Source organism: Moritella sp. 28, assembly GCF_018219435.1.
Classification (GTDB): Bacteria; Pseudomonadota; Gammaproteobacteria; order Enterobacterales; family Moritellaceae; genus Moritella.
This window is the reverse complement of record NZ_CP056121.1, coordinates 1,844,486-2,305,858: the sequence shown is the minus strand read 5'-3', so window position 1 is coordinate 2,305,858 and position 461,373 is coordinate 1,844,486. Positions and strand designations below refer to the sequence as shown.

The 461,373-nt window shown below is 39.3% G+C and carries 407 protein-coding genes, 5 pseudogenes and 1 riboswitch (1 of these 413 running past the window's edge); of the genes and pseudogenes, 150 read left to right on the top strand and 262 right to left on the bottom strand.

Going from position 1 to position 461,373, the window contains the following annotated elements; genetic code table 11:
- From metG to cdd, 3 genes are all read left to right on the top strand, one after another.
- Window positions 1-1,450: the 3' portion of a methionine--tRNA ligase gene (gene metG / locus HWV02_RS10285; RefSeq protein WP_211690409.1), read on the top strand. 614 nt of this gene lie to the left of the window's left edge; only the last 1,450 of its 2,064 coding nucleotides appear in the window; its start codon lies beyond the left edge, outside the window; the stop codon is at window positions 1,448-1,450.
- 111 nt (window positions 1,451-1,561) lie between these two features.
- The gene (locus tag HWV02_RS10280; RefSeq protein ID WP_211679557.1) at window positions 1,562-2,752 is read left to right on the top strand and encodes a class I SAM-dependent methyltransferase; all 1,191 of its coding nucleotides are present in this window, start codon (window positions 1,562-1,564) and stop codon (window positions 2,750-2,752) included.
- Between the two features lie 103 nt (window positions 2,753-2,855).
- The gene (cdd, locus tag HWV02_RS10275) at window positions 2,856-3,770 is read left to right on the top strand and encodes a cytidine deaminase (protein ID WP_211690408.1); all 915 of its coding nucleotides are present in this window, start codon (window positions 2,856-2,858) and stop codon (window positions 3,768-3,770) included.
- Between the two features lie 73 nt (window positions 3,771-3,843).
- On the opposite strand, the gene HWV02_RS10270 is transcribed toward cdd, so the two are convergent.
- Together HWV02_RS10270 and HWV02_RS10265 are read right to left on the bottom strand one after the other, a co-directional pair.
- A complete protein-coding gene (locus HWV02_RS10270) occupies window positions 3,844-4,683 on the bottom strand; it encodes an isopenicillin N synthase family oxygenase (protein WP_211679555.1) in 840 nt (279 codons plus the stop codon).
- Window positions 4,684-4,960: 277 nt separating this feature from the next.
- Window positions 4,961-5,638 (bottom strand): thiol:disulfide interchange protein DsbA/DsbL, encoded by a 678-nt coding sequence (locus HWV02_RS10265; protein WP_255550651.1) that lies wholly within the window; start codon window positions 5,636-5,638, stop codon window positions 4,961-4,963.
- A gap of 358 nt (window positions 5,639-5,996) precedes the next feature.
- Here HWV02_RS10265 and HWV02_RS10260 point away from each other — a divergent pair, with 358 nt between their 5' ends.
- The 4 genes from HWV02_RS10260 to HWV02_RS10245 all read left to right on the top strand — a co-directional run bounded on the left by HWV02_RS10260 (window position 5,997) and on the right by HWV02_RS10245 (window position 14,451).
- Window positions 5,997-7,910, top strand: coding sequence for a methyl-accepting chemotaxis protein (locus tag HWV02_RS10260; protein WP_211690407.1), 1,914 nt, complete (start codon window positions 5,997-5,999; stop codon window positions 7,908-7,910).
- A 312-nt stretch (window positions 7,911-8,222) separates the two neighbouring features.
- Window positions 8,223-10,136: a methyl-accepting chemotaxis protein gene (locus HWV02_RS10255; RefSeq protein WP_211690406.1), complete on the top strand. Its 1,914-nt coding sequence runs from the start codon at window positions 8,223-8,225 to the stop codon at window positions 10,134-10,136.
- Between the two features lie 263 nt (window positions 10,137-10,399).
- Window positions 10,400-12,313 carry a methyl-accepting chemotaxis protein gene (locus HWV02_RS10250; protein ID WP_211690405.1) on the top strand — a complete coding sequence of 638 codons (1,914 nt, stop codon included), beginning with the start codon at window positions 10,400-10,402 and terminating at the stop codon, window positions 12,311-12,313.
- A gap of 224 nt (window positions 12,314-12,537) precedes the next feature.
- Entirely contained in the window at window positions 12,538-14,451 is a 1,914-nt protein-coding gene (locus HWV02_RS10245; RefSeq protein ID WP_211690404.1) for a methyl-accepting chemotaxis protein, read from the top strand.
- Window positions 14,452-14,578: 127 nt separating this feature from the next.
- On the opposite strand, the gene HWV02_RS10240 is transcribed toward HWV02_RS10245, so the two are convergent.
- The 4 genes from HWV02_RS10240 to HWV02_RS10225 all read right to left on the bottom strand — a co-directional run bounded on the left by HWV02_RS10240 (window position 14,579) and on the right by HWV02_RS10225 (window position 20,143).
- Window positions 14,579-16,042 carry a diaminobutyrate--2-oxoglutarate transaminase family protein gene (locus tag HWV02_RS10240; protein ID WP_211690403.1) on the bottom strand — a complete coding sequence of 488 codons (1,464 nt, stop codon included), beginning with the start codon at window positions 16,040-16,042 and terminating at the stop codon, window positions 14,579-14,581.
- Window positions 16,043-16,095: 53 nt separating this feature from the next.
- A complete protein-coding gene (nspC, locus tag HWV02_RS10235) occupies window positions 16,096-17,259 on the bottom strand; it encodes a carboxynorspermidine decarboxylase (protein ID WP_211679549.1) in 1,164 nt (387 codons plus the stop codon).
- On the bottom strand, window positions 17,259-18,479 hold the full coding sequence (locus HWV02_RS10230; protein ID WP_211690402.1) for a carboxynorspermidine synthase: 1,221 nt from the start codon (window positions 18,477-18,479) through the stop codon (window positions 17,259-17,261). Before HWV02_RS10230 ends, nspC begins: the two co-directional genes overlap by 1 nt.
- Before the next feature lie 119 nt (window positions 18,480-18,598).
- A complete protein-coding gene (locus HWV02_RS10225) occupies window positions 18,599-20,143 on the bottom strand; it encodes an aspartate aminotransferase family protein (protein ID WP_211690401.1) in 1,545 nt (514 codons plus the stop codon).
- A 529-nt stretch (window positions 20,144-20,672) separates the two neighbouring features.
- Here HWV02_RS10225 and HWV02_RS10220 point away from each other — a divergent pair.
- Window positions 20,673-21,311, top strand: coding sequence for a M15 family metallopeptidase (locus HWV02_RS10220; protein ID WP_211675229.1), 639 nt, complete (start codon window positions 20,673-20,675; stop codon window positions 21,309-21,311).
- Window positions 21,312-21,392: 81 nt separating this feature from the next.
- On the opposite strand, the gene HWV02_RS10215 is transcribed toward HWV02_RS10220, so the two are convergent.
- Both HWV02_RS10215 and HWV02_RS10210 read right to left on the bottom strand, forming a co-directional pair.
- Window positions 21,393-21,851, bottom strand: coding sequence for a nuclear transport factor 2 family protein (locus HWV02_RS10215; RefSeq protein WP_211690400.1), 459 nt, complete (start codon window positions 21,849-21,851; stop codon window positions 21,393-21,395).
- Window positions 21,852-22,111: 260 nt separating this feature from the next.
- Window positions 22,112-23,209, bottom strand: coding sequence for an RNA-guided endonuclease TnpB family protein (locus HWV02_RS10210; protein WP_211677026.1), 1,098 nt, complete (start codon window positions 23,207-23,209; stop codon window positions 22,112-22,114).
- Window positions 23,210-23,645: 436 nt separating this feature from the next.
- Here HWV02_RS10210 and sph point away from each other — a divergent pair, with 436 nt between their 5' ends.
- Entirely contained in the window at window positions 23,646-25,109 is a 1,464-nt protein-coding gene (gene sph, locus HWV02_RS10205; protein ID WP_211690399.1) for a sphingomyelin phosphodiesterase, read from the top strand.
- A 97-nt stretch (window positions 25,110-25,206) separates the two neighbouring features.
- Here the strand turns inward: sph and HWV02_RS10200 are convergent, their stop codons facing one another.
- The 3 genes from HWV02_RS10200 to HWV02_RS10190 form a co-directional block, all read right to left on the bottom strand.
- Entirely contained in the window at window positions 25,207-25,653 is a 447-nt protein-coding gene (locus tag HWV02_RS10200; RefSeq protein ID WP_211679543.1) for a hypothetical protein, read from the bottom strand.
- 13 nt (window positions 25,654-25,666) lie between these two features.
- Window positions 25,667-26,992 (bottom strand): excinuclease ABC subunit B, encoded by a 1,326-nt coding sequence (locus HWV02_RS10195; RefSeq protein ID WP_211675225.1) that lies wholly within the window; start codon window positions 26,990-26,992, stop codon window positions 25,667-25,669.
- A 346-nt stretch (window positions 26,993-27,338) separates the two neighbouring features.
- The gene (locus HWV02_RS10190; RefSeq protein ID WP_211690398.1) at window positions 27,339-28,097 is read right to left on the bottom strand and encodes a helix-turn-helix transcriptional regulator; all 759 of its coding nucleotides are present in this window, start codon (window positions 28,095-28,097) and stop codon (window positions 27,339-27,341) included.
- Between the two features lie 125 nt (window positions 28,098-28,222).
- On the opposite strand from HWV02_RS10190, the gene HWV02_RS10185 reads away from it, so the two are divergent.
- Window positions 28,223-29,104 (top strand): hypothetical protein, encoded by an 882-nt coding sequence (locus HWV02_RS10185; RefSeq protein ID WP_211690397.1) that lies wholly within the window; start codon window positions 28,223-28,225, stop codon window positions 29,102-29,104.
- Between the two features lie 30 nt (window positions 29,105-29,134).
- Here HWV02_RS10185 and HWV02_RS10180 read toward each other — a convergent pair whose 3' ends face one another.
- Both HWV02_RS10180 and HWV02_RS10175 read right to left on the bottom strand, forming a co-directional pair.
- Entirely contained in the window at window positions 29,135-30,259 is a 1,125-nt protein-coding gene (locus tag HWV02_RS10180; protein ID WP_211690396.1) for a DNA alkylation repair protein, read from the bottom strand.
- Between the two features lie 128 nt (window positions 30,260-30,387).
- A complete protein-coding gene (locus HWV02_RS10175; protein ID WP_211690395.1) occupies window positions 30,388-30,801 on the bottom strand; it encodes a RidA family protein in 414 nt (137 codons plus the stop codon).
- Window positions 30,802-31,086: 285 nt separating this feature from the next.
- Here HWV02_RS10175 and HWV02_RS10170 point away from each other — a divergent pair, with 285 nt between their 5' ends.
- Together HWV02_RS10170 and HWV02_RS10165 are read left to right on the top strand one after the other, a co-directional pair.
- Window positions 31,087-31,407, top strand: a complete 321-nt coding sequence (locus HWV02_RS10170; RefSeq protein ID WP_211690394.1) for a hypothetical protein — start codon at window positions 31,087-31,089, stop codon at window positions 31,405-31,407.
- A gap of 155 nt (window positions 31,408-31,562) precedes the next feature.
- Entirely contained in the window at window positions 31,563-32,012 is a 450-nt protein-coding gene (locus HWV02_RS10165; protein WP_211675221.1) for an SMI1/KNR4 family protein, read from the top strand.
- 66 nt (window positions 32,013-32,078) lie between these two features.
- Here the strand turns inward: HWV02_RS10165 and HWV02_RS10160 are convergent, their stop codons facing one another.
- Window positions 32,079-33,278: a hypothetical protein gene (locus HWV02_RS10160; RefSeq protein WP_255550650.1), complete on the bottom strand. Its 1,200-nt coding sequence runs from the start codon at window positions 33,276-33,278 to the stop codon at window positions 32,079-32,081.
- A gap of 427 nt (window positions 33,279-33,705) precedes the next feature.
- Here HWV02_RS10160 and HWV02_RS10155 point away from each other — a divergent pair, with 427 nt between their 5' ends.
- The gene (locus HWV02_RS10155; protein ID WP_211690393.1) at window positions 33,706-34,566 is read left to right on the top strand and encodes a winged helix-turn-helix domain-containing protein; all 861 of its coding nucleotides are present in this window, start codon (window positions 33,706-33,708) and stop codon (window positions 34,564-34,566) included.
- A gap of 31 nt (window positions 34,567-34,597) precedes the next feature.
- Window positions 34,598-35,038: a hypothetical protein gene (locus tag HWV02_RS10150; RefSeq protein WP_255550649.1), complete on the top strand. Its 441-nt coding sequence runs from the start codon at window positions 34,598-34,600 to the stop codon at window positions 35,036-35,038.
- Window positions 35,039-35,124: 86 nt separating this feature from the next.
- Here the strand turns inward: HWV02_RS10150 and HWV02_RS10145 are convergent, their stop codons facing one another.
- Together HWV02_RS10145 and HWV02_RS10140 are read right to left on the bottom strand one after the other, a co-directional pair.
- Complete coding sequence (locus tag HWV02_RS10145; RefSeq protein ID WP_211679534.1) at window positions 35,125-35,754, bottom strand: LysE family translocator; 630 nt, start codon at window positions 35,752-35,754, stop codon at window positions 35,125-35,127.
- Between the two features lie 288 nt (window positions 35,755-36,042).
- On the bottom strand, window positions 36,043-36,633 hold the full coding sequence (locus HWV02_RS10140; RefSeq protein WP_211690391.1) for a helix-turn-helix domain-containing protein: 591 nt from the start codon (window positions 36,631-36,633) through the stop codon (window positions 36,043-36,045).
- A 144-nt stretch (window positions 36,634-36,777) separates the two neighbouring features.
- On the opposite strand from HWV02_RS10140, the gene HWV02_RS10135 reads away from it, so the two are divergent.
- Complete coding sequence (locus HWV02_RS10135; protein WP_211690390.1) at window positions 36,778-37,386, top strand: LysE family translocator; 609 nt, start codon at window positions 36,778-36,780, stop codon at window positions 37,384-37,386.
- Between the two features lie 208 nt (window positions 37,387-37,594).
- On the opposite strand, the gene HWV02_RS10130 is transcribed toward HWV02_RS10135, so the two are convergent.
- From HWV02_RS10130 to HWV02_RS10120, 3 genes are all read right to left on the bottom strand, one after another.
- On the bottom strand, window positions 37,595-39,352 hold the full coding sequence (locus tag HWV02_RS10130; protein WP_211690389.1) for a hemopexin repeat-containing protein: 1,758 nt from the start codon (window positions 39,350-39,352) through the stop codon (window positions 37,595-37,597).
- 129 nt (window positions 39,353-39,481) lie between these two features.
- Window positions 39,482-40,450, bottom strand: a complete 969-nt coding sequence (locus tag HWV02_RS10125) for a chromosome segregation ATPase (RefSeq protein ID WP_211690388.1) — start codon at window positions 40,448-40,450, stop codon at window positions 39,482-39,484.
- Complete coding sequence (locus HWV02_RS10120; RefSeq protein WP_255550648.1) at window positions 40,450-41,787, bottom strand: sphingomyelin phosphodiesterase; 1,338 nt, start codon at window positions 41,785-41,787, stop codon at window positions 40,450-40,452. The genes HWV02_RS10125 and HWV02_RS10120 overlap by 1 nt, the downstream gene beginning before the upstream one ends.
- Before the next feature lie 361 nt (window positions 41,788-42,148).
- On the opposite strand from HWV02_RS10120, the gene HWV02_RS10115 reads away from it, so the two are divergent.
- The 3 genes from HWV02_RS10115 to HWV02_RS10105 all read left to right on the top strand — a co-directional run bounded on the left by HWV02_RS10115 (window position 42,149) and on the right by HWV02_RS10105 (window position 46,802).
- Window positions 42,149-43,066, top strand: coding sequence for a DUF368 domain-containing protein (locus HWV02_RS10115; protein WP_211690387.1), 918 nt, complete (start codon window positions 42,149-42,151; stop codon window positions 43,064-43,066).
- Between the two features lie 371 nt (window positions 43,067-43,437).
- Complete coding sequence (locus HWV02_RS10110) at window positions 43,438-46,359, top strand: proprotein convertase P-domain-containing protein (protein WP_211690386.1); 2,922 nt, start codon at window positions 43,438-43,440, stop codon at window positions 46,357-46,359.
- Window positions 46,360-46,421: 62 nt separating this feature from the next.
- Window positions 46,422-46,802: a hypothetical protein gene (locus HWV02_RS10105; protein ID WP_211690385.1), complete on the top strand. Its 381-nt coding sequence runs from the start codon at window positions 46,422-46,424 to the stop codon at window positions 46,800-46,802.
- A 57-nt stretch (window positions 46,803-46,859) separates the two neighbouring features.
- On the opposite strand, the gene HWV02_RS10100 is transcribed toward HWV02_RS10105, so the two are convergent.
- Window positions 46,860-47,798, bottom strand: a complete 939-nt coding sequence (locus tag HWV02_RS10100) for a DMT family transporter (protein WP_211690384.1) — start codon at window positions 47,796-47,798, stop codon at window positions 46,860-46,862.
- An 89-nt stretch (window positions 47,799-47,887) separates the two neighbouring features.
- Between HWV02_RS10100 and HWV02_RS23000 the strand changes: the two are divergent.
- Both HWV02_RS23000 and HWV02_RS10095 read left to right on the top strand, forming a co-directional pair.
- Window positions 47,888-48,019: pseudogene (locus HWV02_RS23000) on the top strand (LysR family transcriptional regulator); the annotation flags it as partial.
- A gap of 108 nt (window positions 48,020-48,127) precedes the next feature.
- Entirely contained in the window at window positions 48,128-48,802 is a 675-nt protein-coding gene (locus HWV02_RS10095) for a substrate binding domain-containing protein (RefSeq protein WP_255550647.1), read from the top strand.
- Window positions 48,803-48,898: 96 nt separating this feature from the next.
- Here HWV02_RS10095 and HWV02_RS10090 read toward each other — a convergent pair whose 3' ends face one another.
- The 7 genes from HWV02_RS10090 to nrfB all read right to left on the bottom strand — a co-directional run bounded on the left by HWV02_RS10090 (window position 48,899) and on the right by nrfB (window position 55,723).
- The gene (locus tag HWV02_RS10090; protein WP_211690382.1) at window positions 48,899-49,771 is read right to left on the bottom strand and encodes a lipase secretion chaperone; all 873 of its coding nucleotides are present in this window, start codon (window positions 49,769-49,771) and stop codon (window positions 48,899-48,901) included.
- 2 nt (window positions 49,772-49,773) lie between these two features.
- Entirely contained in the window at window positions 49,774-50,715 is a 942-nt protein-coding gene (locus HWV02_RS10085; protein ID WP_211690381.1) for a triacylglycerol lipase, read from the bottom strand.
- A gap of 310 nt (window positions 50,716-51,025) precedes the next feature.
- Window positions 51,026-51,472 (bottom strand): cytochrome c-type biogenesis protein, encoded by a 447-nt coding sequence (locus HWV02_RS10080; RefSeq protein WP_211690380.1) that lies wholly within the window; start codon window positions 51,470-51,472, stop codon window positions 51,026-51,028.
- A gap of 39 nt (window positions 51,473-51,511) precedes the next feature.
- The gene (locus tag HWV02_RS10075) at window positions 51,512-53,386 is read right to left on the bottom strand and encodes a heme lyase CcmF/NrfE family subunit (RefSeq protein ID WP_211690379.1); all 1,875 of its coding nucleotides are present in this window, start codon (window positions 53,384-53,386) and stop codon (window positions 51,512-51,514) included.
- An 81-nt stretch (window positions 53,387-53,467) separates the two neighbouring features.
- Window positions 53,468-54,436, bottom strand: coding sequence for a cytochrome c nitrite reductase subunit NrfD (gene nrfD / locus HWV02_RS10070; RefSeq protein WP_211690378.1), 969 nt, complete (start codon window positions 54,434-54,436; stop codon window positions 53,468-53,470).
- Complete coding sequence (gene nrfC, locus HWV02_RS10065) at window positions 54,433-55,119, bottom strand: cytochrome c nitrite reductase Fe-S protein (protein WP_211690377.1); 687 nt, start codon at window positions 55,117-55,119, stop codon at window positions 54,433-54,435. Before nrfC ends, nrfD begins: the two co-directional genes overlap by 4 nt.
- Before the next feature lies 1 nt (window position 55,120).
- A complete protein-coding gene (gene nrfB / locus HWV02_RS10060) occupies window positions 55,121-55,723 on the bottom strand; it encodes a cytochrome c nitrite reductase pentaheme subunit (RefSeq protein WP_211690376.1) in 603 nt (200 codons plus the stop codon).
- A 643-nt stretch (window positions 55,724-56,366) separates the two neighbouring features.
- On the opposite strand from nrfB, the gene nrfA reads away from it, so the two are divergent.
- On the top strand, window positions 56,367-57,806 hold the full coding sequence (gene nrfA, locus HWV02_RS10055) for an ammonia-forming nitrite reductase cytochrome c552 subunit (protein WP_211690375.1): 1,440 nt from the start codon (window positions 56,367-56,369) through the stop codon (window positions 57,804-57,806).
- A 75-nt stretch (window positions 57,807-57,881) separates the two neighbouring features.
- Here the strand turns inward: nrfA and HWV02_RS10050 are convergent, their stop codons facing one another.
- Entirely contained in the window at window positions 57,882-58,517 is a 636-nt protein-coding gene (locus tag HWV02_RS10050; RefSeq protein ID WP_255550646.1) for a tetratricopeptide repeat protein, read from the bottom strand.
- Between the two features lie 124 nt (window positions 58,518-58,641).
- Between HWV02_RS10050 and HWV02_RS10045 the strand changes: the two genes are divergently transcribed.
- Window positions 58,642-59,667: an NAD-binding protein gene (locus tag HWV02_RS10045; protein ID WP_255550645.1), complete on the top strand. Its 1,026-nt coding sequence runs from the start codon at window positions 58,642-58,644 to the stop codon at window positions 59,665-59,667.
- A gap of 32 nt (window positions 59,668-59,699) precedes the next feature.
- Here the strand turns inward: HWV02_RS10045 and HWV02_RS10040 are convergent, their stop codons facing one another.
- The gene (locus tag HWV02_RS10040) at window positions 59,700-61,139 is read right to left on the bottom strand and encodes a PLP-dependent aminotransferase family protein (RefSeq protein ID WP_211690374.1); all 1,440 of its coding nucleotides are present in this window, start codon (window positions 61,137-61,139) and stop codon (window positions 59,700-59,702) included.
- 114 nt (window positions 61,140-61,253) lie between these two features.
- On the opposite strand from HWV02_RS10040, the gene HWV02_RS10035 reads away from it, so the two are divergent.
- Entirely contained in the window at window positions 61,254-62,168 is a 915-nt protein-coding gene (locus HWV02_RS10035; RefSeq protein WP_211690373.1) for an EamA family transporter, read from the top strand.
- Window positions 62,169-62,176: 8 nt separating this feature from the next.
- Here HWV02_RS10035 and HWV02_RS10030 read toward each other — a convergent pair whose 3' ends face one another.
- The 3 genes from HWV02_RS10030 to HWV02_RS10020 all read right to left on the bottom strand — a co-directional run bounded on the left by HWV02_RS10030 (window position 62,177) and on the right by HWV02_RS10020 (window position 63,701).
- Entirely contained in the window at window positions 62,177-62,440 is a 264-nt protein-coding gene (locus HWV02_RS10030) for a hypothetical protein (RefSeq protein ID WP_211675196.1), read from the bottom strand.
- 211 nt (window positions 62,441-62,651) lie between these two features.
- Window positions 62,652-63,194, bottom strand: coding sequence for an inosine/xanthosine triphosphatase (yjjX, locus tag HWV02_RS10025; RefSeq protein WP_211680146.1), 543 nt, complete (start codon window positions 63,192-63,194; stop codon window positions 62,652-62,654).
- A 3-nt stretch (window positions 63,195-63,197) separates the two neighbouring features.
- Entirely contained in the window at window positions 63,198-63,701 is a 504-nt protein-coding gene (locus HWV02_RS10020) for an NlpC/P60 family protein (protein WP_211690372.1), read from the bottom strand.
- A 479-nt stretch (window positions 63,702-64,180) separates the two neighbouring features.
- Here HWV02_RS10020 and HWV02_RS10015 point away from each other — a divergent pair, with 479 nt between their 5' ends.
- The 3 genes from HWV02_RS10015 (at window position 64,181) to HWV02_RS10005 (ending at window position 68,013) form a co-directional block, all read left to right on the top strand.
- Window positions 64,181-65,785 (top strand): wax ester/triacylglycerol synthase family O-acyltransferase, encoded by a 1,605-nt coding sequence (locus HWV02_RS10015; protein ID WP_211679519.1) that lies wholly within the window; start codon window positions 64,181-64,183, stop codon window positions 65,783-65,785.
- Between the two features lie 9 nt (window positions 65,786-65,794).
- Entirely contained in the window at window positions 65,795-66,436 is a 642-nt protein-coding gene (locus tag HWV02_RS10010) for a TetR/AcrR family transcriptional regulator (RefSeq protein WP_211679518.1), read from the top strand.
- Between the two features lie 368 nt (window positions 66,437-66,804).
- Window positions 66,805-68,013, top strand: coding sequence for a hypothetical protein (locus HWV02_RS10005; protein ID WP_211690371.1), 1,209 nt, complete (start codon window positions 66,805-66,807; stop codon window positions 68,011-68,013).
- Between the two features lie 73 nt (window positions 68,014-68,086).
- On the opposite strand, the gene HWV02_RS10000 is transcribed toward HWV02_RS10005, so the two are convergent.
- The gene (locus HWV02_RS10000) at window positions 68,087-68,254 is read right to left on the bottom strand and encodes a hypothetical protein (RefSeq protein WP_211690370.1); all 168 of its coding nucleotides are present in this window, start codon (window positions 68,252-68,254) and stop codon (window positions 68,087-68,089) included.
- 348 nt (window positions 68,255-68,602) lie between these two features.
- Between HWV02_RS10000 and HWV02_RS09995 the strand changes: the two genes are divergently transcribed.
- From HWV02_RS09995 to HWV02_RS09980, 4 genes are all read left to right on the top strand, one after another.
- Complete coding sequence (locus HWV02_RS09995; protein WP_211679515.1) at window positions 68,603-69,151, top strand: ECF-type riboflavin transporter substrate-binding protein; 549 nt, start codon at window positions 68,603-68,605, stop codon at window positions 69,149-69,151.
- Window positions 69,152-69,157: 6 nt separating this feature from the next.
- Complete coding sequence (locus tag HWV02_RS09990; protein WP_211690369.1) at window positions 69,158-70,852, top strand: ABC transporter ATP-binding protein; 1,695 nt, start codon at window positions 69,158-69,160, stop codon at window positions 70,850-70,852.
- A 29-nt stretch (window positions 70,853-70,881) separates the two neighbouring features.
- Window positions 70,882-71,772, top strand: a complete 891-nt coding sequence (locus HWV02_RS09985; RefSeq protein ID WP_255550644.1) for an energy-coupling factor transporter transmembrane protein EcfT — start codon at window positions 70,882-70,884, stop codon at window positions 71,770-71,772.
- Between the two features lie 231 nt (window positions 71,773-72,003).
- Entirely contained in the window at window positions 72,004-72,831 is an 828-nt protein-coding gene (locus HWV02_RS09980; RefSeq protein ID WP_255550643.1) for a 4'-phosphopantetheinyl transferase superfamily protein, read from the top strand.
- On the opposite strand, the gene HWV02_RS09975 is transcribed toward HWV02_RS09980, so the two are convergent.
- The gene (locus HWV02_RS09975; protein WP_211690367.1) at window positions 72,828-73,568 is read right to left on the bottom strand and encodes a carbon-nitrogen hydrolase family protein; all 741 of its coding nucleotides are present in this window, start codon (window positions 73,566-73,568) and stop codon (window positions 72,828-72,830) included. The two genes, HWV02_RS09980 and HWV02_RS09975, sit on opposite strands and share 4 nt — an antisense overlap.
- A 23-nt stretch (window positions 73,569-73,591) precedes the next feature.
- On the bottom strand, window positions 73,592-73,828 hold the full coding sequence (locus tag HWV02_RS09970) for a DUF6500 family protein (RefSeq protein ID WP_211690366.1): 237 nt from the start codon (window positions 73,826-73,828) through the stop codon (window positions 73,592-73,594).
- Between the two features lie 579 nt (window positions 73,829-74,407).
- Here HWV02_RS09970 and HWV02_RS09965 point away from each other — a divergent pair.
- Window positions 74,408-75,949, top strand: coding sequence for a wax ester/triacylglycerol synthase family O-acyltransferase (locus HWV02_RS09965; RefSeq protein ID WP_211690559.1), 1,542 nt, complete (start codon window positions 74,408-74,410; stop codon window positions 75,947-75,949).
- 79 nt (window positions 75,950-76,028) lie between these two features.
- Here HWV02_RS09965 and HWV02_RS09960 read toward each other — a convergent pair whose 3' ends face one another.
- Both HWV02_RS09960 and HWV02_RS09955 read right to left on the bottom strand, forming a co-directional pair.
- Window positions 76,029-76,265: a TIGR02647 family protein gene (locus HWV02_RS09960; protein WP_211690365.1), complete on the bottom strand. Its 237-nt coding sequence runs from the start codon at window positions 76,263-76,265 to the stop codon at window positions 76,029-76,031.
- Window positions 76,266-76,449: 184 nt separating this feature from the next.
- Entirely contained in the window at window positions 76,450-77,079 is a 630-nt protein-coding gene (locus tag HWV02_RS09955) for a GDSL-type esterase/lipase family protein (protein WP_211679509.1), read from the bottom strand.
- Window positions 77,080-77,275: 196 nt separating this feature from the next.
- Between HWV02_RS09955 and HWV02_RS09950 the strand changes: the two genes are divergently transcribed.
- Window positions 77,276-78,559, top strand: coding sequence for a lipopolysaccharide biosynthesis protein (locus tag HWV02_RS09950; protein ID WP_211690364.1), 1,284 nt, complete (start codon window positions 77,276-77,278; stop codon window positions 78,557-78,559).
- Between the two features lie 41 nt (window positions 78,560-78,600).
- Here HWV02_RS09950 and HWV02_RS09945 read toward each other — a convergent pair whose 3' ends face one another.
- Entirely contained in the window at window positions 78,601-79,143 is a 543-nt protein-coding gene (locus tag HWV02_RS09945; RefSeq protein WP_211690363.1) for a hydrolase, read from the bottom strand.
- 420 nt (window positions 79,144-79,563) lie between these two features.
- On the opposite strand from HWV02_RS09945, the gene HWV02_RS09940 reads away from it, so the two are divergent.
- Window positions 79,564-81,144 carry a PAS domain-containing methyl-accepting chemotaxis protein gene (locus tag HWV02_RS09940; protein ID WP_211690362.1) on the top strand — a complete coding sequence of 527 codons (1,581 nt, stop codon included), beginning with the start codon at window positions 79,564-79,566 and terminating at the stop codon, window positions 81,142-81,144.
- A gap of 43 nt (window positions 81,145-81,187) precedes the next feature.
- Here the strand turns inward: HWV02_RS09940 and HWV02_RS09935 are convergent, their stop codons facing one another.
- The 21 genes from HWV02_RS09935 to HWV02_RS09835 form a co-directional block, all read right to left on the bottom strand.
- The gene (locus tag HWV02_RS09935; protein WP_211690361.1) at window positions 81,188-84,253 is read right to left on the bottom strand and encodes an efflux RND transporter permease subunit; all 3,066 of its coding nucleotides are present in this window, start codon (window positions 84,251-84,253) and stop codon (window positions 81,188-81,190) included.
- Entirely contained in the window at window positions 84,253-85,368 is a 1,116-nt protein-coding gene (locus HWV02_RS09930) for an efflux RND transporter periplasmic adaptor subunit (protein WP_211679505.1), read from the bottom strand. Before HWV02_RS09930 ends, HWV02_RS09935 begins: the two co-directional genes overlap by 1 nt.
- Window position 85,369: 1 nt before the next feature.
- A complete protein-coding gene (locus HWV02_RS09925) occupies window positions 85,370-86,404 on the bottom strand; it encodes an efflux RND transporter periplasmic adaptor subunit (RefSeq protein ID WP_211690360.1) in 1,035 nt (344 codons plus the stop codon).
- Window positions 86,405-86,800: 396 nt separating this feature from the next.
- Window positions 86,801-87,328: a type II secretion system protein gene (locus tag HWV02_RS09920; RefSeq protein WP_211690359.1), complete on the bottom strand. Its 528-nt coding sequence runs from the start codon at window positions 87,326-87,328 to the stop codon at window positions 86,801-86,803.
- Window positions 87,329-87,405: 77 nt separating this feature from the next.
- A complete protein-coding gene (locus HWV02_RS09915; RefSeq protein ID WP_211690358.1) occupies window positions 87,406-87,861 on the bottom strand; it encodes a GNAT family N-acetyltransferase in 456 nt (151 codons plus the stop codon).
- Between the two features lie 205 nt (window positions 87,862-88,066).
- Window positions 88,067-90,190 carry a TonB-dependent siderophore receptor gene (locus tag HWV02_RS09910; protein ID WP_211690357.1) on the bottom strand — a complete coding sequence of 708 codons (2,124 nt, stop codon included), beginning with the start codon at window positions 90,188-90,190 and terminating at the stop codon, window positions 88,067-88,069.
- A 114-nt stretch (window positions 90,191-90,304) separates the two neighbouring features.
- Complete coding sequence (locus HWV02_RS09905) at window positions 90,305-91,243, bottom strand: AraC family transcriptional regulator (RefSeq protein ID WP_211690356.1); 939 nt, start codon at window positions 91,241-91,243, stop codon at window positions 90,305-90,307.
- Between the two features lie 254 nt (window positions 91,244-91,497).
- A complete protein-coding gene (locus tag HWV02_RS09900) occupies window positions 91,498-94,584 on the bottom strand; it encodes a hypothetical protein (RefSeq protein ID WP_211690355.1) in 3,087 nt (1,028 codons plus the stop codon).
- Between the two features lie 225 nt (window positions 94,585-94,809).
- Entirely contained in the window at window positions 94,810-95,046 is a 237-nt protein-coding gene (locus HWV02_RS09895; RefSeq protein ID WP_211675169.1) for a hypothetical protein, read from the bottom strand.
- Between the two features lie 191 nt (window positions 95,047-95,237).
- Window positions 95,238-95,537 (bottom strand): helix-turn-helix transcriptional regulator, encoded by a 300-nt coding sequence (locus HWV02_RS09890; protein ID WP_211690354.1) that lies wholly within the window; start codon window positions 95,535-95,537, stop codon window positions 95,238-95,240.
- A gap of 179 nt (window positions 95,538-95,716) precedes the next feature.
- Complete coding sequence (locus HWV02_RS09885; protein WP_211690353.1) at window positions 95,717-97,282, bottom strand: aldehyde dehydrogenase family protein; 1,566 nt, start codon at window positions 97,280-97,282, stop codon at window positions 95,717-95,719.
- A 22-nt stretch (window positions 97,283-97,304) separates the two neighbouring features.
- Entirely contained in the window at window positions 97,305-98,402 is a 1,098-nt protein-coding gene (locus HWV02_RS09880) for a saccharopine dehydrogenase family protein (RefSeq protein WP_211690352.1), read from the bottom strand.
- Window positions 98,403-98,545: 143 nt separating this feature from the next.
- Entirely contained in the window at window positions 98,546-99,409 is an 864-nt protein-coding gene (locus HWV02_RS09875) for a DUF1338 domain-containing protein (protein WP_211679494.1), read from the bottom strand.
- 180 nt (window positions 99,410-99,589) lie between these two features.
- Window positions 99,590-100,441, bottom strand: a complete 852-nt coding sequence (locus HWV02_RS09870; RefSeq protein ID WP_211679493.1) for an RluA family pseudouridine synthase — start codon at window positions 100,439-100,441, stop codon at window positions 99,590-99,592.
- A 498-nt stretch (window positions 100,442-100,939) separates the two neighbouring features.
- A complete protein-coding gene (locus tag HWV02_RS09865; RefSeq protein WP_211690351.1) occupies window positions 100,940-101,809 on the bottom strand; it encodes an MYG1 family protein in 870 nt (289 codons plus the stop codon).
- Between the two features lie 294 nt (window positions 101,810-102,103).
- The gene (locus HWV02_RS09860) at window positions 102,104-102,433 is read right to left on the bottom strand and encodes a DUF1330 domain-containing protein (RefSeq protein WP_075478020.1); all 330 of its coding nucleotides are present in this window, start codon (window positions 102,431-102,433) and stop codon (window positions 102,104-102,106) included.
- Window positions 102,434-102,625: 192 nt separating this feature from the next.
- On the bottom strand, window positions 102,626-103,075 hold the full coding sequence (locus HWV02_RS09855) for a GNAT family N-acetyltransferase (protein ID WP_211690350.1): 450 nt from the start codon (window positions 103,073-103,075) through the stop codon (window positions 102,626-102,628).
- 140 nt (window positions 103,076-103,215) lie between these two features.
- Entirely contained in the window at window positions 103,216-103,407 is a 192-nt protein-coding gene (locus tag HWV02_RS09850) for a hypothetical protein (protein ID WP_211690349.1), read from the bottom strand.
- Between the two features lie 27 nt (window positions 103,408-103,434).
- Window positions 103,435-103,806 (bottom strand): VOC family protein, encoded by a 372-nt coding sequence (locus HWV02_RS09845; RefSeq protein WP_211690348.1) that lies wholly within the window; start codon window positions 103,804-103,806, stop codon window positions 103,435-103,437.
- A gap of 47 nt (window positions 103,807-103,853) precedes the next feature.
- Complete coding sequence (locus HWV02_RS09840; RefSeq protein ID WP_211675157.1) at window positions 103,854-104,198, bottom strand: 5-carboxymethyl-2-hydroxymuconate Delta-isomerase; 345 nt, start codon at window positions 104,196-104,198, stop codon at window positions 103,854-103,856.
- Between the two features lie 81 nt (window positions 104,199-104,279).
- Window positions 104,280-104,978, bottom strand: coding sequence for a class I SAM-dependent methyltransferase (locus HWV02_RS09835; RefSeq protein WP_211679486.1), 699 nt, complete (start codon window positions 104,976-104,978; stop codon window positions 104,280-104,282).
- Between the two features lie 597 nt (window positions 104,979-105,575).
- On the opposite strand from HWV02_RS09835, the gene HWV02_RS09830 reads away from it, so the two are divergent.
- The 3 genes from HWV02_RS09830 (at window position 105,576) to HWV02_RS09820 (ending at window position 110,079) form a co-directional block, all read left to right on the top strand.
- Window positions 105,576-106,598 (top strand): hypothetical protein, encoded by a 1,023-nt coding sequence (locus tag HWV02_RS09830; protein ID WP_211679485.1) that lies wholly within the window; start codon window positions 105,576-105,578, stop codon window positions 106,596-106,598.
- 928 nt (window positions 106,599-107,526) lie between these two features.
- Entirely contained in the window at window positions 107,527-108,555 is a 1,029-nt protein-coding gene (locus tag HWV02_RS09825) for a hypothetical protein (protein WP_211690347.1), read from the top strand.
- 495 nt (window positions 108,556-109,050) lie between these two features.
- Window positions 109,051-110,079: a hypothetical protein gene (locus HWV02_RS09820; RefSeq protein ID WP_211679484.1), complete on the top strand. Its 1,029-nt coding sequence runs from the start codon at window positions 109,051-109,053 to the stop codon at window positions 110,077-110,079.
- Window positions 110,080-110,173: 94 nt separating this feature from the next.
- Here HWV02_RS09820 and HWV02_RS09815 read toward each other — a convergent pair whose 3' ends face one another.
- The 4 genes from HWV02_RS09815 to HWV02_RS09800 form a co-directional block, all read right to left on the bottom strand.
- Window positions 110,174-110,950 carry a hypothetical protein gene (locus HWV02_RS09815; RefSeq protein ID WP_211679483.1) on the bottom strand — a complete coding sequence of 259 codons (777 nt, stop codon included), beginning with the start codon at window positions 110,948-110,950 and terminating at the stop codon, window positions 110,174-110,176.
- Window positions 110,951-111,067: 117 nt separating this feature from the next.
- Window positions 111,068-111,931: a TraB/GumN family protein gene (locus HWV02_RS09810; protein WP_255550641.1), complete on the bottom strand. Its 864-nt coding sequence runs from the start codon at window positions 111,929-111,931 to the stop codon at window positions 111,068-111,070.
- A 94-nt stretch (window positions 111,932-112,025) separates the two neighbouring features.
- Window positions 112,026-112,742, bottom strand: a complete 717-nt coding sequence (locus tag HWV02_RS09805; RefSeq protein ID WP_211690345.1) for an ABC transporter permease — start codon at window positions 112,740-112,742, stop codon at window positions 112,026-112,028.
- 3 nt (window positions 112,743-112,745) lie between these two features.
- On the bottom strand, window positions 112,746-113,459 hold the full coding sequence (locus tag HWV02_RS09800) for a Crp/Fnr family transcriptional regulator (RefSeq protein WP_211690344.1): 714 nt from the start codon (window positions 113,457-113,459) through the stop codon (window positions 112,746-112,748).
- A 234-nt stretch (window positions 113,460-113,693) separates the two neighbouring features.
- Between HWV02_RS09800 and HWV02_RS09795 the strand changes: the two genes are divergently transcribed.
- Complete coding sequence (locus tag HWV02_RS09795; RefSeq protein WP_211679479.1) at window positions 113,694-114,947, top strand: uracil-xanthine permease family protein; 1,254 nt, start codon at window positions 113,694-113,696, stop codon at window positions 114,945-114,947.
- A 74-nt stretch (window positions 114,948-115,021) separates the two neighbouring features.
- On the opposite strand, the gene HWV02_RS09790 is transcribed toward HWV02_RS09795, so the two are convergent.
- The 3 genes from HWV02_RS09790 to HWV02_RS09780 form a co-directional block, all read right to left on the bottom strand.
- Window positions 115,022-115,585 carry a GNAT family acetyltransferase gene (locus HWV02_RS09790; RefSeq protein ID WP_211690343.1) on the bottom strand — a complete coding sequence of 188 codons (564 nt, stop codon included), beginning with the start codon at window positions 115,583-115,585 and terminating at the stop codon, window positions 115,022-115,024.
- A gap of 127 nt (window positions 115,586-115,712) precedes the next feature.
- Entirely contained in the window at window positions 115,713-116,129 is a 417-nt protein-coding gene (locus HWV02_RS09785) for a GFA family protein (protein WP_211679478.1), read from the bottom strand.
- 34 nt (window positions 116,130-116,163) lie between these two features.
- Complete coding sequence (locus HWV02_RS09780) at window positions 116,164-116,379, bottom strand: dodecin (RefSeq protein WP_045110689.1); 216 nt, start codon at window positions 116,377-116,379, stop codon at window positions 116,164-116,166.
- A gap of 161 nt (window positions 116,380-116,540) precedes the next feature.
- On the opposite strand from HWV02_RS09780, the gene HWV02_RS09775 reads away from it, so the two are divergent.
- From HWV02_RS09775 to HWV02_RS09760, 4 genes are all read left to right on the top strand, one after another.
- Window positions 116,541-117,263, top strand: coding sequence for an SGNH/GDSL hydrolase family protein (locus HWV02_RS09775; protein ID WP_211679477.1), 723 nt, complete (start codon window positions 116,541-116,543; stop codon window positions 117,261-117,263).
- 290 nt (window positions 117,264-117,553) lie between these two features.
- Entirely contained in the window at window positions 117,554-119,878 is a 2,325-nt protein-coding gene (locus HWV02_RS09770) for a hybrid sensor histidine kinase/response regulator (RefSeq protein ID WP_211690342.1), read from the top strand.
- Between the two features lie 288 nt (window positions 119,879-120,166).
- On the top strand, window positions 120,167-120,532 hold the full coding sequence (locus tag HWV02_RS09765; RefSeq protein ID WP_211679475.1) for a hypothetical protein: 366 nt from the start codon (window positions 120,167-120,169) through the stop codon (window positions 120,530-120,532).
- 76 nt (window positions 120,533-120,608) lie between these two features.
- On the top strand, window positions 120,609-121,535 hold the full coding sequence (locus HWV02_RS09760; protein ID WP_211679474.1) for a diguanylate cyclase: 927 nt from the start codon (window positions 120,609-120,611) through the stop codon (window positions 121,533-121,535).
- Between the two features lie 68 nt (window positions 121,536-121,603).
- Here the strand turns inward: HWV02_RS09760 and hrpA are convergent, their stop codons facing one another.
- A complete protein-coding gene (gene hrpA, locus HWV02_RS09755; RefSeq protein ID WP_211679473.1) occupies window positions 121,604-125,512 on the bottom strand; it encodes an ATP-dependent RNA helicase HrpA in 3,909 nt (1,302 codons plus the stop codon).
- 506 nt (window positions 125,513-126,018) lie between these two features.
- Between hrpA and glpT the strand changes: the two genes are divergently transcribed.
- Window positions 126,019-127,380 (top strand): glycerol-3-phosphate transporter, encoded by a 1,362-nt coding sequence (gene glpT / locus HWV02_RS09750; protein WP_211679472.1) that lies wholly within the window; start codon window positions 126,019-126,021, stop codon window positions 127,378-127,380.
- 69 nt (window positions 127,381-127,449) lie between these two features.
- On the opposite strand, the gene HWV02_RS09745 is transcribed toward glpT, so the two are convergent.
- The gene (locus tag HWV02_RS09745; RefSeq protein WP_211679471.1) at window positions 127,450-127,875 is read right to left on the bottom strand and encodes a CBS domain-containing protein; all 426 of its coding nucleotides are present in this window, start codon (window positions 127,873-127,875) and stop codon (window positions 127,450-127,452) included.
- Window positions 127,876-128,272: 397 nt separating this feature from the next.
- Between HWV02_RS09745 and leuC the strand changes: the two genes are divergently transcribed.
- The 6 genes from leuC (at window position 128,273) to HWV02_RS09715 (ending at window position 137,124) form a co-directional block, all read left to right on the top strand.
- Window positions 128,273-129,673, top strand: coding sequence for a 3-isopropylmalate dehydratase large subunit (gene leuC, locus HWV02_RS09740; RefSeq protein ID WP_211690341.1), 1,401 nt, complete (start codon window positions 128,273-128,275; stop codon window positions 129,671-129,673).
- Window positions 129,674-129,704: 31 nt separating this feature from the next.
- The gene (gene leuD, locus HWV02_RS09735; protein ID WP_211679469.1) at window positions 129,705-130,325 is read left to right on the top strand and encodes a 3-isopropylmalate dehydratase small subunit; all 621 of its coding nucleotides are present in this window, start codon (window positions 129,705-129,707) and stop codon (window positions 130,323-130,325) included.
- A 111-nt stretch (window positions 130,326-130,436) separates the two neighbouring features.
- Window positions 130,437-131,966 carry an alpha-isopropylmalate synthase regulatory domain-containing protein gene (locus tag HWV02_RS09730; RefSeq protein WP_255550640.1) on the top strand — a complete coding sequence of 510 codons (1,530 nt, stop codon included), beginning with the start codon at window positions 130,437-130,439 and terminating at the stop codon, window positions 131,964-131,966.
- A gap of 421 nt (window positions 131,967-132,387) precedes the next feature.
- Window positions 132,388-134,310 carry a PrkA family serine protein kinase gene (locus tag HWV02_RS09725; protein ID WP_211675139.1) on the top strand — a complete coding sequence of 641 codons (1,923 nt, stop codon included), beginning with the start codon at window positions 132,388-132,390 and terminating at the stop codon, window positions 134,308-134,310.
- Window positions 134,311-134,332: 22 nt separating this feature from the next.
- Complete coding sequence (locus HWV02_RS09720) at window positions 134,333-135,601, top strand: YeaH/YhbH family protein (protein WP_211690339.1); 1,269 nt, start codon at window positions 134,333-134,335, stop codon at window positions 135,599-135,601.
- 11 nt (window positions 135,602-135,612) lie between these two features.
- On the top strand, window positions 135,613-137,124 hold the full coding sequence (locus HWV02_RS09715; protein ID WP_211679466.1) for a SpoVR family protein: 1,512 nt from the start codon (window positions 135,613-135,615) through the stop codon (window positions 137,122-137,124).
- 65 nt (window positions 137,125-137,189) lie between these two features.
- Here HWV02_RS09715 and fadR read toward each other — a convergent pair whose 3' ends face one another.
- Window positions 137,190-137,969: a fatty acid metabolism transcriptional regulator FadR gene (gene fadR, locus HWV02_RS09710; protein WP_211679465.1), complete on the bottom strand. Its 780-nt coding sequence runs from the start codon at window positions 137,967-137,969 to the stop codon at window positions 137,190-137,192.
- 254 nt (window positions 137,970-138,223) lie between these two features.
- Between fadR and nhaB the strand changes: the two genes are divergently transcribed.
- From nhaB to HWV02_RS09695, 3 genes are all read left to right on the top strand, one after another.
- Window positions 138,224-139,810, top strand: coding sequence for a sodium/proton antiporter NhaB (gene nhaB, locus HWV02_RS09705; protein ID WP_211679464.1), 1,587 nt, complete (start codon window positions 138,224-138,226; stop codon window positions 139,808-139,810).
- Between the two features lie 164 nt (window positions 139,811-139,974).
- Window positions 139,975-140,499 (top strand): disulfide bond formation protein DsbB, encoded by a 525-nt coding sequence (gene dsbB, locus HWV02_RS09700; protein WP_211679463.1) that lies wholly within the window; start codon window positions 139,975-139,977, stop codon window positions 140,497-140,499.
- 13 nt (window positions 140,500-140,512) lie between these two features.
- Entirely contained in the window at window positions 140,513-140,821 is a 309-nt protein-coding gene (locus HWV02_RS09695) for a DUF1244 domain-containing protein (RefSeq protein ID WP_211679462.1), read from the top strand.
- Window positions 140,822-140,889: 68 nt separating this feature from the next.
- Here the strand turns inward: HWV02_RS09695 and HWV02_RS09690 are convergent, their stop codons facing one another.
- Both HWV02_RS09690 and HWV02_RS09685 read right to left on the bottom strand, forming a co-directional pair.
- Window positions 140,890-141,171: a pyrimidine/purine nucleoside phosphorylase gene (locus HWV02_RS09690; RefSeq protein ID WP_211679461.1), complete on the bottom strand. Its 282-nt coding sequence runs from the start codon at window positions 141,169-141,171 to the stop codon at window positions 140,890-140,892.
- A gap of 120 nt (window positions 141,172-141,291) precedes the next feature.
- Window positions 141,292-142,506, bottom strand: coding sequence for a hypothetical protein (locus HWV02_RS09685; protein WP_255547142.1), 1,215 nt, complete (start codon window positions 142,504-142,506; stop codon window positions 141,292-141,294).
- A gap of 289 nt (window positions 142,507-142,795) precedes the next feature.
- Between HWV02_RS09685 and HWV02_RS09680 the strand changes: the two genes are divergently transcribed.
- The 15 genes from HWV02_RS09680 (at window position 142,796) to HWV02_RS09610 (ending at window position 161,660) form a co-directional block, all read left to right on the top strand.
- Window positions 142,796-143,755 (top strand): lipid A deacylase LpxR family protein, encoded by a 960-nt coding sequence (locus tag HWV02_RS09680; RefSeq protein ID WP_211679460.1) that lies wholly within the window; start codon window positions 142,796-142,798, stop codon window positions 143,753-143,755.
- Window positions 143,756-143,881: 126 nt separating this feature from the next.
- Complete coding sequence (locus HWV02_RS09675; RefSeq protein ID WP_211679459.1) at window positions 143,882-144,925, top strand: Preprotein translocase subunit SecY; 1,044 nt, start codon at window positions 143,882-143,884, stop codon at window positions 144,923-144,925.
- A gap of 243 nt (window positions 144,926-145,168) precedes the next feature.
- Window positions 145,169-145,873, top strand: a complete 705-nt coding sequence (gene pdsR, locus HWV02_RS09670) for a proteobacterial dedicated sortase system response regulator (protein ID WP_211690338.1) — start codon at window positions 145,169-145,171, stop codon at window positions 145,871-145,873.
- Complete coding sequence (locus tag HWV02_RS09665) at window positions 145,870-147,933, top strand: ATP-binding protein (protein WP_211679458.1); 2,064 nt, start codon at window positions 145,870-145,872, stop codon at window positions 147,931-147,933. The genes pdsR and HWV02_RS09665 overlap by 4 nt, the downstream gene beginning before the upstream one ends.
- Before the next feature lie 24 nt (window positions 147,934-147,957).
- A complete protein-coding gene (locus HWV02_RS09660; protein ID WP_211679457.1) occupies window positions 147,958-148,623 on the top strand; it encodes a DUF2982 domain-containing protein in 666 nt (221 codons plus the stop codon).
- 126 nt (window positions 148,624-148,749) lie between these two features.
- The gene (locus tag HWV02_RS09655; protein ID WP_211690337.1) at window positions 148,750-150,771 is read left to right on the top strand and encodes a hypothetical protein; all 2,022 of its coding nucleotides are present in this window, start codon (window positions 148,750-148,752) and stop codon (window positions 150,769-150,771) included.
- A gap of 164 nt (window positions 150,772-150,935) precedes the next feature.
- Entirely contained in the window at window positions 150,936-151,418 is a 483-nt protein-coding gene (locus HWV02_RS09650) for a hypothetical protein (protein ID WP_211675125.1), read from the top strand.
- A 1-nt stretch (window position 151,419) separates the two neighbouring features.
- Window positions 151,420-152,256 carry an FTR1 family protein gene (locus HWV02_RS09645; protein WP_211675124.1) on the top strand — a complete coding sequence of 279 codons (837 nt, stop codon included), beginning with the start codon at window positions 151,420-151,422 and terminating at the stop codon, window positions 152,254-152,256.
- 91 nt (window positions 152,257-152,347) lie between these two features.
- Window positions 152,348-153,808: an FAD-dependent oxidoreductase gene (locus HWV02_RS09640; protein ID WP_211675123.1), complete on the top strand. Its 1,461-nt coding sequence runs from the start codon at window positions 152,348-152,350 to the stop codon at window positions 153,806-153,808.
- Window positions 153,798-154,406 (top strand): hypothetical protein, encoded by a 609-nt coding sequence (locus HWV02_RS09635; RefSeq protein ID WP_211675122.1) that lies wholly within the window; start codon window positions 153,798-153,800, stop codon window positions 154,404-154,406. The genes HWV02_RS09640 and HWV02_RS09635 overlap by 11 nt, the downstream gene beginning before the upstream one ends.
- On the top strand, window positions 154,390-155,850 hold the full coding sequence (locus tag HWV02_RS09630; RefSeq protein ID WP_211690336.1) for a hypothetical protein: 1,461 nt from the start codon (window positions 154,390-154,392) through the stop codon (window positions 155,848-155,850). The genes HWV02_RS09635 and HWV02_RS09630 overlap by 17 nt, the downstream gene beginning before the upstream one ends.
- 92 nt (window positions 155,851-155,942) lie before the next feature.
- Window positions 155,943-158,873: a multiheme c-type cytochrome gene (locus tag HWV02_RS09625; RefSeq protein ID WP_211690335.1), complete on the top strand. Its 2,931-nt coding sequence runs from the start codon at window positions 155,943-155,945 to the stop codon at window positions 158,871-158,873.
- A gap of 250 nt (window positions 158,874-159,123) precedes the next feature.
- Window positions 159,124-159,861 carry an EAL domain-containing protein gene (locus tag HWV02_RS09620; RefSeq protein WP_211679450.1) on the top strand — a complete coding sequence of 246 codons (738 nt, stop codon included), beginning with the start codon at window positions 159,124-159,126 and terminating at the stop codon, window positions 159,859-159,861.
- 213 nt (window positions 159,862-160,074) lie between these two features.
- Entirely contained in the window at window positions 160,075-160,857 is a 783-nt protein-coding gene (locus tag HWV02_RS09615) for a LuxR C-terminal-related transcriptional regulator (RefSeq protein ID WP_211690334.1), read from the top strand.
- 176 nt (window positions 160,858-161,033) lie between these two features.
- Window positions 161,034-161,660 (top strand): EAL and HDOD domain-containing protein, encoded by a 627-nt coding sequence (locus tag HWV02_RS09610; protein ID WP_211690333.1) that lies wholly within the window; start codon window positions 161,034-161,036, stop codon window positions 161,658-161,660.
- Between the two features lie 5 nt (window positions 161,661-161,665).
- Here HWV02_RS09610 and HWV02_RS09605 read toward each other — a convergent pair whose 3' ends face one another.
- Window positions 161,666-162,247, bottom strand: a complete 582-nt coding sequence (locus HWV02_RS09605; protein WP_211679447.1) for a thymidine kinase — start codon at window positions 162,245-162,247, stop codon at window positions 161,666-161,668.
- A 96-nt stretch (window positions 162,248-162,343) separates the two neighbouring features.
- Window positions 162,344-163,939 carry a Na+/H+ antiporter NhaC family protein gene (locus HWV02_RS09600; protein ID WP_211690332.1) on the bottom strand — a complete coding sequence of 532 codons (1,596 nt, stop codon included), beginning with the start codon at window positions 163,937-163,939 and terminating at the stop codon, window positions 162,344-162,346.
- A gap of 110 nt (window positions 163,940-164,049) precedes the next feature.
- Window positions 164,050-164,235: riboswitch (Lysine riboswitch) on the bottom strand.
- Window positions 164,236-164,564: 329 nt separating this feature from the next.
- On the opposite strand from HWV02_RS09600, the gene HWV02_RS09595 reads away from it, so the two are divergent.
- Window positions 164,565-164,966 carry an H-NS family nucleoid-associated regulatory protein gene (locus HWV02_RS09595; protein WP_211679445.1) on the top strand — a complete coding sequence of 134 codons (402 nt, stop codon included), beginning with the start codon at window positions 164,565-164,567 and terminating at the stop codon, window positions 164,964-164,966.
- A gap of 10 nt (window positions 164,967-164,976) precedes the next feature.
- Window positions 164,977-165,408 (top strand): HIT domain-containing protein, encoded by a 432-nt coding sequence (locus tag HWV02_RS09590; RefSeq protein ID WP_211690331.1) that lies wholly within the window; start codon window positions 164,977-164,979, stop codon window positions 165,406-165,408.
- Here HWV02_RS09590 and HWV02_RS09585 read toward each other — a convergent pair.
- From HWV02_RS09585 to HWV02_RS09575, 3 genes and pseudogenes are all read right to left on the bottom strand, one after another.
- A pseudogene (locus HWV02_RS09585) lies at window positions 165,405-165,536 on the bottom strand (UDP-glucose 4-epimerase); the annotation flags it as partial. The gene HWV02_RS09590 and the pseudogene HWV02_RS09585 sit on opposite strands and share 4 nt — an antisense overlap.
- 110 nt (window positions 165,537-165,646) lie before the next feature.
- The gene (locus HWV02_RS09580) at window positions 165,647-165,889 is read right to left on the bottom strand and encodes a DUF3820 family protein (protein ID WP_211679443.1); all 243 of its coding nucleotides are present in this window, start codon (window positions 165,887-165,889) and stop codon (window positions 165,647-165,649) included.
- 119 nt (window positions 165,890-166,008) lie between these two features.
- Window positions 166,009-166,656 (bottom strand): tRNA-uridine aminocarboxypropyltransferase, encoded by a 648-nt coding sequence (locus HWV02_RS09575; protein WP_211690330.1) that lies wholly within the window; start codon window positions 166,654-166,656, stop codon window positions 166,009-166,011.
- Window positions 166,657-166,687: 31 nt separating this feature from the next.
- Between HWV02_RS09575 and rrtA the strand changes: the two genes are divergently transcribed.
- The gene (rrtA, locus tag HWV02_RS09570) at window positions 166,688-167,266 is read left to right on the top strand and encodes a rhombosortase (RefSeq protein ID WP_211679441.1); all 579 of its coding nucleotides are present in this window, start codon (window positions 166,688-166,690) and stop codon (window positions 167,264-167,266) included.
- Window positions 167,267-167,303: 37 nt separating this feature from the next.
- Here rrtA and pyrF read toward each other — a convergent pair whose 3' ends face one another.
- The 12 genes from pyrF to HWV02_RS09510 all read right to left on the bottom strand — a co-directional run bounded on the left by pyrF (window position 167,304) and on the right by HWV02_RS09510 (window position 179,143).
- Window positions 167,304-168,005: an orotidine-5'-phosphate decarboxylase gene (gene pyrF / locus HWV02_RS09565; protein ID WP_211679440.1), complete on the bottom strand. Its 702-nt coding sequence runs from the start codon at window positions 168,003-168,005 to the stop codon at window positions 167,304-167,306.
- A gap of 56 nt (window positions 168,006-168,061) precedes the next feature.
- Entirely contained in the window at window positions 168,062-169,231 is a 1,170-nt protein-coding gene (gene lapB, locus HWV02_RS09560; RefSeq protein ID WP_211679439.1) for a lipopolysaccharide assembly protein LapB, read from the bottom strand.
- Between the two features lie 8 nt (window positions 169,232-169,239).
- Complete coding sequence (locus tag HWV02_RS09555) at window positions 169,240-169,527, bottom strand: lipopolysaccharide assembly protein LapA domain-containing protein (protein ID WP_211675108.1); 288 nt, start codon at window positions 169,525-169,527, stop codon at window positions 169,240-169,242.
- 160 nt (window positions 169,528-169,687) lie between these two features.
- Window positions 169,688-169,972: an integration host factor subunit beta gene (ihfB, locus tag HWV02_RS09550; protein ID WP_211679438.1), complete on the bottom strand. Its 285-nt coding sequence runs from the start codon at window positions 169,970-169,972 to the stop codon at window positions 169,688-169,690.
- A 68-nt stretch (window positions 169,973-170,040) separates the two neighbouring features.
- Window positions 170,041-171,708, bottom strand: coding sequence for a 30S ribosomal protein S1 (gene rpsA / locus HWV02_RS09545; RefSeq protein ID WP_045110730.1), 1,668 nt, complete (start codon window positions 171,706-171,708; stop codon window positions 170,041-170,043).
- A 122-nt stretch (window positions 171,709-171,830) separates the two neighbouring features.
- On the bottom strand, window positions 171,831-172,505 hold the full coding sequence (gene cmk, locus HWV02_RS09540) for a (d)CMP kinase (RefSeq protein WP_211675107.1): 675 nt from the start codon (window positions 172,503-172,505) through the stop codon (window positions 171,831-171,833).
- A gap of 196 nt (window positions 172,506-172,701) precedes the next feature.
- Window positions 172,702-173,985: a 3-phosphoshikimate 1-carboxyvinyltransferase gene (gene aroA / locus HWV02_RS09535; protein ID WP_211690329.1), complete on the bottom strand. Its 1,284-nt coding sequence runs from the start codon at window positions 173,983-173,985 to the stop codon at window positions 172,702-172,704.
- A gap of 55 nt (window positions 173,986-174,040) precedes the next feature.
- Window positions 174,041-175,153, bottom strand: a complete 1,113-nt coding sequence (gene hisC, locus HWV02_RS09530; protein ID WP_211679436.1) for a histidinol-phosphate transaminase — start codon at window positions 175,151-175,153, stop codon at window positions 174,041-174,043.
- A gap of 139 nt (window positions 175,154-175,292) precedes the next feature.
- Window positions 175,293-176,384, bottom strand: a complete 1,092-nt coding sequence (gene serC, locus HWV02_RS09525; protein WP_211679435.1) for a 3-phosphoserine/phosphohydroxythreonine transaminase — start codon at window positions 176,382-176,384, stop codon at window positions 175,293-175,295.
- A 94-nt stretch (window positions 176,385-176,478) separates the two neighbouring features.
- Window positions 176,479-176,757 carry a hypothetical protein gene (locus HWV02_RS09520; RefSeq protein ID WP_045110735.1) on the bottom strand — a complete coding sequence of 93 codons (279 nt, stop codon included), beginning with the start codon at window positions 176,755-176,757 and terminating at the stop codon, window positions 176,479-176,481.
- A 76-nt stretch (window positions 176,758-176,833) separates the two neighbouring features.
- Window positions 176,834-178,240 (bottom strand): NAD(P)H-hydrate dehydratase, encoded by a 1,407-nt coding sequence (locus tag HWV02_RS09515; RefSeq protein WP_211690328.1) that lies wholly within the window; start codon window positions 178,238-178,240, stop codon window positions 176,834-176,836.
- A gap of 45 nt (window positions 178,241-178,285) precedes the next feature.
- A complete protein-coding gene (locus HWV02_RS09510) occupies window positions 178,286-179,143 on the bottom strand; it encodes a DMT family transporter (protein ID WP_255547141.1) in 858 nt (285 codons plus the stop codon).
- Between the two features lie 212 nt (window positions 179,144-179,355).
- On the opposite strand from HWV02_RS09510, the gene HWV02_RS09505 reads away from it, so the two are divergent.
- Complete coding sequence (locus tag HWV02_RS09505) at window positions 179,356-179,847, top strand: peptidylprolyl isomerase (protein WP_211675101.1); 492 nt, start codon at window positions 179,356-179,358, stop codon at window positions 179,845-179,847.
- A gap of 127 nt (window positions 179,848-179,974) precedes the next feature.
- Here the strand turns inward: HWV02_RS09505 and HWV02_RS09500 are convergent, their stop codons facing one another.
- The 13 genes from HWV02_RS09500 to dfrA all read right to left on the bottom strand — a co-directional run bounded on the left by HWV02_RS09500 (window position 179,975) and on the right by dfrA (window position 189,195).
- Window positions 179,975-180,376, bottom strand: coding sequence for a GFA family protein (locus HWV02_RS09500; protein WP_255550639.1), 402 nt, complete (start codon window positions 180,374-180,376; stop codon window positions 179,975-179,977).
- 12 nt (window positions 180,377-180,388) lie between these two features.
- A complete protein-coding gene (locus HWV02_RS09495) occupies window positions 180,389-180,871 on the bottom strand; it encodes an HAD family hydrolase (protein WP_255550638.1) in 483 nt (160 codons plus the stop codon).
- Window positions 180,872-180,924: 53 nt separating this feature from the next.
- Window positions 180,925-181,569: a class I SAM-dependent methyltransferase gene (locus HWV02_RS09490; RefSeq protein WP_211690327.1), complete on the bottom strand. Its 645-nt coding sequence runs from the start codon at window positions 181,567-181,569 to the stop codon at window positions 180,925-180,927.
- Between the two features lie 31 nt (window positions 181,570-181,600).
- Window positions 181,601-182,197 (bottom strand): bifunctional 2-polyprenyl-6-hydroxyphenol methylase/3-demethylubiquinol 3-O-methyltransferase UbiG, encoded by a 597-nt coding sequence (locus HWV02_RS09485; RefSeq protein ID WP_211690326.1) that lies wholly within the window; start codon window positions 182,195-182,197, stop codon window positions 181,601-181,603.
- 143 nt (window positions 182,198-182,340) lie between these two features.
- Window positions 182,341-182,967, bottom strand: coding sequence for a LysE family translocator (locus tag HWV02_RS09480; protein WP_211675097.1), 627 nt, complete (start codon window positions 182,965-182,967; stop codon window positions 182,341-182,343).
- Window positions 182,968-183,052: 85 nt separating this feature from the next.
- Window positions 183,053-183,481 (bottom strand): SRPBCC family protein, encoded by a 429-nt coding sequence (locus tag HWV02_RS09475; protein ID WP_211679429.1) that lies wholly within the window; start codon window positions 183,479-183,481, stop codon window positions 183,053-183,055.
- 14 nt (window positions 183,482-183,495) lie between these two features.
- Window positions 183,496-183,972, bottom strand: coding sequence for an OsmC family protein (locus tag HWV02_RS09470; RefSeq protein ID WP_211675095.1), 477 nt, complete (start codon window positions 183,970-183,972; stop codon window positions 183,496-183,498).
- Between the two features lie 64 nt (window positions 183,973-184,036).
- Entirely contained in the window at window positions 184,037-184,837 is an 801-nt protein-coding gene (locus HWV02_RS09465; RefSeq protein ID WP_255547140.1) for a PhzF family phenazine biosynthesis protein, read from the bottom strand.
- Window positions 184,838-184,866: 29 nt separating this feature from the next.
- Entirely contained in the window at window positions 184,867-185,280 is a 414-nt protein-coding gene (locus HWV02_RS09460) for a GFA family protein (RefSeq protein WP_211690325.1), read from the bottom strand.
- A 312-nt stretch (window positions 185,281-185,592) separates the two neighbouring features.
- Complete coding sequence (locus tag HWV02_RS09455; RefSeq protein WP_211690324.1) at window positions 185,593-187,071, bottom strand: PhoPQ-activated protein PqaA family protein; 1,479 nt, start codon at window positions 187,069-187,071, stop codon at window positions 185,593-185,595.
- Between the two features lie 253 nt (window positions 187,072-187,324).
- Window positions 187,325-187,795, bottom strand: a complete 471-nt coding sequence (locus tag HWV02_RS09450) for a GNAT family N-acetyltransferase (RefSeq protein WP_211690323.1) — start codon at window positions 187,793-187,795, stop codon at window positions 187,325-187,327.
- 9 nt (window positions 187,796-187,804) lie between these two features.
- Complete coding sequence (locus HWV02_RS09445) at window positions 187,805-188,422, bottom strand: Type 1 glutamine amidotransferase-like domain-containing protein (RefSeq protein WP_211675090.1); 618 nt, start codon at window positions 188,420-188,422, stop codon at window positions 187,805-187,807.
- A gap of 275 nt (window positions 188,423-188,697) precedes the next feature.
- Complete coding sequence (gene dfrA, locus HWV02_RS09440; RefSeq protein ID WP_211679425.1) at window positions 188,698-189,195, bottom strand: trimethoprim-resistant dihydrofolate reductase DfrA; 498 nt, start codon at window positions 189,193-189,195, stop codon at window positions 188,698-188,700.
- Between the two features lie 210 nt (window positions 189,196-189,405).
- On the opposite strand from dfrA, the gene HWV02_RS09435 reads away from it, so the two are divergent.
- Both HWV02_RS09435 and HWV02_RS09430 read left to right on the top strand, forming a co-directional pair.
- Complete coding sequence (locus HWV02_RS09435) at window positions 189,406-189,975, top strand: porin family protein (protein ID WP_211679424.1); 570 nt, start codon at window positions 189,406-189,408, stop codon at window positions 189,973-189,975.
- Between the two features lie 288 nt (window positions 189,976-190,263).
- Window positions 190,264-192,327, top strand: a complete 2,064-nt coding sequence (locus tag HWV02_RS09430; RefSeq protein ID WP_211690322.1) for a TonB-dependent receptor domain-containing protein — start codon at window positions 190,264-190,266, stop codon at window positions 192,325-192,327.
- 192 nt (window positions 192,328-192,519) lie between these two features.
- On the opposite strand, the gene HWV02_RS09425 is transcribed toward HWV02_RS09430, so the two are convergent.
- The 8 genes from HWV02_RS09425 to HWV02_RS09390 all read right to left on the bottom strand — a co-directional run bounded on the left by HWV02_RS09425 (window position 192,520) and on the right by HWV02_RS09390 (window position 197,508).
- The gene (locus HWV02_RS09425; RefSeq protein ID WP_211690321.1) at window positions 192,520-192,993 is read right to left on the bottom strand and encodes a GNAT family N-acetyltransferase; all 474 of its coding nucleotides are present in this window, start codon (window positions 192,991-192,993) and stop codon (window positions 192,520-192,522) included.
- Between the two features lie 83 nt (window positions 192,994-193,076).
- Window positions 193,077-193,277, bottom strand: coding sequence for a DUF6434 domain-containing protein (locus HWV02_RS09420; RefSeq protein WP_211690320.1), 201 nt, complete (start codon window positions 193,275-193,277; stop codon window positions 193,077-193,079).
- Window positions 193,274-193,702 (bottom strand): VOC family protein, encoded by a 429-nt coding sequence (locus tag HWV02_RS09415; RefSeq protein ID WP_211679420.1) that lies wholly within the window; start codon window positions 193,700-193,702, stop codon window positions 193,274-193,276. The genes HWV02_RS09420 and HWV02_RS09415 overlap by 4 nt, the downstream gene beginning before the upstream one ends.
- A gap of 80 nt (window positions 193,703-193,782) precedes the next feature.
- Window positions 193,783-194,244, bottom strand: coding sequence for a GNAT family N-acetyltransferase (locus HWV02_RS09410; protein WP_211679419.1), 462 nt, complete (start codon window positions 194,242-194,244; stop codon window positions 193,783-193,785).
- Window positions 194,245-194,449: 205 nt separating this feature from the next.
- The gene (locus tag HWV02_RS09405; RefSeq protein WP_211679418.1) at window positions 194,450-194,869 is read right to left on the bottom strand and encodes a gamma-glutamylcyclotransferase family protein; all 420 of its coding nucleotides are present in this window, start codon (window positions 194,867-194,869) and stop codon (window positions 194,450-194,452) included.
- A gap of 202 nt (window positions 194,870-195,071) precedes the next feature.
- A complete protein-coding gene (locus HWV02_RS09400) occupies window positions 195,072-195,527 on the bottom strand; it encodes a GNAT family N-acetyltransferase (RefSeq protein ID WP_211690319.1) in 456 nt (151 codons plus the stop codon).
- Window positions 195,528-195,898: 371 nt separating this feature from the next.
- A complete protein-coding gene (locus tag HWV02_RS09395; RefSeq protein WP_211690318.1) occupies window positions 195,899-196,696 on the bottom strand; it encodes an alpha/beta fold hydrolase in 798 nt (265 codons plus the stop codon).
- A gap of 383 nt (window positions 196,697-197,079) precedes the next feature.
- Window positions 197,080-197,508: a hypothetical protein gene (locus tag HWV02_RS09390; protein ID WP_211679415.1), complete on the bottom strand. Its 429-nt coding sequence runs from the start codon at window positions 197,506-197,508 to the stop codon at window positions 197,080-197,082.
- 191 nt (window positions 197,509-197,699) lie between these two features.
- Between HWV02_RS09390 and HWV02_RS09385 the strand changes: the two genes are divergently transcribed.
- Complete coding sequence (locus tag HWV02_RS09385) at window positions 197,700-197,999, top strand: transposase (RefSeq protein ID WP_370629425.1); 300 nt, start codon at window positions 197,700-197,702, stop codon at window positions 197,997-197,999.
- A gap of 263 nt (window positions 198,000-198,262) precedes the next feature.
- Here the strand turns inward: HWV02_RS09385 and HWV02_RS09380 are convergent, their stop codons facing one another.
- Together HWV02_RS09380 and HWV02_RS09375 are read right to left on the bottom strand one after the other, a co-directional pair.
- On the bottom strand, window positions 198,263-198,805 hold the full coding sequence (locus HWV02_RS09380) for a type II secretion system protein (protein ID WP_255550636.1): 543 nt from the start codon (window positions 198,803-198,805) through the stop codon (window positions 198,263-198,265).
- A gap of 390 nt (window positions 198,806-199,195) precedes the next feature.
- On the bottom strand, window positions 199,196-199,705 hold the full coding sequence (locus HWV02_RS09375) for a type VI secretion system amidase effector protein Tae4 (RefSeq protein WP_211679414.1): 510 nt from the start codon (window positions 199,703-199,705) through the stop codon (window positions 199,196-199,198).
- Between the two features lie 210 nt (window positions 199,706-199,915).
- Between HWV02_RS09375 and HWV02_RS09370 the strand changes: the two genes are divergently transcribed.
- The 3 genes from HWV02_RS09370 (at window position 199,916) to HWV02_RS09360 (ending at window position 200,857) form a co-directional block, all read left to right on the top strand.
- Window positions 199,916-200,119: a phage integrase N-terminal SAM-like domain-containing protein gene (locus tag HWV02_RS09370; RefSeq protein WP_211690317.1), complete on the top strand. Its 204-nt coding sequence runs from the start codon at window positions 199,916-199,918 to the stop codon at window positions 200,117-200,119.
- A gap of 65 nt (window positions 200,120-200,184) precedes the next feature.
- Complete coding sequence (locus HWV02_RS22995) at window positions 200,185-200,442, top strand: transposase (protein ID WP_370629424.1); 258 nt, start codon at window positions 200,185-200,187, stop codon at window positions 200,440-200,442.
- A gap of 76 nt (window positions 200,443-200,518) precedes the next feature.
- On the top strand, window positions 200,519-200,857 hold the full coding sequence (locus HWV02_RS09360; protein WP_211679410.1) for a cytosolic protein: 339 nt from the start codon (window positions 200,519-200,521) through the stop codon (window positions 200,855-200,857).
- A 167-nt stretch (window positions 200,858-201,024) separates the two neighbouring features.
- On the opposite strand, the gene HWV02_RS09355 is transcribed toward HWV02_RS09360, so the two are convergent.
- From HWV02_RS09355 to HWV02_RS09305, 12 genes are all read right to left on the bottom strand, one after another.
- Window positions 201,025-201,906: an NAD(P)-dependent oxidoreductase gene (locus HWV02_RS09355; RefSeq protein ID WP_211690316.1), complete on the bottom strand. Its 882-nt coding sequence runs from the start codon at window positions 201,904-201,906 to the stop codon at window positions 201,025-201,027.
- Window positions 201,907-202,573: 667 nt separating this feature from the next.
- Window positions 202,574-202,903, bottom strand: coding sequence for a hypothetical protein (locus HWV02_RS09350; protein WP_211690315.1), 330 nt, complete (start codon window positions 202,901-202,903; stop codon window positions 202,574-202,576).
- A gap of 49 nt (window positions 202,904-202,952) precedes the next feature.
- On the bottom strand, window positions 202,953-203,261 hold the full coding sequence (locus tag HWV02_RS09345) for a DUF1272 domain-containing protein (protein WP_211690314.1): 309 nt from the start codon (window positions 203,259-203,261) through the stop codon (window positions 202,953-202,955).
- Window positions 203,262-203,628: 367 nt separating this feature from the next.
- Complete coding sequence (locus HWV02_RS09340) at window positions 203,629-204,021, bottom strand: T6SS effector amidase Tae4 family protein (protein ID WP_211690313.1); 393 nt, start codon at window positions 204,019-204,021, stop codon at window positions 203,629-203,631.
- Between the two features lie 221 nt (window positions 204,022-204,242).
- On the bottom strand, window positions 204,243-204,593 hold the full coding sequence (locus HWV02_RS09335; RefSeq protein WP_211679407.1) for a Rid family hydrolase: 351 nt from the start codon (window positions 204,591-204,593) through the stop codon (window positions 204,243-204,245).
- A gap of 96 nt (window positions 204,594-204,689) precedes the next feature.
- Entirely contained in the window at window positions 204,690-205,247 is a 558-nt protein-coding gene (locus HWV02_RS09330) for a nucleotidyltransferase family protein (protein WP_211679406.1), read from the bottom strand.
- A gap of 51 nt (window positions 205,248-205,298) precedes the next feature.
- Window positions 205,299-205,490 carry a DUF6678 family protein gene (locus tag HWV02_RS09325; protein WP_211679405.1) on the bottom strand — a complete coding sequence of 64 codons (192 nt, stop codon included), beginning with the start codon at window positions 205,488-205,490 and terminating at the stop codon, window positions 205,299-205,301.
- A complete protein-coding gene (locus HWV02_RS22990; RefSeq protein WP_370629423.1) occupies window positions 205,487-205,684 on the bottom strand; it encodes a DUF6678 family protein in 198 nt (65 codons plus the stop codon). The genes HWV02_RS09325 and HWV02_RS22990 overlap by 4 nt, the downstream gene beginning before the upstream one ends.
- A gap of 124 nt (window positions 205,685-205,808) precedes the next feature.
- On the bottom strand, window positions 205,809-206,318 hold the full coding sequence (locus HWV02_RS09320) for a ClbS/DfsB family four-helix bundle protein (protein ID WP_211690312.1): 510 nt from the start codon (window positions 206,316-206,318) through the stop codon (window positions 205,809-205,811).
- Window positions 206,319-206,380: 62 nt separating this feature from the next.
- A complete protein-coding gene (locus HWV02_RS09315) occupies window positions 206,381-206,773 on the bottom strand; it encodes an SMI1/KNR4 family protein (protein ID WP_211690311.1) in 393 nt (130 codons plus the stop codon).
- Between the two features lie 127 nt (window positions 206,774-206,900).
- Complete coding sequence (locus HWV02_RS09310) at window positions 206,901-207,365, bottom strand: ASCH domain-containing protein (protein WP_211690310.1); 465 nt, start codon at window positions 207,363-207,365, stop codon at window positions 206,901-206,903.
- A 38-nt stretch (window positions 207,366-207,403) separates the two neighbouring features.
- Window positions 207,404-207,874: a GNAT family N-acetyltransferase gene (locus HWV02_RS09305; protein WP_255550635.1), complete on the bottom strand. Its 471-nt coding sequence runs from the start codon at window positions 207,872-207,874 to the stop codon at window positions 207,404-207,406.
- A gap of 204 nt (window positions 207,875-208,078) precedes the next feature.
- Between HWV02_RS09305 and HWV02_RS09300 the strand changes: the two genes are divergently transcribed.
- Both HWV02_RS09300 and HWV02_RS09295 read left to right on the top strand, forming a co-directional pair.
- Window positions 208,079-208,966 (top strand): site-specific integrase, encoded by an 888-nt coding sequence (locus HWV02_RS09300; RefSeq protein WP_211690309.1) that lies wholly within the window; start codon window positions 208,079-208,081, stop codon window positions 208,964-208,966.
- Window positions 208,963-210,024, top strand: coding sequence for an IS91 family transposase (locus tag HWV02_RS09295; protein ID WP_211690308.1), 1,062 nt, complete (start codon window positions 208,963-208,965; stop codon window positions 210,022-210,024). The genes HWV02_RS09300 and HWV02_RS09295 overlap by 4 nt, the downstream gene beginning before the upstream one ends.
- Window positions 210,025-210,273: 249 nt before the next feature.
- Here HWV02_RS09295 and HWV02_RS09290 read toward each other — a convergent pair whose 3' ends face one another.
- Complete coding sequence (locus HWV02_RS09290; protein ID WP_211675065.1) at window positions 210,274-211,044, bottom strand: alpha/beta fold hydrolase; 771 nt, start codon at window positions 211,042-211,044, stop codon at window positions 210,274-210,276.
- Window positions 211,045-211,815: 771 nt separating this feature from the next.
- On the opposite strand from HWV02_RS09290, the pseudogene HWV02_RS09285 reads away from it, so the two are divergent.
- Window positions 211,816-212,604, top strand: a pseudogene (locus HWV02_RS09285) (integron integrase).
- A gap of 76 nt (window positions 212,605-212,680) precedes the next feature.
- Here HWV02_RS09285 and gyrA read toward each other — a convergent pair.
- Window positions 212,681-215,392, bottom strand: coding sequence for a DNA topoisomerase (ATP-hydrolyzing) subunit A (gyrA, locus tag HWV02_RS09280; RefSeq protein ID WP_211690307.1), 2,712 nt, complete (start codon window positions 215,390-215,392; stop codon window positions 212,681-212,683).
- 249 nt (window positions 215,393-215,641) lie between these two features.
- Between gyrA and ubiG the strand changes: the two genes are divergently transcribed.
- The 5 genes from ubiG to HWV02_RS09255 all read left to right on the top strand — a co-directional run bounded on the left by ubiG (window position 215,642) and on the right by HWV02_RS09255 (window position 221,824).
- On the top strand, window positions 215,642-216,340 hold the full coding sequence (ubiG, locus tag HWV02_RS09275) for a bifunctional 2-polyprenyl-6-hydroxyphenol methylase/3-demethylubiquinol 3-O-methyltransferase UbiG (protein ID WP_211675059.1): 699 nt from the start codon (window positions 215,642-215,644) through the stop codon (window positions 216,338-216,340).
- A gap of 594 nt (window positions 216,341-216,934) precedes the next feature.
- Window positions 216,935-219,208, top strand: a complete 2,274-nt coding sequence (gene nrdA, locus HWV02_RS09270; RefSeq protein ID WP_211679399.1) for a class 1a ribonucleoside-diphosphate reductase subunit alpha — start codon at window positions 216,935-216,937, stop codon at window positions 219,206-219,208.
- Between the two features lie 91 nt (window positions 219,209-219,299).
- Entirely contained in the window at window positions 219,300-220,430 is a 1,131-nt protein-coding gene (nrdB, locus tag HWV02_RS09265) for a class Ia ribonucleoside-diphosphate reductase subunit beta (RefSeq protein ID WP_211679398.1), read from the top strand.
- Complete coding sequence (yfaE, locus tag HWV02_RS09260) at window positions 220,430-220,705, top strand: class I ribonucleotide reductase maintenance protein YfaE (protein WP_211679397.1); 276 nt, start codon at window positions 220,430-220,432, stop codon at window positions 220,703-220,705. Before nrdB ends, yfaE begins: the two co-directional genes overlap by 1 nt.
- A 276-nt stretch (window positions 220,706-220,981) precedes the next feature.
- The gene (locus tag HWV02_RS09255) at window positions 220,982-221,824 is read left to right on the top strand and encodes a DUF692 family multinuclear iron-containing protein (RefSeq protein ID WP_211690306.1); all 843 of its coding nucleotides are present in this window, start codon (window positions 220,982-220,984) and stop codon (window positions 221,822-221,824) included.
- 37 nt (window positions 221,825-221,861) lie between these two features.
- Here HWV02_RS09255 and HWV02_RS09250 read toward each other — a convergent pair whose 3' ends face one another.
- From HWV02_RS09250 to HWV02_RS09220, 7 genes are all read right to left on the bottom strand, one after another.
- Window positions 221,862-223,118, bottom strand: a complete 1,257-nt coding sequence (locus HWV02_RS09250) for a peptide synthetase (RefSeq protein ID WP_211690305.1) — start codon at window positions 223,116-223,118, stop codon at window positions 221,862-221,864.
- 88 nt (window positions 223,119-223,206) lie between these two features.
- Window positions 223,207-226,422, bottom strand: a complete 3,216-nt coding sequence (locus HWV02_RS09245) for an efflux RND transporter permease subunit (RefSeq protein ID WP_255550634.1) — start codon at window positions 226,420-226,422, stop codon at window positions 223,207-223,209.
- On the bottom strand, window positions 226,419-228,779 hold the full coding sequence (locus HWV02_RS09240; protein WP_211690304.1) for an efflux RND transporter periplasmic adaptor subunit: 2,361 nt from the start codon (window positions 228,777-228,779) through the stop codon (window positions 226,419-226,421). Before HWV02_RS09240 ends, HWV02_RS09245 begins: the two co-directional genes overlap by 4 nt.
- Window positions 228,780-228,902: 123 nt before the next feature.
- Window positions 228,903-230,003, bottom strand: a complete 1,101-nt coding sequence (locus tag HWV02_RS09235; RefSeq protein WP_211679393.1) for a hypothetical protein — start codon at window positions 230,001-230,003, stop codon at window positions 228,903-228,905.
- Window positions 230,004-230,065: 62 nt separating this feature from the next.
- Window positions 230,066-231,718 carry a GH3 auxin-responsive promoter family protein gene (locus HWV02_RS09230; protein ID WP_211690303.1) on the bottom strand — a complete coding sequence of 551 codons (1,653 nt, stop codon included), beginning with the start codon at window positions 231,716-231,718 and terminating at the stop codon, window positions 230,066-230,068.
- Between the two features lie 10 nt (window positions 231,719-231,728).
- A complete protein-coding gene (locus HWV02_RS09225) occupies window positions 231,729-232,520 on the bottom strand; it encodes a hypothetical protein (protein WP_211690302.1) in 792 nt (263 codons plus the stop codon).
- Window positions 232,521-233,133: 613 nt separating this feature from the next.
- Window positions 233,134-233,340 (bottom strand): DUF3565 domain-containing protein, encoded by a 207-nt coding sequence (locus HWV02_RS09220; protein WP_211679390.1) that lies wholly within the window; start codon window positions 233,338-233,340, stop codon window positions 233,134-233,136.
- A 302-nt stretch (window positions 233,341-233,642) separates the two neighbouring features.
- On the opposite strand from HWV02_RS09220, the gene HWV02_RS09215 reads away from it, so the two are divergent.
- Window positions 233,643-234,386 carry a sulfite exporter TauE/SafE family protein gene (locus tag HWV02_RS09215; protein WP_211690301.1) on the top strand — a complete coding sequence of 248 codons (744 nt, stop codon included), beginning with the start codon at window positions 233,643-233,645 and terminating at the stop codon, window positions 234,384-234,386.
- 141 nt (window positions 234,387-234,527) lie between these two features.
- Here HWV02_RS09215 and HWV02_RS09210 read toward each other — a convergent pair whose 3' ends face one another.
- Window positions 234,528-234,776 (bottom strand): hypothetical protein, encoded by a 249-nt coding sequence (locus HWV02_RS09210; protein ID WP_211690300.1) that lies wholly within the window; start codon window positions 234,774-234,776, stop codon window positions 234,528-234,530.
- Window positions 234,777-235,279: 503 nt separating this feature from the next.
- Between HWV02_RS09210 and HWV02_RS09205 the strand changes: the two genes are divergently transcribed.
- Entirely contained in the window at window positions 235,280-237,181 is a 1,902-nt protein-coding gene (locus HWV02_RS09205; RefSeq protein WP_211690299.1) for a hypothetical protein, read from the top strand.
- Window positions 237,182-237,367: 186 nt separating this feature from the next.
- Here the strand turns inward: HWV02_RS09205 and HWV02_RS09200 are convergent, their stop codons facing one another.
- The 4 genes from HWV02_RS09200 to HWV02_RS09185 all read right to left on the bottom strand — a co-directional run bounded on the left by HWV02_RS09200 (window position 237,368) and on the right by HWV02_RS09185 (window position 242,015).
- Window positions 237,368-239,281, bottom strand: coding sequence for a bifunctional diguanylate cyclase/phosphodiesterase (locus tag HWV02_RS09200; protein WP_211690298.1), 1,914 nt, complete (start codon window positions 239,279-239,281; stop codon window positions 237,368-237,370).
- Complete coding sequence (locus tag HWV02_RS09195; RefSeq protein ID WP_249185492.1) at window positions 239,281-239,790, bottom strand: hypothetical protein; 510 nt, start codon at window positions 239,788-239,790, stop codon at window positions 239,281-239,283. Before HWV02_RS09195 ends, HWV02_RS09200 begins: the two co-directional genes overlap by 1 nt.
- Before the next feature lie 279 nt (window positions 239,791-240,069).
- Complete coding sequence (locus tag HWV02_RS09190) at window positions 240,070-240,789, bottom strand: DUF4184 family protein (RefSeq protein WP_211679385.1); 720 nt, start codon at window positions 240,787-240,789, stop codon at window positions 240,070-240,072.
- A gap of 221 nt (window positions 240,790-241,010) precedes the next feature.
- Window positions 241,011-242,015 (bottom strand): rhodanese-related sulfurtransferase, encoded by a 1,005-nt coding sequence (locus HWV02_RS09185; protein WP_211675041.1) that lies wholly within the window; start codon window positions 242,013-242,015, stop codon window positions 241,011-241,013.
- Between the two features lie 242 nt (window positions 242,016-242,257).
- On the opposite strand from HWV02_RS09185, the gene HWV02_RS09180 reads away from it, so the two are divergent.
- The 5 genes from HWV02_RS09180 to HWV02_RS09160 all read left to right on the top strand — a co-directional run bounded on the left by HWV02_RS09180 (window position 242,258) and on the right by HWV02_RS09160 (window position 249,707).
- Window positions 242,258-244,096 carry an HAD-IIB family hydrolase gene (locus tag HWV02_RS09180; protein ID WP_255550633.1) on the top strand — a complete coding sequence of 613 codons (1,839 nt, stop codon included), beginning with the start codon at window positions 242,258-242,260 and terminating at the stop codon, window positions 244,094-244,096.
- 53 nt (window positions 244,097-244,149) lie between these two features.
- Complete coding sequence (locus HWV02_RS09175) at window positions 244,150-245,373, top strand: glycosyl transferase (protein ID WP_211679383.1); 1,224 nt, start codon at window positions 244,150-244,152, stop codon at window positions 245,371-245,373.
- Between the two features lie 38 nt (window positions 245,374-245,411).
- Entirely contained in the window at window positions 245,412-247,265 is a 1,854-nt protein-coding gene (locus HWV02_RS09170; RefSeq protein ID WP_255550632.1) for a sugar phosphorylase, read from the top strand.
- A gap of 400 nt (window positions 247,266-247,665) precedes the next feature.
- Window positions 247,666-248,415, top strand: coding sequence for a glycerophosphoryl diester phosphodiesterase (locus HWV02_RS09165; RefSeq protein ID WP_211679381.1), 750 nt, complete (start codon window positions 247,666-247,668; stop codon window positions 248,413-248,415).
- Window positions 248,415-249,707, top strand: a complete 1,293-nt coding sequence (locus HWV02_RS09160; RefSeq protein ID WP_211679380.1) for an MFS transporter — start codon at window positions 248,415-248,417, stop codon at window positions 249,705-249,707. Before HWV02_RS09165 ends, HWV02_RS09160 begins: the two co-directional genes overlap by 1 nt.
- 134 nt (window positions 249,708-249,841) lie before the next feature.
- Here HWV02_RS09160 and HWV02_RS09155 read toward each other — a convergent pair whose 3' ends face one another.
- From HWV02_RS09155 to HWV02_RS09110, 10 genes are all read right to left on the bottom strand, one after another.
- The gene (locus HWV02_RS09155; protein ID WP_211690294.1) at window positions 249,842-250,264 is read right to left on the bottom strand and encodes an MAPEG family protein; all 423 of its coding nucleotides are present in this window, start codon (window positions 250,262-250,264) and stop codon (window positions 249,842-249,844) included.
- A 199-nt stretch (window positions 250,265-250,463) separates the two neighbouring features.
- The gene (locus HWV02_RS09150) at window positions 250,464-255,293 is read right to left on the bottom strand and encodes a PA14 domain-containing protein (protein WP_211690292.1); all 4,830 of its coding nucleotides are present in this window, start codon (window positions 255,291-255,293) and stop codon (window positions 250,464-250,466) included.
- A gap of 274 nt (window positions 255,294-255,567) precedes the next feature.
- Window positions 255,568-255,954 (bottom strand): autonomous glycyl radical cofactor GrcA, encoded by a 387-nt coding sequence (gene grcA / locus HWV02_RS09145; protein ID WP_211679377.1) that lies wholly within the window; start codon window positions 255,952-255,954, stop codon window positions 255,568-255,570.
- 181 nt (window positions 255,955-256,135) lie between these two features.
- Complete coding sequence (locus HWV02_RS09140) at window positions 256,136-256,726, bottom strand: SCO family protein (protein ID WP_211679376.1); 591 nt, start codon at window positions 256,724-256,726, stop codon at window positions 256,136-256,138.
- A 74-nt stretch (window positions 256,727-256,800) separates the two neighbouring features.
- A complete protein-coding gene (locus HWV02_RS09135; RefSeq protein WP_211679375.1) occupies window positions 256,801-257,118 on the bottom strand; it encodes a cytochrome C oxidase subunit IV family protein in 318 nt (105 codons plus the stop codon).
- Window positions 257,119-257,127: 9 nt separating this feature from the next.
- On the bottom strand, window positions 257,128-257,805 hold the full coding sequence (locus HWV02_RS09130) for a heme-copper oxidase subunit III family protein (RefSeq protein ID WP_211679374.1): 678 nt from the start codon (window positions 257,803-257,805) through the stop codon (window positions 257,128-257,130).
- Between the two features lie 9 nt (window positions 257,806-257,814).
- Entirely contained in the window at window positions 257,815-258,516 is a 702-nt protein-coding gene (locus tag HWV02_RS09125) for a cytochrome c oxidase subunit 3 (protein ID WP_211679373.1), read from the bottom strand.
- A 2-nt stretch (window positions 258,517-258,518) separates the two neighbouring features.
- Complete coding sequence (locus tag HWV02_RS09120) at window positions 258,519-260,252, bottom strand: cbb3-type cytochrome c oxidase subunit I (RefSeq protein WP_211690555.1); 1,734 nt, start codon at window positions 260,250-260,252, stop codon at window positions 258,519-258,521.
- Between the two features lie 28 nt (window positions 260,253-260,280).
- Entirely contained in the window at window positions 260,281-261,651 is a 1,371-nt protein-coding gene (locus tag HWV02_RS09115) for a c-type cytochrome (protein ID WP_211690290.1), read from the bottom strand.
- Window positions 261,652-261,785: 134 nt separating this feature from the next.
- The gene (locus HWV02_RS09110; RefSeq protein ID WP_211675027.1) at window positions 261,786-262,334 is read right to left on the bottom strand and encodes an NAD/FAD-utilizing enzyme; all 549 of its coding nucleotides are present in this window, start codon (window positions 262,332-262,334) and stop codon (window positions 261,786-261,788) included.
- Between the two features lie 265 nt (window positions 262,335-262,599).
- Between HWV02_RS09110 and HWV02_RS09105 the strand changes: the two genes are divergently transcribed.
- Window positions 262,600-264,168 carry a cytochrome-c peroxidase gene (locus HWV02_RS09105; RefSeq protein WP_211690288.1) on the top strand — a complete coding sequence of 523 codons (1,569 nt, stop codon included), beginning with the start codon at window positions 262,600-262,602 and terminating at the stop codon, window positions 264,166-264,168.
- 4 nt (window positions 264,169-264,172) lie between these two features.
- On the opposite strand, the gene gcvA is transcribed toward HWV02_RS09105, so the two are convergent.
- Entirely contained in the window at window positions 264,173-265,093 is a 921-nt protein-coding gene (gene gcvA / locus HWV02_RS09100) for a transcriptional regulator GcvA (protein ID WP_211690286.1), read from the bottom strand.
- Between the two features lie 132 nt (window positions 265,094-265,225).
- Between gcvA and HWV02_RS09095 the strand changes: the two genes are divergently transcribed.
- Together HWV02_RS09095 and HWV02_RS09090 are read left to right on the top strand one after the other, a co-directional pair.
- Window positions 265,226-265,894, top strand: a complete 669-nt coding sequence (locus HWV02_RS09095; protein WP_211690284.1) for a cupin domain-containing protein — start codon at window positions 265,226-265,228, stop codon at window positions 265,892-265,894.
- 23 nt (window positions 265,895-265,917) lie between these two features.
- Complete coding sequence (locus HWV02_RS09090; RefSeq protein WP_211690282.1) at window positions 265,918-267,045, top strand: FAD-dependent oxidoreductase; 1,128 nt, start codon at window positions 265,918-265,920, stop codon at window positions 267,043-267,045.
- A gap of 41 nt (window positions 267,046-267,086) precedes the next feature.
- Here HWV02_RS09090 and HWV02_RS09085 read toward each other — a convergent pair whose 3' ends face one another.
- On the bottom strand, window positions 267,087-268,112 hold the full coding sequence (locus tag HWV02_RS09085) for a serine hydrolase (protein WP_211690280.1): 1,026 nt from the start codon (window positions 268,110-268,112) through the stop codon (window positions 267,087-267,089).
- 48 nt (window positions 268,113-268,160) lie between these two features.
- Complete coding sequence (locus HWV02_RS09080) at window positions 268,161-268,592, bottom strand: GNAT family N-acetyltransferase (protein ID WP_211690278.1); 432 nt, start codon at window positions 268,590-268,592, stop codon at window positions 268,161-268,163.
- Window positions 268,593-268,774: 182 nt separating this feature from the next.
- Here HWV02_RS09080 and HWV02_RS09075 point away from each other — a divergent pair, with 182 nt between their 5' ends.
- Window positions 268,775-269,671 carry a glycosyltransferase family 2 protein gene (locus HWV02_RS09075; protein ID WP_255547135.1) on the top strand — a complete coding sequence of 299 codons (897 nt, stop codon included), beginning with the start codon at window positions 268,775-268,777 and terminating at the stop codon, window positions 269,669-269,671.
- Between the two features lie 137 nt (window positions 269,672-269,808).
- Here the strand turns inward: HWV02_RS09075 and HWV02_RS09070 are convergent, their stop codons facing one another.
- The 8 genes and pseudogenes from HWV02_RS09070 to HWV02_RS09035 form a co-directional block, all read right to left on the bottom strand.
- Window positions 269,809-271,080 (bottom strand): SAF domain-containing protein, encoded by a 1,272-nt coding sequence (locus HWV02_RS09070; protein WP_211690277.1) that lies wholly within the window; start codon window positions 271,078-271,080, stop codon window positions 269,809-269,811.
- 29 nt (window positions 271,081-271,109) lie between these two features.
- Window positions 271,110-271,340 (bottom strand): annotated as a pseudogene (locus HWV02_RS22815) (hypothetical protein); the annotation flags it as partial.
- Entirely contained in the window at window positions 271,316-271,447 is a 132-nt protein-coding gene (locus tag HWV02_RS22810; protein ID WP_255550631.1) for a hypothetical protein, read from the bottom strand. The gene HWV02_RS22810 and the pseudogene HWV02_RS22815, both read right to left, overlap by 25 nt.
- Complete coding sequence (locus tag HWV02_RS09055) at window positions 271,440-272,306, bottom strand: glycosyltransferase (protein WP_211690275.1); 867 nt, start codon at window positions 272,304-272,306, stop codon at window positions 271,440-271,442. The genes HWV02_RS22810 and HWV02_RS09055 overlap by 8 nt, the downstream gene beginning before the upstream one ends.
- On the bottom strand, window positions 272,299-273,312 hold the full coding sequence (locus HWV02_RS09050; protein ID WP_211679362.1) for a glycosyltransferase: 1,014 nt from the start codon (window positions 273,310-273,312) through the stop codon (window positions 272,299-272,301). Before HWV02_RS09050 ends, HWV02_RS09055 begins: the two co-directional genes overlap by 8 nt.
- The gene (locus HWV02_RS09045) at window positions 273,302-274,471 is read right to left on the bottom strand and encodes a glycosyltransferase (RefSeq protein ID WP_211690273.1); all 1,170 of its coding nucleotides are present in this window, start codon (window positions 274,469-274,471) and stop codon (window positions 273,302-273,304) included. Before HWV02_RS09045 ends, HWV02_RS09050 begins: the two co-directional genes overlap by 11 nt.
- 550 nt (window positions 274,472-275,021) lie before the next feature.
- Window positions 275,022-277,265 (bottom strand): peptidase U32 family protein, encoded by a 2,244-nt coding sequence (locus tag HWV02_RS09040; protein ID WP_211690271.1) that lies wholly within the window; start codon window positions 277,263-277,265, stop codon window positions 275,022-275,024.
- A 299-nt stretch (window positions 277,266-277,564) separates the two neighbouring features.
- The gene (locus HWV02_RS09035; RefSeq protein ID WP_211679357.1) at window positions 277,565-278,578 is read right to left on the bottom strand and encodes a hypothetical protein; all 1,014 of its coding nucleotides are present in this window, start codon (window positions 278,576-278,578) and stop codon (window positions 277,565-277,567) included.
- A gap of 324 nt (window positions 278,579-278,902) precedes the next feature.
- On the opposite strand from HWV02_RS09035, the gene HWV02_RS09030 reads away from it, so the two are divergent.
- Window positions 278,903-280,747: a M3 family metallopeptidase gene (locus tag HWV02_RS09030; RefSeq protein WP_211690269.1), complete on the top strand. Its 1,845-nt coding sequence runs from the start codon at window positions 278,903-278,905 to the stop codon at window positions 280,745-280,747.
- Between the two features lie 77 nt (window positions 280,748-280,824).
- Here HWV02_RS09030 and HWV02_RS09025 read toward each other — a convergent pair whose 3' ends face one another.
- From HWV02_RS09025 to HWV02_RS09000, 6 genes are all read right to left on the bottom strand, one after another.
- Complete coding sequence (locus tag HWV02_RS09025) at window positions 280,825-282,234, bottom strand: alanine dehydrogenase (protein ID WP_211690267.1); 1,410 nt, start codon at window positions 282,232-282,234, stop codon at window positions 280,825-280,827.
- Between the two features lie 138 nt (window positions 282,235-282,372).
- The gene (locus HWV02_RS09020) at window positions 282,373-283,254 is read right to left on the bottom strand and encodes a LysR family transcriptional regulator (RefSeq protein ID WP_255550630.1); all 882 of its coding nucleotides are present in this window, start codon (window positions 283,252-283,254) and stop codon (window positions 282,373-282,375) included.
- 378 nt (window positions 283,255-283,632) lie between these two features.
- Entirely contained in the window at window positions 283,633-284,499 is an 867-nt protein-coding gene (locus HWV02_RS09015) for a hypothetical protein (RefSeq protein WP_211690264.1), read from the bottom strand.
- Between the two features lie 580 nt (window positions 284,500-285,079).
- Window positions 285,080-285,361, bottom strand: a complete 282-nt coding sequence (locus HWV02_RS09010) for a DUF2913 family protein (RefSeq protein WP_211690262.1) — start codon at window positions 285,359-285,361, stop codon at window positions 285,080-285,082.
- A gap of 64 nt (window positions 285,362-285,425) precedes the next feature.
- Window positions 285,426-285,614: a hypothetical protein gene (locus HWV02_RS09005; protein WP_211690260.1), complete on the bottom strand. Its 189-nt coding sequence runs from the start codon at window positions 285,612-285,614 to the stop codon at window positions 285,426-285,428.
- 313 nt (window positions 285,615-285,927) lie between these two features.
- Window positions 285,928-286,575 (bottom strand): PEP-CTERM sorting domain-containing protein, encoded by a 648-nt coding sequence (locus HWV02_RS09000; protein WP_211690258.1) that lies wholly within the window; start codon window positions 286,573-286,575, stop codon window positions 285,928-285,930.
- A 282-nt stretch (window positions 286,576-286,857) separates the two neighbouring features.
- Here HWV02_RS09000 and HWV02_RS08995 point away from each other — a divergent pair, with 282 nt between their 5' ends.
- Window positions 286,858-287,151, top strand: a complete 294-nt coding sequence (locus tag HWV02_RS08995; RefSeq protein ID WP_211690256.1) for a hypothetical protein — start codon at window positions 286,858-286,860, stop codon at window positions 287,149-287,151.
- Window positions 287,152-287,200: 49 nt separating this feature from the next.
- Here HWV02_RS08995 and HWV02_RS08990 read toward each other — a convergent pair whose 3' ends face one another.
- Window positions 287,201-287,365 carry a hypothetical protein gene (locus HWV02_RS08990; RefSeq protein ID WP_211675002.1) on the bottom strand — a complete coding sequence of 55 codons (165 nt, stop codon included), beginning with the start codon at window positions 287,363-287,365 and terminating at the stop codon, window positions 287,201-287,203.
- A gap of 132 nt (window positions 287,366-287,497) precedes the next feature.
- Between HWV02_RS08990 and HWV02_RS08985 the strand changes: the two genes are divergently transcribed.
- Entirely contained in the window at window positions 287,498-288,409 is a 912-nt protein-coding gene (locus tag HWV02_RS08985) for a LysR substrate-binding domain-containing protein (protein WP_211690254.1), read from the top strand.
- Between the two features lie 344 nt (window positions 288,410-288,753).
- On the opposite strand, the gene HWV02_RS08980 is transcribed toward HWV02_RS08985, so the two are convergent.
- A complete protein-coding gene (locus tag HWV02_RS08980; protein ID WP_211690252.1) occupies window positions 288,754-289,119 on the bottom strand; it encodes a hypothetical protein in 366 nt (121 codons plus the stop codon).
- A gap of 115 nt (window positions 289,120-289,234) precedes the next feature.
- Window positions 289,235-289,579: a hypothetical protein gene (locus HWV02_RS08975; RefSeq protein ID WP_211690251.1), complete on the bottom strand. Its 345-nt coding sequence runs from the start codon at window positions 289,577-289,579 to the stop codon at window positions 289,235-289,237.
- A gap of 608 nt (window positions 289,580-290,187) precedes the next feature.
- Between HWV02_RS08975 and HWV02_RS08970 the strand changes: the two genes are divergently transcribed.
- From HWV02_RS08970 to HWV02_RS08960, 3 genes are all read left to right on the top strand, one after another.
- Window positions 290,188-291,078, top strand: a complete 891-nt coding sequence (locus HWV02_RS08970) for a TIGR02285 family protein (RefSeq protein ID WP_211679350.1) — start codon at window positions 290,188-290,190, stop codon at window positions 291,076-291,078.
- Window positions 291,075-292,385 carry a GGDEF domain-containing protein gene (locus HWV02_RS08965; RefSeq protein WP_211690249.1) on the top strand — a complete coding sequence of 437 codons (1,311 nt, stop codon included), beginning with the start codon at window positions 291,075-291,077 and terminating at the stop codon, window positions 292,383-292,385. Before HWV02_RS08970 ends, HWV02_RS08965 begins: the two co-directional genes overlap by 4 nt.
- Window positions 292,386-292,526: 141 nt before the next feature.
- Window positions 292,527-293,450: a ketopantoate reductase family protein gene (locus HWV02_RS08960; protein WP_211690241.1), complete on the top strand. Its 924-nt coding sequence runs from the start codon at window positions 292,527-292,529 to the stop codon at window positions 293,448-293,450.
- Between the two features lie 42 nt (window positions 293,451-293,492).
- On the opposite strand, the gene HWV02_RS08955 is transcribed toward HWV02_RS08960, so the two are convergent.
- The 3 genes from HWV02_RS08955 to HWV02_RS08945 all read right to left on the bottom strand — a co-directional run bounded on the left by HWV02_RS08955 (window position 293,493) and on the right by HWV02_RS08945 (window position 297,050).
- Window positions 293,493-294,146: a hypothetical protein gene (locus HWV02_RS08955; RefSeq protein WP_211690239.1), complete on the bottom strand. Its 654-nt coding sequence runs from the start codon at window positions 294,144-294,146 to the stop codon at window positions 293,493-293,495.
- Window positions 294,147-294,594: 448 nt separating this feature from the next.
- Window positions 294,595-295,734 (bottom strand): hypothetical protein, encoded by a 1,140-nt coding sequence (locus tag HWV02_RS08950; RefSeq protein WP_211690237.1) that lies wholly within the window; start codon window positions 295,732-295,734, stop codon window positions 294,595-294,597.
- Between the two features lie 524 nt (window positions 295,735-296,258).
- Window positions 296,259-297,050 carry a hypothetical protein gene (locus tag HWV02_RS08945; RefSeq protein WP_211674993.1) on the bottom strand — a complete coding sequence of 264 codons (792 nt, stop codon included), beginning with the start codon at window positions 297,048-297,050 and terminating at the stop codon, window positions 296,259-296,261.
- Between the two features lie 697 nt (window positions 297,051-297,747).
- Here HWV02_RS08945 and HWV02_RS08940 point away from each other — a divergent pair.
- Complete coding sequence (locus tag HWV02_RS08940; RefSeq protein ID WP_211690235.1) at window positions 297,748-298,584, top strand: hypothetical protein; 837 nt, start codon at window positions 297,748-297,750, stop codon at window positions 298,582-298,584.
- Window positions 298,585-298,936: 352 nt separating this feature from the next.
- Here the strand turns inward: HWV02_RS08940 and HWV02_RS08935 are convergent, their stop codons facing one another.
- A complete protein-coding gene (locus HWV02_RS08935; protein WP_075478001.1) occupies window positions 298,937-299,494 on the bottom strand; it encodes a GNAT family N-acetyltransferase in 558 nt (185 codons plus the stop codon).
- A gap of 439 nt (window positions 299,495-299,933) precedes the next feature.
- Here HWV02_RS08935 and HWV02_RS22805 point away from each other — a divergent pair.
- Window positions 299,934-300,143 (top strand): annotated as a pseudogene (locus HWV02_RS22805) (S24 family peptidase); the annotation flags it as partial.
- A gap of 313 nt (window positions 300,144-300,456) precedes the next feature.
- On the opposite strand, the gene HWV02_RS08925 reads toward HWV02_RS22805, so the two are convergent.
- The 6 genes from HWV02_RS08925 to HWV02_RS08900 all read right to left on the bottom strand — a co-directional run bounded on the left by HWV02_RS08925 (window position 300,457) and on the right by HWV02_RS08900 (window position 306,240).
- Window positions 300,457-302,313: a BspA family leucine-rich repeat surface protein gene (locus HWV02_RS08925; RefSeq protein ID WP_211690233.1), complete on the bottom strand. Its 1,857-nt coding sequence runs from the start codon at window positions 302,311-302,313 to the stop codon at window positions 300,457-300,459.
- 875 nt (window positions 302,314-303,188) lie between these two features.
- Window positions 303,189-303,647 carry an NUDIX pyrophosphatase gene (locus HWV02_RS08920; RefSeq protein WP_255550629.1) on the bottom strand — a complete coding sequence of 153 codons (459 nt, stop codon included), beginning with the start codon at window positions 303,645-303,647 and terminating at the stop codon, window positions 303,189-303,191.
- A gap of 139 nt (window positions 303,648-303,786) precedes the next feature.
- Complete coding sequence (locus HWV02_RS08915) at window positions 303,787-304,260, bottom strand: hypothetical protein (protein ID WP_211690231.1); 474 nt, start codon at window positions 304,258-304,260, stop codon at window positions 303,787-303,789.
- Between the two features lie 62 nt (window positions 304,261-304,322).
- Window positions 304,323-304,946, bottom strand: coding sequence for an HAD family hydrolase (locus HWV02_RS08910; RefSeq protein WP_211690229.1), 624 nt, complete (start codon window positions 304,944-304,946; stop codon window positions 304,323-304,325).
- 133 nt (window positions 304,947-305,079) lie between these two features.
- Window positions 305,080-305,652, bottom strand: a complete 573-nt coding sequence (locus HWV02_RS08905) for a hypothetical protein (protein WP_211690227.1) — start codon at window positions 305,650-305,652, stop codon at window positions 305,080-305,082.
- Between the two features lie 120 nt (window positions 305,653-305,772).
- Window positions 305,773-306,240 carry a hypothetical protein gene (locus tag HWV02_RS08900; protein ID WP_211690225.1) on the bottom strand — a complete coding sequence of 156 codons (468 nt, stop codon included), beginning with the start codon at window positions 306,238-306,240 and terminating at the stop codon, window positions 305,773-305,775.
- 743 nt (window positions 306,241-306,983) lie between these two features.
- Between HWV02_RS08900 and HWV02_RS08895 the strand changes: the two genes are divergently transcribed.
- The 3 genes from HWV02_RS08895 (at window position 306,984) to HWV02_RS08885 (ending at window position 310,369) form a co-directional block, all read left to right on the top strand.
- Complete coding sequence (locus HWV02_RS08895; RefSeq protein WP_211690224.1) at window positions 306,984-307,391, top strand: LexA family transcriptional regulator; 408 nt, start codon at window positions 306,984-306,986, stop codon at window positions 307,389-307,391.
- Entirely contained in the window at window positions 307,391-308,647 is a 1,257-nt protein-coding gene (locus tag HWV02_RS08890; RefSeq protein ID WP_211690223.1) for a Y-family DNA polymerase, read from the top strand. The genes HWV02_RS08895 and HWV02_RS08890 overlap by 1 nt, the downstream gene beginning before the upstream one ends.
- A 327-nt stretch (window positions 308,648-308,974) precedes the next feature.
- Window positions 308,975-310,369, top strand: a complete 1,395-nt coding sequence (locus tag HWV02_RS08885; RefSeq protein ID WP_211690222.1) for a DUF3427 domain-containing protein — start codon at window positions 308,975-308,977, stop codon at window positions 310,367-310,369.
- A gap of 365 nt (window positions 310,370-310,734) precedes the next feature.
- Here HWV02_RS08885 and HWV02_RS08880 read toward each other — a convergent pair whose 3' ends face one another.
- Window positions 310,735-313,017, bottom strand: coding sequence for a DEAD/DEAH box helicase family protein (locus tag HWV02_RS08880; protein WP_211690221.1), 2,283 nt, complete (start codon window positions 313,015-313,017; stop codon window positions 310,735-310,737).
- A gap of 455 nt (window positions 313,018-313,472) precedes the next feature.
- Between HWV02_RS08880 and HWV02_RS08875 the strand changes: the two genes are divergently transcribed.
- Window positions 313,473-313,724, top strand: coding sequence for an ogr/Delta-like zinc finger family protein (locus tag HWV02_RS08875; RefSeq protein WP_211671963.1), 252 nt, complete (start codon window positions 313,473-313,475; stop codon window positions 313,722-313,724).
- Between the two features lie 56 nt (window positions 313,725-313,780).
- Here the strand turns inward: HWV02_RS08875 and HWV02_RS08870 are convergent, their stop codons facing one another.
- From HWV02_RS08870 to HWV02_RS08820, 11 genes are all read right to left on the bottom strand, one after another.
- The gene (locus tag HWV02_RS08870; protein ID WP_211690220.1) at window positions 313,781-314,113 is read right to left on the bottom strand and encodes a hypothetical protein; all 333 of its coding nucleotides are present in this window, start codon (window positions 314,111-314,113) and stop codon (window positions 313,781-313,783) included.
- Window positions 314,114-314,350: 237 nt separating this feature from the next.
- Window positions 314,351-314,488 (bottom strand): hypothetical protein, encoded by a 138-nt coding sequence (locus tag HWV02_RS08865; RefSeq protein WP_175545872.1) that lies wholly within the window; start codon window positions 314,486-314,488, stop codon window positions 314,351-314,353.
- Between the two features lie 124 nt (window positions 314,489-314,612).
- A complete protein-coding gene (locus tag HWV02_RS08860; RefSeq protein WP_211690219.1) occupies window positions 314,613-317,045 on the bottom strand; it encodes a replication endonuclease in 2,433 nt (810 codons plus the stop codon).
- Entirely contained in the window at window positions 317,045-318,025 is a 981-nt protein-coding gene (locus HWV02_RS08855) for a hypothetical protein (RefSeq protein ID WP_211690218.1), read from the bottom strand. Before HWV02_RS08855 ends, HWV02_RS08860 begins: the two co-directional genes overlap by 1 nt.
- A complete protein-coding gene (locus tag HWV02_RS08850) occupies window positions 318,003-318,395 on the bottom strand; it encodes a hypothetical protein (protein ID WP_211690217.1) in 393 nt (130 codons plus the stop codon). The genes HWV02_RS08855 and HWV02_RS08850 overlap by 23 nt, the downstream gene beginning before the upstream one ends.
- 27 nt (window positions 318,396-318,422) lie before the next feature.
- Window positions 318,423-318,650 carry a hypothetical protein gene (locus HWV02_RS08845; RefSeq protein ID WP_211671968.1) on the bottom strand — a complete coding sequence of 76 codons (228 nt, stop codon included), beginning with the start codon at window positions 318,648-318,650 and terminating at the stop codon, window positions 318,423-318,425.
- Window positions 318,647-319,033, bottom strand: coding sequence for a hypothetical protein (locus HWV02_RS08840; RefSeq protein WP_211690216.1), 387 nt, complete (start codon window positions 319,031-319,033; stop codon window positions 318,647-318,649). The genes HWV02_RS08845 and HWV02_RS08840 overlap by 4 nt, the downstream gene beginning before the upstream one ends.
- A complete protein-coding gene (locus HWV02_RS08835) occupies window positions 319,030-319,320 on the bottom strand; it encodes a hypothetical protein (protein ID WP_211690215.1) in 291 nt (96 codons plus the stop codon). Before HWV02_RS08835 ends, HWV02_RS08840 begins: the two co-directional genes overlap by 4 nt.
- 9 nt (window positions 319,321-319,329) lie before the next feature.
- Complete coding sequence (locus HWV02_RS08830) at window positions 319,330-319,620, bottom strand: hypothetical protein (RefSeq protein WP_211676321.1); 291 nt, start codon at window positions 319,618-319,620, stop codon at window positions 319,330-319,332.
- A gap of 12 nt (window positions 319,621-319,632) precedes the next feature.
- Window positions 319,633-320,151, bottom strand: coding sequence for a phage regulatory CII family protein (locus HWV02_RS08825; RefSeq protein ID WP_075473516.1), 519 nt, complete (start codon window positions 320,149-320,151; stop codon window positions 319,633-319,635).
- A gap of 197 nt (window positions 320,152-320,348) precedes the next feature.
- Window positions 320,349-320,552 carry a Rha family transcriptional regulator gene (locus tag HWV02_RS08820; protein ID WP_075473685.1) on the bottom strand — a complete coding sequence of 68 codons (204 nt, stop codon included), beginning with the start codon at window positions 320,550-320,552 and terminating at the stop codon, window positions 320,349-320,351.
- An 85-nt stretch (window positions 320,553-320,637) separates the two neighbouring features.
- Between HWV02_RS08820 and HWV02_RS08815 the strand changes: the two genes are divergently transcribed.
- From HWV02_RS08815 to HWV02_RS08795, 5 genes are all read left to right on the top strand, one after another.
- Window positions 320,638-321,240, top strand: coding sequence for a helix-turn-helix domain-containing protein (locus HWV02_RS08815; protein ID WP_211690214.1), 603 nt, complete (start codon window positions 320,638-320,640; stop codon window positions 321,238-321,240).
- A gap of 162 nt (window positions 321,241-321,402) precedes the next feature.
- Window positions 321,403-322,308, top strand: coding sequence for a hypothetical protein (locus tag HWV02_RS08810; RefSeq protein WP_211690213.1), 906 nt, complete (start codon window positions 321,403-321,405; stop codon window positions 322,306-322,308).
- 617 nt (window positions 322,309-322,925) lie between these two features.
- Window positions 322,926-323,807 (top strand): DUF4238 domain-containing protein, encoded by an 882-nt coding sequence (locus HWV02_RS08805; RefSeq protein ID WP_211690212.1) that lies wholly within the window; start codon window positions 322,926-322,928, stop codon window positions 323,805-323,807.
- Window positions 323,808-323,961: 154 nt separating this feature from the next.
- On the top strand, window positions 323,962-324,672 hold the full coding sequence (locus tag HWV02_RS08800) for a hypothetical protein (RefSeq protein ID WP_211690211.1): 711 nt from the start codon (window positions 323,962-323,964) through the stop codon (window positions 324,670-324,672).
- A gap of 349 nt (window positions 324,673-325,021) precedes the next feature.
- Window positions 325,022-327,022 carry an AAA family ATPase gene (locus HWV02_RS08795; protein WP_211690210.1) on the top strand — a complete coding sequence of 667 codons (2,001 nt, stop codon included), beginning with the start codon at window positions 325,022-325,024 and terminating at the stop codon, window positions 327,020-327,022.
- Between the two features lie 109 nt (window positions 327,023-327,131).
- On the opposite strand, the gene HWV02_RS08790 is transcribed toward HWV02_RS08795, so the two are convergent.
- The 5 genes from HWV02_RS08790 to HWV02_RS08770 form a co-directional block, all read right to left on the bottom strand.
- Window positions 327,132-329,636: a P-loop NTPase fold protein gene (locus HWV02_RS08790; protein WP_211690209.1), complete on the bottom strand. Its 2,505-nt coding sequence runs from the start codon at window positions 329,634-329,636 to the stop codon at window positions 327,132-327,134.
- Window positions 329,637-330,378: 742 nt separating this feature from the next.
- Window positions 330,379-331,038 carry an SPFH domain-containing protein gene (locus HWV02_RS08785; RefSeq protein WP_211690208.1) on the bottom strand — a complete coding sequence of 220 codons (660 nt, stop codon included), beginning with the start codon at window positions 331,036-331,038 and terminating at the stop codon, window positions 330,379-330,381.
- Between the two features lie 138 nt (window positions 331,039-331,176).
- Window positions 331,177-331,851 carry an AbiV family abortive infection protein gene (locus tag HWV02_RS08780; RefSeq protein WP_211690207.1) on the bottom strand — a complete coding sequence of 225 codons (675 nt, stop codon included), beginning with the start codon at window positions 331,849-331,851 and terminating at the stop codon, window positions 331,177-331,179.
- 1,193 nt (window positions 331,852-333,044) lie between these two features.
- Window positions 333,045-335,282: a restriction endonuclease gene (locus tag HWV02_RS08775; protein WP_211690206.1), complete on the bottom strand. Its 2,238-nt coding sequence runs from the start codon at window positions 335,280-335,282 to the stop codon at window positions 333,045-333,047.
- A 492-nt stretch (window positions 335,283-335,774) separates the two neighbouring features.
- Window positions 335,775-336,620 (bottom strand): hypothetical protein, encoded by an 846-nt coding sequence (locus HWV02_RS08770; RefSeq protein ID WP_211690205.1) that lies wholly within the window; start codon window positions 336,618-336,620, stop codon window positions 335,775-335,777.
- Window positions 336,621-337,144: 524 nt separating this feature from the next.
- Between HWV02_RS08770 and HWV02_RS08765 the strand changes: the two genes are divergently transcribed.
- The 3 genes from HWV02_RS08765 to HWV02_RS08755 all read left to right on the top strand — a co-directional run bounded on the left by HWV02_RS08765 (window position 337,145) and on the right by HWV02_RS08755 (window position 339,926).
- The gene (locus tag HWV02_RS08765) at window positions 337,145-338,173 is read left to right on the top strand and encodes a tyrosine-type recombinase/integrase (RefSeq protein WP_211690204.1); all 1,029 of its coding nucleotides are present in this window, start codon (window positions 337,145-337,147) and stop codon (window positions 338,171-338,173) included.
- A gap of 356 nt (window positions 338,174-338,529) precedes the next feature.
- Window positions 338,530-339,291 (top strand): SDR family oxidoreductase, encoded by a 762-nt coding sequence (locus HWV02_RS08760; RefSeq protein WP_211690203.1) that lies wholly within the window; start codon window positions 338,530-338,532, stop codon window positions 339,289-339,291.
- Window positions 339,291-339,926 (top strand): TetR family transcriptional regulator, encoded by a 636-nt coding sequence (locus HWV02_RS08755; protein ID WP_211690202.1) that lies wholly within the window; start codon window positions 339,291-339,293, stop codon window positions 339,924-339,926. Before HWV02_RS08760 ends, HWV02_RS08755 begins: the two co-directional genes overlap by 1 nt.
- 19 nt (window positions 339,927-339,945) lie before the next feature.
- On the opposite strand, the gene yqfB is transcribed toward HWV02_RS08755, so the two are convergent.
- The 3 genes from yqfB to HWV02_RS08740 all read right to left on the bottom strand — a co-directional run bounded on the left by yqfB (window position 339,946) and on the right by HWV02_RS08740 (window position 341,791).
- Complete coding sequence (yqfB, locus tag HWV02_RS08750) at window positions 339,946-340,266, bottom strand: N(4)-acetylcytidine aminohydrolase (RefSeq protein ID WP_211690201.1); 321 nt, start codon at window positions 340,264-340,266, stop codon at window positions 339,946-339,948.
- 22 nt (window positions 340,267-340,288) lie between these two features.
- A complete protein-coding gene (locus HWV02_RS08745) occupies window positions 340,289-340,933 on the bottom strand; it encodes a DUF2268 domain-containing putative Zn-dependent protease (protein ID WP_211690200.1) in 645 nt (214 codons plus the stop codon).
- Between the two features lie 120 nt (window positions 340,934-341,053).
- On the bottom strand, window positions 341,054-341,791 hold the full coding sequence (locus HWV02_RS08740; RefSeq protein ID WP_211690199.1) for a hypothetical protein: 738 nt from the start codon (window positions 341,789-341,791) through the stop codon (window positions 341,054-341,056).
- A 359-nt stretch (window positions 341,792-342,150) separates the two neighbouring features.
- Between HWV02_RS08740 and HWV02_RS08735 the strand changes: the two genes are divergently transcribed.
- Window positions 342,151-342,483, top strand: coding sequence for a sulfite exporter TauE/SafE family protein (locus HWV02_RS08735; protein ID WP_211690198.1), 333 nt, complete (start codon window positions 342,151-342,153; stop codon window positions 342,481-342,483).
- A gap of 95 nt (window positions 342,484-342,578) precedes the next feature.
- On the opposite strand, the gene HWV02_RS08730 is transcribed toward HWV02_RS08735, so the two are convergent.
- Window positions 342,579-344,066, bottom strand: coding sequence for an ABC transporter substrate-binding protein (locus HWV02_RS08730; RefSeq protein ID WP_211690197.1), 1,488 nt, complete (start codon window positions 344,064-344,066; stop codon window positions 342,579-342,581).
- The gene (locus tag HWV02_RS08725; RefSeq protein WP_211690196.1) at window positions 344,047-345,087 is read right to left on the bottom strand and encodes a Gfo/Idh/MocA family protein; all 1,041 of its coding nucleotides are present in this window, start codon (window positions 345,085-345,087) and stop codon (window positions 344,047-344,049) included. The genes HWV02_RS08730 and HWV02_RS08725 overlap by 20 nt, the downstream gene beginning before the upstream one ends.
- A 232-nt stretch (window positions 345,088-345,319) precedes the next feature.
- Here HWV02_RS08725 and HWV02_RS08720 point away from each other — a divergent pair, with 232 nt between their 5' ends.
- From HWV02_RS08720 to oleD, 5 genes are all read left to right on the top strand, one after another.
- Window positions 345,320-346,540, top strand: a complete 1,221-nt coding sequence (locus HWV02_RS08720; RefSeq protein WP_211690195.1) for a multidrug effflux MFS transporter — start codon at window positions 345,320-345,322, stop codon at window positions 346,538-346,540.
- Between the two features lie 106 nt (window positions 346,541-346,646).
- Window positions 346,647-347,696: a 3-oxoacyl-ACP synthase III gene (locus HWV02_RS08715; protein ID WP_211679310.1), complete on the top strand. Its 1,050-nt coding sequence runs from the start codon at window positions 346,647-346,649 to the stop codon at window positions 347,694-347,696.
- Window positions 347,697-347,700: 4 nt separating this feature from the next.
- Complete coding sequence (locus tag HWV02_RS08710) at window positions 347,701-348,579, top strand: alpha/beta fold hydrolase (protein WP_211679309.1); 879 nt, start codon at window positions 347,701-347,703, stop codon at window positions 348,577-348,579.
- A gap of 5 nt (window positions 348,580-348,584) precedes the next feature.
- Window positions 348,585-350,321 carry an olefin beta-lactone synthetase gene (gene oleC, locus HWV02_RS08705; RefSeq protein ID WP_211690194.1) on the top strand — a complete coding sequence of 579 codons (1,737 nt, stop codon included), beginning with the start codon at window positions 348,585-348,587 and terminating at the stop codon, window positions 350,319-350,321.
- Window positions 350,322-350,346: 25 nt separating this feature from the next.
- Window positions 350,347-351,414 carry a 2-alkyl-3-oxoalkanoate reductase gene (oleD, locus tag HWV02_RS08700; RefSeq protein ID WP_211690193.1) on the top strand — a complete coding sequence of 356 codons (1,068 nt, stop codon included), beginning with the start codon at window positions 350,347-350,349 and terminating at the stop codon, window positions 351,412-351,414.
- 71 nt (window positions 351,415-351,485) lie between these two features.
- On the opposite strand, the gene HWV02_RS08695 is transcribed toward oleD, so the two are convergent.
- The 6 genes from HWV02_RS08695 to HWV02_RS08670 all read right to left on the bottom strand — a co-directional run bounded on the left by HWV02_RS08695 (window position 351,486) and on the right by HWV02_RS08670 (window position 358,285).
- A complete protein-coding gene (locus tag HWV02_RS08695) occupies window positions 351,486-352,022 on the bottom strand; it encodes a GNAT family N-acetyltransferase (protein ID WP_255547127.1) in 537 nt (178 codons plus the stop codon).
- Between the two features lie 7 nt (window positions 352,023-352,029).
- Window positions 352,030-352,872, bottom strand: a complete 843-nt coding sequence (locus HWV02_RS08690; protein ID WP_211679306.1) for a mechanosensitive ion channel family protein — start codon at window positions 352,870-352,872, stop codon at window positions 352,030-352,032.
- Window positions 352,873-353,136: 264 nt separating this feature from the next.
- The gene (locus HWV02_RS08685) at window positions 353,137-354,699 is read right to left on the bottom strand and encodes a methyl-accepting chemotaxis protein (protein WP_211679305.1); all 1,563 of its coding nucleotides are present in this window, start codon (window positions 354,697-354,699) and stop codon (window positions 353,137-353,139) included.
- Window positions 354,700-355,668: 969 nt separating this feature from the next.
- Window positions 355,669-356,766 carry an RNA-guided endonuclease TnpB family protein gene (locus tag HWV02_RS08680; protein ID WP_211689782.1) on the bottom strand — a complete coding sequence of 366 codons (1,098 nt, stop codon included), beginning with the start codon at window positions 356,764-356,766 and terminating at the stop codon, window positions 355,669-355,671.
- 132 nt (window positions 356,767-356,898) lie between these two features.
- Window positions 356,899-357,786 carry a DMT family transporter gene (locus HWV02_RS08675; RefSeq protein ID WP_211690192.1) on the bottom strand — a complete coding sequence of 296 codons (888 nt, stop codon included), beginning with the start codon at window positions 357,784-357,786 and terminating at the stop codon, window positions 356,899-356,901.
- Between the two features lie 64 nt (window positions 357,787-357,850).
- A complete protein-coding gene (locus tag HWV02_RS08670) occupies window positions 357,851-358,285 on the bottom strand; it encodes a RidA family protein (RefSeq protein WP_211679302.1) in 435 nt (144 codons plus the stop codon).
- A 102-nt stretch (window positions 358,286-358,387) separates the two neighbouring features.
- Here HWV02_RS08670 and soxR point away from each other — a divergent pair, with 102 nt between their 5' ends.
- Window positions 358,388-358,849: a redox-sensitive transcriptional activator SoxR gene (soxR, locus tag HWV02_RS08665; RefSeq protein ID WP_342357633.1), complete on the top strand. Its 462-nt coding sequence runs from the start codon at window positions 358,388-358,390 to the stop codon at window positions 358,847-358,849.
- 218 nt (window positions 358,850-359,067) lie between these two features.
- On the opposite strand, the gene HWV02_RS08660 is transcribed toward soxR, so the two are convergent.
- Entirely contained in the window at window positions 359,068-360,162 is a 1,095-nt protein-coding gene (locus HWV02_RS08660) for a YdcF family protein (protein WP_211690191.1), read from the bottom strand.
- 230 nt (window positions 360,163-360,392) lie between these two features.
- On the opposite strand from HWV02_RS08660, the gene HWV02_RS08655 reads away from it, so the two are divergent.
- Window positions 360,393-361,559, top strand: coding sequence for a methyl-accepting chemotaxis protein (locus HWV02_RS08655; protein ID WP_255550628.1), 1,167 nt, complete (start codon window positions 360,393-360,395; stop codon window positions 361,557-361,559).
- A gap of 150 nt (window positions 361,560-361,709) precedes the next feature.
- Here HWV02_RS08655 and HWV02_RS08650 read toward each other — a convergent pair whose 3' ends face one another.
- Window positions 361,710-361,832 (bottom strand): hypothetical protein, encoded by a 123-nt coding sequence (locus HWV02_RS08650; RefSeq protein WP_255550627.1) that lies wholly within the window; start codon window positions 361,830-361,832, stop codon window positions 361,710-361,712.
- Between the two features lie 111 nt (window positions 361,833-361,943).
- On the opposite strand from HWV02_RS08650, the gene HWV02_RS08645 reads away from it, so the two are divergent.
- Window positions 361,944-363,155, top strand: a complete 1,212-nt coding sequence (locus HWV02_RS08645; protein ID WP_211679299.1) for an MFS transporter — start codon at window positions 361,944-361,946, stop codon at window positions 363,153-363,155.
- 127 nt (window positions 363,156-363,282) lie between these two features.
- On the opposite strand, the gene HWV02_RS08640 is transcribed toward HWV02_RS08645, so the two are convergent.
- The 3 genes from HWV02_RS08640 to HWV02_RS08630 form a co-directional block, all read right to left on the bottom strand.
- A complete protein-coding gene (locus tag HWV02_RS08640; RefSeq protein WP_211690190.1) occupies window positions 363,283-364,296 on the bottom strand; it encodes a hypothetical protein in 1,014 nt (337 codons plus the stop codon).
- A gap of 79 nt (window positions 364,297-364,375) precedes the next feature.
- Window positions 364,376-367,054 carry a hypothetical protein gene (locus HWV02_RS08635; protein ID WP_211679297.1) on the bottom strand — a complete coding sequence of 893 codons (2,679 nt, stop codon included), beginning with the start codon at window positions 367,052-367,054 and terminating at the stop codon, window positions 364,376-364,378.
- A gap of 499 nt (window positions 367,055-367,553) precedes the next feature.
- On the bottom strand, window positions 367,554-368,471 hold the full coding sequence (locus HWV02_RS08630) for a LysR substrate-binding domain-containing protein (protein WP_211679296.1): 918 nt from the start codon (window positions 368,469-368,471) through the stop codon (window positions 367,554-367,556).
- Window positions 368,472-368,615: 144 nt separating this feature from the next.
- Between HWV02_RS08630 and HWV02_RS08625 the strand changes: the two genes are divergently transcribed.
- Entirely contained in the window at window positions 368,616-369,314 is a 699-nt protein-coding gene (locus HWV02_RS08625) for an aspartate/glutamate racemase family protein (RefSeq protein ID WP_211690189.1), read from the top strand.
- Window positions 369,315-369,770: 456 nt separating this feature from the next.
- Here HWV02_RS08625 and HWV02_RS22985 read toward each other — a convergent pair whose 3' ends face one another.
- The 6 genes from HWV02_RS22985 to HWV02_RS08600 form a co-directional block, all read right to left on the bottom strand.
- Entirely contained in the window at window positions 369,771-369,959 is a 189-nt protein-coding gene (locus HWV02_RS22985) for a DUF6868 family protein (protein ID WP_370629430.1), read from the bottom strand.
- A gap of 1,382 nt (window positions 369,960-371,341) precedes the next feature.
- Window positions 371,342-371,668 (bottom strand): VF530 family DNA-binding protein, encoded by a 327-nt coding sequence (locus tag HWV02_RS08620; RefSeq protein WP_211679294.1) that lies wholly within the window; start codon window positions 371,666-371,668, stop codon window positions 371,342-371,344.
- A 324-nt stretch (window positions 371,669-371,992) separates the two neighbouring features.
- Window positions 371,993-372,454, bottom strand: coding sequence for a hypothetical protein (locus HWV02_RS08615; RefSeq protein WP_211690188.1), 462 nt, complete (start codon window positions 372,452-372,454; stop codon window positions 371,993-371,995).
- A gap of 4 nt (window positions 372,455-372,458) precedes the next feature.
- Entirely contained in the window at window positions 372,459-373,742 is a 1,284-nt protein-coding gene (locus HWV02_RS08610; RefSeq protein WP_211690187.1) for an aminotransferase class I/II-fold pyridoxal phosphate-dependent enzyme, read from the bottom strand.
- Between the two features lie 452 nt (window positions 373,743-374,194).
- Window positions 374,195-375,070, bottom strand: coding sequence for an SDR family oxidoreductase (locus tag HWV02_RS08605; RefSeq protein WP_255550626.1), 876 nt, complete (start codon window positions 375,068-375,070; stop codon window positions 374,195-374,197).
- 24 nt (window positions 375,071-375,094) lie between these two features.
- Window positions 375,095-375,712 carry a hypothetical protein gene (locus HWV02_RS08600; RefSeq protein ID WP_211674954.1) on the bottom strand — a complete coding sequence of 206 codons (618 nt, stop codon included), beginning with the start codon at window positions 375,710-375,712 and terminating at the stop codon, window positions 375,095-375,097.
- A 204-nt stretch (window positions 375,713-375,916) separates the two neighbouring features.
- On the opposite strand from HWV02_RS08600, the gene HWV02_RS08595 reads away from it, so the two are divergent.
- The gene (locus tag HWV02_RS08595; protein ID WP_211679290.1) at window positions 375,917-376,465 is read left to right on the top strand and encodes a TetR/AcrR family transcriptional regulator; all 549 of its coding nucleotides are present in this window, start codon (window positions 375,917-375,919) and stop codon (window positions 376,463-376,465) included.
- A 181-nt stretch (window positions 376,466-376,646) separates the two neighbouring features.
- Here the strand turns inward: HWV02_RS08595 and HWV02_RS08590 are convergent, their stop codons facing one another.
- Window positions 376,647-377,240 (bottom strand): type VI secretion system-associated protein TagO, encoded by a 594-nt coding sequence (locus tag HWV02_RS08590; protein ID WP_211690186.1) that lies wholly within the window; start codon window positions 377,238-377,240, stop codon window positions 376,647-376,649.
- A gap of 401 nt (window positions 377,241-377,641) precedes the next feature.
- On the opposite strand from HWV02_RS08590, the gene HWV02_RS08585 reads away from it, so the two are divergent.
- Window positions 377,642-378,742 carry a site-2 protease family protein gene (locus HWV02_RS08585; protein WP_211679288.1) on the top strand — a complete coding sequence of 367 codons (1,101 nt, stop codon included), beginning with the start codon at window positions 377,642-377,644 and terminating at the stop codon, window positions 378,740-378,742.
- Window positions 378,743-378,799: 57 nt separating this feature from the next.
- On the opposite strand, the gene HWV02_RS08580 is transcribed toward HWV02_RS08585, so the two are convergent.
- The 5 genes from HWV02_RS08580 to HWV02_RS08560 all read right to left on the bottom strand — a co-directional run bounded on the left by HWV02_RS08580 (window position 378,800) and on the right by HWV02_RS08560 (window position 384,957).
- Window positions 378,800-379,894, bottom strand: a complete 1,095-nt coding sequence (locus HWV02_RS08580; protein ID WP_211679287.1) for a lipocalin-like domain-containing protein — start codon at window positions 379,892-379,894, stop codon at window positions 378,800-378,802.
- Window positions 379,891-382,326: an FtsX-like permease family protein gene (locus tag HWV02_RS08575; protein WP_211690185.1), complete on the bottom strand. Its 2,436-nt coding sequence runs from the start codon at window positions 382,324-382,326 to the stop codon at window positions 379,891-379,893. The genes HWV02_RS08580 and HWV02_RS08575 overlap by 4 nt, the downstream gene beginning before the upstream one ends.
- A 28-nt stretch (window positions 382,327-382,354) precedes the next feature.
- On the bottom strand, window positions 382,355-383,032 hold the full coding sequence (locus HWV02_RS08570) for an ABC transporter ATP-binding protein (RefSeq protein ID WP_211679285.1): 678 nt from the start codon (window positions 383,030-383,032) through the stop codon (window positions 382,355-382,357).
- A gap of 92 nt (window positions 383,033-383,124) precedes the next feature.
- Complete coding sequence (locus HWV02_RS08565) at window positions 383,125-383,994, bottom strand: FHA domain-containing protein (RefSeq protein WP_255550625.1); 870 nt, start codon at window positions 383,992-383,994, stop codon at window positions 383,125-383,127.
- 39 nt (window positions 383,995-384,033) lie between these two features.
- Entirely contained in the window at window positions 384,034-384,957 is a 924-nt protein-coding gene (locus tag HWV02_RS08560) for a GGDEF domain-containing protein (RefSeq protein WP_211690183.1), read from the bottom strand.
- A gap of 432 nt (window positions 384,958-385,389) precedes the next feature.
- Between HWV02_RS08560 and HWV02_RS08555 the strand changes: the two genes are divergently transcribed.
- The 3 genes from HWV02_RS08555 (at window position 385,390) to HWV02_RS08545 (ending at window position 388,453) form a co-directional block, all read left to right on the top strand.
- The gene (locus tag HWV02_RS08555) at window positions 385,390-386,532 is read left to right on the top strand and encodes an ABC transporter substrate-binding protein (RefSeq protein ID WP_255550624.1); all 1,143 of its coding nucleotides are present in this window, start codon (window positions 385,390-385,392) and stop codon (window positions 386,530-386,532) included.
- An 80-nt stretch (window positions 386,533-386,612) separates the two neighbouring features.
- Window positions 386,613-387,683, top strand: a complete 1,071-nt coding sequence (locus tag HWV02_RS08550; protein ID WP_211690182.1) for an iron ABC transporter permease — start codon at window positions 386,613-386,615, stop codon at window positions 387,681-387,683.
- Window positions 387,680-388,453, top strand: a complete 774-nt coding sequence (locus tag HWV02_RS08545; protein ID WP_211690181.1) for an ABC transporter ATP-binding protein — start codon at window positions 387,680-387,682, stop codon at window positions 388,451-388,453. The genes HWV02_RS08550 and HWV02_RS08545 overlap by 4 nt, the downstream gene beginning before the upstream one ends.
- Before the next feature lie 72 nt (window positions 388,454-388,525).
- On the opposite strand, the gene HWV02_RS08540 is transcribed toward HWV02_RS08545, so the two are convergent.
- The gene (locus HWV02_RS08540; RefSeq protein WP_211679282.1) at window positions 388,526-389,740 is read right to left on the bottom strand and encodes a DEAD/DEAH box helicase; all 1,215 of its coding nucleotides are present in this window, start codon (window positions 389,738-389,740) and stop codon (window positions 388,526-388,528) included.
- A gap of 348 nt (window positions 389,741-390,088) precedes the next feature.
- Here HWV02_RS08540 and HWV02_RS08535 point away from each other — a divergent pair, with 348 nt between their 5' ends.
- A complete protein-coding gene (locus tag HWV02_RS08535) occupies window positions 390,089-391,186 on the top strand; it encodes a YcjF family protein (protein WP_211690180.1) in 1,098 nt (365 codons plus the stop codon).
- On the top strand, window positions 391,173-392,747 hold the full coding sequence (locus tag HWV02_RS08530) for a GTPase family protein (RefSeq protein WP_211690179.1): 1,575 nt from the start codon (window positions 391,173-391,175) through the stop codon (window positions 392,745-392,747). Before HWV02_RS08535 ends, HWV02_RS08530 begins: the two co-directional genes overlap by 14 nt.
- 59 nt (window positions 392,748-392,806) lie before the next feature.
- Here HWV02_RS08530 and dsbD read toward each other — a convergent pair whose 3' ends face one another.
- From dsbD to HWV02_RS08440, 18 genes are all read right to left on the bottom strand, one after another.
- Window positions 392,807-394,684 carry a protein-disulfide reductase DsbD gene (dsbD, locus tag HWV02_RS08525; protein WP_211690178.1) on the bottom strand — a complete coding sequence of 626 codons (1,878 nt, stop codon included), beginning with the start codon at window positions 394,682-394,684 and terminating at the stop codon, window positions 392,807-392,809.
- Window positions 394,681-395,556: an FAD:protein FMN transferase gene (locus tag HWV02_RS08520; protein WP_211690177.1), complete on the bottom strand. Its 876-nt coding sequence runs from the start codon at window positions 395,554-395,556 to the stop codon at window positions 394,681-394,683. The genes dsbD and HWV02_RS08520 overlap by 4 nt, the downstream gene beginning before the upstream one ends.
- Entirely contained in the window at window positions 395,546-396,754 is a 1,209-nt protein-coding gene (locus HWV02_RS08515) for a DUF3570 domain-containing protein (RefSeq protein ID WP_211690176.1), read from the bottom strand. The genes HWV02_RS08520 and HWV02_RS08515 overlap by 11 nt, the downstream gene beginning before the upstream one ends.
- A 105-nt stretch (window positions 396,755-396,859) precedes the next feature.
- Entirely contained in the window at window positions 396,860-397,465 is a 606-nt protein-coding gene (locus HWV02_RS08510) for a DUF4266 domain-containing protein (protein ID WP_211690175.1), read from the bottom strand.
- A complete protein-coding gene (locus HWV02_RS08505; RefSeq protein ID WP_211679275.1) occupies window positions 397,462-397,926 on the bottom strand; it encodes a TlpA disulfide reductase family protein in 465 nt (154 codons plus the stop codon). Before HWV02_RS08505 ends, HWV02_RS08510 begins: the two co-directional genes overlap by 4 nt.
- 79 nt (window positions 397,927-398,005) lie before the next feature.
- The gene (locus tag HWV02_RS08500) at window positions 398,006-399,208 is read right to left on the bottom strand and encodes a VWA domain-containing protein (RefSeq protein ID WP_211690174.1); all 1,203 of its coding nucleotides are present in this window, start codon (window positions 399,206-399,208) and stop codon (window positions 398,006-398,008) included.
- Window positions 399,205-399,816: a tight adherence pilus pseudopilin TadF gene (tadF, locus tag HWV02_RS08495; RefSeq protein WP_211679273.1), complete on the bottom strand. Its 612-nt coding sequence runs from the start codon at window positions 399,814-399,816 to the stop codon at window positions 399,205-399,207. The genes HWV02_RS08500 and tadF overlap by 4 nt, the downstream gene beginning before the upstream one ends.
- Window positions 399,806-400,312, bottom strand: coding sequence for a TadE/TadG family type IV pilus assembly protein (locus HWV02_RS08490; RefSeq protein WP_211690173.1), 507 nt, complete (start codon window positions 400,310-400,312; stop codon window positions 399,806-399,808). The genes tadF and HWV02_RS08490 overlap by 11 nt, the downstream gene beginning before the upstream one ends.
- Window positions 400,309-401,118: a lipopolysaccharide assembly protein LapB gene (locus HWV02_RS08485; protein ID WP_255547123.1), complete on the bottom strand. Its 810-nt coding sequence runs from the start codon at window positions 401,116-401,118 to the stop codon at window positions 400,309-400,311. The genes HWV02_RS08490 and HWV02_RS08485 overlap by 4 nt, the downstream gene beginning before the upstream one ends.
- Window positions 401,115-401,999: a type II secretion system F family protein gene (locus tag HWV02_RS08480; protein WP_211690172.1), complete on the bottom strand. Its 885-nt coding sequence runs from the start codon at window positions 401,997-401,999 to the stop codon at window positions 401,115-401,117. The genes HWV02_RS08485 and HWV02_RS08480 overlap by 4 nt, the downstream gene beginning before the upstream one ends.
- Window positions 401,999-402,928, bottom strand: a complete 930-nt coding sequence (locus HWV02_RS08475; protein ID WP_211679270.1) for a type II secretion system F family protein — start codon at window positions 402,926-402,928, stop codon at window positions 401,999-402,001. Before HWV02_RS08475 ends, HWV02_RS08480 begins: the two co-directional genes overlap by 1 nt.
- Window positions 402,928-404,286, bottom strand: a complete 1,359-nt coding sequence (locus HWV02_RS08470; protein WP_211679269.1) for a CpaF family protein — start codon at window positions 404,284-404,286, stop codon at window positions 402,928-402,930. Before HWV02_RS08470 ends, HWV02_RS08475 begins: the two co-directional genes overlap by 1 nt.
- Window positions 404,286-405,107, bottom strand: a complete 822-nt coding sequence (locus HWV02_RS08465; protein ID WP_255550670.1) for a hypothetical protein — start codon at window positions 405,105-405,107, stop codon at window positions 404,286-404,288. The genes HWV02_RS08470 and HWV02_RS08465 overlap by 1 nt, the downstream gene beginning before the upstream one ends.
- Window positions 405,108-405,115: 8 nt before the next feature.
- Entirely contained in the window at window positions 405,116-405,739 is a 624-nt protein-coding gene (locus HWV02_RS08460; protein WP_255550623.1) for a CpaD family pilus assembly lipoprotein, read from the bottom strand.
- A gap of 7 nt (window positions 405,740-405,746) precedes the next feature.
- Window positions 405,747-407,150: a type II and III secretion system protein family protein gene (locus HWV02_RS08455; protein WP_211690170.1), complete on the bottom strand. Its 1,404-nt coding sequence runs from the start codon at window positions 407,148-407,150 to the stop codon at window positions 405,747-405,749.
- On the bottom strand, window positions 407,143-408,009 hold the full coding sequence (gene cpaB / locus HWV02_RS08450; protein WP_211690169.1) for a Flp pilus assembly protein CpaB: 867 nt from the start codon (window positions 408,007-408,009) through the stop codon (window positions 407,143-407,145). The genes HWV02_RS08455 and cpaB overlap by 8 nt, the downstream gene beginning before the upstream one ends.
- A gap of 54 nt (window positions 408,010-408,063) precedes the next feature.
- A complete protein-coding gene (locus HWV02_RS08445; protein ID WP_211674925.1) occupies window positions 408,064-408,243 on the bottom strand; it encodes a Flp family type IVb pilin in 180 nt (59 codons plus the stop codon).
- An 88-nt stretch (window positions 408,244-408,331) separates the two neighbouring features.
- On the bottom strand, window positions 408,332-411,541 hold the full coding sequence (locus HWV02_RS08440) for a hypothetical protein (protein WP_211690168.1): 3,210 nt from the start codon (window positions 411,539-411,541) through the stop codon (window positions 408,332-408,334).
- A gap of 205 nt (window positions 411,542-411,746) precedes the next feature.
- On the opposite strand from HWV02_RS08440, the gene HWV02_RS08435 reads away from it, so the two are divergent.
- Window positions 411,747-413,768, top strand: coding sequence for a hypothetical protein (locus HWV02_RS08435; protein WP_211690167.1), 2,022 nt, complete (start codon window positions 411,747-411,749; stop codon window positions 413,766-413,768).
- 63 nt (window positions 413,769-413,831) lie between these two features.
- Here HWV02_RS08435 and HWV02_RS08430 read toward each other — a convergent pair whose 3' ends face one another.
- The 4 genes from HWV02_RS08430 to HWV02_RS08415 all read right to left on the bottom strand — a co-directional run bounded on the left by HWV02_RS08430 (window position 413,832) and on the right by HWV02_RS08415 (window position 416,185).
- Window positions 413,832-414,377 (bottom strand): hypothetical protein, encoded by a 546-nt coding sequence (locus tag HWV02_RS08430; protein WP_211690549.1) that lies wholly within the window; start codon window positions 414,375-414,377, stop codon window positions 413,832-413,834.
- A 78-nt stretch (window positions 414,378-414,455) separates the two neighbouring features.
- Window positions 414,456-414,860, bottom strand: coding sequence for a hypothetical protein (locus HWV02_RS08425; RefSeq protein WP_211690166.1), 405 nt, complete (start codon window positions 414,858-414,860; stop codon window positions 414,456-414,458).
- Between the two features lie 202 nt (window positions 414,861-415,062).
- Entirely contained in the window at window positions 415,063-415,422 is a 360-nt protein-coding gene (locus tag HWV02_RS08420; protein WP_211679262.1) for a hypothetical protein, read from the bottom strand.
- A gap of 244 nt (window positions 415,423-415,666) precedes the next feature.
- Window positions 415,667-416,185, bottom strand: a complete 519-nt coding sequence (locus tag HWV02_RS08415; RefSeq protein ID WP_211690165.1) for an NADPH-dependent FMN reductase — start codon at window positions 416,183-416,185, stop codon at window positions 415,667-415,669.
- A gap of 248 nt (window positions 416,186-416,433) precedes the next feature.
- Here HWV02_RS08415 and norR point away from each other — a divergent pair, with 248 nt between their 5' ends.
- From norR to HWV02_RS08390, 5 genes are all read left to right on the top strand, one after another.
- Window positions 416,434-418,002, top strand: coding sequence for a nitric oxide reductase transcriptional regulator NorR (gene norR / locus HWV02_RS08410; protein WP_211690164.1), 1,569 nt, complete (start codon window positions 416,434-416,436; stop codon window positions 418,000-418,002).
- Window positions 418,003-418,185: 183 nt separating this feature from the next.
- Window positions 418,186-419,850, top strand: a complete 1,665-nt coding sequence (gene hcp / locus HWV02_RS08405) for a hydroxylamine reductase (RefSeq protein WP_211690163.1) — start codon at window positions 418,186-418,188, stop codon at window positions 419,848-419,850.
- A 116-nt stretch (window positions 419,851-419,966) separates the two neighbouring features.
- A complete protein-coding gene (locus HWV02_RS08400) occupies window positions 419,967-421,241 on the top strand; it encodes a hybrid-cluster NAD(P)-dependent oxidoreductase (RefSeq protein ID WP_211690162.1) in 1,275 nt (424 codons plus the stop codon).
- Between the two features lie 239 nt (window positions 421,242-421,480).
- Window positions 421,481-423,001, top strand: a complete 1,521-nt coding sequence (locus HWV02_RS08395) for an aldehyde dehydrogenase family protein (RefSeq protein ID WP_211674918.1) — start codon at window positions 421,481-421,483, stop codon at window positions 422,999-423,001.
- A gap of 149 nt (window positions 423,002-423,150) precedes the next feature.
- Window positions 423,151-424,008, top strand: a complete 858-nt coding sequence (locus HWV02_RS08390) for an N-acetylmuramoyl-L-alanine amidase-like domain-containing protein (RefSeq protein WP_211690161.1) — start codon at window positions 423,151-423,153, stop codon at window positions 424,006-424,008.
- Between the two features lie 13 nt (window positions 424,009-424,021).
- On the opposite strand, the gene HWV02_RS08385 is transcribed toward HWV02_RS08390, so the two are convergent.
- Entirely contained in the window at window positions 424,022-424,132 is a 111-nt protein-coding gene (locus HWV02_RS08385; RefSeq protein WP_255550669.1) for a hypothetical protein, read from the bottom strand.
- A gap of 157 nt (window positions 424,133-424,289) precedes the next feature.
- Window positions 424,290-426,029, bottom strand: a complete 1,740-nt coding sequence (locus HWV02_RS08380; protein ID WP_211679256.1) for a metallophosphoesterase — start codon at window positions 426,027-426,029, stop codon at window positions 424,290-424,292.
- Between the two features lie 383 nt (window positions 426,030-426,412).
- On the opposite strand from HWV02_RS08380, the gene hutC reads away from it, so the two are divergent.
- From hutC to hutH, 5 genes are all read left to right on the top strand, one after another.
- Window positions 426,413-427,117, top strand: a complete 705-nt coding sequence (gene hutC / locus HWV02_RS08375) for a histidine utilization repressor (protein WP_211690160.1) — start codon at window positions 426,413-426,415, stop codon at window positions 427,115-427,117.
- Between the two features lie 183 nt (window positions 427,118-427,300).
- Window positions 427,301-428,512: an imidazolonepropionase gene (gene hutI, locus HWV02_RS08370; protein WP_211690159.1), complete on the top strand. Its 1,212-nt coding sequence runs from the start codon at window positions 427,301-427,303 to the stop codon at window positions 428,510-428,512.
- Entirely contained in the window at window positions 428,505-429,620 is a 1,116-nt protein-coding gene (gene hutG / locus HWV02_RS08365; RefSeq protein WP_211690548.1) for a formimidoylglutamase, read from the top strand. The genes hutI and hutG overlap by 8 nt, the downstream gene beginning before the upstream one ends.
- Window positions 429,621-429,633: 13 nt before the next feature.
- Window positions 429,634-431,304, top strand: coding sequence for a urocanate hydratase (gene hutU, locus HWV02_RS08360; RefSeq protein ID WP_211690158.1), 1,671 nt, complete (start codon window positions 429,634-429,636; stop codon window positions 431,302-431,304).
- Between the two features lie 27 nt (window positions 431,305-431,331).
- On the top strand, window positions 431,332-432,864 hold the full coding sequence (gene hutH / locus HWV02_RS08355) for a histidine ammonia-lyase (RefSeq protein WP_211674911.1): 1,533 nt from the start codon (window positions 431,332-431,334) through the stop codon (window positions 432,862-432,864).
- Window positions 432,865-432,919: 55 nt separating this feature from the next.
- Here hutH and HWV02_RS08350 read toward each other — a convergent pair whose 3' ends face one another.
- On the bottom strand, window positions 432,920-433,567 hold the full coding sequence (locus HWV02_RS08350; RefSeq protein ID WP_370629422.1) for a DUF2238 domain-containing protein: 648 nt from the start codon (window positions 433,565-433,567) through the stop codon (window positions 432,920-432,922).
- Window positions 433,568-433,800: 233 nt separating this feature from the next.
- Here HWV02_RS08350 and HWV02_RS08345 point away from each other — a divergent pair, with 233 nt between their 5' ends.
- Window positions 433,801-435,393: a BCCT family transporter gene (locus tag HWV02_RS08345; RefSeq protein WP_211679252.1), complete on the top strand. Its 1,593-nt coding sequence runs from the start codon at window positions 433,801-433,803 to the stop codon at window positions 435,391-435,393.
- 54 nt (window positions 435,394-435,447) lie between these two features.
- On the opposite strand, the gene HWV02_RS08340 is transcribed toward HWV02_RS08345, so the two are convergent.
- From HWV02_RS08340 to HWV02_RS08320, 5 genes are all read right to left on the bottom strand, one after another.
- Window positions 435,448-436,077 carry a DsbA family protein gene (locus HWV02_RS08340; RefSeq protein ID WP_211690157.1) on the bottom strand — a complete coding sequence of 210 codons (630 nt, stop codon included), beginning with the start codon at window positions 436,075-436,077 and terminating at the stop codon, window positions 435,448-435,450.
- 12 nt (window positions 436,078-436,089) lie between these two features.
- Complete coding sequence (locus HWV02_RS08335) at window positions 436,090-436,428, bottom strand: DUF1971 domain-containing protein (RefSeq protein WP_067042658.1); 339 nt, start codon at window positions 436,426-436,428, stop codon at window positions 436,090-436,092.
- A 95-nt stretch (window positions 436,429-436,523) separates the two neighbouring features.
- On the bottom strand, window positions 436,524-437,915 hold the full coding sequence (locus HWV02_RS08330) for a glycoside hydrolase family 1 protein (protein WP_211679250.1): 1,392 nt from the start codon (window positions 437,913-437,915) through the stop codon (window positions 436,524-436,526).
- A 76-nt stretch (window positions 437,916-437,991) separates the two neighbouring features.
- A complete protein-coding gene (locus HWV02_RS08325; RefSeq protein ID WP_211690156.1) occupies window positions 437,992-438,537 on the bottom strand; it encodes an FMN-binding negative transcriptional regulator in 546 nt (181 codons plus the stop codon).
- Entirely contained in the window at window positions 438,524-439,135 is a 612-nt protein-coding gene (locus HWV02_RS08320) for a GNAT family N-acetyltransferase (protein ID WP_211690155.1), read from the bottom strand. Before HWV02_RS08320 ends, HWV02_RS08325 begins: the two co-directional genes overlap by 14 nt.
- Window positions 439,136-439,260: 125 nt before the next feature.
- Here HWV02_RS08320 and HWV02_RS08315 point away from each other — a divergent pair, with 125 nt between their 5' ends.
- Window positions 439,261-440,799: a PLP-dependent aminotransferase family protein gene (locus HWV02_RS08315; RefSeq protein ID WP_255550622.1), complete on the top strand. Its 1,539-nt coding sequence runs from the start codon at window positions 439,261-439,263 to the stop codon at window positions 440,797-440,799.
- 410 nt (window positions 440,800-441,209) lie between these two features.
- Complete coding sequence (locus HWV02_RS08310; RefSeq protein ID WP_211690154.1) at window positions 441,210-443,303, top strand: methyl-accepting chemotaxis protein; 2,094 nt, start codon at window positions 441,210-441,212, stop codon at window positions 443,301-443,303.
- A gap of 85 nt (window positions 443,304-443,388) precedes the next feature.
- On the opposite strand, the gene glnD is transcribed toward HWV02_RS08310, so the two are convergent.
- Complete coding sequence (gene glnD / locus HWV02_RS08305) at window positions 443,389-445,965, bottom strand: [protein-PII] uridylyltransferase (RefSeq protein WP_255547121.1); 2,577 nt, start codon at window positions 445,963-445,965, stop codon at window positions 443,389-443,391.
- Between the two features lie 457 nt (window positions 445,966-446,422).
- Between glnD and HWV02_RS08300 the strand changes: the two genes are divergently transcribed.
- From HWV02_RS08300 to HWV02_RS08290, 3 genes are all read left to right on the top strand, one after another.
- Complete coding sequence (locus HWV02_RS08300) at window positions 446,423-446,605, top strand: hypothetical protein (protein WP_211690153.1); 183 nt, start codon at window positions 446,423-446,425, stop codon at window positions 446,603-446,605.
- 459 nt (window positions 446,606-447,064) lie between these two features.
- Complete coding sequence (locus HWV02_RS08295; RefSeq protein ID WP_211679246.1) at window positions 447,065-447,871, top strand: RecX family transcriptional regulator; 807 nt, start codon at window positions 447,065-447,067, stop codon at window positions 447,869-447,871.
- A gap of 172 nt (window positions 447,872-448,043) precedes the next feature.
- Entirely contained in the window at window positions 448,044-448,211 is a 168-nt protein-coding gene (locus HWV02_RS08290; protein WP_211674903.1) for an SEC-C metal-binding domain-containing protein, read from the top strand.
- Between the two features lie 113 nt (window positions 448,212-448,324).
- Here HWV02_RS08290 and HWV02_RS08285 read toward each other — a convergent pair whose 3' ends face one another.
- A complete protein-coding gene (locus HWV02_RS08285) occupies window positions 448,325-449,257 on the bottom strand; it encodes an exopolyphosphatase (protein ID WP_211679245.1) in 933 nt (310 codons plus the stop codon).
- Window positions 449,258-449,504: 247 nt separating this feature from the next.
- A complete protein-coding gene (locus HWV02_RS08280; RefSeq protein WP_211679244.1) occupies window positions 449,505-449,831 on the bottom strand; it encodes a hypothetical protein in 327 nt (108 codons plus the stop codon).
- A 396-nt stretch (window positions 449,832-450,227) separates the two neighbouring features.
- Here HWV02_RS08280 and HWV02_RS08275 point away from each other — a divergent pair, with 396 nt between their 5' ends.
- A complete protein-coding gene (locus HWV02_RS08275; protein WP_211690152.1) occupies window positions 450,228-452,351 on the top strand; it encodes a methyl-accepting chemotaxis protein in 2,124 nt (707 codons plus the stop codon).
- A 107-nt stretch (window positions 452,352-452,458) separates the two neighbouring features.
- Here the strand turns inward: HWV02_RS08275 and yghU are convergent, their stop codons facing one another.
- From yghU to HWV02_RS08245, 6 genes are all read right to left on the bottom strand, one after another.
- Window positions 452,459-453,316, bottom strand: a complete 858-nt coding sequence (gene yghU / locus HWV02_RS08270) for a glutathione-dependent disulfide-bond oxidoreductase (RefSeq protein ID WP_211690151.1) — start codon at window positions 453,314-453,316, stop codon at window positions 452,459-452,461.
- Window positions 453,317-453,369: 53 nt separating this feature from the next.
- The gene (locus HWV02_RS08265; protein ID WP_211690150.1) at window positions 453,370-453,909 is read right to left on the bottom strand and encodes a GNAT family N-acetyltransferase; all 540 of its coding nucleotides are present in this window, start codon (window positions 453,907-453,909) and stop codon (window positions 453,370-453,372) included.
- A 112-nt stretch (window positions 453,910-454,021) separates the two neighbouring features.
- Window positions 454,022-455,401, bottom strand: a complete 1,380-nt coding sequence (locus tag HWV02_RS08260) for a lyase family protein (RefSeq protein WP_211679240.1) — start codon at window positions 455,399-455,401, stop codon at window positions 454,022-454,024.
- 71 nt (window positions 455,402-455,472) lie between these two features.
- Window positions 455,473-455,868 carry a hypothetical protein gene (locus HWV02_RS08255; RefSeq protein WP_211679239.1) on the bottom strand — a complete coding sequence of 132 codons (396 nt, stop codon included), beginning with the start codon at window positions 455,866-455,868 and terminating at the stop codon, window positions 455,473-455,475.
- 124 nt (window positions 455,869-455,992) lie between these two features.
- Window positions 455,993-458,671, bottom strand: coding sequence for an EAL domain-containing protein (locus HWV02_RS08250; protein WP_211690149.1), 2,679 nt, complete (start codon window positions 458,669-458,671; stop codon window positions 455,993-455,995).
- A 154-nt stretch (window positions 458,672-458,825) separates the two neighbouring features.
- Window positions 458,826-460,793: a transglycosylase SLT domain-containing protein gene (locus HWV02_RS08245; RefSeq protein WP_211690148.1), complete on the bottom strand. Its 1,968-nt coding sequence runs from the start codon at window positions 460,791-460,793 to the stop codon at window positions 458,826-458,828.
- Between the last annotated feature and the right edge of the window lie 580 nt (window positions 460,794-461,373).

Genomic DNA, 461,373 nt, shown 5'->3' with positions numbered 1-461,373 from the left:
ACGCTCTGGTACATTACAAGACGAAATCGCGAATAAACTTGCTGAATGGTTTGAAGCTGGCCTTCAACAGTGGGATATCAGCCGTGATGCACCTTACTTTGGTTTCGAAATTCCTGATGCACCAGGTAAATTCTTCTACGTTTGGTTAGACGCGCCGATCGGTTACATGGGTAGTTTCAAAAACCTTTGTGATCGTAGTGATGATCTTGATTTTGACGAGTACTTCAAAAAAGATTCAACAACTGAACTTTATCACTTCATTGGTAAAGACATCGTTAATTTCCACAGCCTATTCTGGCCAGCAATGCTTGAAGGCACGGGTTTCCGTAAGCCAACAGCTGTATTTGCACACGGTTTTGTTACTGTAAACGGTAAGAAAATGTCTAAATCACGCGGTACATTCATCATGGCGCGTACTTACCTAGACAACCTAAATCCAGAATACCTACGTTATTACTACGCAGCAAAACTAAGCAACAAGATTGTGGATTTAGATTTAAATCTAGAAGATTTTGCACAACGCGTAAATTCTGACGTTGTTGGTAAAGTAGTGAATCTTGCAAGCCGTACTGCTGGTTTCATCTACAAACGTTTTGATGCAAAACTAGCAAGCGAAATTTCAGAACCTGAATTATTAGCTGAATTCGTTGCTGCTGGCGATACTATTGCTCAATATTACGAAACGCGTGATTTTAGCAAAGCAATTAAAGAAATCATGGCACTTGCTGATAAAGCAAATGCTTACATTGCAGACAAAGCACCGTGGCAACTTATCAAGCAAGAAGGTTGTGAAGCAGAAGCACACCTTGTTTGTACTATGGGTATCAACTTATTCCGTATCCTATCAGTTTACTTGAAACCTGTATTACCAGAAATGGTTGCTGAAGTTGAAAAATTCTTAAACGATGATTTTAACTGGGATAGCTACAAAACAGTATTAACAGACCACGAAATCAACAAGTTCAAGCCGTTAATGCAACGCGTTGAAATGGACAAAGTTGAAACTATGGTTGAAGCATCTAAGCAAAACTTAGTCGTTGCTGAAGAAGAGAAAGAAGAAGTTGTTGAGGAAACACCGCTTGATCTTGCTTCTGATAAGCACCTTAAAGATGAGCCAATTGGTGAAATGATCGCATTTGATGATTTTGCAAAAGTTGACTTACGTATTGCTAAAATTGTAAAAGCTGAACATGTTGAAGGCGCTAAGAAATTACTTAAGCTAACCTTAGATGTAGGCGGCGAAACGCGTCAAGTATTTGCTGGTATCAAATCAGCTTACGAACCAGAGCAACTTGAAGGTCGCTTAACGGTTATGGTTGCTAACTTAGCACCACGTAAGATGAAGTTTGGTATGTCAGAAGGTATGGTACTTGCTGCTGGCCCTGGCGGCAGCGATATTTTCGTACTAAACCCGGATGAAGGTTCTGAACCTGGCATGCGCGTAATGTAAGACGGTTTAGTCATAAAAATAGTGTTTCATCGCTATTATTATCACTAACTTTAAAGGGACTCACACTGAGTCCCTTTTTATCTATCTACTATAGAAGAATAAGAGATTTAAATGACAGCTCAAATTATCCTTGCTAAAGGCAAAGAAAAAGCACTTAAACGTAGACACCCGTGGATCTTCTCTGGCGCAGTTTCAAAAGTGAAAGGCGAAGCAACAGCTGGTGACACAGTTGATATCATGAGTGCCGGCGGTGAATGGCTAGCATCTGGTAGCTACTCTCCAGAATCTCAAATTCGTGTACGAGTGTGGCATTACGACCGTGGCGTAGAAATCGATCAAGCATTCTTTGAAAAGCGCATCAAACAAGCGCAATCATTACGTGATGAGTTAATCGAAGAAAAAGGCCTAACTGGCTACCGTTTAATCGCAGCTGAATCTGATAGCCTTCCAGGTATCACAATCGATCGTTACAACGATTTCTTAGTATGTCAGTTATTATCAGCAGGTGCCGATTTTCACCGTGACACACTTGTTGCAGCATTAAGCGTTCTTTACCCAGAGTGCAGCATCTACGAACGTTCAGATGTAGCAGTACGTAAAAAGGAAGGCCTAGAGCTAGTACAAGGTGTTCTTAAAGGTGAAGAGCCACCAGAAGTAGTGATCATTGAAGAAAATGGCGTTAAAATTGAAGTTGATATTAAAGGTGGCCACAAAACTGGTTTCTACCTTGATCAACGTGATAACCGTAAAGCAGCTGCAAAATATGCAAAAGGCAAAGACGTGCTTAACTGCTTCTCTTACACGGGTGGTTTTGGTGTTTACGCGCTACAAGCTGGTGCTAAGTCAATTACCAACGTAGATTTATCACAGCCTGCACTAGATATTGCTAAACGTAATGCAGAGCACAACAACCTTGACCTTTCAAATGCCTCTTTTGAACGTGCCGACGTATTCAAACTATTACGTAAGTTCCGTGAAGAAGGCCGTACATTTGATACGATCATTCTTGACCCCCCTAAATTTGCAGAAAACAAAGCGCAAATGAAAGGTGCTTGTCGTGGTTATAAAGACATCAACTTTGTGGCAATGCAAGTACTTAAGCCAGGCGGTACACTGTTAACATTCTCATGTTCAGGCCTTATGGAAGATGGTTTATTCCAGAAAATTGTTGCGGATGCAGCACTGGATGCTGGTCGTGATGCTTATATCGTTGAACGTTTATCACAAGCAGGTGACCACCCAACGGCTAGCTTCTATCCAGAAGGTTATTATCTAAACGGTTTAGTACTAAAAGTTTTATAATTTAGAGCTTTGATCTTGTAATAAATTGGATTTAGTTGCAAAGTGGCACTCAGATAGAATTTAATTCTCTATTCAGTGCCACTTTTTAATAAGGCCAATTTTTATGAAAAAAAATCTTCAAACAGCACTTTCCAGTTTACCGAAATCACTTCAAAGCCATGTTCTACCTATAATCTCTAAACCTGATTTTAAAGGTATAATTAGTGCTGCCGATGTCGACTTATTACAACTGCATTCAGCACTTGAAACACCTGAATTATTATTCAGTTTGTTACCCCTCGCTGCTGCCTATTCTGTTGCACCGATCTCTGAGTTTAATGTCGGCGCAATTGCACGAGCAGGATCTGGTAATCTGTATTTCGGTGCTAACTATGAATTTTCGAATCAAGCATTATTCAACAGTGTTCATGCTGAACAAGCCGCTATCAATAATGTATTTAGTCACCATGAAACAGAAATTTTAGATATTACAATTACCGCAAGCCCCTGTGGTCACTGCCGCCAGTTTATGAATGAATTAAGCTGTGCTAACGAATTAATTGTGAACCTTGAAGCCAGCGGTAGCAAACCACTGTCAGCCCTATTACCTGATTCATTTGGCCCAAGTGACTTAGGTGTAACCTCTCCCCTCCTTACTGCAGAAGCGGTATCGTTGACACTTAGTAGCGACTCAGCATCCGCAATTAGTGGTCATAACTCAACACTTACTGAGGTCGCACTTCAAGCAGCAAATACAAGCTATGCACCCTACAGCCATTGCCATGCTGGCATCGCGTTAAGAACAACATCAGGTACTGTAATTACAGGTCGTTACATTGAAAATGCGGCATTTAATCCATCGCTATCACCACTGCAATCCGTGTTAATTAATTTGAATTTAGCGGGATTTGAATTGGCCGATATTGAGGCGATGATCTTGGTTGAAAAAGCAGAGACTAAGATGAGTCATGCACAAGCAACACAAGTACTGGTATCTGAAATAGGCGTAGTGAACTATCAATACTTATTAGCAAGTTAAACAATAAACGAAAACATCAACTATCCGAGCAATACTTGATGTTTTCGTTATTAAATACTTTTAGTCTAGAATGTTAAAGAACACCTAGCTCACGCAGTCTTTCTGTTAAGTATTCACCTGCGGTATAACGCTCTGATAATACAACCTCTGAATTAGGGTGTAAAAATAGCGGTAGCGAAACACGCGCTTTAGTCATATCAGCACCTTCAGGGTTTATCACTCGGTGCGTTGTCGATGGAAAATACCCACCCGATGCTTCTTGCAACATGTCACCAATGTTAATAATGATGTTACCAAAATCACTTGGTACATCTAACCAGCTACCATCTTGTTTCTGTACTTGTAAACCTGGCTCATTAGCAGCAGGTAAAACTGTTAACATGTTAATATCTTCATGTGCCGCTGCTCGAATAGCACCCACTTCTTCATCGCCCGTCATTGGAGGGTAATGCAATACGCGTAGTAGCGTAAGCGAGCTTTCTTCAACCATTTTTGACAATGGCATGCTGTATGTGGCAGACACATCGGCAGGTGAAAATTCTTCAACCCAATCAAGTAGCTCAGCGGCAAGTGCATTTGCTTGCTCGTAATACGCTAGAATATTTTCTTTTAATGACTCAGGAATACGGCCCCAAGTATATACATGGAAATATTCTTTAATATCTTTAACACTGTGGCCTTTTGCTGTTTCAGAAACAGTTGCAGGGAAAAAACCATCTTGCGTTTCTGGTTTAAACAAGAAATCATGTTTTTCTTCTGTTTCGAAAAACGCTTGCCATTCAGTATAAATAGTTCGAACTAATTCCGGATTAATCGGGTGATTAGTTAATACACCAAAACCTGTTTCACGAAGCGATTTTACAAACGCTTCAGCGCTGTTCTCTGCGCGGTAATCAATTGCTGCTAATGTCATTGCATATACTTCTCTGTTTAATTATTACAGAGAATAATAAAATTCATTAAACATAATGTCTACTGTTATCAACCATTTTTACCATATTATTTATCAAATGAACTACAATAGTACCTGCTTGCCGTCACAAACAATACTATTAACCTTTGAATGAAAGTCGATATAAAAACACATAATATACAACCATTCGATATTTAACCCTGAAAAAATACAAAAAAAAGAGCCACATAAATGCAACTCCTCAGTATTGATATCTGTTATATGATGTAATTAAAGGCTATTGCTCTAAAGTATTTAAGTAAGAAATAGTCGCAGCCAGCTCTTTTAATGTTTTATGCGCACCAGAATTAACTAAGTACTTACCTTTTACTAAGAAAACAGGTACAGATGCAATATTAGCGTTAGTCACAACCTTTTCTGCTTTAACCATTTGCTGATATACCGCTTCATGTTCAGCTTCGTTTAAATCGATTGGGCTCTTCATGTTATATTTTTTAAATATGGCTATCATCTGTTCTTTTTTCTGTGCTGGCGTCATATGTTCAGCAGGTTCTTCATTCTTTTGACCTTCACCATGATCATGATTATCCGCACCCGTACCAGTTTGCGTATAAGTAAACAGATCAGCCATCATCTCTGAACTCGGTTTACCACCATTTTGATTTGCTGCTGCATAATAAACATAAGCCGAACGTTGCGCACTTTCATTAAACGTTACGTGGGTTTTGGCAAAATCGATTTTGGTCATATCTTCCATTACAGGAATCATTGTTTCCATGTTCTTACAATTGCCGCACGCAAGGGAAAAAATCTCTACAACATCAGGCAAATCAGACATAGGCGTCGGGATAATGGTATATTCGCTCCCTTCTTTTGGACTATTGTCCTCACTGCAGCCAGCAAGCGCAAACAAAGAAACAAAAACGAATAATAACGGCTTAAAGATAGATTTCATAATAAATAGGGGACCATAAGTTGGAAATTTTTAGAGCCTACAATGGATTATTATCAGTGTCGAATAATATTACTTAGCTTTACTTTCGGTATGATATTGATCAATTAAGTGACGCCATAACGACTATCAAGATAAATAAGTTCATAACACTATTACCACCGACTTTACAGGTCATAAAATAATGATAATTACCATAATTACAAAATTAATAGGTAGTTAACCGCAATTAAAGTGATCTAGATACAGATTATAATATAAAGAAATATACAATAAAGAACCATATGGATATGGTACCTGCGGGCTATGTCTTCTACCCTTCTACTATCAATTAATACCGTTATGTAAGGATTAAGTTAACGTGAATTTTTTATCCAGTTTTAAAGGCCGTATCATTACAGTAGTGATATTACTCGTCATTTCCTCACTCGTGATATCGAGTTTTATTTCTTACCGACAATTATCTACTTCTATCGTAGGTAATATTGATAAATATTCACAGCTACAAGTCGATAGCACAGCCAACAAAATTAACAGTTGGTTTCAAGGCATCAAAAAAGGTTTAGCTGCAACAGCGCCTGATTTTGCAATCCCTCGTGATGATGAGCAATTATTACTCATGGTGAAACAAGTATTTCTCGCTACCGACGCAAATGATATTTTGGCTGCTTATGAAGACGGTAAAGCAATTACAGCCATAGACGGCAAGCTAAGTTTAGAAAGCTATGATCCACGTACTCGCGACTGGTATAAAGATGCAAAACAAAAAGGCGCTACAATCATTACCGGTATTTACAGTGATGCTACAACGGGCGGATTGATGATAAGTATTGCTGAACCCTTCTATTATAATGGCCAATTTTCAGGGGCATTATTAGCTGATATTCGCTTAGAAACAGTCAGTAACTTTATTAAGAATTCATCATTTGCAGATACCACGCTTAATTTATATGACATGACAGGCATGACCATCGCGTCAACAGATGATAGTCAAATCGTAGGTAAGCCGATGGACTCAGCCAATGCGACATTGACACCACTTAAAGACATGATCTCAAGTAACCAAGAAGGTACTTTCGAATTTAGCCAAGATAAGGCAACAACGCTTGCGTATTTCACGACATTAAACCTTAACGATACTATTTCTTGGAAAGTGGCTATCACAGTAGACAAGTCTTCTCATTTTATCGAGATTAAAGAAGGCTTAGACAGCGCACTTATCACTGGACTCATCCTCGTTATTCTGGCGTCTATGATTAGCTTATTGTCCCTAAACCGTTTATATCGCCCTATCCTCACGCTAAAAGAAACCATTGTAGATCTTGCTAATGGTAATGCTGATTTAACCCGCCGTATCAATGTTCAAAGTAATGATGACTTAGGTCTGATTGCAGACGCGGTGAATAAATTCACGCTTAATTTACAAGGGATGATGTTAGATATATCCCAATCAACAGAGTATATCTCAGACGGTATTGAAGCACTTCGTTCTCAGACAGTACACAATAATAATGTACTACTAGAGCATGCGGCTGAAACAGAACAGATTGTTGTTGCGATTACAGAGATGAGTTCAACAGCAGATAGCGTTGCTCAAAGTGCTGCTCAATCAGCAACTTTCACACAAAAATCAACAGATGAAGCAAGACGTTCGAAAGAAGTGGTTAAAGGTGCGGTATTCGGTGTTGCAGAGCTCGTTACAGAAGTTGATAAGATGGCATTGAACATTCAAACGATGAATGAAGATACCAATAAAATTAATTCAGTATTAAGTGTCATTGGAGAAATTGCAGACCAAACGAATTTACTCGCATTAAACGCCGCAATTGAAGCTGCTCGAGCAGGTGATCAAGGTCGTGGATTCGCAGTCGTCGCAGATGAAGTGCGTACATTAGCAGCTAGAACACAACAAAGTACCTCTGAAATTAACGATATGCTAACCCGCTTATGTAACGGTGCGGACTCTGTTGTGCAAGCAATGAAAACCACAAAAACGAGCTGCGAGCAGACAGCGGAAACAACTGAAAGTGTGAATGAAAGCCTAGATTCAATGACAGAGTCAGTACTTCAAATAAACGATCTTGGCATTCAAATCGCCACAGCGGCAGAAGAACAAAGCTCAGTAACGGAAGAAATTAATCGTAACATGACCGCGATTCAACATATGGTACAGCAATTAACAAGTAACAGTGAAAAGACACTCAATAGCACCCATGACTTAGCAAGTAGTAATACACAGCTAATGAGTATTGTTAGCCAGTTCAAACTGAAATAAATAAACCTTTAAGCAATGCGTTGAACCTTATTCAGCTTTGGAACAACGCATTAATTCATTGCTAACGTCCCCTAAAGCCACACACGTATCACCACTCTAAATCCCTCAAGACTCAATCTAACCCAAGGTATGCATTAATACTTAATGATTAGAGATGCTAAAATTTAGTGACTAAGATCAACTATTGGGCATTAAAAATGCGATGTCTATTTTCCCTGCCGATAAGCTAATAACAATGTAATTACGATAGTGTTGTCGCGTTATCATGCGCATTAACACTCCCGATACTAATGATTATAAGGATGTACCCACGTGAATTTCTTATCAAGTTTTAAAGGCCGGATAATTACAGTTATTATGTTACTGCTTATTACAACGCTAGCAATTTCGAATTTACTTTCTTATCGTCAAATGTCTTTATTAATTAAAGACGATATCGATAGCTACTCAACACTAAAAATACATAGCACGTCAGACAAAATAAACGCATGGTTTCAAACTATTAAAGATGGTTTAATCGGAACAGCTCCTGACTTTGCCAAACCGCATAACGAATACCAAATTAACTTAATGGTTCAACAGATTAATGCATCAACAAAAGCAACGGATATTCTTGTTGGGTTTGAAGATGGCAGCTCGTACAGTGCTATGACAGGCACTCGTTATGTCGCTGATTACGACCCTCGTTCTCGTGCTTGGTATGAAGACGCGAAACGTACAGGTACAACAATTATAACCCCGATGTATAAAGACGCACTGACTAATAATTTATTAGTGAGTATTGCTGAACCTTTCTATAAAGATGGGCAACTGGTCGGTGTATTACTTGCTGATATCGAGCTAAACATACTTGAAGATATCGTTAAATCATCAGCATCTGACCATGCGAGCACTAGCCTATTTGACGAGGCTGGCACTATAATCGCGTCAACAGATAAAATAGAAGATCCAGGAAAATCAAAACTTGCAGACAATAGTGCTCTAACAGAACTACAACAGACAATGCTAACAGGAGACGCTGGTAAGCTAACCCATCCCGTTAATGGCAAAGAAAAAATCAGCTATTTTGATTCAATTAAACTTGATAACCAGCTAAGCTGGCATATATTGGTAACGGTAGATAAAAAGGCTCACTACGCTGTGATCGCAGACAGCTTAGAGGATTCGCTTATCACTGCTATTATAATGACGCTTATTGTGACCTTGTTAATATTCATTTGTCTGAATAAACTCTACCAACCAATCATCGCACTGAAATCGACGGTTCAAGACCTAGCGCAAGGTAATGGCGATTTAACTCAGCGACTTGAAGTAACAAGTAAAGATGATTTAGGGCAGATTGCTGAAGCGGTAAATACCTTTATTGCTAATCTCCAAACAATCATGTTAGAAATATCGCAATCAACAACACATATTTCTAGCGGTATTGAGCAACTTAGATCCCATACAGAACACAATAATACCGTATTAATTGACCACGCAAGTGAAACAGATCAGGTCGTTGTCGCAGTAACAGAAATGAGTTCGACAGCTGACAGTGTGGCTCAAAGTGCTGCGCAAAGTGCAACCTTCACACAAAAATCAACCGATGAGGCACACCAATCTAAAACGGTCGTTCAAGGTGCAGTAAACGGAGTTGCAGACTTAGTAAATGAAGTTGAAGCAATGGCGTTAAACATTCAAACTATGAATGAAGATACTCACAAAATTAGCTCGGTATTAAGTGTGATTGGTGAAATTGCAGATCAAACTAACCTACTCGCGCTAAATGCTGCGATTGAAGCGGCACGTGCAGGTGAACAAGGTCGAGGCTTCGCGGTGGTTGCAGATGAAGTTAGAACGCTAGCCGCAAGAACCCAGCAAAGTACCTCAGAGATTAATGAGATGCTAACTCGCCTACGCAGTGGTGCTGATACCGTTGTAAAAGCCATGGATGCAACGAAATTGAGTTGTCAGCAAACCGCAGATACAACAGCAAGTGTGAATGAGAGTCTTGACTCTATGACGAATTCAGTTATGCAGATTAATGACCTCGGTATTCAAATTGCAACGGCGGCAGAAGAACAAAGCTCTGTAACAGAAGAGATAAACCGTAACATGACAATGATTCAAAGCATGGTTTCTCAGCTAACCGAAAATGGTGGAAAAACCATGGATAGTACACATACCCTGGCAAGTACGAACGATCAACTGCTTACCATTGTTGGACAGTTCAAGCTGCAATAATTTGATTTGATGTAGGCCTTCATCATTTTGAAGGTCTACCGATTTAATAATGGCCATTTAAAAATGATTATTGTTTAAAGCGCTTCTTACAATTGTAAGCCATCGTAAGTTTTCACTGAATTGTCGACACTAAGTATATACAACAAGTTATCTTATATATATCATCCGCTGACTATCACATACTAATTAACATTTATACAAAGTTAATACGTACTTTTAATCATTAAAATACACAAAATTATAATTTCAAAGGGTTTTATTTAATGGGCTTTATGGCGAGTTTTAAAGGAAGAATCATCTCGGTTGTTATTTTATTATTGATAACCTCACTGACAATTGCGAGTTATATTTCCTATAAGCAATTATCAAATTCAATGGTAAATAATATTGATCAATACTCAAAATTAAAAGTCCAGAGCACTACTGATAAAATTACCGACTGGTTTGAAACCATTAAAGATGCATTAACTCAGACGGCACCAAGTTTTACTATAACGAGAGACGATGAACAGACATTACGCATGGTGAAACAAGTTGCGAATGCCACTAAAGCTACTGATATAATTGTAGGTTATGAAGATGGGCGTACATTTAGCGCATTAGAGGGATTTATTCCATTATCTGTCTTAGATGCAAGAACAAGAGCTTGGTATAAAAGTGCACGCCAAAATCAAGCGACAGTAATCACCGACATTTATAAGCATGCTATCTCTGGTGAACTGCTCATCAGTATTGCCGAACCTTTTTATGAAGATGGCCAATTTAAAGGTGTACTATTAGCTGATATTAACTTAAATATGCTTAAAGATATGATCAACAAATCAGCATTTTTTGGAGCCACTACCAGTCTATATGACATCAATACGATGACAATCGCATCGACAGATGAACGAGAAGTCATTGGTAACAAAATGCAATCTTATAGTAGTGCTTATACAAGGCTTCAAAGAGAAATCTTTCAAAAAAATACGGGCTCATTTGAACTTGAAAACAATGGTGTAAACCAAATTGTTTACTATACAAGGCTACACTTAGATGATAAATCAAGCTGGAGAATTGTTGTTACCATTGATAAATCAGTGCTTTTCTTACCTGTTCAAAACAGCCTGAATAACTCAATCATAAGTAATGTATTACTTGTCATTCTTGCCTCGATTATTATATTTATCGCCCTTTCACGTTTATACCGACCTATCCTGGCTTTAAAAGCGACTGTTTATGACTTAGCACAAGGCGATGCAGACCTGACTCGACGCTTAGCGGTGAATAGCCGTGATGACCTCGGTCAAATTGCCGAATCAGTGAATGCGTTTGTCAGTAATTTACAACGTATGATGTTAGAGATATCAGAATCAACAGACCATATATCAATGGGTGTTGAGCAATTAAAAGCACAGACAGAGCGTAACAATTCAGTACTTATCGATCATGCAAGTGAAACAGACCAAGTGGTTGTTGCGGTAACAGAAATGAGCTCAACAGCAGATAGTGTTGCTCAAAGTGCCGCGCAATCTGCCACCTTCACTCAGCGAACAACTGACGATGCTCACAGCTCAAAAGCCGTTGTCGAAGGTGCTGTACATGGGGTAGCAGACTTAGTAAATGAAGTTGAAGCGATGGCGCTTAACATTCAAACAATGAATGAAGATACCCATAAGATCAGTTCAGTATTAAGTGTGATTGGCGAAATTGCAGACCAAACTAACCTACTTGCATTAAATGCTGCAATTGAAGCTGCGCGTGCAGGTGAGCAAGGTCGTGGCTTTGCCGTGGTTGCTGACGAAGTACGTACACTTGCAGCAAGAACTCAACAAAGTACATCTGAAATTAACGAGATGCTTACACGCTTACGCAACGGGGCCGATATGGTTGTACGTGCGATGGACATCACTAAAGCAAGCTGTCAACAAACAGCCGCAACGACAGCAAGTGTCAATGATAACCTCGATTCAATGACAGACTCTGTCATGCAAATTAATGATCTTGGCATCCAAATAGCAACCGCAGCTGAAGAACAAAGTTCGGTGACCGAAGAAATTAATCGTAATATGACGATGATCCAAAGCATGGTTAATCAACTTACTGAAAATGGCGAAAAGACCATGGATAGCACACGTAATCTAGCAAGTTGCAATGAACAGCTACTAGCTATTGTTGGCCAATTTAAACTAGAATAGCCACAATATAAAATATTTAACTTTGTGGCGTTTATAGCCACAAAGTTTTATATTGAATCATAATCAAGAACTTCACGCCAAAACTAACGTTACATAAGCTTACAAAACCCTACCGAAACCTTCATATGAATGATAGGATGTTCAAAAAATTGCCATAATCTGAATATATATTGGCAAATCAGTTGAATAGCAAGATTTCTAATCATTAAAGGGTATTTATTCACGTGGATTTTCTATCAAGTTTTAAAGGACGAATAATATCTGTCATTATTCTGCTCTTAATAATCACCTTAACTATTTCTAATTTCTTTTCTTATCGCCAATTATCTTCTTCAATGTCGAGTAATATCAACGATTACTCGGCATTAAAAGTAGATACCACATCGGCAAAAATCAACACTTGGTTTCAGACTATTAAAGAAGGTCTGATTGCGACTGCACCCGATTTTTCGAAAACGCGTAATGACGAGCAATTAAACCTCATGGTTCGACAAATCACCGCGGCGACAAAAGCCAGTGATATCGTAGTCGGTTTTGCAGACGGTCGTTCTTATGGCGCAGCAAGTGGCAAGCGAGATTTGGCAAGTTACGATCCTCGTACACGAGACTGGTATACCCTAGCACAGCAAAAACGCACCACGATCGTAACTGCAATGTATAAAGATGCGCTAACTAAACAATTACTTATCAGTATTGCTTCACCGTTTTATAAAAATGGTCAACTTGAAGGTGTATTGCTTGCCGATATCGAGTTAGGAGTGTTGAATGAGATGGTTCGTGCATCAGCATTTGCCAACGCGGTAACAAGCTTACACGATAACCAAGGCACCACAATCGCATCAACAGAGCAGATCCGTAATCCAGGACAAAGCAGGCTAGCTGATGACAGGGGTTATTCGCAACTACAACAAGAAATGCTAAACAAAGATGAAGGCGTAACAAACTTCACTGTTAATGGTGCTGATAAAGTAAGCTACTTTGAAAGCATCAAGTTAGATGACTCGATAAGCTGGCATTTACTCATCACAGTAGACCAATCTGCTCACTATGCAGCAGTACAAGCGCTATTAAAAGACAGCATACTCAGTGCCCTGCTCCTTATTCTCGTTGCATCCGCTATCGTATATGCCGCACTTAATCGATTATACCGTCCAATTCTGGCGTTAAAGTCAACGATTGTAGACCTTGCTCAAGGCAACGCTGATTTAACACAACGCTTAGCAGTAAACAGCAATGATGATTTGGGTCAGATTGCCGAGGCGGTAAATCGATTCGTAAGCAACTTACAAGAGATGATGTTAGAAATATCACAATCAACAGATCATATTTCCTCAGGAATTGAGCAACTGAGAACACAGACTGAGCACAATAATACAGTACTCATCGATCATGCGAGTGAAACAGACCAGGTTGTTGTCGCGATAACAGAAATGAGTTCAACCGCTGACAGCGTTGCCCAAAATGCGGCGCAATCTGCAACCTTTACTCAGCAATCTGCAGACGAGGCACATCAATCAAAAGCGGTTGTAGAAGGTGCTGTGCACGGGGTGGCAGACTTAGTTAATGAAGTTGAAGCAATGGCCCTGAACATTCAAACAATGAATGAAGACACCGATAGGATCAGTACTGTATTGAGTGTTATTGGTGAAATTGCAGACCAGACTAACTTACTGGCATTAAATGCCGCGATTGAAGCAGCACGTGCAGGTGAGCAAGGTCGTGGTTTTGCCGTTGTCGCTGATGAAGTGCGTACGCTAGCAGCACGCACACAACAAAGTACGTCTGAGATTAACGAAATGTTAGCCCGTCTACGTAACGGCGCAGACATGGTTGTTCGTGCGATGGACATCACCAAAGCCAGTTGTCAGCAAACAGCAACGACCACCGCAAGTGTTAATGACAACCTCGATTCAATGACCAATTCTGTCATGCAGATTAATGACCTAGGTATTCAGATCGCAACCGCAGCCGAAGAACAGAGTTCAGTAACGGAGGAAATCAACCGTAACATGACCATGATCCAAGGTATGGTTAATCAACTGACCGAAAACGGGGATAAAACCATGGACAGTACACGCAATCTAGCAAGTTCAAATGAACAATTAGTCGCTATTGTGGGTCAGTTTAAGCTGAGATAAGACGTTGTAAGTAACAAGCTAAACTACACAAACAAAAAAGGCCTTAAGCATTGTTTTATACAGTACTAAAGGCCTTTTTATTAAGTTGAAATGTTTGCGATACCTATTTAACCATTACCATTAAGCATTAACCAACTGAGTTAACCGCATCCGTTAAGATAGCGACAACCACATCAATCTCCTCAGCCAGGATAATCAGTGGCGGTAACATCCGAATAGTTGAACCAAAGCGGCCGCCTAATTCGATAATCAAACCTCGGCGTAATGCCGCTTGTTGAATACCTTTCGCACGTTGACCATCTTGCGGTAGATTACCTAACGCATCTCGTTCGCCATTAGGATCAACAATTTCGATACCTAACATCAAGCCACGGCCACGAACGTCACCGATAACATCACTTTCAATCGCTTCTAAGTCATGTTTTAACTTAGCGCCCATTGCACCCGCATGTAAGTGCAGTTGGTCTTGCGCAAGGTGACGCATCACCACCAACCCCGATGCCATAGCCAATTGATTACCACGGAATGTCCCCGCGTGTGCACCTGGTTCCCATTTATCAAAATCACTGTGATAAATGACTGCAGCTAATGGTTGGCCACCACCTAGAGCTTTAGATACCACGATCACATCAGGTTCGATATCTGCATGTTCAAAGGCAAATACTTTACCCGTACGCCCCATACCCGCTTGAATTTCATCAATGATAAGGACAATACCGTGACGTTTAGTAATATCACGTAAACCTTTAAGCCATGTTGGAGCTGCAGGTAATGAACCAGCTTCGCCCTGCACTGCTTCAACAATGATTGCAGCGGGTTTAGCAACACCCGACTCAGGATCTGTTAGCATAGTCTCTAGCTGATAAAGACTGGCTTTAATCCCTGTTTCACCTAATCCATAAGGACAGCGAGGTGCATACGGGAATGGCATGATTTGGACATCAGCCCCTGTCATACTCAATGCAGATTTAGGTCCTAAATTACCCATCATAGCTAACGCGCCATGCGTCATGCCATGATAAGCACCCGAAAATGCCAGTATAGAACGACGACCAGTGGCAATTTTAGCCAATTTTAATGCAGCTTCAACTGCATCTGAACCACAAGGGCTACACATTTGAATGCGTGCATGTTCAGCCATATTACCCGGTAGCAGATCCAATAATTGCGTCATAAACTGATCTTTAACAGGTGTCATCAGATCTAACGTTTGCATTGGTACTTCTGATTGCACAGCTTGTATCAAAGCTTCTGTCACATCGGGGTGACTATGACCCAGTGCTAACGTACCAGCAGCAGCTAAACAATCAATAAAAATCTGTTGTTCAGTATCTTCAACAAAGATACCTTGCCCGCGTTTTAACGCAAATGGCAAACGACGCGGATAACTGCGTGCATTTGATTCACGCTGTTCTTGGCGTTGTAAATAGCTATTAGTCGCTAGCACACGTGCTGGCTGACTCAGAAACGAAGCAAGATTTAACACAGCGGGCGTTTGTGGACGCATCACTGACTCATCATTATTCATTTCTGTCACATAATTTAAAACTTCGCTCACGTCGTTTCCAACCTTCTCTGATCTTTTATTCATAATTGCCACCTTGTGAAAGGTATCAGTCATATTGTTACTTACATTCGGCAAGATTAATCTTGACCCAACGTGGCCTTGAAATCCTGATAATCAAATTGATTCAAGGTTTCTATTTTACCTTCAACACGCGTCCCATTAACGTCATCGCTAGCAATACGCTTGTAGTAGATACTTGGCATTTTAAGGCCATTAAACCAGTTCAGTTTCACCATGGTGTAACCCGCTGAATCCTTAATAGTTAAACGATCACCGACTTGTAATGGCTGTGGAAAATTGGCCTCACCAAATATATCCCCCGCCAGACATGAACAGCTGCCAATAATGTAAGGATGTTCGCCATCTTCTCTTGCTTCAGCAAAACTCGCAGGCTCATTATAGATTAGGGTATCTAAACGATGTGCTTCAGTTGCACTGTCTACAATCGCGGTTTTTTTATCATTTTCAACAACATCTAATACCGACACAACTAGATCTGTCGTATCAGTAATAACCGCTTCACCCGGTTCCAAATAAAGCTGTACTTGGTGCTTCTCAGCAAAGGCTTTAAGCGCTAATGCTAAGTCCGCCACAGGGTAACCCGGATAAGTAAAGAACAAACCACCGCCTAAACTAACCCAAGATACTTGATCTAAGTGCGCAGAAAACTGCTCTGAAATTGTGTTCAGGATAGCGTTATAAGCAACAAAATCCTTATTTTCACAATTCATGTGGAACATCAAACCATCAAGTTTAGACACTGTTTCAACAGTAAGACCCGCTTGTTTAACGCCTAAACGAGAATAAGCGCGTGCAGGATCAGCAAGATCTTGTCCCGCATAACTCACTTCAGGGTTAATACGCAGACCAACGCTGCTCGCTGCGTTAAGCAAAGGCAGCATGCGTTCGAGTTGTGATACCGAGTTAAAAATGATTTTATCGGCAATATCACGCACAGAAATCACGTCATCTTCGCTGTAACCTACACTATAAGCATGTGTTTCACCGGGAAATGTTTCGTGACCGAGCTTTACTTCGTACGGTCCACTGCTGGTTGTACCGTCTAAATATTTACTAATGGTGTCGAAGGTTCCCCATGTCGAGAAACACTTCAACGCCAACACCAGTTTCACGCCAGAAAAATCTTTTAACTGCTTGCAGATCTCAAGATTACGCAACAGTTTATCTTCGTGGATCATGAAATACGGTGTTTTCAGGTTCGTTACTTCAGTCGTCGACATTACTCGCAATCCAACTCTTGAACTTCCCACGTTAGACCAATGCGTGGCATCAATTCTAAGAAGTCATCTGGATTAAGCTGCTCTACATTGAACAAACCAGCATCGCTCCACTTACCTTGGAAATAAAGTAGTGCGGCAGTGATTGCAGGAACACCCGTTGTGTAAGAAATCGCTTGGTGCTCAACTTCTTTGTAGGCTTCTTCGTGATCACAGATGTTGTAAACGAATACGCTACGCGGCTTGCCAGCTTTCGTACCACGTACCCATGTACCGATACAGGTTTTACCTGTGTAACCAGCAGCAAGTGATGTTGGATCCGGTAAGATCGCTTTCAATACTTTCAGTGGTTCAACCGTAATACCATCCGTTGTCGTTACTGGTATTTGGCTTAATAAACCAATGTCACGCATTACGTTAAAATAGTTTAGGTAGTTATCAGAGAAACCCATCCAGAATTCAATGCGTTTAGCAGGAATGAATTCTGCTAATGAACGTACTTCATCGTGCGCCATTGAATACACTTTTTGTTGACCAACAACTGGGAAATCAAATTCCATTACACGGCTGTGGCAAGGCACTTGATGCCATTCTTTGTTTTCAAAGTAGAATGAATCACCTAAGATCTCTAACATGTTTGTTTCTGGATCGAAGTTAGTTGCAAAGCGTTGACCGTGATCACCCGCGTTTACATCCATAACGTCAATGCTATCGATTTCGTCAAACAAGTGCTTATAAGCATACGTTGCAAATACGCTTACTACACCTGGATCAAAACCTGCACCAAGAATACCTGTGATATCGGCTTTTTCGAAGTCGTCACGGAATGCCCATTGTGGATCATAAGCCTCAGGTACTTGCTGACCTTCACTGCATAAATCCGTTGCAACAGATGTATCAAGGTAAGCCGTTTTAGTTGCTACACACGCAGCCATAATTGCCACGTTAACCCATGGAGGACCGGCATTGATTACAAGATCCGGATTCACTTCTTCAATCAGTGCAATTAGACAATCTTTGTTATCAACGTTGATTTCACGTGATACTAAGCTGCGAGTCTTGTCTTTTAAGTTGTCGCGATGATGAACACTTGTGATGATCTTGTCACATTTAGCGATTGTACGTGAAGCGATTGTGATATCACCAAACACGTCATTGTTTTGAGCACATTTATGCGCAATAACCCAACCAACACCACCAGCACCAATTTGTAATACAGACATATCTATTCCTTAAACTTATTCTTTATTGTTATTTTATAAATGGCTGATCTATTCGAAACAGATCAACCACTGTTATATTTATTGCTATAAACGCTAAGCTAGCGTTATTTGATATAGCTCTAATTGATATAACTTTGAAGTTCAGCAAAATCAGCGATCTTACTAAGCAGTCCTTCAAAATCACTTAACTGCAAGCATGGGTTCAAAATTGTCAGCTTTAGGCAGGTATAACCATTAATTTTGGTTTCGCCTAATACAGCCTGCCCTGCAGTTAACAGGTCTAAGCGTAAACGCTGATTGATCATGCTGATTTCTTCTTCATGCTCAATGCTTACATCACTGTTTGTAGATAAATGGTTATATCTAAATAATACAGTGCTTAATTGCGGTTGCGCCAACAGTTCAAACTTATCTGTCGCTGTCACTAACCCGCCTACATCTTGCGTTAAGCTGATTAGGTGATCGTACATCGCACCAAATTTATCAGTCCCTAACGCTTGCATAGACATCAACAGTTTCAACGCATCAAAACGTTTTGTTGTCGCAATTGATTTATCCACCAAGTTTGGTAGTTCGTCAGTTTCACGATTAAGATAGTCCGCATGATGCAGCAGATATTTGAAGTTGTGGTTATCACGAATCAATAATGCGCCACAGCTAATCGGTTGGAAAAACAACTTGTGGAAGTCAGTACTGATCGAATCGGCTAGCTCAATACCAGCCAGACGCTCTTTGTGTGAGCTTAGGATCAATGCGCCGCCATAAGCACCATCAACGTGGAACCACATATTATGCTGCTCGCTGATAGCCGCAATCGCTCGCAGATCATCAATCGCACCAAGGTCTGTCGTACCCGCCGTACCAACTACACAGAATGGGATCAAGTCTTGCGACTCTAGATCTACAATCGTTGCAGTGAGTGCGTTAATATCTAAACAACCAAACTCGTCGGTCTCCACAGTAACCACTGCACGCTCGCCAAGTCCCATTAGGGATGCTGATTTTTGCACGGTAAAATGACTTGTTTGTGAGCACAGGATACGGAGCTTTTTCGCGTAACTTGGTAAACCGTCTTTTTGCACACTTTCACCTGAGATTTGTTCTACGGCACGGTCACGTGCCAATAACAGACCCATTAAGTTACTTTGCGTACCACCACTGGTAAAAACACCATCAGCGCCATTGCTTGTTGCTGACTGCTCAAGGTTATAACCGAATAACTCACACAACCAATCTGTCATTTTTTGTTCTACGTAGGTAGCAGAAGACGCTTGGTCCCATGAATCCATTGATTGATTTAATGCCGATATAATCGTTTCAGCAGCCAGTGCAGGGATTAACGGTGGCGTGTGTAAATGCGCAATACAATGCGGGTGTTGCACGATAATTGAGTTTTTACCAATGAGGTTAACATTGTTAGAAATGATTTCAGCCAAGGGGGCAATCGGCGACTTACCAATTGGCATCGCCATGATTTTTGCATTTAACTGCGCAGGTTCAAGCCCTGAATACGGTGCGTCAACAGCAGTAAACATCGCTGATAATTCGCGTGCAGAATGCTCGATAGCGTTAAGATAATGCGGTTGTGCTTTAGGATCAAGATGTACGAATACATCAGACCAATCACTGTTGTGATTTGAGTTTTGGTTTGAGTTTTTCATCATTCTTCAAATTTTAAATAAAAAAATGCATATTCGAATGTTTAATCGCCTAAAAACGTTTTAATCACGCTAAAGACAAGAGTTTAAACAAGCGAACAGATAGCTGCGTTGAGCAACAGATAGAAAATGCTAAATTTTAGGCAAAGCGGTAAAGCGCTCGCGCTAATCAGAGATCAGAAGTACGGTAGGGAAATACGAAATGTGTGATTAATGATTTGTATCACTGTATTTTAAAGTCCATATAAAAACAAAATAACAAAATAATCGAGGTGCTCGATTTAATGGCGACAATGTAATTTAAATGTAATTTAGATGCAAGTGTTTTATGTCACGGTTATTATAAATTAATCTGTAAATACAAGATCATTTGGTGATAACAACCAGTTTGATAACAAAGCATATACATATTTAGACAGCTTAACACTACTGTTTATTTAAGATAATATAGCCCGTATATTGATGTGCGTGGCATTAAATAAGATTACTCGCTACCAAATTTGGCGTTATACGCTCGTATCTAGGAATAAAATTGATGACGAATATTGTTTTTGAACAAATACCAATACAAGAAAACGGTGAACCTCTGCTCTGCCTTGCCGAACTCGGCTTCATCCTTGAACCAGCCTATTTCAATATGGGCCTTTCAGATGACCCAAATCTCTATGCTAGAGAAAGCGTTGTAAACAAATTGATACAGATTAGTAACCGCCTAGGAGAATACCGTTTCAAAATTTGGGATCCTTGGAGATCAAGAGAAGTCCAAAATAATATTTATAAAAAATATTGGTCAGAGCTCAGCACAGAGCACCCCGAATGGGATGAGGATCAACTGAAGGAGGAAGTTGGAAAGTTTGTCACTGTTCCAGATAATCCTGAACGCGTTCCACCTCATGCGACTGGTGGTTCTGTTGATCTGACATTAGTTGACTTAGATGGAAACGAACTTGATATGGGGACTTGCTTCGATCACTTCGGAGCTGAAGCTGCAACGCTTTACTACGAAGAAGATGGAAGAGATATAGCGATAAGAGATAATCGCCGACTGTTGCGCCAGGCTATGGAAAGTGCAGGCTTTCGATCTGACGAAGATGAATGGTGGCATTTCGATTACGGAAATCAGCTCTGGGCAGCTCAGTTTGGTTATAGCTTTGCTATTTATGGCGAAAAATAAGCTTTCGTTTTCCACACCCCATTCCGATTAATATGGGGTGTAGAACGAAGGTAACAACATGACGCAATATGACGCTATCGTTTACGGCGCAGCTGAACTCTGACTTTCTAAAGGTGAGATATCTATGTATATATTAACAGCTCTCACCTTGTTATCACTGTCATAGATAAACGTATCGACAAATGGGATAGACACTTGTCTATTATCTTTTGTGGTATAAGTCACAACCCCCTCTGCTGCTACATTACATTCATCTATCCAGATACGCTGCAACTTGTGACTCATCCCTTTAACAGAGCTAAAGAAATCTTTTTGTGCTTTGCGAATAGCCTCTCGCCCTTTAGAAGCGGGCCAATTAGCAAATTTAAACGTTGAATCATCAGTTATAACGGCTTGATACGTCTCAAGGTCTATACGTGCAGCATCAATCGCGGTAAAGGTGTCATACACAGTACTTTTAATAATGTTGCATTGATTCGCTGCTACGGCCGGAAAACTCAAAGCCGATACCAAGCAAATAATACCGATTTTTTTTATCATAATGTTCTCCTTAACCCTTCGCACTCTCGTGTTTAATTATTTTAATGAGTCTAGTTTAAGCGCAGGATTAGGGCAAATAGTAATGTTAGATAGCGTATTGAGCAGAGATTTTTTATCTCAAACATCTTGAAGCTCACCCAGCTAAAGCAAGGTGATTCTTGTCGTCAACGGTTTAAGCATTGTGATATTAAATCACTTTAGACTTCTAAAACCTCTTACAAGCATTTAATGTGTCGGTACTACCTACCGCCACAAATTATTTAAGCTGCTATCCTCAACCCTTCATTGTGAATATTGATAGCAGCGTTATGATCTCTGTCATGAGTTGCACCACACGAACAAGACCAGTTTCTTATCGCTAATGACCACTCACCTGAATACAGCGAGCCACATTCATTACACATCTTTGACGATGGGAACCACTGGCTAATAGCTGATACTTTACGCCCGTACCAATCCGCTTTATATTCTAATTGCCTTACTATTTCACCGAAATTAGCATCGTGGATATGTTTAGATAGCTTACGGTTCTTAACCATATTTTTGACTTTCAATGACTCGATCCCTATCACTTGGTTTTCGTTTATAAGTGTCGTCGTCATTTTATGGGTAAAGTCTTTACGGCAATTTGCTATCTTTTCGTGAATCTTAGCAAGGGTCAATTTTTGTTTATTGAAGTTGTTAGAGCCTTTTTTCATTTTGGCTAATCTGCGTGATGCCTTGGCGAGTTTTTTCGCGTATTTATTGGTTAATCGTGGATTATTGAACTTTGTTCCGTCCGAACAAATCGCTAAGTCTTTAATACCGACATCAACACCGACGGTCTTATTCACGACTGGTAGCTGCTTAACATCTTCTTTTACAAGCATTGATACAAAATATTTACCTGATGTTGTCTTTGATACCGTTAATGAGCTGGGTGTACCAGTAAACGGCCGTGACCATTTAATCTTTAATGCTTGCTTCATTTTGGCGAGTATTAGTAATTGCTTGTCCGCGCTCCATTTGAAGCCGTTACTCATATAGCTAGCAGATTGATTACCGTGTTTATGTTTAAACTTAGGATAACCAAAACCTGATTTAAAAAATGACTTAAAGCCTTTATCGAGATGCTTTAGTGATTGTTGCAATGGCACGCTAGAAACAGCTTTCAACCATGAAAAGTTGGGATTTTTTTTAAGCTGAGTGAGGTTTTTACTCCAATCGTTATAATTGGTTTTATTACCCAATTCGTATTGCGCTTTAGAGAAGCCAAGCGCTGAATTGTAAGCGAAACGAACACAACCAAATGTATGAGCAAGTATTGTTACCTGCTCATTGTTTGGGTAGAACCTGTATTTATACGCAATAAGTTTCAATTTTCAGCACCTTACATGACTGTATATATATACAACACTAAGTTCTAAACTTAGACTCTATGTGCAAATATGTCAATATTAGTAACAAAAAAAAGTGCTTATTGCTACGCAATAATGACTTACATCACCGCCCTAAAGGACAGTGTTTTTCGTCAAAGGTGATAAAAGATATAAATACATCTTTGATTAAAATTTCATACCCGGTTAATTCTCAAATATGATAATAAGATAAAATAACTAAATATGCCCTTTATGCTCAGTTATTTTCACGCATACCCATTCTCATAAAGTCTTCATAAATAGATTAAATCAGAACCACTTAACACTATAATTATTATAATAAATATTTGATGTTTTTATATGAATACCCGTATGTAAGTTATAAGTGCTGTATGACACTATTGAAATACAATAAAATAATAAACGATGGACTCAAGTGAATATTAAACATCTAATTTTAGCTGCACCTATACTAACAAGCTCGATGATTAACGCCGAGGAATACACGGCTCCACCTAAAATAATGAGTTATAACGTGTATATGCTCTCAAGCACACTATTTCATACCAGCCAAACGAAAAGAGCGGAACTTCTTACACAATCCAACATTTTTGACATCACAGATATTGTTTCTTTTAACGAAGCATTTGATAATGAAAGTAGTCAAATTATCTCTGATGGATTAAAAGAACGCTTCCCTTATTACACCCCTGTTCTAGGTCGACAAATAAATGGTTGGGACAACACAGACGGAAGTTGGAGTCCGTCAACCCCCGAAGATGGCGGTGTATTTATGATGAGCCGTTATCCGATAATGTACAAAGCACAGCATATATTTTCCAATGCTTGTGGCGCAGACGGTCTATCTCAAAAAGGTTTTGTTTACATCAAAATTAAGAAAGATAATAAGTTATTCCATATTATCGCCACACACGTACAGGCAGATGATCCCGGTTGCTCAAATCCAGCCTCTATACGAGCTCAACAATTCGAAGAAATTACCCAGTATATCGCCCAACAAAACATCCCGAATAATGAAATGGTCATCATTGCAGGCGATTTGAATGTAGTCAAAAATTCAACTGAATTTAATTCAATGTTATTAGCTTTAAACAGCTCTGAACCCGACAGTTTTGCTGGTGCTGACTATTCATGGGATCCAACTGTGAATGCGTTAGCATACGACAGTTATCCCAACCTAAAAGGTCAATTACTCGACTATATCTTGGTTGAAAAGAATCACCAACAACCTCAATTTTGGCACAACCAAATACTCGATGTGATATCACCGAAAGTAGAAATATCGGGCACACTTGACAAATATTATGCTTATGAATACTCAGATCATTTCCCTGTAACCGCTTTTGAATATGCTGATAACACGACACTAGCCCAAAGCTTTAGACCAAGCAACACACCGTACAACAATATCAAAATTGAACACGTAGATACGGGTAGTTACGTTAAAGCTGATACTGAGCAGTGGATCACAACCGCCGATATGAATAATCCGTTATCGATAGAATTTAAACTTGATACTTGGATACCTAAAAATGCATTTTGCGTACATGATGATGATTACATCCAACTATCACTCACAGGTAACTATTCGAATTACTTTTGGAATTGGAATTTGTCGGGTTATTACTACGCACGAGAAAATAATGCCGCTGATTACTTAAAAATACGACGTAAAAGCCCGCAAAGCGGCTGTATCAAAGATGGTGATGAAATCTATATGTATGATCATTCAGAATTAGGACCTGATGAGTACCTACTACCCGATGGACACGGATGGATGATTTCAGCAACAATGCCATTTAAAAACGATGGTCTATTTGTAATAGAAATGCCTGAAGCTACCTACACAGATTGGTCGCATGAACTGTATTACCGTTAGTCAATAAACAAAAGGTGACGGTGAAGTTTATAATTTGAAGGCGTTGAATAAAAAAACCACTGCTAAGCAGTGGTTAGAAGTACAGTTAAATTATAACTTAGTTAATATGTTTTGAGATCACACTAGATAACACAGTAGCAACTTTCATATCAGCTGTATCTTTACCGACATTATAAGTATTAATTTCTCTTGTTTTTAAATCATGAATATTACTAATTGCAATAACATCACGTTGAACACCAAAACCAAAAAGGTCAATCATTAATGTTTTATTGTTTGATTTATCACCAATGATAACAATAGCGTTATACGCAGATAACATCTTTTTAGTCAGTTGATCAGCTTTAGTAATATTACTATCAATAAATAAGATGTCGGCATTAACAACACCCCGGCTTCTGGGCTTACCTTGCTCAAGCTGTAATTGTTGCATAGCAAGAAAAACACCATTATTTTGAGCGCTAACAGAATCTAAACTTGATGCATTCACGCCAGATGTAAGTAGTAGCATGCCTACAGCAATAGTATTTTTAAATAAATTCATCTCGATCACCCTATTATAATAATGTTTCTTTTTTAAGACGGAATGTTTGACCTTTTTGGTCAGTTGTACATTCTGTAGCAACCACAACACCGTAATCAGCATCCGCTATTTTTGTATCTTCGTCTGCAATATCCCAATTAGAGCCATACATATTTAAATGTGTACGAGCAATTTTAAGTGAATTACCAAAAATAAGGTTTTGCGACGTACAAGAACTAGAATCCTCTGTGTAATTCTCTTGCCATGCTTCATAACTTGTTAAAGGATAGCTACGATAAAGGTCTTCACCCCAAATTTCTGCCGCATTGACAACACGATTCCAGCCATCATTACTAGCCTGATAATCTTCAGCAGCTGCCCCTAACGCAAGAGTATTGATTTTTTGCGTAACAGCAGTACCAATGTCATTACCTTGACCTACAGATTTCAGCGTCAATACATTATGTGTTTGAGATGAGGATGTCGTTTGATCGAATCCAAAACCAACGCCTAAACCAGCAGAAGGTCCATCTGATTTACTCGCCTGAAAATCACCAGTAATATTAAAGCTGAAAGAGGTACTATTAGCAATATCAACCGTATTTCCAGCCGCATTGGTTGATGATGGAAATGTTTCAGTACCAATTAACTGGTTCCCAAACCCCTTCCCTTGAGGAATACAGCTTGCATTTATAGCACCATCACCGCATGTGTCAGCTAAATATTTCCAAGTTAAACGCTCAATTTCCGAGTCGTCATTAGTCTCTTGCATAGCTTTAAATTCCGCCGAGGCATATGCAGATTCACCAGCAATATAATTAAACTGAGAATTACCATGGAAAACTTGCCCAATATATCCTTCCCGGTACCAAAAGAATGGAAGAACATTTTCGTCATACCAACTTATTTCACCACCGTAATTAACAGTCTGTTTTGATACATCGACAGAACCATCAACAATAACGACATAGTCTGTTTTATTCGATTGCGAAAACATTAATAAGTCGATGGTACGGGCAACATCAAGTTGCTCCGTAACAGGGTAACTATTGCTGCCATCTTGGTAAGCGCCATTAACAGTCGTCAAATAGTATGTATCTTCAATTTGACCATCAGTAAACCGTACGGCTTGGCATAGGTTGCTAATATGTCCAGCACCTTCAGTCTGACTAAGTACACTATTAATATACTTGACTTTCTGATTGAAAACATCGCATGCAGTTCTTGGGTCTTTATATGCTTGAAATTGATCAGCACCGTGGAAATAAGCATCATCAATACCATCAATTGGACTTGCATTAGCTAAACCAGATGCAACGAATAGAGCTGCATAGCTCATTTTAAAATATTTTTTATTCATGAAATTCCTTTCCTTGTATATCACTATAAAAAGATCGTAATTAAACACAGTTAGTTAATGTTAAGTACTTGTCTACCTAGCGTTAATAGCTGACATTTAACACTCATGAAAGTTAACATTTAAGATCTAAATAAGCATAAAAACACCATCAAACTTATGTGAATAAAAAATCAAATTAATATAAACGCATTATCAAATAGAACACACATTATCAACCGTGCTAAAAAACCAACAAAACAATGTTTTGATACTATCAACGTGACTTGGTGATACGAATGTGCTGACTCGCAATGCGAAATAGATTTAATAGATAGATTATTTCAATATAGGGGACATTCGATACGCGCTAATTTTTAAATCCTGGTACTTTAAAGTAATTCGCAAGATCAAAAGGCGTTGTTGTCGCTACCATCTTAAACGGTTGAAGCTCTTCTGCAGGATAGAACATTTGATCGAGTGTCGCTTGCTGCTGAAAACGAAAGTACAGATTATCAACTTCCTGATAGAACTGCTTACTGCTAGACGCACTCAATAATCGACTAGCAGAGTAAAAGGGATAATTACTGCCGGTATGTGCAGTGATGGCTTCCTTGATAAAACGTTGATTTACCCTAACTAAAGTACTGTGCATCGGTCCATCAGACCGCCATTTAATCGGTCTGTTTACCACAAAGTAAAAGTGATTACCCTGCCCTAATCGAATCAAAGACAGTTTTTCTAATTCACGTAAGTACAGATATATATCTGTCTGCAGTAAGTCATTCTGCTTCGCGATTACTTTTAAATCAAAGTCACTTATCAATAACATAAAAAATGACATTAATCCGTTATTTGCCACCAGCGCAGATTCTATTTCAATAGGTAATACAGTTGGTTCTGTTGGGCTGTTAGTCGACAGTTCGACTAAGTCACCAAAGTTAACCCCAATCGCTTTGCAAATATCCATTAACCGACTTAACTTACAATCCTGATCTTTAAATAACCGCTTAATCGTGGGTTCTGACGTATTCATTAGTTCAGCAAGGTCACGATAACGTAGTCCTTGTGACTTTAAAACCTGTTTAAGCGTACTGAATAGCCCAGTACGTTGTCGTTGTTCATCCATGATCTGATCCTAAAGTTAAAAATAAGTATCAATTCCTAATACTCAACTAAGCACACATTGAATTGTGCTCAACTATTGATAACCTAATTGGCGTGCTTAATCAACAAACTAAAGGGAATTGAACCATGAGCCAATGGAATAAAATAAAGAAAACAGCATTAACCCTCACCGTTATTACAACAGCAATCACGAGCTACGCCGCAAATGCTAAACAGCCTGAGTGGACAATAAACAACTTAGACCAACCGGAGTCGGTAGTCGCCAGTACTGATGGACAATTTATCTATATTAGTAATATTAATGGTCAGCCAATGGAGCTTAATGGCCAAGGTTACATCAGCATCGCCAATGTAAACGGAAGAATGGTTGACCAACATTGGCTTAAAGGATTAGACGCGCCAAAAGGATTAGCGGTATCCGGTCAGTATTTATATATCGCAGACATGCAGAAACTCGTCAAGGTAAACACCAGTACAGGTAAGATAGAGGATAGCTATACAGCACCAAACGCTAAAATGCTTAACGATGTAACAGCGACAACTGACGGTACGATTTATGTTAGCGACTTGCTCGAAGGCACTATTCATCGACTCAAAAATGGTAAGTTTGAAGCTTGGTTCAAAAGCACTGCATTACCCCATCCTAATGGCTTATATGCACAGCAAGGTGAACTGTTAGTGGGCAGTTGGGGTAAAGGCATGAACAGCGACTTTTCGACCGCCGAACTTGGTTCACTATTACAATTAAACATTGTAGAACAACAGTTATCGACAGTGCCGACTGGATATAAACTCGGAAATCTCGATGGGGTCATAGTGACAGAGGATGATTCGATCTATGTCAGTGACTGGCTTTCTGGTGAACTGTTTAAACTGCAAGGAAAAGAACGTAAATTGGTATTAAGTTTAAAACCGGGCTTGGCAGATATCGGTGCAAGCAAGCAATACTTATTCGCCCCTATGATGATGGATAATGAAGTTAGCGCATGGAAATTCAGTGACTTTTAGTCATGAGCATCCACTCGCTTATTAAAACGATCAACTTGTTAATTCAAAGCTATACAACGCCTCTTTTTCAGTACTGATCTTGCTTTCCTGGCCATTAATAATAATGGCCAGTTTATGCATGCCTAAATGAAACACACGGGTACTGATCACTTTAAAGCTTTGATGACGCGTTATCTGTTCTTCTGTATTCCCTGCAATAACGCGTTCAGTGATTTTAAATACTTTTCGAGCCAATGTTCCATTCTTTTTAAGATAATACAGCCCGTATTCCAAACGTAATTTTTGTGGAGAACCGCTCGTGTTATCAATCGTGAAGTTAAACGTCAGCTTGCCCCCTACTTTTACAACCGGTGTCGTGATCGACATTTCAGTAAGCGTGATTAGGTCTTGTTGAAAGCCAAACAGTGCCATGATCTCTGGCTGAGCTTGCTTGAGTAAAGTACGACACGCATGTTTGACAAGTTTATCTGTCAGTGCGTTATCTCCTAACCACAGCGTTGCTACATGCACTACTACATTGCTGTTATCTTTAGCAATGTCATTGAGATTATTCGCTACACTGCGCCTCACAACTTCACAGTCATCGTATTTCAATGCTGTTAAAATGGGTAACAAAGGCGTCGGATCTTTTTTAAATGCTGGCAATGCCATCGCCCAAGGTAATCTCGGTCGTGAACCTTCGCTGGCTAAGCGGCGTACATGGCGACTCTCGTGTGTAGTCCACGCCTGCAGCTGCACTAACATTTTAGCAGGATAACGTATAATGAAAGGTCTAACAGCAAATTCACAGCTGGTGTATTGGGTTACATATTCAAAGCAATCGACAGCACTGTCGTAATAGTCCAATCCATATGTCTCGATATAATCAGGCAAACACATATATTCAATACTGCGTTCTTTAATCCCCTGTCCACGCAGTTCATCAATAATGCGTTTGAGAGTTACAACAGCAGAGCTAAAATCTTCAGGCATAAAATGATCTAAGACTTCCGCCGTATGATGCATACGCTGCTTTAGTTCATAATCAGCAAAGCGTTCATTAAAGATCATTTGGTTAAATTTAATGGAATCAAAGTCAGGTAATACCTTAATTAACACACCCGAAAATTGCTCATAAAATGCAGGGCAATAAACGTCCTTAAATAACTCAGCCATAAGTAAATTCTCATCCTAATGGTAATCAATGCGGCGATTGATAAAACTGTATGGATAAAACTATATAGCAAGAGTGGATTAATTTAAATGATTTGGGCTAGTGTGATAACTAAAATCTCCAACTAGCATTACCTTGCTAGGATCATTTCATATTCAACCATCATATCGGCCATACCTAAGCGTTGAACATAACGTAATGTACCAGTGGCAGGTTTAACTTCTACATCAATCAAAAATTCTTCCCATACTGCCGCGATTTCACCAAATTGCTCTCCACTGACTTCATTAACGAATGTCCAATCAGTGCGCACGATATCATCGATGCTGAATCCTGCCTCTTCTAGAAAGTCCTTCATTTGTGCAAGAATAAGTCGTGTCTGTGCAACTGGATCACCTGGATGTTGAGTTATAAATTGCGGGTTACAATCGGCATGACCCGTGACAAAAAATATCTCCTTGAAGTCACTCAATTTCAACCCCCAACTGAAAGCATTACGCATGTCAGGTAAATTTTTGTTATGAAATCCTTGTTTATTCGCCATGGTATTTTCCCTTATGTTTTATCCGTTTAGTCCTTGCAGACCCGATAACGCTACTTTGCCAAAACTAATACATATAGTCTAATTGATGATTTATATAGTATTCATTGATAATATGAATGTGATTGAGAAATACGCCTATCATCCCATATAAAATAATCTATGTTTGGCCTACTGTTCGAGTTAATACCGCAACGGCGTTTACTGCAAAATGATGTTATTCTGTATACGAGGCATGCAATAAGTATAAATATGGCATTTTAAAATATATCTTGATGATAGAAGAACATGACGGAGCAACAATTGATCACGAGTGAATATGTAACAAAGAAACCAGATGATACCTTACTAACCTTGAAAGTTTGTATTGGCACTCCAGAACCTGATGGTGCAGATTACCGCTGTAAGGTTGAAATTACAGCGCTGTCATTTTGTGAATATGTCTATGGCATTGATGCTCTGCAGTCGCTCTGCTTGGTTGTTCAATGCTTAAAATACGTTTTTGAGCCATTAGTCCGAAAGGGATGGACGTTTTATTTACCTCAAGACTTAGAGTATGAATTAGACATATTATCAGTCTACTTTCCAACGCAATCTACAGCGAGCTAATCGCTACTTAGCAATACTTTCTGACAAATAATAAATACATCAATAATAAATTGAATCATCTGCTCATCATGTGTATCTTGTTTTCATTATAAAATTAAGACGAATTTAATCGTAATCACGGTAATAGTCCGTTAGCGATTTTGGAGTACTTTGAAATGAATAGCATTGATACATTTGTAAAAAACTGGGGCAGTAAAAACGCCATGGTACCAATCAATACTCAGGATATTACAGAGCTTGAATCAAAGTTGAAGGGAATTTTACCGGACTCATATAAATATTTAATCTCTACCTATGGCTTGGTTCACACGCCAAATGTATTAACTAAAATTTGTGATTTGAATTCCGATATTTCTGAAGTACAAGATTTTTTAAGCCTGGAAGATGTCGCTTCGCTATCACAGCTATATGAAATGAGCGGCATGCCAAAGGGGCATATTTTGTTTGCGTCAGATTGTAAGGGCAACATGTTTTGTTTCAAACTTAGCGATTGTGCAAGTCAACAAACAGATGTGCCGGTATGGTTTTTTAACTATGGTGCTTGCAGTGTTACGCAAGTATCTAATTCTTTCACCGAATGGCTCGATGAGTTCAACGAGCTTTAAGATGTCCTACAATAAAGTGAGTAATATCTATCAATATTGATAGATATTACCTCCAAAAATTTGGATTTACAATTTTTCAATCGCATCATTAAACTTCAAGCTTTCTATTTTTTGAAGCGTTACCTTTCCATCACCACTATCTCTATGATCTTCAACTAAATATGAGTTACCACTTAATTTAGTTATTGTATAATTGCCTACATCACCAGAAAATATAACGGTATTACTACCTGAATTCCCTGTAATGTTATTGTCGAGTTCATTCACAACAACATTCGTGTTTTTATTACCCGTTAAACTAACGTCTTTTAAGTATCGAGAATGGTTTGTGTACGGCTTTAACTCATTATACCTAAGACTGAATGTCCCATCGAAACTTTCATCTATTCGAGCATTGTAAGTTAAATAAGGGTGGAAAAAATCCCCTATTAAAGCAGCACCTAAAGGATCTTTTGTTTTAATATCGGCTCTTGTTTTTGCTAGATATATTCCCCACATTCCTCCACTGTTCAAGTCTTTCTGTTTCCAAGCGCCCCATAAACCATAATAAGAGTCGATAGCAGCTGCAAAATACTCCTGAGATAAACTATTTTCAGCTGTAAGTTCTACAATCCAATCTTTATTGTCATTGCCCAAACCCCATATACGACCTGTCATAGCCCCGACTTGCGCGCTTCGAATATCGCTTTGATATGCAGGTAGTGAACCTATAAACCCTTCATTTTGGTCAACACCAATACCAGTGTCATGAACCAGATGCAAAATTTCTTCAAATGTTGCATCTCGGTGTTTATAATCTTGCTTGATATACCACTCATCTCCTTCAACTTGTATCTCATTTTGATAGAGCGGTTGACCATCTAATTCAGCTGCCGGATTCTTCCCATCATCACTTCCATTTAGTAATAGTAACGTCGCACCATTCCCTGCCATTTTATTAGCAACCGAAGACTTATCACTCCCATACTTAGATGAAGTATAATTCGTTAAATAATGAGCTAGAACCGAACGAGCTCTGACTATTTGGTTATTGCTTAACTGATCTTGAGCAATAATATGTATTGCCTGTCCATTTGGTGTAATTACAGCAGTATATCGGTCAAACCTAAGCGCTTTCGTATATTTATCTGAAAGCGCTTTAGGTACTGATGAAATACCAACGACTGTCACTGTTGATGAAGTAGAAGTAGAAGTAGAACTAGAGTTACAGCCAACTAATAAAGAAGTAATAATCATTGCGGCTATATACGATTTTTTTATTGCCATAAGGTGTTCTCGTTCATGTAAATATTAGAAATGAAAGTATCAAAAATAAAATAGGAATGCTTTATTAGATCTCTCAATTTTACACACGCATACATACCTTATACACTCTCTTACATACCATAATTGAGCAAGTAAATGGATTTTTAATCCGTTAATTAAAAGCTATACAGTGCCCCTTGGTCAGGACTAACCTCGCTTTCTTGGCCATGAATAATAATGGCCAATTTATGTATGCCTAAATTAAATATCAAAACTATATTAATTAAACTTTAAATTTATCAAAAAATTCTCAAACTCATGATTTTTAGGGTTTATGCTTTCAATTTATCGCTCTCTGTAATAGTCTATGCCCACTCTATATCTACACCTTAATTCACATGAAAAATTAAGTTATACTTTTTATGATAAATAACATATCGGCGTGTCTATGTATAAAGTAAAGCAGTGGGTTCTTATTTCAGATTACTCCATGTTGAAAAACACAATCACAGATGAAGAAAAACGCATAGGGAGCCACGACTTTTTAGTCTTGCTTCTATTATGTGAAAATTCGGGAAATATTGTACATAAACACAAATTATTAGAATATGCTTGGGCTGGAAAGCATGTATCTGAAGGTTCAGTAGCACAAGCTATTAGTAATATACGCAATGTGATTGACGATAATGGTAAAGATCAAAAACATCTAAAAACTATCCCCAAAATAGGTTATAAGCTAGACAGCTGTGTCGTTGAGATCATAGATGATCCTACTTTTGATCGTACTCTAATCGAAGAAAAAGCTGAGGGTAAAATATTATCCCCTGATACAAGTGAGCAAGAAAAGAATACTCACGATGCCTCTATCCCAGCTCAAAAGGATATGGCTAACCATTCAATAGACAATAAATATAGTTGGCTACACTCATGGCAATTTATTAGTGGTGTTATTTGTCTGCTTATTGCTTTCATTTATCCATCGATAAGAAAGCATGACATCAATACTCCTGATACCACATCGATAATCGTTCCAGAAACGATAACAGATAGTGCCAGCCTCACCATGTTTTGGGATAACAAAGAGCGAGGGGAAATAGTTTCACTACGCTTACTTCCCTATATAGAGGCATTACAGAAAACGCATCCCCCTATTAGATTGGTTATTATGCACGTAGAAAACACACTTTCTCTCGTTATATTAAAAGAGTCTCTCAAACCAATCAATGTCATTTTCATGTTAAATAGTGGTGATGATGTAGAATTAATAACTCAGTTAATCAAGGACGAAATTCAATATCATGAACATTAGGACCGCATTTTTTTGTTTTGGCTTCATTATTATGGTGACGTCCATTATTGTCAGCCTAAAAACAGGCCCTAAGGCAGCAATTAATGGAGCAATGTTCATCCACTCTTCTGATGGATCTTACAATGCAACACGTCATTTTGAAATGTTTGTGAAAAAGCATAGCTTTGAGTCCAATGTCATATTTACGGAGACAGGACTGAAAAATATCATTGAGGCTAAAAGTACTGGAGAAATAAATAAAAATGCACCGGGTCAATACACAATAACTCTCTTTAATGAAACAGAGAATCGAGCATACATCAAAGATTACAACAAGATCCCTTTATATAATGAGTATATCAGTGCTAACCGTAAATTAGCTGACTATCAAAAAATCCAATTAGTTGAAGAGTTAAACAATGATTATATGATCGTCGCTACTAATGGATGGGCTCCCCACATGATAGCGATTCAAGTGGTGGTAAAGGAGTGATCGTTAAAAACATACCGAATTCTTTCAGTGAATAGCTGAAAGAATTCAACAAATTTTAAGTTAACAAAAATAAAGAAAAGAGAAAATCACACCCTAGTACTGGCTAAACTCACGCCAAAACTAACAAAGAGTCCACCGCTAACATAGTTTAACCACTTCGCTATTTTAGGTGTTGTCAGCAACGCTTTAAGCTTCGTAGCAAAAATTATGACCACAAGGAACCAGCTAGCCACAACCAACGCCTGAACAAGCCCTAGCATCATGCTTTGTTCTAAAATATGTTGTGGCGAAATAAATTGGGGGAAGATAGACAAATAGAACAACACAATCTTGGGATTGAGTAAATTGGTTAACAATCCTTTTGTAAAGCTACTAAGTAAAGACGGATTAATCGCGCGTTTATTCGGATCTAATGTTAACTCAGACAGCTTTAGGCCGTTTTTGATATTACTCACGCCTAGCCACAGTAAATAACCGACCCCTAACCATTTAAAGAGATTAAAAGCCACAGCAGACTGTGACAGTAACAGGCTTAACCCTTGCGCTGATACAAAGGCATGAATCAGAAAACCGAAACCGACACCGACTATATTAACGAACGCAAATCGCTTACCTTGAGCCAATGAGGTATACAAAATGAGTAATGCATTGGGGCCAGGGATAATAGCCAATAAAAAAACAATGCCAGCAAAGGCCATCAAGGTATGAATCGTCATATTTAAATCCCAATAAAAGTCTCGGCAACATGCCAAACAAGCTTTGTAAAAGCGTATTATAGCGAGATTAATCGTTCAATAGCCAATTCCTCTTACCTGAACCAACTCGCATTCTATAGACACCTAGGCTATGCATTGATTGAAAAACCTAACATTCCTCTGTTTCACCCTTGCTTTGTCACATCAAATCGCCTTATTTTTCGGCTAAAGTGTTGCAACTGATATGACCTTACGTATAACGTTATTGACAATAAGTGAATGAACTAACTAAGTATCCCATCCTATTGGTCATCGGTGTTCCGAAATCAACATGGCACAAGTACTTTCGTCTAATGCTTCAAACATATGCGGCAAGTCGCCGGGATAGGTAATATAGTCCCCTTCAGTCAGAACGTAAGCGTCTGATTTTAAACCTACTCTGGCACGTCCTTTCGTTATAATCACGTGTTCTATGACTCCAGGATTGTGCGGTTTTGAATAGAAAGGTTCACCTAGACTCACTTCAATCCAGTATATGTCACGACTTACATTGGCCGGACACGAGGAAAGCAAAGTAGCTTGGTAGTCTTTACACTTAGAAAATACGGATTCACCTTCACCATAGCGAATGACTTTCGTCTTTGGTGTTGGTGATTCGATCAGACGTGAAAAAGGGATATCCAGCACCACACAAATGGACCATAGGGTTTCAATACTAGGGTTACCTACTCCATTTTCTAATTGAGATAAAGTTGATTTGGCTATGCTTGCACGTCGAGCTGTTTCCGCAATGCTTAGTCCTGAGCGCTGTCTTTCTACGCTAAGTGTCGCTGCAATTTGCTCAATAGGTGGTTTATTCTTTGTCATGACGGTTGATGTATCTCCTCGGTGAATCCTCACCGTTCATTATAAAAAACGATAGACTTGTTTGACAAACGAACTTTTCATGTTCATTATAAAAAACACTCGTTCAATATATCATATAAAACGAGTGGGTTTAAATACAGTGTTGCAATTACATGGAAGTATCAGAAGGAGTTAAGTTTGGAATACTTATTGTCTGTGGCATTATTTGCCATCACATCTTCGATAACACCGGGCCCGAATAACATCATGGTGATGACATCAGGGCTAAATTTCGGTATACGAAGAAGCCTGCCCTTACTGACAGGGATATGCGTTGGTTTTGCGGTGATGCTTTTACTCGTCGGACTCGGTTTTGGTCAACTGTTTATTTTATTTCCCCATTTGGATTTGGCCATAAAAACGATAGGTACCGTATACTTACTTTATTTGGCGTGGCAAATTGCCAAAGCGACTGACGTTGGGTCAGCCGACCAGCAAGCGAAGCCGTTTGGGTTTATAAAAGGAGCCTTGTTTCAATGGGTGAATGCTAAAGCCTGGGTGGTGGCCATTGGTGCTATGTCTGCGTTTACCACAGTAGGAGACAGCTTTTTATCGCAGAATGTGACCATCGCGTCTACCTTTTTTATCGCTTCTTTCCCGTGTGTTGGTATTTGGCTAATATTCGGAACCTGGCTACATGAATGTCTTGAAAATAGGGTTTATCAGCGCTGGTTCAATATGATTATGGCCATTTTGTTGGTAGGCTCTATGCTGCCCGTTGTCACGGATATTTGGCACCAACTCTAATTTGTGAAGGTATCAATTTGATCAAATCACGGACTAATAAAGCAAGCGGAAGAGCCTAATACGTCTATATATCGACTTAGCATAGTTTCTGTAATGCGAATAATAGGCACTGAATCTTAAGCTCTAACACGGTTTTGTCCAATAACGGCTTAGCGAATATAAAAACAACCAAAACAGCATCTCGTTTTGGTTGTTAAGTTAGGCCCTATTACATCCCTAACAAACCTGGCCATGTACTATCATTGTTCGGTTTAGGGTAACCACTATCAGCACGATCACGCGTTATACTATAGCGAATATAACGTTGACCATCCAAGAAGAAATATGCTCGGGTATCATCCCAATAAATGGCAGCCGTAATCTGTTGTGCATAAGCCCCCAGACCAGGCCAAGTTGAATCATTTATCGGTTTTGGATAACCACTGTCAACGCTATCGTTAACTAAGTCATAACGTAGATAATTTCCATCATCAAGGAAGAAATAAACTTTATTACCTTTCCAGCGTAATGTGGCAACGATGTTGTCAGCATATGCTTCAAGCCCTGACCACGTGGTCGCGTCAACCGCTTTCGGATAACCGTCTCTCACTGAGTCTGTATTAAGGTCGTAAGATAAATATTGTCCATCGTGAGTAAAGAAGTAAGCCGTGTCACTGTCTTTATGGAAACTGGCGACAAGGTTTTCACGATAAGCACCAAGACCAGGCCAATTACTCTCATTCACCGCGCGCGGGTAACCATCTGCTGCTTTATCCAATACTTTGTTATAACGCACATATTGCGTATCACTGCGGAAGAAATAGCCTCGCGATAAGCTCCAACTTAGCCCAGCATTAACATCCATCACATTATTTCGAAAAGCGACTGGATTAGCGTTACTCGAAAGAACATAATCTACTGTACCCAACCGAGTATTCGCATTGTCTTGCCACGAATTATTTTGCGCAGGCAATACATCAACCAAAATATCATTACGATAAATGTGAATATCATCGTCACTCTCATTTATCCACTGTAAATAACCATCAGTACTTACCACTAATTTTCGAACACCTAACTCACCGATAAGTGATGGACCATCCAGTTTCCATTCTTGCTCAACCTTAATTCCCAAGTGGGTTAATAAAGTCGGTACAATCGACGTTTGTGCCGCGTAACCATAAAGTCCTGAAAAATCATTATTTGCACCAACCGATTTCTCGGTAAGCTCAGCATTAACGGGTTCATTACTGCCGATAAAGATGGTTTTTTGATTCAGCTTCTGCGCACCATGACCACAACCTAAGCTGTCACGACCATGATCTGTCGTTACCATTAGCAGCCAATTATCGCCACTTTGTTTTTCAGCCGATTCAATTGCGTCTAGGATTTCACCCAATTGCTGATCAGCAGTAATAATACTCTTGTTATAAGCGCTACCAAAACACGTACTGTGCCCATGATGGTCAGGATCATCTAAGTGTGCAAATACAAAATCAGTGCCTTTATTTATTTCACTAATTGTCGCGGACGTTACATCCGCATCACTAATGCCACTTTCGACCCGCTCAACATTAGTAATATCTTGAGTGAAAAACTGCGTATTAATCGGAGACCAATGCACTAATGACGCTTGAGTTAATATCGGGTTCGCATCATTAATGCGTTTAAAAATACTGGGGAAATCGGCATTAGCCAAACCTGCACTGTTAGTATCAACGTTATGTTTATTAACCCAAACACCCGTTAAAATTGTCGCCCAGCCAGGTCCACTTGATGTTAACTGCTCATTGTCATAACCTTTCATACCACCCGTATACGCTTTGTTTATATTTAAGCGATCAAAGTTTGGGGTATTTAAAACTTGTACTTTTTCCCATTGCACCCCATCAATACCCAATAACACGGCTTTATTGGCCGCTAATACAGAGGGTACTTGCATCCCTACCCCAACAGTTAATAACGCCATTATCATCGTCTTCTTCATGGTCATCTCCTTGTCGACTTCACAAAATTACATCTGGTATAGCCCAGATGTTAATCTAGTCTGCACCGTTAACATGAAGGAAACATGACTTTTTCATTAAGCTTTTTAATACAAACTAAAAACTAAAAACTAAAAACTAAAAAAGTTAAGACGATATTGATATAAACGTTCCGCTTTATAAACCTGCCAATCTTCATCATTCATGGTTTTCTTTGATGTTGCTCGTTCATTAGCAAGTGTTACCTCAAGTTCATTTAATCCTTGCTGGTAATCCGTTATTTCTTGCTCTTGCTTATCGACTTGCTGCTCTCGGTTAACAATAGATTGTCGTTCGCTAGCGGTGAGATATTGCGAAGCCAGATCAGCCTTGATTCTGGCTGTTTCATCTTCAGGCATAGACGATGGGATTAACTGCAATGCCTCTTCATATTTGGCGGTATCAGAACTTAACGCAAAGCTATCTAAGTCATTAGCCCGTTCTGCCAACATAGTGTTGTATTCATTGATAAAATCATCCGCGTTCTGGGTCTGGTTAAATCGACTATCAGGATCCGATAACGATAAAAGGTAGTCATAATAAGTATCTTGCTGCTGAAATAACAGCGCTGCATCATCACCCCACACCTGCTCTCTAATCGCTTTAACATTGGCGATTTTATCCGCCAAACTTGCATCCTGACTGATTAACGATTCCCCCATCAGACGTTGCTCTTCCTGCAGGTTCACAGGAAAGTTAATTAACAACTGATAACGATCATCGTCAAGTAGCAACCGTTGTTCGGCTAACAATTCATCACAATTATTATGTCTGCGACATTGCTGCCAAAATGACGTTATCGCCGCCATTAGCGTCTGACCTTGTGTGTCTTGCAATGAGGTATCTTGCTCGGGCATATTTTCATTAACTTGCATCTGTTCTTTAACGTGCACCTGTTCTTTAGCTTGATTCGATGCCATGTCTGTCGGTTGTATTGTTGAACTTACGATTTTAGATAATGCACTTTCTTGCTCAACTGAGTTCAGTTTATTTTCATTGGTGATGAAGAAATAAACGCTGCCCATAAAGGCAACGCTTATTAATAGTAGTGGCAATCGCATTAACGTATCACTGCTTTAACAGGGAAATGGTCGGATAGATTCCAATGTTTCCATAAACTAGCAACCGTTGTACGCGGTATTTTGACAGTATTTATGTTGTCATTTCGCTTAGCAAACTCATTACTGACAACAACATAATCAAGATATTCGATATTTTCACCACCCGATAGTGCACTCCCTGCATAATCATTAATACGCGGGTCGAACGTTGACTCTGTATAACCTGCATATTGCGGTTCATCAGCGCTAAGGTTCACAAACATCTGGTGATAGTCAGTTGGGAATTTAAGCTTGTTCACATTAAAATCACCACCGTAGACAACTGTGTCAGTGGCTGGAATATTCTGCGCTTGTGCAAAATTGCGCATCTGGCGGAATTGGCGTTGGCGATATTCACGTGCGGTATCAGTATCAAACGACGCGGTATGGGTTGCTAATACATGGTACGCCTGACCATTTTTGATCACTTCAGCATAATTTACGCCTTTATCAGCAAAGCAGTCTGTACCAGAGCAATCAGGATAGACGTACTGCCCTTCATTAACAATTGGATAGCGACTCACAATAGTCACACCACCATCGTAAACATTAATCCCAGGAGAATCTAACATCTTCGTTTGATACGGGTATTCTTTAGCAAGATCTCGCAAAAATGCATCACGACCAGAAGCAAAGACTTCCTGTAGCATGAGTACATCATAGCCTTTTAAATGCTTCGGAATTTCCTGAAAACGGTCACCGATGTGCTTTGCAATCACAGGCAGAGCCCAGACATTATATGACATGACTTTGAGTGTATCTGCGTCTGCTACAGGCTGTTCATCAATTTTTTGCGGTGTGATACTGTAATAAATATCATCATAACGGCCAGTTGCACTCGCTTTAAACGCGATTTCAGTACTCTTGCTGTTACTGTTATATTGCGATTGATAGCGGTAAGTATCACGATCATCCGCCCATTTTAGCGCAACATCATTGGCACTAGCACCATGATCAAGTGTTGATTTATACCAATATCCTTTCACTTGTTGTAGCAACGAAAGCGACTCGCCATTTTCATTAGTTACAAGTGTTTCGAACTGATAAGTATCACCTGACTTAACCCCTTTCCAGCGATTAAAACTTAATACCATTTTAGTTTCCCATGGTTTAAGTGTTTGCACATATTGTTTCCATTCAGAGCCTTCTTCAAGTAAATCTGAACCGGTATGGTTAACTTGAATAGACATAGTCTGGTTAGAATTATTAGTAAGGTAGATATCACTGTCGGCAAGTGCAGACGCACTCATAACACAAGTGAGGCAAGTTGCTGTTATTACATTTTTTAGTATATTCACATCAAATCCTTTGATTGTTGTTATAGCGGATCTGAGGTTAAATTAAGAATATGACATTTAGAATACAATAATATTAAATATTTAGTTGGGATCACAATTAAGCATGAACATAGATAAAAAGCGTGATCACTGATAATAAACACCAAAGTAACCACAAAAATAATCCGTTTTATAACTTCACATAAAACCGACGACGGATCACACTTATATCGATTTCTATATTTAAGCTTCGATCAAGAAATAACGTGTAAGACTATTTATGCGAAATGGAAAATGTATTTACGATAATGACATATTTTCACTAAAACAGTTTATAATGCTGTTAAATTTGACCTTTAATCAATAAATTATACGGAGAATCATGAGTAACGTTTCTATCTTTATAAAAGGCATGGCGATGGGCGCAGCAGACGTTGTACCAGGTGTATCAGGTGGTACAATTGCCTTCATTACCGGCATTTACGATACTCTGTTAGGCAGTATTAGTCGTATTACTCCAAGCCTAATCGGCATGATTAGAAAGGATGGTCTAAAATCGGCTTTTGATTATATCAATGGTACATTCTTGATAGTGTTACTAGCGGGTATTCTGACGAGTATTTTTACATTAGCGCGTGTTATCACTTGGATGTTACATACGCATCCTATCCCACTGTGGTCTTTCTTCTTCGGTTTAATCATCATCTCGGTAAACCACATGTTTAAGCAGGTCGAATACTGGAAAGTCAGCCGCTTTGTAGCTGTCATCATCGGTATCGGTTTTGCTTATAGCATTACCGTACTGCAACCGCTTAATCTTGAGCCAACCTCGATCAATATTTTACTTGCTGGCTCAATTGCGATTTGTGCCATGATATTACCGGGTATTTCAGGTAGTTTTATCCTGTTAATGTTAGGTATGTATGCACCGATCCTTGCTGCTGCTAAGTCTATCGATATTGTCACCCTAGGTACGTTTGCCGCAGGTTGTGTCATTGGTATTCTTACTTTCTCGCACGTGCTTAGCTGGGTACTAAAACACTACCGCGATATCGCACTGACGTTTTTAACCGGATTAATGATAGGTACGCTTGGTAAAGTGTGGCCATGGAAAGAAACGTTAACTTGGCGTACTAATTCAAGTGGCCTTGAAGTGCCACTGCTAGAACGTAACCTTTCACCCTTTAGCTTCGAACAAGTAACAGGTCAGCCAGCATTGTTAGCGTATGCTATCGTCGCGATGCTTGCTGCAGTTATACTTATCTTGGCCTTAGAAAAGACCGCAGAAAAAGCATCCTAGTTCAATATCGAGTAAAAGTGAATGCGGCTGCTCATGTTGTCGTATTCACAACAGTTACTCCTAATCCTGCCATAGCTAACAATATATTAATTACTGCTTTGATGTTTGTTCTTTACTTAAAAACTATGCATGATAAAAATAAGATATGCATAATACTCGATGATTAAATATTGTGATAAAACAAGAACTAAATACATAACAGGGTTGAAATATAATAATTTTAAGTGTAATTTTCTTATGAAATAGTTGATATCTTCGTAACTGAAAGTTCATAAAATATGAGTTGATCTCAAATAAGCACTTCTCGTAAGCTCTCTCGCGAAATATAGCTAAGAATCATAAAAACAACTCGCAGATTACTTGGAGATAAAATGGATTTATCCAAAAAAAAAACAGCCATAGCAACAGCACTCTCGTTAATATTATCAGTACCTTCCTATGCTGAACTTGCAACCAATACGACACATAATGACTTTCGTAGTTCTGTCAAATTAGACGTTAATCCAATACAGCAAACAAATAAATCAGCCTATACAAATGGTTTACCAATACGTCAGCAGGATATAGCGTTCCAATATCTCAAGGATAATAAAAAGCGATACCAGATTGAATCAATCATTAATAGCTTGAAATTAACCTCAACCAAATCAAGCCTAATATCTAAGCATTTTTACTTTAAACAGTTTGTAAACGACATCCCAGTTGAAAGCAGCACAATAATTGTATCCATTAATAAAAATAATCAAATCACTCGTGTCTACAATAATACTTATCCAGTCTTTAAAAAAAGCAACATTCATAGTAAAAAGAATATAAGTGCGGATATGGCAATAAAGACGGCGTGGGAATTTCTACAAGCATCTGGAATTTTACATATCAAGCCAACATCCCAATTAACATATTTAAATATGGGAACAACCTTTCAGCTTTCTTATAAAGTGAATATCTCGGTCTCAAACCCACAAGGAGATTGGGAATTTAACATTAACGCAAAAGACAATAGCGTTATAAATGTTACGCGTATTGATCTACCTATTAATAAAAATGCCAACTCAAATTCAAATAATGGGAAATGGTCTCCATTTCCAATAAATAAGCAGCATAAAACATTAGATGATGCGTTAGCGGAACTACATCAGGATAATAAATCAAACGCTTATAGTGCAATATCAACATCTATAAATGCCCAAGCTTTAGTATTCTCCTCTAATCCAATTATAGATTTAAAAGATAATACGATTGAAGATAATTCATCGGAAAATAGATTCTCGTCCGCTTATGTAACAAGGTCGCTTAACGAGATAAGCTTAATTGATGGGCGCTATCACCTAAGTGGGCCATGGGTTAAAATCGTAGACTGGGATGCTCCAAACACAGAACCAAGTACAACAGAAAGTGGAAACTGGACAGCCAAACGAGGTGATAATGCTTTTAATGATACGATGACTTACTATCACATAGATCAAAGCCAACGTTATATTCAAAGTTTGGGGTATTCAGGAGAGAAAGGCATACAGTTCAATGCGATTGCTGTTGATACAAACGGTGCCAAAGGAGCTGACAATTCTTATTTCTCCCCAGGAACGAATCGTTTATCATTTGGCCATGGTGGCGTTGATGATAATGAAGATAGTGATGTAATTCTTCATGAATATGGGCATGCCATTAATAAGTCTATAAATGATCAATGGTCTGGTGGTGATACTGGTGCAATGGGTGAGGGATTTGGTGATTACTGGGCAAACTCTTACCGTTATTCAACGACTAACGGGCGTACTTTTAAACCTGAAAAAGTGTTCTCATGGGATGGGATTTCATGGGGCGGACGTCGTTCAGACAGAACCACATTTCGTTACGACCCAACAAAAACTTATCCAGCTCATACCAGAGTAAATGGACAAAACGGTGATGAACTATGGTCTACACCGCTTACACAAGCTCACTTAGAACTATTAGATCTCGGGATCCCCAGATCCGAAATTGATACTATTATATTAGAATCACAATTTGGATTGGGCCAGGGTTTAACGATGCCAGATCTAGCGAACTCAATCGTAAGCACAGCTCAAAAACTCTTTCCTTCTAAGCCGCACGCGAGGGTTTTCTTTAAACACTTTAGCCAAGTAAATATACTTGAAACCATGAAGGCTAAACCCGTTATAATCCTCAGTTCAGGTAACGATGTAACTGCCGAACCAGGTGAAACCGTTAATATACAAATTCCATTGAATAATAAGTCACCTGCAACACTATCTGGTATAATTGGCTCATTATCTAGTTCATCAAATATAGATATTAATCAACCTTCAAGCCGTTATCCTGACTTAATCGCTAACTCTATAGATAATAACCTAAAAAATTATCAATTTACAATTCCACATAACCATATTTGCGGTGCAGAAATACCACTTACACTATCTGCCCAATATCAATATAACAATAGTCCAAGGACCCACAATTTTAGTTTCTTGATTCCTACAGGAAAACCTGGAAAGCTTGTCTCCCAACAATCAACACCCAATAAAGCCATACCAGATAATGATAATTCAGGTATCAATGATCAACTCACGTTAACAAATAGCGCACCAAATAGTTCCATCTCAGTGGAGGTTAATATATCTCATCCTTATTCAGGGGATATAACACTACTCTTAACTTCTCCTCATGGTACCCAAGTTAAATTGAAAGCCAGTAAGTCTGGTGATTACAGCGCAAATATACAAGGTAATTACCCATTAACACTAACGCCAGTTGAAAGTCTCTCTGTATTTCGAGGGGAAGACACGAACGGGACTTGGACATTAAATGTTGCTGATATTGACTCAATCGGCACAGGTGAATTAATTAGTTGGAAGATCATTTCCAGCGCTTTTAGCTGTAAGATGCCAGCAAACCAACCACCTGTGATAAATATTCCGGATCTCAACATTTCAATTCACGAAAAAGAAAATGTTGTATTAGATGCAAGTAATAGCACTGACCCTGAAAATAGTGTACTAACATTCAATTGGACACAAATTTCAGGTCCTGATGTTGTGCTGATAAATGCAGACAAAGCCAGAGCCAATTTTATTGCTCCTGACGTGTCAGCCTCTACTGAACTCATATTCGAGATAGTAGTGTCTGACTCAAAAAGTACTATGTCAACTGAAGAGATCACGGTTAAAGTCAATAATATCAATACGATGACACCACAACCAGTAAAGCTAGAAGAAAACACGAGTGGAGGTAGCTTTGGGATATTTAGTATACTAACTCTCGGCTTACTTACATTATTTAGACGTAACAAATAGCGGTAAAAAAGCCAAGGCACTGTCTCTTTACAGTGCCTTGATTACGATAGAAAAGGTGAATAATGAAAAAAAAATATTGGAAACTAACCCCTATTTTATGTTTTTCAATCCTAATAACAGCGTGTCAATCAACACATTCGGTTGTTAATACGTCGACTAAAACAGTGACCATATACAACCTAAAAGGAAAGGAAATAAAAGAGCTCGTTGATCCTTCAATTATACAAAAATTAGAAATTAATTTATCTAAAAAAGATCGTATCTTTACAAAGCGTAGGCCTACATTTGAAGCAAAAATAATTATTAAAAACTCAAATGCAACGATTAATGAATGGTTTTATTCAAGTAAAGGCTTTGCCACATCAGCAAACAAAAAAAATACTGATATATATAGGGTATTCCTGCCGAGTATAGATCTTTATTTAAAAGCGAATGAAGATTAGTATAAATCATGTAGCTCCACTTCTGCACAATAAGAAGGGGAGCCCTTTATATAAATGTTACTTTAAGCTACGGTGCTTAATTGTATATTGCGGTTTAAACGATATGAATATCCGTTTCAGTGACGGGTAAGCATTAGCAAAAATGACTCCGACCGTAATACAGGTAATCCCAGTTAACTGTATTAGATGAGGCTGCGTACCCATGGACATGCTAATCAGTAAAGTAAACATTGGAATAAGGTTAAACATAGATGTTACTTTTTGTGGTCCAATTGTTTGAGTTGCCTTCATCCATAAAAAGTAAGCGACTAAAGTACCTAAAATCCCCATGTAGGACAGTAATACGAGATCCTTCAGTGTCATGTTTTGGTAAGCATCAACAGGGGATTCAAGCCAGCAAGCAGTTAATAACATTTGTATTAGTCCGAGTCCCAATGTCCACCTGACAAACTGAGGTACAGGTACATGCGGTACCCATTTTTTCGCCAGAATTGTATACAAACAACCACCAGCCAAGGCTAAAACAACGAGAAGATCGCCCTTCCTCAAGTATATCTGGTGCCAGTTTCCATCGGTGATCACCAACAACACACCAAACAGACTAATACAGATACCAACGATATGGTAAAAGGTGATCCGAGTACGTAATAATAGTGCAGAAAGCAACAGACCAGCGAGTGGCATGTTCGCCATAATAACAGATCCGTTGACAGCCGAAGTATACCGCATCGCCAAAAACAAGGCGCTGTTTTGGATGAACACCCCAATAATAGAGAGTAACAGCAGATAGCCTTTGTCCTTATTTGACAGTATCGATTCAGGATGTTTCGATAATAAGCGTAGAATAAGGAGGGCCAACACCGCTATCGAAAAACGAATTGCAGCCGCTGTGATAGGGGTTAATTCTGGGCTTAACGCACTAATAGCATTAAAGTTACTCCCCCAGAAAAAAATAGCCAATACCGCGCCCAGCCAGATTTTATAATTATTTCTCATTGTGTTACCTATCTAATGACTTGTGCGAACAGAATATAGATTGCATAATTGTTTGTTAATAGACAGATTTAAGAGCTTAGTTATCAAAAATGAGAAATCACTCATTGGATGATTTGTACCTTTTCGTACAAATCTCTCAGTATCAAAACCTGACCGTTGCAGCAAAGAAACTAGACATACCATTGGCTACCCTCAGTCGTAGGCTAAAACGGTTGGAGCAGCAACTCAACTGCAGGCTAATCGAAAGGAGTGCTCATCATTTCTCCCTAACCAGTGATGGCATCCGCTACTGTCAGTTATGTCAGCCATTTATTAATGGATTACATAATGTGAAGCAACTTATTGAAATTGACCGGCAGCAACTTGAGGGGCACATTAAAATTACAGCGCCAATGAATATGACACAGGCCTGGCTCAAACACTGCATCTATGATTTTTACCTGAAACATCCGTCCATCAGTATCGATTTACAGGTACAGAACGAAAAGATTAATCTCACCACCGAGCAAGTCGATGTCGCATTCCGAGTTGGAGATGCTCAGGAGCCAGACTGGATTGCTCGTGATCTCTGGCAAAGCTCATTTGCTCTTTGTGCATCGACCCTTTATCTGGACCAACACCCCACTATTCATCACCCTTCAAATTTACTGGATCATAAATTACTGTCAGTCAGTACCTCCCCCAGTTGGATTATGCGTCATAAGCAAACTGACGAGGTTTATGAGATCAGTACTGAGTTTTCGTTTAAATCAAATGATGTGTTGTTGGTCAGAGATGCTGTTAAAGAAGGTATGGGAATCAGCTGGATGCCACCTTATTACTTTAATGGAGAACAGCATAAGGGTCATGGCTTGGTACCGATACTACCAGACTGGTCTGGCCAAGATCGCCAGGTTATTTTGATGTACCGGGATAGAGACAAACAGCCTGCTAGAGTTCAGGCATTTATTCAGCATGTGTTCGACTGGAAAGCAGAGCAACCAGCTATGTATTCGGTGAACTAGCACCAAATAGCTGGTTTATAATGGTATATGATACTCGACGAGTAAATCTACAAATAAAACAATTACTCACAAAAGACCTTTCGCATTTATTAATGACTATGATTCTGTATTAACATCATGAATCCGTTCCAACGCTTTAATCCGGCGTTGTTGTTGAGAAGAAAAGTTAGCCTCACGTAAGTCTGTTATCGCGAATTCTAGCTCTTCATCCGTTAAGTTGTCATCCGCCATTAGCACTTGGCGCTCAACAAAATAATCATCAAGCTGGGTACTGAACGTATTATTTTTTTCATCTAATTGAGCTAAACGCTGTGCCCCTTCAGCTCCGACTAGCTCTTGACGTATTAAATACTTTTCTTGCGTATCCAACCCTTTAGTATCTGCTAACGACCCCATTAAGGCCGCATTTTTATACACTACCTGCTCTTCTACAGGAAGCAACTGTAATTCTTGTTGCCATAGTACATTAAACTCCTCTTCCGACGCTGCAACTTGCTGAAGCTCTAGCTTTTTCAATGTCATCGTTCTAAGCTGGTTTTCTTCTGCGAACAGATCTTTTTGTTGTTCCGGTGTAAAAAACTGAAGCTGAGCAGCAAGTAATAGATCATTTAACGCTAACAGATCCTCTAAACCAAATTCATCAGAGCTAGCATTAGATTCTAGTGTCTGTAAATAGGTCTTATAGTTAATATATTGCTGAAATAATACCTTATCTATTTGTGAGTCAGCAGGACGCTGCGAATTAAACTGTATAAATTTCGCTTGTAAATCATCCAACTCAACCTCACCTAATCCCGATAAAAAATATTCAAATGTATCGCGATCAAATTTTGAATCAATAGCAGTATCCTGCTGCGATTTTGACTGGAACGATTTCGCTTGTATTTGCTTATTAGTGTTGTTTTTATAGATAAAGATCGCAGTAACGACTACGATTAAAACTACCAGCGTTAATACGATCTTTTTCATTTCTATAAACCTTGTAGTTTTAAACGGTTAGCATGTTGACGATATAAAGTTTTTGGATCAGTTTCAAATAAATGATGAAGACCCAAAGTTTGATTAACTTCATCCATATGATTCATTCTATAATTATCGCGAATTACTTTACCTAAGCGTGAACTGCACGAAGAAACAAGACCATCATTTGGAACATTAAAAGCCTTACCAGTCAGAGTAAGCGCTAAATCCATTGGATCTAACACATTAGTAAAGTTAGAACTACCGCTCCATGAGTAATAGTAAACCCCATTTCCAGCAACATAATCACCTTCACCACATGCGGTTGTAGGCACACCTTCTGGATACGATTCATTAAATTTTAGTGAGTTTTTAGTTGTTAACGCTTCTAATGCAGCAACTGAATCTTGTGGTAGCTGCCCTCCACGAGAAAGAAAAGTAATTAACTTACTTAAACCATTAGCCATAGAAGATATTAATTTTTCAGATACCGACCCCTCTGGCACCTCACCACGTAAAATATCTGCAACACGAGATCCTTTATTCACACCACCAATGCTCGTTACTGACGCCACGTATTGTGGCGCTACAGATGCCACATAACGTGATGTCGGCCCGCCATGGCTATGACCAATTAAGTTAACTTTATCAGCACCAGTAGCTGCTAAAATCTGTTCAACCTGTGCTAATAACTGCTCGCCACGAACTTCGGTAGTATTCGCCGCAGATACTTGAGCCACATACACCTCAGCACCACTTTTACTTAGAGCACGGGTAACACCATAAAAATAATCAATACCCAAAATGGAATCAAAACCAAACAGCCCATGGACTAAAACAATGGGATATTTCGTTTCTGTGTAGCCCTTATAGCTCGAACTATTCATGAAGCCTTTAGCCTGACTACTAAATACAATTAAACATAGAGTAAAAAATGTAAGAATCCGTCTCATTTATCTATCCTTATTATTAAATTTAAGTTAACAAATCAGTTCAGAGAGCCAGAACTGAGCTTTAGTGAATAAATACAAATAAACGATACAGGTAGTCACGTCATATAAATGTGATTAAGATCAATGTATTAAGAGAATATTTTTGTATATGAAAGTTTGATTTTTAGCGTTTGATTTTAAATGTGGAATTTTAACCTAATTAGAGATTAAATTATAAAAAAAACAATATAACCAACCTTTAAGCATCTCTTAATGGGTATTTAACTCTAAGTGATTCAAGGTTTAGAATTAATATATAAGTAAAATAAAATTAATTAGCTATTGATACAGTTACTTTTCGATAACCACACCAACCAAATAACATAATAAGAAACAAGGGTCCAAGCCACAATACATAAGTTCTCGGTTCAAATTTAGGTTTATACAAAACCACATCACCAAAACGGTGAGTAAGAAAATCTATCACTTGTCGATCGGTTTTCCCTTCATTCACCATCAAATACACTTTAAGTCGCAAATCTTTGGCTATTGGGGAATTTGACTCCATCAGGTTCTGGTTTCGGCATTGAGGGCAACGTAATTGGCGTGCTAAGTTAATGGCCCGATTTTGAGTACCAACAGAATTGAACTCAAATATTTCTACCGATTGCTGTGATTCAACACTCGATGATATGTTATTTTCTGTTTGTAACTGTGCAGATAGAGGCGATACAACTAGTATGATAAAAATAAACAAATACACCGATGATAACTTCATTTTACTTCGTCCTTATATTGATTATTAACTTACTTTTTATTATTTAGCATAACGTTGTCCTATTGCTAACAGGCCACCAAGCATCATCATTATACTTCCCGTCCATAGCCAATTAATAAACGCTCTATTTTGTATTCTAATTGCATATGAATGACGGCCTATTTTCTCACCCATGGTGATGTAGATATCACGTAGCCAACTAGAATGAATAGCAGGTTCACTCATATTCATCACTCGGACTGGATAATAGCGTTTTTGTGGTTTCAATTGTACAATATGCCCGTCCTTATCAACGACCTCAAGTACCGCCTGCTCTGCGGTATAATTAGACGCGACCAACCACTCAGTCTCTATATAGTTAACGGTTATATCGCCTAAAACTACAGAACTACCAGGACTCATTTTGGCACTTACTTCTGCCGATTCGTAACTGACAAGCAGTACTCCAACAGCTGTAATAGCGACACCAACATGCGCAACAGTCATGCCTAAATGGCGAATACTCACGCCGCCAAATAAACTCGACATAGCCACTGCAGCACACAATATCAATACCAGTGATACAAACACTGACAAGCTATCATTAAATAAGTAACTAGCCACAGAGCCGACGACAATAGAAGATCCCCAAACTAATACCAGCTTCGTGTTTATGCCATTAAAGTTGGTTTTTTTCCAATGTATAAAGGGTGAAACACCCATTAACACAAAACATAACAATGCCAAGGGGACAAATACGGCATTAAAGAAAGGCGCACCAACCGAAATACTCGCAAGATTAAATACTTGGAATACCATCGGATAAAAAGTCCCGAGCAATATCGATAATGTTGCAACCACCAGCAAACTATTTAGCATTAAAAACAATACTTCTCGACTAACCATACTGCGTAATCGCAAAGGTTTAATCTTACCGTTTTGTAACATAAACAAGGTTAATGGTACCACCACGCAAACACCTAGGATCACCAAGAGTACAAGTCCACGAGTTGGATCTACTGCAAATGCATGCACTGATGTTAAGATCCCTGATCGAACCACAAATGTACCCAGTAAACTTAGGCTAAATGTAAATATGGACAGTAGTAAACTCCAGTTAATCAAGGCCTGACGCTTTTCACTGGCTATCAATGAATGTACTAATGCAGTACCTGTTAACCAGGGCAGCAATGACGCATTTTCAACCGGGTCCCAAAACCACCAGCCTCCCCAACCCAGTTCATAGTAAGCCCACCAAGCGCCAAGTGCGATGCCTCCCGTTAGCATAACCCAAGCTGCAAGCGTCCAAGTTCGGCTCCACTCTGGCCAAGGGATATTAATATCTGGCATCGTTAACGCAGCGACCGCAAAAGCAAACGCACCCGAAAATCCGACATAACCCATATACAACAGTGGTGGATGAAAAATAAGGCCAATATCTTGTAACATCGGATGTAAATCTCGTCCTTGCATTGGTACAGGAAACAAACGTGAAAACGGGTTTGAGGCCAACAAGGTGAATAAGCCAAACGCTGCCGTTAATAGGCTTAAAACAATTAATACTCGACTGATAAAAACCTGGTTATGATTACGGTTAACGAAGGCAATAGCCGCAGACCATACAGACAGAGAAAACACCCAAAATAATAATGATCCTTCATGCCCACTCCATACCGCGGCAATCTTAAAAAAGACGGGCAGCTGTGAATTAGAGTGTTGAGCAATATAACCAACAGAAAAATCATCCACGGTGAAGCTATAAGCAAGTAGACCAATTGACGTCGCCACCGCGATAAATGCGCCATAACTCAGTGGCCATGAATAACGGCTAAGTTGCGGTTGTTTACTCGCAATGCCAAACAAAGGAATAGCGGCACCTAAAATAGCGCATAAGGTACCAAGGATAAGCGAAAATAATGCAATTTCTGGGATCATAAATGGATCCATTAATAATAGGAAAACAAAGAGAGCCCTAATGAACCCTCTTACTTTATACTCAAGTCATTAAAACACTCGCTAAACGACCGTCATCTGTCCCGCATACAAAATAAACGTACGTAGCATTAACACACCTGCAAGACTGAGTGATGTCACTAACAATACAAACACTTTGTTATGACGCGACTGAGCTGGCACAAAAAAGTTTAACGCGAATGGCATCAACATACCTGTGCCAACTACCCCGTACCAGAACCATGATGCCCAAAAACCACCACCAATTGCAGCCATTGCCGCCGCTTCTTTCTGACCACCACCAAAAATAAGACCAGTGAAGAAAGTAAGTAACACAAACAATTCGAACACAACAACTGGACGTTCAATACTGTGGATCCATTTAACGCTTTTACTATGGAATGATTCTTTAAAACCAACAACACCCAGCATTAAACACGCCGCAGCACCTGATGACACACTCGAGAAGATAAACAGCACTGGTAATACAGGGTTGTTTAACATCGGATAGCTTTTCAATGCCGATAATAAAAAGCCAGTATAAGCGGCTAACATCGCAGCAAGCAGTGCTAAAAATAGCTCTAACGCATTCTCGAATTTAGCGATTTTATCTACAATGGGATTAACAAAAGCAAGGCGATCTTTAAATAGCTTCTGAAGTAATGTCGCTAACTCTTCTTTGAACATCACCGCGATCCAAGTAAATAGAATAACCATATAAACTTGGAATAAGATCACGCCCATCGACATAACAGAAGTTGGGTTAAAGTAAACTAAGATCTTCCAAAACGCTAAGGGTTTAGTTAAGTGAAAGATCAGAATGGTTAAGCCTGACATGATCCCCAACGGCGCTAAAATTGCGGTTGCTTTGATAATACCATTAGCTGACGCTTTACCTTCAATCACCTTACGTTTCAAATGGATAGAAATTAATACCATCCCTGCTGACATGCCGGTTAAAAACAGGTACACAGCAATGATCCAGTCCCATACTAAAGAATCAAACGTAAAAGCACTTATAAATGTATTCATCGTTTTATCTCCCCTTTTGTGTCTGCCACTTTATACAGTTTCGGTTCGGTACCGAGCTCTACTTTCGAACGGTAAACAGCGTTACTTGCAATCACTTTGTTTATCTCACTCGTTGGATCATTAAGATCACCAAAGGTCAGTGCGTTAGTCGGACACGATTCCACACAAGCAGGCAATTTACCGGCTTTTAGGTTGGTATCACGACAGAAGTTACATTTATCTGCAGATTTCGTTTCAGGATGGAAGAAGCGCACTTGATACGGGCATGCAGCTAAGCAATAGCCACAACCCACACACTTATCGCCATGCACATCAACAATGCCGGTTTTTAGATCAACATACGACGCACCCGTTGGACAAACTGTCACACAGGGCGCGTTATCACAGTGTTGACACGAGATACGGCTAAATGTGTAGTCAACATCTGGGTACTCACCCATCGCCGCGCTACGTTCTATTTTTAAGCGAGAAACACCTTCTGGCACATTATTTGTTTCACGGCAGGCATCTGTACATGCAGTACAACCAATACAAGCCGTTTCATCAAAAACCATACCGTAGCGTTTATTACCATCAACTTGTGTGGCGACTAATGATTTTTGACCGAACGCGACTGTAGATACGCCAGTAGTAAAAATAACCGCACCAGCACCAATTAATAAGTTTCGTCTAGAACAGGCCATATCATTCTCCCTTATCTTTTTTAAAGTTAAAGTCTTTATGACAATCGACGCATTGCGCAATTTGAGCCTTACGTTCTAGCGCTTGCATGCCTTCTTTTTCACCATCGGCATGAATCACATGACAAGATGAACAAGTGGCTTTCTTCGCATGTACGTCATGCACCCAGGTCTTTTCTTGTAATCGTTCTGATGTATGACATTCAGTACAATTGCCTGTTGCTTTTAAGATAGCGTCAAAATCTAGCAGGGTTTTATGTGTGCCGATTTGAGATTGAGCTGCAGAGAACTTGGTAACTTGAGAGGGATTTTCGCGGTGGTCTGGACCAATCGAATTATGGCATTCAACACATTTAAGGTCTCGGCCAATTTCTGCGACGACTTTTTCACCATGCGTACCTTGTCGTGTTTCTTTCGAGTCTTTATGGCATTGCGTACACGCATAATCACTGTCACGAATAAACGTTACTTCATGTCGGCTGTCAGTATTCGGATCAAGGTTCTGACGATCTGACGACTCTGCAGTAACACTGAAATTAAAACCATAGATACATATGAACAGCAGAAAGCTAATCGTTGTACGTATGGCTAATTTTACATTACCCATTTTGCATCCTTCTATGAGAATTATAAAAATGTACTTAAATTAAAATACATTTTAATTTTCGTTAGTTTAATCATTCAAACAAAACAAAGTTTTTAAATTAAAAGTAATTTTAACTTAACAATTATTTATTTTACTGAATAACACTAATTCTAATTAAGAATAATTCTTATTTATATATGCCAGCCACAACGCTTAACGAATTCACTATATTTTAAAATAGAAAAATTAAAAACAAATAACACATACCTATAACGAGTTAATGCTATATTTGAGATATACATCAACAAAGCTGTAACCCTTTGTTTTAAAGGCAGCATGAGTTGTTATTTAAATGTAAATAAATGTCAACGTGTGTCATTTAGTGTATAGCACCCATTCCAAGATTATATTCTTATTATTAATTCGCATCACAAGGCTTAGCTTTAAGCATATTGATCAAAAACAATAAACACGACGGTAACGTTCGATTTGTATTTATATATAGGTAGGTTTGAGATATTTTAAATAACGTCATTATATGTTTTAAAATAACCCTTCAGATATGAAAGGTTAAATTAAAATATATAACTACATTTCCAATTCTTATTTTATTGCCACCCTCACAACGCTTGGTCAATCTAAATAATTAATAATTGGAGACAACATGGCTAGTATATATAAAACTCTAAAACCAGCCTCAGGCGTTGCAGTTCTGCTCGTGACATTATTGCTTGGTGCTAGCAGTAGTACTGTATTTGCTGCTGGTCAAGTATCAGAAAGATTAGAACCACGTAATGAAAAATTCGAACAAGCCCATCCAGATCAGTATAAAACCTGGAAAGCGACCAGCGAAAGTAAAGAAATAGAAGATGCATTACAAGATGATCCGAATATGGTCATCATGTGGGCAGGTTATGGTTTTTCTAAAGACTATAATAAGGCTCGTGGTCATTTCTATGCAATTGATGACATTCGTAATACCTTACGCACAGGTGGACCAACGAATGCGAAGAGTGGCCCAATGGTCATGTCTTGCTGGAGTTGTAAAGGCCCTGACGTAGCACGCTTTATTGAAGAAAACGGTGAAAATGCTTACTTCTCGGGTAAATGGGCTAAAGGTGGCGCTGAAGTGGTCAATGCAATTGGTTGTGCCGATTGTCATGATACCCGTAGTGACGCATTTAAAAATGGTGAACCGGCGCTAAAACTGACTCGTCCACACGTTGAACGAGCAATGGAAGCAATTGGCAAGCCATTTGCAGAGCAAGGTCGTCTTGATCAACAAGCGCAAGTTTGTGCGCAATGCCACGTAGAGTACTACTTCACTGGTCCAACAAAAGCCGTTAAATTCCCATGGGATAAAGGTACTTCTGTTGACAAAATGGAAGAATATTATGACGAAATTGGCTTTAAAGATTGGACGCACAAGCTGTCTAAAACACCAATGTTAAAAGCACAGCACCCTGGTTATGAAACATGGCGCGAAGGTATTCACGGTAAAAACAACGTAACATGTGTTGATTGTCATATGCCTAAAGTGAAAAACGCAGACGGAACAGTGTTCACGGATCATAAAGTGGGTAACCCATTTGACCGTTTCCAAGATACGTGTGCAAACTGTCATACACAAACGAAAGAAATGCTACAAGATGTTGTTAAAACGCGTAAACAGCAAGTTCAAGAAATGAAACTGCTGGCTGAAAAACAAATCGTTGCAGCGCACTTTGAAGCAAAAGCAGCTTGGGATGTCGGCGCAACACAAGCTGAAATGGATGAGATCCAACTTAACATCCGTCATGCACAATGGCGCTGGGATTATGCAATTGCCTCTCATGGTGTGCACATGCATGCTCCTGAAGTTGCATTACGCATATTAGGTACAGCGTTAGATCGTGCAACAGATGCACGAACTCAATTGGTTCGCTTACTTGCTAAGAAAGGTATTACAAAACCAGTAGCGATCCCTGATATCTCAACAAAAGAGCTTGCACAAAAAGCTCTTGGTATGGATATGGACAAGATGAATAAAGAGAAAGCTGAATTCTTGAAAACACTTGTACCAAAATGGGAAGCTGAAGCAGAAAAACGCGAAGCGACTTATTAGTCATTCGTAAAGTACAACAAAAATGCCAACATAATGTTGGCATTTTTTATTTAATAAATACTATTTTATCAGTTGTTATCGAATAAATTGTTTAGCTTGATTAATTGAATTGATAATTGATACTCTATCTAACCCTTGCTGATCAGAGTCAAGCAACTGTACCCAAAGGTCGATTGCTTGTTGATAACGCACATTCATAAATTCATTTGACGCTAACATCATTAATGCCGTTTGATTATTGACTTCGAGTGATAATGCTTGCTCAAGTAATGCTTCAACCTCTACCGTTAAATGCTGTCCTCCCGCATAATATAATGCAGAAGCCTTTGCTGAATACAGCGTGGCCGTTGGGCTAGGTGTTAATTTTATTGAATAATCAAACACTAATAAAGCATTGTCATATTCGCCGTTATACAGGTAAGCATTACCAAGTTGAAACCAAAGCGTCGCATTTTGCTTATCATCATAAAGCTTGTCTTGAAGGTTTAAAATACGCTTATCACTTATTTCTAGCACAGAAAGCTGCTCGAAAGGGGCAGCAGCGATTACCGCTTGCTGCGTCTCTAAGCGCTGATAATCGCTCAATAAATAATAACCCCCTAAGCTACCTACAATCAGTACAGAAGATATTAATGGCGTCCACAAACGTCTATTCATAGTCATTATTTCATCTGTTGATAATGATGCGATCAGTTTAACAGATCTACCCATTAATACTTACTTATAAAGCTAAATAGTGAGGTAAACATTGTTAAACTCGCAATAAACTGCTTAGATACACCTACAAATGGGTACTTGGTATTAATTAAACAGCTCTGCAAGAGAGAGACAGTCAATGAACACGAGCCAACCACAAAATTGCAATACTACAATGATCCGGACTCATGCCCTACTGAATATTGCTAAATCAATTCGGAGTATTAAAGAGGCTAAAAACCAAGGTATTGAATATTTAGAACCAAATATTGATCTTGTTGCGATTCAACGTAAATTAGATCAACTTGAAAGCCAATATTACTTTAATCATCCAGGTTACGTAACTAATCTAACTGACACGGTCGAATCGACGAAAACAAATCCATACACTGAAGAATGTAAATTACTGAGCCCTGCAGGCAATAAACGTATTTGGCATTACAATGAAGCCGCAGCTCTACAATTCATTCCGACAAAACTTGCTGTCATTGGTGCAGGTATAGACTCGATTGAGATTGCGACCATCTACCAAGCATTAGGCTCGAACGTTGATATCTTCATTACTGGCGATGAAGTATTTCCAGAACTAGATAAAGACATCAATAAAGCCTTTCAGCGTTATGTAAAACGGCTTTTCAAAATAAAACAACAAGCAGAAATAACCGCTTTTAACTGCACGGATCATCATGTTCAGCTATCCGTAACCAGCAAAAATAAAATGCTGAAGGACACGGATTATGATGCGATATTTATTACTGACGATACCGACTCACAACTCGATTTATTAACCCATCCCTTCATGGCAACCTGCTTCCCGACAGTGACATGGTTAGGCTGGACAGAAAAGCAACTCGCTAACTGTGAGTTAAATTATAAAGTGATCAACATACCATGGCGTTCACTTGGTCGCGCGAATACGGACGTAAATACCAATGGTCTCACTAAATTAATCTTTAATACTGATGACAACACATTAATCGGTGGCGGGACTATGGGTAACAATGCCGATGAAATATTTGGTGAGATTTGTTTAGCTATTCACAACAAGTTCACGGCAGACAATATTGCGCATACAGTACATGCCCATCCTACCCTGCATGAATCCATATTACTGGCTGCCGAGGTCTACAATGGCACAGCAACAGATGTATTAAATGAAGGATAGAGGACGATTAAATCAATCAGCATTAATTGTAATTAATGCTGATTCTTTATGACATCTTCATTAATAAGCCCGCACAAGAGCACCAGTTGCTCTCTCAAGGCTGACGATTGTGCTTGTTTTTCAGCACTGTCTTTCTCATTTTTAACAATCGGCCAGCCTATGTTTAATCTTAAGCAGTTTTGATAATAATCAAGCGTGGTAAATTCACTCCCAGCACGAAAAGAAATCCCTTTTTTCAACGCTTCATTTAATACGCTTTGACTATCCATATTATCGAGTTGTAACCAAATAACCATACCACCTTCGGCAACACTGATTTTAGTATTTTTGGGGAGTAATTCCCGTAGTAAACTATGGTACTGCCGTGCATGTGCCGCTAGGGTTAGCGTTAATTTTTTAAGGTGTTTTGCATAATTCCCTGTATTAATAAACTCGCATACCGTATGTTGAACGATATTATTAACACCGAAAAACTGCACACTCCGCAAGTGTAAATACGTATTAAAAAAACGCCCGGGCTCACACCATCCCAAACGATACCCTGCAGCAATCGTCTTAGATACCGAACTACACCACAATACCCAGCCAGATTTATCCCAATACTTAATTGGTAAAGGCGTAGTATTGGAATAGCTTAACTCCAGATAAATGTCATCTTCGATAACAGGCACTCGGTAATCAGCAGCAAGCTCAGCAATACGTTGTTTTTGTTGATTACTTAAACAAAACCCTTGTGGATTTATATGGTTAGCGCTAAATAAACACGCAGAAATACGCTTAGCTTTGAGTATAGATTCAAGTTGTTCTAAATCTAGCTGTGATTGATAACAAGGTATCTCAAGCACTAGTCGCCCCATATTTTCAAGTAAGTTCAATAAACCATTAAAACAAGGTGATGAAATCGCGACCGTGTCCCCTGGATTAGTCGTGACTTCAATGGCACTACGCACAGCATCGATACAACCATTGGTAACAACCAAATGATCCGCCGTTAAAGGAAAGTGCTGTTGCGTAAAATGATCGGCTAATGCGGTACGTAAGCTCATGTCACCTTGATAATCAGGGTATGCAAATAGATCTGAACCAACTTTTTGGTTGGCACGTCGCAAACAGCGATTCAAAATGTCTTGAGGTAACAACTCAGCAGGCAGTTGCGCGGTATAAAATGGACCACGTAATCCTTGATCAATGAATTGACCAACTTTAGGCTTTGCAACTTGAGCGTTGAATTGAGGATATATTGGGGTATTTTGTTTATTCAAAGGCTGAGTAATAAAATAGCCAATTTGCGGCTTTGCATGCAACCAACCTAAATCGAGTAAACGCTGATAGCAATTATTCGCTGTTGTCATACTCACATTATGCAACTGGGTAAACTGCCGTAACGACGGCATTCGTTTATCGACAAGTAATATACCTTTATCAATGTCGTTAATAATATTATCTGAAATTGTAATATAACGTGCGGTCATCCTTCCCTCCCCATCAAAATTAAAACTGTACTCTAAAAAATAACAAAAACTGCATCTGTTTATTATTTGTGAAAGCAACATACTAGTCAAACAATAAAACAACGGAGTATTCATATGCACGGAAGATCAATAGCACCTATTCACTTATTCATCATTATCGCGGTAACTTGTCTATGGGGGTTCAATTTCTCCGTGATTAAAGCGGGTGTGGACAACATAGACCCCTTTATTTTAACAGGGCTACGTTTCACCTTTGCAGCATTTCCAGCGGTCTTGTTTGTTCATAAGCCGGATGTCAAGTGGCGTTATCTCGCACTCTATGGCATTACATTTGGAGTTGGCCTGTGGGGTATGATGTCTATGGCTATTTATTCAGGTTTATCGGCTGGAACAGCGAGTTTGATACTCGAGTTCAGCGTATTTATTAGCGTACTGATGGGTATCGTCTTTCTAAAAGAGCGCATTAATACGAGTTTAAAAATAGGACTCGTATTGACCTTAGTGGGACTTATCTTTATTGCCAATATTACTGATGGTTCGGTTACCTTAATCGGTTTTGTATTTGCACTCACTGGCGCCCTAAGCATGAGCATCATTAGCTTAATGGTTAAAAAATTGAATATTAAAGATATGTTTGCTTTTGTCGCTTGGTCTTGCCTTTTTGCACCGCTGCCGTTATTTACTATGGCATATATCGTCAATGGCGTTAATCTTTATAGCGAGTTAAGCACGAAACTCAATCCAACAGCTTTTGGCTCTGTCTTGTTTCAGGCTTATCCAACAACCTTATTAGGCTATTGGGTATGGAACAAAATGCTAATTAAATACCCGCTCAGTATGATGAGTCCATTTAAACTATTAGTGCCTATTTTTGCTCTATTAGGATCGGTCATCTTTTATAACGAACAATTAGGCATAAACAAGATGATTGCCTTTTCGCTCATTATCGTCGGGATATTATTACCATTAATAACACCGTTATTAATGCCATTCATAAAACAACTACGGTTTAAAAAATTACAGTTATAATCTAACGGTTAATCAGCATTAACTGTGATTAATGCTGATTTTTCTATCTTAGCGGTACGCGTTTTAGTTCCTTCGCAATCATCACTATTACACTGCCGTGTACATGATTTAGTACAATGCACTCGTTTATTACAGCTCCATAAACAAAGCTGCCAAACTTGCCGCTTAGACTCTGGGTCTAAACAGTTGAGATCAGCCGCACAAAGATGACCCGCCTGAATCAGCTCTGCAAGTTTCGAACTCGATATACTTAAATTAACCTTAGAAGACATGATTTAATCCCTTATAAACGCGCTATAGCTCCATATATTCATAATAACCCCAATTGAGAATGATTATCAATAGCGATTATTATGTTTACTCACACTAAATTACAAAGCGTTTAAATAACAATCTAAGATGATAGCTAGATCAAAGTAAGTACGTATATAAGTGACTATTTACATAAGAATATTAGCGATACAAATCATGAACGATTAAAGATCACTGGTTATAAAGATCAGGGTATAAAAAGGGGGCCATTGCTAATGTCAGTCCTTGGGTATAATTGCTTTCGCGGGTTGCATGCCCATTCGTTAACAAACCAATCGCCCCTCCTTTGTGTTTAATGTTGACTGTCTTAAACAATTTATCCATCACTGGTCCCAATTCTTCTCCGTTTAATAATGATTGATAAATGGGTGCAGGTAATGGTAACGCAGCGCTACGTCCTACCGACTGTTGTTCTTTATTAGCAATAACAACATATGCGAATGTTGCAGGCCCATCGTCGAGTAAATCAACGCCACCTTCGATTGCAATATAAAAATCGGCATCTGCATTCTGTTTACAATATTTAACGCGGTTAATAGCCCCTTCACGTGTCTCAGAGGCATCCATGGGCTGGTCTGGGACATTCGAAGGTGCGTCGATACCATCACATTCCACAATATGCTCGGGATACAGTTGAGCAATAACAGTACGTGAAGCATTTACCTTCACTGGATTTTTAGACCCAACAATAACTTTAATTAATTTCTGTTCCATCATTTATAAATCAACTCTTCTTGATTGCCAATAGTGGCGGTTCCAATATGGATTATCCAAACGAGATAAGATTACCCCACGGCTACTGGATGCATGAAAAAATTGCAAGTCATCAACCATAATACCGACGTGACGTACATTAACCCCTGTTTTAAAAAACACGAGATCACCAGTATTTAATTGCTGGCGTTTAATTGAATACCCGACTTTTACTTGTTCGGCAGTCGTACGAGGAAGATGAATAGAAAACTGCTGTTTAAAGATCAGCTTAACTAAGCCAGAGCAATCTACCCCACTCTTACTTATCCCACCCCATTGATGAGGCGTCCCATACCAATCTTTATATTGTGCGAGTAACTGACGTTGAACATAGTCGAGTTCTGGTGTTGGTCGATTAACTGCAATTGTAGGATCTGAAGGTTTTATTGCTACCTGCTGACTACAACCTGAAATTAATACCAACAACATAAAACACAATAAAGACTTAAACACTACAACATCATCCATTACGAGCCATTTCCCCTCGCATTCTACCTTTACTCATTGTTTCAAAACAACCAACTTATAACGCAATTTATAGATCGAGTCGGTTTCCCAACTTAAACAGCTCGTCAATAGGATTCAATAAAATAATTATTAATATTTACCAGATACCTCACTATGTTACAAAGCCAACTATGTTACCGCTAACATATGGAAGTGTTATTAACACTATCAAGCTAACCCTTTTTATATACTGCCTTCGTGGTATATCTCCAGCGAATTAAGATTTAACAAATCGCCAATTAAAAAGTAGGTGTAACACAAAAAATAGTACATTTAATACTATTTTCATATGCTTAAGATTTAAGTTAACACTTTGTCACTATTTACAAATGTAAGACAAGGGACTAACATATACCCATATAGTTATAGACAAATGAAAAAGTAGAGCTAAATATCTAAACACTCTATTTTATGGATTTACTGCATAGGGATTAGATAACATGCAAGCACTAACGCTAGTTGATATGGGTTTCTTGTACACAGAAACAGTTGCCAGTCCTAAACATGTAGCCGGATTACAAATTTTTACCGCGCCTAAAAATTACGAAGGCAACTTTACTCGAGATCTGTTCGACACCTTAATGTCGCAGGACGAAATTAAGAAACCGTTTAATTTAAAACTGAAAAAACAGCTCACTGGACAATATTACTGGAAAGAAGATGACAATATTGATCTCTCTTACCATGTACGATTTGCAATGCTACCGCAACCAGGCAATGAAAGTCAGCTGCTTCACTTTGTTGAACATCAGCATGAAACACTATTAGATAGAAATAGACCTTTATGGGAAATGATTCTGATTGATGGCTTAGAAGATAACAAATTCGCTATCTATTTAAAAGCACACCACGCGTTCACTGACGGCGCAAAAGCCAATCAACTATTAATGTCGTATTTAAGCCAAGATACTGATGCGCAAATGACAGCATTTTGGAATATTGAACTTGAGCAGAAAGAAAAACAGCTTGATAGTATGCTTTCGTCACTCACAAAAACGTCCAAGAAACTGGCAGGCCAAGTTAAGTCAATCCCATCACTGACTAAACTAACAACAAAATTGCTTTTCCAAGCCGCAAATGTGTATAAAGCGGATATGCCAACACCGTTTATGGCGCCTAAAACACCTTTCTCTGTGAGTCCCAAACGTGCGCGCCGTGCAGCTGTTTCAGCTCTGTCGTTAACACGTGTTAAACGCATAGGTAAAATGACAGGCGCAACAATCAATGATGTAGTTGTAACCATCTGTGATATGGCTATTCATAACTATCTTGAAAGCAAGAGTTTTAAACTTAAAAAACCGCTTGTTGCACAAATGCCAATGAGCTTACGTGACGCTAGCGATACCGTAACCAACAATCAAGTTGCAATCAGCTTAGTTGAATTAGCTTATCATGGTGAATCACCGCTTGAACGTTTAATGACAATTAAAGATTCGTGTATCAAATTAAAAAATGAAACACGTTTACTCACAAAAGAAGCACTAACAAGCTATACAATGGCAAGCCAAGGCCTTGCTGTCGTTAGCGAATTTTTCAATTTGGATACCGTATTACCGCCAATGGGTAATGTGCTAATTTCAAATGTTCCAGGCCCACAACATCCCCTATATATGATGGGTGCGAAAATGGATCAATGCTTCCCTATTTCGGTACTTCCACCAGGAATGTCTTTAAACATTACGTTATATAGCTACAACGGATTGATCAATGTCGGCTTAGTATCATGCCGTTCTGCGCTACCTGATCTAGCGGATCTTGCTGATTATATCAATAAAGCATTTATTGAACTTGAAAACGAAGTACTAAAAAGTGCATCAATCTCGGTTTCAGAACAAATTGCACTATTAGCAATAGCGAATGCTAACTCCGATATTAAGCAACAAAGCTTAGCTGTGATCGAACAAATATTAGCAGACGCACAAAATACTACCGATATTGAAACTCCGCCGGTAACACAGCAACCAAAAATCAGCCGTGTTGATACACCACCAACCGACATTATTTCTACTGATACAGAGACTAAAACTGTATTAGCATCAGTTTAGGAAAAAGTGATGAAAACACGCGATAGGATATTACAGTGTAGTTTAGAAATGTTCAGCCAATACGGACACGTCAAAGTGTCCACGGTTGAAATTGCCAACGCTTTAGAGATCAGCCCTGGTAATTTATATTATCATTTCAATGGCAAGGAACAATTACTCACCGAGTTGTTCTACGAATATGAAGCAGCAATCAATAAACTTATGTCATTTTATGAAGATGATGTACAAGCATTTGAAGATTACTGGGCATACTTAAATGTGTACGTCGGTTTGATTCAACAATACTCCTTCTTCTATCGTGATATGAAAGTTATTTTTGATGAAAACAAATTGCTAAAACGACGATTTATGCGTTTAGTTCATAACCATCACAGCTTTTTCTTAAAAATGCTTGTGTCATTAAATGAGAGCAGTGAAATAAAAATGACAGAAGCACAGCAAAGTTCGATGGCTGATACGATCTGTTTAATTGCGACGAACTCATTAGATACGCAGTTAGCTGAAGAAGATTACGATCTTCAAGAAATTACACAGCGTATCGTATTGCGTATTATCATGTTAGTTGAACCTTATTTTTCTCACGAATCTAAAGAAAAATATTTATACGAAGTTGAGCAAAACCCTGTTGAAGCAACAAGTTTGTTTAGCTAAGTAGCGAACCTTACAAGACCAGCTTAAATAAAAACCTAGTGATGATTAATTCACTAGGTTTTTTAGTATAAGCATTATTTATCTGCGAGATAAATCTCTCACCAAGTATCCATAATTTACAACATTTTTTATTAAAGACACCAATCAGTTACTTTCACGCAAATAACACCGCAAATAACTATATAAAATCATCATCAAAATCTTATACACTACAACCATCTTAAACGACATAACCACATGATTTAAATGGATTTGAGTTCATTGTCACAACTCTTGTTTATTGCTATTGTATATGAGTATTAGAGTAAAAACTCTCTTTGGTGCTGTTTGCTGTCAAACTAATGAATTCATTCAACAAGGACATTTCAATGAAAAATTCGATAATTAAAACCAGTTTATTAGTAGCAGCCCTATCTTTAAGTGGTTGCGATGTCACTTTCATTGCACCTGATTGGGTTAAATTTTACGACAACAGTAAAACGGAAGAAACAACAGTAGAATGGTTGTCTGCACAAGCGATCGATAGTGCCGGTAATATAATCCAAGCTGGAGAGACGATTAGAACAGGCAGTGATCGAGTTCAAAACATGCTATTAGTAAAATACGGTACATCTGGTAACACACTATGGACGGTTGAGCATGATGTGACTCACGGATTATCACGCAGTGATGAAAATATAACGGCGATGGTTGTCGATGATGAAGACAACATCTATATCACTGCAACAGCCTATCTACAAAACAATGCCCAAGGACCTCGCGCATCACTGCTCGCTAAGTTTTCTACCGATGGAAGCTTAATTTGGGAACAAATAATCAGTAATGAATATGACGTTCGAGATCTTGAGCTTAAAAATAACAAACTTTATGTAACAGGGCTTAATACTCAGATCTTTAATACTGACGGTGAACAACAATTAAACATCGAACATTTAGACCAACAGGCTTGGGATATTGAACTCGATACAAATAATAATATGTATGTTTCTGGCCGTAAAGGCGTGAGTAAGTACAATGCATTAGGCCAATTAGAATGGACACAACCACAAACTGAAGACACATTTGCAGAAGCTGCAACCACTGTTTTAGCTGACGGTTCTATTATTTCGATCATCATGACTAAAGATCGCGATCTACAAATTCAATCAATTGATACTAACGGTCAACTATTGTGGCGTAATAACGTATATGGTAACCAGGACAGTTATGCGCTACCTGGCCCTGTTATTCTCCAAAAGAATGCACAAGATGAATTATTTATCGCGTTTTCAGATGCCTCAAATAGAGATCTCATTAAGATGCAAGCGAACGGCGATATTATTTGGCATGTGAGCAATCAACAAGGGGAAATTAGTGCAATTAACCTTGACGATAACGGGGGAATATTTGTTGTTGGTAATGGCAATAATGAAAAATATACTAACGATGGAGTATTAATAGCGGTTGCGAATACCGGATACGAAGTGCAGCAACGCACAGGTAATATTGTTCGTAAAGGTAACGACGTTTATGTTGGTTATAGTACTTTCATTAATAATAATTTTGATTTCTATCTTGCTAAATACACTGATAGATAACACCTAAAGAATCTTGTCGTCGATAAATAGTCAGGGATGGTTTCAAATACTGAGCCATCTCTGAAAATAGATCTTATTCAATCTTTGACATCTTAGCTACTGCGACTAATAAAATCGCCATAACGACAAACATAAGCCCAACATCGAACCAACGTTCATTCACTAAATCATTGACAAAAATAAAGCCAAAAACAATACCGACACCTTGAAAACATGTATACAAAGACTGTTTATCTTCCATTATACTATCCTACATATACCTCATCTAATCTTACAAATTCATCATAAACGGAATTCATTCAGAATTAGAGTCATACATCGTTATTACCTTCTATTATAGTCGAGGAATAGTAATTGTATGGCTTTAAAAAATGTAAAACGACATAAATAGGCTCTATTGCCATCACCTCATATACTTTAAAATCAGTTCTATAACCCATGCTTACTTTTCACATCCGCCGTATATCTACACAATAAACGATTAAAATGTTAAATAATTGAGAAAAACAACAATTATTTCCTTAATAGTCTGTATTCCTGTACAATTCGCACCTTTAATTTTTCGTATTAATTTATCCCAAGGCTTATTATGAATCTTTCAGCTAAAACGGTTGTTGTGATTGCAATTGGTGCTGCTTTATACGGCATCGGCGGACTACCTATGTTTGGTATACCAGTGTTTGCAAACACTACGCTTAAACCTGCGATGGCAGTGCTTGCTCTCTTCTCGGTATTATTTGGTCCATTTGTTGGTTTCTTAGTAGGATTTATAGGTCATTGGGTTACTGATTTATTCTCTGGCTGGGGTGTTTGGTTAACGTGGGTATTAGGCTCGGGTATTGTGGGCCTTATCATCGGATTATTCCCTAAACTGACAAAAGGTCGTTTAGAAAAAGGGCAATTCTCGATGAAAGATATGGCACTCTTTGTTGTACTTGCCTTAGTCGGTAATACCGTCGGTTATGGCGTATCAGCACTACTCGATAGCATTCTTTACGCAGAACCGTTCAGTAAAGTCATGACGCAATTAACGATCATTGCAGCAGGCAATACGATATTAATTGGTATTGTTGGCTACATTCTACTGACTGCGTTTGCAAAGCGTAAAAAACAAAGCCGTAATCTGACCGAGGATTAATCAAAAATGACTATCGAATTTTCTGACTTCTCTTTTAAATATGCTTCGCAGGAAAAAGCGACACTAAAAGGCATAAATCTAAGGATAGAGAAAGGAGAGAAAATCGTCATTATTGGTCCAAGTGGTAGTGGTAAATCAACCCTTGGGCAATGCTTAAACGGTCTGATTCCGCATGCGATAAAAGGTGACTTGTCTGGTACCTTAACCATCAATGGTACGCAGGTATCAGGGTTACGTATGCAGGATTATAGCGAGGCAGTGGGCACTGTATTACAAGATACCGACAGCCAGTTTGTCGGTTTGAGCATTGGTGAAGATATTGCATTTTCGCTTGAAAACAACATGATTTCTCAAGCGGAGATGTTGTCTATCGTGCAGAAAACCGCCGCGATGGTTGATCTTGATGAGTTACTTGATCATTCACCGTATGCATTATCAGGTGGTCAAAAACAGCGTGTATCATTAGCGGGTATTTTAATTGATGATACAGACATTTTGTTATTCGACGAACCCCTTGCTAGCCTTGACCCAAAAACAGGTAAAGCCACTATCGAAATTATCGATCAGCTGCATCGAGATACTGGCAAAACCGTTATCATTATTGAGCATCGTCTCGAAGATGTACTACACCGCCATGTCGATCGCGTGATCTTAATGGAACAAGGCAAAATCATTGCCGATATGTCTCCGGACGAAATAATTGTTTCGCCGTTACTACAGGTTCATGGTATTCGTGAACCTCTCTATATCTCGGCATTAAAAGCAGCAAACTGCCCTATTCTAACGACTAATAATCCAGCTTATATTGAAAAGATGGATCTGAAACAATATCAAACGCCATTAACCAATTGGTTTCATGCGCAAGCCCCTATTGTTCACCCCCATATAAACGATACATTAATTGAAATCAATGATTTAACCTATTCTTATACTGGCGAAAAGAATGCCCTTGAAGGTATTTCGTTTAGCATTAATCGTGGTGAATTCGTTTCTATTTTAGGTAAGAACGGCTCGGGTAAATCAACCATCACCAAACTGATTATGGGCGTTATCGCACCAGATACCGGTAGTATTAAGCTTAATGGTGAAAATATTGCTGACTTATCTATCTTTGAGCGGGCTCAAAAGATTGGCGTTGTGATGCAAAATCCAAATCACATGATCTCTAATCATATGATTTTTGACGAAGTGGCGTTTGGTCTACGTAACCGTGGTCATGACGAAGCATTTGTTGAAGAAAAAGTATTATACGTACTGGGTTTATGCGGCTTAATTAAATACCGTCACTGGCCAATTGAAGCACTTAGCTATGGTCAGAAAAAACGCGTAACCATTGCCTCTATCTTAGCATTAGAACCTGAATTACTTATTTTAGACGAACCAACCGCAGGACAAGATCATCGTAACTACACATCGATGCTGTCATTTATTAAGACACTAAACAAAACGCTGGGTATTACTGTTCTTATCATCTCTCACGATATGCACTTAGTGTTAGAATACACCACGCGTTCGATTGTTATTGCAGAAAGCAAATTAATTGCCAATGCCCCGGTTTCTCAAGTGTTCAGCGACCCTGCGCTACTTGACCGTGCAAACTTAAAAGTAACGAGCCTGTATACCCTTGCAAATGCTGTTGGTATCAAAAATACAGATAGTTTTATGCAGCAATTTATCAAATCTGAAGTGACGCCTTCATAATGACGCGCAACACAAATAATAAAAACAATATGAATAAAAACACGATTAAGAATACTTTTCCTAACAACAAAAGTAACATCAATAAAACTAAAAAAATCGATTTTGGTATTAACTATGTAAATACCAATTCAGCCCTACATCGGCTTAATGGTGTCACTAAGTTCGTCTTGTTTTTAGCTTGGGTAACAGTGGTGTTAACAACCTTTGATTTACGCCTTATTCTCGCGCTAATCATTACAGGTTGTACCTTGCTTAAATTAACTAAGGTGCCTTTTCCGGTTTACAAACCTTTGCTCATTGCCACGGCAAGTGTGCTCACTATGAACGCATTGTTTATGTTCTTATTAGCACCACAGCAAGGCGTTGAATATATAGGTTCAAGTACCGTTTTGTTGTCGCTCTGGGGAAATTACTCCCTGACACAAGAAACCTTGTATTACCTGCTGACGGTAACGCTGAAGTATTTCAGTATGTTCCCAATTGCGTTGGTATTTGTCTTTACTACACATCCGACTGAGTTTGCTGCAAGTTTAAACCGCCTTGGTGTACCGTATAAAATTGCCTATGCAGTAAGCTTAACATTACGCTATTTACCTGATGTGAAGAATGATTTTGTTAACATCATGCATGCACAGCAGGCACGTGGCGTGGATTTATCAAAGAATGTATCTGTACTGTCGCGTATTAAAAATGTGGCCAAGATCTTAGGGCCATTAATTTTCTCAAGCCTAGATCGCGCAGACGAGATTTCGAATGCAATGACACTACGTGGCTTTGGTCATAATAAAATGCGTACGTGGTACAGCTTAAAACCAATGTCTAAACAAGATTACATTGTGATGGGGTTAATTACCTTGGTAGTAACGTTAGCGATTATCAAACGTGTTATGGCAACAGAATTGTTCTGGTATCCATTCTAACGGTACTTTTTCTAGGTACTTTTTATAAACGAATACGAGCTAAAAGCTGTTGATGGCTTTTAGCTCTATTCTCTCTATCTTCCCTGTACTCATGCCTTAATGCATCCACCAATACGAAAAATATTGCCAACATTGGGAGTAGCACAAAATCAAGGTTGATTTATGTTCATTATATATATCATGATAAGATAACTAAATTAGTTCACACCTCGTCACTCAATGGAATAAATAGTGCTTTCAACAGATCAACTAACATTAGATACGAATGAAATTCACCTGTGGTCAGTAGACCCGAAAAGAATCCAACAACCTGAATTATTACGTGCTTATAGTCGCCTGTTAGCACCAGAAGAAACGACAAAACAGCAACGATTTCGTTTTGAAAAAGATCGCCACAGTGCATTAATAACCCGCGCTTTTGTCCGTGATTTGTTATCACGTTATGCTGATGTGCCACCCGCAGACTGGAAATTTGTCAAAGGTGAAAAAGATAAGCCCGAGATTGTTAACCCACCCCTGCCATTACGTTTTAATATCAGCCACACCGACAATATGATCATTTGCGCGGTAATGCTTAATGACGATATTGGTTGTGATGTAGAAAATACCAGCCGAACAAGTGATGTATTAAGTATTGCGAAGCACTCATTCTCTCAAGTTGAGGTCGAGGATTTACTCACCCAACCAATAGCGCAGCAAGCGAGTCGTTTTTTTGATTATTGGACATTAAAAGAATCTTACATCAAAGCGTGGGGGTTAGGTTTGTCGATCCCGTTGAAAGAATTTAGTTTCAGCCTGCCGGAAAACTACCAGGAGAAAAACATCAGCTGTATTGAAAACATTAAATTAAGCTTTGCAGCTCACCGTATTGACGATGCGAATACCTGGCGCAGTTGGTTGTTTTATCCCAACAACATTCACCGCGTCGCACTGTCAGTTCGCGCGACTTATAACAATCAAGATACAGATTATAAAATGCGTTTTTTTAATTCAATACCACTCATTAAAACGACTGAAACGACAAGCTTTAGCCCTGATGTGAACACTATGATGGATTAAAGGTTAATGACTTGGCCTATCCAGTCGTTATCCTTCCGTTCAGCAATGACAAGTGCATTTTGAGTTTCATCAGCACAAATGAGTTGACCTGACTTTGTCCAAATCGCACTCTTGCCTACTGGATCCCAATTACCGGTAGGTCTATTATGATTAGCCATTGCTACGAGCATATTGAACTCCCGAGCATAGCTGCTCATCAACTGAGTATCGGCGTCATAACCCCCCGCCGTGATTAACACACTCGCCATATATACATCAGCACCGAGTTCTGCACACCCTTTAGCATGTTCAATATGATTAGTATCAGCACAAATAGCATTAGCGACCGTTATATTACTCAGTTGAAAGCTATGTCGCTTATCGCCAACTGAAAAATACGTCTCTTCACCGGAGTGTAAATTCATTTTGGCGTAGCTTTCTACTCGTCCTGTTGGATAAATAATAGCTAAACCAATATGTGGCAGTCCTGTCGTTAACAGCGGTAGACCAACCCCTATTGTTATCTTGTTTAGTTTTGCAATATCAATGAGTGGTTGAAGGCGCTTATCGTCAACAGTAAAAGCAAGATTGGAGGCACATTCAGGCAGGTAACCTGTCAGTGATAACTCAGGAAAAACAATATATGAAACACCTACAGATGCAGCTTTTTCAATAGCATTCATATGAACAGCTATATTTTCCGCTACATTACCGTCAACCGAAGCGATTTGCGCAACAGCCACTTTTATATTTTTCATTAATCTTCCTTTAGAGGTTAAAACTAAGTATTACAGCTAACGCTATACTCCGATTCCACCAGCGCTTTTATTTTCACCGCTTTCTCAAAGTGATCCAATTTATGCGTCATGATCCACCATTGTGCAGCTTCCATTAATAACGCTGGTTCATCATTCTTATTCGCGAAGAACGCATAAAATGAGAGGCCAACATTCGTCCCTTTTTTTTCTATTTTATTTTCACAAACGGCGATTATTTTATTTCTTAATATTTCTCTCATATACCCTAGTGATATCCATAAATAATGAAATAAACAATACCACATCTGTTTAATAATAATCCCAGCTTACTACTCAAAGGGGTTAAAAACGTCACTATCTCAATAAATTATAAATATTTATACAATTGATTAATACTTCAATTTTTTAGTTCTTTAATAAATAATCAAAGAATTTACATCATTTTATCAAAATCCTTCAATAGCATTAAAATCTAGCCATCAACAAAGTTACCGATAACAATGTAATCGTCAACGAATATATATAGTTCATTATGCCAATCAACCTTCAGCAATAACAAAAAAACTGCTACAAACATTCAATCATGAATCTAAAAAACACATTAAAACATTAACAATCAAAAAGTTAAAAACAATTAAAGTACTATAATAAATCGTGAAAATATTTCATTTGCGTAAATTTATGTCACAATGATGTATCTCTTTGTGAGTACTCATGTACTATACATATAACTTTAACATCCGTGACAGCAAGTCATAACATCACAATGTGATGATATGTGCGGTACGACTTAATCGGGCGCAATCTATCAATTACATTAGGAACATTAGAAAATGACTATGCAAGCACTCTCGTTAGTTGATATGGGATTTTTATACACAGAAACGGTGACTAGCCCAAAACACGTAGCAGGATTACAAATATTCTCAACACCAGAAAATTACCCAGGCAACTTTAGTCGAGACCTATTCGATAACTTAATGTCTCAGCAAGAGATTAAAAAACCATTTAACCAAAAACTAAAAAAACAAATCACGGGTCAATATTTCTGGCAAAAAGATAACGACATCGATCTGTCATATCATGTACGTTTCGCGATGCTGCCACAACCTGGTAATGAAGATCAGTTACTCAGTTTTGTTGAGCACCAACATGAAACATTACTCGATCGTAGTCGTCCATTATGGGAAATGATTTTAATTGACGGCTTAACAGATAACAAATTTGCGATCTACGTTAAAGTGCACCATGCATTCACTGATGGTGCTAAAGCAAATCAACTAATCATGGCTTATTTGAGCAAAAATCCAGAATCACCAATGACCGCCTTTTGGGCTATTGATCACCCACAAAAAGCAAGAACAGAAAAAAGTGCATTGTCACTGCTATCTGATACTTCGAAACTTGTAACCAGCCATGTGAAATCAATTCCATCATTAACTAAACTCACCACAAAACTACTTTTTCAAGCTGCAAGTATGTACAAAGCAGATATGCCGACACCTTTTATGGCACCTAAAACACTATTTTCAGTTAGTCCAAAACGTGCACGTCGTGCGGCAATGACATCACTGTCACTCTCACGAGTTAAAACACTTGGCCGCATAACTGGTGCCACAATTAATGATGTTGTTGTGACTGTTTGTGATATGGCTATCCATAACTACCTAAAAACACGTAACGTAGTACTTAAAAAACCATTAGTAGCGCAAATGCCAATTAGTTTACGTGATGCTTCAGACAAGGTGTCTAACAACCAAGTAGCGATTAGTTTAGTCGAGTTAGCTTATGCCGGTGAGTATCCACTTGAACGTTTGATGACAGTCAAAGAGTCATGCGTCAGATTGAAAAATGAAACGAGACTATTAACCAAAGAAGCATTAACGAGTTACACATTAGCAAGCCAAGGCCTAGCCGCTGCGAGTGAACTATTGCACTTGGATACAATATTACCGCCAATGGGCAATGTACTCATATCTAATGTGCCAGGACCAAGCACACCGTTATATATGAAGGGTGCTAAAATGGATAAGTGCTTTCCAATTTCAGTACTACCACCGGGCATGTCTCTGAACATTACGCTATATAGCTACAACGGCTCTATTCATGTTGGTCTTGTTGCTTGTCGCTCTGCGTTACCTGACTTAACAGAACTCGCTACCTACATCGATGATGCTTTTACAGTACTTGAAAATGAAGTGCTAGTCAGTGCCATTGAGACGGTGTCAGATCATATCTATTTATTATCATCGTCACAACATAGTGACGATATAAAAAAAGAAAGCGTTGAAATTATTAGTAATATGGTCAACAACACATCGATACTAAGCCCTCGACCGGACGTTGATATTGAAGACTCTCGATTATGTGAAACAGCTTAGATCAGTAGGAAAATAGAAAAATTGCAGTTAGTAACCTATATAACAGCGGCTAACTGCTTTAGATAATAGCATTATTGATTTAGCTTAAAGGTGCTAAAACTCGGTGTAGATGATCTGCTATTTCAATACCGCTATCGGTTAAATACCCACCGTCGTCTCGTGTAATAAGCCCTTTTTCAAAAAGTGATTTCGCAGCACTAATAACAGAGGGGCCAGCTTCACTATGAACCTTAATACCTTCTAAATAAGATTTTGTTGGGAATTTAGCCAGTAATTTCATTTCTTCAAACAGTGTATCAGAATAATTGTTAGTCATAATTGCTCGCTTTCTTAAATAGGAGAAGTTTCATCTTAGGAGCTTCAAATAATATTGCAAAATTAATAATAGAGTTAATAGGGGTAGATCAAAAAAAAACTAAGAAAACGAACACTCAAGGGCCAATAGGTCAGTATTTATGCACCAATGTGTATTACATAAACACTTTATGCCTGTTTAATGCTTAAATATTGAGATTAGATAACAACGACGAGCTTATTACTTGATATAGCAACTCATGTCCCGCGTTATTTGGGTGTAATCCATCGGCCGCTAAATAGGTTTCTTTACGATCATTGAATGGCGTGTAAACATCAATCAAATCGACACTATACTTCACCGACAAAACCAACAATGCTTGGTTATAACGACAAATGGTTTCATCATGGCGAATACGGTTATTTATATTCGGAATACCATCAAGCAGGGCTGAAATTGGCGTGACATTAATCAGAACAACATTAGCTCCCTTCTCAATTGAAAACTCAATACAGCAGCGTAAGTTGTCAATATACGTTTCAATATCAACAAGGTAGTTACCGTCTTGCTTAGCAAGATCATTAGCGCCATACCCAAACAGCACGGTATCCTGTTTATCTACGGCTTGTCGGGTCAAAAACTCATGTTGAAAACGTTGGATTAAACCATTTGTCGTTTCACCACTAATGCCCATGTTAAAGACACTTACCTTATCTTTACCCGTTTCCATAAATTGTTTAATTAAACGCGTTTTAATTCGGTCTGCCCAACCACCATACACAGCATCACTTTCGCCACGTGTAATACTATCACCAAAACAAATTATACTCGCCATATACCCTAGCTCCGAAAATATTCATAAATAAACTATTGAAAGTAAACTACTACATATCTCAAAAAGTTAACAGCATAACCTAGCCTGTAGTCAATGCACGACCAAAATGCAATTGCGAATGATTTTCAATTGCGATACAATCATTAGCTACCGTCACTTCCGAGTGCTTATATAAATTAATTCGCGAATAGCTGCCATGGAAAATACATCATTAAACCGCGTTAAAAAAGCTTTTACCCAAGGCATTTGGGTTACATTAATTAGCATTGCTATCGGCTTTAGCTTTAAGGTTTGGCTGGCACACTGGATCCCAAAAGATGACCTAGCCCTCTTTCATAGTGTCGTTGATATCATTTCTTTATCGCTAATATTAATGACTGGATTTCGCTCATCCATGGTAGTGACTTATTCACAAACTCAAAATGACCGCGATATTATTAACATCTTCCGATATAGTTTAATCACCATGGTATTGATCACTTGGGGTTTGGTTATTCCTTATATTAAACATCAACTGCATATTGAAGTAAGTTATTACCAGTTGGTTGGTATCATATTTGGCATGGGGTTAAAAGTATATTTCACCAATCTTATTGCTATGTATCGACTATATAATATTTCCAATAAGGTAGTATGGCTGGAGCCCCTAACCAATGTGATCATGTTCTTCACTTGTTATTATCTACTTGGCCTAGACGCCCTTATTTCCCTCTTTTCAGGATTAACCTTATCATCACTCGCGATTGTTGTTTATATGTTTAAACATCGTCGTAAGGATATTTCTACACGCCCATTATCGAGTGTACATCTTAATCCCAAGTTACTCAGCTTTGTAAAAAAGAGTTTTACCGCATCTTTAGAAGCGGGCGCAAGTATTTTAATGATATACATAACCGTACTGCTCACCATTCGTCATTTTAGTATTGACGAACTCGGTGATTTCCAAGTTGTTGTACGACCGGTATTTACCTATCTAACATTACTGTTTGTTTTTCCTATTTATCGTTTTGTATTACCCGAATTAGCGGTTTGTGTGCGCAATGGTGACCATCAACAAATTAAGCTTATTCGTAATTGGATATTTAAGATATCAGCCCTTATAAGTAGCAGCTTTTTCGCGATTATGCTGCTGTTTGGCAATACGTTAGTTTTAACAATTTTCCCAGCAGAATATGACGGTGCTATCCCTGTCCTATTGCATTTTTCGATGTTTTTCATCTTCCTTATGCTTAATGCTTATCAACTATGCTACATAAAAGCACATGGCCGTTTCATGCACAGTCTGTGTATTCGCATCAGTGGTATCGTCACTTTGGTCGTTTCGTTCGAGCTATTCAATCAGTTTACTGACAATGTAGTAGCCATTATTGTGGCACTTTGTTGTGGTTACTTGATGATGTTCATTCTATCCAGTGTTGTTGAACGACAAATACTGAAAAGTTATAACATCACGATTTACCGCCAGCCAAGTCTCAACTAAACACCCGTAACCAACACGGTAACCGCCCTATTACGCTATGTTTATTTAACTAATTTACTGATCTCTTTAAAGATTGGGTTTTTAGCATTCTTTGTCAGTTCAAATAGAATTGATTCATACGTTGTTGGTATAACACCCGCCTGAATTAATCGTTCAATCGCCATTTTAGAATCCAATTTAGAGCGAGAGCTCACACAGTCTGTTACAAGAACAGGCTGTAACCCCTCAGCAAGTAAATCTAAACACGTTTGTAATACGCAAACATGCGTCTCTATTCCTGCAACAATTACCACTTTTTTATCCGTATTTTTAATCGCTGCCAACGTATCTTCATTACCACAGCACGAAAAGGATGTTTTTTCGAAATGAGGTGCCGATTCAACTGATGTTTGTAACGCAGGAATGGTATCACCGAGACCTTTCTTATACTGCTCATTAATAATCAAAGGCACATTATTAAGCTGTAACCCTTTAATTAACGTAACTAGATTTTTTTCCACAGTTTCTTTATTTTTCATGTGTGGAAAAAGCCTTTCCTGAACATCAACTAAACAAAATACGGTATCTTGTACATTGATTCTCATATTATTCCCCTCAATAATTTTTAAGTGTTTCCATTCAAATATCATTTAAAGAATAAAAGCTCCTGTCGTTAAAGTCGAGCTACGTCATTTTAAAACAATGGGTATCTCACTAGATTTTTTATATCTGCGATCTGCAGACTAAGCTAATGTAAATACCAAAACGTCCGCAACAAGAAACTCAGATTGTAAAAATAGACAAACGAAGAATTTAATATCCTGAATATGAAATTCAACATCAAATAAATTAAATAAATCAGCGATAAATAATTGATAATAAAATAAAAATAAAAATAAATTATATTACCCTACAAATACGCAACTAAGATGCCCAATTAAATGCTATCTTGATTCTTTACCTTATATTACACAAGCTTACATTGACTTACACTAGGTTACACTGGATGTAGTATGGAGAGAACGATGGCAGTATCAGTAGTAGCAACAACAAAGCAGTACAACAATGAAGTCGATTACTCAGAATCAGTAAACCTTATTTCAACAACTGATCCGCACAGTAACATCACGCACACAAATCAACATTTTGCTGATGTTGCTGGCTACACAGCGGATGAGATGTACAAGCAACCGCATAATTTAGTACGTCATCCAGATATGCCAAAACAAGCCTTTGAACAACTATGGCAATATATCGGCACAGGCAAAAGCTGGATGGGATTAGTAAAAAACAGCTGTAAAAATGGTAATCATTACTGGGTATCCGCTTTTGTCACACCAATTAAAGACGCACAAGATAAAGTAATAGAATATCAATCAGTTCGCAGTAAACCTGATCGGGAATCAGTAAACAGAGCGTCAAAACTTTATCAAGCAATGCAAAAAGGTAAGGTACCCTCACTTTTTGACCTACGTTGGAAACAAAATACAATGTTGCTTGGCCTCGCAGGTCTCAGTTTGTTGCTTTTAGCTGCACAATTATTTAATTCAGGTATCACATTGTTAACGACAGCGACAGTAGCAGCTGTCTTATGCTCATTTTTAATAATGTGGTACACACAAATCAGAATTAAACATTTAACTAAACTAGCTAAGGATGCATACGATAACCCGTTAATGGAATATGTTTATACGGGTAAGAAAGATGACTTTTCAACAATAGAATTAGCCTTAAAAATGCGTCAAGCAGAGCTACGAGCTATTGTCGGTAGAGTAAGTGAAACATCGACAGATATTCTAAAATCAGCTGAAAATGAGCTTAGCCAAACCCAGCGAATACAGACAAACCTGCGCCAACAAACTGAGGCGACAGAACAGGTCAGTGTTGCGATGGAACAAATGTCATTATCTGTTCGTAATATATCAGAAAGTGCCGTACAAGCATCATCATTGACTTCTGAAGCACAGGAGATGTCAACTGAAGGGCAGCAAAGTGTTGAAACAACGATCAATTCAGTTCATTCATTACACCAAGAATTAGATAATTCAAAGCGAGTCATCAATGTGTTATCAGAAGACTGCCTACAAATAGAAACGATTCTAGATGTTATTGGTGCTATCGCAGATCAAACCAACTTATTAGCCCTAAACGCTGCGATTGAAGCAGCACGTGCAGGTGATCAAGGTCGTGGTTTTGCAGTCGTTGCAGATGAAGTGCGTTCCTTAGCTAAAAAAACGCAGGAATCAACAGGTGAGATCCAGCAAATGATAAGGAAACTACAGCAATCAGCTAATCAAGCGGTTAATTCCGTTGATCATGGCGTAGAACTATCACGCCAATGTAACAATCAAGCCGCTGAAACTGGTGAACATTTGGCTAAAATTAATAATAAACTAAGATTAGTCACAGATAGCAGTCACCAGATAGCTTCCGCTGTAGAAGAACAAGCGAGTGTTAGTGATGAGATTTCACGTAATGTTGAGCATATTGGTCAACTAAGTGCAGCAACTTCAATAACCAGTAATGAATCTGTTCAAAGTACTCATGAGTTAGTTAATAGATTAGAAGCAATGCAACGCTTAATTAGTCAATTTCAAAAATACTAAAAAAAGGAGCCTATAATGGCTCCTCCTTCATTTTCTCATCACGCTATTTTTCTATTATTTGTAATCTATGGAACATACTATATAACACAGGTACAACAATCAGTGTCAGTACAGTAGCAAACCCTAAACCAAACATGATAGTGACAGCCATAGGTTTGAAGAACACATCGGGTAATAACGGGATCATACCTAATACCGTTGTGATTGCCGCCATACAAACAGGACGAACACGGCTAACAGCTGCATCAACAACCGCTTGATATTTTTCTTTACCAGTGTGGATCTCGATCTCAATTTGATCAAGCAATACAATACCATTCTTAACCAGCATACCTGACAGACTCAAGAAGCCCAACAGTGCCATAAAACCAAACGGTGTATTTAGCGCGAGTAGCCCTGTTGTTACACCAATAATAGCTAAAGGTACGGTTGCCCATACAATCACCGCATTTCTCACATTATTAAATAAGAAGACCGTAATTAAGAACATGAACAAATAGCCCATAGGCATCGTTTGGAATAATGATGCTTGCGCTTTCGAAGACGATTCATATTCACCACCCCACTCGAGTGAATAACCCGGAGGGAAATCGAGACCTTCGACTAACGGTTGAATACGTTTTTGCAACGTTGCTGCAGTTTCATCACCTAAGGGATCGGGATCAGCAAATATGGTCAACATACGTTTACGGTTTTTACGCACGACAATCGGATCTTCCCAACGAATATTAACCGCTAATACCACTTGTTGTAGTGGCACATAACCTTTCAATACAGGACTCCAGATCTTCATACCTTCAATCGTACTGATATCCACACGTTCTTTTTCAGGTAATCGAGCAATAATGGGTAACAGGTTTGTACCGTCACGATAAATACCAACGGTAAGACCAGAAAATGCCATTTGCAATAAATCGTCAACGTCTGATTTAGTAATACCATATCGACGAGCCTGACTTTCGTTAAATACAGGCTCAATCACTTTAGTACGTTCACGCCAATCATGACGCACGTTAAATGCCCCAGGATCGGCACGCATAATATCAGTTGCTTGCTGTGCTAAGCCACGTAATACCGTTGGATCTGACCCGACTAAACGCGCTTCGATTTTCGAACCAGATGAAGGCCCTAACTCAATACGTTTTAGTTTATATTCAATATCAGGGTGTTGTGAGTCAAGTTGCTCACTCACTTTACGTAACATTGGCATGACATCGTCATAGTCTTCAACACGGATAATTAACTCACCGTACGCTGCATAGCTTTTCTCTGGTGCATAGGTCAACATAAATCGCTGAGAACCTTTACCCGTGCTTGAAGATACATGTGATACACCCGCATTGGCCCTCACCATCACTTCTAATTCACGTAGCTTTTCATTGGTAGCACGAATATCAGTACCTTCCGGTAGCCAAACATCAATCATAAACATTGGTGTTGTTGACGAAGGGAAAAATGATTGCTTTAACTGCGTAAAACCATACAAACTTGCCGCTAACATTAAGATTAATGCGAATACTGTTGTCCACGCATTTTTCATGCATGCTTCTAATGCGCGTTTATAAACAACAAAGACAACCCCTTTATATGGGTCATTTTCTTCACTTTCGGCATCAACTTTAATACCTTTAAAGAACATATCGGCAAAAAATGGCGTCAGTGATATGGCCGTAAACCAACTTAGCATCAACGAGATAAGTAACACACTAAATAACGTTTGGGTATATTCACCCGTTGAATCTTGTGATAAACCAATAGGAGCAAATGCAGTGACAGCAATAACCGTTGCACCTAATAAAGGCCATTTAGTCTGCGTGACAATGTCGGTTGCCGCCTGCAAACGCGTCCGGCCTTTTTGTACCCCAATTAAAATACCTTCTACCACGACGATGGCGTTGTCCACCAGCATACCTAATGCAATCACCAATCCACCAAGTGAAATACGCTGTAGATCAATTGCCATCATATTCATGAATACAAACGTACCCAAAACGGTAAGCAATAAAATTAACCCAATTAAAACACCAGCTCGAATCCCCATGAATAAAAGTAAAACAATGATAACAATACCTATCGCTTGACCTAAGCTGATAATGAAGCCTTTTACTGACTTATCAACTTCATCGGGTTGGCTATATACAATATCTATATCGATACCAATCGGTTGTTGCTCTTTAAGCTCTGCGAGACGTTGATAAACCCCTTTGCCCATTTCGACAACATTAACACCAGAAATAAATGACACGCCCACATTCAATGCGACTTTGCCATTAAAAGTCACTAAGTTATCGGGAACTTCTTTGAAACCACGCTTAATCGTTGCTACATCACGTAGATAAATCAGCCCCTGTGCACCATTTTCTGTAATAATTAAATCGCCTAGCGAGTCAACATCGGAAAACTCGCCCGTTGGGTGAATACGGATGTATTCAGTACCCATCCTTACCGCACCAGCACTGGATACCAAGTTTTGCGCTGCCAGCGTATTGTAAATAGTCGTAGGAGAAATACCCAAACTACTTAAACGTTGCATCGACATTTCAATAAAGACCTGCTCTTGCTGCACACCAGATACAGATACTTTACCAACACCATCGACCAACTCGATTTCTCGGCGTAAATAGTCTACATAGTCATTCAGTTCTTTGTAAGAATAACCATCACCCGTTATCGCCAGCAAAATACCGTAGACATCACCGAAGTCATCAATCACTGACGGTTCAGCCACACCAGGCGGTAAACGGGATTTTATATCATTCACTTTCCGACGTAACTCATCCCAAATTTGTGGTAAATCATCCGGACCATAATTATTCTTCATCGTCACGGTAATTTGTGACAAACCGCGGCTCGAAATAGAGTTTACCTCATCAACATATGTTAATTGCTGAATTGCTTTTTCAAGCGGATAAGTGACCTCTTCTTCAACTTGTAATGGCGTAGCACCCGGGTAAGATGTCACGACCATCGCATCTTTAATTGTAAATGCAGGATCTTCTAATCGACCTAGTCCGAAAAAGGCCATCGTACCGCCAATTAAGAAGATAAGCGTGATCATCCAGCTGATCACTTTATTTTTAATAAAATAGGCGGCGATATCTTGTTTCATTATTGTCCTGCCTCTTCAGTATCCGTTGAATTATTTATTGAGTCATCGAAAATTTTGATCGATTGACCTTCACGTAAACGGTTGCCACCAGCAACCACAATTTTCTCGCCGACTGATAAACCCGAGCTTAAACGAACACCGTCATTGACCACTTTCCCCGTCACAATTTGACGCTTGCTCACTGTATTATCATTGCCCACAACCCAAACAAATTTTTGCGTTAAATTCAAATCATCGCCATCTTCATTTAAAATAGCTTCAAGCGGAATATACGGTTCATTGGTCTTATAAATATTTAGCTTTTGAGCATCAGCCCGTACTTCAACAGCCATCCCATCAAGAATAAATCTATCTTTAGGCATTGGCATCGTCAGTGTAACGACAAATGAGCCCACTTTAGGATCGGGTTCTGTAGTGAACTCTTTTAAATGCGCATCATACTCTGTTCCATCAGCCGTAATGATCTTAGCGCCAGGTCTAGAGGCTTCAACTTGTACTGCTGAACTTTTCGAATAAATAATGTCCGGTGCTTGTAATTGAATATCGACCGTCGTGATGCTATGAATATTCATCACCTGCTGACCCACTTGCACATTTTCAAACTGCTGAATTGGTACATGTGAAATAACACCTGCAAACGGCGCTCTCAACGCCGTAAAACTTAAATTTAACTTGGCTATATCCAGCCTTGCTTTCGCAATACGACGCTGCGCTTTAAGCTCATCAAATTGAGACGGCGCAATATAACCTTGATCAACCAGCTTTGCCGAACGACGATATTGGCTATCTGTAATCGCGTATTCTGCTTTTGCGTCATCAACTTCTAAGCGGTAATAAGTAGGATCAATTTGAGCAAGTATTTGCCCCTGAGTCACTCGATCACCGGGACGAACCGTCACAGATGTAACTTCGCCTTGCAATCGGAAAGACAAACTTGATTTATCCGCCGCAACCGCAACCGCAGGAAACGATAACTTCGCCGTTTCTTCCGCTAATTTCACGGTATCGACTTTAACTAACTGCACTTTTTGCCTTGGTTCAACAATTAGTTTTTCACAACCTTGTAATATTGTCATCGCACTAAGCGCAATAATAATAGAGGGAAGTTTTTTCATGTTACAGTCCTCGTTCCTTGACCCACGGTCTCACTTTCTGACCTTCGCGCAATTGATTTACACCCGAGATCGCAACGTTATCACCATCGTTCAATCCCTTCGTAACACGCCTATTTTCATCTAATTCGATTTCACGCTTGTGCACAATACCTTGATCATCAACCTGCCATACAAAATATGAACCTCCCTTTTTCATTAACGCTTGTGGTGAAATAGTACCAACACTGCCTTTTGGAAGCGCAATCCGGACTGAACCAGCCATCCCAGGTAAAATATTCTTGCCTTCAGGACGATCCATAAACAAGGTTACTTTATAACTGGAATTTGTTGCATTGGCTTCGGTATCAATTTCTTTAAATTGAGCAGGAAATGCTTCGCCTGGGATAGTGTCGAAAATAACGGTAGGGTTACGACTATATTCATTATTGAAACGCGTAAGTAGTTGTTCAGGCAATTGGAATGTTACATTGATAATACCCGCACGCTGAATATGCATCACAGGTTCTTTCGCCATTACATATTCATGATTTTCCTTTAAAGATAAGGATAATGTACCATCATAAGGGGCTATTAAGGTCGCATAACCGAGGTTGGATTCTTGTTTGCTTAACGCGGCTTGCGCTTGGTTGCGCTTTGCCTTAGAGGTATCGTATGCTAATTCAGAAACAACATTGGTTTTACGCAATTTAGCATCACGTTTAAACTGTACCGAAGCCAATTCATAATTTGCCTGTGCCTGTTCGACTTGTAATAAAAACTCATCTTGGCTCAAACTAGCAAGCTTTTGCCCTTTCACAACATTGTCGCCGGGGTTGGCATCAACCGAGGATAAAAGACCTGAAACACGGAATGCAAGTACCGCTTTGTCGTCGGCTTCAACCACACCAGGAAAGGTACGAAATGTATCTTTAATACCGACATCAACCGCTTGTAACTTCACAGGCCGGGAGTCTGGTTCAGGTATAACAACCTGTTCCTCACTGCAGCCAGATAATAGCAAACTGGTAATAATTGTAGTTGCTAAAATTCCCTTCATATACTATCTCCAATAAGACACTAACACTTACGTTTTTCAAGTAACGTTAAAACAAGGCAAGCCGTCACAATAAACTCTTACTCAATAATAGCCTTGTAAATAGTATTTACAACGGCTTATCTACTATATGCATATATCAAGCGTATAAAATCACGTCGATTAATAAAATGCTTAATACAGACAATGGAAACCATTAAATGATTCAAAAAATACCTCAATGTTAAACAGTGTGTGCAAATACCGTACACTAATGACAACTCAAAATGAAAAAATTTGGATTATCGTTACTCACTTGCAGTATTTTACTCGCAGGCTGCGATGACAGTAACAAGCTCTTTCACCGGGCGATGATCAGTTGGAGGTATTTGATGGGGACAATGGGCGAGGAAGAATAAGCTAACAACCCGAATCTTCGAAACCAATCACAGGCTGAGAACCTTCAATTTCTAAATTAGCGTAGTAGGCAAAGCAACTTCCAAGTACATGTCCATTTGGCCAAAAGAAAACAACATGCCCAGATGTAACTGCATCAATAACCGGTTCATTCGTATAACTGCGATTACCAAGAATACAAAATTCAGAGTTATCACAAGGTACGGTTAACCAACTTGGCGTCCAAGTTGAACTCGGTAAATCCATATTCAACAAATAGCGCATCTGTCTTGCATCTGGCTTAGGATTACCTGCCACTAATGTGACCGTATTACCATTATAATCGACACTCGTTTCTGAACCGTCAATTTCTTTACGAACATTGACCAAGCCTATTGCCGCTTTCAACGTCGCACTGGCGCTCTGCACAACGGCACTCGTTGCATCGTGCTTCATATTAATAAATTTAGGGATCACTGTCGCGGCTAGAACACCTAAAACGATGATCACTATTACTAATTCAATTAATGTAAAACCGTTATTGTTTTTCATAACATCAACTCATTCTAGCTTGATCGGAAACACGATATAAATATAGTGTTAGTACTCTAACTTGTTAACAAAATAAATCAATACTCTAATTCCATTGGCATATCTTTAATACCTGCTCTTTCCCGAACGCCACTCACAGGCACAAAGCCAAATTTTAGATATACGTCTGTCGCATTTAAGGCTGAATTAACCGTAAACTTACCTTCGTTACCATTAGCCAAACATACATCTCTCGCCAGTTCCCATAATGTTCTTGATAACCCTTTTCCCTGCTGCGAGTCTGCAATAAATAAATGATATAAATGCGCGTTTTCTTTCATTCCGACAACACCAATTAATTCGCTATTTAACTCAGCAACATGATAAACATGGCCTGCATCTAAATAGTTAGATATACAATTTGGCGCCATAGAATTAAGAATTAACAGCCCGCCCTCTTTGCTACAAGTAGGTAAAATGTATTTAATGACAAGTGGCGTGATTAACTGGCTGATCGCTTCAACATCATCTAATTCGGCTTTTCTTATTATCATTAAATATCCTTAGCGTGTAGGTTTGTCTATATCTAACGTACACACTAAGGAGTTGTTATTCAACACATAATCCTAGGTGCTTAATCGATCTTTAATCAATAAGAAAATAACTCCCTCCGATAAGATAAACCAGAATACCAACAGCAAACTAAGCAGGATACTATTTATTAATCGCAACTGGCCCTATTGAAAACAAAATTAACGATTAAAAGTTGAATTTCACGTTAGCTGTAATATCACGTTCAGCACCAAACCAGCAATTGTTCGTGTCATAACAAGAATAATAGTCAGTTCCAAACAAGTTACTCGCCACCACAGAAATACTTGAACCATCTAAACTGTCGCTTAAATAAGACAGGTCATAAGAAACTGACAGATCAACTAATGTGTAATCAGGGACTTGATCGCTATTCAGTGCATCAATCTGTGTTTTACCCACATAACGGATACCCGTACCGATAGTCGTACCTGCAGCCATTCCGTTATAAAGATAATAATTTAACCACACATTAGCAGCATGTTTCGGTACCCAAATCGGCGTTTTACCTTTCAACCCAGTATTATCCTCAGTCACTTTCATGTCCATATAGGTATAACTCGCCGCAAGATCCATATTGTCGGTTAGCATTGTATTCACTTCAACCTCGACACCTCTAGACTGAGTTTCACCCGTTTGAACTTTATCGTATGGTGTGCCTGTCGGATCACGCGTTAAATCATTCTGCTTGGTAATGTTAAACAGTGAAACAACAAACGTTTTACTCATATCTGCAGATTCATACTTCAGGCCCGCTTCCCACTGTTCACCTGTCGATGGCACAAAAGCATTCCCTTGACGATCTTTCCCCACTACAGGCTCAAAGCTCTGTGCATAGCTAACATAAGGTGCTAAGCCATTATCAAAGTTATATAAACCACCTAAACGGAAAGCAAAGTTATCTTGTTTAGTGGCTGCTGCAGTATCAACCCCTGAAGCATGATCTGTTGATGTTTGTTCATATTCATCATAACGGCCACCAGCAATGACAACCAAATTACCTAATACCAGCTGATCTTGTACATAAAGCCCGGCTTGATTACTTTCTAGATCAAAATCTGTGGTGTAGGTGAAATTAAGCGAGCTACCATCAATTTGTTGATGATTAGGGTTGAACACATCAATCAATGGCGCACTGGCATCTTTATAAATAATACGCGAATCAAGTTGCTGATAATCAAACCCTAATAGCACGTTATGTTCGAGTACGCCGGTATTGAAACGACCTGAAATTTGATTGTCGATAACAAAGCTTTGTGATTTTTCATCCGTAAGATACGCATTACGGCCAACGGTACGCATATCGCTCTGCAGCGCACCGTTATAGGTATTTTCTTGGTAAGCATCCGCATCCATGTAACGAGCATTCATCAAGAAGGCCCAGCGATTATTAAATTCATGGTTAATTTTATAACCGAGCATTAATACTTCACGCTCGTAAGTATTCCAGTTTTCATCACCTGTGAAAGTACTCGAATCAAGTTGCCCGTTAGGATTTGATAAAACACTTCCCGCCCCAGGTACTGACGTGTAAATACCTGCTGATGGATCATTTTGGTAATAAACATTAAGATTAACGAGTGTCTTATCGGATACCTGCCAATCTAAGGACGGGGCAAAAACATAACGTTCTTCTTCAGAGGTATCAGCTTGTCCGTCTTTCTTACGCGCTAAAGCAACGACACGATAAGACAGGTTTGAATCAGCTATCTGACCAGTAGAATCAATAGAAAACTCTTTGTGGTCATGGCTACCACCAGTTATCGTCACATCGGTACTTTGTTCTTGCTGTGGTGATTTAGCAATAAGATTGACCATACCGCCCGGTGGGATATTGCCATACAAAACAGAGGTTGGTCCCTTAAACACTTCGACTTGTTCAAGTGCAATTGAATCAATTTGTGGCTGTAGGTTCCAGCTATTAAACATCAGCGGCAAACCATCATAAAAATTCTGATAGTTAATAAAACCACGAATATTAAATAAATCTAATCGAGAAACTGCGCCGCCCCTTAGTTCAGTATTCACAGCGGGTACGTAACGTAGTGCTTCAGCAACCGACTTAACTCCTCGTAAGTCTAACGTATCTCTATCAACATCAGAGATTGCTTGAGGTGTATCCATAGGCGCTAGGGCTGTTTTTGTCGCTGTATTTCGATAAGCTTTACCAAAGACAGTCATTTGCTCTCCAGTATTATCGCGACTAGACTGCTCGGCAAAAGCTGAACTCGATAACGCGCAAATAATGGCAAACGCCACTGGGGATAATATACGGGCAGGTTGGTGCTTCATTAGGTCTCCAAACTTTAATTTATGCAAATGATAATTATTATCGTTTGCATTGTATAGAGAGATTTAGAGAAAAAATTAACAATTTGGTGCAATAATTAAAAAATTCAAATTATTTTAGCTTCGAGCTTCGATTGGTAACCAGTATTCCATATAAGAAGATGAGTCCTCAGGGTCATAATTTACCGGATAGATCTCTAATTCATAACCATCAACACTGTCATAATTTGAATCAGGTATCCAATGTGAAAACAACCAAGCAAGTACTTGTTCTAATTGTTTAATCGGACCTGTAAATGGAATAACGGCATACTCTTGTGCAGGTACATCTATAGTATCTAGTGACGTGGAGCCGAGTAAAGCACCCGCAGTGCTGCCCGCCCAATAAGGGATCGCATCTATATCATCATTGGCTTTAATCACTCCGATAACACCAATCAACTCTATATCTGCAGCCAGTGATGAGCTTTCACTCAATACGGACAGCATTTCAGCTTCAGGCAAGTTTTCAACAAATTCAGACCAAATGAGCGGGACTTGCTGTTGATAATTAGGTGTTAATGAAAACAATCCTGAAATAATGCCAGATGTGCAGTGAAGCGTAAATCCTGGGCGGGTTTCAATACGGATTTGTAATAATCTAGCCTTCAAATCAAAACTATCTAACACTCGAGAACAGAGTTTAATTGGGGTGCGTAAGCCAAGGCGTTTACCACGGCGTCGATACGCCATTGGTGAATACGAAAACATATTTTTAAACGTACGACTAAAGCTAATCTCAGAACTAAAACCCAATGCAATCGCGATATCAACAACCCGAGTTTTACTACTTAATAATTGCTCAGCAGCTAAACTCAACTTTAGCTCTCGCACATACTGTGCAAGGTTCAGTCCCGTTTCAAGATGAAATACGCGTTGTAATTGCCAACGCGACCAGCAACTTTTATCCGCTAGTAGCTCAACAGATAACGGTTGGTCTATGTTTTCATTGATAAAATCCAACAACTTTCCGATGCGAGTAAAACGGTTAACTTGTTTTTGGTTTTCTTTTTGCATCGTACGTACAATACCTTTGGTAAATGACCGAGGAGAATAAGAAAATTCAGATAATCATTATAAGAATAATTCTCATTTGTGCAATAAAGCGGAAGGATAAATGGTGATTGATACACGCATTAAAATAGATACACTAAAATGGGATGTTCGATATAAATACCGTACGCTCAAAACTTAACAAAGCGTACGGTAAATTAAGAGAACTAACTATCAAAGTTAATGATGCATTCCTTTTCTGCATGAACATACATATTCTAGTCACTCTTAGTCAGCCTAACATTAACTACAGTCCACTCGTGGAGTTTCGACGCAGGCTCTATCCCACCTGTACACGTTGAGATGTCGGTATGATAACAACCGCCCCATAGTGTCGGTATAAACGGATGATTGGAATGGCGGTAAACTACAAAAGGCGTCACTATTTCCCAGTCTCCAGAGGTGAGAGCGCCAGTATTTAAAAGTGTAAAAACCAGCCAACGGTTATTCCTCGAACCAAAAGAAGAATCACAACTAATGTCTTTATCCATTGACACAGCTTTTGCCGAACCATCCTCAATACTTTCTCGAGAATAATTCAACCGGCAACCATCAAAACGTTGGACATAGATCTTCACTTGCTTAATATTGTCGCTACTGACTTCCTCTCCGACCGGTTTCATATTAATTAACAGAATAAGTCCTTTGTCTTCAGTTGTCGCTTTAGCGGTTTCTACTCCAGCAAAACTAACTCTAGTCTCTTTCAAATAGTCAAAAGTTTCGCCGTTGAGACGACTGCCGTAAAACGTTCCACCTGTTATATTTAAATCTACTCGTGAAACACTCACATCCAAATAAGCCTCACTTGGCGGTTTGATATTAACCCGTTTAATGGCATCGTCCTCAAGGGCCTTGTAGTTTTGGCTTGCTGCTTCACTGATATTTACTACTAGTTCTCCCCCTTTTTCTAATCCACCAACATAATTCAACAGGGTCAATTCACCTGTATTTGGATCGACTTTTGCCAAGATACTTTCTGGATCACTCAAAGAAAAAACACGATTACCAATCGCTGCTGGTATATCCTGATTCAAATTGTATTTTTTCAATGGCCTATATGTGAGATTAACTGTTGATGTTTCGATACCAGGATGGGGAGCCTTTTCTACATTACCATTAAAAGTAATTTTATTTTTCTTATAGTTACGTGACCAGGCTGTAACGTTCAGACTGTACTGCCCAGCACCTTTAATTTTCAGCTCGCCTGTACTCTTCTTAACTAGCTCTACCGTTTGATAGCCACCAGTTAACACGAAAGACATATTCATGCCCTTCACATTATTGTCAACCTTGGGCAAGAAGCTCTTATTCGCGCTAAACACTTCTGCTAGATATTTAATCTCTAGTAGGTTATCAGCTTTTTCAATTGTGACGTTGAAAAAGGCAACGGCACCCTTCTGCTGCTCGGAGCCACTATCTGTGACTTGGATCGTTGCAGTACCCGCATTGAGCACTTTCATCTGACCACTAGATCCGACATCATCTAATCCAACAACGTCTTCCGCTGATCCTTTTGCAAATTCAAACAAAAGTGGACGGGTAACAATACCGCTAATTACCGGTATTGCTACAAGCGCCTGACTCACATCGTAGACAGCAGTAACATCATTAGCCGTAAGAGTTCCATCTATTTTCTTGACGATCACAGGCAGGTTTACAGACTTAGACTGCTTATAGTTTACACTCACTTTACTATAGACAGTTAGTGTTGTGGACCCCGCCTTAAGCACATTGATACAACCCGATTCTTTATTATACTTAGCAACATTAGAATTGAGGTTTGTTGTTACCGTAAGCTCGCCTTTGTTACCTTTTACATAATCACTAATAGGAAAACAACGTTGTGCATAATCGGTAGTCAGTGAAGTCACCTTAAGCGCAGGATGCTCACCAGGAGTAATATCTAAAACGAGTTGTACAGTGTTAGAGTCAAAATAAAGATCATTACCGAGATCCTTGACGGAAAGTTCAATTTTCCCTGCCCTTTTGACCGTAATTGTCTCACCAGAAATCGATACCGCTGAAGAATCGCCAGTGATTTTCAGACTACCCTTCTGTCCGACAATATCCAGATTAATTTTTAATCCATCGGCATAACTATGTTTAATTTCAGTACTTAACTTAAGTCCGGGATGTACAGCTTTAGTAATGTTATAGATGAATTCATTATTTGAACTTTCATAATTCGAATTGCTATCATCGATGACACTCAGATTGGTGGTACCTACGCCGATTATCTGCGGGTAACCCAATGTTTCGTTGATTTCAATAGCATCGCTGTCACCTTTAACCCTATAACGTGGATGACCAACTTCATGCCTGACATCCGGCGTAATAATTTGCCCCTCGGAATAGGGAAACTCCTGATTTTCAACACTAACAGTCTGACGCTTTCCCTTCAAAATGTTGACATGAAAATAAACCATTTCAGGGTCTGTATTATATATATCGTCATAAATAACCGTAACTTCAACAGTTGCTTTTCCAACTTTTAGGGCCGTGATCAACCCGCTATGCCTGTCGATATCAATCACGTCTTTATGGCTACTAGAAGCCACTTTATAATTATATTGGACATCATCACTACTCATGCATTCAGCCGAGAAGGTATGTCCTTCAGAATATGGAACACCTGTGAAATTACTACATTGAGGTTTACCTGGAGTTAACGCCTTAATCTGAACATCAACACGAACGCTCGCAGCCGCATATTTTTCATTACCAGCATCTTCAATGATAACAATTGCGTCTCCTACACTCAGGGGCTCAAGTTTGCCACTTTCAGAATTGATATTGAGTCTGCTGAGGCTTTCATCAGCAACACTATAAGTCACTTTCCCTTTATAATTTTCAGCCTTAACGAAGTCATCGTTACTATTGACAGATATATGTTTAGGATCAGCACTCAATTTAGAGTTAATCCCCTTATTGATAGTAATAATAAAACGGTCATCTGAGTTTTTATACACCGTGCTGCTATCGGTTACTTCAACAGTGAGTACTCCCGGAGAGAACACAGTGATTTGACCGTTCGGATCAATAGACGCCATATTTTCAGGGATGCTGTCAATGACACTATAAGTAAGTGAGCCCATGACGTTTTCGATATGCGGGTGAATGATCATCCCATCATCATAGTTTTTTGTAGTATCTTCAGCTTCGAGTGCGTGGCGTTGAAGTTGATCAGGTTTTTTAGGAGATGAAGAACTTTCCTCACCCCCACTGTGACAACCAGATAATATAATCGCAGCCAGCGCAACAGCTAAATAAGGAATCATCGAGGTGAGTTTTTTATGCATTATCATACACAGACCCTAGTAATAGCGCTCCGTGCTAAATAAGTTGAACCATCTTACAGACATTAAAAGTATAGACATAACAAACACCACATCAAGTATTTTATCGCAACAGTTTATTTCGTAAAATCAATCATAGCCGATACGCACCAGTAATATGTTAACTCAGCAATAACTATTACTCATTTAGATAATAAGGTCGATCAATTATCATCCCTATTTATGCACTTTCTATTATGTATCGTTTTCATTTTTATGTTCAGCACCCGCTTTAGCGCGATCTAATATCTTAAAGGTTTCTCGAATAATAGCTTCAACATGGGATCTACTTTGAATTTTTTTAGGTAATGCAGCACGGTCTGCTTCAACACCTTCAATAAGGTTATTGATTAACCCTTGATTGTCCTCTTCGAGTCTCTGGATTATCATCGTTATCAAATATGAGCACGCATCTGCTTTGGGGTTCTTCATACATAGCCCTTTTTAACTTTAAGCTGGAAAATTAGAAACATAATTCTATATACAGTCTAAATGAAACAACCGCACCTGCCCAAGCATACCATGTAAAAACAATAACTTAACACACTTTGGATTTACGTATTTAATCTGATATATAAACGCATAAAATCATGAATTATCAGCATTAAAAAATATGTAAAACCTTAAACCGTAATATATTCTAATGGTGATTTACCCATTATTTTACGAAAGGCTGCGATGAAAGCACTCGGTGTGCTATATCCTAATTCTAGTGCGATGTATGTTACCGATTTTCCATCGTGTAATTGCTCAATGGCATAAAATAACTTTACTCGCATACGCCATTCTGTAAATGTCATACCGAGCTCTTTCTGGAACATTCTTGCTAATGTCCTTGGACTAACATGAATCGCCTTAGCCCATTGTTCAATAGTGTCTGTATTACTTGGTTCTTTAGTCAATGAAAATAGAATATCATTCAATTTATCTCTATTTGACCATGGTAATGATAATAAAATATTCAGATAAGGAATAAACAATGCGGGATCAATATATAAATTGGATATGTCTAAAGCACTTGGGGAAACTAATTCATGGGTGACATTCAGAGGACGCTAGCATACTTGCTAGGGTGGAAGCCCACCCTCAGTATAAGTATGGCCTAATCACCTTTTGGCATATCAAAACTAATGCCTTGCGCCAAGGGTAACTCACAGCCGTAATTAATGGTATTAGTGGTGCGGCGCATGTAACTCTTCCATGCATCGGAACCACTTTCTCGACCGCCACCCGTGTCTTTCTCACCGCCAAACGCACCACCAATTTCCGCACCGGACGTACCGATATTGACATTTACAAGCCCACAATCAGAACCTCTTGCACTCATAAATATTTCGGCTTCAGCCATGTCTTTAGTGAAGATAGCGGAAGATAAGCCCTGACTTACGCTATTTTGAATAACAATAGCTTGCTCAAGTGAATCATAGCTGTGCACATAAAGTAAGGGTGCAAATGTTTCTTGCTGAACAATCTCTGCCGTCGGTTCAATATCAATAATGGCAGGCCTAATATAAAAGCCGCATCCTTTTGTACCTTTGCCCTTTGAGTACTCCCCTTCATCGCCACCCGTAATGAGTATCCCTCCTTGCTCAATGGCCGTACAAATACTTGCTTTCATCGCATCAATGGATTTCTGGTTAATCAAGGGGCCCATTAAATTATGTTCATCAAAGGGGTCGCCAATACTCACTGTTTTATAAATCGCCTCAAGCTTGCTTAGTACTTGATGTTTAAGGCTACTATGCACAATCAACCTACGCAACGTTGTACAGCGCTGCCCGCTCGTGCCCAATGCTGAAAACGTGATAGCCCGAATAGCTAACTCAAGATCCGCACTCGGACACACAATCATGGCATTATTACCACCAAGCTCTAGTAATGTACGCCCCATTCTCGCAGCGACACGGCAATTAACCGCTCGCCCCATGGCGCATGAGCCTGTCGCTGATACCAAGGCAATATCCTTATGATCAACCAATTGTTCAACCTGCGTTTTCTCACCGAACACGATACTACTAAGTTCCTTGTGCCCCCCAAATTGTTTAATGGCTGACAATAATAATTGGTGGCAAGCTAACGCACTGAATGGGGTTTGACTTGATGGTTTCCAAATGATGCTATTACCACAAATCAAACTCAGAGTAGCGTTCCAAGCCCATACCGCCATGGGGAAATTAAACGCAGTAATGATCACAACAGGGCCAATAGGATGCCATTGCTCCATCATTCTATGATTAGGTCTTTCGGTCGCAATGGTTAATCCATAGAGCTGTCGCGATAGACCAACAGCGAAATCACACACATCAATCAGCTCTTGCACTTCCCCTAGACTTTCTTGAAATGGCTTACCCGATTCAAGGCTAATCATGGTGGCTAATTGATGCTTTGCTGCACGTGCTTTTTCGGCAAACAGTCGTACTAATTCACCACGCTGTGGAGCAGGCACACTACGCCAATGATAAAATTCAGTTTTGGCATTGCTAATGACCTGTTTGATCACATCGGGTTCTGCGTGACTTATTGAAGCAAATGATTGACCATCATTAGGGCTAACGACCTTCACACGGCTATCACTATCAAAACGTTGACCACCAAGATAAGCACTACCGTAGCACTTATCGTGAGCATAAAAACGACCAAGTACTGTTTTCAAAATTGCCTCATGCATGTGATTCTCCTCGTCATTACCGTTAAATACTTAATTCCGCGTCTCGATAAGCTTTCGCAAACTCATTGCCCAAAAAGTCTTCAATGTCTAACGTCTCTTGTTCAACGAAACCCTGTCTTGGTTCACGACTATTTAAAATTAAATCCACCGTGGTCACTGCGGCGCTGGCTGTCGATATTTGGATCGCGCTCTGTTCAGCAGTATGTCTAAGTAAAAAAGTACGACTACACTGCCTTAATCTTTCGTCAACATATCCAGTCGCTACCACAGAGATCAACACTAGATCTTGCATAGTGGTCGCGACCGAGCTTTCAAATATCTCCATTAACATGCCTCGACGCTTCCCCTCCTCCCCTAACCGCAAGTCATGGAATAAGAACTTCATCAACTTACAATGCCCTGGATAACGAATCGTTTTATAAGTCAATTCTCGCAGTTGACCATCTAAGGAATAACAAAGGTTAGCCAGGCCTCCAGAGGTATTAAACGCTTCATATTCAACACCTGATATAGAAAATACTTCTCTGCCTTCTAACGGTTCTGTTAATGTCGGAATATGATTTTTGATGGATTCACAGGGATTGGCATATTCGTTAATTAACCCTTCCGTTGACCACGTCAGGTTGTACATCATTTGATTGGATGGGTATTCAGGTAAGGCTCCTACACGTAATTTAAGGCTATCTAGACGGTCAAAGCTATGTCTAAAGCTGTAACCCAAAATGCCAATAAACCCCGGCGCTAAACCACATTGAGGCATGAATACCTGGCCCGGTGCTGCGGCTAATGCAATCTCTTTAATCGCTTGTGTACAACGTACATCTTCGGTTAAATCAAAGTAGCTACAACCATTGGCTAAGGCTGCCTGTGCAACGTAAGGATTATCATTGAATGATAGCGCTGAAATAACCGCGTTTTGCCCTGCAAGAATGTCATTATAATCGCGTATTTCAGAGGATGTTTTTGATAATAATTTAGTGGGGAATTGATGACTAAAACGAGCCACGGCATTCGGGTTTATATCTGCCCCTGTGACCTCATAATCGTCATGACTATGTAAAATTTGGGCAATTGCACCACCAATACGTCCAAGCCCTAAAACAACAATTCGTTTTGCCATTTCTAACTCCCTATGACTGACCTCTTATTGATAAATTAGTACAGTCTTATCCGTGTTCCATTTTTACTGATTCAACCTCGTTACCGATGAAATTACTTTTCTGATAAAGCAAGGCTACGAATAAATAAGTACGCTGTTCACGCCTAACTTTTATCATCGGAGGTACCACTGCTAAGTATCGATTTCATATTCGTCGATTCAAATATTTTATCTGCACTCATTGGTACAAACCCTTGGTATAAGTCGCCATTTTCTTGGTTAAAGCGCTGTGCAAATTCGTAATAACAACTACTTATTACTTGCTCTCCCGCATCTTTAAAATCAACCATGCAAGTATCAGCCATGGTTGATGCTTGAATTAATAAATCCGATGGCGTGCCTTTGATCAAGCCACCAGCATCATTAAGTTGATAACCTTCTTGCTGTAATAACGCCACGACTTGTGACAATTCAGGGGAACTTTTTAAGTGATTTACAAATAGAGTGAAATGGTTAGCACGTAACCCCCAGACAGATAACCAAGCGGCATATTCCGATTCCGCCAATAAGGTTTGATAGTCTGCATAACTGGGTAACAGCCACAACCGGCCTGCACTTAATAATGGGCTGAGCCCCTTGCTCGATTGCTCAAGTAAAGGGGACTTTAATGTCGCTTTTACCTGTTCGATAATGTCTTGAATAATGGCCTGAGAAGTCTCGGATAAAGACTGCCAACGCAGTTCACTAATGAATATTTTGGTCGGTGACTTGTCATGCACATAACAACGAGCATCTAACTTTTTAACGTCGAACTGGTATGAGTCAAGGTGCCGATAACCGAGTGCTAATATCTCATATTCTAATATATCTATGCCGATATGCGAATCGGCGAAGGTACGGAAAGCAACATGATCATTCACTAACTCTTCACCTCGACTTTCAAACAACTGATGTATATCGACGGCTTGTGGGCTTATGACGCTGTACTGCTGCCAGAGTTTGGTAAAAAATGCATCTAAAACAGACATGGGTTATCCCCTTAATTGCATTACCGTTATGAGAGGTGGTGTAATACTAAGATAGGTGATGAAGTCAGCTTTAGCTAGCAAGCAAGACGAGGTAAGAAACCTAGGAAGGGCTATGAACTTATTCTACGAATAAACAGTCTACAACGAAAAGTAGACTGTATTCGCTATCAAGGTTTTCGATTAACGCAGCAGGTCGAGGAATTCCACTGGTGCAGGCGCTTCAAAAGTCAGTCGTTTACCAGTATTTGGTCGCGTAATACTTAGGCTCAACGCATGCAGTCCCATACGCGGACCATCAGTGCCATAACGGGGATCACCAATCACCGCATGTCCTAACCAAGACATATGAGCACGGATTTGATGTTGTCGACCGGTCTCGAGTTTAACTTCAACCAGTGTCCGATCTTTTACAGTGCGCAAAGTTTTAAAATGCGTGACGGCATTTTTGGCTTCCGAATGTGGGCCAACAATCATTTGATACTTCTCTGGATCCATTCTCAAGGGCTGGTCAATGCGCCCTTTACTTGGCTTAGGGCTACCTTCAACGACTGCAAGATAGGTTTTTTCAGCCTCTGACCAACCCGCATTAACGGCTTCACGCATCTCACGAGACGTTGCAAACATCAACACACCCGATGTATCACGATCGAGGCGATGAACAGGCCATAAAGCAACAGAGTTTTTTGCATGTGAGAGTTGCTTGCGAAGAATAGCAAGCGCATGCTGTTTGTTTTCATTGGCTGATGCCACTGACAACAGGCCTGCAGGTTTGTTAATAACAACAAGATCATTGTCCGAATACAAAATTTCGAGGTGCCGAACACCCTGTTGCGTGTTCTTTCCCGCTGCTCTAACCTCTACATTGTCGCCAACTTCAAGCTCATGGTCATGCTTCATGATCTGCTGTTCGTTGACCAGTACGCAGCCTGTTTTCAGTCGCTGTTTTATGTTTTTTCGACTCCAGCCTTTTAGCTGAGTATTGAGGAAAGTCAGTAGACCAGAGGCCTCTTTCACTCGAAATCTATCAGACATAGTAAGTTATTCTCCAACCTGCTTTTTCCAGTAATGTTTTGAACATAATAACCATCACTTGACATTTATATAGTAGACGTCTCGATTTGATAAAACGAACCGACCTGTAAATTATTTGTTAACCTTTTAGGTTATACACTCAAGTTACTTGAGCATATGCAAGACTAATTATGAGCCTGAGTATATTGATATTAATTTTCAGCACAAGATAAACATGAGTGTTTGTCCAGAATACGAATAACACTGTATAAAACAATCCCACTCAGTATTATACGAAGGCACAAGCTTAACCCCTTCATCAATCATTCAGTGCCAAAATACCCACAAATATCAAGTGTATGAATTGAAGTTCACCCAGCTAAAGCAAGGTAATTCTTGTCGTCAACGGTTTAAGCATTGTGATATTAAATGACTAAAAAACACTGAGTAGTGTGTTGCAAAAATACCCATGTAAATACAGTATTCACATGGGTATTTTTATTTTAAATAACCGTTTCACTAAGCTTGAAGTGCGATGGAAGCCATTTTCATGATGCTTTCAAATGATTCAGCACCCGCAATAAATAAACCGTTATGACAGAACATTGCATCATCAATACCAGTCACTTCTTTAAACGCCTTATCAGACAAACCAGCCCATGGTTTAGGCAGTGATTTTCTGTCTTCAAATGAACCGAGTTCAACAGGTACAGCTTGAATTATCCATTTGCCAGATTGAGATGGGTAAACCATAAATAAAGCTTCTGGCGCTAAATTTAAAACCGTTGTTTTCCACGGCGTATATTGCGCTAATACAATCACTCTTGGATCGTCGGCATTATCAATTGCTTTAGCGACAATATCTTTCGCATTAATGCCACCAGCCGCAGATGCAATGAATCGCGTTAAAATGCGCGACGCAAAAGCAACCGCTTCATCAAAGCATGCATCCAAGTCACTGTCTTCTTCCCAAGTAGGGTTAAACATTGAAATAGTTTGGCTAAGGCTAATACCTTGAGCGACACCTTCAACATGACCACAATCAACCGCGTCAATAGTAGACACTAAACCAGCATCCACTGCATCTGCGATTTCTTGGTTACCTTGGCATATTTCGAGGCCGTACTTCTGCCAAATTAGACCAAATGATGAATAAGGAATACCATTTTCGCGCTCACCCGCTCCACCACGCTGGTGATGGTCAAAACGCCCTGTATCTGGATCATATTCACCACCTACATCGACCACAATATCAGCTTCGCCGATTATCTCTAAATCACGTGTGCGCACTAGCTTAAAAGCAGGCAAAATGTTTTTAAGTGCAGCGATACTAAAAACATCATCTGCATGAAACTTACCATTGTGCGTTACTATCGTTTTATCATTCATTTTTTATGTCATTTTAGAAAGGGATAAGAAAATGTTAATCAGTAAAATTATATGGCGGATTCTATACGAAGACGGCTAACAAAAATAGCTGATTTTTCCACGGACGCCATTTTTAGCTACGTAATAAGGCGCCACCTGGAAAACAACCTATTTTATTTCTTCTATCTCTGAATTATCGGAAATAGAGCCTCTGTACTGAGCAAAAAAGCACTGTACACACAACACTTCGAATCAAGTCCATTTTTTCAGGCGCCTAATATGAATGAATAAATTACTTGGCTAAAATACGCTTTGTTATGACTGACTTTCGAAGTATCCTGAATTCACCAAGTCATCTGTTTCCGACACACCTGGAACGATTGTAGCCCAGCCTTCCGTGATACTATTTCGAAACACCGAAACCGCTTGATGTTCTTCGGAATAATACCACTGTTTGGCAGCCTCAAAACTCTTAAATTTGTAAATAACCATACCTGGTAAAGTACTACCTTCAACGGTTTTTACTGGACTACCAACAATAACTTCTGCTTCATATTTTGCATTGATAGGTTTGACTAATTCAGTTAACTCATCGATTTTAGAACGATCTAATATTTTATAGTTGAACACTACATATGCAGACATAATTGATTCCTTTCATGTTTATGGGATATAACTCCGTGCCCAGCTTGCTGAGTATTAAATAACTGTACCCTGCCGACCATCTCGTCAATATGTTTCTGTTGATGCTCCATAACATCATTAGGTAATGTACTTTGACATGACAGCCGTAATACGCCCAGTGCTACATTGTCCGTTTAAATTTCTTGTCAGCTATTACAACCGTTTTTCTAAAAAAACTATCGTTGTACTACCGAGTTTTTTTTGCTTAAACGGTTTGTAGCCTCTATGGCTGTACATAGTCAAATTTGCGGTGCTGTTTATACCTGTAAAAAGTTCAATCCGGTTTGCTTCACGAAAAGATAATTCCAATTCAGAAAGTAACGTAGAACCAATCCCCTTACCTTTAAGTTGAGGTGTTACAGCCATGCGGCCAATTTGACAGGTTGAATTAAATAATGTTGCCTGACCACTCGCGACAATTTTACCATCAATAACAATTTTGACTATTCGTCTCTTACCAAACTCAGCCTCTAACTCTGCTAAAGTTTGTGTCAAAGGTGGAATCTCAAAGTCATCATGCAGCTGAGCCTCTGAAATGTATGCTTCTTTTTGAATTGCGAGAATTACAGGCGCATCTTCAACAGATGCTTCAAATACTTCCATGTTGATTTATATTCCTTTTGGCCGTTTGTTATTAAGTGTCAACGATAAAGATAGGAAGTTCCCATCATTTTCAACCACTCCATATCCAAGTCTTTTATAAAACCTCACCGCCTTATTATTACGAACAAAGCTTGATAAAGTTATACTATTTCTGTGGATGCAGCGTAAACCCAGAAAAACCAATTGGGTTCATAATCTGCAATTAGACGATTTCGCTGATAATCATCACACCAACCAAAAACCGAATCTACATGAGAATACAGGCCTTCTTTTACCACCAAAAACAGCGACTCAAACTCACCTTCTAATATTGATTCTAACTTGATATCCATATGCGCCATAACGTTGTGCTTGCCTTGTTAAGCTTGTACATTTTGACCGAAACGCCATAGCACACCGCTTGGGTCGTAAAGTACGAAATCTAACATCCCCCATGGCTGCTCACTAATTTCAGAAAGCGTGATGCAGTATTTTACTTCGACGCCTGAACTTTTTACGGCTTTATGCCAAGAAGCAATATCCTCTACTAGTAGGTGCATAATTAAGTTTTCAGCAAATACTTTCTCGTAGAAGTCTTGAAGTAAGAAGCTACAATTCCCGTAGTTAAAATAAGCGATACCATCTGAATCAGATGCTTTGCTAAAGCCTAAATCTAAATAGAACTGCTTAGAAATTTCGAAATCCTTTGCTGGAACAAACGCTTTAAGTTCAATGGTATTTAGATTGCTCATGTTATTATGTCCTTGAAGGCTCTCCATTCGTGTTTAAAAAGACAACATCACATAGTATTACGATTACAATAAGTCGCTTTTTCAAACTCAGCGACATTCATGGTTATGTGTGAAAAACCGGGGAATAATTCAATGAGCCGAGTGACAAGAAGGCGTGATAATGCGGCTTTTTGCTCTGTTGTTCGCCCTTGCATAATATGCGAAAAAATATGGATAAAATCTTCACGCTGGTTAGCCACTAAATAAGTTGAAAACGGATTCATTCTGACTTTAATATCCTTTTCATTAAACAACCCAGAACTATTCGCTAATACATGGATTTGTTCAAGAATATACGCTTCGCTGTAGTGTTCTAAAATGCTTTCCGAACAATCAATTACAAAATGTGGCATTACGAATCCCTTAAATAATAAAATATAAGCAAGTCCCAGCCTAACCTAATTAATAATTAAAACCAATAACTTAGTATTAAATCACAGCCGTTTACTACACCAAGCATGAATAAGTAATGTTTGTAAAAATAATATCGGTGAATCAAAACCACTTACGGCAAGCATTTCAGTTATCTCCTGTTGCGATAAGACAGCAATATCTTTACCAAAATTATCCTGATAACCTTGAAGTTGCTCTGCTGACATACCTGAGTATGCTAACATTTTCAGCCATACTTCAAATAAGCGCTTAAATTCAATACTTGCTGTATCTCCCGATAAATCTGCCGACACCAAAATCCCACCTGGGTATAACCGTTCCGCTATGTTCGCAAATAACGCCCTACGTTCTGTTTTGTCTAATATAAATTGAGAAACTAACAAACAAGTCGCGGCATCAAACAGCTCGTTACTCGGTAAAGATCCCAAGTATCCAAGATGGAAACAGCATCGAGAAGTAATACCGTTAACCTCAGCTCTTTGACGGCAGATATCTAGCATTGCTGGAGCAGGTTCCACGACAGTAAAACGCCATAAAGGAAATGCTTGCGCAAGATACATTAACTCCGCACCAGTACCAGCGCCAACACAAAGGATATTCGCGTTTTCAGGAAGATCTGACAGTAAAACTTGAATACTCAAATGAAGCACATCTTTCATCGGCGCTAATTTTGAAAATTTTTCATCATAACTCGCAGCTAAGTCTTTACTGAAAATAGCGGATAGTGGTCCATCACTCATAATATGATCCCTTTATACCTGTAATATATTAAATAAACATACGTGAATAAAGAATATAACAATTTATAATCAATCATATAGGTTAAAAAAGTATGGTTAAACTTACGATTTATCCGCCTAAATGACTTTGGTCTTTTGCTATGAGAACGTTGCTAAATTCTATTAAAGGTAAGGTAATTTATTGTTGAACACTATTTAGTATTAATGTCTACTGACTTGCTTAATTTCAGCTCCCTATCCTATCGGTTGTTTCTCTATGGTTGTTAGCTCTGTATTTTTGTTATTTTATATCAAACATGGGATGTTTGATAATTATCACCCTTGTGGTAGTTGTTAAGCATAATAATTAAATTTAAAAAACGTAAGCAATTGCCATACTGTAGCTGGTTAATCACGACTCTCGCCTCCCTCAAAACAACGCTAAAAATACCAATTAAGTATAGATGAAACGGTAGGACGCCAACCAAATGTTACACCAATGTTAACAACTTGTTGTTGAACTGGTGCATTATGTTTGCTATATTTTTTGGGCTTTCTCTTTAAAATCAACAGTAAATGGACGATTTACACTATCACTACTATATGGAGTAATAAATAATGGAAATACGCTATGCAACATATTTAACCACGTTTACATGTATCACACCTGAAGATACTATATCCGATAATACAAAACTTGCTTGTAGAATCGATGGCGGTGAGTGGGTGAATATTTTCGACCACGATATGGGCCCAGGTATGGTATGGACGTTAGACAAAAAATTAGTATTTAAGCACCAAGTTGAACTTCGACTTAGAGATTACGATTTCATAGGTTACGACGATGAACTCGGTACTGCTGTCATCGACCCAGATGCTTTCGAGGGACAAGTAGCGTTTACAGGCGACGGTGCTCACTACACACTTGACTGGTCCACTGAACCGTACCTAATCGAAGAGCTGGAAGCGGGAGAAGAAGACTTTAATCGCCGCCCTCTTCAACCGGATGCTATGCAAACCGAAATAGAAACAATGACGGATTTGAATAAAAAGGCATTGAATGCGTTACCATCCCTATTTTCAAATGGGTTTGTGGGCACACTTACATCACTTTTAGCAACGCACGCAAGAATGGGAGCCGGGGAGGAGGGTCTAGAACCGAGTCGTTTGGAACAGGCTAGAACGTTGCTTAGTAAACTTGAAATTAGTCCAATAAGAGGACTTATCAAGGAGTTTAAAAAGGAACAATATGGGACAATCATGCTCTGCGGGGATATAGATACTAGTACACTCCTCCCTGCCCGTATGGGTATGGGCTATGGAATAGCCATTAGCATTGATTTAAAATGGTACCGCGTGTTCGTAGACGCGGGTATCGGATTTGGTACGAATGTGGGGGCAAGTGGTAGCTTTTGGTTCGGGTTTAATCGTAACACACCAGATAATGTGGGGGGAGCAACCTTTGACGTCGTTAGGGGTTTCAACTGGGGGGGACTAAATGGGTCAATTGCTACGTCCTTTGACTTAGCTTTATCAGCTCCAAATATCCAAGAGGTGTGCTACGGTATGCAGGCTGGATCACCAATGGAGAGAAGTGGCGGCTTAACATATTGCTATGTATTTACTAAATACCTTATGTAACAAACACCTGATCGTATAACTTATTAATTTAAAATAAAAAAAGCCAGTTTCTACTGGCTTTTTTGTTTTGTTATTCTGACAGTACAACTTGAATACTCAAATGAAGCACATCTTTCATCAGCGTTAATTTTAAAAATTTTTCATCATAACTCGCAGCTAAGTCTTTACTGAAAATAGCGGATAGTGGTCCATCACTCATATAGGTTAAAAAAGTATGGTTAAACTTACGATTTATTCGCCTAAATGACTTTGGTCAATTACTTGAGTAAAACACTTGGTTATAGTGAGTAGGTATTTTACTTAACACTAAATTAATCGACTAAAGAGGATATTATTATGAGTTGTTGTGGTGGCTGCGGCGGACAAGATTTAGAAGACACGAAAAAAACTGAAGAGACTGAACAGGATTCAGAATAGTCAGTAATACTGACTCGCTCAATAAAGGCCTTACTTAACATCATTAGTAGGGCCTTTTGCTATAAGAACGTTGCTTAATTTTAATTCCCTATCCTACCAGTTGTTTCTCTATAGTTGTTAGCTCTGTATAGTTGTTAGCTCTGTATTTTTGTTGTTTTATATCAAACATGGGATGTTTGATAATTATCACCCTTGTGGTAGTTGTTAAGCATAATAATTAAATTTAAAAAGCGTAAGAAATTGCCATACTCTAGCTGGTTAGTCACGACTCTCGCCCCCCCAAAATGACGGTAAAAATACCTACTAAGTATAAATAAAACGTTCAAGCGTTAACCATGCGTTACTCACAGGCTGACCACGCGCCAACAAAATGCCAACCACATGTTAATCAAATGTTAACAGTAAGTTGTTGTACCAGTGCGTTATGTTTGCTATATTTTTTGGGGTTTCTCTTTAAAATCAACAGTAAATAGACGATTTATACTATCACTACTATATGGAGTAATAAATAATGGAAATACGCTATGCAACATATTTAACCAAGCTTGTATGTATCACACCTGAAGATACTATATCCGATAATACAAAACTTGCTTGTAGAATCGATGGCGGTGAGTGGGAGAATATTTTCGACCACGATATGGGCTATGGTATGGAATGGATATTAGACAAAAAATTGGTATTTAAATACCAAGTTGAACTTAGACTTCGAGATTACGATGATATAAGTGCCACCGATGAACTAGGTACTGCTGTCATCGACCCAGATGCTTTCGAGGGACAAGTAGCGTTTACAGGCGACGGTGCTCACTACACACTTGACTGGTCCACTGAACCGTACCTAATCGAAGAGCTGGAAGCGGGAGAAGAAGACTATAATCGCCACCCTCTTGATGCGGATAAGATGCAAACCGAAATAGAAAAATTGAGGAGTTTGAACACATCGGCAATGACGAGTTTGCCCTCCCTATTTACAAATGGATTTGTGGTCGCACTTACATCGCTTTTAGCAACGCACGCAAAAATGGCCGCCGGAGTAGATGGTCTAGATGCTATTCGTGAGGAACAGGCAAAATTGCTGTCAAGTGCTCTTGATCCAGTAAGAGGACTTATCACAGAGTTTTCAAACGAACAATATGGGTCAATAATGCTCTGCGGTGATGTAGATACCAGCACCCTCTTCCCAGCCCGTATAGGTATGGGCTATGGAATAGCCATTAGCATGGATTTAACATGGTACCGCGTGTTCGTAGACGCATCTGTCGGATTTGGTACGAATGTGGGGGCAAGTGGTGGTTTTTGGTTCGGGTTTAATCGCAACACACCTGATAATGTAGGTGGAGCAACCTTTGACGTCGTTAGGGGTTTCGACTGGGGGCATCTAAATGGGTCAGTGGTTACGTCCTTTGATGTTAACCTTGACTTAACTTTATCAACTCCAAATTTCCAAGAGGTGTGCTACGGTATGCAGGCTGGGGCTCCAATGGAGAGAAGTGGCGGCTTAACATATTGCTATGTATTTTCTAAATTCAGTATGTAACAAACACCTGATCGCATAACTTATTAATTTAAAATAACAAAAGCCAGTTTCTACTGGTTTTTTTGTTTTGTTATATAGGGAGTTCTGTAGTGATATTACTTTAATGAAAATAACTGTTGGAATACCTTTTAATAGTCAGTAATACCGACTCGCTCGATGTTTGATAATTATCACCTTTGTGGTAATTGTTAAGCATAATAATTAAATTAAAAAAACGTAAGCAATTGCCATACTCTAGCTGGTTAGTCACGACTCTCGCCCCCTCAAAATGACGGTAAAAATACCTACTAAGTATAAATAAAACGTTCAAGCGTTAACCATGCGTTACTCACAAGCTGACCACGCGCCAACAAAATGTCAACCAGATGTTAATTAAATGTTAACAGTAAGTTGTTGTACCAGTGCGTTATGTTTGCTATATTTTTTGGGCTTTCTCTTTAAAATCAACAGTAAATGGACGATTTATACTATCACTACTATATGGAGTAATAAATAATGGAAATACGCTATGCAACATATTTAACCAAGCTTACATGTATCACACCTGAAGATACTGTATTCGATAATACGAAACTTGATTGTAGAATCGATAGCGGTGAGTGGAAGAATATTTTCGACCACGATATGGGCTATGGTATGGAATGGATATTAAAAATAAAATTGGTATTTAAATACCAAATTGAACTTCGACTTCGAGATTACGATGATATAAGTGCCACCGATGAACTAGGTACTGCTGTCATCAGCCCTGATGATTTCGAGGGACAAGTAGCGTTTACAGGCGACGGTGCTCACTACACACTTGACTGGTCCACTGAACCGTACCTAATCGAAGAGCTGGAAGCGGGAGAAGAAGACTATAATCGCCATCCTCTTGAACCGAAGCTAATACAAACCGAAATAGAAAAATGTAAAAGTTTGAATAAAAAGGCATTTTTAGATTTGCCATACCTATTTTCAAATGGATTTGTGGGCACACTTACATCACTTTTAGCAACGCACACAAGAATGGCAGCCGGGGATGATAGTCTAGAAACGAGTCGTTCGGAACAGGCTAAAGCGTTGGTTCGTAACCTGCTCCCAGTAAGAGGACTTATCAAGGAGTTTGCAAACGAACAATATGGGACAATCATGCTCTGCGGTGATGTAGATACCAGCACCCTCTTTCCAGCCCGTATAGGTATGGGCTATGGAATAGCCATTAGTATAGATTTAAAATGGTACCGCGTATTCGTAGACGCATCTGTCGGATTTGGTACGAATGTGGGTGCAAGTGGTAGCTTTTGGTTCGGGTTTAATCGTAACACTCCAGATAATGTGGGGGGAGCAACCTTTGACATCGTTAGGGGTTTCGACTGGGACTCACTAAATGGGTCAATTGCTACTTCCTTTGATATTAACCTTGATTTCACTTTATCAGCTCCAAATATCCAAGAGGTGTGCTACGGTATGCAGGCTGGAGCACCAGTGGAGAGAAGTGGCGGCTTAACATATTGCTATGTATTTTCTAAATTCACTATGTAAGAAACACCTAACCTTATAACTTATTAATTTAAAACAAAAAAGCCATTTTCTACTGGCTTTTTTATTTTGCTATATAGGGAGTTCTGTAGTGATATTACTTTAATGCAAATAACTGTTGTAAACGCGCAGGTTCTCGATCAATTTGTTTTAATGCTTGCTTGAAATTCTGTTTTAAATAACTTTTCAAATTACGTGTCGCGTCCCCTATTGGAATACCTTTCAGTCGACAAAACAGCGCCAAGGCAAAGATGACATAGTCTTCAGATAAGGTTGCCTGTCGATTTGCTTGCGCGTTATAGCAACTGCCACATCCGCCTCTAAAAGTATAAGCTGAATTAGCCATCATCACGCCGAAACCCATAAAAATGGCAACAATTTCGGTACTCGCATTAAAATACTCAGCCCCACCAGGAGGGCGTTGTTGTGATTGTGCCACCACATGCTGGGCTAAATGATGCGCATAACTCGAAGCTAGATCGCCCGGTTTAGCAGCTTGCTGTGGATTATAAGTCATTGCTAAAGGCTGAGGTGCAACTAACACAGGTAAGGTATTCGCAGCTGAAGAATCTCGTTGTACTGCGGATAAATCAAGTAATGCAGGAGGTTGACCATTAAAAAACTGGGGCGCTTGTAACTGTAGTGGCCAATGACTCAATCCGGCATATTTAACCACATGATTAAATATAGTTTCAGCCATACCGTGTCGACTATCAATATTACCGGGAAAAAAATCATTCGTTGGTTGGATTAACCGAGTACGCAGAAAGAACTCTTGATGATCAAAATGTGTTAACGCCCACGCAAATGTGTCAAACATCCATTCACAACTGGCATCATCAATTAGTGGTTTAGAACGGAAAAAATTCAGCATAGGTTCATTTCAAAATATAGGTTCAGATAGCACTATCATATCCTAACTATCAATACCCATCTATAGCCAAACAACTTCAGGATGGTAACCGATGCCACTATTTTATCAATTTACGCCCTAAAGTTGCGTTACTTTATAACCAGCCGCTTCTAATCGTTGTAATAGTCCATCCTTTCCGACTAAATGCAATGCCCCCACAAGTACGAACTCCGTACCTTTACTGTCAAACATTGCTTCAATCTGAGGTAACCAATTATTATTACGTTGCACTAATAATGACTGATAAATATCAGGAAAATCTGTAAGCAAAGGGGTAATCGCAAGATCAATAAGTGCTTGGCGATTACCATGACGCCAAGCTGTTTTCATCTCATGCATAAATGTGGGTAATGTTTTTATATCTTCTAAACTATAACGAATGAATTCATCTTCCTTACCTTTACCCATACCCACAATAAACGCTAACTGTTGTTCTACTGTTTCTAGTTTACCGAGTTCTTTAGCATCGATAACCGCTTTACTGTTGTAATATTTATCAACACCAAGACCCGTTAAATTAAGGCGTTGTAACTCTGCCATTGTTAACATCAACGAAATCATACTCGGTTTAAAATTATTAATAACCTGCATACCAATACCCCGTGACTCACAATACGCTGCTAACATCTTGTATGTTTCAGGTGTTAGGTTTTGCGTTAAGTCTTGCCCATCCGGGTATCTAAGCTGACTTAGCATAGAATTCTGAAATTCAGGGCTTTCTAATTTTGTCATATCCGTTTCGAATACCAAGGTCTCAGCCAACGCATACGCACGATCAAACTCTGCCGGAAACGGATAATCATCAAGCGATAAAACATGCACTGTTCCACCTAAATATAAACTGTGTTCTCCATGACTCACTTTCCATACCGACGATGTAGCATGTGCCGTATTAACTACACCCAAGATCAATATAGAAAATACATAACAAATTTTAGCCATTTTCATTGTAACCTCTATTTTATAATCGTGTTTACCGACATGCTAATCAGTATTACATAAATCTTGGTATTTTATAAATCTTGTCGTTGATAACTCATTGCTTTGTTGTCATTAGCGGCTTTATCAAAGATAAGAAAAATGCCGCAGAAATCACGGATGAACCAAACAGCATGCACATAATCATAATTTGGTATCGCACTGCAATGAATGGCGATACGCCGGATAAAATCTGGCCTGTCATCATGCCTGGTAAAGAAACTAAGCCAACAGCAAATAGTGCATTAGTAATCGGTATTAACGACGCTCTTAACGCGATACGTCGCGCAGTAAAATAGTCATCGCCACGCGTCATTTCCGCATGTAAACGTTCAGCAGACAAACTGACACTATTCATCGCATTGGCAAATGCCATCCCAGCAAGTGGCACCATATATTGCGGATTGTACCAAGGGTCTAGCCCCAGTACGCCAATACTCATCACAAATAAGGTAAACCCGCCCCCAAGTGCTACTGCGATTAATGCATATTGATACATTTCCCAGCGCTGTTCAGGCACTGCACCTAAAGCAATCCAGCTCGAGGCGACAACCATAACGATAAGCACGACAACAACAATGCCAGCACTATGTGACTCAAAAATATATGACAGGAAATAGCCAATTAACAACAATTGAATCAGCATACGTGATAACGCATACAAGCCATTTTTAATCGGTAATCGCCATTGCAACAAGATCGCCAGCGCAACTAACACAGGAATAAAGGCAAAGACCAAATGAGAAAAAGAAATCACCTGCACCGCATTACTCACCGTTTAGCCCACCGTCACTGATTGTACTGGTATATCAGCAGCGGCATACAAGGCGTCAATATTTACAATACGAATATGCCCTCTTTTTTCTTCGATCAAGCCTTCTTTGGCCAGTTTTTTGAGTAAACGTGAAAACGTTTCTGGTTGGATCGATAATAATGAAGCAAGTGTTCGTTTCGGTATATCTAATTCAATCACACCTTCATTACCGTCTTTGTCTTGAATATTCTGCATCAAGAATAACAGTAAACGGTTTTTGGCATTCTCGACCGATAACATTTCAATTTCGTAAAGATCATGATGTAAACGAATACTCATATTCGCCATAATTGAGATACCCGCCTCAGGGTTATTTTTTAGTATCTTTAAGTAGGTTTCATTATCAAATGTAATCAGTTCACTGGCTGATACCGCTTGCGCGGCCACAGGATAAAACGGTTTGTTATTAAACATTAATGCTTCCGCAAAGGTATTACCTTCACGCATCACTTCGACAACCTTCTCTTGCCCACTTGGACTGGTACGGTAAAGTTTAAGGTGTCCGCGTAGCACTAAATAAAATCGACTGGCTTTATCGCCTTGATGAAACACATTCTCTAGTGGTTCTATTTTACATGTTTTGGCGGTACTAAAGAGTTGTTGAAACTCAGCATCCGTAAGAGCTGAAAACAAATGATGAGCTGATACTGTATCGATGATATGACTGTCGGTGATCATGAAATCCAACTTTTAAATGCGGTAGTTATCTGTATATACAGGGGATAGCGTTAAATAAATGATAAGCACCAATATAATGCCATGATTTTGGTTTTAAACAAGCACGATACGTATCATATCATGAGCACAAAATTGACCCGCTGCCTAAAAGTTGGGGTTTTATCTATTTTTAATATCAATGGTATAAACTTTATGCTACCGTCCAGCCGTTTATTTAAAAATGGAGATAAAAAAATGCAAATTTTGCAAGGTCTGCAAATGCTATTCGTCGCATTTGGTGCCCTCGTATTGGTTCCACTTCTTACTGGTTTGGATCCAAATGTCGCGCTTTTCGGTGCTGGCCTCGGTACTTTAGTGTTTCAAGTTATCACTAAACGTTCAGTTCCTGTTTTTCTCGCTTCTTCTTTTGCCTTTATTGCTCCGATCATGTTCGGAATACAAACCTGGGGCATAGCGAGCACTATGGGTGGCTTGATGGCTGCTGGTTTCACTTATGTATTATTGTCCGCTGTGATTAAATTCCGTGGCGTAGCAATTATCCATAAGCTACTGCCTCCCGTGGTTGTAGGCCCAGTGATAATGGTAATTGGTCTTGGTTTATCACCTGTTGCAGTCAATATGGCCATGGGTAAAACAGGTGATGGCGCAATACAGTTAATTAATAACGACGTTGCAATTATCATTGCTTCTATCTCATTATTTACCACCATTATAGTGAGTGTTTTTGGTAAAGGTCTACTTAAACTGATTCCAATTATGGCGGGTATTATCGCCGGTTATCTTGCAAGTCTTGCTTATGGCATCATTGACTTTGCTCCAGTTGGCCAAGCAAGCTGGTTAGCACTACCAAACTTTACTTACCCAGAATTTAACATCAATGCGATATTATTTATGATCCCGGTTGCGTTAGCCCCTGCGATTGAGCATGTTGGCGACATTCTCGCGATCTCGAATGCGACAGGTAAAGACTACCTTAAGAAACCAGGTCTACACCGGACGCTTGCTGGTGACGGAATGGCGACAATGGCTGCGTCTATGTTTGGCGCGCCACCAAACACCACCTACAGTGAAGTAACTGGTGCAGTAATACTAACTAAGGCATTCAACCCTGTCATCATGACATGGGCAGCGGTTATCGCAATCGTGTTGGCTTTTGTGGGTAAACTCGGTGCGTTACTGCAAACCTTCCCTGTGCCAGTGATGGGCGGCATCATGATCTTACTGTTCGGTACAATTGCAACCGTAGGTCTTAATACGCTTATTACTAATCGTGTTGATCTGCATAAGTCTCGTAATTTAATCATTGTTGCGGTGACATTAGTATTCGGTATTGGTGGTATGGCATTTGGTATCGGTGATTTCAGCCTTCAAGGTGTGAGTCTATGCGGTATCGTGGCGATTATTCTTAACTTAGTATTACCACATGACTTGGGTGATAATCATGTTGTTGATAATGTTGAAGTGAATTCAGATATTAACACTAAGTAATAATGCTTCTGACTAGGTAAATAATTAACAAGTTATAACGGATGGCTTATCGGTTATAACTTGTTAATTCATTATTATGCCGCTACTGGTTTTGATGTATCGTAAACCAACTCATAATAATGATTGTTATTATATTCAAACTCTTGAATAACGGTTAACCCTAATTTTTTAGTATGCGCCGTATAAGATCGTGGATTAATCTTATTAATAAAGGTCACTAAAATAGGAAAACGTTTCGCCATATGTTCTCTCGAAAAATCAAACATTGTTTCTAATGCGCCTGTACCACGAATACTTTTATCAATGCAAACAGGGCCATATTGATAAGAATTATCGGTTGTTAATTGCTGACCTAAATATTCTAAATTAGGTAAATCTTTAACCATATGAGCAAACATTGGCCAGTTTGACCAAAACGTCCAAGAGGCAGCCATGACATAAGCGACAACCTTACCGTCTTTACGCGCAATAAATAGCCCACTTTCTTCCGTAATTAAACGAGTTAATTCTTCCTTGGTGAAAGCCGTTGTGACAAAACCATCCGCTTTGTCTTCTGCTGTAATTGAATCCACTTGGTATTTATAATGCAGTGTTAAGGTATCTTCAATATCGCTTAATTCTGCCACTTTTAACTGCATGCTTACGCTTCCTTCTATGACTATACCCAACGAATTACGCGAATATAACATCAACCTTATAATGTGGTCCAGCGAAAAAAGGCAGGCTAAATGAGTAAATCATCAAGCAGTTGCTTGGGTAAAACTCTTACTTTGGAAACCCTGCAAACGTCGGGGCAGCTAAAGCCGCATCATACCAAGCCGCACGCTCATGCCAAAATATATTATCTTGCGGTGCAACGTTAAACACCGTCTCTTCGTCTACATCCAATGAACCCGCAGGTACGATTAAGGTTTTACCTTTATTGACTAAATACGGCAATCCAGTTCCACACTCAGTGCAAAATACACGCGCAAAATGACGATTTGGGTAATCGAAACGTTTAGTTTTATCCATACCAGCCAACCACGTAATGTGTCCGGATTGGCAAAATAAATTAGATGCATGAGCAGAGCCGGTTATTTTTTGGCACTGCTGGCAATGACACAAATGAAATTGACTAAAATCATTGGTAATTTCAAATTTAACTGAGCCACATAAGCAGCCCCCTGATATTTTACTCATCGTTTACATCCTTATAAATCAATTTATTGAAAATTTAGCTGTCTCCGATACGGAAACCTATTTTCAGCGTCACTTGAAAATGCCCAACCGCACCATCAACAATATGACCACGGGTTTCAACCACTTCAAACCAATCCATATTCTTTACTGTTTTACTGCACTCTGCAAGTGCATTATGGATGGCCTCTTCAATACTTGTTTTTGACGAACCAACCATTTCAATTTTTTTGTACGTATGATGATTTGACATAACTTACTCCAATTAATCATAAAATAGCCTAAGTGTAAATATAGTTCGATATTTGCATTCCATAACAAGATTACTAAAATTGATTATATTTATGGCTTTGGGCATAAGCGCGCAAATTAATCGCCGCCGTATTGCTATTATGATTAAATCAAGGAGGTGGTATGTTCAAATTATTAAACAAATTATTAACGAGAGCAGTTTATGCGCCGATCATTATCGCACAAGGGCAATATGTAAAAAAAGTAACACCAAAGCTACCAGAAGCTGCAGGAGAACGCTCTGGAATGGCAGGAAAAGGACAAAAAATACGACTGCTTATTGTTGGTGATTCTGCCGCTGCTGGTGTTGGTGTGGATAACCAGTCACAAGCGTTAACAGGACATTTGGTTTCGGCGCTGGCCGAGTGCTACCAGGTTAATTGGCAGTTATTGGCGAAATCGGGCCATACCACATTAGACAGCCTACAAATGCTATCGAAACAACCGCAACAAACCTTCGATATTATCGTGACCTCATTAGGTGTAAATGATGTCACGGCTACACTAGCAGCATCAACGTGGTTAACTCAGCAACAAGATTTGATCACGCTATTACGCGAACAATTTAACTGCCAACAAATCCTTATCACACAAGTCCCTCCGATGGGACAATTCTCAGTACTACCACAACCATTACGACGTTATTTAGGCGCAAGAGCAGCTCAGTTTAATCGTAAACTAGCAACCCTAATTGAAAGCCAAAGTGATTGTCAATTAATCGATTTCAATGCTGAATTAAATGATAAGGATATGGCTGAAGATGGATTTCATCCAGGGCCAATTATTTACCAGCAATGGGCTGATATTGTTGCCGATAAAATTAAATCACAACATAACTATGAATAATAAGCACAGGGATTATTTGTTTTCTCGCTATCTTGTTTTTCGAGGTCCAAGTGGCGTACATAACTCCCGCGATGATTATAAACATTTTTAAAAAGCTTGTGAGCCAGTACTTATATTGAAAGCTAAAATGTGACCTAGAACTTTCCATTTATTAGCGCTGAGACATAGACTAGTGACAGCATGAATTATTCAGCTATGGTTACAGGTATGCCTATGCATCTTCAGGATTTCGCGCGATTTAAAATCACCTTTACTCGCTTTTTATCAATGCCAACTACGTGGATGCTGTAATGTTACTCAAAAATAAGATCGCATTATCATTTATCGGATTAATTTTGTTTTTTTGGCTAACGACCACTGGCATCATGTTCTATAGCATGCAAAAGCAGTTTGAAATAAATACCGGATTACATTTACAACATAATGTTGAGAACGCAGCAAAGAAAGTCGATAACTTTATGCTTAAAGTACAGCTTAACTTTGAGCTACTCAGTAAAAGTCCGCTGTTCGCACTTGCCGACTATGTCGAAATAACCAATCATTTTGAAGACATCATTGACACCTACCCTCATTACAAATCAATATATTACGTAGACGTAAAAGGCAAAATTATAGCGGCATCAGAAAGCCATACAATTAACGACAATATTTTTTCCTATGCCGAAAACATAAAAAATGAATTTAATAAGGCACTCGCCGATCCATCCCATGCATATATTTCTCCTTTAACGCACTTAGGTGGTGAAACTAATAACCACTTTCAGCAACGTCATTTTGACTTTAAATTTGTGAGTGCGGTATTCGACCCTCGAACAGCGAAAGTCATCGGGGTTTTAGTCAGTGAAGTTAATATCACCGAATTATTCGATATCGTTGCTGACATAGACCAACAAACAATTGGTAATGAATATACCTATTTAGTCGATGATCTAGGGAATGTATTAATCACAACAGATCCTAATACGCGTTTATTAAGACCACACAAAGACTTAGCAATTGAATCACTACAAGCCAAGCTCGAAGGAGATATGGATGGTTATGCGATCTACAACAATGCCGATAATCGTAAGGTTATTTCTGGTTACGCCGATTTAGGTGAATACGGTGCCGAGATGACTGGCGACTGGTCTTTATTAGCCACGGCGCCTTATGACACCATCATGGCGCCACTATTTGATCTGTTTTATAAATTACTCTTTCTCGTATCTTTATGTATCCCTATTGTAGCTTGGATAAGTTATGTTATTGCTAAAAATATTACTGGCCCACTCACTGACCTGACTAAATTGGCAAACAATATTGGTAAAGGTGATTTTATCGATAAATTACTCATTGATCGCAATTGCGAAGTGGGTACCCTCGGTAATGCATTACTCAATATGAGCCATTCATTAGAGCATAAAACGCTAGAATTACAAGAAGCTGTGGATCATGCCCGCCACAGTGAAAAATCAAAAACCCGATTTCTGGCAAATATGAGTCATGAGATCCGAACCCCTATGAACGGTGTGTTAGGCATGGGGCAAGTTTTAACTAAAACTCAGCTTACAGAAGAACAAAGCGCCCACCTAAAAACCATTATGGATTCGGGTAATCACATGATGGCATTACTCAATGATATTCTGGACTTTTCTAAAATCGAAGAAGGTCAATTAGATCTAGAAAACGCAAACTTCAATCTATCCGAAATTGCAGATTCTTTAGCGAGCACTTATTACACACTCGGTATAGAAAAAGGCATTACATTCAAAGTGATTAATAGTTTAAAACACAATAGTTGGTACTTAGGTGACAAAGCCAAAATCAGGCAGATCTTGTTTAACTTAGTTAATAACGCACTTAAATTCACAAAACAAGGCGGTGTTACTGTCTCTTTTAATGAAACAAAAGTGGAAGGTAATATACACACCATTTCCATTGCCGTCAGTGACTCTGGAATTGGTATTTCTCGCTCACGAATGACAGCAATTTTTGACCCATTTACACAAGAAGAATCCTCAACAACCCGACGGTTCGGTGGAACGGGCTTAGGCTTATCGATTGTTAAACAATTACTTAATTTAATGGACGGTAATATCAAACTAGAAAGCGTTAAAGGACAAGGCTCAACATTTACAGTCGAAATTCCGTTAGAGTGCGGCGAAGAAACAAAGATTGTGACCCCACTTAACCATGACATTACTGACTTTTCCGGCTTACATGTACTGATAGCCGAAGATAATAAAGTAAACCAACTTGTCCTGTCTTCATTCTTGAAACTCCGACAAATCAGCAGTGATATTGTTGAAAATGGCGCTCAGGCCATTGCAAAAGTACAGACTCAGCATTACGATTTGATCTTAATGGATAATCATATGCCTGTTATGAATGGTATTGATGCGATAAGCGCTATACGTACATTACCACTCGATATTGCAACCTTACCCATATTTGCCTGTACTGCGGATGCCTACGAGGACACACGTATCCACATGCTTAACGCAGGTGCAGACTACGTATTAACAAAACCATTAAAAGAGGAGGCGCTATTATCAGCACTCATGCAGTTGAACAACCGCAACGGCTTACTTTTAAACAACCCACGCTTAACCCCCTCGTTTGACCTTCCATTGTAAGTTCATCAATAACCTGCTCTAAATATAATTGATTAACCCACGTAAAAGCACTGTATGTAATACTGTATAAGCCACCAGTAATAAACGGAGTTCAGTTTGTGTATATGGTGATAGTCCCACTAAAGTGATCGTCCACAAAAACAACAACCAAACAAAACAGCGTGAAATCAAGAGGTTATACAATAGCATTTCAGATTTACTCATTTAAAAGATAATAAATGCTTGCAAATATCACAACAAAATACTACTGTATGTATAACCACTGGATATAAAGACAGGCGCACGACCATGCAAACTAAATCTTTTATATATAACGCGAATACTTCTACACAAAATAAGCCTTTGACTCATGTTGATGAAGCCGTAATTGAAGATAGCCATGGTCACTGGACTGCAATCATTGCACCACCAATGACACTGACTGCCGCATTATTATGGCAACATGGGATTAGCGCAGATAGTGCACTCATCATCCATAAAGCTAAAGTGAACAATAAATTTCATACTCTATTAAAAGCAGCTCAAAGCCCAACTATTTCAGCTATTGTAACTTGGGATGACGAGCTAACAGCTGACGAAATATTTCAAGTTAAGGCAACGATGAAGACGTATAACACTAAGTGTGTGATACAGAGCAACAAAAGATTACACTAACTAAACTGATACTTGCTATATTTAGTTATCAGAACCGTATTTATCGGACAACGACTAAAAAGAGCAAGGACTGCCGATGAAGATCCTCATAATCGATGACTCCAAGATTGAACGACTGATTATTCGATCTTACCTACAACATCTTAATCACGAAGTCTTCGACGCAGAAAATGGTGAAACAGGCATCGCACTATTTTCAGAATGTAATCCAGATATTGTGTTACTGGGTGTTGTGATGATAGGTATTAACGGTTATCAAGTAGCAAAACAAATTAGGCAAGAATTTACTGATTGGGTGCCCATTATATTTCTCAGTGGTAAAACTGAACCAGAAGATGTTATGGTTGGTATTGAAGCTGGTGGTGATGACTACTTACCAAAACCCATACAAAAACAGATTCTTATCGCTAAAATGACAGCGATGGAGCGCATTGCGACAATGCGTTCACAACTATTAAAAACCAAAAATGATTTGGAATTGGCAAATGAAGAATTAGAGCGCTTGGCCACGCTTGATGGCTTAACTGGCATTGCCAATCGTAGACACCTAGATGCTATGTTTTCAAAAGAGCTATCACGTGCCAAACGCCATGCTCAACCCCTTACCTTTATCCTTGCTGATATAGACTTCTTTAAAATATACAATGATCACTACGGTCACGTCCAAGGTGATGAGTGTTTAAAATTAGTCGCATCCACACTTAACAAGTCCCTGCGAAGACCTTCTGAGTTAGTCGCCCGTTATGGGGGAGAAGAGTTCTGTATGTTATTACCAAATACAGATACAAAAGGCGCTAAATTAGTTGCTGAAAAACTCGTTAATGTAGTGAGATCATTAGAGATTCAACATGCTGGAATCAATGAACATGCCATAATCACCATGAGTTTTGGTGTCGTCAGTGTAATCCCTGATAGGAAAATAACGGTAAAAAGCTTAATACAGCAAGCAGATAACAAATTATATCAAGCGAAAAAAAATGGCCGAGACCAATGGGTAATATAAACAAAAGGGAAGCCATATGGCTTCCCTTTTTCATTATAACAGTCCAGTCCTAAATAGAATTAAGTCCACTACAAACTCGCTTTAAACTCTGCAAATGCGATTTTTACGCGCTTAATAGATACAGGATAACTGGTCCCTAATTGTTGAGCAAATAACGATACACGTAGTTCTTCTAACATCCAACGCAGTTTTAATAACTCACTTTGTTGTGCAAGTGTTAATCGTGGCATCTTAGTTAACTGAACATAGTTTTCCAATAGCGGTTGCACTTCAACTGAATTACCACGATCACGAATAGGATCAATCTTAAGCTTATTCAATCGATGTTCAATCGCAGCAATGTAACGTTGTACATCTGCTAATTTTTTAACACCTGTATTGGTCACAAAACCACTGTAAATAAGCTTCGCTAATTGCGCTTTGATATCACCATTAGCCACGATCATATCAAGAGATACTTTGCCTTTAATCTGTTTATGCACTTGATGCGCGGCAGTGAGAATCTTCTCAACCTGCTTTGCGACTTCAACCGTCTCATCTGCGATATTGGCACGAACCAGTTCTTTTAATGCTTCAAAACTTTCTGCATCACTCGGAGCAGGCTGTTTTGAAATTATGCTATCAACAGCACAAGAAATACAATCGTGGATCAGATCAGTCACTTTACCAAACGGATTGAAATACAGTCCAAGTTTCGCTTTGTTTGGTAGTTTCTGTTCAAGGTATTTAATCGGTGACGGTACATTAAGTAAGATCAAGCGACGCAAACCCGCTTTAGCAGCAACAGCAGCGTCTTCTTGATGATCAAACAGCTTAATTTCAACCGACTTTTTATTATCAACTAAAGCGGGATACGCTTTAACTTCATAACCGCCATGTTTTTGTTTAAATTCAGTCGGTAAATGACCAAAGTCCCAGGTAATAAGATCTGTCTTCTCAATACCTTTGTCAGCCACCTTCACTAAGGTTTCTTGAATATTACCTTGCAGTTGCTGTTTTAATGCACCTAAGTCATCACCAAAACTAATTTGTTTTAGTTTTTCATCAACAACTTTAAAATGAATTTTAAGGTGCGTCGGCAGCGTCAAGTGCTCCCATACATCTTGATCTAAACGGACACCCGTCATGCGCAATAACTGTTTGTTCAGACTTACAGCTAATTCACCTTGGCTAGGGTCCATATTCTCCAGTGCTGCACCCGCATAATTTGGCGCGGGTACAAAATTACGGCGCAGTGTTTTTGGCAGCGCCTTAATCATGGTGATGATTAATTCCTCACGTAAAGCCGGAATCTGCCAATCAAAGCCTTGTTCATTGACTTGATTGAGGATCGCTAATGGAATAATAACCGTGATGCCATCTTCAACAGTACCCGGTTCGAAATTGTATTCCAATTTGAATTTAAAGCTGTTTTGACTCCAAAACTCTGGATAGCTATGTGCAGTAATCGCTTCTGCATTATGCTTCATCAAACGAGCTTGGGTTAGCGTTAATAAATCAGGTGTTTGCTTGCTCTCTTTTTTCCACCAGCTATCAAAGTGACGGCCAGAGCAAACGTGTTCAGGAATTATATCCGCATAAAAACCAAACAAATCATCGTCACTAACCAAAATATCACGACGACGCGACTTATGTTCTAACGCATGAATACGCTCGACTTCCGCCATATTGTGCTTAAAGAACGCATGTTTAGTATTAAATTCACCTTCAACTAAACCACTACGAATAAATATTTCACGGCATAATGCCGGGTCAATTTGACTGTAGTTCACCATGCGCTTAGCAACAATGACTAAACCATACAAAGTTACTTTTTCAGCAGCAACTACCGCACCACGGCGTTTTTCCCAATGCGGTTCGCTGTACGTTGATTTGTTTAAATGTGTAGCAAGCGGTTCAATCCATTCCGGTTGGATTTTCGCTGCGATACGGCCGAACAAACGTGACGTTTCCACCAGTTCCGCAACCATTACCCACTTAGGCTGTTTTTTAAATAAACCAGAGCCAGGGAAGATATTAAACTTACTGTTACGTGCACCTAAATAATCTTGGTCTTTATCTTTAAAACCAACGTGACTTAACATACCCGACAATAGCGCTTTATGAATATTATCGCCGTTACTGATCGCGCCTTCTTCATTAACTTCAACAGGCTTAACATTAAAGCCGAGTTCTTTCACCACTTGTGACAGCTGCGAGTAAATATCTTGCCATTCACGTACACGCATATACGCAAGGTAATCTTTCTTACATAAGCGACGGAACTGTGATGACGATAACTCGTCTTGTTGCTGTTTGACGTAATTCCAAAGGTTCAAGAAGGTGATAAAATCAGATTCTTTATCATAAAAACGACGATGTTGTTCATCTGCTGCTTGCTGTTTTTCTATCGGTCGTTCACGAGGGTCTTGAATCGACAATGCCGCCGTAATCACCATCACTTCATTCAAACAACCATTGGTGTTTGCTTCCATGACCATACGAGCAAGACGCGGATCAATCGGCAGTTTAGCCAACGCAACACCAATAGGCGTTAGGCGTTTATTATGATCAGCATTACTGATATCAATGGCGCCTAATTCTTCAAGCAGTTTTAGACCATCGGTAATGTTACGGCTGTCTGGTGGCTGTACGAATGGGAAATTAGCAACATCGCCTAATCCCAATGCATGCATTTGTAAAATAACAGAAGCAAGGTTAGTACGCTGGATCTCAGGATCCGTAAACTCAGGACGGTTATTAAAATCTTCTTCACTATAAAGTCGAATACAAATACCCGCACTAACACGACCACAACGGCCCATACGCTGATTTGCACTGGCCTGTGAGACAGCTTCAATCGGTAAGCGCTGTACCTTGGTACGATAGCTATAACGGCTAATACGCGCAGTACCTGGGTCAATCACATATTTGATACCCGGTACAGTTAACGATGTTTCTGCCACGTTTGTCGCTAATACCACTCGACGACCAACATGACTTTGGAAAATACGGTTCTGCTCGGCATTCGTTAAGCGCGCATACAAAGGCAGTACTTCGGTATTTCGAAGTTTTAACTTGTTTAACGCATCTGCAGTATCCCGGATCTCACGTTCACCGTTAAGGAATACCAAGATATCCCCAAGGCCTTCGCTCTGCAGTTCATCGACAGCATCAACAATGCCTTGGATTTGATCACGTTCGTGCCCATCTTCTTGCTCAGCTAACGCGTTATAACGCACTTCAACAGGATAAGTACGGCCAGACACTTCGATCATAGGCGCATTATTAAAGTGTTTAGAAAAACGTTCTGGATCAATCGTCGCAGACGTAATAATCACTTTTAAATCGGGGCGACGGTTAAGTAATTGCTTTAAATAACCGAGGATAAAATCAATATTTAAACTACGTTCATGGGCTTCATCAATAATGATCACGTCATATCTACTTAAGAAGCGATCTTGTTGGATCTCTGCCAGTAAAATACCGTCGGTCATCAGTTTTATGTAACTTTTCTTGCTGACGTTATCGTTAAAACGGATCTTATAACCTACATGCTCACCAAGCTCTGAATCAAGCTCTTCAGCAATACGATTCGCAACCGTACGAGCTGCAAGTCGTCTTGGCTGTGTATGCCCTATCATGCCATCAATACCTAAACCGAGGTCTAGGCATATTTTAGGGATCTGAGTGGTTTTACCCGAGCCTGTTTCACCTGCAATAATAACCACTTGGTTATTTAAAATAGCATTAGCGATATCATCACGCTTTTGACTAATAGGCAGATCTTCAGGATAAGAGACTACTGGTAAGTTATCAATACGCGACTGACGCAGGCTCGACGATGCCGCAATATCTTGCTGCAGCTTATCAATAGCTTTTTCTTGCTTTTCAGAAGGTAATTTTTGCGCTGTTTGCAAACGACGTTTAAAACGAAAACGATCGGAATGCATACAGTTAGATAGTTCAGCTGTCAGGGATTTTAAGATACTCTGCATAATAGTTAGAAAGCGCCCATTAACTCTAGTTTTAAAAGCGAAATACTATGCCAGTAGCTCTAGAATTTCAAATGATTATTGGATTTCAAATGAAAAGTACTTCAGTCGCCTCGCTATAACCTCGATTGGTCATCGTTATGGCACACTTTTTAGGCTATTAGCTAAACACTGAACAAATATAAATTTAATGAAATATATGGCACAGATTATTTACACAACTTGACATACAAACCCGAAAAACAACGACACCACCACTAAATGAGTAGTAACTACCTAGATTAACACCCTGTCACGATTTATTTACAAACGCCAAAACAAGTAACCAAATTACATATGCCTATCCACATGTATTATTTATTTCATTCTAAAGATATATTTATGTGATCCCCGTCACACATAAAATAATCGAAAGAAAATAAAATCGACACGATTTTCGCTCGAACGAACTTCAAACCCTATAAAATGGTTATTTAAAACCATCAACACGTTGAAACTCGAGGTTATAAATGTTTGGTATTTTCAAACCGAAAGAGCACATTGCTCGTTTACCCGCAGACCAAGTTGACTCCACCTATAAATATTTAAGATGGCAGTTATTCTTTGGTATTTTCTTTGGCTATGCAGGCTACTACCTAGTTCGTAAAAACTTCAGTTTGGCCATGCCATACCTGATTGAACAAGGCTTTAGCCGTGGTGATCTGGGTGTTGCTTTATCTGCAGTCTCTATTTCTTATGGACTATCTAAATTCCTGATGGGTAGTGTCTCTGACCGCTCTAACCCACGCTATTTCTTAACCGCTGGCTTATTAATGTCAGCTGCCGTTATGTTTACTTTTGGCTACATGCCTTGGGCAACCGGCAGTATTACTGCGATGTTCGTTTTACTATTTTTAAATGGTTGGTTCCAAGGCATGGGCTGGCCAGCTTGTGGCAGAACCATGGTTCACTGGTGGTCTAAAAAAGAACGTGGTGAATTAGTCTCGGTTTGGAACGTTGCGCATAACGTCGGTGGCGGCTTAATCGGCCCTATGTTCTTACTTGGCTTATGGGCATTTAATGACGATTGGCATACCGCATTTTATGTACCAGCTTTCTTTGCTGTACTCGTCGCAGTCTTTGTCTGGCTCACTGTGCGTGATACTCCGCAATCTTGTGGGTTACCACCAATCGAAGAATATAAAGATGATTATCCAGATGATTACAGCACAGATCATGAACAAGAAATGACGGCAAAAGAGATTTTCTTAAAATATGTTCTTAATAATAAACTGTTATGGTCTATCGCAGTTGCTAACGCCTTTGTTTATATGATCCGTTACGGTGTTTTAGATTGGGCACCTGTGTACCTGAAAGAAGCAAAAGGTTTCACTGTAGATGGCTCTTCTTGGGCTTATTTTTTGTATGAATGGGCGGGTATTCCAGGCACCCTACTTTGTGGTTGGATTTCAGATAAATTATTTAAAGGACGTCGTGCACCAGCAGGAATACTATTTATGGCGCTAGTGACGATTGCTGTACTTGTTTACTGGTTTAACCCGCCAGGGAACCCAGCCATCGATATGGCGGCATTAATTGCGATTGGATTCCTGATTTACGGCCCGGTTATGTTAATTGGTCTATACGCACTTGAGCTTGCACCTAAAAAAGCGGCAGGCACAGCAGCGGGTCTAACAGGTCTATTCGGCTACCTAGGCGGCGCAGTTGCTGCCAATGCAGTACTTGGCTATACAGTCGACCATTTTGGTTGGGATGGTGGCTTCATGGTTCTCGTCGCCTCTTGCTTAGCTTCTATCATTTGTTTAAGTTACGCTTATTTTGGTGAAAAGCGTTTTCACGCTAACAAAACTGGTGATACTGCGGTTGCATAAGTAAAAAGTATTAATTGATAGCTTAGAGGCTGCAATCGTTGTAGCCTCTTTTTATTGCATTAGGGCTAGCTAAATATTTGCGGCATTTAAATAACACGCTTGTTGTTGTTTATCCATTGCTTTGAGTACATTTCGACGAGAAATGATCCCCACGAGTAAGCCTTCATCGTCAATCACAGGATAAACTTTAGGCTTGGCTTCTAGCATTTGCTGCGCGAGTTCAATAATACTGTCCGTCACCCGAACTGTGAGCACATCCTTTCTCATCAAGTCTTCAACTATCGCGACCTCTTCACAGTAATAACTCGATTCCAGTAACGATGCTAAGCAATCCTGTTCAGAAATCCAGCCAATGAGCGTATCACTATCATTCACCACAGGCGCTCCAATATGAGTAGATCTTAGTAATCTATCAACTGCCGTTGCCACAGGCATATCTGCAGTCAATTTAACTGGCCGTAACTGCATATAGTCAGATACCTTTAAAGAATTCATTCCCTCACTCCTTTAATCATTGATCTATTTAAAATAATACATGGTTACTACATCTTCTAAGCATAGGTTATATGGTTATTTCTACAATCATGACCTTAATATTGTAGAAATAACTTTATTTACCACGTTGAAAAACTAAAAAGTCGAAATATTAAACATATTATAAAAAACAAATAACCCCGCCAATGGCAAATATAGCAATGCATAAAACTATATATTTCAAATTAAACAGATTTATACTCCAATAAAAGTCAATAATGACAAACAATAACAAATTGGATATTTATAATTCCAACTATTTATGAAATTATGTTCTTGAAGAAGGTCACACAATTGTCATAGTATCAAGACATAAGAAAGTATAAATATCTCGCTTGATGGGAAGGGAAGCAAAGCAATGAAAAAGACAATGTATGAAAAAATTTGGGATTCACACTTAGTTCACGAACCAGAGAATGGAACCCCGCTACTCTACATCGATCGTCACTTGATGCATGAAGTAACAAGTCCACAAGCATTTGAAGGCTTAAAAGTACAAAAACGTAAGATCCGTAATCGTCATAGTATTCTAGCGACAATGGATCACTGTGTACCAACCGTTGACCGTCATCTACCAATTAAAGATCCAATTGCAGCAAAGCAAATTGATACGATGGCAAACAACTGTAGTGAACACGACCTCCTTATTTACGATATGCAAAACGTTAATAATGGTGTTATTCATATTGTTGTACCTGAACATGGTTTTATCCACCCAGGAATGACTGCTGTTTGTGGTGATTCACATACTGCAACACATGGTGCATTTGGTGCGTTAGCCTTCGGTATAGGTACGTCCGAAGTTGAGCATGTAATGGCCACTCAGACGCTACAACAGAAAAAATCTAAAACTATGCTAGTAAGTGTAGAAGGTACACTATCGAAGTATTCAACAGCCAAAGATATCGCGCTTGCTGTTATCGGTAAAATAGGTACTGCAGGTGGTACTGGCCATGTAATCGAGTTCGCAGGTTCTGCAATTCGAGACCTTACAATGGAAGGTCGCATGACCTTGTGTAACATGGCAATTGAAGGCGGCGCACGTGCAGGCCTTATCGCACCAGATGAAACAACATATGATTATCTGGAAGGTAAAGAGTTTGCACCACAAGGGGATCACTGGGCTGCAGCACTTGCATACTGGAAATCACTACCAAGTGATGATGGCGCTGAATTTGACACTGTTATCGAACTTAAAGCTGAAGACATTGCACCACAAGTTACTTGGGGTACGTCTCCAGAACAAGTAGCCGCAGTAAACTCAACGGTTCCTTCACCAAGTGATTTTAGTGATGAAATTAAAGCTTCGGCATGTAAAGGCGCCCTTGCCTACATGGACATTGAAGCCGGTGCAGCAATCACTGATATTAATATTGATCTTGTGTTCGTTGGTTCTTGTACTAACGGTCGTATTGAAGATTTCCGTGCTATTGCTGAATTAACCGTCGGTAAAAAGGTAAGCGCTTCAGTACAAGCAATTGCAGTTCCAGGTTCATACCTTGTTAAAGAACAAGCTGAAAAAGAAGGTCTAGATAAGATCTTAGTTGATGCAGGTTGGGAATGGCGTGAACCAGGTTGCTCTATGTGTCTAGCAATGAATGGTGACCAACTAAGCGAAGGTCAACGTAGTGCGTCTACGTCAAACCGTAACTTTGAAGGTCGTCAAGGTAAAGGTGGTCGTACACACCTTGTATCTCCAGCAATGGCTGCAGCAGCGGCAATTGAAGGCCACTTTGTTGACATCCGTAACTGGGCATAAGCTTTAGCACATTAGTGATCAAGGAATTAAAATGAAAGCATATAAAAATCATACTAGTGTTGCTGCATTAATGAATCGTAGTAACGTAGATACAGACCAAATCATTCCAAAACAGTTCTTGAAAAAAGTAGAACGTACCGGCTTTGGTATACACTTATTTCATGACTGGCGTTTTCTTGACGATGGTTCAGAAAACCCTGAGTTTGAATTAAACAAACCAGCATTTAAAGGTGCTAAGATTTTAGTTGCTGGCGACAATTTCGGTTGTGGTTCATCACGTGAACATGCACCCTGGGCAATTGAAGACTTTGGTTTCAATACCATCATTTCAACTAGCTATGCAGATATTTTCTACTCTAACTGCTTTAAAAACGGTATTTTACCAATTCGTGTAAACAAAGATGTTCTCGCCGCATTAATGGCTGAAATTGATGCTAACGAAGGTGTCGAGTTTACTGTTGATCTTCCAGCACAAACTGTGACAACACCCGGTGGTATTGTTATTAATATTGAGGTTGATCCATTTCGTAAGCAAAGCCTTATCGAAGGCGCTGATGATATCTCATGGACATTAAAACATGAAGCTAAAATCTCTGAATTCGAAGCTAGAAATAAGCAACAGTTTCCATGGTTATGGACTGAAGCAAGCTAACTTTTAGTATTGCTCTATTATAAAGCAAACTAAGAGACGGTTTAAAAGCGGATAGTCATCTTCTATCCGCTCTTTCCCTACAATTTGAAGCAGGTAGCAAATATGGAAATCATGCGCCCTCAAGTCCAATTAATGGACACAACTCTTCGTGATGGAGAACAAACCCAAGGGGTCTCCTTCACCCCCGACGAAAAAGTTAGTATTGCCAAAGCCCTACTCCAATCTCTTAATGTTGACCGAATTGAAGTCGCATCTGCGCGCGTTTCTCTTGGCGAAAAACATGCCGTATCCTCATTAATGCAATGGGCAGAACAAGAACAAGTGGCAGGGCGAATCGAAATACTGGGTTTTGTCGATCATACCAAAAGCGTTGACTGGATAACGTCCAGCGGTGCCAAAGTGATCAACTTACTCACAAAGGGCAGTGAAAAACACTGCACCGAGCAACTCCGTAAAACCCCTACGCAACATATTGAAGATGTCAGAGAAACTATTCACTACGCAATAGAGCAAGGGTTAGCGGTTAATATTTACCTTGAAGACTGGTCTAATGGTTACAGTGACAATCCTGATTATGTTTACAACATGATCAATGCACTTGTAGATTTACCAATCCAACATTACATGCTGCCAGATACACTCGGTGTAATGTCTCCAGATGAAGTGTATGTCAGTCTGTCTGATATGATTGGGCGTTATCCGCAACAGAAATTTGATTTTCATCCACATAATGATTACGGTTTAGCCACAGCAAATGCGCTCGCTGCAGCAAAAGTCGGCATTAGCGCTATTCATTGCACTGTAAACTGTTTAGGTGAACGCGCTGGTAATGCTTCACTTGCAGAAGTTGCAGTGGTCCTTAAAGATAAACTCGGTATCGAATCATCAATCAATGAACAACGCATCCATCAGATAAGCCAAATGATTGAAAATTTCTCGGGTAAAATAACGCCAGCAAATGCGCCTATTATTGGCGCAGACGTATTTACTCAGACTAGTGGTATTCATGCCGATGGCGATAATAAAGGTGGCTTATATCAAACGGTGTTAGGCCCTGAACGGTTTAAGCGTACCCGAACCTATGCGCTCGGAAAAATGAGCGGTAAAGCATCGATAGAAAAAAATCTTGAAGAGTTAAGTATAGACTTAAGCCCCGAGCAAAAGACTAAATTGCTCGAGCGTATTGTCACTTTAGGTGATCAAAAAGCAATTATAACACCTGAAGATTTACCCTTTATTATTGCGGATTTACTGGAAAGTAAAGATTACTCGCATATTGAACTGCTCAACTGTTCGATTACATCTGGACTCAATGTTGATTCCACCGCAAGTATCCGTATTCGCATCGGCGATGAGATATACAAATCAGCGGGATCCGGTAATGGTGGCTTTGATGCGTTTAGTATGGCAATTCAAGCCATCATGCACAAAGTTGGATTTGATTATCCAAATTTAGAAAACTATCAAGTACGTATTCCACCAGGCGGTAAAACCAGTGCATTAACAGAAAGCTTTATTACTTGGCAGCAGGGCGATCGAAGTTTCCGAACCCGTGGTGTTAGCTCTAACCAAGTATTCGCTGGTGTGCAAGCAACAATGCGTATGTTAAATAAATTGCTACATGAAACGATAACAGCATAGCACTTCCCCAAACAGGTTTACTTTAAACCCCCTTAACGTAAACCTGTCACTAAAATAATGCCCCCCTTTATAGCAAGGTCACCATTATAGCGATGTCACAATTCGTGAATATCAATTCTAAATAATATTTAATCACATCTTGATTAGACTATACTTTGTTTATATATTGTTATATCAATAAATAATAATACAAAATTCCGCAAAACAACTCTTACATCTCCTCATTCACTAATAAACGCACGATTACCTTTTAAAAAATATATTGCAGCCATAATAAAAAATTAATAAAACGCTTATAAAACCGCAATTTAATTGCGCAATTTTAAAATCAAAGTCTAAATTTAGATTAGAAGTGAGAAATACTTCAGACTTGTAGATGCTAATGTTTGCGGATGCAAGTAATTACATTTTGGGGGTAACTATGAGTATTTTTGAACATTACCAGCAAAGATATGAAGAAAGTCGTGAAGAAGAGTATACCATTCAAGAATTCTTGAATTTATGCCGTGACGACAGAACTGTATATGCATCTGCAGCTGAAAGATTACTAAACGCAATTGGTGAGCCTGAAATGGTTGATACCGCAACCGACTCTCGCCTAAGCCGATTATTTTCCAATCGTGTTGTAGCACGTTATCCAGCCTTTGAAGATTTTTATGGTATGGAAGATGCCATCGAGCAAATTGTCGCCTATTTAAAACATTCTGCTCAGGGCTTAGAAGAAAAAAAACAAATTCTGTATCTACTTGGCCCAGTGGGCGGTGGTAAATCATCACTCGCCGAAAAATTAAAAGACTTAATGCAGAATTTACCAATTTATCGCATTAAAGGATCTCCCGTTAACGATCACCCCTTTAGCTTGTTTGACGTGAATGAAGATGCCAGTATTCTGCGTAACGAATACGGTATCCCAACCCGCTGCCTTGGTCATGTAATGTCACCTTGGGCCGCTAAACGTTTGAAAGAATTTGGCGGTGATATAAGCCAGTTTAAAGTAGAAAAAGTGCGCCCATCTATACTCCATCAAATTGCCATTGCTAAAACTGAACCCGGTGATGAAAACAATCAAGATATTTCCTCGTTAGTCGGTAAAGTTGATATTCGTCAGTTAGAACATTTTTCACAAGATGACCCCGATGCATACAGCTACTCAGGTGCACTTTGTAAAGCGAACCAAGGAATGATGGAATTTGTCGAGATGTTCAAAGCTCCCATCAAAGTGCTACATCCTCTACTCACTGCAACGCAAGAAGGTAACTACAACAGTACCGAAGGACTATCAGCCCTGCCTTTCGAAGGTATTATCCTTGCTCACTCCAATGAGTCTGAGTGGCAAACATTCCGTAATAACAAAAACAACGAAGCCTTCTTAGACCGTGTCTATATTGTTAAAGTACCTTACTGTTTACGCGTGAGTGAAGAACAATCTATATACCGTAAACTATTAGAAAACAGTGCGCTATATAATGCAAAATGCGCACCGGGTACACTTGATGCGCTGTCTCAATTCACCGTTTTATCGCGCCTTAAAGATCCTGAAAATTCATCAATCTACTCCAAAATGCGTGTTTACGACGGCGAAACGTTAAAAGATACCGATCCAAAAGCAAAGTCATATCAAGAGTATCGTGATTATGCAGGCGTCGACGAAGGTATGTCAGGCCTATCAACCCGTTTTGCTTATAAAATTTTATCAAAAGTATTCAACTTTGATCATGCGGAGGTTGCAGCAAACCCAGTTCATCTTTTTTATGTATTAGAACAACAAATTGAACGAGAGCAGTTCCCTCAAGATATTGCGGACCGATATTTAGAATTTTTAAAAGGTTATTTAATTCCCAAATATGTGGAATTTATTGGCAAAGAAATCCAAACAGCTTACTTAGAATCTTATTCTGAATATGGCCAAAACATATTCGACCGTTATGTAACTTATGCTGACTTCTGGATCCAAGATCAAGAATACCGAGATCCTGAGACCGGCCAGCTATTTGACCGTGAAGCATTAAATAATGATCTAGAGAAAATAGAAAAACCAGCAGGTATCAGCAACCCTAAAGACTTCCGTAATGAAATAGTTAACTTTGTACTCCGTGCCAGAGCCAATAACAGTGGTAAAAATCCGTCTTGGGTTAGCTATGAGAAACTCCGTACTGTAATCGAAAAGAAAATGTTCTCCAATACAGAAGAGTTGTTACCCGTTATCTCATTTAACGGTAAAACATCCACAGACGAACAGCAAAAGCATGACAACTTTGTTGACCGCATGATGGAGAAAGGCTACACCAAGAAACAAGTTAGACTATTGTCAGAATGGTATTTGCGCGTACGTAAATCATCATAACTGTATTCTTTAGGGGGATGAGATGGCACATTTTATTGATCGCAGATTAAACGGAAAAAATAAAAGTACCGTTAATCGACAACGCTTTATGCGTCGTTATAACTCACAAATAAAAAAGGCGGTATCTGATGCTGTAAACAATCGTAGTATTCAGGATATTACATCTGGAGAAAGTGTCAGCATTCCAACTCGTGACATCTCGGAGCCAACTTTTCACCAAGGTAAAGGCGGCAAACGTACAGTTGTTCACCCTGGTAACGACCAATTCATTACTGGTGATAAAATTAACCGTCCACCACCAAGAGGCGGTTCAGGTTCTGGAGGAGGAGAAGCCAGCGATAGTGGTGAAGGTAATGATGATTTTAATTTTAAAATTTCAAAAGACGAATACCTTGATCTTTTATTTGAAGATTTAGAGTTACCAAATTTACAAGAAAATCAGTTTAACAGTATCGTTGAAATGAAAACCCGCCGTGCAGGTTATACTTCACATGGTAACCCCGGCAATATTTCGATTATTAAATCATTACAAAATTCATTGGCGAGGCGTACTGCATTATCCGCTGGCAAAAAAAGACAAGTAAAAACGCTGCAACAGCAAGTTGATGAATTAACGAATCAGGACGAAATTGAAGGCCAATTTGTTCACGAATTAAAAAAAGAAATTGCGGAATTGAAAGAACGGATCAGTAAAGTGCCGTTCATCGACACTTTTGACTTACGCTATAACAATTTTGAACAATATGCAGTACCAAATAGCCAAGCCGTCATGTTTTGCCTAATGGATGTCTCAGGCTCGATGGATCAGCCAACTAAAGACATGGCTAAACGTTTCTATATCTTACTGTACCTGTTCTTAACACGTACTTATAAAACGATTGAAGTAGTTTACATCCGTCATCATACCCAAGCAAAAGAAGTCGACGAACATGAATTTTTTTATTCACAAGAGACGGGTGGCACAATTGTATCGTCCGCTTTAAAACTAATGGATAAGATTGTGACCGATAAGTATCCCGCGAATGAATGGAACATTTACGCTGCACAAGCTTCTGATGGTGATAACTGGGCTGATGACTCACCACTATGCCGTAAGCTATTGCTAGATAAAATTATGCCAAAAGTCCGTTATTTCAGCTATATCGAAATTACCAATCGTGCCCATCAGACTTTATGGCGAGAATATGAAAAAGTAGCAAAAGAATACTCACAGTTTGCCTTACAGCATATTCGCCAACTGGAGGATATTTACCCTGTATTCCGAGAACTATTTAAAAAACAAGCCGCTTAGGGAGAGTCTATATGTTAAGAGATGAAGTGAAGCAGCTCAACGATGGCCCCGATTGGAATTTTCCACTACTAGAAGAGTATCATATCGAAATTAAACGTATTGCAGAATACTACCGACTTGATACTTACCCCAATCAAATTGAAGTCATCACAGCAGAGCAAATGATGGATGCTTACTCTTCTGTAGGGATGCCTATTGGTTATAATCACTGGAGTTTTGGTAAGAAATTTATTCAAACAGAACAAAGCTATAAACGTGGTCAAATGGGGTTAGCATATGAAATTGTTATCAACTCTAATCCGTGCATTGCTTACTTAATGGAAGAAAACACCATTCCAATGCAAGCATTAGTTATTGCACACGCCAGCTATGGACATAACTCTTTCTTTAAAAACAATTACTTATTTAAATCATGGACAGATGCAGATTCAATCATTGATTACCTACTATTTTCCAAGAATTATATTGCTGAATGTGAACAAAAATACGGTATCGATGCTGTCGAAAATATTGTCGATTCATGTCATGCATTAATGAATTATGGCGTTGATCGTTATAAACGCCCAAGTGAACCATCACTCAGTGAAGAAAAACGACGCCAACAAGAACGCACAGATTATTTACAAACTCAAGTCAATGAATTATGGCGTACCCTCCCCCAATACAACCAAAAATCAGAGCCTGTTGAACCAAATTACCCAGTAGAACCCCAAGAAAACATTCTCTATTTTGTAGAAAAAAATGCGCCACTGTTACAATCTTGGCAGCGCGAAATAATTCGTATCGTTCGCAAAATCAGTCAATATTTTTATCCACAAAAACAAACTCAAGTCATGAATGAAGGTTGGGCAACATTCTGGCATTATACCATCACTAACCACATGTATGACGAGGGATTGGTGTCGGATAAATTCATGTTAGAAATCTTACATAATCATACTAACGTCATTGCACAACCGGCTTATAATAGTCCGTATTATTCAGGAATGAATCCTTATGCATTAGGATTTGCCATGTTTACAGATATTCGACGAATTTGCGAAAACCCGACCGAAGAAGATAAAGCTTGGTTCCCTGATATTGCGGGTAGTGATTGGTTAGAAACCTTGCATTTTGCAATGCGAAATTTTAAAGATGAAAGCTTCATTAGCCAGTATTTGTCACCTAAAGTAATGCGTGACATGCACTTTTTTTCAATCGAAGATAACGAAAACAGTAAATATATTGAAGTATCTGCGATTCATAATGAAGAAGGGTATCAACAATTGCGAAATAAGCTATCAGCCCAGTATAATCTCAGTAATAACGAGCCTAATATTCAGGTATTTAATGTCGATAAAAAAGGGGACCGTTCTTTAACACTACGCTATGTGCCTCACCAAGAGATACCACTAGACGCGAAATCAGCACAAGAAGTAATAAAACACCTTCATCGATTATGGGGCTTTGATGTTCGGTTAGAACAAGTTCAAGCTAATGGCAATGTGGAGATTATCAGCCAAAGTTCCCCCCCTAAGCTATAAACTGTCCCGCGGATATAAAAAAACCAGTCAATGACTGGTTTTTTTAGAAGATTATTGCGTAATCATTATTTAATACGTTGTTCAAAAGCGACGCAAATATCATCCCATGTTTCATCACGGTACTGCTGCCAAAGTAGGCCTGAGTTCATACCATAGTTACGGATAACATTTAAACTCTCATCCGCTTGATTATTTTGGGCTATCTCTTTCAATTCTCTGTAGAAATTTCGTGCTAATACACGAGCTTCGGGATAATCAAAATAAATTTTACCCAAAATACGGTACATATTATCAAAACCATTCAGGATCAAAGCATAAACTAAATTACCTGATAAAAAGGCCAATTTATGTAGCATACTATAATCATACGCAGTAAAGGCTTCTTTATCATCAGCAAGTTCTTCGGCTTCATTTAGAATTTCTACAACACGTTCAGGATCGCGTTTGATCGCAGCTCGAATAAAAATAACACTAATATTAGTACGGGCAGATAATAAATCACTCACCAATTCAGGTAAACGCTCAGGGTCCAATCGCACTAAATCTTCTAAGATAGACAGGCTCGACGTTTCCCAAAAATTATTAACCTGAGTTGGTTTCCCATGACGGATAGTCAGCCAACCGTCACGCGCTAAACGTTGTAATACCTCACGTAGCGTAGTACGAGTAACACCAATAAGCTCAGAAAGTTCTCTTTCTGCTGGAAGAATTGAACCTGGAGGGAAGCGATTTTTCCAGATCGATTCAATCAGATACTCTTCGGCAAATCCAGCTGGGCTTTTCGCCTTAATAATACCGTCATTCTGACGCTTTTTCTTCGTTGTTTTACTATCAGTAATATCCATTTAACTTCTCATTTGGAAATATAACAGGTTGTGTCCATTAGAATCTTAGCATCCTGATGCAAGTCCGACCAGATTTTAATTAGATACTATCACTAGAATAATTATTTTCCGATTTAAATAGTAAAATAAATTTAATTGCTATAACAATAATCTGTATCAATAAAAAGTATGGCGCACCACACGGAATACGCTTAGAATATCCCCGTTTTTAAATCCCTTAAACTTAATCTTAATAAAATATTGGACAAGCCCTCATGGACATAAGCCTTAGTACGGCGGCAAAATTAAACTTCTTAGGTAATTCACCTCAGTGGTATAAAATTGCAATCATTGCATTCCTCATTATTAACCCGATTGTTTTTTCAATTGACCCGTTTATTGCTGGTTGGTTATTAGTTATCGAATTTATTTTTACTTTAGCAATGGCCCTAAAATGCTATCCTCTTCAACCCGGTGGCTTGCTTGCTATTGAAGCGGTTGCCATTGGCATGACATCTTCCGAACAAGTCCAGCACGAACTTGTGAGTAATATCGAAGTATTATTATTATTAATCTTCATGGTTGCTGGTATCTATTTCATGAAGTCATTATTGTTATATGTCTTCACTAAGCTATTGATTAACATTAAGTCTAAAGCATTGCTGGCTTTATCATTTTCAGTTGTTTCAGCTTTTCTTTCTGCATTCTTAGATGCACTAACTGTAATTGCAGTTGTGATCAGTGTCGCGATTGGCTTCTATAGTATTTATCACAAAGTAGCATCAGGCCGTGACTTTAAACATGACCATGATCATACCGACGATGCAAATGTGAATGAGCTCAAACGTCAAGATCTTGATGAATATCGCGCTTTCTTACGTAGCCTTATGATGCATGCAGGTGTTGGTACTGCACTTGGTGGTGTATGTACTATGGTAGGCGAACCACAAAACCTAATTATCGCTGAACAAGCAGGTTGGGATTTTATTGAATTTGCATTACGTATGGCTCCCGTAACGGTTCCTGTATTCTTTTTTGGTCTATTGACTTGTGTTCTGGTCGAGAAATTAAAAATATGTGGTTACGGTGCTGAATTACCAGCAGCAGTACGTACTATTTTGGTTGATTTTGATAAACATGAAGATGCAAACCGCAGCCAACGTGAACGTGTAAAACTTTATACGCAAGCGGCTATTGGTGTTTGGTTAATCATAGGCCTAGCAATGCATTTAGCTGCTGTAGGCCTCATTGGTTTATCTGTCATCATTCTTGCTACTGCATTTAACGGGATCACTGAAGAGCATGCTTTAGGTAAAGCATTTGAAGAGGCATTGCCTTTTACTGCATTACTTGCGGTATTCTTTACGATTGTTGCTGTAATTATTGATCAACAGCTGTTCATTCCATTGATTAATTCGGTTCTAGCTGCAGACCCACATCAACAGCTACCACTATTTTACTTAGCGAATGGTATCTTGTCGATGGTGAGTGATAACGTATTTGTTGGTACTGTTTATATTACCGAAGTAAAAGCTGCTCTGGTAAACGGCACTATCACACGAGATCAGTTCGACCTACTTGCTGTCGCAATTAACACAGGTACAAACCTACCTTCCGTTGCAACGCCAAATGGACAAGCTGCATTCTTATTCTTATTAACGTCTGCAGTAGCGCCACTGTTACGCTTATCGTATGGCCGTATGGTTATCATGGCATTACCATATACGATTGTGATGACGTTAGTTGGTCTTGGTGCCATTATCTACTTATTAGAACCAGCAACAGCAACGATGCTTGATATGGGGTTAATTACCGCCCATGTAGAATCTGCAGCTGAAGCGGTTAAATCAGCTGCCCACTAGTCTAGCTAAAACATAAAAAAACGCCGCTATTAGCGGCGTTTTTTATACAAGTAATCACTTTACATAAGCATTTATTTTTACACATTTTTACACTCTGCATCTCATATCTAGCGCCACAATATGTTATAAAAGTAGATAGTTATTAAATTCATTTGAGACAATATATGTACCAGTTTATTTCTAACCTACCAAAACAACGCCTTCCTTGGGTTTTACTCGCTCTAACAGGTTTGGGGTTAGAAGCATCAGCCCTCTTCTTCCAATACGTGATGGAATTAAGCCCTTGTGTATTATGCGTATATGAACGTGTAGCAATAATAGGCATTATTATTGCGGGCTTAGTGGGTGCGATAGCCCCTGCGAATCCAGTGATACGCTTAAGCGGTTTTACATTATGGTTTGTCAGCGCGGGTTACAGTTTAAGCCTCGCAATTGAGCATACCGACATTCAACTGAACCCTTCGCCATTTTCAACGTGTGACTTCTTCCCTAATTTCCCGACTTGGGCACCGCTCCATGAATGGGCTCCTGGGTTGTTTAACCCAACCGGTTTTTGTGATGAAATTAACTGGCAGTTCTTATCGTTTACAATGCCACAGTGGTTAATTGTAGCCTCTTCTATTTACTTAGCTGTTGCAGTTATCGTTTTAAGTTGCCATATTACAGGGCTGATTAAGTCAGCGAAATAACAAGGAATTGATAATGAGTAAACCAGAATTAACTCAAATTCAACAAGATCAGTTGGACGCGAAAGTATTACAACGTTTATTAGCGCATTTAGATGATAACAAACAAGTTCAAAATATTGATTTAATGATCTTGGCTGATTTTTGCCGAAACTGTTTAGGTAAATGGTACAAATCTGCTGCAGATGAACTGGAACTAGACGTGACAGATGAACAAGCGAGAGAACGCATCTACGGTATGACTTATGCTGAATGGAAAGAAAATCACCAGCTTCCAGCAACTGAAGAACAACTTACAGCATTCAATTCGAAACCAAAAAAATAACGCTAATTAATTTAATAATAAAAAGGGAGAGTGAACTTGACGTTTACTCTCCCTTTTTCACAAACCCATTAACCGTATTGGCAAAGGTACGCAGTTTCTTGCGCTACTTTAACTTGAAACTGACTGTCGCTAGGTACATTAAACTGTTCTCCAGCATTGAATGTTTGCCACTCAGATTGTCCAGGGAGTAACACCGTTAACGCACCAGTAATCACAACCATCACTTCCGCTAAGGCTGTACCAAACTCATACTCACCGACAGCCATCACGCCAACACTGGCTTCTTTATCCGCTTCTTTAAACCCAATAGAAGCAACTTGACCATCAAAGTACTGATTTATCTTAAACATTTAAAATCCTTTTATACGATTAACTAATCTTTTAGAGCTCAGAATAACCGAAAAAATGTCTAATTAACAGCATCCCCTATTGCTAAGGTAAGTAGTGCAAAGGTAAATACTTCATATCAATTAAAAATTATAATAACCAGTCAATTGGATCATGTTGTCATCGTTATAACTTTTATTCGCATAGTCATCATCATTGATATTAAACCACCAACCTTCAACGCCAACAGAAAGTGCTTTCGTCACATTCACTTTTGCCTGAACAAAACCATTCTGAGAGCCAAAGTCAAAATCATAATTATGGCCCATAAGTAATTCGCTATTGTTTAAACCATTCAAAGTAACTCTTACACCCGCGAATATGTCATTTTGAAAACTATTATCAAGTGCTTTTTCACCATGTTGATCCCAGCTATATTCACTCAGTAAGTTAACACCAATATTTTTAGTTTGTAGTAAACTAAACTCCGCACCTAGTACCGCAGCACGCGTAGATTTACCTTCAACGATCTTATATAGCACTTCACCTTTTAAAATAATCTGGTTCAGATCAGCTTTAATATCTATTGATATCTGGTCAACTAAATTCACATACCAAATTGGTTCGCCCACCGCTGAATTTCGCAATTCGGGGGTACGTGTATGTCCGCCAAAATAACTCACACCAACATCAATATTGTTGACACTTTTACTGTAGCGTAATGCAACATCTGGGTGATACTCTTCGCCCCAACCCGCATATTCATAGCGATAATCATTCTCGAAACTAAAACGAGCGCCAAGTGTAGGTAAGGCTGGTTCTCGGTAACCCACCAGCAGCATGGCTTCCAGTAACGCACCTTTTAGGTCTATACCCAGCCTAAGCATAGGCTGACCTAGCTTATCCTCTCCATTTGGTGATTCGAGGTAATCCGTTTGATTCACAATATCAACTAAATGGTGGTTTTCCATCACCCCCCAATGAACTTGATCAAAACCAATAGATGCTTCCCACTTTTGAGTGACAAGCGCAGCTTTAAACTCTCTCAAATCAATATGTGAACGTTCATCATCACGTTCATCAATACGAACAAAGGGATGTACTGTATATACCATATTGTTTTTTTTAGATGACGCTTCTATATGCGGGGATAAAGCCGCTGATATTTGATGATAAACAGGATAAGGGTAATCATTCACTGGATATGTCGGTTGTTCAGGACTATCTAGGAAAATACGCTGCTCCAAGCTCGCACTACCCTTTACTTTTATTTCAGCATTCACATTTGTCATAACGCTCGACGTTACGAGGCCGAAGGTGATTAAACCACAGCATTTTATTAATGATTTCAATTTCATTCCCCATCAAAGAAACCAGTAACTAGGGCGAAGTAATAAACAACGGTCCTTGTTGTCTCATTAGTATGTCTTTGTATGTTGATTCGAAGCAATTTTTTTAGCCAAAACCATACCTAATAAGTATCAAATACTAGAACCAAGTAATGAAAACGCATTAGATTCACACCAATCAAGCATTAAATTTACTCGTAACTCACAATGCTGGTATAATTAATGCTTAACCTATATTTATTCACATTTTCAATCAATAACGACATAAGAATGACAATAATGACAATAAGGAAAACACATGCGTTTTAAGTTATGCAGCATTATTTTACTGACTTTAAGCCAAGTTAACCCAAGCTTTGCAAGCGGCTGGTTATTTGGTATGCATAATGACGTGATCTCAAATGAAGATGGTAATTACACCAATGCTGTTTTCATCAATTATACAACTGAAGAACCCGCATTAAATAACCGCTTCTGGCAAGCGTTAACGCCGTTTGATCCAAACCCACTGAAATATGCCGTTAATTACCAAATTGGACAACAGATGTGGACACCGAGTGATATTTCGGCGACGACACCACAACCAGATGAACGCCCATACGCAGGGCTATTATTTGGTGAAGCTAGCGTATTAGGCTATAGCGCCGTCAGCTCTTACCGACTCTCTTTGCTACTGGGAACAGTCGGAGAACAGTCAAAAGCAGGTGATACACAAACCAAGGTTCATGAATGGATTGGTGCAACGCCACCACAAGGCTGGAAATATCAAATTGAAGATGAAGTCGTATACCAACTCACAGTAGAGGCGGATCAACTTGTCGGCCGCCCACAAATGCTTATTGGTGAATCAGATTTGTCAGTTTATCAACGCTTAGCTGTAGGTAATTTTCAAAGTGAAGTCGCACTTGGTTCGACAGTACGATGGGGACCAGATTTAGGCGCTAACTATAATAACCTAAGCCTACACCCTCAGCGGCTACAAGGCATGCTACTGGCACCAAACAGCTCAGGTATTATGCTTTATGCAACGGCCGAAGTTCGTTATCGTTTCAACGATATTACGATTGAAGGTTATACACCTGATGAAGTACCGGACATTACGTTAAATAACGTACAAGTAACAGTTGCCGGAGGTTTACTTGCTTATTACCACAATATCGGCATCAAATTTAGTGTCGTGGCAATGAGTCCTGACTATGAAGAAGACGCACATAAAGAATACGTAGTCGGTAGCCTGGGATTATTCTGGCAATTTTAGTAGAATCTCCTCACAAAGTGGTCGAAATATGCCCGTTTCTTAAAATAGCTAAAAGTAGTTATCTGTTACTAATTAGCCGTGTTAGTATTCCGGTAAATTAGTCACTTTTCTGCTTTAAGATACGTTATGCATGATTCTTCATTAACATATACACGCCGCCCTAAAGGCACACTTGCCATATGCAGCCTGTATGCCTTTACTGGCGCAGCCATCACTGCGTCAGTAATATTCTCACTGCTACTCTTTTTATCTATTCACGATAAATTACTCATGCAGATTTTATTCGGCAGTTTGGCCGTCATTTTCGAACTCGGTAAATTTTTTGCTTGGTATGAATTTGGTGAGCGTATTGCTCGCAAAGCATTTCATGCCGCATTTATCGCACTTGGATTCTATTGTATCCTTGCCATTATTTCGATAGGTGGCAGTATTGGCGGCATTAACAGTGCAACCAATGTGGCACAACAGTATGTTGATCAACGCGATAACAGAGTAAATGCAATTACTCTGCAAATTTCCGCGATCGACGATGAAATTGCACTTAATAATAAAGCTGCAGATAAATACCTAGAGCTACAAATGATTTCGCTTGGTGTCTCTCGGATCCAGAAAGAAAATCAAGTTCTACGTGAAAAGCAAACACAGCTTAGAATTGAGCGTGATAGCGTTCCGGTCTCTGAAAAAGGGTCTGTTATCAGTTTGATCGCAAGCCTTGCAAAAATTCTGAATACGACAACAGAAGATGCACAATCATGGTTAGTCATATTCTTATCGGTATTACTTGATATTTTTGCAGCTTTCTTTGTTGGTTTAATAGGTGAGGAACTGCGTTTCCGCCATTCAATTAGCCGTAAAAAAGAACAAGAGAAAGCAGATAAAGCTGAGCACTTACGTCTTTTAGCAACGCAAAGCTATATTGAAATTGAAGCGCCACCTCAATTAGAAGATCAGTCCTTATTAATTGAAAAACAAATGTCAGTCAGGTCTTCTGCCATCTTACAAGCTGCGCAAGAACAAGATTTAAAATGCTCGAAAAAATACATTGCAGACATACTACAACTCAGCATAGAAGAAATCGATCACGCTTTCGAAGAGTTTCTATCGTTTGGTATTGTTGAGAGAAAACGGAATAACCATTTACGTTGGATAAGACAAGCTGACGTAGCTTAACGCCTCGACTCTTTTCGATATAAAACCAACACAGTGATAGCAACTGCTGCTGTGTTGGTTTTATTTTTAATCAAACATATACTTCAAGATCAACACTTCCCGCCATATTGACCTGTTATTAAAAAGCTTAAGTAATATGAATCTCGACAGGGTTGCTAAAGGCTGTATTAATATTTTTATCCTTGATAACATAGTACTATATAGAAGCGTACCTCCCTGTTATCGACTTATGAGTTAGTCCGAATGATAAAACAACAATTACATATTGCCCTCGTTGAAGATGAAATCAATATCGCAGAAAATTATCGTGATGCGTTGCAACGTATTGGCTATCGGGTTTCACTTTTTTATAACCGCCAAGACGCACTCGCTGCTTTTACCGTTGCGTTACCTGATATGGCGATTATCGATGTCGGTTTACAAGATGAATACGAAGGCGGTTTTGACCTCTGCCGTACATTACGACAATTATCAGAGACGCTTCCAATTATTTTTTTAACCGCGCGCAGCAGCGAGTTAGATGAGATCTCAGCATTACGCCTTGGTGCTGATGATTATTTAACAAAAGACGTCAGTATTCATCAAGTATTAGCGCGCGTTTCTGCATTATTTCGTCGTATTCAAGCACTGAAAAAGCCACAATCCGCAGATGAACAAGTACTCAGTAGAGGTTCATTACGCATCAATATTGAACGTATTGAAACTTACTGGCAAGAGCAGCCTGTGATACTCACTTTAACCGAATTTTGGATTGTGCACACACTTGCTAAGCACCCTGGCCAAGTTAAAAACCGAGACCAGCTCATGGATGCTGCACATGTGGTATTAGATAACAATACGATCACAACGCACATCAAACGTATACGTAAGAAATTTAGCCACATCGATAGCGAATTCAACGCCATAAAAACAGCTTATGGTATGGGTTATCGATGGGTCATGGAGTGATAATTCACTTTAGTCTAAAAACTCAACTGCTACTTGTTGCCAGCTTAATGCTATTACTACCATGGGCGGGCTGCCAAAGCGTGAGTGTTTTAGAAACGAGTTTACGTCAAAGTCATAGTCAGTTACTTGATGTAAAAATGACCGCCGCCGCACAGCAAATAGAACGTAAACTTAATCAATCACAATACCCTAACCTTAATACCAACCAAGGCAACTATTACGCCCCGCTCACTGACAGTAAAATGTTATTAGATGGGTTTGATGGAGAAGAAAGTGATTGGGAAAATATAACCACACCTTGGTTTCAACTTAATACCTATAATTATGTAGCTGGGCTATCAACAGAAGCCAAACCATCCACAACAGTTAAATTTAAATTAGCTGCAAATGATAAATTACTCTACATCTTAATTCAGACCTCCGCTCTAACACCGCATTATTTTAACCCTATGCAACCAAAAAAAATCGCAGACCAGCTCAATATTCGCAGTATCAATAATACCGGGCTTATTTCACGTTGGCAGATCAATCCGCAAGGCTCTGGCCGGGTAGAAATGCATAATATGAGTAAAACGATGAAAACAAGTCGAGATGCAGGTACATGGTTATGGCGAGATGGTCATTATAATATTGAAATCGCAATACCGATTAACCTAGCAAGCAATGCGATTGGGTTTGATCTCGTGCTTAATGACCAACAACAAAATCAACACTTTAAATCGAAACCAGCGACAACGTACGAGCGTAGTTTAGTCCGTGAACAGTGGGCATTAAATCAGCAACTCGCTAACTATATACAACCGGGTCTCAGTTTATACCTACTCAATAGTCAATATTGGTTGGTTGGCCAACTAAATGCAGAGCAAGTAACAGACGATAGTTTAGAAAATGACGATATCCAAGAAGAACCATCTTGGTTAATGCACACCATCTACAATAAGTTGTTCACTTCAGATTCCTTACCTTATTGGCGAGAACCAACTAGTCTAGGCCGCTGGAGATCACCACAGCAATTAGAACAAACAGCTTGGTATCAAGACTCACCGATTAATAAGCAACTTAATAGTAAAGTGATTATCGTTAATGGCCAACAATTCTATGTTGTTGCAGTACAAGATTCACGACAAAGTTTACTCTCTGCCAGCGACGCGTTAAACCAGTTATTGATATTACTGTTTACTATCATCGCCGTTATTGTGACTGGCTTATTTGCATTTGCCTCGTCTTTGTCTTGGCGTATTGTTCAAATGAAGAAACACTACCGCGCAGCAATCGATAGCGACGGTAAAATAATGGCAGTGCCAGCCGCCAGTCGCCTCCCTGATGAATTGGGCGATTTATCCCGAGTGATGCAACAACTGACTATTAATCAAGGTAAGTACACTGACTATCTGGCCACATTGGCAGATAAGCTTTCTCACGAATTGAAAACACCTGTTGCCGTTATTCGAACATCACTCGAAAATATGGAACTATCAAATTTAGATCCAGAAGCAACGAAATATCTCACTCGCGCAATGCAAGGTACTAATCGCTTAAGCCAGACATTAAATGCCCTAAGTGAAGCGAATAGGTTGGAACAAAGTTTAGAATATGCGCAATGGCAAATCGTCCCATTAGACGATATGTTAGAAGAGTTAACGGAAGCTTATCGACAGGTTTATAACAGTTATCAGTTTCAATTAAAGTATGATAATAACCTTGAGTATGCTATCAATTTGGCACCAGAACTCATCGTACAATTACTTGATAAACTCATCAGCAATGCCGTTGACTTCTCGCCAGTCAATGACGCCATTGTATTTACCCTAACCAAACAAGATAAACAACTAAAATTAACGATTGAAAATCAAGGTCCACATTTTAGTAGCGATAATATCTCGCAGCTATTTGATTCTATGGTATCCATACGCCAACAATCTGAGACACCACATCTAGGTTTGGGTTTACATATTGTCAAGCTAATTAGCGACTTCCATCACGGCAACATAAATGCGAAAAACTTATCGGGTGATAAAGGCGTTATATTTGAGCTATTATTACCTATAGAAAACAAATAATAGCGTTTAGCGAGGAGGAACCTCATGTTAATACGGCCTATCGCAAAACGTAATGGCATAACAGTGACGATTATTGCAGCCCTGTTAATTTTCAGCAGTATTATTTCGTTGTTAACTACATCCGCAGACACAGGCAATTACCTCTATTTTCCTCTGGCAGCAGGGGCGCTTATTATTGGCATATGTTTGTTAATTGTCGGCATCGTGAAAATTAATGACCTATATTACCGTTTCTCACTGACAAAAGAAGGGATTCATTATTTCACCTCACGAGGTGGTTTTACTATCCTTTGGGAAGATATACAACGAATCGATATACCAAAGATAAATGAGGGATTAGAGTTAAAAGAATTACCCTACATAGGTATCCGCCTCAAACACCGAGAGCATCTTATCAATAGCGCGTCCCTACCCACTTTATCTCACATGTTACTAGAGCAAAGAGCCCTTATCATGCTCACAGCACCCAACTCGACCCTCTATGGCAATGCCGATAATATGCTTTATCCAGACGTAAAAGTAACCCATAATTATCGAGGACTACAAGCCATGTTTATTAACCGAATGCAGTACCTCCATAATACGCTTGGTTATGATATTTACTTCCCGAACGATGATCTCGATCGCGCACCCACAGAATTTGTTCAACTATTACGCGAGTTTAAAACAGATTGCTCTAGATCATTATAAATAGTAATTATTATCAATTAGAGTTGCATTTGGTATATTTATATGGATAATACGAACTATTCTCATTAAGACATAGTCTATTTTTAAAATAATGTAGTCTATATATAAAAATAAAAAGGATTTGTTGTGAAAAAATCTGCCCTTTGCTTTGCCATCTCTTCAGCGTTACTTACTGCTTCATTTGCATCACATGCTGCAAATGTAAAAGTACTTGATAAAACTCTTTCTCCTGCTGCAAACTTTCTTGCATATACAGAATTTGAATTATCAGGTGAACCACTTGCTGAAGCTCTCGGTTTAGACCTTGATGTTTTAGATCCGAACCAAGTTGATCAACCAACTGCATTCGATTACGCAGCGGGTATTGAAAGCTACGAGTATTCAGAAGAAGCGATGTACGCGTTAAACTACCAGTCTACTATGGGTCCTCACCTAGTTAATGGTCCCGTTAACCAAGCGCGTGGCGGCTCTCTTGCTGACTTAGGTAAACGCTTCATCTCACTTGCTGACGCAGTTGGCTTCCCAAGTGGAGAGATTCCATTAAACATGTATCCTATTTCGGTACCATACGTTTCAGGTAACCCTGAATTTGTAGGTAAAGTAGATATAACAAAAGTGGGTGGTGAAGAAATTGAAGTGTTATCTGCAACAGGTGTCGCAGCAACCCATAAAACAATTACTCCAGCATACTTCCGTGATTACAAAACACTAGCGTGGGACAGCGCAAGTTTCGATAAAGCCTTAAACCCAGGTGCAATCGGCAGCATTTTCCTTAAAGAAGTCATGTGGTCACAAGATTTCTTAGGCGGCATGCACGTTACAGCAACAGATGAAGAAGTTGAAGCAACATCAAGCACAATGGATCAAGACGGTAAACACAGTCTTGGTGTATCTGCTGCCGATGGTTTCAACGGCATGATATTAACTGAAATGTCAATCGATAAACTACTCATCCTTCAAGAACAGCTTGGCTTTGACGGTAAAAACTTAGGTGTTAAATTCGGTCCTAACTACGATGCATCTAAAAACCCAATCTGGTTTGCACACAAAGTAGCAGTTAAAGAAACACAAAAGAACAACGCAAATAACATCGGTAAATTAACAGTTACAGATGGTTCATCATCACTACGTGATACTTGGATGTTATTATGGCCTGTAAGTGAATTCTATGCATTTACTGACCAACGCACAGCGAATACTGCACAGAATCCAGCATTTAAAGCTGTATTTGATGGCAAGCCATTTGCTGCAGCACCGAAACAAAATATCGATGGTAAAACAAGCAACAATGTAGCTGCTGACGATGCATTTTCTCTTGCAAGTAACATTGCTAACCTATCGTTCCAAAATTTAGAAAATCTACACTTCAATAAGAAAGCTGGTACGTTTGTAACTAAATACGATGGCAAACAAAATGCAAAAGTTGAGACATTTGACGCTGCATACAGCATCGTAGCACTATCTATTTACCAACGTTCACAAGATGCACTACCTGTTGGTTATGCAGCTGCAGACGGCGGTGATGTTGACCTAGAAACACCTCAAGGTAAACAAGCACTAAGTCTAATAAAAGCACAAGCAAATTACATCGTTAATACATTAGTTGCGAAAAACGGTCTAGTATACGATGGCGCAACAGTTGGTAAATCAGTAGATAAAAACCAATCACTTGATGCACAATTTGCTGCAATCCGTGGTTTAGTTGCTGCTTACCTTGCAACACAAGATGACACTTACAAACAAGCTGCACGTTCTATCTTCCTAGCGGTAGAGAAAAACATGTTTGATTCAGAGTTAGGTACTTGGGCACAAACGCCAGGTAAAGCAACAATCCACACACCGTTAACTGCTGCGGCAATATCAGGTGGTTTACGTGAAACTATACTTCACCTTGCAAATGAAGAAGGCGAACATGTTCCAGCACTAGAACTACAACACTTAACAGAGCGTTATACAGCTTGGTTCAAGAAAGTAGTAAATGGTGGCCAACAATTAGCTGAATGGATTGGTGATTCAGGTGAAAATATGTTGGAAAACAGTACAACTACCGATTCAGATAATGACGGAGTACACCAAATCACAGGTGCCGGCGGTAAATACGGTACAGCACAAACAATGGCAGCAAAAGTATCGGTTAGTGCAAACTAGTCTCACCCTTTTGGCAATGAACGCCATCTCGCAACACACTTGTTAATTAACTTGTTTTGACTAATGAAAGTGTTGCGAAATTAAAATAAAAGTTGTAAAAAGGGATGAGAATTAACTCAGCCCTTTTTGCGTTTTCATTACGTCGATATGAATAAGGTTTTATCATGTCAGTTCAAGTAGCAACCCCAATCGGTGATAATATCTGGTCACGTTTACAGTGTCATTTTAAACGTCTCGCTTTTCATCATAAGAAAGCCGAAACGATATTATATTTGATGTTCCTGTCAGGACTTTTACTGTGGCCATTTATTACTATTCCATGGCAAATAGAGCGTACTGTATTACTGATGCATATGCTTGCAGGTATCAGTATCTTCCCTGTTTTTGTTGGTAGTTTCTGGCTCTCTCACCGAAACCTTATTCAAAACAGTAAAAAGAAATTCTTACGTCAAACCGGTACCATTATCGAATATTTGCTCATTGTTTGTACTCTTACCGGTGTCTATCTTACTTTTTGGGGTAACACGGGTAATAATTTCAGTATACTCATGCAAGATGTTCATTTTTACAGCTCATGGCTACTTGCCCCGCTTGTTCTTCGCCACGCTTGGCGCTGGACTGTAATCAAATTCTTTAGGAAGTCTTAATATGTTTGCCAGTTTTTTAATCACTTTTCGTGAAGGACTTGAAGCCTTCCTACTCGTTGGCATTATACTTTCTTACTTAGCAAAGCTTGGCCAATCAAAACATAACAAACTTATCTATCTAGGTGTTGCGCTCGGTTTAATTGCCTCATTAATTGTCGCTTTCATTTTCCAGTTCGTTGTCGATCAGTTCGACTCGCATGAATATCGTAATTTATTAATGGCGGGTATTTTAGGTTTCGCGACCTTGGTACTCACCTACATGGCCATTTGGATGCAACGCCAAGCCAAAACCCAAGTCTCTAACATGCAAGAGAACATTCGCGAGATCTTAACCACAGGTAATGTCTTTGGTTTAATCTTTTTAGCTTTCCTTGCGGTAATGCGCGAAGGATTTGAAACCGTGCTATTTTTCTCGGCGTTAATGTATTCAGGTCAAGGTGATTTCTCACTACAAGATGGGTTGATCGGTGCTGGCGCAGGTTTAATCGCATCGCTGGTATTGGTTGTCGTACTGATGCGTGGTAGCCGCAAAGTGCCACTACAAGCATTCTTTAAATGGACAAGCTTGTTGATTATCATTATTGCCGCAGGTCTATTGTCTTCGGCAAGTAACATGTTACAAAGCGCAGATGTATTACCGGTCTTCCAGACTGCCGTGTTTGATATTAGCCATATCCTTGATGACCAAGGCGTATTTGGTACTTTCTTGCGTGCTTTATTTGGCTATAATTCATCACCGAATTTATTACCGCTTGTTATTTGGTTCGCTTATTTAGCGATATTCACTGTGTTTTGGCATCGTGGATACCAAGCGCCAGCTAAAACAGCCACAACTTAGTTTTAAACAATAAAATGAGTGGCGAACATAAATACAATCTCTTTATGTTCACCATGTAAGAATAAAAAGCATATTAATCATTGAGTAAATAATGTCGAAAGAAATTGTAATTTTAGGTGCTGGTCCAGCCGGACTAATGGCCGCATGGGAATTTAATCAAGCTGGTTACCAAGTAACTATCTTAGAACGTGAAGAGTTTGTTGGCGGCATGTGCGCAACGCAAACCTTCCAAGGTGAAAAAGGTGAATACCGCTTTGACTATGGTGGCCATCGCTTTATTACTAAAAACCCGAAACTATTACAGTTTATCGATGACTTAATGAGTGACGATTTGCTGTATGCAGAGCGTACCAGTGTGATCCGTTTTAAAGGACGTACCTACAACTACCCGCTTGCAATTGGCAACTTATTACGTAATGCACCGTTAAGTTTATTAGCTGGTGCGGCTGTAGACTTGGTATTCAAATTACCCTTCCAAAAACGCCCAAGTGAACAAAGTACCAGTAACTTTGCAGAATGGATTGAAACGCGCTTCGGTACCACCTTATACAAAAACTTTTTTGAAGGTTACACCGGTAAACTATGGGGTATCGACCCACGTCAATTATCAGCCGACTGGGCATCGCAACGCATTAGTTTGCTAGATTTAAAAGATGTTGCTCGACGTTTAATACCAACGCGTGGCGCAACACCGCGTACTTACGCTAAAAAATACCGTTATCCTAAACTCGGCTTTGGCCAAATGTACACCAAACTTGCAGAAAGACTGCAAGAACAAGGAGTAACGATTGTTCGAGGCGCTAACATCACCGCATTAGAACAAGGTCGAAATGCGCTTAAAAATAATCGTAGAATTGATGCCGTCACTTATGAACTTAACGGTGAGACACACTCAATTAACTGTGATCACGTTGTCGGCACTATTCCTTTACCTGTGGTTTGTACTTTAACAGGATTTGATTCTGGCCTAACTTATCGTTCATTGCGCTTCTTCAACATGCCTATGGCAACAGAAAACGTGTCACAAAATACTTGGCAGTACCTGTCTGATCCAGAGTTAATCGGTACGCGTTTGCAAGAACCACGTCGTCGTTCGCCATTCATGGCACCCAAAGGACAAACATCGGTGATGATCGAGATCCCGTGTAATAAAGATGACGATGTTTGGCACATGGACAACGACAAACTATTAAAACGCGTAAAACAAGATCTTAATCACCTAGGAGTGCCAGATGTAAGTACCGGTGAGTTTTTTACCACTTACACCGAATACGCTTATCCAATGATGGACGTGAGTTATAACGCCAAACGCGAAGCCGCAATTACGCACCTTCACCAATTTGATAATTTAGTGATGACTGGACGCCAAGGTACTTTCCGTTACATCTTCACCGATACAGCAATGGAAATGGGCTTAATGGCGGCAGAAGGTATTATTAAGGGTGAAGATAATCGTCGCCAGATCTTTGATCACCGTAACGAAAAAACAGTGATTGAAGTACAAAGCATTATGGATGATAAAAAAACGCCAGAGGAAAAAAATGTCGCTTAAAACAATCAATAGAATTACGGTAAAATCATTTATCTTAAGCTTATTCGTATTATTATTTAGTGCGCAAAGCTTTGCTTATTCTTATGCTGCCGCAGGTAAAGAGCCATTAATAGAGGGTCGAGAAGCCTTGTTAAAAGCGTTATCGGCAAATGATTATACTGCAGTACAAACTGCCTATGATTCGATGCAGAAAGAATTCGTTTATTTCAACGAACACCATGGGCTCGCTGTCGATCAACAAATGCAAACAGCAATCACCAATAAAGATCAACAAGGTGTTACCACAGCATTAATCACCACGATAAAAGCAGAAGTTATGCGTCGTCTCAACGGTGCAGAGCAAAACATTAATGACTACCAAGTGGCTAAAGTCTTAGTGGTGAAAAGTAAATTATTTATTGATTTACTTGCTGCCGATTTAACCGCTGATAATCGTCAACAGGCCGATATTGCCATTCGCGGTGCCCTTGCGTCGATTGGTAATCCAGGTGTATTTGGTGTAGGTCAAAAGCCTGCAGATGTAACGCGCTACATTAAATACCGCACTAATTTACAAGCTGCATTACAATTTACATTGCCTGATGCTCCAACAAAGTAATAAACCTTGGCACCCTGGTTTAATCGTTAGTATTAGCTTAATAGCCTGCATTGCAGGCTATTTTGGCCTGCTCAATTATTATAGCTTTGATATTAGCAGTGATGATGCGCTTTATTTTCAGCGTGCGCTGAGCCACTTTTCAGTATTAGAATTTAGCCCTCACTTTCCCGGTTACCCTGGTTTTGTTTGGCTAGAACGACTTATCAGTGCGATAAGTTCACATCCCAACAGTAATGTCTTACTCAGTTTCCTTTCTGCAATAGCGTTAACCTGCATTGTTTTTGTGTATTGCTATCAACGTATGCGAATAAAATCATTTGCATTATTCGCAGTTGTACTTTTTTTACTGCAAGGTAACATTGCAGAATTAGCCTTAAACGGTTTATCAGACGCTTCCGCTCTGTGGTTCTTTAGCTTATATTTATTATTAACCCGTTTTCATTTACCGCTCGGCTCAAACCTTTTATTAAAGACTAAATTACACCGTGTATTACAGCCTCTTTTACAAAGTCAAACATTCAGCGCGATTATCAGCGGATTATTACTGGCTGCATGCCTAGCAACCCGGCCTTCTTATTTACCCTTAGTCGCCAGCGCGCTCCTGCTCGCTCTCTGTTACAACAGCCAGCGATACTCAAACTACAAACGACTCGGTTGGCAGATATTAAGCATTACCCTGGTAGGCATCATTTGTGCGCTCTACGTATTCATGCAAGACGGTTGGGCGTATATAGAGGAAGGACAGCGATTCACCCAAGGTCACTTCACTATTTGGGGTAATACTACAAGTACAACAGATTCGCGACTGAGCCAGTGGCTGACGACATTAACAAATACCTACTCCACTCTCGGGGTAATATTATTAACTTCGATGCTTACCATTGGTTTATATCTACCAAAAACCCGTGGATTAAGTATTCTCGTGTGCTGTTGGTTTGCCTGGATCATCCGAGGCCAGAATCCAGAGAATATCCGTCACTTAGCTGTTTTTAGTTTATTACTACCGATTATCTGCGCGCAACTCTTGGAACACGTTTACCAAACGCAGCGTATTCGACCCGCTCTATATATATTAAGTATTACCTTACTCGTGACACTGGGTTATCACAGTATCAAACAATTCACCCAACAACAAAATGCCCCAGTATTACAAGCGACTCAGTTCTTTAACACAATAGATAATCAGCAAATTATCATCAGTAATTATAATATTGATAATTTACGGCATAACCTACCACAACATGTCATCTTAGACCGTCATTATCAGAGCAGTAGTAATTATCAAGCCCAACAGCAAGGCTACTGGCGACTAAGCAGTAATAAGCTAGGTACTGATAAACGCGTGGATGACGATTTAGTGGCATTATTTAAAGGCCGCTTTCTTGGCGAACGAAATTTATACTTATATTACTTTGATCTAAATCATTTAAATCCGCGATCATAGCTACAAATATTGCACTATGATTTCAACTCGATATAATGATAACCATTCTTAATCGTAATGCCACCTTTCCCCCACCAAGATGCCGTAGATCTATGAATATAAATATTTTTCCTAAATTAATGTTCGCCTTGTTACTCTTAGCAAGCCACTCGCTTTATGCTAGCACTACTTATTCAAATACAAAAAGTAACAGCTTATTACTATCTATAGATGGTACGCAGTTTATTAGTGCAAACATGGACGCTGGTAGCGTCAGTCTTATTAATGCAGAAAGCGGCAAGCTAATGGCTGAACAGGCCCTCGGTAAAGACCTACGTCGACTTGCATTAGACCCAATAAATAATCAATTATTAGTCAGTGATTATCTTGCCGATCAACTGTACCTCATTGATGCTAAAAGCCTGAAACTCATTAAAACAATCAAAACAGGCTATCGCCCGTTTGGTATTGTTTATGATGGATATAATAAACAATACTACGTCACATTGTTTGAAGCGAAACAGCTAATAACCGTTTCAACCGACGGTAAAATAACCGCAACAACACAAACAGCAGATACACCGCGTGGTCTTGCATTAGCAGGTGATGGGCGTTTATTTGTTACTCACAGCATGACCGGCCAAGTGTCCATCTATAATACGCACACACCAAACCTCGAATTAAACAAAATAATTCAACTTGCCGATACCCCAGAACATAGCTCTCGTGCAACACCACAAGGTAAACCGCGTGTATTAGATAACATTGCGATTTCTCCAGATGGCACACAAGCTTGGTTACCCCATGTACTGTGGTCATTTACACAAGACTTTCATTTTCAATCGACCGTCTTCCCAACGATTTCGTTACTTGATCTAACACCAGGTAAAGAAAAAGAACTAGTCGATAAACGTAAACAATTATTCAAACAAATAAACATCATTGAAAACAACAATACCACGCGTATTGTGTCTAACCCACATGACGTGGCGTTCCGTGAAGACGGCAAAAAAGTATTTATTACTCTATCTGGTTCAGAAGACCTGCTCGTGTTTGATTTATCTCGCCAAGGTAAAATAGGTAAAAAACCTAAACGCCATCGCCGTACCAAATTACAAGGCGGTGTGAAAGCGACACAAATTTACCGCCATATTCCCGGTACTAATCCGCGTAGCCTGATTGAAAAAGACGGTACACTCTATGTTCAAAACGCCATGTCTCACGACTTAGTGAGTTTTGATGTGAGTGGTAAAGGTCCGTTTGCTAAAGTTAAACTGGCTAATGCCCAGTTTTCCCAGTTAATTAGCCAAGATCCCATTGCACCAGAACTACGCTTGGGTAAAACCCTCTTTAATCTTGCAAACAGTGATAAATTTGAAAACAGTGCCATGGCAGGTGATTATTGGATGAGCTGTAACTCTTGTCACCTTGACGGGTTTAACTTCACTAACAAATACTTATTAGCCGACGGAACCAAAGACGTTAAAGAAAATGCCATGACGGGACATGTAGGTTTAGCAACCATGATCGCTGGCGATCCTATCGAAGCTTATATCGATATGATTCAAAAAACTCAAGGTGGTATGGGAACCGACCCGAAAAAACCAGAACTACCTAAAGTTGATCCTAAATCACCGTCAGCAGAGATCGTACGCTTAATGTCAGCATTAAACATGTACGTGACAACAAAAGAAAACTTACCTTATCTATCAATCTGGTTACGTTTTGATGACGAACGTAAGTTCACTCACAAATCTGAATGGTTAAATTCAGCAAGCTGTGAATCATGCCATAGCACCCTCTACAAACAGTGGGCAGACTCTAACCATGGGATGCACATGGATAGCCCTTATTACCGCTTCCAAGAAAACTTAGCCGCAGAATCAGAAGGTGAACCATTTAGAAACTTATGCCGTGGCTGTCATGCACCGCAAACCTTACTTAACAACAATAAAGCACCCTTGACTCATCTTAACAACATGTATGAAAAAGAAGGACAGAGTCTACGTGATGCACTAAAGGAAGGTCTACCTGTTGATGAAACTGGCACCAGTTGTGTTTTCTGTCATCGAATAACTAAAGCGGAAGACGCTGGCGGTAATACCGACCTTACAGTTAACTTAAAAGATCGTGCTGAATACCTGTTTGAATTCTCAAGCAATCCAGTGCTAAAATTCGCTGCTGAAGCACAGATAAATGCATCACCACAGCAGCACAAAGACAGCTATTCGAACCCAGAACTGTACAAGAGCTCACTATATTGTGCAACCTGTCATAATGAATTCACCCCCGGCCAAGGTGCTAATGTGAATAACAATTATGGCGAATGGCAAGCGTCTAAATTTAACGCACCGGATAATCCAGAACAGAACAAAACCTGCATTGATTGCCACATGCGTATGGATATGACTGATTTTGATAAAAAGGTACCAGGACAAGCCACGGATAATGGGCCAATTAAACCAAACTTGATTGCGCATAACTTTATTGGTGGTAACTATTACTTCTCTGATATGCGCTCTAAAGAGCATGGAAAACTCAGTCGTGATATCTTGCGTAACGCCCTACTACTCGACGTTGAAACCAGCGAAGATGGCGGTACTATTGATGTAAAAATCACAAACCATAATACGGGTCACAAAATGCCAGGTGGCGCACGTCGACAAGTATGGGTTGATCTTGTAGTAACAGATAGTAAAGGCGTAGAGCGCTTAGTGAGTGGTCAGTTAAACGATGGCTACTTACCAAAAGACAGCCGTGTGTTTGCTAAAAAGTCTGGTTACATGCACGGCGAACCCGTTGGTCTTAAATTCTGGCGCGTCGAGAAGATTCTATCGGATACCCGTATCTCTCCTGATGAAACTCGTGTTGAATCATTTGAACTACCTGAAGGTATCAGCTATCCAATCACGGTAGTCGCTAAAATTAATTACCGTTCGTTCTCAAAACCACTAACAAGTAAGGTCCAAGCAGCCTTCCCTGAGCAAAATATTCCTTTTGCTGATGTGATTGAATTAAATAAAGTCACCAAGGTTTTTCCGTAACAAATAACATCTAACCACACGATTAGAATTGAGGCTGTAATCCTATTTTACAGCCTCAAATCAAAGCAGTAGTTTTACTGTATGATTCAATCACTATCTAACCTATGATTCTCCTCATCATCTAGGTCTATTTATAATATCCTTAATTTAGATGACCTTACTCGTGAAAAGTACTAACTAATTATTATTTTTATAACTTTAGCTTCACGATCCCGTAGAAAAATGAAAACAAATTTCATCAAGGTTTCTTATGTTTTATACAAAAATAAAAAATAAAAATTCATTCATATTGAAAAACACCACCAATAACTCCTCCGCTGAGTTCTATCTTGTAGCGCAACCCATTGTTCAACCTAAAAGTAGAAATGTGGTTGCAATTGAAGTATTGACCAATTTGATTAGCAGCTCGAATGGGACGATTCACGCTGAAGATTTTTTTAGTGACATTTCAAATGAATTTATAAAGTCATTAATCATGATTCAAATTGAAGAATTAAATAATATAAAGATTGCAATAAATAGTAAAAACATAGTTGCATCAATTAACATTCCATTTGATTTACTTTCTGATATCGAATTAATAAAATCAATCATTAATAAAAGTCAAGTTAAAATTGCGCTCGAGGTAACAAACTTCAAAAATTCAACCGTGATGACAGACAATATAAAAAAATCTGTCTCAATCATAAAAGAACATGGCTTTGAGCTGTGGTTGGATGATTTCACATCTGAAGATATACCAAGTAATGCGCTGTATTTATTAAAATGGGATCGAGTTAAAATAGATAAAACTTTCATCTATAGGCATATAAACAACCATTCTTTAATTTCAGATTTACTGAACTACATTTCTAATTTTTCATTTAATAGTATCGTATTCGAAGGTATTGAATCAGATTATCAGAATGATCAAATATCAAAATTTAACTGTCTCTGCCAAGGTTACCTTTATAGTCGTCCGTTAAGACTATCCCACATGGTACTGTAATTCTCTTATTAGGCTGCAACACCTAAAAATTGTAAATAATTATTTATACGCAATTATTGTTTGAAAACAAACTGTTAAGTTAATGCTAAGTTTTATGTAATTAAACACATCTATCATGTATAAATATGTATTTGCAGTATTTTTACTCTAGTACTCACCATTTATTTCAATAAAATACTTTAAACATTACTTATGTTTAGAATGAGATTTAATATGTCACACACTCAACACTCTAGCTTTGAAAAGTTAATGATTGATCAGTCAAACGCTTTAATGTCTAGTGACCCTAGAAAATTTATATCAACTTGGCGTAATACCTCTTTAAACGTTATGAATTGGTTTAATATTGATAGAATATGTCTACATCCGAATACAAAAGTATTAGTTAATAATTGTAAGGTAGAATCTGTCCAGCGGGATGGCATACCGCCTTTAAGCTTGGGTAATTTGATTGAAAGTGATTATTCCGACTATTTTAAATTATTTAGAGAAAAAAAAGATTGGGTAATTTTTAATGCCCAGGAGCTTAAAAAGCATAAAAACAATGTCTTAAGTAAGCTATATCAACAAGGAGGTCGTTGGCATTGCATCATTCTTTTACAAAGTTTCGGACAAAACTGGGGGCTTCTAACCGTGACTTGCTTTGAAAATAATAATAAAAAATTCAGCGCAATCGATCTACAACGTTTAAAATTATTATGTGAACTTTGGTTATGCTATTGGCAAAATTCAACATTAATACGAACTTTACATCAAGGTGAAGTTGTATCAATAAATGAAAGTGAGAAAATTTTTAGACTGACTAAAAAGCAACGTACTGTGCTTACATTACTGGCTCAAGGTAACACAGCAAAACAATGTGCAGATAAACTTAATTTGAGCTCTCGTACAATTGAATCTCATAAATACCGTATGCTCGATATACTGAACTTAGATAAGCACTCAAAATTAATCCAGTTTGCATTACGTAATGGATTAGGAATTTCAGAAGATTAAGTTATGCTGATGCGGTAAACTACTACTAGCGGATATAATTACCGCTATTACTCAAGCATAGTACCAACCAAGCGCTAACCCATAATGTTGAACTTTTACCTATATTTGCTAATTAATTCGCCTTTTTGATTATTATGCATAAGCTTATAGATATATTTGTAAATAAAGTAACCTCTATGCACGCATATATCGCTAAGCAACCGATCCTAAATAGCGCTCGTCACGTAGTGGCTTATGAACTTTTATATCGCGATAGTTTAGAAAATACATTTCCACTTATTAATGCAGAAGTTGCAACAGAGCGGTTGGTTTATGATCATTTGTTAAGTTCCAACATCGATAAATTAGTTGATAACAAGCCTTACTTTATTAATTTCACTGAAAAAAGCATTCTCAATGGTTTACCCAAAAAGCTCATAGATAAACCGATTGTAATTGAAGTACTTGAAGATGTACCACCTACACAATCTGTATTATGGGCGTTAAAGAAATTAAAAAATGATGGATTTACGATTGCATTGGATGATTTTATTTATTCTGAAGACTGGCTACCATTTTTTGGTGTTGTCGATATTATTAAGTTTGATATTACCCTCACCTCATTTAACGAGATAAAAGAGTTAACACCATTATTAGAGAAATATGGAATCAGTATACTAATCGAAAAAATAGAGACTGAGGAGCAATTTAAACAAGCTAAAAAACTCCAAAGTACATATTTTCAAGGCTATCTGTTTGCAGAACCTGAAATTGTGCTAAACGATATTAATAAACCTAATTTAGAAATAATTAGCGTTAATTAAATCGATTAACGGCTCGCATTACCATTCATGAAATGTTTACGGCACAGTGAGACGTAACGCTCATTACCGCCAATTTCAACTTGTTCACCTTCTCTTAGTACCACACCACTATCACTTACTCTAGCATTCATGTGTGCTTTATTTCCGCACCAGCAGACAGTTTTAAGCTCTTCAACTTTATCCGCTAGGCACATTAAGTGATACGAACCTTCAAACATCTCTAATTTAAAATCTGTTTTCAGCCCATAAACAATCACAGGAATATTAAGTTCGTCGACAACACTGGCTAATTGGTAAACCTGAGCTCGAGATAAGAATTGACCTTCATCAATAATAAATACATCAATCTTTTGATTTTCTAATCGTGTAGAAACAGTGGTAAATAAATTGGTCTCTTTCTCAAATACATCAACTTCTAGTTTTAATCCAACACGCGCACCTATAACACCCCTACCGTAACGACTATCACACTCAGGCGTCATCGCTAATGGGTGCATACCACGCTCAATATAGTTAAAGTGAGCTTGGATCAATTGTGTTGATTTACCTGAATTCATTGCTGCAAATTTGAAATGCAAAGATGCCATTTTATACCCTCAAAAAAAACGCCTGTATCAACAGGCGTATATAATTACTTAACATTAATACCATTCATTATAAACAGCGTGTTATTAATGTCTTATTTATACTTTATGACTTAAGCGCGACATAATAGCAACCACAATTATAAATGCAATTGCTGAAGCGATAAAGCCTGATAGAACAGAACTTGTTATACCGAGTACCAAATAACCAATCGCACTTACTAACGCAATTGATAGCGCATATGGAAGCTGTGTCATTACGTGATCCATATGATGGCAGTTTGCCCCCGTTGACGATAGGATCGTAGTATCAGAGATAGGTGAACAATGATCGCCAAATACAGAACCCGCAAGCACAGATGCTAACATAGGTAACATCAACGAAATTTCAGTACCCGCAGCCATATCTCCCGCGATTGGTAACATGATACCGAATGTGCCCCAGCTTGTTCCCGTTGCAAATGCCATAAAGCCAGCTAATACAAACATGATAATCGGTAATACACTCATTGGGATTGAATCACCCACTAATGCAGCAAGGTATTTACCCGTTTCCATAGAACCAATAGTTGAACCAATAGCCCATGCGAAGAATAAGATATAAACCGCTGGTAGCATTGATTTAGCACCGTGGAAACTTGCTTGTGCGAGTAATGAAATAGACACACCAGAAATAAGGCTCAGCACAAGTGCCACAGCAAGACCAGATAAGGCACCATAAACTAAAGAACTACCTACATCTGTATTTTCAAATGCGCCGAGAATATCAAATGCTTTGCCATCCGCTGCTAGCGCCGATGCGCCCGAGTTCATCATAAAGAAGATAGTCGCAAAGATGAGCACTAAAATAGGTAAAATCAAACCTGAAATATGACCACCTTCAGCTTCTTCTAATTCTATTGTTGAACCCGCTGGATTACCCTTTTTAGCATCAAACAACTCACCATTTGTTGCCGCTTTTTCTTCTTTTGCCATCAAGCCAAAATCAAGGTTGAAGCAAGCAACCGCAAATACCATGGCAATAGCAAAGATAGCGTAGAAGTTCATTGGTATCATTTGAACAAATGCCGCTAGAGGACTGATATCCGTAATAGCGTGACTGGCTAAAATACCACCGATAACAGCAATGATATAAGCACCCCAACTTGAGATTGGCATTAAAACACACATAGGAGCTGCGGTAGAATCAAGCAGATAAGCTAATTTAGCACGAGAAACTTTATAATGGTCTGTCAGTGGACGACTTACGCTACCCACCGCAAGGCTATTAAAGTAATCATCAACAAAGATGAAAACACCTAAAAAAGCTGTCAGTAATGTACTACCACGACGAGTCGTAATTCGCTGTTTTGCCCAGTTCGCAAACGCACTGGTTGCGCCGCTTACCATCATAATACTCGTTAACATACCCAGTATGAACAAGAATATGATGATTGATAAGTTCCAAGTATTGAACGAACCCACGTCCCAGAATGAGCCTTTGCTCGCATCACCCGATTCCCAAACCAAACTTAATGATAAGTCTACAAGGTGTTTAGCTGCACTAACAACATTAAAATCGGTTAGAAATAGTGCGCCAAGTAAGATACCACAACCAAGTGATAACAATACTTTACGTGTAAAAATTGCTAATGTAAGTGCAACTAGTGGTACAACTAGCGATAACGCTGAGTCAGAATAATTAATGAGTTCCATGATCCCTTTGACCTAATAATTTTTACAGGGAACGACTAAACAAGACAGATGAGATGTGCAATAAGGATATTTACAATATGATAGATGTAAAGATTACCCATATTCTCTTCTATTTCAGTAGCGCCCCATAGTTAATATAAAATTGACTATGACAGTGATGTCTCTATTCGAACACATCCCCAGAATGAATATCTTTAGCTTAAATGCTCATTCTTCGGCGCAATTCCCTTTTGTGTCGTTATTACCGGAGCTACCTAAACAACACTACTTATGAATTGCGCACCTCTACTTAGGAGGAAGCACAATAGTAGCAGGTAATTTCACCAATTCAAGACCATATCAGTTTCAACGTTCACAAAACAAACAAAAACCAATACAAAAATCCAATTGACAAACCCGTTATTACTAATGATAAGTATATCGACTTTAAATAATAGACCATTAAATAGTTTAAAAAGTTACATGGCTAAACCTATTTAACTTACTTATTCTATTCTAGATAAGTTTAATAAATTAGTGTAAATAGATTATTGGTATTTATTTAACTATTGTATATTAACGGCATTAAAGTATATTAATATTATTGCAGTTTATTAATCCCACCATCTATATTTAGGTACTAATTATGAATGATTTTATTAAAGTGTTTTTAAATGCTCGTAGCCTACGCGCTGTAACAAAAGAATTAAGCGTTGTCCAACTTGAAGATGTTTTAATTAAATTCACAAAGATTGTTGAAGATAGAAAAGAGTCTGAAGCCGCTGAATTAGAAAAGCAGCAAGAAAAACAAGTAATGATGAACGAAATACTATTACAACTGAAAGAAAACGGTATCAGCCCTGAAGAATTAATGAATTTAACTGATTCAACAATTGAGAAAACAAAGACTAAACGTGGTCCTCGCCCTGCAAAATACTCGTATGACCTAAACGGTGAAACGAAAACATGGACAGGTCAAGGACGTATGCCCTTGCCACTTCAAGAAGTGATGAATGAGAAAGGTTCAATTGAAGAATTCTTAATATAGAGGGATTCGCGTGACTCAGTTTTTATTGCATCCACAACTTGCAGCTGATACAACCTTAATTGGTGAGTTCCCGCTATGTCAGGTACTGTTAGCAAACGACGGTAATTTCCCGTGGTTAATTTTAGTACCTAAAGTTAATGGCATCACTGAATTTCATGAATTAACAGATGAGCAGCAGGCTCAATTTTTAATTGAATCAAATACAGTAAGTCGGTTATTAAAAGATAGGCTAAGTGCAGATAAAATAAATATCGCAGCATTAGGGAATATGGTACCGCAATTACATATTCATCATGTTGCGCGTTTTAAAGAAGATGCTTGCTGGCCAAAACCGATTTGGGGTCAACTCCCTCCAATAAGCAGAACACCGCAGCAAGCAGCTCAGCTGATAACGATGATATCAACTACGCTGAAAGCTGGATTTATCAGCGAATCAAATTAATTGTTGGTATAACCATCCGGGTTATTTGATTGCCAGCGCCAAGTGTCAACCGTCATGTCTGATACTTGGCGTGTTGCTTTCCAACCGAGTTCTCGTTCAGCTAGCTCTGTCGCAGCATAACATTTTGCCCTGCGGAGAATAACTCTAAAACTGTATGGCAACCAATATACCCAACCCCACCAGTTACTAAAATTGCCATTCTAAATTCCTTTTTAAAGCGTAAATATTAAATAAAGGTTTACTGCCCTTCGCTATTTAAATATTTCGATGGGCGCTTCAACAATGGCGCTAGCATAGACTCAAGTCCATTTAACTTCACTTCGTATATTAGTGCAAGTTGTTGCCCTAACTTAGAATCAGGAAAGCCGTTACTGTGAAACCAAACTAAATAAGGTTCAGGTAATTCAAGTAAAAGCCGTCCTCGGTATTTACCAAACGGCATCACAGTATTAATTGCTTCAATTAACTGTTGTTGTGACATATAAAATCCAATGTTAACGAATGATCTAGTGTAATACGACTCATTTAGCCATAATGTTTCACATTATTAAGCTGCTTATCTGACTGAGGTACTTTTATTTTATCTGAGAATATCTAAGACTATTTATAATTTTTATTAAATAAACCCGCTGGCATCTGTGCAATTTGAAAATTAATCATATATTCAAATGCAGTCAGCAAAGGCTGATATTTTATTTTATCTTTTTCTAATGTTGAAAGTAATAAGTAACCGGCTTCAACCGTCGATAATCCCCCTTCGATCGAGGTTTGTCTAATTGTATATTGGCTTTTTTCTTCAGCGCTCAATCGCACAGCAGGTATACCTTGTAAATTCATTGATGTTTGATACATTTTAAATGCTTTACGCCATGTACCATCCAATAAAATAAACGTGCGCTTCATGTTATGCTTTAAAATTGCACTGTTACTAACCATATCACTGCTTTTTGTAAGGCTCAATCGCTCTACCTCAATACTCTCTTCACTTGGGTAGAGTAAATAACATTGACGCGTTGGATCGTTTAATATTTCATTTAACTGCGTATTATCAGTAAAGTTCTCGCCAATTATAATTTGACATTGTGGTAATGAAAGATTGAGAATACGGGCGGTTCCGATCGCATTTTTAACTTCACCTGGGTGTTGTAATATAATTAATTCAATATCAGAATCAATAACCGTTATGTGCTGACATATACAGGCTGCTAATGCTTTATCACATACAGTACACTTTTTTCTTTTACTCACGACAAACCTAAATATTATGGATTGATAAGATATGCTAATTCAACATAGATGGCTAAGCTGGCTCATTCTCGGACTGTTATGCCTTATTATTTATGCCTTATCCACCGAAAATATAACCGCCTTAGATTATAACAGGGAATTGATTATCGATGGTGAATTATGGCGTTTAATCACTGGTAATTTTAACCATACAAATATCTATCATGTACTGCTAAACGTCTGTGCGTTGGCTGTTATTAGCGGACTACATTACCGTTATTATAGTGCGACGGTTTACCTTAGTTTAATTTTATTATTATCAATTGGCGTTGGCGCAGGTATATTCTTGCTATCGCCTAGCACGCATTTATATGTCGGATTATCAGGTATACTACATGGCATTATCATTGTCGGCGCGATTATTGACGTAACGAAAAAGTATTATTCCGGTTACATTTTAATTGCAGGTACGATTATCAAAATCATCAATGAACAATTTTTCAATAGCCCAATAGAGATGAGTAAGTTAATTCAAGCCCAAGTGCTCACCGAGGCGCACCTGTATGGTCTTGTAACAGGATTAATCATTGCCCCACTGTTTGTTTATCTAAACAAAAAAAAGAGCGCCTGAGCGCTCTTATCGAGATATATTGAATCAAATAAGAAGTTTAGCTCGCTAAACTTTCATTAATGTCAGTTAACACTTGCATTGGTGATTCAGCTTGTGTAATTGGTCGACCGATAACTAAGTAATCTGAACCAGCAGTAACCGCTTCAACAGGTGTCATTATACGACGTTGATCTCCAGCAGCACTACCTGCAGGACGAATACCTGGCGTGATCAATAAGAAAGAATCGCCCAATTCTTTTTTCAGCATTGATGCTTCTTGTGAAGAACACACTACACCGTCTAATCCACTTTTGTGTGTTAGCGTTGCTAAACGGATAACCTGTTCGGCTGGTGTAATATTAACACCCATTTGTGCGAGATCTTCTTGCTCCATACTTGTTAATACAGTAACAGCAATCAGAATCGGTGCTTTATCGCCATAAGGAACCAGCGCTGCTTTTGCCGCTTCCATCATACGTTGACCACCACAAGCATGTACATTCACCATCCACACACCCAACTCAGCAGCAGCAGCAACAGCTTTCGCTACTGTATTTGGAATATCATGAAACTTGAGGTCCAAGAATACATCAAAATCACGTGCAACTAATTTGCGAACAAATTCTGGTCCAAATAACGTGAACATTTCTTTGCCTACTTTCAGACGGCATTGGCTAGGATTGATTTTATCAACAAAATTCAATGCACTTGCTTCATCAGCATAATCAAGTGCGACAACTACTTTACTCTCTTGCAACATATTTTTTCCTAGGTCCGAGTTACTCATTATCGTATTACAAATTCGTTCTATATATACTATTCGCCATCTAAGCCTCGAATAGGTTTCACACTGCCCCAACGCTTACACGATGGACAATGCCAGTATATTCGTTTAGTACTAAAGCCACATTGGCTACATCGATAAATAGGCTTCAACTTAAGCTGTTCACCAACAAGATTGCGTAGCATAGCTAAACTTTCTTTTGCCTTACCTTCTTCTGCAGCTTGTTCTTGATACTGCATTAGATGATAAAAGCCTTTCATTGTCGGCGTGCGAACAATTTGATTTAACATCAGCTTTTCAGCTGGCTCTAACCCCACACTGCTCACTGTAAAATCAGCTAATGCAATCGCAACACTAATACCCGCTTTATTATTTTGGGCGTCGTTAAGAAAGTGAATAAAACCATCTTCATTATTAATTTCAGTGTAACAATCTTTTAGTTTCTGTAAAATCTCGGTGACAAAATCAATATCCTGAGTCATTACATGCTCAAGCCAGACAATGGCCTTTTTATAATCGTCTTGCTCAATGTAAAAATCTGCCAGCATGATACTCGCTCTGACACATTGCTTATCATACTGTAAGGCTTTTTTAAGACTCGCTAAACGTTTTTTAGGTTCATTTACTAATGATGTAGAGGCTGCTAGCGCACAATGAAAATGTGCAACTTTACGTTCAACTTTCGTATCGCCCATTTTCTTTAATCTAATTCCAATCGCAATGGCTTGCTCCCACTCCTTGGTCTGTTCATAAATAATAATAAGTTGTGATAAAGCGGTTTGACGGTGATCAGGTTCATCAATCAATTTCAAAAATAATTCTTCAGCGCGATCAACCAAACCCGCAGCAAGATAGTCACGCGCAAGTTGTAATAATGCAAGGTTACGCTGTTCATGCGTTAATGAAGGCCGTGCAATTAAATTTTGGTGGATCTTAATTGCACGTTGTACTTCACCACGTTGGCGGAATAAATTACCGAGTGCCAAATGCGTATCGATCGTTTCACTATCAACATCAAGTAAATCAATAAATAAATCCACCGCTTTATCAGGTTGGTCTGATAATAAAAAGTTAAGCCCCGTCACATACTCTCTAGACATAGTATGTTGCTTATCTTGTTGTAAATAGCGGCCATTTCTTCTACCCATATACCAGCCATACGCGGCGGCAACAGGAAGTAAAAGAAATAAAAGTTCAAACATACAGTAAATTAACCTTTAATATCAGCAGCACGTAATCGTTCAAGCTCTGTAACTTGACGTTTTGATTTACGTTTTAATTTCGACAGTGATAATTTTAATTTCATTAACAACAGCCCCATACAGACACCAGCCACGACTAAACCAGAAACGAATGCACCAACAAGCAGAGAAGATAATTTAAACGAATCTAGCGCAATTAGGTAATTAAAATCAACTAACTGATCGTTGCTAGAAGCAAATGCTGCAGCAAGCGCCAGTGTGCAAGCGATAATAATAAAAAAGATAAATGATTTCATCGACGTCCTCTGTGATATAAATAGCAATAAAGGGATTATCGCCAATTAATGGGCCAAGTGCTAGTAATATATGGTGTAATCCATAAACTATGGGTCCGTGTGAAAAAAAAGCAAAAAAAAACGACACACCAAAGTATGTCGTTTTTGCAAGTATCAACGGCTATAAAGAAGCGTTAACACGATCTCGAAGTTCTTTACCAGGTTTGAAATGAGGTACATATTTTCCCTCTAATTCAACCTTTTCACCTGATTTAGGATTACGCCCAATTCGAGGTTCACGGTAATGTAGAGAAAAACTTCCAAAACCCCGAATTTCAATTCGATCACCAGTTGCTAAAGTATCTACCATCTGATCAAGTATAGCTTTCACAGATAATTCAACATCTTTAGTCGCCAGCTGTGAATTTGCAGAGCAAAGACGTTCGATAAGTTCTGATTTTGTCATATAATCTCCATATAAGAATATTGTCGACATCGTACTAATGAGGGATGAATAAACATCCCTCCGGCTGATTATTCGCCTTTAGCAGCTTTAAATGCTTCTGCCATAGCAGATAGACCAGACTCTTGCGGTTGGCTGTTAACACTAGCCATTGCTTCTTTCTCGTCAGCTTCATCTTTAGCTTTAACTGAAAGACTAATTACGCGGTTTTTACGATCAACACCAACATATTTAGCTTCAAGTGATTCGCCTACAGATAATACTAGGCTTGCATCTTCGATACGGTCACGAGAGATATCGCCAACACGGATGTAACCTTCAACACCTTTAGCTAGTTCAATCGTTGCGCCTTTAGCGTCAACAGAAGAAACTGTACCATTAACAATAGCATTCTTCTTGTTATTCGCTAGGTATTCGTTGAACGGGTCTTCATCAATTTGCTTGATACCTAAAGAAATACGTTCACGCTCTGGGTCTACTTGTAGAACTACAGCTGTGATTTCGTCGCCTTTTTTGTACTCGCGAACTGCTTCTTCACCAGTAGCATCCCAAGAGATGTCTGAAAGATGAACTAGACCGTCGATGCCGCCGTCAAGACCGATGAAGATACCGAAATCTGTAATAGATTTGATCTTACCAGTAACTTGCTCGCCTTTGATACGTGAAGTTGAGAAGTTTTCCCAAGGATTAGCAATACATTGCTTAAGACCTAGAGAGATACGACGACGTTCTTCGTCGATATCAAGAACCATAACTTCAACAGAATCGCCAACGTTAACAACTTTAGAAGGGTGGATATTTTTGTTAGTCCAATCCATTTCTGAAACGTGAACTAGACCTTCAACGCCTTCTTCGATTTCAACGAAACAACCGTAGTCAGTTAGGTTCGTAACTTTACCCGTAAGCTTAGTGCTTTCAGGGTAACGTTTCGCGATAGCTACCCATGGATCTTCACCTAGCTGTTTAAGGCCTAGAGATACACGTGTACGTTCACGATCGAATTTAAGAACTTTAACATTGATTTCGTCACCAACATTAACGATTTCACTTGGGTGCTTAACGCGTTTCCAAGCCATATCAGTAATGTGAAGAAGACCATCAACACCACCAAGATCAACGAATGCGCCATAGTCCGTAAGGTTCTTAACGATACCTTTAACTTCTTGACCTTCTTGAAGGTTAGCAAGAAGTTCTTCACGTTCTGCACTGTTTTCAGTTTCGATAACTGCGCGACGAGAAACAACTACGTTGTTACGTTTTTGGTCAAGTTTGATTACTTTGAACTCTAACTCTTTGCCTTCAAGGTGAGTAGTGTCACGTACAGGACGAACGTCTACTAGAGAACCTGGTAAGAATGCGCGAATTGTGTTCACTTCAACCGTGAAACCACCTTTAACTTTACCGTTGATAACACCGATAACAGTTTCTTGATCTTCGTATGCTTTTTCAAGCTGAATCCAAGACTCATGACGTTTAGCTTTTTCACGAGAAAGTTGAGTTTCACCGAAACCGTCTTCAATTGATTCTAGTGCTACATCAACTTCTTGACCAACTTCAACTTCAAGTTCGCCAGCAGCGTTCTTGAATTCTTCAGCAGGAATAGAAGATTCTGATTTAAGACCAGCGTCAACTAAAACGTAACCGTTTTCGATTGCAACAACAGTTGCTTTGATGATGCTACCAGGAGCAGCAAGTTCTTGTAGTGACTCTTCAAAGAGTAAAGCGAAAGATTCATTCATAATGAGTTATTTGTACTTATAAAACGTTCACATAAGCAATCCGGCTAATGTGGGTTGTTAATCAAAAGTCATCATCATCCTTGATGCTTGACCGCTAAATAATCGATAGAATACCGACTACTTTAAATTTTACCTTCTGCAAAAGCCAACACACTAGCAAGTACGTCTTCGATCAACATAGATGTCGAATCGATAACAAGTGCATCATCTGCAGGCTTTAGTGGAGCGACCAATCGGTTGCGATCTTGATGATCACGTTTCTCGATCTCCTCCAGAAGGGCTGGCATGTTAACATCGAAGCCTTTGTCTTGCAACTGATTAAACCGGCGAATGGCTCTTTCTTCAGCAGAAGCATCTAAAAATATTTTCACACTGGCATCAGTGAAGACAACAGTGCCCATATCACGGCCGTCGGCAATTAAGCCAGGCGCAACACGGAAGTCACGTTGACGTTGTAACAACGCTGCACGAACTGCCGGATATACCGCTGTACGAGAGGCTGCAAAACCCGCTTCTTCTGTACGAATTTCACGTGATACATTCTCGCCTTCAAGGATCACTTGCAAGCCATCATCCGTTGGGACAAAACGTACGTCTAAGTTTGCAGCTAATGCAGTGAGTGCTTCTTCGTTATCTAAATTCACGTTATGGTGCATCGCAGCTAAGGCTAATACACGATAAATAGCGCCACTGTCTAGTATATGCCAACCTAGCTTAGCCGCAAGTAATTGGCATAAAGTACCTTTACCAGAGCCACTCGGCCCGTCAACTGTAATAATTGGTGCTACTGCTGTCATAAATTCTCCAAACTCGATATTTAACATACAACTTTAAACAGTGCTGTATGGATCTGGCCGCGATTATAACGGATCTTCATGAAAATAGTATGAAATAATAACCGCAAATAAAAAATAGCGAGGCATCACCTTATCAGTAATACCTCGCTATTTAAGAACAACGCTAATAACAGCATCAAATAGGGCAACGCTCAATTTAAGCTTGAACTAAACCTTTAAATTGCTCAAAATAATCTGGGAACGTTTTTGATGTACAGCCTGGATCATTAATCGTTACAGGAGTATCACTTAACGCAACTAATGAGAAACACATAGCCATACGGTGATCGTTATAAGTATCAATAGCAGCGTGAATCAATTTCGCAGGAGGGGTGATTTTAATGTAGTCATTACCCTCTTCTACTTCTGCACCCACTTTACGTAATTCAGTCGCCATTGCCGCTAAACGGTCAGTTTCTTTCACACGCCAATTGTATACATTACGAATAACCGTTGTACCTTTTGCAAACAATGCGGTTGTCGCGATTGTCATTGCTGCATCAGGAATATGGTTCATATCCATATCAACGGCATTTAATTCGCCGACTTCAGCTTCGATATAACTATCAGCCCAAGTGATTTTACCACCCATTGCTGCAATTACATCTGCAAACTGGATATCACCTTGGATTGATTTTTTACCAATACCCGTCACACGGATCTTACCACCTTTAATTGCCGCTGCAGCAAGGAAATAAGACGCAGAAGAAGCATCACCTTCAACTAAGAAGTCACCCGCGGCTTGATATGTTTGCTTACCTTTAATACTAAACGTCTGATAATTGTCATGACTTACCGTTACACCGAATTGCTGCATGATATGCAATGTAATTTCAATGTAAGGTTTAGAAACAAGCTCACCAAGGATCTCTATCCTTGTATCATTTTCTGCCAGTGGTGCAGCCATTAAAAATGCAGTTAAGAACTGGCTAGATACGCTGCCATCAATCTTAATATTACCACCTTTCAAGCCAGTGCCTTTAATAAGCACTGGTGGGTAATCTTCATTTTTCAAATAAGAAACATCTGCGCCAGCTTGACGTAAACTGTCAACTAAGCTGCCAATTGGACGCTCTTCCATACGTGGTTCGCCGGTCAATTCAAACTCACCTTCGCTCAAACATAACGCTGCGCATAATGGACGCATTGCCGTACCTGCGTTACCTAAAAATAGCTCAAGTTTTTCTTCTACAGAAAATGCACGACCCAAGCCAGTTACTGTACAAATTGTTTTACATGTAGACAGATCATACTGCACACCTAATTTTGTCAGTGCGTTTAACATATGACGAATATCATCACTGTCTAATAAATTTGTTAAACGCGTTGTGCCTTCAGCCAGCGCAGCAAGTAGCAATGCACGGTTTGAAACACTTTTAGAGCCTGGTAAGTTAATAGTACCTGATACTTTACCAATTGGTTGTAATGTTAATTTTTCCATAAATTTATTCACTTAATTTTTGATTAATACAACGAATAGTCGCTAGCGTTACTTGCTATGCGTCTAACTCAACCAACACTGTCAGTAGCGCCTTCATGAAGGTTTTATTTTCCCGTTCAGTGCCAATGCTCACTCGCAAATGCTTTGTTAAACCATAACCCGCAACAGGACGAACAATTACGCCCTTATGCAATAATGCTTGGTACACAATAGCCGGATCTTGAACAAGTTCCACGGTAATGAAATTACCTTTAGACGGTATATAACCAATACCCTGCTCACTGAAAAATGTTTCTAACACAGTCCGTTGTTCATTATTTAACGCCACACTCTCGGTTAAAAAATCATGATCAGACAATGCCGCTTGCGCAGCCGCTAATGCAAAACTATTACAATTAAATGGCTGACGAACGCGGTTTAAAATATCCGCTATATCCGGATGTGACATGCTATAACCAACACGTAAACCCGCAAGGCCATAAGCTTTAGAGAAAGTACGTGTGATAATTAAATTTGTAAACTGATTTAACCAAGTAATTGACGGCGCTTGTAGCTCTTTATCTACGTATTCAAAATACGCTTCGTCCAATACAACAATCACGTCTTCTGGCACTTTGCTTAAAAAGTCATATAAGGCTTCAGCTGTTAAAAACGTACCCGTCGGATTATTTGGATTTGCAATAAAGATAAGACGTGTACGCTCGGTAATTGCGGCCAGCATTGCAGGTAAATCATGCCCCCAATTTTTTGCTGGTACAGCCACTCCCCTTGCTCCAATCGCTTGTGTCACTAATGGATAAACCACAAATGCGTGCTGCGCAAAAATAACTTCATGCTCTGGCGTAACAAAGCTGCGAGCGATGAGTTCCAGTACATCATTTGAACCATTACCTAAGGTAAATTGTGCTGGCGCAAGATCGTATTTATCTGCTAACGCTTGCTTTAGATAGAAGCCATTCGCATCTGGATAACGGGTGATACCCGATAGTTCTTTCTCTAATGCTGCTTTAACTAATTCACCAACACCCAATGGATTCTCATTCGATGCCAATTTAACAATATCTGTTAGCCCTAGTTCACGCTCTAATTCATCAGTCGGTTTTCCCGCTTGATAAGGGTGTAAACCTTGTACCCCTGTATTTGCTAAAGCAAAAAAATCACAACTCATAATAAATCCTTGTAGACGGCACTCTTATTTAGTTGGCACGCTTGTCATCGACATTAACCATGCTCAACACATTTTTCCATTGCCTTTAAATACGTATTAATTGTTCTATTGCTAAGAACGCTTTCTTATCTATTCGCGATTAACGCTGTTGACGTTCAAATTTTTCCATAAAGCCAATAAGTGCTTTCACACCTTCGATTGGCATCGCATTATAAATACTTGCGCGCATACCACCGACAATACGGTGACCTTTTAATGCCATTAAATTCGCATCTTGAGATTGTTGTAAGAACGCCGCATCCAGATCACTTGATGCTAATGTAAACGGCACATTCATTTTTGAGCGGTTACCCGTCGCTACGTTGTTACTGTAGAAATCGCTGCTATCAATATAGCCATAAAGTAGCTTGGCTTTTTCTGCGTTAATTTCTTCAATAGCAGACAGACCACCTTGTGCTTTTAACCACTTGAACACAAGTCCTGCTAAATACCAAGAATAGGTCGGCGGCGTATTAAACATCGAGTCATTTTCAGCCATCAGCTTATAGTTAAAGATTGATGGGGTTTCTTGTTTGGCTTTACCGAGCAGATCATCACGTACAATCACGACACCCAAACCTGATGGGCCGATGTTCTTTTGCGCACCCGCATAAATAATACCGAACTTGCTAATATCTAATGGTTTAGAAAGGATATTTGATGACATATCAGCAACAAGCGGGATATCACCTGTGTCAGGGATATCATTAATCTCAATGCCTTCGATAGTTTCATTCGGGCAGTAATGTACATAAGCCGTGTTTTTGCTTGATACTTGCCATTGTGATGCAGGTTTAACTGCAACAATACCATCGGTACTTGGCATTAGAATATTGGATTCATTAATCTGGCAGTATTTCTTACCTTCAACAACCGCTGATTTTGACCACTGGCCAGTTAATAGGTAATCAGCTTCAGTTTTATCACCAAGGATATTCAGGGGCACAGCAGCAAACTGACCGCGACCGCCACCTTGTGAAAAGATAACCTTGTAGTTGTCTGGAATGGCTAATAGATCACGTAAGTCTTGCTCTGCGGCAGAAGCGACAGCCATGTAGTCTTTACTACGATGACTGAGTTCCATTACCGATACGCCGGTATTATTCCAATTAATAAATTCTTTTTGGGCTTGTTCCATCACTGCATGTGGCAACATTGCGGGACCAGCGCAAAAATTATAAGTCTGACTCATATCCATAATCCTTGTTAACAAAGCAGCTTAAACGTTTTAAACCCTTATTGAATGACTATCTAATGTAAGCCATTAATGTTGTTTTTCAAAGCAATTATTTAATTACCTTTATCGCCTTCTTAGGCAAAGCTGATCTCGCGAAAAAGATAACTATTGTGCCGATAGCCATTGATAACATAGCCAATCCAAACTGAGCGTCACTCCCTATTCCCATTATGAGTAAAAACAGACCGATAACAATAAGTAATGAGCCAGTGAACATAGATACACGAGGATGTGTACTAACAAAATCAGTCTGTTTAGCCGATGCCTTTAAACCTTGATGTTTATGCGAATGCTTTGCTGCTTTACGTTTATGCTTTCTTGTTGACATAACACACTCCAAAATTAACGAATTTAATATGCTATTAATTACTTAAAATAATGATTATTTAAGATAGTCATGGTCTTTACAGTCCTTTTACTCCCTCGATGATATCCATTGGTGTTAAAGCGTAATTATTCTTAGTATAGGTTTTTGCTGACATAGCGTGAGCGAGACTTGCCGTAATTGTCGCATTTATGACACTGTACCTTTGCGCTAACAATGCCGAAATCAATCCCGTTAACACATCTCCAGATCCACCTTTACTCAGAATATTACTTCCCAAAGGATTGATGTAAATAATATTATTATAGGTGATAAGCGAGTTCGCGCCTTTTAACAACAGCACAGTTTTGGGATAATTTATAGCAAAGAGTCTTACATACTTGAATCTATTATTTTGCAGCTCTGCTACGGTTATTTCTGCGAGATTGATTAACTTCAGCAGAGAGCAGAACTCTTTAGGGTGTGGCGTCAACACCACATTTTCATGATTTAAAACCGTTAGAATAATCTCGTCATGAAATAAATCTGCATCAACAACTTTTGGAATATCAATATCTAAAATCTGTTCTATTTCCGCTTTTATAAATTGGCCAAGTCCCATACCAATTGCGATCGCAGTGCATTTTTCAGGCAGGGTATGCTGTCGCATAATATGAAACGGTATATTTACATTTTCGTCTGTAATCACAGTGACCAAACCTGCACCAAATGCAAAAGCGGCTTCAGCTGCAATGATCCCCGCCCCTGTTTTATTACCGACAATGACGCTTAAATGCCCAAATGACCCTTTGTGCGAGTTTTGTTTTGTACGTAATGGCAATTGCATATCAAAGGGATCTAAAAGATAGGTATTAGTTGTCGTTTCATAAATACTGCGATGCACACCTAAGTCGCTGACAATAATATCTCCGGTATAATCCTTCGCGACATCACTGTAAAGTTGCGTTTTTAACGCCCCCATAGTGATGGTTATGTTCGCGCAAAAGCCGACGGTGGTTACTTTTCCCTGCTTATTTATCCCTGAAGGAATATCACATGCAATTTTATGCCCAGGCCAAGAATTTATTCGTGTGATCAGACGCTGCGACTCGTTATCCAGATCTCTGTTTAATCCGGAGCCAAAAAGGCAATCGACAATAACATCGGGCGTGTGTTCAAGTGCTAGTTCAGATAAGCTCTCGATGATCTTAACACCTAAAAGCTTGGCTCTTTTATATTGCAATTTTGCCATCGCAGATTTCACATGATACGGCATAAGCATACAGACATCGTATTGAGAGTATAAAAGTCTGGCAAGCGCGATTCCATCTGCACCATTATTTCCTGAACCGCAAACGATAAGTACCTTTTCATTACTTGAAAACTTACCGTGTATATATTGCATCATCGACGCAGCGGCATGCTCCATCAGTAAATCTTCACTTAACCCAAACAGATCAACACATCGCTTATCTAAAGCGTTCACATCATCAAATACCTTTTGCATTCGTTACTCCATTATTGAACGTCTTTAGACAAGTATGCTTTATGATCAGCCTGCTTGCTTGTGTTTTATTGATCTTCGATTAAGGCTACCAAATGCGTTAATTAACGCACCCAGAATAATTAAACTGCCTCCAAACCAAGTCCACAGGGAAGGTACTTCACTAAACAATAACCAACCGAATATAATTGAGAAAACAACTTGCACATAAGAATATGCCGTCGCTTTGCTCGCTACTTCTGTTTGCATTGCTTTGGTTAACCCCAGCTGCCCTATTTGAGTGAAAATACCAATAAAAATCAACAATACAAACGCTTCTGTATTGGGCAGAACAAAATCATCACCAAGTAAGATTAATGACAGGGGTAATGCAACAAGTGGAAAATAAAATATAATCACAGAACTATCTTCGGTACTACTAAGACGCTTAACAATCACATAAGCAATCGCACTCCCCAACGCACCCAGCAGTGCAACTGCAACGCTGAATAAAGGTAACTCGGCAGTCCCTGAAAATGTCAGGCTTGGGCTAACAATAAGTAATAGCCCTATGATGCAAAACAGAATGCAGATAATAGTCGAGCGTTGAATACGTTCTTTAAGAAAAATCAAGGCGAGTATTGCCGTAAATACGGGATGTAAATATTGTAGAATAGTGGCCTCAGCTAAAGGCAAAGTCGTTACCGCGAAATAAACACAGATGAGGGCTAATGAACCAACAGTACCACGCGCCATAAGTAGTTTTTTATTATTGCCCCAAACGGATATGCGTTTACGACGCACGTCCACGTAACTAATAATTAATGAAACAATTGCTCTTGCTGCAACAATTTCAAAAACAGGAATACCATAAGTACTGACTAATTTAACAAAGCTCGTCATAATCGAAAAAGCCAATGCTGACATCAGCATGAACCTTACACTAACAGGAATATTTTTTATAAATTGAGCTGGCATAGGGAGTGATTAACTTCAGATGGTTAGAAAAAATGATCTTATAAAAGAAATTGCTTAAATGAAAGTAGTTTTAAATATTCACGACTACAGTTTAGCGTTATGTTTGCGTATACTGCGCGATTAAATTAATACCAACACTAATACAAAGATGGTGCAACAGAATGATTATTTTTACCACAAACTTAGGTGACATCGAAATTGAACTGAATATGGAGAAAGCGCCAGTCACGTCAAAGAACTTTCTACGCTATTGCAAAGAAGGTTTTTATGAAGGCACTATTTTTCATCGCGTGATTAAAGACTTCATGATCCAAGGTGGTGGTTTTACTGAAAAAATGCAGGAAAAGAAGACTCGCCCAGCCATTGCTAACGAAGCTAATCGAGGCCTTAAAAATGTGATTGGTTCAATCGCAATGGCGCGTACAGATTCACCACACTCTGCGACAGCTCAGTTCTTTATTAACTTAGATGATAATGATTTTCTTGATCATACCGCAACGACAAACGCTGGCTGGGGCTACACGGCATTTGGTACTGTTACCGCGGGAATGGATGTAGTTAACATGATTGCATTTTCAAGAACGACAACAGTAAAAGGTCATGAAGATGTACCGAGCGAAGCTATCATTATTAAGAAAGTAGTTATTAAATAATGCATTAGGATGCCATAAATCGTTTATGGCATCCTTCGTTATAAGCTAGAACGGACGCAGGTAAATCCTTATCACAGCATTCGCAATTCGGTCTCAGTACTAATATTTTGACGTCCTTATCTAAATATCAACCAAATTCAAGTTGCTGAGGTAGATCATCAGTGATGTCATGCCATGCAGCCTTACTCCCCACGTAAACATGTCGTGTTGCTTTGACTTTTGGATCGGTATCGAGCGTCCCAAAAGGGAAACCAAGTATGTCAGGGTAAGCATCAAATTTTGTAAACAGACTCGAACCACATTCAGCACAGAAACCTTTATGTTCACCAGGTGAAGATTCGTAAAACTTAATGAATGTTTCACCTTCAAGAGTTTTCCAACTCTCGGTTTTTATCTTGGCTCTGGTTCTAAATGCCGACGCGTGTAATTTACGGCACATACTACAATGACAATTGAGTACATCGTCAAATTCGCCATCAATTTCGTATTGCACTTTATTGCACAAACAACTTCCTTTGTTGATCATCATTCTTCCTTAAATTTATAGATTACATAATTCACTGAGGTGTTTAATTTGTTGATAATGCCCCGTATTTTCTCCACCTGATGCATCAGGGGTATACCAAATCGCATTCAATCCGGCCTCAATGGCAGGCTCTATATCGCGATGTAATATATCACCGACCATGGTAACTTCGCTTGCGTCAACACCAAGCGCTTCTACCACAGCTTGATAATAAGCAGCGGTTCCCTTACCAATACCTAAATTTGATTGGCAAAAAAACTCTAATATGTACCCAGCAAGCCCTACGCGTTCAAATGCAGCTTTAATATCCTCTTCACTTGAGTCCGCAGCACCAGTCGCGACATAAAGTTTACAACCCTGTTGCGACAGTAAAGCCAACGTATCATGTGCACCATTTATCGCTTCAACATGCTCCCAATTACACATTTTTCCTTTCATATGCGCTGGATTAACCATTAAGGTATCACCCCAATCAAACAGATAAATCTTAGCCATCATGCACTCCTTTCCGTTTAATCGTTTCGTGCTTATTCTTTACGATAGAGGGTATATTAATCTTTACATACAATAACATGCACAAGCTTATCGACACTCTCACCAGTATTACTTAAACCATGTTCAGTAAATTCATGGACACTTTCAATGTTAAAACCCACTTCGCGTAGAAGATTACAAGCACTAGAGTCATCATACAATTCAAAACCATATTTCACAAAAGGAAGGTTTTTCATAAACTCTCGGTTTCCAAAAGCAATACAGAAAGTGCCGGATGGCTTCAATACTCGTCTAACTTCAGAAAGGTGTTCATAAGGATTTTCCCAAAAATATAAAGTGTGTACCGTAAACACCTTGTCAAAGTAACCAGCTTCGAAAGGAAGATCCGCTGAGTCACCACACTCAAATTTGGCAACCCCTTTTCTAACCTGAGAGTCATTAAGCCTGCTAGCCTCGGCAACGAGCGCTGTTGAAATATCAATTCCCACATAATTAATGCCTTTGGCTTCTTGCAAGACTTCCTGCACGAATGCCCCATTACCGGGTCCAATTTCTAGCACCCTATTGTCGTCATTTAATTCTAATAGGTTTATGCATTCTCGATTAAGGTTATAATTTGCCTTATTCATACTAATACCAACTTCAAGCGCTTTATCTCCGCTCGGACATCGAAGTTGAGATGCTAAATGTTCAGGTTCCATATTGAACGTCCTTATAAATCATCAACAAAGTTTAAGTCTGCTTTACCGCAATCACTGAAAAAGTATGCCAATGCTTGATTTTTCCTATGGCCGTTTGCCCTTTTTCATCACGCTCATGAAACTCTATAATTTCAAATTCGCCAAACAAATTCAAGACTTGTTGCTTGTTCATCGGGTTTGTTGCACTACGATACCCTGTAGCCCAGCTATCATTTACCCCCATAAAGTCGCCAGCAAACACGCCACCTTTGGCTAAGCTAGATGATATTTTTATCCATGTGTTTTTAAAATCGCTAGGTTCGGCAAAATAAAGACTAGAGTGAGCTAAAACCAGACCATTTTTTGGGTAGTCATAGTCCTCAAAACTATCACGTGATATTTCAACCATAGCATTATCAGCAAAACGTTCATGACAAATTGCTAACGCATCTTCATTAATATCAAAACCAGAAACTTGATAGCCTAAATCACTCAGGTAATGAATATCACTTCCTATTCCGCAGCCACAATCTGTTGCTGTTTTATAATTAGATGTGTTTAGCTTCACCGCGGATTCAGTGCTTGGTCTATGTTTACGTATTAACGCCTTTTCGTAATATTGACACCAAATATCTGCATTTTTTTCCATAAAGTCTGCTTATTTACTCTTGTTTAAGGCCATTATCATAATTAAAAGATCATAACGTGATCGACGACTCAGTGGACACAAGAAATCGAGTTAATCATTACTGTCGGCTCTGTATTCAAAGTTTGTTCTTATGATGATTACTGTTATTTTTGTGTAAGAATCATTGAACTGAAATATATCATGGCAGTGCCCGAAAGCCTTTGAACCCAATTCCCCATTCTGGTATTTTTAGCCGATGATTTTATTTTCTCTATTGCTAAGGTTACGCCGACAAACCACATAAATATGATGCTTGCATGAATTGAAACTAACGAAAATGCATTTAAATATGAAAAATTGTCGGGCGATATAAATTGAGGAAAGGCCGCTAAATAGAACATCGACACTTTAGGATTTAGGATTTGAGTGATGAACCCTTCATTAAAATAACCAACTCCGTTCTTCTGAGCATTGATTTTTTTATTCGTTTCGGTATCGCTGCTCTTTGTTTTGTAAGAGCTAATAATTGCCTTTACGCCGATATAAAACAGATACCCAGCACCGAGTATTTTAATGATGAAAAATAACTCTGCTGATTGCATCAATAATGCAGAAAATCCGAAAATAGACAGCGCGCCATGAAAGAAGGTTGCCGTGGTTAATCCGAAAATATTCAAGATGGAAGCTCGCTGTCCCTGTGACGACGCAGTTTTTAAAATTAACACGCCATTTGGGCCTGGTGATACAACTAAAAGTAACGCGATCAAGCTAAAAGCTAATATATCATTCACTATTATTTACTCCTTTTTAGTGACTATAAAAATATTCCTTCAATAACCAGTACACTTTGTAATATCGGTCTTCTAAGATAGGACGTTAACTAACGTCTTTACAGCCGGACTCAGCTGCAAGTTTCAACCCCCTAAGGGTATGAGGTAAGCCTTTGCTAATTCCAGTTCCGATCAAACGGCCAAATATTGGGGATAACAACCCTGTAAAAGACACCTTATGTAAAACAGCTGTATCTTTACCATTAGGTTCCAGTACATGCTCAAAGGTCATTTTACACAATGGCAAACGGCTAGTTACTGTGAATAATTTATCTTTCACAACTTCCGTGAGTAATATTTTAGATTCAGGACCGTTTATAGGTTTTAATTTACCCATTGCTCCAGCTTCAAATAGTCCATCGATAGATGCACTTTTAACATCAGGATCCCATGATGACCAAGCGTCCACATTTTCATAAATCGCGAATATATTTGCAGCCGATGCATTAATACTTATTTTATGTTCAAATTCCATTCTGATTCCACTTGTTAATTTTTAGCTGTAATAATCTCTGTCACAATTTCAGTTTTGACCGAATTGGCGATGAAGCACTGTTGATGCGATTGATGATGCATTTTTTCAAGTTGCGCTATCGTCGGTTTTTTATCTCCCGAAAACTCAACATAAGGTCGAAGTGTTACCTTTGTCATGGAAATATTACCGTCACTGTCTTTACCCATTATTCCAACAGCATCATCTATATATGAATCGACTACATACTTTCGTTTAGCTGCGATAGATAAAAAGAACAACATATGACAGCTAGAAAGGGATGCAACAAACGCCTCTTCAGGGTCTACATTTGCTTCGACAGAATAAGGTAAAGGTACAACGTGAGGTGAAGATGAGGCTTGAACAACTACGCCACCATCAAAGATCCATTCATGCCCTCGGCTGTATTTGTTATCAACATAACTTTCATTGCTATCTCTAACCCAATTGATTTTGGCAAAATACTCTGACATTTTAACTCCCTGTAAATAGTCCTATACAACTTCCCGTTGGATCCAATAATACATCACAACACAGTTATTCATTTTTTAGTTCGTCGATAAAATTAACAACTTGCGTAAGTAAAACATTCACCGTCAATTCAATGCTATCACTTTGGCTCTGACTAACATGGAAAAAACCACCTTGGATTGATAACTGTCTTACCTCGAGTTCTTTTACAGATAACTTATTTAACCAATATGGCGCTAATGAACATTGAGCTGAACCCGTGGCAATATCTTCATTAATCCCGATTTTAGGAGGAAAATACCTAAGTACATAACCACCAGCGCCTTTTTGAGCCGTTATGATTACGGCATGGTACTCACTGATACTTTTTATAACATCGAAGTCAGGTTCGAAGTCACGAACTTGCTCTTCACTATCTAGCACTAAAACCAAATCCCTTGTGCTGAATACATCAATAGCTTCCAAACCAAGTAATTTACTGTATTTTTTCAATTCGGGATTATGTTCTGACTGCCAGCTTGGCATAGTCATCGTATAACCATAAGTATATTTCTTGACTGAAATCACACCGTGCTTACTAACAAACTGGATATCAAGATCATGGTCAGGATCCATTTCGAAAATAGCGGCTGCAGCGGCTAAGCTACCATGTCCACATAGATTAATTTCGACACAACCCGCAAACCAACGGATTTCATAACTGTGTTTGATATAAACAATAAATGAAGTAATAGGTTGACCCAAGTTACGCGAAATAGTTTGTAACTCATGCTCTTGTAACCACGAAGTGAGTTTTACAACAGCTGCAGGATTACCCGTTGCGTTGTCACCAGTAAATACATTCAGTATATGTGCGTCGATAATCAATTCCTCCAATACATTAATGCCCAGTTAAATTATAAATCAGATACAAGCTTCCGATCAGCTGGATGGTTAACCCCATCATTAGTGACTATATCCTCGATATCAAAAGGATTAACGCCCTCGAGGCAACCAATGTTAAAACCATATTCACTTGGGTTAGAACGGCGTTGATGATGTGTATAAATACCACAATTAGAACAGAAATAGTGTTTAGCCGTATTGGTATTAAATTGATACAATCGCAGATCCTCAGCACCTTTAATAATACGAATACCACTAAGATCGACAGACCCAACAATTGCACCTTTCCGACGACAAATAGAACAGTCGCAACGCCTAGGTTTTTCAATGCCATTAGGTAACGACAATTCAAGCTCAACAGAACCACAATGACAGGTTAATTTATGCTTAGGCTGAATCTTAGCCTTCCCTACTTGCTTCAACATATTTAGAATTTCCCTATAAAATTAATACCGATGACTTTATTAACTAACGACTTCCATATTTAGACAACAGCCAAACAACAACGCATCACGCAATATTTAATCCAATATGATTTAATAACTTATCAGCATGCTCTTTTTCAATAAAGTCATCTTCACACGAGCAGTAAAGCATTTTTTGATAAGCCATACCGAGATATGCTATTGATACATGATGAAACACCAACGGTTCTCATTGGCCCCTCCTGTAACACTTGTATTTTTACGATAAAAGCCCCTCAGTAACAATAATCTGAGGGGCTATGTCAGTTTTCGTTACTGACTGTTAGCCTGAGGATATGTATTTGGTGTTATAAATGCGGGTGACGTCGTCACAAGTCGATTTGAGCCATCTTCATAGACAAACTCAATAAAACGTGAGGTGTAACCTGTCTTAGTCGTAATTGGTGCTAATTTATAAACACATTTTTGTTCAATACAAACACCTGCAATTTGTGTTTGTTTATACTCCATTTTTGCTGGATAAATACGGAAATCTCGATCCTTTGGATTATAACCTTCCCATAACGTTGCTTTAATTGGCTCAAAGTCTGTCGTTACGCTAATAACCTGATGATCTTTACTTGCATTCCAACGCACATCAGGCCTAGGAAGTTTATTAATAAACAAGGTGTAATATTCAATAAGCGCCGGATTCACGATCGAATAATCAATATAATGACGCTGATTAGGTAAAATCCGAAGTACGGTTTCTCCAGGTAAATCTTTCGCGTACTGTAAGTATGAATCCGGAACAAAAAAATCATCTGACGATGCGTTAATAATATATTTAGGCACAGCCAAACGTGAGGCATATTTTGAATAAGATAAATAAGCAATCGGATCTTCGATGCTCATTAATTTGTCGAATTCAAGACTCCCCATACGGTCCGTTACACCTTGCGCTTCATAATCATGAAATGCTAATGGCCAACCGTTTAGACTATTTTTTATATGAAGTAGGTTTTCTTTGGTGTTCAGAATATCGATAACAATAGGGATAATACCATTGACTCGGTCATCTACGATCGTTGTTAGCCACGCTGTCCAACCACGTTTGCTGGCACCCGATAACACAAAATCAGTCGGTTTTTGGTAATGACGTATATCGGCTTCCGATTGAATCATGTCCATTGCCTTAACAACCGCTTTCGTCATCGGTAAATGTGCAGGCCAATAAGCATTGTTTTCCGGATCATCCATGTATTGATTCCAAGTATAAGCAACAATATCGTCTTCACGTCTTGCTATGTCATCATCAAAACTTAAATACTGATCGGGGACATCTTGTAGATCTGCAACAACAGATTGAGTTGCCTTTACAAGCCCCTCAAAATCCACCTTTGCTGGTTTAGGGTTAGATTTACCCTTTTCTTCAAACCGCGTGCCACCATTAATATAAAGGAATGATTGCGATGAAGTGACATGATCTGGTACATAAAGCACTAGCGTGTGCTTCCAGTCACGTCCAGAGTTGCTTATTGTTTTATCAGGCCAAAATTGGCTCGTTAATGTATAGGTATATACGGTTAAAGCCGCTTCCTTTCTATATTCACTCTTTTCTAGCTTCCAGCTCGCCGGTGTCGACGAATCTGAATTTACAAAACACGACAACACATTTTGGGGATGCGTTTTTAACTCTGATTTTAAACATAACGTATTTTCATCCGCAAATACTGCGCTAGATATTAAACTAAGTGCACACCCAAATAGGAAACCTTTACTCGCTTTTTTTGTAAAACCAATGCTATACATTTCTGCATCCTTTCAAACATCAAAAAATAAAATAATTATCTAGCTCGGTGAACTAGAGCATTACGTTAACTTAAATCCCAAGACTAGTGATAAATAACCATATCACTAACGGAATAATAGAATGCTAAGATTGCACTGAATAACGATTTTAATCAATCAGTTATTTACTATTGTTGAGGTTCACCCATTCGTACATCTCCCCTCTTCAAACTTTATATTATTCTTTAAAACGTATCCAACCTGGTCTTATGTGTTAAGTTCGCATCACGAAAGCCATTTGAATCTCACCATTTTGACTACTGATTACGTCAAACCCAGCATCTTGGTATACTTTTATTGCACTTAAATTCGTTTGATACACAGTTAAAATAAGCGAATTACTGTTAAAGTGTTTGAGATAACACTTTGCTAAATCAAGTAATTTAAAAGCAATCCCTAGTCCTCTGTTCTTTTTTACTACGTACATTTGGATTATTTCGATTTTTTTCGATGTTGAAGGAGTTAGTCCACATAAACCAACCAACTCGTTACCAATAAATGCACCTAACATAGCACTATTTTTGCTTTCTTCTTCAATGAGCTTTTCAAAGTACAATTGAGGTAACTTAACTTGTTTTTCGTATCCCGAACCGAAACATTCAGGATGCAATTTCAAACTTTCTAATCTCAATTCACGATATGCACGGCTATCCTCAGCCTCCAACACTCTACAATATACTTCCATATAACCTCGTTAAATACTTACCAACTCAACCTTATCACCATCTACCAATATCACTTGCGCATTACTGAAAGGGATAAGATTAATCGCATCCATGTAATTTGACATTATTTTTTGCGTACTTTCTTGAAACGGAAAGTTTGTATAATGCGGTAACGGGTAAAAATCAATGACACTTAAAGAAGAAAAAGAGACTAGGTCTGCAACAGCGTTAAAGTCATCCATCTCTTTTACATATTCAATATTTGGAGACAGGATTACTGAACCCGCAGATTCGCCAATATACGGTTTACCTCGGTTAATTTGTTCCTTTATTAATTCATCGGCACCCGTTCTTCTTAGCTCTTTAAGCAAGAAAAATGTATTTCCTCCACTGATATAAATAAAGTCATTACTTTCTAGCTTACTTGATATTTCGTTTTTTGTAGCTGTAGAAATTTCTAACACATCAATAATTAAACCTAGATCTTGCAACACCTTTTTACCTGCATCCACATAAAAAGTGACTTCTTCATGAATACTCGCTGTAGGGATGAATGTAACAGTCTTCCCCTTTAGCTCAGTTTTTTCCGATTGAACAAATAACTCGACTACATCAGTAAACGATGATGCTAAAAACAATTTTTTCATTACTTTTCCCTAAAACTAAACAAGATAATCCAGATTAAAACCGAACGCATGACTAATTGAAATGATTACTTCGCACACAACCATGAATATTATCAATAAATTCAGACACTTGCTATACTGTTACATTACTTTCTATAATTTCATTTAATAACGCTGGGAGCCACTCAGGTTTAAAGCTGTCGTGACCTGCTACGCACATCTATTCTAAAGACCACCACTTCCATTTTTGAATCGTGCTTTTTTCTTCTTCAGTCCACAGTGCTGCAAAAAAAACCTTAAACACTCGGTACAACGGCTTCTTCACTCTTTTGCCAAATTTGATAGCAATAGTTAATATTCGATTCAAATTTTTGCTCAAACGCTAAACTAAATGAACCAGGGATTTCAGGAAAAACAATATCCCCTTCAGTTTCAATATCAATTGTTGATATATGCAAAGTATCAACTTTAGAAATCAAACTTCTATAAATCTCGCCGCCACCCGAAACAATAACGTGATCGGTAATATCTTCTAACTCTTTTAAAGCACCCTCAATTGAAGAGAAAACCATTACATTTTCATCCTCTGAAACGAAATCAGATCGTGATATCACGGCGTACTTACGATTTGGTAGCGACCCCATAGACTCAAAAGTTTTGCGTCCAACTAAAAGCCATTGATTATATGTCATGGCTTTGAATAAAAGTTGCTCACCTTTAGCTCTCCATGGAATATCAGGACCATTGCCAATGATGCCATTCAGAGACTTTGCAGCCATTAATGATAACTTCATGATTAACTCCTTTGGTTAATACCTAATTATGCTCTACTAGAATTTTTTGATAACAACATGGGCACTTTTGAATTAAAAAAGAAGGGATTACAAAAATACACCTTTACTTACAGTACCTTACTCTACTTTAACCTAGTTGTATTGTTTTAAATTTAGTGTCATTTATAATCCAGCCATCAAAATAATCAATAATAAATATAAAGGTAAATAATGAAATCTATAACTGTACTTGGTGCCTTAGCTGCAATCGTATTAACGACACATGTTCAAGCAAACCAAGACGTCTCAGGCTTCTACATTGGTGGTGGTTTAGGCTCGACATTTAGTGATTCTGATAGCAGCTCATTTTATTCTGATACCCATGGTAATACACTAAAATTTATTGGTGGTTACCAATTTAACCGTATCGTTGCAATTGAAACTCAATATACAAAATACGGGGATGTCACACCACTTAACAACAAAAATGGCTATAAATGGGCGCCTACTACTCTATCTCTAACCGCTAATCTTGGTTACACTTTCCAAAATGGCTTACGTCCTTTTACTACCATTGGTTTGTCATCACTGGATCTACACCAAACAACGAAAAAAATAGACGATAGCAGTGCTACAGCCGCACGTTTAGGACTAGGTTTAGAATATACACCAGCGACTTTATCTAATATAAACTTCCGTGCAGGCTATGAAGCTGACGCTTTCACACTTAAGACTCCAGGTAAATCTGATACTGATGTTATTTTAAGTTCGCTATACCTAGCTGCATCTTACAAATTCTAACCTTGTAAATTTATTGTGTTGGGCTATATCTAGCTAGTCCGATTAAAATGATATGATAGTCTACAACGACAGTAGACTATCACTCTCCAGCTCCTTAAGCCTCCTCTTATTCTTTTTATAACCCATTTATAGCCCCCATAAATTTCATCCCCCTTCCATGACGATGAAGCCAACTAGGCTCACATTTAAAGCTATCTTGAGAAGGTATGTAAATAAAGTAAACAATGTAAAGTAGTGTAATGTAAATAATGTAAATGATAACAATTACCATTTAGATATGGTGCTAGAATGCGCGTCTCAAATATGACATACAACGAGACAGATAATAATATGAAATTAAAAGTATTACCTTCGGCAATAGCCATTGCGCTAACATCATTTTCAGCATTTTCAGATGATGGAAGTATGGTTGTCACAGCAACAGCTTTAGATCAGCTGGTTCAAACTGAGATTAACGCAACAACATTAGAGCAAAAACAAGCTTCCGACATCAAAGATATTCTAAACACTATGCCAAGTGTTACTGTTGATGGTAATGCTAGGTACTCACGTAAAGTATTTATTCGAGGAATGGAAGACAAGTTCGCAGTTGTAACCATCGATGGCGCTCGTCAGGAAGGTCAGCTTTTCCATCACTCCGGTGACCAAACTATCGACCCATCCCTTTTGAAAGTGGCTAAAATTGAGCTAGGGGCCAACTCTGCACTTAATGGCTCAGGTGTTGTCAACGGTTCGTTCAGCTACGAAACAAAAGACCCTGATGATTTACTTCAAGGCGATGATAAATTTGGTGCTCGTATCAAAACGAGTTACCAAAGTGCATACGAACGAAAAGGTGTTGACGTTGCCGTATATACAAAGCTGAATGACAAGCTTCAGTTTATGGCTATCGCAAACTATTCAGAAGATGGCGACCTACATATTCCAAACAAAGACGATGTTAGCTCTAAACAAGGCGAGCTAAAATCAGGTTTGGCAAAAGTCGTCTTTATTCCAAATAACAGCAACGAATTCAAACTAATGATAAACCACTATAGTGATGGTGGTAAACGTCAACTTTCAGGTGAAAAAAACGGCGCTTTATATGCAGACAAAGAGCATAATTACAATTCTATCAACCGAGATACAGTAACGCTTCAACACGCCTACAATCCAGACAATGATCTCGTTAATTTAAAGAGCAATCTATACTATAACCGCCAGTACATGAAACGCGACCCGCTGACAGATAGCATTTGGAAAAAAGATGCTAATGGAAAATGGATCAAAGATGGTCAAGTATCAATCCCAAATCGCGAATATAATGTAACAACTATCGGGGGTGATATTCGTAATGTTTCTTGGGTTTCTGATCACGAGTTAACATATGGCGTTGACGGTTACACAGCAAAACAGTGGATTGACGCCGAGAATGGCGAAATACTCTCGGGCCCACAAAAAGGTGAAACTAAAAAATATGGTTTTGATGGCGGTAAGATTACAGCTTATGGTCTTTACATTCAGGATTCATTCGAAATTAACGACTTCCGTTTAACGTCGGGACTACGTTACGATATTCATCAACTTGGTGGCATGTACTCTGGTACGCTAGACCAACTTTCACCAAAGTTCAAAGGTGAATACCAAGCAACAAATGATCTACGACTACGTGTAGGCTATGGTCGTTTATTCAAAGGCGCTTCATTACCAGAAGCCTTAATGATAGGAGACCCGAGTAAGGTAACTCAAGGTGATACAAAGGCCATGACGGGTAACAACTATGAAACGGGCTTCGATTACGATTTATCTAACTTACTTGGGGCTGACAACTCAATCATTGGGTTCACGGCGTATAAGTATAACCTTGATAACCAAATGCACCCAACTAAGAACACTAGTTTAACTAACAAGAACGATGCTGAAGTATGGGGTATCGAAACTGTATTCACTTACAAATTAGAAGACCTTAGCATTTATGCTAACCACTCGTATTCAGATGGCGATCAGAAGAACCTTAAAGACAACACGACTAGCGATATGAATAAAACAGGTATTCATAATATCAAGGCTGGTTTCAATTATGGCCTGAGCGAAGAGATCGTGTTTGGTTGGGATTCACGCTTCGTTCTAGGTAACGAATATACAGATGAAGAAAATGAAAAGATTAGTCGCCCGGGATTCGGTGTTCATAACATGTGGGCAGCCTATAACCCTACGTTTGCGAAAGATCTAACTATAAATCTTGGCGTAGACAACTTATTCAACAAGCAATATGCAGAACATACAGGCTTCGGTATTTCTTGGGGCTCAGATAAATACACCAGCTACGAAGTCGGCCGTAACTTCAAAGCAAGCCTTGCCTACGCGTTCTAATAGCGAAAGGTCTTAAATACAAGTGTGATGAAAAACTAAGTTTACAGACATATGTATACTTATAAGGTAAGTTAATACTTGAATTTGAGTTAATACCCCCTTCTACTCATGCGGAAGGGGGATTTCATTCATTTCAATACGGTCTAATTTTTTATTTCAAAGACAACACATAGACATCTTCTGCAGGTACTACTACCAACAACTTTCACTTATTTTCTTTGACATATTATAACCACTAATAGCAAAACCAACTTCCTGATATAACTTTAAAGCCCTTTGATTGTGGTAAGCAACTCTTAGTTTTATTTGTTCAATGCCAATTGATTTCAATTGTGATTCAAGCGCCTTAATTGCTAACTTTCCATAGCCGTTATTACGGCTATTAGGGAATATGAAAAAGTCATAAATAAATGTGGATTTATCACTTACCTTAATCGAGTGCCATAAATAGCCAACAAGGTTCGATTCTGATTCAATACACAGCAACTCGTGTTCATTGGTTTCCAATCCATTAGGAAAACAACGTATTAGGTCTTGCTGAGCTAATTCGACAGCCCGCTCCATTGAGTGACCATAATTTTTAGAAATCTCATGGCTGTAATCGTCAATGAAATAATCACAATACGCGGGATATTCATCTAATGTCATTGGCCTAATTTGGATCATGCCAGCTCCTATTCAAAAGTGATTTTCTGCAAGTCTTGCAGTGGCAATGTACTAAATCACCGACTTTTCCTGATATTTCGTCTTTAACTTAGCCACTCCCCGACTGCGTCACCCATAGTTAATCCTTGCGCACCTTTCATCCACAGCATGAAATTACGATCAAACTTAAAACTTTCGCCACACTTTAACTTAAAGAACCGACGAACATTTTGAGTGTTCTTATAAGACGATGTAATCAAAGTACTGTTAGAAATAGCATCTTTATGCCAATCAAATTCATTCACGTTACATCCTTAGGCTTTTCACCCAAGTGTTGAGTAAACCGTAATAAATAACCATCTGGGTCTTGAATCAAAAATTCACGCTCTCCAGAAAGCTTACTCCCGATGTCATACCACGTTTCTTTCAATTCACGATAATAAGAAACCTGATACTGTTCAAGACGGCCTATAAGCGGGGCTAGATCAGGTAGTTCGATTTGAAGGTTAATACCTCGGCCTAAGGGAGCAACGAGTTCACCCGTTACCCAAGCCGTCTCATTAATCTGCTCAAGCATAATTTGAACCTGGCCTTGCTCTAGATACACAAAATCGGGTTTGTCTCGCCTAATTCGAATAGAGAAACCTAACACTTGTGTATAAAAAGCTAACGACTTATCAAAATCAGTAACGAGTAATTCGGGAACCATCGGATTCCAATATTCTTCCATATCAATACCCTATTATTAAACTGATTCAAAACGCTATGCGCATAACATCATGTTTATTCAACTAATCCTATTCTTATAGACTATATCCGTTGTTCAACATTGAGTTCCATAGGCACATAACGAATGCCATTTATACTCAGCTCCTCCGACATTGCTTTAAACCCGACTTTCCCATAAAAACCAAGTGCATAAATAGATGCTTTGACTCGAATCAACCTTGCGCTACTAATTTGCTTCATTTCTTCGACTAGTCGTTTCGCTACACCAAAACCATGATATTCAGTTTTAACATAAAGATGACCAATGTAGTTCTCTTCCCGCCAAGCTATATAACCGATAATTTCGTTACCAATAGTTGCTTTAACTGCCGAATAAATGTCGGGATTTTTCACCTGTTCAATATCAGCCTTAAACGCAACTCTAATCGCCTCCTGACCTTCTGCATTAAGTAGAGGCACGACATGTTCTTCATTAACTGACTCACCTAATTTAAGGATTAAATCTAGATCCCTGAGAGTCACTTTTTCAAAAGTAAATTCCATTTTTTTCCTAGTACATAACGTCCAAATACCCACAATCAGTATCATATCCCACCGACCAACACAACCACTTTAGAGGTAGTCTATGTTAATCCAATTCTAGTTAGAGTCCGCGAACACCTAGCCGAAAGGCGAATATAATAAGGATAATATAAATAACAAAATAAAAAGATTTATGACAAAAACAATTCCGTTATTAAGTTTCATATTAGGAATATCGGCTGCGATATAGTTCAGCATGTTCGATGCAATACTCACCTGTAAGTTCAACTTGAACCTCTCCAGGAACGACCATTTCCGGTAGTTTTACATAAGCAAAAACACTCAGTTCCTCACCGGATACTAAACAAGTAACCCATATCGTAATTTTACGATAGCCATCAGGTTCGTTAATTCGCTCCAGTACATCCATTAACTCTAGAGCATCGTTTGTCACTTCAAAAACTTGCCCTCTAACAGGCTGACCTTTACCTGGATTTAAAATCAACCAAGGCGAAAAACGCACACCGACTAAATAAAGTGGATAACTTTCCTTAGTATCAAAGTTTTGGCGATAACGAATTCCTTTATTGTTTTTAAAATTTGGGAAACCTTCTTTCAAAGTTCCAAATACGAAGACTTTGTGCACGAAATGCTCCCTACTCCTAGCACCAAAATAGCGGGCTAAGTAGTGCTTGCTAAAATGTTGAAACCGAGCAAGCTCTATGTGTCCCAGTTAATTGTCTTTGTTCGGCAATCACAACTTGTAGTCATTTTTATAAGAAACCTTATCTGATAAAACTTAATAACGCCTTGTTGAATCTTAATTCAGAGGCTTGTTAGCAGACAACTTACAACGCCAGTTTGAACCCTTCGTGAGTTGCTATAAAACCAAGTTTTTCATAAAACCTAATAGCATCAGGACGTTGTTTATCGCTAGTAAGTTGAACAACCTTACAATTCTTAGTTTTCGCTAGCTTAATGGCATGTTCAAACATTTGCTCACCGAATCCTCGACCACGAAAAGACTCATGGATTCGAACTCCTTCGATAAGACAACGCCAACTACCAATATGAGTGAGGTAAGGGATAAAAGTTAGCTGGAGCATACCGACTAGCTGCTCATCAACCTCGACTATTAGGAGCTCATTATTAGGGTCAACATCTATCGCTTTAAATGCGTCAACATAAGAGCTTTTCAATGGTATTGATGCGTCCTCCCTTTGGCTTCCAAGCGGATCTTCGATAAGTAATGACACGAGATTTTCCAAGTCATTCATCTTTGCTGAACGATACTTTAATTCCATAGATACATCCTTTTTACCTCGGTCTACTAACCAATAGTAACGATTAATTTTCTTTATGAACAACATCTTACCAATTTTAGACTGCAAGGTAAACAACCCTATAATCGTCATAGTCGCATGAACTAAGCACCTTAGATAACTGTATCCATATACAGCACTAAGATCTAAACTTAGACTCTATGTGCAAATATAGCAATATTAATAACAACACAGAGTGCTTATTGCTACGCAATAATGACTTACACCACCGCCCTCAAGGGCAGTGTTTTTCGTCAGAGGTGATAAAGCTTAAATAACAGGCTTAAAACTGTTGATGAAAATTAATGACTAAGGAGAAAAATAAACTTTTTTTGCCCTTGTTTAACGCTTTATTAGGCATTACTACAATTTTGTAAAAACGGTTCAACCTCAGTTAGAAACAACTCAGGAGCCTCTGCAAAAGACGCATGCCCACAAGGTAACACAACGAACTCTGCAGACGGCATAGACTTAGCAGCAACTTTTCCATCTTTATTGGCTGAGACTGCTAGATCATGTTTACCGAATAATAATAAAGCAGGCGCTTTAATGTTAAGTGCAAGTTCTCGTAAATCGCTCTCCGGGCGAGAAAAACTACGCCACATGGAGCGATTGAGTGTAATACATGCATTAGTAGCTTGAATTGTAGAGGCTCGTTGCAACATAGCCTTTGCCGTAGAAGTACGCCGTTTAAGGTACATACTGGCAAAACGATGTGGAGAAATTGAAAATCGACTGCCTTGGATTTTGCAAAAAGAACGGCTCATTACGTTGTGCGGAGTAAACCCACCAGGAGAAACCAACACCAGACCACGCACAAGTTCAGGCGACTCACTAGCTAAACGAGCAGCAACATTACCACCAATGGAGTTACCTATAAAAAAAGCTGAAGGTAATGCTAACTCAGCCAAAAATTCGCGCAGAACGTCGTAGAAAAAAAGAACGGTTGCTAACTCAGGACGTTCTGGTTTTGTAGATTCACCATATCCAGGCCAATCTAGTGCAAGTACTCTATAATTTTTTGAAAGCGCCGGAATAACAGCCTCAAAATCCAGGCTATCACCAGGATTTGCATGAAGTAAAACCAAAGGCTCGCCCTGCCCATACTCAGAGTAATGAACTGAACCAGAAGAGATAGTAATTGAAGGCATAAACTACTCCGTTTTTAGGCCTAACGCCCATTTAAGGGGCAAAATAGGGTTGGCTAAAATTGGTGAACGGAGTGAACAAAAAGCCAACTGTATTTTGTCCCTCTTTAAATTATTGTTAGCAGGTTTACTACCAAGGTTGAACCGATATTGACGGCTCACGCTCTAATAAATTATTCCATATCAACTGAGTGATTGAACCACCCGCAATATAGAAATTCGGTAAACCAATACTTTCACATACCTTAGCTGTCTCTATTAATTCGGGAACTGATTCTATTAAAATTTTTAAACTATGATCCATATGACCCACTAACTGCTAACCTCGCGCTAAGCGGAAAACATTTTCACCACCGTTTTACATACTCACAGTGGCGATTAGCTGCTTAATAGTTATGTACTTCGGCCTTGAATCCGCTGGTTTTGAACCACTTTATTTTGCTTGTTGATAAAGGGAGTTCTATCGGATATGGTTCTGGAATGTATGGTTCTACGGGATGTGGTACTTCTATCGGATATGGTTCTAAAGTGTCAGATTCTATGGGATATGGTACTTCTATCGGATATGGTTCTGGAATGTATTGTTCTACGGGATGTGGTACTTCTATAGGATACGGTTCTAAAGTGTCAGATTCTATGGGATATGGTACTTCTACCGGATATGGTTCTGGAATGTATGGTTCTGTAGGATTTGCCAGTCTAATAAAACCTATATGTCTTTTAGAACGTACAGACGAGCTATCTTGCTGATTAACTAATTCATTTAATTTTTCTAACATTTCTTTTTTAGTAAATGACAAGTGATTTGAATTCATGATTATTATCTCCAAAAATACCATATGCTTAAAATTGTTAAAAGAGTAGTTGATGTAATTAAAACTACATCAAGACTATGTTTATATTGCATCAACCACACTACTACACCTTTACCTTTTTGTAACAAATAGTTAACAATAAAATTGAAAAAGCTATCAACAAAGACATCATCGGTACGAGCCATAATACCGTGACATTCAAATACAAAGACGGGAAAACACAAGCAACGAAAACCAGAACTTTACCAACGTTGAAATTTCTCTGGCTCATCTTGCAACATGTGCTTCCCAAAGGATTACAGCGAGTGCGGGATTATGGTTTTTTACATGGTAATGCCAAACGGCTGAGAGTGCGAATTCAAGCTATATTGCTGCATTTGTTCAATTGGAAAATACCTAAACTCGTCGCAACGTTCACTGCGAAAGCCATTAGAATTTGCCCTTGCTGTCAGCATGAAATGAAGTGCGTTGGTATTACACGAACGACCTAGCCGAAAGGTGAACATAATAGGAATAATGGCATTAACATTACAGTTGGAGATATTAAACTTATGGTAAACACTGGCTAGTTAATTGATAAGTAACAAGTCTGTTATTTATCTCAATTTCGCTCGTCTTGGGTTTAACCCCAAGACGAAGTCCCCACCAAGATCAAACACGTAATTTACTATATAAAGAAGGGCTTGGGCTTGCTCAACACTCGAATAAGGTGTCGGCTGAACGACACCTATTCTTATATGTTAGCAAGTTGTAATTAACAGCCTGAACTAATGGTTGTTAATAAAGGCTCACCGGAAGCTTTCCAATGATATATAAAATAGCAATTGGTTGTTTTAACTTCACTTTCAGTCGGTTCAGCTTTATCGAGTACATTTCTCGGTGTGGCAACAACAGCATAACTACCACTTGATACATGAATACGATAAGCCCAGTCATCAACATTTAGCCCCGCCCCCTCGAATATTTCAGGAGGTGATGAGTAGTCTGCCGAAAAGCCTGTTGCAGTTGCTGTGGCCGCCCAAGGTTGATAATTACTACCTTTAACTCCTGAAAATTCTACTTGAGTCTTAAACTCATTTCCAGAAGTAAGCGTCTTACTCTTAAATAAAGAAACTGATGATTTAATTGCACCAATAGCACCTGATATTTTAGCTATATTGGCATCTGACTTTATATTTATATATTTAGGTAGAGCAGTAATAGACAGAATACCCAAAATGACAATTACAACTACCAACTCTATTAATGTAAAGCCAGAGCTTTTGGACAATAATAATTTTTTCTTAACTTTAAACACACTACTTCCTAAAATTAACGAGTAGAACAGAAATAACCTGACTAGCTAACGCCAACATAATATGTAGAGTAAGCTTGGCAGTTTTATTGCGCCTTTTGCAATAAGATTTGTCAAACTTAAGAAATCATAATTTATGTTCTTGTTAGCTCTGACTCAAGATTTACGTTTTAATGCTTTTGCAGCACAATAAAACAATATGGTTATAATTATCGCCGAGACAACATATGCAGGAAACGTTGTTTTCAACATCAATAAACTACTATCAATCCTCTGCTCTTCATGTAGAAAAGGGGTCGCTTGTGAATTAAATGAATAGTTATAGATAGTGAAATTAACGATAAAATTGACGACAGCTAAAGTTATATAAATTAAGAGTGATTTCATTCGCATCTATTTAACCTCCCAAAACCAAACTTCTCGGGATTCATTTAGATCACTTACGCGCCCAAGAAACTCAAGAATACCTCTTGTAAACATTGATGAACTAGTTATTTCATCTTTGTTCCACAGATCAATATGATCTCCACTTCGATTCGGGAAAGATTCATTTCCACGTTGCCAGTAGTCTTTAAAGAAAATAATGCCTGTTTTACTATCAAGATCATCTTGAAATGAAGCTGGGCTAATCTTTTCAACTTTACCTAACCAGTTAAAGCTAGATTTATTAAGCCAAACAGCCATCTCTTCAGCAAGAAGAATATGTTTCATACCCTCATGTCCCCAGCATTTTTTGACTTTGGCTCCGACGGTTGATACACCAGACTTAATTAAGGCATCGCTCAAGTTAATTGCGCAATAGTTTCCAAATGGACTAGATCTGGTCGGCTGCTTATTCTGACACCTTGCTCTTATCAGGCTTTTCTCAGGAAAGTTCTTCCATAATTCATTAAATTGAGACATCGTATATCCTTATACTTTAGATTTATGGTTGCTAACGCCGTTTTAAGCGGCGAGAAATAGTTGGCTAAAATAGTGAGGAACGGTAGCCAACTGTTAGCAGTCCTACTTAAAAACCCTTGTTGAACGAAGCCACTATTCGGCAGAGTAAGCAAGCCAGCATTCATACTAATAGCACCGCCATTATGGTGATATCTTATTGGAGTATTCAGTATGAATTATTCACAACAACGATTTAATTTTCTTTATGAACAACACCTTATCAATTTAAGGTTGCAAGGTAAATGCTCAGCGACCATTGATGCTTATTCTCGTGCAGTTCGACGGATTAGTGCGTATTTCGATAAATCTCCCGATTATTTAACTACCGCTAATCTAAAAGACTATTTCAATAGCCTGATCCAAACGCATTCATAGAGTACGGTTAAAGTAGATGGGAATGGCTGCAAGGGTAGATTAACCTGCCAAAGCTTGGCGCTAGAATGCTTGATGCTATTGTACAGCATGAGAGTTTATCTCTACCTAACCTAAAACAGAAAAAATGGGTCGTTGATTGCCGAAGAGTCGGTTATGGTCTGCCAGCGTTACAATACCTATCACGCTATTTGTATCGAGGCGCATTGCCCAACAAAGATATCATCGACACAGCTAATAACACCGTGACATTTAAATACAAAGACGGAAGTAGAGTAATACGGATTTGTCCTTACTGTCAGCACGAAATGAATGTCCGGAAATAACTTTAGCAACTAAATCTCTACTACATTCTCCCCTAATAGTGATAAAATCTCCGCACCAAAATAACCGAGAAACTCTATGTTTATCCATCATGTTAACGGCATCGACTGGCTGGTGATTACAGCTTTTGAAGAGCTGAAAACTATATTTATCGAAGAAGCCGGTGCGATCCCCTTTTGCTTATCTACCGCCAGCGACTTAAACCTGATTGATCAAACCAAGCGCACTTATGGATATTTGCCTACACTCAGCGGCGTAATCACCGATACCGGCACTTTTCAAAGTCAGGATAATGAAGAAGATTTGAACCCACAGCTTGCCTGCCTAGTCGAGGGGCGTGGTCGGGTATTTATCTATCACGGCGGCTTTGTGGCTTTTGTGGATGACGAGCAAACCTTTATTACCCGAATGGACTGAAAATTATTCAGTAAGTTGAAATCGGCGAGCTGCATCTCTAGCAAGGAATTGGGCAATTTTGAGTTAGCTAGGCTAGCTAACTCGTTCGTGGACAAAAATGCGTTAGATTTAATACTCTAACGCACTAAACTTAGATTAGGAAAAGTATCCTGAAGTATTAAATTTTGTTAGCTAATACTAATTGCGGGAAGCACTTCTGCGAAATCATTATCCAGCATATCTAATACACTCTCATAACCATATTTCGGCTGCCACCCTAATTCTAATTGCGCCAAACTAGAGTCATAAACTCGGTCGAGACTTTTAGGTAAATGCCAAGTTCGATCTGCGAAGTCTTTTACAAGCTTCGCAGCATACTCTTTTACGACATCATCAGCGTTTAGATAAAGCTGCTCACAACATGTCTTATTAAATGGTGTTTTTCCAGAAATAATATAACGCCTGAACCCCGAAAGACGTTTTTCGATGGCACAAGCATGAGCATTCGCTACATCTCGAGCATCAATACCACGCGTAAGACGATAGAGAGCCATTAAATTTGCAGGTTCAGGAAAGCAGCGAGACATTTGAAGTACAGTGACAGGTAAATTAAACAAGTTTGAGATATTTTCCAAAATCTGCTCTGCTTGTATCTTGGATTTGTGGTAAATCGTTTTAGGTCTAGGAGTAACCGTTTCATTGACCCATCCTGCAACGCCATCAGGCGTTGAAGAAAAACCATAGAGGGCTGTAGTGCTCGTAAACACAAAATGTTTAACCCCTTTTTTTACTGCTAATAGTGCTAGTTGCTCCGTTGCTTTTATGTTGATATCTTCGAATTCGTGGTCAGATACCAAGCCTACATGCGGCGCATGCAATGCAGCTGTATGAACAATGACATCCACATCCTCTACAGCCTCAGTTAACAAACCAATATCACGAATGTCTCCAACATAGTTTACTGTAGAGCAAGGAGTTTTATCTATTCCTACGACTTTGTGAGTCTTCATCAATTTTATATAAATTGCACGTCCTACTCGACCGGCTGATCCTGTAACTAAAATTTTCAACTTTTACTACCTGTTTGAATCCAAGAGTCTATTCTATCAGTTTACGAATGGTATGGTCTTCCTCTTCGGTATTGCATTGACCAAAAAATACCGCAAACAAGTATTTATGAATTAGAAAAATTCAGTCAAAATGCTGTTACTGGATAATGTGTGAGTTTTAACCCTAAGACTAAATGGGGCAATTTTGAGTTAGTAAGGCTAGCTAACTCATTCTTGGACATAAGCGTGTTAGTTGGATCCGATGTGGGCCACTATGTATATAAGACTCTGTTGTATTTGTGTTGCTATGGAATAGTACAACTAAATTATGCGCTTTAATGTCAGGAAAGGATGTTGTGGATTTAAGGTTCGCTGTATAGCTTTGTCTATCTCTATCGCTGAGATTTCCATCTCCAAGCTGTGATACATAATAGTTTACATTACTCTCAAATGTATTTTGATCTGATTCCGCACTAGCCAAATTATAATATGGCGTATACCCCAATAAGAATTCGTTCGAAAGATCTGCCGGACATACGTTATTATAGCTTTTATTTGACTGGCCAACTTTTAAAATCAACCACATATTGGCCTAACGCCCCTCTAATAAGTAAACCACGGCTGACGGGCGGGCGATTTGCTCAGCAAATGGCGTGTCAGCCCTGGCGAATCTTAATTCAGCAACTTTTTATACGATGATTTCATCATCACGCCAAACATCTTCAAATCCATTACGATCTATCATTATTCGATAACTCGGTTCTAAAGCTAAATATTTCATAATGTACGGACAATATTTTTCTAAATGTATGCCGCATAATGGATCAAAAAAATCATCTTTTTCTGAAAACTCTCCACACCAAATATACCAACCTGAAGTGCCATTAACATCTTTGGTTCTGACTGCGTGTAAAGGTTCCTGATTTAAAGTTGATAACGCAATACCAACTTTTAAGCTTAAATCAATTCCGTAAAATTTAGAGCCAAATTTTTTACAAATTTTAGATTGTTCACCCATCGCTGGAGTTTCCTGAATCGTATAACATTTGTTTATGTGAATTTAGTAATCACCGATCTTCTGGTTTTATGTGTTTAGCTTTTGCTGAGAACTCTTTAAGTTCTTCAATACTATATTTGGTATGCACTCTTTCAACTGAAGGAGGCTGATGGTTAATACTTACACCTGTACGCCTTGCCACTTTAGGCCGTATAGGTCGAGGGACAAAACCACCACCGCAATTTGGGCATACATTTTCTAGTATTTCATTTACACATGTTACGCAAAAAGTGCATTCATATGTGCAAATCATTGCTTCAGTAGAATCTGGTGCTAAGTCTTTATTACAACATTCACAATTAGGTCTAATTTCCAGCATATATCAAACTCCATTTTGATTTACATAACGCCCCGCTAATAAGTGACCAAATGCTGGCGGGGGATTTGCTCCGCAAATGGCATGACAGTATTTGTGAATCTTGATTTATTTTCTTGTTAGCTATGTTAACTTCTTAGTGCATAACTTGTTAAACACTTTTTTATATAAAAATAATGACAGAATCGAGATCAGAATAAAGCAAGGTAATACATATAAAAATATATAGGGTGCATTTTCCACTCTTTGTTCTTCATGTAGAAATGGAAAAGCAAGTTCTTTGTAAGCTTCTAAAAATACAAAAAAGTTCAAGCTTGAACTAATGACAATACCAACAAGATAGGTAAAATATGGTTGGATTTTTTTCATATTATTTTATCTCCCAAAACCAAACTTCCTTGCTTTGATTAAGATCAGAAACGACTCCAAAAACTTCATATACAGCTCTAGTCGTCATACTACTACCAGTTGTTTCATCTTTGTTCCACAGATCAATATGATCTCCACTTCGATTCGGGATAGATTCATTTCCACGTTGCCAGTAGTCTTTAAAGAAAATAATTCCTGTTTTTCCATCAAGGTCATCTTGAAATGAACTTGGGCTGATCTTTTCAACTTCACCTAACCAGTTGAAGCTAGATTTATTAAGCCAAACAGCCATCTCTTCAGCAAGAAGAATATGTTTCATACCCTCATGTCCCCAGTATTTTTTGACTTTGGCTCCGACGGTTGATACTCCAGATTTAATTAAGGCATCACTCAAGTTAATTGCGCAATAATTCCCAAATGGACTAGATCTGGTTGGTTGCTTATTCTGACACCTTGCTCTTATCAGGTTTTTCTCAGGAAAGTTTTTCCATAATTAAATTGAGACATCGTATATCCTTATACTTTAGATTCATGGTTGCTAAAATTGTGTAGCGAAGCGAAGTGAAACTGAGCAGACTGTTATCAGTCCCACTTTAAATTCTTGTTAGCAGAACTTTAACCGCGAACTGCTGTAACAGTTACCTCAATTAAAACTTGTCCTTCGAGATCTACACCTAAACATGCTCGTTGAGGCCAATGCTGCGGATTTATTCCAAGCCAAGTTTTCCAAACAGAATCCATGATTGGTTTATCCGACATATTAGCAATATACACTTGAGCGGAAACTATTTGAGTTTTATCTGAAGCAAGCTCCAACAAGTTGCTTTGAATTGCATCTAAGGTGAGCTTTGTTTGCTGCTCAATACCAACTGAAGTATCTGAAGAAGTTGCGACAGTCCAAACTAAATCTTTATAAGCAGATGACTTGCTACGTCCATCGTAAATCCCACCTTTTCTCTCGATCATAGAGACTTCCTTGTGCTGCTAACGCCCAACTAACCAGTGCGGTTTGCAAAACGCGTTATTGTAAACTGAATCTGCGTTCAGTTGCTTGTTAGTAGGTCAACTCCAAGGGAGCACCTTTACTTGCTGCCACCTAGCCTTATAGCCAGCGGTCATTTTGTTGTAATTTGCTTCCGTCATTGCTCGCTTATTTGGTTTTATCAACATATCAAATGCATCCTCTACTCCATATGGTGCAAACAACTTGATACTGCTCGAACTATCCAGAGTAAACCCGATGGCAAATGCAGAAAGCCAAGATTCTATGCCTTGTTCGACACGTTCGTATGCCTGAATGGAGCAATCGAACTTCTTGGAATAGCGCTCATGAATGATCGCTTGGTTCTTTACGTCAACGTCTACACAATGACTTAACCGCGAACTAATACGGCTTTTGAACTCATCTTCGGTGAAGATGCAAGTACTGTCGAAATAAACAACATCAAAGTCTTTAACTTGCTCAAGAAGCGGTTTACTTTCGATACTATTCCAGATTATTTGAGTAATAGCACCGCCTGCAATATAGAAGTTTGGCAAGCCTACTTCACGACATGCTTTGGCTGTTTCGATTAACTCAGGAACTTGTTGAATTAGGTGCTTTAGTTTTTGTTTAATCATCCTGACCTACTAACGCCTGCCTCATGTGTCGCAGGTAAATGCAGGCACTTGTTATGTGTAAAACTCTTGTGAATCGCCATGTTCGACATAACCCCAAACCCTGACTCCAGAATTAGTTAAAGTAAACTTTGCCTTATTAGTCAGACAAATACCAATAATTTTCTCGGTTGCATCGATTAGATCAGGTTTCACTAGCTGGCCTACCGGTTTTTCTAATTTAGTGACAATTTCAAACCACATCATAGATTTAAAATCACCATAATATTGTTCAATTTCAGGTGTATGTGTATAACTAAATTCTTCGTCTGGAAAAATGATCCATCAACATTTTTAGACCGAAACAAGAGCATTTCATCAACGTTTTTCAAATCTTCAAACAATGATATCCATCTTGAATTGTTTGATAACGAAATCAAATTTTTCAAATTACTGTCCACACCAAAATTACGTATAACGCCGCAAACACCGACGGCGTGCTGGCGCAGTTTTTTGCGCTTTTTGTTGCGCTTTTTGTTTTAGCAAAAAATGTGACAGCTTTAGCCGTCCGCGTGATTTGCCTTGTTATGTGAATTCTCGATTGAAGCGCCGAACTTTTGTGCGCATATTTTTCATAGGTGATGACGTATTAAACTGAATCATGCGCCCTAGAGTCCATCGCTCATACCACGCAACACCATACAACTCATGGTTACTTAAATTTGAAATAAGTAAAAGTATATCGCTAACCGTAGACTCTAGCTCAACAAGCAGGTCATCGTATTTCCAATCATGATATTCTTTGTGGAAACATTCGGCAAGTAAGCCCAATTGATTCCATTTATAACCCGTTTCAGGAAAATCAACATGCTGGTTTTGAGATTTTAAGTGATGCCATTTTAGGACAAGCTTGCCCCATCCAATCAAGTAAGCAACCGTGTCACTAACGCTAATGGTTGTACCTTTGATGTTTCCCTCTACACCAATTTTACGAGTGTTGCTTTCTGGAATTGAACGATAATCAGCCATTAGCTTGGGAACGATTGAGTTTATGGCTAACTCCAATTCATCCTTATTTTTTGGTACAGAAGACAATATCAACCTCCATTCACATAACGCCTCAATAATAAGCGTTTTTCGTCCATTTAATTGACTTGTTATAAGCACGTTAACTCTTTGAAGTCATTAGCTACTTTATCAAACTCACCTGTTTCATGCGACCAAATATAAATAGAATCTGTGTAACTATTGCTTTGTTTAATTAGGACAAGTTGATCACCACACCCGTTGCCAGCAATGGCAAGTGCGTTGTTTGGAAAATTTACGAAATCTTCGCAAGATTTAGTTTCTGCGATAATGTGATTACAAGTACGAGCTATACGTTTCCTATCCGACTTATCGAAAATAGGATATTGCTCCCATACATCACCAGCAACTTCGATTTCACCGCCATTGCTTTTTTGCATTGAAGTTTTGTAGCTCTGAGGAAGAACTGCATCCAATTCTACTTCAGCCTGAAGTACGAACTTTTCTTCTAGGTTGAATGCCACACTTGACTCCTTTAGTACTTATAACGCCCGGCTCACCGAGCAAATTTTTGATGGCGGCTTTTGTGCGAATTTAGTGCACAAAATGTGACAGCGGAAATTTGTCCCGTGCAGCCGTTTGTTATATTGCTTATTGATGAACCACATGGAATTGCTCTAAAACAAGCATCATATCTTCACATGGTTTCATATTGAGCTCTTCACACTCTTGTGCAAAGAAATCCCAATGAGCTTTGCGCCACCAATCTAGTGAACGATCACCTTCTCCTTCCAGATAAGCAAAATCAGCTGAAACATCGGAATACTTACATTCTTCAACAGACTCAATTTCAACAATGCAAACAGGCTTACCATTCCAATCGGTGACCACCATCAAGTGACCAACTATTGGCATTGATTCATCATCTGATTCATACCAATATTTCAGGCTACAGGTCGCTGTCTTTTGGCCAATACGAATTAAATCTGCACATAAATTGGCATTATGCTCATCAGCACAAAAGTAATCGGCGCTAAATGATTGATACTTTTTACGTTTAGGCTCACTTAATGAATCAAGGTATTGATTTAGATATATTTGTGATTTTTCTTCCATGATATCCTCTTAACTACTCTTGCAATATAACGCCTCAATCACGCGCTTGTCGCGTGCATTGCCTTGTTAAGTTTGATTTCCATAGGCTGATAAACCAAGCCTGCCGATTCGCCCACTTCACCACTACACTCAAACCCATATTTTTCATAAGCAGGAACTGAAGATAGAGACGCGCTGACGGTAACAGTTTCAACCTTCACATGATTCAAGACGGATGAAAGCAACTTTCTCCCAATACCGCTTTTTTGACACTCAGGACGGATAAAAAGCATTGCAACATGGCGACCTTCCTTTAATTCGATTACCCCTACGACTTTTCCTTCGTCTTCAGCAACCAGCATCAAGTTATCGCCCTTCATTCTATCGAGGAAAGCATTGCACTCAGATATATTTGAAAAGGTTGAAATCCCCTCATCAGACAATGTTCCTGCAACAGACTGCAAAAAAGAGTCCATGCAAATTGCACTGACAGCTTTAAGCTCCTTCTCTTCCATCTTCCTTATAATCATAAATGTCTCCCAAGAACTTAACGCCCTGTTAATGGGCAAAATATTGTTGGCTAAAATTGTTGAGGAACAAAACACAGCCAACTGTATTTTGTCCAGATTAAACAGCTTGTTGAACGAAGCCGCTGCGCGGCAGAGTAAACAAGCCAGCGTTCATACTAACCAATAGCATCACCATTATGGTGGTGCCTTATTGGGGTTATTAGTATGAATCATTCACAACAGCAACGATTTAATTATCTTTATGAACAACACCTTACCAATTTAAGGCTACAAGGTAAACGGCCAGCAACCATTGATGGCTATTCTCGTGCGGTTCGACGTATTTCGGCTTACTTTGATAAGTCTCCCGATGGATTAACTACTGCTGATTTAAAGGATTACTTTAACAGTCTTATCCAAACGCACTCATGGAGTACCGTTAAAATAGACCGTAACGGCTTACAGTTTTTCTATCGTTACACCCTCGACAAACAATGGGAGTGGCTCAACATCGTTAAACCACCACAAGTTAAGCGCCTGCCTGATATTTTAACTCCAACGCAAATAAGTAAAGTCATTAACGGCACCAAGAAGCAACGCTACCAAGTATTCTTTCTCACGCTTTACAGCATGGGACTACGATTAAGCGAAGGCTTAAACCTGACAGTTCATGATATTGATAGCCAAACCATGCAAATACATATTCGTGATGCTAAAGGCGGTAAAGATAGATTAGTTCCTCTGCCAAAGCGTACTTTGTACGCACTGCGCAGTCATTGGCAAACGCATCATCATGCGCGACTGATTTTCCCAGGATTGGGAAATGGTATGAACTCGCCAATGGACAAAGGCGGCATTCAAAAAGCCATCAAACAAGTTTTACGTGATTGTAATATCAATAAACTCGTTAGCCCGCATTCGCTACGTCATTGCTTTGCTACTCATTTACTCGAAGGCGGATTAGATTTACGCTCACTGCAAGTCTTACTCGGTCATGCTTCGCTAAACACTACAGCGAGATACACTCAATTAACCCAACTCAAACAAAAGGATGCGGCCGTTGCCATCAATCAACTCGCTGACAAGTTAGCGCTAGATTGGAGTTTGAAATGAGTACCTTCATTGATTTACTTCGTCAGCATCATTACGAGTTTGAACGCCAATTTGGCAATCAACTTTCTCATGACAGCCACCGCGCAATCTACGCCATGCTCGGTTGTAAAACTGGGCATCAAGGTTGCTCACAATGGTTTTGTAAACACTGCAACCACGACGACAGACTGCCACTGTCTTGTGGTCATCGACATTGTCCGCAATGCCAGCAATGCACGACTTCTGATTGGGTTGAGCGCCAGCAATTAAAGTTACTACCCGTGCACTACTTTATGGTCACGTTCACTTTGCCTTACGAGTTACGAGCGCTTGCGCGTTCGCAACCCAAGCCACTCTATCAATCAATGTTCTCAGTCGCAGCAAGTGTGTTGAAGGATTTTTCCAGACGTAAAAACGGCGGTGAAATTGGCTTCACCACCGTTTTGCATACTCACAGCAGGAAACGTAATTTACATCCCCACTTACACATTATAGTCGCTAATGGCAGCTACAATAAAATGCGAAACCAATGGCATAAAGGTAAGAGTAACTATCTGTTTAACGCCTTTGCACTAGCTAAAGTCTGGCGAGCTAGAATGATTGATTCAATCAATCAGCACGCTGACTTATCACTGCCAAACACTAAAACATTACCGACTAAATGGGTCGTTGACTGCCGAAAAGTCGGTTACGGTCTTCCCGCCTTACAATATCTGTCACGCTATTTATATCGGGGCGTATTACCTGATAAAGACATCATCGATACAAGCAATAATACCGTGACATTCAACTATAAAGATGGACAAACTCAAGCAATAAAAACCAGAACCTTGCCGACGCTGCAATTTCTCTGGCTCATCTTGCAACATGTGCTTCCCAAAGGATTACAGCGAGTGCGGGATTATGGTTTTTTGCACGGTAGCGCCAAGCGGTTACGCGTGCGTATTCAAGTCATATTACTGCATCTGTTTAATTGGAATACGCCTAAGCTCATCGCAACGTTCACTGCGAAAGCAATCCGTATTTGTCCTTGCTGTCAGCATGAAATGAGGTGTGTTGGCATTACACGAACGACCTAGCCGAAAGGCGAACATAATAGGAATAATGGCATTAACATGACAGGTTGGAGATATTAAATTTATGGTACAACTAGCTAGTTAATTGATAAATAACAGGTCTGTTATTTATCTCAATTTCGTTCGTCTTGGGTTTAACCCCAAGACAAAGTCCCCACCAAGATCAAACACGTAATTTACTATATAAAGAAGGGCTCGGGCTTGCTCAACACTCGAATAAGGTGTCGGCTGCGCGACACCTATTCTTATATGTTAGGTTGTTGGTATCGCGTTCTTTATCGCTTCTGCTAGTCCATCTGCGTTTTCCCACGCCATCGAATGCCCAGCATCGGAAACAACGCTAATCGTTACCTCATGCTCATTCAACTCTGTAGAGTCGGGATCAGGCAAAGATTTACTACCAAATATGTACGTTCTGTTTGTGTCCAGAGAGTAAAACATATCACGCCAACTTGGATTCTGTCCTTCGATCAACGATAAGGCTTGCCTGTGCGTAGCAACCGATGAGTTCACGATCAAGCTGGCAGCCCATTGAGTATTCAGATTACTTATACTCTCCTGCACTATCTGGTCATGCCCGTTGTTTTTATATTCAAGTTCGGTATAGCTAGCAATTTTTTTGCTAAAAAATCCGCCTCCGCTATCGAGGTTAGCCTCACTCAACACCAGTGCTTGTAGCTGATCTTGAACTTTCTCAGCCAACACAACTGATACTGCCCCACCCATACTGTGACCGAATATTACAAATCTATCCAAACCCAAGTATTTAATAAATTCTTCAAGATAAGTCGCGTGGCTACGTATAGAGTAATCAAATTGCTCCGGTTTATCACTAAACCCCGAACCTAGTAAATCAACAAGAATTCGCCTGTGAGGAAGCAACCAATTACTCGACACTACTTGTGGGTAATCAAACGAGGATGCACAACCAATCCCATGTATAAAAATAATTGGAACTTCCGAACCGGGAAGGTCGTGGTATCTAAGAATTGCGTCGCAACTTTTTACCTTAAACTCTTTCATTCATTCCTCTGCATACTAGTTTGAAGGAGCACCGCACCAACCTAACGCCTCAAACACCGGTTTGGGAAAATTGGCGGATTTTTGGAACAAAAAAGGTGACAGCTTTGCCAAGTCCGAGTGCTTTGACTTGTTATGTTTTTGCAGTTTAAGCACCTTTAGTTCGCTTTATTCGTTTTATTCGTTTTATTCGTTTTATTGTAAATATGGACAACAATGAAACCAGCAAGCCAATTACAAAGTAAATTGCGGTAAGAGCTGGTGTGACTACCATGTATAGCTCGTGGTAGTTTTCATCAAAGCATGATCCAGTTTTTTGATCAATAGCACCGCCCATATCCAAGCAGGAGTCCACGATTAGAAAATTATGAGAGGCATAGATAACTAACAGGCCTAGGCTAATACTTAAAATAATATCTATGATTCTAGCGTTCATACTTCCCCTGAAACATAACAGTATTTTACAGAATTCCGTAAAACACTTTTTTAAATTAATTAAAGAACTAAAATACTAACAGTATAATCCATTAGTTACAATTACTTACAAAACAATTAATGCGATTTAACTTGTATCACATACACAGAATGGAATTATTTATACGGGTCCGTAAAAGTAAATTACGAGTACAAACAAAAATAAAATAATCAACACATTAAAAATATGACAAGGTTCAAAGAAAGCCAATTTCACTCCGTTAAAACCTCATATTGCTTCTCATATAAATAATCACACGCTATAACTGTATATAACACCAGTTTAAAAGCGTATTTTATATGACAGCATCACCTTTCTTAGAATCTATACGAACAGAAATCAAAACTAAACATTACAGCTATAAAACAGAGAAGGTTTACATTTATTGGGTTAAACAATTTATTATTTTTAACAATAAACGACACCCTGAAACGATGGGAAATACCGAAATTTAAGGCTTCCTCAAACATATGTCAGGCCAGTACTATTTGATTACAGCATTACTCTATGGAGGTGGATTCAGACTGAATGAAGCTTTATCACTTAGAATCAAAGATATTGATTTAATAAATAAATCTATATTTATATTCAAAGGGAAAGGGAATAAAGATCGCTATACACTATTACCAGAATCATTAATTCCAATGATAAAACAACAGATGGAACACGCAAAAGCTATTCATGAAAAGGATATATCTCACGGTTTTGGAAGTACGTCTTTACCAACATCATTGCATCGAAAATATAAGTCATCATTACATACATATACTTGGCAATATCTATTCCCTTCAACCACAAGGTGTATCCACCCACACGACAATTATGTCTGCCGTCATCACATTCATGATACAGCCTATTCAAAAAAATTAAGAGCAGCAGTAGTCACAAGTAAAATAACGAAACGCGTAACAGCACATACATTCCGTCACTCATTTGCAACGCAGTTACTCAGCTCTGGTAGTGATATAAGAACAGTGCAGGAGTTGCTAGGTCACTCTGACATCAAAACCACAGAACTGTATACCCATGTGATCGGTAATAAACGAGCTGGGACACCAAGTCCAATAGATACATTACGATTTTTATAAAAAAGGCCTGTTACTCTAGGAGTAACAGGCCTTATGAAGTTAATTCTCGTTTAGTACATTACTGCACTACCCTTAATTACTCTTCAGTAGCTTCTTCTGCGCTATCTGCAGCATCAGTTGGAGTAGCTGGAACTTCTGTTGGTGCTTCTGCATTTTCTGCATCAACAACAACTGCGTTCTCGTCTTCTTCAACTTCATCGATACGTTGTAAACCAACAACTTGCTCATCTTCACCAGTACGGATCAAACGAACACCTTGTGTATTACGACCAACCATAGATACTTCAGTTGCACGTGTTCTTACTAGCGTGCCGCCATTAGTAATAAGCATTAGCTCATCACCATCAAGTACCTGCGTTGCGCCAACAACTTTACCGTTACGTTCACTTACTTTAATTGATACAACACCCTTAGTACCACGACTCTTCGCAGGGTATTCTTCAAGTGCAGTTCGTTTACCGAAACCGTTTTCTGTTGCTGTTAAGATTGCACCATCGTTCTTCGGTACGATTAGCGATACTACTTTTTGGCCTTCATCAAGTTTGATACCACGAACACCCGTCGCTGTACGACCCATAGGACGTACACCTTTGAACTTAACTTCAGGTTTACCGTTTTCATCTAGAGCCGGGTTACCGTCTTCATCAAGTACAGGCGTTTCTTCAAACTCGCAGAAACGTACTACTTTACCTTCATCCGAGAACAACATTATGTCGTTAGTACCATCAGTGATATCAACACCAATTAGTTCATTCCCTTCATTTAGGTTAACAGCGATGATACCGCCAGCACGAGGCTTGCTGTATGCACTTAGTGCTGTTTTCTTCACTGTACCGTTAGCCGTTGCCATGAAGACAAACTTATTATCTTCAAACTCAGACACAGGTAGGATAGCAGTAATACGCTCACCTTCTTCCAGTGGTAGTAAGTTAACAATTGGCTTACCACGGGCTTGACGACTAGCTAATGGTAATTGATATACCTTCATCCAGTACAAGCGGCCACGGCTTGAGAAGCACAGAATATGATCATGTGTATTAGCAACCAACAGACGTTCAATGAAATCTTCTTCTTTCATCTTCGTTGCTGACTTACCTTTACCACCACGACGCTGCGCTTCATAATCAGTAAGAGGCTGATACTTAACATAACCTTCGTGAGACAATGTTACTACAACATCTTCACGTTCAATTAAGTCTTCCAAATTAATGTCAGCACTGCTTGCCGAAATCTCGGTACGACGTTCGTCACCAAAGGCATCTTTTGAAGCTTGTAGCTCTTCAGTGATAACTTCTAGTAAACGCGAAGGCGTATTAAGAATATGTAATAGTTCAGCAATAACTTCGAGTAGTTCTTTGTATTCGTTAAGAATTTTCTCGTGTTCTAGACCTGTTAGTTTGTGTAAACGTAAGTCTAAGATCGCTTGTGCTTGTATCTCTGTTAAGAAATACGAACCTTCACGAATACCGTACTCAGGTTCTAACCATTCAGGACGCGCAGCATCATCACCAGCACGCTCTAGCATTGTAGCTACATCACCTAACTGCCAGCCGCGGCTGATCAAGGCTTGTTTTGCTTCTGCAGATGTTGCTGATTGCTTAATTAGCGCAATAATGTCATCAATATTTGCTAATGCAATCGCTAACGACTCAAGGATATGAGCACGTTCACGAGCTTTACGCAGTTCAAATACTGTACGACGTGTAACAACTTCACGACGATGACGTAAGAACGCATCTAGCATTTCTTTTAAAGTAAAGATTTTTGGTTGCTTGTCGATCAGTGCAACCATGTTGATACCGAATACAACTTGCATTTGCGTTTGAGCGTAGAGGTTGTTTAATACAACTTCGCCCACCGCGTCACGCTTAACTTCAACGACCATACGCATACCATCTTTATCAGATTCATCGCGTAGGGCACTGATGCCTTCAATTTTCTTATCTTTTACAAACTCAGCAATACGTTCAATCAAACGTGCTTTGTTTACTTGGTACGGTAGTTCATGAACAACAATCGTTTCACGACCACGGTCATTGGTTTCAATATCGGCGCGAGCTCGGATATGAACTTTACCACGACCAGTACGGTAAGCTTGCTCAATGCCCGCTTTGCCATTAATGATACCGTTCGTTGGGAAATCTGGGCCTGGAATGTATTCCATTAATTCTTCAAGACTTAGGTCTGGATTTTGAATTAATGCTAAACAACCATTGATAACCTCATTTAAATTATGAGGTGGGATATTCGTTGCCATACCCACGGCAATACCTGACGAACCATTAACCAATAGGTTAGGGATACGTGTAGGCATAACTTCCGGAATAAATTCAGTACCATCATAGTTAGGTACGAAATCTACCGTTTCCTTGTCTAAATCAGCAAGTAATTCATGCGCGATTTTTGACATTCTGATTTCGGTATAACGCATTGCGGCTGCAGAATCACCGTCAACAGAACCGAAGTTACCTTGACCATCAACAAGCATGTAGCGCAAAGAGAAAGGCTGCGCCATACGTACAATAGTGTCATAAACAGCTGTATCACCGTGTGGGTGATATTTACCGATTACGTCACCAACAACACGTGCTGATTTTTTATATGGTTTGTTCCAATCATTCTTCAATTCGTTCATCGCGAATAAAACGCGGCGATGAACTGGCTTCAAACCATCGCGAACATCAGGAAGAGCACGACCAACAATAACGCTCATAGCGTAATCTAAATAGGAATTTTTTAATTCTTCTTCAATATTGATAGGTGTGATTTCTGTGGCTAAATTACTCATATAAGCCTTTACCCCTAAGTTTTAAAGTGCTTTCTATTATATTTTTTAGAGAAAGCATTCTAGCATAATATTTACCAGCAAATACAATATATAAGAAAATTAACTCACTTGAATACAATTTTATTAGCTATTTATTCACTCATCTATAAATAATACTTCTGAAATCGTTTTCTCGTTATATACTATGCCCATATTTTTATGTTTCACCTTATTACTTTTCACCTTATTAACGTATCAAGAAGACATTGTATGAATGTAGATAAACAGGAAATCGCTAAATTTGAAGCCATGGCCAGTCGTTGGTGGGATCCAGCTGGTGACTTCAAGCCATTACATCAAATCAATCCATTACGCTTAGATTACATTGATGAGCGCTGTGGCGGCTTATTTGGCAAGAGAGTTCTTGATGTTGGCTGTGGCGGCGGGATCTTAACTGAGAGCATGGCTCGCCGTGGTGCAAAAGCGCTGGGTGTTGATATGGGTAAAGAACCCCTCAATGTGGCAAAATTGCATGCGCTTGAATCTGGTACTGAAGTTGAATACCGTCAAGTATTAATTGAAGAGTTAGCTGAAGAGCAACCAAACAGCTTTGATGTGATCACTTGTATGGAAATGCTAGAACACGTGCCTGACCCTGGTTCTGTGATTAACGCTTGCATGCGTCTTGTAAAACCAGGTGGCCATGTATTCTTCTCGACAATCAATCGTAATTTAAAATCGTATTTGTTTATGATTGTTGGTGCTGAGAAAGTCTTAAAAATGATGCCTAACGGGACCCATGACCATAAGAAATTTATTCGTCCATCAGAGCTATTACATTGGGTTGATCAATCGGGTCTATTCTGTCACCACATGACTGGCCTGCATTACATTCCATTAGTAGACCAGTTCAAGCTAGGCGAGAATGTTGACGTTAACTATATGCTACACACACAGCTTATCGATTAATGTAACAATTAATATAATTCTCCTTTTACCTAACAGCGCCTTTGCTGTTAGGTAAATAACTCAACACCTTTTTTCCTGCTTTAAATTCACTACCTCTATATAGCCATTTACAGTCATTTAACCCAAATAACTGGGCCTACTCTAATCAACACGCGCAAACAAAGTTATCTACTTTATAGGTAATATGAAACTTACTGCGTATAAAATGACGGTATTGTTTGTAATAACAGCCAGCTCAAAAAATAATAAATTAGTACTTGCGTGGTAGTTTTATAATCGAATTAGCTGTAAATATAATCAAAATTATTGAGGATCTCCTCACAACCTTGGCAACACTTTTTTTTCTTTTTTTTTTCACTTTTACTGTTGATTTTTGCTAACCGTAATTGATCACTGAGGCCAGAATGAAAGTCGCCACTAACTCACTAAATTATCCACATGTTGTTCAGTTTAGTGCTACTTGCCAAAACACGATTATCACACTATCTTGTATGCATAAATACAGGACAACACTACATCTTGTGTATTAACAAGAATATCAATACTAGTGTTGGTGGAAATGTTCTTAACATTGTTTTAAGGTCAGTCAGCTAAATGAATAAGAATTTACTAGTTACAAAACGCAGCGGTAAGCAAGAAACGATCGATCTTGAAAAGATCCACCGCGTGATCAAATGGGCAGCCAAAGGGTTGAATAATGTATCTGTTTCACTGGTTGAGTTAAAATCTCACATCCAGTTTTATGACGGCATACGTACTGAAGATATACATGAGACCATGATCAAAGCTGCAGCTGATTTAATTAGTGAAGAAGCACCAGATTACCAATATCTGTCTGCGCGTTTAGCCGTCTTCCACCTACGCAAGAAAGCATACGGTCAATTTGAACCACCTGCGCTTTATGAGCACGTAAAACTCAATGTTGATGCGCTTCGCTATGATGCACACCTACTTGCAGATTACACCGCGGAAGAATTCGCAGAAATGGATGAGTTAGTTGATCACTGGCGTGACATGAACTTCTCTTATGGTGCAATTAAGCAGTTAGAAGGTAAATACCTACTACAAAACCGTATTTCTGGTGACATCTTCGAAAGCCCACAATTTCTATATATCTTAGTGGCAGCGAGTTTATTCGCGACTTATGATAAATCTGTTCGTATGGACTACATTCGTCGTTTCTACGAAGCAACGTCAACGTTTAAAATTTCACTACCGACACCAATCATGGCGGGTGTTCGTACCCCTACTCGTCAATTCAGTTCGTGTGTACTGATTGAGTGTGACGATAGCCTAGATTCTATCAATGCAGTATCTAACTCTATTGTTAAATATGTATCGCAACGTGCTGGTATCGGTATCAATGCAGGTCGTATTCGTGCCCTAGGTAGCTCAATCCGTGGTGGTGAAGCATTCCACACTGGTTGTATCCCATTCTACAAGCACTTCCAGACAGCTGTTAAATCTTGCTCACAAGGCGGCGTACGTGGTGGTGCAGCAACATTATTCTATCCATTATGGCACTTAGAGGTTGAATCACTATTAGTACTTAAGAACAACCGTGGTGTTGAAGAAAACCGTGTGCGTCACCTTGACTATGGCGTGCAAATTAACCGTTTAATGTACCAACGCTTAATTGATAACAAAGACATTAGCTTATTCAGCCCATCAGATGTTGATGGTTTGTATGATGCATTCTTCCAAGATCAGGATGAATTTGAGCGTCTGTACACACTTTATGAACAAGACCCATCAATTCGTAAGCAAACAATTAAAGCCAGCGAACTGTTTGCTTTAGTAATGCAAGAGCGTGCAAGTACTGGTCGTATCTACATTCAACATGTAGATCACTGTAATACACACAGCCCGTTCAACCCAGCGGTTGCGCCTGTAAGACAAAGTAACTTATGTCTTGAAATTGCATTACCAACAAAACCAATGCAACACCCTGGTGATGAAAGTGGTGAAATTGCGCTATGTACATTATCAGCGTTCAACCTTGGTGCAATTAAAGACCTAAGTGAATTAGAAAACCTTGCAGACCTTGCAGTTCGCGCACTAGATAGCTTACTTGATTACCAAGACTATCCTATGCCTGCGGCTGAAAAGTCAACAATGGCGCGTCGTTCATTAGGTATAGGTGTGATTAACTACGCATACTACCTAGCGAAAAACGGTGTTAAATACTCAGACGGTAGCGCAAACAACCTAACGCATAAGACATTTGAAGCAATTCAATTCTACCTATTAAAAGCGTCAATGAACCTGTCGAAAGAACAAGGTCCGTGTTTAGCATTTAACGAAACAACTTACGCACAAGGTATCTTACCAATTGATACGTATAAGTCAGCGTTAGATGAAATTTGTGATGAAGAGTTACACCTAGATTGGGAAACATTACGTAGCGAAATTAAAGAACACGGCTTACGTAACTCAACACTAACAGCATTGATGCCATCAGAAACATCAAGCCAGATTTCAAATGCGACAAATGGTATTGAGCCACCACGTGGTTTAATCAGTATTAAAGCAAGTAAAGACGGTATCTTGAAACAAGTGGTACCTGATTACGAGAATCTGCGTGATAACTACGAACTACTTTGGAACATCCCAAATAACACGGGTTACTTACAACTTGTTGGTTTAATGCAGAAATTCGTAGACCAAGCGATTTCATCTAACACTAACTATGATCCACAACGTTTCCCGGGGCAAAAAGTACCGATGACAACGCTGTTAACGGACCTGATGTTAGCGTATAAGTACGGCTTAAAGACGCTTTACTACCATAACACACGTGACGGTGCATCAGACGTAGATGTAGTTAAAGAAGACGAGGGCTGTGAAGGCGGCGCATGTAAGATCTAAACAATCTAATTACATACACCAATATAAAAACCTACGCCCTTTCATTTGGCAGCTTAGGCTGCCAATTTAATGTATAAAATAGAGATGACCAATGAGTTACACTACTTTTTGCCAAACTAAAAATGATCAATTAAAAGAACCAATGTTTTTCGGCCAGCCTGTTAACGTTGCCCGTTTTGACCAACAAAAACATGAAATTTTTGAAAAATTAATTGAACGTCAGTTGTCATTTTTTTGGCGCCCAGAAGAAGTTGATGTAAGTAAGGACCGTATTGATTATCAGCAATTACCTGATCATGAAAAACACATTTTCATCAGTAATCTGAAATACCAAACATTATTAGACAGTATTCAAGGCCGTTCACCTAACGTTGCTTTTTTACCATTGGTTTCATTGCCAGAACTAGAAACATGGATTGAAACCTGGTCATTCAGTGAAACAATTCACTCACGTTCATACACGCACATTATTCGTAATATCGTGAATGACCCATCAGAAGTATTCGATGATATCGTTGCCAATGAAGAAATTCTAAAGCGTGCTAAAGACATTGCAGGTTATTACGATGACTTAATCCATGCGACTCAGCAGCTACACCTACTTGGTGAAGGCACACACGTTATTAACGGTGAAAAAGTTGTTGTTAACCAACGTGCTGTGAAGAAAAAGCTATACCTAGCAATGGTATCGGTAAACGTGCTTGAAGCAATCCGTTTCTATGTTAGTTTTGCATGTTCTTTCGCGTTTGCTGAACGTGAATTAATGGAAGGTAACGCTAAAATCATCAAGCTTATTGCCCGTGATGAAGCATTGCATTTAACCAGTACACAGCACATTCTAAACTTGATGGCTGACGGTAAAGACGATCCAGAGATGCAAGAGATCTCAATTGAATGTTTCCAAGAAACACTGAAAATCTTTACTGATGCAGCACAACAAGAAAAAGACTGGGCAGAATATCTGTTCAAAGATGGTTCAATGATTGGTTTGAATAAAGATATTCTTGCTGATTACATCGAATACATCACCAATACACGTATGGCAGCAGTAGGCTTACCAACGGCATTTGAAGTGAAAAGTAACCCACTACCGTGGATCAATGCTTGGTTAGTGTCTGATAACGTACAAGTTGCACCACAAGAGTCTGAAATCAGCTCATACTTAGTTGGTCAAATTAACGCCGAAATCAACCACGCAGACATAGGTACATTCGTTCTATAATGTCGATTACGCTGACAACTGATTCAGGACGCTATCAAGTTTCAACACAAGATAGCTCCCTGCTTGATACGCTTGAGCGTACTGGACATCAAATTGAATACCAGTGCCGTCAAGGCTATTGTGGCGCTTGCCGCACTACGCTCTCAAGTGGCACGGTTACTTATACAACCGAACCACTTGCAGCGGTTGCAGCGGGATCGATATTACCCTGTTGCTGTAAAGCAGATAGTGACATAACACTTGCCGTCATCGCAACAATAACGGTTTCAGCATAATATACTTATGATTAATTAAGTAACGTGTATTAACCCCCGTAAAATAACAAGCCTTAACAATATTCACTATGTTAAGGCTTGTTCATATTGTGATCCAACATCCATTTTGTCATCTCACAAAATCCAACTCTCAATAGCTTACGATATAGAATGTGATTTACTTTGCAAAACGAGTAAACCTTACCCATACTCCTTTCAATAACGTATAAAAACTTCAATAGCGTATAAGCACTTCAATAACGTATAAGTACCACGGCTTTAAAATAGGACAACTTTATGTTAGATGATTTAGTTGGGATCGGCATGCGTCCTGCACATTATGAGAAACTCACTAATAGCCAAGTCGATATTGGCTGGGTAGAAGTACACAGTGAGAATCACTTCGAGATAAACTCAGAAGCTACGTATTACCTGGATAAAGCCTGTGATCGCTACCCCATCAGCTTACACGGTATTGGTTTAGCGCTCTCTTCCAATGAGCTACTTGATACTATCCACATTCATAATATTAAAAAACTGGTTGACCGTTATAAGCCATTTCGAGTATCAGAACACTTGGGCTGGAGCTCCATTGCTGGGCAGCATTATAGTGATACACTAGCCATTCCCTACACAGAAGAAAACCTCAAGCGTGTGATCCGACGGGTTGAACAAGTACAACACATTCTAGGTCAAACAATTGCAATCGAAAATCCGGCCTGTTATTGCCAATATAAAAATAATACCCTGACAGAAGCCGTCTTTTTGACTGAACTACAAGCCGCTACAAACTGTAAAATACTGCTCGATATTAATAATGTTCATATTAGTAGTCATCAGCTCGAATTCAACCCTTATGATTACTTAACGTCAATACCAAGCAGTATTGTCAGCGAGATCCACCTATCTGGTAGCAATAAACAATTAAAGAATAACCACATAACCTTCGACCAAGAACATAGCCAAAAGGTAACGCCCGAAGTATGGCAGCTATTTGAGTATTATTTGCAGCATTGCAACACAATCCCGACCCTTATTGAATGGGATACTAATATCCCACAGCTCAATGAATTACTGCATGAAGCACATACAGCTCAAAAAATGATATTGAAATCACAGCGTTTTAAAAATACATGTTAATCAAATAGGTTCTCAAAATCACAATCGCAAAAATAATCTAAAAACCACCGGATGCCCCCCGGTATAAACCATGTTCATGCCCATAACAAATACCATGACATATTTGTGATAACGCATGCTCAGAACGGCCATTACTGCTTAGTTGATGTGGTATACGCAAAATAACTTCAACCCCCTCTTTATTACCCGCTAACGCTAAAAATAGCGCGGTTGTATTAAAATAAGGTGGAATAAAAAAAACACTCGAACAATTAAAACCAGCAGCACTGTACTCATCAACCTTAAGGAAACCCAAATTAGAAATAATGGCGGAAGTACGATATTGTCCTGTTTCTTGTCGTTTAAGCGCTAATTTGTCATTGCATTTTTTTAACCATGCCAATGGCACCCAATTTAATACATTGAGTGCAGGCACACCGGTAAAGCGAGGCATTCTTGCATGTTCATTATCCGCAAGTTTTAATTTAATTTGCTTAGCCCAATCAGCTGTAGTTGTTTCTGGGGATACTTGCATTAGTAGTCCACCAGTCAAATTACCCGTTGAGATAATATCGGTGTCATGCATACGTAAATCAACAGGGAGTTGAATACGTACTGTCGAGTCAGAATAAAGATTTGCTAACTTAGCAATACTAATACCCGCGTTAGCTAATATTTTCTTATAACTACCTGGCAGAGTTCTGCGTTGCCAAGAGGAACCAAAGTCTTGCCCAGCGGGAACTCCCGTTGGGGCTGAAACGGTATCGTTAATTTTGTCACTTTTTATCGACGTGACTGATTTAGCCAAATCAATATCGCGTACAAAACTATTATCTCCTTGTAACGGCTGCTGACGCAGGGCACGTAATACTTCATCAGCAAATGTTTTTGTACCTCGTCCATCCATTACCGCATGATGCGTTCTAAAAATAATATGGTGCTTATCACTTTTCTCACCAAGTACCAGCAATACTTCACAACCCGTACTGGTTTTTACATCGAGAGGTCGATTTAAAAATGGCGCTAATTTATCGCTCATGCCATCCCAACTTAGCCCTCGAATAACTTCAAGCTCTGTCGTTTGACCTGCATCAGCCCAATAGCTAAAACCAAGCTTCCCCGCGAGTTTAAACCGCGTTCCTTGTAATACAGCTGAAGCCTGGGTGACCGCTTGTTGCCACGCGGATATATCAATATTACCGTGGCCTTCGAGTACCATTTGATTGGCAACACAAGTTGCGGTTTCTTCGGCATTAAAATCATCACAACTAATATAAAAACGCTCTGTTGGTGAAAGTTTACGTTTAAACGTCATCGTTCCTCCTTGAACTGTTCGACGGTTATGCTGCGCTATCTGTCGCGCGGTTATTATGGCTAGCCATGTCTTGATGGTCATCAAACACTTAGGCTTCAGCACTTTGTTTTTTAAAAACTAGTGTCGTGACAGCGTTCACTACATCTTGAATTAATAAATACACGGCAGGCACTAATAACAAACTCACCAACGTGGCAAACAACACACCAAACGCGAGCGATATAGCCATCGGAATTAAAAACTGTGCCTGTAAGCTAGTTTCACTCATGATCGGCACTAAGCCAATAAAGGTGGTTAACGATGTAAGAATAATGGGGCGAAAACGGCGAATGCCCGCACTGGTAATCGCGGTTTCTAAGTCTTCACCTTGACTGCGTTTTTCGTTGATATAGTCAATCAAGACTAAATTATCATTGACCACGATCCCACTCACGGCAACCATGCCAATAAAAGACCACAAAGTGACATCAACCCCTAACAATAAATGCCCTAATAACGAACCAACAAGGCCAAACGGGATAGCGAACATGACCAAGAATGGCTGCGTGTAAGAGCTAAACAAAATAGCCATCACTAAGTACATCGCAATCAATGCAAGCAAATAACTGCTTGTTAATATATCCACAAACTCCACAATACTTTTTTGCTTGCCAGCCTTTGACCACTTAACGGCGGTAGTCTCTGTTAATTGCTGTAAAAAGCCAGCTTCTAAATCAGCGATAACGGCCTTCGTCCTGTTCTTCCCTGTATCAACAAATGCCGAAACTGAAATAACCCGATTTCGCTCATAACGTTTAATGTTATTATCAGCCGATTTATAACTCACATCTGCAATCGTAAAGAGAGGAACCCCTTCACCATTAGGTAGTTGAATATACATATTTTCCAAATGCCATAATGAGCTGGTTGCCTCTTTTGGATAACTCACCTGCACTTTTACTTCATCCTCACCACGCGGCATGCTTTGCACTTCAACACCAAGGTAAGCCTGCTGAACTTGCTGGCCAAGCGCACTCAATGTTAATCCCATATCACGCGCCACAGGCTTTAGCGCGAGTTGAACCTGTCTTGAACTGCGCTGCTGAGAATCTTGAATATCGTAGACACCTTCAAACCGAGCTAACACTTGCTTTAAGTTTTCTGCTTGCAGCGCTAAATCATCTAAGTTACGGCTCGACAGCTCAATATTAATATCTGCACTTGGCGGGGTTAGATCCGACACAAAACTTAATTCGATACTGTCTTCAATTTCGCCAACATCTTCTCGCCAGCGACGAATAATATCATGACCAGACATCACACGATCATTCGATACTGATAACTCCAGATACACTCTGCCAATATGATCATCGGCAGCCGCTTGTGCTTCACGTGAATATTTACTGATTGGCGCAACGACAGAATACACATGCGCAATCGCAGAAGCCCCGTTTTCATCGGTCAACTCTTGTTGCAGTAGTAATGCTTCCTGCTCAATCTTTAATATCGCATGCTTGGTTTTATCAGGGTTACTGCCTTCTGCAAAAGTGACATTGGCATACGCAACATCCCCTTCAATGGCCGAAAATAAGACCGTTCGTAACCAGCCACTAGAAAGTAAGGTTAAAGAGATAAAAAACAAGCCTATAAACCCTAAAATATAGCTCCAACGCCACACCAGCACATGATCAAGAAAAGGCTTATATCGGCGTATCACAAAAATTTCTAACGCGGCTGAAAATTGGGTTTGAATCCCTTCCAATATTCCACCAATTGCTTTTATTTTCCTGATTAATGATTTTTTATTGGCGGTATTCAGATTCGTTACCTTGGTCATATTTGGCTTTTCATTAGCATCGCGCTCGACAGGTTGATGACTTAAATGAGCGGGTAAGATAAACAATGATTCAAACAATGAAAACAATAATGTCGTGATCACAACAACAGGAATAACTTGCATGAGCTTACCCTCAGGTCCAGGTAAAAACAGCAACGGCATAAAGGCGATAACACTTGTTATAATGGCAAATATGATTGGCTTAGCGACTTTATGTGCCCCCTCAATAGCGCCCTCAACCCCCTTATTACCTGCTGCTTGCTCAGTATAAATACTTTCTCCCACAACAATGGCATCATCAACAACAATCCCAAGCACCAATAAAAATGCAAATAACGAAATAATATTAATCGAAGCATCAAATACCGGTAATAACCAAAAAGCACCCATAAATGAAATAGGAATACCCAGGCTAACCCAAAAGGATAAACGCCAATTTAAAAACAATAATAAAATAGCAAACAGCAAACATAACCCGCTAAATACATTGTTAACCAATAAGTCGATACGACTCATAAATAACTTAGAATCATCTTGCCAGACATACAAACTGACCCCCTCGGGCAGATACGTCGCAGGTGCTTGTACGTACTTATTTATCGCATCAGCAACATCAAGAATATTTTGCTCACCAACACGGTATACGTCTAAAGACACAGCCCGTTTACCGTCGAGTTGTGCCATTGTTCCTTCATCACGAAACCCATCGGTGATCGTCGCAATATCACTCAGTAAAACTCGTCCACCATCTTCATCCGCTTGCAGAATAATACTGGCAAAATCATCCGCACTTTCAATCAGACCTAAAGTTTGGATCAGTATATCGCCCTGCTCTGTCGCGAGACTCCCACCGGGTAAATCAAGCGCTGTCGCTTTGAGTATATTAACGACATCTGCAAACTTTAAATTATATTGCGCCAAACTGTCTTCAGATAATGCAATACTGATTTCGTATGGTCTGACATTTTGCAGTTCAATAACCGAAATAACAGGTTCTTCTAACAAGTCTAACCGGATATTTTCAGCTAAACGTTTTAACGCCCATTCATCACCTGCGCCAGCGATAATCAATTTGGCAACGCGATAACGCTCAATCAATTCGCTGACGACTGGCTTTTCAACTTCATCCGGAAATGAGTTGATACTTTCAATCCTTGATTTGACTTCATCTAATACAGCCTTGGTGCTATAACCGTCAGCAATATCAATGGTGGTATAACACGAGCCTGAACTAGCGAATGAGGTGAGATCGAGTGTACCTTCAATATCAAAAACGACCGCTTCAATACGCGTACAAACCATGGTTTCAACATCACGAGGACCAGCACCAGGATACAAGGTCGAGATCGCAATTCGCTCTAGCGACACACCAGGAATTAACTCTTTACGTGTTTCTGGTAACGCTAAACAACCGAGTGCGACAATCACCATCATGATCAGGTTTGCTGCAACCCTATTATGCGCAAACCAAGCGATCATTACTTTCATGAGCGTACCTCATGCTGCACAATCACATTTTGTAACCCTGTATCTAAGCGGATCACGTTTAACTTCATACCATTAACCGCAACATCAAGTGGAGTTAATATCAGCTTATCGCCCTTATCTAGACCAACATTGATATAAACTTGGTGTTTACCTTGATGTAATACACCGACCTTCACAATCTGCAAGCGTTGCTGTTCATCTAACAACCACACTTTATTATCGTTACGTAATGCCAAGCGAGGGATGATCACTATGTTCTCAAATTCACGTCCTGAGATTTCAGCTTTAACAAAACGACCTGGTTGTAAATATAACGGTTGCTCAGGATCGTTAAGCACTTCTGCAACCACATACTGCAATCGGTTCTCAGCAAGTCCCCCCTCAGTTCCCGTGATTGTTCCTTGCCATTGATAACGTTTGTTATTGACGCTAACAGAAAGTGTCACTCTTGGACTTGCAACGGATACAAGCGTATTTGAATCATAAACAAACGCATTTATTTGCTGTGGTAAATCCATCAGCGTTAAGTACTTGTCGGCGACAGGCAAACGCACATGCATTTTATCTAACGAGAAGATTTCACCGATTACTTCGCCCGAATTGACTAACTGACCGCGCCCAACACTCACCGCTTTAACTCGACCAGAAAATGGGGCTTTAATCACGGTATGATCTAGCTTTAAATTGGCTAAACGTAAATCAGCTTCTGCCGCTTTAACCCGACTTTTTGCATCATTAATTTGAGGGATGTGACGGGCGAAACTGGTCGCTTTACTCGACACGCCTCGTCGTGCAACATGCGCTTTAGCTTTACTTTCAGCTAAGTGTAATAATGCACCATCAACAGCTTGCTGCTTTTTAATTACTTCGAGTTTATAGGCTTCATCATCCATCGATAGCAGTACATCTCCGGCATTAAAATAGCCACCTGCGGTGAAATTATCTGCAACAGATTTAACTCTTGCAGTCACTTCAGAATTAAGGTTTATTTGTGTTTTTGCAGTAACGATCCCGCGACTAAAAATAGGAATAACGGCATCATCAAACGTTACGTTCATATAACGCACAGAGGGAAAACGATTAATCTCAGGACTGACTTGGCTTTGCGGTCTAATGGCTGATAGCAACGCTATACAGATAAAGGTAAGCACAATAATAGAAAGCGGAATGGATACTTTTTTATGACGGGAAAATAGCGCCTGCCCCTGTTGCCAATATGGCATTAATAGCCTTTTAGCTTGCTGGATTTTAGATAATAGCACTTGCTTAAATTTGTTTTTTTCTTTTGCGTCAGTGTTAGCCTCTCCGACAATCATAGCCGCGGCCGTTTCTTTCGGCGTCAGTAAGTCACCTTGTAACAAATGTTGTTTCCAACACTGCATCGTCGCTTGCGTTGTTTGAATATCTTTTGCAACATAAGGGTGTAATTTAAGTCCTAGCGACAATTGTTCATGCCACAATAATATACCTGTGGAGACAGGGTAATTCTTAGTACCGATACCACAGCAAACCCACATATCATCTTGATTAATGGGTGGGTTATTATCGTCTTTAAGTGGCCAATTACCTAAAAAACTGAACGAACCCGCATAGAATTGGCGCTCACTGACATATTGATAAATACGGCGTACACCATTCTCACCAATTATTTTACCAATATGTGCTTGCCACCAAAGTTGCCAATGACTTTTCGCTTTGATTTGTTGCTTCACTTGCCGCTGAATATCACGAGCCGTAATGGTGTTATTTAGCAATACATTAATCCCAGAAGAGCAGTTTCCCGTTTCTGATATATTGGGTAGTGCACCACGTAGATTCACGGGATATAACCAATAATAATCTTGCTGAGAGGCAAGCAGTTTCTCTGCAACTGCTCTGTTTAACGCCCAGAATAGATAAATATTCAGTGCAACTCGATGCTTCCTTGCTAACTTCTTAATTTCAATCGTTTCGGATTCAGTAAAATAAGCATTAACGATAGGCGCATCATTACTGTATTGAGTACGGTTTTCAGTATCAGAAAAATTTGTTGCGGCGTAATCTGGATAAGTCGTTTTCCAACGAATCATTTTTGGGGCTTTAGATTTGCCACCAGCAAAAAGCATTTTGATTTGCTGCCAATGCGATGGCGCAATTTTGTCTGCTGTTTTTGGTAGGTTTTCACACGGGTAATCATGCTCACGTAAAATAGTGGTTAATCCACCTAGCCCATCCATTTCACTGTGTGAAAATTCAAACCAATTAATTTCATCCGTATTTTTTTTTAGTAACCCAACATTCATTCGGTCACCGATCCCAAATGCTTTACGCGCTTGAAACCACATAGCTATATAGTCTTTCTTTTGGCTACTACTCATCGGTTAGCTTCCTTGTTAACCAAACTGAATGCCTCGATTAAATCGAAACTGTCCCTCTTCTCTCATTCAAATAATTAATCTGAAATTAGAGCCTTAAATACGGTTCATTCAATACCGCCGTATTTACAGTCTTGCGGGTTCTAAATACAGCGGATATTGAGTATCAAACTCGCCACGAGGATCATCATGATAACTGGCAATAAAATGCTTGCTTTGTAGTCTCTTAGAGCGATACTGCTCAAGAATTTGCTGACGTCTATCGAGCGCAGGTAAACCGCAGACTAACGCCTGATAATTTTGAGCTAAACAGGCATTGTAAATATGCTGTAATAACACTGAAAAAAGCTGTTCATCATCATTAACAACAAGCAAACTGTGTAATGAAACATAACTCAATTTCCCCCCTGCTTTAGGTAACAGCATGCCGCCAAATAACTTGGAATAAAGGTTATTAAATAAACGCGCCACAGACATTAATTTACTATAAGCAACAAAACGGGTCTGTTTAAAGCTGCTCTGATCCCAAATGCCTGCCATCGCCACTAACTTATTATCTTCAAACATCAAATAATAGTTACTGATCACCAATCCTCGATAATATTCATCACCGTGTAATAATTTAATAAAATCATAATGAGGATAAAACTGCTTTGTCTTAGCTTGTTGCTCAAAAAACGTTTGCATCAGTTCAATGTCGTTATGATGCGCGTTACGAATATGAAACTTATGCCCTGTACTTGGGCGAGATTTTGTTAAATACAGCATATGTGTTGTCATCTCACCAAAGTCATAATATGTAGGGGTAATACTTCGCCCACTTCCCATCGAATTTAATGATGCTTCGTTATCGCTCAAAATTACCGTTTGCATCCAATCTTTGCCCATCACTTTACGATAGCATTTAAGAAGATTGAATAAAGTGCGCCCACTTTTAAAATCAGGATGAATACGTAAATCATTACCATAGCGTACATTCTGACGCTCACCATTCACATAAACATCACGGCGACCAATACTAAAAATAGCCGCAACACGCTCGCTTTCACGCTCCACTGCGACCCATACATCCGGTGTTTGAGTCACTATTTTGGTGGCCATAAAAAAATCAGGCGTACGTTCAAAATTGATTGTAATTGCACCAGATTGTGGCGTAGCTGCAATTAAATCAATCAATTCATCAGAATCATTTTCTTGAGCTGGCCTTGTATAAAATCGACTTGCCATTTACCTTACCTCTACAGCTTATGAAGTTTCATGCGCTACGATTGCGCCACACGACAGCATGGTTACGCCGCAATTGCCTCTAAAAATACATCTGGCATTTCAATATCCCAAAGTATTAAAGGCTCTATTTTGATATTGCCAACAACCATGCCACGCGCTTCACAGCGTGAGTAATAAAGCTCACGGGCATTCTGGCTACAACATATTTTCAAAGTATCCAACTGACCAAGGTCTCTGGCCAATTGGTAGTGAAAGCAAGTGTTTAACTCGGTTTCTACATTCGCTGCAACCTGCTTAATTTCCAGTTCAGAAATATCGGCATTCGGTTCACAAAGTAACAGGTAAAATGGTTTATTATTTGACGTGTTAGCCGGGACAGCAAAAACAGTTATCGCGGTTAAGTCTTGGTCTTGCTCTGCCATTTTCATCACGCCTAGCGCGATCTCAGGACTCATCTTTTCACCGACAAGATCAATACCATCTAAGCGGCCTAAAAATTCAAAACAAGGGCAATCTTGCAGAAAGCCACTCACACGTAATTTGTCCTTCATTGCATAGCGCAGCAAGCCACTGCCAGTCGTTAATATAGGACGCACCAGTTGATCTTGTTTTAGTTTCCAAGCAGGTAGTACTTCTTCCGTTTCAAGATCAATAAATTCGTAAAAATGACTACATATAGCTAATGGATACTGATTTTGGAAAGGAATCGTCACCACACCTTCTGTTGCCCATAAACCTTTTCCTTGGAAGTCAGCCTGCGGCAGTAAACACTGGAGTGTATTTGCCCACGTAGCAGATGACGATGTATCCCATGCACTAACCAGCGAGAGTTTGGGCCAAATAAGTTGTAATAACTCAGCTGAAATCCCCCCTTTCCATTGTAATAAAATCTCAGCCACTCGATGCGATTTAGGACATCTTAAACCCGGTAATGCGGGCTTTCGTTCCCCCCACTTTCCTGTTGCAAGCACAGAAACAAGCTCCAATTTATGTTTAATAATATTATCAAACAATGTCAGTGCAAAAGTCGGACTCCACACCGACAAAAACGAGAGTGACTTATCTGCAAGCAAATAACACAAGGTGGCAAACTGAGAATCTTCCGATGAGTCTGCTAAGGAAACACCTTCTGGCACTGCACTTGTCAATCCCATAAAGATTCGTTTCCACCAAGGCAATAACTTCAAATCATCATTAACGGCACCAGACATAGTACGTCGTAATTCGGTTGGAACCCAAGATAATGACCAGTAATGAGTACCCTTTAACATCCCTGGATTATGTTTATACATATCCATCATCCAAGGTGAAATAGCAGCATCAAGTTCATTCAAAAATGACTGAGTATAAGGTATCCATTTAATTTTTGATGTTGAACCACTTGTTGGTTGAAAACGTTCATTTGCTTCCATACTCAATTCATAACGGCTGCCCGCTCTCGCTTTGTCTATTTGCGGAGCCCAATCATCATACTCAGTGATAGGGACCTGACGAATAAACTCTTCATAAAATAGCGAACTTGATAAATTATATTTTTTACCCGATACACTGGGGGCAATCACTTTAAGTAATGAATTTAATTTTTCACGCTGTACCGCTTGTGGGTATGCTAACGCTTTACAAAATTGCTTGTAACCACGAGCACTCACGCTCTGCGCCGATTTATGGGTAAATTTATGTGCCATTTTACGGGTGATGCCATTTAATAACGTCATAACATGCTCCCTATTTAACTAAACGTCGAGTTAAACTAATCAGGCCAAAATCCCAATTGATATTATTATTTTGTAACCTTTTACGTAATGCTTTTTGCGCAAAGAATGTAAACATTGATACGCTAATTTCCCCAACACAAGGTAATTCTTTACCCTCTCGCCATTTGGGGTTCCGGTCTTCAAAGAATTCGATTTTAGGTACGCTGATCTTCATTTCAGCAGTGATCTCTGCTACTTCACCGCGCAGCTTTTGATAATCGCCACCAAAGTCTAGAATTTGCTGCTGTTCATCGTAATAACTCGGGTAAAGGTGCTGGCAGTATTGCTCTACAACTGATGATAATTCACCAAACTGACCTTGATGGTGTGGATAATGTTTAGGAAAGTTATTGGCTAATAATAAATAGGTCTTATAGCCTTTAGAGATGAGCAACCAGAACAGAGGTGTTAATGGATCTTTTAACTTTTCTTTTAATAAGACTTTAACAAAACAGATCATCGCCTTATTCGAGCCCCAGTATTTACGTTCAATGATCGTATCACCACTAAAGATACCTTTAACTTCTTTCCCTTTGAGTTTGAAACGTAGTTTTTTAAGCGTACTAAAACCAACAATACGCTTAGATTTATTTTCTCGAATTAATATCAAGCCATCTTTTTCAGATAAGTCATCAAGAAATGTTGAAAAGTCAGCGTTATGATAATACTGAATAAACAGATTATGCATATCCTTAACTTGCTGTATAGAGAGACGATCTAACGTGATGTAATTTGCAAATATTTTCTTTTTTGTAGTGTCCATTTGTGATCCAATCCTTGGCAAATGTGTGAGAGTAAAGCGTGCACTCATCCAATCTCAAGCTATCCTTAGCTTGCTGCGTTTCAGAAAATCAGTTCATCGGATTAATCTGAAAGTAAAATTAATGTATCACTAAAATATAACCGCTTGAAGTAAGTAAAACAGCCATAAATTAATAACTAAATACAAGAAAACTGGATAATAACGTTAAAATAAAAAGTAAAATAAACATTAAGTTTCAAACGAACAAATTATATAAAAACAATATTTCAACTTAGACGATTTTAAAATTGTAGTTCCGACCATTATATCTGTGGAAGAGTGACCGATATCACAGGAAAATATTGATATGGATAGAATAAACGATCTAACTTTTAAACCATTAGTATGAGTATCTACTCGTGCTTTAAATTCTGGCATTAAAACAATTTAAGTCGTTGTAACGAAAGAGCATATCCAACGACTATTAATTATTTAAGCTATACCATAGGAGTATACCGAGGAACGATTTTAATCACTAAGACTAGGCGTTCATTTGTTCATCATTCTCAGATTGGCAATTCCAACAAACATCGAATGAAGCATCAATTTCATTACAGACTCCATTACTTAAGGTTTAGCCCTTATCACGAGGGGCTCCTTCATCACATTTTTTACAGTTAAGTTCAAAGCCTAGCATTGATTTTCGCCCCTCTAGTGTAACCACCCAAGGTCGACAAAACCAAGGTGGGTTGTGACGAACATGCTGGAAATGATCGCAGACCAGCTCGGCAACCCAATCATCTTCTTCATCTTTGTGATAACCAACTATTGGCTGCTTCATTTTACTCTCCATACTGACTCGACGAGTACTACATCGACAAGTAATAACAATACCGATCTTACTCATAAATTGAGTATACTAAAAAAGGATAAAAACATATTTAAGGTTCACATTAATTCCCCCCTATTTTACATTGAATAACACGCTATCGACGTAGAATGATTGAGTAATAGCTACATTATCAGTACAATAACACCCTACTTTCGAAAATGTTAAGTAATTACACATAACAGCGCATTAACGCTAGTTTTAATGGGTAAATGCCGCGTAATCGTATCAATTCCCTAGGATATAAATACATAATGCTTGTTGAAACTTTATTGCCTTTTATGGCGATTATTGCTGTGGCTACCTACGTACAGAGTATCGCAGGTTTTGCCTTAGGCATGATCGTAATGGGGACTGTCACAACTTTTAACCTAGTGCCTATCGCTTTTACATCCGTTGTAATTAGTAGCGTCACGCTAATGAATAGTATATTCATACTTAAAGGCTGTTTCGGGCAATTGAATAAACGAATAGTCATTATTACTGTAGCAGGCATGTTACCTGGCATGTTTATAGGTTTAACATTACTGGAATATCTCAGCAGTTCTTTTAATGAGGTATTACAAACGATACTGGGCATTGCGATTATCGGTGCAGGGATCAGTATGATCTTAAAATCGCCACATAAAGACCGTAAGCACTCTAAAGAACCCACGTTTTTCTGTGCAGGTACTGCATCGGGTATTTTAAACGGCATGTTTAGTATGGGTGGTCCACCACTCGTCTATATTTTCTATCGCCAACCTTTTACGCTTAATCTCATTCGTTTATACCTGCTAAGTATATTTTTTGTTAGTTCAATTAGCCGTCTAGCTATGGTTGGGCTACGAGGTGAACTCACATTAGATATGTTACTTTTTTCCGCTGTATGTATTCCTATCGTGCTCGGTGTTAGCTGGCTTGCTAAACATTATCCACCACCGATCAGTTTAGACATTATGCGTAGAATAGCTTTTTGTATGCTAATGGTTATCGGCTCTAGTTTATTGTTTAGATAACAAGATACGTTTTAGATATAACCTTTTGTATTTCAAATCAATACCCTAAATTATGTGCGAATATTGTATCGACCAACAAAACTAAGAATAATTCAGAATTATTCGAAATGAGTAAACTCACCAGTGATCAGTTTAAGAACATTACTCTGTTAGTGCTTCCTTTGCTTTTTCCATATCAATAGCATCAGAAGCTTTTTCCTTATCAAGCGACTCATAGGCTTTTTTGTAATCAACGTTAGTACCGTCAACTGATGACTTCAATTTTTCTTTGTCGACCGAATCGGAGGCTTTTTCTTTGTCTACAGACTCTGTCAGTTTATTAAAATCGACTGCCAACGCGAGTACGGGCATGGTTAGAGATATTGCGAATAATACAGATATGGTTTTCATTAGACCGATTCCTTGAGGATCCTATGGGTGACACAGTAAATATAGATTAGTGTTTCAAATGCTACAAAAATAACTTGAAGCACGACAACCTAAGTTGAAAGCTAGTCGGTATATTCGTTCCTCACAAGAAAAAGTAAATAAAGTAGAATAATTACTCACATTAATAATCGTTAAATTAAATATAAAATATATATTGACAATTAAAACCCAACATTTCGGTTTGTTTTATTTATTAAATATGCGTTAAAACATTTAAAAGAAATAAAACCAATACAAAATACTTAAATTCAACTTCGTTCAAAAAACAACCAAACAAAACTACATAATTAAATTATCATTTATGCTAGCTTGTGCATGAAAACACATAAATGATTTTTCCATTATAAATTAGTAAGTTAAAAGTGTATTTAACTACGTAATTAATATTGAAAATAATATAGCCAGACGGCTCTAAATATAGATACGCCTAAGTATCTTAAAATATCGAGTATAAAATATATAACATGAAGAATTTTTTAAATTTATTTTTTGTATTAATGACTTCTTGCCACGTACAAGCTAATCCTCTTTCGTCTAATTTGCGACAGTACATATTGAGTAGTGACTTAGGTCAATATCATGCGACTCTTTCTGCAGAAGATTCTGATAAGTTAATTCAGACACAACTGCAAGTCGCGACTGAATGCCTTACGGATGAGGGCCAATGTGAACATGCATTATATTCACTACGGACGACAGCCGAGATAAAAGCGAACCAATTGGGATCTCCGTTATACCAACAAATGTTCTTATTTTTGCAGGATTCATATACTCAGTTAGCGCAAGGTAATGGCGTTTTTACTCCGTTAAGAATACCTGTTGCGTTTGCTCAACAACGTATTGAATTAATGCGCCAAGCAATTATAAAAACAACATTAGCCCGTAATGGTCAAACAACGCCATTAAACTATCCAGGCTCATACCCCCTTCTATTGCAGCTATATCAGGCTAACAATCCCAGTATTCTGTATGTCAGTGAATTTGATGAATCATTAGATTTAGCTAACCCCATCACTCAATCCTATAAAACACTATTAATAGCGTTGTTAAAGCATCATGCCGAAAAAGGGGTTGGACGCACGGCACTACTAAGCCTAATGGGAGACATATTTAAAGATATTGTAAATAAACAAACTGGGCGTCAGTTATGTGAACAGTGCACCACAACTTTTATTGTTGAGTACTACAGCAGTAGCACGGAGCAAAAGTGGTATAAAGAGGTTGATGCGCTAGAGTATATCGCCTATCAAGTACCTGAAATTATAGAACTGGAACATCATAGAGTTGCTTTTCCACACTATTACACCCGTAATGTTGCTCAGTTCATTCTCTATTTTAAAGTGTTCTTTCATGAAAACGAATCGCTTTTTATGGTTGACCTTAATAACTTTAGTTCCTTAGATAAAACCGAACAAGATCTTATTCTTGATGATGTAGCACATCAGTTTAAACACAGATCAGTGTCTCCAAATTTTCTGCGAATATTACATACTACTTTTAGGTGGTTAACCGCAACGGGACAAATCGAGTCTATGCTATCCTCAGGTGCGGTTTTGAATGGACTTGCATCTAATCAATTTAATGCAGGTTCTCACAATAAAATCTTCGCGGTGAACATTGCAGCAAATGTCATATTAACTAAAATACCCAATATAATCTTAGGCGAAACACAGCGATATGGTTGTGCTTCTGATGAATGGGCACCACCTCAGCCATTCTATATGTTGCTGGAAGATAAGTGTGTTTACAGTCCGTCTTTTCAAACAGGTAAATTCTCAATCACTGCTTCGACGACCTATGGAGCACAAGATCAGTATGATTATGAAATATCTATTTATCATAAGCCAACTAACCAAACTCTGATGAGTAGAAAAGTCAGTAATCGGGAAGAAATTACATTGAAATATTCGACACTTGCGCCATTTAATTTAGACCAAATGGTCATGTATATTTCCAGTACCAATCCAGCTACACGCGGTGACATAGCTTCTATCCAGCTGTCTCCACAAATATTTGAAAAACAATATGGGGGGGTTATTAAAAACAATCGTTTTTATTTTGTGCAGGAATTACCAGAGCGTAAATTTTATCGACCTCGTGGGGATGAACTAGGTTGTCCAATGAGCCCACTCAATGAGTCACAGCAACAGGCATGTTTAAGTGAAAAGTTTGACCTCTATAACGCGCTCCCTGATTATTTTTATCAAAACATGACGCCTATCGGTTACATTGCGCCGTTACCAGCGATTTCTATAGAACAAGTTTTACAGCAGAGAGAAGCTGAAAGACTCGCGCTAGAGCAACAAGCCATAGAGGACGCAATGTCAGGTCAAGGATGGGGACCAGGTTCATGCCTAAGTTGTTAAACGCGAGTAGTACCAATACAAGTCTCCTCTAACGCAGACTTAAAACGGCTTACAACACTATATTCGTATCTCTTAAACATGAGGCAACTCGGTAGCTATTAGCTACTGAGTTGGGCTAAGAGATTACAACCCACATATATTTTATTATCGGGTTTTCCACATACGCGAATAACAATCGGCACTAAGCTATGTGTTAATATCCTGTGAACTAAAATATATAGGACTCAAATTTTCTTGTAAAATATCTTCAATTTCATTGCTTGGCACGGGCTTATAGAACAGGTAGCCTTGTCCATACTCACAACCTTCTAGATAAAGATCCTCATAATTTTCAATAAGTTCGATACCTTCAGCTACCACCTTCATACCCAGCCCATGAGCCAAATTGATAATAGTTCGAATAAAGCTCATATCTTTAGGAAGATTACTTAATTCTTGGATAAAGACTTTATCAATTTTTAGTTTCTGAAATGGCATATTTTTAAGGTGACTAAGAGAAGAATAACCAGTACCAAAGTCATCCAGTGCTAACTCAACTCCCAGATGACGTAACTTATGTAGTATTCCAGGTGAGCTTTCAATATCTTGCATTGTGGTGTCTTCAGTTATTTCGATTACCAACTGGTCTGCAGGCAAGCCAGTGGCGGATAACGTACGACTGACTATAGCCACAAGATCATATCGCGTATACATCGCAGGAGATATATTCACAGAAACTTGAATCCATGGTAGACACGCCTTTCTCCAGAGCATATTTTGTGAACATGCTTTTAGTAATACCCACTCATTTAATTTCTCTGCTAAGCCAGCCTTTTCCGCGATAGAAACGACCTCGGGCGGTGAAATATAACCATATTGCTCATGATGCCATCTCAATAAAGCTTCAACCAAAACAATTTTTTTCGTCTTGAGGCAAACTATAGGTTGGTAGACTAACTGAAGCTGATCGTGGAGTAGTGCGACCTGTAAACTTTCTGCTAATACCCTATAACGTAAAACACTATCATTCATTTGTTGCTCAAACAATCGATAGCACACATCAGCATCTTTTTTGGAAAAATACATGGCCGTATCAGCGTTATTCAATAGCTTATCAGGATGCTCTGCATCATCAGGAAAAACACTGATACCTATGCTAACATTCGGATATACTCGGTAACCGTGGATATTTATCTCACAATTAATCTGTTCGTGAATATGCTGCGCCAACCGAACGCATTCATCAGAACTTGTAATATGCTTTTGAATAATACCGAACTCATCCCCCCCCAACCGCGCGACAACATCTGACGAGCAAACACTCTGTGCTAAACGTGAAGAGATCTCCTGAAGCAGCGCATCTCCAACAGCATGCCCTAGTCGATCATTTACCTCCTTGAATCCATTCATATCGATCATGTGAACAGCCGCACGTGAATTATTACGTTGAGCATGAGTAATAGTTTTTTTCAGGTCACGCTGAAAAAAGTGGCGGTTTGCAAGGCCTGTCAAGCTGTCATGTAATGCTTGCTTACGATTAACAGCACTCTCACGAATTAGCAGCAATACTAGAATGCAACCGCTCAGCAATAGACCGAGCAAAAAAATGTTGGCGTCATTATGAAGACTATGAACATATTTTAGACCGGCCCAAGCTCTATCCCCGGAGAAACTATTTACGTTAAATTCTCTCACTCGTGTTTGTAAAGGCTTAAGCTCTTGCACTATCCTTATCGCATTTTGATTACCCATTTTGAGGTTTAGTACCTCTGATTCTATTTCAACTAAGCGCTGTTTGATATTTCTCAGCAGTTCAATTGCACCGGGCTGACTGCGAAAATCGCGGGTTTCCTCTCCTACCGATAACACCCCAACCCTGCTCCAGAGCAGTTCGAAACGTAAATGTAAGTCTTCAGCACTCATATCATTTAAGGCTGTTCTTCTTAATGCTTGCATGAATTTGAGCATTTCTAGTTCCAACTCAGAAGCTGTCCAGCCGACAGTTTTCATCGAATGAGTTAGAATGTCAGTAACCTGGGTATAACGTTGAGTGCTGATGACAGAACTAACAGCAAACATAAGTACAACAAAAATAAGGACAAAAAGTTTAATCCTCTTCATCAATACACTTCCAAGCTGCTAAGCTGCCAAATCATCTCTTCATAGCGTTTGGTAATATCGAGCTCAGAATAATCAGATAGAGGGTAGATAATCCAGATTGGTCCCTTATCACGCACACGCATAAGAGCCCCGTCAGTTCTTATTGCTAGAATTATTGGGTAGTCCTTGAGTGCTTCCAGATCAATTTCAGCATGGTAATCGTTCAAAGCTTTCCCGACTAACTTATGGCCCGAAGCCCCCACTTGTTCTAGAAGATCATTTAGTAACACACCTTCATAAACATGTAACCCTTCTGTCCAAGGTGTATAAGTAGTGATCTTAGTTTGTGGAAGTTTTTCCAGCATCTGACGATCAAAAAGAGCCTCACGATTAGCATTTGTATTTCTGATATTACCACTAATAGTAAGAATAACGGCGCCTTCTGGATTAGGTAAATCAGTGGCCATGCTTATCACCGGAAATCCTAGTAGTCCAATTAACAAAAATACCGTCACAATTTTTATCTGCATGCTGTTGATTCCTGACTACTTCAATTTCAAATAAAAGTGAGAAAAATCATACCAATGATATAGCGAAATACACTTTCATGGACTAAATGATAGAGTTAACATCCATTTATCCTTGATATTAAGAGTGTTCCGCTAGTGTATGAAAAACAGGTAACATTTTTTCATACAAGAAAAAGTAAGGCAAATCTAAAACACTAAACTGTGAATAAGGGCAAGTTTGAATTAGCCGTAGAGCGCTCGGTTCCAAGCCAGCGCGACTTGACGAAAAAAGAGTGTAATTCATTCGTTATAAGATTTTTTATCGGCCTGTAAATGTACCATAAATGCGTACATACACATTCCACAAATACCTCCCACAATCACCCCAATGGCAGAACGAACTGCGTACTCAATAATAACCGTCGAACCATGCACAATATTTGCCAATAAGACAAAAAAAGCAATGCTTATAGAATACATAAGCACACCTGCGAGTAACCGACCCTGATATTTTTCTTGGCGATTCTGACTGACCGCAAACACGTACCACACAAACAAAGCCGCGAGTCCAAATATACCCCCGCCGTATTGGTTCAACTTGTACATGGGCAACGAAAATATTTTTCTGTTCCAGAACTCACTGTTCACAACTAACGAACCGTCAAAATGACTCGTCGCATCCCACAGCACATGACTGTATGCACCGAGCAATACCCCAAACACGACTAAAAGATACGAAGACTTTCCGAATGACCAATCCCTTCGCGGCAACCGAAACAGCTCAAGAGTTGGCCCCTCGATCCACCGATACCAAACAAGTAACATTAAAAGTGACGGAAGAAGACAATAAATAAGCACCCCGAGCTCTGAATGCCCAGGCGCTTCTGTTGGACTAAGAGCGAAAAGATATGGGAAGTCTGGTGACATGCTTCCAACAACCATTGCAGCAAGCGGAACCTTTCCCCGCGCAATGACTGATACAGGTAGTGCGACTACTGCGTGTGATAATGTGTATGGCATCGTTTTATCCACCTAACAGGTTGTTATTCGGAATGACGTATAACGTGAGTTCCAGTTTAATTTCATTATCATAAACAGTACCAAATACACGATTAATTACAAATAATAACCTCAAACTGCAGATAATAAAAAACCGCGAGTAAGTTACCATTCCAAGTAACCTAACCAGCGGTTTTTATTCTAAGTGTTTATTGCTTATTTAAGTATTTATAACCCAAATATTACTTCGCGTTTTGCTCAGCTTTTTTCTTTGCTTTTTCTACGCGACGTTCATCAATGATGTGTTTAATTTCACCACCAATATGTGACTCACCACGTTTTTCAGCGAGTTCCATTTGACGTTCACGCTCAGCAAAACGGCTACGCTGTTCATCTGTCACTTGATCATGACAACGGTGACAGCTAAGACCTTTCACGTAATGCTCACTTTGCAGTTCATCTTGTGTTAACGGGTAACGACAAGCGAAGCATTGGTCACATTCACCTTGTTCTAAGTCGTGGTTTACAGAAACACGGCCGTCGAATACAAAGCACTCACCTTCCCACATCGTTTCTTCTTTTGGCACTTCTTCAAGATACTTAAGAATACCGCCATCTAAGTGGTAAACTTCGTCAAAACCTTGCTCTTTTAAATAAGCTGTCGATTTTTCACAACGGATACCACCTGTACAATACATCGCTACTTTCTTGTGTTTTTCTTTGTCCAAGTTGTTTTTCACATACTCAGGGAATTCACGGAAAGTCGCAGTATTCGGGTTTACAGCGTTTTGGAATGTACCGATCTCAATTTCATAGTCGTTACGTGTATCAATCAAAATCACTTCAGGATCAGAAATAAGTGCATTCCAATCTTTCGGTTTTACATATGTACCAACAACTTGGTTAGGATCAATACCTTCAACACCCATGGTTACGATTTCTTTTTTCAGCTTAACCTTAGTACGTAAGAACGGATTCTCATCGTTATAAGATTCTTTGAAAGAGATTTCGCCCAGACTTGGGTCTTGAGATAAAAAGCTTAATACAGCATCAATACCTGCTTGTGGCCCAGCAATTGTACCGTTAATACCCTCGGCCGCTAATAACAGCGTACCGCGAACATCTTGGCTTTCCATTTTTGCTAATAAAGGCGCGCGTAACGCTTCGAAATTCTCTAAACGTACGAATTTATATAATGCACAAACTGTAATTTGAGCGGTATTTTTTGTAGTAATTGGTGCTGACATTTGGTTATTCCCCATTGAGCTAACTAGAACGTAAATCCAGAGCTGTAGATTAAGGCGGCGATGTTAACAGAAATACCCTATAGCGACCAGAAAAATTGATGTAGATCAATAAATATCACCTGACATCCCTTATTGAAAAACTCTACCTTACACCTTAGAGGTATTTTTTATTAAATTAATCAATATGTGGCACAGTTATTGATTAACTTATTATAAGATTCGCTCATTCAAGGATGGCTATTATGATAACAAACCCGCAACTAACCGCATTTATTGAGCGTAATAAGCTAGAAACCGCTTATTTAACCGACGCTGCAAAATGGTACACAGGGCTAATATCGGCAATCAGAGCGCACCAGCATAGTGCAATAAACAGTGCAGCAACAGATATTGACCGCATAAATAAAAAACAAGCACCTGTTTTAATTGGTATTAATGGTTGCCAAGGCTCAGGTAAATCAACACTCGCCGATTATCTCGCGACCTATTTAACCAGTGTCTATAAAATGAATGTCGCGGTTCTCTCTCTCGATGATTTTTATTATAGCCACCAGCAACGTAAAAACTTATCTGAGCATGAGCATCACTTATTACAAACTCGGGGAGTGCCAGGAACACATAATTTATCACTCGCGCACAGTACCTTAGATAAGTTGCGATCTGCTAACAATAAATCAACACCAGTTGCTCTGCCTCGGTTTAATAAAACTACCGATAACCCGTACCCTGAATCAGAGTGGCCAGTAATTCATGGCGCTGTCGATGTCATTATTCTTGAAGGTTGGTGCTTAGGCGTACAAGCACAAACAGATGAGGCACTATTAGAACCTGTCAACAACCTTGAAGCGGCGAAAGACAAATACGGTGTTTGGCGTCGCTATGTGAACAACCAAATCAAACATCACTACGCTGCGCTTTATGAACGACTTGATATGTTAGTCATGCTTAAAGCGCCGAGTTTCAATACCGTTTACCAGTGGCGACTTGAGCAAGAGTTAAAATTAAAGCAGCAAGCACTGACACTCAATTCCCCACTTGACCGGGTCATGAACAAATCTGAGATAAAACTGTTTACAGCTTATTTCGAACGGCTCACCGAGCATGGATTAACGACATTACCCGCATTATGCAATTGGGTTTTTGAAATGGACAGTAGCCGCAACATAGTGCATTCATACAGTCCTCAGTCAATGCAGCTTAATCATTACCCTGCCATTTTTACAGATCTTGATGGTACTTTGCTCGATCATAACAACTACAGTTTTAAGCCCGCATTAAGTACGCTCGCCAAATTAAAGCGCGCGACAATACCCGTTATTCCAAATACCAGTAAAACTTATGCCGAATTACTCGAACTTAGAAAACAGTTAGATTTGAATGGGCCTTTTATTGTTGAAAATGGTGCAGCTATTTACATCCCAGTTAACTACTTTAGCCACCAACCTATCGGTACAATACAACAAGATGGTTACTGGGTTAAATCTCTCGTACATTCACGTGACCATTGGTTATCACTACTACCGACTGTGCCTGTCGAATTAACCGCGTTGTTTACCGGTATGAATACCATGACACTTAGCGACATTGTTGATGCGACAGGATTGGATGAGGCAAGCGCAGCGCTTGCAAGTCAAAGAAAATATGGCGAACCCGTACTCTGGAAAGGTAATGCAGCTCAGAAACAAATGTTCATCCAACATTTAAAGAAACAAGGCGCGACAATTTTAGAAGGCGGACGTTTCCTGCATGTTTGTGGCGATTGTAACAAAGGCAAAGCAATGAATTGGTTAATGAATCAATTTAAATTATTTAACCCACAGCAAATACCTTACTCTATTGCACTCGGTGACGGTAACAATGATATTGCCATGTTAGAAGCTGCGCAATATGCCGCAATCATTTTATCTCCAGTGCATACCCCACCAAAATTAAAACGTAAACAGCGCTTAATCACGAGTAAAAATACAGGGCCAACAGGCTGGGCTGAAGTGCTAGCAAAATTATTACCCAAGCTATTACCTGAGCGGCCACCCAAACTATTACCGAAGGTATTACCTGAGTTTGAACTAACAACAGTTTGAATTTTGAAACATCAATTCAATTCTTCGATTCAAATATTTAAGGAAGGTTTATCATGGCTGATTTTTATCAAAATGGTGTAATTACAACACTGCATAACCTAAACCAGCGTCCATTAGAAGCAATGGAAGCAGAACTCACTGAATTTTCAAAACTGCGTCCTATGTCGTTAATTCTCCCATCACTATTCTCAGAGTTGGAAGGGAAAGCACTGCCTAATATTATTAATCATTTACAAGATGTGCCGTATTTAAACGAAATTGTGATCGGCTTAGACCGCGCGAATGAAGAACAATATAAACACGCGTTAAAATTCTTCGGCGCATTGCCACAACATCACCGTATTTTGTGGAATGATGGCCCTCGCCTGCAAGCACTTGATGCTGAACTCGCAACACTGGGCTTAGCGCCCAAAGAATTAGGCAAAGGCCGTAATGTCTGGTACTGCATGGGTTACACACTTGCATCGGGAAAATCAGAATCAGTGGCGTTACATGATTGCGACATTCTAACGTACGACAGATCACTACTAGCACGTTTGATTTATCCCGTAGCTAACCCACAATTTAACTATGAGTTTTGTAAAGGTTTTTACGCTCGCGTTGCTGACGGTAAGATTAATGGTCGTGTTTCTCGGCTATTAATAACGCCATTATTACGTTCGCTTAAACGCGTTGTCGGCCATAACGATTACCTTGAATACATGGATAGTTTCCGTTATCCGCTCGCTGGTGAGTTTTCATTCCGTAAAGACGTACTTAACGATATTCGCATCCCAAGTGACTGGGGATTAGAGATCGGGGTATTGTCAGAGATGCACCGTAATTATTCTCATAATCGATTATGCCAAGCTGATATTGCTGATGTATACGATCACAAACATCAAGATCTATCATTGGATAATAAAGATGGCGGTTTGTCAAAAATGTCTATTGATATTACCAAGGCATTCTTCCGTAAGTTAGCGACCCAAGGTCATACCTTCACCAATGAAAATTTCCGCACTATCAAAGCAACCTATTACCGTATCGCCTTAGATTTTGTTGAAACTTATTATAACGACGCGGTGATGAATGGCTTAACTCTCGATATTCACTCAGAAGAAGAAGCGGTTGAAATGTTTGCGCAGAACATCATGATCGCAGGGCAAAACTTCCTCGAAAATCCAATGGAAAAACCATTTATGCCTAGCTGGAACCGCGTAATATCGGCAATGCCTGACGTATTAGAACGCCTCAAGGAAGCCGTTGAATTAGATAGAGCAGAGTTCATCTCTTAACTATAAGTTGTATCAAAATTAGAACATGGATGGTGACAATGTTAAATCCAAACGGCGACTTACAGCTACGACAACAACAGCAGCTACAACAGCGAGTAGAACAACAGATCAGTACAATTTATGCGGATATTAATTTATCCGTATCAATCGAAGTGCTGGCTGCAGAATTGATCAGCACAATGCGGCTAACCGACCAGTTTCATACGCCAACACCACAAATCAATCATTGGTCTCAAAAAGATACCATTTTGATAACTTACGGTGACAGTATCTTCAATCAGGATGAAAAACCCCTGCAGACATTACATCATTTTCTACACAGTTACTGCGCAAATACGATTAACAGTGTGCATATTCTGCCATTTTTTCCGTATAGCAGTGACGATGGTTTCTCGGTTATTGACTATGCCAGTGTAAACGATGCACTAGGTGATTGGGATGATATAAAACAGATAGCACAAAGCCATCATCTTATGTCTGACTTAGTCATCAATCACTGCTCTAGCCGCAGTAAATGGTTTGACAATTTCATCCGTGGCGAAGGTACTGGCTATGATTATTTTTATACAGACTCAACCTATTCGCTTTCAAACGCGACACTCTCGACTAATGGCGATAGCAATACCGAGCGTCACGATATAGAAGCCGTCGTTAGACCACGTACATCGCCCTTATTCAGAAGCACACAAACCGCCTCTGGCGAACAGCAAGTATGGTGTACTTTTAGCCATGACCAAGTTGATCTGGATTTTACCAACCCCAAGGTACTCATCAATTTCGTGTCCATTATCCGTCAATACTTAGATAATGGCGTGAAGATATTCCGCCTCGATGCGATCGCCTTCTTGTGGAAGAAAGCAGGCACACCTTGCATTAACTTGCCCGAAACTCACGAAATTGTGCGTTTACTCCGAACCTTAATCGAACATGCACGTCCAGACGCGGTGATAATTACTGAAACCAATATACCCAACAAAGAAAACCTCACCTATTTTGGTAATGGCAACGAAGCACATTGTATTTACAATTTCGCCCTACCACCCTTATTGGTTAATACCTTGATCACCGGTAATTGCCAATACTTGAAACAATGGATGATGAGCATGCCACCAGCACAAAATGGCACTGCTTATTTTAACTTTATCGCATCGCACGATGGTATAGGCTTACGACCAACAGAAGGTCTATTGTCAGATCAAGAGATAAATCAGTTAGTCACTACGATGCAAGAATTTGGTGGGAAAATATCTTGGCGAACAGTGACAACAGATACTAAACATACCGCGAATTCGAAGTCCGAAGAAGTGCGTAAGCCTTATGAGTTAAATATCACCTTATACGATGCATTAAAAGGAACAACAGCAGGTAAAGACGAATGGGGGCATAGGCGTTTCATCTGTGCTCATACGATCATGTTCGCACTGGAAGGTATCCCCGGGATCTACATTCACAGTTTACTAGGCACGAGTAATGATTATAAAAAGCTCGAACACACCAGTCATAATCGTTCTATCAACCGACATCGCTGGGCACTTGATTCACTCACGGAACAACTTGATGATCCCGAAAGCCAACATGCTCGTTCATTACATGATATTAATTACCTGATCACATTAAGAACTGCGCAACCCGCATTTCACCCAAATGCCACTCAATTCACCTTACAGTTAGGCGATCAAATTTTTGGCTTTTGGCGACAAAGCATAGACCGTAGCCAAAGCATATTTTGCATCAGTAATATTTCGAATACGCAACTTACATTACCGCTAGCCAATGTGAACTTAATCAGCAGCGATTTTTGGTATGATTTAATTACCGGCGATACTATCAAGAATATTAGCCAAATATTAACACTCGAACCCTACCAGACATTATGGTTGAGTAACCGATAAAGTGAACATAATTTAACGCTAGGGTTACCTTACAGTAGCCCTATTATTGATAACATTTATGTAAATAACTAAAGCATAGTAAGGGTTTTATAAGTCACTAACACCTCATCGAAAGCATAATAATAACAAAACAGTTAACCTCACAACTTTTAACGTCAAATTAACCACTATCACAAATACTTTCATTTACACCTTCAAATGTAACCTCCGATTGAAACCAAACTATTTTTTAAGTATTTACACTAGTTAAAAAACGTTTCGATTGATGATTTTTCAACCGAATAGAAACTTTATTTGAACATTTTCACTTTCGAATAGTGATAATTGTATCTATGTCACATTTCGTTTATATAATCTCCCCTATTATCCCGTCACAATTTTAGTTGCAAGAAGGTTAACAATGAAAAGATTGATTGCTCATCGTGGAATGTCATCGCTGGCACCAGAAAATACATTAGCCGCATTTTCTTTATGCAAAAAGAATAATATTCAATGGTTCGAATGTGACGTTGATATTTTAAAAGACGGTACGATTATTGTCTCACATGACGATACTTTAGATCGTTGTACTGACAAGAGTGGTCAATTATGCAAAATCAGTCATGACGATATCGCGAATATCGATGCTGGCAGTTGGTTTGCAGATGAATTCATTGGTGAAAAACTTCCGACCCTCCAAGAGTTAATTTCATTAGCAAATGACCTTGAGCTAAACATGAATATCGAAATTAAATCATGCGCAGCAAGTGCAGAGCTTAGCTATACCCTGATTGATAATTTAATTATTGGTTTGAAAGATCTAAACCCTGAGCGCGAATTAATCGTATCAAGCTTCAACCACCTTGCGCTAACCGAATTTAAACGTCGTAGCCCAGAAACCCAAGTTGCTTGTTTATTCGAAAGCCATACCTTATGGGACGATTGGAACTCAATTTTAGATTGGTGTAACGCAGATTACATCCATCCAGAAGACAAAGGCTTAACACAAGAAATGGTTCACAAATTTAAAGCCGCTGGTTTTAAAGTAAACGTGTGGACTGTAAACGATCTTGCGCGCGCTAATCAATTATTCAACTGGGGTGTCGACGGTATTTGTACCGATGTCGCCCATAAATTCCCGTCAAAATACAAAGTGTTAGGTAATAAATAATGAGTTTATTAGGAAAAATTGGCTTCGATTCAAAAACCCGTTTTTACGGTTTCTTATCTGTCGTGCTATCAGGACAAATCATTTACTCTGCTTTCGAAGCATTTAAAGGTACGTTTTATAACTTACTACTTGAAGTTTTAAACATAGATAATACACAGATGGGTGTGTTGTTTACCTTAATCGGTTCTGCAATGTTCTTCTACATTCCTGCAGGTTGGGTAAATAACCGTTTCTCTGTACGCTCGATTTTGATGACCAGTATGTTCATACGATTCTTGAGTATGATGGCTATCATCATCTTTCAACCTGAATTTACCTTCTTAATCATCATTGCCGGACTTTGGGGTCTGATTGACGCGATCTTCTGGCCTGCGGTTGTGAATGGCGTTAACTTAATGTCAGGCGATGACAACAAAGGCATGGCTTTTGGTTTATTAGAGTCAATCCGTCGTGCAACAGAAATGAGCATGAACGCAATTATCGTTGGTATCATGGCGCTAGTGAGTGGTTCAATCTTGATTTTCCAAGGTGCTATCGTATTCTATACCTTACTTATCCTGCCAATGATCTTCTGTGTATGGAAATTTGTACCAGACAATCAATTAGAAGTTAAAGCAGGCGAAAGTAAAAACAAAGCAGCATTACAAGGTTTATTCTATGTATTAAAAATGCCGACAGTATGGCTAGCTGCACTAACATCTCTAACAGTTTACTGGACTTACATTACGCTTATCTACACAGTGCCATACTTAGAAGCTGTGTTTGGTTTAACAACTGCAGAAGCGGCTATCTTCGGTATCATTAATACGGGTGCTATGGGTGTTGTTGCAGGTCTTGTTGCTGGCTCAATTGCTGACTTTGTGTTCAAATCCTCAATTAAAATGATGTTGTGTGCACTGGGTCTGACTGTTATCTGTTTAGGTATTACAATTTTACTACCAAAATCAGCTGAAATGTTAGTAATGAACATGATTCTACTAATGTGCTTCTCGTTTAGTATCTTCCTAGCAAAAGGCATCATCTTAGCGCCGATTGCTGAAGCTGGTGTTCCAAAAGAATTCAGTGGCGCTGCGATGAGTGTTGGTTCATTCGCTGCATACGCATCTGTATTCTGGGCTTACGCACTAAACGGTTGGATCATCGATACTTATCCTGCAATTGAAGCGTATCAAATGATCTTTGGTATTGGTCTAAGCGTATCAGCATTTGGTATGTTCACCGCGATTTGTTTACTGCTATTAAAACGTAAGCAAGCAGGTAATATCTCAACTGATGATGCAACACCAGCATAATCAAGGTGATTAAGACTCCTAATTAAGGTCGTCTAAGCACTGTATAATACAAACAAAATAGCCGCATCAATTGCGGCTATTTTTTAATAAGCATTCCCATCACTGAACAGCTATTTATAACACTCTATTTTTCGCTACGCAGCCATCGCTATATGTACTGACGTTTGAATTAACAGTAATAGCAGCACAAACAAAGACAGTGAAAACGCACGTAATCTATGCGGTACATAGTTAGTCCCCACATGCACATAAGCATGAATATACCGAAACACCACATAAATAACTGACAGTCCAATAGCAAAACTATTCACCGCCCCAACCAACACAGTGATAATGCACAAGCCATAGAACACCAAAGGTGATTCAAACTGATTATCTAAGTTATTGGATACTTGAACAACATCTTCTGGCCATGCCTTGTTATTCAACGCCGTTTTATTAAAATCGACAGCCTTTGCTTTTATTGCTTTTGATTTTCGTATTACCAACAAAATATACAGAAATATCACTAAAAGCACATGCGCAAGTAACGGGTATAAAATACTGATTCCATCCATTTATTTCTTCCTTTATTTAGTACCTAAGTTACTTCAAAATGAACAATCAGAATTTTGACGTAGTTTAGGTATCTAATGTAATTAATCTATCAACTAGATATAAAGCAAATAAGGAAAAATAGGAAATGTATGTTTTATGATTTGTGAATAGACGCACCATCAACTTCTATCTTTGATGGTGCTTAGCTAGCGTGGTTATTTATTCCGTGAACAAAGATCTAACGTCCTGTGCTGACAAGGCTTTATGATAAATTTTGACACTATCATATGCTTGTTCCAATGCGGATACACAAATTTTAGGGTCTGCCGAGGTCGCACCATCTTCACAGGTAACACGTGTATGCCCGCCCACTTTAAATGGCGAACCACCACCGTAACCTGAAGTATTCATCGCGGCAGTGATCGGGCTATTTCCCATCGGTAAATCACCTTGTAGATCAAACGGTGCACCATCAATATAACCCAGTAATTGCTTATTTTCCCGATCGATGACAACGGCTACATGGTGCCAACTGCCATCAACAATTGCATCCGGCTGAACTATCGTCACATTGTTCGGATACATAAAACGGTCGCGGAAATTAACTTGAATTTCTAAATCATGTCCACTCGCACGGATCTCCCAACCACCATAATTCATATTATTTGGGGTCTTAGACGATTTACCAATAAGTAGTTTATCACCGTCAGTTACCGTATATTTAAACCACATAGCCGCAGTAAAGCTTTTATGACCCGGATCTAATTTATGCTCCAATAAACGATCGCCTAAAGGATCATTCGTCATCTCCTTAGGTGCTAACAATGGAATAGTAATACCTTGAGCTGTTATTCCCACCGTTTGCATTTCAGTCAATTTAACACCTGCTGTTTCGGCCTGTAAGTCATTACTAAAACCGGACAGGTCTGTCACTTTATTATCGCGTAGGCTATCCATATCCCAATACGCGGTTAACTCAGGGGCTAAAACTTGAATCATCACTGGGCCACGGGTTTGATATTCACCATCTGTAGCAACATAACTGAATTGATCGACCCCGACAAAATCGACAGGTGGTGTATAGCGTAATGAATCACCATAAGCAATAACAGTGCCTCCAGCGAATGTTGCTGCGTCAAAACTCTCAATGGTTAATAGATCGCCATTTGCGTCATAATCATTTGCCAGTGGATCAACTAAACCAGATTCATTTTTATATACAGTTAAATAATCTTTGAATGTGGCTGGTAACATCGGGTCTGTTAATGCCTTCGCGGGTTTAAAGCGAGAGCCTTTTTGAATCCGACGCGTCGTATTCCATGCTTGCATATTACCCATATGCGTTCTTGGCTCTTGGATTTGATTATTATTATCGGTTTGTTCGCCATGGCCTAACCCTAAGTTATGCCCAATTTCATGAGTGAAGCCCCAACTCATGGTATAACCTGCGGTACAGCCAACCCAATAACCACCACCCCAACACTGCCCGCCATTCACCGGGTCTTGAAAATCAATGCTAAAGTTAGTTGCATCAGGCGCACTCGGACGAGTTTGCGTAGCCTTACCGATATCTCCCTTTAATTCGATAACTGCTTTACCGATATCCCAACGTAAGCCTGTCTTTTGTGCCCACATATAGTCGAGTTCATTAATGTGCCCTTCCATTTGCGCAACACCGTTGATAATGTTATTCCCTGCTGCTTTATCAAATTGATTTTCTTCAAATTTAAAAGCAACACGCGATAAACTATTATGGAAGTCATTTCCTGGTTGCGGTTGATATAAACGGCCATTCTCAATAGCAGGCAACTCGAAATCAATAATTAACTCTTGAGTATCTGTTTCATCATTACCTAACGCCGTTGGGGTTATAAACTCACTAACATCGACATTTTTCTGCCAAAATAGCATATCACCCTTCCACGCCGAGATATGAATAGTACCTAACGCATCGATCACACCAGTAACGGTTACCGCAGCATTGTTCGTTACAATGCCACGGTAAGTTCTAATTTCCGGCATTGGTGATACGGATTCATATTCTTTGACTCGACGAGAATCAAAGGTAAGTAATTGAAAATGAGGAGAACGAACCGAATGCTTAGTAAATTCTAATGCATAGTCAACATCATTAATGCTAACGTCGATATCAATCTTTTGCGGTAATGATTCGCCAGCAGTTTTATTTGGATCAATAATAACCGTACGTACAGTCGTCGCATTTTGGCTCCAACGGCTGCCCGTAGGTCCAACAGTCTCAGTTCGAATATAATACGTTTTGCCGGGATCAATTGGTGACAGTGTAATGCTATGTTCACCCGCTAACAAATCCCTTAACTTAACGCGATACTGCCACCCTTCAGCATTACTACCTGCATCCATTTCACCATAATAAACCCAAATAGGGTAACCCTCAGCGCTTTCATCCACACTAATATTAAGCTGAAGTTGATTCCCTTGACTGTCAAAACCAGTTTGTATTGCAGTATCAACTTTTACCGCAGCAGGATGAAAACGACTATAAGGTATCAAGAATTCTCCTGTCATTAAAGTACGACTCGGAATACCAGCCCCTTGCCATGCCACTGACATGTGATCACCACCACCGCCTTCTTTATGAAGCACTTCGATATAATAATACTGACCAGCATTTAAATTAATATTCGTTTTAACCTGGCTTCTATTACTCCACTGATCTTCACGAGTATAACCAGTAATATGCGCGACTAAATCAGCTTTATCACGCGTCATATCAGCACTAATACGTAATTCACTATTATCATCAGAAGCTAGCCAAAAACTGTAATCCCCACTCACAGGTACAGTGAAATAACCATATACTCGTTGGCCATAAGAAGAACCCATATTGGTGAGTGATTTAAAGTCTGTTAATGTACTTTGTTGGTTAATCGGCGCTAAGGTATTAATAACAGCAACACTCGAGCCAGATATTCCAGTCCATATTTCCTGTGACACACCTTGATAAAGTAATACATCACTGGATAAAACATTCACTTTCACTAGTGTAGAACTTGTTTTATTATCTTTACTTATCGTAACCTCAAGATTGAACGAACGTAATTCGCCCTCAATAATATGACGTTTCAAGCTCAACTGGCCTTGCTCATTGATGGCAAACAAGTCCGCATTATCACCAGATGCTATCTTAAACACCAATCCTTGCTGCTCAATAAAACTCAATGTCGCAAACGAATTATCTATAGAGTGATTAGCAGGAACCGCAAACTCATAATACGGATATTCGAATACAGGAGTATCTGCAACCAAGGTGTTAGTCTGTACCGATAGTCCATTTGATAAACCGCTACTGTTACCAACAATATCAATTGCTTCCAATGTAATATCGTAGTTTGTAGCAGGTAATAATTGCTTCAATTTATAATTCGTATCATAAGTTTGTGCAACATATTCACCGCCTTGATAAATACGGTAAAGTATTTGCTGCTTATCTTCATCTGTTGAAGCATCCCAAGCCAGATCAATAAAATTAGTCCCCTTGCCATTAACCCTAATGTTAGTCACCGCCGAAGGGGCTATAAAATCATCAATCACGATCATCAAGGGATCACTTTCCAGCGACTTATTACCGGCTTTATCCTGTGCTCGAATAGTGAAATCATAACGAGTGGCACTTTCCAAGCCCGTTAACGCAATCGATAGTTCGTCCTTACCTGTCGTTGCTAGTAACTTATTGTTTGTATTAATTAAGTAACGTTCTACATCAACATTATCGGTTGTCGCATTCCATTGTAAGATCAGCGTATCTTCTGACGTTTTTAGCCAATTAAAGTTAAATACAGGCTTAGGTTTTATTATATCAATAGGTAAACGTAGATATTCATTGCTAATAACGCCCTTTGAAATACCGGGCCCTTCCCAAGCGACGGCTAATAAGTCAGATCCATAGTATTCTGCCATTAACGCCTTTACGGCATATACTTGACCCGCTTCAAGATAAATGATGTCAGAAGCTTGACTATCATAACGCACAGGGTCCCATTCACGTTTTTTTGTAGCTCGATCTGTATAAGCAATTCGTCTTAACCCTTTGGTATTAACACTATCGCTTAATAACAGTTCAGATTGGTCATCTGAAGCGATCCAAAATTTATATTCACCAGTAACAGGTGGGACGACATAGCCTTCCAGAGTCTGACCATATTTGTTTGCAATATTACTTGGTGATTCGAAGTCGTCTACAACATTAATAGAAGTCGGTTTATCAGGAAATGTCGGTAATGCTTTAAGCTCAGAAAGTAAGCCTCTAACTTTATTATCTCGATAATACTTGCGTAACAGCCCCTGGTTTTCTAGTTTTGCCGCATACGGTATAAATGCCACCTGAAGCGGCACAGTTACCGAACTTAAACCGTCACTCACCTGTACAGAAATATCCATAATTTTTGATGACAATGCATTAACCGAAGCCGACACTGTTAATAAACCATGTTCATCAATCGCAAAATAATTTAATGCTTGCTCACTGGCAATTTGATAATGCAATGTATCACCATTAGCATCGCTTGCATTTATTTGAACGACAGGAGCACCTAATGTTGCGGTATCGTTTATCAACAAAATATCTGTAATAGGCGAGATTACTGGGCTGTCATTCTTCACTGTTAAAGCAGTGATATTACGCGGTTCTGATTCTCTGCCTTCCTTATCCAAAGCCAACACTGCATATGCATAGCTATGATTTTCTTGTAGGTTCGTATCAACAAAGCGATATAAACCACGACTAACCGTCGCGATTTTATTACCGTCTCGACGAATAATATAACCATCTGCATTGTGGTTACCATCCCAGCCTAGCGTCAGACTTGTTTGAGTAGTCGCGATTAATCGAACATTTTCGACCGCCATAACTTCTTTTTCTGGCGGTTCCGGTATAGGAATAGGTTGAGGTTGAGGTTGAGGTTGAGGGATAGGTTGAGGGATAGGTTGAGGGATAGGTTGTTGAGTTTCGGAATCTTCATTACAGCCTGAAACAGATAAGATCAATACAATCCAGAATATATACTTCATTCACTTTCCCTAAGTCCATTTAATAAAAACCATCATTTTTTGATGATTCAATACAAAATTACATTAAAACTTTAGAATTAATATTTAAAATACCAATTTAAACGATAAAATACACAATTGATAACAGATTAAGAAGCGCGGCGAGTATAAACTATATTCAATATCAATAAACGACACAATATTGCTTATAATTCATTCAAAATAGGGAGGAAAGTATGAGGATTAAAACCCCAGCAATGACTGAGGTTAAGGAAATAATAATGAACAGATATTATTACATTGTTTTAGAGAATGTACGGCTGATAACGTCTTGCTGTTGTTCTGATGTTAATGAATTAAAACGCACCGCATAACCCGATACACGGATCGTAAGTTGTGGGTAAGCACTCGGATTTTTAATTGCATCTTCAAGAGTTTCACGTGTTAATACGTTCACGTTTAGATGCTGGCCACCTTCTACTTTAGCAGGCTCTTCGATGGCAATATCACGTGACTCAAAGTTACCTAGCTCAGCTAAGTTAACAACCGCGTCTTGTGCAATCACATCATTAACAGTACCGATACACCTTGCTTGCTCTGCACTTCCATCAATGAGCCAAATTGAATTATTAAGACGCTGATCATCAGCTTTAGTGATTTGAATACCTTTTAATTTACTCATTGTATTACCTTCTATGTTGTAGATTTGAATCAACCATACAACAATAAACCTTATAAATACAAGGGTTATATAAATAATAATTAATACTTTATGGGTATGTGAAACCTATGTTAGAACAAGGTTAAATAAGTGGGAAAATGAACTTGAAAATCGATATGTAACTGGCTCTTGTTCAGGTTGGTCAACTTCCTTTCGCATCGTTATAACGCTGCCGTACTCGCTTAAAATCTTCAAATAAGAGATCCGATGATAATATTGCATTACCAAAAGGGTTGGTTTCAGGTTCGAGTACGGCTTGTAATTTCCCTTCAGGATTAATAACCATAAAAGCAAAACTGTGGCTAACGCTATAATTGTCATTAGTGGTTTCATATTCATAAATGGCAATAATATTTAAGCTATTTACAAACCCTAAATAAGTCACCTCCTCAACTTGCCTTAGCCCTATTATCTCAGGAGCGAAAAATGCCAAGTATTCAGCCAATACTTGGGGCGTATCACGCTGAGGATCAACGGTATAAAAAATAATATCAACGTCATCCTCAAATGCGCTTTGCTCTAAGTTAAGCTGGAACTGACTCAGTGCTAATAACGTCATAGGACAAATATCGCCGCAGTGCGTATAACCTGCAGCAACGATATGCCACTTGTCTAACAAGTCATCCTGAGTAAAACGATTGCCATGTTGATCTTGTAATACAAAGTCCGTAATCGGCATCGCGTCATTCAAGGCAACCCCATTAATTTTCGCGACGGGTTGAGATTGATACAACCCAAACAAGGCCCTTAGCACAATAAAAAAAATAAATATGATGCTTAAGCCCAAGCCTGTATATAATAATTTATTTATAAATGCCTACTTATAAACACATAACTGGCTTCTACATTCATTAAGGTAATAAAAATCAAGATCGCAATAGGGGGAATAAATAACAGTAGCTTGACTGCAAACCGTTCCCATTTTAGATGCATAAACACAGTTAAAATCAACCCCGCCTTCATAACCATAAAAAACAAGATAAGTGCCCAGCGTAAATAGCCTTGAACATGAAAATAATCCACCATATATGAGCAAGCACTTAAGATAAATAACAACAACCATGCTTTAAGGTAAAGGCTTATAGGGTGCACTTGACCAATTTTTTGTGTTTGTGTGGACTTCATTATCACACCTCACCAAAGATAGAAAAAAGCAAAAATAAATACCCAAACTAGATCAACAAAATGCCAATACAGTCCCGATATTTCAACCATTTGATAACCTTTTTTTTCATAATCCCCCGCACGAACACGCTTGGCAATCACTAACAAGTAGATAATCCCAGCGCTAACATGCAAACCGTGAAAGCCAGTGATCATAAAAAAGGTGGCACCAAACTGTGCCGCGCCTAACGGATTACTCCATGGTCTCACCCCTTCTTCAAAGATCAACTTGCTCCATTCAAAAGCTTGCATACCAACAAAAGATATACCTAATAAAGCGGTAATAAACATCAGATAACTGGCTTTGCGTTTATCGCCTTGATAGGCAAAATTCACCGCCATCGCCATCGTGCCGCTACTGGTAATAAGAATGAACGTCATAATCGCAATCAGCACTAAGGGCACGTGTTCCCCTGCGATCGTTAACGCAAATACTTCACTCGAATTAGGCCACACATCGACCGTACTCATTCGCACGCTCATATAAGCGGTTAGAAAAATACCAAAAATGAAAGTATCACTGAGTAAAAAGACCCACATCATAAACTTAGGCCAAGGCATATCAAACACGGTGCGATCATTCGACCAATCAGACACCACACTTTGCCAGCCTTTCTTTTCATCATCATTGTGGCTGTTATTATTCATGACCTTCTCCTAAAAACCACAAAGCAATGCAATCGTTTTGTAGGTATCTGGTGTTGCCGTTAACAACGCAAACAGCAACATCCATACAATAAACAAATAATGCCAATACCAAACACATAAACCTAAGTTAGCCGTCAATCTTTCACTATCAGTATGTTTAACAAATGTAATAACAACCCGAATTAATGCAATAAAGCCTCCCGCCAAATGTAATCCATGAATACCCGTAAACAAATAGAAATAACTGTTGGCTGGATTCCCATTTACCGCAAAGCCCGATACAGTAAGTTGCTGCCACACTAATAATTGCCCGATTAAAAACAAGCAACTAAATAACCCCGTCAGGCATAACGCCAACACCATACGTGTTTGACCTACCCCCTCATTAATCGGCTTAGTGTTAGCCGCAAAGCGAATAGAAATAGATGCTAATAATAAGAACGCGCTGTTCACCCAAAGGGTAATTGGATTACTAAAAGGTAACCAAGGGGGGCCCGCTAACGCCGTAAAATCGGGATATTGTGACCGAGATAAAAAAGTGATTGAAATCAAGAAGAAAACAACGGTCACCACCATCAAGAAAAACACCAGAGCCGTTTTTGTTGATTCGGTCTGGGTCACTTTCAAACATTTCGTCTGATTATATGATTCGGAAATATCAGCATCGTCTGATAACCAAGGCTTACTGAGTAATTGACGAACAATGTTCATTATTACCGCCCTCCCTTATCTGTTAATAAACACTCTGAATCCATTATATTTTGTGGGGTAAAATCAGTTTTGTGTCCAGGTACACTGTAATCATAAGCCCATCGGTAAACGACAGGCACGTTATCCCCCCAATTACCATGCACAGGCGGGCATTGCGGCGTCTGCCATTCCAACGACGTCGCTTGCCAAGGGTTAGCAACGGCCAGTTTACCCCGTCGTAAACTCCAGATTAGATTGAAAATAAAGATCAGCTGACCCACACCAACAATCAAAGCAGCAACAGTAATACCGGCATTGAGTGTTTGTGTTGAATCGGGAATGAAAGCAGTATCGCCCAGCGCAAAATAACGGCGCGGCACACCAAGAAAACCAAGATAATGCATCGGTAAATAAATCGCATAGGTGCCAAGGAAAGTGACCCAGAAATGTAATTTACCCAGCCCCGTGTGCAACATACGACCCGTCACTAACGGGAACCAATGATAGATGGCTGCAAACAGCACCATGATCGGCGACACCCCCATCACCATATGAAAATGCGCGACTACAAAAAATGTGTCCGACAACGGTAAATCAACCACCACATTACCTAAGAACAAGCCTGTTAGACCACCGTGCGTAAAGGTAAAGATAAAACCAATAGCGAAAAACATCGGCACCGTAAAATGAATATTGCCACGCCATAACGTAAGCAGCCAGTTATAGACTTTCAATGCTGTCGGTACTGCAATAATCAAGGTGGTGGTAGCAAAGAAAAAACCAAAATAAGGATTCATCCCACTGACATACATATGATGTGCCCATACCACAAAACTAAGCCCACCAATCGCGACAATCGCCCATACCATCATCCGATAACCAAATATATTTTTACGGGCGTGAGTAGCTATCACATCCGACACCATGCCGAATGCAGGCAAAGCGACAATGTATACCTCCGGATGACCAAAGAACCAAAATAGATGTTGAAATAAGATGGGGCTCCCGCCGGTGTAGTCTAAGTTCTCACCTAAGGATAAGATCGCAGGCATAAAGAAGCTGGTACCCAGTAATTTATCAAATATCATCATGATCGCGCTGACCAGCAACGCAGGAAATGCCAACAAGCCTAAAATAGTAGCAATGAAAATGCCCCACAATGTCAGTGGCATTCTCATCAGGGTCATACCACGAGTACGCGCTTGCAATATAGTGGTCACATAATTAAGTCCACCCATGGTAAAAGCAATAATAAAAATGGCCAGCGATAACAACATCAACAATATGCCGTTATCAGCCCCCGGTGTACCTTGTAAAATAGCTTGTGGTGGGTACAAGGTCCACCCTGCACCAGTCGGCCCTCCGGTAACAAAAAAACTGGATATCAGTACGATAACCGATACCAAATAAGTCCAGAAACTCAGCATGTTAAGATAAGGAAACACCATATCCCTAGCGCCAATCATCAATGGGATCAGGTAATTACCAAAGCCACCGAGTAATAATGCGGTAAGCAAATAGATCACCATAATGATCCCATGCATGGTGACATATTGCAGATAAGAGCTTGGGTCAATAAAAGAGAAATGATCAGGAAAGCCGAGCTGTAAGCGCATTAGCGCAGATAATACTAAAGCGATCAAGCCGACAAAAATAGCCGTGATTGAATATTGAATCGCAATCACTTTATGATCCAGACTCCACACATACTTAGCAAAGAAGCCTGATGGTTGGTGGTCGTCTGCTATAGGCTGCATTTCTTTCACTAAAACCTCCTGCCAAAGCTTATTTAACTGGCTGTAATATAGCGATATACGCGAGAACATCGTCGATAGCGCGATCGTCGTGCAGCAACTTAGACATCAGAATCATCTGAGAACCATACATATCTTGTGGATGTGTACCGCGAATACCTCTTTGATAATTCTCTAATTGACGCTTGAGGTAGCCTGTATGCTGTCCCGCTAATTTAGGTGCTTTCTGGGCATAATTGCCTTGAGCAAGTTCACCATGACAAACGGCACAATTCTGATATAGTTCTCGTCCAACCGACACATTACCTCGATGTTCCGTTGACTGAGTCACAGTCACAGGCGGCAACGAATTAAGGTAACGACTGATATTAGCCACTGCAGTATCGTCAGCTAACATTGCTGCAAACGGTAACATTTGACGGCCATAAATATCATCATCACTGCTACCACGAATATTATTACGGAAATAATGTAACTGCCGATTAAGGTAATCACGTTCCTGACCCGCTAATGCTGGCGCACCTATCGTGCTATTCCCTTCACCATTCGCGCCATGACAGGCAATGCACGTGGTATACATCTGCTGACCTGCCGAAATTTCACGACTAATACGAGCAAGGCTTTGGCTAAATGTTGGCTGTTGGTTAAGCCATGTTTGATAATCACGTTCAGATTCAACAACAACGTGTCCACGCATTGTATAGTGAGCAATACCACATAACTCGAGGCATAGAATTTCGAAACGACCAAGTAAAGTAGGTGTGAACCAAAGGTAAGATTGAGTGCCTGGCACCAAGTCCATTTTCACTCTAAATTGAGGCACGGTGAAATTATGTAACACATCTTTAGAGCGCAATAACACTTTAACAGGATGTTCGATAGGCAGATGTAATTCATTACTATTGATCAACACGTCATCTTGCCCATGGGGATCTTCTGGGTCGATACCAAACGGATTATTCTGATTAATTAACGGAATGGCTGTACGACCAAGTTTGCCGTCCTCACCAGGTAAGCGAAAATTCCAGTGCCATTGCTGGCCAACCACTTCGACCTCACTCGCATCAGCTGGCACATTGACAAAATCAGCCCAAACAAACAGCCCGGGTGTTAGCATAGCGATAATACCAATCGACGTTAATACCGTTAACCAACCTTCTAATTTACGATTCTCCGGATCATAATCTGCTTTTCTTTTTTTGTTGTAACGGAACCGATACACCACATAAGCGAGAAACAGATTCACGGCAACAAATACGATACCCGTGACCCAGAAGGTAATATTGATAGTTTGATCTATTGCTGTCCAATTAGAAGCGATAGGCGTAAACCACCATGGACTAAAGAAATGAAACAATAAGGAGCTAATAACCAGTAAGAGAATTACTACCGCAATAACCATAATTGAACCATCAATTATTGTCAGTTTTACAAAATATAAAACTAACTAGTGACCTGAAAACCAGTGTAATTAGTAAGCATAGCGCAAGAAATTTGAATTGCGTTGCGAAATAACTAAAGCCGTGTTTAAGGTGGTCACTTCATCATGCGGTTATATGTATCCTGACAACTCACGACCCAATGTGGAGAACCCGCGCCACAACCGACCGGTTTAACATCGGGGTGCGATCGCATGATCACGCCAAAATTATGCTCTTGTACCGGGTCCACATCGACAAATAAGATATGTTTCCCTTTTATTAATAGCGATTGAAAGCGAACAAAATTCGCATTCGGCTTCTGAAAACCAATGAATCCGCCTTCCCAAATACAAAACCCAAAACTCAAAATAGACAAAAATATAAAGGGTAACCAACCAGCCCCACCATTCGTCCATCCCATCATATAGGGTATCACTAACGCAAACATCGCAATGATAACGCCAACACCAGCCCCTATTTCTCCCCCTCGAATAACATCTTGTTTAAGTAATGATTCAACTTCATGTAAATGGTGCTGCTCAACATGGCAATCATCAAGACTTAATACATGAATTTGAGGTTCAGTAAATCCTTCTGCTTCTAGCTCCTTTTCAACAATCTCTAACTCATCAAGATCATCAGATACATAATAGTGTCTTAGCATAGTTACTACCGCCTTGAAAACTGTCGTAATTAACATACAGAAATACACAACCATGCTCAAACCATAGTCTGGTTATCTAAATAAGTGAATATAAAAAAGGTAATTAACAGTTTCATCTATCACTAATTTACACTTTAAAATTGCATAAATTTTACAAATTAGCGTTATTTTAGATATTTATTCCTTATTTATCGCATTGTTCTTCCATACTCATTAATTAGACTAAGTAATTCGAAAAACAAATTACAAGTGAGTGGGATCTGATATGATATTTAAAATAAAAAAATCATTAGCACTGATTATGATGCTATCTCTCGCATTGACATTATCAGGATGTCACCGCAATGATGGTAATTTAGGGGGGGCTGCAGGTGACTCTGATGACGACAGTACACAACCAACTGAACCAACTGAATTAGACATATTGCTACAAACACTCATCACCGAAAAAAATCTTGGCCGCTCAGCGACCGCAAACCGTGATATTCCCTCGATTAACTCCCCGCTTGCTAATTTAGGTAAAAAATTATTCTTTAGTCAAAGCCTCGGCGGTAATTTTGATAGCGCCTGTGCTAGCTGTCATCACCCGACACTTGGTGGTGCAGACGAATTAAGTCTCCCTATTGGTGTCGAATCAATAAATACGCAAGTACTTGGTCAGGGACGTAACAATAGTGAAGGTATACCCTTTGTGCCACGTAATAGTCCTACCATATTTAATATCGCTTTATGGGACGGTAGTTTATTCTGGGATTCTCGCGTCGAGAGTTTAGGGAAAGAAGTTGACAAAAATGGTACGGAATCGGGCATTAGTACACCAGACAGCGGCTTTGGCGTAACAGATAAGAATGCTGGATCTAACTTGGTTGTTGCACAAACTCGATTTCCTATTACGTCAAATCACGAAATGAAAACGGCTGATTTTGAAAATGGCAGTAGCAGAGATGTTATTCGTCATCACCTTGCCGCGCGTCTGGGCGATTATGACGAAGGCGCTGGTGAATTAACCCGTAATCAATGGCTAACCGAATTCCAAACGGCATTCAATAGTAATGCCGATACAGAGGATCTTGTCACCTTCGCAAACATCGGCAAAGCCATGGGGGAATATGAGCGATCTATGGTGTTTATCAACTCACCATGGCGTAATTATCTCGATGGTGATATTACCGCGTTAACAGAACAGCAAAAACAAGGTGCGTTGTTATTCTTTAATACAGCTAAAGACAATGGTGCAGGCTGCTCGGCGTGCCATAGTGGTCCGCTGTTAAGTGACGAACGCCATAACATTATTGCCTTTCCACAAATCGGCGTTGGCAAAGGTGATGGCAGTAATGGCGATGATGATTTTGGTCGTGAGCGCGTAACCGGTAATACTCAGGACAGATATAACTTCCGAACACCAAGCTTATTAAACATTGCTGTAACATCACCTTATGGGCACGCCGGTACATTTGATTCATTAGAAAGAGTGCTGCGCCATCATATCAACCCAGTCCGCAGTATTGATGATTATGTTAATGACTATGAGTGGTGTCAATTAGCACAATTCAAGAATATCGCAAATTGTACAAGCTTATATCCAAACGTTGAAGCTAATGGCGAACTTGCATTAGATAAACTTGAGCAAGAGCGCCAAAGTGGAACATCACGATTACCAATCTTGAACTTAAATAATGAGGAAGTTGATCAATTGGTGACCTTCCTTAACAGCTTAACAGACCCTTGTGTCAAAGATCGTGATTGCCTCGCCCCTTGGATAGCAGATGAAAGCACGGATAACCCCGATGACCAAGTGCTTATTGGAACGGACATAAATGGCAACCATTTATAGGCTCTCAGTATATATCTTTAAGATCGTTGGCAACATCTAATAACCAGCCTTTAAAGGCCTGAACCTTTTTTAACGCATCATGTTCAGGTCGCCAGACGATATAATAAGCCAATTCTGTACTGTTATTCAGCTCTGGAAATGGCCTCACTAATCGTCCACAAGCAAGATCATCTTTGACTAATACACTGCGGCCTAATGCGACCCCCTGCCCAGCCACCGCTGCTTGAATTACTGATGCTGAGTTGTTAATTTTCAACCCCTTATTAGTATCTACATCATCGATGCCCTGCTCACTCAACCAGCTAAACCAAGTCGGAAACCCTGAACTTATCGGCATAGAATGATCGTGTAATAACGGATAATGAGCTAAGTCGGTCGGTAACTTCAGCCCTTGTTCAACCAGATCTGGGGAGCACACCGGAAATATATCCTCATCCATCAGCAATGTTTGTGACAACCCCGGCCAATTACCTTTGCCATAACGCACTCCAATATCAATATCCTCAGCAAAGTAATCAACAGAACGAGAATTGGTATTTAAGCGGATATCATAATCAGGATGGTTAAGTTGAAAATCATCAATGTGCATCAATAACCACTTTGCAGCAAACGCAGGACTCACTGACACTGTGATGGCATTATTTATAATCGGTTTTTGCAATAATGCTAACCCCTGAGAAATGTGCTCTAAACCTAGGCTTATTTCCGGCAGTGCAAGCTTAGCCTGATCCGTCAACGTTAAGCGTGAAGCTCCGCTAGTGGCACGAATAAACAAAGTGATATCTAACCACTCTTCCAATAGACGTACTTGCTGGCCGATTGCGGCAGGCGTGACATTCAGTTCTTTTGCCGCCAAAGAAAAACTAAGATGCCTTGCTGACGCTTCAAACGCACGAACTGCATTTAAATGGGCTATATTTTGCATTTTCAGCGCTACCTCACTTTCACTTACCACTAAAGAAAAACTATACTGACAGTATAGAAGTAGTGCTTTGTTATATGCAAAGAATAAATCCATAATTACAACATAAAGACACTTAATCTGTGGAATAACGATATGAACATTAATAACGACCTAACCCAATCAGCGAAAGTATTCTTTAATGAGTCAACTTGGCAACCCTCTCCGCTTAAAGGTGTATCACGTAAAATGTTAGAGCGTGATGGCGCTGAATTTGCAGCAACGCCAACAACACTTGTTGCTTATGAGGCTGACAGTTATTTCACTAACCATGTACATACCGGTGGTGAAGAGTTCTTGGTGTTAGACGGTGTGTTCGCAGATGAACATGGCGACTATCCTGTTGGCACCTATAAGCGTAACCCTGTCGGTACAGAGCACGCACCGATAGTCAAAGACGGCTGCATGATCATAGTGAAACTGGGTCAGTTCCAAGACGGTGACGATCAAGATGTGGAAATAAATACCACTAATCAAGCTTTTATCCAAGATGAAGGCCGTACTGCGGTGCAATATCAAGCACTACACGCATTCAAACAAGAAACGGTACGTTTAGAACGTTGGACACATGACTCAAGTATCAGCCTAGACAATACAGGTGGTATTGAAGTGCTTGTTGTTAATGGTGAGTTTAGCCATCGAGGAGACATTTACCGACAATTTGATTGGCTGCGTTTACCTGTTGGTGAAATGTTAGATGCCACCACAACTTCAGATAATTGCATTGTTTGGATCAAAACAGGTCACCACACTTACCGCCTCTAACCTACACTTATTAAGGTATTAACATGAAAACAGAATTTGTCATTATTGGTGGTGGATTAAGCGGTTTATATACCGCTTATTTATTAGAACAGCTTGGTAAGAATTATATTTTACTCGAAGGTCGAGCGCGACTGGGTGGCCGAATATATACCGAAGACCAGTTTGATATGGGGCCTTCTTGGTTTTGGCCTGACATGCACCCACGTATTACCACCTTGATTAATGATCTACATTTACCGGTATTCCCACAGCATGATAAAGGCGCGTTCTTGTTTGATAAACACGAGAACAAACCACCGCTGCGCTATAAATCAGGTTACGCCGGTTCACCGCAATCAATGCGTGTTGCTGGTGGTATGCAAACTGTTGTTGATGGTATTAAAGCCAAGCTAATCAATGAGTGTATTATTCGTAACGCTAAGGTTACGCATGTCGCGCATACTGCGACAGAGCAAGATAGTTATTCTATCGTTAAAACCGAAATAGACGGTGAACCACAAACAATACAAGCGCGTCAGGTTATCTTTGCGATGCCATTACGCTTACTTGCAAAGAGTATTACGTTATCACCTGAATTACCGACGAAAGTACAGAAAAAGTTCACATCGACTGCGACATGGATGGCGGCACACGCTAAATTTTTTGCCATTTATGACACCCCCTTCTGGCGTGAATCGGGGTTGTCCGGTTCGGCCAGTAGCCAAGTGGGGCCGTTAGCAGAAATACATGATGCAAGTACAATTGATTGGACTATCGACGATAGTAATACCGCCAATAGTAGTAATGTGGGTACAGGGGCACTATTTGGTTTTGTGGGGATTGATGCACATACTCGCCAATCAGCAGGCAATGAGTTAATTAAATCGTTAGCAGTGAAGCAGCTTGTACGTATTTATGGTGAACAAGCCGCTCAACCTATTGATGTGAAGTTAGTCGACTGGAGCCAAGAAACCATGACAGCGACGGATGCCGATAAAAATGCACCCAATGCTCACCCACATTATGGGTTACGCGATGTTCAATCAGCGCTAGCGCCTATTTACCAACAAGGTTGGTACTTTGCGGGTACTGAAGCCGCAGAAGAAAACGGGGGTTATATCGAAGGCGCGCTAGAAGCGGCAGAAGCTGTAATCGCTCGTATTCCGACTTAAAAAACATTCGTATACAATACAGGTCTATTTACAGCCTTAGCTTACTGCAATAACTGACTACGCAATTGATCATGGTAATAAAATACCCGAGTCATGTCTTTCGGATACCAAGATATATTTTCCAGTAGGATCATGCTGGTATCTGATCTTGGGTAATAACTTAACGTCGAAATATAACCCAGAACATAACCGCTGTGACTCCATTCTTGCATCGCTGTTTTGTCTGATAATTGCAGACCAAAACCATAACCTAACTCACCCCAACGGTGTTTTCTGGTCGCCGCTTTAGTGACCATCTGTACATGTGATTGAGCTGATATCAGATCGCTATTATGCAAACACTGATTCCATGCCACTAAATCTTCGGCGGTAGAGATGATACCTGCACTTGGCGCTGAACTAGCAGGCAGGTCCTTAGTCATCGCCACCAGCTCACCCGGTAATTTTTCATGATAACGAAGCGCATTGTTGGTATTACTTGATGGATTGGTATTGTCCATACCACAGTATGCAAACATGTCTGACGCTAACGTTTCATAGTCTTTTCCTGATGTCGTAGCGACCAATTCACCTAACAAGTTATAACCGGTATTTGAATATGCAAACACGTCACCAGGGGCTGTTTTAAGTGGTTTATTCATCGCCACAATACCAGATAAATGATTAAGCAATTGCCTAACTGTAATAACCGCGTCCCACCTTCCTTTTAAGTAGTTAAGATACTGACTAATTGGCGCATCAAGATCGACTCGGCCTTGGTCTACTTCTCTCATAACTAATGCAGCAGTCATTTGCTTACTTAATGATGCGATCACAAAGGGGGTTTGTAATGTAAATGCGGGCGCTGCCGAGTCAGAACTTGCTGACTGAGATGCTGACGTATAACTAAACGTAATGTCATTACCTTTTGCAATAACGGCCACGCCACTAAACACTCGTGGTACATCGGTACTGGTAAATACTGATTTAAATTCAGTGACTTTATTCTGTGCAGCAACGCTTACCATTGGCAACGTCATCGCTAAGCTATACGCCAAACGAGAGACAAGTACATTGGTTTTCATCATTTTATAAATCCATCTATAACGGTGTGGGGAATAATCTAAACGCATTATTTATTGGCGAGACATATAAACAAATTGGTTATCACAGTCATCTATAACAAAGCCAAAACGGGCATATAGCTCACCGACTCGATTACCTTGTAAATGACTTAGCTTACAAGGTAATTGCTTCTCTTTGGCAAGTGTAATTAGCTGTTTTAATACCTTGCTACCAATGCCTTTCCCCTGATGTTCAGGTAATAAGAAAAAGCGACAAAAATGAATATAGTCAGCGTTTATTTCAATCTTATAGCTGCCAACAGCCATACCATCAATACAGATCAACATAGGTTTACCAACCGCCCATTCCTCTGCATGCATTTGTCGCTGTAGTTCTTCATCCCAACCAAAAATAGCGTTAATCGGCCCATATTCAGCGGATTTTTTTAAGTTAAACGCAAAATAATAATCTTGCTCGGTAGCGAGTCTGTATTCAAGGTTCATGGATTGTCTATATTTGAAAATGGTTGAAATAATGGATAGTACCTATAAGTGATTAATATAACAAGATCAATGAGGTGAACAGCGCCGTATCCTATTCTGTATAATCAATCATCATAATAGCGAATAGCGTCTTCCCTCACTACAATTACTAGGAGGCCATCACTTGATAGGTGAAAACAGAAATGCTGATATCTATTTGCATGTGCACATACCAAAGAGATCATGTCGTCGATACCCTGCAGAGTATTGCAGCATTGCGGCTACCCGAACATGTCAACATTGAAATTATCGTGGTTGATAACGATGAGCAAGGCTATGCCGAAAAGCTCGTCAAGGCACAAGCAGCCCTCATGAACATTCCTGTTTTCTATCGCCAAGAAACGGCGAAGAATATCGCGTTAGCACGTAACTGTTCAATAGCTGATACCAAAGGTGAATGGATAGCCTTTATCGATGATGATGAAGTTGCAGATCCCGACTGGTTAGCGCAACTTTTAGCAACGGCGCAGACCTATCAAGCAGATGCCGTTTTCGGTCGTGTTAAATCAACCTACCCGAACCACACACCGCAATGGATAATCGAATCTGGTGTATTTGATAGATCTGCGGTAAGTAATGGCCAAGAAGTCACCAGTGGCGCAACGAATTCAACTTTAATCAGTCAAACCGCAATACAGAAATACCAACTCAAGTTCGATTCTAACTATGGTTTAACTGGCGGTGAGGATGCCGATTTCTTTTATCGACTATATCAGCATGGCGGTAAATTGGTGTGCTCAAGTGAAGCGTATGTCAGTGAAGAAGTGGCAAGTAATCGATTAAACATACATTATTTATTAAAAAGAGCCATCCGAATAGGTGAAACATATACACGCTATCGTATACAGCAAACACCATTAGCAAATAAACTCACTTACTTTAGTGATGTATTAATAAAACTCATTCTATTACTCTTTATCGTGTTAATTAAATTACCTTTTGGCCAATCTAAATATGCAAAACCATTATTACAATTAGTTGATAAATACGGAAAAATGAAAGCATTATTTACCACCGACACCATCAAACTGTACAATTAAAGCAACCTAATCCGATTACGTAAATAGCCTATAGTCGACCTAGCCTCTCATAAACACAAGTCATAAACACAAAAGCAAGTCACTGGTAAAATGACTCGCTTTTGGTATTAACTGCGTCGTATATTAGCGCTATGAACCTAACCTAAATTAGCCCGTTTAATATCACGAGTATCTAATGGTCTATTCTCCAGCACCATCTCGTTAAATCGCTCACGTAATTCACAGCCATCTTTATGACCCTGGATTTCTACATGTTGAAATAAGATCGGGTCGCCTTTTTTAATATCGACTAATAACCTCGCTCCAATCGCTAAACCTAATGGCAATGCACTCTGTTCAACAGAGAACTCAGCGCCAGTCATTTCACCGTAATAATCATACCCTCCAATACAATCTAGTTGGTCTCCTTTTTTTAGGTCTCGCTTCGCACGAGTAATAACGTCAGAAACGGGAGCCCCTAATGGACGAACAATAGATTGATGCTCCACAACGTTAACATATAGCCCATATAAGGCTTCAATACCAGGCATGTGATAAGGTAAATACAACAGATAATTAGGACCATCACCCATTTTATAATAGGAAAGAGAGTGCAATATCTCAGGCTTGTCCGTGGTGATGACAGCAAATACCCCACCACTGGGTTCGACACCGCAGACAACTTCAATAACGCCAGTTCGATTCAAAATACCGCCATCTTTTTTTAGTTGCAGCAAATTGACAATATCTTCAAGCGTCCCCTCCGCAAGATGCATACCAGGGACATCAGCAACCAAACCTGTGGCATTCGAAACAATCGTCATTTCCATCGACATTTTAGAACCATCTGCAAACGAAGTGATCATCGTCGGTTTTTGCCCCGATTTTTCAGCCCAAGGAAGTACAGTTTCTGGAGTGGCAAACGAATCGTGAAAACCTTTAAATTTACCCACTGCGACAATACCAAAGCCCAATACATCCGCGTAATTATAAAGGTGCTTAATTAACCCAGGTTCATCACCCCACATATTACTGTAGATCAGGTCTTTTTCACGGAATAACTCAGCCAAAACAGGCCCAACTAATGCGTCAGTTTCGGCGCTGACAACAAAATGCTTATTAGCAGCTAATGCCGCCAGACCAAGCTCACACCCAAACTCGGTATCACCGGTCAACTCAATTACAATGTCTGCATCACTTCTACAGAACTCTGTAATATCATCAGCAATAATAGATAAAGGTAAGTTGGCATCTTTTAATAACGCAATAATAGGCGCTCGGGTTTTAGAGTAGATCGACACTACATCAATAAAATCAAGTAATGTGATCTGTTGTACCAACCCTTTACTGATATAACCCGCACCAGCAATGGCAACCTTAATGCTCCCATGCTCGATTTTATATGCGTCTAATAGATTTCTATTTATCATTGATGTCTCCCAACAATGGAACGGTTATGCTATTGATTTTTAATCACATGTTGTAATTTACCCCGCCAATCCGACGGTTTAAATATCGGTGATATTTTATGGCAATTTAAAATGCCATTTTCGGCCGCTTGGCAATTGAGGCATATTGTATTATCTAAATACCACGGCACCTTTTCTCTGATACCAGTCTCAAGTGTTTCTTCTGGTTGCCAGCCTAATTCACGTTTAATTTTACTCACATCAATCGTACGTCGAATATCAGATCGCGATAATTTTCCTCAACAAAACGGCAGGGACTCTCTATTAAACGATCAAGATAAGATTCAGCACCGCCAGTCACTAATATCTTCATATTGATGCTACTCATAATTAATGCTTGAAGACCCTTGACGCTGTAACTTTCGCGCGGTAGGTATTCTTGGCTTCAATAAATACTGTAAATTATAAATACAGGCGTCTCGAATATGAAAACGTAATACGCGATTACTGAATACATCATAAATGCCACCAGCACTGCAACGTAGTCCATCAGCACCGACGACGATGTCACTTTCATAATGTACTTTATACCCAAGTTCCCAACACTTATAACAGATATCAGGATCTGCCATAAAGATGAAATAACGATTGTCAAAACCACCTATTCGTTCCCAAACTTCACGACTGATCGCCATGAAAGATCCCTGTATCCAATCCACATTAGCTGGTTTAAAATAGTCAAATTCAGCATATTCGTAATACTCAGCGATCCCTTTCAGGATTGGCCAATTTCTAAGTGAGGTTCTGCGTACCACCTGTGCGATTAAATTAGGAAAACGCCGTACAGTGTCAGGGGTCGAACCATCATCATTAAGTTGTCGAGTACCCACAATGCCGATACCTTTATCACGTTGGTATATAGCAATAATATCAGCCAGTGTCGTAACCGATTTCCATTCAATATCCGGGTTTACAAAAAACAAATAGTCACCCCGGCATAAATCAGCACCTTGGTTAGAACCTCGGATATAACCATTATTGCGTTGATTAAAAATCAAGGTTACATTATCAGTATCTTGATATTGCGACAGTATTTGTTGATTGCCGCTATCCATTGAGTTATCAATAACGATCACTTCTATATCAAAATCACCTTGCTGAATCAGTACCCTTTCGACATTATCTACAACTCGTTCAGCTTTAAAAAAATCAACAATAACAACAGAAATTAATATTTTATTAGCCATAAGAATCTTCCCTTTGCTCAACGAATAGTTTTTTATCGATAACAGAAGCAAACGTATGATTTGTTATATCTATTGCCTTGTCATACCTTGGTATTGAAATTAGCTCTGCCACACTGTATTCAGGTAATAATTCATCGGGATAAACAACTTTCATATTAGGGTTGCATAACTCTTTCGCAATTTGTAATTGGTGATCATCAGAAAACTCGCCAAATCGCGCTAATCTCGGCACAAAGACCACTTGCTTCTGAAAGGTAAGCATGTGATTGATACTGCCAACACCGCAATGACTAATCACCAAACTGCTCTCTTTTACCAAGGCATCCATTTTATCCTTCGGTATCATCGCTGCAATTTCGCCATTAGCGGGCTTTTCTTCAACCTCAAAGCCACCGGTTTGAATAAACCAGCGAACATTAGGATCTTTGTAAATATCAAGCTTGGCCATTGCCTTAATCAAGCGTGGAAAAGGATAAGTATTTGTCCCCATCGTCACTAATACCAATGGTTTTTCAGGCGGCTGTAATGGTGTGATGACCTTGTTTGATTTACCTGCTAAATCAAATGTTTTGCCTTCATATTCCACGTTATATTCTCTAGCTATCCCTTCCCACTGCGACATAAATTCATCGTATAACTTATATTTATGAATAAATTTACCGGTATTAGAGAGCTCAACAACACGAGACAGCGTATCTAAATATACAAATTTTAAAGGTAAGAACTTACACACTAGCGCAAAAGGTAAAACGAGTGGCCCCCCCGTCGTAAATACTATCCGCGGTCTTTCTTTTAAAAGCACATACACGGCATAAAAAATATTTACAAAGTGAATAAACGCATTTTTTTGTGTTGACCACATAGTATAAGTTTTCTTAATTTTATCATCGTTACCGAGTGACATCGTTGTCACTAATACAATGTCCTTAACATGGCTACAAGCGCATAATGCTTGAGTAAGGTGTCCTCCTGCCGATGCAATGACAAGCACTTTTCTATTTGGCATTTCGATACTCCAGATTAAGGCCATCAACTAAACTTTGATAATGATTAACCACCGTTTTCTTCTCGAAAATGTCGAATGCATGTGTTTCAAATGCACACTTAATACGATTTTGAAAAAATTCATGTCGTACGATCAACTCTTCGACTTTGTTCTCTAACTCATCTATATCTTGATTACAAACCTTAATGCCCACATCAATGTCATCCAAATAACCATCAATACCGGTATTGGCGTGATATAAAATAGGTAAACCAGAAAATAGCGCTTCAACAAACACCATGCCAAAAGACTCATTCTTACTCGGTAATAAAAATGCCGCATATTCTGTTAATTTTTGTTGCAGAAGCTTATTATCAATGCAGCCTTTAATCGTAACCTTCTCGCTTAACGACAACGCGTTGATTTTACTCTGCACTATTTTAATCTTGCTTTCAGACCCTGAGCCATATATATCCAGCCTAATATCTGGATATACAACACTAAGTCTAGATATAGCCACCAGTAATGGCATTATTCCTTTTCGTTCATATTGCTCAAAACGAAACACGGTAACAAAGTACGCAGCTCGATTCCTCTTACTGATATCTGCTAGCTGACTCATTTCACAGGGATTAGGGAGTAAACTAGATTGAGCTGCCGATGTATTAATCGTACTTTTCAGCATTTTTTTAATTGGATTTTTCGCCCAAGAACTCACCCAAAATATATGTTCCGCCTCTTCTAAGACCTTTTTCCAACGTGATCGTAAAAAGGATTTACGTTGTAAAATACGTACATCCGTTCCTCCTCTAACGGATAGGAAATACGGAATGCCGATCTGATTCGCGATTGCAGCACCTAACGTGCCATCAATAGCCAATTTATGACCATGAATAAGCTGGTATTTGACCTGCTTCTTTTTGATAAGATTAAAAAGAAGATTACGAGCAAGAAATAAAGATAAAGTCAGCGCTAAACCAAAAGGTAACCCCCAATAATAAACCGAGTATAATTTAGGGTTATGCGAAATAACACGAACCTGCCAAGGCCATGGGGTACGATGAATAACAAATACGGTATTGGAGATGCCAGAGGTGGCGTCTAATAGTGATTTTACAGCAGGCGTGCTTTGATCATTGCGGCCATCGGGGTAATCAGAGTGTATATGTAAAATGTTCATATCATAACAACCTACCAGAACCCGCCGTAAATCAGCAGATAATCACCATTAAACAGGAATTATAGGCGTTAAATTCTAACATTGACCACTTTCTAAATGTAATAGAACATTGAAAATTACTAAGTACATAAAAATAAAGCCAAGTTTTACAGCATGTATTTTAATACAATTAGTAATACTTGGCTTAGATTAAATATTCAAGCTGTTGGGCTTATATTTTGTCGTTAACGCTTATAAACCCTGAGTACTTTTTCTTATAAACCCTGAGTACTGTTTTTATAAACCCTGAGTACTCTTTTTTATAAACCCTGAGTACTGTTTTTATAAACCCTGAGTACTGTTTTTATAAACCCTGAGTACTCTTTTTTATAAACCCTGAGTACTCTTTTTTATAAACCCTGAGTACTCTTTTTTATAAACCCTGAGTACTCTTTTTTATAAACCCTGAGTACTCTTTTTTATAAACCCTGAGTACTCTTTTTTATAAACCCTGAGTACTCTTTTTTATAAACCCTGAGTACTCTTTTTTATAAACCCTGAGTACTCTTTTTTATAAACCCTGAGTATATTGTGCATTAGTTGCCACAGGTACTAAGTTATTTAACGCTACTTTTGACGCGTCATCGCCTGCAAGTAACGCTTCAAAGTGTTTGATTAGCTCGACTTTGTCTTGCTCTTCTTTAGAGCCTGCACCGATGTTAGTGAGATCAATAAAGAATTCATCAAACAGATGAGAGAAGTCATTTACAGCATCAAAGTTTAAGAACTGCTCGTCATTATAAATACTTGGGTAGCCGCCTTTTTGTTTATCAACCGCAAACGAAATACCTTTAACATTGGTAATTGTTGTCGCTTTTTCACATTTCAGCATGCAACCATCTTCAATCGCAGGTTTCTTACAGCCAACCGTTTGTTGGAAGAAACATTGACGACTTGTCATCATCAGAATCGGATGGTAAATACTGTAGAACATTTTAAAGTTCTTTGGACGAGTGATGTTTCTAATTTGACCACGGTTGATCTCGTTAGAAATAAACGCACCAGCACAGTTTAACTCTTCTTTTAGGGTGATTAATGCGTGTGAGTTGGTTGTGTTTAAGAACGGACCAGCAACCCACTCAATACCCATTTCAAATGCTTTATAAGCAATACCAGTGTTGTTCGTCACGATACGCTTAGGTTTCACTTCTTCAAGGATCTTCACTGACTCTAGATAATCTTTACCAATCAGTACCGCTGGGAACCAAGGAATTAAGCGTGGATTTTCTTGCAATAGTTTAATATGTTTAGGGCAGTTCTTTTTCAAGCTCTCTGGGATCTTAAAGTAGATATCAGCATCTGTTACATCAGCAAGGTGTAAATCTTTTACGTTCGCAATAAGCAGTGATAGCTTAGGTGTTTGTTCTATTTTAGGGTGCTTAGGTAATGCAGGTACATCAACGTGTTTAACCACATCACGCGAACCATTCAATAAAAACGCCGCTTGATTTTTCAGTTCCGTTAATTCTTTAAACGGTACTGTTAGATTTGCATCAAAGTTGTCAAAGTTCATTGGCGCAAGATCAAACGTTGCATTATTGAAGCTACGGAAACGTTTCTCAACAGTTTCTGGTGTGATTGAAATTTCATCTGCAATACGTAATAAAGAATCACTTTTCACTTCAAACGACGTATTACCAGCAATAATGTTTACCGTTAACGGGCTATTTTCTTTTGCAGAAAAAGCTAACGTTAAAGCAATCTTATCAATGCTTAGGTCTTTAATCTTTTCTGCTAGCTCAGCACCTAACGCATTTTTATCAGTATAAAGTTCTTGCTTAACATCATGGATTTGTACTACAGAAATAGCATCGCTTTTTTCTACCGCGTAATTCACACTGTTATCACGTGGGTTATCAGTAAACATTCTCTTGTTTAGATCGCCCTGCAAGAATGAGTTAGTGAAGCTACGGTTAAACACTTTATGCAGGTTGCCATCGTCAGCTAATAACTTGCCAGACTCAACAAAATTATTGATCTGTTTACGCCATGTATCTACAACCGTATAAACATAGTGTGCGCCTTTAATACGCCCTTCTACTTTTAATGAATCAACACCAGCATCGACCAGTTGAGGTAAGTCATAGTATGCTGAGTTGTCTTTCAAGTTAAGCGGGAAGCGATGACCTTCTGCAGTCACTTCGTATTCATCACGACATGCTTGACTACAGCGACCACGGTTACCTGAGTTACCCACACTTACTGAGCTTGAGTAACATTGGCCAGAGAACGCGATACATAGTGCACCATGCACGAATACTTCAGTGAGTACATCATGGTCATGCGCAACTGTCGTTAGTTGTTTAATTTCACCAAGGTTCAGCTCACGAGATAAATTAACGCGCGTTGCACCAATTTTCTGTAAGAATAAGATCTGACCTTCGTTATGCGTTGTTAATTGAGTAGAAGCATGAATATCTAACGTTGGAAAATGCTTTTTAACAATATTGAAAACACCTAAGTCTTGCACAATGATGCCATCAATACCACTGTTAACCAGTTTATTAAGCAGGCGCACTAAGCTAACAACTTCGTGTTCTAAGATCACGACGTTAAGGGTTAAAAAGACTTCACAGCTGTGTTCGTGTGCAAGTCGTAATACGCCATTTAGCTCATCAAATGAAAGATTGGACGCACGGTTACGGGCATTGAACATATCCAAACCACAGTAGACAGCATTTGCACCAGCTACAATCGCCGCTTTAATCGCTTCTACATCACCACCCGGTGCCAATAATTCTATTTTTCTACTCATGCGAAATAACCCACTTATTGCTTTTATTGTAATTTTTTGAGGGGGCATTCTACCTGTATATGCAGGTCAATGCTATGAATTCGGGGGTATTGATCTAGATCAAGGTTTCTACATGCTCATTACAGGGCTAAATAGTGCCTATAATGTAGTAAAAATAGCGCAAGGTGAGATTGAGTATTACCACTAACATCCAGGGTATGCTTTTGTACCATTAATTATCGATACCGATAACTAAAATATGGTGAGTTAAGTCATTAACTCACCATCATCGATAAAACTGAACGCAACGCAACTAAAAGCTACTTTGAATCAGGTACTAATTGTTTTACCGCGCTAGGCAATACCGTTACGATCATGCCACGAACAGGATGCCATAATGCTGATAACAGTAATAATGCCGCCCCTATCGCAACACCAGTAATAGCAAAATTAGTACCTACGTCGCCATACATACTCATTAAGCTTGATAATGCATACAATACATATACCAGTGATGACACCATAAAGGCACGGCGGTCGATAATAATAGAAACCAGTGACATCAATAAGTACAAGGCAATAATAATCGCGATACTACTGATACTTTCATCGCCATTCAAAATACCAACACTTAAAAATATCGGGTGAATAATCAAAGGTGCTGATAATAAATGTAACCAGAATGCAGTATCAGTACGGTTAGTAACACGTTCACGATCAGAAGAGTCCCAATACATAGCAAACAAGAAAGTTAAAATACCACAGGTAAATATCACAACCAGTATCCAATCCGTTAATACATTGATCGTTTCAGCCGTCGTAAATGTTGATATGAATGAAGACACGATAAAGCCGATCATTGCAGCAGTACCCGCTGCAATCGTAATTGGCACATTGAAGCGACGCCAGTGACAAAAAGCTGCAATAACAGACGCGCCAGTAGCAACTACCATTGCTTGCTCACCCAGAGGTGCAAATACTTCTATTGATAACTTAAACACACCACCAATAAAGGCGAGTAATAACATAATAGCAGGAAAGGCCATTTTTCTTTTCAGAACAAAGAATTCCGCAAGCGCCCACGATAACGCGGCAAAAGTAGCTAAACCTAAACGCGGATCTATCGATTTAACCACCCACAGTGATGAGAATAATAACAACGCACAAGCAATAACAATAAAAATATCGTTAAACCCACCAATTAAACGGATATTTTCTTCATCTGCAATTGTCACGCGCTTGGATAACAACTGGTCACGTCGAAACTCGTCAACGGACGACGCAGTAAAAATGCCTTTATCTACCGCATTATTAAGGTCTTCATCTGTATACATAGTGGTCCTAAAAGTGTTATTAATGATATATATTACTTATTAAAGTACTAAAGTGTATTGGCTTTGCTTATACGAGACAAGAAATGAATCAAATAATTCCAGAAAACAAGTAGTAAATACAAGTTCCAGCAATCAATTTAGCTAAAGTGTGATGCAAGGTAAAGCGCAGCATATGAATGTAGGCGTATTATCTACTTAATTTATCTAATTTTTGACGAGTATCCTCTTTCGAAAATAATAACTATGGCATGAAATCAGCGAATGTATTCATTAAGTGCCTTTCACGCACTATCACCGTGATACGCTGTTTTACAAGGAGATGTTTTGAACCCACAAGATTATTTTAATCAACTCAATGATGATTATTTAGCACTACACCGCCGTAAAGAAGATCTATTTTGGCAAACTTACATGGGCACCAGCGATGACCATGACGGTTTTGCAGCTGCAGAAGCTAAACTCAGTGCTTTTATCTCAGACCCAAGTCACATTCAAGCAACACGCAGTAACCTTGACGTACTATTACAGCTAACCGATGATGATGAGCTGGTACAAGGACTCAAAGGTTGGTTAGCCTTTTTTGATGCCAATGCAATTGAAAGCGCAGAAGGCAGAGATAAAATGGCCGCCCTCATTCGCAGTGAATCGACGTTATTTTCCAAGCGTCAAGATTACCTAATGTATTGCAATGATGAAAACGGGGATAAGCAGCAAGCATCTTTAACCGTGCTAGCCGCGAATATTCGCACCAGTAATAATGAGAGTGTTCGACAATCAGCACACCAAGCGTTATTAGACCTTGAACAATGGGTGCTAAATAACGGCTACATTGACCTTGTTAAACAACGTAATGACTTTGCTCGTCAGCAAGGCTTCCGTAACTTCTTTGATTACAAAGTCAATAAAACCGAGCAGATGACTCCAGAGCAACTGTTCACTATTTTAGATGACTTTGAATTACGTACACGTGAACAAAACCAAAGCAGTATCCAAAATTTAGCAGATACTAAAGGCGACAGCGCGGTTCAAGGCCATAACTTTAGCTTTATGTATGCTGGCGATGCGGCTCGTCAACTTGACCCTTACGTGCCATTCTCAAAATCATTACGTCGTTGGATTGAATCATTCGGTCGTCTAAATATCGATTATTCACAAGCCGACATGACCCTCGATTTATTAGACCGCCCTGGTAAATATCAAAATGGTTTCTGCCACGGTCCTATTCCGTCGTTTTATGCAGAAGATCAATGGCAAGCCGGTAAAATCAATTTCACCAGTAACGCGAAGCCTGACCAAGTCGGCAGCGGTTATGATGGCATCAATACCTTGTTCCATGAAGGAGGCCATGCGGCTCACTTTGCCAATATTAAACTAAACTCGCCGTGTTTCTCACAAGAGTTTGCACCGACATCAATGGCGTATGCAGAAACGCAATCTATGTTCTGCGATAGCTTGTTAAACGACGGTGACTGGTTAAAGCAATATGCTTATAATGCTGATGGTGAAGTAGTACCAGACGAGGTTATCCAAGCATTGATTGCAGCAACACAACCGTTTAAAGCTTATCAAGAACGCAGTATCTTAGTGGTGCCTTATTTTGAATGGGCAGTGTATAGCGCTGATGAAGACGTGTTAACACCTGAATACATAACAACGCTAGCCCGTGATACTGAACAACGTATTCTTGGCCTAGCAGCAAGTCCACGACCATTACTCGCTGTTCCTCATTTGCTATCGCAAGAAGCCGCTTGTTCTTACCAAGGTTACCTACTTGCGCATATGGCGGTATATCAAACTCGTGCTTACTTTATCGAGAAATTTGGCTACCTAACCGATAATCCAGCAATTGGTCCGTTACTGGCTGAGCATTACTGGAAGCCGGGTAACAGCATTAGTCACGATGCAACCTTACGTAGCTTAACTGGCGAAGGTTTCTCTGCAACTTACCTTGCTGAAACCTGTAATAAAACCAGTGAGCAGGCTTGGCTACAAGAACAAGCAAAAATCGAAGCTGCGCAAAAAAGAACTCGAGTTCAACCAGCTGCATTAAACGCAAAAATCAGTATTGTTGATGGTGCAGAGACGATCGCTGACAATCATATTTCTGATGGTCAATTATGCGATAACTTTGAAACTTATATTACGCAACGTTACGGAAGTGACTGTTAGTTATACCGTGAGGTAATTAAGTATTCTATCCGTCCTCAAACAGGGCGGATAGTCATAACCTAGCATCTTGAAAATAACTAAAATGGCCCACAAACCAAAGCGCGTTTCACACCCGGCGTTAACTTATCAAGCCCATCAATCAATTTCTCACGACCAATCAATACATCGGTAATTTGTCCTGAATAGCGAACTGCTGTTTCACGCATCATGCCCATCATTGGCCAACCCCATAAAGATGAGATCAAAACACCGTCTTGAATAAAATAAGGCTGAGTCAAGAAACTACAGCTAACCACAGGTTCTACCGGACTACGGTTAGTCGCACTCCCCCCCACTAAATCAATAACAACAGAATTGTCAGGTATTAATTCTTTCACATGCTGGCTGCTGATTAAGAAATTCTTGCCTCTAAGCTCAGGTGACTGTTCAGCACCATTAATCACGATATCAGCCCCCTGCAACCAATAACCTATATTATCTTTGGCTGTTTGAGCGCGACCTAATACATGGATATGTTTGACACCTTGTTGATGTAATTCATCTAAAGCACCCTGCCCGACATTACCATAACCAAGGATCACCGCTTTTATACTGGCGACATCCACAGACGGTTTATATTCTTTTAACAATGACAACCCATATCTGGCACCGGCTTGACCTGTTTCGTGCAAACACTGAATACGACGTAAGCCAAATTCGAGTGGTGGATGGCTGTCTCGGTAAGCTGACATTGCTTGTTGTCCATACTCACGTTCAAATTCAGTCACATCAAAAAGATGAGTACCCGCATTGTGTAGCTGTAGCAATATGTCTTGTTGATCGTTAAAAGTCTGACTGTCAAAGAAATACAGCGCATTAGGGCCAACAGCATCGAGTTCATCATATGAAAGTGTCGGTTGAATGACCCGTAATGAACGCGGTGAACGATTTCCAGCTCGCTTGATACCTCCTCGTAATCGTTCACTCCAACCAATAACTCTGACTTGTAAATCACCGATACTTTGCGCATTGATAAAAGGGGTTAATGCGGAATTCATCGCTACACGAGCAAGGATCTTATGATCAGGTTCATACTTAGGTGACTCATGTATTTCTTCCATCGCAATAACGTTAATACGTTTACATTTCAGTAATTCAGCGCGACCTGGGTAGGAATGAAAATGAGCCATGCAGAACAACGTACAGCCTTCACTCATTTGCTCTACAGAAGCGATAGCTGGGCCTTTAAATTTAATAATTAGTGATTTATTCACATAAATTTGTTCCGCAGTTTGCATTATCGCGTTATTTGCTAAATATTCTTCATCACTAAAACCGACACCGTCGCCAGCACCAGTCTCAACATAAACTTTAATACCCGCTTGAACAAGCAGACCTACATCACTCGGTATCAAAGCAACGCGCTTCTCTAGCCCTTCTGGATTCTCAGGAGACTCAATTTCTTTAGCCAGTGCGATGGATGAATAACGTGCTGAATTATCTAACATAAATGTATATTCCCTAATACAACAAAGGAATATTAGTAGCATGAAAAATTAACGACTCAAAAGTCTCAACATCAAAAAACCACAAAAACATATTTATGCAACTTTTAACACTGCAACACAGCAGGAACAACCGAAATACTACCCCTTTAGATGTATTCGCTCTTTTAGGTATTTGATAAATAACTGCGTACGAGTATGTTCATAATCAAGGGTTGGATAATAAGCACACACAGCGCCGTGATCGACCGTTACATCAGGTAATACTCGGACCAGTTCACCCACCTCAATTAAATCTTCAAGCATCTTTTGACTGGCGAGTAAGATACCCATACCGCACTTAGCGCCATAAAATAAAGCCTCAGGGTTGGTGGTGGCAAAATTCCCCCGCAAAGTAATGCGATTACCAGTCGATAGCTTCACGTCTCGTATTGGCCTTTCGCCCCAAATGAGCATGTTATGAGATTCAAGATCATCAATGGTTTCAGGCTTACCATATTCCTCGAGATAGTCTGGTGAGGCAAAAAATTGGGCGTCATTTTTAAACAGCTCAATGGCTTTATAATTATGCGAATTTAGCTGTTCCAAATCACGGCTAATAAAAACATCGACATAAGTCTCGGGCATTTGTCCTGGTGATGTGGTCAGTAATTGTATTTTTATTTTTGGATACATCAGTAAGAAGTCATTTAAGTACTTGATGATAAATTTAGAGCCTACCGCCGTTGTCGCGCCAATCTTTAATATCCCAGTCGGCGTTTGGTTTACCGAACGCGCTTCGTCCACCAGCGACATCCACTGATCAAGTTGTAATCGTGACCGCTGGTAAAATAACTGACCAGCTTCTGTTTGATCAAGCGATCGCGTAGTTCGCTTAAGTAACTGCACACCCACTTTCTCTTCTAACCAGTTTATACGCTTGCTGATTGCAGACCCCGTGGTATTAAGCTGATAAGCAGCACCGTTAAAGCTACCTTCTTCTACCACTTTGATATAAGTACGCACACATATTATCCAGTCCATCACTACCTACCCTTTCGCAATATCGCTATTGAAGTGAACATTCAATCCTAGTAAGACCTAATCTAGCATAAGTGGTCCTATTTATAGTGATAAAAGCTTTAGTTGAAGGAAGTGGGTTATCAAGGCGCGCCCTATACTTTGAATTTGTGATTGTGGGAATTGCGGGGTTAATACGTTTATTTCAGCGCTCTGTGAAAGTAAGAGAAAGTGATCTTAATTATCATCGGCACTGCATGTTAGGGGCAGTACCTATGTATTCGGGCTTAAGAATGTACGAATTTAAATAATAGACTGTTAGCAGGTAAAATATAGTTGGCCAAAATTGAAACGAAGTGATGATGCCAACTATATCTTGTCCTAATTTAGCCGTTTGTTAAATTAATCATTCGCAATACCTTTTATTTTTGCGATATATCCTTGAACCTTATCATCATCAAAAGTGGTCGTGCCATCATTTGTTACCACATAAGGAGTGTGGAATTCATAATTAACTTTTGAACCATTCCGGTATGGAAATACAGATATTTTCACAGAGAATTCTTTACCCTTTTCACCAATAGAAAAAAGCTTACCTTTCTCTATATCATACTTTTTGATATTATCAGACACGTTTTTATACTTTCCCAACAACCTTGTAAAGTTTGCATAAACAGATTCGTCGTTATATTGAACATTCACCTCGCCAGTGTATTTCTTGGTATCCTTAAAGATAGGCGATAACTCCATATTAATTTTCTTAATATCTGAAACTACTTGAGCGTTACTCAATAAAGGGTTTATAGGTATATAAAGTATATCTCTCCCTGGACGTAAGTTTATTTCGCTTGGGGTATATAGAGTTACAAACTTCTTTCCTTGTTTCGATTCGATATCAACTCTGTATTTTGCAACTATCTCAGTTTTGTGAGTTACATTCTCACTGGTATGAAAGTTTCCATTTATATAAGAAAGGTTTATGGTATTACCATCCCGTTCTACACTCAGTCCACTCAACTCATATAGTTCACCTGTTGTATGGGATGTTGATAACGCCCCAATTTTCGATTTTTTTCTTATCTGTTCAATAATCTTATTATATATTTTTTCATCGGAGATCGTTCTACCTGAAGGTAATTTTTCAATAAACACGAACTGTTTCACTTCGGGCTGAATGCTTACTAGCTCAGGCTTAAGCTCCAAAACCGAACATGAACATAAAAAAGCCAACATAAATAAGGCGATTGTTTTTCTAATCATAACGTCCATTTCATTCATCCTTTAATTAATGGAATTTTAAACTATAGTACCGCGCTAAAAAGACTCTTTCTAGTTGCCAAAAGCAACCGACACTAAATGTGTTATAAATTAAATAACCAATAATAACAATGCACTACACGACTTTTAGTATTAAATTTGTATTCCCTATTATTTGGGCATATAAAACACCTGTATTTATACAGAACCGTATAGATAATAACTACATATATAAATCACTTTATAGTTTACATTTTTGTGCGCCACACCACTTAAGTTACCGAGGTTATTTAAAAAAGTAGTAAGGTAGGCTATCCACGAATATCAGCATGGTAACCGACTAAACTACACGAACGACCTAGCCGAAAGGCAAAAATAATAAGGATAATGGCATTAATAACGCAGGTTGGAGAGATTAAATTATGGTGAACACAGGCTAATTAATTGACAAATAGATATAGAACAGTACGTGATTGCGTATACCGTAAATTCTATTTTAGTTAAAGAAAAAGGAAAGTTTTCATGTTCCGCTATGGTGAACTTGAAATCAATCCGGTGTTCCTCAAAAAGAGGTTCTAGCAAAGCAACAAGGTTATGAAGTTGAGTCCTTTTGGTCACCTTTACCTAGAGTGTCACTCATCTTGACCAATAGCCCTTCCAAATTTCCTGTTTTTGATTTAGCAGCGAGGACTATTTTTTTTACCTCGGACTTCACTAAGCGATGTTTTGTTATTTTCAATTTTGGTGTCAAAAACGTTTTAATAATTTTATTTCTTGCTGGTACAGTCACGAATCTTCCGCTGTTGGCCACATTCATGTAAAGATGTAACAAGCTATTATCAATTACATTTTTTAATTCGGTTTTGTCTGACATGTTTAAATCAAATCCCTAATAGGTGTAAGCGTACTGCTAGTGTTCATCTAATGCCCGTTAATCGTTAATTAACGCTTGAACATCTAAACATTTTCATCGCGGCCATGATTCTTAACATATCATCTCCGTCTCTATCAGAGATACTGCCGCCACCGCAATGAAGGTTGGCCCAGTGCCTATCCCTATCCAATTCATTTCTTAATAATTCTTTTTTCTTTTGATTTTGATTTTGATTTTGATTTTGTATTTTCATAACCCATCCGGTTCATCGTCTAAATATAATTTTTAGACCTTTGTATTATTATTTAATGCTGAGAATTTAGTCAAATATGAAAGCTGATTTATCAAAAAGCCCCCAGTACCTACTAATGAGTATTATCGATCAGTGTAGTATACTTTTCAAGAAACATTTGCACTGAACAAAAATTAATTCATATTTTTCTAATACTCAGCTCAAAATCAACCTTAAGCAGTCAACACTGGTCGCCGGATCTAAAATAGTCTTAATACACGATTAATGTTTTGTTGTAAGACATCACTTAACGGACTCATCTAATACCATCAATCTATGCTCTCTTTCTTGCTCTTATTGCTAGCCCTAAGATACCTAAGCCGAAGATAGCTAAACTTGATGGTTCAGGTACCACTGCACCACCTACACCCAGACCAAAAGAGGCCGAATCAAGTAAGTTACCCACAGAGATGCCGCCTACAGCGTAGACAGCGGAGTATGCAAATTTAATGTCGTTACCCAAAGCAAATATCCCTGAACCTGAATTCACTTGCCAAGAATTGATACCCGCATCGAATGTATCGTTGAACAAATCTGTATCATCAGAAGTCCCAAAGGTATTATCAAGACCCAAGTCTGTAATTTGTAAACGCATCGTTTCTAAACCGCCAGTACGACTGCGATGTGCGAATTCCCAACCAATCTCTTTGGTGGCTGCTATACCTGACACTACCTGCGACAAAGTGCCTGCGATATAGGCGTTTAATTCAACAAATTGATTTCCTGTATGCGAAGGAAAACCTAAGAATCCATTTGCCCACACTTCAAATGCACTATCTGTTGTTTCCCATCCTGGCATTGCTGCAGGGGTTACCAGTTGCATCTGACCAGTAATGACAGGCTCCTCAAAGCTGCCATTAATTAATCCCGCATTGACTGAAAAAGCAAATAAAAATGTAAATAATCCGATTAATTTTTTCATTTTATTTTCCTTATATTCATTAAAGACAAATAGCCCAGTTATATCAAAGCAAGAACCTTACCTAAAATGTTAATTTCCTTATAAACATCGAGTTAATATATTTTGTCATTACGTAAAGAATAGCGCCAATCACCTAATGTAAAAAAAGTCGACTGTAGTAGTTCGTTGAGATTGGCCTGCTTAACATGAAGGGATAATTATGTGGAACCAAGATATTGCTCTCAGTTACATTAACCAAATAGGGTTATGATACTTACATCTTCTAAAAGATAAGGGAACAAAATGGCTGACGTAATTGCTTATATAATTATTATCCTAGGTAATCCATTTGCATATAGAATTGGACGCCTAATCATTTCCATTTTAAGTATTGGTAAATTGTCCATTCAACCACTACCAACTAAGTTTCCAGCCAATTTCGTACAAGCCTTTGATGGAGATAAGGTTGTAGAAAACCAAGATAAACAACCCCATTCAGTATCATATGGGATTGCAATTTTAATTGGCTACATTGTAATCGTAACTATATTTGGAACCCTACTATTTTACTCTATCGATGGATTTGTAGAGGTATGATAACCACCCACGTTTTATATGTTTATTATTGCTAATTTTTTCATAATCACTATTTTGTATAAATAGCATAAGATAGCCCTAGCTTATTTGATATAAGACCTAATCGTTTCTCTAGTTTATTTAATCGTTTAGTGTTTTTTATCTTGTTCTCTATTTTCTGGTTTGTTTTAGTTTCATTATTTTCTACTGTTTTATCTATTGTTAATAATGTCATTCCTGTACCCTCGTATTAGTTTGTTGGTATATTTTGTCTATTAAGGAAACTAAAAACCAACGATAAGAACTAACAACTAATATAAGGAAAACTTATAGTAGTTCTGATTGGAAAAAAGAATAGAGAAAAAATATGGATGCCAGACTTAAACATTTAAATGCCTTAAGAACTTTTGAAAGCGCCGCACGTCACCAAAGTTACAGTAAAGCCGCTGAAGAATTATTTGTTTCACAAGCGGCAGTTAGTCAGCAAATTAGACAGTTAGAAAACGCGATAGAGGTTAAGTTGTTTATCCGTACTGGTCGTAAAATGAAGTTAACGCAAAGCGGTGAAAAGCTTTATTGCTCAACTCAACAAGCATTGTCTACCCTAATACAAGGATTTAATGATATTCAATGTGAAGCAATTGAAGGGAATATGACTATTACTTCAACACAGGGCTTTTCATCTTTTTGGCTAATGCCTCGTTTGTATAAGTTCTCGATATTACACCCAGAAATAAGCATTAAGATTGTAAGCTCTAGCGATATTGAAGATTTGCAACAAAATCATATTGATTTAGCTATTCGTTTTAGTGAGAACGAGAACATCAAAATCCCCGACAATTTAACTTATGTTCCATTTGGTCAAGACAATGCATATCCGGTTTGTTCACCAAAACTTGCCAAGCAAATGCAATTAAAAGAGCCTAAAGATATTTTAAATTGCTGGTTAATCAAAATAACAAAAGCAAGCATTGACTGGCCTGATTGGTTTGTCGAAGCTAAAATTAAGGATTTTCAGAAACATAAAATGTGGAGCGAAGTATCATCTAGTGACTTGGCGTTAAATGCGGTATTAGCTGGTCATGGTGTAGCACTCACATCAAAGGCACTCTTTTCACAATATTTAGAAAATGGGTTGCTTGTTATGCCTTTTGATATAAAACATCCTACCGTATGTTACCGTTTTCTTATTTTTGATCCAAATTCAGCCAAAAGAGCAAGAATTAAAGTATTTACTGACTGGATAAAACAAGAAATGGCGGATTATGAGCAAGGCTAACCACTATAGAATTAAACCACATCAAGCTCCCATATGAAGGACTTTATCCCTAAATCCAAAAAGCCTCTAGTTAAGAGGCCTTTCGAATTTTTATCTACTTGGATTTTCAAGCATCGCGTATTTTAACTTTTCACTTAAATCAACGGATGTACGTTTCTTCTTAAACATTTTAAATAAGAATGACATTATAACCCCTTACCTCTAGTACTTTCGATATGAAAGTACTAAATAAAACATATAAAACATAGCTTTACTGTGTAACCATTTGTAAGGAATGGCTAAATGAGCGACGAAGGAGCTGAAAATTTGTAGCCAATTGGTACCCTGTTAGGTGAAAGTTACGCTTAAAACCTTTTGTCTAGCGCAACAACCTGAAATTCGTCTTCGTAAAATACTTTGAATAATCTTTGGCACTTTAAAACCCGAACTTGTATTCCATGTTCCTTCAAAATTGTGATCAAGTTATACATCTGAGATACGAAAATTTGTGCTGTAACTTTGAACCATGAAATAGCATCTTCAGGCCAATTCCTTGATGTCCATGGAGGGCAAGGCAGTTCATGATTAAATTTTTCAAATATTGCCACAACCAGTTCCTCCTCATATGGCGCGAGTAAACCCTCTTCTCTTAGATGCTCAACTTCAGTAAAAGGGCCATGCATTTCCCTTGGGTCTTCGCTTTCGGTTCCAACAGCAAAACGGATATACATAGTATGTTTTCCTCACTTAACACCCAAATAATGGGAAAATATCAGTTGGTTCAAATAAGCGACGAAGGAGCAAACACCAACTGTTTTTTGTCCTGTTTTAATAACTTGTTATGAGTTACTTGCACGTTTCAGGTAACTCAAATGAATATTCTTTTACTTCACTAATGTGTATTAATCCATCGTAGTCATCAGCAAACCCATCTACCACTTCATCAAGTAAATGGCCTCTAAATTTGAGATACATTCCTTGATAAGGCTTTGTGCGATTCTTTTTGTAGTGCTCCTGCATATCAATCCCGGCCCAATTAAAGCTGACCCAGTATGATGGTTTCCCTCCACATAAAGTGAAGCTATTTACCTCTGGGCCCCAGTAATATTTACCTTCATATATCTTGTCGTAGTCCGCCGATGAAGAAAATGCGGAGAATGCAATAACTGCAATGCAGATGATTATTTTCATATAATACTCATGAGCATAATGACTTGCATGAGTAAACATAACATAGTTTTTATTGGCATGGACACACACAAATTATTTATTGAGCTCGCTTATATTGAGGATGTGCGGTGCGTCGGTTAGAATCAAAATATTTAATACCGCTATGTGCGTTATCAACTATATATTCAGATAGACCACTCAAGGACGATTTCATCTCGAAATAAAAAATCACGAGTAAGGGATTAACAGTTACAAATACTTACAAATAAAACATTTTTATTACAATTAATTTTTGTTTTAATAATTACTTATTTGCTTAGACCTTAGCACTATTTCACGATGCTAATTATCCAAAGAAGCCTCCATGCCTTTCCATTTCTATGCATTATTGGCTATTTTTATGATCGTAACTCCATATGTATTTTTTATTAAAAGTATTAAAACCAATAACCTCTCTTCAGCGAAGGATGTAGCAGAGTAATGCTAGTGGTATATCGGATTTGACAACAAATTAGAGGCTTAATACCACTACGCATACTATATGAGATAAGAAGCAAGAACCGTTAAAAATTAGTATTCGAAAAGATATATTAGAAAGTACAGATTCAGAAGATGAAAAGAAGGGTTAAATGACAATTTATAAAATAAATTATATCTGCTTTATCGTTATTTTTTTATATGTGGGTCAGGTATCAGCAAATACAAATAAAACTATTACATGGTACAAACCAGAATTCCCACCTTTAAGCATTGTTCATGGACCTTATTCTGGAAAAGGATATTCAGACCAGATTGAAAGTTACCTGATTAATCGAATGGAAGATTTTGACTCTCAGGTACTAATCTCACCGTTTAAACGCACGTTGCGTGATATGAAAAAGGGGTTAAATGCTTGTTCAGTTACTTTACTTAAAACTCCTGAACGTGAAAAATTTATTATTTTTAGCAAACCTGCACGACTGCTGTTACCCAACAGTCTTGTCGTACGTAAAAATGATTTACCAAAATTTAATGATTTTAAAGATAAATTAGGACGTGTATCCCTTGAAAAAATAATTCAATCTGGCGGGATGCGTCTTGGCTATTCAAATGGTCGTTCTTATACCAAACCGATCGATGCTCTTCTAGATAAATATAAAGGATCTGAGAGCATGATCGAAAGGGTCGGTAATGAAGGTCCAAAAGGCTTATTGAGAATGTTAATTAAAGGGAATATAGACGCCATGTTTGCTCAACCTGTTGAAAGTCAATTCCATGGGCGCGCCATCGGTGTATCTGATGATATAGCCCAACTGCCAATCAGTGAAATTAAAGATTATACGATCGGTTATATTGGCTGCTCTAAGACACCTTGGGGTGAGGCTGTTATAAAAAAGATTAACACTTTGCTGGTTAAAGCGGTAAAACGCGATGACTTTAGAAGTTTCTATGAATATTTTTTGGATGACGATTCAAAAATACGTTACCGAAAATTTTATAGTGATTTTTTAAACTCAGATAAAATTAACCTACCAACATGAAATTAAGATTACGAGACCACATTTGGTTTAATCAAACGATCTACACGCTTTCCGTCACCTTCATTTTAGGACTGTTCTTTGCCTCTGCAACCATTACGCTTGATCTGCTTGACGAACAAGTGAGCACTAGAAAACATGCAGAAAAAATGGTTAATGCAATGCGCTACCAAGCGGCTCAGGCCGTGTTTAATATTGATCCATTATTGGCAGAAAAGGTAGCGAAAGGTTTATCTGAATATGAGTTATTTCAACATGTGTATATTATTGATGATTTAGGTACATACCTTTATAAAATCGAACGAGCCCCCTACCAATCATATTTATCAGGGCTTTCAGAGCTGCTATTCAATTGTGACACTCCAATTGTCGTACCACTCACCTATCCGGGAAGCAAAATTGAGATAGGAAATATTGAAGTGCACTTGGATAATTACCTTGTTGCCGAAAAATTTTTTCAACGAGCTTTTCGTACTATTATCGGAAGTTTATTTCAAAATATGATTCTTAGTATCTGCTTATTGATTCTATTTTATTATACCTTGACCCGTCCATTAATGAATTTAGGTTGCCAAGTCAACGAAATAGATCCGAATAACCCAACTAAAAAATTAGTAGTTGGTAATTTGCATAGTAAAAACGAGCTGGGTGTAATCACTAGTTTGTTGAACCAGTTATTAGTACGTCTAAAAGATGTGCAAAACAAACACAAGCGTGCAGAACAAGAGCTAATTAATCAAAATGACACACTAGATTTTATGGTCAAAGAGCGTACTGTAGAATTACGAGATATGAATAATAAACTAAATTTATTGGCAACAACCGATCCTTTAACTGGTCTTTACAATAGACGCTTTCTTTTTGAAATAGGTACAAAAAGACTTCATCAAATGCAACGTGATCAACACTCTGTCGCAGTCATGATGTGCGACATCGATCACTTTAAACAGGTGAATGACAATTTTGGGCATGCTATGGGAGATAAAGTATTACAGGGCGTTGCTGAGTGTTTTTCATCGATTATCCGCAAAGATGATATTTTAGCTCGTTATGGTGGTGAGGAATTCGTTATTCTGTTAAGTGAAATATCACCTAAAGATGCTCAAGCATTGGGTGAGCGCCTATGCCGTAACCTTAACGATATGGTATTTACCCATGCAGATAAAAGCGTGAAAATATCCGTCAGCATTGGTTTATCCGTAGCCCCTATTCATTGCAATTATGACATAAATGCCTTAATTAATACCGCTGATATGGCACTTTATAAAGCTAAAGAACTTGGACGTAATCGTTTGGAAATCGCTAATTAGTCTCTGTTAGGTTCAGCTGCTGTCATGGTAAATTACCTGACATGTCTAGCAGGGACCGCATATTAACGATTTCATTTAAGATGATGAATTATATGACTTAGTAGCGTTTTCACTACCAACAATTAAAGAAAGGAGTAGAGCGTGCTTAAAGTGAGTATTATAGGGTTAGGAAGCCTTGGTGGCTTTATTGCAGCCCGATTATCATCTTTACCGGACATTCAAATCCAATGGGTCTACCGTACCTATTCTCTTAGGAAAGATAAGCAGGTTCTTCTTACTTCTAGTTCGATGTCCGAACCACTCGTTGGTTACGCCGATACCATCTCTTACAACTTGGAAGATGTTTTCGGTGAAATCGTCTTTATTACTACCAAAGCGTACGATAACAGCACTTTGCTTGAACAAACGAAAACGTGGAAACACAAAACGATTGTTCTACTTCAAAATGGTATTGGCGAAGATGAAAAATTAGCTCAAGGCCTCGCCCCAAACAACGCAATCGTCAGCGCTATCACCCACTTGAAGGCCAGCTACACTACAAGCCCTTATCAAGTGACTTTGCACAATCAATTAATAGATTGTATCTACGCCGTTTATCAAGGTCAGCCGAGTTCTTATTTAGATTATTTATTAAATAATATCTTTAATGATGTTGAGCGAGAATCAAGTAGTTACCATGTGAGGCTACCCAAATTATTGATCAGCTTTGCCGCAAACGCCGCGTCTTTCCTCTATGATTCGGATATGCGAGGCTTAGCCACTAACCCGAAATGTCGCGAGTTAATGCTAGAAATTGAGCAGGAGTTCTTACCACTTTTCAATGCCCTTAACCTCCCTGCACCTACATTCCCCATCTATAAGCTTATCTCACTACTTGACGCACCATTGTATGAGAATGCGTACTTCAGCATGAAAGAAGATTCCGACAACGGCAGGCAAGTAGAGTTTGAGGAGATTTTCAAAGCGTCTCAAAAACTCGCTAATCAGTACAATGTGCCGTTCATTCTAGGTCACCAAGTTTGCCAGCATATCAACAATATATTGCAAGGCGAAAACTTGTCATAGCATAGCTCTTTTCGCCGCAGTCGATGTCCCCTAGTTTTTTTGTTAGCTTTCGTTCTCAGATTTATGTTTTAGCTCTATATTAAACGGGAATGCTGTGTGAAAACGACTTATTTCAATGCTGTTTCCGTAGCGATTCCATTCTATCTGTAAATTTATGATCCCACTTCCACTTACTCCAAAGTTACCATAGCTCAATACAGCCCTCAGAAAATCATTATAACCTCGATTTTTATTGGGTTCTGGCCAAAACTTGACGTAACGGTATTGTTTTACATTTCGTGAAACTTCACCTAAATCCATAGATTTCAAAATCACCGGATTTGATTTTTCATTGATACTAACAATGAACAGATATTCATTAGCTCCCCAACTTGTTGGTGATAATCCCTCAGTCCAGAAAACAAGCTCAGGTTTACCATCAAAATCTAAATCAATCCAATGAATTGCGGACTCGTTAATATTCTTTGATATATTATCTAAACGAGGGAGGACTTCTTGTTGATAATATTCTTGAAAATCAACTTTAGTGTTTGATAATTCTTCTTTACTAAGTTTAACCTTAACATAAATCTCATTTTGCAATAGCTTTATGATTTCTCTTCCATTTTCAACATCATATTCTGTACTCGCAGAAGCACCATGCGAACAAAGAACAAATATGGAAGATACCAATAGGAAAAATACTTTCTTAAACATTACCTACTCCATGAAAGTGCTGATTGATTTTACGTTTTTGAAACATATTATTTGTATAACAGGACTTTCGATTCCCCAAATTAATTTATTTAGTCTTGTAAGTTATATACAAGACTAAATATGAAACTGATTATATTGATATTAATTTCAGACCACAAGATAAACCTGACTGCCTTTTGGCAAGTCGAGACTGGGTTAAGTGCCGTATTGATAAGTTTATAAGGGGACCTATCAATATAATTTTAAATGGTTTATTAATCCATTTAGCCACTATAAATAGCTGTGTTATAGGAGATCATTAGAAATAATAACTTTTAAAGATTTGTTCAACTCTGAGCCAAATGACAGGATATACCGAAGGTAAAATGCATCAATGTTTAGGATGGAAGTCTTGGATTGGTACACACTTCAATATTATCAGGTGTTGAAGTGTGTACCAAATTAAGACTTACTCAATACGAGTGATAAAGTCGTATTTATCAGAGTCTGCTCTAGTCATCCAGTGCGCGCCTATAGCAGGAGCAGAGTCTAAAGTAAAGATATAAAAATCAACCCCTTTATCTCCCATCACCTTATTAAAATAGGTCGCTTGCTTACGATGACTTTCGTTGGTGTACGGGAATTCTTTAGCTGTTTTACCGTCCTCCGCCCAACTATGCACACCCACTTGCTTATTAAGCTCAATGGCTTTATTGGTATCTGAACGTTGCAAAATTCGTGGGTTACCGGCTGCGAACAGATCCGTGCCTCCAGAGAAAACTGAACCCGTTGAGGTTACGATCGTCGTCATCTTGTTGCTATTGATCATAAGTCCGGTGTACATGTTGATCCCATCATCACCACTGCCGCCGACAAAGTTGTTAAACTTCAAGGTCATTTTACTGCCTAGATTTGAATTCACGATATCAGAAAGCTGGAAATAGGTTGACGCACCAAGAGTCGAAGGCATTTCAACACCAGGGTTCGCATCACGATAAAAATAGCTAAAAGCAAAGGAAGTGGTGATCGTTACTTTGTTGCCATTTTTGGCTTCACTTAAAATAGTATTACCAATAGCGGTAACGTATTCCGACATGTCATTATTATATTCAAGGCTGACGGAGAGATTTTTATCAATCGTCGTCGTAGCAATGAGTGTGGTATCATTAGAAATGGAGCGTATATTAGCATCACAATTAAACTTATCCAGAATCTTGCTTTCGGCGTAAATAATACAATTCTTATTATCCACTGCACCAGGAAGATAAAGGTCAACGTTTTTTAAACCTGAATTATCCGTAAGCCTAATTAATTTTTCAGAATCAGTAACTTCTTCAGAAAACTTAATTTTATCATACCGCACCCCATTATAAGTGAGCGCCATTGCGTGATCTTGGATATCTTGTCGCTCCCGCTTCACTTCATCAAGCTTATCCGGTGAAAATACGTAATCAGCCTTCGGTTTAACTGGCGTTGCTGGCGGGTTAACTGGCTTTGTTGGGGGGTTAACTGGCTTTGTTGGCGGCTTAACTGGAGCTGTTGAAGATGAATCTGATCCGCACCCAGAAAGGACGGTGGCAAGTAAAGCTACAGTTGTTATTTTTTTCATATTAAATCTCATTCATTAACAAAGTTATTAGAAAGATTAAAACAAAAAATAACGGTAAACAAAATGGTTAATTTGTAAGCGTTTGTTTATTTCATCATAGCTTGTTGAGATTAAAGATAAGGTAGTCCTATAATAATATTGGCAATGTTTCAGCTAAGTTAATACCAACAACAACACCGACTATTGCTGTAATTACGCCTGATATTAAAATGATTCGAAATAAAGATGTTATTTGCATTTCACGTCCTTGTTAAGTCCTAATAATGATTAATGAACTAAATATGCAACTGATTATATTACTATTTTCATTTATCTAAAGAGAATGGCAACCCTTTAGTGGTAAACTGTGATACAACCGTGAAATAGACGAATAACACAACATAAAAACGATGCGTTAAATTGAAATTTGTTTTAGATTCACATTGAAATAGATATTCACCAAGATGGTTCGAAATCATCTTGGTGATATGTGGGTTATTTAAAGGGGAAAATAGTAAGAAATACGGCTTAACATGGGTATAGAATTACTTTAATAAACATTCAGGGTCATCAAATAAGAAACTTGCTATTTCCATTAGCGTTTTTCGAGGGTTACTTGATGTAGTCCCAGTTTTTATCAAATAATTTAAGTATGCAGTAAATGATGCAGTAGAGGCTTTACTTTTATCACCGGGAGTAAAAAACAATTGACCAAACTTAAACACAGGCTTATAGCCAAATAATTTCAACCCTAGTAATTCTCGAGCAAATACACGAGGGACATTATATTTATAATCCCAAATATCTCCAATGTAACACTGGAAATAACATTTCCATTTATCTTTATCACTCATTTTATTCCTAATACTTGGATTGATGGTGATGCTAAATTGGTTATATCTAGATTCTGCAAGATGGAAATCCTGCAAACCTGTCACCCCACCTAAAATAAAGCAATCATTAAGAATAGGATTCCAATTTTTATCACTTAATACACTTCCTGTACTAACCATGGAATTGCTATTTATTAAAGGTGTCTGTTTTCGTAGTTCGCATCTTTTTTCTATAAGTCGCGAAACTAATGCGAGTTCTTCTTTTTCTTGCACACCTCCATGTGAACTAAGACCAAAGTTGAAAAGTAATGCTTCATCCTTTCTAATTTGAGTACCACCCAATAACAAGAAACCAAGTGAACTTTTCTTTGCATTTTTATATAGCCACCAAGAATTTAAAATATTATCAGATTGAGTCCAATCCCATGAAACCCATGAATGGTGTGCAATATAGCTAGGCGCGAGCTGTGTAATTTCTTCAAAGAATCGATTCAGATTATACATAGGTATTAACTCTTATATGTTATTAAACTTGTTTTGGGGACTTTTGTTACAGTTTATACAGATCTAATTGAATTAATTGTAATGAAAAGTAAGGAATGTCGTATTCTGCTGATTTCGCATCGATTATATTCTCAACTCTATTCCCGTGATCAATGAAGGTACTTGGCTTCTGACTGATAAATATACGCAACAACCGTATATTAGCTAAAATCTTTATTACCGTTACTTAAATTAGAGCAACGTTATGCGCGATATTATCTTTGTATTCGCGTAGCGCCATAAGATAATATTTCACCTCGAAATAAAAACCCTCCAATAAGGGGTAAACCGTTACAAAAAATTACAAATTAAATATTTTTTTCACAACTCACTTTTGTTTTAATAATTAATTATTATTATTTGTTATTTGTTATTTATTATTTATTATTTATTATTTATTATTTGGTTATATTTATAAATGAGTTAGACCTTAGCACTATTTCATGATTCTAATTATCCAAAGAGGCTTACATGTGTTTCAATATCTATGCATCATTAGTTTTTGTTATCCTCGTAATACCTCTCCGTATAACGCATGCTAGGTGAAATCTAACGAACGACTATTAACAAACCCGGTCATCCTTATTCACATAGTCACTTTTACAATAAGATACGTATCAATTAGGATGTGCGCCCCTTTTACTTACTGGATTACCACATGAAATATTTATTATCTGCCTTTGCAATTTCGATTGTTACATTATTAACAGGGTGCGGGGGAAGTGACGATTATGACTTACCGCCTCCAACCCCGACCCCAAAAGCACTCGAAGCATCGTCTGGTGGCTACGTGGCTGTAGGTGATAGTAATGAACATAGAAGCGTAGATTTGTCCATATACAACACTAAAACTGAATGTTGTAAGTTCGGAATGTTCACTTTGAAGGATTTAAATGGCAAAACTAGATTTTTTACTACCCGACATATTTACTCTGAATATCCAGAAATAAGGTTTGAAGAAAATATTTTCAGCCCCCCTTCTAGTTACATGGATTACGAATTTATTGATAATGGTAATAAACTAAAACTTACAATTAAAGAGCTAGATAAGTCCCTAGTAGATCTAGGGTTAAAGGTAGGTCAATCAATACAACTTAAACGAATTAGTCAGCATGAAGACTTCAGCGTATTAGAAAAGTTAGCTTTCTATTCAAAAGATAACAAATATGATTTAGAGCTAATTAAAAACAAAGACGGCACCGCCAAAATACAAGGAAATCAAACAGATTTAGGCTGTAAAATAGAAGGAACATTAAACTCAACAGATGCAAGTGAAGACGTAGGTTCATTTCGAGTTTCATCGCTTGATGGGAAATACAGGGATCTCTATACTGAGAATAACCTAAGGTTTTCTGGCTGCTCAGATTCGGATAACGATGGAATGTACTTAGCTGCGATATACACTTATGATAGAAACGGTTCACAACGGATAAAACTATTGATATCTAAACGTAATGTTAAGGATGCTATCAGTGTTGAATTGACGGCTAATTAAGTTGTTTTTTACGTAATGATACAGTTAGCATAATAGTTGAAATTCATACTCAGATTCACTGACTTTACTAGATGATGTCTCGTGACTTACAGCAAGATCAAAAGGATTGATGGAGGAGACAACAAAGAATGACGAAGGTAACAACTGTTACATAGTCATGAAACTTAAAAATGTTGATTTGCCGAACACCAATCTTCTTAATTGTTAGGAGGGTCTGTTTGGTTCCTGGGGATAACGTCAAATCCATGGTTGCTCTTTTATGCTAACGCCCAATTAACAGGCAAAAATTGTTGATTAAAATAAGCTACGAAGGACCAAAACCAACAGTTCTTTGTCCTTGTTTAATTTCTTGTTATATTTCACAGTACTCGGACTTAATTAAGCCAAAGCATTTAAGATCATGAAACTGATTTTTCCAGTAACCACTTTGACGCCTAATACCTTCCTCTTTGAATCCAACCTTTAGAAGAAGTGATTCTGATGCGGAGTTACCCGGAACAGTATCGCCTTGTATACGATTAAGTTTGCCGCAAGATAACTCACCTAAAAATGCAGCTTTTACTATTCGATGAACTGCTTCAGTGGTAAGCCCCATCCCCCAATATTTTGGTAGTAAATCATATCCAAGAACAGCATTCTTCATTTTGTGGTCCCAAGTATTAAAGCCACAAGTACCAATAAGTTCATTTGTTTCTTTCAGGCGAATAGCCCAACGAATTCCAGAGTTTTCTTTAAAGCGAGAGTTAAAGAGTTCTATTAAGTTGCTAGCTTGTGAAATATTAGTGAAAGCTTCCAAATTATAATATTCGACAACGGAACTGTCAGAGAACAACTCAAATAAGCTATTTGAATCTTCTTTAGATAATTCATCTAACCTTAAGCAATTTGTCTCTAAAACTGGAAATGACAACCTGAATCCTCCGTGAAATATAACATTTGTATAACAGGACTCTCGATTTCCCAAATTCATTCACCTCAATAAAAGTAGATTAATCAATTGAAAAATAAGATTATACTTCAAATTTATTAATTACATGTTTATGGGAAAACGAGCCGTCCTGTAAATTATTTATTTAGTCTTGTAAGTTATATACAAGACTAGCTATGCAACTGATTATATTGACATTAATTTTAGACTACAAGATAAACCTGACTGCCTTTTGGCAAATCGAGACTGCGTTCACCAAAATACAAATAACACTGTATAAAATCACTCTGTTTAGCCATAAGATTTAATCTCACTCACCCCCAGGAGGAGTTCAAATCCAATGGTGGAATAACCCCCACTTCTTGAGTTTTCCTTATAACTGGCCTAAAATAAACACTGTATATAACAACAGTGTTTATTTATGAATATAATTCCAATCTCTGCAAGTGCTGGTATCACTGGTTTTGAAAGTCCTGCAGCTGAATATAGCCAGCTTACATGTACCTTAGACGAAATTCTTATCGAGCACCCTAGCTCCACTTTTATTGGTAAAGCCTGTGGTGATTCAATGGAAGGTGTTGGTATTTTTGATGGTGACTTATTGATTGTTGATAGGCATGTTACGCCCAGGCTAGCGTAATAAACCCATTGTGGCTTTGCCTAATAATGACGGGTGTATCGCTGCCGCAAACAGACAAAAGAAGCCGGTGGGACTGAATAATGCGTTAGACCTTGCAGAATGCCCTAACGGGTTTAGCGCGCAAAGAGTTCTCGTATTGAAGTTGAACGCACAATATGAGAACTCAGTACCCGACAACAAGCCCTAAGTCAGCATGCTGGCATTAGCACGTCAACAATGGCATATTGACACTCAATCTCCATGACAATACCCAGTATTAGCGCACCGAAAGTTAATGAGCTGACATGGAGCCGATTATTAATCCTCAAAGGTTAGAAGGAACAAAATTCGGTAGTTGTTCTTCTGTCAATGCGCTGTTGTTTGCAAAGTCCCAGACGCGGCGGACCCAACTAACATCCCATCCTGTTAGGTCTCCTGAAAATGAATGAGCTTCGTAAAACATTTGTTGCATAAGGCCGACCCTAGAGGTGTCCCAGTCGCCGATGTCTTGATTAAAGACGACTGCACGCCTAAACATGGCGTCCATCCTGTTGACACTAGAGGTGTCCCAGCTGCCAATATCTTGATTAAAGACGGCATCAGTAAACATCCCACTCATAGATCTGACACTCGAGGTATCCCAGTCGCCAATATATTGATTAAAGGCGCTAGGCATACTTTCATGACCCGAAAACATCCAACTCATGTCGGTGACACTAGAAGTATCCCAGCTGCCTATGTCTTGGTTAAAGACGCCCTCAGTAAACATCCAACTCATGTCAGTGACACTCGAGGTGTCCCAGCTGCCAATGTCCTGATTAAAGGCGCTAGGCATACTTTCATGACCCGCAAACATCGAGCTCATATCGGTGACATTCGAAGTATCCCAACCGCCTATGTCTTGATTAAAGACACTAGACATACTTTTATGACCCGCAAACATCGAGCTCATATCGGTGACATTCGAAGTGTCCCAACCGCCTATGTCTTGATTAAAGACGCCCTCAAAAAACATCCCGCTCATATCAGTGACACTCGAGGTGTCCCACCTGCCAATGTCCTGATTAAAGGCGGCATAACTAAACATCCCACTCATAGAGATTACATTCGAGGTGTCCCAGTCGCCAATGTCTTGATTAAAGGCGTCGGCATCAGTAAACATCCAACTCATATCAGTGACACTCAAGGTGTCCCAGCTGCCAATATCTTGGTTAAAAGTGACGGCATCAGTAAACATCCAACTCATGTCGGTGACACTCGAGGTGTCCCAGTCCCCAATATCTTGATTAAAATCGTGGTTATTTCTAAACAGCCAGCTCATATCTGTCACACACCCCGTTTCAAAGGTGACTAGCCCATCCAGTAACAAATCTAAGGCAAGCCAGTTACGTATCGTCGCGTCGTCCACGACTAACTCTGGGGTATCTGATGGCGGATTACTGTACCAATCGTGGTCTATGTCAGTGTATGGCTTTCCTTTACAGGTTAACCTCTTAAAAGACTCACTAAACCGAACGTTATAAGCACAGTCTTTCGTTATTTTCTCCGTCGTATAAGTCACCACTTCCCCAGCTACTGCCCCGATTTTATCTGGCGTAACCTTACACAAGACATCGTCACTGGTGGAAACCTGCTGTATCAAAAAGCCTGCATTGGGCGTGACAATGAATTTCAATACTTCATTTTTTTCGACATTGCTTACGACTTTCGTACCAGCCTCTTCTGTGTTTGGTAGTATTTTAACCTTACCACTCATGTTATGGTTTATTGTAACTTTGTGCATCTTCATGAAGGTGGCGCTAATCGCGCAGTCGCTATCAATCGCGTCCGTTTGGTACTTAGTGGCAGTCATAGAGTCATAGGAGGTCTCATCGATTGGATGCACCACGCACTCACCGGATAAACTGCTCACCTTATCAATCCTAAATCCTGCATCAGGGGTCACAGTAAAATCAAACGTCTCACCTTCTGACACCTGCCCCTCATTTGGCGTGGCAGAGCCGCCCACCTCAGGCTGTACCATAATGGTATGAAGGTTATTATCCGGTACAATAATGACGTGAATCCCATCATCCTGTACATCCTGTACATCCTCAGTTCCATTACCAGAATGACATCCAGCTAACAGTCCTATCGCTAAGTAGGAGTAAAAGAAGAAAGCTATCTTCTTTGAATTTAACATCTTTATTGACCTTATTTTGTGTATTGATATTGAGGGGGTGATCAGTATCTTTGATACATACGGAACAGTACCAACGCTAACACATAACCATAAGTGAGTAGTAGTGCGTAGTTGTTTATATTGGATTTAAATAACAGTTTTCGAAATTAAAAAATCAATCTATTGATTAATACCTGTTTCATGTGTAACAGCTCTTATAAAAACTGCAGTGATTTTAAGCTGATTAATTTAATGCGTTAACCAGCCTTAAAAATTACCCCTTCCCCGATATCACCCTTGCTAACACTCCACTATAAACCCCTAAACAAAACAGCTTTAAAACCACTATTTATCAAAAGGTTAACTTAACCCCCTGCTATTCATACTGTAACAGAGCACGCTAAACCCAGCTCTCAAATCAACAAAATACTAATATATTCTAATTTACATTTTAAAGGCGCGCTTGTAGATTAAATAACTCAGGGATATATAACCGACAATTTAACCTATTTAAAATCAATAGTTTAAACCAAGTAATTTAATCCATGGCGACAAAGTGGCGATGGTTTGTATTACCATCCAAATCAGCCTGTACTTCCCTGCCGGACTGCCACGCCGACTTCGGTATTTTCCGTGAACTCATGAACAACGGTATTAGCAATCGCGTCCGCTAATATCGTTGTCAGGACATATTCACCAGAAGTAACAATACCCCCTTTATCATTCCGAGTTTAGGGTTATTAATCCTTATTAATGACTACGCCAAGGTCAAATGAATATGCGATCTCAGGCTCCTTCAATTTCTGTAATTTAATTTTATATTCATGGCGCGGCAGCGCAGTGCAGTGCAGTGCATAAATTGAAACGAAGGACTGCTATTCCGGTAAATAGCCTTGTTAAATAACCTTCACACGCATGAGCTTCGATGGCTTACTTTCAACAAAATTATTCCATATATGTTCGTAAAGTAATTTTTGGCCAGGAAATTCCGCGAGTTCAATAGCTTCACTTAACAAGCACCATTTATATTCAGTATGTTCATGATTAATGATAATCGTTTGATTTGGCTTACAATAGACGACAAAAACAGGGATCATTTCTATTGTATTAAGGCTGCTTTCATAGAATTGCTCTAGGTATTGTCCATTATATAATTCAGTAACCTTAATCTCAGTTTCTTCTCTAAACTCTCGAATTATGGTTTGCCAGCCTTTTTCATCGGGTTCAATGCTTCCAGCAACATGACACCAAAAGCAACCCTTAGACCTTTTCATCAAAAGCATTTTTGTTTGCCCATCAATAACAGACAAAGCGACGCCTGAGACAACAGCACTTCTAATTGGGATCATTTCCATTCCTCATATTATCCTGAAGGTCATTTAACGTCGCATTAAGGTGTGAGCAACGCTGCCACCTAACCCACCGTAAACACGAAACCCAACCTTGAACTGAAAATGCCAAGCGTTGGGAATCACCCTTAAATGCTATGCTATGTTATATTTTGTTTTCTACATAGCTTGGGACATCAACTTTTTGCCAATCTTGCGAAAAGTGATGATCAAATGCATAAGCTAGTTTCTCGAGCGGTGCTTCATTGTAACCGACACTTTGAACTTCAGATATGTAACGTTCCAAAAAGCCAATAGCGCCAAGAGACTTCCATTGGGCAACATGCACCAATTCATGAAAGTGTAAACGTAAATTTTGAGCGACACTCGGCACTATATAATAAGTGTTTTTATATGTAATACCTTGAAGTTCCATATCAAGAAAGTCGCCTAAACCAGCTTGGCGCAGTTCTGGAAAATCTGGCTTTGGAATACTATCAACGATTACAAAGTATGAATTAGATAGAAACTCTTCAGAGTAAAAACCAGCGAAATCTCGCGTAAATAACGCACAACTTTGTCGTTGATTAGAAAACCTTTCATTTGTTAAATCAATCCATTCTTCGATTCTATTTAGCATGATGAACTCCAATAAAATATAACGCCGCGCTCTGCGGAAAATTTTCCGACAGCAGCCCCTTGTTATAAGCCAATATACGCAAATGCTTCGTTTTGTTTTTTAAAGTTCATAATTGACTGATTATGTTCGATTTTATCACCAACTAAAACAAAGTTTACACCAAGTTCTTTACAAGCTTTCAAATCCCAACTTCCATCACCAAAATATGTGAATGATAAACGAGTGTCCTTAACTGCTCTTTTTTCAGCAATTTTCATAATCTCGATTCTTGAGTGATGATCATTAGCAGAAGCAATTGGAATGTTTGAAATATCAATACCAGCAGACTCCAATTTTAAAATAGCACTTTCATACCAACCACCAGTAGCAAACGAAATTGCAACATTCTGCAACTCTTTTAAACTGGTGATAAATGCAGCAGCACCAACTATTTCACTAATTGGCTTCTTTGCAATTCGAGTTTGTATTTTATTTAAGAAAACACTCTTAATGCTTTCATGTGCAATTTCGGTATTTTCAATGTTCGTTTCTTTAAAAAACTGATTAAGGATTCCAGTGTCCGTTACGTGTTTATAGCGAGACCAGTTGGTATCAATCTCATATCCAGTAACTTCCTTAACTGCTTCGGTAAAGCACTCAGAATCAAAATCATATGATTCGATAAGCGTTCCATCAATATCAAACATTACGTGATTCACAGTGCAGATTCCTTTGGCTTATAACGCCTAATTAACAGGCAAAAAATTGTTGGCTAAAATAAGTGACGAAGGAGCAAAAGCCAACTGTTTTTTGTCCTTGTTTAATTTCTTGTTATATGGGTTACTTGATACTCACATATTCTCTAGCTTGTGTTGTAAAAACGATAATACTACTATGTTCTCTAGCCTGAAGGGTTTTGCGTAACTCTTTATGCCTATACGTTGCCATAAATGCTACCTGAACAAATTTATCTTCGGTTTCAGGAATTGCGGAAAGATACACCAACTTAATTTTTGAATTTGGTGAAATTAACATTTCATCCACATCACCGTAGCTAAGCATAGCGTTGTCTATGAAAGCTTCATACCTTTGTTTAGATACAATCGTTGAATTCATTGTTTTGTTATCAGTAAAGTCAATTGTACTTAAACTTAATGATGGACTCTTAAACTCCACCCACACAGAATTATTACCTTTATTTTGTAGAGTTACTTCAGATTTCACATAATTACCCTCATTGCTGTTAATTAATTCTACTTTGATAGTAGATTCAACAATAGGCTTAGGATTAATATTTTCACTTTCCGTAACTGAGAAGGAATAAAACGCCCACACACCAGCTAAAACAATTGAAAAACATAATAAATATTCCTTAATAGTCTCCCCGATTAATTTAATTTGAATCAAACTCATATTCGAATGCCCATATAACGCCCGGCTCACCGAGTAAATTTTTGATGGCGGCTTTTGTGCGTATTTTTGCACAAAAGGTGACAGCGGAAATTTGTCCGGTGCAGCCGCTTGTTAACTGCTTTATGCCCCTGACTCAAATCGCTCATTGAACTCTATACCAATATCAGACTGAACAGAAAGCGGATAGATTGATTTGACTCCAAGAGCAATACAGAGCTCCTTTTCATCACTGAAATCCGAATCTGTCAGATTTATAACAAACTGCTCTTCATTGACATAAATAGTTACCGAGTTAACAGTGTTTTCCATTACAAATAAAGTGGAAAAAACTTCAATTGTGCCATTCACCGTTGCCCTGGCTTTGTACAAAGTAAATTCATACGGAGAAGGCTTCTCGAAGTTTACATATGGAATCAAATAACTATCAGAATACTCAATTCTCTTTAGTTCGCTTTGCACCTCTTCCCGATCAAAGCCATCCTCAACCATTCGATTCTCATCCTCAGGCTCATAATATTCAGCCCATACAGGGTGCTGCTTAAATAAGGCTGGAGATTTCTTTTCACAATGCACGAGTTCTAGTTTCATACTTTTACAGTTAACATTTGTATAACAGGACTCTCGATTCCCCAAATTCATTGACCTCAATAAAAGTAGATTAATCAATTAAAAAATAAGATTATACTTCAAATTTATTAATTACATGTTTATGGGAAAACGAGCTATCCTGTAAATTATTTCTTTAGTCTTGTAAGTTATATACAAGACTAGCTATGCAACTGATTATATTGATATTAATTTTAGACTACAAGATAAACCTGACTGCCTTTTGGCAAATCGAGACTGTGTTCACCAAAATACAAATAACACTGTATAAAATCACCCTGTCTAGCCGTTTTCTTAGTGCATAAATATAATCAACTCAGTTGGTAATTTTTGCATGGTAAAATATGTTAAGCCTTTGGATTAGTACTCAACCAAGGTGATTTGGGTAAATTGCAATTTGTCGCCTCATTAAATCAGAAGGGTTTGTCACTTAGTGTCAAAAGGTGTCACAACTTTGACATTAACGATCTTTAAATGATCGTCGCGATCCTTCACTGGCAAGGCTTTAGCTATAGTAGCGTGTCCATCGCCGTGTCCAAAACGTGAAAAAATTGCGAAAACGCGGTAGGCGAAGAGGAGTGAGTTTACCGGTAGTTTAGCCATAAGATTTAATCTCACTCTCCCCCAGGAGGAGTTCAAATTAAATGGTGGAATAAACCTCACTTCTTGAGTTTTCCTTATAACTGGCCTAAAATAAATGCTGTATATAACAACAGTGTTTATTTATGAATATAATTCCAATCTCTGCAAGTGCTGGTATCACTGGTTTTGAAAGTCCTGCAGCTGAATATAGCCAGCTTAGATGTACCTTAGACGAAATTCTTATCGAGCACCCTAGCTCCACTTTCATTGGTAAAGCCTGTGGTGATTCAATGGAAGGTGTTGGTATTTTTGATGGTGACTTATTGATTGTTGATAGGCATGTTACGCCCAGACAGCACGATGTTGTTGTTGCTAATTTAAATGGGGAGTTCGTTTGTAAGTTACTTGATGTTCGCCAACGTATGTTAGTGTCTGCAAATGATAAAGTTAAGCCTGTCTTCATTAACGATTTAGATTCATTTAGCATTGAAGGGGTTGTTATACGCTCTATTCGTTGCCATCGCCCTAGTTATCTATTGGATGATAATTAGTGTTTGCCCTCGTTGATGCCAATTCATTCTATTGCAGCGCAGAGCAAGTGTTTCGCCCGGATTGGCGTAATAAACCGATTGTAGTTTTGTCTAATAATGACGGATGTATCGTGGCCGCAAACAGACAAGCAAAAGAAGCCGGTGTTCCAAAGTTTAAGCCTTATTTCCAGATCAAAAACTTATGTGAAAAAAAAGGCGTTATTGCGCTCTCTTCTAACTACGAGCTTTATTCAGACCTCTCGGCAAAGATGATGCAAGTCATTGGTCGTTTTGCGCCTGAACAGCATATCTATAGTATCGATGAGTCTTTCTTGTCATTTAAAAAAACTTATCCCGCAATACCTTGCCTTCGAACCCATGGTGCTAAGATCCGGCGTGCAGTATGGAAAGAATGCCGATTGCCTGTATGTGTCGGAATTGGCCCGACCCTGACTCTTGCTAAAATAGCTAACCAGGCAGCAAAGAAATTACATCACTATAATGGCGTTTGCGTACTCGACAATGACGCAGAACGATTAAAGGTACTTGCAGCGATGAGTATCAGTGATGTTTGGGGTATTGGTCGCAAGCTATCAAAAATCATGACAGTGATGGGACTGAATAACGCATTAGACCTTGCTGAATACCCTGCGGGTTTAGCACGCAAAGAGTTCAATATTGAAGTTGAACGCATAATACGAGAACTCAATGGGCTACCTTGTAAAAATTGGGATACAGCCAGGGCTGATAAAAAACAAATTTACTCTACACGCAGTGTCGGCGAACGCATTACAGAACTCAGTACACTACAACAAGCGCTAAGCCAGCATGCTGGCATTGCATCGCTAAAAGCACGTAAGCAACATTCATTGTGTAAAGTAATGTTGTGCTTTGCGGCAAGCTCACCGTTTGATGACAAACCCGCGAGTTACCGCGCTATTCATCATTTCCCATACCCGACTGCAGATGTGGATCAAATAACGAAAGCTGCAACCCGATTAGCAAAAGAGCTGTTCCATAAAGATGTAAGGTATTACAAGATAGGTATCGGCCTGATCGATTTAGTTGATGGTACCCATGAACAAAAAGATTTGTTCAACTATGATCAAAATAACGAAGACCTGATGCAGGTGTTCGATAAGCTCAATCAGAGATATGGCAATAATACCGTATTTTTAGGCGCCCAAGGCACAGAACAAAAATGGGCCATGCGTCGTAAAATGCTTACACCACAATATACAACCAACTGGCAGGATATACCGAAGGTAAAGTGCTGAACGCTCTTCGTCATCTCAGTCAGTAAATAATGATTTTATCTAGGCTATGTTGAAGAATCTGAGTTGAAAAGAAGTAGACAAAGTCCCTTGCTGTTCCACGGCTTAGCGTTATTGCACGAATCAAGTTCTGGACATAAACGAGTCAGTGAAGTTACTAATTTAGCGACCATTATACCTAATCTCTTAATTCTCTGATCAACTTCACGATATCATGCAGGATGTCAGCTGGGTTAATTACACTGCCGGTGAACCCTCGCTAAATTGGTGGGATAATTATGAGCCTAATGCCATAATACATTTTACATTCAAAGGAAGGAGCAAAGAAGCTTGGCGGAACTAATAAATAATTCAGGGCGAAGTATTCCTACTTCTGACAGTACCGGGCGTATCTTAAACCTAATGTCTGTTTCTGTTCCTATGCAAACTAGCCATGTGTATCAAGCTGCCACTGACTATAAATTGGTTGATGGTAAGCTGGAAAACTTCAAAGACTCCACTGATTATGACGTTATTGTTGATGGCAGAAGATACCCACCAAAAGCTATATTTGGATTAGCACTATCGAGCTTGCTTGACGCTGACATTCTGCCAAAACACTTTGCCGGGGGTAAAAGCAGCGATTGCTTTAAAGTATTCAAAAATCTTGGTTTCGATACGATAGCAAAAGAAAATATTGAACCGAGAACAAAGCGTCAAGACGAGTCCTTTGAGTTTTCAAAATTTGTTGTTGGTGCTTCTTACACTAAGTTAGATGCCTTTAAATTTGGTGGGGTTAGAGTACCTAATCAAGCTCGCGACATACCTGGACCAAGTCGATTCAAAAACTGTGTGGTGCTGTTTGTTACTCTAGATAAAGAAAGTAAAGAAGACCAGCACAAGTATGAGGATATGTTTCACCTAGGTGGAATCATGTTTAACTGGGAGTCCCAGAATCATAATACACCTAAGACTCCTCATATGCAGATGATTTTCAATGGCGAGCCAGTTGTACTTTTTGCTCGTTTGCATGAAAAAATTAAAAGTAAGTCACAACCATTTGTCTACGTTGGTCAGTTGGGTTACGTTAAATATAGCTACCCTGTGGACAGTAAAGATATACCCGTCAAGGTGGTATTTGAGGTTTCGGACTTTCAGGATCCTCCATCTAACTCATTAGCGGATTTATACCATTGGAAGCCTGGTTTAAACTTTGATACCAATCCCCAGCTTGATGTATCAAGCGTCGTTCTTACTGAAGCAAGTGCTCCTAAGTCTTCTATGAGACCAAAGACCCAGAAAGGTAAACCCCAAAAAAAAATCAAAGGAAAAGTGAACTGGGCTGAAAGAGATGAGCGTAATCGTAATTTAGGTTTAGCTGGCGAAAAGCTAGTAATCCAATTCGAGAAACAGAAGCTCATCGACCTCGGGCTACCCGAGCTAGCTGATAAAGTGGAGCATATTGCTTTGAATTATCCTAGTGCGGGATACGATATTTATTCTTTTGACAGGCATGGTATTGAGAAATTCATCGAAGTTAAAACAACTGAACAGTCGAAAGGCACAGCCTTTTTCATCTCTAGAAACGAGGTTGAAGTATCTAGAGATCTTAGGGAACAGTATTGGGTGTATCGTGTCTATGGATTAAAATCCAAAGTAGAAAGTGTGAGCTTCTATTCAATCAATGGTCCTGTTGAAGACCACTTCGATTTAACTCCTGAAAGCTATAAAGCCAGACTCAAATGACCTAGTTAATTTGGACACCTAACTAGGGAATTATCAGTATCCTCCACTTTTAATTACCCCCATACCCTTCGCTACATGAGGAGAAATAGACCTGTACGTGATTTCATGAGTAGGTAATTGAAAGTAAGCTAAATCCCTTGATGTTCACACGCTTAACATTCTTGAGCTAAGCCATCGTTGGACAAAACATTGTTAGAGTTATCGTACTAGCGGATGGTAATACTCATTATATTTTGTAGGGGAAGTGAAGGGTTCTAGCAGACTCCCCCCACTCTCACTAACCATAACGTACTGTATGCGCAGTTGGGTTATATATTGGATTCTTATCTTGTGGCCAAATTAGCTATGCCACTACACTAATATTTTTAAAGTTTATCTGATTTTGCATGAGATTTTGCTTCAATAACAATATCTAAATAAAATCGCGCTCTGGAAATCGCAACATAAAGGTTTGTATCCAACCTATCTCTTGAGCTTGGCACAAAAACAATAACAGCATCAGACTCTAAGCCTTTAAAGGATGCAATATCGTATAAAGGTATCTCTATTTCTTTATTTGAAACGTCATAATAAGGTTTTATAATCGCTTCATTTAGGCTTGGTAATAATTTTTCCCACGAACCAAATTTAAAAAAATCTAAAAAATTATCCAAATTGATTTTTTTTGTTATTTCTTGATAAAAACTTTTTCTATTCTCATTAATAATTGTATGGCTAGTTGATCTTTTTTCTACTAAGTAGTTGGATGAGTTAACTAAATATAGTTTATTACCATTTGATCTCCACTTTAGCTGGTCTATATTGGAGCTGGAAATGTTAAAGGGATATGTAACTGTGCGCATAAACTCAGCAACATTTTTGATGTCTTCATTATTTGGATGTGGCTCTCTACTGAAGTTTGGAACTTTCAATGATTTTAATGTTAAAAGATGGGCCTCTAGTTGTTCTTCCTTGAATGATTTTGAAATCTCTATTTCACAAGCTTTATTTTTTTGTTTTTTCCCTGTTTTTTCTTCAACTACACATTGAGAAACATAATTTTTAGTTAGTCTTAAAATTTTATTTAGATAAGTACTTACTGCTTCATACCATTCCCATGGTGGCACTTCTTTAATTGTAAAGTTAGCTAATTTGCTATTACAAAGTTCTGATGTTTCGGTTGTTAAAATAATTAGATTGTCTTTTCCTAATTTATCTATACAACTACTTACACTATTTGATAATTGTGGTAATAACTCACTTGAACTTTTTCTATTTTCAATGTAAATACCTTTATCTTTTAAAAATGCAGAAGCATTAGGAGCATTAGGATAAAATTTTCGTACTACATCATATATATTTCCAGAATTTCGGCAGTTCTTTGTTAGTAACAATGGTTTTTCATTAATAGGGTAGTTACTTACCCTTGGCATAAGAGATTGATTATCATCAGATAAAATGTAAAATATGTTCGCTGAATTATCTTTAAATGCTGATTGTATGAGATCCCACCAATCATCATTAAAGTCTTGCCCCTCATCAACAATAATTGCATCATATATTTTTTTAACACCTTCTAAAGCCTCGATAATTTCTTCTTCTGTAGGCTCTAAATAATGCGACCAATTTTTTTCATTTTCTATAAGTTTATGATAGTTTTCCCGAGACTTATAAACCCATTCATTAAAATAATAAATATCAATATTAGATTCTTTTAATAGTATTTTAAAATATTCTGATAGTAAGGGGCTATTGCAGACTAATAAAGTTTTTAGTCCTGCTTTATCTAATCTAAGTGCTTTTTCTGCAGCAATAAGGGTTTTTCCTGAGCCTGCGCAACCATGAATAATCGCCTGATTATTACCTCTAAGTGACTGAATGACATTGAACTGATCTTCCGTTAATTTATTAATTATTTTACCAATAGATAATGCCTGCTGAATTAAGTCTGGTGAAAATTTGTCACTAGACATATCATTATTATTTAGCTCAATAAAAATGATAGGTAATAATTCTTCAATTAACGCCTTGTAAGATATATCATTTTCATCGTTGGGCTTGACAATGTTGACATGCCCTTTAAGTGGCAACATATTCCAAGATTTATCTTCAGAAGAGTGTTTTGCGCTATCACTATTAACTACTTTGTCTTCAACACCACCGTAATAGACTACAGGCACATGAGCTGGGATATCTAATAATTCCCAACTTTCATTTAGAGTTTTTAGAAAGTCTGACTTTTTACATAATTGTTTAACGTGGCGATGTCTAAAGGAGATGAGTTTTGAGATTGTAGCTAAACTAGCGCCATTATTTGGAGACGCATACATAACTAATTTTTCAATTTTAGGACCTTCTTGCTTGTTTTTAATTCGCTCGACTAAATATTTCCTAGCAATAAGCCCCCCTAAGCTATGCGTTACTAATATTATGGATGATAGACTCTGGCATTCTATATTTATCCAAGTTTTAAGGCTCTCTGAGATGTCTTCAATTGAAGGGGATTTACGACTAAATATAGGAAATCTAACAAGACTTGTGGGAAAGGAAAAAAACTTGATAGATATTGTGTCAATAAATCGAGAGTCATTCATCAATAAACGTGGAAAGTTACCCCATGTATCTTCTTCATCTCCTCCCAGTCCATGTATAAATACAACACCTAACATTTCTATAATCCTTTTATATAAGTTGAACTAAATTAAAATAAAATAAAATAAAATAAAATAAAAACATGATATTAAAGCAAATTTTAGTTTTAGTATATTTTTAGAGTAAAATGATTCTAAGATAATTTAAAAACAAGGTGTCTATAACAAATCAAGCATCCTTCATAGCTTGAGCGAATTGTAGTGGTACGGTGAATTAGGTCACTTGATAAGAGGTTAAATATCCACATTAACCATGAATGAGTTATTACTCTAACTGACTTTGGGACGAATCTAGCTTAGATTATCGACATCCCTACCATATCACCCGCCAGAAAATTAGCAGCCACGACTCCCAAATCATTTAACAACAGCTTTCACCTTGGCAAGTATATACCGCCACCACACCACTGTATAAAAACACAGTTAAATGCTGTATAATTTACACACCTGTTTGTTAACTAAGTGGATGTTTTATGCGAGTACTTTGCTCTGAGTGTGGTGATAAAAGCCGCATACAAAAAACGAATCGAATTTCGATTGAATACACAGATTTATATTGCAGCTGTACTAATCCAGAATGCGGCCATTCATTTGTAATGAACCTAAGCTTTAGTCACACATTAAGCCCGTCTGCAAAAAGCTCAGGTAAGCTGGCCTTTGAAATGCTTAAATCACTCGATCCCAGTCTGCAGAAAGAACTTAAGCAGAAGCTTTCAATGTTGTAATAGCAAAACTGGGTTATGAGGGTTTGCTATTACACATCTAAAATTGTTCACCTGGTCTAATCAATCGACTTATCTAAACGCTCGGTATTACAAGCACCATTCAAAACACCCATACGTCTAACCATTTCATTCATGCGCCCTGTCATTTGATTCATATCCCGCACAAGGTTTCTTGCCGCTTCAGAATCGATTAGCGACTTACCCTCTACATTCATCGTCTGCAGAGTTGTTCCATTACTATCAACAGTAATGAGATATCGCGTGATATGAGGGTCATCATTTAACTCTGTCACAATGCCACTTGTATCAAGTACCTGGTCATCTTTATTTTCTAATATTCGGCGCTGGAATATCTTGCTCAGACTCCAATTAAACTTAACTTTTCTCATATCTACCCATCTCCATAACTGTCATTCTATGTTGGAATTTATTAATAATATTCTTCAATTACCACACAACTGAACAGCCTATTTATGGCCTATTCAGTCATCTGATGTTTGCTATTCGTGTCATCGTCTTTCTGCTGAATACAACTTTAACGTGAACGCTAAAATCAATAATATGGGCTGCGGTTTTATAGGGCTGAATTACCATTTAGCAAGTACGACAGCATTAATGCTAACGCGTTAACTCGGCGCTTCTTCACCCGTGTCGTTCTGTATCAATGTTAATAAATACACGACGACTTCCTCGTTATTTTTAACCGTATCTTGCGCCGATGCATCAATGACAAAGTTCTCAGCATCTATTTGTAACTCTTTCATAATCCAGTCCTTAAAATAAAATAACTGGATAAGATTACAGTGGTTTTATTTACTTGTATATGTGAAAAAAGCACATTCCAAAAATGGATTATATAACGATAGCAGTAACCACTTTTAACCAGCACTAACCCCAATCCCAGTTTTCCCAATCTTCCCAACCAGGCACAAATTCTTGATTATTATCCACCTTGAGCGTTGGCGTATTCCAACCCTCCCAAATATTAAGTTCCTTAGGCCTCATCTCGACAAGTTCTGGCGGATGATATTTGCTGTCAGCGTAATACCCTCGCCTAAATTTCATAATTTGGTCTTTATCGAGCCGGATTTGGCCACCTTGCTCCATCGCATTGACCAGGTGATCATCTAAATTGATACCACGACTTTTCAAAAGGGTCTTAATTCCAGTATTTAACCTGTCGCTTTTAGAGGGCGTACAGTTAGTGACAGAACTCCGAGAAGCCCCTTCGGGACTCATTAAACCCTCAGCACCTTCGGTGCTACTGGTGCTCGCTTCACTGTCGAGCAATGCTTGAGACTTACGCTGGATCACCCAGTTGCGAAGTCGAGTCTTAACCGGTGTTTCATTGGTAACTTTAAAGCCTTGGATCTTACTTACGTACTCCCCGTATTCATTACCCATCTCGGTGCCGTCGTAATCATTACGAATGAGCAAGTTTTTACGCTTCACGAATGGGCCACCTTGCGCCATGACATACCCCGCAAAGTCGCCTTTATCCGCACACTTCATTGCTGTGGATGCGCTATCGATGTCTGTTTTTAATTCCACTTTGTATTTGCTGGTGAGCACATCCCAACGCTGTAACGAGTTCATTGCGGCATAGTTTAAACGTGGCCCCTGAAAGTCTAATTTAGGGCCCATAAGGTAAGGGTTTTGGTCTGGGAATAATTCGGTAAATAGACTGTATTGCTGTTTTGCATTGAGCAAGGCTACGTAGCTTTTGAATGTGTTTACGTCGTTGTTGGCATAACGGCGTAATTCTCGATACGTGGTAACCGGTGCCCCGCCAATCGCTTGAAACTGACGAATACGCCAACGACTTGCCCAGGCAGTAACGTGCGCCGCCATTTCTTTTTGGTCGCGCCCTGTCTCGTCATCTTTTTCGTCATCCATGGCATAACCATCAATGTTCTTACTGATGTATTTAGCAATGTAGCCGGTTGCAGAACCCAGTTCAGAATCGATAGCAACAATCTCGCATCGAGTACGCAAGTTCGGCGGCCCTACTGCTATTTCTTTCTTGTTTATGGTCGGGAACAGTTCTTTAAAATCTTCTTGTACTGCGTAATGCGTGAATACCTCACTCGCCCGTTTTACATCATGGGGCTGCATGAACAAGAGTAAATGCCAATGTGGCGTACCGTCGTGATGTGGTTCGACAACTCTAATACCAAATACTGAAATATCATCACGTTTGAATTGAGCGCGGATTTTAGCCCAAACGCTACATAAATAACGCTGTGCATCACGGGGACTGTTACCCATCCAGTGATCGATAAAGCCGCCCTTTTTGCGGGTGTGGTGATACTTGGATGGTGCGGTTAAGGTAAGGAACAGTCCTTCGCAACCCATAGCTTGGGCAATATTCTCGTAACCACGCATCCGAACCATCAGCTCGCAACGGCGAATGGCTGGATTACCCGTGGATTTATAGAACATTTCGGCAAGTGCTATTTCTTCGTCCATGTCTTCATCAAAGACCGACATGCCTTTGATGAAATCACGGTTACGTTGTTTTTGGTTCTTCCATTCGTGCAGACAGTCACGGGAACAGTACGGGCTTGCTGACTTTTGCACTTGGCCTACAGCTATTGCTAGGTGCTCACGCATTATCGAACGCTTGGCTTTTAGTTTACTTTCCCAGGCACGATTGCAGGTTAAGCGTAAAATGCCACATTCTGCTTCTGCAGCTGTTAAGTCAGATTGGGGTTTATCATAAGGTGGTGTGTAGCCAAACTTACGGCTAATTTCACGTAGGCCACAAAAGACCTGGATAATAGACTGATCGTAGTCTTGGGCTTTATCCTGCTCTGCAGCTTGGTCATCGAGTTGTACGGCAAAGAAATCTGCGTACTGTTGGGCTAATACTTTGAGTTCGCTTTTATCCATTTCTGCTAGCAGCTTTTCGCGGAACAAGTCGCCACTGCGGATATAAGAATCACGGTATTTAGCTTGCTGGTTATATTGTGCTAATACCTTTTTTAAACGCGGGTTAATCTTGGCTCCCACCGTTTTTCTTAAGTACTTGTTGGCGTATTGACGGCCATTACGTTTAAAGGCTTTGATATAGCGTTCGGCAAAATAGCGACTAAGGTAATGCGGCATGTCACCAAAGAACTGCTTGCGCCATTGATGGTCTTCGAGATCAGGGTTAGCCTGGAACATCGCGTTTTCGATTAGCGACATTTCAGGTTGTGGGAATTCTTTGCCTAGCGCGGGCATTCTGACTGGCTTACTGCTGCAGTCCTCCGCGCTTTCAATCATTTCTATAATGGTGCTACGGCCAGGTAATGACTTTGCTTTGTCTGCAGCTGACATCAAAACGGGATCTCATCTGCATAGTCATATACGTCATTTTTTTCAACACTAGGTAAATAACCAGGGCCTGCATTCCAGAATGTCTCAATAGCATCATTACTAAGTCTAGAATTACTCCGATGAATATCAGATGCGCTACGAATTACCCGTGGAAAAAATATACCGCAGACACAACTCAACATATCACTAAAATAGTTATCACTAGTTAAATTATCAATGCTATAACACAACGATGTAGCGTCTTCACATCCGGCTCGTCCCAGACGATGAGCGCGATAAAACGTCTTCCAAATTTGATTTGGTGTTACAGTTATATTGATATTGCCTAATGTCTTTTTATATTCAGTAATCCACTCAGCTTTATTATCAGCGGCTTGCTTTAATGCCAAGCGGCGTAGCTCTGAACGTGTTAGTGGTTTTGCGTCAGACTCTGATTTAGTTAAACCAATGGCTTCTTCAACCATTTCCATTGCATCACCTAAATCAACCACATGCTCATTAATGCGGGTATGTGCTGCTTTAATCATATGTTTAACCATGTGGTCATTCGCATCTAATCGTGGGCTCTGGTCAGACCGAGCAGCGTGATAAGCCATATTCCAAAAATCTCGATATGCTTTTGAGCGTGCAACTCTAAGCGCTTCACAATTTTGCTCTATTGCAAATCCTACCGTTATCGTTCTAACGCCATCTTCTTCACAAATACCATTACAAATAAAATTAAATTCATCATCCAAGGTATGTGTTATATAAATACTACTTGCACCAAGACGTTTAAATTCGTTTCTCAACCCTAAGAAATCATTAAACTCTGACTGCCAAATATGGATAAGGGCCGTTCCTTTGCCATTCTCTTCTTCAAATACACAAAGCTCACCAATACAGCCTTTAGACAAATGAACATTAGGAATACCGTTGTTTAGATACTGCTTAACATTTAGGTAAAACTCATCAAAGTTAAACTCTTGTTTTACTTGCATCGCTGCCTTCCTTGTCCGTGTCAATCTTTATAACAGTGGTATGCGCGAGAAATGCCTCTTTCGTTACAACCGCTGTTTTCCAGTCTTTAGCAACAAATGACTCATCATCAATTTCAAAATAAACATTACGGACTAAGCTTTTAAAACCAACCAAAGGCATTAGCCCAGAATCCAAATCTGCTGTATTTCTTGCTAGAATGACCTCTTCAACGGGTGCATCCCAATACCAAACATCACCGTCTGACTCTTGGGTAATACAAGTTGCTTTTTCACACCAACAACTGTCTAAGCGCTTAACGATATCGAGTAGTGTTAAATCGACCGTTGGTGAGTAAACTGTGTTGTCTAAATCAATAAATATGTCTGCCATTTTAAAAATCCTTTTATTCTCAATAATTCATACTTCCGCATATTCATGCGCGTTTAATACGACATAACCGCCCTGGCCTTTTGGTCGGCCAATGACACCACGAAACAACTGACGACAATCTAACTGCTGACAAGCGTTGTCGATGGCATCTTGTTTGGTTTCGCATTCGCCGATTTCGACAGTGCGCAGTTCGTGGGTTTTAGGGTGTTCGCGCATGCCGCCATTTGGGCAAAGCTCTATTGCTAGATACATCATGCGACCATCCAGATAGTTGTATTGTGAATATCGAGTGTCTTTTCCCACCACAGTTCTATACAGGCTACTAACTTGGTTAAGCCAAAGCCTTGCGCCATAAAGTACACAGAACGAATAGCTCCTAGGCCGAGTTGCTCTTGGGTAGAGCCTGAATCTGAACAAGCTACGACGCTTTGCCAAAAGGCAAATACAGTAATCAATACTTCTTCTTGCTTTAGCGTTGCGTAAAGGTTGAAATGAAAACAAGGCATTGCAAGTGCATCGCTACGACCGGCATCAACGCATTCAAACAAATCGATGATCCAATCCGCTTTGTCTTCATCGATACCAAGTGAGTGCAGCGCCGAACGCACATTTTCGACGGGGGCTAAAATACGTTTCATGCCGCCACCTCATTTTTTATCAAGTTGCTTAGTTCGTTATACGTAGAAGTAACTTGTCTAAATGCAGTTAAGCCATCGAGGTAAATGGTTTTATCCATTAGCTTGTGCGCTGACCAGGTATTCGGGGTTTGTATGCCACTAAAGTAGGCTTTATCAACGGCGATTACTTCGAGTGCATCAGCATGGCCAATATAGCGAACAGACACGCTGACTTTTTCAGGTTTGGCGATGGCAATAAACATGAGTTCGTTGATCACATCGTTCATTGTTGGATTTGCTTTAATCATGGTATTCCCTTACTTGTTAAATTCAGTTAATGAGTAACCAGCCATTTCATTGATTACCGGTGCTAAACGTTTTATGACGCAGTGGATCGCGGCTCTTTGAATTTGATTAAATTTTTGAAACGTAAATTTCATGTCACGCTCTTCCATTCCTGCTGCGAAACAGATAACGCGCTTTATCTCGTCACCTTGTTTGTTGTAGATAACAGCGACGCGGTTATGACTAAACATGTCACGGACTTGAGCGATGGCTTGAGCCGCGGTGTCTTGGTGCTGTGTTTGTACGAGTTGTGCTTGTCCCATAACAATTCCCTCTTACATACCTGGTAATGGCAATCCACCGATGACGGCATCTGTACACATGGACACGAACGGCCCTGCACCACCGCAGCGGTTTTCAACGTCTGACATAAGAAAGACCAGTTCACGAACGGCGTCTTGTGCCTTTTTGATTATTTGGTCTTTTTTAAATCGGGTTAGCCGGCGATCTGATTCGGCTTCTAAGATGTGACGGTTTATTTCACCGGCATGGCTGGTCACGCTCATGGCGCTGAGAGTGAGTGGTTTTGATTCACCTTGTTTGGGTAGGCGAACGGCGGTTAATCCGACTTCGAGTATTGCGCTGTTGATAATGTCGTGATTATCGGTTGCGGTGGTGATTTTAATTAACTCGCTAACGGTTAATTGATGTGGCTGATTGGGGTTGAGTTTGTTGCGTAGTATTTGCCCACGCATACCGCACTCGTTTGCAATCTGTTCTAAGTTTTCTATGTCTGCAAACCGGACACATGCAGACTCTATTGGGCTCTGTTTACTCTCATTTGACTCATACATTGCTAAAATCTCCTTATATGCAATGATTAAGTAACAATCCAAGTACGCAAATGAATATGATCGCTTCTGTTTTAACGATTAATGAGAAACGATACTTGCGTTTATTCACGCTTGGTTCGATGAATACACCTGCCGAAACCTCTATAAAGCCCTGTTGATGGGCGTTTATAGTGATCTCTGATTGGCTATTGGTTTGATTATGCAAAGCGTTGTGCATCTGCTTTTTTGAACAAGGCGACAAGATTGATGAGTACTGCACCTTTATCGCTGTCTTTTGGCATGATAGGTAGCTTTCCGCTTGCAACTGCCTGATTAATAGCGCCCATTGACTGGCCTGTTGCATCGGCATATTTCTTTTTTGTGCAGTAAGGCACAGGGAGCTGTATTGTAATTGACGACATAGTGGTATCCTTATGAGTTAAATATAAATCGCATTTGTTAATATTCAATCGCAAAACTAAACATCAACTAGATAGTAGATCGCAAATGAAACAATTACAAGCAGAAATCCCACCTTTTGAGTACCAGGGTGGTAAAGTTGTGACTGAAAAGCTGGTTTCAATAACGAACTCTGGCAATTTCCAAGGACTCACAACTAAATTTGGAATCCCAAAGTCGACCATAGCAACTTGGCATCAGAGAGAGATCTCACCTTTTGAAATCGCTGTTAGAGTTCATTTGGCTAAAGGCGTGTCTTTAAAGTGGCTATTACTTGATCAAGGCGAGGCTTTTGAAAGTGCAGGTGTTATGTTAAAAGAAAAACTAGTTATTGAGAAAATAACGAACGGTATGCTTGACGAGTCTGGAGAAATGAATCTAGATGTGTCGATAATGGAACGTTATGAATTAACGCCTTCGATTACTCGCGTGATCGATCTTGATGGTTCTTTGTTATTTGTTAATACAGAAGAAACCAACCCTAGTTCAGGCCGTTATTTATTGGATATTGATGGTTCGATTTCTATTAATGGTTTACAGCGTTTACCAGGTAAAAAGTTAGCCATGAGTTATGGCAATACATCAGTTGAAGTTGCAGAAGCGGATATTGTTGTATTGGGGCGTGTAGTGCTGGCGATGGAAAAAGAATAGAAGAGCTCTCTTGATTGGCTATGTAGACACGAATCCTCAATAGTCCTCTTAATTTAGCTTGTTAGTTAAGATACGATCGAGTCCCTTGGCATTAACACGAGTTAGTTAAACGAGTGAAATTTTCAGCTTATCATCGACCACTTGTTCAATATGAGGTTTAACATGGCACGTTCTATTTGGTTTATAGCCATTGCGCTTTATATCGGCACTATGATTACCTATCATCGTTTCGAAAACTCTAAGCATGTTCTAGATATTCTAGGTAATATACCGACATTTTTTGCTTCTTTGGCAGCTATAATCGCTGGTTTCATTGCACTTAAAACTTACACGGATAGTAAACGCAAGGAACCATCTAAAGCAGCATCAGATGCGTTTCAAGAATGTTTGAAAAGCTTGATTGAAGTTCTAACAAGCGATAAAGATAAAATGTATAAGCTTTACTACGTGGGTGTTTGTCACGAGACCTTAAGTAAGGTCGAGCTGTTAATTACTGAGCCTGAGCATAAAAGCGTAATTGCAGTTACTCATAATATCTTGAAGCATCATATTGAAATTCTTCTAAATACTCATGGCATTGAAGATTACTTTTGTTTCCATAAACCATATGAGAAATCATATCGTCTGAACATCTGTGATTCAGCCAATGCTTTGTACGAATATTGGAGAGAACACATTCGAGGAAATAGTAACATTTGCAAAATATCAACCGGAAAGGTTGATTTCTTCGCTTCTAGTCCATTTGGTATCGATGAAAAACTATTGATAAAAGCACTGGCATTGTATGCGAATGACCATTTGGATTTAGTAAAAATAACCGCAAGAATAAAATCAAAAATTCAACTTATCGAAACAGAAACTAAGCATGAACTAATAGATTTTGCTGAACGTTTTCCAGTTGCGATTGCGTATTTGCTTTTAAGGCAGCATACAAAGCCGTATAGAACAGAAAATGGTTTAGAGCTTGGTTTATTGCGCACATATAGCGATGAGCACTGGACGTGCTACAACATAGAATCTGACATTTGTCAAGTTGAAGAGATCCCGAATTTAAAAGTACTTACTTAATGAACACTTATAATCAAATAATTACAATGGGAGTTATTGTGTAAGAACCTTAACATTAACCCTTTTATAATATGGGCTATATATTGGCATTTAAGATGTTGTCATTGCGTAATCGGGGGCGTGTTACTACACAAAATATAATATTTATGTTTAAGCTAATTTAGCTTTATAGGGGTGTACCATACATTCAGCCCCATTTCGCGTTAAAGCAGTTACTCACTCATAATATAATATAATATAATATAATATAATATAATATAATATAATATAATATAATATAATATAATCATAATATTTTATATTTTATATTTTGTTATCGATAACCTAATTTCATATACACGTATAATAGGATTTAACAATTGTAGGTGGGAGTCGTGGATTTATACTGCCAAATGATCTTCATCTTACACTTTCTGAAATCGTATAAAAGTAAAATATTAAAACTTTATTTTTTGATTATACATTTACACTAGCTTATATAAATATAATTCTTTTTTTCCTCGCGTTGTTAATTTAAGCTATATATTTGTAATAAGTGATATATTTGGTACTGTGAAATGATATTCACGTTATACGGGATTCCGTATAGATAAGACGTTATATGTATGAGGTAAGTTTTGAGCTCTATTAATCACCATTATGTTCCACAACTTTACTTGCGAGGTTTCGTTGCAGAATCAGGTCGTGTTCAAGTCTTTGATAAAAAGCTGAACTCATTCAAAAAAGATAAACAGACTCCTCGAACGACTCTCTTTGAAAAGCATAGAAATACTATTTTTCGTGAAGGTGTTCCTACTGATGCATTGGAAAAGCTCTATGGTACTATCGAATCTCCTCAAGGTCAGTTCTTCGACTTAATTCGTAAGGGGATCCCTTCGGATGAGTTAATATCTAAAGAAGGTATATATCTTCTAAAATCATTCATTGCTTTTCAGTTTTGGCGTATGCCAATTTTAGATCCTATTGCAGAAGAGTATATTAAAAATTTAGATCTGACTAAGTTTGATGACAAAATCACCTTAAACGGTATAAATATCGGCAATTGTGATGAGATCAAGGTACTTATTGAAACCGACCAAGGCTTTAGACACTACTTTAGAAGTTTTATTTTACCTTTATTAACATTTGATTTAAGAGTCTACGAAGATGACTTAAAATCATGGAAAGTACATCATGTTTCCCCTGATGAAAATGGGTGGAACAACCTTTTAACCGGGGATAACCCTATACTTTTTGAAGACTTAATAAAAATGTTTGGGTTTAACTCAAAGTTTATTATGCCATTGTCTAATAATCGGTTGATCACTTACTCGCCTTCTGTGAATTCAGAGATGGATCTTTCACCACTTTTTACTACTTATCTTGCAATGGCTGTCTATAACCAATGTGAGCGTTACGTAGTTGGAACGAACAGAGAATATATGGCACAGGTAAAAGCATTTATGACCTCTTCGGGTACACCAGCAGACTTACGGGCGGAAGTGTTTAAATACATATAATCAACAAAGCATTTAAGAGTGATTCCCAACGCTTGGCATTTCAGTTCAAGGTTGGTTTTGTGTTTAAAGCGCAATAGTTTGGGCTCTGTGGTTAGCGTTGCTCACACCTTAATGCGACGTTAAAGTAACAAATAGATATTAATAGTGAAGTAGTATGTCAAAAATAATTAAATCGTGTTTTTTTATATTTCTAACAGCTCTTGTAATAGCTGCAACCAGTTTATATGTATATAAATTTGGCTTTGGTTTATGGGATGATCATGAAGACTGGGCATTTCTAGGTGCCTTTTTTGGTGGTATATTTGGCCCAATATTTACGCTTGCAAGCGTCTACCTGTTAGTTTTAACATTGAATGAGACCAAAAAGTCAAATGCAGAGCAAGTTGACTTGATAAAAAAACAGCATTTTGAAGAGTCTTTTCTGAATATCATTAATTCCATAAAACTATCACTTGAAAGCAAAAATTTGGTTAATCCAGAGAATCAAAACAGTAAAGATAATGACTTCTTTACCAATGCGACGTTGTGGGTGGTTACAAAATTCAAAATTGGAAAAGATACCGACATATATGAGGATGCATGGAATACAGCCTCAAGTTTCATCAGTAATCATCAAGGGCAATTTGACACAGAAATGTTTCTCCTTCAACCACTTCTACTTAAATTGCGTAATCTCTCTGACGATGACCGGGAGTACTATTACACATTGATTAAAGGAATGATTACAAATGATCAGAGATTTTGGTTAGAAGTGTATGCAGAAGTCTGGTCATTAGAAATAAGATATATCTTAAGGGATTTCCAGAGATTCTCTGAACTACCAAAAAAGGTAAAAGAACATATTGATTCATTAACAGAATATTAAGAGTGAGCTTAACGCCTAATTCAGGGGACTGTCGCCTGAATTAGGCGTTAATCTAAATTTCATCGTGCCCTCTACTCTAAGCTGTTTCTATCCAACTCTGGTTTAGTCCGATAACGCTTAGTCTAGTTTGCCCTAAACCAATTTAGAAAATCCACTCACTAACAATATATTCATATAGGTTGACCATATATATTTTTCTTCTTCACTTAAATAAACTTGAACACAGCATCAAGTATCTCAGTTATATCTAAACTTATACTCCATATAGTTGTACTACACCAACCTTTTGTTACAATGCTATCAAATAACAAAAATAATTATAGTTCATTGTTTAAAAAGGATTTATTGTATGATCGTAGGTTTGTTTGTTCGGCATGTAAAAGCTTATAAAGGTATCACTTTCGTCCCAATCGGAACCAAATATAAATTCGTTGCATATGTCGGAGAAAATGGTGTAGGTAAAAGCTCAATTCTTGAAGCCTTAGACTCTTTTTTCAATGGTAAACCATACCCAATTAATAAAAGTGCATTAAATGATGGAATTAAAACAGCTGGAAATGAAGCATTTATTACACCTATTTTCTTAATTGAAAAATCAAAAGTCCCTAGGCAGAAAAAAGAGTTTGAAAAAATAAGTACATATTTCTGGAATATTGAAAGAACAGATATAACAACTAAAGTCCGCGGTTCCATGAGAGAGTTTTTCATGGTTAGGGATCAATTGGTTAATGATGGTTATTCCAGCAAAGAGCACTATCTTATGCTTGTTGGAGAGTCAATTATAGATCGGGATATACTCCCAAAACCATATTTCTCAAGTTTCCAGGGAGAAGAGTCCTTTTTATTACACATGCTAGACCAAAATCAGGATGAGCTAAATGAATTAAGTCCTATAGAGAAAAAAGAAAAAATTAATGGGTTAAAGGATAAATTAAAAAAATCGTTACAGGTCCAAGATTGGAAAAAATTTTTTACTGAATTAAAGTCTATCTATGCATATGTGTACTTTCCTGTTGAACTTGATGTTGAAAGTTTTACAAAAATAGAAACAACAGAGATGCAAAAGATTTTTGATAAAAAACTTAAAAATGAAATTGAAAAATCATTACTAAATGTAAATCTAGACAGAAAAGACGGTATTAATCATGCACTTGATGGTTTTGTGTCCGAAATAGAAAACATACTGAATAATGAGTATTGCTACCATACGGGACAAGGTCGAAATAATGCTGTAACTAAAAATGATTTGGTTAATAAAATATTAGAGGTGTATTTTCAAAAAAGAATTCTCAATAGGAAAAATGACATTGGGTTAACAAAAGTAAGTGAACTGAGCGCTGGTGAAAAAAGACAAGCATTGATTAATGTTGTGTACGCTTTTTTGATGAGAAACTCTGAAAGAGAAAATATGGTAATTATTGCTATTGATGAGCCAGAAAGTTCTCTTCATACAGCTCTTTGCTATGACCAATTTGAAAAACTAAAAGAAATTTCAAAAACAAATCAGATATTAATTACAACTCATTGGTACGGTTTTCTTCCTATTGTAAGTGAGGGCTATGGCCATTTTATAAATATGAGTGAAAAACAAATAAATTTCGAAACCTATGATCTGTTCGATTATAAAGCAAAGGTAAAGCAAGATTGTGAAAAATCACGATATAATATTCCAGAAAATTTTGTACTTAAAAGTACTTATGACTTAGTCCAATCAATATTTTATTCACTTCGCAGTACAAAACCATACAATTGGATAGTTTGTGAAGGTATAAGTGAAAAAATATATTTCGAATACTTTTTTAAAAAAGAAATTCAAGAAAATAAGTTAAGAATACTTCCAATGGGGGGGCAGTCTATGGTCATCAGACTATACAAATATCTAGAAATCCCCATATCTGAAGATAAACCAAGTGGAAAAGTCTTTTGTATAGTTGATACAGACAGTCAGCGTTGTGATGAATTAAACAATGGTTATGCCAATTTAACTATCAAGCGTCTTTGTAACAGAGGTGGACATAAAAAAACGAGTCTACTGACATTAGATAACAAAACTACAGACGCGACAGATATTGAGCAATCATTAGACCCTTTTGTATTTAAGAAAACGTTAGAACTTATGACTCAAGAGGATAATTACCTTATAAGAGAAACTATAAACTTAGATGGTAATAGCGACTTTAGAGAAAATTTTAGAAGCTTTCATTTAGAACATTTCTTTAAAGAAAATAACGGTGAAAATAAAGTGTTATTTGCTAAACAGTACATAGAAGTATCTAAACTGCATGATAATGATAATGAAGTGATACCAACATGGATAGAAGAAATAAAAGATTTCTTCATGAAGAAATAACGCCTATATTAAAGTTATATAGTAAGCACTATCAAGTGCTATACTAAAATAGGTATTGATACATAATTTAAAGAGGTATAAGGCCTCTTTAAATTAGAAATTATTATTTTTACTTTTCTAACTTTTCTAACTTTTCTAACTTTCCTAACAATTCTTTAAAGTAAAAATCTTTGTTTTCAATATTATGTAAATATTCACTAATCTCATCATTATTTAGTTCAGAAATAATGATCTTTAATTTATTTAATTCACAAGGTTTAAACATGTTTTCATCCACTTTTAATATAGATAACATGTAACATATAAACCAAATACAATTTTTATATGTTGATTCACTCTTGGAGTTTTTTTCTTTTAATGAAAGAATAATATCTTTGAAAAAAGTTGAGGGTTCCTTGGATTCCTTGGATAGCCTAGCTACAACGTCAGCTAAAGATGTATAGAGACCAGCATGAGTAATTGGTAATTGTTGTGTTATTTCGCTTTGATCTTTAAGCTCAGATAAGAATGTATTCCGGATCTCTTCTTGTACGTTCAGGGTGTTACACAAGAATAAATCTAAACTAGACATTCCTTTACCGCCTATAAAACTAAGTGTCGTCGGTACCTTTACGGCCTGTTTAAATAGTTGGACAGCATTTTCTTTCGTTAAAGATGCATTTAACAAATCATAGATAAATATTTGTATAAAACTATCATTTATCTTCATTTCAGCATATCTAGATTCATTAAATACGTCAGAATAATATAATTCAGTCATTTCCATATATATCTTTTCATTAACTGAACTAGTTTTTAAAAATTTTAAATTAAACCTTCTATAACTACTAATCCAATTATATGACATTTCTTTACTTTTAAACTTTGAAATTAGTTGATCAATAGAGGCTTGTCCATTACTAATTTTAGTTAGAAGTTCAATTACGATTTGATCCCTAATTTCATGACTAGGTACATTTCCCAATAACATCCGTTCAAAATAATCTATATAATCATCATTATTTTTAACACCTTGTCCAAGGTTGTTCGAACTCGAAAAAAAATATTTTAGAAAATATTTAACATTTTCAAAAATAAAATTACTTGAAACAAGATCCTCAAGTTTACTTAATAACGTTCCCTCTTCAGTCGAATTTTTTGCTGCCTTCATTCCTTTTATTTCATCTATCAATCCAGTTTTGTTCTTTATAATAAAATCAAATACTAAGGGAAACTCCTCTCTGATGATTTCAAATAAAAAGAGTGATTCAATGTTAATCTCCCCCATTAATTTATCATATTTCCAAGCAATATCGACTCGTCGACAAATATGTTTAAAACTACGCTCAGACGTTATCATACGATATGGATCAGAATAATTATGCTTATGTATTGAAAGAGATCTTTTTCTATTACCATCCAGAGGTACACATACTCTAGCACTATTCGCTTCATTAATGAATATATCAAAAAGTGTGAACACTTTTTCTTGATAACTAGCAGTTATCAGGTCTTCCCTATAATCACAAACTTTTCTTATTACTTCACTTACGTTGCTATCATAGCTAAGTGCAATTATAAAACTTATATTCTTTAACTCTTTAAGTTTATCTAGCAAAGCAGACAATTCATTACAACTTTTTAATGGGTGTGAACTTCGATCAAGATCTTGAATGGTAATAATCAATTTTTTATCAATTGTAGATAGAATATTATCTAGTTTAATTAACCCGGCTTTAGGATCAACAGACACCCCAGAAAAAACTGCCAGTAATTTTAACGGATTCCCACCAATCTTCAACGCATCAATATACTGTGAAGGAAGTTGTTTAAGAGCGCTGACATCAACATAACTAGATACATCTGAAATTACTTTAGCAAGTACAATACCATTAATACTATTAGAGTCACTTCCCCATGTATCAATATTACTAAATATAAATTCATTACCTAAATCTTTTTGTACACATTCAATTATACTACTTTTACCTGTCCCAAATTTTCCAAATAATGCAATATGAGAACCGGTATCAGTATCATTATTACTTTTGATTCGCTCTTTAATACGAGTAACATACTCTTGAAGTTGATAAGATAGCGAAGAACAATCAGAGATAGGTTTATCATTTTTAAACCACTCTTTATAGTCATTGTAAGTTAATAACCTTGTATCATCGGCTAAAGTATTTGAATCGGATATTGTTGAGGGGTATCGAAAAAGCATCACTGCCAAACCTAACATTATAGATACAATGATATAGGATATATCACTGATAAAATAAAGTCCTATACTGGTTGTATTCCCCGTTATATAAGAATTATAGCTAATCAATATTAATATTGATAATATGACAGACACCGTAATAGGTGGATAATACCACAACATCTTTTTTGATGAATTTTTTCCATAAACGTACATTACGCTAAGCCATTTATTTAAGACAAGTCCAATAAAAAATGCAAATAAACACTGAAAAATTAGATCGAAAGAATTAAATATAACGTTCCACCAATCAAACAACTCTTTTATCCACTTTATTTTTGATAAAATAACTACTATGAAAGGAGAAACAAATGCGTAAAGTAAAATACTTATCCATCGATTAAAAGTGTAATTTTCAGTCTTACTTAACATTTTATTATATATCCATATTTAATTTTTAGACAAATGGTTAAAACATTATTCCCATATCATGAATAATGTTTTCATAACGGCTTTATACGATTCATAATACTTTAAAATCAACTTACTACAAATATACAGTAGAACTAGTCACGTTTATGCTCTAACTAAATGCACTGAAGTTTATTTAAGCTTACCAAGTAACGTTGGTCTTCTTTCATTTTATAAGGTTATTAAATCAACTAGTATCACAGCTTAATACCTATAACGGTAAGTTAACTAACAACTTCACAAACCCCCACCCTAACTGTCATGTCAAATTTTACTTTGTTACTAGCTTTACGGTATACACGTAACCTAGGAAATAACCGCATTGCTAGACTTTATCATTCCCCATTTCATTTTAATAACACTCTACGTTATAGTTGATTTTATCCCGTACATTTGAGGTAGCCCTTTAAAAAAGGATCGCAACTCACCACCGACCATCTCTTTGCTATCCGCGGTCGTAGTATTCTTTATTTTGTATTGATGTCTGGGATATCGATATTGATTTGTTATCCGATAGCGTATCGTCAGGTTAATTTGGGGGGTTAAGTCCCCTTTCGCCAGTTAGATCAAAGGGGACGGTTTAGCTTTAAGAGATAAAAATGGTATTAACATCTGTAATAAAATATCCAAAGTTAAACGAATCAAACAGCCACATCTAAAACATCACTTTAATTATTTTGTTAACTATAGTTACCTATGAGCCTTAGGTGTTCTCTGGCATGGGGATTAAGTTTGAGTTTTCAGAATTCATAAAAAAAGTATTTCCTGATGGTGCTAGATCAGTAAAATACGCTTTTATTACTTCTACACCATAACTACATAGTTCCATTTTTAACTCAACAGTTAAGTCATCATCTATCTGAGCCTGATTTTTAATTATGTCGTCATATAACATTGATGTAAGTAGCTGGCGTATTTTAGCTAGGGATATGTCTTTTATTAGATCTTCCATATCCCAAGTCTCACCATAAGCTTTCACGATATCAGTAACCTCGAAAGCAATAATAGTACTCACAGCTATAGACCTATTATCTTTAGTTACTAACGCTTGGTATTGTAGGTTGCTGGTTTGCCGAGCAGTTGGATATAACTCTATGTCTGTTAGTAATTTGTTGTAAATACAGACACCAGGCTTAATTTCAAGAACGCTAGCATCTTCATGCGGTACAAATGGGGGCAACAATGACCACTCAGAACGTTTCAAAAAATATCGCCAGCAAATAACATTTGTAAACTTTACGCCACCATGAGTTCTTCTCACAACACGTAATCCAAAAATCTTAGGGATGAGCCATACGATTGGTATGAACCAGATAAGCCAGCTAGGTATCTTATCCAAAATTAGTACTAGCGCAGATTCCACTGAACCTCCAAATTATTACAATTAACGTCGCATTCAGGTGTAAGCAACGCGTCCACCGAACCTAAACCATCGCACCTTAAACACCCACCCTACTTTGAAGTGAGAGTGCTAAGCGTTGGGAGTCACTTTTATATATTATTAATCGTTTTCTCCAACAAATTCAGAAAACCTCATTGAACCTTCTTCGATCAAGCCTTCAGCTAGCATTTCACTAAACCAGTTATTAAGAGCTTCACGTACCAACGACATTGAAGAATCACAAACAGGTTTCATGTGCTTAACCCAAAGATCTACTTCTTTTTTGGAGTAGGTCCGCTCTCTACACAAGGCGCTTGCTACTTTTAGAATACCTTCAGCCGCTCTCTTATCGATTACATCATTAGGAATTGACCAATTTCGATCACCGAGACAATCCGTATAAAAGCCTATTTGTTTAAGATCATCTAACATCATTGAATGTTCAGAGTCTTTAGAAAACAACTCCTCAAAACTCTCTAATGTTCTGTGACCACTTTGAACCAGCGACGGGAATAACCACATTACATTTTTTTTCGTATGCGACCGATAAGCCTTCCACGCCTCTTTAACTTCTTTACCATCCCTTGCAACTGCTAGTTGCCGTAAAATGGACATTTTTCCATCTTCTTCAATTGCTAGAACAGCTATTGAGTACGCAGTTGGGTAACTACCGATCTCAAACAAAGCTTCAGCATCTTTTAAAAGGCGAAAGGAGTTCGCTGTAGCAGCATTCATTCCTTGCGAGATTTGCTCAGAAGTAAGGGTATTTTTCCACTGCTTCAAATTTTTACTCACAACGCCTCCTATAGAGTTGTAACATTTATACTACAAGACGTTCTAATTCCCATAATCTGTTCACCCTAGTCAATAGTAACTAATCAAATGAAAGATAGAATAAATGCCAAACATGCATTAAAGTCGATTCAAAGAAAGTGTGTAATACTGTTATTCTTTAACATTAACAATATTTTATATAGGGTTTATTCTATTATGGTTTTAACTTAATACAAAGATATTCACTACTCTTTAGTGGTAAACCGTGATACAACTGAAAAATAGTCTAATAACACAGCATAAAAGCTATCCGACAGGAATGTGGAATAGCTAAGTATTAAAGCGAGAAGTAAAAACTAAGCAAATAAATTAAGTTTTGTGAATCCCATAATTTACTTAGGGCCGATAGTATGGGGGCTTAAAGGTAAGATAAGCGGTTAAAGACCTGAAATCATCATGAGCTATTCAAGTACAGATGTGCATAAAATATTGGGGGTTGATTTAGATTTAAATCGATATTCACCAGAATGGTGCGAAATCATCTTGGTGATATGTGGGTTATTTAAAGAATTAAACAGCAAGAAATACGGCTTTAACATGATATTTTAATCAAGAACAATTTTAGCTCTAGCTCTAAAAAACCTCCAATTAGAAGGCCAAATTCAATGAACCACTACAAAGCAATATATTTCAATTAATTAATTTTTTACAAAAGGGAAACTGAGACTATTTGGCAATATAAGTAACCCATCTTTAGAAAAAGATGACTAAATTTCATTATGCCTGTATACAACGCCAGTTTTAACGTAAGGATAAACACATGAATCTATAAATTAAAATCTTGCTTTGGCTAACTAACACAGGGCTTGTTTTCAACTAATTCACAAAACTGATGCATAATAAAATGGATGGAAAATTGCTATGAACAGATTTTGAATGAGTAAATGCACATAAAACTTTGGGGCAATATTAACTTAGATCAATCATCCTAAATATAAATTAGAGTTCAAGCTTAAAAGGATACTATTTACAAAACTCAGCTTTGATTAATCCACTTTCAGCATATTGCTGAATATGCTTTCCAGTATTGCTCTTTTGTATTTTGTGTCTAGTGACATGATCCTGTTCCTTAATTTAGTTAGGAACTCATAATGCTATATTTGAAAGTTATTGAAATGTCCGGTTAATTGAGCGCTTACATTTAAAACGTATAATTAAGTTCTTTCAAAAAGGTCATCAATTTCATTGAATTCTATTAGTGCTGGCGATGTTGCTTCCCCATCATCAGCATCATCTTCGTAATCATTCCTAAGTTCTTGCCTTATTACATCAAAGTCAACATGTTCCAGAAGTTCCTTTGCTGTGAAATTCAACTCGATTTTATATTCCTTAATCATCTCGTCTGCAAGTTTTGAAGCATCGTCGTCTACACTTTCAAAATCACTCACACGCTCGGAAACAAAATCATGAATATCGTCTACACAATGTTCCCATGTTGATTCCTGAGCTAAAATAATGACATTATTACAATCAAGGTCATGATGCTCATTAAGCTCATAAAGAAGCTCTGTTACTTCTTTTAAGGTTTCATTGGAGGGGTAAATATCTATTACATCGTGAATCAACTTTACCCAATTAAGACTATCAACTGTCAAATCACCCAATTCAACTAAGTATTTCAATAGTGATATAGTTTCTCGCCCTACTTTTTCAGAGAGCGTATTGGTTGTAACTGCGTCTACTAAGGCAGATATACACTTAGACTTTGTATCATCATTAATATCATATAAAACAGCATCGTCAAACACAACGACAAACAAATTAAAATGTGAGAGAAATGAATCTGCTTCTGAAATCTTGTCCAGAAGCTTAAGCTTAACCCTTTTATCAGGAGATGGGATGTTACTCAAAAATGAAAATAGATAAGAGAAATTATAACTTTTATATGCTTTTATAGAGTTCATCTCAAATAAAAGCTCCGCTATTAAGTCAATATCATCCTTACAAATAGAAATAACATAATCCTTTATTGATGGATTGAACAAATCAAATTCAATAGATTCACCACCCACGATCCTCGTTATTAACGAACCCGATAAGGTTTTAATTGCCTTATCAAATTGAATGTTAGTAGTGAATACGCCTTTACTTTTAAAGTGTTTCTTTGCTATAACTTTAAGAGTTTCTTCATCTATGTTACTTCCAAAATAAACAATAATAAAAATGAGAATCCTTTCATATTCTTTTAATTGATTATGAAAAACATGCTCCCAGATATCTTTCGGGTTATTGATACTTTCCTCAACCTTATTCCAATATTCTGCAACGCTTATTAATTCGAATCGTTGTTCATCAGTAATAAACTCGATCAACCTAGGGTTGAAGTTTTTATGTTCTATAATTTTCAGGTATCTTTTATCAATGTAGAGTTGTTCAACATAGGCCTCGTTAAGCGACGAGAAATATATGTGATTATAAAGTATTCTTGCCTTATCAATATCTTCAAGCTTCGTTACATCTAAGACATATTCACGCTGTTCAATTTTTTTATTTTTGAATATTGCTGAAATGTTTTTTCCTTGATTAAGTATCGAAGATCTTGATGTTAAAATAAATCTTTTGTCATTGTCATTTTTGATAGCTTCAATGAAATTCATAATCTTTGAATCTTCTTTATTTTCTATTCCTTCTAAGTAATTACTACCCAAGAAGTCATCAAAATAAAAAATTTGCTTACTCATTTTATTAAATACATTTTTAGCATCTTTTATGTCATCTTCGATGACAACTAACTCAAATCCATCAAGAACATATTCAAGGCATAATTGTTCTGCCAGAGTAGTTTTTCCTGCACCTGGTTCACCTGATATAATGACGCTATGAACTTTTTCTAATAATTTTCTTGCCTCATCATGGTTACTTGTTTTAGCATAATACTTACTACATTTTTTAATTTTTTCCAGCCCCCACTCACTGTCTAAATAGGTACTTTGATTTAATAAAATCTGTAATGTATTGGTACTTGTTAACCACAATTTATAATGATTACGTTCAATATCAGGATACATTTTTATATAGTCATTTAACTCTTCCTTACCATAAACATCACGTTCTGTTAAATATGGAGAAAATACACTTGCAAGCTCACTTTTTTGCTTGCGACTTAATGGTTCTGAACATACGAATATATATCTAGATGGGCTAAGTTTTTCTACTTTGGCTGCTTCAACATTTTGACAGTGACGTAGTAGCTTAGTATAGCCAGATTTCAAATAATGTTTTGATTGGATAATAATTTCATTGCCTGAACTTTCAAAAAATCGCCCATCAACTCCACCATCTTTGCCTGGTTTAAATCGCTCAACCTTTACATTCTCACTTTTGGAAATAATATCATTAGCAAGCTCTTCAAACTCTTTATCATGAAGGGCTTCAAAGTTGTAATCTGGCATTTGATTTATGTTTGTTGTAAATTATAGGATTTCTATATATTACTATCTTTAGCTCAAATAGCACCAATTTAAGTATACTTTTCAAATTGTTATTTAAAAAATAACGATTCAAGCGAATACCTGTACTACGTGGAGCAGTTGATCACTATAAGTAAACTTGATAAAGAACAGAAGCTTTTTACAAAAAGTGAAACTGAGTGAGACTGTTTAGAAACAAATGCTAGATTTCATTATGTCTGTATGCAAAACCAGTTTTGACGTAAGGATAAACACATGAATCTATCGATTAAAATTTTGCTTTGGCTAACTAACAATGGACTTGTTTTTAATTCATTCACAAAACTGATGCATAATAAAATTATGGCGAAGCTGAGATTAACTTCGCATTTAAGTATGAGCAAGGCTACTACTAAACTAAAGTATTACGCCAAACATGAAACCCAACCTTGACCTTAGAATGCCAAGCGTTGGGAATCCTCTGATACGTTATCTTTATTGTTCCACTAACCACCCTTTATGAGAGCATTTTGAACAACCAGCTCCTTTGCATCGAGAGCAAATAACAATTTGATTAGGGTCAACACCTTCTGACATAGCCCTCTTAACTGTTTGTCTAACGATTTCGTCTACCGCAGTTTCGACAATTTTCCTTTCAATCTCTTTATCAAACTGTTTGTTTTTTCTTTCAGACAAGTTTTGCGCGACAGAAACACTTAATTCTTTTGCTTTCACCTTGGCGACACGTAGTTTTATAACCGCAAACTTAATAAAGAAGAAAGCAAAGATCACACCTATTAGTCCAGCTGCACCATAAGCTGCCCATAAAAACATTTCCTCTCTTTTCTTCTCTTCGAGTTCTATACTAATATTTTCTTTACATTCAGAGAGCAGAGCTTGGTGCTGTTCAAGAAACGGTAATACTCCACGAAGAGATAGTTCACCACTTTTCTTACCCTCATAGTTGTACAGGTTTAGACCAGTAGAATGTAGTGCTGATTTGATTATTTCTTTGTCAACCTGACGTGAATTAAACCTAACACTGTGGTCCTCTTTAAGTGATATTTGATTCACTTCAATACTAAAATTGTTTTCAGTAAACGATATGATTTCTGGATAATAAGTATCTGCACTACATGATAATACATAGCTGAACATACCACTTGAATTAGAGAATCTATCACGCACTTCGTATTCGCGTTTAATTACGAGAGAGTCACCATTAGCCTTATCAATAAAAAAGTTTCCACTCCAACTAATGTTATTAGAAGATTTTGCATGAGAGGAGATTGACAGTACAAGCGCAAGAAGAGAGCAAATGATTAGGTATCTGTTTTTCATTACTGAGCCTCAAATTTTCGAATGTTACCACATTTGTAGTATGAAATAAGCATGACATTTGTATCGTATAACGTCGTGAGATCCCAAATCCACTAATTATCACACAGAGGGGTAGTTAACACATTGAAAGAAGGTTTTATTATAAATGGTTTTTCTTTCCTGCCTCTGAAAAATAGATATGATCAACTCATTTGATCAATTTTGCATAATAAAATATATGGCAAATCGACATAAAAATATCGTGAGATAGTAATTGAACGAAGCTAATTTGGGGCAGAATTTAGAGTTAAACCTAAAATTTTGGACAGTATTTATATGCATACCTTCACTACATCTAATACCCCCCCCCTTTTTTTTATAAAATCATAAGCTTTCCATAAAAAGGGCTAAACATAAGCCGTCTATGTTTAATCCTGCGTGATAAAACATATACTATTGCTACAATTTATATAACTGTATATAAAAACAGTGCTTGTTGTTTTATAATGGTAAAGACGCCATAAACAGTTATAAGGAAATTCACCATGTCTGTTCGTAACCTCAAAGACGGCCACAAGAAACCTTGGCTTTGTGAATGCTATCCACAAGGCCGTAACGGAAAGCGTATTCGCCAGCGCTTTGCCACCAAAGGCGAAGCAGCAGCCTTCGAACGTTACACAATGAACGAGGTTGATGATAAGCCCTGGTTAGGTGATAAGCCGAATACACGGAAGTTATCAGACTTGATTGAACTGTGGTGGCAACTACACGCTAAAAACCTTAAAAGTGGCGCACATGCACACAGACGTATGATTATAATTTGTGAACACCTTGATGATCCTATCGCAACGAGTATTACCGCCAGGGATTATGCTCACTATCGGGCAAACAGACGTATGGTTGGTGCGAGTCAGCGGAATGGAATAGAGGAGCTGTCTGCAGCATCACAAAACTATGACCTGAAATGTATGCGGGCAATGTTCAATGAGTTGATCAGGTTAAAGGAATGGAACTACCCTAACCCACTTACCAGCATTAATCTTATTCCAAAGTCAGAGCCAGAATTAAACTATTTATCCCAACAACAAATAATAACGCTGCTAAGCTTTGTTCAGGGTCAGTGCCACGCAAAACAATTGACGCAGATAATTAAGATTTGCCTAGCCACCGGTGCCCGGGTGAGTGAAGCAATGAACCTTAAAGGGTCACAGCTATCCAAATATAAGATCACGTTCTCAAACACAAAAAGCCGTAAAAACAGAACAGTTCCTATCTCGGAATCGCTTTACAACGAAATTTACCAGGATAGAAATGACAAGCTATTTACTTGTAATTACGTGGCAATATGGAAAGGTGTTTCACATTGTTTTACCGATTTACCAAAGGGACAAGCAACGCATATTTTACGTCATACATTTGCCAGTTATTTTATGATGAACGGGGGGAATATTCTCGTTTTACAAAAGATATTAGGCCACGCAGACATAAGCCAAACAATGCGGTATTCTCATTTCTCTCCAAGCCATTTACAAGATGCTGTAAGCTTCAACCCACTCGTAAACCTAGCACTGTAACGTGGCGATAAAGTGGCGACAAATAATATTGGTATGCACTCATATTCAGAATTATTTAAAAACTGGTTAATTTAATGCGTTAACCAGCCTTGAAAATCTCCCCTTCCCCGATATCTCGTTTTGCTAACAAAGCACTATAAAAACCTAAACGAAATAGTTTAAAAATCACATTATATCAACAATTTAACTTTAACACCCCTTGTTCACACGTAACAAAGCATGCTAAACCCAGCTCTCAAATCAACAAAATACTCACATCTTATGATTTACATTTTAAAGGCGCGCTTGTAGATTAAATAACTCAGGGTTATTTAACCAATTTACACTTTCTAATGACAAATACAAAAGGAGTTGCAATGAGTTATACAGTGATAACAGGGGCAAGTGCTGGTATCGGTAGTGAATTCGCGAAACAACTGGCGCAGACAGGTCAAAACTTAGTATTAGTTGCTCGCCGTAAAGAGAAATTAGAAGAGCTAGCGCAAACGCTACAAGCCCAACATGATATTGATGTTAAATGCTTTGCGATTGACCTTGCAGAGCCCACTGGAAGTGAGATATTAGCGACTGAGATCCGCATTAACCACCTTGCTGTCAATGGCCTGATTAACAATGCTGGCTTTGGTGACCGCGGTAACTTTGCAGACTTACCACTGCAACGCCAAATGCAAATGATCCAATTGAATGTAAGTACCTTAGTTGAGCTTACCCACCGTTTAGTGCCAAACATGCGTGAACAGAAGAAACCGTTCATCATCAATGTCGCGTCAACCGCTGCATTCCAAGCGGGTCCTAATATGGCGGTATACTATGCGACAAAAGCTTTTGTACTGTCTTTCTCGGAAGCGATACACGAAGAACTTCGTCATCAAGGTATTGCAGTCAGTGCGCTCTGCCCTGGCCCAACCTTGTCTGAGTTTGCCGCAGAAGCCAATATTACCGATTCAAACCTATTTAAAGCCGGAGCAATGACATCAGCAGATGTTGCAAAACAAGCGTTAGCAAACCGTCACAGTGCAATTGTGGTTACAGGTATCAAAAACCAAGTTGCTGTATTGGCTGGCAAAGTATCACCCCGCTTCATCACGCGTAAAATTGCGGGATGGTTACAAGCATAATGCAGTGTATTATTAAACGCCGCGCGACGACACCAGAGCAAAAAGCGTTACGTCTTACTCAGATCATAGACGTAACCGCCGCTCGTTTTACAACGCTCAGTTATGAAGACGTTAACCTAAAGCATATCGCTGCCGATGTGGGGATCACCAAAGCAGCCTTATACCGTTATTTTAGAAACAAAGAAATCTTGTTCCTCGCTGTGTATACACAAGAAATAGCATGCTTAGCCCAGACAGCAGCCGGTGACATGGGACAGTTGCCACTGACTGATTCAATCTGTAATACGTTAATTAAGCACCCGTTATTTTGCAAACTCAGTGCGATCATGCACACAGCCCTGCAATGTAACTTAACGCTAGACGAAGCACGTCAATTCAAAAGCACGTTATTACAATTCATTGAGCAATATGCCGCAATGATAAGTGAACATTATGCTCTGAGTATCGAACAAGCGACCGAGCTGTTATTGCAGGTTCAACAGGTAATAATTGGTTGCTGGCACATGAGCCATTCAGTGGGTTCGGTTGCAGAGGTCATTAAAGAAGGACCACTACAGTTATTTGAGCTTAATTTTGCAGACATATTACGCTCGCATATAGCTCGGCTTGTTACTAGCTATCAACAGCAAGCCTAGGTACGCCGAACATTAAAATTTATCCGTCATTTAAAACCCTAAAACGTATGAAAAATAAGTTTTCTTCTGCCGGATAAATTTTACGAATGATCCACTTAAGAATACACACAAACGGCAAATTTTCAGCTTTTGCATGTGTCCGATTTAATTCACTAAATTTCACAGGCTCAATACTCAAAATTTCAATTTGGCATATTTTACGACTATCTTCGTGAGTACGAGCATCTAGAACCTGACCAACTGCATAATGGCTATCAAACTTATCACGGATCGTCGCGGTCTTTTTACCCGACAGAATTGAATGTTCCAACCGCTGGAAAAACGTCATGCAAGGACTCATCAATGGCACCTAACTTCTTGTTCTAAGTGACATCAAAAAATTCACTTGCCGATACATTCCACAGCTGTGATGCAAGGACCCCTGTTTTGTTTATGTATTTTGAAACAATATAATAACCCAGTGTATAGCCTGCATGCAGAGGTATTGCATCAGGTTCAGTTCCAAAAAACCAAGCATTATGATCGTAATTTAAATTAGCCGTTTCACTTAGCATTCTTGAATGTAAAACATCAATCATATCTTGGTTGATTGCGTTGGCGTAAAATGGAATATCACCATTTCTAAGCTCAGTTTCAAAGTGGCAGGCTAGCCCTTCGCTTATTAACGCTTCCCGAAGAGTGTCTCCATACCCTACCCCTTTATGTCGAAAGCAATGATGAATCTCATGGCTAAGGCTAGGTATGAACTCTGTATTAAGCGCCGAATTCAAGTTGTCATTATTCAAATCAAAGAACAACATTATTTGTTCAGATGATGGACTGTAACCGCTAAAACCAAATTCTGGTATGACAAAGTTACCTTCAGAAATCACCACATCAATATTGATTTCATCCAAAGGCAGTTTTTCACCAATACATTCAAGTGCTTCATCAAAAAGACTATCCAGCCGAGTCAAAAGGTCATCAAATTTTCCATGTGCATTTAACGTATGCAAGAAGATGTTCATATATCCCCTAAGCTCAGCAGCTTATTATAGCGATTTACTTTAAAATCAATAACACAAGAAGGATGACATGGTGAAGCCTCTGAGGCCCACCACTTATTCTTTTAACGAACTAAATAATATCTAAAAGTCTTCTAAGGCAGCGAAATACGCCATCACTTCATCAATATGAAATTTACCATCTTTGTTTGTATCAGCATTTTCCATCATAAATGCATCAAAACACTCTTCCCAATATACAGAAATGCTTCTTAAATACTCAAGTTCCATACCATCATCAGGATCAATGAATCCCGTTTGATCGTAGTCGTAGGTTTCCAAGTACGCTTTAATCTGTGTTAGTTCTTCACTTGTGAAGCGAGCTGTATCATTTGAAATGATTCGGCGAAGTTGGAAATTAAACACTGCACGCCCTGCACCATCTAAGGTTACAGACAGATTTCGTTCTGTTTCATTATTTTTGATACCGAAATTGTCAGCGCTCTTAAAAGTAAGGGTTTTTTCACCAAAGTCATCATCACCACCATTGAGACTATCATCTATATCTTTCATGCTGCATCGGATAGACACTTCATGAACAGCTGGGATCTGAAAAGTATCGGTCAAATTTTTATCAAGACAATCGATGGTTTCACCACTGCTTACGCTATGGGTTTGAGTCAAATATGCACTATTATGTGATGGATCCACTTCTAAAAAGGCAACGTGGCTTGCCAGTGTTAGCATTAAATTATCTCGGTCATCTAAAGGATGCCCATTCGAAGCAGAATGCACAGCCCATTTTAAATCACCTGAGCTCCAATTATCAGAATCGTCAATAAGGTTAATTGACATTAATTGGATTTGAAATTCATTTTTCATCGTTTATTCCCTTAAGTTAATGATATATAACTTTTAATTGTTAACATTTAACTACTTAGGTGCAAGCTATCAAACTTAATTATTAATTAATAGTATTATTTTTATTGGTTTAAAAAATTTTGATAAGGCCGTGATTACTCATGACCATAAATGGCGATCCTTCATAAATTGTTAGCGACTGTCCGTAAATATTACAGGTCGAACACAGCGTCACTATGCAGAAACGGTCAATCCAGACGCTTTCAAATCAATGTCCTTACCTCTAACTTTTAATACAAACAAAAATGAAACTGAAACGTCACAATATTCACTTACAATTGCCACCTTAGTGCTGCTTATTTAAAAAGGACGATATAAAAGTGGCTAGTTGTAACTTACTTAAGTTTTCAGAGTCAGTCGGCTATGGATGTAAAACCCCTCCTAATATGTTGGTAAAAATGCTAAAAACCACCAGCAAAAATAATGCTTCTGATGATCATAAACTGCAATTTTTAATAGCAGACAGACCTGAACAATTTTATATTATCGGTAAGGTAAATTCTTGCTCAGCTGCAGTGCCCTTGATTGGTATTTTTGTCGGCGCAAAAATAGGAGCGATGATCTCATTAAAGCTCAATGAAGTTGTTTTAAGAAAATGTATTAATGTATTTGTTTTTCTAAGCTCAATAAAAATTATCTTTATGGCTTTTTAAGCAAACAAATACGTTCAATAATTTATTACAGCTTTCTCTAGAAGGCATTTTTGAGAAAGCTGTAATATGAAGGAATATGATGATTAACGCGGATTTTAATCTAATGAAATCCATATCTTATTTAGTTCACTCCAGCCATATCCATTCACGTTAGCGCCATTAATTTGTTCAGATAACGCGAGTACAAAAGGCTCATGCTTTAATTCTTTTACTACGTTTTGCTCACTTAACCAAGAGAACAATGCGGCCAATAAGTCTGTCGCTTGATTGAAGTCTCTCTCGTTCCGAATTGACGTAAGAGATGAGTCTAAAGCCTCGAGTATTCCAACATCCAACTCATGATTTTCAAATGGATACTGTAATAAAAAACTTAACCAAGCACTAAATGAATCATTTTCTTCAATAACACTACAAATACTGACTTGTTCAGATTGACTGTAGTCCCCATAATCCACTGAAATACCTTGGTCATTGTCAGTTGATATACTGCTAAACAGTTTCTTGCATTCCGCTGTATCTTCAAAAGTAATATGCCGTTTCATCATCGATTTATGAGGGTTTTGGATCATTAAAAAGAAGGCCGATTTGTCACTTTGGCTCGTAACAGTCGTATCTGGTACCTGAAGGCAAATCTGATTTTGTGCACACGCTTTGCTTTGTGCCCATTCAGGGTAAACCCACAGCTCAACCCAGTCGAGGATAGAGGTCTCACGTGAGTAGTAAGCATTACGACTTAATCTAAGCATTTTAGAAGAGAATACTGCCAATGAGAAAGGCCCCGAACCAATAAGTCGCGTGGTCGTCGAGGTCATCTTAAATATTGACGACTCTGCCCGAGAAAGTAATCTGGGTAGATGCCAATCAGGCTGATTTAATTTAATCTCCAACTGCTCATCAGAAACAGCATTCACTTCAATAATATGGTTATAAGTCGAATGCCAATATGCATGTTGGATTAACCTATTTAGACAATGAGCAACATCTTGTGCTGTGAGTATACTTCCATCATGAAAACGTACCCCTCTGTGAATTTGAAATTGCCACCTTGTAGCACTGTCATTAGAAACCCAGTGATAAGCTAAATCACCGACTACACTCCCTTTCTCTACTGACGTCAAACATTGGCAAATTTGAGTCACCAAAAAACGTTCCGTACGCCGCTTCACCTTATGAGGTTTTAGCTCTTCTAACTCTCGATGAAAAGGCATATAAGCAATACGACGAGCTGACTGACTAGCGTCATTTAAATATGATTGAAACTCCCTTCCTGCATCTCTACCACCAAAACTAAGGATACTAAGTAACTGATCTAAGTTTCCTTCATCGGCTAGTCCTCTCGCGGATTCATAGCAAGCATCAATGGGCTCGACTTGGCAAGTAAGTATCGCTTTTTTACTTCTTCCAGAGCTTGCCTCCCATTGAATCCAACCAACACTCACCAATTTTTTTAGTATAGTTTGAACATGTCGTTCAGTGACATGCAGCAGAGCCGCTATCTGGCTTATTTGACAAGTCGATACTCCAGGACCAAATGTTTGAAAGATTTGTTCGTAAATTTCAAGCTTACGCTTTAAGTTTGCCATTCAGTGTTCCAAAGCCCCCTAATTGAGTTAGGTAACCATATCCAGCGTTAATTAACCCATGTTCCATAATCGATTGGACTTGAGCTGTTACTTCTGACAATAGGATGTCAGATTCAGTTTTATTTTCAAGCACAAGCTGTGAAAAGTGATCGATTTCAAATTCAAAACCATTCCCCTCTACTGGATGATCGATGGTGAATGTTTTTCCTTGATATTCAATATCAATGACACTGGGATTCCACCATTTTTCTCGAATGGTAATGGCTAATTGATCACCACGTAATATCGCGACCCGTGGTAAATTTTTCACAATTGAAGCTGATATTTTTCCGTTAACCTGACCTGTAAAAGTAAAACAAGCATCGGTGTCAACGTATGACTCGGCCACCAGCGTTGACATCTCAACAACAGGTTCCGGGACATTAACCCCTAACGACCGACATAAGTCACAGTATAACCAAAGCCCGTAAACCCCTACATCGAGCGTTGCACCGCCCGCTAAATTTGGATTAAATATGAACAACTCGGGATCATATTCGTGCTCATTACCAAAGCTCGCTTCAATTGAAGTCAGTTTAAGGTTATGCCTGATCAGGTAGTTCTTCAATTCTTGGTAAGCTGGAAATGCAACGGTTTTCATGGCCTCTAATAATATCACCCCATTTTTTGTTGCTAACGCCTTCATAGATAACCAATCCTGTAGGTTGGTGAACGCTGGTTTTTCAACAAAGACATGCTTCTTATGGGTTAAAAATAGTTCAACTAAGGGATAGTGGTACGGATGTACCGTTGCAATATATACAGCATCAACATTAGGATCCTTTGCCATATCGTCGTAACAGCCATAGCTCACGTTACTTTTAAACTCTTCACCAAATTGTTCAGCGCGACCTAAATCTCTGGCGGCGACAGCATATAACTCGCCATATTGACTATTGTAATTCAAAGCCGTAGCAAACCGCCTCGCAATATTGCCTAATCCAGCGATTCCCCATCTTACTCTTTTGTCTGTATTAACCATGATTTCTCTCACTATTTAACTTGGAGTTAAGAGTTTATAGGCAAAAGCATTCTTTAAATATGGAACAGATAATAGAAGTTGTTCATGATTTAGGGCGAGAACTGAATGATGTATTTTATTGTACATCGCTATAAACACATTATTTTCGACAGACAATTAGGTCCCAGAAGGACTTAATGACGTTCCAACAAAGCTTATTATCATTCATATAGCCTTAATATACACTGGCTACATGAAAATAAATCAAACGCCATTTAACAAAATCCCACTTGCCTTAGCCATAATGATCATTGCTACAGGACAAGTCGGTGTCAGCATTTACCTGCCGTCATTACCACTGATAAGTCGTGATCTTGGTGTGTCCCAAGCCGACATACAGCAGCTTGTCACCCTATTTTTAGTCGGCTTCGGATTATCACAGCTTTTCTATGGTCCGTTGTCAGACGCTATCGGTCGTCGTCCGGTATTTTTACTCGGTCAAGGTATCTATTTGGTCGGAACCTTAATCTGTGTGCTACTCCCCGACAGCTATACTGCACTGATTACAGGTCGCTTATTACAAGGTTTAGGCGCAGGTAGCGCATCTGTATTAAGCCGCAGTGTCCTCCGCGATAGTTACAGCGGTAGCCAACTCACGCAAGCGATGTCCTATATGTCCATAACAGCATCTATCCTGCCTATTTTGGCTCCTGTTGTCGGCGGCTGGGCCGCATGGCATTTTGGCTGGCAATCCGTGTTTATCTTTGTATTGCTTTATCTATCGGCCATTGTCACTTTAGGATACTTTGTCTTACCTGAAACGTTACCACATGCAGTGACAACATTTAAAATAAGAAAAACACTACGTGGCTACTGGCATTTATCACGAAACTACCAAGTGATCTCATCAGCAAGCTATAACTGGGTCGGCTACTTATCAACGCTGGTATCCGTGTCACTGCTACCCTTCTTATTACAAGAAGGATTAAAACTCAGTGCAGCAGAGTACGGAGAAGTGATGGTCATCCCATCTGCAGGATTATTAATGGGCTGCTTGATCTTAAATAAACTCAATAAACGCTTCACTACCAATCAACTAATATACTTAGCATCGAGCATTATGATGATGGCTGGCTGTTGGTTAGTGTTTAATGAGATGTCGTTGCCTAACCTGATATTTGGTTTTACTTTACTATCCATAGCACAAGGGATCTGCTTTCCATTATCGATGAGCATGTTACTGGCACCACACAGTAAGCAAGTCGGGGCGGTATCTGCATTATCGGGATCGGTACAGATGTGTATTGCCGGGCTGCTCGGTGGTTTTTTAATCAAACATTTGATCAACAATCAAACAAGTTTGGGGGTTTTCTATTTACTCACAGGTTTAACCATCGCGCTGATATTAACGCATAGCCGACATCGGCATATGAACCAATCCTATTTACCCTTAAACTCGCATGACTCGAAATAAACTTTTAGTTGTATCTACACCGCTTTCTTGCTCAAATAACGTTAACGTAATTTATGTAATTAAAATAAGGCGATAATTCGCCTCAATTGAGCAAAATAACCTAGCCATGAAATATAACCGCGTTTTTATTAATAGCCTGACCTATGAACTGGCTCCAGAGATCATAACAAGTACAGCACTAGAACTCCGCTTAGCTCCTTTATATCAAAAGTTACGAATTCCTGTCGGTCAACTTGCCGCACTCACTGGTATTAGCCAACGTCGCTGGTGGCCAAAAGACTACATGTTATCTGATGGCGCATTAACTGCCGCACAAAAAGTCCTTGATGAAACGGGCATCAATGTCAGCGATATCGGCGCTGTGGTATATACCGGTGTCTGCCGTGACCAGCACGAACCAGCAACAGCATGCCGTATCGCCGCAAAATTGGGCGTATCTAATAACACCGCCATTTATGACATTAGTAATGCCTGTTTAGGGGCCTTGTCCGGCATGTTAGATATCGCCAACCGCATCGAATTGGGCCAGATAAAAGCGGGTTTAGTGGTATCTTGTGAATCTGCACGTCATATTGTTGATGTGACTATCGATGATATGCTAGCCGATCCGACCATCAGAAATTATGCCACATCACTGGCGACCTTAACTGGCGGCTCAGGTGCCGTTGCTATATTACTTACCGATGGCAGCTTAAATTTAGCTGGGTCTCGTAATCACCAATTATTAGGGGCCACGCACTTATCTGCGCCAGAACATCACGATCTATGCCAGTGGGGATTGAAAGAAATCGATACTCAGTTATACCGTGAATATATGCGTACCGACGCAGTCAAATTACTCAAAGAAGGCGTCGCACTGGCGCAAGATACCTGGCAGCAATTTTTAGAGCAACGCCAGTGGACCCCCGAAGATGTCAATAAAGTAATTTGTCATCAAGTGGGCGCAGCCAACCAAAAGAAAGTACTAACCGCCTTAAATATTCCGGTTGAAAAAGAGTTTCCGACCTTCAAATACCTAGGGAACATGGGCACAGTATCACTGCCGGTGACCGCAGCGATGGCCGACGAAGAAGGCTTTTTGAAGAAAGGTGACAACGTGAGCTTCTTAGGAATAGGCAGTGGCTTAAATTGTATGATGCTTGGATTAAAATGGTAACCCTATGTTAGATAAATTATTCCCGTTTAAACGTAACTACCTTGATCGTAACGGTCAGCAATATCATTACCTCAATGAAGGAACCGGAGAGCCTGTCGTTATGGTTCACGGCAACCCGAGTTGGTCGTTTTATTATCGTAATCTGGTCTCGGCATTAAGCACCAATTATCAGTGTATTGTACCCGACCATATTGGTTGTGGTCTTTCTGATAAGCCCGATGATAACGATTACGACTATACCTTAACCAGCCGAATTGATGATCTGGAAGCATTACTTGAGCATCTGGATATTAAAGAAAACATCACCTTAGTCGTCCACGACTGGGGCGGCATGATAGGTATGGGTTACGCAGCACGATATCCAGAACGGATCAAACGCCTGGTGATCTTAAATACAGCGGCTTTTCATCTGCCTTTATCAAAAGCGTTTCCGCTACCATTATGGATCTGTCGTAATACCGTTGTCGGCACGTTTTTAGTGCGTGGTTTTAATGCCTTTTCATCTATCGCTTCGATTGTTGGCGTTCGTCGCAAAGCAATGAGCCAAGATGTTCGCCGCGCTTATGTGTCGCCTTTTAACTCTTGGCGTAACCGTATTTCCACCTTACGTTTTGTGCAGGACATTCCGCTAAAACCTGAAGACCGCAATTATCAGCTAGTCTCTGATATTAGCGATAGTCTGGCTAAGTTTTCGACTGTGCCAACCCTGATTTGCTGGGGATTAAAAGATTTTGTGTTTGATAAACACTTTTTAGCGCAATGGAAACAGCGCATGCCGCACGCCCAAGTGAATGAATTTGATGACTGCGGTCATTATATTCTTGAAGACGCCAGTGATGAAGTTATCGGGCTAATTACCGATTTCATGACAGATAAGGGCTGAATTGTATGGCAATTAGCGCAACCTCAGAGGCGATGAACTTCTGTCGCCATCTCTCCCACGCAGCATTCGCGACCCCCGACTCTCTCGCTGTCGCCGTGCAGCGTAGCAGTAGAGGTCAATTGGTTTATGACGAAATTAATTTATCGTCTCTTGATCAGCAAAGTGATGAACTCGCCTATGCGCTAAATGCTTATGGCATAAAACGAGGAATGAAAGCCGTATTAATGGTCACGCCAAGCATTGATTTCTTTGTCTTGACCTTTGCATTATTTAAAGCGGGTATCGTGCCGATCTTAGTTGATCCAGGAATGGGGATCCGCAATTTAAAACAATGTTTTAGTGAATCGGCTCCCGATGCTTTCATTGGTATTCCCAAAGCCCATATCGCGCGTAAACTGTTTGGCTGGGGTAAAGACAGTGTCAGATGTAGCCTGACCGTCGGCGGCTGTGAAATACTGTCTCGCCTCACCGGACAAATGAGCTTACAGCGTTTATTAACTGAGTATCGTGCCAATTTAACCCCAAATAAACATCAAAATGAGCAGGTTAAACCTTATCCTATCGCCCTATTTGATAACAGTGAATTGTGCGCCATATTATTCACCAGTGGCAGTACTGGCGTACCTAAGGGCGTTGTTTATAGCCACCAAATGTTTGAAGGGCAAATACAAGCGCTCCGCGATGATTACGGTATAAAGCCCGGAGAAAGGGATCTCAGTACCTTCCCGTTATTCTCGCTATTTGGTCCAGCACTGGGCATGGCGTCAATTATTCCAGATATGGATGCCAGCAAACCGATAACCGCTAACCCGAACTTTATCTTTGCTGCCATTGAAAAATACCAATGCACTAACCTGTTTGCTAATCCGGCATTAATCGAGATCCTTGGTCAAGCAGGCTGCAAACACGGTCAACCCCAGATATTAACCAGCTTGAAACGCGTGATATCTGCTGGAGCGCCAGCAACCTTATCGTCAATTTCACGCTTTACTCGCTTGCTTAAAACCGATGTAGAAGTATGGAATTCTTATGGTGCCACAGAGTCATTGCCCCTCACTAAGATTGGCAGTAAAGCACTACTAACCATGCAAGACATTACCAATAATGGCGGCGGGATCTGCGTTGGCCAGCCAATCAAAGATGTTGAGATCGCTATTATTGCGATCAGCGAAGACGTCATCACAGATTGGGATAATGACTTAACCTTACCAACCCAACAAATTGGTGAGATCGTCGTGAAAGGACAAGTGGTCAGTCAGCGCTATTATCGCCGCGACGTCGCCACCCAACAAGCCAAGATCAAAGACCCAACGAGCACTGAATCACAGCCAGTGTTTCGACACCGCATGGGGGATCTGGGATATGTTGATGAACAAGGTCAGTTATGGATGTGTGGACGTAAAGCGCACAGCGTAGCCACGCCGAGTCAACGCTATTTTTCGATCCCTTGTGAGCGAATATTTAATACCCACGAACAAGTGAAACGTACCGCACTGGTGGGGATCCAATACCAAGGTGAAACCATACCGTTACTGTGTGTCGAATTAGAAAATGATGCTGTCATCTCGACTGAACAGTTATTTAACGAACTTAACGCGATTGGCAATAAACATCAGCAAACATCCGCGATCAACGCGTTTTTAATTCACCCTGATTTTCCTGTCGATATTCGCCACAATGCCAAAATATTTCGTGAAAAATTAGCTATTTGGGCACAAAAACAAGCACCTTATAATCGTTAACAGTATGCTAAAACAAGGTCTTAATATGACGAATTTCAGTTTACGTCCGCCCGCAGAACAACGTGCACTTACTGCATTATCTGCGACCACCAAACATGTATTTGTCACTGGTGCTGGTGGTTTTTTAGGGACCAGTATCTGCCTAGCATTAAGTGCGGCCGGAATTAAAGTAACCGGGTTCGCCCGTGGCCATTATCCGCACTTATCAACGTTAGGTATCAACATGGTGCAAGGCGACATCAGCGATTTACCGGCGCTCACGGCGGCGATGAAGGACTGTGACTTGGTCTTTCATGTCGCATCGAAAGCAGGTGTATGGGGTTCGAAAGCTGATTATTATCAACCTAATGTGGAAGGTACTGCCAATATCATTCAGGCCTGTCAGTCACTGGCTATCGAGCGCTTAGTATATACCAGCACCCCAAGTGTGACATTTACGGGCGAAGACGAGGCAGGGATCAATGAATCGCAACCTTACGCCCAGTCATTCTTAAATTATTATGCGCAATCCAAAGCGCTTGCCGAGCAAATGGTACTGGCCGCGAATAGCGATAGACTCAAAACTGTTGCTTTAAGGCCACATTTAATTTGGGGACCCGGTGATCCGCACCTAGTGCCACGCGTCATTGCTCGAGCCAAACTCGGTCGATTAAAATTAGTCGGTAAAGAGGATAAACTGGTTGATACTATCTATATCGACAATGCCGCCTATGCCCATATTCTGGCGGCGCTAAGGCTCGCCGAACCCACGCCAAGTTGTGCCGGTAATAGCTACTTTGTTAGTAATGATCAACCTATCACGATGGCCAGCATGCTCAATAAAATACTCCATTGTGCTGATTTACCACCGGTGACGAAACGCGTACCAGCACTACTGGCCTACTTAGTCGGCACCGTACTGGAGAAGATATACCTGTTGCTTGGCAAGACCCAAGAACCAATGATGACGCGTTTTGTCGCACGCCAATTATCAACCAGCCATTACTTTGATATCAGCGCGGCTAAAGCGGACCTGGGTTATCAACCTCTGGTCTCTATTGACGAAGGTATGCAGCGTCTGAGAGCCTCTTTATCAGGAGACATCAAAGTTTGACCGTTTTTAAAGTTTCGTCTCTTTAAAGATGACTATTAAGCGCCTTTGGGGAAGATCTGAGTCAGTCTAGTTTAGCTGACTCGATTCTCCCATTCACTACGAAGGATCCCATATTTAATCGAATCATAGTACTCTCCTTGGTAGTAGCGAACCTTACGTAAGCAGGCTTCTTGTTGAAAGCCTAACTTCTCAGCACAAGCCATCATCCGAGGATTTCCAGACCAAGTAGTTAAACCAACCCGCTCAATATCCAAAATAGCGAATAAGTAGCGGGTCCATTGTGGTAGCGCTCTATAAGCCAAACCTTTACCCCAAAAATTAGAGTCGTAGATTACAATCCCCATTTCTAGCCAGCGAGTAGACTCACATTCCCAGTAATAACTAACAGTACCAACTGGCACGTCATTTACTGTAACTAATTGGATATCTGAACCATCGCATAAACGTGAGAAGGTATTTCTTGAAAACTCGTTCAATGATGGCGTTGAATATGGAAAATAAGGAGCATTAAACTTAGTCCACTCTTCATCGCAAGTTATCAGGTGATAAATTGATTCCAATTCACTAGGCTTTGCCCTACGAATTTTAACTTCATCAAGTTCCATCATAGTGTGCTTAAACCTTTTCTGAAAGTAATCGTACTTCACGTTGTGGAAAGGGTATGGTGATCCCGTTTTGTTTCAATGCCTGAAACATCTTTAGGTTAGCGCTGTATTTCACTTCAAAATAGTTTTTCGTCGGCACCCAGAAACGTATGCCCAAATTAATTGAACTATCGCCAAAGGCTTCGATGCCAATTTGCGCGGCAGGATCTTTGGCTACTGCATCTATGCTAGCCAGCACTGTACCCAAAGTGGCAATAGCCTGTTCTGGATCATCGTTGTAACTAATGCCGATGGAGGCTTCCACCAACATGTATTCGAAGGAATTATGCAGAATTTCACCAACGATATGCTTGTTGGGGATACTGATTTCATCACCCTCTTCATTCGTGAGGATAGTCATCCCGAGAGTGATCTCTTTAATCACGCCAATGACACCCTGTATTTTGACGGTATGACCCACCACAAACGGACGGGTTAAAATAATAGTAACCCCCGCTGCATAGTTTGACAGCATACCTTGCAGGGCCAAACCAGCACCCAATGCCAACGCACCGACGGCAGCAATAAACGGCGCCACACTGATCCCGAGTTTGCCCAATGCAATCACTGCGACCATCACAATGACGAGCATGCGCACAGCATTGGAAATAAATCCGCTCAGGGTGACATCAACATCATGCTTTAGACATTGGGCTGCAATAAAGCGTTGAACTTTACCAGCCACCCACAAACCGATGATGAAAATAATCATCGCACCAAAAGTCTGGAAACTGTATTGCACCACAAATTCAGTTATGATGGTATACACGTTCTGCAGTTGTTCTAGCTCTTCTTGTAACGCGATCTCGTCCATATTGTTGTCCTTTAGTCCTTTAAATTCCCTGAATAATGATATTGCTTGCCAATGCTCATTGGCGTTCGATCGATTACGTCTATGTCTTACCTGTTTATCTCATCACCGCTATGACACGGAACTCTGTATATAAGATTAGGTTATCGATAACAAAAGAGGTTATTTTCCGCTGACATGAGCGTGATATTTAGATAGTGAGTGTGACGTCGTCACACTCACTATCTGAAAATAATAAAGAGCCCCTAGAATTAGAAGCCTTAAATATTATATTTTGAATGAACCTACATGAAGGTCTAAAGTTTGAGCAAGCTGCTCCAGAGTTTTACTAGACGCTTCTAGCTCTTGGCTAGCGATCAAGCCTTCTTGAACAGAGTTATTGACCGAATCCATATTCATATTGATTTCATTTGCTACACAAGATTGCTCTTCGGTAGCAGTTGCGACTTGGGTATTCATATCAAGGATAGTAATGACTTGCACTGATATGTTTTCGAGAACTTCCAGAGCTTGCGCTGTGGTTCTTGTACCCTCTTCTGTTAAAGATCGACTACTTTCCATCGCCTCTACCGCATTTTGGGCCTCATGCTGCAACTGATTAATCATACTTTGAATTTCATCGGTTGACTGTGCGGTTTTAGTAGCAAGATTTCTGACTTCATCAGCGACGACAGCAAAACCTCGGCCAGCCTCACCCGCTCTGGCAGCTTCAATTGCGGCGTTGAGAGCAAGGAGATTAGTCTGCTCTGAAACACCTCTGATCACGTCGAGTATAGACCCGATTGACTGTGTTCTTCCCGCTAATGCTGTGATAACCGATGACATGTTACTCATTTCACCACCAAGGCTATTGATGGTATTAGATGAATCTTGTAATGTTTTACGCCCAGCTTGAGTTTCGCTATTTGCACCATCAGCCGAATTTGCTGCACCCGCAGCATTTTGCGATATCTCATTAATAGTCGCGATCATTTCATTTATTGAAGTTGCGACTAATAACGTTCGATCGCTTTGCGCTTGACCTCTTGATAAACCAAGCTGAGATTGACTGCGAAGTTCAGTCGCTGAACGACCTATACCTAACCCCGTATCTACTACTTTGGAAATTATTTCATTAATATTACCCACAAAGATATTGAATGCTTTAGAAATATGGGCAATTTCATCCGTTCCTTGCACAGGTAATCTAACGGTAAGGTCTCCATCGCCTTTTGATATATCGTCTAATGCCTGTTGCAAGCCAGCAAGCGGTTTGAAAAATCGACCCAGTAGCCACATCAACACGCAGGCACATATCAGAAAGATAACAATGATTGCGATTAACTGAGTCATCACAATATCTGCTACAGCATCATCGACTTCTGAAATTGGGATACCAATATCAAAACCACCCAATAACTCACCATTCTTATCATAAACGGGGACGATTATGTCGTACACCCACATGTCTTGCACATCCGCATACCATTTAGAGTATTTTTGCTTGCCTTTCCCTGCAGCTTCTACAGTGTAGCTATCTTTATAGATCTTATTTAACTTGCTTATATCGCTATGTGCAACGGCTTGAATGTTTCGGTCTATGAAAATCGCGTAGCTAATATCTGAACGTTCTGAAAGTGACAGTACTAACTCTTGTAAATCAACCAATGGCTGGGAAGACTTTTGTAATACATACTCAACGTTTTTAGCAATGACTTCAGCCTTTGCTTGGGATTTTTTTAATATAATGCCATCAATTTTTTGATTCGATATATAAGCAGTAGAGGTGATACTTGTTATGCCTGCGATCGCAAACATAACGAATACCGTTATTAATATTAAATTTTTCATACACGACATCCTTGGTGTTATCATTCAGTTACAGTAATTAAATACCATGTATTCATTCCACTTGTTATCATCTAGAATCAGCAGACTACAATAACTAAAATATTCTACCCCCGCTTTTAAATCAGAGCATAGATTGAAAAGTCAGAATACCATGATGCTATGTTACAGGACATTGAAACTTGTTCATTTAAGGTGAGGTTTACCGCTATTTAATCTACTTTTTACAATTGTAATGGCTCATTGGAGGCTTTCTTTATCTAGAAAGAAAATCGTCGATATACGGCCTATTGAAGATGAAGATGCTAATGCGCAGGTCATGACTATGCAGGAAAAAAGTCCTCTCTAACGCTTATTCTACCCCTTTAGAATCAATTTTATCCCGTAATTCTGGATGGACCATTTTACACTGCGTTAGTGAATCCCACTTTCGCGTCGATTCTAATGGAAATACTTATTTCTAATACTTTTGTAATATGTGATACAAGTCACCAGAAAGGGAGTTCACCTTGAATGATATTTAATCTAATCAAGGCTAGATCACAATTTAATTCGTTATACAAAAACTGCCATTAAGCCAGTAAGTAGCTGTATTGGTATTGCTGGCCACGCCATTAACAAACTCAAATAGTTCGTCCATTCAGATTGAAGGTCATAAGAAGAATTTATTTGACTATGCTTAAGCATTTGGGATTTAAAGGCCCTTGTTATGTGCTGATTACTTTTCGCATTTGCATCAATCATCTGTTTGTAGCTTTCCTCCGTGTCGTAGCTTTAAGCCTGCTGGCATATCACGCCGTTTGTTTATGTCTAGTTGAAGCTCCCCTACCTCGCTTCGCGCCCGACAAGTCGGGGAAGGAAGGGGATTCTTGTCGTCAACGGCTTAAGCATTGCAATATTAAATTGCGTTAGTCTTCCAAAACCTCTTACAAAGCGTTTAACGTGTCGGTACTACCTACCGCCACAAATGACTTAAGCGGCTAGCCTTAACCCTTCTCTGTGAATATTGATAGCCGCATTTTCGTCCCTGTCGTGTACTGCTCCGCACTTGCAAGTCCAATTTCTAATCTTTAAAGACCACTTGCCAGAATACAGCAACCCGCACTCATTGCACATTTTACTTGACGGAAACCACTGGCTAATAGCTGATACTTTACGCCCGTACCAATCCGCTTTATATTCTAATTGTCTTACTATTTCACCGAAATTAGCATCGTGGATATGTTTAGATAGCTTACGGTTCTTAACCATATTTTTGACCTTCAACGACTCGATGCCTATCACTTGGTTTTCGTTTATAAGTGTCGACGTCATTTTATGGGTAAAGTCTTTACGGCAATTGGCTATCTTTTCGTGAATCTTAGCAAGGGCCAATTTTTGTTTATTGAAGTTATTAGAGCCTTTCTTCTTTTTGGCTAATTTGCGTGATGCCTTGGCGAGTTTCTTCGCGTATTTATTGGTTAATCGTGGGTTATTGAACTTTGTTCCATCCGAACAAATCGCTAAGTCTTTAATACCGACATCAACACCGACGGTCTTGTTCACGACTGGTAGCTGCTTAACATCTTCTTTTACAAGCATTGATACAAAATATTTACCTGATTTTGTCTTCGATACCGTTAATGAACTGGGTGTGCCAGTAAATGTACGTGACCATTTAATCTTTAATGCTTGCTTCATCTTGGCGAGTGTTAACGATTGCTTGTCCGCGCTCCATTTGAAGCCGTTACTCATATAGCTAGCAGATTGATTACCGTGTTTATGTTTAAACTTAGGGTAACCAAAACCTGATTTAAAAAATGACTTAAAGCCTTTATCGAGATGCTTTAGTGATTGTTGCAATGGCACGCTAGAAACAGCTTTCAACCATGAAAAGTTGGGATTTTTTTTAAGCTGAGTGAGGTTTTTACTCCAATCGTTATAATTGGTTTTATTACCCAATTCGTATTGCGCTTTAGAGAAGCCAAGCGCTGAATTGTAAGCGAAACGAACACAACCAAATGTATGAGCAAGTATTGTTACCTGCTCATTGTTTGGGTAGAACCTGTATTTATACGCAATAAGTTTCAATTTTCAGCACCTTACATGACTGTATTTATATACAGCACTAAGTTCTAAACGTAGACTCTATGTGAAAATATGTCAATATTAATAACAAAACAAAGTGCTTATTGCTACGCAATAATGACTTACATCACCGCCCTAAAGGACAGTGTTTTTCGTCAAAGGTGATAAAATCTGGTTGATAAACAATGCACAAAGAATCATAAGCAGTGCCACCCATGTATTAGTTTGAATTGAGTCATTCGTTACAAGCGCACCAATGAAAACACCAACTGCAGGTACAATGTAGTTAGTCATTGAGGTAAACACCGAGCCTGCATTTTTAATACACATCATATATAAGTAATAAACAACGCCAGCGCATATCGTCCCTAAATAAAGGATCGAGAATATAGCGGTTGTCGATGCAACTTGATATTCAAAAGGGGCAGTGATAAGTGCAATAACGATTAATTGAATACTTGCCGTCAAAAGTACATTTTGAGCAACAATTAAAGGATGCTCATCCCTAACGCGATTAAGCAATAGCAATGCAATGGCAAAGCATACCGCAGCGACGATAATAGCCGACGCACTGACTAAGTTTATTTCCCCAGCCCCTGAAGATAACTCAGGATAAAATAAGACCAACAACCCACTAAATCCGACTATTACACTAATACTATTGCCCGCATTAATCGTTGCCCCTTTGACAAAAATAGGCGCTAACAATAATACATAGAATGGTAGAGTTCCCATCAATATTGCGGCAATCGAGCTATCTAAATCTTGCTGTCCCCACGGCACAAGCACAAACGGGATTGCAGCTTCAAGTAATCCGATAACGCTAAATAAAACCCATTGATTACTTGATCTTTTAACACCCAATGACTTACAAATAACAACCAAAGTGATTGCACCGATAGCTGCACGTGTGGCACCAATCCAAATAGGCGAGAAACTCACTAGAGCGATGTCCTGAAATATAAATTGAGATCCCCAAATGAATCCAATCGCTAATAACGTTAAATAATTTTTAAGAAGCATGAAGGTTAACCTCAATAATGTTTGTAAGTTGGTATTTAATCAACAACAGCTATACAGCATGCTTTTAATATGTGGTGTTGTAGTTCTCTGATTTGAACGCGATGGCCTCAACCTCTATTTGCATCCCTTCAAGCGCAAGTGCTGATACCGGGATTAATGTACTGGCTGGTAATGCATTAACCATCCAGTATTTATTCATTTCTTCACCCCAGATTGATAATTTTTCGACATTATGATCAACAATTAGAATGGTTATTTTCATTACATCTCTGAAGCTTAATTGATGGGATTTCAACGCAATCTCTAAATTTTTCAATAGCGACTTTACTTGATGGCGAAAATCTTCGCTTAATGTATGGTTTATTCCTTCTCCGCCACTTTGACCTGATATATATACGAGTTCTCCATTTGAAGGCGCTTTTACGGTGTGACAAAAGCCATAAGGTGTTGGGTCAAATAGTTCAGAAGGATTGCTGAAAGAAAGTGTATTATTTATCATATTATGAACCTAATAGTCGTTGTTTTTTTAATGAGGCATGCAGTATAATTGTTAAAGTTAACTTTAAGTCAATGCTTTAATTTAAACTATTTAAACATCCCAATGGAATGGTACAACATCATGATAAATAAAAATTATCTAACCGTCGGTCAGCTATCTGAACGAAGTGGAATTGCAACCTCGGCACTACGTTTTTACGAAACAAAAAATTTAATATTATCGTTCCGAACGAGTGGCAACCAGCGTCGGTACAACACATCAATGTTACGGAGAATTTCATTAATTCAAGTAGCACAATCTGTCGGTTTTACGCTTGAAGAAATTACACGTGAACTAGAAAGCCTACCGATGAACAAAACACCCACTAAACAGGATTGGGAGCGAGTAGCCAAGAAATGGGAGAAAGATCTCGATAATAAAATGAAAAAGATAGCATCGTTAAGAGAGAATCTGACAGGTTGTATTGGCTGTGGTTGTTTAAGTATGAAGAAATGCCACTTACTTAATCCCGATGATATTCTTCATGAAAATGGGGATGGTGCACAGAGGTTAGTGGATGGATAATTAACCATCATTTAATGGCTGTGAACTAGATAGCGAAAGGATCTCGTCATTCCCTCCACTAACCATAACGTGCGCCATGTGCACCAAAAGCGACATTTCTATCGGTGAGAGCACATGACATCTAAAATGGTATTCATTAAAATCAATTCTGAACAAGAAATGACACTCATAATGACATAGCCGATTTTAGTTTAGTATCATTTAGAGTGACAGAGCAATTAACGCTGCTCTAAAGGATATGAGCGATAGCTCCACATACCATATACGCGTAAAGCATCACGGTAAATACCTAATAATTCACCATCACTTGGTACTTTAAGCTCTTCTAATGGTCTGTCATTCGCAGCATAAGTGTCAAAGGAGATACCTTTAGGACCAGTCTGCCAGCTTGCTACTTCAAATAATGTTTGTCCGCGGCGAACATGACTTGCAGAACTGATAATCGTTGCATGATCAATATTATGACGAGCCAAAGCGTAGCTGCTATACAGTGCATTTTCTACCGTACTTCTCGCGTAGTTATCTTCTATAATACGAGATGAATCAATACCATGTTTCACTAACCAATCAGCCATTAATTTACCTTCGGTTTTGTGGTTTTTAGGCACGCCACCAGTAACCACAATATAGGACTCAGGGTTCTTTTTCGCCATAGTCAAGGTTGCGTTAAGTCGGTCAATTAAAATTGGGTTCATGCTACCATCTGGATTTAGCGCGTAACCTAACGTTATGATCGCGTTATTACCTTTAGCTGATTTTTTGATTTTATTGCTTAGTGGCGTTTCGACAATGCGGTCAATGGTAGATATGATTTTCTTCAAGTCCGCTACGCGTCCTTTATTCAGTCCTTCTAATGCGTTTAGATGGCGAGAAACTTCACTTTTGTTGCCTTTAAAATTCTGCCAAATAACTAAATAAGAGTGTGCATCTACGTCATCTGGAGCCACGCTTAAAATTTGGGTGAATAATTCAATCGCTCGGTCTACATTCTTGTTATAGATCTGAGCATTGGCTGCAGAAAATAGCAAATCGATTCGGTAAGGTTCTAATTGATAAGCATCAAGCAAGTTATTGGTGATGATTTCCATATTGCTTGGCATTTTTGCCGTAAAACCAGCATGAGATATACGAGCTGGATTTTTGAAGGCTTGATAAGCATCGTTAAGTAGTTGATCGACTACTTGACGTTGGGATGTCATTTCCGTGTAATTTGCTCGCGGCTGAATAACATCTGACGCAGCAACAGTTTGCGCTGAATAAATAGAACTTGAAAGAATAAGTGCAAGGGTAAGTGTAGATAATTTGCTTTTCATGGTTGTACCGAATGTATAAACAGGTGTCTTATCCTACAGTGATAAAGCTTCGGTATAAACCCAAAGAGTTTCTCCGATTAAGAAATCACCTTAATAGTCGCTATAACAGAAGTATGATGATGAATTATATTGTATTTTTCAATCAACCCTATAACATACATTTAAAATGTTACTTATATGAGTGTACAGACTCAGCGAACTTGTAACCATACAATTTATAGGAAAAATTTATGCGCTCACTATTTTTACGAATGCGTTTTATTCACTGGCTGGGTGCTGTTGCACTGTTTATTAACGCGCTATTTTTAACTGATAATCTAACTGCACAGATCATTCAATATATCGTTATAGTATTTTTAATCCTCCACGACATCGATGAAAAATACTGGGGAGTAGACTCATTAGAAAATGTCACTGGATACATGAAATCTTTTGAGAAAAAAGATCTTTCAATCCCTTGCGACTTAGATAGCCGCTACAACAGTGAGATTGGTAACGTGCTAGATGTAATCAACGCCTTCCGAATAAATGTGAAAGATGCGTTGGTCGATATTCAAGATCAAGCGAATACCTCGGATGATATTGCAGAGCTCCTTAAACTAAAAGCACAAAATATCTCTTCACGCATTCAAGAACAGGATAATCATGTTGGTTATCTGACGGATAGAATCGACACTTTGGACAGTACTTCTGTTGCGCTACAAGAAAAAGCAGAAGAAACGCGTTTGCAAGTAGAACGAACCCACGCAGGACTAATTATATCCAACAATAATATGGGGTCGATGTCCAAAGGACTGAAATCATACATCAAAAGTAACGACGAGTTACACAGTAAATTCAACCTGCTTTCAGAGCAAACGAAGTCTATCGAGAATGTGGTATCTGTGATACATAATCTAGCCGATCAAACAAATTTACTCGCATTAAATGCAGCTATTGAAGCAGCACGAGCAGGTGAACATGGCCGAGGCTTTGCAGTAGTCGCTGATGAAGTCAGAAACTTAGCTATATCGACTCAACAAAGTCTGGTTCAAATTAACCAAATCATCGCAAATATTTCTGCCGCCGTAGTCGATGCTGGTGAACAAATGAAAATACAGTCATTAGCCATCACTTCACTATCGGAACACACAGCTTCGAGCCAATCAGAATTGGAGCTCGCTTGTAGTAATATAGATGGGATTTTGTCATTAATCGGCGAAAATGAAACTAAAGATAATGTAGATATTCAATATATTAATCGCTTAGTGAGAGATGTTGCAGGCGAAATTGAAAAACTTAAAAACCTCTCGGGTTCCAATGCTCATGACAGTAGCGAATTGGAACAACAAGGCCATCGTCTAAGTGAGGCTACAGCACAAATTGTAGTACAACTTGGCAGTTTTAAAACTCGCTAACGCCAAATTTAATTTCACCAACGCTAGCAGCCTAGAGTAAGCTTTAATAGAGAGGCCACATGAGAATGACTCGTTTCACCGATTATAGCTTACGCACCTTGCCAAATGCGGTTATGTGTAATTTTCCTGTAATTCGAATACGCTATTAGGTTAAATTACTGCTTCCCATAATACCGCGCCTTTGCCTGTCTGAGCTAAGATGTCTTGCGGATTTCTTAGTTTGCACTTATTGATAGATAGACAACCACAACCTTGCCCAACACTCATTTCCATCTGATTTCCCTATCTAATTTTATATTTAAGTTTATGAAAATAGGACTTTACCTCAACATAGGTTGAGGTATTAGACTAGCACTAATATAAATAAAAAGCATGGAGCATAAAATGAAAAATAGAACTATTCCCTATCTATTCGCGCGATTTTTTGATGGTATTTCATCTGGAATGTTTATGATGGCGTTACCATGGATCATGCTTTCAGAAGAAGGGATGGGGTTGTTTGTGGCGATTACGGCATTGGTCTGTACCTCTTTATCATTTGTTTTCACACCCTTTTTTGCCACTTTGATAGATCGCCATTCTAGAAAGAAAGTGTTGGTCGTCATGCAGTTAATACAATCAAGTACCGCATTGATGGTGTTCATTGCTTATTACAACGGTATGCAGTCTCACTGGCTTTTGGCTTTTGCTCAGTTAATATTTTGGTTAAGTAATGATTTAGCTTGGAGTTGTAATAATGCTTTCACACAAGAAAACTATCGCCAGGATGAATACGCGAAAATATCCAGTTATCAAGAAATCGTTATGCAAGTCACAACACTTGGTGCGGGCGCATTAGGGATTATTTTACTTGAATACTGGTCAATGCTTGAGTTTTCATTTTTGGCTACATTCGCTTCACTCCTGTCTGGATTATGCTATATAGCGATCCCTTACAAGCGCCAATTCAGTCCATCCTTAAAAGAGGCATTCTTTAAGCAACTTGTCGCAAGCAAAAGCATATTTTCTAAACAAAAACACTTTTATGCATTTTTGGCATTATCTTGCTTATCTTATCCAGTATTGACCTTTCTGGTAAAACTTGTCCCTATATATTTCGCAGAACAAGGCATCAGTGGTAGTTGGTTTGCGGCATGGGAAATGAGCTATGGCTTAGGTGCGTTACTAAGTGGATTGCTGATTGCTCGCCTTTTAAGGCGTTATGAGCATGAAAATGCAATGATAGTTTCAATTCTAGTGATGGCGATCTTACTTCTTTTGATGGGATCTTACCTTTCCCCTACTTTGATTATATTACTTACTATTGGCCTTGGTTTTTTCAATTCATATAATCGTATTGCAAGAACCAATAAGATGCATCATGTCATTGCGATGGAAGAAAGAGGACGCGTTGAAGGTGGATTAAAACTGTTCTCTACACTAGCGCAAAGCTTGAGTTACGTCGTTATTGCGCTGTTAAGTTATTTACAACTCACAGCCTTAGGTTTCATTATTATCGGGATAGTATTGCTGATCGCAGGGGTGATAATGCTGCACTTAAAACAGCGTTCAAATATTAAAACATTTTTGAATCAAGCTGAAATTATCGGTCACTAGTCTATTGATAGAAACTATACGACCGTCGTTGCTTGCTGTATTAAAATTTAACGAATATTTAAGTACCACTACTAGACAGTAGTGGTACTTAATAGTGGCAGAGCTCCCCTTGTTAATCAGCCGAGTATTACAGCTGCCCAGCAAACAATTCAAACACGGGGATTTCATTATCGTCCAGCATGCCCATGGCTTCGGGGTAGCCCACCACATGCTGGTATATACCTTGCGCCAAATAGTTATACAACAAAGGCTTAAATCGACCTTGTATAGGCTCAGCGTCAGCCTCAATTTGTTGATAGCCTTTATGCCACGACAAGGCTAGCATAGCCGAGATCATGCTTATCACAAGCGGCCCAGGCAGCAGAAAATGGGACTTGTATAACAAGAACAACTTGCGCAGAGACTTTTGATTCCAGGCATGGGGGGCTACATCTAAGGAGTTAGCTACACGAATACACTCGCCCTCTGCAAAGCGCTGATCGGAATACGTGGCGAAGTCTTTATTACCTGCGGAAGGGCCCGCAAAAGCAACCGTCGATATTTTTGCGCTCTCAGGCAGTTTTTCGCCCTGGGTATCCTTCAGCCACAAAGCCAGTGTCGGCGCTAAAGCACCACCTAGACTGTGCCCCGTCACGCAGATATCAACGGCGTCTTTACCCTCAATGTCGCCCTGCAAAAATTCTAATAAGCTCTTACCCTCTCCTGGTACGCCGGGTTCCGCAATCATTTCCTGTAACTTGGTTATCCCAATTCCAATGCTCTTAGAAATTTTTGGTTTCAACTTAGCTGCAGGTTTTCCGTACTGCCACGGCACCATGCTAGCCACTTGAAAATCTTCTATTAACCAGTCTTTCAGCCCCACCGGGTTAGTGCCGCGTATGCCTATAACATAACGTGACGGATCTTTAATATTACGCACCAGGTACATTAAGTTGTCATCAAACAAGGCATTGTCGAAGATAAATACTCCCGGCCCCCAGACCAACTCCCATTCATCTTTAACAGGTGCCCAGCTGGTTAAGGCATGCTTAATATCTTTCTCAATTTTTTGAGCATTACACTTATCGGGACCAATTAAATCAAATCCATAGTAAGACATATAAGCAAAGGCCAACATGGTTTGGCTTTTTGAATAACTCATGATCTATTTCCTTTTCATTCGGCACGGTAAACCCGCCATCAAGCAAATGCTTAACAGAGGGACTTAATTACCGCGTTAATTAATAACCAGGTCCGGTATGCAGTACTGAGGGTACTGAACGGAAATAGTTGTAGTTGTGCTGCTTATCTTCTTCCGTAGCAGTCCACTCCGTCTCTAACTTAGCAAGATCTTCTTGCAGCTGGTCAAACACCTTGTGCATATCGTCCTTATACTTCGCATCGACACCATTGAGCAGGTTAGTAAAGTCACCTTGCAGTAGCGTGAATCGAGCCTTGCCGGTTGCCAATGCCACGAATGCCAAAGAACGCCATTCATTTATAGCGGTAGTGCCGCCATCCATAGGCACTTGAACCTTGCTAATGCGAGGGTCCAGAGCCGCACGTATACCCGTTGTGCCATAAACTTGATGACGAATAACCGTGTGGTGAATAGTGTCCGAAGCAAAGCGTGCAACACCCGCCTTAGTCTGGAAGCTCTCGTAACGTGCAGGTAAACCCTTGACCATGACCTGTAACAAACCAGCGTGGAAATCTTGTAAGTACTTATCCGCTTGTACCGCAGCATCATTCGTATAAATAATATCGATCAATGCCGTGGTATAGCCATTCCAGATTTTAGCGTAATCTAACTCCCACTTAATACAGGCATTCGGCAATAGCTCGCCGGGCTTACCCGCAGAACCCTGCATAGTTAGCATCGCAGCACGCGCTTCAAAATCTTCATCTGCGCCATACTCGAAGTTGGAGTAGCAGTCGTTTAAGTGGTGCACCAAGCTATCATGGGTGGTCGCAAAAATTTGACTAAATACCGCGCCCTCTTGAACCAAGTGTTCGGTAGTAATCCCTTCCGCCAATTCATGGGCAAAGAAGTGCAAATACATGAATGTTCTGAATGGATGCGCCCACTGCCCTTGCGCCTCAAAGGCGTCATGCATCGCCACTTCAACCAGGTTATAAGTCATATGTATTTCAGCCAAGTGCTTACCGCTGATCACTTGATAATACATAGAAGCTAATACCAAGCTTTCCGCACGACGGAAGCTAGGGCTGCGCGGGTCTGCTAGCAATACATCAGTGGAGTGAGGCGCCACGACAGAAATCAATTCCAAACGCTTCTTTGTGCTGTTTACTTTAAAGTAAGCCGCACCGCCATAGGACTCATAATCAGGCTTGGTTTCATAGTTCTCTAAGAAGCGGAAATCAATGGTCAACATACCCTCGCCCATTTCTGGAGCAGGCTTTAAGAAAGGCGATGCCACACCAGACTCGGCCAAATACCCCAACAACTGGCCTTCTTTAAAAGCAGCAATCGCAGGCTCAGGCGCTGTGTCCACCTTGCCGCCGTCGGGTAGATGTAAACCAAATATTTTCTTCGTAAACAAGCTAGGCCAGTATTCAGAACCGTCGCTCCAAATAGCCATACGCTTTTTATTGGTCAAGGGAATTTTAACATTCGCTTGAGGCAGGTAGTGATCCAGTATCGCCATGACAGAGAAAGCGGTCCTTGCTGTCTTTATCAATTTTTTAAACAGAGTGACTGATTCCTCTATATTAACAACGGCAGGAATACTCAAACGCTGCAGTAAAAACTCCGGGTGCACTTGATAGTATGGCTTCAAGGTGGTTTTTGAGGGTGGCTTTTTACCACCATAAACTTCCGTCAAATTAAGCGGATGAGGAAAACGGTCTGCGCTAACTAAAAAGAAATACACCGGCGACCAAATCGTATTACTCAACATGACGAGGAAACCACCGAGGGTCTTCGGCAATAAAATCACCGTCAATACCAAACCTGTAATACAAGCACCCACAAAACCCCATAGAGCCAAAGAGCCCTCTGGTAGCACCACTGCAACTGACTGAGAAAAGCCAATGTCTGCAGCCGTCACTTTTAAGATTGCGCTGTACAGTAAAATACCAGAGATAGTACTAATAGTATGGAAGGCTGTGCTCCTCCAGGGAGTAGCAGTACCGATCAACAATGCCGTTAGCTGCGATGCAGCCTGCCCCACTAGCAACCACGCAATGATTTCTCCGCCTGCTGGGATTGTACCAGTTAGCACCATGATTATTTGAGCAACCTGAATACCCGCCAGCGCGAATGCCACAAGGGCCTGTGCACCGCCAAAGAACAAGGCGAAACCCAAACCAAAACAGGCGCCGCCCGCAAGATAGAGCATGGCAAAGCGCATGTCTGCATGAGTCACAACCATACAAGTAATAAAAAAGAAGATGGTAGTAACCACAGGGGCTAAATTTAATAGACGAAGATTTAAAATAAATACGCCAAACTTAGTTCGCGTTTGCTGAAAGGCATGACCGCTCAGTAACAAACCCAATTCAAACAACATACCTAAAACACTACCAATGATAGTGAACAAGAAAGGTAGCCACATCCATGCGGCCATATTCGCCCCAGCCTGAGGCGGTTTCAAAAAGGTAAACAAATCACCCAGCCAAGCCAAGCCCGTAACAGAGGGATTGAGCAGCTGAATAAACATAACGCTAGACAACGCTGCCATAAACAACAAACTCAATATAGAAAAAATTGAGGGCAAGGTTGCATAGGTAGGCTGTTCTGGCTTTTGAAAGCGGACTTCATCCGCATATTGAATAGGTATGGGGGTAGGTATAGGTGATCTTTTTATTTGTCTGACGACCTCGTTACCGCCTCTTTTAATTGATGCAGGATCCTGTCCCGCATCATCCTTCAGTTGAACTGCAGTTTCATTTTTCATATTTGCCCTTTTTGCTTATTTATTATTTAAGTGAGAGTTTTATTCGACATTCCGCACGTAGTTTTTTTGTGATTTTCGAAGGAGTTGCCTACACGTTCGTAAAAGATACGATTGTTGCCCATGATAGATTTTTAAATGTGAATAAGAATGTAATATGAAATTTAAGCAATGTACCACCTCATCAATAATTCAGAAGAAAGACAATATTAATATGGCATGGAAACTTTTTAATATTCAATAAGTAGTAATTATAATTACACTTACTGTGATCTACTCAGCAATAAGTATAATTATTTAGGGGTACGGTACGTAGGTTTTATAATTATTACTAACAAAAAACTGGACATTCGCCATTAGAAAAATTATTGCGACCTAATTAAACGGTCGAAGGATACTAGTTTGCTAACGCAGAAAGGGGGAAATAACGCCAGAGGTTGGCATAGCTGGTTTGGGAGCTTATGATTGCTTTGGACAATAATGTGCATTGCGCAACAAATTTTTAAGCACAATTATTGAGTGATTGATGTATCAAAGCTTCTTTTTTCAACCATTTGATAAACACAGAAATGCGAGACTTTCTGATTGAACCTGAATGATATACTGCTGAGTACTCAACTCCTGGTAGTAGGCTTATATCAAATGGCTTTACGAGTAACCCTCTTTCGATAAAGTCTCCAGCTAGGCTATCTGTTCCTGGACAGACACCATGGCCTGCAATTACCGCATTTAACCCCATATCTATTGTTTCAACTTCCATCGACTGAAAAGCTCTTTTTTTAATATCGACATTCGCTTTTTGGAACCATTCTTCCCAAGAGAAGTGGTGATTGCGAATCCCTTTAATCAACCAACAATCAAGAAGATGCTTAGGCTCGGTAAGTTTCATATTGTTAGCAAGTTCTGGAGAGCATACTGGAAACACTGGCTCATCGAACAAGTGCTCTCTGACGAGGGATGAATCGTCATTACTTCCAACCTCACCGATTGCTACATCAACTTCACCTGCAAGTCCTACTTCCGGTTTAATAGAAGAGCTAATACGTATGAGTGTTTCGGGGTACTCTATAGAAAATTTCCACAGCCTAGGCATTAGCCATCGGGAAGCAAAAGAAGGCGTTGTAGCAACCGATAGTACACCTGCTATCGGCTCGGGCTGAGTAGCGTTTAATCCCTCAGTAATTATTTCGAACGCCTGAGATACTTTTTCATAAAGCCTCTTACCTTCAGCCGTCAGCACCATATCTCGCCCTTTACGAATGAATAGTTTACAGCCTAATTCTACCTCAAGTTGCCTTAACTTCTGACTGACCGCAGCTTGGGTAACACATAATTCATACCCTGCTTTGCTATAGCTTCCCAGTCGTGCAGCAGCCTCAAGATAACGCAGGTTACTTAAGTAGTGTAGTCTTTTGTCCATAAGCTGTTCTTATATGTCCTGTTAGAAACCATCGTTCGTAATTTATAAAATCTTACTGGATAATAACTATAAAATCAAAGACCTTCAGGAATGTAGCTATATAAAATTTTGTAGTTACAACCATTTGTGGGTTAAGGAGAGTTTATGAAAAAAATTGGATTGGTTGGAGGGTTGAGCTATGTCTCAACACTCGAATACTACAGGCTTATCAACGCGATGGTCAGGCAAGAACTCGGTGGACATTCCTCTGCTCGTTTGGTTATTGAAAGTCTGGATGAACGAGAGTTTTTGGATAAGCAAAAAGAAGATGAAACTGAAAAGGCTTGTGAAGAAATGATAGTTGATGCTGTCGGAAGCTTGATAAATGCTGATGCGGAAGTTATTGCCTTATGCGCTAACGGACTGCATCGTTTCGAAGATGCAATAAGAGAAGCCCATGGTATTGAGCTAATAAATATTGCTGAAGCTACCGCTGCAACTCTTTCTGGTCAGCGCATATATCAAGCTGGTTTATTGGGTGTTAAGGCTACGATGGAAGGAGACTTTTATAAGGAGAAGCTTCTCAAGTATGGTGTTGCTCCAATAATCCCTGACACTTCAGAGCGTAACTTAGTGCAAGAAAAGATTGTATCTGAGTTAGTTCTCAATCAATTTACTTTAGAAACAAAAAATGAGTTCTACAGCATCATCGAACAGTTAATCGACCAGGGATCACAAGGTATTATTTTGGGGTGTACAGAGATCCCATTACTGATAACCGAACCTTTATGGCAGGGCGTACCTTTGTTTTCTACAACAGAAATACATTGTAGAGCAATTGTTAACAGCGCATTGAGTCTATAATCTATGATTAACTATCACAATTTCATTTCAGAACTACACAAAAGAAGCTATCAAGAGCAGAGTTCAACTTCTCATTCGTGTCAAAAAATGAAAAATGAAAAATAACAATGTGGTCGAATTCAGAGCACTTGTGCTACTCGTTATTTTTTTCTCGGTATTTTTGGCTCTTTTTTGGAAATAGTGATCAGTTAAACGCCTACGATTTGTATCTCTTGCAGGAATAGGTATACAAGATTACGGAGAAGTGACTATTGTTGCGCGATCTACAACCGAGTAATTACGTTAACAAAGAAAGGGACGATTTTGAGTTAGCAAGGCTAGCTAACTCATTATTGGACATAACCTTTTTATAGCTTATGCTTCAATAAGGACGTTTCGCATTACAGAAAGTAAAACGACTTTTACATCAACGCCGCCCTTACCGGAGATCATTTTTTCTGGGCCTTGTTAAGCACTTTACTGACCCATTATTTTGAGAGCAATGTATGGTGCAATTGCGAATATGAGAGTGAAAGTTTGATAATTTGCTAAGTACTTGAAATAGATTTTCGGCAGTTCTTCTTCGGGGACACTGAATAGTTTGCTGTGTAGACCTGTGACGAATGGTTTCATTATAATCAGCACAAAAGCAGCGAAAAGCAGCATCCCAATATTTAGTATTGATACCCACCCGAGAAGCTCTGTTAATTGTGAAAGTGTGATCATAATTATATATCCTTATTTTTATTTAAGTACCAACGCCCGCATAATGGGCGGATTAGCTTGGTTATACTTAGCGAAGAATGAGCACCAACCAAGCGTGAGACCTCCATATTGATGCGTTTGTTATGTATTATCTTCGCTTATATAGGAGACCAAATGAACCTTTTGACCAAGAATCGGAAAAATAATCTCCAACTTTTAAAGATTCAAAGTTCCTTTTACCTTTCCTGCTTTCCTGCTTTCCTGCTTCCTACTTTAATCGGGGACTTTAAAAAGGTAAACATAAAAACAAATCGCTCCTATTGGAAAGATAACTATTTAAAAGCCCAAACATATATTCATTAAGAATAGTCTCGAACATAAATGTTGGAGCGATATTATACTAAACACGATACCTGAACCAAATTGAATTAATGCCCATTTACCATATATATTTTGCCAACTTTGAAAATTAAAGCCTGACTCAAATAGAAATGAAATTGCTTGCCCAAATGGGAGCAAGACACCAACAAACATTGCACTATACATTGAATAAGCGAGGACTATTTTAAAAGCTGCAATTTTATAATTACGTCTGGCCGTAAACAGAGATAATACAAAAATGAAAACTAGAGCTGCTGGGACAATATATATCGAAAATTTTCTTTATTCATAAATATGATCAACTCAGCCGATCAATTTTGCATGATAAAATGTATGGTAACCGATGTGGATATATAGTTGGTGAGTCGAGGCTCTAACTCACTTTGGGGCATAAACGGCTTAGTGCTATTGCACTTTATTCCAATGTCTTTTCACTGTAGCAATGCCCAAACCTAATACTTCAGCTACTTTAGATTGCGATAATTTGATTCTCGGTTATTATGCTGTTAACTATGGGTGGCGGTTTATCAGTATTCGCTTTGGAGATGATGCTTAATGCTAATGGCAGTTTTGGTGCAATCTTGTTCAGTGGCTAGCAGATTGGCCTTTACACATGGTAAGTATTTTATGCCCATTACTGTGCACCATAGTCCTAAGAAGTACTGCATATAAAGAATTTGTTGGATATTATTATCACCTGCAAACCAATCGTAGACGTGAACGTAAAGCATTGAAGACCGCTATTAAAAGATTAAAAAAATAATAGCACACAGTAAAAGCAGCTTTAAATAATAACCACAAAAAAGCCTTAATCACGATATATCAGATTAAGGCTTTTTTAATTTCTGAGGTTTAGCGTTTAATCGCTAGCAGCAGAGATGTAATCATGAATACGGTCTTATTTTGAATAAATAAAAGCATACAAGATTTTCAAATACTTATGTCTTCAGTGCGACATAAGTCTATTTTTTCGATGTTGGCCAAACAAAGGGAGCTGGCTTGGTGGAAGTCGTTTCTGCTACTGCTGTATTCTGGGCGAGTATCGCCCTGATTAATTTCCCCGTTTCTTTATGCTTACTACAAAATGTTTTTAGGTATAAAATTTCAACTCTACTGCGTGCCCAAGGGGTTGTACGCAGAAATTTCAAACTTGATTTAAGACGCGCTTTATTGGTAAAACAACGAATATTAAGTAATTCCCCCATCTTATCCCAACCAATTTTCTTCTCTAGCTCGGTTAGAATCTGTTCAAGTTTCACGCCGTGTAGCGGATCATTACTATTATTCATAGTCTACCTAAAATCAAAAAATAGCATTGTAACAAGTTTCCTAAATATTGACAGACTTATGCGTTTAACTCAGGTGAAAGTGCACCAATAACTTTATGGAAAAGCTAATGTACCCAATGAGCTTACTGCAGATCTTTAAAGAATAAGTAAACTAACGTCAGAAATATGCATAATTAAGACAGGAAAATATTGTTAGCATATTAATTCACCATCAATAATAAAGCCCGAATATTTCTATTCGGGCTTTATTTTAAATGATTAGAACTGTGCTATATTTTGGGCTTTAAAGTATGTGAATCGCATCATAGAAAGCGGTATTAGCGCTCATTTGAGCGCCTCTTTTTGTTCATGTTTTAAAGCATGACCATTATTGAAACCTTGTTCTTTTACTATTTTCCAATAACCGAATAGCTGCAAAATACCCCATATAACTTCAGGGACAAAGTAAAACCAAATCACACCAGAAACATTAAAATTCGTTATATAGATAACCATCCATACAGCAAAGATCAGCCTTGCGACTCCGTCATATAGCCCCAGTATAACCATCGGGTAGCAGACCCTTAGAGTCGACCACGTCAAAACCAATGTTGCAAGTAAGCTAACAAATAGTAAGTGAAAGTAGTCAAATTCAGGCACAGTCCCTGATAATGACAAAGTTTCATGGATATATGAAAAATTGCCAATATGCCAGATAGCCCACGCTGGTAATATGAAAGGGATAATTATCACAATGTCATAAATAGCACTCATTCTTAACAATGTACTATAAGAAAGTTTTCTCATCAGGTTAGGTCTCATTAGATTTCAAAATACCAAGCTCCAGAGCTACGTTAGTCATAGCATCGGCTGCAAAGTCTAGCTGTTCTGTAGTGTGACTTGACGTCACGATGAAACGAAGCCTCCCTTCTGTACTGCCCACTGCAGGGTAAGCAATAACGGTAGTGAAAACACCATTATTGAGTAATTCCCGACATAGATCCTGTAACTTTTCATGGTCACTGACATAAACAGGAATAATAGGGCTTGTACTTTCACCTAAATTAAACCCCTTTTCGAGGAGCGCTTGTCTTAAATACGCATTATTTTTCCACAATTTCAGGCGATAAGAGTTATCTGTAGACAGTACTTCTAATGCTTTTTGTGCAGCACTAGTGGATGAAGGGGGCAAAGTAGCCTGAAACATAAACGGCCTTGAGATAACACGCAAATAGTTGATATAACGTTTATCACATGCAACAAACCCTCCTAGTGATGCTGTAGACTTAGATAAAGTCGACATTATAAAGTCTACCTGATTGGTACACCCTTTTTGATGCACTAGCCCTTGTCCATACTCACCATAGATGCCGAATGAGTGAGCTTCATCTACGAATAAATAAAAGTCGTACTTTTGTTTTAGGCGACATATTTCTTCTATGGGGGCTTCTTCACCGCTTAGCGAGTAAACTGACTCAATAATAACAAAAATATTTTTGAATCCCTTTTCAGTTGCGCGGGCTAGTCTCTCTTCTAGCTTAGCTAAACAATTATGCTTAAAGGATCGGAATGGAGCTGATGTGTTCAATATTCCTTCTATAAGACTGGCATGGCACTCTTTGTCAAATATCACATAATCGTTTTTTGTGATAAGAGCACTGATGAAACCAAAGTTTGCAGTAAATCCTGTAGTAAATAACATTGCACATTCTTTTCCTACAAATTCAGCTAAGCTATTTTGTAAAAAATGGTGTGAATCAATTAGACCGCCAGCCATAGCGGAAGTCCCTGTGCCTGTTCCGTATACTTTTGTTGCTCTCACACTTGCCGCAATCACTTCGGGATGTCTGTTAAGTCCTAAATAATGATTGGTGACAAATGAAACACATTCACGTTTGGTATTATTATCTGGGTCACACACTATTGAGTTAGCAGCGTGGCCATGTTCAACATAACGATTGTAAGAAAATAAGTCTTTTTGGATCAGCTTATCTACAGCTTCATCACAGGCTGTCACTTTTTCTTTTAGTGAGATGTCGGATGTCGCAGCTTTTTTTGCAATTAAACCCCAATTAATTGAAGTTGTATCTTTCATAATAAATCCCTTTATATATATGATGTTATATATTTAGCATAACACTTTGGGGATGGTCAATTATTAATACTAAAGACTGGATGTTAACAAGTTGGTGTTGTGGTTGTAAGTTGATAATTCAAAGCCTTTCGTCACGATTGTTTAACGTTGAAAATGCACTTATCTAAGTTAAAACATGAATGAAAGATATTGCCTAAGCCATATTTGGACAAAAACGAGTCAGTGACTTTTGTGATTTAGCTATCCTTGAATAACTTTTTGTATCCCAAAACGTACCAACCACCATTTTCATCGGTGGTCGATTTACAAGAAAATGGACGATAGCTTTCACTCGTTATTTGAGTTACCAGCATTATTTTATGCAGAACTTGCAAGAAAACATTCAGTACATCGCTCATCTCTGAGATATTTTTGCCCCGAAACATTTTAGACTTTCTTAAGACTCTTTATTATCATGGCTGGTTTACCACCGTAAATACTTCCGTATAGTAATCCCTAATTTTACGCTCTCCATAGGTTGGAGCAATACTGTCATTTCCCATAACAGTTAAGAAAAACTCAGCAGCACCACCCCATTTCTCAGGTAGGTGTTTCATTAAACACAAAGTTAAACGCCTTAGACAGTCAGGTAATCGAATAATATTCACGTCTTTATACTGTGCTTCAAAAGCAAACTGTGCAATCTGAGTTATTGTTAATACTTCAGGGCCACCTATGTCTAGTTCTTTCAAGTTAGAATTAATAGCTTCAATACAAAATGCAGCGAGGTCTTCACCATGAATTGGGTTTAACTTTATCGATGAAGAGCCAAACAAGTAAACACTACCTTTGGTTGCCATGTGATAGATTTCTTCTAAATCAGAGAAGAAGCCGTTTGGTCTAATAACGCATGGTTGTAGTCTTTCTGAGCTGAGTAGGCGTATAGAAAACCTTTCTTTAGCTCTCAACATACGAACATTGGAATATTTTGGCGCATTGAGCGCTGAAATATAGATAAATTTCTCAACTCCTGCTTTTTCAGCCTCTAGCAGAATGTTTAGATTGGCTTGGTAGTCGATATCCATATACTTCAAACCATCTTGCTGTCGAGTAATACCTAAGCAAGAGATAACGACATCGACATCATTGCAAATGCCTTCAAGTTGTTGCTGGTTAGTAACTTGCACCTCAATAATCTGTGCTTCATTTACCCCGTTTATTAGTAACTTTTGTTTGTTGCGAGCCAGCGCAACAAAGTCCTGTCCACGCTCTTGTAGTTGCTTAACGATATGTAGGCCTAAGTAGCCAGTCGCACCCACAACTAAAACCTTTTTTGATGTCGTCATCATATTTTCCTTACCTTTTACGGCTAATTACTCCGCTAATGTTCGGCGATACGGTTCTTCTCTTACGCCATGAGAAAGTACTAACTTCATTATGAAAATTGGAGCTATCCACTCAAGACCGACAGGGGAAGGTATAAGCTGAGCAAGAATGATCGATAGCATTACGATCAACAATGCGACAGCGCGTTGTAGGTACAAAGGTATAAAATGAATAAATACAATTGATACCATCATCATGCCATACCAAAAGAAGGCATAAGACCATGCGATGTCAAAACACAGTGGAATCGCAAACAATTGAAAGTGGATAGCTGGGAATAGGAATTTACTTCTAACCAGTTTTCCCAGCCAATTAACATCTAGGTTTTGGTCTGTATAAAGATAACGCTTCATTGAACCAAGCGAGTTTGTTAGCACACCACCAATCATATCCAAGGTTAAAACGGCTGCTACGATAATTTGTAATACACTCCAATCAAGCTCTTTCCACGCAAAAAAGTATAGGATTGCTGGTGCTATGAATGCAGCATAATTTGCAATTGCACTCTCAGCTTTAGTCGCACCATAGCCTGTTGTGAAATTAAACTTCCCGTTGCACTGCCAGTTAATAGGTGCACCTTTTAAGGTTATTTGATCTTTGGTCATGTTGTCCCCTTCATTTGAAATTATTACGGACGAGCAATATACAATCTTATTTAGTCCGACCGGTCCAAATAAGATTAACCGATCAATTTGGATCTTGTCAATGTTTTTAGTCCAACTGGTCTTTTAAATGATGGTTTTTATCGTCCAGTGGACTTTTAAAGGAAATGAGAATATAGTCCTAGGGACTTTAAAAGGGGCGAAACCATGCCAAAAATCGTAGATCGAGAAGCATACCGTAATAAATTAATCACCAAAGCAGTTGATATTTTTTCAGAACACGGGCTGAACGGGTTAGGAATGCGAGGCATTGCAGAAGCATTGGGTGTATCCAAAAGCGCTCTTTATCATTACTTTTCAAGTAAAGAAGAGTTATTTACCGCCTGTACAGAGTTTGTGCTAGAGCCACACTCACTTTATGGCGTAGATAGTACTTCAGCTCTACCTGAAGACAAGGAGCAAGCCATAGTCCAATTGATAAAGACCTTGGATAGCCGTTTTAAGGGCGAAATGACGGTGCTACTGGACTATGTCAAAAATAGGGACAGCCAAGATATAGCGAATGATAAGCTTCTAAAAATGGCTGACAGCAAATTCCTAGCTGAGCTAAATAAAATCGTAGGCAGAGGGAATGCTAATCAGGCGTATGCTTTGTTACTTGGTGGTTTAATGACCCGACTACTAAATGGCAACCAAACCAAAATTGAAGAGATAGCGTCTTGGATCCTCCAACTTTCAGGGGGGGATGCGAGCTAGCGGATATTCTTTTTTGCTCTGGAAAAGGAGCGAATTAGACCAAGGGTACTGACACTTTCTGCCCCGAACCGTTCTACACTCTACTCTACTCTACTCTACTCTACTCTGCCATAACGACAAGTATCGCAAACTCAGCAGCGTCATCCGTTGCTGAATAATCACACTAAGTTATTGATACAAATTACCAGCCACAACGTTCTCTAAGTGGCTTTATGATATTTTCTAAACCAGAGGTATTGAAAACAGCTGTAATGGCGCTTTTATTGTACAACGTTACTTGAGTCACTAACTTAGGAGAATCAAGCATCTCTTTTATGAAAGGAATTGGCTCGTTGTGATATGTGGTATTTTTGTCAGTAGACATACTCCAGTTTTGAGTCATTGCTTTATGCGTACCGACTTGGGTCAGAACCGAAGCTTCGAGACCAAGATAGTCGTTCCAGCCAATATAGAGATCTGTTGTATTATTTTTACACCTTACAACCAGAGAAACCGGTTTACCCCATCGGTTTTTTCCAGAATCAGCATTCAAAGTCAATGTGATGGCCTTAGAACCATCTACGGATACATACCACTTTCCTTTGCCCACGAACGACGCTGGTTTAACTTGACGGACATTAAGCTTTTTAGCTACAGCCAAATTATCAAAACACTCAAGTCTAACCAGATCCCCTTCAACAATAGCGCATTTAGCATATTCTTTTTCAGTTATTGCAGCGCTAGCGTTTGCAGCCAACAACAGTGAGGCTGCTACCAGTAAAATTTGTCTCATCATCTTCAGCTCTATCCTTGCGATGCTTAACGCTTTAATACTCTTTATGAACAATACCTTACCAATTTATTGCTGCAAGGTAAACGGCCAGCGACTATTGATGATTACTCTCGTGCGGTACGCCGCATTTTTGCTTATTTTGACCTTTCATCAGATAAGTTTACGACCTCGAATCTAAGCCTGCAACAATTGCAAAAGACATGACCAAAAGGCAAGTAACCAAATGAGAACAATAGTCCTCACGTACAGATAACGTCGAGCAAATCCATTCAGCTGGTACTGTCATCGCGTTTTTCTCTTTGCTATACTTTTTGCTATACTCTGCCGTCGGCAAACATACTGTCACGACAGTAACTTAAACTCTATTACTCGGCATCACGACCGCATAGATATAAAGGCTTAACTTGGAATTATTAAACATTGACTGCCTTGGCAAATCGCTGCGGCTAGAAGGCTCGCTAGCAGGCTGGCAACAAGTATTTTGGGACGACAAACTCGTGTCGGTGATCAACGCCTCTAGTGACAATGAGGGCAGTAAAACCCATGAATTTGAACTCAACCAACACAGCGATGATACGCAACCACCAGCCAGCATCCTTATAAAGCTAACCACCGAGCTACTCTGGCAACCCTTTAAAATAGACTACGCCTTGTATGTTGATGAACAGCTCATTAACCAAGGCCAGCGCGACACAAAAGATATTGAACGGCAAACCCCGCAACATCCAGTTGTTGCAAAGCAAAAGTTTAGCTTAATTGGTTTAGGCTCGCTGGCGTTAAAGTTATTGAAGAGTGCCAAGGTTATCAAGGTAGTGCTGGCCGGCGCCAGTCTGGCTGCTTATTCATGGCTATTTTCATGGCAGTTTGCCCTCGCCTTGATTGCTTGTCTGGTGTTTCATGAATACGGCCATGTTAAAGCCATGAAATACTTTGGTATGAAGACCAAAGGCATTTACCTGATCCCGTTTATGGGCGGGTTAGCATTAGGTGATGATAAGATTAATACCCGTTGGCAAGATGTGGTGATCTCGATTATGGGCCCCACCTTTGGCTTGCTCATGTCGCTGCTGTCTCTTGTCGCCTACTGGCTAACAGGGGAAATATTCTTTGCCGGACTGGCCAGCTTTAACGCCTTGCTGAATCTATTTAACTTGTTACCGATTTTACCGCTCGATGGTGGCCACATCCTAAAAAGCATTAGCTTTTCGATGAACAGCGTCGTAGGCCTAGTTGCTTGTATCGCTGGAGCCGTGGCCGGGGTATTCATCAGCTATAGCTTAGGCCTAGCCCTGCTTGGCTTCATGCTGTTAATTGGTAGCGTCGAGATCGTATTTGAATGGCGTAGCCGTCATCAAAGCCATTTATTACCCCTCGACAGATACGGGCAGCTGTTTTCCGCTACCTGGTATATGGCAACAGTAGGCGCACTTATTGGCGTAATTTGGTACTTTGCCGGTATGGGCGATGAGTTACTCTCCTTGCCACTGCAGATATTACAAAGCTAATAACCAGCGGTGCCACCAGCCCATTGCGACTTGATTTTCTGCAATGGGCTTCATTGTTCACTCGTTTACATAACCCGTCATTTCCACAAACCCCTCTCCGTCATGAGAACCTTTAAAACTGACCATTCCCTCAAAATATTCAATACCAAAGCGCATGATCTGTTGCTGATTAATCACAGCCACGCGTAAATCAACATTTAAACCAATACTTTGTTTTTCTACTTGTAAGTCAAATGCATAGGGATAATCTAGCCTATCGTTAACATGACTGACCAACTTAATATTATTCGCATCAAGAATATCAATAGCGCCATTAGTATGCATCAAGCTACCATAGATAAAATCCTGTTCAGAAGAGCGAATACGGTAAATCATCAAGGCTTTATCTGTTGATACACGCAAAGAAAACCAGTCCCACCCCAGCTGATCTTGCGCGAGCATTGCCGATCCCCACTCGCGGTCAAACCAAGCCGAACCAGTCACATTGAGCCATTGTCCTTGCCATAATATTTTACCTTCTACGTCGATAAAGGGCTGAGAATAATAATGGCTCGCGATCGCCTCACGCTGATGCTTTTTACTATAGCCCTGCTCACCTTGCAGAAAAAATGGACTCGCAGTCACTAGCGATAATTTTACCTGCCACGCTTCATTATCGGTACGCGCAGATCCATAACTGAGCTGCGCAGGTAATAATGCCGCCGACGACTGCCATAACCAATCATCAATTGCAGCAGAAAAAGGTTGCTCAGTAATAGCCACATTAGCAAACTCTTCCCTTCCCTGACGAAAGGCAGCAAGATGCACCTTAGTATCCGCCAACGCACCATGAGCAAAATACCACTGCGCCTGATTAACCGCGGTACGGAATAACGTCCATTGCGTAGCAAAAGGTATTCCGGAGTCACTCTTTAAATTAGCCGTTAAGTACCACCATTCATGGCGATAATCTTTATGTGGCGAATGTGCTTGAGGAAAACGAAACTGATGCTCAGGTAAGGCCTGCGCATATTGTAGTTCCTCACCTTCTCCGACTTTAAGCGGACTTTTATTCAGCTCAGGTAGTGTTTTGACTTGTTCGCCACAGGATAATAATAAGAGTACGACTAATACTACAAACACGAACAATTTAAACATTTTACGTGGTTTCATCTGCGACTCCTTAAATTCAATTTAAACAGCGGAATACCGAGTGCTGGCAATAAGAATAACAATCCGAATATGCTGCTGACAGCAAAGGACCCCACATTGAAGATCAGTGGCATTGACCAACCAAAAGAAGCTGGTAATGCCTGACTCACCAACGCATGGGCTAATATTGTGGCGATTGGCCAGCTTAAAAGTACGCAGCCCACAGCAAGTAAGCACCATTGCATCAGCATATGAACAAACAGCTCGGCCTTGCTATAACCCAAGCTGCACAAAATGTATAAATCGGCTTTACGTGCCAGCTCTAAACCATTAGCCGATAAAAACAGGCCAAAGCAAGCAATCACCAATAATATAACCGCAATCAACTGCGTTAATACAAAGGTCTGTGCAAATACCTTCAGCGCTATTTTTTTTACTTGTGAGGGTTCATAGATTTGATCATCAGCCAATCCCAACGCCAAGCCCACAGCTTGTTTATCGATAACAGTACCGGAACGAAAATACACACCGAAACCACTATAAATCCAGCCCGTAAATGACCGATTAGCTTGTGCGGTATCTAACGTCAGTGAAAAACCCGGATAGCCATATTCATAATAAATACCTTGAATGGGACAGCTGTATTGCATATCCCCTTGATGAAAATGAATTAATTGATCAACGGCCAATTGGCGTTTAAGCGCGAGCTGTTCATTAATAAAGCACCCCTGCTTAATCTTAGTCGATAACAACTTTAATAATAGCGATGACAGCTGTTGGGGTGACTGATAACTGGATACTTTAACGGCGTCATTCTCTACCCTCGCCCAAGTATGCTGATGCAGAGTATATTCATCAATATCATTGTTATTTTGCAGCCAATCTTCCACCTGTGGTTTTTGGCCATGATGATAACGGATAAGTAAATCTGCACTTAATTGTTGATCAAGAAAGCGCACAAACGCCCCCTCAAAACTGTGTACCATTAAAGCGGCTGCAATACTGGTTGTTAACGCAAGATAAAAAGCAGCTAGAGGTAAGTAACGTCGTCTGATCTGATTACTGGCATCTTGAAAAATATAGTAAACCCGGAAAGCGTTAAATCCAAAAGACCTCACACACAGCCCAATTAAAAATAACATGCCTTGTAAAAAATGGGGTAAAAACACCACACTCGCGCTCAATAACAGGCCATACTTAACCATGATCTGATACCAACTTTGGCTCGGCCACCCGCTAAATAACAGCAATAGAATAACCGCTCCCGCTAACGTGACCAATCGAGGAAGGTAGCCTGTTACCGTACTTGTAGAAAAAGTAACATGCGCAGTACTGATCCGTTTAAATTGTTTTGTTAATGCCAGTAATACCGCAACAGATGAAATAAGCAACGCCCATAATGCGTATTGCCATTGCCAAGCAAAGTGACCGCTCATATTCAGCGAATAAAGCTGGCTAAACGTGAGGCCCAATAAGGGCAACAACACAGTCACCAACGCGACGGCAATCAATACCCCGACAATACTGGCAACAAACACCAGAAATAACGCTTCAAGCAACATGGCTATTTTGATCGTATGTAGTGCAACCCCCAACAAACGTAACTGCATCGCTAATTCAGCACGTTTATGCCAAGCCTGCTCACCAGCCTGAAACGCAATAAACATACTGACAATAAATCCTAAAACAGCCAATGCCATTAAGTTAAGGTGCAGCGCATCGGCAAATCCACTGCGTTCTTGATATGACCAAGGTTCATTGAGGGATAAATGCGCGGGCAATGCAGCCTCTAACGCCTGCTTCTGCGGTGCTGTCAATGGCGCCACCATTAACGCGCTAAAATCAATCTGCTGGGGAAATAACTGCCAAGCGAGTGCAATATCAAGCAGTGCAACCCGACCCCATTGTTCGCTTGTGGTTAAACGAATGGGAATGGGGGTTTTGTCAGCCAATATCAATACAGAATTAACGTCGGGGTTGATATCGATATCAACATCCAGTGACGCCAAATGCGCTTTAGTGAACAAAACGGCTTGATGATTGAATTGGACAGGATTAGCAATACTCAGCCCTAGCATATCAATAGCAAGGAACTTCAAACGTTCGCCATTCGCAAGATTCTTTCGAAATGTTAATACTGGCGTAATGTGAGTGAAGCCTTGTCTGCGCAAGTGAGCAAAGTCACTCTTACTCACTCGACCACCTTGCTCAGCGACAATATAAAAACCGATAGGACTCGTTAACTGTGCATTGGCTTGGCTATATTGTTGTTTGCTCGCATGATTTAAGACCAGAATACAAAGCAAGGTGCTGGTAGCGATGGCTAAGCTGAAAATGAAACCCAAATGTAATAAGCGATGATGATTATATTCTGCAATCTGGGTTTGTAATGCCAGCCACAATTCTTGCCCGTCTACTCTGCGGATGAAACTAATAGCATTACCATCCGTCATCGTCTCTACCGCCCCAACTCGATTATCTCTATTTATAGACGTGGTTGATTAAGCTTAGCTGACCATCCGCTAATTGATAGATCTTATCCATTTTGGCCGCAACGTTATAGCTATGAGTAACCAGTACGAGTGCGGTATTGTGGGATTTAGCTAATTTAACTAATAATGCCACGACACGGCTACTATTATCGTCATCGAGATTACCCGTTGGCTCATCGGCAAGTAATAATTTAGGTTGTGCACTCATCGCTCTGGCAATCGCCACACGTTGTAACTCGCCACCAGAAAGCGTCGAAGGATATTGATTTAATAAAGAGTGGATGTCTAACTGTTGAGCCAAGTTATAACACAGAACAGTATCGTAGCGCCCAGCCAAACGGGCACTAAAAGCAATATTGTCCTGAACCGACAAACTCGATAATAAATTATATTGTTGAAAAATGATTCCTAACTGTTTCTTTCTCAGTTCACTGAGCTGCTGTTCACTCGCCTGTGCCAGTTGAACCCCTGCAAGCGTGATCTGTCCTTGCTGTATCGGCTCTAACCCAGCAATAAGATTAAGTAAGGTAGTTTTACCGCTGCCACTGTCCCCCATCAGGCCAATACATTCCCCTTCGCCCACGGCTAAGCATAGATCTGACAACAACTTTCGCTGGCCATGGCCGTCCGAGACCTGGTGGCTAAGAGCCTCAATGGTTAATGGCACTGTTACTCCTTTTTGAACTTTCACAGGAAAGACATCACTTTGCGTGTGTCGCTAATATTAACGACACACGATTGATACATTATATTGTTTAATTATCTTCTCTTAAGTCTAGCGGTTGATGTACCTTTAGCTGGAACAACCTCTGCACCACCAATGATATTCACGTTGTCATAAGCAAAGCGAATTTCTCTTGTCCGCCGTTCAATAGCTTGCGGTAAACTAGATGAATTAGACAATAACTGAACGATTTGTTTACGAAAACGATATATTTGAATGTTGATATGGTTCTCACTCTGCCCCAAGATCTTACTCAGTAACTCTTTATCAATCCAGCCTTGCTCATCAGCCCTCACCCCTTTAATAGCGTCATCGAGACGTTTTCTAGCCAGGATTAACATTAAATAGTGATGATTGCGTTGCCCTAGATCGAACACCTGGCCACCCATCGTTAATTTCATCGCAACATGTTCTTCATTTTGACTAACCATGAATTGTATTGATACTTGTTCAACAGTTTCAAGATCAGACACATCATTCTGCAACCTTTCAGCTGTAGAACTGGCGCCAATAAAAAGCCAAACTTGTGCTCGTCGACTAACCAGTTCAGTCACTTTTGGTACCCTAGCCGGTAACCCAAGTGTAACCAATATTAATAAGCTATTTGGCGAAGACAGCTCAACAATACGCCATCCTTCTCCGGACAGACTGCCGAAATTAATCAAATCATTCAGATGTAAATGATACTCACGTCCTCCGTGAATTCGTTTGCCATTAACATAAGTACCATTACAACCCAAATCTTGCAGTACCCACACACTCCCATTCCAAAAAATTGTTGCATGCATACAAGAACTATCTGGCTCGAACAATAATGAATGTGGCGCATTAAACTGCCTACCAAAGAGATGCTGTGGCATCAACGTAACTTTCTCTTCAGTATTAATATTGATAATTTTTGCCATAAAAAATTCCATCTATAATTATTAATTTAATCGTATCCGTTACATACATAATTCTGTGCCAGCAGCCAATTCAGCACGGTTTCGCCCTTTCGCTTTAGCTCTGTACAACGCTTTATCCGCACGAGCAAACAAGGTATCCAATGTATCTTCACATTGAAATTCGGCACTGCCGATACTACAAGATAGATTAAACTCGGATAATGAATGGTTTATGGTTACCGCATTTTGAATCCCCTGTGCAAAGCATGAAATGAAATGTTTATCCACACCATTAATCAAAATAGTAAACTCATCTCCAGCGAATCGAAAAATTTGTACTCGTTCACTACTGAACTTCAATAATAGTTGCGCAAAGTTGGCTAGCACAAGATCCCCTGTTTGGTGGCCATATTTATCGTTGACCCATTTAAAGCCATCAAGATCAATGATAAGTAATGATAAGTCCAATTGTTTTTTATGACTATTTTCGGATAATTGTTGAAAGCAATGCTCAAATTTATTTCTGTTAGCGAGCCCTGTCAAGCTGTCTTTGAATGCCAGTAACTTCATTTTCTGATATTCCAGCGCATTATATAATGGATTGCTCAACACCTTAGACAACTGGGTTAATAACGCTTGTTGTACCATGGTTAGACGTTGTTCTAAGTCGCACTCTAACTGACCAAAAACATAGTCGTTATTAAATAAATCTAACCTTAAATTAACATTATCGGGAGCAGATATTTCAGCTGTCAAAATATGACGTCCAGTATGAAATTCAAGATGACAGAGAGGTATATATTCACGGACGCTTTGCTTAAAAATAGTCAATAAGACTTCAGGATCTAGACTGGATTGTAATTTACTCGCTAAATTGACATAGGCTCTTTCTGCTACTTTTGATTTGATCAACATATTTAACAATAGCGGGTGTGTGAAACTAAGATTAAATAACTTATACGATAACCAAGTGTGTGCTGTCATTACTATTATCACCAACTTCTATTTTCAAGTCAGTAATATTAAGCATCTGACTTTCCTCGGGTTATTATTAAAATAATAACAGGACTCATCACTGTTTTTATACCAGTTGCCAAAAAGCAAACTATATAAACAGTTTAAATGCAGATTACCACTTTTGAGTTCTAAAAAATATTACAGCTTATTACACTTATCTTATCCCATCCCAAACTTAGGCACCGTAATTCAGCCCATAACGTATTAACAGTTATAAATCCAGTATGAATAAATTCACAAATGATTTTTTTGATACAGGCTTACATCTGGATAATAAAATTACGATCTGTGATTACTATTGACCAAACACTAACCGACAATGAGAATCATTACCATTTGCATTTACTGGGTGTCATATTTTTAGTATTATGCAGCCCAATCATTAACAAACGGAGAAAAATGATGTTAGGTTTTAATCTTAAAATCGCGCAAAAGAGTTTGCTATGCATATTATTAGGCAGTGCTTTTAACTTGCAGGCAGAAGTTGTCACGGTAACAGATATTGCGGGTCGTCAAGTGAGCATTGACAACGAAAAAGTTAACCATATTGTTTTAGGTGAAGGTCGTTTAGCTTACTCGCTTGCCGTTTTGGATAAAGAAGCCCCCTTATCTCGGGTCGTTGGTTGGAAAGATGATCTGATTAAGTATGATCCAGATGCTTATAGAAAATACAAAGAAAAATTTCCCGAAATAACCAAAATAGCCAATCTAGGTAGCCCCTACTCTGGCGATTTAAACTTAGAAAAGCTCATTATTTTAGATACCGATCTTTTTATCCTAAATTTAGGTAATTTACTAAAAGCACAAGAAAGTGGATTACTAAAAAAACTAGATAAAGCGGGTATTAAAGTTGTATTTGTCGATTTTCGTCAACGCCCGACACAAAATACAATTCCCAGTCTATTACTCTTAGGTAAGGTACTAAATAGAGAAAAACAAGCCAACGAATTTGTTGATTACTATATTCAACAAATGCGTAAAGTAAGCAGCGTAGTACAGACAAAGAAACTAGAAGAACGCCCGCTTGTTTTTATTGAGAAAGCTGCCGGTTACGATGCCGATGCATGTTGTAGTACGTTCGGTAATGCTAATTTAGGTAAGCTAATTGATGAAGCTGGCGGTATTAACTGGGGAAGTCGTAAATTCCCAGGTTACTCTGGTAAAGTCAATCCTGAAGCGCTTTTCACTGATGATCCAGATATCATTATTGGTACCGGAGCCAACTGGGCTGAGGCTAATCCAAATACAGCGGCAGTGTTATTCGGTTACGAAGCCACTGAGGCATTGGCACAAAAACGCTTAAAAGCACTATCAGAGCGTAAAGGTTGGTCGGCACTAAAATCGGTTAAAAACAAAGAATTTTACTCTATTTATCATCAATTTTATAACAGCCCTTATCACTTTATCGCCCTACAAACCTTTGCAAAATGGTTTTACCCCGAGGATTTTAAAGACTTAAACCCTCAGGCTAATTTCAAAGAATTACACGATAGATTCTTGCCCATTGATTTAACCGGTGTTTTTTGGACGAAACTAGATTAACAATAAAATTAAATTAAATTAGTTTTCAATATATGACGAGCTATCAGCATAGCTCGTCCTTTGTTATAGAAAGGCCTAAAATGCACCAACTAAGTTATATAGATAACGGTTTAAACGCCACGAATCAGTACCAGAAACGTTCGATAAAAAAAATTCGTCTCATCGGATTAATTTCGGGATTATTACTTTTAAGTGTCTTGGTTGATATTGCCACTGGCCCGGGCAATTTTCCTCTAACAACAGTATTAGATGTCATTTGGGACAAAACGTCACACGGTATTAAGCTTGAGGTGATTATCTGGGACTACCGCATGCCTGTAGCGCTCACCGCACTGGTCGTTGGCGCGATGCTTGGTATGGCAGGCGCTCTGATGCAAACTATCTTAAACAACCCACTGGCAGAACCTTTTACCTTAGGTATTTCGTCTGCCGCCAGCTTTGGTGCTGCACTGGCTATTGTGATGGGCGTAGGGCTAGCCCCTAATGTCGGTTCCCTATTGGTGACTGTAAATGCCTTTATCTTCGCACTTTGTACTTGCGCTGTACTGTTAGGAATGACGCGTATTAAAGGCGTTGGTACACAGACCATAGTGTTATTTGGTATTGCGATATTTTTTGCTTTTAATGCACTGTTAGCAATGATGGAGTATTCTGCATCAGAAACCCAGTTACAACGTATTGTGTTTTGGATGTTAGGCTCTCTCGGACGTGCTAGCTGGCAGCAGCTCAGCATGGGGTCGTTAATGATGGTGATTGTTCTACCATTTTGTATGTCTCGAACCTGGCGACTTACAGCCCTTCGCCTTGGTGATGAAAGTGCAATAAGTATGGGAGTAGATGTCAAACGACTACGTATAGAGATCCTAATTTGCATATCTCTATTAGCCGCAACAGCGGTAGCATTTGTCGGTATTATTGGTTTTGTCGGGCTAGTCGGACCGCACATTGCAAGAATGTTAGTCGGTGAAGATCAACGCTATTTCTTACCTTTATCAGCGATGCTTGGAGCAACCATGTTGTCGATCACATCGATTGTCAGTAAGACGCTGACACCGGGTATTATTTATCCAGTTGGTATCATCACTGCACTTATCGGCGTACCCGTATTCTTGATTATTATAATCCGTAATTCAAAGGAGCGATTCGAATGAGTTTAGTGCTAGATAATTTAAATGTTAATTATGGCAGTAATGAAGTATTAAAAAATGCTTCTATCAAAAGTTTAAACACAGGATCATTCACCTGCTTACTTGGTCCCAACGCAGCCGGAAAGTCGACATTATTCAAGGCTATTGCTGGATTGGTAAAACCATCATCCGGAAGTATTTTTTTAAATGATGTAGATATATCAACATTAAGCAGAAAAGAGCGAGCGAAAAAAATTGCCTATTTACCGCAATCTTTTCACTCTAATGTATCTTTGACTGTATTTGAAAGTATTTTATTGTCATTAAAGCACCAATCAACCTGGCGGGTAAAACAAACTGACTTACTTCAAGTATCCACAATCTTAGAACAACTTTCTATCTCAGCATTAGCCGATAGGGATATTTGTGATTTAAGTGGCGGTCAGCAACAAATGGTCGCGATGGCAAGAATTTTAGTACGTTCACCCGAAGTTATTCTTCTCGATGAACCAACCAGTGCCTTAGATCTACACTATCAATTATCGATTCTATCTGCAGTCAAAGAACTTACTATCACCAAAAAAATAATCACGGTAGCTGCGTTACATGATTTGAATCTAGCTGCTAAATTTTGTGATCAACTGGCTCTATTAAGTGATGGCCGGATAAAAACTCAAGGAGAACCTGAAGACGTACTCGGGTTATCAGTATTGGCTGAAGCCTACAAAGTAACAACCTCGTTAGAATTAACATCAGGCGGTTATTTGTATGTTGATGCTCAGTTAGCTGGTTAATGTTTTAGGACTAATCTAAAAAAAGCGACTCTAAGAGTCGCTTTTTTATTTACACTTATTGTTATTTAAGTACTATTTTTTCTTCGCTGGACGACGGCGACGTGGTGGTTGTGAGCGTTTTGGTACATAACCTAAGATAGACTCAGGGATACCAACTTTCGCTTCAAAACCTTCAACTTCTTTACGATCGATAACATGGTCTAGCAATTGTTCGATAGCGCATAAGTTACGGAAATCATCACGAGATACAAATGAAATCGCTTCACCTGCTGCACCAGCACGACCAGTACGACCAATACGGTGAACATAATCTGCTGCTTCTTCAGGTAAATCGTAGTTTACTACGCGGTCTAAATCATCAATATCAATACCACGAGAAGCAACACCAGTAGCGACAAGTAAGCCAAGATCACCGGCTTTAAATTCTGCTAGTAACTGCTCACGCATCGCTTGGCTACGGCCACTGTGGAATGATTCAGCTTTAATGCCACGCTTTTCAAGTTGGCTTACTAACTTAGCAGCACCACGTTTTGTTTCAATAAAGATTAACGCTTGCTTCCAGTCATTTTCAATAATCATGTGGCTAAGCAATGCCGATTTTACATCTTTATCAACAACAGTTAACCACTGGTCAATCTGTTGTGCAGTTGTATGCTCTGGTTCAATCGAAATTTCCATTGCATAGTTAATTGCTGTTTTTGCCAAGAAACGTACTTGACTAGACAAAGTAGCTGAGAACAGTAAGTTCTGACGTTCTTGCGGTAAACGCTCGATGATTTTGTTGATATCGTTAACAAAACCCATGTCTAACATTCTATCCGCTTCGTCGATAACTAACACTTCTAGTTCGTCAAAGTGAAGCGCACGTTGATGAGCCATATCTAATAAACGACCAGGCGTCGCAACTAGAATATCAACACCTTCAATAAGGCGTTGTTTTTGTGGTTCCATATCAACACCACCGTACATCGCCATAGATGTAAGGTGTAAATTTTTACCGTATTGCTCAACGTTTTCTGCTACCTGAACTGCCAGTTCACGAGTTGGTGTCAAGATCAGCGCACGAATACGTTTAGCACGTAGTGTATGTTTGTGGCTGAACATTTGTAATAGTGGTAATACAAAACTTGCTGTTTTACCCGTTCCTGTTTGCGCTGCTGCAATCAGGTTTTTACCCGATAAAATAGCCGGAATTGCTTTTTGTTGAATCGGCGTTGGTTGCTCGTAGCCTAACTCAGCTACTGCTTGGGTAATTAATTTGTTTAATCCAAACTTAGAAAATGGCATTTGTAATCTCAGGTATTTGATAAATAAGTAAAATAGGTAAACTGTTAGGATTGGAATAAGTAACAGTTGGATATTGGCGTGCATTCTAACACGAAGCGAGGACTAGCGGGATAATTTAACGTTTACTGCGTTTATTTCGATACATGCACCTATCCGCTTGCTCAATCATATCTTCAAGCACTGTTATCTGTCCATTATTAAATGTTTGGCAACCATAACTAACCGATGTTACGCCACCTACATCGAATTATGGATAAATGACTCGACGTTTATGTCATATTATAAATAAGTGTTTAAACGAATATGAATCAATACCTTTTCACCATTAACACAAAGAGCCCTTAAGTTATGTTTGATGCCATTAAAGAATTCATCAACCCAAGTGAAAATGCCAATTTATCAAAAGCATTCGAGTATCAAAATACGCACTTACCAACATTATGGTTACTGGGTAAAACAGGCGCAGGTAAATCGTCATTGATCCAAACGATTACTGGCGATAGTGATGTTGAGGTAGGTAATGGTTTCGAACCTTGCACAATGACATCACACGCTTACAGCTACCCTAAAGCGACCCCTTTACTGCGTTTCCTTGATACACGAGGATTATCAGAGGCGGACTACGACCCGGCTGAGGATATTAAGATCAGTGCGCAACAAGGCCATGCTTTACTTGTCATAGCCAAAGCTGAAGAACCGGAACAAATCGATGTGCTTAATGCACTAAAAAAGATTAAAAAACAAAATTCAATCAAGCAGATTTTAATCATTCATACAGCCGTTAAACAACTCTGTGCTGATGAACAAACCAAAACAGTACAATATAACCAACAGCAATTTGAAAAAATATGGGGTGATGAACTGCCCTACCTTGAAGTCGATTTTGAACTCGCGAACGGCGACACATTTGGCATTCCAGCTTTAAAAAATAAGCTAACGGAATTACTGCCAATTATCCAACAGTTTAACGACGTACAACAACACGCGGACACAGAAAGTGCTAATTTTCAAACGTTAAAAACAGAAGTACTCTGGTATGCAGGTTCGGCTGGGGCAGCAGATGCAATTCCTGCTGTTGGATTGGTTGCAGTGCCGAGTATTCAGGCAAAAATGCTACACAGTTTAGCTAACCAATACGGTATCGATTGGAATAAACAAGCTTTTGCAGAATTTATCGGGACCTTAGGTTCGGGTTTTGCTTTCCAATATGCATCGAAGTTCGGTATTCGCCAATTAGTAAAATTAATTCCAGCTTACGGGCAAACCATTGGTAGTGCATCTGCTGCCGTGATCAGTTTTGCATCTACGTATGCCATTGGCCGTGCGGCTTGCAAGTACATGTATCACAAAAGCAAAGGGGAAACGGTGTCGAATAAAGACATGCAAGCGGTATACAAGGACGCACTATCAAATATTAAAGAGGTAGCGAAAAATGAAACGCGTTAAAAATAGTATCGCACAGCTTAATAACCTCTCGGCGGGTGTAACAACTGTGCTTACATTAGCGGTATTCCTGCCCATACTTGTACTGTGTGGCTTTGGTTTATACGCCATTATTCAATATGGTTACACCCTGCAGTTTGCAATTGTATTAGTGGCTACATTTCTCATCTCTTATATCCCCCTATTACTATTACGTCGAAAGACACAAGTGAAAGTCGCTGAATTGCTCATGTCTGAAGACCGTTTATCTGAAGGAAGAAACCCAGAAGGCAGCTTAGTGAAATCCTCTGCCGATTGGTCTGATGCCGAAAACGCCATTTGGCAACGTCTTAACCAAAAGATTGAAGCGCAGCTCGCCGAAAATGATGAATGGGGCTCGTTAAAAACACACGGCCTTGTTATCGCAAATACCACAGCCCAAGCGTTTTCCCGTGCTGACTTTCAATTTTCAGTCACCGACGGATTAAAGCTATTAGAAGAAGTAAGCCGTCGCTATCGCGTCATTCTCAAAGAAAACGTACCCTTTGTTGAAGATATTAAAGTCTCTCACTTAAAGTTTGCTTATGATCATCAAGATCAAATTGAAACCGGCAAACAAGCCGCAGACTTACTCAGTAAAGCGTATCGTGTTTATCAATTCATCAACCCTTCAGCGGCGATAGCGAAAGAAGTGCGTAACAAGTTACTCGGGGATATGGCTGGTAATGTCGGTGCCAATTTACAACTCAATATAAAAAAAGCGTTTCTACAAGAAGTCGCGGCAGTTTCAATTGATTTATACAGCGGTCGTTTTTCTATTGAAGAAAGTGACATGAACAAAAGCACGATCGCAGAGGAAGATGAAAATCGTCAGCCAGAGCAGCTTGAACCCTTACGTATTGTGGTAATCGGGCAAATCAGTGCCGGTAAGTCGTCGCTTATCAACACGATAAAAGGGACCCTTGATGCAGAAGTAAGCGCACTCCCCTCCACCAGCGAAGTACATGTTTATAGTTGTGTAGTGGGTGATATTGAAGTGCTAAACTTGGTGGATTTACCCGGCCTTGATGGTAGTGAAAAAACCAGCAAAACAGTGCTTAAACATGTAACCAATGCGGATATGGTGTTGTGGGTATTAAAAGCAAACCAATCATCACGGCAACTTGATCGTCAATTCATGCTTCGCTTAGATGAGTTTTACGCGCATAAAGACAACTTACACCGTAAAAGACCTGTATTCACGGGTATTTTAAACCAGGTGGATAAGTTAAAACCCTTGGCTGAATGGTCACCACCGTATGATTTAGCCCAGTCCGACTCAGCAAAAGTAGTGACGATTAACAAAGCGATTGATTACAACCAAAAGTTACTTAACTTCGATACTATCATCCCGACTTCGTTTTCAACTGAATCGAAGACGTGGGGACAGGAAAGTCTAGCGCAACTGATTGCCAATAATGTGGATGAAAGCATTAACGTGCAACGTAATCGTCAACGTTTAGAAGGGAGAAATAACGGTGCATCTGAACAATTAAAACGTGTCTTTAAAGGCGGGAAAAGCTTATTTAAAACCTTATTTAAATAATGTAGGGAGGATGACGACTCCCCCCGTATTAATGTGTAATGCAGAGCACTTGAGTTGAGCTAACTTAACGGAACCGCTTCAGCGACTAATTTAAGGTGTGCTAAAAACTGTTGTTTGTCCATCTCACCAACAACACGTAAGTGCTCTATTTCATTACCGTCACCATCAAAGAACAACATACTTGGCGGTCCAAATAACTTCGCTTTCGTCATCCATTCTGATTGCGGCTTGGTATTGTCCGTAATATCAAATTTAAGCGCATTGATTGCGGTCATTGCAGTGGCAACACTTGGGGCTGAAAACACGTGTTTGTCCATCACTTTACACGATGTACACCAGTCTGCGTAGAGGTCGACCATAGTCACGACTTTCGGCGCTTGCAGATTATTAATCGCATTATCAATATTTTGTACCGACGCAGTTTTCATAAATAGCGGCCGCGCATCTTTCTCTGAACCCGTGCTAATAGCGCCACGCTGGGTGATATGCTGCAACGGGTCTGTCATATCATCAGCGCCCGTCATCATGCCCACAAATAACATAGCGCCGTAAACCAAGGATACGAATACCACGACATGACGTAACCACAAACGACTTGCTTGTATATTCGTGATGTTATGAATGTACATTGCACAACTGATAATAAGTAATGCCCACAATCCTAATGTCACACTCGGAGCAGCAAACCGGCTGATAAGTAAGATAGCGATCGCCAGTAGCATCACGCCAAACCCTTGCTTAACACGGACCATCCAAGGGCCGCTGCTTGGTAAGAATTTACCGCCCGACGTACCGATTATCACCAAGGGTACGCCCATGCCTAATGCCATCACGAATAACACACCACCACCAAACAACCAATCTTGAGTGGTAGAAACATATAATAATGCACCCGCCAGCGGCGCTGATACACAAGGCGATACCACTAAGGCTGAAATAGCGCCCATCATAAATACCGTTATCGCTTTACCCCCTGTTAAGCGTTGCGATTGGTTATTTAATGCAACTTGTAAACGCGATGGTAATTGCAATTCATAAACACCAAACATAGCTAACGCTAACAACACAAATAGGCCTGAAAATATAACTAACAACCAGGTTTGTTGCATCGCCGCTTGTATATTAACGCCCTGCCCAACCGTCGCCATTAACACGCCAATCAATGCATAGCTTGATGCCATACCCAACACATAGGCTAACGAAATATAAAAGCCTTTCCAGCCCGTCATGCCAGTGCCTTGACCACCAATGATGCTCGATAAAATGGGGATCATCGGCAATACACAAGGAGTAAAAGCAAGCCCTAAACCAAGCACAAAGAAAAGTAACAAGGCTTGCACTCGCCCAGCCCCCGCTAGCACACCCGCTAAACTTTGGCTGTCATTTGCTGAAGCCCCCGTCACACTCATCAAGGGGGTTGACGCTGGACTGATAGGTTCAACAACAAACGGTATAACCGAGCTATTGGTCACCTTAGCTTCAAGTTCAATCACTTTACGCTGTGGTAAATAACATAAACCACTGTCAGCACACCCTTGGTAGCGGACCTTAACACTGCCACTTCCCGTAAACGGTAAAGTAACCGTTAGCGGTTGATGATAAACCTTCACTAAACCAAAATTAGGATCTTGTTTTTGTTCTGCGACAATTGAAAATTGTGGCTCAGCCAAGCTGACATTGCCACTCGTGACATTAAAAGAAAAGCGTTTGTGGTAAAGGTAATAACCCTGCTCGGTCGCAAACGTTAATACCAATTTATCGCCATCTTCAGCGTTTAATACTTGTGATGAAAGTGGAAATGCTTGGTTAACCGTAAGGAATTCAGACTCAGCATTACTGCCCGCTTGCGTCTGTGCAATAGCGCTAACACTGGTTAACAGCAGCAACATGATACATAGCTGCTTCATTGCATCATTTAATTTAAAAAGTAACGTCATGATAATAAAAAATCCGTATTTTGATGAACATTCAACTGCTCATCAACTAATGCAAACCCAATTTCTTCGGGAACCGTTAAGCGAGGGTTAATCGTTAATGCTGTACTTATGATCCCAGCTTGCAATGCGCTATCTGCAACAACCGTCACTGAAATAACCTGCTGGTGAGTATCTTGTGACGCGAGAATATGAGAACTTTCTTGGTCTGAAAACTGTTGTCGTCTTGCATAATGCGCTGATGTAGTCAGAGCCTGATTACGTAGTGGTAAAGCAAACAGCGCTTGCGTCTGTTCATGTGGGTTAACCACTGCCACCACAAAGTCACTGCCATCCACTTTACAGCCCGACGCACGAACATCACCACCAAAGTTAATTAACGCACCACTACTGGCTTGTTCTGCAATGGCTAACGCCTGATCAACAGCGACTTCTTTAATCACGCCACCGAGATCCAATTGCGTAATAGGAAAATGCATGATCAAGATATTATCTTCTATATCCCAGGCCGCTAACCCCATATAAGGGGCTGCATCTTGATAGACCTGTTCACGTGTTTTAGCATTGCTTTGCAATAACGTTTTGACCGTACCAACCGTAATATCAAAGATCCCCTGCGTCGCAATACTATACTCTCGCACCTTAGTTAGAATATCCAGTGTCTCAGTATCGATAACCACGCGTTTACCACTGCGCTGGTTAATCGTTTTCGTTAACATTGAGGTATCAGAATAGAAATTAAATTTTTCTTCTAAACGGCGTGTATTCGTTTCAATATCCCGCGCTAACTCCGCAGCTTCCGATGCAATCAAAGTCGCTTCGCAAGGTACTGTCATCGCCATAAAACGATGTACATAAGATTGCTTAATAGTCATATGTTACCCCTACAGCCCACCAGCGACTGGCATAACCATTACTCTGTTCATAATAAGCCGCTAATGCATTCATCCGCCATTTACTTGATAACTTAAGGCTTACACCCAATTCATAGGCATTGGCATTAAAATCACCCAAACGAATGTCTGTAGTGGCATAACCTTTTGAGGCGAATGTTGGATCACTGGATTTCGGGTCAATAAAGAAATTCGCACCTTGCTGACTATACCAAGAATAACCCGGCGCCAGCATTAACCAATCCGTGATTTTAATACTCATTTTACCACCCAGCTGATGTGACATTACGCCCCAATCATCGGTAAAAAATTTATAACGCGGACGCACAACTACACGATCAGTCACACTGTAAAATGTTTGTACATTAATCCCACCAGAAATACGTGTATCAGGGCGCGAGTCTTGTGCCAAAAATACTTCATCATCACTAATTTTACCGTCATCATCAATATCGACTTCACGTAATACCGTAAGATAATGATTGCTCAAATAACCACTTTTATAGCCGCCGTAGGCCGTAAAGGTTGCATACAAATTAGGAGTGAATACTTGTGACATCCCGACTTCCATACTTGATGTAAAGATGTCTTTCCATTGCTGTTCATTGCCGCCATTTTGATATTCCTGAAACGCCAATGTCTGATCAGAAAGGACTGAACCACCAAGGCTAAATGAACGGTTTTTACTGCTGTCTGTATAGAGCAAGGCTTTCGCATTCGCGCCCATACTTTTATAATCATCTTCTTGTGAGTAGTTCACGCCCAGAGTCCATTCATCTCGGTCTTTATCCCGGAAGGTCACATTTGTTGCCGCAGAATAGCGCGTATCCTCTAACTCAACGGGACGCATCTCATAATTACCGCGGTAAGGGTCATAACCCGCACGGATGACTTCCGACGTCTTATCTTGTGCTTCTTGCGTACGTTTTCCCGCAATAACACCCGATGATGGCGTTGTCGGCACCCAAGCTGGTGAAGCTCCAGATACAGTGTCATAACCAAGTTCGGCTGTGATGGTCCAATCCAAACCAATATTCTTCTCTAGCGAGAGAATGTTGTCTCCGGCTTTGATCTTATCGCCGTATTCTTCAAAACTCAAATGATGGATCGATACATGGTCTGCAGCAGATACAGAGCCAGCAACAAGGCCAAATAGGGTTAACGGTAATTTTATATTCATTTTTATCATTCATCTTTAATTGATTACAACCGTGATTTATCAGCAATAAAGTCTAAATCACTAGCCACAGAACAAGCGTCTATTTACGCGCGGAACAAGGTGCTTTTAATTACAGCCACAGCCGCCACCACCGACACCATTACCGCCAATCGAACCTTGTTTATAAGCAAATACTTTTTCTGAAAACACATCAAACTCAGGCACTTCACCACCGGGTTTCATGGATTTTTTCGCCAGAGTCCCCTTTTGCCAAGGTTTAACAGGCTTAACGCTAAACCAGTCACTAATCGCCGAGAATAAAGAAGGTTCTTCATCTACATCGTTACTCACAGGTGCGGGTAATACCGATGCATTCAATACAGGATAAACAGGTATCGGTGCTGGTATCACTGTGGGTAAAACTTTTGGTATCGGGGTTGGTAAAGCACTTGGTATAACTGCCGGTAACGCGCTAATAACAGATTGTGATGGCTGGTGGTTCTGCACATTCACAGGCCTGATCACAACGATTGTCGGTGTTTCAGCTGTATGCTGACGAGAAGATGCCGACACTTCTGCGATTGTTTCCTGGCTTTTGTAAACCACATTAGAAATAGACTCCGTCACTTGGTAAGGTGAGTCTTGGCCTGTAGTCGTTACTTCGGCTTGCAGACCAAAACAGGTCAATAGCAGCGAAGAAGACAGTAAGGTTAATTGTGCATAAGGTTTCATTGACCTAGCCCCATATCTTTCAAGTCACTCATAATGACATCTCCAATATGATTAATCGCACCATAACGCACATTTAACACCTGGCCTTGGTAAATGTAATACAGCGCCGGCATACCAATCGGTTGAAAATCATCAACCAGCGTTTGATCGGCATCGTTAACAACGCGGAATTTGATTCCCAACGATTTCTGAAATGCAATACCAGCAGCCACATCCTCATCGACATCGACACCAACAACATCAACCCCTAATGCATACAATGAAGGCACTAACTGGTTTACTTCTGGCAGTTCAGCACGACAAGACACGCACCACTCAGCAAAGAAATCAATTAACGACACTCGATTGGGGTTTAACCCAAGTTGTTCCTGAGCGGCTGCAGAAAGCATTTCGCCTCGTTGATAAGCGTGCGCTTGGCTAGACAACAATAATGTGAACACCACAAGCCATTTTTTAAACATAAGTACCTCTAATACAATTAATTTAACTAATTCTGAATTATTACTCTTAAGCCCTAGATAACATCACAACGCTAAACATCTACTCTCCCAGTACAATACGCACTTTGGTTTCAGTATTGACCCTGATTGCATCCTTAAAATAGGCAGCTAACTCCGCAGTATTGTTCGCATCAAACACGGTGCCATTACTACCCGCACATTGCCGGAATTGCTTAATCCGTGTTGCCGATACCCCAAAACCGATGAAACTGACTTCAATATTAAGGTTTTGCTGAATCTCATCGCACAAACCAGCACGCATTAAGTCATTGAAATAATCTTGTCGACTATCACTACCATCGGTAAACAAGATCAAGCGCTGAGTCAGCGAGGTTGACTGTACGGGTGTAACATTCCACTCTTTTTGCCACTCCTCAGTCAAGGTGCGAACACCCCAAATAAACCCTTGATAAGAAGCAGTACTCCCACCAGTTGTTTCTAATAATTCAACATAGCGAATGACATTATCAAGATCGTTTGTCAGTGGTAAAATAAATGAGGTTTCGCTACAACGATCTAAAAAACGATCCGGTGTTACTTCATTAAAATCCAATTTTTTAGAAGGATAATTTAACGACTGCACGGTTTTATCTGCATCTAAATTTCCGTTTGTATACACCAGACTATCCACACATTTAGGACTGTCTTCAGAACTAAGTAACCAAGGCGCACCGGTCACACCAACACCCGTTTGAAAAGGCACAATAGAAAATCGAACCTGATTACTATTTGGATCAATATCGTTAATCACATCAGTAATGATTTTTTTTAATTCAGGTAAATCCCGTGACATCGAACCTGATATATCTAGAACGAGGGAGAAATCTACCGGGTCTTGAATCACATTCACATTACGGATCAATTTAGAGCGTGACAGACTGTTTGACTTCATCTCGACACTACCTTTAATATCAACGGGTAGTGATTCCAGCATCGCCGGTTTAAAGCGATATTGCGCCTTAATCTGACAGCCATTCTTGCTATTGAGGCTGACACTTTTATTCAGTACCGGTAGCACGAAATTGGGCCTGTAGTATTCCAAAATATTCTCTGTCACCTCAGTATTGTTACTTTGCTGATAAGCACAGGCAAGCACAGCTGAATCAGTCGCTTGTCCCGCACGAATAACAACTTGACTATACATAGAAAAAAATACAGTCATGGCTAATAAGCTCACTATCGCTGGCAGCATAAAAGCAAAGGTTAACGTGATCGCGCCGCGTTGACTTTGTATAAAACTCATAGTGATCGCCCTATTAATAACGCTGAACTCTGATAATAACGGTCGTTAAAATTGCGAATTAACAAAGGCGTTAAATTGCCTGCAATGCTATTTATGCCTTTAATACAAACAGTGACTTGGAATATTTCGGCATGTTGGCCCGCATTGAAGCCTTGAATCGAGCCAATTGGAGACAAATCCGTTAAGGACAATAACTGCGGCCTCGATAAGCATGCCGCCCCAGCATTAATATCGTGTAACCTTGGTTTCTGTGTTGCTGCATCAAATACCACTTGTTCAACATGGATCCCCAGTTCTGCTGTGGATTTTGAAATCAACGTATTAAAACGACGTTGCGCAACCTGCAATAAAAACTCAGTTAAGGCGGTTGAAATGACTCCGGATGTCGATGATTTAGAGGCCGAAATCAGCATGGCATTGTCACACTGCTCACACGCCACGATAGACGTGAGTGAATATGCCAAATTATCAAGTTTATTTTTTTGGCTAATAGCTTGATTTATATTCACTATAAACAAGACCAAAACCACCATAACAAATGTGATAACGGGTAATTCGATCACACTACTGCCACGCTGTCCCGTACGCATACCCCATTTAATTCCCATGGCTGGCCCCCCGCTCTAACGTCACTAAAATCGTACGATTAAAACTCGTTAAACGCTTAAAGCTATCAATCTGACTAGGCATAAATAAAGCTTGGTAAGGATAAACCAGCGTGAACTCAGCAAAATCCTGATTCTGAAAATCGTCTAACCCCGAGCCATTAGCAAGCGCCGTCAAAGAATCGAAGTAACGCGCTTTAACAGTCATCTTACTGCTATTCAATAAAGGTAAATGCTGTTCAGACAAGGTCCGCTTCAATTCCCCCGTCAGATCTTGACCTGCCTTCGTCACGACTAATTGTCGAGTCGCAGAAACCAACGCGACATCGATAACACTCCCCACCATCATAAAACGGCTAATTTCGATAAGCGCTAACAACAATACAAAAAAGGGTAAAATACTTACCGCGAATTCAATGCTGACACTGCCTTTCTGACGGTGTTTTGTTTGACTAGACTTCATTGTCTTACCAAAGTTAATCGCGTTACTAACACTCATGGCTTAACCAGCTGTAACTCTTGTTGCTGCTGTAATTGTTGGTAATAAGCGGTGTTACTTTCCAGTTCAGCTTTAGTCAGATCTTGTTTTGCAATGGTTTTAGCTGCTTCAACATCCCCTTTCATGGCAAATGCGAGTGCTAAATTCTGACGACTCTTTGATGTTGAACTGCCGCGTAAATAATGCGAATAAAGTACATTAATACCTTGCTCTGGTTGACCGTCTAAAATCCAAGCTAAGGCTAAGTTATTACGATATTCTAGATTTTCAGGCTCGTTGGCTAACGCGCGAATAAAGGCAGTTCTTGCTGGGCTATAATCTTTAAATAATGCGTAATTAATACCGAGGCTGTTTAATGTTTTCGCATCATTAGGTAATAACTCTACTGCTTGTTTTAAATCCACTAATGAGAGTTTAACTTGCCCTAACCCTTGTTTTGCATTGCCCTTTTCACGTAATATTTGGCCACGAGTTTCATCCGATTTAGGCGATTCATTCGATTCAGACCTTTCACTGGATAACAGAGACTGCGCTTTATTAAGGTAATGCAAGGCTAAATCAAACTCAGACATTTGGTTGTAAGCAGTTCCTAAAGCCAATAACAACGAAATATCCGTTGGCTGTAGTTTAAGTTGCTCGCGATAGATAGTAATCGCGCTTTCTGGTCGGCCACTTTCAAGCGCAAGTTGCGCGAGTCCACGGTCGTTTTTCATCTCTTCAGTGACATTAGCTTGGTGAGAGCTACACCCGGCCAACGTCAGGACGCAGCAGGCTAACAGCCATTTTAGTAAAAAAGACGTCATCATAATCCTCCTATGCTGTCTAATAAAACGAGAATCGTTGGCGCAACGATCAGTACGACCACAGGTAACATAATTAAAAGCACCACAGGTAATGACATTTTCGCTGGAATTTTTCCGACTCTCTCCTCTAAACGAAGGTACTGATATTGACGGCTATCACTGGCTATCAAACGCATCGTTGGGGCAATCTTACTGCCGTATTTTTCAGCCTGAGACAATGCAATGACCATATTTTCAACTTCAACTAAGTCAGTCCGTTTGGCTAAGTTATCCAGTGCGGTTAAACGAGAGTCTAATAATCTTAATTCCGCTTCGGTAATTAGCCATTCACGAGATAACTCAGGTGCAACAGCCGCCATTTCATGACCAACGCGTTGAAATACAGCTTCTAACGTTAAACCCGATTCAACACAAATCACCATCAAATCTAATGCATCAGGTAACGCCAGAGCAACACGATAATTGACTGTACGTGCCCGCCACTTCAACCAATGTTCGGCAAGTAAACCGCCTGAAATAGCAAAGACTAACGTTTTGGCTAACACAAATTTATCCAAGTCAAAATCGACATACCATTGCCAAGCCAATCCACTGATTACCATCAAGCTTAATTTACTCACCAAAAAATACGCACCCGCTCGAGAATCATGAAAGCCTGCTTTAACCAATAACATCGCGATATCTGGCGCGACGGTTAAACGCTGCCATAAGCTTGATGTTGACTCCGTGTTAAGTGAACGAGACAGGTCACTATTTTGTTTAATCGATACCAATGCAAGACGCTGCAACAGCAACTCTCGGCGTTGAGCTTGACCATTAAATATCAACGCCATCACCGCGCCACTGATGAGCAACACGACTGCGATCCATAAAGATAAAGTCATTAAGCGCGCACCTTAGTTAACAAATGAATGACAGCTAAACCAAGCGCCATACTGGTCACTACATACCCCAGCACTAAATGACCACTGGCACTTTGGGTTAAGGTAATAAAAGCACTTGGATTTTTGAAAAACATAACAGCAATCAGTATTACCGGTAAGCTTGCTAAAATTGCCGCCGTCATGCGAGGCTCAGCCGTTAAACTTTTGATCTTCATTTTAATCGCGGCATTGTCATGCACAGTACGACTCAAACTATGTAATACTTCACGAAGCTGACCACCGTTCTCCTCATTTAAGATCAGCGCGACACGAAAGAAGTGAAAGCTAACATAAGGTAAACGGATACTGGCTTGATCCAGCGCTTGCTTTAAACCAATACCAATTTCTAACCTATCGCGGATCAAACTAAACTCTCGGCCTAACATCCCCTGCTGATAATCAGCAATTTGCGCAATGGCTTGTGGTACAGAAATACCCGCCGATACAGCACGGGACATCTGCCCTAATACTTGGGTAAAGGCGGCTTCAAATTCACGATGTTGACGCACTCGCATCAGCCAATAACTCGCCCCAGCAATGCCAATAACAGAAATCACAACAATCATCATTCTCATCAAGGGTGAAAAAAAAGGCATGAAAAACCAAGTTACCAGCGCCGCAGAAACTAAGGTTATTAATAACCAACGTTTAGACTGACGATCAAACAGCGAATCAATACGCGACTGTATCTGCGACCAGTATTGCAGCAAAAAACCTGTTTTCTGCTGCCAAATAAACAAGGCTGAAGTTGTTGTATTCACGGTTGAATCAACTACGGAGACTAAATTTAGTCGACGCTTTAATATCATTCGTTGTCGCTGGTATTGCAGTACTTTATAACTGCTTAATAGGAACACTAAAAATAATAACGAACCAATAATGACCTGCATTATCGCACCCCTAGCGCTTGCTTTAACTGCGATTCAAGTTGGTAATAACGCGCTTTTTCACTAAATCTCGGTAATATTTTTGCCGATAAAAATTGCCCAACAATATCACCATGAGCATCCGTGTGTTGATAATCAAAATGAAATAAATCATGGGTAAGATATTGATCACCTTCAAGACCAACAATTTCGGTAATATTAACAATGCGGCGTTTACCATCTCTCATACGCTCCACTTGCACAATGACATCTAAGGTACTGGCAATTTGACGACGTAAAGCCGATACAGGTAAATTAACTTCTGCCATCAATAACATATTTTCTAACCGAATTAAGGCATCATGTGGGGAGTTCGCGTGAAGCGTTGACATCGAACCATCATGACCCGTGTTCATCGCTTGCATCATATCAAACGCTTCAGCACCACGAACCTCACCTAAAATAATACGATCAGGACGCATTCGTAGCGCATTACGTAACAGCTCACGTTGACCAATTGCAGGCGCACCTTCGACACTCGAAGGGCGCGTTTCGATACTCACAACATGGGGTTGTTGCAGCTTTAATTCTGCCGCATCTTCAATCGTAATAATGCGTTCGTCTGGTGATATGCCAAATGACAGCGCATTCAACAACGTCGTTTTACCTGCGCCAGTACCACCAGAAATCAATACATTAATGCGTGAACGGGCAATAATATTAAGTACACTCGCCATTTCTGTCGACATCGCACCCAACGCCGAAAGTTGCTCTAAGCTGTGCTTTTTTTCATTAAATTTACGAATCGAAATACACGTACCATTTAATGCCAACGGTGGAATAAGTACATTCACACGGCTACCATTTGGCAAACGAGCATCGACCATCGGCGTTGTTTCATCGACACGACGACCAATTCGGCTCACTATCCGTCTCGCCAAGTTCAATACATGCTCTTCATCGCGAAAACTGACATCAGCTCGCTTCACTTTACCCCGCAGCTCAATGAAGACTTCTTTATGCCCATTGACCATGATATCGGTGATTTCAGGATCATCCATCAGCACCTGCAAAGGACCAAGACCAAGCATTTCATCGACAAGGCGCTGACTAATATTGCGTTGTTCGATACCGCCAATTGGAAATTGCTGACGTGCTGCAATGCTTCCAACCGCTTCAAATGTGCGTTCCTCAAGCTCTTCCGGACTTAAGGTGACAACGACAGATGGCGCAATAATCGCCATAATCTCTTGCTGAATAGTGCGAAAACGCTGTTCTTCAATATTGCTTGTCGAAGACACATCCGCAATCGGCACTGATAATGATTGTGTCGTAGATGATGTTTCAGATTGCGTAGCTGTCGTTACATTAACTCCAAACATTACGCCCCCTTAAGCCAGCTAAACAAGCGTGATTTAGACACTTCAGGCTCGCCACTGACTAGACTTACTAATTTTTTCAGTGCTTTAGCATTTCGGCCTTTTTGATTAATCGCCAACACACCCAATGCGTTACCTCCTCGCATGTCTGCTGGCGAATAAGGAATTTCCACATCGAACTTTCGACTTAGCGTCGATGCAACATCATTCGCTGTAATCAGAGACAGAGCCTCAGGTTTAGTATGATTAAGCACCACTAACGTCCGTGTTGACGATGATTGCTCTAATTTAGCCAACAACTGGTTAGTACTACGAATAGACGCCAATGTTGGCTCAACGATAACCACACGAATATCACTGCTATTTAGCGTGTCAAAACCGACTTTATCGCGTAGACAAAACGCGGGGACATCCCACAACAAATGTGTAGCTTGCTGCAGACAGAAGCGAGACACTTTTTGCATACTGACCACATCTGGCCAAAAGTGTTGTTCAAAACCAGATTGATAGCCAGTAAACACATATAAATCATCATTTACCTTAAGACCGCTGCGCTGATAGATAACGGGTTCTAGGCAGTCAGGAAATTGTAGCATTTCTACTAATGCATTGTTTGCCTGCACACTAAATTGCAGATCCAAATCGCCAGTTATAAAGTCCAGATCCGTACAAGCAACATTCATCCCTTGCTGCTGTGATAAACCCCAAGCAATATTCGCTAATAAAGACGTTGTTCCAGCGCCACCTTTGGCACTAACTACCGTAATTTGACTACCACGAGGTTTACTATCTAGGGTATGCTCATTCGCCATTTGATTAGACATATTCACAATTATTGACCTCCTAAACTAGCAGCGACGCTACTCTTTTTATCTTTCTCTTGGTTATTACTCGCAACAGGCTGATAATAAGCTTCAACAGTGGCAACCGCTTTGCGTCCATCCGTCGCGTCGAGAGTACGTCCCACAATTAAATCACGTGGTGTTGCGACCATTTGCGCCAACGCACTGGTGTTAGCACAACCAAAGTTATCGCTGCTTCTAAATGCATTTAGCACTATATGTTTAGCTTTACCCGCCTGGCAACTTGGAACAATACTGCGGTAAGATTCAACAACTATCGCAACATCCGCGATTGAAGGCGACTCGCTAAATTGACTCGAAACCTGAGATGGATAAATACCAATCTGTTTCAAAATTGCGATTAACTCGGGTACTGCTTTATTACCTTTATCGCTATAACTATCAATTCTGACCCGCAGTGCCGAAAGTTCGCCTCGTTGATAAATAAACTCAATAAGCGCCGCTTTATCACTTTCATTCAGCTTTTCAGAATCTAGCTGTATCGCTATTTTATGCGTTACAGCTTCTACTTTTACGTGTGGTTGTCGTTGCACAGAGTTACTCGAACAAGCACTCAACAAACCACAAACGATTAATATCAAAAATATCCGCATAACTACCTCAGTAATAAAATCCATTATCGCCAAGCAGTCGCGGCTGGCGATTGTTAGTGCGACTTTCATTGTCTGTTGAATTTGTGACATCCCTTGATACTGGCCACGCTAATAAACGCTCAACATCACTCATCGGGATCAAGCCATCTGTTGGTAAGGGTAACGAGTCTGCACGGGTTGGTTGCACAAGATACGCCGTGGCAATAATAATTAACTCCGTCTCTTCGCGCTGAAAACTCGTTGAACGGAACAGTGCTCCTAACACGGGAATATCACCCAGTAATGGCATCTTTTGTAACTGTTCAATATCTTTTGATTGCAACAATCCACCCAAAGCAAAACTTTGACCACTTGCCAGCTCGACGGTGGTAGACGCTTGACGACTGACAAAAGTAGGCAGTGATGATCCTCCAATTTGGATACTGGTTTCTGAAGACACAGAACTCACCTCAGAGAACACTTGCAGACTGATTTGATTAGCACTTAATACTATTGGTTTAAAATCTAGTTTCACACCAAACTTTTTATATTCAATTGATGCGGTATCACCGTAAACCAAAGGTATTGGGATCTCGCCACCGACTAAGAACGAAGCTTCTTCGCCACTCATTGCCGTTAAGTTTGGTTCTGCTAATACCGACATCATACCGTTCGTTGCTAATGCATCGACAATCACAGAAAGATCTGCCCAACCCGCTGGATTTAGCCCACCGATATTACCGCCAGAGCTATCTAGAAAAGAAAACGTGCCGGTACCAAAACCTTGCGAACCCCACTTAATACCCAACTTATTGGATACTTTACGTGACACTTCCGCTATTCTGATTCGTAAATTTACTTGGTTAGGCATGGTAACCTGCAGCTGATTAATTAACTCATCCTTATCAATCTTGTTCTCTGCCGATTTATCTTTATTATCTGAACCTGTTGAATTCTGCGTGTTACTGCCTTCCTTACTATCACTGGACTCTGTGTTAGCTAGTGCTGACACATACCCTTCGGATAAACGCACTATCTTTTCCGCCATGCTCGGTGTTGGAACTTGTCCTTTCAAGAACAACTTACCAGCAGTCGATTCTGCGTTAAATATCGCATCAGGAAACTCGTTATGAATCAGCGCATTAAGCTCTATTACATTGTGGTTAACCTTAACGGTTGCAGAATAAATAACGTTTTCTTTCGCATCAAGGACATACAAAGACGTGCTACCGGTCTTTTTACCAAACACCATAATTTTGGTATTCGTTAACGTTTGGTAATCCGCAATGCCATTGCTGGCAATAAAGATAGATTTCGCTGTTTTCGGTAATATCACCAAGCGGGCTTTATTCAATACCACATCTAACGTTTGTGCTTGCAACAGAGTACTAAGCAGTAATAATGACAATGCACTCACTAGTTGTTTAATCATTTTCGTTTCCTGCATTGCTCATCACTCGTTTATCTTTAGCACGAAATTCAATTAAGCCGATATCCGGTTGCACTTGCTTAATTGCAGGCAAAATATCATCGACATGAATTGCTGGAATCACAGCGATATCAGTTTTGTTACTGTTTTTACTGCGTAGGACCATCGACAATGTGCCAAGTTGATTAGCTAAGGTGATTTGATTGGCTTGTACGGGTGACACTTCTAACGTCACCGTACTGTTATCAGGAATCACACCTTTGCTATTCTTTTGTTTTTCTATATAACGCGAGATCTGTACCGCGTCATTAAATGCCAATACTCGAACATTCTGAGCGATAGTTTTCACATATAAACTTTGAGTTTCATTACCACGAGAGCGTAACTCTTGCGCTTTTGACGCAAGCAGTAACACATCAACGTGATCACCCGGACCAATTAACCCCGAATTCGCAGTTACTTCATCAACAGGGATTGATACCGCGCGATAATTTGGACGTAACATCAGGGATAAAAAACCACCTTGCTCTGGTTTTAAGAAATCCGACGGACTGAGTATTTTCCCCGTAATAAAATCACCCGCGGCGACCGTGTTCTCTAAACGATCCATAGAAAAATTGGCTTTATCAATAAAATCGATACGATCACGTACACTCGCTTCCTCTACTGTTTTCCAAGCAAATAACGAAGCACGATAAGGACTACCGATAGCTACTTTTTGTGCCGCTACCAAGACTTCATAAGTTTTTACCATGTTCTGTCTCGTGGTGCTTTTTACTGGTGCAGCCAAACTGAAGAACAGCCAAATTAACCCCAATAACGACAGACAAACAGAAAAGTAAACTAAACGTTTTGCATTCATAATTATTACTTCTATCTAATACGGTAAAACGTAATCACGCTAAATTAACGTGTATCATTCGCCGCCATTCACAGTTTCAAGTTTGCTAATCACAGACTCATAAGTAGTATTTATTGCGTTAGTCAGGTCGCCATCGGTACCTAAAAATTGCAACATAATTAATGACATTGCAGCCGCTAAAATTGCATATTCAATTGCCGCTGCACCGCGTTGTTTTTGTTTATTGTTTTTCATTTTTTATCTCTATTATTTTTATGGTGACGTTAACAAATAGGCTATTAGCTGCAACCAACAGCCTATTTATAAACAATTAATGAATTGATTAATCGACAGACATCAAACGATATACATATTGGCCTGAATAAGAATTGGATTTATTTACATCCGAGGTTGATTCGGTGACCATATTGAGACATTTTTGACGTTCATATTGCGCAGAATCTGCTGTTACATAGCAAAGTTGTGAATCGTACTTTTCGACAGTATTTTGACGAAATACGCTATCATTCATAGGCAAGAGCATTTCTAATTGAGCTAAGCTTGGTACTTGCCAGTTACTCTTATTACATAACTTTTCAGTATTACGCTGCGCGACCTCAGCTAATACAGTGCCAGCATCCAAGTTAGACTGACCATAATATTTAGCTCTTGTTGCAAGATCAGCATTATCAAACAGCTGCCAAGTTTTCTTTGTTTCCGGCTGATATGCACATACAGCGGCATCAACATCAGTAGTCACAGAGCCAGCACTATCAAGTAGTTGATATGACAGTGTAATTTCACTGACTACACGCCCCTGTACGACTTTATCTTCATTACCTTGTTTTAAGGCAGAACTAGATGCTGCTGATTTGTGTTGGGTTTCATAGCGATAAATTTTTTGTTCGTCACTGTTTCTTTCTTCTTTAGTCCAATACCAAAATAGAGTTGGGTCCGGGGCACCAGATAACCAATCATTAATGTCATATTCCGGTTTTAACGCAAAGTGATGCGGGAATACGTCAACATCAATTGTTGCTTTGTTATTAACCGTTCCAGTCTCGAGTGAAGTCAACTGCCCCTTAGTTGGCAATGACCAATCATTACGTCCACATAACTGGGCAGTATTCGTTGACTCAACTAAACCACCAGCCCCCATTACACTCGCAATACCAGCTCCAGACGCATCAAATGCTAAATCATCTGCCCCATTTGGTAGCCCGTCTTTAAGCAATGTCCAAATTCGTTTACGCACAAGATCTCGGTTATCCATCACACAACGCCAGCCTTGTGCATAGGTTGTCGCGCTTGGAAGGTAGTCACCATTCATATCAAGTTTATAAAAGTGTGTTCCAACCACGGCATCTGCGGCAGCAACTTCATAACCGGCATCTGACGCACGCTTTAAGCCCGCTTCTGCGACTGTATTTAGTGCATCAACATCTGCTGAAGTTGGTAAATCATTAAACATCACCCACAGCTTATTTAATGCTGAAAACAAGGCTGTATTATCCTCTTTCGACAATTCATCTGTTGCGGCTTTAAGATCCGCAGTAATTTTAATGTTAGCTTTAATAAAATCACTAATGGTCGAGGCCGCGGCAAATAAATCTAAACTCTTAGCGTGAATAATTGCACCATCACCCGCAGCGATTAATTCATCTTGGGTGGTGTTAGCTGCAATATTTTGATCCGTTAATTGAATCAAAGCTGTTAACGCAGAGCTTACTTTCAAACCGGTGAAAAATGAGGTATGTAACGCCGTAAACTTAATGAACTCTGCATTGGCTAATGCAGTATTCTCTTTAATTTTCACTTTAATACTGTTATCAACACTTGTATCATTTTCAAGCATCGTCGAATAAAGCGCTAACAAACCAAGTCTTTCTTTATAGTTAGCTAGCTCCAATTCTAATGTATCAAATGTCGTTTTAGTCTTGGTTTCTAACGCTTGTACATCGGATAATAGTGGAGACAAAGTTTTGCCAGAGAGAGCGTAAACATCATTGATAACAGTAATAATGTCCGTTGAAGTCGTTTTCCATTCGCCGTCATGTAACAAGACTGAAGCTTGAATATTAGTATTTACCGTATTACTTTCAGTCACTATTTCAGCAATTTCAGGGACAGCCCAACTGCCGATAACACTCGCATAATCATACGACCTCGTATTTTCTTTACCCGCACTGATTTTTTTCAGCGTCACCGCATCAGTTTCTAAAGCCCAATATGAACTATATCGAGAATCACTAATTAAATATTTATCAAAAGCACTTGGCACATAATCAGAGTTAACTAAGGTTTTAGCTGTCATTTGAGTAATGTCGAGTAAATTCCAGTTCGGCATACCACAAAATTCAGAATTTAATTTATCTAGAACACCATCCGCCTTGTAATAAGATCCAGCATAAGCCCAGAATTGTGGGTTTTCACCATTTACATCGTATTCAATATAACAACCATCATCATCGTCAGCCTTAGACCAATTACCCGTTGATGTTAAGTCTTGCGCTTGGTTCCAAGTTTTCATTGATACAACGCGAATCACGTAAAAATTTTCACTCGCCGCTGTCGCAAACAATACTTGACCAGCAGGGTTTACTTGATTCGTGATCGCATTTCTCTTAACGCGAACGCCGACTTTAGTTTTATCATACGCTTTTTCACCAATATGCTGAGGTATACTCGTCACCGCCTTCCACGTAATACCGCCGTCATTCGTAAATTCGTAATACTCAGGTTGATCGTAATTTGCGACCAATGCCCAGCTAAAACCATTGGTTTTAATTTCATATGGATAACCTATATTATCAATATTGTCATTGACGATATGAGGTAATGTTGGCGCATCAATTACAATTGGTACACCCGCAGTAAATGCTTGTGTACTGATCAAAGCTGCACCAGCGGCAGTGCCAGTTGCAACATTTTCTTTAACGCGTACTTGCACTTGCCCTGCATCAATATCAACATCGCCTACCATTAGCGGCTTATCCACAACGGTTAACCAATCTCGTCCGCCTGTGAGCGAATATTCATAATAGCTCACACTATTAAAGCCACTAACAAACGTCCAATCGAACGTATTTAAAGCGTCATTTTGTAAAGGGTTGGTTGGTGCAGCAGGTCGTAACGGACCTGTATGTCCAGTATAAGGAGACGTATTAACAAGCGCGTCACTCACACTTCTGTTTGTCGCAGAGTCAGCTTTAACACGTACCTGAATCTCCCCAATAGCGTAAACAGCATCAATGGCTAACTGATGAGGATTCCCATTAACCGCTGTCCACTCTTGGTCTTGTACTTTAATTTCATAAAACTGTTTGCCATTGAAATTATTACTCCAGGTCCAACCAAACTGATCTAAATCATCATTAGTAATTGGGGTTGTAGGTGCATCAGGTTTAACAATCGGCTTCGTCGGATCTGTTGGCTTCGTAGGATTCGTTTGATCCGTTGATTTTGGATCCGGACTGCTATCGTTACACCCCGTCAATAATGTGCCTGCAACCACTGTCAATGCGAGCAGTGATTTGTTAACCCTTAACAACATATAACCTGTCCCTTTTTAATGTAGATTTAAATAACCTAATGAAAACTATAGTCAAACATAAAATTTCGCATATAATAACGATAATGATAGTGATTATCAATTGTATTTGATCGGTATACTCCGATAATATTCTTTAGTGAACTAAAAGTGACCATAATACGAACAATGGTTAGTATGAAATTTCAACAAGCGAAGTATTATTTTTATGCATGGAAAGTACAAACTGTCGAAAATAGCGACTATTTTAGCAAGCTGCAGCCTTGTTATTAGCTGTGGTGGTGAACAAACAAGTAAGACAACATCTGATATTTACGACTACAGTAAATTACCAATTTGCTTGGATGCAGATCGTAATAATGCGTGCGGTCAACAAGAGGAGCAAGTACCGAGCTTAAAGAGTGTTTCCAGTGCTAATACGGCACCTTACTTAATTGATAATTCGGGGTATTTTTTCACCGCGACAGCGAATGCTGCAGTAATCAGCCCATTCACAACCTTAATCCAAAATGAAGTACTGTTTAACCCGCAAGTTGCGGGTAGTGAAGAACAAGCTAAAGCACTTTTAAAGGAGATTTTTGGAACAAAATATAACATTGATTTTTATAAACTAAATGATATGCACGGTCCAAAAGAGCCCACTAAATTATTACTTGCTTCATTCAAACATGCACTGTCCTTGCAAGGTGATTCAAAAGCGTTAAAAATCTCGGCTGCTGTCGATAAAATGGTGAGCAGTCGTAATTTTGATATTACCGAAAGCTTGTCACAAGCAGATCTAGACAATAGCTATGTTAACTTGAGTAACCGCTACCTAATCCCAGGTTCTTATCCTGTAAATACTCTCTTTTCGTCCTCTCCAATTACCATGAATGAAAATACAGGTATGTTACTTGCCCTCGCCCACGGTGATAAATTATTACAAGTAGATACCACGACTGGCTCGAGTCAATTATTTACACCTACAAGTACAACACCATCACTACCGAGTATGTCGACATTTGATGATCATGATGACGACGATGATGATGATGATGACTGTGATGATGACGATTACGGTTATAAGGATCACTGTGATGGACAAACACAACTTACATCCACAATGACATTTGCAGCACAAGGCAAACATGATAAGAACGCTTATTTAATTTATCAACCGACTATTTATGGTGACAGGACTGTCAGTAAGACATGTAATAGCACGGGTAATAATGGCATTTATCTAACCGAATTAGGTAAAAATAGCAAAGCATCACCTTTATCTTCCGCACTAAGTATAGATACGTTCAGCAAAGCGTCAGGTGGAGGTGAAGTAATACCCGTAGAACCCTCACTGCCAGATTCATCGGCCGACTGTAAAAACAACAATATCAGCAACTTAGCAGTTTCTTACAATCAAGATTGGGTCACGGCCGTATTTACAAATGGTTATGGGGGAGATGCTGAATTACAACAATTATCAAGCTCCACATTAAAGCAAACAGGTAAGCGTTATACATTATCTTCAAGTCAAGCAGACCTCATATTGAGCAAGGAGCAAAAATTATTACTGGTGTTACAAACTTCAGGAACCGCCGCAGCAGTTGTCGATGCCGAAACCTTGGGTCTGCGTGGCGAAATCATGAAGGACAACATTGATTTTGCCGCCTTCGTCAATGACGATAAATCTTTGATTGTCAGTGATAAAACCAATACCTTAAGTTGGTTTAATATCGCTCAGCCAACATCACCGAATGCGACCTTAGTATTGTCCGAAAACGTAACTAAATTAGCTTCAGATCCGACAGGTAAGTTTAGTGCCGCACTCACCAATAAAAAAATATATCTCATTGATAATAAATCACAAACCGTTATTTATTCACAGGATTATTCGCAACGATATGTCTACGGTATGAGCATGTTAAGTAACCGTATCATTATTAGTCGTTCAGGGGCTATTGATTACATCCAATTTGATAATTTGACTGGTTCACCGATTAAAGTGGCAGAGCAGATGTTATCAAAAGACTTGCTAACTCGCTGGTCTGCCATCTCTGGCCGTTCATTAGTCGCAATGACATTAGCTGAATTATTACAAGATAGTGGTGAAGAGGATGCCATAAGTCAGCCATTTAGTGGCATTGATTTGCAATGGCTACCAACAAGCGCAACAACAATTGAAGAGGTAAAAGAAGTCGTGATCAGCGGCGTTTATCGCGATGAACGTATTAGCTTATCTAAAGTGATATAAGTTCTGAATAAACCTATCGAACCGCCTTGCGCCTTGATAGGTTTATTCAACATTGTAGCTGTATTAGTACTTTGTTTTCATGTTATTCACTAACTGACTTAACATCGCTGATAAACGTTCAATTTTGATATTGGATAATTGTCGGTAATCAAAATAAGGGCAAACAATTAAACGCTTTGCAGTATCAATAGCAAACTCTTCATCTAACCAAATTAAGTTAGCCTCTAATTCACCGGATGCTAATAGTTGCTTGGCATAAGTACGTCCACATATAATGTGAATTATCTGTTCATTAGCATCAAACGAAGGTGGACTGAATAACAATGCCGTTTTACTACCTGCTTGTAACAAATGTTCGTCTCGATACATTTGCCAAGTAGGCGCCCGCTGCGCAAACGAAAAATGATCCGGATTTAATGCATACAACAATTTGGCATACACGTTAAAAACTTTACGCCAGCCATTGCCACATGCTTGACCTATAGCATTAATTTCTCCAGTCACCAGTGAACTAACGCTATTTATACCCTGGTACTCCAACATATTGGGAGTATTTGCTAGGTACACAGCAAAAGTAAATTTAGAACAACCAAGACCTTTGTTTGTCATCACGCACTACGCCTATATTTCTATTATTAAACAGCGCATATTATACATAGCTATAAGCAACTTAAAACACGCTTCAGCTTAACCAAGTACAGAAACACCCGAAGCTTTTATTATTGATAAAATTAAACCCATTGAGAACACTGTATTTACAACCAGAAAAATTAAAGATATCGATATCGCTAATCCATTATCACGATATTTACCGACCAAATAATTAAACACTTTCCGAATCATTGCCAGTGCAATAAAGAATAAACTCACGCCAGACACAATACCGATTACTAATGGTACAACGTCACTGGTTTTATCATATATGACAAATAATAGACCCGTTACGCCTAGCCAGCCTAACCATGAAAACCACAAGTTAGCATACTTTTTGTCGAGCGCTAATTCGCCCAAATCAATCAGTATTTGAAAGAAAATAACGGCGATACTTTTATTTCCCGAATTACTTCCAGTTCTATTTCCAGACCTACCCATAGCGACTCCATCCCAAATTATAAGTGGTTGTTTATAATAACTTCCTTGTGTCTAATCACAGTTGATACAACACAATTATCATCATTACATTACTTACTCATAAGCATCAAACTAAAATCTAAATGAAACAAAAATTTAATAAACTACACATCATGAATCGCTTTATATCCTTAGTAGACAACTTATTTTTATAAATTAGACACTAAAAATCAGATTTTTTTAAAGACAAATTGATTACGATATACATAACCACTGCGTTGAAGATAAATGAAGAAAGGCTTTCCCCTAACGATGGTGGTATAAATTCATCAAACAAAGCAGCTAAAATATAAAGAGTTATTACGCAACATCCACTACCAAATATAGAAAAAAATATACTAATCTTGTTTTCTGATAAGTTAATGTAACCAGTTCTAATTACAATCAAAGTAGTGATTACTAGTACTGCAATATTCAATCCAACCGTAGGTGAAAAACCAAGCAGTCTATTTAGATAAATTGAAAAGAAAGTAAATGGTACGTATATAAAAAAAAACATACTTGAAGATTTTATAAAATTCATAATTATCCCTATCTTATACCTTTTCTTCGTTCTAATTCGGTTGAATATTTTTTCGTTTCACTATAGGAAAATTCATGTAATCCCATAATAACTAACGATGTGACTAAAACTGCTATATTTTTTGTCGATTTTCCTTGTTTGATAAGACTCCATACTGATGCACCAATACCATAACCTCCCGGATTTCCACCAACAAGACTTGATAAACGGTTTAACTCATTATGAAAACCCAAAATTTCAGTTATTAACTGATACCGACGTAAAAATCATTAATCGCTGTTTTGATCGATTCTGATATAACATGATCTTCCACTATGCCTTCTGCAGTTAAATTGCTACCAAGTAAGGGTACAGTGATGCATGCGCTATCTATGATATTTCCAGACATGGTACGAATAATTTCGTGGAGAGAATCTAACGCATGCGAGGCTCGTGGAGAGGTATTAAAAATAGCGACTGGCATATCAACAAACTCTTCGCCACTTACCAGCCAATCGAGTGTATTCTTTAACACACCACTAATGCCATGTGCATATTCAGGGCTCGATAAGAAAAGCCCATCAGCTTCTGCAAGGCTATTTTTAAGGGCGATTACACTCACAACTGTATTTGGATCTATATCTGGATTGAACAGCGGTATGCGGCCCAATTCATCAAAGAATGTAATTTCAATATTTTCTGGTGCTAGCGCTTTCATCGCCTTAAGTAGCGCCGTGTTATAAGAGTCTTTCCTTAGACTTCCCGATATTGCTAATATCTTCATTAAAAATCCTTCTATCTTTCAGTGCTTGTTCATCATTAGGCATTAACCTTAGTATCCATAATACAGTGATTTTTATTTATAAAACCACCTAGAAATCAGTCTTTAAAATAATACTTAATAAAATAATCCCTTATAATATTAATCAAGATCAACAAAGCTTTTGTTATCCAAGCCTTTCTGCACACAAGTATTTACAGCCATTACCCTCGATGTAAAAATCACATCACTCTCGATATTAAGGCCTACGTATGCAAACTCCTCTCGACCAAGCGATGTTACAAATTGCACTCGATCTCAATTTAAATTTACCGTCAGGTCATCATTACCAACGTTTGATGCAGTCGTTACAGTCGGTTCTACCTTGTGATGCCAGTGCTTTGTTCATTCTTGACGATGAAGGGTTATTGTCGGCAGCTGCCGTCAATGGCTTATCAGATGAAGTATTAGGCCAACGATTCGACCCGCAGCAGCACCCTCGCCTACAAGCTATTCTAGCCAACCGAGAACCTGTGCGCTTTCCCGCAAGCTCAACCTTGCCCGACCCCTTTGACGGGTTATTAAAAGACGATCCGAATCGGTCGATAAACGTGCATGACTGCATGGGCTGTAGCTTATATGTTGAAGATCATTTGGTTGGCCTTATTACCCTTGATGCTATGCAAGTCGGTGCATTCAAGCGCATTGACAATATAACCGTAGCGACCTTTGCTGCATTAGCCGCTGCAACCATTCGCAATGTAAATCAAGTTGAAGCCCTACGAAAAAGCCACCAGCAACAGCAAAATATGAACCAAGTGCTCATTCAAGAAGCCCGGAATAAAGGCGGTGAATTGGTCGGTATAAGTCCCGAAATGCAAGCCCTGCGTAACAATATCAACATGGTGGCTTATTCCAATTATGCTGTATTAATCAGTGGTGAAACAGGTACAGGGAAAGAGTTAGTCGCCCATGCTATTCACTCCAATTCCTCACGCGCAACACAACCTATGATTTACGTAAACTGCGCGGCATTGCCAGAAAGTCTAGCTGAGAGTGAATTATTTGGTCATGTTAAGGGGGCATTTACAGGTGCTATCAGTAATCGGACGGGTAAATTTGAGTTGGCCGATGGCGGCACTATATTCTTAGATGAAATTGGTGAATTACCCTTATTAATGCAGGCCAAACTACTGCGCGTTATTCAGCAAGGTGAAGTACAGCGAGTCGGTGCAGATAAGAACTTAATGATAAATGTCCGCATTATCGCTGCAACTAACCGTAATTTAACCGAAGAAGTCGCAGCAGGCCGCTTTCGTAGTGACCTGTTCCACCGTTTAAATGTATTTCCTATTAACGTGCCACCACTGCGAGACCGCAGGGGGGATGTCGCGGTATTATCTGGGCATATTCTTGATCGGGTTCGTTCACAATTTAATGTGGCTAAATTGCAACTGCACCCACAAGCATTAACCGCACTTAATCACTACAGTTGGCCAGGGAACGTACGTGAATTAGAACATACCTTAATGCGTGCAGGGTTACGGGCTATTCAAGCACAACAAAGCCTGATTTTACAACAGCACTTATCCGATGAAGTAAGCCAGACTGCCTCATTCGAAGCAGAAACAGAAATAAATGACTTGCCTACGACATCGTTTGAACTACGGGGCGCAGTAGAAGTGTATCAAACCAAGATCATTTCGCATGCCCTACAGCAATCAAACTTTGTTTGGGCACAAGCCGCAGAATTCTTACAAATGGATCGCGGTAATTTATATAAAATGGGAAAAAAACTCGGTATTAAGCCCAAAGCGTTACGTGCCGTCGCGTTAGTTTAAAACACATCAACATTGATGTACTAATCACATCAGTGTTGATGTAGTTAGTACATCAAACTCAATATGTAAAAAACATAAAATCGATAAATATCAATCAGATAAGAGTTGGCACGTTCAGTGCAATATAGATTCCGAGATCATCGTTAATTCGATATCAATAATATAATTATAATGGAGTCTTAAATGTTCTGTATTCAATGTGAGCAAACTGTTCAAACCCCTGTGTCGAAAGGCTGTTCTTATACTCAAGGTATGTGTGGTAAAACGGCTGATGTTTCAGACCTACAAGACGTACTCGTGTTTAATTTACAAGGCGTGTCCTTTTGGGCCGAGCTAGCACGTAAATACAACATCATTGATGCCGAGATCGATGCTTGGGCACCACGTGCATTCTTCTCTACGTTAACCAACGTTAACTTTGTGCCAGAGCGTATTACTGAATACACTGAAATTGCTGAGCGTTACAAAATCCAACTACGCACGCAAGTAATGGCTGCTGCAGCGGCGGCGGGCGAAGCGTTACCTGAATTATCTCCTGCTGCACAATTTGTATTACCAGCAACCGCTGAAGAAGTCATGAATTTTGCACCCGAAGCGGCGGTTAACCGTGGTCATGACGAATTACACGAAGACATTATTGGTTTGCGTTTATTATGTTTATACGGCCTTAAGGGTGCTGCAGCATACATGGAACACGCAAACGTACTTGGCCAAAGTGACGAATCAGTGAGCGGTGAATATCATCAGATCATGGCACTCTTAGGCACTGAACCGACGGATGCAAATACGTTATTAGAAACATCAATGCAAATTGGTTTACTAAACTACCGTATTATGGAAATGCTAGACAAAGGTGAGACAGATACCTTTGGTCATCCACAACCAACTCAAGTAAACGTAAAGCCGGTTGCTGGTAAGTGTATTCTGGTTTCTGGTCATGACTTACATGATTTAGAAAAGATCCTGCAACAAACCGAAGGTAAAGGGATCAATGTTTATACCAACGGTGAAATGTTACCTGCACACGGTTACCCAGAACTTAACAAATACCCACACTTGGTTGGCAACTTCGGTAGTGCTTGGCAAAATCAGCAAAAAGAATTTGCTAACTTCCCCGGTGCTATCGTAATGACATCTAACTGTCTAATCAATCCGAATGTGGGTCAATACGCAGATCGCCTATTCACCCGTAGTATTGTTGGCTGGCCTGGCGTTGTGCATATTGAAGGCGATGATTTCTCACAAGTGATCGAATGTGCCTTAGCTCAATCTGGTATTGCGCACACCGAAATTGAACACAAGATCACAGTCGGCTTTGGCCGCAATGCATTAATGGAAGCGGCACCTACCGTTATCAATGAAGTGAAAGCAGGTAATATCAAACACTTCTTCTTAATCGGCGGCTGTGACGGTGATAAGTCAGAGCGCAGTTACTTCACTGATTTAGCCGTGAATACGCCGAAGGACTCGGTAGTATTAACCTTAGCTTGTGGTAAATACCGTTTCAACAAAAAAGAATTTGGTGATATCAATGGTATCCCACGTTTATTAGATGTTGGTCAATGTAACGATACTTACTCCGCTATCCAACTGGTATTAGCATTAGCAGAAGAGTTTGATTGCGGCGTAAACGAACTGCCATTAAGCATCGTATTGTCTTGGTTTGAACAAAAAGCCATCGTGGTGCTACTGACGTTATTCGCGTTAGGTATCAAAGGTATTTATACCGGTCCGACAGCGCCAGCGTTCTTGACTGACAACTTGATCAAAGCATTACAAGATAACTTTGATATGCGCAGTATTGGTGACGTTAATGCTGACTTAGCGACCATGTTAGCGGGTAAATAATACTAGCTGGTAAATAGTATTCTCTAGCCAATGCGATCATATTCGCATTGGTTAAAGTACATTCGACACGCCATAAACCATCCAAACCTTCAATTATCACTGCGATAGGTGCAATCATGTCTTCTACAAAAACACCATCTTCAACGCTTTCTCCACCTGTACTTAAGTCTCTTAAATTGAATAGCTCAGGATTAGGTCAAGCGACACCGAAACCTTTATCACCAAAACTAGCATCACCAAAACTGAGCTTCTCACTTGGTGAAACAATCACGAAGCCCAGCTTAAAACCAGCAGTATGGTCGCCTTCGACAACACCATTAGTCTTAGTTAAGCGTGAATCAGAAACCCATGACTCGATGAGCTTTACCTTTGCAGCTGCAGATCAAGCACTATTTGATTTTAAGCCCGGTCAATTCGTCACTTTAGCAGTGAAGATAGAAAATAAAACCCATTATCGCGCCTATTCAATTAGCTCAGCACCACAACAAAAGCAGTTACGTTTGACCATTAAACGCGTACCCGATGGCTTAGTCTCTAACTGGCTTGCAGATAACTTAAGTATCGGTGATAGCTTGTCAGCATTAAACATTGCGGGTCAATTCAATAGCAGCGATTGTAAGCACAAATCTAAACTACTGCTTATCAGCGCAGGTTGTGGTATCACGCCAGTCATGTCGATAGCAAAGACATTATTAGCGCATAATAGCGATGCTGACATTGAATTTTTACATTGTGCCCGAGATAAAGACAACGTTATCTTCCATGATGAAATGCAGACCTTACTTACGCAATATAGTAATTTCAAGGTGCAATTGCTATTAGAAAACAGTGACGGTTTTGCTACTTTCAGTGCTAATAACAATACGAATGAAAAGACGAATGAAAAGACGAATAGCAGAGCCTTGTCGCATCAAACAGGCATGGTCAGTGCCGACGTGATTCGACAGTTGTATCCAGATCTAAATCAACGCACTATTTTCCTATGCGGTCCTGTCGGCTTCATGAAAGCGGTTGAAAATATAGCCCAAGAAAGTGACTTTGATATGGCCAACTTCTTCCAAGAAAGCTTTACACCTGCAGCAGATAACAAACAACAAGATCAGATCTCATCAGGCGCTACAGAAACAAGTGTCATGCTACACGTCCCTGACTTTGCGGTTGAAGCAGAAGTCATTCAAGGTTCATTGTTATTAGATGCATTAGAAAAGCATGGCGTTCCCGTTATTGGTGCATGTCGCGCCGGGGTTTGTGGATCTTGCAAGTGTAAAGTAACCAAAGGTTCAGTAACGTCGACAAGTACCGAGACCCTCACCGAAGAAGATGTTGAGCAAGGGTTTGTATTAGCCTGCTCAAGTACTCTTAAAGATGATGTGACTGTCGCATTAAGCTAATGAATCATCTTGTGACTTAAATCCTGGTTCCCAATTCGATAATACAGCCATAGTACACCGCTACTATGGCTGTATTATCGAATTTTTCGACCCAGTGTTATATTACAGTTAATGCATTACGTTACATATCTTACATTTACCTCTAATAGGTTACATTCCGTTACATTTCATTATGTTTAATTACATTTGCATCATGATAGGATTATTGCTTATCAAAACAATAACCAAAGGAAAGAGTTATGATCTATGCAGCACCAGGTACTCAAGATGCACTTGTTAATTTTAAACCGCGTTACCAAAATTTCATTGGCGGCCAATGGGTAGAGCCACAAAACGGCTGTTACTTTGATAACATTAGCCCAATAAATGGCGAAGTCATCTGTCAAATACCACGCTCAAATCACCTTGATATCGAACTTGCACTAGATGCCGCCCATAAAGCCAAAGATGCTTGGGGTACTACATCTGTTACTGCCCGTTCTAATATACTGCTAAAAATAGCCGATCGTTTAGAAGAAAACCTGACTCAACTCGCAATAGCAGAAACCTGGGATAACGGTAAAGCAATCCGAGAAACATTAGCTGCAGACATTCCTTTGGCGGTTGATCACTTCCGTTATTTCGCAGGTTGTTTACGTGCTCAAGAAGGTAGTATCGGTGATATTGACGAAAACACAGTGTCTTATCACTTCCATGAACCTCTTGGAGTCGTAGGTCAGATCATTCCTTGGAACTTCCCTATTCTTATGGCTGCATGGAAACTCGCACCTGCACTGGCTGCTGGTAACTGCGTGATCCTTAAGCCTGCAGAGCAAACACCTGCCTCTATTTTAGTATTAATGGAATTAATTGAAGATCTATTACCAGCCGGTGTACTGAATATCGTCAACGGTTATGGCGCTGAAGCAGGTCAAGCCCTTGCTAGCAGTACTCGTATTGCTAAAATAGCCTTTACTGGTTCCACTCCTGTTGGTTCACATATCCTGAAATGTGCAGCCGAAAACATTATTCCATCAACGGTCGAGCTGGGCGGAAAATCACCGAACATCTTCTTCCCAGATATCATGGATCATGAAGATGCTTATCTAAGTAAATGTATTGAAGGTGTAGTACTCGCCTATTTCAACCAAGGTGAAGTCTGTACTTGCCCATCTCGATTACTGGTTCACGAAGACATCTACGAGCAATTTGTCGCTAAGATCATCGAACGTACCAAATTAATCAAACGTGGTAACCCGCTAGATACCGAAACTATGGTTGGTGCGCAAGCGTCACAAGAGCAATTTGATAAGATTTTAAAGTATATTGAAATTGGTAAAGCTGAAGGCGCAGAGCTACTCATTGGTGGCGATATTGAAGAAGTACATACCGATTATGAAGACGGATTTTATATCCAACCAACGCTGCTTAAAGGCACGAATGATATGCGCATCTTCCAAGAAGAAATTTTTGGACCAGTGATCGCAGTAACCACCTTTAAAACCGAAGAAGAAGCGCTTGAATTAGCCAATGATTCTGAATTTGGCTTAGGTGCGGGAGTTTGGAGTCGCGACATGAATGTAGCTTACCGCATGGGCCGTAAGATCCAAGCAGGCCGCGTATGGACGAACTGTTACCACATGTACCCTGCCCACGCAGCGTTTGGCGGATATAAAAAATCAGGTGTCGGCCGTGAAACTCATAAGGTTGCTTTAGAGCATTACCAGCAGACCAAAAATTTACTGGTCAGTTATGATGTGAACCCGCTAGGTTTTTTCTAATTAAACCTCCCTCTATTCTGATTTAATAAATTAGCAGCTTAATGGTTAGCCCATTATCGTTAAGTTGCTAAATTAAACCTCTGCCCCTAATCAAAAAAGCCTCCAATTAGGAGGTCAAATTAAATAAACCACTAAAATGGATTTTTATTATGAAGTTAAAAGTTTTACCAATATCTTTACTCACAGCACTATTGTTTAGTACCTCAAATTATGCGGCACTAGGAGAGCATGATGTTAATTTTGACAACGATGCTTTAACTCATAAACATAAAGTTCGTGACTTTAAATTTTATGCATCTCTGTATGAGAAAAAATCTAATAAGCTTGATCGTATTTTACAAAGAAATCAAAGCAACCAAAAAAAGATTAAAGCTATTTCTAAATTATTCTTAAATTCGTCCTATGTGAAAAACCGTCTTATTGGCTCTGATATAGAAAAAGAAAGGTTTGTAGCAGATTTCAGAGCATTAGATTGTTTTACCTTTTTAGATTATGTAGAAGCTTTAAGAAAATCATATGATTTCTCATATGATTTTTCAGATAATTTAATCAACACGCGATATAAAAATAGTGACGTAGATTTTTTATTAAGAAAACATTTCTTTTCAGACTGGACTTATGTAGATGATAATGGGGACAGAAATGCTGAAGATGTGACAGAAGATTTAACAGATAACACGAAAACGATACAAAAAGAATTAAATCAAAAAGAGGATGGTGGAACTTACATCAAGGGATTAGCAATAACCTCAAGAAAAATAACATATATTCCAGGGGAAAGTATAGATGACAGTGTAGTGAATAATCTTAAAAATGGTGACTACATTGGTATATATACAAACATAAAAGGACTAGATGTAACCCATACAGGGATATTCATTAGAGGAAAAAATGGACCTGTGTACAGAAATGCATCATCTATCTCTAAAAATATGAAAGTCGTTGATACACCATTTTTAGAGTATGTTCAGGATAAACCTGGAATTGTAGTCTACAGAGCACTTTAAAATTTCGATTAACTCAACATATTTTTATGACGATGCTGATATGACTGCTACTAATGAAACCTAATTCAAAACTAACCAGTGTTATCTGCATGCCTGTTTTAATCAGTTCAGTCGCTTTCTTCAAACGTTGCTGCTGTTGAAATACCAAGGGTGTACAACCAAGGTGTAATTTGAATTGATTAGCAGCTTAACGATGACCTCATTACCTTTAAGCTGCTAAATTAGGTCTATAACCCTGTCATTGAATATTTGAAATTAATTAAAAATAGATAAACCTACGTTTATTTATTATTTGTGTGAGCATTCAGTGTCCCCCTACAGCTTGGTGAGCTTCCGAGAAATTCCCAATTATTCCCACTGGTGCCATTACTTGGGAAATTACCATAAGACGATGATTGAAGCTTGAAATAGTCAGTACGATTCATTGCATAAATGTTTATATATTTGTAGATGTCTCCTGGATTACCGCGAAGAGAAGGATCCCAAAAGTGACAAGCTGGAAGTCTACTGTGAACTGTATTACTCCCCTTCTCTGCGCCTGAAGCACCTATGTTTTTTACAGTAAGTGCACCGTTGTCATAGGTGGCACTACTAAACTGGCTGTGATATAGCGCATCAGTAAGAAATACAGGCGTGCCAGTAAAGGGACCGACTCCATTTTTAAAAAATTGGAAATAGTGTTCATGGCCAGCCAATATTGCTATCGGTTTATAGGTATCCATAATAGATTGTAATCTGGCTAAATCTGTTGGTGATGAATCTTTAACTACATGGTCGTCAGCATCATGCATATTAATAATAATGTCCTGTACATTTCTTTGTTCCGCTTTCTTTAAATCATCTTCGAGCCAGTCTAGTGAATTTTTGATACGATAATCAACACCAATGCTACCATCACCTATGGTAGCTGTGTATGTTGGGTAGTTTTGAAGTTGAACAAAGTGTACTCCTTTATAGTCCCAAGAATAAGCCAGACTTCCAGTACCGTTGTAAAGCCCCTCGTCGACCCAATCAGAACTAAAATTAAGTAGTGTCTCGGAGTATTTCATTATGAAATACTCCATATTGTTAACACTGTTAGCAGCACATCCATCTGCACCACCTCCAGTGCCTATGTCCCAACAATCGCCAATACTATTGGCATAGTCATGATTACCAAGACCAAGATAAAAAGGAAGGTTTATACTCGCCAATGTACTCAACGTAGCTCTCCATGATCTCGGCCTGCCATATTCAGTTATATCACCATTAGCAATACCAAAGTCATGAGGATTTGTTTGAATATAACGATTGATAGATTCTACGCCCTTATTCACAGCGTCGCGCCAAGGTTTGTTGTCCTCGTCAACAGGCTCAGTAGTTTCACTTCGGAATGATTGTGGGTCAGGGGTTAGAATAAAACTAAACTTATTTGATTCTGGCGTGAAATCTCTTCCAATCCTATAATTAATGAGTACTGTTTCGTCATCATCCGCTTTTTGCTTACCGCAACCAGGGTAATTGTCAGGAGTCTCTAAGTAAATTCCAAATCCGTCTGTGCCACACTTGGGTTCAGTCCCGATCCATTCATTAATATCCCACGAATTCGTAATCCAAGATCCATCGAAGTACGATGTTGTAGTATAAGTATCAAGAATATTCATGTCCTTATCTTTAAGCGTGTACGAAAAGGTGACATGACCTTCATCCCCCCTTATCTCCCCCAAGTATCCGTTAATGTCACTAGCACAAAACATGTCAGTTCTCCCTGCCGGGATCAAAAAAGCATGTTGACGTGTTCTTCGGTCTAACGTGCGACCTTCAATCGCGCTTCTTACCGTAACATAAAGATCGCTATTGTGAGGTGTAAGCGTTTGAGCACAGAGCCTTGCACGAGCCACACCCCAGATTGTTGCTGACTTCAGGTTTACCTCGCTTGCTGGTTCTATATCATTTTCTTTATTCGGTATTAAATTACACCCTGTAAGAAAACTTGACATGGCAAGCGTAAATAAAAATTTTTCCTTAAATTTAAAATTCATACTATTCCTTTGTATATTTTTATATAAATAAAATCTTAGTTAAGGAGCGTTGTTCATCCATGATTAGTTTTTGATCAACATGGTAAAGGGAGATAATTACTTTCGTCAAAAACCAACAACACTCAATTACCATGCAAAATAATACTAACTTATACATAATATTAAACACAATAAAAATAGATGTATCATATTGATTATATTATAACAAAAAAGAATATAGGTAAGTTTTACAAGTATCAGAAGCCCCACTATAACGAATATAACTAACACATAATAACTTGCATTTTATTGCTAACTAATAGATCATTTGTATAGTCAATTAAGTTTAATTGATTACGCCATTATACTGCTATTAAAGTTAGATGTTATTAAGGTTAGACGTTATGAACAGTTCGCCGCGCTATATTCAAATCCAAGACTTCATTCTTGAAAAAATCAATTCTCACGTTTGGATGCCAGGAAGCAAGATCCCGACAGAACTCGAATTAACCAAACAGTTTAGTGTTAGCCGCATGACGGTCAATAAAGCGATCCGCGATTTAGTCAACAAAGGTCTACTGGAAAGAACGCCACGATTAGGTACGTTTGTCTGCCAGAAAAAAATAGAGTCATCACTGAGTGATATTCGTAATATTGCTGATGAGATCCGTCAACGTGGTAAAAACTACAGCAATAAAGTGTTAACGAAAGTGGCTATACAAGCGGATGATGAGATTGCCATGAGACTAGGTGTTAAGCTTGAAACACCTATATTCTTCAGTGAAATCATTCACTTTGAAGATGATATTGCACTGCAACTTGAGTTACGCTGGGTTAATCCAGAATTTGCACCAAACTATCTCGAACAAGATTTCAATCTGGCGACACCCAATGAATACCTCACCAAAAACTGCCCATTAAGCTCGATTGAACATACTGTTGAAGCAATAATGCCAAGTGTCTCTATTCAGCAGCACTTGAATTTAACAGCGCAACAACCTTGTTTATTACTCAATCGTCGCACGTGGAGCAAGCAAGATTTAATCAGTGTTGCGCTACTGTATCATCCAGCAGATAAATACAAACTCAGCCTAAAAGCCGAAATATAGCACCCGCATTAAAATCATTATGCCAAACAATGTGTCGATTTTTTTAAATCGACCATGATCAAAAAAACACATTCATTTTATTAACAAAACCAGTACTTAGTCACAACAAGTTAATTTAAAACTTGCCATTTGTATCTAAATTGTCTATTTATTTGTATATACATTAAATGACGTGAGATTCTGATGAGTTTACTGCTAACGAATACAACAATTGTATCCATGGATCAAAGTGATTCAGATTACCAAACACAGCCTCATTGTTTCATTGCAATTGCCCACGGCAAGATAGTCGAAATAGGTCCAATGCAGCAGTGCCCGTCAGCAGACTACTCACACATTATCGATTACCAAAACCGCCTTATTACACCGGGTCTTATCGACAGTCATACCCATCTGGTTTTTGCAGGTAACCGTGCCAAAGAGTTTGAGCAACGCTTAACTGGCGTGCCGTATGAAACAATCGCCAAACAAGGTGGCGGCATCCTATCGACCGTAAACGCGACTCGCGCAGCAAGCGAAAGACAACTTGTTGAACTCGCCCTACAACGTCTATCTGCACTGACCGCAGATGGCGTTACCACGATTGAAATCAAATCGGGTTACGGCTTAACGCTGGAAGACGAATTAAAAATGCTACGCGCAGCTAAACAATTAGAGCTGCATGCCAGTATTAAAGTATCAACAACACTACTGGCCGCACACGCCGTACCACCTGAATATAAAGACAATGCCGATAGCTATATCCGCTATGTGTGTGACGAAATAATACCAGCCGCAGTTGCAGCTAAACTCGTGGACTCTGTGGATGTATTCTGCGAAGGCATTGGTTTTAACTTGGCACAAACGAAAACCGTTTTCGAGGCAGCTTTATCTTATGGGTTGGGCATCAAAGGACACACAGAACAATTAAGTAACCTTGGCGGAAGTGAACTTGCCGCAACAATGGGCGCGACCTCGGTTGATCATATCGAATTCCTTGACGAGCAAGGCGTGAAAGCACTTGCTGAACATGGCACTGTCGCTACCTTGCTTCCCGGCGCATTCTACTTTTTAAGAGAAACCCAATTACCACCCATTGAATTACTGCGTCAACATAACGTGCCAATGGCATTAGCAACCGATTTTAACCCAGGTACCTCACCTATCGCATCGTTAACTATGATGATGAATATGGGCTGTACTTTATTTAGATTAACGCCTGAAGAAGCATTACGTGGTGTAACCTGCCATGCAGCGAAAGCGTTAGGGTTGCAAAATTCACGCGGCCAAATTCGAGTTGGCTATGATGCTGATTTGGCAATCTGGAATATCGAACACCCTGCACAGCTCGCTTATGAAGTGGCCACACCAAGGTTACACTCTCGCATCGTTAACGGAGAGATTTGTGATGACTAAAACAACTGTTCCAGCAGGCTCTCAACATACAATAACAAATCATGCCGCGACTAATGCTGATATTTGGCAGGGTCGAATTGACGCCGAAGACGGTGAAGCAGGCATGCGTTTTCATCAAAAAGTCATTTTAATCGGAGAAGACGAACGATTAACAAATGGCAAACAACCTATAAACCACGCAGGAGTTGTCCTACTCGGTTTTGCTTGCGATGAAGGTGTAAAACGTAATAAAGGCCGTGTTGGCGCAGTACAAGCACCGGATCTTATTCGCAAAGCCCTCGCAAATACCGCATGGCATCATGACAATGCTGCTTTTACAGATAGAGATAGAGATAGAGATACAGGTACTAGCACGTCAGCCCTTGTTGATGCAGGTAATATCTATTGCAACGATACTGATTTAGCCGCCAGCCAAAAAGAACTGGCTAATCATGTCGAAACAGCCCTAAACCAACAAAACAAAGTGATGGTATTAGGGGGTGGACACGAAATCGCCTGGGGAACATTCCAAGGATTAGCTCAGCATTTCCAAACAGCAAAAGTAAACAAACCGAAAATTGGCATTATCAACTTTGATGCCCATTTTGACTTACGCACCTATTCAGCAGACGAACAAACGTTCCCTACTAGCTCAGGCACGCCATTTAATCAGATAGCGAAACACTGCCAACAACTCGGCTGGGCGTTTAATTATGCATGCCTTGGTGTCAGTCGCGCCAGTAATACCCAAGCGTTATTCACCCTCGCAGATCAACTTGGAGTACATTATCGCGAAGACCACCAGCTAGCTTCTTATCAGCTTGCCGAGCGTATCGAAGAATTAATCGCATTTATTGATAACGTGGATTACCTCTATCTGACCATAGATATCGATGTATTCTCTGCGAGCACTGCGCCCGGAGTTAGCGCACCAGCAGCACGTGGGGTGAATTATGAAAGTGTCGAAGCATTACTACAACCCATATTTAACGCTAGAAATGCAGCAGGCCAAGCAAAATTGCTAGTCGCAGATTTAGCTGAATACAATCCCAATTTTGATATAGACAATCAAACTGCAAGACTTGCAGCACGATTAACGTGGGATATTACCCGCGCCATGTTTAAGTGAAAAGGAAATCCTAATGACTGATAAACGTTTAGATACGTCTCGTACTATCATTGCCCCTCACGGCACCCAACTCAACGCTAAATCATGGCAAACCGAAGCGCCATTACGCATGTTGATGAACAATCTACACCCTGATGTTGCCGAGCATCCACATGCATTGGTTGTTTATGGCGGCATTGGTCGCGCGGCGCGTGATTGGGAATGTTACGACAAAATAGTCGAAGTACTAAAACGTTTAGAGGATGACGAAACACTCCTTGTACAATCAGGTAAACCAGTTGGCGTATTCAAGACCCACAGCAATGCACCGCGTGTACTCATTGCTAACTCAAACCTAGTCCCGCATTGGGCAAACTGGGAACACTTCAACAAGCTCGATAAAGCAGGCTTGATGATGTACGGGCAAATGACCGCAGGTTCTTGGATTTATATTGGTTCACAAGGTATTGTGCAAGGTACGTACGAAACATTTGTAGCCATGGCTAAACAACATTTTAACGGCCAAGCACAAGGTCGCTGGGTATTAACAGGTGGTTTAGGTGGCATGGGTGGCGCACAACCGCTTGCAGCTACGATGGCTGGTTTCTCCATGATTGCCGTTGAATGTGATGAATCACGTATTGATTACCGCTTGCGTACAGGTTATGTCGATAAAAAAGCAACAAGTCTTGATGAAGCATTAGCGCTACTTGATGAAGCAATCAAAAACAAGCAACCAACTTCGATTGGCCTACTTGGTAATGCCGCCGATATTTTCCCTGAATTAGTGAAACGTGGTGTCGTTCCAGATTGTACTACCGACCAAACATCAGCCCATGATCCACTTAATGGCTATTTACCTCAAGGTTGGACGATGGCACATGCCGCGTCAATGCGTAAAGAAGATGAAGCGATTGTCGTTAAAGCCGCGAAACAATCAATGGCGGTACAAGTACAAGCCATGTTAGCACTGCAAAAAGCAGGTTCAGCAACGGTAGATTATGGTAATAACATTCGTCAAATGGCACTGGAAGAAGGCGTTGATAATGCGTTTGATTTCCCCGGGTTTGTGCCCGCCTATATTCGCCCACTTTTCTGTGAAGGCATAGGTCCTTTCCGCTGGGTTGCATTGTCTGGCGATCCAGAAGATATCTACAAAACAGATCAAAAAGTAAAAGAGTTGATCCCAGATAATCCACAGCTACACAACTGGTTAGACATGGCACGCGAACGCATTCAATTCCAAGGCCTGCCAGCACGTATTTGTTGGGTTGGCTTAAAAGACCGTCAACGTCTTGGTTTGGCCTTTAACGAAATGGTTAAAAATGGCGAACTTAAAGCGCCGATTGTAATTGGCCGAGATCACCTTGATTCCGGTTCTGTTGCGAGTCCTAATCGCGAAACCGAAGGCATGATGGATGGTTCTGATGCCGTTTCGGATTGGCCACTATTAAACGCTCTGCTCAATACAGCAAGTGGTGCTACCTGGGTATCACTGCATCATGGCGGCGGCGTTGGCATGGGCTTCTCTCAACATTCAGGCATGGTGATACTTTGTGACGGCACCGATGATGCCCATGAACGTATTAGTCGTGTATTACATAACGATCCAGCCACAGGTGTCATGCGTCATGCTGATGCGGGTTATGATATTGCTAAAACCTGCGCGGAAGAACAACACTTAGACCTACCGATGCTTAAATAATTGGTATAAATAATTTTGGAGAAAAACATGTACCAACTAACAATTAAGCCTGGACAACTTACCCTAGCACAGCTTCGTCAAATCAGTCGTGCCCCTGTGCAGGTGTCGCTCGACCCTCGCTGTTACGATGATATCCATGCCAGCACAGAAATTGTAAATAACGTCATTGCCGAAAACCGGGTTGCTTACGGTATTAATACCGGATTTGGCCTGCTTGCTAACACCCGTATCGCGCCAGAAGATCTCGAAACATTACAGCGTAGTATCGTGCTATCTCATGCAGCAGGTATCGGAGAGTTCATGAATGATGAAACCGTACGGTTGATGATGGTACTTAAAATTAACAGTCTCGCGCGTGGTTTTTCTGGCATTCGTTTATCGGTTATTGAAGCGTTAATACAACTCGTTAATGCCGAAGTTTACCCGTGCGTACCGAAAAAAGGTTCAGTGGGTGCATCGGGTGACCTCGCCCCCCTTGCCCACATGAGTACAGTATTACTGGGTGAAGGTGAAGCGCGCCATCAAGGTAACGTCATTTCTGGTGAAGAAGCATTAACGATTGCAGGCATGCAGAAGATCACGTTAGCGCCGAAAGAAGGGTTAGCCTTGTTAAACGGCACACAAGCATCTACTGCGTTTGGCCTTGAAGGATTATTTGCTGCCGAAGATCTGTTTGCTTCAGCAACCTTATGTGGCGCAATGACAGTGGAAGCAGCGCTTGGTAGCCGTCGCCCGTTTGATCCACGCGTTCACCGAGTGCGTGGTCATCGATCACAAATGGACTCAGCAACTATGTATCGTCACATACTTGAATTTAGCAGTGAAATTGGTAATTCTCACACGGCATGTGAAAAAGTCCAAGACCCTTACTCACTCCGTTGTCAGCCACAAGTAATGGGCGCATGTTTACAGCAGATCCGTAATTCAGCTGAAATTTTCGAAATCGAAGCCAATTCAGTGTCAGATAATCCGTTAGTGTTTGCCGATGATGGCGACATTATCTCGGCGGGTAACTTCCACGCAGAACCCATTGCGATGGCCAGTGACAATCTTGCGCTTGCGCTTGCTGAGATAGGCAGTTTATCGGAACGTCGCATGGCACTATTGATTGACAGCAGCTTAAGTAAATTACCGCCATTCCTCGTAGATAATGGCGGCGTTAACTCTGGCTTTATGATCGCACAGGTAACTGCTGCAGCGTTAGCCAGTGAGAATAAGTCATTAGCCCATCCAGCATCGGTTGATAGCTTACCAACCTCAGCCAACCAAGAAGATCATGTATCTATGGCGACCTTTGCTGGGCGTCGTTTAAAAGACATGGCTGAAAATACCCGTGGTATCTTAGCGGTTGAGCTGTTGTCTGCGGCACAAGGACTTGATTTCAGAGCGCCGCTAAAATCATCCCCATTAATTGAACAGGCTAAAGCAGAATTACGTGAACGTGTCTATTTCTATGACAAAGACCGCTACTTTGCACCCGATATTGCCAAAGCTAATCAGCTGCTCCTAGAAGCGGCCCACAACAAGCTTGTTGCAAGAGACATGCTGCCTAGTTTCTAACAACTTAAATAATATAAAAGCCTTAAACCCTGATTTTATACAAACATAATCAAATTTAAGGCTTTGCTATATCATTGAGCTGTCGGTCGTGGAACTTAGATAGTAATAATACTGAGACTATCGCCCCTAATAATGCAAGCCCCATATCTGATTGGGTATCCCATATATAGCCTTGTGTACCTAAAAATGCTTCAGCATTCTCTCCTGTCGTTAACGCCACCCACCATTCGATAAGTTCGTAGAACGCACTAAACGCGAGACTCACCGAGATAATAAACAGTACCCGCCAACGATCACCATTAACCACGTTCTTTCGTATCAATAATTCTCTGGCAATTAATGCAGGTACAAAACCTTGGAAGAAATGCCCGACTTTATCGTAATTATTCCTTTCTGCACCAAATAAACCATCAAAAAAAGGGACTTCGGCATACGTGTAATGACCACCTATCATCAAGACAATACAATGCGCCAAAATGAAACCATACAGTAGTGAAGTCAGTCTAAAACTATTGTAGGTTAACGCTAGAATAACAGCGCCGATGATTGCAGGCACGACTTCAAGGAACCAAGTAAATTGATCTTTTGGGTCAATACCAGACCAAATAAGTACAACTGCAAAAGTTAAAGTCCAAAAGTATTTAATAACGCTACACTCCCAAAATAATATGTATGTCGCTGAGTATATTAATGTAAACGTCATGTTAAAAGTAGAGTAAGATCAAAAAATAACCACACTCTAAACGACGATTAACACAAAATATTACCAACGAGGTACACCCTACCCTAAGTCACTGACAGCATTGATTTTAAAACACCGAAAAAACAAACGTATTGGTTAAATATATCGCAAAACATAATCGGCAGGAATGTTGAACTGGAATATTAATAAAATACTGGTAATATACCGCCCCTCACACCCTAAGTGAGAATTTTATGCAACTAAATGCATGCCAGATTGGCGAAGAAGTACCCGTAATACCGAATACCTCAACCTGTCGTAAAAGCGACAAACTGGTTCCAGCACTAACAATTGGCTTCATTAGCTTATTCTTATTGGCTGCGATCATTGACCTCCCTCGTTTCACTACCTTAATTCAAGACTTATTTTCAGCAGCTGCTGGACAATTTGGTTACTTTTGGCAATGGCTAATGGTGGCAAACTTTGCTGTTGCTTTATGCATTGCGGCAACCCGTTACGGTAAAACTCGTATGGGCCTGAAAACTAAACCTGAAATAGGCACGTTCCGCTGGTTAGCAATGATCATGTGTACTCTATTAGCAGGTGGTGGTGTTTTCTGGTCTGCAGCAGAGCCTATTTATCATTTCATTACGCCACCTGCAAGTTATCCTGACATTACAGGATCAACTGTTGATGCAGTTGTCCCAGCACTTAGTCAAAGCTTCTTGCATTGGGGATTCCTTGCGTGGTCAGTGCTTGGCACACTCGCAACTATTGTATTAATGTATGCACATCACCATCATGGTATCAAGCTGCGCCCACGTGCGTTACTTTTCCCTATCGTTGGTAATCGTCTAGAAAACCATTGGTTTGGTGCTGTCATTGACGCATGTTCAATTATTGCGGTTGCAGCTGGTACGATTGGTCCAATTGGTTTCTTAGCATCGCAAATGGGTTATAGCCTTGAAGTGCTAACAGGCCTTAAAAATGACATGAATTCTCAGCTGATGATATTAGCAGTGGTTGTGTTGATTTGTGCGCTATCAGCCGCATCTGGCATGGACAAAGGTTTACAGTGGCTTAGTCGCTTAAACGTCATTGGCGCATTTGCATTACTGCTCGCAATACTGATTTTAGGCCCAACACAATTCATTTTTGAACAGTTTGGCCGTGCATTCGCAACTTACTTGCAAGACATACCAACGATGAGCCTGACTCACGACAATCCAGGTTGGAATGTTTGGTGGACTTGGTTCTTCTGGGGCTGGTTCATTGGTTTTGCACCTATGATGGCGATTTTTATTGCACGTATTTCAGAAGGTCGTAGTATTCGTGAGTTAGTATTGGCTGTTGCCATTGGCGCTCCGATTGCAACAAACTTCTGGTTCTCGGTATTAGGCGGTACAGGTATCTTCCTCGAGTTACAAGCACCAGGCATTATTTCAGGTCCATTAAATGAAGCTGGCTTGCCTGCGGTATTGTTAGCAACATTACAACAATTACCATTAAGCGAAATTTTGCTACCTGCATTCTTGGTACTAACAACAACGTTTGTGGTTACCACTGGTGATTCAATGGCTTATTCTATTGCGATGGTTGTATCAGGCGACAATGAACCCGACCGTAAGCAGCGCATATTCTGGGCTGTTATCATGGGTTGTGTTGCTGCAGCGTTATTACTCGCGGGTGACGGCGGTTTAAATGCACTGCAATCATTCATTGTGATTACTGCTGTACCAGTATCATTGCTTATTGCCGCAACCTTGTTAACAGGGCCAATGGCTGCAATTAAGATGACTAAAGCACAAGATGCGCTACTTGCAGAAAAAGCACTAGCAAAAGCATAATAAACAAAACAGCCTGATTAATAAGCAATGTTAGCTTAATATTATCAGGCTGTTTTATTCCTCATCTCGAATAACATTTCTTATCAATTCTACCGTCAGTCCAGCATTTTTATAATCAATCGGTATTTCCACGCAACGTCCTTCTTTTTCAATAAACAGAGACGGAAAACTCGTCCCCCCTATAGAACGAGCAAAGGCAATTTCAGTTAATAAATCTTGATGAAGTTGTTGAGATACAAACACAGTTTCAAATTTATCCGAGTCTAGACCAAGCTGCTTCGCTAATTCAACCAAAACTGTATTATCACTGGGATTTTTGGCATTAAGATAATAAGCAACTTGTATCGCATCAAGCATCGCCTGTTCTGCACCTTGAGTACGTGCAGCAAGAATTGCTCTACATGCCGGATAAGTGGAACGTCGTGGTGTATTTTCAGTCCAAAATTCATAATTAAATGTCGTGCCAAGATAATTTTCAATCTTCTTCCAGTAAGATGCAACTTGCGCCTGCATCATTTCAGGCATTGGCTCATCACTATCAGGTGCCAATCCCCCCAATAGATAGATAATGTCTACATCATCAGCAACAACCTGCTTAATTTCATTCCATATCGGTTTATAACCCCAGCACCACGAGCACATAGGATCATAAACATAATAAAGCTTTGGTTTTACTGATGGCATTTGACAGTTTCCTTAATCATTACGCTCAGAACGGTTTTCAGCAACAATATCAGAGTCTTTCTGTGCGTAAAAATCAACTCTGAATTCGGTATCATCCGTCATAAACTCAACTTTATGCCAATACTCAGGCGGTGAAATAGCCGATTCATCTTGTTCAATCACAATCTCTTGCTCTATCGCGCCTCGTCTTTCGGTAAAACCATAAAATTTCAACGAACCACTAATAACCTTAATTTTCCCATAAACACCTGCGCGGGTATTATGTAAGTGTAAGAACATTTTAGGGATATTATTCGGCGTAAAGACTGGCGTTGATTTGTAGTTCACAAAATCAGTTGGGATTGTCGGCATAAGCACACTCACTCGTAGTAAAGATAATGATTAATAGGTATAAAATATACGCCCATTATCCATGAGCGCAAGTAAGATATCCCAGCGATTAGATCTTAAACGTTAAGTGAGGCTCCGCGCGTTTGGATCACATCCCGATACCAGAAAAAACTTTCTTTACGGATACGCTCTAAAGTACCACTACCATCGTCACGACGGTCAACATAAATAAAGCCATAGCGTTTATCCATTTCAGCGGTTGAGTTGGCCACTAAATCAATCGGCCCCCAACTGGTGAACCCCATAAGTTCAACACCATCTAAGATCGCCTCCCTTGCCTGTACTAAGTGATCGTTCAAATATTTAATACGATAATCATCAATGATCTCGCCATCCGCAGTAACTTCATCACGCGCCCCTAAGCCATTCTCAACGATAAACAAAGGCTTTTGGTATCTGTCATACAAGAAATTCAATAATACCCGTAAACCTTTCGGATCGATTAACCAGCCCCACTGACTTTTTTCTAAATAAGGATTCGGCACACTATCAATAATGTTACCGACTTCCTTTTGCTTGGGGTCAGCACTGGCACAGCCGCTGGCATAATAACTAAACGAGATAAAATCGACACTCGCTTCAGCCAGCGTTTCTAAATCCCCCTCTTCCATTCTTACTTCGATATTATTGTCTCTGAAATAACGCAATATATAACCAGGGTATCTACCACGGGTCTGCACATCACCAAAGAATAGCCACTTGTTATTCTCGTGTACCGCAGCCATAACATCATCGGGATTACAGGTATAAGGATAATTAAGCGCACCCAACAACATATTACCAATTTGGGCATCTGGAATTATTTGTTTACACAAGGTCACCGCTTTGGCACTGGCAAGGAGTTGATGATGAATTGCTTGATAAATGGCTTGCTCGTCTGCGGCTTCGGGTAAACCGACACCGGTATACGGTGCATGTAACGACATATTAATTTCATTAAAAGTCAGCCACAATTTCACTTTATTTTGGTAACGCTCAAACACGGTTACTGCATAGCGTTCAAAAAATTCAATCAGTTTTCGATCAGCCCAGCCACCATAGTGGTCAACTAACCCCACAGGCATTTCATAATGTGATAACGTCACAAAAGGTTTAATATCATGCTTGGCTAATTCATCAAAAATACGGTCATAATAAGCAAGACCCGCTTCATTCGGCTGACTTTCATCGCCATGAGGAAATATACGCGTCCATGCAATTGATAACCTCAAGCAGGTAAACCCCATCTCTTTGAATAGTTGAATGTCTTCCGGGTAGCGGTTATAAAAATCGATAGCAAGATCTTTAATACCCGCGGTTTTATCAGCACGCTCTTGATGCGCACTTAAAATCCCTTTAGGCAATAAGTCCGCGGTCGATAAACCTTTACCGTCTTGATTAAACGCACCTTCGGTCTGATTCGCCGCAATCGCGCCGCCCCATAAGAAATCCTGTGGAAATAAATTCATTTGTTCCTCAACTCATAAAACAATCCATGTTGAATGCGATGATAAACTATAATAAATAATGACTAGTTGAACATGTTCACACTTTTAAAATTGAATTTAGCTCAATAATCGATACTTTAAATACCGTAATCGCATTCAGCATATGTGATACGGCGGTTCTGGGCACTTTATCCATAGTCCAAGGTGTCGTTTGATTTTGTTCAAAATAAGCACTTGTTAATACCATTTGCTGGTACTTATCTTTTATATCGACTATTTCAACTGCCACACCTACAACATGAGTATTAGAGTATTTCCATGTGGGAACAGTTTTAGGTTTTCGGTCACATGGCGCCACATCATTCGGAGACATGTAACAACTCTCACCATGAAACACTAAATTAAGATCGACTCCTTCCCTATCACACCCTTGTCCTTTCAACTTTTTGGCTAATGCGTGTCGATTGCTAACATGACCAATTAAATAACGCTCATCAGCACTTAAATGAAAAGGAATATGGCTAATATGCGGTATATTGTTAGCGTCGATAAATACCAGCGTCGCTAATGGGTGTTGCTTAATGATCGTAAGCGAATAAGTCATCTTTTTTGCTGCATCATTATCATGCTTAATTTGAGACATAAGAAAACACCTCTTTACACTGACCTGTTTTTAATAAGTTCGCTTTTACTTGCGGCCACTCGTCGTTAATAATGCTAAACAAGGCAGTGTTTCTATAACTACCGTCTTCTATACGACGATTCTTTCTTAAAATACCTTCAAACTTACCACCGATACGCGCAATCGCATTACGTGATTGTAAGTTGTTCTCATGAGTACAAATTTCAACACGAGTGAAATCTAATGTTTCAAAAACATATTCAAGCAGTAGATATTTAGCATGGGAGTTAACATGGCTACGTTGAAATGCAGGAGAGATAAAGGTGTGCCCAATTTCCAAAGCGCGATCGACTTCATTAACACGAAATAAACGCGTTGAACCCACTATTTTATTGTTCTGCTTGTTAATAATGACAAACGCAACTTGTGATCCCGTGGCCATCTCATCAATCATGCCGACAATCCAGGACCGTGCAATTTCGACATTTTCACAAGGGTTTGACTGAATATAGCGCCAAACTTCAGCAAAGTTCCCCGCATTATAAAAATCAGATAGATGCTCCATTGTTATTGGTTCTAATTTGATCAATTCACTTTCAAGAGTCACTGGTTTTAGCATAAGTTAGATTTCCTTATTCTTATTTTGAATACAAAGTGTTGAATACAGAGTGTTGAATGTTTTCTAATTATGCGTTTATTTGGTATAAGTACTACAACCAGAATTTATAAAAATGGTAGACCAGTTTGAAATTACTTAGCCTAACACTTGCCATCAATGCGCACATAACGGCACAAACCAGTGTCGAGACTGAACAAAAGATGACAGAACAGAAAAGAAAGCGCCGAGCAAAATACTTACTCATCGCCGATGCATTAAAACAAGCAATTAAGCAAGGACAGGTAGTTCCAAGTGAAACACTTCCCTCAGCCCGCACATTAGCCACACAGTTAAATGTTAACCGGCATACCATTATGGCTGCAGTCGCAGAATTGGTTGCCCAAGGTTGGATTGAAGCCAAAGAGCGTTCGGGATATCGGATCGTTAATAAGTTACCTATTCAAACAAGCAAGACGATAAGCAACCTCACTGTTGAGCATCAAACTTTTGATTGGCAGTTTCGACATAAAAAGACCACAGCCACTGCAGCAGTTAAGGGAGCCAGTGCATATATATACAATTTTTCAGGGGGCCAGCCTGACAACCGCTTATTCCCATTTAATGAATTCAAACACTATTTTTCGCAACTTTTTCAGCATCCGAAATTTACCAATTTAGGCTATGATAATAATGTCGGAGAAACGGACTTGATCACCCAAGTTTCAACCTATTTACGTCGTGCTAGGTCGATAACTAATAAAGAAATCATGATTTGTAATGGCTCTCAAGAAGGCCTGTATATGATATCTAAACTGCTATTACAAGCAGGTGATAAAGTGGCCGTTGAACAGTACGGCTATCCACCAGCATGGGCAGCCTTTAAAAGTTCTGGCGCTGAGCTTGCTGTTATAGAGCAAGACCATAAAGGCATCATCCCTGAGTATCTAGCTACACAACTTGCAAAGGGAGATATTAAACTCATTTATTTGACGCCATTACATCAATACCCGACAACAGTGACATTGGATGTCAGTAGAAGAATGCAGATATATCAGCTAGCTGCACAATACGGCGTCGCAATTGTTGAAGATGATTACGACCATGAGTTTCATTACGACTCTCAACCGATTGCCCCGATGGCAGCAGATGATCCTCTCGGCTTAGTGATCTACATTTCAACCTTCTCCAAATTAATGTTCGGTGGTGCCCGTATTGGTTACGTGGTAGCAAATAATGCATTAATCACAGAGTTAACCGCATACAAAACGTTAATGAACCATAAGAGTAATGTGTTAATGCAACAAGCAGTCGCTAAGTGGATGCAACAAGGTGGTTTTGAAAGTCATTTAAGACGCATGACCCGCTGCTACCATAAACGCCGTGACTTTTTAGTTAACCTATTACGGGGCTATCAACAACAAGGTTTGCCAATCACTTTTGATTGCCCCCCTGGCGGCATGGCACTGTGGGTGGATATGGGCGTATCGATTGTTGGTCTAAAGCAAACGTTACTGACCAAGGATGTGTATTTACAGACCGAGGTTGACTTTAATTTGGTAACAGAGCATTTGATAACCGAACAAGACAAATCACAATATCGGTTTATTCGGGTGGGGTTTGCGTCTATGAATGAAGTCGAAATAACGCAGGGAATGAAAATTATCGTTCAAGAATTGTATGGTTAATTTACTCAATAATAGACCGATTTAATACTTAACTCCTTTCGGTTTACTCTATAGGAGGCTAGCTGGAACTAACTTTCAAAAATAACCAGCAGCCGACAAAAGATGATCGAAGTCAATAATTTATGATAAAAAAACCAAAAACCATGCCTCCAATTTTATTAAGAGAAAGAATTATTCACTATTTCACTAATCCCACAAGCTCATAATGCCAATTTCAAATACCTTTTTAGTCCAAGATAATAATAATACTAGTTAAAAAATCCAATTTATACCTCTAAACTGTGCGGTTATACTTTTGTTCGATAAGTAACCACCCCGATAAACACATCATTGAGTGTAGAACAATATAGGTATACTTATTTCACGACAATCAGTTATAAAGCACCGCTCAGGAATGATTAAGGGGTCACATGTTTAAAAGTATACAGACGCGTATTGCCATTTGCGCAGGGTTAACAATGGTCTTTACCTTATTAATAGCGATGGGGATGACAACCAACGCCTTTACTAAAGTCAACCAGGAAATAACAGAAAAAGTAAAAGTACAACTAACCAATGCTACCACTTTGAATTTGCGTTCGACCGCAGATAACCAAGCTAAAACTATCGAGAATCAACTATCCCCAGTTTTAGCAAACCTAACTCAAATACGTTCCATCATTGAACTAAGCGCACAAACCCGAGCAGATGCTGAGACAATTGTTAAGCAGTTCACAGCCTCACTTGAAGTACAAGACAAAGCTGTTTTTGCTGGATATATGGTATGGGAAGAAAAAACGTGGCCACAAGAGTCAGAATCGAACACGGCAAAAGCATTCAATACTAAAGGCTATTTAGCACCATTTTTTTCACCTAATTCAAATAACAGCTTTGATATTGTCGCAATGGATAGTTTTAACAATACAACTCTGAACGCAAATGGCGAACGAACCGATGATTGGCACTTAATCCCTTATGAAACTGGACAAACTTTCGTAATGGAACCCTATATGTATCCAGTTCGAGGCCAAAAGGAACTGATAACTACAATTAGCCAGCCATTAAAACTAAACGGTAAAATCATAGGTTCACTTGGCTTCGACCTCTCTTTGACAGAACTGCAAGGCCAAAGTGAAAAACTCGCCAAAAAACTCTTTGATGGGAAAGGTAATATCATTATTTCTTCATGGAAAGGGGCTTTACTGGCTAATAGTAAAGATAACAGCCATGTAGGTAAAAAAGTACCTTCAGCATTGTCGTCGCAGTGGAAAAAGATCCAAGACTTAGCGACTCAGAATGATATTGGTATGATCACTATTGGTAATGATGAGTACGCGATCACCTCTATCGATACTAGTGGTGCGCCTTGGATTGTGATGGTATCGGTTCCAACCAACGAACTGACCCAAAGTGTGGCAACATTTGAGAACTGGAGTCATGAACAAAATTCAGAAGCACTCAATCAAGGTATTTTTGCAGGCGTAATCGCTGTTATTATTGGTATTGCTGCAATGAGCTTTATTGCAAACTCTCTTGGTAAAGTACTGATTAATTTAGTCGAACGCTTTAAAGATGCAGCCCAAGGCGATGGCGACTTAACCTACCGTATAGAAGTAAAAGGTAAAGATGAAAGTGCACAACTGGCACACTGGTTTAATATCTTTTTAGAGCGTATGCAAGAGATGTTGCGTGCTGTAATGACAAGCGCAAACCAAGTTGATCAAGGGGCTGGCGCAGGCTTACAAGGTGCAGCCAGTTCCAAAGAGCAACTCGATATTCAGGTCAATGAAGTTAATTCGTTAGCAACCGCAATTAATGAAATGAGTGTAACAGCTCAAGAAGTCGCTAACTCAGCTATGCAAGCAGCCACAGCAGCAAACCAAGTTCAAACGAATAGTATAAGCGGCATTGGTCGAATGGATACAGCTGTATCCTCTGTTGACAATTTAGCGGTTCAAATTAACAACGCTCAAAATCAAACTCAAAACTTGGTTGAATCGAGCACCTCAATCCAAGGGATACTCGGTGAAATTAGTAGTATTGCAGAACAAACGAATCTACTTGCTTTAAATGCAGCAATTGAAGCAGCACGCGCTGGTGAAGCTGGACGTGGGTTTGCGGTAGTTGCAGATGAAGTGCGTAACCTTGCAACCCGCACGCAAACTTCAACTAAAGAGATTGGTGCTATGCTGGCAAGGCTAGAACAAGAAACACAATCCATTGTGATATCAATGCAGCAGGGACAGCAACAAGCTGTTGAGACTAAAAAAGAAACGCAATCTGCACAACAAGCGTTTGAGGAAATAAACCAAGCAATTGAAGTGATCAACGATATGAATAATCAGATCGCATCAGCGGCAGAAGAGCAAAGCTGCGTATCTGAAGAAATTAACCGTAATGTTGTACGTATTAACGATACCACAATGGAAGTAATGGAAGGTATGAGTGCTTCAGTCATAATTAGTAACGAGTTAACTGACAGTGCGACGAATTTACGTGGAGAATTAAGCAATTTCAAAATCTAGGACTTAACTTAATCTAATTCACATCACAATTAGTCCTACATTGTGATGTGAACTTGGATTTTAAAGCTTTAGGGCTAGTAGCGAATTACGCAATTCGACATACCAATAATTCATTTAAATGTGTTTGCTCTTCATTGGTGATTTGTTCCCCGCTATTCTTGGAGATTAAAAAAACGTTCTCTGTCGATTCACCAAGAGAACTGATCTTCGCAGAGTGAATCGTTAAATCACTTTGTGAAAATACAGAGCAGATTTCCTCCATATAGCAAGGATCATCCAATGTGTTGATTTTTAGGAGTGATTTATTTTTTTTACTTGATTTTAAAAACTCGACAACTGTTGTGTTTTCAAAGTTTTTCACAAACCTCGGTGTAGACAAATTGTTGTACGATATTTCATTGTTAATTGATTTTTTAACTCGATTGACTATTTTATCAAGTCGAATTTTTTCAGTTATCGGCTCATTTTTGCTATCAAGTAACTTGATTATTTCTAATACCATCCCGTCTTTTGTTTGCATAATTTGCGCATCTTTGATCTTTAACTTAGCCGTAGCTAGGGTGTTGAATATATCAACAAAAAGCTTAGGTCTGTCTTTTGTATAAACGATTAAGCAGGTTGAGCTAGGCGACAAACTATCGGAAATGAAAATCATATCTTGTCTCACCGAGCCCTTTAAAATTTGCTCTGTAATACAACTAATCTCATCAACACTGTTACTGCTAAAAAAGTGATTAGGTAAAGTTGACCATAACGACGCGATATCTTGTTCGCTCCAGTCCACGCTAGTTAGTTTACTTGTTGCGTCATTTCTATTTTCTCTGATAAGGGTACGAACTTCGAATATATTTTCTATACCTTGCCTTAGCGCATCTCGAGTTGATAAATACAGCTGTTTGAGTTGACACTCGTGCCACTCATTCCAATATTGCTCGTTTGTGGCGATCATATCTGCCACGGTAAACACGTAGAGCGCGTTAAGCTTGTCAAAAGAACCGACCTGTTTCGCAAATTGCTTGATAACATTCGGATCGTTAATATCTTGGGTTTGAATCGTACCAATAAGAAGATCTTGGTTTGCGACTAACCAGTAAACCAGTTTAATACTTGAGTGTTTTAGTTGGTGTACTTCTGCAAACTCTTTGGCAATAATGGCACTAAGTTGGCTATTCTCAACAGCTTGCTTACCTGATATATGGTGACAAAGCGTTGCTAGAACAAGCGAAACCCTATCTTTAACATGTTGATTTACATTATAAATAAAACTTTTATTATTGAAATCACGACTAAAACTGTCAATTGCTTGCATCGCTTTACAGGTATGTTCATCGATGGTGTAAGCGTTATGCATATCGTATTGCATTTGACCTTCGATTTGCTTCCAATGTGCAAAATAGGACGCTAAAATACCGTATCGATGCATTAAACTGAACGCAGTTTTTAACCCGTCAGGTTGTTTTAAAAGGGCGATGAATTCTTCTCGACATCCTTGATAACAGCTAAGTTCACCCAGTAATGTTCGCCGAGTTTGTCTCAATAATCTGAGTGTTTCTGGCGCTATTCCGTTAATATCGTTATGTTTAGCAATCAACAAAAACAGTCTCAAGACTTGACGCTTGTCGATAAAGACTTCTTTATATCTTGCTTCAATGAGGTTATTTCGAACCATAAAATATTCATCAATAATGCGTTCAGGCTTCTTGGGTTGGTACTTTAAAATATCAAATTGAAAAGAATCACTGAGCATTTGATTCAATTCGCGTATACGCGTCATCGCAGTAAACAAGTAACCCATCATGCTTTCAATTGCATGCTGGGAATTATCATCGCCACCGAAACGCATAAATTCAGCGACAGCCGATTGATAATCAAACAGTAGTATTTCTTGTGGTCTGTTAACAACTGAATGTAACGCCCAGCGTATTCGGCAGACAAAATCATAGGACTCTAATAGTTCAGAGGTTTCATCTGAGGTTAAAAAACCTGTCGACTCTATTGTTTTCGGATTATCAATTAGAAAATGCTTTTGTGCTATCCAATGTATGGTTTGTACATCTCTCATGCCACCCGGATTATTTTTTAAATTAGGCTCTAAGTACAACGCGGTATTTTTTGCATGTTTATGGCGGCTCTCCTGCTCTGTTAGCTTCGCATGGAAAAACGCTTTACTTGTCCAAACCTTGTTTTGAAAAAGCGCATCCTTGATCATTGATGCGTGAGACGATGGCCCTAACAATGGACGAATATCGAGCAAATTTGTCGCGATGGTAATATCTTCTGCTGCCAATTGAATTGCTTCTTTGAACGTTCTGACAGAGTGGCCAATGTCTGTCCCTAAATCCCAAAGCTTAGTAACAAAACAAGACAGTTTTTCTTCAACATCTGTGGACACCTTACCATCACTAATAATGGCCAGATCTATATCTGATTGAGGATGAAGCCTTTTTCTTCCGTAGCCACCAACTGCATTGATGGATAAAACTGACTTATTTAATTCAAATGAACACCAAAGTGCAATGAGCAGTTGATCAAAATACTCGGATCTTTTTTCCATTAATGATTGAATTGAATCAGTATGAAATTTTTGGTTTAACTCACGATCAAACTCTGCGATGCGTCGACGTAATTCCGCACCAGAAGTTTCCATTGAAACGAAAGACATGTTAATCATCCTTTATAATAGTTTGAATCAGTATTTAAACTGTCAAACTTTCCCTTAAAACCTCACCAACAATAGTTATAGTTAAAATGATAACAGCTCTAACTAAATCATTCAATTACACTGTGGTTATTGCTCCTCTACATATATCCGGTGAGTTTCGTACACATATAAATGTTAGAGCACTAATCAATTAGCATAGAGTACGTGTATGAATCAGCCGTGTATGGATCATGTTTATCGCTATTTATGTCCATAATCTTGTTAAAATTAACAACATGTATAATGTATTCGCAATTCACACCTCTGACATATATCTTTTCTGGTACTACAAACCAAAAACCATACTTTTTAGTCATTTATTAATGCTACTCTTTTATAAATAGTCGAGATTAATCAACATGGAGGTTATTTTGAATAGATCATTGTATGCGTTTACAGCATCAGGACAGCGCCATTAGTGACAATACCTGTAAAAAGTTTTCTATTTGATGAAACTCTTGAATCGATTGGACACTTAAATACTGGTGATATATTTATAAGTATTGATGCATATGTAAATGGTGGTATTGGAAAACAACACAGCTTACGAACTATTGTAATTCCACGCGAAAAATATGATCCTAATAGCTTGAAGGTATAATATGGAAATTAATTACCCTGTATTAGTTGGGACTATGATTACAACATTATCATATGTTTTATTAAAAAAAATTCCATCCAAATTCAAGTACCCTATATGTACGGTTCTTTTTGTTCTGGGCTTTTATTTTAGTATTCAACTAACAGAAATTAGTAAGTATGAAAATTACACATTATATGGTATTGGCATAGCAGCACTTCTGGCTATGTTCACAAAAGATACATAACTTGAAATACAACGTTCGTTTCTCACGAGCGTTACCTACAAATTCCCTCTTCCATACAAAATTAACCTCTCAGCCTTAAATATTAAGGCTATTAAATACAATTTAACTACACATTTAAAATCAAAGAATCAATATAGTAACGACTTCCAAACCTAGTAGCGGTGAAGTAAAACAATATTCAGCGTATAATACAAAAAAACTCAAAAATAATATGTTACAGGTTGGCTAAAGACATGCTGCAAAAAGAACTACGACAAGCTAAATCGATAGATAATGTCTACAACTCGGCATATTGGCATTTGGCTCAAAAGGACTACACTCTTGCAGAAATACGCACCAAGCTTGAACGTAAGACAGACAATCAAGAGTGGATAGAAACCGTATTAGACGATCTAGTTAGTAAGAACTACATCAAAAGCGATTTTGACTTTGCTGTTCTTTTTGCTGAATCCGCCTTTCATAATGAACAAGGTAAATCTGCCATCTCACGTAAATTACGTGCCAGAGGCGTAGATGAAAAAGATGCAGCAGCAGCGATTGAACAAGTGATGGATGATGAGGAGATTGACCAATTTGAGTTAGCCGCATCACGATTAAGAAGCTCATTTCAAACCTTTCACTCAACAACCAAAGAGAAAGTGTATTCGCAATTCACCACCAAAGGGTTTTCACGTGCCGAGATTGATCACGCATTGGCTATGCACCCAGAAAAAGACACCTTAAGATCCAAACTCGAAGTCAAAGCTGAAAAAGCAGACTTGAGCCAAGAAACCATGAAACTATACCGTAAAGGTAAAGGTAAACGCGTCATACGCAGTGAATTGCGCAGCAAGTTAATTGACGTTGAAGATTTTGATAGCGTGATAGACCAACTTGAACTGGCTGGTGATATAGACTTTTATCAAAGCTGTTTAGATGTATTAAATAAGAAACGTTACGACATAAGCAACAGCGCGGGTAAATCGAAAGCTTACGCCTATCTATCGCGTAAAGGTTTCGACTCAGATGAAATCAAAGAAGCACTCAATCCATCAGATTAATTGCGAACTTAATTGATAAGTTGAATTCAATTGGTCAACAAGAATGCTGCTTATTTAGCTAATTTTGTTCCCAAGGCAATTTATTTACAATAACTTTGGCAAAAACCGAGAAACTTTGTTATATAGTTTCATTAAAGATAACAAAGTACCAATATCGAATAAAGGAATCACAATGACAAACCAACACGCACACGGCGAAGAAGGTCACGTACACGGTCCAGGCTGTAGTCACCACCACGAACCACAAGCTCCGATCGTAAGAGAAGGCGCTAAAGTTGGCCGTAACGATCCTTGCACGTGTAACAGCGGTAAGAAATTTAAGAAGTGTTGTGGTAAATAATCACACGCTTTATTAAATAGTACTTTTGACTAAATTAGTAGACGTACTAAATAAACCATAAGTACTAAAAAGCCTCCACTGCTATTATTCAATATAGCTTTGGAGGCTTTTTGCTAACCGTCTGCTGTAATTGCTGTAATCAATTCTTGCAGAATCACTTCTGATTTATCAGTTTCAATCTGGCAAGTACCCGCAGCTATATGGCCACCACCACCGTATTGAAGCATTAGCTCTCCCACGTTAGTTTTCGAGTTACGATCAAAAATAGATTTACCTGTCGCAAATACAATATTTTGCTTTTGAAAACCCCACATTTTATGGATAGAGATATTACATTGTGGAAACAGTGCGTAAATCATAAATCGATTACCAGCGAAAATAGTCTCTTCGTCAGTTAAATCAAGTAACACTAAATTACCATGAACAGTTGCACAACGCTGAACCTGTGCTTTAAACATAGTTTCGTGTTCACGGTACAAATCAATACGTTCCTTCACATCTGCTAATGCCAAAATGTCATCAATGCTGTGATCTTTACAATAATCAATCAAGTCCATCATCAAAGCATAGTTCGAGATTCTAAATTCGCGGAAACGGCCTAACCCTGTTCGTGCATCCATTAAGAAATTGAGTAAATTCCAGCCCTGAGAGTCTAATACTTCATCACGATTGAACTGTGCAGAGTCACCTTTATCAACCGCGTCCATCATTTCAACCCATTCAGCAGGGAATGTGTCGAGACCGCCATAATAATCCCACACCACACGTGCAGCAGAAGGCGCATCTGGATCAATAATGTGATTAGCGCGTTCGCCAGTATTACGAATAGTTTCAGAAAGGTGATGATCAAACGTCAGGTGGGCATTTTTAACATAAGGTAAATTTGTCACGATATCATACGGAGTAATATCAATTTTACCGTCTTGCATATCCTTAGGGTGAACAAATTTTATATCACTAATGAGATCTTGTTGTTTCAACAGCACTGCACATACTAGACCATCAAAATCACTGCGCGTTACTAATCGATATTTTTGTTCTGACATATTAATTCCTTTGTCACATAAGTTTAAACCTAAGATAACTAAAGATAACCGTATAGAAGAGTGAGAATCAAGCGGAGATTGTACGAGAGAGGTTTTGTAACTACCCAAGCTTGAACTTGCGCGCAAAACAAACCTAAGATGGATGAATAACAATCACAATTTATGACCAAAATTAAGGTACTACGAACTCATGCATTGTAGCAATATTGAGTCCATAGTGAACTGATATTAAAACACATAAACTACTTCATTTTAATTTGACTACATCACCAGACACTGTCGTTTGATACCCGTTAAGTATCCACGCCCAAAACCAATCTTCTTGTACTTCAACATTAATCATTGCATCACCACCTTGCGATGCAATGGCAGCCTTTTGTGCACGAACAAAACGATCATTTTGTTGAATAGGAATAAAGGTAAATAACATGATCCCCGTCGCTGTCGCTTTTCCTGGACCTATAACAGTGTATTCACTTTCGTTTAGGTTTTGCGTTTTCATCGAAACACCAGTACAACCAGCTAGCATCGCTAAAGTTAATAAAACTGTACTTAACGCTTTGATCATTTTCATTTAGAAACCCTCAAATAGAAGTTAGAACGTACAAATAATGTCAATAGTACTAAGTCTAGTGATAGCTAAATCTAATGCCCACATGTTGCAGCGAATAACGGCTAAAAACCTTATATTTACTAATAACATGTGATTTATTCATGTTTTTATAAAACAGAATAACCGTGAGATCACCCTTCAATAATTCGTTTCGACTCAGTTATAGCCGATAAAATAGATGGCACTTTCGCATTACTCCAAACTACAACTTCCACTTGTTACAACTTTAATTTCTTTGCAACACTTTATTAATCTTGTGTAACTTGGTATAAACATAGTTAATATACTTAGTTAGGTATTAATTTGAAATATAAACCTAACTGATGTAACTATATTAGGGTATTAAAGGGAATTAACATGGGTTCGTTATCAGTTCAGTGGAAGATTACTTTGCTTTCAGGGTGTTGCATTTTACTTGTCGCACTATCATTAATCAGCTTTACGCTTATATCATCAACCTCCAATCAAAAAATAATACAGGTCCAGAGCAGCGAATCTGTTGGTGAAAAGTCCGAGCAATTATTGATGAGTGAAGCAAATACACAAGCATCAATAGTCCAAAAATATTTAGACGAAGCAACATACCGTGCAGAAATGTTAGCCGAGAGTATTGCATTTCTGCAGTTTAACGCTGAAGAAAATTTTACCAATAGTGACGAATTACGAAACTCTGTCTCGGAATTATTAAAGCGCTCGGTGCAAAATTTCGACAATATGCACGCCGCATTTACCACTTTCCTTCCCAACACGTTAGATGGTGAAGATGCCAATTATGCTAATGCCGATTATGTCAGCTCTAACGATCAAGGCCGCTTTTCTGCTTACTGGTATAAGAACAACCAAAATGAGCCAACCCTAACAATCAAAAATGAACAACAGATCAATAATACAACGCAGACCGCTAGTGGACAGGCAAATAATTTTTGGTATAGCTGTAGCATTACCAATAAACGCATGTGTGTGATTGAACCGTATTTATACAATGAGAATGGTGCAACTCGATTAATCAGCCCCATTACCGTTCCATTACGCAAGCAGGGTAAAATAATAGGCGTAACAGGCATAGACCTCAAAATAGATGTTTTACAGCAATATGCACAGCGTGCAGATCAAGCATTGTTCACAGGTGCTGGTAAAGTTCGTATTGTGAGTAACAATGGACAACTGGTTGCTTCTGATGATGACAATGCTCCGATTGGTAAACAAATCGCAGACCCACAATTAAAACAATGGTTAGCCAACGGTGTAACGCAATCACAGTGGAGTGCAGATCAGCAATCTCTAACCGTCTTTATGCCGATTAAGCTCAGCGCGGTCAACTGGGGGATTGTTATCACCATGCCAAGAGAAACCGTGATGGCAGATGCGTTAGCCCTTAATCAACTCATTGAAGAGCAAGCAAACGAAACCCTTAAAATTCAAATTATCACAGGGATTATCGTTACTCTACTAGGCCTACTTATTATTTGGTTTGCAGCCGTTAAGTTGGTCGCCCCGATTAAAGATGTTGCAACTCGTCTACAAGATATTGCGAGCGGTGAAGGCGATTTAACCCAACGGCTTGATGTTAAATCTACCGATGAAGTGGGCGAACTCGCCATTTGGTTTAATCGCTTTTTAGATAAAATCCAAGCGACGATCAAAGATGTAATTGAAACCTCTGATGCCATCAGTAAAACATCCAAAGAAGCCAGTGAAATAGCCGAACTATCACGCCAAGGCAGTGAGTCACAATTTAGAGAAGTGGACATGGTCGCAACCGCCTCTGAAGAAATGACACAAACATCAGCGTTAGTACTAGAAAATGCAGATAAAGCCGCCGAAATGGCATGCCAAGCAGAACAATCAGCACAAGGTGGCCAAACCGTCGTGCAACAATCTGCAGATACAATGCAGGAGTTAGTTGAAAGAATGGCAATGGCTGTTCCGATTGCTGATGAACTAGAAAAAAACAGTGGTAATATTAGTACTATATTGTCGGTTATTGAAGGTATATCAGAACAAACTAACTTACTCGCCCTTAACGCTGCGATTGAAGCAGCAAGAGCAGGCGAACAAGGCAGAGGATTTGCTGTCGTTGCCGATGAAGTGAGACAACTTGCAAGCAGAACTCACGATTCAGTAGATCAAATCCGAGTGGTTATCGAAGATTTACAGTCCGGTACACGTAGTGTCACAACAGCAATAGCAGAAGGTAATCACCTTGCCCTTGAAACCGCAACGCAAGTTAAGCAAGCCGTAAATAGCTTAGCGGATATCTCATCATTTGTTACTGATATCCAAAGCATGAACAGTGAGATTGTCAATGCGGCCAGCGAGCAAAAAACAGTCTCGACAGAAGTGAATGGCAATGTTGCTAATATTCGTGATTTAAGCCAATCAATTTTAGACCAATCGACCACGGCAGAAAAAATAGGTCATGATATTGCGAAACTGTCATCACAGCAGCAAGTATTGGTTGGGCAGTTTAAAGTCGAGTAGTCGTAAATTTAACGAATTGAAATAGAAACAATAATGACCAGCACAAGCACCATTGTTCGGCTTGTGCTGGTCATCTGCATATAACACCACGTTTCATGATATACGTGTTAAGGTTTTAGCTTTAAAGCCTCAGTGATATCAGCAGCACTATGGCGTTCACTTAACGCTTCCCATGCTTCGCCTGATGTACGATTCACGATTCGACCACGCTGCACAGCAGGACGGTCTGCGATATCTTGAGCCCAACGTAGCAGGTGCTTATAACTTCCAACATCTAAAAATTCAGCAGCATCATATGCCTTACCAAGCACCACGTTGCCATACCAAGACCAAATCGCAATATCGGCAATACTATATTCATCACCTGCTATAAACTTATTCGCAGTAAGTTGCTTGTCTAACAAGTCGAGTTGACGCTTAATTTCCATCGTGAAACGGTTAATTGGATATTCAAATTTTTCTGGTGCGTAAGCATAGAAGTGACCGAACCCACCACCTAAATACGGAGCAGCTCCCTGTAACCAAAATAGCCAATTCAATACTGTCGTGCGCTTCACGATATCTTTCGGTAATAAATGGCCGAACTTATCGGCAAGATAAAGTAAGATAGCACCCGATTCAAACACTTCAATCGACGGTTCACCAGATTGATCCACTAATGCAGGGATTTTGGAATTTGGATTAATACCAACAAACCCGGATGAAAACTGCTCACCCTCACCAATGTTAATAATGTGAGCATCATATTCAGCCTCAATCACGCCCAAGGCTAACAACTCTTCCAACATGATCGTGACCTTTTGACCATTTGGCGTTCCCAACGAATAAAGCTGTAAAGGATGAATGCCGACGGGTAATACTTTGTCGTGGGTAGCACCAGAAACAGGGCGATTTATTGATGCCCAAGTACCGCCATTATCATTATCGTTTGTCCAAACTGCCGGTGGTATGTATTCGCTTTCCATAATCTTTCCTTAGTGTTATCTATTGGTTCAGTGAACCGAACAAGCCCACTCGTTTAACTAATACCTTGCCAGTCAATTGCCAGCACTGCCATCATTACTTTATCGACAAATTTACCATTGCGGTAACCCGATTGCTTTTTAACGCCTTCATGAACATAACCGGCTTTTTCATATGCGCGGATCGCTGATGGGTTATTGGTATAGGCCGTTAATTCAATTCGGTGTAAACCCAGCGTGTTAAAGCCATAGTCGGAGATCACTTTGGTAACCTCTGTACCAATACCTTTACCCCAATAACTTTTATCACCAATAAGAATAAAATATTCACCCGAACGATTGAGTGTACTGATTGACGCAATACCTGCATAACCAATCAATTTACCGGATTCAGCACAGCAAATACCCAATGACACGCATTTTGAATTGCTATTAATACTTGATAACCAGGTTGAAATATCCGTTTGGGATTGCGGGTAGGCATAAGAAGATAAGCTAAATTGAGTCACGTCTCGGTCGCATGACCATGCGTAGAATTCGGCGGTATCACTCATATCGAGCGATCGTAATTGCACTCTATTTGTAACTAAAAACATCCTTTTATACCTTTAATATTTAACGCTAATTTTAATATATACAACATAAACTAACATAATTAGCGAAAATATAAAGTACAAGTCCCTTGCTCTCACAAGGGACAAATTTAACTTAAAGACCACCTTGAGTCAGTTTCAGCGGATTGAGTAATTCACTCAATTTTTCACGTGATAACTCAGTGTGCTCTAGCGCTACATCAATGATCGCGCGTTTCTCTTTGTAGGCTATCTTAGCTATTTTAGCCGCTAGTTGATAACCGATAATAGGATTAAGTGCTGTCACTAAAATTGGGTTTTTATCCAAGGCTTGTTCTATATTCTGTTGCTGTACTTCAAAAGTCGCAATGGCTTTATCAGCTAATAGCACCACGTTATTACTCAATAAATTCAGGCTATTAAGTAGGTTGTTAGCAATCATAGGTAACATAACATTAAGTTCGAAGTTTCCTGATTGTCCACCTATCGTGATAGCGGTGTCGTTACCGATAACCTGCGCACAAACCATCGCCATTGCCTCTGGGATCACAGGGTTTACTTTACCCGGCATAATTGAAGACCCAGGCTGCAGTGCTTCAAGGGCGATCTCACCAAGACCAGACAGTGGACCAGAGTTCATCCAGCGCAAGTCGTTCGCTATTTTCATCAATGATACTGCGGTTGTTTTTAGCGCACCAGACAATGCAACAGCGGTATCTTGTGAGCCAATTAATGCAAATAGATTATCTGCGGGCGTGAATTCAAGGCCTGTTGCAATACTTAATTGTTGATTGAATACACGGCTAAAGTCTGCATGAGCATTAATCCCCGTCCCCACCGCTGTTCCACCTTGCGCCAAGCGCTGAACCACAGGTTGTAGCGCCGTTAAGTTATTAATATTTTGCTTAACCTGCGCGCTCCAGCTATGCAAACTTTGGCTCATTTTAACGGGCATCGCGTCCATTAAATGAGTGCGCCCTGTTTTCACAAAATGATCAACGCTTTGCGCTTTTGTCTCAATAACTTGAACTAAATGATTTAATGCCGGTAATAACTGATTAGCAAGCGCGAGTGCGGCACTTACATGGATTGTACTTGGGATAACATCATTACTACTTTGACCATAGTTAACATGATCGTTAGCACTGACTGGCTCGCCGGCTATTTCGCTAGCAAGATGTGCAATAACTTCATTCGCGTTCATGTTCGAACTAGTACCGGAACCAGTTTGGTAAACATCGACCGGAAAATGCTGCATCACATTTTCCATTTCTGACAAGTTTTTACAAGCCGAAATAATCGCATCAGCAATCGTTGGGGACACTAACTCGAGTTGTTTATTCGCTGCCGCAGCACTGGATTTAATTTGGATTAAGGCGCGAATAAAGCCGACGGGTAATTGCTGGCCACTAATTGGAAAGTTGTTAACTGCGCGTTGTGTTTGTGCGCCATAGAGTGCCGAAGATGGCACTTCAAGTTCGCCCATACTGTCTGTTTCTATTCTAAAGTTTGTCATTGTTCTTTCCGTAATTATCAGATGAATGGCACTAACTCAGTACCGTCGGATTAGCCTGCGATTAACGTAATTTAAAAAGGGTGTAGGTTGAATACCTTTGTTACTTGTTTGTTTATTTGAATATAGTAACTATTTATCTGATGTTTTTTTTCAGTTGTCGTTGCTATACGTTGCAGTGAAAGTAGCGGCTTGTTTAGCACTTCGTAACAAGCTCGACGCCAATGATTAGGTAACAGTTCATTCTTTATTGAACGTAAAAGGAGAGCAAGCTGTGCTAAATATAGTGACCAACACTGCTCTACATCAAGCGGTGCTGCGATCTGATCACTTAATTGAAAGTAGGACAAAAATATGTCATGACGTTGCGGTGAATCAGCATGCTCAATCGCATTGCCAAGTTGTTCATAATATTCAAGAGCGCAGTCGTCACCTAAGGTGTTTTTAACATTTAATGTCGACAAGTTCATCGCATTCCCTAAAAACCGTTTATGATAATGATTCTTATTATCATAAACGGTTTGGTTGGATATTCAAGGAAATTTTAAATTGGTCATGAATATTTTACGTAAAAAGTCCGTTGGATTAGTCCGTTCAAGCAGTTACAAGCTGTCGGCTCAATTCAACTTCCGGCAATGGACGAGAAAACAGATAGCCCTGAGCTAATCGGCAGCCGCCTACCTCTAACAATTTCCGTTGTGCCTCAGTTTCCACACCTTCTGCGACGACTTGTAAATTGAGTAAGCGCGCCATCGTAACAATTACCTCAATCATTACCTGCTTACTAGAGTCCTCCTCTAAACCATCAACAAACGAACGGTCAATCTTGATACCGTCAATCGGAAACTGAACCAAACGTTTTAATGAACTGTACCCTGTACCGAAATCATCAATATATATTTTAAACCCCATCGCTCTTAATGCCGACAAACGCTCTGTCACCACTTGTTCATTCATATCTAAAGCACTTTCTGTTAGTTCGAAGCGGATATTCTCAGGTGCCACTTTTGCCTCGGTTAATAATCTAGGTAAAACTTTCACTAATTGATCATCCTGCAATTGACGCGGCGACAAATTAATATTCAGATAAAGCCCTGCATTAGGCTTTAGCAAGGTTAACCGACGAAAACCAGCTAACGCCTGAGTAATCACCCATAGACCTAAGGGCTGAATCAGCAAAGATTTCTCTGCTAGCGGAATAAAACGCTCAGGGGAAATCTGACCCAATTTAGGATTATACCAGCGCAACAAGACCTCAAAACCTCGGGTTCGGGCATCCTTCAAACAGACGACAGGCTGAAAACATAAACTAAACTCATTTTTTTCCAATGCACTATGTAGGAGATCATCAAATTCAGTCTGGCGCTGTACCTGCTCATGCAAGGCTAAACTAAATACCTGATAATTGGCCTTACCACTCTTTTTCACTTCGTACATGGCCAGATCTGCATCTCGTAAAATATCCCTAGCATGCTGATAGTGAGGGCCCAAGAAGGTGAATCCAATGCTGGCAGAAACCTGTAGAGCGATAGACGCGCCGTCGAATAGAACTGGCTGAGTGACTTCACGCTGTAAACGTTCAGCCACATACTTAATGGTTTGTTGAGACATTTCGCCCTCAAAATAAATGACAAACTCATCACCGCCGATACGTGCAATTCGATCTTTTTTACGTAAAATCTGCGTTAATCTGTCCGCTATTTTTTGCAGATAAAAGTCGCCAACGCTATGCCCATAGGTATCATTAATCTTTTTAAAACCATCAAGGTCAATAAATAGCACCACGCCCCACTGTTTATTCTGTAAATAATGTTCCAAAAAATTCTGGCAGGCAGTTCGATTTAACAAACCCGTTAAGGCATCGTGATTGGCTTGATAACTCAGCTGCTGCTCATTACATTTACGTTCGGTAATCACATCCAAAGTGCCTTGATACACGACACAATCATCCTCAGTTGTATTTAAATATGCATTTTCTGACAGCCAGATAGTATTCCCATGTCGATCCTCGCCTTCCCATTCATAGTTAAATACTTCTTTTTTCTCTTTTAACGTCTCTAAAAAGGCCTGATATGATTGATCTTCTCGATGTAGTTGCCGACCAATATGCTCAACCGCTTGCAGCATCTGTCTTGGATCTTCATAACCAAAAGCCCGAGCTAACGCCGGATTAACCTTTAAAAACTGTCCTTCAAGCGTTGCGCTATAAACACCTTCAACCACTTTTTCAAACAAGTTATGATATTCATTTTGTGCTAACTCTAGCGAATGTGTCTTCTCTCTGGCGAGTTCTTCAGCGCGTATGCGACGGTATAGCGAATGACGTAACAACAAGAGAAACAATGAAATGATTAAGCCAATACCGATGACAATTAGCATGGGGCGAGATAGATACCACCAAGGCATAGGTGGACTTAAATCAACAAACTGATATCGCAACTGCCAATTTGCATAATTTTGTGTAAAGTCAATTCGATACTCAGGTTTAGAGCTTTGTTGATGTAACGAGGTAAATAACAGCTCAGTATTTTGCAAACATTCACGGTAGATCTCTAAACCAAGATTCTGCCTCTGGCTTAGTACTGGCCCTAAAAGAATTTCCATCGCTGCATCAAAGTGGGTCATCGCACTTACATAGCCCCTCAATTCAGAACCAACCTCACCTTGATCATTCAAAGCAAAAACAGGTAACAACAACCTAACTTCAGGTGTTGTCGCTTCATCAAGTGACATATTCTCACTGATCACTAACTGCAGACTGTTATCTATGGCCGCTAATGTCATCCCCTCGCGAATACTATCGATATCCGCCAGATTAATCCCCAAGGATAAACCATTCATCTGAGCCGAGGCCGAATAATAAATAGGGTAAAATACTTCACTTGTTCCAACTCGGCTAAAACGAAAATCAAAAATGCCGGTATTAACAGCATCCTTAATTAAATCCGGGGTTTGCTGCTGACTGGTTTTAGGGATCCACTCATACACAACAATACCGTAATCACTTAGTGATGACTGAGCATTAAACTGATCAAACTGCTGGCGAGAAAGTTCAGGCTGGTAGGTCATCATACTGCGTAATGACACGAGGTGTTCCTGCAAAGCGTCGAGATTACGCTGAGCAGTGTCGAACGCTAGGCTAGCATGTTGATTCAGTTCCTCATAATCCCGTTCTTGCTCATTCTGCTGTAATTCCACATACAGAAAATATAAAGGAAACAACAACAAACTCATTGTTATAGACAACCATAAACGGATATTTTGTGCCAACACTACAGATTACCTACTGGTTTAATACTCAAATCAGATATGAATTATATTGATAATGAGAACCATTATCAATTGCATTTACGCATTTTAAACGAACTGACCAGCTTTGTTGTCCAACAAAATATTTCCTACTGATATGGTTAGGCGATTCATTATATTAAAAACGTGCATGGATCTCTTTAGGCGTAAGAAACTCAAGCGGTTTATCTAAGATATGCTGATAAATGACGTTATAGGCTAAAACATTTTTGACATAACGTCGGGTCTCTTTATAGGGAATGGCTTCGATCCAGCTATCCATCGTTAAGCCTTGCTCTGCCCTGCCGTCTTTGCTGGCTTGCCAGCGGTCTACTCGATTCGGACCCGCATTATATGCCGCAGTTGCCAGCACCCGATTCCCTTTATAGCGCTTAAGTAAGCTATCAAAATAGGCTGTACCTAACTGTACATTGATATCGCCATCGGTTAATTGTGCTTGCTTCTTATAATTTTTCAAGCCAATTTTACGTGCGGTCTCTTTTGCCGTTTTCGGCATCAACTGCATATAACCACGAGCCCCGACCGGAGAATTAGCAGACTCGTCAAAAGAACTTTCCTGGCGCGTAATGGCGTAAATATAGCTTAAATCGAGTTGGTATCGGTCGGCATTAGCATAAAATAGCTGTGGTTTAGCGGCAGGGAAACGAATATTCAAGGCATCCCAACTTCTAGAAAGAATACTGGCAACGACCGACAGATGAGCCCAACCTTTTTGGAAGGCAAATAAACCTAACTGCCTTTGCAAATTGTTACTTTGAGCGCTAATTAAGGTCCGCCACTCACGTTTAAGTAAATACGTATGTTGATGGAAATACAGTTCATCAATATGTGCTAGCTGTGTTTTCAGATGCTCTAAGTCTTGCTGCTGCCTGCTGACTATATTGGCATTAAACTGGTAATCTACACCTAATTTCTGCGCGGCCAAAAAGCCGTAGTAATTACGCTCAGCCGCGATTTTTTGATAAAGTTTATCGGCCTGATTTTGTTGTTGTTTCTCTTCAAATACCCGTGCTTGCCAATACACCCATTGACTATCGAGCTGCTTACTATCTACTTGCTTAATCTCGCTCAGCTGCATCAACCAGTATTCTATATCGGCCCAATGATTAAATTTAATCGCATAACGGATCCTATGCTCCGTTAATGGTACATCCCCTAAAGCCGAAAGCGCTTTATCTAGCCAAGGTAACAACTTAGTTTCATTACGGATCATAATGCGCGATATAAGGTATTTTTTTAATTTGACTTGCTCTGCCGATGTGAAATATTTTTTACGCTCATAAGTGAGGTATGCATTTAATCCTAATTCAATATCTTTTTTAGCAAGACGTTTAATACTCGCAACTAAAAAATCGTGCCTAGCATGCGCCTTGTTGTTAAATGAAGGGTTGTTAAATGAAGGGCTCTTAAATAAGGGGCTGTTTAATAACTTTGTTGGTGATTTATGTAAGTCATATAACTGCTTAGCCAACAGTTCATTTTCCTTGTCCATTAAGGTGATCAAATAAGACATAAGGGATGTTTTGTTATTTGCATAAGCTAAGTTAAAACGCTTAAAAATTAATGCCTGAGATATTTTTTTATTATTAAGATAATACTCCAAGACGCCATCACAGGCATTCGGCAAAGAAAATCCCGTTAACCAGGTTTTTTGCACATCAGCCCAAATATCATCTGCTTGATTGTCCGCTAATCGCGCCTGAAAATGAAAGCATTTCAAGTCGAGTGAATTGGGAAGTTGCGGATAAAAAGACAGGTACTCACTCCAATATTGGTTTTTTGCTAAGTAATATAAATAGCTTCGCTGCAGATCATAACTCACGCGACGATCAGGGTTATCCTTTATAAAAGATTGCACTGCAACCAAACTGTTGCGGCTAAAGTGTGCTTTAAGCTGTTCGTATTCAAGCAGATAAGTTAATGGGTATGCAGGAATCAGCTCTGTTTTTTGTAACGCTTCGGACCACATTTGTTGTGCTTGTAAGTCTACAGCTTGCGTATACAGGCCTCTTTGCTGGCTCCACGTAAGCGAACTAGATAAACTTGAAAATGATAATAAAAACAAAGATATAAAAAATATTTTCATCGATTCATCCGTGAGATACTCTGCTTTAGCGCAGCTAGCTAAATACCAATACTGTATGTAATCGGCCCTGTTTCTTTTTAGTGTAGGAGTTATTCAAGAAGTTCATTAATCTACGAAAATATAATGGCCTGATTCGAATGGCGCAAAGGGGAAAGCGCATGGTGTTCAATGGGTTAGCTAGGATAGCCAACTCATTCTTGGAAAGGATTGGCTTAGAGCTGGAGCTTTAAAGTGCTGCAATTTGTTAGGCGATACTTTCCCCAAAGTATCATATTCAATAGCCTCTAAAAACTAGGAAAAATACACATATAGCTGCCATAGCTAAAAATATATACCATATTTAATTATTTATCTTCCATCAGATACAGAATATTGCCCAGCCTGAAGCCTTTTCACAGTAACCATACTTGCTCCATAGTCTTATATGTAGAACGTCTGTGATTCCCAAATCCATATCACTTACACTATTGCGTGTTTGCTAATGCCTTTGAACGCTCGAATCTATAATGACTGAAATTATTATTACGGTGTTTTGGATTGTTCATTGCTCACTTGATACCGCAGCTGCCGCCGTAGGCTA

Coding starts and splice junctions, on each gene's coding strand:
- HWV02_RS10280 (WP_211679557.1), top strand. CDS start 1,562: ATGACAGCTCAAATTATCCTTGCTAAAGGCAAAGAAAAAGCACTTAAA.
- cdd (WP_211690408.1), top strand. CDS start 2,856: ATGAAAAAAAATCTTCAAACAGCACTTTCCAGTTTACCGAAATCACTT.
- HWV02_RS10270 (WP_211679555.1), bottom strand. CDS start 4,683: ATGACATTAGCAGCAATTGATTACCGCGCAGAGAACAGCGCTGAAGCG.
- HWV02_RS10265 (WP_255550651.1), bottom strand. CDS start 5,638: ATGAAATCTATCTTTAAGCCGTTATTATTCGTTTTTGTTTCTTTGTTT.
- HWV02_RS10250 (WP_211690405.1), top strand. CDS start 10,400: ATGGGCTTTATGGCGAGTTTTAAAGGAAGAATCATCTCGGTTGTTATT.
- HWV02_RS10240 (WP_211690403.1), bottom strand. CDS start 16,042: ATGAATAAAAGATCAGAGAAGGTTGGAAACGACGTGAGCGAAGTTTTA.
- nspC (WP_211679549.1), bottom strand. CDS start 17,259: ATGTCGACGACTGAAGTAACGAACCTGAAAACACCGTATTTCATGATC.
- HWV02_RS10230 (WP_211690402.1), bottom strand. CDS start 18,479: ATGTCTGTATTACAAATTGGTGCTGGTGGTGTTGGTTGGGTTATTGCG.
- HWV02_RS10225 (WP_211690401.1), bottom strand. CDS start 20,143: ATGATGAAAAACTCAAACCAAAACTCAAATCACAACAGTGATTGGTCT.
- HWV02_RS10220 (WP_211675229.1), top strand. CDS start 20,673: ATGACGAATATTGTTTTTGAACAAATACCAATACAAGAAAACGGTGAA.
- HWV02_RS10215 (WP_211690400.1), bottom strand. CDS start 21,851: ATGATAAAAAAAATCGGTATTATTTGCTTGGTATCGGCTTTGAGTTTT.
- HWV02_RS10200 (WP_211679543.1), bottom strand. CDS start 25,653: ATGAATTTATTTAAAAATACTATTGCTGTAGGCATGCTACTACTTACA.
- HWV02_RS10195 (WP_211675225.1), bottom strand. CDS start 26,992: ATGAATAAAAAATATTTTAAAATGAGCTATGCAGCTCTATTCGTTGCA.
- HWV02_RS10190 (WP_211690398.1), bottom strand. CDS start 28,097: ATGGATGAACAACGACAACGTACTGGGCTATTCAGTACGCTTAAACAG.
- HWV02_RS10185 (WP_211690397.1), top strand. CDS start 28,223: ATGAGCCAATGGAATAAAATAAAGAAAACAGCATTAACCCTCACCGTT.
- HWV02_RS10180 (WP_211690396.1), bottom strand. CDS start 30,259: ATGGCTGAGTTATTTAAGGACGTTTATTGCCCTGCATTTTATGAGCAA.
- HWV02_RS10175 (WP_211690395.1), bottom strand. CDS start 30,801: ATGGCGAATAAACAAGGATTTCATAACAAAAATTTACCTGACATGCGT.
- HWV02_RS10170 (WP_211690394.1), top strand. CDS start 31,087: ATGACGGAGCAACAATTGATCACGAGTGAATATGTAACAAAGAAACCA.
- HWV02_RS10165 (WP_211675221.1), top strand. CDS start 31,563: ATGAATAGCATTGATACATTTGTAAAAAACTGGGGCAGTAAAAACGCC.
- HWV02_RS10160 (WP_255550650.1), bottom strand. CDS start 33,278: ATGGCAATAAAAAAATCGTATATAGCCGCAATGATTATTACTTCTTTA.
- HWV02_RS10155 (WP_211690393.1), top strand. CDS start 33,706: ATGTATAAAGTAAAGCAGTGGGTTCTTATTTCAGATTACTCCATGTTG.
- HWV02_RS10150 (WP_255550649.1), top strand. CDS start 34,598: ATGGTGACGTCCATTATTGTCAGCCTAAAAACAGGCCCTAAGGCAGCA.
- HWV02_RS10145 (WP_211679534.1), bottom strand. CDS start 35,754: ATGACGATTCATACCTTGATGGCCTTTGCTGGCATTGTTTTTTTATTG.
- HWV02_RS10130 (WP_211690389.1), bottom strand. CDS start 39,352: ATGAAGAAGACGATGATAATGGCGTTATTAACTGTTGGGGTAGGGATG.
- HWV02_RS10125 (WP_211690388.1), bottom strand. CDS start 40,450: ATGCGATTGCCACTACTATTAATAAGCGTTGCCTTTATGGGCAGCGTT.
- HWV02_RS10115 (WP_211690387.1), top strand. CDS start 42,149: ATGAGTAACGTTTCTATCTTTATAAAAGGCATGGCGATGGGCGCAGCA.
- HWV02_RS10110 (WP_211690386.1), top strand. CDS start 43,438: ATGGATTTATCCAAAAAAAAAACAGCCATAGCAACAGCACTCTCGTTA.
- HWV02_RS10105 (WP_211690385.1), top strand. CDS start 46,422: ATGAAAAAAAAATATTGGAAACTAACCCCTATTTTATGTTTTTCAATC.
- HWV02_RS10100 (WP_211690384.1), bottom strand. CDS start 47,798: ATGAGAAATAATTATAAAATCTGGCTGGGCGCGGTATTGGCTATTTTT.
- HWV02_RS10090 (WP_211690382.1), bottom strand. CDS start 49,771: ATGAAAAAGATCGTATTAACGCTGGTAGTTTTAATCGTAGTCGTTACT.
- HWV02_RS10085 (WP_211690381.1), bottom strand. CDS start 50,715: ATGAGACGGATTCTTACATTTTTTACTCTATGTTTAATTGTATTTAGT.
- HWV02_RS10080 (WP_211690380.1), bottom strand. CDS start 51,472: ATGAAGTTATCATCGGTGTATTTGTTTATTTTTATCATACTAGTTGTA.
- HWV02_RS10075 (WP_211690379.1), bottom strand. CDS start 53,386: ATGATCCCAGAAATTGCATTATTTTCGCTTATCCTTGGTACCTTATGC.
- nrfD (WP_211690378.1), bottom strand. CDS start 54,436: ATGAATACATTTATAAGTGCTTTTACGTTTGATTCTTTAGTATGGGAC.
- nrfC (WP_211690377.1), bottom strand. CDS start 55,119: ATGGCCTGTTCTAGACGAAACTTATTAATTGGTGCTGGTGCGGTTATT.
- nrfB (WP_211690376.1), bottom strand. CDS start 55,723: ATGGGTAATGTAAAATTAGCCATACGTACAACGATTAGCTTTCTGCTG.
- nrfA (WP_211690375.1), top strand. CDS start 56,367: ATGGCTAGTATATATAAAACTCTAAAACCAGCCTCAGGCGTTGCAGTT.
- HWV02_RS10050 (WP_255550646.1), bottom strand. CDS start 58,517: ATGGGTAGATCTGTTAAACTGATCGCATCATTATCAACAGATGAAATA.
- HWV02_RS10045 (WP_255550645.1), top strand. CDS start 58,642: ATGAACACGAGCCAACCACAAAATTGCAATACTACAATGATCCGGACT.
- HWV02_RS10040 (WP_211690374.1), bottom strand. CDS start 61,139: ATGACCGCACGTTATATTACAATTTCAGATAATATTATTAACGACATT.
- HWV02_RS10035 (WP_211690373.1), top strand. CDS start 61,254: ATGCACGGAAGATCAATAGCACCTATTCACTTATTCATCATTATCGCG.
- HWV02_RS10030 (WP_211675196.1), bottom strand. CDS start 62,440: ATGTCTTCTAAGGTTAATTTAAGTATATCGAGTTCGAAACTTGCAGAG.
- yjjX (WP_211680146.1), bottom strand. CDS start 63,194: ATGGAACAGAAATTAATTAAAGTTATTGTTGGGTCTAAAAATCCAGTG.
- HWV02_RS10020 (WP_211690372.1), bottom strand. CDS start 63,701: ATGGATGATGTTGTAGTGTTTAAGTCTTTATTGTGTTTTATGTTGTTG.
- HWV02_RS10015 (WP_211679519.1), top strand. CDS start 64,181: ATGCAAGCACTAACGCTAGTTGATATGGGTTTCTTGTACACAGAAACA.
- HWV02_RS10010 (WP_211679518.1), top strand. CDS start 65,795: ATGAAAACACGCGATAGGATATTACAGTGTAGTTTAGAAATGTTCAGC.
- HWV02_RS10005 (WP_211690371.1), top strand. CDS start 66,805: ATGAAAAATTCGATAATTAAAACCAGTTTATTAGTAGCAGCCCTATCT.
- HWV02_RS10000 (WP_211690370.1), bottom strand. CDS start 68,254: ATGGAAGATAAACAGTCTTTGTATACATGTTTTCAAGGTGTCGGTATT.
- HWV02_RS09995 (WP_211679515.1), top strand. CDS start 68,603: ATGAATCTTTCAGCTAAAACGGTTGTTGTGATTGCAATTGGTGCTGCT.
- HWV02_RS09990 (WP_211690369.1), top strand. CDS start 69,158: ATGACTATCGAATTTTCTGACTTCTCTTTTAAATATGCTTCGCAGGAA.
- HWV02_RS09985 (WP_255550644.1), top strand. CDS start 70,882: ATGAATAAAAACACGATTAAGAATACTTTTCCTAACAACAAAAGTAAC.
- HWV02_RS09975 (WP_211690367.1), bottom strand. CDS start 73,568: ATGAAAAATATAAAAGTGGCTGTTGCGCAAATCGCTTCGGTTGACGGT.
- HWV02_RS09970 (WP_211690366.1), bottom strand. CDS start 73,828: ATGAGAGAAATATTAAGAAATAAAATAATCGCCGTTTGTGAAAATAAA.
- HWV02_RS09965 (WP_211690559.1), top strand. CDS start 74,408: ATGCAAGCACTCTCGTTAGTTGATATGGGATTTTTATACACAGAAACG.
- HWV02_RS09960 (WP_211690365.1), bottom strand. CDS start 76,265: ATGACTAACAATTATTCTGATACACTGTTTGAAGAAATGAAATTACTG.
- HWV02_RS09955 (WP_211679509.1), bottom strand. CDS start 77,079: ATGGCGAGTATAATTTGTTTTGGTGATAGTATTACACGTGGCGAAAGT.
- HWV02_RS09950 (WP_211690364.1), top strand. CDS start 77,276: ATGGAAAATACATCATTAAACCGCGTTAAAAAAGCTTTTACCCAAGGC.
- HWV02_RS09945 (WP_211690363.1), bottom strand. CDS start 79,143: ATGAGAATCAATGTACAAGATACCGTATTTTGTTTAGTTGATGTTCAG.
- HWV02_RS09940 (WP_211690362.1), top strand. CDS start 79,564: ATGGCAGTATCAGTAGTAGCAACAACAAAGCAGTACAACAATGAAGTC.
- HWV02_RS09935 (WP_211690361.1), bottom strand. CDS start 84,253: ATGAAACAAGATATCGCCGCCTATTTTATTAAAAATAAAGTGATCAGC.
- HWV02_RS09930 (WP_211679505.1), bottom strand. CDS start 85,368: ATGAAAAAACTTCCCTCTATTATTATTGCGCTTAGTGCGATGACAATA.
- HWV02_RS09925 (WP_211690360.1), bottom strand. CDS start 86,404: ATGAAGGGAATTTTAGCAACTACAATTATTACCAGTTTGCTATTATCT.
- HWV02_RS09920 (WP_211690359.1), bottom strand. CDS start 87,328: ATGAAAAACAATAACGGTTTTACATTAATTGAATTAGTAATAGTGATC.
- HWV02_RS09915 (WP_211690358.1), bottom strand. CDS start 87,861: ATGATAATAAGAAAAGCCGAATTAGATGATGTTGAAGCGATCAGCCAG.
- HWV02_RS09910 (WP_211690357.1), bottom strand. CDS start 90,190: ATGAAGCACCAACCTGCCCGTATATTATCCCCAGTGGCGTTTGCCATT.
- HWV02_RS09905 (WP_211690356.1), bottom strand. CDS start 91,243: ATGCAAAAAGAAAACCAAAAACAAGTTAACCGTTTTACTCGCATCGGA.
- HWV02_RS09900 (WP_211690355.1), bottom strand. CDS start 94,584: ATGATAATGCATAAAAAACTCACCTCGATGATTCCTTATTTAGCTGTT.
- HWV02_RS09895 (WP_211675169.1), bottom strand. CDS start 95,046: ATGAAGAACCCCAAAGCAGATGCGTGCTCATATTTGATAACGATGATA.
- HWV02_RS09885 (WP_211690353.1), bottom strand. CDS start 97,282: ATGCATGAGGCAATTTTGAAAACAGTACTTGGTCGTTTTTATGCTCAC.
- HWV02_RS09880 (WP_211690352.1), bottom strand. CDS start 98,402: ATGGCAAAACGAATTGTTGTTTTAGGGCTTGGACGTATTGGTGGTGCA.
- HWV02_RS09875 (WP_211679494.1), bottom strand. CDS start 99,409: ATGTCTGTTTTAGATGCATTTTTTACCAAACTCTGGCAGCAGTACAGC.
- HWV02_RS09870 (WP_211679493.1), bottom strand. CDS start 100,441: ATGTCTGATAGATTTCGAGTGAAAGAGGCCTCTGGTCTACTGACTTTC.
- HWV02_RS09865 (WP_211690351.1), bottom strand. CDS start 101,809: ATGAATGATAAAACGATAGTAACGCACAATGGTAAGTTTCATGCAGAT.
- HWV02_RS09860 (WP_075478020.1), bottom strand. CDS start 102,433: ATGTCTGCATATGTAGTGTTCAACTATAAAATATTAGATCGTTCTAAA.
- HWV02_RS09855 (WP_211690350.1), bottom strand. CDS start 103,075: ATGGAAGTATTTGAAGCATCTGTTGAAGATGCGCCTGTAATTCTCGCA.
- HWV02_RS09850 (WP_211690349.1), bottom strand. CDS start 103,407: ATGGATATCAAGTTAGAATCAATATTAGAAGGTGAGTTTGAGTCGCTG.
- HWV02_RS09845 (WP_211690348.1), bottom strand. CDS start 103,806: ATGAGCAATCTAAATACCATTGAACTTAAAGCGTTTGTTCCAGCAAAG.
- HWV02_RS09840 (WP_211675157.1), bottom strand. CDS start 104,198: ATGCCACATTTTGTAATTGATTGTTCGGAAAGCATTTTAGAACACTAC.
- HWV02_RS09835 (WP_211679486.1), bottom strand. CDS start 104,978: ATGAGTGATGGACCACTATCCGCTATTTTCAGTAAAGACTTAGCTGCG.
- HWV02_RS09830 (WP_211679485.1), top strand. CDS start 105,576: ATGGAAATACGCTATGCAACATATTTAACCACGTTTACATGTATCACA.
- HWV02_RS09825 (WP_211690347.1), top strand. CDS start 107,527: ATGGAAATACGCTATGCAACATATTTAACCAAGCTTGTATGTATCACA.
- HWV02_RS09820 (WP_211679484.1), top strand. CDS start 109,051: ATGGAAATACGCTATGCAACATATTTAACCAAGCTTACATGTATCACA.
- HWV02_RS09815 (WP_211679483.1), bottom strand. CDS start 110,950: ATGCTGAATTTTTTCCGTTCTAAACCACTAATTGATGATGCCAGTTGT.
- HWV02_RS09810 (WP_255550641.1), bottom strand. CDS start 111,931: ATGGCTAAAATTTGTTATGTATTTTCTATATTGATCTTGGGTGTAGTT.
- HWV02_RS09800 (WP_211690344.1), bottom strand. CDS start 113,459: ATGATCACCGACAGTCATATCATCGATACAGTATCAGCTCATCATTTG.
- HWV02_RS09795 (WP_211679479.1), top strand. CDS start 113,694: ATGCAAATTTTGCAAGGTCTGCAAATGCTATTCGTCGCATTTGGTGCC.
- HWV02_RS09790 (WP_211690343.1), bottom strand. CDS start 115,585: ATGCAGTTAAAAGTGGCAGAATTAAGCGATATTGAAGATACCTTAACA.
- HWV02_RS09785 (WP_211679478.1), bottom strand. CDS start 116,129: ATGAGTAAAATATCAGGGGGCTGCTTATGTGGCTCAGTTAAATTTGAA.
- HWV02_RS09780 (WP_045110689.1), bottom strand. CDS start 116,379: ATGTCAAATCATCATACGTACAAAAAAATTGAAATGGTTGGTTCGTCA.
- HWV02_RS09775 (WP_211679477.1), top strand. CDS start 116,541: ATGTTCAAATTATTAAACAAATTATTAACGAGAGCAGTTTATGCGCCG.
- HWV02_RS09770 (WP_211690342.1), top strand. CDS start 117,554: ATGTTACTCAAAAATAAGATCGCATTATCATTTATCGGATTAATTTTG.
- HWV02_RS09765 (WP_211679475.1), top strand. CDS start 120,167: ATGCAAACTAAATCTTTTATATATAACGCGAATACTTCTACACAAAAT.
- HWV02_RS09760 (WP_211679474.1), top strand. CDS start 120,609: ATGAAGATCCTCATAATCGATGACTCCAAGATTGAACGACTGATTATT.
- hrpA (WP_211679473.1), bottom strand. CDS start 125,512: ATGCAGAGTATCTTAAAATCCCTGACAGCTGAACTATCTAACTGTATG.
- glpT (WP_211679472.1), top strand. CDS start 126,019: ATGTTTGGTATTTTCAAACCGAAAGAGCACATTGCTCGTTTACCCGCA.
- HWV02_RS09745 (WP_211679471.1), bottom strand. CDS start 127,875: ATGAATTCTTTAAAGGTATCTGACTATATGCAGTTACGGCCAGTTAAA.
- leuC (WP_211690341.1), top strand. CDS start 128,273: ATGAAAAAGACAATGTATGAAAAAATTTGGGATTCACACTTAGTTCAC.
- leuD (WP_211679469.1), top strand. CDS start 129,705: ATGAAAGCATATAAAAATCATACTAGTGTTGCTGCATTAATGAATCGT.
- HWV02_RS09730 (WP_255550640.1), top strand. CDS start 130,437: ATGCGCCCTCAAGTCCAATTAATGGACACAACTCTTCGTGATGGAGAA.
- HWV02_RS09725 (WP_211675139.1), top strand. CDS start 132,388: ATGAGTATTTTTGAACATTACCAGCAAAGATATGAAGAAAGTCGTGAA.
- HWV02_RS09720 (WP_211690339.1), top strand. CDS start 134,333: ATGGCACATTTTATTGATCGCAGATTAAACGGAAAAAATAAAAGTACC.
- HWV02_RS09715 (WP_211679466.1), top strand. CDS start 135,613: ATGTTAAGAGATGAAGTGAAGCAGCTCAACGATGGCCCCGATTGGAAT.
- fadR (WP_211679465.1), bottom strand. CDS start 137,969: ATGGATATTACTGATAGTAAAACAACGAAGAAAAAGCGTCAGAATGAC.
- nhaB (WP_211679464.1), top strand. CDS start 138,224: ATGGACATAAGCCTTAGTACGGCGGCAAAATTAAACTTCTTAGGTAAT.
- dsbB (WP_211679463.1), top strand. CDS start 139,975: ATGTACCAGTTTATTTCTAACCTACCAAAACAACGCCTTCCTTGGGTT.
- HWV02_RS09695 (WP_211679462.1), top strand. CDS start 140,513: ATGAGTAAACCAGAATTAACTCAAATTCAACAAGATCAGTTGGACGCG.
- HWV02_RS09690 (WP_211679461.1), bottom strand. CDS start 141,171: ATGTTTAAGATAAATCAGTACTTTGATGGTCAAGTTGCTTCTATTGGG.
- HWV02_RS09685 (WP_255547142.1), bottom strand. CDS start 142,506: ATGAAATTGAAATCATTAATAAAATGCTGTGGTTTAATCACCTTCGGC.
- HWV02_RS09680 (WP_211679460.1), top strand. CDS start 142,796: ATGCGTTTTAAGTTATGCAGCATTATTTTACTGACTTTAAGCCAAGTT.
- HWV02_RS09675 (WP_211679459.1), top strand. CDS start 143,882: ATGCATGATTCTTCATTAACATATACACGCCGCCCTAAAGGCACACTT.
- pdsR (WP_211690338.1), top strand. CDS start 145,169: ATGATAAAACAACAATTACATATTGCCCTCGTTGAAGATGAAATCAAT.
- HWV02_RS09660 (WP_211679457.1), top strand. CDS start 147,958: ATGTTAATACGGCCTATCGCAAAACGTAATGGCATAACAGTGACGATT.
- HWV02_RS09650 (WP_211675125.1), top strand. CDS start 150,936: ATGTCAGTTCAAGTAGCAACCCCAATCGGTGATAATATCTGGTCACGT.
- HWV02_RS09645 (WP_211675124.1), top strand. CDS start 151,420: ATGTTTGCCAGTTTTTTAATCACTTTTCGTGAAGGACTTGAAGCCTTC.
- HWV02_RS09640 (WP_211675123.1), top strand. CDS start 152,348: ATGTCGAAAGAAATTGTAATTTTAGGTGCTGGTCCAGCCGGACTAATG.
- HWV02_RS09635 (WP_211675122.1), top strand. CDS start 153,798: ATGTCGCTTAAAACAATCAATAGAATTACGGTAAAATCATTTATCTTA.
- HWV02_RS09630 (WP_211690336.1), top strand. CDS start 154,390: ATGCTCCAACAAAGTAATAAACCTTGGCACCCTGGTTTAATCGTTAGT.
- HWV02_RS09625 (WP_211690335.1), top strand. CDS start 155,943: ATGAATATAAATATTTTTCCTAAATTAATGTTCGCCTTGTTACTCTTA.
- HWV02_RS09620 (WP_211679450.1), top strand. CDS start 159,124: ATGTTTTATACAAAAATAAAAAATAAAAATTCATTCATATTGAAAAAC.
- HWV02_RS09615 (WP_211690334.1), top strand. CDS start 160,075: ATGTCACACACTCAACACTCTAGCTTTGAAAAGTTAATGATTGATCAG.
- HWV02_RS09610 (WP_211690333.1), top strand. CDS start 161,034: ATGCACGCATATATCGCTAAGCAACCGATCCTAAATAGCGCTCGTCAC.
- HWV02_RS09605 (WP_211679447.1), bottom strand. CDS start 162,247: ATGGCATCTTTGCATTTCAAATTTGCAGCAATGAATTCAGGTAAATCA.
- HWV02_RS09600 (WP_211690332.1), bottom strand. CDS start 163,939: ATGGAACTCATTAATTATTCTGACTCAGCGTTATCGCTAGTTGTACCA.
- HWV02_RS09595 (WP_211679445.1), top strand. CDS start 164,565: ATGAATGATTTTATTAAAGTGTTTTTAAATGCTCGTAGCCTACGCGCT.
- HWV02_RS09580 (WP_211679443.1), bottom strand. CDS start 165,889: ATGTCACAACAACAGTTAATTGAAGCAATTAATACTGTGATGCCGTTT.
- rrtA (WP_211679441.1), top strand. CDS start 166,688: ATGCTAATTCAACATAGATGGCTAAGCTGGCTCATTCTCGGACTGTTA.
- pyrF (WP_211679440.1), bottom strand. CDS start 168,005: ATGTTGCAAGAGAGTAAAGTAGTTGTCGCACTTGATTATGCTGATGAA.
- lapB (WP_211679439.1), bottom strand. CDS start 169,231: ATGTTTGAACTTTTATTTCTTTTACTTCCTGTTGCCGCCGCGTATGGC.
- HWV02_RS09555 (WP_211675108.1), bottom strand. CDS start 169,527: ATGAAATCATTTATCTTTTTTATTATTATCGCTTGCACACTGGCGCTT.
- ihfB (WP_211679438.1), bottom strand. CDS start 169,972: ATGACAAAATCAGAACTTATCGAACGTCTTTGCTCTGCAAATTCACAG.
- rpsA (WP_045110730.1), bottom strand. CDS start 171,708: ATGAATGAATCTTTCGCTTTACTCTTTGAAGAGTCACTACAAGAACTT.
- cmk (WP_211675107.1), bottom strand. CDS start 172,505: ATGACAGCAGTAGCACCAATTATTACAGTTGACGGGCCGAGTGGCTCT.
- aroA (WP_211690329.1), bottom strand. CDS start 173,985: ATGGAAAAATTAACATTACAACCAATTGGTAAAGTATCAGGTACTATT.
- hisC (WP_211679436.1), bottom strand. CDS start 175,153: ATGAGTTGTGATTTTTTTGCTTTAGCAAATACAGGGGTACAAGGTTTA.
- serC (WP_211679435.1), bottom strand. CDS start 176,384: ATGAGTCAGACTTATAATTTTTGCGCTGGTCCCGCAATGTTGCCACAT.
- HWV02_RS09520 (WP_045110735.1), bottom strand. CDS start 176,757: ATGTCAACAAGAAAGCATAAACGTAAAGCAGCAAAGCATTCGCATAAA.
- HWV02_RS09515 (WP_211690328.1), bottom strand. CDS start 178,240: ATGCAAAAGGTATTTGATGATGTGAACGCTTTAGATAAGCGATGTGTT.
- HWV02_RS09510 (WP_255547141.1), bottom strand. CDS start 179,143: ATGTCAGCATTGGCTTTTTCGATTATGACGAGCTTTGTTAAATTAGTC.
- HWV02_RS09505 (WP_211675101.1), top strand. CDS start 179,356: ATGATTATTTTTACCACAAACTTAGGTGACATCGAAATTGAACTGAAT.
- HWV02_RS09500 (WP_255550639.1), bottom strand. CDS start 180,376: ATGATGATCAACAAAGGAAGTTGTTTGTGCAATAAAGTGCAATACGAA.
- HWV02_RS09495 (WP_255550638.1), bottom strand. CDS start 180,871: ATGATGGCTAAGATTTATCTGTTTGATTGGGGTGATACCTTAATGGTT.
- HWV02_RS09490 (WP_211690327.1), bottom strand. CDS start 181,569: ATGGAACCTGAACATTTAGCATCTCAACTTCGATGTCCGAGCGGAGAT.
- HWV02_RS09485 (WP_211690326.1), bottom strand. CDS start 182,197: ATGGAAAAAAATGCAGATATTTGGTGTCAATATTACGAAAAGGCGTTA.
- HWV02_RS09475 (WP_211679429.1), bottom strand. CDS start 183,481: ATGGAATTTGAACATAAAATAAGTATTAATGCATCGGCTGCAAATATA.
- HWV02_RS09470 (WP_211675095.1), bottom strand. CDS start 183,972: ATGTCAGAGTATTTTGCCAAAATCAATTGGGTTAGAGATAGCAATGAA.
- HWV02_RS09460 (WP_211690325.1), bottom strand. CDS start 185,280: ATGTTGAAGCAAGTAGGGAAGGCTAAGATTCAGCCTAAGCATAAATTA.
- HWV02_RS09455 (WP_211690324.1), bottom strand. CDS start 187,071: ATGTATAGCATTGGTTTTACAAAAAAAGCGAGTAAAGGTTTCCTATTT.
- HWV02_RS09450 (WP_211690323.1), bottom strand. CDS start 187,795: ATGGAAGTATATTGTAGAGTGTTGGAGGCTGAGGATAGCCGTGCATAT.
- HWV02_RS09445 (WP_211675090.1), bottom strand. CDS start 188,422: ATGAAAAAATTGTTTTTAGCATCATCGTTTACTGATGTAGTCGAGTTA.
- dfrA (WP_211679425.1), bottom strand. CDS start 189,195: ATGAAGTTATCATTAATGGCTGCAAAGTCTCTGAATGGCATCATTGGC.
- HWV02_RS09435 (WP_211679424.1), top strand. CDS start 189,406: ATGAAATCTATAACTGTACTTGGTGCCTTAGCTGCAATCGTATTAACG.
- HWV02_RS09430 (WP_211690322.1), top strand. CDS start 190,264: ATGCGCGTCTCAAATATGACATACAACGAGACAGATAATAATATGAAA.
- HWV02_RS09425 (WP_211690321.1), bottom strand. CDS start 192,993: ATGATCCAAATTAGGCCAATGACATTAGATGAATATCCCGCGTATTGT.
- HWV02_RS09415 (WP_211679420.1), bottom strand. CDS start 193,702: ATGGAAGAATATTGGAATCCGATGGTTCCCGAATTACTCGTTACTGAT.
- HWV02_RS09410 (WP_211679419.1), bottom strand. CDS start 194,244: ATGGAATTTACTTTTGAAAAAGTGACTCTCAGGGATCTAGATTTAATC.
- HWV02_RS09400 (WP_211690319.1), bottom strand. CDS start 195,527: ATGGAATTAAAGTATCGTTCAGCAAAGATGAATGACTTGGAAAATCTC.
- HWV02_RS09395 (WP_211690318.1), bottom strand. CDS start 196,696: ATGCCTTCAATTACTATCTCTTCTGGTTCAGTTCATTACTCTGAGTAT.
- HWV02_RS09390 (WP_211679415.1), bottom strand. CDS start 197,508: ATGAATTCAAATCACTTGTCATTTACTAAAAAAGAAATGTTAGAAAAA.
- HWV02_RS09375 (WP_211679414.1), bottom strand. CDS start 199,705: ATGTCTCAATTTAATGAATTATGGAAGAACTTTCCTGAGAAAAGCCTG.
- HWV02_RS09370 (WP_211690317.1), top strand. CDS start 199,916: ATGAATTATTCACAACAACGATTTAATTTTCTTTATGAACAACACCTT.
- HWV02_RS22995 (WP_370629424.1), top strand. CDS start 200,185: ATGCTTGATGCTATTGTACAGCATGAGAGTTTATCTCTACCTAACCTA.
- HWV02_RS09360 (WP_211679410.1), top strand. CDS start 200,519: ATGTTTATCCATCATGTTAACGGCATCGACTGGCTGGTGATTACAGCT.
- HWV02_RS09350 (WP_211690315.1), bottom strand. CDS start 202,903: ATGGGTGAACAATCTAAAATTTGTAAAAAATTTGGCTCTAAATTTTAC.
- HWV02_RS09345 (WP_211690314.1), bottom strand. CDS start 203,261: ATGCTGGAAATTAGACCTAATTGTGAATGTTGTAATAAAGACTTAGCA.
- HWV02_RS09335 (WP_211679407.1), bottom strand. CDS start 204,593: ATGATCGAGAGAAAAGGTGGGATTTACGATGGACGTAGCAAGTCATCT.
- HWV02_RS09330 (WP_211679406.1), bottom strand. CDS start 205,247: ATGATTAAACAAAAACTAAAGCACCTAATTCAACAAGTTCCTGAGTTA.
- HWV02_RS09325 (WP_211679405.1), bottom strand. CDS start 205,490: ATGATGTGGTTTGAAATTGTCACTAAATTAGAAAAACCGGTAGGCCAG.
- HWV02_RS09310 (WP_211690310.1), bottom strand. CDS start 207,365: ATGGAAGAAAAATCACAAATATATCTAAATCAATACCTTGATTCATTA.
- HWV02_RS09305 (WP_255550635.1), bottom strand. CDS start 207,874: ATGATTATAAGGAAGATGGAAGAGAAGGAGCTTAAAGCTGTCAGTGCA.
- HWV02_RS09300 (WP_211690309.1), top strand. CDS start 208,079: ATGAATCATTCACAACAGCAACGATTTAATTATCTTTATGAACAACAC.
- HWV02_RS09295 (WP_211690308.1), top strand. CDS start 208,963: ATGAGTACCTTCATTGATTTACTTCGTCAGCATCATTACGAGTTTGAA.
- HWV02_RS09290 (WP_211675065.1), bottom strand. CDS start 211,044: ATGAAAGAGTTTAAGGTAAAAAGTTGCGACGCAATTCTTAGATACCAC.
- gyrA (WP_211690307.1), bottom strand. CDS start 215,392: ATGAGTAATTTAGCCACAGAAATCACACCTATCAATATTGAAGAAGAA.
- ubiG (WP_211675059.1), top strand. CDS start 215,642: ATGAATGTAGATAAACAGGAAATCGCTAAATTTGAAGCCATGGCCAGT.
- nrdA (WP_211679399.1), top strand. CDS start 216,935: ATGAATAAGAATTTACTAGTTACAAAACGCAGCGGTAAGCAAGAAACG.
- nrdB (WP_211679398.1), top strand. CDS start 219,300: ATGAGTTACACTACTTTTTGCCAAACTAAAAATGATCAATTAAAAGAA.
- yfaE (WP_211679397.1), top strand. CDS start 220,430: ATGTCGATTACGCTGACAACTGATTCAGGACGCTATCAAGTTTCAACA.
- HWV02_RS09255 (WP_211690306.1), top strand. CDS start 220,982: ATGTTAGATGATTTAGTTGGGATCGGCATGCGTCCTGCACATTATGAG.
- HWV02_RS09250 (WP_211690305.1), bottom strand. CDS start 223,118: ATGACGTTTAAACGTAAACTTTCACCAACAGAGCGTTTTTATATTAGT.
- HWV02_RS09245 (WP_255550634.1), bottom strand. CDS start 226,422: ATGAAAGTAATGATCGCTTGGTTTGCGCATAATAGGGTTGCAGCAAAC.
- HWV02_RS09240 (WP_211690304.1), bottom strand. CDS start 228,779: ATGAGTAGTAGCCAAAAGAAAGACTATATAGCTATGTGGTTTCAAGCG.
- HWV02_RS09235 (WP_211679393.1), bottom strand. CDS start 230,003: ATGGCAAGTCGATTTTATACAAGGCCAGCTCAAGAAAATGATTCTGAT.
- HWV02_RS09230 (WP_211690303.1), bottom strand. CDS start 231,718: ATGACGTTATTAAATGGCATCACCCGTAAAATGGCACATAAATTTACC.
- HWV02_RS09225 (WP_211690302.1), bottom strand. CDS start 232,520: ATGGACACTACAAAAAAGAAAATATTTGCAAATTACATCACGTTAGAT.
- HWV02_RS09220 (WP_211679390.1), bottom strand. CDS start 233,340: ATGAAGCAGCCAATAGTTGGTTATCACAAAGATGAAGAAGATGATTGG.
- HWV02_RS09215 (WP_211690301.1), top strand. CDS start 233,643: ATGCTTGTTGAAACTTTATTGCCTTTTATGGCGATTATTGCTGTGGCT.
- HWV02_RS09210 (WP_211690300.1), bottom strand. CDS start 234,776: ATGAAAACCATATCTGTATTATTCGCAATATCTCTAACCATGCCCGTA.
- HWV02_RS09205 (WP_211690299.1), top strand. CDS start 235,280: ATGAAGAATTTTTTAAATTTATTTTTTGTATTAATGACTTCTTGCCAC.
- HWV02_RS09200 (WP_211690298.1), bottom strand. CDS start 239,281: ATGAAGAGGATTAAACTTTTTGTCCTTATTTTTGTTGTACTTATGTTT.
- HWV02_RS09195 (WP_249185492.1), bottom strand. CDS start 239,790: ATGCAGATAAAAATTGTGACGGTATTTTTGTTAATTGGACTACTAGGA.
- HWV02_RS09190 (WP_211679385.1), bottom strand. CDS start 240,789: ATGCCATACACATTATCACACGCAGTAGTCGCACTACCTGTATCAGTC.
- HWV02_RS09185 (WP_211675041.1), bottom strand. CDS start 242,015: ATGTCAGCACCAATTACTACAAAAAATACCGCTCAAATTACAGTTTGT.
- HWV02_RS09180 (WP_255550633.1), top strand. CDS start 242,258: ATGATAACAAACCCGCAACTAACCGCATTTATTGAGCGTAATAAGCTA.
- HWV02_RS09175 (WP_211679383.1), top strand. CDS start 244,150: ATGGCTGATTTTTATCAAAATGGTGTAATTACAACACTGCATAACCTA.
- HWV02_RS09170 (WP_255550632.1), top strand. CDS start 245,412: ATGTTAAATCCAAACGGCGACTTACAGCTACGACAACAACAGCAGCTA.
- HWV02_RS09165 (WP_211679381.1), top strand. CDS start 247,666: ATGAAAAGATTGATTGCTCATCGTGGAATGTCATCGCTGGCACCAGAA.
- HWV02_RS09160 (WP_211679380.1), top strand. CDS start 248,415: ATGAGTTTATTAGGAAAAATTGGCTTCGATTCAAAAACCCGTTTTTAC.
- HWV02_RS09155 (WP_211690294.1), bottom strand. CDS start 250,264: ATGGATGGAATCAGTATTTTATACCCGTTACTTGCGCATGTGCTTTTA.
- HWV02_RS09150 (WP_211690292.1), bottom strand. CDS start 255,293: ATGAAGTATATATTCTGGATTGTATTGATCTTATCTGTTTCAGGCTGT.
- grcA (WP_211679377.1), bottom strand. CDS start 255,954: ATGAGTAAATTAAAAGGTATTCAAATCACTAAAGCTGATGATCAGCGT.
- HWV02_RS09135 (WP_211679375.1), bottom strand. CDS start 257,118: ATGAAGTCCACACAAACACAAAAAATTGGTCAAGTGCACCCTATAAGC.
- HWV02_RS09130 (WP_211679374.1), bottom strand. CDS start 257,805: ATGAATAATAACAGCCACAATGATGATGAAAAGAAAGGCTGGCAAAGT.
- HWV02_RS09125 (WP_211679373.1), bottom strand. CDS start 258,516: ATGAACATTGTTCGTCAATTACTCAGTAAGCCTTGGTTATCAGACGAT.
- HWV02_RS09120 (WP_211690555.1), bottom strand. CDS start 260,252: ATGCAGCCTATAGCAGACGACCACCAACCATCAGGCTTCTTTGCTAAG.
- HWV02_RS09115 (WP_211690290.1), bottom strand. CDS start 261,651: ATGGTTATTGCGGTAGTAATTCTCTTACTGGTTATTAGCTCCTTATTG.
- HWV02_RS09110 (WP_211675027.1), bottom strand. CDS start 262,334: ATGCTAAGACACTATTATGTATCTGATGATCTTGATGAGTTAGAGATT.
- HWV02_RS09105 (WP_211690288.1), top strand. CDS start 262,600: ATGATATTTAAAATAAAAAAATCATTAGCACTGATTATGATGCTATCT.
- gcvA (WP_211690286.1), bottom strand. CDS start 265,093: ATGCAAAATATAGCCCATTTAAATGCAGTTCGTGCGTTTGAAGCGTCA.
- HWV02_RS09095 (WP_211690284.1), top strand. CDS start 265,226: ATGAACATTAATAACGACCTAACCCAATCAGCGAAAGTATTCTTTAAT.
- HWV02_RS09090 (WP_211690282.1), top strand. CDS start 265,918: ATGAAAACAGAATTTGTCATTATTGGTGGTGGATTAAGCGGTTTATAT.
- HWV02_RS09085 (WP_211690280.1), bottom strand. CDS start 268,112: ATGATGAAAACCAATGTACTTGTCTCTCGTTTGGCGTATAGCTTAGCG.
- HWV02_RS09080 (WP_211690278.1), bottom strand. CDS start 268,592: ATGAACCTTGAATACAGACTCGCTACCGAGCAAGATTATTATTTTGCG.
- HWV02_RS09075 (WP_255547135.1), top strand. CDS start 268,775: ATGCTGATATCTATTTGCATGTGCACATACCAAAGAGATCATGTCGTC.
- HWV02_RS09070 (WP_211690277.1), bottom strand. CDS start 271,080: ATGATAAATAGAAATCTATTAGACGCATATAAAATCGAGCATGGGAGC.
- HWV02_RS22810 (WP_255550631.1), bottom strand. CDS start 271,447: ATGAGTAGCATCAATATGAAGATATTAGTGACTGGCGGTGCTGAATCT.
- HWV02_RS09055 (WP_211690275.1), bottom strand. CDS start 272,306: ATGGCTAATAAAATATTAATTTCTGTTGTTATTGTTGATTTTTTTAAA.
- HWV02_RS09050 (WP_211679362.1), bottom strand. CDS start 273,312: ATGCCAAATAGAAAAGTGCTTGTCATTGCATCGGCAGGAGGACACCTT.
- HWV02_RS09045 (WP_211690273.1), bottom strand. CDS start 274,471: ATGAACATTTTACATATACACTCTGATTACCCCGATGGCCGCAATGAT.
- HWV02_RS09040 (WP_211690271.1), bottom strand. CDS start 277,265: ATGAGTAGAAAAATAGAATTATTGGCACCGGGTGGTGATGTAGAAGCG.
- HWV02_RS09035 (WP_211679357.1), bottom strand. CDS start 278,578: ATGTATACAGATGAAGACCTTAATAATGCGGTAGATAAAGGCATTTTT.
- HWV02_RS09025 (WP_211690267.1), bottom strand. CDS start 282,234: ATGTTAGATAATTCAGCACGTTATTCATCCATCGCACTGGCTAAAGAA.
- HWV02_RS09020 (WP_255550630.1), bottom strand. CDS start 283,254: ATGGACTGGATAATATGTGTGCGTACTTATATCAAAGTGGTAGAAGAA.
- HWV02_RS09015 (WP_211690264.1), bottom strand. CDS start 284,499: ATGGACGTTATGATTAGAAAAACAATCGCCTTATTTATGTTGGCTTTT.
- HWV02_RS09010 (WP_211690262.1), bottom strand. CDS start 285,361: ATGTCAGACAAAACCGAATTAAAAAATGTAATTGATAATAGCTTGTTA.
- HWV02_RS09005 (WP_211690260.1), bottom strand. CDS start 285,614: ATGAAAATACAAAATCAAAATCAAAATCAAAATCAAAAGAAAAAAGAA.
- HWV02_RS09000 (WP_211690258.1), bottom strand. CDS start 286,575: ATGAAAAAATTAATCGGATTATTTACATTTTTATTTGCTTTTTCAGTC.
- HWV02_RS08995 (WP_211690256.1), top strand. CDS start 286,858: ATGGCTGACGTAATTGCTTATATAATTATTATCCTAGGTAATCCATTT.
- HWV02_RS08990 (WP_211675002.1), bottom strand. CDS start 287,365: ATGACATTATTAACAATAGATAAAACAGTAGAAAATAATGAAACTAAA.
- HWV02_RS08985 (WP_211690254.1), top strand. CDS start 287,498: ATGGATGCCAGACTTAAACATTTAAATGCCTTAAGAACTTTTGAAAGC.
- HWV02_RS08980 (WP_211690252.1), bottom strand. CDS start 289,119: ATGTATATCCGTTTTGCTGTTGGAACCGAAAGCGAAGACCCAAGGGAA.
- HWV02_RS08975 (WP_211690251.1), bottom strand. CDS start 289,579: ATGAAAATAATCATCTGCATTGCAGTTATTGCATTCTCCGCATTTTCT.
- HWV02_RS08970 (WP_211679350.1), top strand. CDS start 290,188: ATGACAATTTATAAAATAAATTATATCTGCTTTATCGTTATTTTTTTA.
- HWV02_RS08965 (WP_211690249.1), top strand. CDS start 291,075: ATGAAATTAAGATTACGAGACCACATTTGGTTTAATCAAACGATCTAC.
- HWV02_RS08955 (WP_211690239.1), bottom strand. CDS start 294,146: ATGTTTAAGAAAGTATTTTTCCTATTGGTATCTTCCATATTTGTTCTT.
- HWV02_RS08950 (WP_211690237.1), bottom strand. CDS start 295,734: ATGAAAAAAATAACAACTGTAGCTTTACTTGCCACCGTCCTTTCTGGG.
- HWV02_RS08945 (WP_211674993.1), bottom strand. CDS start 297,050: ATGTATAATCTGAATCGATTCTTTGAAGAAATTACACAGCTCGCGCCT.
- HWV02_RS08940 (WP_211690235.1), top strand. CDS start 297,748: ATGAAATATTTATTATCTGCCTTTGCAATTTCGATTGTTACATTATTA.
- HWV02_RS08925 (WP_211690233.1), bottom strand. CDS start 302,313: ATGTTAAATTCAAAGAAGATAGCTTTCTTCTTTTACTCCTACTTAGCG.
- HWV02_RS08920 (WP_255550629.1), bottom strand. CDS start 303,647: ATGGAAATGATCCCAATTAGAAGTGCTGTTGTCTCAGGCGTCGCTTTG.
- HWV02_RS08915 (WP_211690231.1), bottom strand. CDS start 304,260: ATGCTAAATAGAATCGAAGAATGGATTGATTTAACAAATGAAAGGTTT.
- HWV02_RS08910 (WP_211690229.1), bottom strand. CDS start 304,946: ATGTTTGATATTGATGGAACGCTTATCGAATCATATGATTTTGATTCT.
- HWV02_RS08905 (WP_211690227.1), bottom strand. CDS start 305,652: ATGAGTTTGATTCAAATTAAATTAATCGGGGAGACTATTAAGGAATAT.
- HWV02_RS08900 (WP_211690225.1), bottom strand. CDS start 306,240: ATGAAACTAGAACTCGTGCATTGTGAAAAGAAATCTCCAGCCTTATTT.
- HWV02_RS08895 (WP_211690224.1), top strand. CDS start 306,984: ATGAATATAATTCCAATCTCTGCAAGTGCTGGTATCACTGGTTTTGAA.
- HWV02_RS08880 (WP_211690221.1), bottom strand. CDS start 313,017: ATGTTAGGTGTTGTATTTATACATGGACTGGGAGGAGATGAAGAAGAT.
- HWV02_RS08875 (WP_211671963.1), top strand. CDS start 313,473: ATGCGAGTACTTTGCTCTGAGTGTGGTGATAAAAGCCGCATACAAAAA.
- HWV02_RS08870 (WP_211690220.1), bottom strand. CDS start 314,113: ATGAGAAAAGTTAAGTTTAATTGGAGTCTGAGCAAGATATTCCAGCGC.
- HWV02_RS08865 (WP_175545872.1), bottom strand. CDS start 314,488: ATGAAAGAGTTACAAATAGATGCTGAGAACTTTGTCATTGATGCATCG.
- HWV02_RS08860 (WP_211690219.1), bottom strand. CDS start 317,045: ATGTCAGCTGCAGACAAAGCAAAGTCATTACCTGGCCGTAGCACCATT.
- HWV02_RS08855 (WP_211690218.1), bottom strand. CDS start 318,025: ATGCAAGTAAAACAAGAGTTTAACTTTGATGAGTTTTACCTAAATGTT.
- HWV02_RS08850 (WP_211690217.1), bottom strand. CDS start 318,395: ATGGCAGACATATTTATTGATTTAGACAACACAGTTTACTCACCAACG.
- HWV02_RS08845 (WP_211671968.1), bottom strand. CDS start 318,650: ATGATGTATCTAGCAATAGAGCTTTGCCCAAATGGCGGCATGCGCGAA.
- HWV02_RS08840 (WP_211690216.1), bottom strand. CDS start 319,033: ATGAAACGTATTTTAGCCCCCGTCGAAAATGTGCGTTCGGCGCTGCAC.
- HWV02_RS08835 (WP_211690215.1), bottom strand. CDS start 319,320: ATGATTAAAGCAAATCCAACAATGAACGATGTGATCAACGAACTCATG.
- HWV02_RS08830 (WP_211676321.1), bottom strand. CDS start 319,620: ATGGGACAAGCACAACTCGTACAAACACAGCACCAAGACACCGCGGCT.
- HWV02_RS08825 (WP_075473516.1), bottom strand. CDS start 320,151: ATGTATGAGTCAAATGAGAGTAAACAGAGCCCAATAGAGTCTGCATGT.
- HWV02_RS08820 (WP_075473685.1), bottom strand. CDS start 320,552: ATGTCGTCAATTACAATACAGCTCCCTGTGCCTTACTGCACAAAAAAG.
- HWV02_RS08815 (WP_211690214.1), top strand. CDS start 320,638: ATGAAACAATTACAAGCAGAAATCCCACCTTTTGAGTACCAGGGTGGT.
- HWV02_RS08810 (WP_211690213.1), top strand. CDS start 321,403: ATGGCACGTTCTATTTGGTTTATAGCCATTGCGCTTTATATCGGCACT.
- HWV02_RS08800 (WP_211690211.1), top strand. CDS start 323,962: ATGTCAAAAATAATTAAATCGTGTTTTTTTATATTTCTAACAGCTCTT.
- HWV02_RS08795 (WP_211690210.1), top strand. CDS start 325,022: ATGATCGTAGGTTTGTTTGTTCGGCATGTAAAAGCTTATAAAGGTATC.
- HWV02_RS08790 (WP_211690209.1), bottom strand. CDS start 329,636: ATGTTAAGTAAGACTGAAAATTACACTTTTAATCGATGGATAAGTATT.
- HWV02_RS08775 (WP_211690206.1), bottom strand. CDS start 335,282: ATGCCAGATTACAACTTTGAAGCCCTTCATGATAAAGAGTTTGAAGAG.
- HWV02_RS08770 (WP_211690205.1), bottom strand. CDS start 336,620: ATGAAAAACAGATACCTAATCATTTGCTCTCTTCTTGCGCTTGTACTG.
- HWV02_RS08765 (WP_211690204.1), top strand. CDS start 337,145: ATGTCTGTTCGTAACCTCAAAGACGGCCACAAGAAACCTTGGCTTTGT.
- HWV02_RS08760 (WP_211690203.1), top strand. CDS start 338,530: ATGAGTTATACAGTGATAACAGGGGCAAGTGCTGGTATCGGTAGTGAA.
- HWV02_RS08755 (WP_211690202.1), top strand. CDS start 339,291: ATGCAGTGTATTATTAAACGCCGCGCGACGACACCAGAGCAAAAAGCG.
- yqfB (WP_211690201.1), bottom strand. CDS start 340,266: ATGAGTCCTTGCATGACGTTTTTCCAGCGGTTGGAACATTCAATTCTG.
- HWV02_RS08745 (WP_211690200.1), bottom strand. CDS start 340,933: ATGAACATCTTCTTGCATACGTTAAATGCACATGGAAAATTTGATGAC.
- HWV02_RS08740 (WP_211690199.1), bottom strand. CDS start 341,791: ATGAAAAATGAATTTCAAATCCAATTAATGTCAATTAACCTTATTGAC.
- HWV02_RS08730 (WP_211690197.1), bottom strand. CDS start 344,066: ATGGCAAACTTAAAGCGTAAGCTTGAAATTTACGAACAAATCTTTCAA.
- HWV02_RS08725 (WP_211690196.1), bottom strand. CDS start 345,087: ATGGTTAATACAGACAAAAGAGTAAGATGGGGAATCGCTGGATTAGGC.
- HWV02_RS08720 (WP_211690195.1), top strand. CDS start 345,320: ATGAAAATAAATCAAACGCCATTTAACAAAATCCCACTTGCCTTAGCC.
- HWV02_RS08715 (WP_211679310.1), top strand. CDS start 346,647: ATGAAATATAACCGCGTTTTTATTAATAGCCTGACCTATGAACTGGCT.
- HWV02_RS08710 (WP_211679309.1), top strand. CDS start 347,701: ATGTTAGATAAATTATTCCCGTTTAAACGTAACTACCTTGATCGTAAC.
- oleC (WP_211690194.1), top strand. CDS start 348,585: ATGGCAATTAGCGCAACCTCAGAGGCGATGAACTTCTGTCGCCATCTC.
- oleD (WP_211690193.1), top strand. CDS start 350,347: ATGACGAATTTCAGTTTACGTCCGCCCGCAGAACAACGTGCACTTACT.
- HWV02_RS08695 (WP_255547127.1), bottom strand. CDS start 352,022: ATGATGGAACTTGATGAAGTTAAAATTCGTAGGGCAAAGCCTAGTGAA.
- HWV02_RS08690 (WP_211679306.1), bottom strand. CDS start 352,872: ATGGACGAGATCGCGTTACAAGAAGAGCTAGAACAACTGCAGAACGTG.
- HWV02_RS08685 (WP_211679305.1), bottom strand. CDS start 354,699: ATGAAAAATTTAATATTAATAACGGTATTCGTTATGTTTGCGATCGCA.
- HWV02_RS08675 (WP_211690192.1), bottom strand. CDS start 357,786: ATGCTTCTTAAAAATTATTTAACGTTATTAGCGATTGGATTCATTTGG.
- HWV02_RS08670 (WP_211679302.1), bottom strand. CDS start 358,285: ATGATAAATAATACACTTTCTTTCAGCAATCCTTCTGAACTATTTGAC.
- soxR (WP_342357633.1), top strand. CDS start 358,388: ATGGAATGGTACAACATCATGATAAATAAAAATTATCTAACCGTCGGT.
- HWV02_RS08660 (WP_211690191.1), bottom strand. CDS start 360,162: ATGAAAAGCAAATTATCTACACTTACCCTTGCACTTATTCTTTCAAGT.
- HWV02_RS08655 (WP_255550628.1), top strand. CDS start 360,393: ATGCGCTCACTATTTTTACGAATGCGTTTTATTCACTGGCTGGGTGCT.
- HWV02_RS08650 (WP_255550627.1), bottom strand. CDS start 361,832: ATGGAAATGAGTGTTGGGCAAGGTTGTGGTTGTCTATCTATCAATAAG.
- HWV02_RS08645 (WP_211679299.1), top strand. CDS start 361,944: ATGAAAAATAGAACTATTCCCTATCTATTCGCGCGATTTTTTGATGGT.
- HWV02_RS08640 (WP_211690190.1), bottom strand. CDS start 364,296: ATGAGTTATTCAAAAAGCCAAACCATGTTGGCCTTTGCTTATATGTCT.
- HWV02_RS08635 (WP_211679297.1), bottom strand. CDS start 367,054: ATGAAAAATGAAACTGCAGTTCAACTGAAGGATGATGCGGGACAGGAT.
- HWV02_RS08630 (WP_211679296.1), bottom strand. CDS start 368,471: ATGGACAAAAGACTACACTACTTAAGTAACCTGCGTTATCTTGAGGCT.
- HWV02_RS08625 (WP_211690189.1), top strand. CDS start 368,616: ATGAAAAAAATTGGATTGGTTGGAGGGTTGAGCTATGTCTCAACACTC.
- HWV02_RS22985 (WP_370629430.1), bottom strand. CDS start 369,959: ATGCTGCTTTTCGCTGCTTTTGTGCTGATTATAATGAAACCATTCGTC.
- HWV02_RS08620 (WP_211679294.1), bottom strand. CDS start 371,668: ATGAATAATAGTAATGATCCGCTACACGGCGTGAAACTTGAACAGATT.
- HWV02_RS08615 (WP_211690188.1), bottom strand. CDS start 372,454: ATGAGAAAACTTTCTTATAGTACATTGTTAAGAATGAGTGCTATTTAT.
- HWV02_RS08610 (WP_211690187.1), bottom strand. CDS start 373,742: ATGAAAGATACAACTTCAATTAATTGGGGTTTAATTGCAAAAAAAGCT.
- HWV02_RS08605 (WP_255550626.1), bottom strand. CDS start 375,070: ATGATGACGACATCAAAAAAGGTTTTAGTTGTGGGTGCGACTGGCTAC.
- HWV02_RS08600 (WP_211674954.1), bottom strand. CDS start 375,712: ATGACCAAAGATCAAATAACCTTAAAAGGTGCACCTATTAACTGGCAG.
- HWV02_RS08595 (WP_211679290.1), top strand. CDS start 375,917: ATGCCAAAAATCGTAGATCGAGAAGCATACCGTAATAAATTAATCACC.
- HWV02_RS08590 (WP_211690186.1), bottom strand. CDS start 377,240: ATGATGAGACAAATTTTACTGGTAGCAGCCTCACTGTTGTTGGCTGCA.
- HWV02_RS08580 (WP_211679287.1), bottom strand. CDS start 379,894: ATGAAACCACGTAAAATGTTTAAATTGTTCGTGTTTGTAGTATTAGTC.
- HWV02_RS08575 (WP_211690185.1), bottom strand. CDS start 382,326: ATGACGGATGGTAATGCTATTAGTTTCATCCGCAGAGTAGACGGGCAA.
- HWV02_RS08565 (WP_255550625.1), bottom strand. CDS start 383,994: ATGGCAAAAATTATCAATATTAATACTGAAGAGAAAGTTACGTTGATG.
- HWV02_RS08560 (WP_211690183.1), bottom strand. CDS start 384,957: ATGACAGCACACACTTGGTTATCGTATAAGTTATTTAATCTTAGTTTC.
- HWV02_RS08555 (WP_255550624.1), top strand. CDS start 385,390: ATGATGTTAGGTTTTAATCTTAAAATCGCGCAAAAGAGTTTGCTATGC.
- HWV02_RS08550 (WP_211690182.1), top strand. CDS start 386,613: ATGCACCAACTAAGTTATATAGATAACGGTTTAAACGCCACGAATCAG.
- HWV02_RS08545 (WP_211690181.1), top strand. CDS start 387,680: ATGAGTTTAGTGCTAGATAATTTAAATGTTAATTATGGCAGTAATGAA.
- HWV02_RS08540 (WP_211679282.1), bottom strand. CDS start 389,740: ATGCCATTTTCTAAGTTTGGATTAAACAAATTAATTACCCAAGCAGTA.
- HWV02_RS08535 (WP_211690180.1), top strand. CDS start 390,089: ATGTTTGATGCCATTAAAGAATTCATCAACCCAAGTGAAAATGCCAAT.
- HWV02_RS08530 (WP_211690179.1), top strand. CDS start 391,173: ATGAAACGCGTTAAAAATAGTATCGCACAGCTTAATAACCTCTCGGCG.
- dsbD (WP_211690178.1), bottom strand. CDS start 394,684: ATGACGTTACTTTTTAAATTAAATGATGCAATGAAGCAGCTATGTATC.
- HWV02_RS08520 (WP_211690177.1), bottom strand. CDS start 395,556: ATGACTATTAAGCAATCTTATGTACATCGTTTTATGGCGATGACAGTA.
- HWV02_RS08515 (WP_211690176.1), bottom strand. CDS start 396,754: ATGAATATAAAATTACCGTTAACCCTATTTGGCCTTGTTGCTGGCTCT.
- HWV02_RS08510 (WP_211690175.1), bottom strand. CDS start 397,465: ATGAAACCTTATGCACAATTAACCTTACTGTCTTCTTCGCTGCTATTG.
- HWV02_RS08505 (WP_211679275.1), bottom strand. CDS start 397,926: ATGTTTAAAAAATGGCTTGTGGTGTTCACATTATTGTTGTCTAGCCAA.
- HWV02_RS08500 (WP_211690174.1), bottom strand. CDS start 399,208: ATGAGTTTTATACAAAGTCAACGCGGCGCGATCACGTTAACCTTTGCT.
- tadF (WP_211679273.1), bottom strand. CDS start 399,816: ATGGGAATTAAATGGGGTATGCGTACGGGACAGCGTGGCAGTAGTGTG.
- HWV02_RS08490 (WP_211690173.1), bottom strand. CDS start 400,312: ATGAGTGTTAGTAACGCGATTAACTTTGGTAAGACAATGAAGTCTAGT.
- HWV02_RS08485 (WP_255547123.1), bottom strand. CDS start 401,118: ATGATGACGTCTTTTTTACTAAAATGGCTGTTAGCCTGCTGCGTCCTG.
- HWV02_RS08480 (WP_211690172.1), bottom strand. CDS start 401,999: ATGACTTTATCTTTATGGATCGCAGTCGTGTTGCTCATCAGTGGCGCG.
- HWV02_RS08475 (WP_211679270.1), bottom strand. CDS start 402,928: ATGCAGGTCATTATTGGTTCGTTATTATTTTTAGTGTTCCTATTAAGC.
- HWV02_RS08470 (WP_211679269.1), bottom strand. CDS start 404,286: ATGTTTGGAGTTAATGTAACGACAGCTACGCAATCTGAAACATCATCT.
- HWV02_RS08465 (WP_255550670.1), bottom strand. CDS start 405,107: ATGTCTAATCAAATGGCGAATGAGCATACCCTAGATAGTAAACCTCGT.
- HWV02_RS08460 (WP_255550623.1), bottom strand. CDS start 405,739: ATGCGGATATTTTTGATATTAATCGTTTGTGGTTTGTTGAGTGCTTGT.
- HWV02_RS08455 (WP_211690170.1), bottom strand. CDS start 407,150: ATGATTAAACAACTAGTGAGTGCATTGTCATTATTACTGCTTAGTACT.
- cpaB (WP_211690169.1), bottom strand. CDS start 408,009: ATGAATGCAAAACGTTTAGTTTACTTTTCTGTTTGTCTGTCGTTATTG.
- HWV02_RS08445 (WP_211674925.1), bottom strand. CDS start 408,243: ATGAAAAACAATAAACAAAAACAACGCGGTGCAGCGGCAATTGAATAT.
- HWV02_RS08440 (WP_211690168.1), bottom strand. CDS start 411,541: ATGTTGTTAAGGGTTAACAAATCACTGCTCGCATTGACAGTGGTTGCA.
- HWV02_RS08435 (WP_211690167.1), top strand. CDS start 411,747: ATGCATGGAAAGTACAAACTGTCGAAAATAGCGACTATTTTAGCAAGC.
- HWV02_RS08430 (WP_211690549.1), bottom strand. CDS start 414,377: ATGACAAACAAAGGTCTTGGTTGTTCTAAATTTACTTTTGCTGTGTAC.
- HWV02_RS08425 (WP_211690166.1), bottom strand. CDS start 414,860: ATGGGTAGGTCTGGAAATAGAACTGGAAGTAATTCGGGAAATAAAAGT.
- HWV02_RS08420 (WP_211679262.1), bottom strand. CDS start 415,422: ATGAATTTTATAAAATCTTCAAGTATGTTTTTTTTTATATACGTACCA.
- HWV02_RS08415 (WP_211690165.1), bottom strand. CDS start 416,185: ATGAAGATATTAGCAATATCGGGAAGTCTAAGGAAAGACTCTTATAAC.
- norR (WP_211690164.1), top strand. CDS start 416,434: ATGCAAACTCCTCTCGACCAAGCGATGTTACAAATTGCACTCGATCTC.
- hcp (WP_211690163.1), top strand. CDS start 418,186: ATGTTCTGTATTCAATGTGAGCAAACTGTTCAAACCCCTGTGTCGAAA.
- HWV02_RS08400 (WP_211690162.1), top strand. CDS start 419,967: ATGTCTTCTACAAAAACACCATCTTCAACGCTTTCTCCACCTGTACTT.
- HWV02_RS08395 (WP_211674918.1), top strand. CDS start 421,481: ATGATCTATGCAGCACCAGGTACTCAAGATGCACTTGTTAATTTTAAA.
- HWV02_RS08390 (WP_211690161.1), top strand. CDS start 423,151: ATGAAGTTAAAAGTTTTACCAATATCTTTACTCACAGCACTATTGTTT.
- HWV02_RS08380 (WP_211679256.1), bottom strand. CDS start 426,029: ATGAATTTTAAATTTAAGGAAAAATTTTTATTTACGCTTGCCATGTCA.
- hutC (WP_211690160.1), top strand. CDS start 426,413: ATGAACAGTTCGCCGCGCTATATTCAAATCCAAGACTTCATTCTTGAA.
- hutI (WP_211690159.1), top strand. CDS start 427,301: ATGAGTTTACTGCTAACGAATACAACAATTGTATCCATGGATCAAAGT.
- hutG (WP_211690548.1), top strand. CDS start 428,505: ATGACTAAAACAACTGTTCCAGCAGGCTCTCAACATACAATAACAAAT.
- hutU (WP_211690158.1), top strand. CDS start 429,634: ATGACTGATAAACGTTTAGATACGTCTCGTACTATCATTGCCCCTCAC.
- hutH (WP_211674911.1), top strand. CDS start 431,332: ATGTACCAACTAACAATTAAGCCTGGACAACTTACCCTAGCACAGCTT.
- HWV02_RS08350 (WP_370629422.1), bottom strand. CDS start 433,567: ATGACGTTTACATTAATATACTCAGCGACATACATATTATTTTGGGAG.
- HWV02_RS08345 (WP_211679252.1), top strand. CDS start 433,801: ATGCAACTAAATGCATGCCAGATTGGCGAAGAAGTACCCGTAATACCG.
- HWV02_RS08340 (WP_211690157.1), bottom strand. CDS start 436,077: ATGCCATCAGTAAAACCAAAGCTTTATTATGTTTATGATCCTATGTGC.
- HWV02_RS08335 (WP_067042658.1), bottom strand. CDS start 436,428: ATGCCGACAATCCCAACTGATTTTGTGAACTACAAATCAACGCCAGTC.
- HWV02_RS08330 (WP_211679250.1), bottom strand. CDS start 437,915: ATGAATTTATTTCCACAGGATTTCTTATGGGGCGGCGCGATTGCGGCG.
- HWV02_RS08325 (WP_211690156.1), bottom strand. CDS start 438,537: ATGTCTCAAATTAAGCATGATAATGATGCAGCAAAAAAGATGACTTAT.
- HWV02_RS08320 (WP_211690155.1), bottom strand. CDS start 439,135: ATGCTAAAACCAGTGACTCTTGAAAGTGAATTGATCAAATTAGAACCA.
- HWV02_RS08310 (WP_211690154.1), top strand. CDS start 441,210: ATGTTTAAAAGTATACAGACGCGTATTGCCATTTGCGCAGGGTTAACA.
- glnD (WP_255547121.1), bottom strand. CDS start 445,965: ATGTCTTTCGTTTCAATGGAAACTTCTGGTGCGGAATTACGTCGACGC.
- HWV02_RS08295 (WP_211679246.1), top strand. CDS start 447,065: ATGCTGCAAAAAGAACTACGACAAGCTAAATCGATAGATAATGTCTAC.
- HWV02_RS08290 (WP_211674903.1), top strand. CDS start 448,044: ATGACAAACCAACACGCACACGGCGAAGAAGGTCACGTACACGGTCCA.
- HWV02_RS08285 (WP_211679245.1), bottom strand. CDS start 449,257: ATGTCAGAACAAAAATATCGATTAGTAACGCGCAGTGATTTTGATGGT.
- HWV02_RS08280 (WP_211679244.1), bottom strand. CDS start 449,831: ATGAAAATGATCAAAGCGTTAAGTACAGTTTTATTAACTTTAGCGATG.
- HWV02_RS08275 (WP_211690152.1), top strand. CDS start 450,228: ATGGGTTCGTTATCAGTTCAGTGGAAGATTACTTTGCTTTCAGGGTGT.
- yghU (WP_211690151.1), bottom strand. CDS start 453,316: ATGGAAAGCGAATACATACCACCGGCAGTTTGGACAAACGATAATGAT.
- HWV02_RS08265 (WP_211690150.1), bottom strand. CDS start 453,909: ATGTTTTTAGTTACAAATAGAGTGCAATTACGATCGCTCGATATGAGT.
- HWV02_RS08260 (WP_211679240.1), bottom strand. CDS start 455,401: ATGACAAACTTTAGAATAGAAACAGACAGTATGGGCGAACTTGAAGTG.
- HWV02_RS08255 (WP_211679239.1), bottom strand. CDS start 455,868: ATGAACTTGTCGACATTAAATGTTAAAAACACCTTAGGTGACGACTGC.
- HWV02_RS08245 (WP_211690148.1), bottom strand. CDS start 460,793: ATGAAAATATTTTTTATATCTTTGTTTTTATTATCATTTTCAAGTTTA.